Origin of the sequence: Aureibaculum marinum, from assembly GCF_003813905.1 — a bacterium.
In the GTDB taxonomy this organism is placed as follows: Bacteria; Bacteroidota; Bacteroidia; order Flavobacteriales; family Flavobacteriaceae; genus Aureibaculum; species Aureibaculum marinum.
The window spans coordinates 173,014-521,130 of sequence record NZ_RPFJ01000002.1 but is presented as its reverse complement, the minus strand read 5'-3'; the positions used below and the strand labels follow the sequence as shown (position 1 = coordinate 521,130).

Annotated in this window: 289 protein-coding genes, 1 tRNA gene, 1 CRISPR repeat array and 1 riboswitch (1 of these 292 only partly in view); of the genes, 166 read left to right on the top strand and 124 right to left on the bottom strand. The window is 30.5% G+C overall.

What is annotated here, in order from left to right; all coding sequences use genetic code 11:
* Positions 1–127: 127 nt before the first annotated feature.
* Together EGM88_RS02960 and EGM88_RS02955 are read right to left on the bottom strand one after the other, a co-directional pair.
* Positions 128–2,191 carry a hypothetical protein gene (locus EGM88_RS02960; RefSeq protein ID WP_123896477.1) on the bottom strand — a complete coding sequence of 688 codons (2,064 nt, stop codon included), beginning with the start codon at positions 2,189–2,191 and terminating at the stop codon, positions 128–130.
* A gap of 239 nt (positions 2,192–2,430) precedes the next feature.
* Complete coding sequence (locus tag EGM88_RS02955) at positions 2,431–3,420, bottom strand: energy transducer TonB (RefSeq protein ID WP_123896476.1); 990 nt, start codon at positions 3,418–3,420, stop codon at positions 2,431–2,433.
* 228 nt (positions 3,421–3,648) lie between these two features.
* Between EGM88_RS02955 and EGM88_RS02950 the strand changes: the two genes are divergently transcribed.
* Positions 3,649–4,014 carry a Na(+)-translocating NADH-quinone reductase subunit F gene (locus tag EGM88_RS02950; protein WP_123896475.1) on the top strand — a complete coding sequence of 122 codons (366 nt, stop codon included), beginning with the start codon at positions 3,649–3,651 and terminating at the stop codon, positions 4,012–4,014.
* 73 nt (positions 4,015–4,087) lie between these two features.
* Here EGM88_RS02950 and EGM88_RS02945 read toward each other — a convergent pair whose 3' ends face one another.
* The gene (locus tag EGM88_RS02945; RefSeq protein ID WP_123896474.1) at positions 4,088–4,963 is read right to left on the bottom strand and encodes an OmpA/MotB family protein; all 876 of its coding nucleotides are present in this window, start codon (positions 4,961–4,963) and stop codon (positions 4,088–4,090) included.
* A 147-nt stretch (positions 4,964–5,110) separates the two neighbouring features.
* On the opposite strand from EGM88_RS02945, the gene EGM88_RS02940 reads away from it, so the two are divergent.
* Positions 5,111–6,115, top strand: coding sequence for an FAD:protein FMN transferase (locus EGM88_RS02940; RefSeq protein WP_123896473.1), 1,005 nt, complete (start codon positions 5,111–5,113; stop codon positions 6,113–6,115).
* On the opposite strand, the gene EGM88_RS02935 is transcribed toward EGM88_RS02940, so the two are convergent.
* The 3 genes from EGM88_RS02935 to EGM88_RS02925 all read right to left on the bottom strand — a co-directional run bounded on the left by EGM88_RS02935 (position 6,104) and on the right by EGM88_RS02925 (position 10,311).
* Complete coding sequence (locus EGM88_RS02935; protein WP_123896472.1) at positions 6,104–7,069, bottom strand: DUF4837 family protein; 966 nt, start codon at positions 7,067–7,069, stop codon at positions 6,104–6,106. The two genes, EGM88_RS02940 and EGM88_RS02935, sit on opposite strands and share 12 nt — an antisense overlap.
* A gap of 81 nt (positions 7,070–7,150) precedes the next feature.
* A complete protein-coding gene (locus tag EGM88_RS02930) occupies positions 7,151–8,692 on the bottom strand; it encodes a lytic transglycosylase domain-containing protein (protein WP_123896471.1) in 1,542 nt (513 codons plus the stop codon).
* A 188-nt stretch (positions 8,693–8,880) separates the two neighbouring features.
* Positions 8,881–10,311, bottom strand: a complete 1,431-nt coding sequence (locus tag EGM88_RS02925; RefSeq protein ID WP_123896470.1) for a lytic transglycosylase domain-containing protein — start codon at positions 10,309–10,311, stop codon at positions 8,881–8,883.
* Between the two features lie 444 nt (positions 10,312–10,755).
* Between EGM88_RS02925 and EGM88_RS02920 the strand changes: the two genes are divergently transcribed.
* From EGM88_RS02920 to EGM88_RS02865, 12 genes are all read left to right on the top strand, one after another.
* Positions 10,756–11,403, top strand: a complete 648-nt coding sequence (locus EGM88_RS02920) for a GNAT family N-acetyltransferase (protein WP_123896469.1) — start codon at positions 10,756–10,758, stop codon at positions 11,401–11,403.
* Positions 11,403–12,590: an argininosuccinate synthase gene (locus EGM88_RS02915; RefSeq protein WP_123896468.1), complete on the top strand. Its 1,188-nt coding sequence runs from the start codon at positions 11,403–11,405 to the stop codon at positions 12,588–12,590. Before EGM88_RS02920 ends, EGM88_RS02915 begins: the two co-directional genes overlap by 1 nt.
* A 45-nt stretch (positions 12,591–12,635) precedes the next feature.
* Positions 12,636–13,613 carry an N-acetyl-gamma-glutamyl-phosphate reductase gene (gene argC / locus EGM88_RS02910; protein WP_123896467.1) on the top strand — a complete coding sequence of 326 codons (978 nt, stop codon included), beginning with the start codon at positions 12,636–12,638 and terminating at the stop codon, positions 13,611–13,613.
* 40 nt (positions 13,614–13,653) lie between these two features.
* Positions 13,654–14,454, top strand: a complete 801-nt coding sequence (proC, locus tag EGM88_RS02905) for a pyrroline-5-carboxylate reductase (RefSeq protein ID WP_123896466.1) — start codon at positions 13,654–13,656, stop codon at positions 14,452–14,454.
* Positions 14,451–15,596 (top strand): aspartate aminotransferase family protein, encoded by a 1,146-nt coding sequence (locus tag EGM88_RS02900; protein WP_123896465.1) that lies wholly within the window; start codon positions 14,451–14,453, stop codon positions 15,594–15,596. Before proC ends, EGM88_RS02900 begins: the two co-directional genes overlap by 4 nt.
* A 168-nt stretch (positions 15,597–15,764) precedes the next feature.
* Positions 15,765–16,541 carry a glutamate 5-kinase gene (gene proB, locus EGM88_RS02895; protein ID WP_123896464.1) on the top strand — a complete coding sequence of 259 codons (777 nt, stop codon included), beginning with the start codon at positions 15,765–15,767 and terminating at the stop codon, positions 16,539–16,541.
* A gap of 92 nt (positions 16,542–16,633) precedes the next feature.
* Positions 16,634–17,584, top strand: coding sequence for an N-acetylornithine carbamoyltransferase (locus EGM88_RS02890; RefSeq protein WP_123896463.1), 951 nt, complete (start codon positions 16,634–16,636; stop codon positions 17,582–17,584).
* A 60-nt stretch (positions 17,585–17,644) separates the two neighbouring features.
* On the top strand, positions 17,645–18,424 hold the full coding sequence (gene argB / locus EGM88_RS02885; protein ID WP_123896462.1) for an acetylglutamate kinase: 780 nt from the start codon (positions 17,645–17,647) through the stop codon (positions 18,422–18,424).
* Positions 18,421–19,485: a M20 family metallo-hydrolase gene (locus EGM88_RS02880; RefSeq protein WP_123896461.1), complete on the top strand. Its 1,065-nt coding sequence runs from the start codon at positions 18,421–18,423 to the stop codon at positions 19,483–19,485. Before argB ends, EGM88_RS02880 begins: the two co-directional genes overlap by 4 nt.
* Positions 19,486–19,555: 70 nt before the next feature.
* Positions 19,556–20,836, top strand: coding sequence for an argininosuccinate lyase (argH, locus tag EGM88_RS02875; RefSeq protein ID WP_123896460.1), 1,281 nt, complete (start codon positions 19,556–19,558; stop codon positions 20,834–20,836).
* Between the two features lie 46 nt (positions 20,837–20,882).
* Entirely contained in the window at positions 20,883–21,650 is a 768-nt protein-coding gene (locus EGM88_RS02870) for a threonine/serine exporter family protein (protein ID WP_123896459.1), read from the top strand.
* Positions 21,647–22,135 (top strand): threonine/serine exporter family protein, encoded by a 489-nt coding sequence (locus EGM88_RS02865; RefSeq protein ID WP_123896458.1) that lies wholly within the window; start codon positions 21,647–21,649, stop codon positions 22,133–22,135. Before EGM88_RS02870 ends, EGM88_RS02865 begins: the two co-directional genes overlap by 4 nt.
* A 21-nt stretch (positions 22,136–22,156) precedes the next feature.
* On the opposite strand, the gene EGM88_RS02860 is transcribed toward EGM88_RS02865, so the two are convergent.
* The 3 genes from EGM88_RS02860 to lpdA form a co-directional block, all read right to left on the bottom strand.
* Positions 22,157–23,473 carry an anthranilate synthase component I family protein gene (locus tag EGM88_RS02860; protein ID WP_394336872.1) on the bottom strand — a complete coding sequence of 439 codons (1,317 nt, stop codon included), beginning with the start codon at positions 23,471–23,473 and terminating at the stop codon, positions 22,157–22,159.
* A 15-nt stretch (positions 23,474–23,488) separates the two neighbouring features.
* Positions 23,489–23,944, bottom strand: a complete 456-nt coding sequence (locus EGM88_RS02855; RefSeq protein WP_123896457.1) for a YybH family protein — start codon at positions 23,942–23,944, stop codon at positions 23,489–23,491.
* Between the two features lie 190 nt (positions 23,945–24,134).
* Positions 24,135–25,541, bottom strand: a complete 1,407-nt coding sequence (gene lpdA, locus EGM88_RS02850) for a dihydrolipoyl dehydrogenase (RefSeq protein ID WP_123896456.1) — start codon at positions 25,539–25,541, stop codon at positions 24,135–24,137.
* 140 nt (positions 25,542–25,681) lie between these two features.
* Here lpdA and EGM88_RS02845 point away from each other — a divergent pair, with 140 nt between their 5' ends.
* Positions 25,682–26,914: a glycosyltransferase gene (locus tag EGM88_RS02845; RefSeq protein ID WP_123896455.1), complete on the top strand. Its 1,233-nt coding sequence runs from the start codon at positions 25,682–25,684 to the stop codon at positions 26,912–26,914.
* Positions 26,915–26,939: 25 nt separating this feature from the next.
* Here the strand turns inward: EGM88_RS02845 and EGM88_RS02840 are convergent, their stop codons facing one another.
* From EGM88_RS02840 to purE, 3 genes are all read right to left on the bottom strand, one after another.
* Entirely contained in the window at positions 26,940–27,713 is a 774-nt protein-coding gene (locus EGM88_RS02840; protein ID WP_123896454.1) for a hypothetical protein, read from the bottom strand.
* Positions 27,710–29,749 carry a M3 family metallopeptidase gene (locus EGM88_RS02835; RefSeq protein WP_123896453.1) on the bottom strand — a complete coding sequence of 680 codons (2,040 nt, stop codon included), beginning with the start codon at positions 29,747–29,749 and terminating at the stop codon, positions 27,710–27,712. The genes EGM88_RS02840 and EGM88_RS02835 overlap by 4 nt, the downstream gene beginning before the upstream one ends.
* 156 nt (positions 29,750–29,905) lie before the next feature.
* Positions 29,906–30,397, bottom strand: a complete 492-nt coding sequence (gene purE, locus EGM88_RS02830; RefSeq protein WP_123896452.1) for a 5-(carboxyamino)imidazole ribonucleotide mutase — start codon at positions 30,395–30,397, stop codon at positions 29,906–29,908.
* 98 nt (positions 30,398–30,495) lie between these two features.
* On the opposite strand from purE, the gene EGM88_RS02825 reads away from it, so the two are divergent.
* The 3 genes from EGM88_RS02825 to EGM88_RS02815 all read left to right on the top strand — a co-directional run bounded on the left by EGM88_RS02825 (position 30,496) and on the right by EGM88_RS02815 (position 33,391).
* Positions 30,496–32,022 (top strand): GH3 auxin-responsive promoter family protein, encoded by a 1,527-nt coding sequence (locus tag EGM88_RS02825; RefSeq protein ID WP_123896451.1) that lies wholly within the window; start codon positions 30,496–30,498, stop codon positions 32,020–32,022.
* Positions 32,023–32,277: 255 nt separating this feature from the next.
* Complete coding sequence (locus EGM88_RS02820) at positions 32,278–32,862, top strand: sigma-70 family RNA polymerase sigma factor (protein ID WP_123896450.1); 585 nt, start codon at positions 32,278–32,280, stop codon at positions 32,860–32,862.
* Entirely contained in the window at positions 32,846–33,391 is a 546-nt protein-coding gene (locus EGM88_RS02815; RefSeq protein WP_123896449.1) for a hypothetical protein, read from the top strand. Before EGM88_RS02820 ends, EGM88_RS02815 begins: the two co-directional genes overlap by 17 nt.
* A gap of 36 nt (positions 33,392–33,427) precedes the next feature.
* On the opposite strand, the gene EGM88_RS02810 is transcribed toward EGM88_RS02815, so the two are convergent.
* Both EGM88_RS02810 and EGM88_RS02805 read right to left on the bottom strand, forming a co-directional pair.
* Positions 33,428–34,405: a polyprenyl synthetase family protein gene (locus EGM88_RS02810; RefSeq protein WP_123896448.1), complete on the bottom strand. Its 978-nt coding sequence runs from the start codon at positions 34,403–34,405 to the stop codon at positions 33,428–33,430.
* A 15-nt stretch (positions 34,406–34,420) separates the two neighbouring features.
* Positions 34,421–36,109 (bottom strand): glutamine--tRNA ligase/YqeY domain fusion protein, encoded by a 1,689-nt coding sequence (locus EGM88_RS02805; RefSeq protein ID WP_123896447.1) that lies wholly within the window; start codon positions 36,107–36,109, stop codon positions 34,421–34,423.
* Between the two features lie 126 nt (positions 36,110–36,235).
* On the opposite strand from EGM88_RS02805, the gene EGM88_RS02800 reads away from it, so the two are divergent.
* Positions 36,236–36,445: a zinc ribbon domain-containing protein gene (locus EGM88_RS02800; protein ID WP_123896446.1), complete on the top strand. Its 210-nt coding sequence runs from the start codon at positions 36,236–36,238 to the stop codon at positions 36,443–36,445.
* A 2-nt stretch (positions 36,446–36,447) separates the two neighbouring features.
* Here EGM88_RS02800 and mgtE read toward each other — a convergent pair whose 3' ends face one another.
* Genes mgtE through EGM88_RS02780 form a run of 4 tightly spaced genes read right to left on the bottom strand, consistent with a single transcriptional unit; the run spans position 36,448 to position 40,728 of the window.
* The gene (mgtE, locus tag EGM88_RS02795; RefSeq protein ID WP_123896445.1) at positions 36,448–37,797 is read right to left on the bottom strand and encodes a magnesium transporter; all 1,350 of its coding nucleotides are present in this window, start codon (positions 37,795–37,797) and stop codon (positions 36,448–36,450) included.
* Complete coding sequence (gene rsmA / locus EGM88_RS02790) at positions 37,787–38,563, bottom strand: 16S rRNA (adenine(1518)-N(6)/adenine(1519)-N(6))-dimethyltransferase RsmA (protein WP_123896444.1); 777 nt, start codon at positions 38,561–38,563, stop codon at positions 37,787–37,789. Before rsmA ends, mgtE begins: the two co-directional genes overlap by 11 nt.
* A gap of 9 nt (positions 38,564–38,572) precedes the next feature.
* On the bottom strand, positions 38,573–38,902 hold the full coding sequence (locus EGM88_RS02785) for a DUF4286 family protein (protein WP_123896443.1): 330 nt from the start codon (positions 38,900–38,902) through the stop codon (positions 38,573–38,575).
* A 41-nt stretch (positions 38,903–38,943) separates the two neighbouring features.
* Positions 38,944–40,728 carry a tetratricopeptide repeat protein gene (locus EGM88_RS02780; protein WP_162497535.1) on the bottom strand — a complete coding sequence of 595 codons (1,785 nt, stop codon included), beginning with the start codon at positions 40,726–40,728 and terminating at the stop codon, positions 38,944–38,946.
* A 159-nt stretch (positions 40,729–40,887) separates the two neighbouring features.
* Between EGM88_RS02780 and EGM88_RS15905 the strand changes: the two genes are divergently transcribed.
* Entirely contained in the window at positions 40,888–41,031 is a 144-nt protein-coding gene (locus EGM88_RS15905; RefSeq protein ID WP_203229414.1) for a hypothetical protein, read from the top strand.
* Between the two features lie 215 nt (positions 41,032–41,246).
* Here the strand turns inward: EGM88_RS15905 and serS are convergent, their stop codons facing one another.
* The 3 genes from serS to EGM88_RS02765 all read right to left on the bottom strand — a co-directional run bounded on the left by serS (position 41,247) and on the right by EGM88_RS02765 (position 44,362).
* Positions 41,247–42,521 (bottom strand): serine--tRNA ligase, encoded by a 1,275-nt coding sequence (gene serS, locus EGM88_RS02775; protein ID WP_123896441.1) that lies wholly within the window; start codon positions 42,519–42,521, stop codon positions 41,247–41,249.
* 245 nt (positions 42,522–42,766) lie between these two features.
* Positions 42,767–43,714, bottom strand: coding sequence for a bifunctional riboflavin kinase/FAD synthetase (locus EGM88_RS02770; RefSeq protein ID WP_123896440.1), 948 nt, complete (start codon positions 43,712–43,714; stop codon positions 42,767–42,769).
* 156 nt (positions 43,715–43,870) lie between these two features.
* Positions 43,871–44,362, bottom strand: a complete 492-nt coding sequence (locus tag EGM88_RS02765) for a hypothetical protein (RefSeq protein ID WP_123896439.1) — start codon at positions 44,360–44,362, stop codon at positions 43,871–43,873.
* A gap of 113 nt (positions 44,363–44,475) precedes the next feature.
* Here EGM88_RS02765 and EGM88_RS02760 point away from each other — a divergent pair, with 113 nt between their 5' ends.
* The 5 genes from EGM88_RS02760 (at position 44,476) to EGM88_RS02740 (ending at position 53,234) form a co-directional block, all read left to right on the top strand.
* Entirely contained in the window at positions 44,476–47,199 is a 2,724-nt protein-coding gene (locus EGM88_RS02760) for a T9SS type A sorting domain-containing protein (protein WP_123896438.1), read from the top strand.
* A 95-nt stretch (positions 47,200–47,294) separates the two neighbouring features.
* Complete coding sequence (locus EGM88_RS02755) at positions 47,295–50,150, top strand: TonB-dependent receptor domain-containing protein (protein WP_123896437.1); 2,856 nt, start codon at positions 47,295–47,297, stop codon at positions 50,148–50,150.
* A 236-nt stretch (positions 50,151–50,386) separates the two neighbouring features.
* On the top strand, positions 50,387–51,895 hold the full coding sequence (gene atpD, locus EGM88_RS02750; RefSeq protein WP_123896436.1) for a F0F1 ATP synthase subunit beta: 1,509 nt from the start codon (positions 50,387–50,389) through the stop codon (positions 51,893–51,895).
* Between the two features lie 20 nt (positions 51,896–51,915).
* A complete protein-coding gene (locus EGM88_RS02745; protein WP_123896435.1) occupies positions 51,916–52,209 on the top strand; it encodes a F0F1 ATP synthase subunit epsilon in 294 nt (97 codons plus the stop codon).
* Between the two features lie 218 nt (positions 52,210–52,427).
* Positions 52,428–53,234 carry a M48 family metallopeptidase gene (locus EGM88_RS02740; protein WP_203229413.1) on the top strand — a complete coding sequence of 269 codons (807 nt, stop codon included), beginning with the start codon at positions 52,428–52,430 and terminating at the stop codon, positions 53,232–53,234.
* Positions 53,235–53,312: 78 nt separating this feature from the next.
* On the opposite strand, the gene rseP is transcribed toward EGM88_RS02740, so the two are convergent.
* Both rseP and EGM88_RS02730 read right to left on the bottom strand, forming a co-directional pair.
* Entirely contained in the window at positions 53,313–54,662 is a 1,350-nt protein-coding gene (gene rseP / locus EGM88_RS02735; protein ID WP_123896434.1) for an RIP metalloprotease RseP, read from the bottom strand.
* Positions 54,663–54,871: 209 nt separating this feature from the next.
* The gene (locus tag EGM88_RS02730; protein ID WP_123896433.1) at positions 54,872–55,801 is read right to left on the bottom strand and encodes a T9SS type A sorting domain-containing protein; all 930 of its coding nucleotides are present in this window, start codon (positions 55,799–55,801) and stop codon (positions 54,872–54,874) included.
* Positions 55,802–55,864: 63 nt separating this feature from the next.
* Here EGM88_RS02730 and EGM88_RS02725 point away from each other — a divergent pair, with 63 nt between their 5' ends.
* From EGM88_RS02725 to EGM88_RS02710, 4 genes are all read left to right on the top strand, one after another.
* The gene (locus EGM88_RS02725; RefSeq protein ID WP_123896432.1) at positions 55,865–56,536 is read left to right on the top strand and encodes an SCO family protein; all 672 of its coding nucleotides are present in this window, start codon (positions 55,865–55,867) and stop codon (positions 56,534–56,536) included.
* A gap of 96 nt (positions 56,537–56,632) precedes the next feature.
* A complete protein-coding gene (locus EGM88_RS02720; protein WP_123896431.1) occupies positions 56,633–56,887 on the top strand; it encodes a FeoA family protein in 255 nt (84 codons plus the stop codon).
* Positions 56,866–58,971 (top strand): ferrous iron transport protein B, encoded by a 2,106-nt coding sequence (gene feoB, locus EGM88_RS02715; RefSeq protein ID WP_123896430.1) that lies wholly within the window; start codon positions 56,866–56,868, stop codon positions 58,969–58,971. Before EGM88_RS02720 ends, feoB begins: the two co-directional genes overlap by 22 nt.
* A gap of 4 nt (positions 58,972–58,975) precedes the next feature.
* Complete coding sequence (locus tag EGM88_RS02710) at positions 58,976–59,092, top strand: FeoB-associated Cys-rich membrane protein (RefSeq protein ID WP_123896429.1); 117 nt, start codon at positions 58,976–58,978, stop codon at positions 59,090–59,092.
* Here the strand turns inward: EGM88_RS02710 and EGM88_RS02705 are convergent.
* The 8 genes from EGM88_RS02705 to EGM88_RS02670 all read right to left on the bottom strand — a co-directional run bounded on the left by EGM88_RS02705 (position 59,089) and on the right by EGM88_RS02670 (position 69,074).
* Positions 59,089–61,107, bottom strand: a complete 2,019-nt coding sequence (locus EGM88_RS02705; RefSeq protein WP_123896428.1) for a DUF3857 domain-containing protein — start codon at positions 61,105–61,107, stop codon at positions 59,089–59,091. The two genes, EGM88_RS02710 and EGM88_RS02705, sit on opposite strands and share 4 nt — an antisense overlap.
* A 77-nt stretch (positions 61,108–61,184) precedes the next feature.
* Positions 61,185–63,089, bottom strand: a complete 1,905-nt coding sequence (locus tag EGM88_RS02700; protein WP_123896427.1) for a DUF3857 domain-containing protein — start codon at positions 63,087–63,089, stop codon at positions 61,185–61,187.
* 89 nt (positions 63,090–63,178) lie between these two features.
* Entirely contained in the window at positions 63,179–63,631 is a 453-nt protein-coding gene (gene dtd, locus EGM88_RS02695) for a D-aminoacyl-tRNA deacylase (RefSeq protein WP_123896426.1), read from the bottom strand.
* 89 nt (positions 63,632–63,720) lie between these two features.
* Positions 63,721–64,458 carry a 3-keto-disaccharide hydrolase gene (locus EGM88_RS02690; protein WP_123896425.1) on the bottom strand — a complete coding sequence of 246 codons (738 nt, stop codon included), beginning with the start codon at positions 64,456–64,458 and terminating at the stop codon, positions 63,721–63,723.
* Positions 64,459–64,504: 46 nt separating this feature from the next.
* Positions 64,505–65,560 (bottom strand): sugar phosphate isomerase/epimerase family protein, encoded by a 1,056-nt coding sequence (locus EGM88_RS02685; protein WP_123896424.1) that lies wholly within the window; start codon positions 65,558–65,560, stop codon positions 64,505–64,507.
* Between the two features lie 8 nt (positions 65,561–65,568).
* Positions 65,569–66,705: a Gfo/Idh/MocA family protein gene (locus EGM88_RS02680; RefSeq protein ID WP_123896423.1), complete on the bottom strand. Its 1,137-nt coding sequence runs from the start codon at positions 66,703–66,705 to the stop codon at positions 65,569–65,571.
* Positions 66,706–66,737: 32 nt separating this feature from the next.
* Entirely contained in the window at positions 66,738–67,967 is a 1,230-nt protein-coding gene (locus EGM88_RS02675; RefSeq protein ID WP_123896422.1) for a nucleoside permease, read from the bottom strand.
* A gap of 132 nt (positions 67,968–68,099) precedes the next feature.
* The gene (locus EGM88_RS02670) at positions 68,100–69,074 is read right to left on the bottom strand and encodes a sugar phosphate isomerase/epimerase family protein (protein ID WP_123896421.1); all 975 of its coding nucleotides are present in this window, start codon (positions 69,072–69,074) and stop codon (positions 68,100–68,102) included.
* Positions 69,075–69,241: 167 nt separating this feature from the next.
* Between EGM88_RS02670 and EGM88_RS02665 the strand changes: the two genes are divergently transcribed.
* The 4 genes from EGM88_RS02665 to EGM88_RS02650 all read left to right on the top strand — a co-directional run bounded on the left by EGM88_RS02665 (position 69,242) and on the right by EGM88_RS02650 (position 73,930).
* Complete coding sequence (locus tag EGM88_RS02665) at positions 69,242–70,933, top strand: GMC oxidoreductase (protein WP_123896420.1); 1,692 nt, start codon at positions 69,242–69,244, stop codon at positions 70,931–70,933.
* A gap of 4 nt (positions 70,934–70,937) precedes the next feature.
* Positions 70,938–71,522: a gluconate 2-dehydrogenase subunit 3 family protein gene (locus EGM88_RS02660; RefSeq protein WP_123896419.1), complete on the top strand. Its 585-nt coding sequence runs from the start codon at positions 70,938–70,940 to the stop codon at positions 71,520–71,522.
* 12 nt (positions 71,523–71,534) lie between these two features.
* Entirely contained in the window at positions 71,535–72,353 is an 819-nt protein-coding gene (locus EGM88_RS02655; RefSeq protein WP_123896418.1) for a 3-keto-disaccharide hydrolase, read from the top strand.
* A gap of 140 nt (positions 72,354–72,493) precedes the next feature.
* Positions 72,494–73,930, top strand: a complete 1,437-nt coding sequence (locus EGM88_RS02650) for a Gfo/Idh/MocA family protein (RefSeq protein ID WP_123896417.1) — start codon at positions 72,494–72,496, stop codon at positions 73,928–73,930.
* Between the two features lie 69 nt (positions 73,931–73,999).
* Here the strand turns inward: EGM88_RS02650 and EGM88_RS02645 are convergent, their stop codons facing one another.
* From EGM88_RS02645 to EGM88_RS02630, 4 genes are all read right to left on the bottom strand, one after another.
* Positions 74,000–76,522: an alpha-amylase family glycosyl hydrolase gene (locus tag EGM88_RS02645; RefSeq protein ID WP_123896416.1), complete on the bottom strand. Its 2,523-nt coding sequence runs from the start codon at positions 76,520–76,522 to the stop codon at positions 74,000–74,002.
* Positions 76,523–76,604: 82 nt separating this feature from the next.
* On the bottom strand, positions 76,605–77,771 hold the full coding sequence (locus EGM88_RS02640) for a SusE domain-containing protein (protein ID WP_162497534.1): 1,167 nt from the start codon (positions 77,769–77,771) through the stop codon (positions 76,605–76,607).
* 19 nt (positions 77,772–77,790) lie between these two features.
* Positions 77,791–79,656, bottom strand: a complete 1,866-nt coding sequence (locus tag EGM88_RS02635; protein ID WP_123896414.1) for a RagB/SusD family nutrient uptake outer membrane protein — start codon at positions 79,654–79,656, stop codon at positions 77,791–77,793.
* Positions 79,657–79,666: 10 nt separating this feature from the next.
* Positions 79,667–82,627 (bottom strand): SusC/RagA family TonB-linked outer membrane protein, encoded by a 2,961-nt coding sequence (locus tag EGM88_RS02630; protein WP_123896413.1) that lies wholly within the window; start codon positions 82,625–82,627, stop codon positions 79,667–79,669.
* A 211-nt stretch (positions 82,628–82,838) separates the two neighbouring features.
* Between EGM88_RS02630 and EGM88_RS02625 the strand changes: the two genes are divergently transcribed.
* The 9 genes from EGM88_RS02625 (at position 82,839) to EGM88_RS02585 (ending at position 97,302) form a co-directional block, all read left to right on the top strand.
* A complete protein-coding gene (locus EGM88_RS02625) occupies positions 82,839–83,873 on the top strand; it encodes a LacI family DNA-binding transcriptional regulator (RefSeq protein ID WP_123896412.1) in 1,035 nt (344 codons plus the stop codon).
* A gap of 177 nt (positions 83,874–84,050) precedes the next feature.
* Positions 84,051–85,430: an MFS transporter gene (locus tag EGM88_RS02620; RefSeq protein WP_123896411.1), complete on the top strand. Its 1,380-nt coding sequence runs from the start codon at positions 84,051–84,053 to the stop codon at positions 85,428–85,430.
* 6 nt (positions 85,431–85,436) lie between these two features.
* Positions 85,437–86,093: a beta-phosphoglucomutase gene (gene pgmB, locus EGM88_RS02615; RefSeq protein WP_123896410.1), complete on the top strand. Its 657-nt coding sequence runs from the start codon at positions 85,437–85,439 to the stop codon at positions 86,091–86,093.
* Positions 86,094–86,152: 59 nt separating this feature from the next.
* Positions 86,153–88,450 carry a glycoside hydrolase family 65 protein gene (locus EGM88_RS02610; protein ID WP_123896409.1) on the top strand — a complete coding sequence of 766 codons (2,298 nt, stop codon included), beginning with the start codon at positions 86,153–86,155 and terminating at the stop codon, positions 88,448–88,450.
* 11 nt (positions 88,451–88,461) lie between these two features.
* The gene (locus EGM88_RS02605) at positions 88,462–90,576 is read left to right on the top strand and encodes a glycoside hydrolase family 97 protein (protein WP_123896408.1); all 2,115 of its coding nucleotides are present in this window, start codon (positions 88,462–88,464) and stop codon (positions 90,574–90,576) included.
* A 110-nt stretch (positions 90,577–90,686) separates the two neighbouring features.
* The gene (locus EGM88_RS02600) at positions 90,687–92,513 is read left to right on the top strand and encodes a glycoside hydrolase family 13 protein (RefSeq protein WP_238988364.1); all 1,827 of its coding nucleotides are present in this window, start codon (positions 90,687–90,689) and stop codon (positions 92,511–92,513) included.
* A 65-nt stretch (positions 92,514–92,578) separates the two neighbouring features.
* A complete protein-coding gene (locus EGM88_RS02595) occupies positions 92,579–93,703 on the top strand; it encodes an alpha/beta hydrolase (protein ID WP_162497533.1) in 1,125 nt (374 codons plus the stop codon).
* 9 nt (positions 93,704–93,712) lie between these two features.
* Complete coding sequence (locus EGM88_RS02590) at positions 93,713–95,590, top strand: alpha-amylase family glycosyl hydrolase (RefSeq protein ID WP_123896405.1); 1,878 nt, start codon at positions 93,713–93,715, stop codon at positions 95,588–95,590.
* 50 nt (positions 95,591–95,640) lie between these two features.
* Positions 95,641–97,302: an alpha-amylase family glycosyl hydrolase gene (locus tag EGM88_RS02585; RefSeq protein ID WP_123896404.1), complete on the top strand. Its 1,662-nt coding sequence runs from the start codon at positions 95,641–95,643 to the stop codon at positions 97,300–97,302.
* Between the two features lie 434 nt (positions 97,303–97,736).
* Here the strand turns inward: EGM88_RS02585 and EGM88_RS02580 are convergent, their stop codons facing one another.
* The 5 genes from EGM88_RS02580 to rho form a co-directional block, all read right to left on the bottom strand.
* Positions 97,737–99,080 (bottom strand): Gfo/Idh/MocA family protein, encoded by a 1,344-nt coding sequence (locus EGM88_RS02580; RefSeq protein WP_123896403.1) that lies wholly within the window; start codon positions 99,078–99,080, stop codon positions 97,737–97,739.
* 10 nt (positions 99,081–99,090) lie between these two features.
* On the bottom strand, positions 99,091–100,464 hold the full coding sequence (locus tag EGM88_RS02575) for a 3-keto-disaccharide hydrolase (protein WP_123896402.1): 1,374 nt from the start codon (positions 100,462–100,464) through the stop codon (positions 99,091–99,093).
* Positions 100,465–100,781: 317 nt separating this feature from the next.
* Positions 100,782–101,924, bottom strand: coding sequence for an alkaline phosphatase (locus EGM88_RS02570; RefSeq protein WP_123896401.1), 1,143 nt, complete (start codon positions 101,922–101,924; stop codon positions 100,782–100,784).
* A gap of 275 nt (positions 101,925–102,199) precedes the next feature.
* Positions 102,200–102,272, bottom strand: a tRNA-Met gene (locus EGM88_RS02565).
* A gap of 160 nt (positions 102,273–102,432) precedes the next feature.
* Entirely contained in the window at positions 102,433–104,088 is a 1,656-nt protein-coding gene (gene rho / locus EGM88_RS02560) for a transcription termination factor Rho (RefSeq protein ID WP_123896400.1), read from the bottom strand.
* A 222-nt stretch (positions 104,089–104,310) separates the two neighbouring features.
* Between rho and EGM88_RS02555 the strand changes: the two genes are divergently transcribed.
* The 4 genes from EGM88_RS02555 (at position 104,311) to EGM88_RS02540 (ending at position 108,321) form a co-directional block, all read left to right on the top strand.
* Positions 104,311–104,745, top strand: a complete 435-nt coding sequence (locus tag EGM88_RS02555; protein WP_123896399.1) for a DUF4293 domain-containing protein — start codon at positions 104,311–104,313, stop codon at positions 104,743–104,745.
* Between the two features lie 537 nt (positions 104,746–105,282).
* A complete protein-coding gene (locus EGM88_RS02550) occupies positions 105,283–105,669 on the top strand; it encodes a hypothetical protein (RefSeq protein WP_123896398.1) in 387 nt (128 codons plus the stop codon).
* A gap of 157 nt (positions 105,670–105,826) precedes the next feature.
* The gene (locus EGM88_RS02545; RefSeq protein ID WP_123896397.1) at positions 105,827–106,486 is read left to right on the top strand and encodes a response regulator; all 660 of its coding nucleotides are present in this window, start codon (positions 105,827–105,829) and stop codon (positions 106,484–106,486) included.
* A 116-nt stretch (positions 106,487–106,602) separates the two neighbouring features.
* On the top strand, positions 106,603–108,321 hold the full coding sequence (locus tag EGM88_RS02540) for a tetratricopeptide repeat-containing sensor histidine kinase (protein WP_162497532.1): 1,719 nt from the start codon (positions 106,603–106,605) through the stop codon (positions 108,319–108,321).
* Positions 108,322–108,327: 6 nt separating this feature from the next.
* On the opposite strand, the gene EGM88_RS02535 is transcribed toward EGM88_RS02540, so the two are convergent.
* The gene (locus tag EGM88_RS02535) at positions 108,328–108,825 is read right to left on the bottom strand and encodes a metallophosphoesterase family protein (protein WP_123896395.1); all 498 of its coding nucleotides are present in this window, start codon (positions 108,823–108,825) and stop codon (positions 108,328–108,330) included.
* 198 nt (positions 108,826–109,023) lie between these two features.
* On the opposite strand from EGM88_RS02535, the gene truA reads away from it, so the two are divergent.
* Positions 109,024–109,776: a tRNA pseudouridine(38-40) synthase TruA gene (truA, locus tag EGM88_RS02530; RefSeq protein ID WP_123896394.1), complete on the top strand. Its 753-nt coding sequence runs from the start codon at positions 109,024–109,026 to the stop codon at positions 109,774–109,776.
* 32 nt (positions 109,777–109,808) lie between these two features.
* Entirely contained in the window at positions 109,809–111,575 is a 1,767-nt protein-coding gene (locus EGM88_RS02525) for an ABC transporter ATP-binding protein (protein WP_123896393.1), read from the top strand.
* A gap of 7 nt (positions 111,576–111,582) precedes the next feature.
* On the opposite strand, the gene EGM88_RS02520 is transcribed toward EGM88_RS02525, so the two are convergent.
* The 3 genes from EGM88_RS02520 to EGM88_RS02510 all read right to left on the bottom strand — a co-directional run bounded on the left by EGM88_RS02520 (position 111,583) and on the right by EGM88_RS02510 (position 114,010).
* A complete protein-coding gene (locus EGM88_RS02520; RefSeq protein WP_123896392.1) occupies positions 111,583–112,377 on the bottom strand; it encodes a diadenylate cyclase in 795 nt (264 codons plus the stop codon).
* A 219-nt stretch (positions 112,378–112,596) separates the two neighbouring features.
* Positions 112,597–113,415 (bottom strand): dihydropteroate synthase, encoded by an 819-nt coding sequence (gene folP, locus EGM88_RS02515; protein ID WP_123896391.1) that lies wholly within the window; start codon positions 113,413–113,415, stop codon positions 112,597–112,599.
* Positions 113,399–114,010, bottom strand: a complete 612-nt coding sequence (locus EGM88_RS02510; RefSeq protein ID WP_123896390.1) for an LOG family protein — start codon at positions 114,008–114,010, stop codon at positions 113,399–113,401. The genes folP and EGM88_RS02510 overlap by 17 nt, the downstream gene beginning before the upstream one ends.
* 251 nt (positions 114,011–114,261) lie before the next feature.
* On the opposite strand from EGM88_RS02510, the gene EGM88_RS02505 reads away from it, so the two are divergent.
* From EGM88_RS02505 to EGM88_RS02485, 5 genes are all read left to right on the top strand, one after another.
* Positions 114,262–114,798, top strand: a complete 537-nt coding sequence (locus tag EGM88_RS02505) for a DUF1599 domain-containing protein (protein WP_123896389.1) — start codon at positions 114,262–114,264, stop codon at positions 114,796–114,798.
* An 11-nt stretch (positions 114,799–114,809) separates the two neighbouring features.
* Positions 114,810–115,907: a BT_3928 family protein gene (locus tag EGM88_RS02500; protein ID WP_123896388.1), complete on the top strand. Its 1,098-nt coding sequence runs from the start codon at positions 114,810–114,812 to the stop codon at positions 115,905–115,907.
* Between the two features lie 27 nt (positions 115,908–115,934).
* Positions 115,935–116,303 (top strand): fluoride efflux transporter CrcB, encoded by a 369-nt coding sequence (crcB, locus tag EGM88_RS02495; RefSeq protein ID WP_123896387.1) that lies wholly within the window; start codon positions 115,935–115,937, stop codon positions 116,301–116,303.
* Between the two features lie 81 nt (positions 116,304–116,384).
* Complete coding sequence (locus EGM88_RS02490; RefSeq protein ID WP_123896386.1) at positions 116,385–116,918, top strand: hypothetical protein; 534 nt, start codon at positions 116,385–116,387, stop codon at positions 116,916–116,918.
* 80 nt (positions 116,919–116,998) lie between these two features.
* Complete coding sequence (locus EGM88_RS02485) at positions 116,999–117,541, top strand: hypothetical protein (RefSeq protein WP_123896385.1); 543 nt, start codon at positions 116,999–117,001, stop codon at positions 117,539–117,541.
* Positions 117,542–117,551: 10 nt separating this feature from the next.
* Here EGM88_RS02485 and EGM88_RS02480 read toward each other — a convergent pair whose 3' ends face one another.
* From EGM88_RS02480 to trkA, 6 genes are all read right to left on the bottom strand, one after another.
* Positions 117,552–118,493, bottom strand: coding sequence for a pyridoxal-phosphate dependent enzyme (locus EGM88_RS02480; protein ID WP_203229412.1), 942 nt, complete (start codon positions 118,491–118,493; stop codon positions 117,552–117,554).
* Positions 118,494–118,498: 5 nt separating this feature from the next.
* On the bottom strand, positions 118,499–119,113 hold the full coding sequence (locus EGM88_RS02475) for a DUF1684 domain-containing protein (protein ID WP_123896384.1): 615 nt from the start codon (positions 119,111–119,113) through the stop codon (positions 118,499–118,501).
* A gap of 84 nt (positions 119,114–119,197) precedes the next feature.
* Positions 119,198–122,671 carry a methylmalonyl-CoA mutase family protein gene (locus EGM88_RS02470; RefSeq protein ID WP_123896383.1) on the bottom strand — a complete coding sequence of 1,158 codons (3,474 nt, stop codon included), beginning with the start codon at positions 122,669–122,671 and terminating at the stop codon, positions 119,198–119,200.
* A 185-nt stretch (positions 122,672–122,856) separates the two neighbouring features.
* Positions 122,857–123,180, bottom strand: a complete 324-nt coding sequence (locus EGM88_RS02465; RefSeq protein ID WP_123896382.1) for a hypothetical protein — start codon at positions 123,178–123,180, stop codon at positions 122,857–122,859.
* 152 nt (positions 123,181–123,332) lie between these two features.
* Positions 123,333–124,850, bottom strand: a complete 1,518-nt coding sequence (locus tag EGM88_RS02460) for a TrkH family potassium uptake protein (RefSeq protein ID WP_123896381.1) — start codon at positions 124,848–124,850, stop codon at positions 123,333–123,335.
* A gap of 21 nt (positions 124,851–124,871) precedes the next feature.
* Positions 124,872–126,221: a Trk system potassium transporter TrkA gene (trkA, locus tag EGM88_RS02455; RefSeq protein ID WP_123896380.1), complete on the bottom strand. Its 1,350-nt coding sequence runs from the start codon at positions 126,219–126,221 to the stop codon at positions 124,872–124,874.
* Positions 126,222–126,435: 214 nt separating this feature from the next.
* Here trkA and radC point away from each other — a divergent pair, with 214 nt between their 5' ends.
* The 3 genes from radC (at position 126,436) to EGM88_RS02440 (ending at position 129,406) form a co-directional block, all read left to right on the top strand.
* Entirely contained in the window at positions 126,436–127,134 is a 699-nt protein-coding gene (radC, locus tag EGM88_RS02450; RefSeq protein WP_123896379.1) for a RadC family protein, read from the top strand.
* Between the two features lie 64 nt (positions 127,135–127,198).
* Positions 127,199–128,509 (top strand): polysaccharide deacetylase family protein, encoded by a 1,311-nt coding sequence (locus EGM88_RS02445; RefSeq protein WP_123896378.1) that lies wholly within the window; start codon positions 127,199–127,201, stop codon positions 128,507–128,509.
* Positions 128,510–128,521: 12 nt separating this feature from the next.
* The gene (locus EGM88_RS02440) at positions 128,522–129,406 is read left to right on the top strand and encodes a hypothetical protein (protein WP_123896377.1); all 885 of its coding nucleotides are present in this window, start codon (positions 128,522–128,524) and stop codon (positions 129,404–129,406) included.
* Here the strand turns inward: EGM88_RS02440 and EGM88_RS02435 are convergent.
* A complete protein-coding gene (locus EGM88_RS02435; protein WP_123896376.1) occupies positions 129,398–130,672 on the bottom strand; it encodes an oligosaccharide flippase family protein in 1,275 nt (424 codons plus the stop codon). The two genes, EGM88_RS02440 and EGM88_RS02435, sit on opposite strands and share 9 nt — an antisense overlap.
* Entirely contained in the window at positions 130,669–131,799 is a 1,131-nt protein-coding gene (locus EGM88_RS02430; RefSeq protein WP_123896375.1) for a glycosyltransferase family 4 protein, read from the bottom strand. The genes EGM88_RS02435 and EGM88_RS02430 overlap by 4 nt, the downstream gene beginning before the upstream one ends.
* 196 nt (positions 131,800–131,995) lie before the next feature.
* Here EGM88_RS02430 and EGM88_RS02425 point away from each other — a divergent pair, with 196 nt between their 5' ends.
* Genes EGM88_RS02425 through EGM88_RS02410 form a run of 4 tightly spaced genes read left to right on the top strand, consistent with a single transcriptional unit; the run spans position 131,996 to position 135,514 of the window.
* A complete protein-coding gene (locus EGM88_RS02425; protein WP_123896374.1) occupies positions 131,996–132,676 on the top strand; it encodes a YjjG family noncanonical pyrimidine nucleotidase in 681 nt (226 codons plus the stop codon).
* Positions 132,677–132,720: 44 nt separating this feature from the next.
* Positions 132,721–133,245, top strand: coding sequence for a hypothetical protein (locus EGM88_RS02420; RefSeq protein ID WP_123896373.1), 525 nt, complete (start codon positions 132,721–132,723; stop codon positions 133,243–133,245).
* On the top strand, positions 133,245–134,663 hold the full coding sequence (locus EGM88_RS02415; RefSeq protein WP_123896372.1) for a DUF5723 family protein: 1,419 nt from the start codon (positions 133,245–133,247) through the stop codon (positions 134,661–134,663). The genes EGM88_RS02420 and EGM88_RS02415 overlap by 1 nt, the downstream gene beginning before the upstream one ends.
* 35 nt (positions 134,664–134,698) lie before the next feature.
* The gene (locus tag EGM88_RS02410) at positions 134,699–135,514 is read left to right on the top strand and encodes a hypothetical protein (RefSeq protein WP_123896371.1); all 816 of its coding nucleotides are present in this window, start codon (positions 134,699–134,701) and stop codon (positions 135,512–135,514) included.
* 51 nt (positions 135,515–135,565) lie between these two features.
* On the opposite strand, the gene EGM88_RS02405 is transcribed toward EGM88_RS02410, so the two are convergent.
* A complete protein-coding gene (locus EGM88_RS02405) occupies positions 135,566–136,840 on the bottom strand; it encodes a replication-associated recombination protein A (RefSeq protein WP_123896370.1) in 1,275 nt (424 codons plus the stop codon).
* A 292-nt stretch (positions 136,841–137,132) separates the two neighbouring features.
* On the opposite strand from EGM88_RS02405, the gene EGM88_RS02400 reads away from it, so the two are divergent.
* Positions 137,133–137,792 carry a rhomboid family intramembrane serine protease gene (locus EGM88_RS02400; RefSeq protein WP_238988362.1) on the top strand — a complete coding sequence of 220 codons (660 nt, stop codon included), beginning with the start codon at positions 137,133–137,135 and terminating at the stop codon, positions 137,790–137,792.
* Between the two features lie 77 nt (positions 137,793–137,869).
* Here EGM88_RS02400 and rlmB read toward each other — a convergent pair whose 3' ends face one another.
* The 6 genes from rlmB to EGM88_RS02370 all read right to left on the bottom strand — a co-directional run bounded on the left by rlmB (position 137,870) and on the right by EGM88_RS02370 (position 149,858).
* Positions 137,870–138,604, bottom strand: coding sequence for a 23S rRNA (guanosine(2251)-2'-O)-methyltransferase RlmB (gene rlmB / locus EGM88_RS02395; RefSeq protein ID WP_123896369.1), 735 nt, complete (start codon positions 138,602–138,604; stop codon positions 137,870–137,872).
* A 74-nt stretch (positions 138,605–138,678) separates the two neighbouring features.
* Positions 138,679–140,154, bottom strand: a complete 1,476-nt coding sequence (locus EGM88_RS02390; RefSeq protein ID WP_238988360.1) for a RagB/SusD family nutrient uptake outer membrane protein — start codon at positions 140,152–140,154, stop codon at positions 138,679–138,681.
* Between the two features lie 24 nt (positions 140,155–140,178).
* Complete coding sequence (locus EGM88_RS02385; RefSeq protein WP_123896367.1) at positions 140,179–143,142, bottom strand: SusC/RagA family TonB-linked outer membrane protein; 2,964 nt, start codon at positions 143,140–143,142, stop codon at positions 140,179–140,181.
* A gap of 215 nt (positions 143,143–143,357) precedes the next feature.
* Positions 143,358–144,815, bottom strand: a complete 1,458-nt coding sequence (locus EGM88_RS02380; RefSeq protein ID WP_123896366.1) for a SusD/RagB family nutrient-binding outer membrane lipoprotein — start codon at positions 144,813–144,815, stop codon at positions 143,358–143,360.
* A gap of 11 nt (positions 144,816–144,826) precedes the next feature.
* Positions 144,827–148,051, bottom strand: a complete 3,225-nt coding sequence (locus tag EGM88_RS02375; RefSeq protein WP_162497531.1) for a SusC/RagA family TonB-linked outer membrane protein — start codon at positions 148,049–148,051, stop codon at positions 144,827–144,829.
* Positions 148,052–148,199: 148 nt separating this feature from the next.
* Positions 148,200–149,858: a ShlB/FhaC/HecB family hemolysin secretion/activation protein gene (locus tag EGM88_RS02370; protein ID WP_123896364.1), complete on the bottom strand. Its 1,659-nt coding sequence runs from the start codon at positions 149,856–149,858 to the stop codon at positions 148,200–148,202.
* A gap of 169 nt (positions 149,859–150,027) precedes the next feature.
* Between EGM88_RS02370 and rpsL the strand changes: the two genes are divergently transcribed.
* The 39 genes from rpsL (at position 150,028) to EGM88_RS02175 (ending at position 176,438) form a co-directional block, all read left to right on the top strand.
* The gene (rpsL, locus tag EGM88_RS02365) at positions 150,028–150,402 is read left to right on the top strand and encodes a 30S ribosomal protein S12 (RefSeq protein WP_117879401.1); all 375 of its coding nucleotides are present in this window, start codon (positions 150,028–150,030) and stop codon (positions 150,400–150,402) included.
* Positions 150,403–150,466: 64 nt separating this feature from the next.
* Entirely contained in the window at positions 150,467–150,943 is a 477-nt protein-coding gene (gene rpsG / locus EGM88_RS02360; protein WP_123896363.1) for a 30S ribosomal protein S7, read from the top strand.
* Between the two features lie 3 nt (positions 150,944–150,946).
* Complete coding sequence (gene fusA, locus EGM88_RS02355) at positions 150,947–153,064, top strand: elongation factor G (RefSeq protein WP_123896362.1); 2,118 nt, start codon at positions 150,947–150,949, stop codon at positions 153,062–153,064.
* A gap of 20 nt (positions 153,065–153,084) precedes the next feature.
* Positions 153,085–153,390: a 30S ribosomal protein S10 gene (rpsJ, locus tag EGM88_RS02350; protein WP_123896361.1), complete on the top strand. Its 306-nt coding sequence runs from the start codon at positions 153,085–153,087 to the stop codon at positions 153,388–153,390.
* A 218-nt stretch (positions 153,391–153,608) separates the two neighbouring features.
* On the top strand, positions 153,609–154,226 hold the full coding sequence (gene rplC / locus EGM88_RS02345) for a 50S ribosomal protein L3 (RefSeq protein ID WP_123896360.1): 618 nt from the start codon (positions 153,609–153,611) through the stop codon (positions 154,224–154,226).
* Positions 154,226–154,855, top strand: coding sequence for a 50S ribosomal protein L4 (gene rplD, locus EGM88_RS02340; RefSeq protein ID WP_123896359.1), 630 nt, complete (start codon positions 154,226–154,228; stop codon positions 154,853–154,855). Before rplC ends, rplD begins: the two co-directional genes overlap by 1 nt.
* 4 nt (positions 154,856–154,859) lie before the next feature.
* Positions 154,860–155,150 (top strand): 50S ribosomal protein L23, encoded by a 291-nt coding sequence (rplW, locus tag EGM88_RS02335; RefSeq protein WP_123896358.1) that lies wholly within the window; start codon positions 154,860–154,862, stop codon positions 155,148–155,150.
* An 11-nt stretch (positions 155,151–155,161) separates the two neighbouring features.
* Positions 155,162–155,986, top strand: a complete 825-nt coding sequence (gene rplB, locus EGM88_RS02330) for a 50S ribosomal protein L2 (protein WP_123896357.1) — start codon at positions 155,162–155,164, stop codon at positions 155,984–155,986.
* Positions 155,987–155,995: 9 nt separating this feature from the next.
* Complete coding sequence (gene rpsS / locus EGM88_RS02325; RefSeq protein ID WP_123896356.1) at positions 155,996–156,274, top strand: 30S ribosomal protein S19; 279 nt, start codon at positions 155,996–155,998, stop codon at positions 156,272–156,274.
* 3 nt (positions 156,275–156,277) lie between these two features.
* Positions 156,278–156,688: a 50S ribosomal protein L22 gene (rplV, locus tag EGM88_RS02320; protein WP_123896355.1), complete on the top strand. Its 411-nt coding sequence runs from the start codon at positions 156,278–156,280 to the stop codon at positions 156,686–156,688.
* Positions 156,689–156,693: 5 nt separating this feature from the next.
* Positions 156,694–157,407, top strand: coding sequence for a 30S ribosomal protein S3 (rpsC, locus tag EGM88_RS02315; RefSeq protein ID WP_123896354.1), 714 nt, complete (start codon positions 156,694–156,696; stop codon positions 157,405–157,407).
* A gap of 18 nt (positions 157,408–157,425) precedes the next feature.
* On the top strand, positions 157,426–157,860 hold the full coding sequence (gene rplP / locus EGM88_RS02310) for a 50S ribosomal protein L16 (protein WP_123896353.1): 435 nt from the start codon (positions 157,426–157,428) through the stop codon (positions 157,858–157,860).
* A 12-nt stretch (positions 157,861–157,872) separates the two neighbouring features.
* Complete coding sequence (rpmC, locus tag EGM88_RS02305; protein WP_123896352.1) at positions 157,873–158,064, top strand: 50S ribosomal protein L29; 192 nt, start codon at positions 157,873–157,875, stop codon at positions 158,062–158,064.
* Between the two features lie 19 nt (positions 158,065–158,083).
* Positions 158,084–158,341: a 30S ribosomal protein S17 gene (gene rpsQ, locus EGM88_RS02300; RefSeq protein ID WP_123896351.1), complete on the top strand. Its 258-nt coding sequence runs from the start codon at positions 158,084–158,086 to the stop codon at positions 158,339–158,341.
* A gap of 2 nt (positions 158,342–158,343) precedes the next feature.
* Positions 158,344–158,712 (top strand): 50S ribosomal protein L14, encoded by a 369-nt coding sequence (gene rplN, locus EGM88_RS02295; protein WP_123896350.1) that lies wholly within the window; start codon positions 158,344–158,346, stop codon positions 158,710–158,712.
* Positions 158,713–158,723: 11 nt separating this feature from the next.
* The gene (gene rplX / locus EGM88_RS02290) at positions 158,724–159,032 is read left to right on the top strand and encodes a 50S ribosomal protein L24 (protein ID WP_123896349.1); all 309 of its coding nucleotides are present in this window, start codon (positions 158,724–158,726) and stop codon (positions 159,030–159,032) included.
* Positions 159,033–159,034: 2 nt separating this feature from the next.
* The gene (gene rplE / locus EGM88_RS02285) at positions 159,035–159,586 is read left to right on the top strand and encodes a 50S ribosomal protein L5 (RefSeq protein WP_123896348.1); all 552 of its coding nucleotides are present in this window, start codon (positions 159,035–159,037) and stop codon (positions 159,584–159,586) included.
* A 3-nt stretch (positions 159,587–159,589) separates the two neighbouring features.
* A complete protein-coding gene (gene rpsN / locus EGM88_RS02280) occupies positions 159,590–159,859 on the top strand; it encodes a 30S ribosomal protein S14 (protein WP_123896347.1) in 270 nt (89 codons plus the stop codon).
* Between the two features lie 62 nt (positions 159,860–159,921).
* Entirely contained in the window at positions 159,922–160,320 is a 399-nt protein-coding gene (rpsH, locus tag EGM88_RS02275; protein WP_123896346.1) for a 30S ribosomal protein S8, read from the top strand.
* 13 nt (positions 160,321–160,333) lie between these two features.
* Complete coding sequence (rplF, locus tag EGM88_RS02270; RefSeq protein WP_123896345.1) at positions 160,334–160,876, top strand: 50S ribosomal protein L6; 543 nt, start codon at positions 160,334–160,336, stop codon at positions 160,874–160,876.
* Positions 160,877–160,888: 12 nt separating this feature from the next.
* Positions 160,889–161,242, top strand: coding sequence for a 50S ribosomal protein L18 (gene rplR, locus EGM88_RS02265; RefSeq protein WP_123896344.1), 354 nt, complete (start codon positions 160,889–160,891; stop codon positions 161,240–161,242).
* 9 nt (positions 161,243–161,251) lie between these two features.
* Positions 161,252–161,776, top strand: coding sequence for a 30S ribosomal protein S5 (gene rpsE, locus EGM88_RS02260; protein ID WP_123896343.1), 525 nt, complete (start codon positions 161,252–161,254; stop codon positions 161,774–161,776).
* Positions 161,777–161,787: 11 nt separating this feature from the next.
* Positions 161,788–161,970, top strand: coding sequence for a 50S ribosomal protein L30 (gene rpmD / locus EGM88_RS02255; RefSeq protein ID WP_123896342.1), 183 nt, complete (start codon positions 161,788–161,790; stop codon positions 161,968–161,970).
* Between the two features lie 9 nt (positions 161,971–161,979).
* The gene (gene rplO / locus EGM88_RS02250; protein WP_123896341.1) at positions 161,980–162,432 is read left to right on the top strand and encodes a 50S ribosomal protein L15; all 453 of its coding nucleotides are present in this window, start codon (positions 161,980–161,982) and stop codon (positions 162,430–162,432) included.
* A gap of 7 nt (positions 162,433–162,439) precedes the next feature.
* Positions 162,440–163,777 (top strand): preprotein translocase subunit SecY, encoded by a 1,338-nt coding sequence (secY, locus tag EGM88_RS02245; RefSeq protein WP_123896340.1) that lies wholly within the window; start codon positions 162,440–162,442, stop codon positions 163,775–163,777.
* Between the two features lie 6 nt (positions 163,778–163,783).
* On the top strand, positions 163,784–163,999 hold the full coding sequence (gene infA / locus EGM88_RS02240; protein ID WP_117879376.1) for a translation initiation factor IF-1: 216 nt from the start codon (positions 163,784–163,786) through the stop codon (positions 163,997–163,999).
* A gap of 10 nt (positions 164,000–164,009) precedes the next feature.
* On the top strand, positions 164,010–164,126 hold the full coding sequence (ykgO, locus tag EGM88_RS02235; RefSeq protein ID WP_013305171.1) for a type B 50S ribosomal protein L36: 117 nt from the start codon (positions 164,010–164,012) through the stop codon (positions 164,124–164,126).
* Positions 164,127–164,128: 2 nt separating this feature from the next.
* Positions 164,129–164,503 (top strand): 30S ribosomal protein S13, encoded by a 375-nt coding sequence (gene rpsM / locus EGM88_RS02230; protein WP_123896339.1) that lies wholly within the window; start codon positions 164,129–164,131, stop codon positions 164,501–164,503.
* Positions 164,504–164,577: 74 nt separating this feature from the next.
* The gene (rpsK, locus tag EGM88_RS02225; RefSeq protein WP_123896338.1) at positions 164,578–164,973 is read left to right on the top strand and encodes a 30S ribosomal protein S11; all 396 of its coding nucleotides are present in this window, start codon (positions 164,578–164,580) and stop codon (positions 164,971–164,973) included.
* 136 nt (positions 164,974–165,109) lie between these two features.
* The gene (gene rpsD, locus EGM88_RS02220; RefSeq protein WP_123896337.1) at positions 165,110–165,715 is read left to right on the top strand and encodes a 30S ribosomal protein S4; all 606 of its coding nucleotides are present in this window, start codon (positions 165,110–165,112) and stop codon (positions 165,713–165,715) included.
* 21 nt (positions 165,716–165,736) lie between these two features.
* A complete protein-coding gene (locus tag EGM88_RS02215; RefSeq protein ID WP_123896336.1) occupies positions 165,737–166,729 on the top strand; it encodes a DNA-directed RNA polymerase subunit alpha in 993 nt (330 codons plus the stop codon).
* A 150-nt stretch (positions 166,730–166,879) separates the two neighbouring features.
* Positions 166,880–167,371: a 50S ribosomal protein L17 gene (gene rplQ / locus EGM88_RS02210; protein WP_123896335.1), complete on the top strand. Its 492-nt coding sequence runs from the start codon at positions 166,880–166,882 to the stop codon at positions 167,369–167,371.
* An 85-nt stretch (positions 167,372–167,456) separates the two neighbouring features.
* Positions 167,457–168,557, top strand: a complete 1,101-nt coding sequence (carA, locus tag EGM88_RS02205) for a glutamine-hydrolyzing carbamoyl-phosphate synthase small subunit (protein ID WP_123896334.1) — start codon at positions 167,457–167,459, stop codon at positions 168,555–168,557.
* 340 nt (positions 168,558–168,897) lie between these two features.
* Positions 168,898–170,187 carry a phosphopyruvate hydratase gene (eno, locus tag EGM88_RS02200; protein WP_123896333.1) on the top strand — a complete coding sequence of 430 codons (1,290 nt, stop codon included), beginning with the start codon at positions 168,898–168,900 and terminating at the stop codon, positions 170,185–170,187.
* A gap of 335 nt (positions 170,188–170,522) precedes the next feature.
* Positions 170,523–171,809: a citrate synthase gene (locus tag EGM88_RS02195; protein WP_123896332.1), complete on the top strand. Its 1,287-nt coding sequence runs from the start codon at positions 170,523–170,525 to the stop codon at positions 171,807–171,809.
* Between the two features lie 165 nt (positions 171,810–171,974).
* The gene (locus tag EGM88_RS02190; RefSeq protein WP_123896331.1) at positions 171,975–172,889 is read left to right on the top strand and encodes a dimethylarginine dimethylaminohydrolase family protein; all 915 of its coding nucleotides are present in this window, start codon (positions 171,975–171,977) and stop codon (positions 172,887–172,889) included.
* 183 nt (positions 172,890–173,072) lie between these two features.
* Positions 173,073–175,070 (top strand): NAD-dependent DNA ligase LigA, encoded by a 1,998-nt coding sequence (gene ligA, locus EGM88_RS02185; RefSeq protein ID WP_123896330.1) that lies wholly within the window; start codon positions 173,073–173,075, stop codon positions 175,068–175,070.
* Positions 175,067–175,747, top strand: a complete 681-nt coding sequence (locus EGM88_RS02180; RefSeq protein WP_123896329.1) for a lysoplasmalogenase — start codon at positions 175,067–175,069, stop codon at positions 175,745–175,747. Before ligA ends, EGM88_RS02180 begins: the two co-directional genes overlap by 4 nt.
* A 217-nt stretch (positions 175,748–175,964) precedes the next feature.
* Positions 175,965–176,438, top strand: a complete 474-nt coding sequence (locus EGM88_RS02175) for a hypothetical protein (protein WP_123896328.1) — start codon at positions 175,965–175,967, stop codon at positions 176,436–176,438.
* Between the two features lie 80 nt (positions 176,439–176,518).
* On the opposite strand, the gene EGM88_RS02170 is transcribed toward EGM88_RS02175, so the two are convergent.
* A complete protein-coding gene (locus EGM88_RS02170; RefSeq protein ID WP_123896327.1) occupies positions 176,519–177,343 on the bottom strand; it encodes a glucosaminidase domain-containing protein in 825 nt (274 codons plus the stop codon).
* A gap of 1 nt (position 177,344) precedes the next feature.
* Positions 177,345–178,253, bottom strand: a complete 909-nt coding sequence (locus EGM88_RS02165; protein WP_123896326.1) for a 1-aminocyclopropane-1-carboxylate deaminase/D-cysteine desulfhydrase — start codon at positions 178,251–178,253, stop codon at positions 177,345–177,347.
* A gap of 67 nt (positions 178,254–178,320) precedes the next feature.
* Between EGM88_RS02165 and EGM88_RS15720 the strand changes: the two genes are divergently transcribed.
* The 4 genes from EGM88_RS15720 to mscL all read left to right on the top strand — a co-directional run bounded on the left by EGM88_RS15720 (position 178,321) and on the right by mscL (position 181,976).
* The gene (locus EGM88_RS15720) at positions 178,321–178,482 is read left to right on the top strand and encodes a DUF5522 domain-containing protein (protein ID WP_162497529.1); all 162 of its coding nucleotides are present in this window, start codon (positions 178,321–178,323) and stop codon (positions 178,480–178,482) included.
* Between the two features lie 49 nt (positions 178,483–178,531).
* Positions 178,532–180,523, top strand: coding sequence for a urocanate hydratase (locus EGM88_RS02160; protein WP_123896325.1), 1,992 nt, complete (start codon positions 178,532–178,534; stop codon positions 180,521–180,523).
* Between the two features lie 20 nt (positions 180,524–180,543).
* Complete coding sequence (locus tag EGM88_RS02155) at positions 180,544–181,095, top strand: DUF4136 domain-containing protein (protein WP_123896324.1); 552 nt, start codon at positions 180,544–180,546, stop codon at positions 181,093–181,095.
* A gap of 434 nt (positions 181,096–181,529) precedes the next feature.
* A complete protein-coding gene (gene mscL / locus EGM88_RS02150) occupies positions 181,530–181,976 on the top strand; it encodes a large conductance mechanosensitive channel protein MscL (protein ID WP_123896323.1) in 447 nt (148 codons plus the stop codon).
* A gap of 57 nt (positions 181,977–182,033) precedes the next feature.
* On the opposite strand, the gene EGM88_RS02145 is transcribed toward mscL, so the two are convergent.
* The 5 genes from EGM88_RS02145 to EGM88_RS02125 all read right to left on the bottom strand — a co-directional run bounded on the left by EGM88_RS02145 (position 182,034) and on the right by EGM88_RS02125 (position 187,160).
* Positions 182,034–182,405, bottom strand: coding sequence for a hypothetical protein (locus EGM88_RS02145; RefSeq protein WP_123896322.1), 372 nt, complete (start codon positions 182,403–182,405; stop codon positions 182,034–182,036).
* Positions 182,406–182,603: 198 nt separating this feature from the next.
* Positions 182,604–184,511, bottom strand: a complete 1,908-nt coding sequence (gene acs, locus EGM88_RS02140; RefSeq protein ID WP_123896321.1) for an acetate--CoA ligase — start codon at positions 184,509–184,511, stop codon at positions 182,604–182,606.
* Between the two features lie 13 nt (positions 184,512–184,524).
* Positions 184,525–185,055, bottom strand: coding sequence for a hypothetical protein (locus EGM88_RS02135; RefSeq protein WP_123896320.1), 531 nt, complete (start codon positions 185,053–185,055; stop codon positions 184,525–184,527).
* A gap of 104 nt (positions 185,056–185,159) precedes the next feature.
* On the bottom strand, positions 185,160–186,848 hold the full coding sequence (locus EGM88_RS02130) for a sodium:solute symporter family protein (protein ID WP_123896319.1): 1,689 nt from the start codon (positions 186,846–186,848) through the stop codon (positions 185,160–185,162).
* A gap of 57 nt (positions 186,849–186,905) precedes the next feature.
* Positions 186,906–187,160, bottom strand: coding sequence for a DUF4212 domain-containing protein (locus tag EGM88_RS02125; protein WP_123896318.1), 255 nt, complete (start codon positions 187,158–187,160; stop codon positions 186,906–186,908).
* 62 nt (positions 187,161–187,222) lie between these two features.
* Between EGM88_RS02125 and EGM88_RS02120 the strand changes: the two genes are divergently transcribed.
* A complete protein-coding gene (locus tag EGM88_RS02120; protein WP_123896317.1) occupies positions 187,223–188,008 on the top strand; it encodes a sulfite exporter TauE/SafE family protein in 786 nt (261 codons plus the stop codon).
* Between the two features lie 47 nt (positions 188,009–188,055).
* Here EGM88_RS02120 and EGM88_RS02115 read toward each other — a convergent pair whose 3' ends face one another.
* The 4 genes from EGM88_RS02115 to EGM88_RS02100 form a co-directional block, all read right to left on the bottom strand.
* Positions 188,056–188,955, bottom strand: coding sequence for a Ppx/GppA phosphatase family protein (locus EGM88_RS02115; protein ID WP_123896316.1), 900 nt, complete (start codon positions 188,953–188,955; stop codon positions 188,056–188,058).
* 1 nt (position 188,956) lies between these two features.
* Positions 188,957–189,445 carry a SixA phosphatase family protein gene (locus EGM88_RS02110; RefSeq protein WP_123896315.1) on the bottom strand — a complete coding sequence of 163 codons (489 nt, stop codon included), beginning with the start codon at positions 189,443–189,445 and terminating at the stop codon, positions 188,957–188,959.
* A gap of 90 nt (positions 189,446–189,535) precedes the next feature.
* Positions 189,536–190,183: a pyridoxamine 5'-phosphate oxidase gene (gene pdxH, locus EGM88_RS02105; RefSeq protein WP_123896314.1), complete on the bottom strand. Its 648-nt coding sequence runs from the start codon at positions 190,181–190,183 to the stop codon at positions 189,536–189,538.
* A gap of 1 nt (position 190,184) precedes the next feature.
* Complete coding sequence (locus EGM88_RS02100; protein WP_123896313.1) at positions 190,185–191,663, bottom strand: sodium:solute symporter; 1,479 nt, start codon at positions 191,661–191,663, stop codon at positions 190,185–190,187.
* A gap of 179 nt (positions 191,664–191,842) precedes the next feature.
* Between EGM88_RS02100 and recR the strand changes: the two genes are divergently transcribed.
* Positions 191,843–192,463: a recombination mediator RecR gene (gene recR / locus EGM88_RS02095; RefSeq protein ID WP_123896312.1), complete on the top strand. Its 621-nt coding sequence runs from the start codon at positions 191,843–191,845 to the stop codon at positions 192,461–192,463.
* Between the two features lie 19 nt (positions 192,464–192,482).
* On the opposite strand, the gene EGM88_RS02090 is transcribed toward recR, so the two are convergent.
* Together EGM88_RS02090 and hemH are read right to left on the bottom strand one after the other, a co-directional pair.
* Positions 192,483–193,031 (bottom strand): CopD family protein, encoded by a 549-nt coding sequence (locus EGM88_RS02090; RefSeq protein ID WP_123896311.1) that lies wholly within the window; start codon positions 193,029–193,031, stop codon positions 192,483–192,485.
* Between the two features lie 101 nt (positions 193,032–193,132).
* Positions 193,133–194,164, bottom strand: coding sequence for a ferrochelatase (gene hemH, locus EGM88_RS02085; RefSeq protein WP_123896310.1), 1,032 nt, complete (start codon positions 194,162–194,164; stop codon positions 193,133–193,135).
* Positions 194,165–194,522: 358 nt separating this feature from the next.
* Between hemH and EGM88_RS02080 the strand changes: the two genes are divergently transcribed.
* Positions 194,523–198,026, top strand: a complete 3,504-nt coding sequence (locus tag EGM88_RS02080; RefSeq protein ID WP_123896309.1) for a TraB/GumN family protein — start codon at positions 194,523–194,525, stop codon at positions 198,024–198,026.
* On the opposite strand, the gene EGM88_RS02075 is transcribed toward EGM88_RS02080, so the two are convergent.
* Both EGM88_RS02075 and EGM88_RS02070 read right to left on the bottom strand, forming a co-directional pair.
* Positions 198,023–198,523, bottom strand: coding sequence for a TrmH family RNA methyltransferase (locus EGM88_RS02075; RefSeq protein WP_123896308.1), 501 nt, complete (start codon positions 198,521–198,523; stop codon positions 198,023–198,025). The two genes, EGM88_RS02080 and EGM88_RS02075, sit on opposite strands and share 4 nt — an antisense overlap.
* A gap of 37 nt (positions 198,524–198,560) precedes the next feature.
* Entirely contained in the window at positions 198,561–199,439 is an 879-nt protein-coding gene (locus EGM88_RS02070) for a helix-turn-helix domain-containing protein (protein WP_123896307.1), read from the bottom strand.
* A gap of 204 nt (positions 199,440–199,643) precedes the next feature.
* On the opposite strand from EGM88_RS02070, the gene hemA reads away from it, so the two are divergent.
* From hemA to hemF, 8 genes are all read left to right on the top strand, one after another.
* On the top strand, positions 199,644–200,891 hold the full coding sequence (gene hemA, locus EGM88_RS02065; RefSeq protein ID WP_123896306.1) for a glutamyl-tRNA reductase: 1,248 nt from the start codon (positions 199,644–199,646) through the stop codon (positions 200,889–200,891).
* Positions 200,892–200,893: 2 nt separating this feature from the next.
* Complete coding sequence (hemC, locus tag EGM88_RS02060) at positions 200,894–202,477, top strand: hydroxymethylbilane synthase (RefSeq protein ID WP_123896305.1); 1,584 nt, start codon at positions 200,894–200,896, stop codon at positions 202,475–202,477.
* A 93-nt stretch (positions 202,478–202,570) separates the two neighbouring features.
* Positions 202,571–203,533, top strand: a complete 963-nt coding sequence (hemB, locus tag EGM88_RS02055) for a porphobilinogen synthase (protein WP_123896304.1) — start codon at positions 202,571–202,573, stop codon at positions 203,531–203,533.
* A gap of 129 nt (positions 203,534–203,662) precedes the next feature.
* Positions 203,663–204,958, top strand: a complete 1,296-nt coding sequence (gene hemL / locus EGM88_RS02050; protein ID WP_123896303.1) for a glutamate-1-semialdehyde 2,1-aminomutase — start codon at positions 203,663–203,665, stop codon at positions 204,956–204,958.
* 63 nt (positions 204,959–205,021) lie between these two features.
* Positions 205,022–206,044, top strand: coding sequence for a uroporphyrinogen decarboxylase (gene hemE / locus EGM88_RS02045; protein ID WP_123896302.1), 1,023 nt, complete (start codon positions 205,022–205,024; stop codon positions 206,042–206,044).
* Positions 206,045–206,046: 2 nt separating this feature from the next.
* A complete protein-coding gene (locus EGM88_RS02040) occupies positions 206,047–206,544 on the top strand; it encodes a DUF6973 domain-containing protein (protein ID WP_123896301.1) in 498 nt (165 codons plus the stop codon).
* Between the two features lie 25 nt (positions 206,545–206,569).
* Positions 206,570–207,325 carry an EI24 domain-containing protein gene (locus EGM88_RS02035; protein WP_123896300.1) on the top strand — a complete coding sequence of 252 codons (756 nt, stop codon included), beginning with the start codon at positions 206,570–206,572 and terminating at the stop codon, positions 207,323–207,325.
* Positions 207,326–207,652: 327 nt separating this feature from the next.
* A complete protein-coding gene (gene hemF, locus EGM88_RS02030; RefSeq protein WP_123896299.1) occupies positions 207,653–208,555 on the top strand; it encodes an oxygen-dependent coproporphyrinogen oxidase in 903 nt (300 codons plus the stop codon).
* 80 nt (positions 208,556–208,635) lie between these two features.
* On the opposite strand, the gene EGM88_RS02025 is transcribed toward hemF, so the two are convergent.
* On the bottom strand, positions 208,636–211,269 hold the full coding sequence (locus EGM88_RS02025) for a DEAD/DEAH box helicase family protein (RefSeq protein ID WP_123896298.1): 2,634 nt from the start codon (positions 211,267–211,269) through the stop codon (positions 208,636–208,638).
* A gap of 179 nt (positions 211,270–211,448) precedes the next feature.
* Here EGM88_RS02025 and EGM88_RS02020 point away from each other — a divergent pair, with 179 nt between their 5' ends.
* The 5 genes from EGM88_RS02020 (at position 211,449) to EGM88_RS02000 (ending at position 218,786) form a co-directional block, all read left to right on the top strand.
* Entirely contained in the window at positions 211,449–212,801 is a 1,353-nt protein-coding gene (locus EGM88_RS02020) for a dihydrolipoamide acetyltransferase family protein (protein ID WP_123896297.1), read from the top strand.
* A 378-nt stretch (positions 212,802–213,179) separates the two neighbouring features.
* Positions 213,180–213,956 carry a 3'-5' exonuclease gene (locus tag EGM88_RS02015; protein WP_123896487.1) on the top strand — a complete coding sequence of 259 codons (777 nt, stop codon included), beginning with the start codon at positions 213,180–213,182 and terminating at the stop codon, positions 213,954–213,956.
* 2 nt (positions 213,957–213,958) lie between these two features.
* Positions 213,959–214,456, top strand: coding sequence for an ABC transporter ATPase (locus EGM88_RS02010; RefSeq protein ID WP_123896296.1), 498 nt, complete (start codon positions 213,959–213,961; stop codon positions 214,454–214,456).
* Positions 214,457–214,477: 21 nt separating this feature from the next.
* Positions 214,478–217,402 (top strand): glycoside hydrolase family 3 N-terminal domain-containing protein, encoded by a 2,925-nt coding sequence (locus EGM88_RS02005; protein ID WP_123896295.1) that lies wholly within the window; start codon positions 214,478–214,480, stop codon positions 217,400–217,402.
* A gap of 49 nt (positions 217,403–217,451) precedes the next feature.
* Complete coding sequence (locus tag EGM88_RS02000) at positions 217,452–218,786, top strand: Kelch repeat-containing protein (protein WP_123896294.1); 1,335 nt, start codon at positions 217,452–217,454, stop codon at positions 218,784–218,786.
* A 4-nt stretch (positions 218,787–218,790) separates the two neighbouring features.
* On the opposite strand, the gene EGM88_RS01995 is transcribed toward EGM88_RS02000, so the two are convergent.
* Genes EGM88_RS01995 through EGM88_RS01985 form a run of 3 tightly spaced genes read right to left on the bottom strand, consistent with a single transcriptional unit; the run spans position 218,791 to position 221,376 of the window.
* Positions 218,791–219,825 (bottom strand): lysophospholipid acyltransferase family protein, encoded by a 1,035-nt coding sequence (locus EGM88_RS01995; protein ID WP_162497528.1) that lies wholly within the window; start codon positions 219,823–219,825, stop codon positions 218,791–218,793.
* 2 nt (positions 219,826–219,827) lie between these two features.
* Positions 219,828–220,760 (bottom strand): bile acid:sodium symporter family protein, encoded by a 933-nt coding sequence (locus EGM88_RS01990; protein WP_123896292.1) that lies wholly within the window; start codon positions 220,758–220,760, stop codon positions 219,828–219,830.
* The gene (locus EGM88_RS01985) at positions 220,744–221,376 is read right to left on the bottom strand and encodes a DUF4159 domain-containing protein (protein WP_238988345.1); all 633 of its coding nucleotides are present in this window, start codon (positions 221,374–221,376) and stop codon (positions 220,744–220,746) included. The genes EGM88_RS01990 and EGM88_RS01985 overlap by 17 nt, the downstream gene beginning before the upstream one ends.
* A 180-nt stretch (positions 221,377–221,556) precedes the next feature.
* Here EGM88_RS01985 and EGM88_RS01980 point away from each other — a divergent pair, with 180 nt between their 5' ends.
* Positions 221,557–222,210, top strand: coding sequence for a YceI family protein (locus EGM88_RS01980; RefSeq protein WP_123896290.1), 654 nt, complete (start codon positions 221,557–221,559; stop codon positions 222,208–222,210).
* Positions 222,211–222,305: 95 nt separating this feature from the next.
* Here the strand turns inward: EGM88_RS01980 and EGM88_RS01975 are convergent, their stop codons facing one another.
* The 3 genes from EGM88_RS01975 to EGM88_RS01965 all read right to left on the bottom strand — a co-directional run bounded on the left by EGM88_RS01975 (position 222,306) and on the right by EGM88_RS01965 (position 225,428).
* Complete coding sequence (locus EGM88_RS01975; RefSeq protein ID WP_123896289.1) at positions 222,306–223,013, bottom strand: 16S rRNA (uracil(1498)-N(3))-methyltransferase; 708 nt, start codon at positions 223,011–223,013, stop codon at positions 222,306–222,308.
* A gap of 79 nt (positions 223,014–223,092) precedes the next feature.
* Entirely contained in the window at positions 223,093–224,220 is a 1,128-nt protein-coding gene (locus EGM88_RS01970) for a GTP cyclohydrolase (protein WP_123896288.1), read from the bottom strand.
* Between the two features lie 50 nt (positions 224,221–224,270).
* Entirely contained in the window at positions 224,271–225,428 is a 1,158-nt protein-coding gene (locus EGM88_RS01965; RefSeq protein ID WP_123896287.1) for a transporter, read from the bottom strand.
* A gap of 134 nt (positions 225,429–225,562) precedes the next feature.
* On the opposite strand from EGM88_RS01965, the gene EGM88_RS01960 reads away from it, so the two are divergent.
* The 7 genes from EGM88_RS01960 (at position 225,563) to EGM88_RS01930 (ending at position 232,872) form a co-directional block, all read left to right on the top strand.
* Positions 225,563–225,820: a DUF4834 family protein gene (locus EGM88_RS01960; RefSeq protein ID WP_162497527.1), complete on the top strand. Its 258-nt coding sequence runs from the start codon at positions 225,563–225,565 to the stop codon at positions 225,818–225,820.
* A 149-nt stretch (positions 225,821–225,969) separates the two neighbouring features.
* Entirely contained in the window at positions 225,970–228,414 is a 2,445-nt protein-coding gene (locus tag EGM88_RS01955) for a YfhO family protein (protein WP_123896285.1), read from the top strand.
* Complete coding sequence (locus tag EGM88_RS01950; protein ID WP_123896284.1) at positions 228,392–228,907, top strand: methyltransferase domain-containing protein; 516 nt, start codon at positions 228,392–228,394, stop codon at positions 228,905–228,907. The genes EGM88_RS01955 and EGM88_RS01950 overlap by 23 nt, the downstream gene beginning before the upstream one ends.
* A gap of 83 nt (positions 228,908–228,990) precedes the next feature.
* On the top strand, positions 228,991–230,214 hold the full coding sequence (locus EGM88_RS01945) for a glycosyltransferase (RefSeq protein WP_123896283.1): 1,224 nt from the start codon (positions 228,991–228,993) through the stop codon (positions 230,212–230,214).
* Entirely contained in the window at positions 230,211–231,488 is a 1,278-nt protein-coding gene (locus tag EGM88_RS01940; RefSeq protein ID WP_123896282.1) for a glycosyltransferase family 4 protein, read from the top strand. Before EGM88_RS01945 ends, EGM88_RS01940 begins: the two co-directional genes overlap by 4 nt.
* On the top strand, positions 231,485–232,564 hold the full coding sequence (wecB, locus tag EGM88_RS01935; RefSeq protein ID WP_123896281.1) for a non-hydrolyzing UDP-N-acetylglucosamine 2-epimerase: 1,080 nt from the start codon (positions 231,485–231,487) through the stop codon (positions 232,562–232,564). Before EGM88_RS01940 ends, wecB begins: the two co-directional genes overlap by 4 nt.
* A gap of 80 nt (positions 232,565–232,644) precedes the next feature.
* A complete protein-coding gene (locus EGM88_RS01930; protein WP_123896280.1) occupies positions 232,645–232,872 on the top strand; it encodes a hypothetical protein in 228 nt (75 codons plus the stop codon).
* 85 nt (positions 232,873–232,957) lie between these two features.
* On the opposite strand, the gene EGM88_RS01925 is transcribed toward EGM88_RS01930, so the two are convergent.
* The 3 genes from EGM88_RS01925 to EGM88_RS01915 form a co-directional block, all read right to left on the bottom strand.
* Complete coding sequence (locus tag EGM88_RS01925) at positions 232,958–233,497, bottom strand: hypothetical protein (protein ID WP_238988343.1); 540 nt, start codon at positions 233,495–233,497, stop codon at positions 232,958–232,960.
* 20 nt (positions 233,498–233,517) lie between these two features.
* Positions 233,518–234,336, bottom strand: coding sequence for an OmpA family protein (locus tag EGM88_RS01920; protein WP_123896279.1), 819 nt, complete (start codon positions 234,334–234,336; stop codon positions 233,518–233,520).
* 79 nt (positions 234,337–234,415) lie between these two features.
* The gene (locus tag EGM88_RS01915) at positions 234,416–236,623 is read right to left on the bottom strand and encodes an endonuclease MutS2 (protein WP_123896278.1); all 2,208 of its coding nucleotides are present in this window, start codon (positions 236,621–236,623) and stop codon (positions 234,416–234,418) included.
* 76 nt (positions 236,624–236,699) lie between these two features.
* On the opposite strand from EGM88_RS01915, the gene EGM88_RS01910 reads away from it, so the two are divergent.
* Positions 236,700–237,365 (top strand): uracil-DNA glycosylase, encoded by a 666-nt coding sequence (locus tag EGM88_RS01910; RefSeq protein WP_123896277.1) that lies wholly within the window; start codon positions 236,700–236,702, stop codon positions 237,363–237,365.
* Positions 237,366–237,571: 206 nt separating this feature from the next.
* Positions 237,572–239,044 carry an IMP dehydrogenase gene (gene guaB, locus EGM88_RS01905; protein ID WP_123896276.1) on the top strand — a complete coding sequence of 491 codons (1,473 nt, stop codon included), beginning with the start codon at positions 237,572–237,574 and terminating at the stop codon, positions 239,042–239,044.
* A 450-nt stretch (positions 239,045–239,494) separates the two neighbouring features.
* On the opposite strand, the gene EGM88_RS01900 is transcribed toward guaB, so the two are convergent.
* The 9 genes from EGM88_RS01900 to EGM88_RS01860 all read right to left on the bottom strand — a co-directional run bounded on the left by EGM88_RS01900 (position 239,495) and on the right by EGM88_RS01860 (position 247,463).
* Positions 239,495–240,130 carry a peptidylprolyl isomerase gene (locus tag EGM88_RS01900; RefSeq protein WP_123896275.1) on the bottom strand — a complete coding sequence of 212 codons (636 nt, stop codon included), beginning with the start codon at positions 240,128–240,130 and terminating at the stop codon, positions 239,495–239,497.
* Between the two features lie 131 nt (positions 240,131–240,261).
* Positions 240,262–241,128: a TolB family protein gene (locus EGM88_RS01895; protein ID WP_123896274.1), complete on the bottom strand. Its 867-nt coding sequence runs from the start codon at positions 241,126–241,128 to the stop codon at positions 240,262–240,264.
* Positions 241,129–241,479: 351 nt separating this feature from the next.
* Positions 241,480–242,346, bottom strand: a complete 867-nt coding sequence (locus EGM88_RS01890; RefSeq protein WP_123896273.1) for a substrate-binding domain-containing protein — start codon at positions 242,344–242,346, stop codon at positions 241,480–241,482.
* Positions 242,347–242,348: 2 nt separating this feature from the next.
* Positions 242,349–243,221: a nucleoside phosphorylase gene (locus tag EGM88_RS01885; RefSeq protein ID WP_123896272.1), complete on the bottom strand. Its 873-nt coding sequence runs from the start codon at positions 243,219–243,221 to the stop codon at positions 242,349–242,351.
* Positions 243,222–243,292: 71 nt separating this feature from the next.
* Complete coding sequence (locus EGM88_RS01880; protein ID WP_123896271.1) at positions 243,293–243,619, bottom strand: translation initiation factor; 327 nt, start codon at positions 243,617–243,619, stop codon at positions 243,293–243,295.
* A 52-nt stretch (positions 243,620–243,671) separates the two neighbouring features.
* The gene (locus tag EGM88_RS01875) at positions 243,672–244,622 is read right to left on the bottom strand and encodes an isopenicillin N synthase family dioxygenase (protein ID WP_123896270.1); all 951 of its coding nucleotides are present in this window, start codon (positions 244,620–244,622) and stop codon (positions 243,672–243,674) included.
* Positions 244,623–244,661: 39 nt separating this feature from the next.
* Positions 244,662–245,357: a DUF6048 family protein gene (locus tag EGM88_RS01870; RefSeq protein ID WP_123896269.1), complete on the bottom strand. Its 696-nt coding sequence runs from the start codon at positions 245,355–245,357 to the stop codon at positions 244,662–244,664.
* Positions 245,338–245,838 (bottom strand): DUF6452 family protein, encoded by a 501-nt coding sequence (locus tag EGM88_RS01865; protein WP_123896268.1) that lies wholly within the window; start codon positions 245,836–245,838, stop codon positions 245,338–245,340. Before EGM88_RS01865 ends, EGM88_RS01870 begins: the two co-directional genes overlap by 20 nt.
* 17 nt (positions 245,839–245,855) lie before the next feature.
* On the bottom strand, positions 245,856–247,463 hold the full coding sequence (locus tag EGM88_RS01860) for a CTP synthase (RefSeq protein ID WP_123896267.1): 1,608 nt from the start codon (positions 247,461–247,463) through the stop codon (positions 245,856–245,858).
* A 355-nt stretch (positions 247,464–247,818) separates the two neighbouring features.
* Between EGM88_RS01860 and mce the strand changes: the two genes are divergently transcribed.
* The 8 genes from mce to scpA all read left to right on the top strand — a co-directional run bounded on the left by mce (position 247,819) and on the right by scpA (position 257,404).
* A complete protein-coding gene (gene mce / locus EGM88_RS01855) occupies positions 247,819–248,223 on the top strand; it encodes a methylmalonyl-CoA epimerase (RefSeq protein WP_123896266.1) in 405 nt (134 codons plus the stop codon).
* A 27-nt stretch (positions 248,224–248,250) separates the two neighbouring features.
* Positions 248,251–249,810 carry an acyl-CoA carboxylase subunit beta gene (locus tag EGM88_RS01850; protein WP_123896265.1) on the top strand — a complete coding sequence of 520 codons (1,560 nt, stop codon included), beginning with the start codon at positions 248,251–248,253 and terminating at the stop codon, positions 249,808–249,810.
* Entirely contained in the window at positions 249,810–250,196 is a 387-nt protein-coding gene (locus EGM88_RS01845; RefSeq protein WP_123896264.1) for an OadG family protein, read from the top strand. Before EGM88_RS01850 ends, EGM88_RS01845 begins: the two co-directional genes overlap by 1 nt.
* Positions 250,197–250,244: 48 nt before the next feature.
* Positions 250,245–250,661 carry a biotin/lipoyl-containing protein gene (locus EGM88_RS01840; protein ID WP_123896263.1) on the top strand — a complete coding sequence of 139 codons (417 nt, stop codon included), beginning with the start codon at positions 250,245–250,247 and terminating at the stop codon, positions 250,659–250,661.
* 40 nt (positions 250,662–250,701) lie between these two features.
* Complete coding sequence (locus EGM88_RS01835; RefSeq protein WP_123896262.1) at positions 250,702–252,018, top strand: sodium ion-translocating decarboxylase subunit beta; 1,317 nt, start codon at positions 250,702–250,704, stop codon at positions 252,016–252,018.
* A gap of 24 nt (positions 252,019–252,042) precedes the next feature.
* The gene (locus EGM88_RS01830) at positions 252,043–253,332 is read left to right on the top strand and encodes an acetyl-CoA hydrolase/transferase family protein (RefSeq protein WP_123896261.1); all 1,290 of its coding nucleotides are present in this window, start codon (positions 252,043–252,045) and stop codon (positions 253,330–253,332) included.
* Positions 253,333–253,402: 70 nt separating this feature from the next.
* Positions 253,403–255,220 (top strand): methylmalonyl-CoA mutase family protein, encoded by a 1,818-nt coding sequence (locus EGM88_RS01825; protein WP_123896260.1) that lies wholly within the window; start codon positions 253,403–253,405, stop codon positions 255,218–255,220.
* 51 nt (positions 255,221–255,271) lie between these two features.
* Positions 255,272–257,404 (top strand): methylmalonyl-CoA mutase, encoded by a 2,133-nt coding sequence (gene scpA / locus EGM88_RS01820; RefSeq protein WP_123896259.1) that lies wholly within the window; start codon positions 255,272–255,274, stop codon positions 257,402–257,404.
* Between the two features lie 83 nt (positions 257,405–257,487).
* Here the strand turns inward: scpA and EGM88_RS01815 are convergent, their stop codons facing one another.
* From EGM88_RS01815 to EGM88_RS01790, 6 genes are all read right to left on the bottom strand, one after another.
* A complete protein-coding gene (locus tag EGM88_RS01815; RefSeq protein WP_123896258.1) occupies positions 257,488–259,047 on the bottom strand; it encodes a PL29 family lyase N-terminal domain-containing protein in 1,560 nt (519 codons plus the stop codon).
* Between the two features lie 19 nt (positions 259,048–259,066).
* Positions 259,067–260,224, bottom strand: a complete 1,158-nt coding sequence (locus EGM88_RS01810) for a YncE family protein (protein WP_123896257.1) — start codon at positions 260,222–260,224, stop codon at positions 259,067–259,069.
* 22 nt (positions 260,225–260,246) lie between these two features.
* Complete coding sequence (locus tag EGM88_RS01805; RefSeq protein WP_123896256.1) at positions 260,247–262,298, bottom strand: TonB-dependent receptor plug domain-containing protein; 2,052 nt, start codon at positions 262,296–262,298, stop codon at positions 260,247–260,249.
* Between the two features lie 104 nt (positions 262,299–262,402).
* Positions 262,403–262,633: riboswitch (cobalamin riboswitch) on the bottom strand.
* A gap of 147 nt (positions 262,634–262,780) precedes the next feature.
* Positions 262,781–263,800, bottom strand: a complete 1,020-nt coding sequence (gene meaB / locus EGM88_RS01800) for a methylmalonyl Co-A mutase-associated GTPase MeaB (RefSeq protein WP_123896255.1) — start codon at positions 263,798–263,800, stop codon at positions 262,781–262,783.
* Between the two features lie 193 nt (positions 263,801–263,993).
* Positions 263,994–264,710, bottom strand: a complete 717-nt coding sequence (locus tag EGM88_RS01795) for a DUF4197 domain-containing protein (RefSeq protein ID WP_123896254.1) — start codon at positions 264,708–264,710, stop codon at positions 263,994–263,996.
* Positions 264,711–264,734: 24 nt separating this feature from the next.
* Positions 264,735–265,427 (bottom strand): DUF4919 domain-containing protein, encoded by a 693-nt coding sequence (locus EGM88_RS01790; protein ID WP_123896253.1) that lies wholly within the window; start codon positions 265,425–265,427, stop codon positions 264,735–264,737.
* A 260-nt stretch (positions 265,428–265,687) separates the two neighbouring features.
* On the opposite strand from EGM88_RS01790, the gene ctlX reads away from it, so the two are divergent.
* Entirely contained in the window at positions 265,688–266,626 is a 939-nt protein-coding gene (gene ctlX / locus EGM88_RS01785) for a citrulline utilization hydrolase CtlX (RefSeq protein WP_123896485.1), read from the top strand.
* 46 nt (positions 266,627–266,672) lie between these two features.
* On the opposite strand, the gene coaD is transcribed toward ctlX, so the two are convergent.
* Positions 266,673–267,125: a pantetheine-phosphate adenylyltransferase gene (coaD, locus tag EGM88_RS01780; RefSeq protein WP_123896252.1), complete on the bottom strand. Its 453-nt coding sequence runs from the start codon at positions 267,123–267,125 to the stop codon at positions 266,673–266,675.
* A gap of 101 nt (positions 267,126–267,226) precedes the next feature.
* On the bottom strand, positions 267,227–267,688 hold the full coding sequence (locus tag EGM88_RS01775; protein ID WP_123896251.1) for a DUF4442 domain-containing protein: 462 nt from the start codon (positions 267,686–267,688) through the stop codon (positions 267,227–267,229).
* A 241-nt stretch (positions 267,689–267,929) separates the two neighbouring features.
* On the opposite strand from EGM88_RS01775, the gene EGM88_RS01770 reads away from it, so the two are divergent.
* The 5 genes from EGM88_RS01770 to EGM88_RS01750 all read left to right on the top strand — a co-directional run bounded on the left by EGM88_RS01770 (position 267,930) and on the right by EGM88_RS01750 (position 272,092).
* On the top strand, positions 267,930–268,379 hold the full coding sequence (locus EGM88_RS01770; protein ID WP_123896250.1) for a DUF4870 domain-containing protein: 450 nt from the start codon (positions 267,930–267,932) through the stop codon (positions 268,377–268,379).
* Positions 268,380–268,489: 110 nt separating this feature from the next.
* The gene (locus tag EGM88_RS01765) at positions 268,490–268,834 is read left to right on the top strand and encodes a PadR family transcriptional regulator (RefSeq protein ID WP_123896249.1); all 345 of its coding nucleotides are present in this window, start codon (positions 268,490–268,492) and stop codon (positions 268,832–268,834) included.
* Entirely contained in the window at positions 268,827–270,788 is a 1,962-nt protein-coding gene (locus EGM88_RS01760; protein WP_123896248.1) for a PspC domain-containing protein, read from the top strand. The genes EGM88_RS01765 and EGM88_RS01760 overlap by 8 nt, the downstream gene beginning before the upstream one ends.
* A complete protein-coding gene (locus EGM88_RS01755) occupies positions 270,788–271,267 on the top strand; it encodes a nuclear transport factor 2 family protein (RefSeq protein WP_123896247.1) in 480 nt (159 codons plus the stop codon). Before EGM88_RS01760 ends, EGM88_RS01755 begins: the two co-directional genes overlap by 1 nt.
* Positions 271,268–271,381: 114 nt before the next feature.
* Positions 271,382–272,092, top strand: a complete 711-nt coding sequence (locus tag EGM88_RS01750) for a head GIN domain-containing protein (protein WP_123896246.1) — start codon at positions 271,382–271,384, stop codon at positions 272,090–272,092.
* A gap of 107 nt (positions 272,093–272,199) precedes the next feature.
* Here EGM88_RS01750 and trxB read toward each other — a convergent pair whose 3' ends face one another.
* Positions 272,200–273,147, bottom strand: coding sequence for a thioredoxin-disulfide reductase (gene trxB, locus EGM88_RS01745; RefSeq protein ID WP_123896245.1), 948 nt, complete (start codon positions 273,145–273,147; stop codon positions 272,200–272,202).
* A gap of 231 nt (positions 273,148–273,378) precedes the next feature.
* On the opposite strand from trxB, the gene EGM88_RS01740 reads away from it, so the two are divergent.
* Positions 273,379–273,867, top strand: a complete 489-nt coding sequence (locus EGM88_RS01740) for a hypothetical protein (protein WP_123896244.1) — start codon at positions 273,379–273,381, stop codon at positions 273,865–273,867.
* A gap of 42 nt (positions 273,868–273,909) precedes the next feature.
* Here EGM88_RS01740 and EGM88_RS01735 read toward each other — a convergent pair whose 3' ends face one another.
* Complete coding sequence (locus EGM88_RS01735) at positions 273,910–274,212, bottom strand: HPF/RaiA family ribosome-associated protein (RefSeq protein ID WP_123896243.1); 303 nt, start codon at positions 274,210–274,212, stop codon at positions 273,910–273,912.
* Positions 274,213–274,380: 168 nt separating this feature from the next.
* On the opposite strand from EGM88_RS01735, the gene EGM88_RS01730 reads away from it, so the two are divergent.
* Positions 274,381–275,595, top strand: coding sequence for a metallophosphoesterase (locus tag EGM88_RS01730; protein ID WP_123896242.1), 1,215 nt, complete (start codon positions 274,381–274,383; stop codon positions 275,593–275,595).
* A gap of 156 nt (positions 275,596–275,751) precedes the next feature.
* Positions 275,752–276,405 carry a hypothetical protein gene (locus EGM88_RS01725; RefSeq protein ID WP_123896241.1) on the top strand — a complete coding sequence of 218 codons (654 nt, stop codon included), beginning with the start codon at positions 275,752–275,754 and terminating at the stop codon, positions 276,403–276,405.
* Positions 276,406–276,453: 48 nt separating this feature from the next.
* Here the strand turns inward: EGM88_RS01725 and EGM88_RS01720 are convergent, their stop codons facing one another.
* On the bottom strand, positions 276,454–276,786 hold the full coding sequence (locus EGM88_RS01720) for a hypothetical protein (RefSeq protein WP_123896240.1): 333 nt from the start codon (positions 276,784–276,786) through the stop codon (positions 276,454–276,456).
* Between the two features lie 410 nt (positions 276,787–277,196).
* Between EGM88_RS01720 and EGM88_RS01715 the strand changes: the two genes are divergently transcribed.
* The 4 genes from EGM88_RS01715 (at position 277,197) to EGM88_RS01700 (ending at position 287,502) form a co-directional block, all read left to right on the top strand.
* Positions 277,197–281,357, top strand: a complete 4,161-nt coding sequence (locus EGM88_RS01715; protein WP_123896239.1) for a hybrid sensor histidine kinase/response regulator transcription factor — start codon at positions 277,197–277,199, stop codon at positions 281,355–281,357.
* Between the two features lie 378 nt (positions 281,358–281,735).
* Positions 281,736–284,957: a SusC/RagA family TonB-linked outer membrane protein gene (locus EGM88_RS01710; protein ID WP_123896238.1), complete on the top strand. Its 3,222-nt coding sequence runs from the start codon at positions 281,736–281,738 to the stop codon at positions 284,955–284,957.
* 18 nt (positions 284,958–284,975) lie between these two features.
* Complete coding sequence (locus EGM88_RS01705) at positions 284,976–286,685, top strand: RagB/SusD family nutrient uptake outer membrane protein (RefSeq protein WP_123896237.1); 1,710 nt, start codon at positions 284,976–284,978, stop codon at positions 286,683–286,685.
* 28 nt (positions 286,686–286,713) lie between these two features.
* Positions 286,714–287,502 carry a hypothetical protein gene (locus tag EGM88_RS01700; RefSeq protein WP_123896236.1) on the top strand — a complete coding sequence of 263 codons (789 nt, stop codon included), beginning with the start codon at positions 286,714–286,716 and terminating at the stop codon, positions 287,500–287,502.
* A 418-nt stretch (positions 287,503–287,920) separates the two neighbouring features.
* On the opposite strand, the gene EGM88_RS01695 is transcribed toward EGM88_RS01700, so the two are convergent.
* The 4 genes from EGM88_RS01695 to cas9 all read right to left on the bottom strand — a co-directional run bounded on the left by EGM88_RS01695 (position 287,921) and on the right by cas9 (position 299,019).
* A complete protein-coding gene (locus EGM88_RS01695) occupies positions 287,921–290,149 on the bottom strand; it encodes a beta-glucosidase (RefSeq protein WP_123896235.1) in 2,229 nt (742 codons plus the stop codon).
* 283 nt (positions 290,150–290,432) lie between these two features.
* Positions 290,433–293,061: direct repeats of the CRISPR family, unit length 46 nt; unit sequence GTTGTGAATTGATTTCAAATTGTATTTTTACGTGAGCAATCACAAG.
* A gap of 138 nt (positions 293,062–293,199) precedes the next feature.
* Positions 293,200–293,544 carry a CRISPR-associated endonuclease Cas2 gene (gene cas2, locus EGM88_RS01690; protein WP_123896234.1) on the bottom strand — a complete coding sequence of 115 codons (345 nt, stop codon included), beginning with the start codon at positions 293,542–293,544 and terminating at the stop codon, positions 293,200–293,202.
* Between the two features lie 22 nt (positions 293,545–293,566).
* Positions 293,567–294,457 (bottom strand): type II CRISPR-associated endonuclease Cas1, encoded by an 891-nt coding sequence (cas1, locus tag EGM88_RS01685; protein ID WP_123896233.1) that lies wholly within the window; start codon positions 294,455–294,457, stop codon positions 293,567–293,569.
* A gap of 5 nt (positions 294,458–294,462) precedes the next feature.
* Positions 294,463–299,019 (bottom strand): type II CRISPR RNA-guided endonuclease Cas9, encoded by a 4,557-nt coding sequence (gene cas9 / locus EGM88_RS01680; RefSeq protein WP_123896232.1) that lies wholly within the window; start codon positions 299,017–299,019, stop codon positions 294,463–294,465.
* A 540-nt stretch (positions 299,020–299,559) separates the two neighbouring features.
* Between cas9 and EGM88_RS01675 the strand changes: the two genes are divergently transcribed.
* The 3 genes from EGM88_RS01675 (at position 299,560) to EGM88_RS01665 (ending at position 301,350) form a co-directional block, all read left to right on the top strand.
* Positions 299,560–299,892: an ArsR/SmtB family transcription factor gene (locus EGM88_RS01675; protein ID WP_123896231.1), complete on the top strand. Its 333-nt coding sequence runs from the start codon at positions 299,560–299,562 to the stop codon at positions 299,890–299,892.
* Between the two features lie 96 nt (positions 299,893–299,988).
* A complete protein-coding gene (locus EGM88_RS01670; protein ID WP_203229411.1) occupies positions 299,989–300,999 on the top strand; it encodes a permease in 1,011 nt (336 codons plus the stop codon).
* 12 nt (positions 301,000–301,011) lie between these two features.
* A complete protein-coding gene (locus EGM88_RS01665; RefSeq protein ID WP_123896229.1) occupies positions 301,012–301,350 on the top strand; it encodes a hypothetical protein in 339 nt (112 codons plus the stop codon).
* 68 nt (positions 301,351–301,418) lie between these two features.
* Here EGM88_RS01665 and EGM88_RS01660 read toward each other — a convergent pair whose 3' ends face one another.
* From EGM88_RS01660 to EGM88_RS01635, 6 genes are all read right to left on the bottom strand, one after another.
* The gene (locus EGM88_RS01660; RefSeq protein WP_123896228.1) at positions 301,419–302,438 is read right to left on the bottom strand and encodes a cytochrome-c peroxidase; all 1,020 of its coding nucleotides are present in this window, start codon (positions 302,436–302,438) and stop codon (positions 301,419–301,421) included.
* A 58-nt stretch (positions 302,439–302,496) separates the two neighbouring features.
* On the bottom strand, positions 302,497–303,375 hold the full coding sequence (locus EGM88_RS01655; RefSeq protein ID WP_123896227.1) for an MbnP family protein: 879 nt from the start codon (positions 303,373–303,375) through the stop codon (positions 302,497–302,499).
* Between the two features lie 38 nt (positions 303,376–303,413).
* Positions 303,414–305,402, bottom strand: a complete 1,989-nt coding sequence (locus EGM88_RS01650) for a TonB-dependent receptor plug domain-containing protein (protein ID WP_123896225.1) — start codon at positions 305,400–305,402, stop codon at positions 303,414–303,416.
* 4 nt (positions 305,403–305,406) lie between these two features.
* On the bottom strand, positions 305,407–306,330 hold the full coding sequence (locus tag EGM88_RS01645; protein WP_123896223.1) for a hypothetical protein: 924 nt from the start codon (positions 306,328–306,330) through the stop codon (positions 305,407–305,409).
* Positions 306,331–306,645: 315 nt separating this feature from the next.
* Complete coding sequence (locus tag EGM88_RS01640; RefSeq protein WP_123896221.1) at positions 306,646–307,011, bottom strand: hypothetical protein; 366 nt, start codon at positions 307,009–307,011, stop codon at positions 306,646–306,648.
* Positions 307,012–307,139: 128 nt separating this feature from the next.
* Positions 307,140–307,988, bottom strand: coding sequence for an AraC family transcriptional regulator (locus EGM88_RS01635; RefSeq protein ID WP_123896219.1), 849 nt, complete (start codon positions 307,986–307,988; stop codon positions 307,140–307,142).
* 218 nt (positions 307,989–308,206) lie between these two features.
* Between EGM88_RS01635 and EGM88_RS01630 the strand changes: the two genes are divergently transcribed.
* From EGM88_RS01630 to EGM88_RS01600, 7 genes are all read left to right on the top strand, one after another.
* Complete coding sequence (locus EGM88_RS01630; RefSeq protein ID WP_123896218.1) at positions 308,207–309,100, top strand: BPSS1187 family protein; 894 nt, start codon at positions 308,207–308,209, stop codon at positions 309,098–309,100.
* A gap of 187 nt (positions 309,101–309,287) precedes the next feature.
* The gene (locus tag EGM88_RS01625) at positions 309,288–310,688 is read left to right on the top strand and encodes a tetratricopeptide repeat protein (protein ID WP_123896216.1); all 1,401 of its coding nucleotides are present in this window, start codon (positions 309,288–309,290) and stop codon (positions 310,686–310,688) included.
* Positions 310,689–311,049: 361 nt separating this feature from the next.
* Positions 311,050–314,199, top strand: coding sequence for a SusC/RagA family TonB-linked outer membrane protein (locus tag EGM88_RS01620; RefSeq protein ID WP_123896214.1), 3,150 nt, complete (start codon positions 311,050–311,052; stop codon positions 314,197–314,199).
* A gap of 10 nt (positions 314,200–314,209) precedes the next feature.
* Positions 314,210–315,652 carry a SusD/RagB family nutrient-binding outer membrane lipoprotein gene (locus EGM88_RS01615; RefSeq protein ID WP_162497526.1) on the top strand — a complete coding sequence of 481 codons (1,443 nt, stop codon included), beginning with the start codon at positions 314,210–314,212 and terminating at the stop codon, positions 315,650–315,652.
* Between the two features lie 142 nt (positions 315,653–315,794).
* Positions 315,795–317,357 (top strand): sulfatase, encoded by a 1,563-nt coding sequence (locus EGM88_RS01610; RefSeq protein WP_123896210.1) that lies wholly within the window; start codon positions 315,795–315,797, stop codon positions 317,355–317,357.
* Between the two features lie 87 nt (positions 317,358–317,444).
* Positions 317,445–318,965, top strand: a complete 1,521-nt coding sequence (locus tag EGM88_RS01605) for a sulfatase (RefSeq protein WP_123896484.1) — start codon at positions 317,445–317,447, stop codon at positions 318,963–318,965.
* A gap of 119 nt (positions 318,966–319,084) precedes the next feature.
* Complete coding sequence (locus EGM88_RS01600; RefSeq protein ID WP_123896208.1) at positions 319,085–319,783, top strand: aspartate/glutamate racemase family protein; 699 nt, start codon at positions 319,085–319,087, stop codon at positions 319,781–319,783.
* A gap of 90 nt (positions 319,784–319,873) precedes the next feature.
* Here EGM88_RS01600 and EGM88_RS01595 read toward each other — a convergent pair whose 3' ends face one another.
* From EGM88_RS01595 to EGM88_RS01585, 3 genes are all read right to left on the bottom strand, one after another.
* A complete protein-coding gene (locus tag EGM88_RS01595) occupies positions 319,874–320,464 on the bottom strand; it encodes a YceI family protein (protein WP_123896206.1) in 591 nt (196 codons plus the stop codon).
* A 92-nt stretch (positions 320,465–320,556) separates the two neighbouring features.
* Positions 320,557–321,825, bottom strand: coding sequence for a hypothetical protein (locus tag EGM88_RS01590; protein ID WP_123896205.1), 1,269 nt, complete (start codon positions 321,823–321,825; stop codon positions 320,557–320,559).
* A gap of 27 nt (positions 321,826–321,852) precedes the next feature.
* Positions 321,853–322,428: a YceI family protein gene (locus tag EGM88_RS01585; protein WP_162497525.1), complete on the bottom strand. Its 576-nt coding sequence runs from the start codon at positions 322,426–322,428 to the stop codon at positions 321,853–321,855.
* Between the two features lie 538 nt (positions 322,429–322,966).
* Between EGM88_RS01585 and EGM88_RS01580 the strand changes: the two genes are divergently transcribed.
* The 5 genes from EGM88_RS01580 to EGM88_RS01560 all read left to right on the top strand — a co-directional run bounded on the left by EGM88_RS01580 (position 322,967) and on the right by EGM88_RS01560 (position 334,042).
* Positions 322,967–326,203: a SusC/RagA family TonB-linked outer membrane protein gene (locus EGM88_RS01580; RefSeq protein WP_123896201.1), complete on the top strand. Its 3,237-nt coding sequence runs from the start codon at positions 322,967–322,969 to the stop codon at positions 326,201–326,203.
* A gap of 9 nt (positions 326,204–326,212) precedes the next feature.
* Positions 326,213–327,745, top strand: a complete 1,533-nt coding sequence (locus tag EGM88_RS01575) for a SusD/RagB family nutrient-binding outer membrane lipoprotein (protein WP_123896199.1) — start codon at positions 326,213–326,215, stop codon at positions 327,743–327,745.
* 11 nt (positions 327,746–327,756) lie between these two features.
* Positions 327,757–328,512: a PKD domain-containing protein gene (locus tag EGM88_RS01570; RefSeq protein WP_123896197.1), complete on the top strand. Its 756-nt coding sequence runs from the start codon at positions 327,757–327,759 to the stop codon at positions 328,510–328,512.
* 106 nt (positions 328,513–328,618) lie between these two features.
* The gene (locus tag EGM88_RS01565) at positions 328,619–331,051 is read left to right on the top strand and encodes a family 20 glycosylhydrolase (protein ID WP_123896195.1); all 2,433 of its coding nucleotides are present in this window, start codon (positions 328,619–328,621) and stop codon (positions 331,049–331,051) included.
* A 12-nt stretch (positions 331,052–331,063) separates the two neighbouring features.
* Positions 331,064–334,042, top strand: coding sequence for a GH92 family glycosyl hydrolase (locus EGM88_RS01560; protein WP_123896193.1), 2,979 nt, complete (start codon positions 331,064–331,066; stop codon positions 334,040–334,042).
* A gap of 1 nt (position 334,043) precedes the next feature.
* Here the strand turns inward: EGM88_RS01560 and EGM88_RS01555 are convergent, their stop codons facing one another.
* From EGM88_RS01555 to EGM88_RS01525, 7 genes are all read right to left on the bottom strand, one after another.
* On the bottom strand, positions 334,044–338,315 hold the full coding sequence (locus EGM88_RS01555) for a hybrid sensor histidine kinase/response regulator transcription factor (RefSeq protein ID WP_123896192.1): 4,272 nt from the start codon (positions 338,313–338,315) through the stop codon (positions 334,044–334,046).
* Positions 338,316–338,534: 219 nt separating this feature from the next.
* Positions 338,535–340,553 carry a six-hairpin glycosidase-like protein gene (locus EGM88_RS01550; RefSeq protein WP_123896190.1) on the bottom strand — a complete coding sequence of 673 codons (2,019 nt, stop codon included), beginning with the start codon at positions 340,551–340,553 and terminating at the stop codon, positions 338,535–338,537.
* Positions 340,554–340,565: 12 nt separating this feature from the next.
* Positions 340,566–341,891 (bottom strand): MGH1-like glycoside hydrolase domain-containing protein, encoded by a 1,326-nt coding sequence (locus EGM88_RS01545; RefSeq protein ID WP_123896188.1) that lies wholly within the window; start codon positions 341,889–341,891, stop codon positions 340,566–340,568.
* A complete protein-coding gene (locus EGM88_RS01540) occupies positions 341,884–343,098 on the bottom strand; it encodes a M60 family metallopeptidase (protein WP_162497524.1) in 1,215 nt (404 codons plus the stop codon). Before EGM88_RS01540 ends, EGM88_RS01545 begins: the two co-directional genes overlap by 8 nt.
* Positions 343,099–343,164: 66 nt before the next feature.
* The gene (locus tag EGM88_RS01535; RefSeq protein ID WP_123896184.1) at positions 343,165–344,580 is read right to left on the bottom strand and encodes an arylsulfatase; all 1,416 of its coding nucleotides are present in this window, start codon (positions 344,578–344,580) and stop codon (positions 343,165–343,167) included.
* A 4-nt stretch (positions 344,581–344,584) separates the two neighbouring features.
* Positions 344,585–346,897, bottom strand: a complete 2,313-nt coding sequence (locus EGM88_RS01530) for a family 20 glycosylhydrolase (protein ID WP_123896182.1) — start codon at positions 346,895–346,897, stop codon at positions 344,585–344,587.
* Between the two features lie 3 nt (positions 346,898–346,900).
* Positions 346,901–348,117, bottom strand: the 3' portion of a protein-coding gene (locus EGM88_RS01525; protein ID WP_123896181.1) for an alpha-N-acetylglucosaminidase. Its footprint extends 1,033 nt past the window's final position; 1,217 of the gene's 2,250 nt are visible here — the last part of the coding sequence; its start codon lies off the right edge, out of view; the stop codon is at positions 346,901–346,903.

The following is a 348,117-nucleotide window of genomic DNA, read 5'->3' as shown; positions in this document are numbered from 1 at the left end:
GGTAAAAAGGATTATCAACAATTTAACACCCCAAAAACATCATTATGTAATAATTAAAAATAAAATATTAACTTTGAAGTGAGTGACTAGTGCTTTTCATAGGATACATTGTTGTACACAGTTATTTTTAATTCAACATTTTTCCTTTCTCATCAAATAGTTTAAAGCTTTTATATGATGTCGATAGAAATGATTTTTCTTCTTTAGTCATTAAGTCTTCGAATTTATAACCTGGTAATTCAAAGTCTTTAGGTATTCCTAACATCAATAAGTTTCGATTATTCAATAAAACAAAGCGGACATATTTTCTTTTAGGAAATGACACATAAAGAGATATTGCATTTTCAAAGTCTAATTCGTCTACTAATTCCTTTGGCATATCTTCTGTCACTCTGTTCCTGTTATTTACGAATGACTTATCGGTTGTGAATTTAATGTAAACCTTATTTTCTCTATTGTCATTAATGATTTGTTGTAAAAATGAATGTTGCTCAACACGAGATTTCAATTCATTTTTTTTGTCAATGAAATTTTGAAGCGGTGTGATTTCCTCTCCGATTGCCATTGTTAAGTCGTATATAATTCTTCCATCAGAGTTTTTGTCAATAAGTTCGGCTTGCCAACAGTCTCCGTCGAAACTGTAAGAATAAATATTTGCGATTATTGAGGATTTGATATCAAAGTTATCTAACGTTTGCTTTTCACGATAAAGTAAATCGTATAATTGTTTGTTTGGGTTTTCAATTCTTGATTTTATTTCTTTAGGAAGAAATGGAATTAGATTTTCAATGTCTTTCTCTAACTGGATTCTTTCAATACTGTCTTTAACAAAATATTGGTAATTTTTTAGTGTATTATAAAAATGTAGCTTATTAAAAGCATCAATTTCTTTGTCTTTGATTATTTCGAAAACTGTATTCTCGAAATATTCTTGTTTGTCAGAATTTAAGTTAGCATATGCTTTTGCGATTTTACTACCATCAGAAAAATAGTGGTTTCGCATTGTATCAGCAATTCTTACGTTAGAACCCAATAAGATTTTATCAATATCTATATCGAGCTTTGCAAGCTCTTCGATATAAGTTTTTCTAGCGTTTGAAGCAATATTACTATTTGCGTTTCTGGAAACATTATCATTCATTATGTTTAAGAACGACTTTATAAAAACATTCCAATTTTGAGTTTTGGAAGCCAAACTCGCAATCCTTTTTTGTTGAATTATTGGTCCGTTGTCAAAACTACAAGTTCCCACTTGTCTATTTTGTCTCATTAATTCCAAGGCTCTTTTCTCCGAAATAAGTTGAGCAGTAAAATCCTCTAAATCTCCATTTGAGACTTTGTTTATTTCTGCATAATCTAAAGCTTCTAATAGCAGATTTTTAAAATTACGGTCATTTGCATAAAGGCTGTCTGCAAATTTCTCTTTTTTAGATTGCCATTCATTTAGTTCGTTTCTGCGAGCAATATAATCTTGTTCTTTTCTGTAAGGTGGTTTGTTGGTTTTTAGTTCATAGTAGTTCACTAATGAGTCAATAATAGTTCTTTTATATGGTTTAAATTCATTTGACTTGTCGTCATTATCATAAAAAATGGATGTTTCTGGCTTTACTATTAGGTCTGTGTAGTTTATCCAATCTGAAAGTTGTTTTGGGATAGCTATTAGTTTGAAATCATCATTTAAGTAGAAGCCTTTTATTATGGTTGATTCTTTATGTTTGCCCCATTTCTCTTGGTAAACAGAGAAATACATTCTAGTATTCTGTTTTTCATTTAAAAAGAATTGAATGTCATAGTTTTGACTGTCAATAATGTGTCTTTGACTTTTGCCAATTTCAAATGATTTTATCTGTAATTTCTTTTCCTTTTTGTAATTTGAATAGGCATTTTTTATAATTAATAAATCTTTGTCAACTTGTAATCCTTTGAATTTATTTTTTAGCTGTTCTATATTATCTGATTTCTTTAATTCAGTAAGAAATTTGTTTGGGACTTTTGTGATAATTTCGAAATAACTTGCTGATGTCTGAGGTAGTGAGTAAAAATTAGGCGTTTCACTTTGGCTGTAATTCTTTTCCAAGTGTTTTATGATAGAATCAAGTTTTGGAATATCACTTTCGCTAATTATTGAAGTTTGACAGAAAACATTTCCTGAAATTAATAATGATAGTAATATGTAGATTGATTTTGTCATAATTGTGTACAACGTTTGGCTATGTGCCGTTAATTTTCTTTGGTAAATCTATAAAGTTAATAGATAAAACACAGACCTTTTCGCTTTTAAAATATTTTTTTACGTTGCCCTTGCGTTTCCCCAAACAATACCTACTAAGAGCATGAGTTATTTGAAGGAAAAATGTTTTAAAAGCAATTACCAAAAACTCAATAAATACGCCAAAATTAATGGCATATAGGTGTTGTTAGGCACTGCCTTTATTTACAATATTTTTCAATCAGTTCATTAACTTTTTTCTTTTTTTTGACAAATTCCCAATCTTCACAGGCCTTAGTTATCTCATCAATGATTAGATAACATATACTTCGCTGATAAATAGAATCAAAATCATTTGGATTAGATTCAATACTTATATTAAAATAATTTATGGCAGTTTCATATTCCTTTTTACGCATTGATATAATTCCATCTCGATAGTTGAAATATTGTTTTTCAAATTTCGGATTCTTAATAAATTCAAACGTTTCTGTATGCAAAACTTTAACGTTTCGATTGTCATATTCCGCTGGTGTCCAATATTTTTCAGATTTTTCGACAGCTTTTAAAAATTGTTTATCAAATCGCTTGTTGATTCCTTTATGAATTTTGAGACTGTCAATCTTACCTTTCTCATTTATTATGAATGTTGCCAAAAAATAGTTATTTGATGAAACAACATTTGAGTATTCACTTATTTCGTCAGTTATAAAACTATGAAACGACTTTTCATTTTTGAATTTTGCTCTTATTTTTTCTGATTCTATAAATATAGTATCCTTATCACTAATGATTAACATTTCGTTAGTTAAGGCAAGTTTATTTTGATAATCGTTTTCAGGAATAAATGAGTATTTTATTGAACTTTCATCAAATCCATTAACTCCTTGTTCTATTAAAACAAGCTCATTTTTGGATAGATTTTCAATTTTATAATTGACAAAACCAATTTTAATAAGATTATTTAAAATTTTATATTGAAATATATAACCATTATCTAATGGAAATGCAGTTTTAAATACTTTCTCATAGTTTATAAAATCAAATCTTAAATAATTTGATTTCAAAGGGTGATCTATGGGTAATTCATTCCCAGAATTGTATGTTGCATTTTTTAAAACCCAAGAATTAACAAGAAGTTCCTTTTGTGATTGAGAAAATGATATGAAATGTATTAATACAAATAAAAGAGTTAATATTTCTTTTCTCATTAATTTAATTTTTTGGTTGTGCCTAACAATTGTATAAACGTATTGCGTTTATATCCGTTATGGCTTTAAATATAATAATTTTTTTGAAAATTTAATAAAAACCCTTATAATTATTGATGTTTTGCATAGGTGTACTAAAAAATTATCCGTTACTTAACCGTTAAAAACGACTAATTATTTATAATTAATAATGTATTTTTGATTGTAATTTAAAAGTAGATATACAAAATGATTCCACTTACTGAACAAGAACTACATAATCTTGGTATGAATATAGTAGGAGAAAAACTACAACAAATGGGTTATGAATTTATAGCCATAAATAGTAAATTAAAAAAACATCCGCAATTTGTACTCTATAAAAAGGGTGAACCTACTATTTTTGTTTTAGTTAAAGTAACAAAAAATCTTCAAAATGCCCAGGATTATGATGTTATTTGGATGGAAAATTTTAAACAACATGCTATTAAACAAAATGCTAAAGTTTGGTTTGCAGGTGTAGGTATTGCTAATGCAGAAAGTATAGAAATGCCAGTTTTTAAAGACCAACCGTATTATGTAGCTTTTGAAGAATTTATAAAAATTATACCTTAAATTATGTTTTAATGTATTAAAAAAGACCATCTTTTTAGATGGTCTTTTTTTATTTCTATAATATATGTATTTATTATTCTTTTGAAGTACCTTTAGGTGATCCATCAGGATTTTGTTCTAACACATCAAAGAATTGATCTAATTTTGGTAAAATAACAATTCTAGTTCTTCTATTTCTAGCTCTACCTTCCGCAGTATCATTAGTAGCAATTGGTAAGTATTCGCTTCTACCTGCAGCAATTAAACGTTTAGGGTCAATTTTAAAGTCATTTTGTAATACTCTAACCACAGCAGTTGCACGTTGTGTACTTAAATCCCAATTGTCTTTAGTAATTGCAGTACTAATTGGCATGTTGTCTGTATAACCTTCAACCATTACTTCCATTTCTGGACGGCTAGAAATTACCGTAGCAACCTTATCTAAAATTGCCTTTGCTTTATTAGAAATAACAGAACTACCACTTCTAAACAATAATTTATCATTAATCTCTACATAAACTACTGTTTTTTCTACGTTCACAATAATATCTTCATCTTGAATTCCATCAGCTAAGGCACTTTTTAAATGTACTGCTAAAGTTAAGTTGATAGAATCTTTTCTAGACATAGCCCCACGGATGCCATTAATATATTTATCTTTTTCACTTAATTGAGCAACAACTTCTCTAATATTACCAGATGCAGATTGAGATAATGCCGTTAAGCTCTCAATTTGTCTGATTGAGTTCTGATGATTTTCTGTTAAGAATTTATTTTGTGCCTCTAAATTAGCTACCATACCAGCAAATTTGTCCTTTTCAACCTGACAGTCTAGTACTTTGGCTTTTGCTTCAGTTAATTCGGCTTTAGCAGAATCATACTGTCCTAGTAAATCGTCATATTTTTTTTGTGATACGCAAGAGGATAATAAGACTATTATCGATAAAGAAAGAAAAAGAATTTTTTTCATGGTTTTAAATATTGATTGTTTAATTTAATGCGAAGTTATTAAAAATATATTTGTGTAACGAATATTTTAATAAGATTTTAACAAAGTAATACTCCAAAATAATACTTTAACTTTGTTTTCTCTTTAAAATAAATAATTTTCTAAAAAATGAGATTTTTTACCATAAGAACTTTTTACGTTTTATTGTTTTTACTTGCCCTTTTATCTTGTAAAAAAACGGATATAACTGAACCTGTAAAAATAGAAGGATTGGCTTTTGGAACAGCATATCATATCACATATTATAATGACAATCAAACAGATTTTACTAAGTCTATTGATAGCTTGTTCAACTTGATTAATAATTCAATGTCTACCTATATAAATACGTCTGATATTTCTAAAATTAATGCAGGAGATACAACTGTTGTTGTTGATGATTATTTTAAAGAGGTATTTAAAAAATCTTCAAGAATATATGAAGAAACAGACGGTAGTTTTGATCCAACTATTGGAATGTTAGTTAATGCTTGGGGTTTTGGTCCTAAAAAGGCTTTAAAACAATTAGATACTGCTAAAGTTGAACAACTTATGAAATTAGTAGGTTTTAATAAAGTTAAATTACATAATGGCAAAATAAAAAAATTAAATGATAGTATTTATTTTGATTTTAATGCAATAGCTAAAGGGTTTGCGGTAGATGTTGCTGGACGATTTTTAGAGGCAAAACACACAGAAAATTATTTGATTGAAATAGGAGGTGAAATTCGGTCTAGAGGAATAAATTTATCAAAAAATAGACCTTGGAAAGTAGGTATTGAAAATCCTAATTTTGATGGAACACGCTCTATTGAAAAAGTTGTTGAATTGAGCAACCAAGCAATGGCTTCCTCTGGTAATTATCGTAAATTTAAAATAGATACAATTACAGGAGAAAAATATGCACACATTATTAATCCAAAAACAGGTTATCCTTCACGTAACAACTTGTTAAGTGTCTCAGTAATAACCAATTTAGATTGTGCTGATGCCGATGCTTACGCTACAGCTATGATGACAATGTCACTAAAAAATGCAAAAATCTTTTTAAAAGATAAAAATCAATTAAAAGTTTTTATAATCTACAGTGATAAAAATGGAGAAATAAAAACCTTTAAAACATCAAATTTTTAGTGTTTTTAATATAGCTTCAAGTTCAAACATAAAATCACGTTTGTTAATTGATGGGGCATAGGTAAAGCCTTCAATAACTAAAATTCTATTGTTTTCTTTGTCTAAAATGGTATAATTTAAAAACGGTCCTGCCATAAATTGACCAGGTACTTCCCAAGTGCCTCTAGTTTCAAAAGCAGGTTTGTTATCAATCTGAACTTCTTTAATGAAAGGAGTAAATGCTGCTTCTGTTGCCATGTAAGAACCTTCTATAGGTCCAGGTATATGATTTTTACCTATCGTATCTCTAGCCTTAACTATATTTTTTGCAATGCTGTCTTTTTCTGTTAAAGGCAACTCATATGCAATAATATTTAAACTACCTTTTGAAATGTCTTGTCGCAACCATAAAAAGTCTCCTGTGTCATCAACTACAGCATATGTAAGAGGTATGTTTAATTTGAAATTTAAATTTGTAAACGTCTTTATAGCGTTATACTCCATGTGATTTTCTGTACGTTCTTTTTGATATAATTTTAAATCAGAATTTTTAAATACAGAAATAATGTCTTCTTTATGACTTTGAATTAGTTGACTTAATGTTTTAATGTCTTTTCCAAAAATAGTCATTGTTAATTGTGGAGCAGCAAAAATATTAGGTTTTGTATAATATCCTTCATTAGGGTCAATACCTACAAAAAGAATATTTCTATTTCTTTGAAATAAACTTGAAAAAGCCTTTGGAGTAACTTGATTAACTGTAAATTGAGTTTCTTCTTGAGGTAAACCTAATACAGGTGCGGCAATAATGTTTCTGAGTGAATCTCCAATTTCTCCCTTCCATAAGTTATTTTCTATAACTATGGTTAAATGATTTATTCTACTATTGGATTCTTTTAAAGTTAATTCAGTTTTTTTTGAATTACAAGAAATAAAAAAAATACTTACAACTGCTAGTGTTAATAGGGTTTTCATAGGTTTTAATAGGTTTAGTTTTACTTTTTCTAAACCAGCAAAAAATCTAAAATATATTAGACTAAAACAGATTTAATAGGTTTAGCTTTTGTAAATTTTAAGTTTTGTGCCAGGTTTTAAATTCTTGACACTCCAAATATTGTTCCAATCTTTAATTTGTTGAACAGAAACTTTAGGAAATTTTTTAGATATAATCCATAATGAGTCTCCTTTTTTAACGGTATAGGTTGTGTAATCACCAGTTGGAGTAGGGGTTTTAGTTTTTTTTGTTACACTTTTAGTACTACTAGAAGATGCTGTTTTAAAGTTTCTTGGATAGATTGTTAAGCGTTGACCTATTCTTAAATTGTTTGAGCGTAAACCATTCCATCTTTTAATTTGTGAAACACCTACACCATAACGCTGAGCAATTTTACCTAAATAATCTCCATTTCTTACCCTGTAGCGTATTCTTTCTGGTGAAGTTTGAAACTTAGGTAATTGTTTTTCTCTTTTTGCCAAATCTTCTTTTGCATAGGCATAAATTTGTTCTTCATTAGAAACAAATTTTCCTATAAGATGTACAGGCAAACGTAACGTATAATTTTTACCCTTTACGTATGGAATTATTTTTAATTTATATTGCGGATTTAACTCTTCTAAAAGTTCATTATCAGTTTCTAAAACTTTATTTATTTGATCAAAAGTAATTTGTTGCTTTACTATAACAGTATCAGTTTCAAATCTCTGTGTGATAAATTTTTGTGCTTTAATGTTATGTTCTTTGGCATATTCCATCAAATATAATGTAGCATAAAAAGCTGGTAGATACCCTGCAGTTTCTCTAGGTAAGTTATGTCTTATATTCCAGTAATTTCTACTGCCACCAGAACGTCTAATAGCCTTTGATACGTTACCTGGACCAGAGTTGTAGGCCGCCAAAGCAAGGTCCCAATCGTTAAATGTATCGTATAATTGAGATAAAAATTTACATGCAGCTTCAGTTGCTCTTAAGGGATCATGCCTTTCATCTACATACGAATTTACTTCTAGATTAAATTGTTTACCAGTATAGTACATAAATTGCCATAAACCTGAAGCTCCTACTCTAGATCTTGCTCTTGGACGCAAGGCAGATTCTACAATTGCTAAATATTTAATTTCTAGAGGGATGTTGTATTTGTCTAAATGCTCTTCAAACATTGGAAAATAATATTCAGCTCTTCCCATTAAAATGCCTAGACTTTTCTTTCGTGTTTTTAGATAATGTTTAATTAAACGTTCCAAAGATGGATTATACTCAACGTTAAAAGGTGTTTTACTATTTAAATAGGCAAGTCTTTCTTTCAAAATTTCGGTAGAAAGTTCACTATTTAATGTGTCAGTAATTTCTTCATCCGGATTAACATATTCAAAATCATACCCTAAATCAGATTGTTTTAAAGCGGCTAACCATAAACTATCTATCAAATTAGCATCTTCATGGTCTATCAATTTTGGTGGATTAACCTTTAGACTGTCTGCATTAATCTTAAGCGTTTTTTTGGTGTTAATATCCTTATTATCACTAATTTCATTGTTGTTTTTTTGAGAAAACAAAAGGCTAGGTAATAATAAAATGAATATGTATAGGGAGTTCTTCATGTAAAATATTTAAAATATTAACCGCTAAAAAGTAAGGTTAGAAGTAAACAAAAATATAAAAAATAATTGTTAAGTTGATGTTACAAAGCAAATTCCTAAACGAAAACACTATTAACTATTTGTTAATTAGTTGTTTAGGTTTTTTTGTAATAACAAACTGTATGAATAACGTGAAAAGACCTGCTAAATTATTCAGTACTTGTTAAAATTTTAAGTTCAGTGCCTGGTTTTATGTAAGATACACCCCAAATGTTATTCCAGTCACGCAGTTGATCTACAGAAACATTATTGAATTTTTTAGAAATAACAAAAAGAGAATCACCCTGTTTTACTGTATATATTTTATAGGTTTTTGGTTTTGCTACATTTTTTTGTTTCTGAACTACTTCTTTAATAGGAACTTGTAGAGCAACTTCACTTTTTTTATCGGTTATAACCAACCGTTGCCCTTCAATTAAGAAATCAGTTTGAAGTCCGTTCCATCTTTTTAACTGACTTAATGTTATTCCGTGTTTTCTAGCAATTTTAGGAAGATTGTCTGAGGGTTGCACTACATAACTGTTATCAGTAGTTGGTATTAGATGAGTAATCTTTTCTTTGTTTTCTTGGCCATTGTATTCCTCAATAGTGCTATTTAAAAAAGTGTCAATGGCATTTTTTGGTAATGTTAATACATAAGTTTTATTGGCAGAATATGGTATTATACCTAATTTATATTGAGGGTTTAAAGAGGTGAGTGTTTCTTTAGTAACGCCTGTTTTTTGTTCAATTTGTGAAAAACTTAGTTTTTGATTTACATGAATAGTATCTGTATCGAAGTAATTGATTTCAGTATTATTTGGATATATTTGATGTGTATGACCATATTCAAAAAGATAATACATAGCATAGAATGCGGGTATATAACTACTAGTTTCTTGTGGTAAATATTGTCTTATGTTCCAGTAATTTCTTTTTCCTCCAGACCGTGTAATCGCTTTTCTTACATTACCAGGTCCAGAGTTATAGGCTGCCAAAGCCAAATCCCAATCTTCAAAAGTATTATATAGATACTTTAAGTATTTACAAGCTGCAATTGTGGCTTTTAAAGGGTCTTTACGTTCATCAACATAAGATGTAATATTAAGTCCATACTGTTTGCCTGTATGGTACATAAATTGCCAAATTCCTTTCGCTCCGGCATGTGAAGTTGCGGTTGGTAATAATGCAGACTCAACAACCGCTAGGTATTTTATCTCTAATGGAATATCAAATTTGTCTAAATGTTCTTCAAATAAAGGAAAGTAATAATTAGCTCTGTCCATTAGATTAGAAATAGCTTCTTTTTTATCTCTAATATATAATCTTATAAACCGTTCTATAGTAGCATTATATGGGACATCAAATGGAGTTTTAGCATTTAACAAAGCCAATCTTTCTTTTAGTACCATTGAAGTAAAGGGCTCTTTGTTATTAAAATTAATGGTACTAGTATTTTGATGTTTACTAATATTATTGTTGTAGTATTCACTAATTACTTCATCTGTAATTTCTTGATTTATATAATCTTCTGTAGAAACACCTTGAGCTGTAGTAAAAAGAATACTACAAGAGAAAACAATTGAAAGTAACTTTTTCATATTAGTTGATTCGTTTAGTGTCTCAAAAATAACTAGCCAAAAGGTTAAAATTGCAAAATTGTTAATTAATGCTAAAAACTTTAGGGCTATAATGTTGTAAAATAAGGTATTGGAGAAATGTAGATTTTGATGTTTGAAAAATAACTAGTAAATAGTTTATATGATTAAAAATTACATAATTTCATGTTGGTAAAATTATAGAGTTGTTAATTATGAGGATTAAAAAAATAAATGCGATAATTTTTTTTATGTTTTTAATAAAAAGTTGTAATATTGCGGTGTGAAAATGTTACAACTACATACAATTTTTACTTTTTCAATTCGCCGCAGCGGCATCCGTCGCCCGTAAGGGGTATCATATATGTTTATGAACTTAGGTGAGTCCGGTTCTTCTTTCAAAGACACAGTTTTTCAAATACATTTAAATCAATCAATTACCATAGTATGGATATTGTTATTGCTAATAAAAAGCATAGTAAATATGCTTCTATCATTTGCGATACCATAGCGGAATCAGCAAAAATAAGAGGCACAGGGATTGCCAAAAGAACACCCGAATATATTGTAACCAAACTTGAAAACCAAAATGCTGTTATTGCATTGGATGGAGATAAGTTTGCAGGCTTCTGCTATATTGAAGCTTGGGGGCATGGTAAATTTGTTGCCAATTCAGGCTTAATCGTACATCCTGATTACAGAGATCAAGGCTTAGCAAAAAAAATCAAGCAAGTTATTTTTGATTATTCAAAAAAGAAATTTCCAAATGCTAAAATGTTTGGTATTACTACAGGTTTAGCCGTGATGAAAATTAATTATGAATTGGGCTATAAGCCAGTTACTTTTTCTGAATTAACAACTGATGATGCCTTTTGGAAAGGGTGTCAGACCTGTAAAAATTACGACATTTTAACGCGTACAGAAAGAAAGATGTGTCTTTGTACAGGTATGCTTTATGATCCTAATGATAAAAAAAATAAAGTAGATAAAGAAAAGGAAATTAAGCACCCTTATAACAAAAAAGTATTACAACGACTAAAAAATATAAAACAAGCAGTATTCTTAAAAGGTAAAAATAAAAACAAAAAGAAATAATGGAAAAAATAGTTTTAGCTTATAGCGGAGGATTAGATACATCGTATTGTGCAAAATATTTATCAGCTGAAAAAGGTTTTGAAGTGCATGCGGTTAGTGTAAATACTGGAGGGTTTACACAAAAAGAAATTGATAGTATAGAAGAGAAAGCCTATATGTTAGGTGTAAAATCTTATGTAAACATTAATGCAATTTCTACATTTTACAATAAAGTTGTAAAGTACCTTATTTTTGGTAATATTTTAAAAAATAATACCTATCCGCTTTCAGTAAGTGCAGAACGAATTATTCAAGCTATTGAAATTGTAACTTATGCTAAAAAAATTGGAGCAAAATACATTGCTCATGGTAGCACTGGAGCAGGTAATGATCAAATTAGATTTGATATGATATTTCAAATTTTGGCACCAGAAATTGAAATTATTACTCCAATTAGAGACATGAAACTATCTCGTCAAACGGAAATTGAATTTTTGCGAGAACATGGGGTTGAACTTTCATGGGAAAAAGCTCAATATTCTATTAATAAAGGATTGTGGGGTACAAGTGTTGGGGGTAAAGAAACTTTAACTTCATCAGATCCATTACCAGAATCGGCTTACCCAAGTCAATTAGAAGAAAAAGAGCCTAGAAAATTAAAATTGAGTTTTGAAAAAGGGGAACTTATAGCTATAGATTATGTAAAAAGAACACCTGTAGAAAACATAGAAGCTTTAAATGAAATTGCATCAAAATATGCAATTGGTAGAGACATTCACGTTGGTGATACTATTATTGGTATTAAAGGAAGGGTTGGTTTTGAAGCAGCTGCACCTTTAATAATTATTAAAGCTCATCATTTATTAGAAAAGCATGTTTTAACTAAATGGCAACAGCACCATAAAGATTATTTATCAAATTGGTATGGTACAATGTTACATGAAGGTCAGTATTTAGATGCTGTAATGCGTAATATTGAAGCCTTTTTAGAAGATGCTCAGAGTAATGTAAGTGGCGATGTTATGATAACATTATATCCTTATAGATTTTCTCTTGATGGAATTCAATCTGCACATGATTTAATGAATTCTACTGTAGCTGCCTATGGTGAAATGAATGACGGTTGGACCGCTGAAGATGCTAAAGGTTTTATTAAGATTTTATCTAATCAAAATAAAATTTTTAACCAAGTAAATAATTCTAAATAATCCTTAAGAGGATTATAAAAGTTAAAGCTTAAACTATTTAAACAAATGAAAAAAGTAGGAATTATTGGTGGTGCTGGGTATACGGCAGGTGAATTGATTAGAATTTTACTACATCATAAAAAAGTTGAAATTAATTTTGTTTACAGTACTTCAAATGCAGGCAACGCATTTAGTTGTATTCATCAAGATCTAGTAGGTGAAACGAATCAAAAATTTACAGATAAAATAAATGCTGATGTAGATGTTGTTTTTTTATGTTTAGGACATGGTAATTCTAAACAATTTTTAGAGAAACATCAATTTTCAAAAAATACTAAAATTATTGATCTAAGTAATGATTTTCGATTGGAAAAAAATAATGTTTTTCAAGGAGCAAAATTTGTTTATGGCTTGCCAGAACTTAATAAAGAAGCGATTAAATCAGCTCAATATATTGCAAATCCTGGATGTTTCGCTACTACTATAGAGTTGGCATTGTTGCCTTTAGCAAAAAATAATGTTTTGCAAAACGATATCCATATTAATGCAGTAACTGGTGCGACCGGTGCAGGAACATCATTATCAAAAACAACACATTTTACATGGAGAGATAATAATTTTTCTTATTACAAACCTTTTACACATCAACATTTAGATGAAATTAATCAAAGTTTGTTGCAATTGCAATCGTCATTTTCTAGCGAACTAAATTTTATGCCCAATAGAGGAGATTTTAGTAGAGGTATTTTTGCCACTGCTTATACCAAATTTGATGGGAGTATAGAAGACGCTCAACTAATGTATAAAAAATTTTATAAAGATGCTGCTTTTACGTTTGTTAGTGATAATGAGCTGCATCTAAAACAAGTTGTAAATACAAACAAGTGTTTGGTTCATTTGCATATGCACAAAGATAAATTATTGATAAATAGTATTACAGACAATCTTTTAAAAGGAGCTTCTGGCCAAGCTGTGCACAATATGAATTTGATGTTTGGTTTTGATGAAAAAGAAGGCTTAGAATTAAAAGCAACTTATTTTTAATATAAATACAATTAGTCAAATCAACATTTAAACTTATTCCATGAAAATAGCAATTATAGGTACTGGTAATTTAGGCTTATCTATAGCCAAAGGGCTTATTGTAAATAATGCATATACAACTTTATACCTTACGAAAAGAAATATTGAAAGTATTGAAGATTGGGCAGCATATGATAATGTGCAAATAACTTCCAATAATAAAGAAGCAGTAAAAAACTGTGATATTTTAATTTTTGCAGTACAACCTCGTCATTTTGAAGGGATATTAAAAAGTATTTCTGATGTATTAACAGAAAAACATGTACTTATTTCAACCATTACGGGATTTCATATTTCTCATATAGAATCAATTATTGGTAAACAGCATTTTATAATACGGTCTATGCCAAATACTGCTATTTCGGTAGGTAAATCTATTACCTGTGTATGTGGTAATTCACAAGGCAAAAAGCGAATAGATATAGCATTGTCTATCTTTAATAGATTGGGAGTTTCTGTTGAAATTCCTGAAGAGCAAATGCAAGCAGCTACCGTAATTTGTGCTAGTGGAATTGCTTTTTGGATGCGATTGATAAGAGCGACAACGCAAGGAGCAATTCAATTAGGATTTGAAGCTGAAATAGCCCAAGAAATGGCAATGCAAACGTGTTTGGGTGCAGCTACATTATTGGTAGAATCAGGAAACCATCCTGAGGAAGAAATAGATAGAGTTACAACACCTGGAGGATGTACAATAGAAGGATTAAATGAAATGGAACACAGTGGATTGAGTTCTTCTTTAATTAAAGGTATTGTTTCTTCTTTCAATAAAATTAATCAAATTTCAAAATCTGAATTATGAAACTTTTTGATGTTTATCCCTTATATGAGGTAACTCCCATAAAGGGAAACGATATGGTAGTTACAGATAATAAAGGTCAAGATTATCTTGATTTTTATGGTGGTCATGGTGTTATATCAATTGGACATTCACATCCATATTATGTTAAAAGTGTTGAAAAACAATTAGAAGCTATAGGATTTTATTCTAATGCAGTTCAAAATCCGCTTCAAGTTCAATTGGCAGAAAAATTAGGCAAAATGTCTGGTTATTCTGATTTTAGTTTGTTTTTGTGCAATTCTGGAGCTGAAGCTAACGAAAATGCTTTGAAATTGGCTTCTTTTCATACCAATAAAAATAAAGTTATAGCTTTTGAAAATTCTTTTCATGGACGAACATCTGCTGCGGTATCGGTAACGGATAACCCTAAAATTATAGCTCCTATAAATAGTTGTAATCCTGTAACTATTTTACCTCTAAATAATAGTGAATTGGTAGAGAAAGCTTTGTCAAAAGGTGATGTTTGTGCAGTAATTATTGAAGGTATTCAAGGAGTAGGAGGTTTGGATGAAGGAACAACAGCCTTTTTTCAAGATTTAAGAACGCTTTGCAATAAGTATAATGTAATTTTAATAGCAGACGAAATTCAATCTGGATATGGGCGAAGTGGTAAATTTTTTGCTCATCAATATCATACTATTCAACCAGATATAATTTCGGTTGCTAAAGGTATGGGGAATGGTTTTCCTGTTGGTGGTATTTTAATTTCACCTAAATTAAAAGCAAGTTATGGTTTATTAGGAACTACCTTTGGTGGAAATCATTTAGCTTGTGCTGCATCTATAGCGGTATTGGAAGTTATTGAGAATGAAAAATTGTTGGACAATGTAAACGAAGTGTCTGCCTATTTTATTGAAAAAGCAAAACAAATTCCACAAGTAAAAAAGATAAAAGGAAAAGGCTTAATGCTTGGTTTAGAATTTGATTTTGAAGTAGCAGAATTGAGAAAACAACTAATATATAATTACCATATTTTTACAGGAGGTGCTAGTAATAAAAATCTATTGAGAATATTACCACCAATGACAATTAGTAAAGAGCATGTAGATGTTTTTTTCGATGCTTTAATTAAAATTTTGAAAAGTACTAATTTTAAATCTTAATAAGTGTTAGGTAGTAGTTTGTATCATTCTGTTGAATTGATAATAAGCTGATACAATTCATGTAGGCTCCATCATATCAGAACGAAATGTTGTGTCCTTAAAAGTAAAAAAACAAAAATTGTGGTAAATTTTTAAATAAAGTGTTAACAGAGAACTATTTTTTAAAGGATGGGCAAAACAGGTAAAAAGCGAGTATTACTAAAAATTGGTAGTAATACACTTACCAAAGAAACCAATCAAATTTCTAGAGGTAAAATAGAAGATATAGGGCGACAAATATCGTTTTTAAAAGATGATTATGAATTTATTATTGTTAGTTCAGGGGCTATTGCTGTGGCAAGACAATTTGTAAAATTAGAAAGTAATGGTAAAGAAATAAATGTAAAACAAGCATTAGCAGCTATCGGTCAACCTCAATTAATGAGAATGTTTCATGATAATTTTTGGGAACTTGGTTTATTAACCTCTCAATGTTTGTTGTCTTATGCAGATTTTGAAAGAGAAATATCTAAACAAAATATTATGAATACCATAAATGTATTGTTAGCTAATAATTATATACCTATAATTAATGAAAATGATACTGTGGCAACAGATGAAATTAAGTTTGGAGACAATGATAAGTTGGCTGCACTAACAGGATGTTTGTTAAATGTAGACTTAGTAATAATTGCTACCAATACTGATGGTATTTATACAAAATCTTCGATAACAACTAATAAAAAAGAAACCATTACAATTGTTAATGATGTAGATAAATTGCAAAATGAAATTTCAACAGATAAATCTTCTTTGGGAACGGGAGGTATGCAATCAAAAATAAATGCAGCACAAATTCTAAAAGATAATGCTATTGAAACGTGGATTGTAAACGGATTAAAAGATAACTTTATTAAGAGTGCAATTAATAATGAAATTCCATTTACTAAAATATTAAATAAATAAAAATGAAACGAGCATGTTAATAGCATTATCACTTAGTGAAATGATAACTAGAGAATAGCATGTGTCTTTTCAAAAACAATAAAAATTAATACATGAATTATTTGTCAATTAACGATATTGATTCTTTACCTGATTGGGTAAATGAAGCAATAGAAATTAAAAAGAACCCTTTACAATATAAGTCGCTTGGAGCAAATAAAACTATTGGTTTATTATTTTTTAATTCAAGTTTGCGTACTAGACTAAGTACGCAAAAGGCAGCATTAAATTTAGGATTAACTCCTATTGTAATGAATTTTTCAAATGAAGGATGGGCTTTAGAATTTGAGGATGGTACTGTAATGGATCAAGGTAAATCAGAACATGTAAAAGAAGCGGCTCAGGTTATTTCTCAATATTGTGATATTATTGCTATAAGAGCATTTGCATTATTAAAAGACAAGAAAAAAGATTTATCAGAAGAAGTTTTAAAGAATTTTACAAAATATGCCACTGTGCCTATTGTAAATATGGAAAGTTCAGTAGGGCATCCACTACAAGCTTTAGCTGATGCTATTACGTTAGCAGAATTTAATAGTAAAAAAGCACCAAAAATTGTATTGTCATGGGCTCCACATCCAAAAGCTTTGCCACATGCTGTTGCTAATTCTTTTGTACAAATGATGCAGCTCCAAAATGCAGAATTTGTTATAACACATCCTAAAGGGTATGAACTAGATCCGGAAATTACTAAAAATACACCTATAACCTATAATCAAGAAGAAGCCTTTAAAAATGCAGATTTTATTTATGCCAAAAATTGGAGTTCATTTTCAGATTATGGAAAAGTTTTACATCAAGATAAAAACTGGATGATTGATCAGAAAAAAATGGAGTTGACAAATAATGCTAAATTTATGCATTGCTTACCAGTACGAAGAAATGTTATTGTATCTGATGAAGTGCTCAATGGTGAAAACTCTTTAGTAATAGAACAAGCTAATAATAGAACTTATGCAGCTCAGTTAGTATTAAAAAGAATTTTAGAGAAAGGTAAAAAATAGAAATTTTTACAAATCACTTTAAAATATTAATTTGAGATTAATGTATACTTATTAATTAAGATGAAGCAAAAACTTAACATCATAAAAATAGGGGGAAATGTTATTGACGATGAAAAATCGCTATCATTATTTTTAACCGATTATTCAAAGCTAGAAGGATTGAATATTTTAGTTCATGGAGGTGGAAAAAAAGCGACAGAAGTAGCTAAAAAGTTGCAGCTAGAACCTAAAATGATTGAAGGAAGGCGTGTAACAGATGCCTCTAATTTAGAGGTTGTAACTATGGTGTATGCAGGGTTGCTTAATAAAAATATAGTTGCTAAACTACAACAGAATAACTGTAATGCCATTGGTCTTTCAGGAGCAGATGGCAACACTATAAAAGCTAATAAACGGATTGTAAAAGATGTAGATTATGGTTTTGCTGGCGATATTGAATCCGTTGATGTTAAAACAATTTCTGTACTTTTAGAGAATAATTTAACACCGGTATTTTGTGCAATAACTCACAATAAAAATGGACAATTGTTAAATACCAATGCAGATACTGTAGCGTCTGAGTTGGCATCAGCTTTAGCCAAAATTTATGAAGTGAGTTTGACTTATGTTTTTGAAAAAAAAGGGGTTTTAAAAAATATTAATGACGAGAATTCTATAATAGAAAACATTAATTTAGCTCACTATAAAAATTTAAAAGACGATGGTATAATTGCTGACGGAATGTTGCCAAAATTAGAAAATTGCTTTGTCGCTTTAAACAATGGTGTTGCTGAAATTCATATTGCTAATACTGATTTTTTAACAGATAAAAACATACAACATACAAGATTGATATTATGATTGAAAAACTAACTAAAGAGGCTGTTGTACTTTTACAAAGCCTTATTGCAACAGAGTCATTTTCTGGAGAAGAGGATGAAACGGCACAGCTCATAGAAAATTGGTTTATTACTTATAATATAGAATTTAAAAGAGCCAATCATAATGTGTATGCTTTTAATAAGTATTTTGATGAAGCAAAACCAACAATGTTATTAAATTCTCATCACGATACAGTAAAACCTAATTCTGCCTACACTAAAAACCCTTTTAATCCAGAAATAAAAGATGGAAAATTATTTGGTTTAGGAAGTAATGATGCTGGAGGGTGTTTAGTCTCTTTATTAGCTTTGTTTACGTATTACTATAATCATAAAAATTTAAAATATAACTTGGTAATTGTTGCCTCTGCTGAAGAAGAGAGTTCCGGAAAATTAGGGTTGAATAGCGTTTTACCAATATTGCCAAAACTTGATGTTGCCATTGTTGGAGAACCTACATTAATGCAGCTTGCTATTTCTGAAAAAGGATTATTAGTTCTTGATTGTTATGCTTATGGAAAGGCTGGGCATGCAGCACATGGCTTAGGAGATAATTCTATCTATAAAGCTATGGAAGCCATTAAATGGTTTAAAGAATATGAATTTCCGAAAATTTCTGAAACATTAGGTAACGTTAAAATGACTGTGACTCAAATTGAAGCAGGTAGTCAGCATAACGTTATTCCTGCAGAATGTCATTTCGTAGTAGACGTTCGTATTACTGATGCGTATAGTAATATAGAAGTATTGGAAATTATAAAAAATCATGTGCAGGTAGATGTAAAAGAACGATCTTTACGATTAAATTCGTCATCAATACCTAAGGAACACTCTTTGGTAAAAGCAGGAATTGAATTGGGTAGAGAAACCTACGGGTCGCCAACTTTATCGGATCAAGCGGTGTTAACGTGTCCATCCTTAAAATTAGGTCCAGGAGATTCGTTACGTTCACATAGTGCAGATGAATTTATATATATACATGAAATAGAAGAAGGCGTAAGATTATATATTGAATTGTTAAAACGAGCGATAGTAGAATAGATTGCTTTTTAATGAAATTACAATCATTATAAACTCATAAGATTAAATAAACGATTAAACCTAAATAAAAATGAAACTCTGGGATAAAGGCTTTAGTACTGATGAAAAAATTGATATGTTCACTGTTGGAAACGATAGACAATTAGATTTGATTATTGCAAAATATGATGTTATGGGGTCTATAGCTCATGCCAAAATGTTACACAAAATGCAAATTTTACAAGATCGTGAAATTACTGTGATTGAGGCCGCTTTAAATAGTATTTTAAATAATATTAAAGATGGAAACTTTGTAATAGAAGATACTTTTGAAGATGTACATTCTAAAGTAGAGTTTATGCTTACAGAAATGTTGGGTGATACTGGAAAAAAGATTCATACCGCACGTTCTAGAAACGATCAAGTTTTGGTGGATTTACACTTGTATTTTAAAGATGAAATTACTGAAATTAAAACTTTAGTAAAATCCTTTTTTGATCTATTATTATCTAAAGCTGAAGAACATAAAAATGTTTTAATGCCCGGATATACGCATTTACAAGTTGCTATGCCATCTTCTTTTGGCTTATGGTTTTCGGCGTATGCTGAGAGTTTAATTGATGACATCTATTTTTTAAATGCCGCTTATAAAATTGCCGATCAGAATCCTCTCGGGTCTGGTGCCGGATATGGTAGCTCTTTTGATATTGATAGGCAAATGACTACAGAATTGCTTGGTTTTAAAACCTTAAAATACAACGTAGTTGCGGCTCAAATGAGTAGGGGGAAAACCGAAAAAGCATTGGCTTCAGCATTGAGTGCTGTTGCAGGAACACTTTCAAAATTTGCAATGGATATCTGTTTATATATGAGTCAGAATTTTAATTTTGTTTCTTTTCCTGATGAATTAACTACAGGTTCTAGTATTATGCCTCACAAAAAAAATCCAGATGTGTTTGAATTGATAAGAGGTAAATGTAATGCGTTACAAGCACTTCCTTATGAGCTTACTTTAATATCTAACAACTTGCCTAGTGGTTACCAACGTGATTTACAATTGTTAAAAGAGGCTATTTTACCAGCCATTCAAACGTTGAAATCATGTTTAGAAATGATGACTTTCTCTATTAAAAATATTCGTGTAAATACTGAAATTTTAGAAGATTCTAAATACAACTACTTGTTTACTGTTGAAGAGGTAAATAAATTAGTACAAGATGGTGTTGCTTTTAGAGATGCTTATAAAATTGTAGGGGCAACTGTAGAAAAAGGAGAATTTAAACCTGATAAAAATGTTAACCACACACATTTAGGAAGTATCGGCAATTTATGTTTAGAACAGATTAAAGAGAAAATGGATAAAGTTTTGTAGAAGGTACAGTTATACCTTAACTTTGCAATGCTTTTATTTTATATAAATGAAGACTGAAAGTAGGTTAGAAAAGATTGCAGATTTATTATTGGAAATATCGTCGATATTGATGGTCTCTGGTGCAAATACAAATAGGGTCGATTTAAATATTGACCGATTTGCTTCTGTGTTAAATTGTGAATCGTATAGTTTAATAAGTCAAAAAACAATTATTTTAACCGTAATAGATAAGGAAACTAGAAAAAACTGTACTAAAGTAAAGAACTTACCTTCACATAAAATTGATTTTACGGTAATTTCATCGGTAAGTAAAGCAAGTTGGAATGCGATTAGTCAAGGTTGGTCTCTTTCACAAATATCAGATGAAATTAAATTAATTCAACAGCAAAAAAGATATCCAAGGCTTGTCGTTTTAGTTGCTGTTAGTTTTGCAGGAGCTGGATTCTGTAAAATATTTGGAGGAGATTATATTAATTTACTAATAGCTTTTGTCAGTACATTTTTTGGAATGTTAATGCTACAGACAGCCCATAAAAGGGAATTTAATCCTTATATTAGTGTTTCGTTGGCTTCACTAACGGCATCAGTATTAGCTTCTTTTGGAGTTTACTTTAATTTGGGCACTCAGCCAGAAGCTACATTGGCTACTTCCATATTATTTTTAGTACCAGGGGTAGCACTGATTAATTCTTTTACAGACCTTTTAGATAAAAATGTATTAAATGGCATGGTTAGGTTTGCCAATGGAATGATGACGGTTTTGGCAATTGCACTCGGGCTTTTTGTCGCCATGTTAATATTTCAATTAAAATGATAACAATTCTATTAAATTTATTGGATGTATCTCTTTGGGCTGGTATTGCTGCAGTAGGATTTGGTATTTTATTTAATATACCACGTAAAGCAATATTTACTGTTTTTTTACTTGGGTTTGGTGCAGGGATTGTTAAGTTTGTTCTTTTAGATTTAAATGTCAATATTATTTTGGCAAGTTTATTGGCAGCTTCTTTTGTAGGTATTATAAGTGTGCCTATGGCTCATCGTATTCATCAACCACCTGTTGTGTTTTCCATTCCGGCTGTGATTCCGATGATACCTGGGTATTTTGCTTATGAAACTGTTTTATCGATAATGTCTTTTATTTTTATTGAAGAAGATGTAACTAAGAAAACAGTATTAATGCAGTCTATTTTTTCTAATGGATTTACCATGCTTTTTATTTTAGTTTCACTTACAATTGGAGTGTCTTTACCGATGTTACTATTGAGAAAAGATACAGTTAAGAAAATTGAAAAATAAAACGATTTCTCCTACTTTTAATTAGTTTTTTAATGCTTTTTTCATAGCAATTGCTTTCACCAAGCACTCTTCATATTCTTTTTCTGGATCTGATTTTGCCGTAATTGCACCTCCAACGGAATAGGATAAATATTTATTTGTTTTATTGTAAAAAATACTTCTGATAACTACATTAAAATCGAAATCAGCCTCAGGTGTAAAATAGCCAATAGCCCCTGAATAAACACTACGTTTTGTAGTTTCAAATTTTTCAATTATTTGCATAGCAGATAACTTAGGTGCACCTGTCATGCTTCCCATAGGGAAAAGACTTTTAATAATATCTACAGGGTCTGTAATATGTTCTGTCGTTGAACTTATGGTAGAAATCATTTGATGAACTTGATCAAAAGTATAGACTTTACAAAGTTCTTCAACTTTAACAGAACCTTTTATCGCTGTTTTTGATAAATCATTCCTAACCAAATCTACAATCATAATATTTTCTGAACGCTCTTTTTGGTCATTGGCTAAATCTATGGCAAGTTGTTGGTCAGAAATTTTATCTGTGAGTCGTTTTGCTGTACCTTTAATAGGTTGAGAAATTATTTTATTACCTTGTTTTTTTACAAATCGCTCAGGAGAAGCAGAAATAATAAACTTATCTTCTAATTTTAAAAAGCTCGCAAAAGGAGCGTTAGAAATGCTATTTAAATGATTATACACTTCTAAGGAATTAATCGTAGCATTTTCTGAATAAAATTCTTGACAAAAATTAACTTCGTAAATATTACCTCTATTAATGTGTTTAAGAATAGTATTGAGTTGTTTTAAATATTGTTTTTTAGATATCTGTTTTTTTATTTTAACATTATGTTCAACTTCTTTTATAGACTTATTTAAGTCAATAGTCTTTATTAACGATAAATCACTTTCAATATCATCCTTAACTTGTGTTAAGTATTTAATTTCTAAAATATTATTTTTTAAAAAGAATAGTTTTTTAGGTTGAAAAAAATATAAATCAGGAAAATGCAATCCGTCAAAGTTTTGAGAAGTTAGCTTTTCAATATCATTTTTAAGATCATAAGTTAAATAACCAAAAATATAATCGTTAATATTATTTCTATAGTTTTTTAATTTGTCAAAAGCGTTGGGGTACTTACATTGTAAATTTGAATATAAACCAATAGCTAGTACAGCATCGTAGTTTGAATATTGTAGAGGATAGTTATTACTATCTAGCCATACAACTTGATTATATTGTTGAGCCCAATACAGTAATTTTTTTTTAAAATTAGTTGGGTTTTGTAGTGTGATTTTTTTTGAGGTACGTAATGATTTATTGATTTCGTTCAAGGTAACAATATTATGTTAAGATGAATGATCGGCTACGATTTTCCATTGCTTATTTATGCGTTTTAAGACAATTGAAAACATTCCATTGGCGTTACCAACTTTTCGTTTTAAATGAAATTCTCCAATAACTAAAAACACATTATTAGCAAGTTGGTCAAAATCTAGTAATTTAAATGTTAAAGTACCGATATGGTCTTTATTGGGATATCCATTTTTATAATTCTCTAACGTTTGTTTCCATCCGTAAGTGAGTCCATTACTCCCTACAAATTTTAAACTGTCAGATTTTATATACCCTTGCATAAAGGCCTCTAAATCTCCATTTGACCAATCTTTAGCTTGCTGCATCAACATAGCTGTAATTTCTTGCTTACTAGTTTGGTAATTTGTAGAGGTTGCTTTTTGGGTGGTACATGCTACAATAAATGATAATATAACAATTGCTACAATACTATTTTTTAATGTTTTCATATTAGTTTGTTGGCATTATCATGTTGTACTTGATAGCATTATTGTTTTGAAATAAGCGAAGAATCTTTTAACTGTAGATTATAAATTTAAAAGATTCTTCGCTATTTTCTTATCTGGATAATTAGAATAACAATTTTGCCATTTGAGCAGTTCTCTATCTCTTTACGTTATATAAGAAAGATGAGTTTACTTAACTATGTAAAGCTCTTTTATCAGTAGCGTCTAATGCTGCTTCTTTTACTGCTTCGGCATATGTTGGATGAGCATGGCTTATTCTAGCAATATCTTCAGCAGACGCTCTAAATTCCATAGCAACAACTGCTTCAGAAATTAAATCAGCTACTCGTGCACCACACATGTGCACTCCTAATACTTCATCTGTTTTAGCATCTGCTAGTATTTTTACAAAACCATCAATATCTCCACTGGCTCTAGAACGGCCTAACGCACGCATTGCAAATTGTCCTGATTTATAGTCAACTCCAGCTTCTTTAAGTTGTTCTTCTGTTTTTCCAACAGCAGCAACTTCTGGCCAAGTATAAACTACCCCAGGAATTAAATTATAATCAATATGTGGTTTTTGACCAGCTAACACTTCAGCAACAAATACACCTTCTTCTTCGGCTTTATGGGCAAGCATAGCTCCTTTTATTACGTCGCCAATAGCATAGATGTTAGATACATTGGTTTGTAAATGGTCGTTTACATCTATCTGACCTCTATCATTGACTTTTACACCAGCTTTGTCTAGGTTTAAACCTTCAGTATAAGGTCTTCTACCAACAGAAACTAAGCAGTAATCTCCTTTAAATTCGACAGGATTTCCTTTTTTATCATCTGCAGTAATGGTTACCTCTTTTGCTCCAGCTTTAACAGCAGTTACCTTGTGTTTGGTGTAGAATTTTATCCCTTGTTTTTTTAGTACTTTTTGTAATTCTTTAGATAAAGAAGCATCCATTGTTGGTATGATTCTATCCATATATTCAATAACAGAAACTTCAGCACCTAGCCTTCTATATACTTGCCCAAGTTCTAATCCGATAACTCCTCCACCAATAACAATTAAGTGTTTAGGAACTTCTTTTAAGCTTAATGCTTCAGTTGAAGTAATAACACGTTTTTTATCTAATTTTATAAAAGGTAGAGTAGAAGGTTTTGAACCTGTTGCTATAATAGTATTTTTAGCTTCAATGCTTTCAGATTTACCATCCGACTTTTTTATAGTAATGTGAGTGGCATCTTTAAAAGATCCTAAACCGTGATAAACTGTAATTTTATTTTTATCCATCAAATATTTGATACCGCTAGTGTTAGTATCAACTACACTTTGTTTACGGTCAATCATTTTTTTAAGATTGGCTTTAATATCACCAGCTATTTCAATACCATGTTCTTCAAAATGAGAAATGGCATCATGGTAATGATGTGAAGAATCTAACAATGCTTTTGACGGAATACAACCAACATTTAAACAGGTACCACCAAGGGTATCGTATTTTTCGATAATGGCAGTTTTCATGCCTAATTGTGCACAGCGAATTGCTGCAACATATCCTCCAGGTCCTGAACCAATAATGGCTACATCATATGTACTCATAAGTAAAATTTAATTTTATTAATACAAAAGTAGGGATTATATGCTAATAATAAACATTCAAAGAAAACGGATTATATTTTTTTATCTTTTTGCAATTTGATTTTAGTGGTAAATTTATTCAATCTTTATATTTTAGCAAGATGCAAAAAGTTTTGTTTATCGGTTTAGTGTTTCCTGAATCAACTTCTACAGCTGCCGGAAGTAGAATGATGCAATTGCTTCACTTTTTTTTAGAGGAGCACTATCAAATCACTTTTGCCAGTGCTGCACAAAATTCAGAATATGTTGATAATCTCGAAAATTTAGGAATTGATAGAGTGACTATTGAATTAAACAATGCTAGTTTCGATAGTCTTATTAAAAGCTTACAGCCTGATGTTGTAGTTTTTGACCGTTTTATAACTGAAGAACAATTTGGTTGGCGAGTAACCGAAAATTGTCCAAATGCACTCCGTATTTTAGATACCGAAGATTTACATTGTCTCAGGCAAACACGATTAGAAGCTTTAAAAAAGGGAATAGAGTTTAAATGGAATCAATTAAACCATCTTGATATTACCAAAAGAGAAATAGCTTCAATTTATAGATGTGATTTGTCTTTGATTATTTCTACGTTTGAACAGCAACTCTTGTTAAATCATTTTAAAATTCCAGAAAATTTATTGGTTCAATTGCCGTTTATGCTAGATGCTATTTCGGAAAATAATTTGTTGAATAAACCGTCTTTTGAACAACGGCGAGATTTTATCAGTATTGGAAATTTTAAACATGAACCCAATTGGCAATCCGTATTGTATTTAAAGAAAACCATTTGGCCATTAGTTAGAAAGCAGTTGCCTAAGGTTAATTTGTATATTTATGGATCGTACCCTTCTCAAAAAGTAACAGATTTACATTGCGAAAAAGAAGGGTTTATTGTAAAAGGTAGAGCAGAGAATGCTCACAAAGTAATTTCAAAAGCAAAAGTTTTACTTGCACCACTTCAATTCGGGGCAGGACTAAAAGGAAAGTTAGTAGATGCCATGTTGAACGGAACACCATCAGTGACTACAACTATTGGAGCAGAAGGGATGCATGATAATTTACCTTGGAATGGTTATGTGATAGATAACCCAGAAGAGTTTGCACAAAAAGCTATTGAATTGTATGGCAATAAGAATTTATGGTTACAATCACAACAAAATGCAATTAGAATTATAAATACAGTCTTTAATAAAAAACGTCTGTCAGAAAAGTTAAGTAATAGAATTATAGAAATTCAACAAAATTTAGCTTTACATAGAGAGCAAAACTTTATAGGTAGTTTGTTACAACATCACACCATGCAAAGTACGAAATACCTTTCAAGATGGATTGAAGAGAAAAATAAATAGTATCCTGTATGTTTTTAAACAATATTTATTTTATCTGTAAATGTATATGATCATCATGTCTCACAGCTCTGCAACCATGGAAACGGATTTTATCAGAATTGTTTAATCTTAATTGGGTTTTTAGATAGGGCTCAATAAATAGCTTTTGTAGTTTTGGTTGATTTAATAATTCTTCTACTATAATTTTTGTTCTTTTTTCATCAAAATCTAAATCATTAAAAATGCCAAAAGTGAAATATTTTGTGTAGTCATATTGCCAATATCCTTTGCCTAGACAATCTGAATAGGTAGGATTTTCAGAACTTACAAAAGCTCCGTAACCAGATAAAGATGGCTTTTTGTTTGTGCTTTTTCCATCTTTAGTTTTGTACATAAAAGAGATGTCTACTTTTTTTCCATCGTTATGACTTAGATGCGGTAATAATGGAAAGCCATTGTAAAATGGAAAGTTAGCATCCAAATATGTTATCTGAAAATTATATTCGTTATTAATGTTTTGAGCAGAATTTTCTAATAATTCTTTAAGCTCTGGAGTTACATAATTTCGAAATAATAGTGGGTAAATTATGTTTTTTGGTTTCAAATTTTCATTAAAATAAGATAATTCAACTCTGCCAAAATAATTTGCAATAGGAGGAATAATTAGCAAATTAAATAATAAATATAATCCAACAAAGAGATATCTTTTTTTATAGTTTAGTTTGATTGCAACAATTAAAGATATAATCCATATAATTCCTCCAACTTGTGTTAAAACGGTTAGTAGAATTACAATTAGAATATGGATTATATATTTCAATCTTTACTAATCAGTCCAGCTCTTTTCAATAAAGCCTCATTACTAGGCTCTTTACCTCTAAAACGTTTGTATAATTCCATAGGGTTGTCTGTACCTCCTTTAGATAATACATTTTTTAAGAGTTTAGTTGCTGTTTTTTTATTAAAAATTCCTGTTTCTTTAAAGTATTCAAAGGCATCAGCATCCAATACTTCTGCCCATTTATAGGAATAGTAACCGCTAGAATATCCACCTTGAAAAATATGCGAAAATGATGTGCTCATACAATTTTCAATAACATCAGGATAGAGTTGCGTATCGGCAAAAGCTTGTAATTCAAATTCTTTTACATTATCAATTTTTTCGGGAGACTCACCTGCATGCCAATTCATATCTAACAATCCAAAACTGAGCTGACGTAGGGTTTGCATACCTTCCATAAAGTTAGAAGAGTCTTTTATTTTTTGAACCATTTCTATAGGGATTGGTTCATAGGTTTGGTAATGTTTAGCAAATAAATCTAATGCTTCTTTTTCATAACACCAATTCTCTAATAATTGACTAGGTAACTCTACAAAATCCCAATATACATTTGTTCCAGAAAGACTAGGGTAGACCGTATCTGCTAACATGCCGTGTAAAGCATGCCCAAATTCATGAAACAATGTAGTAACTTCGTTAAAAGTTAATAACGAAGGTTTTGTCTCGGTAGGTTTTGTAAAGTTACATACGATAGAAATATGTGGTCTCGAATTTTGATTATCTTTTTTCCATTGACCTTTAAAGGAAGTCATCCAAGCACCATTTCTTTTGCCTTTTCTAGGAAAAAAATCTGCATAAAAAACAGCTATAAATTCATTACTGTCATTAGTAACTTCATAGGTTTTAACATCTTGGTGATACTTATCGATATTTTGAACCTCATTAAACTTTAATCCAAATAGTTTATGGGCAACAATAAACGCTCCATCTATTACATTTTCTAATTTAAAATAAGGTTTTAAAGCTTCTTGATCTAAATTAAACAACTGCTTTTTTAGTTTTTCAGTATAAAAAGCTCCATCCCATTTTTGTAATTGATTAATACCGTCATTTTTTGCAAAATCAGATAGCTTGGTAAACTCTTTTTCTGCAGCAGGTTTTGCTTTTTTTAATAAATCATTTAAAAAATTTAATACCTTTTCTGGAGTTTTTGCCATTCGTTCTTCCAGTACAAAATGAGCATGTGTTTTATACCCTAATAAATTAGCTCTTTCGTGGCGTAATTTAACAATGTTTAATACAATTTGCTGATTGTCGTTTTTGTTATTTTGAAAAGCTCTTGAACCAAAAGCTTTGGCCAGTTTTTCACGTAAATTTCTATCTTCTGCATAAGTCATAAAAGGGATATAGCTTGGATAGTCCAATGTTATTAACCATCCTTCAAGGTCTTTTTCTTTGGCAGCCATTTTTGCAGCTTCTTTTACTCCTTCAGGTAATCCTTTAAGCTGATTTTCATCTATTAAATGCATTTCAAATGCATTAGTTTCAGCCAATACGTTTTCTCCAAATTGTAGCGAAAGTTTTGATAATTTCATGTCAATTTCTCGTAACTTTGCTTTGTCTTTATCATTCAGATTTGCTCCATTTCTAGAAAAACTCTTGTATTTTTTATCCAATAGGGTAGTTTGTTCAACTGATAAATTTAATTTTTCTTTTTGGTTATAAACTGTTTTTATTCGTTCAAATAATTTTTTATTTAATCGTATATCATTCGAAAATTCTGATAATAAAGGTGAAATTTCTTGAGCAATTTTTTGAATTTCATCATTGGTTTCAGCAGAATTTAGGTTAAAGAAAATTGAAGATAATCTATCTAATGTATATCCCGAGAAATCTAATGCTTCTATTGTATTTTTAAAAGTTGGGGGTTCTGGGTTTTCAGTAATATTAGTAATTTCCTCTTTTGCTATTTTTATGGCTTGTTCAAAAGCAGGTTTAAAATGTTTATTTTCAATGTTAGCAAATGGTGCTGTTGCATGTGGGGTATTAAATGGTTGTAATAATGGATTATTCATGTTTATTATAGAATTATCACCCAAGATGAACCGAAAAAAACTTTTTTGAAATTAATAATCTCAATTTAAAATTTTTTGTATCTCAGAATGATTTTAGGTTTAAAATTACTTTTTTGATTTAAGTAGCAACAATTATAGATTCTTATTTAGTCCTTTTTATTTTTGTTGGCTAATTTCTTCAGAAGCTTTATTAACTTTTACTTTTAGCTCTTCTTTATAGTCTATAATTTTTTGTTGAACTTTTTTATCACTACTTCCAAGTATTTGAGCTGCTAATATTCCAGCATTTTTTGCTCCATTTAGAGCAACTGTTGCTACAGGAACACCACCTGGCATTTGAAGGATAGATAAAACAGAATCCCAACCATCAATAGAATTGCTCGATTTAATTGGAACTCCAATTACCGGAAGTGGACTCATTGATGCAACCATTCCTGGTAAGTGAGCAGCCCCTCCAGCCCCAGCAATTATAACTTGTACGCCACGGATATGAGCATTTTTTGCATAATCATATAATTTATCAGGAGTTCTATGAGCCGAAACAATATCAATTTCTATATCTATATTAAATTCATGTAATATTGTAATTGCCTCTTGCATTACTGGCATATCTGAATTGCTGCCCATAATAATTCCAACTTTAGCCATAATTTGATCTTTTTTTTTAATGGATACAAAGATTATTCGTACTTTTATTGACCAAAGATAGTGTTATAGAGAGTAAACTTCAAATAGAAATTTAGAAAATGTTACCATTATTTAATACGGTTATTTCTTGGTTTTTAAAAAAGAGAAAACATCAAATGGAATTATTTCTAAAATATCCAATTGATGTTCAGCATGAGCTGTTAATACGCTTGGTTGAAACTGCCAAGAATACCGAGGTTGGCAAAAAATATAATTTTAGTTCAATTTATAATTATCAGACTTTTAGAGAGAATGTACCTATTCAAAAATATGAGTCTATTGAGCCCTTAGTTGAACGAGCTAGAAGAGGTGAGCAAAATCTATTTTGGCCAACCCATATCCAATGGTTTGCAAAATCTAGTGGAACTACCAATTCAAAAAGTAAGTTTATACCAGTAAGTAATGAGGCTTTAGAATATTGCCATTTAAAAGCTGGTAAGGATATGCTAGCGTTGTATATTAATAATAATGAAGATGCAGGGTTGTTTAATGGTCGAGGATTGCGTTTAGGAGGAAGTAGTGCTATTTACGAAGATAATAATTCTTATTTTGGAGATTTATCTGCTATAATTATTGAAAATATGCCTTTTTGGGCAGATTTTAGTTCTTCTCCAAAATCAGAAGTAGCTCTAATGAGTGAATGGGAAACAAAAATGGATGCCATTGTTAATGAGACTATTAACGAAAATATTACCAGTTTAGTAGGTGTGCCTTCTTGGATGTTGGTGTTGTTAAATGCAGTTTTAGAAAAAACAGGAAAAGATAATATTTTAGAGGTTTGGCCCAACTTGGAAGTATACTTTCACGGAGGAGTAAATTTTAATCCTTATAGAGAACAGTTTAAAAAAATAATTCCTAAAAAAGATTTTAGATATTACGAGACTTATAATGCTTCTGAAGGTTTTTTTGCAATACAAGATTCTAATAATTCACAAGATTTATTATTGATGTTAGATTATGGCATTTTCTATGAATTTATACCAATGACAGAATTTAATGGAGAAGACTCTATAGCTATTCCTTTAGAAGAAGTAAAACTTAATGTAAATTATGCTATTGTAATTACAACCAATGCAGGGTTATGGAGATATCTGATTGGAGATACTGTTAAGTTTGTTTCTCTTGATCCATTTAGGATTCGAATTACCGGTAGAACCAAGAATTTTATTAATGTTTTTGGAGAAGAACTTATCGTAGAAAATGCTGAAGAAGCATTGAAAAGAGTATGTAAAAAGACGGATTCTGTTATTGTTGATTATACTGTGGCTCCCATTTTTATGGAAGGAAAAAAGAAAGGTTCGCACGAATGGATGATAGAGTTTAAAAAAGCACCTGAAAGTATGGGATATTTTACTGAATTGCTAGACAATTCTTTAAAAGCCATAAATTCTGATTACGAAGCTAAACGTTATAATGATATGACCTTAGAAATGCCAAAAATTCATAAAGCTAAATCTGGATTGTTTTACAATTGGTTAAAGAAAAATAATAAATTAGGTGGCCAACATAAAGTACCTCGATTATTCAATAGTAGAAAATTTATGGATGAACTTTTAGAAATGTCCAATTCAAAAAAACTTGTCTAAAATGCATCTTTATTTAATTTTTTTCGTCTAATACTTGTAAAAGCATAATCTGCGTTAAGCGATTTTGTGTAGTATTAATCTTAAAATTTAGAATTATGAGAAATAAAGAATGCAACTGCACTTGCGAAGGATGTAAAGACGGAATATGTGCAAATTGTACTTGCGAAAATTGCACTTGTTCAGGATGTAATTGTTAATTAAAAATTATAACACCTCCTTTTAGGAGGTGTTATTTTAGAGTACAAAATTTAAAAGATGAGGAATACAAAACTTATTTGGAATACCTATTCTGATGATGTCAGACGTTTTATTTTGTCAAAAACCAATGATAAAATTATTACGGATGATTTGTTACAAGAAGTTTTTATAAAAGTACATACTAAAGTTTCTGATGTAACTGATATTACAAAGTTAAAGTCTTGGTTATTTACAGTAGCAAATAATACAGTTTTAGATTATTTTAGAACTAGTAAAAAAAATAAAGTAATAGCAGATAATAAAATTGCAGAAAAAGATATTGAAGATGTAGCTAATTATTCTGTAAATTTTTACGAACACTCTGAACAAGATTGTTTACATGGAATTTTAAAGAATTTAGACAAAAAGTACAGAACGCCATTATTTATGGCAGATATACAAGGATATAAACAACAAGAAATTTCAAAAATTTTAAACCTACCATTGTCCACAGTAAAATCGCAAGTACAACGTGCAAGAAAAATGATTACTCAAGGATTTATGGATTGTTGTGGGTATGAGTTGAACGAAAAAGGTAAATTAGTAGGAGAACTTAAAAGTAAAGAAGATTGTAAAGTCTGTGGTTATGACGGTTATAATTGAGTTTAATAATGGTATGGATTCAAAAATTGAAAAGGTTAAAATTAATTATAGAGGAAATAAAATAACAGCCAGAAACTTAATAGTTTCTTCTGTGTTCCATATAAATATTAATGAAGCATGGCATGAGGTTCAAAAAAGTGCTCTCCTTGAATTTATCTGTAAAGGCAAAGTAAAATTTAAACCTATTACTATTAAATTTCCAACTTATTGGAAAGAAGGGCTGTCTGTAAAAACTAAAATGTTGTTGTATGGATTTATTCCTTTTGGAGGAATTCACACTATTACATTTTCTAAAATTGATTCAAAAAAGTTTACCATAGTAACAAAAGAAAATGATGCTATTGTTAAACTATGGAATCATAAAATTTTTATTGAAAAAATTGATGAGAATAGAATTAGATATACTGATAAAATTGAGTTGTATGCAGGTATACTTACTAGCTTTGTCTCCTATTGGGCTAAATCTTTTTATGAACATAGGCAAAAAAGGTGGCAACTTTTTGTAAGTAATGTAAATGAAGGTGTTTGAGAATAGAATTACCTTTAAAATTTAAGTTTCTTTTTATTAAATTTTTCTCTTAATAACATAGTTAACCATTTCTGTTAATGAATTTTTATAAGCAGAATCAGGATAAGAGTTTAAGATGGTCATTGCCTTGTCGTGGTAGGTTTGCATTTTTTCAATAGTATATTCAATGCCGCCATTATCTTTAACAAAATCAATAATCTGATTTACACGATTTTTATCTTTATTTTTATTCTTTATCGAATTGATAAGCCATTTCTTATTTTTCTCAGAGCAGTTATTTAGTGTGTAAATTAAAGGTAATGTCATTTTGCGTTCTTTAATGTCAATACCTGTGGGTTTACCAATTTTACCATCTGAATAATCAAAAAGATCATCTTTTATTTGAAATGCGATGCCTATGTATTCTCCAAATTTTCTCATTTTTTCAACTTCTTCTTGTGTCGAATTTACAGAGGCAGCACCAATACCACAACAAGCAGCAATTAATGTTGCTGTTTTTTGACGAATAATTTCAAAATAAACTTCTTCAGTAATGTCTAATTTTCTTGCTTTTTCTATCTGTAATAATTCACCTTCACTCATTTCACGTACTGCTACAGAAATGAGTTTTAAAATGTCAAAATCACTATGATCTATTGAAAGCAAAACTCCTTTAGAAAGTAAAAAATCACCAACTAAAACGGCAATTTTATTTTTCCATAATGCATTTATAGAGAAAAATCCTCGACGTCGATTACTATCATCAACAACATCATCATGAACTAAAGTTGCTGTGTGTATTAGCTCAATACAAGAAGCTCCACGGTAAGTGCGATCATTAACTTTACCTCCTGAAACCATTTTTGCAACTAAGAATACAAACATAGGACGCATTTGTTTCCCTTTTCGGCGGATTATAAAATGGGTTATTCTGTTTAATAATGGAACATTAGAAATCATAGAAGCTTTGAATTTTTGTTCAAAGAATTCCATTTCTGATTTTATTGGAAGTTTTATTCGTTCTACTATTTTCAAAATAGATGTAAAGTCTTAGTTTTTTTTCTCAATTTTTGCCCAGCTATCTCGTAAAGGTACCGTTCTGTTAAAGACTAAATTTTCAGTGGAGCTATCTGTATCAACACAGAAATAACCTAAGCGTTGAAACTGGAATTTATCTCCAATGTTAGCTTCTTTAAGACTTGGTTCTACATAGGCATTATCAATTATTTCTAAAGAATTTGGGTTTATAAATTCTTTAAAATCTTTGTCTTTATGATTGTCAGGAGCTTCATCGCTAAATAATCTGTCGTATAAACGTACTTCAGCTTTCACAGCATGTGCTATAGAAACCCAATGTAAAGTACCTTTAATTTTACGTTTGCTCTCTTCTGTACCACTACCGCTTCTGCTTAAAGGATCATAAGTACAATGTATTTCGGTTATTTCACCATTTTCATCTTTTATAACAGATTCAGCCTTAATAATATAAGCATTTTTTAATCGTACTTCTTTACCTAATTTTAATCGAAAGAATTTTTTATTGGCCTCTTCTCTAAAATCTTCTTTTTCAATGTAAATTTCTCTTGAAAAAGGAACTTTTCTAGAGCCTGCATTTTCATCTTCAGGATTGTTTTCTGCTTCTAACCATTCTTCTTTACCTTCAGGAAAGTTAGTTATAACCAATTTTACAGGATTTAAAACTGCCATAACACGCGGTGCAGTTTTATTTAAATCATCTTTAATACAAAACTCTAATAAGGCAACATCAGTAACATTATCACGCTTTGAAATTCCTGCAACTTCACTAAATTTTATGATTGATTTAGGAGTATAACCTCTTCTTCGCAATCCAGAAATTGTAGGCATTCTTGGGTCGTCCCAGCCATTTACATATCCTTCTTCTACCAGTTGTAATAGCTTTCGCTTACTCATTACTGTATAGCTCAAATTACGGCGTGCAAATTCACGTTGTTTTGGACGTAAGTCTTTACCAGAATATACTTGATCTAAATACCAATCATATAATTCACGGTGACTCTTAAATTCTAATGTGCATATTGAGTGTGAAATTTGTTCAATATAATCAGATTCTCCATGAGTCCAATCGTACATAGGGTATATGTTCCAGGTATTTCCAGTTCTATGATGTTCTTTATTGAGAATACGATATAAAATTGGATCTCTCATGTGCATATTTGGCGATGCCATATCTATTTTAGCACGTAGTACATGAGAACCTTCAGGAAATTCTCCATTCTTCATTTTTTCAAACAGTTCCAAATTTTCTTCAATAGACCGATCTCTATTCGGACTATTAGTACCTGCTTCGGTAGGAGTTCCTTTTTGGGCTGCAATTTCAGAAGAGGATTGGTCGTCTACATAAGCTAATCCTTTTTTTATTAACTGAATAGCCCAATCATATAATTGTTGAAAATAATCAGATGAGTATAATTCATTTGCCCATTTAAACCCTAGCCATTGGATGTCTTTCTTAATGGCATCTACATATTCTTGTTCTTCTTTAGCAGGATTGGTATCATCAAAACGTAAATTAACTGGGGCATTATATTTTAATCCCAATCCAAAATTTAAGCAAATTGATGCCGCATGACCAATGTGTAAATATCCATTTGGTTCTGGTGGAAATCGAAAACGCAATTTGTCTCTACTAAGACCATTTGCCAAATCCTCTTCTATAATTTGCTCTAAAAAGTTAAGTGATTTTTTTTCTTCAGACATTAATAATTTGTTTGGAATAGCGTACAAAAATAGGTAAAATATTAATAGTGAAGAGCGTTGATTGTTGTAACATTTTGTTATTTTTTACTACTAATATTTATATATTAAAACAAAACTAAAAAAATAATGCAAAATTTAAAATATACATGCCCTAAATGTAATAATAAGACGTATAAAATTGGTCAACTGCGAGGTACAGGAGGTACCTTAAGTAAAATATTCGATGTTCAAAATCAGAAATATACCTCAGTAACATGCGAAAAATGTTCGTATACCGAATTTTATAAAGCAAAAACTAGTGCGTTAAGTAATATATTTGATTTGTTTACTAATTAGAGTTAAATGCCCAAAAGCATTTTGGCAATTGAAAAGTAAATTAGAATTCCAAAAATATCATTGCTTGTGGTAATAAATGGACCTGTGGCAATTGCAGGATCTATTTTTTGTTTGTGAAGAAATAATGGAATAAATGTACCTATGATTCCGGCAACTATAATTACTACAAATAACGAGATAGATATGGCTAATGATGTTAATATTTCTTTTTTCCAAAACCAAGTAAAACTAAACAATATAATAGATAATGCCAGTCCGTTTACCATAGCCAAAGAAAATTCTTTAAATAGTCTATTTGCTATACTTCCTTTTAAATCGCTATTGGCAATACTTTGAACGATAATTGCCGAAGCTTGTACTCCTACATTTCCAGCCATAGCTCCAATTAGTGGAGTAAAAAAGAATAAAACGGCATGTTTGTTTATCATTTCTTCAAAGCCTCCCATTATGGCAGCTGCTCCAACACCACCAAACAAGCCTAAAAATAGCCAAGGGAGTCTCGCTCTTGAGTGTTGCCAAAGGGTATCATCAGCTTCAATATCTTGAGATATACCAGCCGCCATTTGATAATCTTTATCAGCTTCTTCTTTAATAACATCAACAATGTCATCAATTGTAATTCTTCCTAATAAATGCATATTATCGTCTACGACAGGAATGGCTTCCAAATCATATTTTTGCATTACACGAGCTACATCTTCGGCACTATCATGTACATTTACATAATCTACTTTTGGAATATAAACTTCAGAAATTGGAGTTTTTGTTGAAGTAGTTAATAAATCTTTTAAAGATAACCTCCCTTCCAATTGATTGTTTTCATTAACCACATAAATAGAATGTACACGAGTTACAAATTCTGCTTGTGCACGCATTTCTCTAACGCATTTTAAGACATTCCAGTTATCGTATACTTTAACCAATTCTTTAGCCATTAATCCACCAGCAGAATTTTCGTCATATTTTAATAACTCTTGGATGTCAGCTTTATGCTCTTTATCTTCTATGTTTGAAATTACTTTTTGCTGACGGTCTTCTGGTAATTCGGCTATCATATCTGCCGCATCATCAGTATCTAATTCATCAAGTTCTTTAGCAATTTCTTTTTCAGATAAATTTTGTAATATTTTTTCACGATCATCCTCATCCATTTCCATTAAAATTTCAGAGGTTAAGTCACTGTCAAGTAACTTAATTATATATGTCGCTTCTTCGAGATTAAGGTCTTCTAAAACCTCTGCAATATCGGCATGATGTTCATTTTCTAACAGTTTTAAAAGAGCTTCATCATCTTGGTTTAAGATAAGTCCAGTAATTTGCTCTATTAATTGTTCTGTAATTTCAAATGGCATCGTTTGCTATGCTTTTAGTAAGGTTTATAAACTCTTTAACAGATAATTGTTCGGGGCGTTTGGCAAATATAGTATCTTCTTTTAATTTATCTGATAAATTGAAAATTTTTAAACTATTTCTAATAGTTTTTCTACGCTGATTGAAAGCAGTTTTTACAACCTTAAAGAATAATTTTTCATCAACAGAAAGATTGAAATTTTCTTTACGTATTAATCGAATAACTCCTGAGTCTACCTTTGGAGGTGGGATAAAAACGGATGGAGGTACAGTGAATAAATATTCTGCATCATAAAATGCTTGCGTTAAAACTGAAATAATTCCAAAACTTTTACTTCCTGGCTGGGCGGCAATTCTTTGAGCAACTTCCTTTTGAAACATACCGCATAATTCAGGAACTTTATTTCTGTTTTCTATGGCTTTAAAAATAATTTGTGAGGAAATGTTGTAAGGAAAATTGCCAATAATAGCAATTTGTTTATCATTAAAAATAGTATTTAGATTTATTTTTAAAAAATCTTCTGAAATAATTCTTTCGGTTAAATTAAGATAGTGTTTTTTTAAATAAGCTACTGATTCTATGTCAATTTCAATTACATAAGTTGTATACTTTTGTTGTAATAAATACTTTGTTAATACTCCCATTCCAGGGCCTATTTCTAATACGGTATCGTAATTTTTTTCTGTGAGAGTCTCTGCGATTTTTTTCGCTATATTTTCATCTTTTAAAAAGTGTTGACCTAAATGTTTTTTTGCTTTTACTGACATTAATTCATTTTACGATTTTATAAAATTCTTTACATGGTTAACTACTTTTAATTCTGTTCTGAAGGAGACAAACTTATCTCCAAAAGATTTTAAAGCTTTTTGTCTTAATTCGTCAGCATTTTCAGAGTAATATTTTTCTAAAGTTTCTTTGTTTTTACTTGTGTATTGTATGGAATAGGTTACGCCTCCCATATCTTCCTCTACCATTACTTGGCACATTTTTGCTTCAAAAAATTTACCTGTTTCTAACATTTCTGGAATATGTGTGTTTTGCATCCAATTGAGCCATTCTTGTTCAACAGAAGCGTCTATATTAACAGTTACGTTGTATATGTACATTTTTAATATTGTAATTTATTCTGTTTTAAGGTTTATTAATTTTAATTAATTATATCGCCTCTTAATTTTCTAAATTCTTTTCTGGCTTCTACCAGAAATATACTATTTGGGAATTCAAAAATAATCTTTTGATACATTTCTTTGGCTTTATCATTGTCGCCAAGATAATTTTTATACAATTCTGCTAAATTAAAATAGCAATTGTCTACTAAAATACCTGTAGCATCATTTTCAATTATTTTCAGATAATTATTTTCAGCTAAAGTATACTTATTTGTTTTAGTATAGAGTTCAGCTTGTTTAAATAATGCTTCATTTTCGATAATACTTCCTTTAAATTTTTTTAAAACTAAATTTAAAGTGTCAATAGCGGCTTCGGTTTTATTTTGATAAGCTAATACATCAGCTTTGGCATACATTTTTAAAGAGGTATGTAAAGTGTCCCCGATAATATTATTGGAAATTAATAAATACAATTTTAAGGCATCATTGGCTATTAATTGTGAGGTCGATTTTTTTAAAACTTTAAGTTGTGATAAAGCCCACTTAAAATCTCCTTTAAAATAAGAGGTCTGAGCTACTTTAAAACGAGCTGTTTGAGCTAACGAACTGTTTTTTAAACTTGTTTGTACTTGAGAGTAATTTATCAAAGCTTGGTTAAATTTATTGGAGTAAACCAACACATCTCCTAGTTTTAATTTTATGTCTCCATGTTGGTAATTAGAAGTAGTCTGTGTTAAAGCTTCTTTTAAAATATCAATAGCTTTTTCGGGTTTGTCTTTTGTGAAAGTTAAAAAATCGGCATAGGCCATTTGTAAATCTAGGGTTGAATTGCTGTAGCCATATTTATTAAATAACTCTTCAAATTTTTGTTCTATATTTTCAATTTCTTTTTTTGAAGATGCTGTTTTTATTGCAACATTTAATAGATAATATTCTGCATTTAAAATGATACTATGGTCTTGTGTGTTTTCGAAAATATAACTAAACGCGGCATTGGTAGTGGTGTAGTCTTTAGCTGTAAAAGCGATGTTACCTACATCGGCAATTCTTGATAAATCTTCACCATTTCTTCGGTAAACTGCTTTTTCTTGAATTAATGCTTTATTGTATTCTTTTTCTTGCATGTATAACCAACTGAGCAATTTATTCCATGCATTATTAGGGTTTAGTTGTAATCTTTTTAAAAGTAGTTTTTTAAAAAGTTTATTGTTTTCAGATTCACTATCATCTGTTATAAATCTACCTGTATATCGTTGAACTATTGAATAGTACTGTTCGTTTTTTTCTATCATATTTAGATAGCTATTAAACATATTTTCTACATCTGCCTTTTCTCCATAAAGGAAGGCAACATTCATATCGAAATTTAATTTAGGATTTAATTTCATAGCTCTTTGGTAAGCTTGTAGTGCATAATCTATAAGATGATTTTCTTCAAAAGCACGCCCAATAATACTTCCTTGAAAAGGATCGTTTTCTATAATTTCTAGTGCTTTTTGATAATATGTAATAGCTTCTTCTTTTTTCTTTTGAAGCTCTAGGTTGTACCCAATTTCAACCAAAAGATTGTGCTGTCTTCTGTATTTTTTAAGATGTAGGTTTAACAGTTTTGTGGCATCATCAAAGTTTTCAGTTTTTTGATAGCAAGAAAGTAATCGTTTAAAATAATCTTGTCTTACATCATTTTTTTGATACAACTTCTTATATATTGATGCCGCTTGAACATAATCCCCTCGTTCAAAATACATATTTCCTAAACTTGCATTTTGAGCAATAGCTATTGAAGAGATTAAAAAAAAGAATACAATAATTTTATATTGCATGTCGTTATAACTTATGTCGAAAAATTTTTGGCACATGCATCAAAGGTAATAAAAGAAGTTTTAACTAATTGAAATTTTACATGAGATAAAAATTACTTAACCCAATTTGTATTTTGGCATAATGATTGACATAGTGTTAAAAACAATTAATTTTTTATCATGAAAGAGTTAAAATATCGACAACAAATCGCTAAAGAAAGAGCTACAAACTTTATGAAAAATGGTCAGATTAATGATTATTTTAATGCTCTATTAGAAGTTCAACGATATAAAAAGTTATTAAGGGCAGTGGTGGCTAATTAGTTGAAGTCTTTTAGATAATGTAAACTTTTAATTGTTGTTTTTCAGAAAAATAGTATCTTCTAGGCATTAAAGCTGTTTTTAATTTCTTTTATAAAAAAGATAAAATGTCTGTATATGCTTTTACGCCAAAAGTTTGATGATAAATAGTGTATTTTACATTTATCTACGTTGCAAAAAAGTGATTAAAATAAGACTGATTGTAAACTATTTTTAGTTTAGTCTATAACATCAAAACCTGTATATTTTCTTAGCACTTCAGGTATTATTATGCCATTTTCAGTTTGATAATTTTCTAGTATTCCGGCTAAAACTCGAGGTAAAGCTAAAGAACTACCATTTAATGTGTGTGCCAACTCACTTTTTCCAGCTGAATTTTTAAAACGTAATTTTAACCGATTGGCTTGAAAAGTTTCAAAATTTGAAACAGAACTTATTTCTAACCATCTGTCTTGAGCTGTAGAAAATACTTCAAAATCGTATGTTAAAGCAGATGTAAATCCTATATCTGCACCACATAATCTTAAAATTCTATAAGGTAATTTTAATTCTTTAAGTATGTCTTTTACGTGATTTACCATCTCGTCAAGAGCTTTATAAGAATTATCGGGGTGTTCAATTCGTACAATTTCTACTTTATCAAATTGATGTAATCTATTTAAACCTCTTACATGAGCTCCATATGAACCTGCTTCACGTCTAAAACAAGGTGTGTAACCTGTATGTAAAATAGGAAAATCACTTTCTTTTAATAATACATCTCTATAAATATTAGTAACAGGTACTTCTGCAGTAGGAATTAAGTATAAGTTGTCTCCTGTAATATGATACATCTGTCCTTCTTTGTCTGGCAATTGTCCAGTGCCAAATCCTGAAGATTCATTAACCAATAAAGGTACTTGAACTTCTTGATAACCAACAGCTGTGTTTTTGTCTAAAAAATAATTAATTAATGCTCGTTGTAATTTTGCTCCTTTTCCTTTGTAAACAGGAAAACCAGCTCCAGTTATTTTATTACCTAACTCAAAGTCTATAATGTTATATTTTTTTGCTAATTCCCAGTGAGGTAAAGCTTTATCATGTAATTTTGGAATATCTCCTTCTCTGAAAATTTCCTCATTATCTTCCTCTCCTTTCCCTTCGGGAACTAATGTATTAGGAACATTTGGTATTTGATATAATAAATTGTCTAATTCATTTTGTGCAGCAGTTAACTGTTCATTTAATTGCTTTGAACTTTCTTTAAGTTGACTGGTTTTTTCTTTTAACAAGTTTGCTTTTTGTTGCTCTCCAGATTTGAATAAAAATCCAATTTCTTTAGAGAGTTTGTTAGATTCCGCTAATACTTGATCTAATTTAGTTTGAATAGATTTGCGATTTTCATCAGCAGCTAAAACTTCTTCAATTATTTTGTTGGCATCAGTAAAATTTCTTTTTTCTAATCCTTTTATAACACGGTCTTTATGTTCTCTAATAAAAGCTACTTGTAACATGATTTTTTTATATTAAGTGAGCAAAGATAACGATTGTCAATAGATTTTTGAAAAAAAAGATTTTTTTATCATTTTGAATTATTCATTGAATTCGAGGTTGTTTTTAATGTAGGGTACAACTAGTTTGATTCAAAAAAATAAAGAAATATAAAAGTGAAAAAACTAAGATGGCTGCTTTCTGCTATTTGGTGTAAAAGGCGAGTTTAGATGTGTTTAAAATAAAGCAGAATCAGTTTTTGTTTATATTAACTAAAAGAAATTTCCCCTTGTTTAATCAATGCTCTTGTGGTTGTTTCGTCTTTTTTAATTTGAGCGAATAAATGCTCTAATGAATCAAATTTTTGTTCGTCTCGTAAACGATATGCTATTGAAATTGAAATGTCTTTACCGTATAAGTCACCGTTAAAATCAAGTAAATGTACTTCTATAGTTTGATTTTTGCCATTTATGGTTGGGCGAAAGCCAATATTCATAATACCAAACAAATTCTTATTATTCAGCCTTGTTTTTACAATATAAACACCCGGTTTGGGTATTAGTTTATAATCTTCTTTTATGTTGATATTTATAGTTGGGTAATTGTATTTTTTTCCTAAACCTTTTCCGTGAACAATAGTGCCAGTAAGTAAATATTCATACCCTAAAAAGCTATTAGCTTTTTTTATGTCTCCTTCCAAAAGTGCATTACGTATTTTTGTTGAGCTTACTGCAATGTTTTTAATGTCTTGTGCAGGAATTTCTTCAACTGAAAAGTTGTAAAGTTCTCCGTATTGTTGTAATTGTTCAAAATTTCCTTCTCTGTTTCTGCCAAAATGATGGTCGTAACCAATAACTAATTTTTTTAATTTTAACTGTTGAATTAAAACATTTCTTACAAAATCAACTGCTGTTAATCTTGAAAACTCTTTTGTAAAAGGTTCTATTACTAAAACATCTAATCCTGTTTTTTCTAAAAGAGCAATTTTTTCAGATAATGTTGTAAGTAATTTTAAATCTACCCCTTGTTGTAATACCATTCTTGGATGTGGAAAAAAAGTAAGAATAACAGAGTTACCTCCGTTATTTAAACTTTGTTTAACTAGATTTTTGATAATTTCTTGATGTCCAATATGAACACCATCAAAAGTACCAATAGTTACAATTGACGAATTTTCTTTTCCAGTAAATTCTTTTATGGACCGATGTATCTTCACAAATATAATTTATAGGGCAAAAATAATGAACTGGTTTAGATTTTTTACGTTTAAGTGAAAATTGAGTAAAAAAATGTGATTTTTATCAAAATTGGATGGGTTGCAAAATTAATTAATTTTATAATTCAACTAAACAGATGAAACTTATATTTAAAATTATTTATCTATTAATGTTATTGTTTCGTTAATTTCAGTAATTATCTGTGGAATTTTACCTACTTTAAAATTGAGATTTATTTGTAACTCATTTTCGTTTCTAATTAATTTCAGTTTGCCGTTTGTTACTTTAAAAAAACCAGTACCGCCATTTTTACAATAACAAAATCTTCCAAAAGTCATTTTTACGTGCTGTAAAGCTTTATTAGTTAAAAATAACTGTCTATTTTTCTTATCAATTTCAAAATAAACCAATTCACGATAGTGTCCATCTTCGGTATTTGGAAGTTCTACTCTTTTTAATTCATATTTTATTATTATTTTGTCTCCTTTTGAAACACTAACATCCAGAATTTCTGATTCATTCTGTTTAATTAATAGGTTAGTATTTGGTATTATTTCTATAGAACATTGGTTTTGTTCTAGACAGTTTTTTAGATTAAATGTCTGTTTTTTAAGTGGGTTTTCTGTAGTTGTTGCTTTGCAACTCATTAAAAAAAATAAAATAAAACTGAATGAAAAAAATCTCATAGAAACATTTTTGGTAAAGATATTAAAACTTCATTTAAAAAGTTCTATTATCTTTGTTTCTGCAATGTTTAATTATGAGCTTTAAAAATTACGCTTATTTTCTTTTAGTTATTCTGTTACTATTGTCTTGTAGTAAAGGTTTTTCTCAAGAAAATACCCTTTGGTCTAAAGTTGACTTTGTAGAAAGTTCTGAGCAAATATTGCCAACCAATGCAATCACTAAAAAGCATCAACTTTTTAATTTAAATATTAACCAGTTAAAAAATAGGCTCAAGTTTAACCTCAAGAGTAGTAATAATTCTAAAGTTGTTGAATTACCTGATGCGGAAGGTAATCTTGTTAAGTTTAAGGTAGCTGAAACTCCAATTTTACATCCAGATTTAGCAAAAAAATTTCCTTCAATAAAATCTTACAAAGGGCGAGGAGTAAACGATGGCTCTTTAAAAGTTTATTTTAGTATTAGTGATTTAGGTTTTCATGCTATTGTTTTATCTTCACAAAAAGGGACAATGTTCATTGATCCATATACTGAAAATAGAGAAAAATATCACGTTTATTATAAAAAGGATGTATTAACAGATAAACTTTTTGAGTGTTCTGTTGAAGAAGAAGAAATAGTCAAGTTGAAAAGTAAAGTGCGTAAAAAGGTTATTAATGATCTAAAATTACGTACGTATAGGTTGGCATTAGCAGCAACTGAAGAGTATTCTAATTTTCATGTTGATGCTGCAGGATTAGGAGCTGGAAGTGCCCGAGTCGATTCTATCAGTGTCGTATTATCTGCTATGGTAGTAACTATGAATAGAGTGAACTCAATTTTTGAACGTGATCTTGCAATAACTATGCAATTAATTGCTAATAATGATCAACTTATCTATTTAGAAACTGATTCAGGTAATGATCCTTACACAAATGATAATGGTTCTGCTATGCTAGTTCAAAATCAGAATAATATTAATAGTGTTATTGGTGCTTCAAATTATGATATTGGACATGTTTTTAGTACAGGAGGTGGAGGTGTTGCTAGTTTAGCTTCTGTTTGTGGTTCTAATAAAGCCAAAGGAGTTACGGGTTCTATTTTTCCTGTGGGTGATAGTTTTAACATAGATTATGTTGCACATGAAATGGGGCATCAATTTGGAGCCAATCATACTTTTAATGGTACAGCTGGTAATTGCGGTGGTGGTAATAGAAATGATGCTACTGCAGTTGAACCCGGTAGTGGCTCTTCTTTAATGAGTTATGCCGGTATTTGTGGCCCACAACAAAATATTCAAGGAAATAGCGATAGCTATTTTCATGTAGTGAGTATTGCTGAAATATATGATAATATAATAAATGGAGGCTCTTGTGCTACAGTTTCTAGTTTTTCGTATAATTTAAATGTGCCAACTGCTAATGCAGGAAGTGATTATGTTATACCAAAATCTACGCCTTTTGTATTAAAAGGATTGGGGTCAGATTTAGATGGAGATGTATTAACATATTGTTGGGAACAAATAGATAATGAGGTGAGTGGTATTTCTATACCTCCTTCATCTACGCAAACAGTAGGTGCTGTTTTTCGCTCGTATTCTCCTACTTTAGAATCGGATAGGTATTTTCCCGATATGCAAACATTGACTTCAGGAGGAATCTCTACTTGGGAAGTTTTACCAGATGTTTCTAGAACTATGAATTTTGCTTTAACTGTAAGAGATAATGTGGTTGGTGAGGGGCAAACAGCTACGGATAGTGTCAAGATAACAGTAACAGATGCTGCAGGTCCGTTTGTAGTAACTTCACAAAATACTACTGGATTGTCTTGGAAAGTTAATGATTCCAAAATTATTAATTGGGATGTTGCAGGTACAACAGCAAATGGAATCAATGAAAATAATGTGAATATTTTATTGTCTTTAGATGGAGGGTTAACTTTTCCTGTTGTTTTAGCTTCAAATACACCTAATGATGGAACTGAAAGTATAATCGTACCAAATACCCCTTCGCCTAATGCAAGAATTATGGTGCAGGCGGTTTCCAATATTTTCTTCGCTGTTAATGCTGAAAATATTTCTATAGGTTCTTTTGAAACTACTTGTTCTACATATCAATCTTCTGATGTACCAAAGTCTATCCCTGATGCTAATACAGCAGGCATAGTTTCAACAATAAATGTAGCAAATAATTTTTTGGTCTCGGATGTAAATGTTTCTTTAGATATTTCACATTCGTGGTTGTGGGATTTACAGATTTATTTAAAAGCACCAGACGGTACTGAGGTTTTAATTTATGACCGAACTTGTGGCTCTTCAGGGCAGCAAAGAGAGAATATAAATGCTACTTTTGATGATGGAGCTAGTGCTGTTAATTGTAGTTTTTCTGATCCGGCCATATCAGGAACAACAAAAGGGTCAAATTTGTTGTCAACGTTTAATGGAGTTTCATCTTTGGGTAACTGGCAGTTAAAAGTTGTAGATAATTCTCATGGAGATGTTGGTACCTTAAATAATTGGTCAATAGAATTGTGTCAAACAAATCAAACCGTTGGTGTTGATGATTATGGTTTTAATGAGTTTAGAATTTATCCAAACCCTTTCAATAATGAAATACATCTGACTTTTGAATCCAATTCTTCTGATGATGTCTTAATTTCGTTATTTGATACTACTGGTAGGCAAGTTTTAAGGAGAAAATATGCTAATCAAACCACAATATTTGATAAGTATTTGAATTTCAGTAAAATATCTTCTGGGGTTTATATTTTAAAAATTCAAAAAGGAAGATTTAGTACTTCAAAAAAAATAATAAAGTATTAATTTGATAAATATCGTAGCTTGATTTTTGATATTTCGTAAAATTTAATTAAAAAAATTTGTATTTTGCGAACTTATTAACTCAAATTGATAGTATTATGATTAAATATTTTGCTCTTGCATTTTCATTAATGTTTTTTGCTTTAACTAATGCACAAACCGTTGTGTCTGGTAAAGTGTCAGATTCGAATGGCGAGCCAGTTCCAGGTGCTAATATTATTGTAGTGGGTACTGCTGCAGGTACTGCCACAGATTTTGATGGCCTCTTTACGTTAAAAGTAAATCAAACACCGCCATTTTCTATTCAAGCAAGTTTTTTGGGGTTAGAATCAGTAACTGCTGAAGTAACTAGTAATAACCAAACAATAGATTTTGTTCTTAAGGAAAGTAACGAGTTGGATGAAGTTGTAATTTCGGCTTCTCGAACACCAGAACGTATACTTGAATCTCCAGTAACTGTAGAACGTATGGATGCTAGAGATATAAAAAATACATCTTCTGAAAGTTTTTACAATGGTTTAGAAAACTTAAAAGGTGTAGACGTGAGTACAAGTAGTTTAACTTTTAAATCTGTTAATACAAGAGGTTTTGCAACATTTGCAAACACTAGATTTATGCAGTTGGTAGACGGTATGGATAATTCTTCCCCAGCATTAAATTTTGCTCTTGGTAATTTATTAGGTATGTCAGAATTAGATGTAAATACTGTTGAATTACTGCCAGGAGCCTCCTCAGCTTTGTATGGTGCTAATGCATTTAATGGTATTTTGTTTATGACAAGTAAAAACCCTTTTGACGATGATGGTATTAGTACATATTTTAAAACTGGAGTTACAATGCAAGATGCAGCAGGCGATAATCCTTATTATGATTTAGGTATTAGAGCTGCATATAAATTTAGTGATAAATTTGCCGCGAAGGCAACATTGTCTTATTTACAAGGTACAGAGTGGTATGCCACAGATTATAATCAATACGTAGATGCAGGAGCTGGTAATCCAGATGTTATAATACCTACTGTTGGTAATGCTACATCATTTGATCAAGCAAATATTTATGGAGATGAAGTTGCTGTACCTCTTGATTTTGAAGCCTTAGCCTTAGGAGCTGGTTTTCCTCAATCAGTAGCTGAGGCGTTAGGAACTCAAACTATTTCTAGAACTGGTTATAAAGAATCTGATTTAACAGATTATAAAGCAGAAAGTGTTAAAGCTGCTTTTGCTTTTCATTATAGACCCTTTGCTGATGATTTAGAAGTAATTTATAATGCTAAGTTTGGTATAGGTAATACTATTTATCAAGGTGCTAATAGATATAATATTAATAATTTTCTTATGCAGCAACATAAGCTCGAAATTAGAAATGATAATTTCTTTTTAAGAGGATATATCACTGATGAGAATGCTGGAGATTCTTACGATATGAGATTTGCTGGAATTAATATGAATAAAGCAAATGCAACGCAATGGTTTGGTGCTTATGCTCAAACATTTTTAGGAGCCATTGCTCAAGGTTCTGGACAAGATGCTGCCCATGCTGCTGCAAGACAATTTGCAGATGCAAACGTAACGTTGCAACCAGGTACACCTGAATTTGATGCTCAGTTAGAAGCTATCACCTCGGATCCAGATTTAAATACAGGGGCAAAATTTCAAGATCAAACTAAGTTGTATCATGTAGATGGAAATTATAATTTCCATAATTTAATAGATTTTGCTGAAATTCAAATCGGAGGTTCTTATAGAGAATATGCGTTAAATTCTAGCGGTACAATTTTTACCGATTATGACGGAGCAATCCATTATGATGAATATGGTGCATATATGCAAGTTCAGAAGAAATTAGTTGATGAAAGGCTAAAGCTTACGGGGTCAATTAGATATGATAAAGCACAGAATTTTGATGGAAACGTTTCTCCTAGAATCTCGGTTTCTTATTCACTTGGAGAAGGTAAAACTAGAAACTTAAGATTTTCATATCAAACAGGATTTAGAAATCCGACTACTCAAGATCAATATATTGGTTTAGATGCTGGTCAAGCTATTTTAGTAGGTTCAGCTCCTGATAATTTAGATAGATATACATCTAAACCTTTAGACAATAGTTTGCAGTCTCAGGCATTAGGTTTTCCTGCAACAGTACAGTTAACGGGTAGAGATGCTTATGAAAATTCATTTACATTGGCATCAGTAATGGCTTTTGGAGCTAGTGCAGCCCAAGGAGCTCCTAACCCTGGTTTGTTAGAGGTTGCTGATTTTGATTATGTAAAACCAGAAAGAGTTCAAGCCTTTGAAATTGGATATAGAGCAGGTTTTGGAAGGTTAATGTTAGATGCAAGTGCTTATTATAATATATATGAAGATTTTATTGGAAATAAAACAGTAGTATCTCCACATTATGGAAGTGTAAATTTAGCTTCGGACATTACTAATTTACCACCTGAATTGGGAGGGCCAATTCCTACAGCTATTATAGCTATTGGTAATGGAGATTATCAGCCATTTCAACTGTATACAAATTCAGAAGCAGATATTTCTTCTTATGGAGCTACAATAGGTGTTTCTACTAAAGTATTTAATAGTTTTGATTTTGGAATTAATTATACGTATGCCAAATTTGACTTTGATCAATCATCAGATCCAGATTATGAAGCAGGATTTAATACACCTGAACATAAAGTAAAAGTTGGTTTTGGAAATACAAGTCTTTTTAAGAATTTTGGGTTCCAAATTGATTATAGATGGAGTGATGAATTTTTATGGGAATCATCTTTTGCTGATGCTATGATTGATGCTAGAAGTGTTGTTGATGCTCAAGTTAATTACAGTATTCCTAAAATGAAATCTATATTTAAATTAGGAGGTACTAATATTGGAGGAAAAGAGTTTATGAGTGCTCCAGGTACAGGATCTCTTGGTTCTATGTATTATGTGTCTTGGATAATTAATTTATAAAAGTATAGATAAGAATTAAAAAAGCCTCACCATGAAGTGAGGCTTTTTTGTGTTTATAATTTGTGTTGATAATCAAACTAATAGGTTTAAAAATAATTTAAAAAAACACTTTTACAATAAGTATAAATAATTTACCTTTGCAGCTCGTAAAAACGAGAATATTTTACTCCTTAGTTTTTGTGTATAAGGTAGTAATTGTGTTCAAATTTAAAATGAAACCAAAATAATTATAAATAATGGCGAAAGTTACAGGTAAAGTTGCTCAGATTATTGGTCCGGTAATTGATGTTGAATTTTCAACAGATTCAGACCTTCCTAAAATTCATGACTCTTTAGAGATAATCAGAAAAGATGGTTCAGTCCTAGTGCTAGAGGTAGAACAACATATTGGTGAAGATACAGTTCGATGTATAGCTATGGATTCAACAGACGGTTTAAGTAGAGGTTATGAAGTAACAGCTACAGGAAATCCAATTCAAATGCCAATTGGAGATAATGTTTATGGACGTTTGTTTAACGTAACTGGAGACGCTATTGATGGATTAGGTAATTTACCTAAAGAAGGAAAAGATGGTTTGTCAATTCATCGTAAAGCACCAAAATTTGAGGATTTATCTACTTCAACTGAAGTCTTATTTACAGGTATCAAAGTAATTGATTTAATTGAGCCTTATGCTAAAGGTGGTAAAATTGGATTATTTGGTGGTGCAGGTGTTGGTAAAACGGTATTAATTCAAGAATTAATTAACAATATAGCCAAAGGTCATGGAGGTCTTTCTGTGTTTGCTGGAGTTGGTGAACGTACAAGAGAAGGAAATGATTTACTTCGTGAGATGTTAGAGTCAGGTATTATTAAATATGGAGATGATTTTATGCACTCTATGGAAGAAGGAGGATGGGATTTATCTAAAGTAGATAAAGAAGGTTTGAAAGAATCAAAAGCCACTTTCGTTTTTGGTCAAATGAATGAACCTCCAGGAGCACGTGCACGTGTTGCTTTATCAGGTTTAACTATTGCTGAGTATTTCCGTGATGGAGCTGGAGATGGTCAAGGTAAAGATGTGCTGTTTTTTGTTGATAATATTTTCCGTTTTACACAAGCGGGTTCTGAAGTTTCAGCTTTATTAGGTCGTATGCCTTCTGCGGTAGGTTACCAACCAACATTAGCAACTGAAATGGGAGCTATGCAAGAACGTATTACTTCTACTAAAACAGGTTCTATTACTTCAGTACAAGCAGTTTATGTACCTGCAGATGATTTAACAGATCCTGCACCAGCAACAACATTTGCTCACTTAGATGCTACAACAGTATTGTCTCGTAAAATTGCTGAGTTAGGTATTTATCCAGCAGTTGATCCTCTAGATTCTACTTCTAGAATTTTAAATGTTGAGACTTTAGGGCAAGAGCATTATGATTGTGCTCAAAACGTAAAAGAGTTATTACAACGTTATAAAGAATTACAAGATATCATCGCTATTTTGGGGATGGAAGAATTAAGTGAAGAAGATAAGTTAGTAGTACATAGAGCACGTAGAGCTCAACGTTTCTTATCTCAACCTTTTCATGTAGCAGAACAGTTTACCGGTATTCCAGGAGTTTTAGTTGACATTAAAGATACTATTAAAGGATTTAATATGATTATGGATGGTGAATTAGACCATTTACCAGAGTCAGCTTTTAATTTAAAGGGTTCTATACAAGAGGCTATCGAAGCAGGTGAAAAAATGTTAGCGGAAGCTTAGATTTTAAATATTAAAATATTATGAACTTAGAAATAGTAAGTCCAGAAGCTGTTATATTTAATGCAGAAGTTGATTCAGTAGCCGTACCAGGTGTTGAAGGTGAATTTCACATGCTTAATAAGCACGCTGCAATAGTGTCTTTGTTAAAAGAGGGGGTTGTTAAAGTATATACCCATACACAAAACCAAAAGGCTTTTGAGAAATTTACAGGAAGCTTCCAAAAACATCCTGATGATGATAAAATTTTAGTTTTCCCTATTAAATCAGGAACCGTAGAATTAAAAGATAATAAAGTAATTGTTTTAGCAGATTAGCAAATCTACTAAAGTTTTAATTTATTAACCTCAATGAAAAATCATTGAGGTTTTTTTATTTATATAGTTTTTAATCCCCCAATATTCAGTGGCTGAGAATTCACTACTACTAGGTTAAATTTCGACTCTTTTTATATTCAGTTTTGTATTTATAAATTAAGTGGTAGATGTATTACTTCATTGTTATATCTCCAACTAAATAATCTAAATTAATAAGTATGAACTTTTCAAAGAAAACTAACGAAATTATTATGTGTAAATCGAAATTTATAATTGCATCTTTGATGCTTGTTGTGATCAATGCTAATGCACAATTTGGTAAGGTATTAGGTAAATCTAAAAATGTTGAAGCAGCTAAAAAAGTAGCCAAGGCAGCAACACTTTCTGACGATGAAATGGCAGTGTTGTCACTACAATCTGTAAAATGGATGGATGAGAATAATCCCATAGCCGATGCCGGAAACCCTTATGCAGACAGATTGGCTAAATTGGTTAAAGGCCTTGATAATGAAGATGGCTTGGACTTAAATTTTAAAGTATATCTTGTAGTTGATGTCAATGCTTTTGCAACGCCAGATGGTAGTGTTAGGGTAATGGCTGGTTTAATGGATTTGATGACTGACGATGAAATATTAAGCGTTATTGGTCATGAAATTGGTCATGTAAAGCTGGGACATTCTAAAAAGAGATATCAATCAGCTTATGCGATATCTGCTGCTAAAGATGTTGCAATTGCAAATTCAAATGGAGGTAAAATTTTAGCAGACAAAGAAATTGGTAATTTTGTTGAAAATGTTGTAAATGCTCAATTTTCTCAAACACATGAGTCGGCTTCTGACAAATATGGATTTCAATTCATGGTTAAGCACAACATGAATTATCACGCTATGCATGGGGCTTTTCAAAAGTTGGCTAATTTAAGTGTAGATGGAGGTAAAGGCTCTTTGACTTCGTCTCATCCAGGTTCAGCTAAACGTGCTAAACGTGCTAAAGAATGGGCTGAAAAACAAGATGCTAAGAAATAAAATAATATTTACTATTACTACATAAAAAATGCCACTTATTTTTAAGTGGCATTTTTTAATGTTTTATAATAAAATCTATTATTTAAATAGATGTCTGTATATATCGTTTCCGTTAGCGAATAATAGTAAGGCTATTAAAAATATAAAACCTGCAACTTGGGCATATTCTAAAAATTTATCGCTAGGTTTTCTACCTGAAATCATTTCGTATAAAGTAAAAACTACATGACCACCATCTAGAGCTGGTATTGGTAGTAAATTCATAACTCCTAACATTATTGATAAAAATGCTGTGATGCTTAAAAATGTTTGCCAGTCCCATGTAGATGGGAAAATGCTTCCAATAGATATAAATCCTCCTAAACCTTTATAAGCTCCAGTACTAGGGTTGAATATCTTTTTAAGTTGTTTTAGGTAGCTAGAAAACGTTGTCCACGCTTTGTTAATTCCTACAGGAATTGCTTCTATAAAATTATATGTTTTGGTTTCAAAACTATAATAGCCTAATTTTTCCAAGTCACTTTCAGGCATCATGGCTATTTGTACACCTATTTTACCATTATCATCTAATTTTACATCAATATCTTTTGTTTGGCTTTCTCGTTTTACTGTAAGTGTTACTGTTTCGTTTTTATATTTGTTGAATTCAGTTTCAGCTTCATCAAAATATTTTATAGGTTTATCGTTTATTGCAACAACAATATCTTTGGCTTTTAAACCACTATTTGCATTTTGTAGAGTATCTATTACATTGCCAATAAAAAATGGAATTCTAAGGGCTAAGAAATTAGCGTCTTCTTTTTCAGTATCTACCAATTTTGAAATAAAATCTACAGGAATTTCTTTTTCAATTATTTCATTATTTCTTTCAATAGTGTATGAGTTTCCATTAACAAATTCAATAAAAAGACTGCTGAATCTTTCTATTTTTTCACCATCAATTGAAAGAACTTTATCACCTGTTTGTAAGCCTAGTTCTTCACCAAGTTCATTTTGAACCCAAATACCATCTTTTAAATTTTCAGTTGGCAAATACTTTTCACCCCAAATATTCATCATTAGAATATAAATGAAAATACCTAATAGAAAATTTACAGTAACGCCACCTAACATAATAATTAAGCGTTGCCAAGCTGGTTTAGAACGAAATTCCCAAGGTTTAGGTTCTTCTTTCATTTGCTCAGTATCCATACTTTCGTCTATCATACCAGCTATTTTTACATATCCACCTAATGGAATCCATCCTATACCGTAAACAGTTTCTCCAATTTTCTTTTTGAAAAGTGAAAACTTATAGTCAAAAAATAAATAGAATTTTTCTACGCGAGTTTTAAATATTTTAGCAGGAATATAATGCCCAAGTTCGTGTAATACTATTAATATTGATAAGCTTAATACAAATTGTGAAACCTTAATAAATATCTCCATCTTCTATAAAATCGTTTTAAAAATCAGTTTGCAAATGTAAGGTTTTATAAATAATTAGATTAAAATGTGTTACGTAAAATGTTTGTTAAAATGATTACGTTTAAATATAGATGTCTGAATTAAAAAATGTTATGAATTTAATAGTATAAATCTTTTACTCAGAATAGTTGAAGTTTCAACAAGTTTTACTTTAATCTATAGGTTGAAAATTATTCTTCTTTTAGTATTGTTTTGTGTAAAACCCCTTGATTGGTTTCTATTTTTACTAAATGTATACCAAATGAAAGTGGTTTTAAATTAATGGCTAGCAGCGGATTACTTTCTTCTAATACTAATTTACCTAACATATTGTAAATAGATACTTTTTCTACAATTGCATCACTATTATTTTGAATGTTTATAGCATTTTTAGTTGGATTAGGGTATAAAGAAATATTACTGCTTAGAACCTCTTGATCAACCCCGTTTTTAACGCTGTTATTTTTACTAATAATGTGATATTCTGGGTCTACTTCAACCTGATCTATTTGAAAAGGCACCATTCCTGTAAAACTCTGTTTATTTTCAGAAAGTTTAAGTCTTATTATTAGTGAGTCGCCATCGCTATTACTTACCTTTATAGGTATAGGCATTTCAAAGAAAGATACTGATGTGTCAGATTGCGTTTGTGACACTATAATATTAATTTCATTATTTTTTTTACTCTGAAACCAAGTTATTTCGTATGAAGGAAATCCTTTACCAACAGTCCAATCATTAAAAAAATCAGATAAATCTTCTCCTGTTAATTCTTCGGTAGATTGTTGAAAATCTTTAATGGAAACAGTACTATTATTTTCATTTAACTTTAATAGGTATGCGTCTATACTATTAGAAAAGTTCTCGTCACCCAATTTATATTTTAGCATATGTAACACCATAGCCATTTTTAAAAAACTGGGTTCTTTATAATGTTCGTTTGTAATTTTTTCAACGGTAGCTTTACGCCACTCTAAATCTTCTGAGTCAATATTAATAACTGATTCATCATCAGAAAGTGTAATTAATTCCTGAAGATAAATATCATGTATATTTAAATTCTCTTGACTAAAAGATAAACATGAAAAAATTATTAGAATTAGGGGTAATTTTTTCTTCATAAACAATAACTTTGCAAAAGGTTGGGAGAAGCAAAGTAGCCCCAAAGATATAAAAAAAATGTGATGGATTTATCATTCTTTAAAAAATCGGTTCCAACTATACTAAGAATTGGAGTTCTGTTTGTGATTTTAGTGATAATTGGTGTTTTTCTATTAACTCCTAAAAAGAAATTACCGGTTTACAACCCTGCCGATGTTAATCCAAGATTGGTTGATGATTCTGTCAAGCATATTAGATACAATCATAAAATTGCAGACTTTAAATTAATCAATCAAAATGGAGAAATTATTACCCAAAAAGATTATGAAAATAAAATATATGTAGCTGATTTCTTTTTTACAAGATGTCAGACCATATGTCCAGTGATGACTACCAATATGAGTGATTTGCAGGAGTATTTTAAAAATGATAGTACGGTAAAATTTCTATCTCACTCAGTAACACCTGATATTGATAGTGTTTCTGTTTTGAGGGCATATGCAGATAAGAAAGGTGTAATTGACAGTAAATGGAATTTGGTTACAGGAGATAAAAAACAAATTTATAACTTAGCAAGAAAATCCTATTTTGCTGTTTTAGATGAAGGTGATGGTGGTGCCCAAGACTTTATTCATACAGAGCAGTTTATTTTGGTAGATAAAGACCGTCAAATTAGAGGATATTATGATGGTACCAATAAAGAAGATATCCAACAAATTATAAAAGATATTGAATTGTTGAAAAAAAATAAGTAAAAATTATTAAATTGAATTACTTCATGATATTTATCACTTCAGTTTATTAAAAATTACGTATTTTCGCACAGTATTTATAATCAATCTAAATAAAAATTGTATTCAACTTTAGCAGATTTTATAGTCGGAGAAATTGGGATAATTGAAGAGATTCCCTTTGATAGTGTACCTTTAAAACTTTTAGAAATGGGGTGTTTACCAGGCAAAGAGGTAGAATTACTACAAATAGCACCTTTAAAAGATCCTTTATACATTAAAGTAAATGGAAGTCATTTAGCTATAAGAAAAGAGACAGCTTCGCTTATAAAAGTTACCAAAATAAAAAATTTATGCGACATTCTGAAGTCATAAATGTTGCTCTAGTCGGCAATCCAAATACCGGTAAGTCACTCTTGTTTAATCAGTTAACTGGTTTAAATCAAAAGGTAAGCAATTACCCAGGGGTAACGGTAGAGAAAAAAACAGGCATCGCAAAATTAGATAATAAAACTAAGGCTAATATTACAGACTTACCAGGAACGTATAGTATTAATCCTTCCAGTTTAGATGAAAATATTGTTTTACAAACTTTTTTAAGTATTGATAAAAGTAATTATCCTGATGTAGTAGTTGTAGTAGCTGATGTTGAGAACTTAAAAAGGAATTTATTTTTATTTAGCCAAATTAAAGATTTAGAAATACCTGCTATTTTAGTAGTTAATATGTCTGACAGGATGAAAAAGAAAGGTATTTCTTTAGATATAGAATTGCTAAAAAAAGAATTAAAATCAGAAGTGATTTTAGTCAGTGCTCGAAAAAGAATAGGTATTGAGGAGGTAAAAAAGGCAATATTAAATTATAAAAAAGCCAATACACTTAAAATTGCCGAAATTGCTGATAGGATAGATGCTTCATTTTTTAAAGAATTAAAAGAAAAGTTTAGTGATACTTCTATGTACAAAGCTTGGCTTTTAATTACTCAAAATCATAATCTAACTTCGGTTCCTGAAAAATTTATAAATCGGATTAACGATTTTAAAACAGATCCCATTAGGTTAAAAAAAATGCAGAATAGAGAAACTATTCTACGCTATCAATACATCAATAATATTTTAAAAAAGACATACGAAGTAAATGCAGAAGAAGCAACCGGTTTACGGCATAAAATAGATAAAGTATTGACGCATAGGGTTTTTGGTTATGTTATTTTTGCTACCATATTATTATTAATTTTTCAATCTATTTTTGATTGGGCAACCATGCCCATGGACTTAATAGATGCCACATTTGCTAATTTAAGCGAATGGACCAAAAATCAACTTCCAGCAGGTGTATTTACTAATTTATTGGCTGAAGGTATAATTCCAGGTATTGGTGGGGTAGTTATTTTTATTCCACAAATTGCTATTTTATTTTTGTTAATTGGTATTCTTGAAGAAACAGGCTATATGAGTAGAGTTGTTTTTTTAATGGATAAAATTATGCGTCAGTTTGGTATGAGTGGTAAAAGTGTGGTTCCACTAGTTTCTGGTACGGCTTGTGCAATTCCTGCTATTATGGCCGCAAGAAATATTGAAGGATGGAAAGAGAGGTTGGTTACTATATTGGTTACTCCCTTTATAACTTGTTCTGCACGTTTACCCGTTTATGCAATTTTAATTGCTCTAATTATTCCTCAACAACGTGTCTTGGGGGTGTTTAGTTTACAAGGGTTAGCATTAATGTGTTTATATCTATTAGGGTTTACAGCCGCTATTACATCTGGCTGGTTATTAAGCAAAACTTTAAAAGTAAAAGGAAAGAGCTTTTTTGTTATTGAAATGCCTGCATATAAAATACCATCGTTAAAAAATGTTGGTTTTAATGTTGTACAAAAAACTAAGGCTTTTGTATTTGGAGCAGGAAAAATTATATTAGCCATTTCTATTATACTTTGGTTCTTGGCTTCCAATGGACCAACAGCTTTTAAAAATGCTGAAGAAACTATAAATAAACAGGTTGAAAATACTCAGTTAAGCCAAGAAGATATTGATCATATGATAGCGAGTTATAAACTAGAAAATTCTTATATAGGAATTGCTGGCAAAACTATAGAGCCTATTATAAAACCTTTAGGATATGATTGGAAAATAGGTATTGCACTATTAACTTCTTTTGCGGCGAGAGAAGTTTTTGTTGGAACTTTAGCAACTATTTATAGTGTTGAGGATGATGAAAGTAATACTATTAGACAACGTATGGAAGCTGAAATTAATCCAGAAACGGGTCAAAAACGTTTTAGCTTTCCTGTAGGGATGTCATTATTAGTTTTTTATGCCTTTGCCATGCAATGTGCCGCTACATTGGCCATTGTAAAAAAAGAAACTAATGGCTGGAAATGGCCATTGTTGCAGCTTTTTGGAATGACTACCTTGGCTTATGTGGCCTCTTTTATCACGTTCACAATTCTAAGTTAATATTATGATTCAAAATATTTTAGTTTACATAGCAGTAGCATTGGCCTTGTTTTTTTTAATAAGAAAATTTCTATTTAAGCCTAAGAAAAAGTCTGGTTGTGGTACTGATTGTGGATGTTAAATTTTTGTAAGTACAACTTTCTCTAACTGTTTGTTTATCATTTGTTTATAAAGTTCTTTTATAGACCTGTAATAGTTTGGAGCTATAATAGGAACATTCATTTTAAGTGTAGACACTATTTGAAGTTTGTGTTCTATTGCTTTGCATATAAACATATAGTTACCAAAATTATCTTCAGTTGAAAATGATACGTTTTCTGGAAGTGATTCAATTTTGTAACCTTCAGGCAGTGTTACTGTTACGTTGTATTTTTCTTGAAAAGGAGTGCCGAAATCAACAGGAAATTGTCTGATTTCTAACTTGAAAGGATTTTCCTTCTCTGTGTGATAAAATAATGGTGAAAAATACATTTTATCACCAATAATTTCTACCTGATTATCACTTTCAAAATTAAATTGATAATAAATGGGTTTGTAAATATTGTCTTGATTATTGGTTTTGAATTTATCAATTTCTATATTGTCATTTTCTTTTTCGAAAATACCAATTAAATCATTTTCATTAACGTTGTTATTCTTACTTCTGGCATTTAAACCTAATAAATTACTAAGGCCTAATCTTTCTTGCCCAGTAAAGTTACCTTCATTATCTATTTTTCCTACTAGAAATACATTCTTTTGAGCAGCTTTTTTTGGGAAAAGATTTATTTCACTAGAACTACCATTTTCTCTTACAATTCTACCATTCCAGTTTAAATCTCTCAGAGGGAGAATGTTTGGTGTACTGTATTTTTCAGTAGCATCTAGTAATATTATCCCAGAAGCACTTTCTACGCCAGCAATTACATAATTAAACCCGTCATTGGTTGGAAAAATAGGAATGCCATGGTCTCTTGTGCTTATTAAAATAGGATTTGCCTTTAAATTTGCTTCACGTAACATGGCTACTAACGTCAAATTAATTTCTGCAACATTGCCCACTCCATCTTTATAAGCTTTTCTAACACCATCAATAGTATAAAGTCCTTTATAATTATTCCATTTGATTTTTTCTTTTACAAACTGGAAAATTTTGGCAATTTTTTCGTTATCTGGAGCGGTTAAATTTATTAATGATGCTAAGTCATCTTTAAAATGTGATTTTTTATCAAGTTGTCCACCAAAATTACTGTTTTGGTAAATTGTCTTAGTCACATCTTCCCATGTAGTACTGTAAAACTTTAAACTGGAATTAGGGAATTTTGTACTTGTCAGTTCAAATTTTAATGCAGTTATATAATTATTAATGTTGTTAACATAGGGTTCTTCTTTTAATGCAGGTACATCTTTTAGTGTGCATTCTATTACATTCGTTTTGAAATTTACTTTTTCTTGATTATAATTGGTTTTAACATTTCCGTTTGCAAAGCTGCTACCTCCAGTTCTTTCTTTAAAGTTAAATGTAATGTAAGACGATTTAGTGCTTCTTTCTAAATTAATAGGATAGTAGCCTTTCATTACATTTTTAAATACAAAATATTCTGGTGTTTCTACCTTAGATTCTATATATTTAATAGGTATAAAAGACTGTAATTCCATATCATCAATATGAGAATAATAAGGTGAGGTAACAGAATATTCCCATTCAACAATACAGCCTTCAGCTAAATTAGGCATAGTAAATTTTTTACGATACCAATAATCATTTACATCTTCTTCAAAAATATCTTTTTTGTTGAGTTTCGTTTTTTCGATTTTACCGTTACTTAAATTATAAGTATTTCCTTTTATAGAAACTTTTTCATCTTCGTCCCCTTGGTATAAAGAAATTCTTTTGGTAGCCCAATCGTAACCTTCCTTGTTATAAATTTTAATACGCTCATGAACTTCTGTGATTAACTGAAAACCTTTATTCTGAATATAATCGAAATAAGATATTCTTTTTTTATATAAAATTGCTGCATTAGCTGATGAGTCAGTAGGATAATATTTTTCTAGTAACTCTTGTTTACTGACTTTCCCAAATTTTACATCTTGGGCAAAGATAATTGTGGTGAGAAATAAAAATAATAATGTTGAGGAGATTAATTTTTTCATTGCAATAAGTATTGTTCAATAAGTGTAGTTTATTGAAATTAGGTTTGTTAGTTAGTGGAAGTTTTATAGCTGTAGGTCTATTTTAAAAGTACAACCTTTGCTTTATCTTGTTTAGCAATTGTTTTTCTAAAATTTCTATACTTTTCGTATTCTCCAGCTTTATAAAGGCCTTCGTTAAGTTTAAATATTCTAGTGTATTTTATTTTATTTTCATTAATTTTTAGAAAACTTAATTCATAGTTTCCAAACTTGTTTTCAATTTTAAGGTTGTTTGGTAGGGCTTCAATCTTATAACCATTAGGTAATGTAATGTCAAATTCGTCTTTGTCAATAAAACCTCGGGATATTTCAAATGGTAGTTTTCTATTTCTATAACGTTTTGGAACTTCTAATGCTCGGTTAAAGGCATTTACAACAAACAACATTCTGTCCCCACTAAAGGAGGCATATTTTAAGGCATTTAGTTTTAAATTTTCTTTAAATATAATACTATCTTTATTATTTATAAAATTATAATTATCAATTGTTAAATTATTTATATACGCCCAATAATTAGAGTTGTAATAATCGTCTATATCTCTTTTGGTATTGTTTTCAATTCTAAAATGATTATTGTATTGCATTCCACTAGACGTTATTTTTACGTTTGCTTCTAAGTGACCCTCTGTGTTGATAGAATAATTTGCAACTGTATGTTGAAGACTTTCTTCAACTTTATAAGCACCTGTATTTTTAATTTCGCCACCTTCTGGTGTAATTACCAGTGCATTTCTATCATCTGTAAATGTACCTTGATAACCAAAGGGCTTAATTTGGCTTGTACATTCCAACCATACATCACCATTGGCTGTTGGTATATTTAATATAACGTGATTTCCTTGCATAGAAAAAATATCTTTCTCTACATTTCTTTTTTCTTCACCTGCCCATATTACTGAGTAATTTGATTTTACACCAACAGCGTCTAATAACGTTTTTGTATAGTTGGTTAAGCCTTTACAATCGCCATAACTTAATCTATCAACATCATCAGCTTTCATCGGTTTCCAGCCTCCAATACCTTCTTGTACACTTATATATCTTGTTTTCTTTTGGACATAATCATAGATAATTTTTGCCTTTTCTATATCACTTTTAGCATCTTTTACAAGATTGTTTACTTTTTGGCTAGTAGCTGCGTTTATTTTATCTTTTCCGTTTAATAAATACTCATATCTCCATTTTCCAAAGTCTTTCCAATTATTGGCTGATCCATCTGCCCCTTCTAAATGATATTTATTTGATGAAACCATTAACCAAGGCATTATGTTTCTATAGTTTGGGGCTAACTCTTCATATTTTATTGAGGGAGTATTATTGATTTCATAACTTAAAGTACTTAATTCTTCTGATTTAGAAATATTAAAATTTTCAAAATTTTTCTCTAATTTATTAATTTTAATAGCATTGGGAAAAGTAATTTTATAACTGCTTTTTAACACACTTTGATAATAATTTAATGGAAACCATCTAGGAATAAATGCCGTGTTTGAAGAAACTACTTCATATTCGTAATAAACAGTATAAGGGTACGAGATGGGAGTGTATTTGTAGTATATTAGCCTGCCATCATTAAAAAGTGAAATTCCATCTGCAGCACTTCTATCTATAAAATCACGTTTTTTAATGTCTTTTATTTTGGTTCCAGAAGCATTATAAATAGAAACTTTAACCCCTTTTATCTCATTAGATGAATCATAATAAATTTGAATTTCAGAATTTGAATCACCAAGTTTATTTAAAACTGTTACTGCTTTTTTACGAGTAATAGTCATTTTTCTTGCAGATTCTAATTCAACATCAACCATTGAATTTAGCACAACAGAATTAGCATTCTGCTTTAAATTATTAGGAATGGTCAGAATGTTTGCGTCAAAATCTTGAGAAAAAGAAATTTGAGAAATACAAATAAATACAAAAAGTAAGCACTTTTTAAAGGTCATGGTTTGTGGTGAATGTTGAGGTTTGGTGTTAATATATTGTGAATTAAAAAGCAGTTTTTAGTATGATATACTTTTTGATTATTAGTGTTTTAAGATTTGTTTTTAGTGTCAATTATAATAGTTACTGGTCCGTCATTGAGTAATTTTATTTTCATATCAGCTCCAAAAATTCCCGTTCCTACTTTTTTACCTAAGGCTTTTTCTGTGTGCAAAATAAATTGCTCATAAATTGGGGTAGCTATCTCTGGTTTTGCAGCTTTTATATATGAAGGCCTGTTCCCCTTTTTTGTACTAGCAATTAATGTGAATTGACTAACAATTATTAAATCACCGTCTACCTCAATAAGCGATTTGTTCATTATTTCATTTTCATCATTAAAAATTCGAAGATTTAGTATTTTTTTAGATAACCATTCAATATCTTCTTTTGTATCGTTTTCTGCTATTCCTAAAAGAACTAATAGTCCATTTTCAATTGACGAAATAGTTTTGTTGTCAACAGTTACAGATGCGTAACTAACTCTTTGTATTACGGCCTTCATGCTAAACTTTATTAATACAAATTTAATTTAAAGATTAAGATTGTAGGTTTCGCTGATGTTTTTTTATAAACAAATACTTATTTTACAGATTATAGTTTTCTAATTTTTATATTTCTAAACCATACTTTGTTACCATGGTCTTGCAATCCAATATGTCCTTTAGCTATTTTTCCAAAATTTTTCCAATCCTTAAATTTTGAATTGGCAACCATGTTGTCCCATTTTTCACCATGAAGTGGAAAAGTTGCTATTACTATACCATTTAAAGTTGAAGAGCCTTCATTTGTTTTGTGATTAATTTTAATAATGGATGTGTTCCATTCACCAGCAGGATTTACAACTTTTGCAGAAGGGGAAACTAAGTCGTATAAGGCTCCGGCCTGTCTATCGGTGCCGTTTTTAGCATCAGGATGTTTTTCATCATCTAACACTTGAACTTCAAGAGCAGATTCATATATTTTAGCATTTTCAACTTCTAAAACACTCCAAAATATACCACTGTTGCCACCTTCTGAAATTTTCCATTCTAACGAAAGCTCAAAATTTTCAAATTTTTCTTTAGTAATAATGTCTTTGCCTCCTTCTTCACTAGGCGTAAAAGCTAAGGTATTGTCTTGAATAGACCATTCAGAAGGCATTTTATCCATTAAATAGCCACGCCAAGCATCCATAGAAGTGCCGTCAAAGAGTGTAATCCATTCGTTCTGTTTTTCGTTATTTGTTGTGCTTTTGGCGTTAATATCTTCTGCTTGAGAAGTTTCTTTTTTATTGTTTTTACATGCTGAAAAAGCAAATACTAAAATTAAGATAATTGTTAGGTTTTTCATTAATAGATGTTTTTATAATTTAAATAAATTTATTGTTTTATGAAGTTTACTTAAGTCCTAATATTCTTTTTAACTTCTCTTTATCGATAGCAGCACCAGCAAAATCATCAAATGCTTTTTCAGTAGCTTCTATAATATGATTTTGGATAAAAACAGCACCTTCTCTAGCACCTTGTTCAGGACTTTTTATACAACATTCCCATTCCATAACAGCCCAAACATCACATTCATATTGAGTTAATTTTGAAAAAATGGTTTTAAAATCAATTTGACCATCTCCTAATGAGCGATAACGTCCAGCTCTGTCAATCCAATTGTTATAGCCTCCAAAAGCACCTTTTTTTCCTGTGGGATTAAACTCAGAATCTTTTACATGAAAAGATTTTATAAATTCATGATAGTGATCTATATAAGCAATATAATCTAATTGCTGTAATACAAAATGTGATGGGTCGTATAGAATATTTACTCTTTTATGATTGCCTGTAGCTTCTAAAAAACGTTCAAAAGTATCGCCATCATGAAGGTCTTCACCAGGATGAATTTCATAACAAACATCTACATCATTTTCATCAAATACGTTTAAAATTGGTAACCAGCGTTTTGCTAATTCTTCAAATCCCATTTCTACTAATCCTGGTGGTCTTTGAGGCCAAGGATGCATGGTGTGCCACAATAAAGATCCTGAAAAAGTAGCGTGAGATTTTAAGCCTAAATGTTTACTTGCTATCGCTGCATTTTTAACGGTTTGTACAGCCCATTCCGTTCTTGCTTTAGGGTTGTTTTTTACCTTATCAGGTGCAAAATTGTCAAACATTATATCATAGGCAGGGTGTACAGCAACCAGTTGGCCTTGTAAATGTGTAGAAAGCTCTGTAATTTCTAGTCCGTAGTTATTTATTTTACCTTTTAATTCATCGCAATAGGTTTTGCTTTTTGCAGCTTTGTCTAAGTCGATTAATCGGGTTTCCCAAGTGGGAATTTGAATGCCTTTGTACCCTAAATCACTTGCCCATTTACATAGACCATCTAAAGAGTTAAAAGGGGCATTATCTCCCATAAACTGAGCTAAAAATACGGCTGGTCCTTTTATTGTTTTCATTTTGTCTGTTATTTTAAATTTACCCAAGTATTTCCCTGTTTATGTGAATGTACGGTACTTTCAATAAAGTTAAGTCCGCGTACACCGTCATTCATTGTTGGAAATTCTCCTGAATTATATTTTTCATTTCTAATAGCTTTTGCAGCACCTAAATAGATATTGGCCATGGCGTCAAAAATTCCTTCTGGATGTCCAGGCGGTAATTTTGTGCCATCTAAGGATAGTTTAGAATTGTAAGCGTGTCCAGGTTTATAAACCTGTAAAGGTTTATTATCGGTTAATAAGTATAAAAAATTGGGATTTTCTTGTTCCCATTTTAAGGCTCCTTTATCACCGTAAACGGCTATTGACAAACCGTTTTCTTCACCTGTTGCTATTTGACTTGAGCGAATAACACCTTTGGCATTGCTGTTAAAACGAATTAAAACAGTTCCGTCAATATCCATAGCATTATCTTCATATAAATAATTTAGATCTGCCAACACAGATTTTATTTGTAAGCCTGTTGTAAATTCAATCATATTAAAAGCATGGACTCCAATATCGCCCATACAACAGCTAATCCCTGCTTTTTCAGGATCTAAACGCCATGTAGAACTGCGTTTGGATTTGTCATGAATAATTGGATTTATCCATCCTTGGTAATATTGGGCATCTACTTTTTGTACTTTTCCAATGGTACCTGATTTAATCATTTCACGCATTTGACGTGTCATTGGATATCCGGTATATGTATGCGTTACGGCAAAAACAAGATTAGAATTATCAAGTATATTTTGTAGAATTTTTGCTTCGTCATATGTAGTGGTTAAAGGTTTTTCGCAAATAACATGAAACCCATTTTCTAATAGCTTTTTAGCCATAGGAAAGTGTAAAAAGTTAGGTGTTAAAATTGAACAAACTTGAATTCTTTCTTCTTTAGGAAGTTTTAATTCTTCTTCTATTAAAGTGTTGTAATCTTTGTATATTCTATTTGTAGGTAGGTCAATTTCCTTAGCAAATTTGATGCTTTTATCATGATTTTGATTAAAAACTGCACCTACAATTTCGTAATTGTCGTTTATTTGTGAGGCCACACGATGCAATATTCCGATTAATGAGTCACCGCCACCTCCCAAAATTCCTAATCTTATTTTTTTTGGCATAATTTTATTCGTAATTTAATATATTCTAACAGTTATTCTGAGTATTCTATTTTTTCATTTTTAAATAAAAGGGCAAATATTAAAAATACTATAGCTGCAAAAATTGCTGGGAATATCCAAATATCTTTCCAACTATGTAAGCCTTCATTAATTATGTAATTGTCAGAAATTTTGCCTGCAATATAAAACCCTATCAGCATGCCAACACCATAAGTAGCCAAAGTAATAAGTCCTTGTGCAGCACTTTTATATTTTTCACCTGCCTTTGAATCTGTATAAATTTGGCCAGAAACGAAAAAGAAATCATAACAAATACCATGCAATGCTATACCTATAATTAAAACAAAAAATAAATCACCTGCGTTTCCAAAAGTAAACAATGAATATCTAATTACCCAAGCAAGCATGCCTGCAAGTATAGTTTTTTTAAATCCATATTTTTTAAAGAAAATAGGAAGCAATAGCATAAATAATATTTCTGAAAGTTGGCCTAAAGAAGCCCATGAAGTTGAATTTTCTACTTTTAGTTCGGTTAAAAAAGGACTTATATTTTGGTAGTAAAAGGCTAAAGGAATACAAATAAGTACTGACGAAATAAAGAAAATTAAAAAGTTTCTATCTTTTAATAGGGTTAGAGCGTCTAATCCTAAAATATCTGAAATTCGAGCCTTTTCATTTTTATTTACTTTAGGAGGAGTTTTGGGTAAGGAAAAACTAAATAATCCTAAAACGGCAGAGGCTATTGCTGTCATTAAAAAGGTGTAAGACAAATAACCTCTTTCTATATTTTCAATTGCATCCCATTTAAAAGCCAAACTAATCAGAGAGCCTGCAAGTATCCATCCTAAAGTACCCCAAACCCTAATTAAAGGAAATTGTTTAGTGGTGTCTTTCATTTGATTAAATGAAACTGAATTTACGAGTGCTAGTGTAGGCATATAGGCTATCATATATCCTAGTACATAAGGATAAAAGGTGTCAAATTCTGTAGTTTTTGACATTTGATACATTAACACAGCACCAATTAGGTGTAAAACACCTAGAATTTTTTCTGCATTAAAATATCTATCAGCAATAAGTCCTATAATAAATGGGGCAACAATAGCACCCCAAGATTGTGTAGAAAATGCCATGCCTGTTTGGGCACCAGTAGCACTTAAATTATTTGCCAAAAAAGAGCCTAAGCTTACAAACCATCCGCCCCAGATAAAAAACTCTAGAAACATCATAAAGGATAGTTGGAATCGTATTTTACTTGTCATTTGTATATTTTTAGTGATTTAATTAGTAGCTATATATTTTTATAAAATAATGCTATAAAGGTTACAAAACATATTGTTTATAGATATATTTTGATAATCTTCATAGGCATTGGCTTAATTTATGTGGTTGGGTTAGTCTAATGTTTTGACCGTCTTTATCAATAATTCTTTAGTGGCCTGTATTCCTTTTTCTTCACTCAAACGACTACCTTCATATTCAACACCAATAAAACCTGTATATCCAGCATCTTTCACAATTTGTAATAAACGAGCGTAATTGAGTGTGGTTTCATTACCATTGGCATCAAAATCATAAGATTTAGCACTAACTCCTTTTGCGAAAGGCATCATTTCTTTGGTGCCATTATATTTATCATATTCTTCAATACATTTTGCATTCCATTGGGCTCCGCCTTCTCTTTTTAAACAAAAATTACCAAAGTCAGGCAATGTTCCGCAATTATCCAGATCTACGTTTTTAATTACTTGTGCTAATAGAGCAGCATTAGAAGAAAGCCCTCCATGATTTTCAACAATAATATTAATTCCTTTAGATATTCCATATTCTGAAAGTAATTTTAATCCTTTTGTAGCATTTACAATCCATTCCTCTTCTGTGGTAGCACCGAATAAATTTACACGAATAGAATGACAGCCTAAAAAAGCTGCTGCATCTACCCATTTTTTATGATTATTAACAGCTTCATTTCTTTCGTTTTCGTCAGAAGTAGCTAAATTCCCTTCGCCATCTACCATAATTAGTACATTTTGAATATTATATCTATCACTTTTAGCTTTTAAAGAATCTAGAAGATTTTTCATGCCCATATTTTTTAACTCTTCAGTGTAAAGCCCTGATACATACTCTATCCCTTCAAAACCTAATTCTTTTGCTTTTTGTGCAAAGTCTAATGGATTTAAAGTCTTGTCATTAATTGCTCTATGTAAAGACCATTGGGCTAATGACAATTTGAAAAATGGATTTCTATTTTCAGTCAAAGTAGTTTTGTCTTTTTCTTCTGTTTTTTTAGTATTCTTTTTACAAGAGGTAATTGAAGTAGATACTATGAGTATCAAGGATAATGTAAATAAAATTTTTTTTATCATAATCGTTAGTTGTTTGGTTTTTCTTGAGAACGATAAAATTACAAAAGTTTCATTAGAATATTAATAATTTGATTAAATTTAGCCTTTAAAATTATTCATTACTTAAAAATATATTGCTATTTTTATTAGATAGGTACTGTGTAATTAATTTAAAATCAATCAATGACATGTTTAAAGAAAATTACGATGCTATAGTAATTGGAACGGGAATAAGTGGAGGTTGGGCAGCCAAAGAATTATGTGAAGGAGGATTAAAGACTTTGGTTCTCGAAAGAGGTAGAATGGTAAAACACGGAGAATACCCTACTATGTATGATGACCCTTGGGATATGGAATTACGAGGAAGTAATTCGGTAGAGGATCAAAAGAGACAAGAAAAACAGAGTAGAACGGGGTACACTACAAATGCCGAAAGTAAACATTGGTTTGTTGATGATATTAAACACCCATATAATGAAATTAAACGTTTTGATTGGATGCGAGGATATCATGTGGGGGGGCGTTCTATAACTTGGGGCCGTCAAAGCTATCGTTTAAGTGATTTGGATTTTACAGCCAATGTCAAAGATGGATATGGTGTAGATTGGCCTATACGTTATAAAGATATTGCTCCGTGGTATGATTATGTTGAAGGATATATTGGTGTGAGTGGAGAAAAATTAGGATTACCACAGTTGCCAGATGGCGTTTTTAGTCCACCTATGGAATTAACCTGTGTTGAAGAAGAATTTAAGGCTAAAATTGCGAGTAATTATGAGGATAGGTTACTAACCATTGGTAGAGTGGCTAACATAACAGGAAATCATAAACATAAAGGAAGAACTAATTGTCAATTTAGAAATAGGTGTATAAGAGGGTGTCCTTATGGTGGATATTTCAGTAGTAATGCCTCAACTTTACCTGCAGCGGAAATTACCGGGAATATGACCTTGCGACCTAACTCGATAGTTCATGAAATTATATATGATGCTAAGTTAAAAAAAGCAACAGGTGTAAAAGTTATTGATGCTGAAACAAAAGAATCCTATGTTTTTTATGCAGATATTATTTTTTGTTGTGCATCAGCCATTGCATCAGCAGCTATATTGATGCAATCAAAATCAGATAGGTTTCCTAATGGATTAGGTAATGATTCTGGAGAATTAGGTCATAATATAATGGATCATCATTTAGGAGCCGGAGCTAGTGCTAAGGTAGAGGGTTATGAAGATAAATATTATAAAGGACGAAGACCAAACGGAATTTATATTCCGAGATTTAGAAATTTAGGAGATAAAAAAACAGAACAAAAAAATTTTCTTAGAGGATATGGGTATCAAGGAGGTGGTGGAAGATATGGAATAAAAGAACATGTTGCTGAGCTGGCTTATGGTGCAGAGTTTAAAGAAAAAATTTTAGAACCAGGTCCGTGGAGTATGGGAATTAACGGATTTGGTGAATGTTTGCCTTATCATGAAAATAAAATGACATTAGATTATGATAAATTAGATGAATGGGGATTGCCTACTGTGACTTTTGATGCAGAATGGAAAGAGAATGAGCTTATTATGCGAGAAGATATGAAACAACAGGCTGCAGAAATGCTTGAAAAAGCAGGGTTTAAAGATGTTAGAACATTTGATAGTGTAAAAGCACCTGGAATAGGAATTCATGAAATGGGTACTGCAAGAATGGGAAGAGACCCAAAAACATCAGTACTTAATGCTTATAATCAAATTCATAGCGTACCAAATGTGTATGTTACAGATGGTGCATGTATGACCTCTGCTGGTTGTCAAAATCCATCATTAACATACATGGCCTTAACAGCTAGAGCGGCACAACATGCTGTAAAACAGTTTAAATCAAAAAGAGCTTAAAGTAATGAATAGAAGAGAAGCATTAAAAGGATTAGGTTTGTCTTTAGGTTATGTAGTTGCTACTCCAACCGTTTTAAGTATGTTACAGAGTTGTATAACAGAAGAAGCGTTGTGGAATCCTATTTTTTTGTCTGTAGAACAGGGTAAGATTTTAAAAACGTTAGTCGATTTAATTTTACCTAAAACAGATGCAACTCCAGGAGCTTTAGATGTAAATGTACCAGAATTTATTGATTTGTATATTGCAAAAACAGCTTCTGATAAAAAAAAGGTTAGCTTTAAGAAAGGATTAGATGCTATTATGCAAGAGATGGGAGTGTTAAACAAAATAAACACAGATGTAAACAAAGAATCTTGTGATATATTATTAGCAAAATATTTAAGAAGTACTCCAGAACAACAAAAAGCATTTACCAAAAAGGAAAAATTAGTTTATAATACATTAAAAGAGTTAAGAGATAGAGCGGTTTGGGCATATAAAACCAGTGAAGAAATAGGAAAGAATGTTTTAGCGTATGATCCAATTCCAGGAAAACAACAAGGGTGTATTTCTTTAGAAGAAACAAGAGGAAAAGCATGGTCATTATAGATAATTGTAAAAATGAAAGTAAAATTTATTCTATTTAATTTAGTGCTATTGTTAATTTTTAGTTGTAAAACAAAACTAGATGATAATAAAACAGTACTAAATAGTAATGAAAAAAAGGTAGAAAATTGGATTTCATTATTTAATGGTAAAAATCTGGAAGGATGGATACCTAAAATTAGAGGGTATGAGTACGGTGATAATGTCTATAATACTTTTCGAGTAGAAGATGGAGTTATAAAAGTCTCTTATGATGAATATGAGGGTGAATTCAAAGATAAATTTGGTCACCTTTTTTATAAAACTCCTTATTCTAATTATCGATTAAAACTACAATACCGTTTTGTAGGGAGTCAAATAAAAGATGGTCCAAGTTGGGCAGCAAAGAATAGTGGAGTTATGGTTCATTGTGAAGATCCAAAAATGATGGGAAAGAATCAGAAATTTCCTTTAAGTATAGAAGTTCAATTGTTAGGTGGTGTTGAGGAAGGTATAAGCAGGTCAACAGGGAATTTATGTACACCTGGTACTAATGTAATTCTAGATGGTGATTTAGTAACGGCTCATTGTACAAATTCAAGTTCTGATACTTATTATGTAGACCAATGGATAAATTTAGAGGTTGAGGTTTATAATGACTCTTTAATTATTCATAAAATTAATAATAAAGAAGTACTTAGATATTCAAAACCTCAAATTGGGGGTGCTGATCTAGATGATTACAATAATGAATATAAAAATAGAATAGGGGAACCTATTAAAAGTGGTTATCTTTCATTACAAAGTGAAAGCCATCCGGTAGAATTTAAAAATATTGAATTGTTGAAGTTATAATATGCAACATATTCCTAATAAAAGTACAACGTAAAATCTTTCAAAAAAAAGCAACTATTGACATAGTGTTTTATTGTTAGCTGATCCTAAATTATATCTATTGAACGCTAAAAAATATCAAAGTCATAAGTATACCAATAATGAGAAAAAAAAGTAATTCAACCAGACGATCATTCATAAAAAAATCTGCAGTAATTGCCACCGGAATTAGTATTATTCCTAGACATGTGATGGGGAGAGGATTTGTGCCTCCAAGTGATAAACTAAACATTGCAGCAATTGGTGTTGGAGGTAAAGGAGCAAGTGATATTACAGAATTTGCTAAAAGTCCTTATGTAAATATTGTTTCTCTTTGTGATGTAGATGATAGACAGTCTATAAAGTCGCGAGAATCTTTTCCTAAAGCAAGTTATTTTCATGATTTTAGAGAAATGTTGGATAAGGAAGATAAAAATATTGATGCGGTATCGGTATCAACGCCAGACCATAATCATGCTGTAGCTGCCTATAAAGCAATGCAAATGGGTAAACATGTTTATGTTCAAAAACCACTGACTCATGATATATGGGAAGCTAGAATGCTTACAGAAGCTGCAAAAAAATATAAAGTAGTTACTCAAATGGGTAATCAAGGAGCTTCAGGGGATGGAGTTAGGAAAATGAAAGAGATTTATGATACGGGTATAATAGGAGATGTACATACAGTTAAATGTTGGACTAATAGGGCTATTTGGCCTCAAGCTTTACAGACGCCAACAAAAAAACATAAAATTCCTAAAGGATTGAATTGGGATTTGTGGTTGAATACTGCTGAGATGCGTGATTATAATGACGCCTATCTTCCTTTTGATTGGAGAGGATGGTCAGATTTTGGAACTGGTGCTCTTGGTGATATGGCCTGTCATATTATGGATCCTGTTTACAGAATTTTACCAATTCTTTATCCTAACCAAGTAGAGTGTAGTGTTTCAGAATCTTATAAAGGGAAATTTGAAACTGCTGAATATCCAAAAAGTTTCCCTAATTCTAGTAAAATTCATTTAAGTTATCCTAGAACCGATGGTAAAGGAGTTATTAAAGTTTCTTGGATGGATGGAGGAATAATGCCAGAGAGACCTGACGAATTAGGAAATGATGAGCCTTTTGGAAACTGGGATGGTGGTGTGCTTTTTATTGGTTCTAAAGGGAAATTATTAGCTGATTGTTATGGTGCAAACCCTAGATTGCTTCCATTGTCTTTAAATGAGCAGTTTGAAGTGGAAGAAACAATTACTAGAGTGCCAGAGGGTCATTATTTACAATGGGTTAATGCTTGCAGAGCTGGATATGGAAATGCAGAAACAAGCTCTTCTTTTGATTATGCAGGACCTTTTACAGAAAGTATTTTGATTGGAAACTTAGCTCTAAAAGCATATTTTGAAGTTGATCCTGATGCTGACAAAACTAGTTTTTGGGGAGGTACAAAATATAATGGAAGAAAACGATTAATGTGGGATGCAAAAAATATGAAGGTTACTAATTTTGAACCCGCCAATAAATATGTAAAAAGAGAATATAGAGAAGGGTGGAAGCTTTAATAAGATTTTAACTAAAGATTAAAAAAAATGGCTCACAGGTTTATGAAACCTGTGAGCCATTTTTTTAGTTTAGTTTTTTATTAATTTTTTAGTTGTAATTTTTTCATCAGATTGTAATTTTACTAAATAAATAGCAGGTTTTAAATCTGATATATCAAATGTTTTATTTTGTTCAAAATTTCCTTCAAATGATTTTACCAATCGTCCAGAAATGTCATAAAGAGCTATTTTATTGGTCTGAACGTTTATTTTAAAGTAATCATTAACAGGATTAGGATATATACTTGTTAAATCATTTGAATAGACATCATCTACTCCTAAAGTAACTGTACTACTTCCGTATACTTTAAATTCACCTGGTTGTAAACTAATAGGAGCACTTACGCTAACTACATTAATAGTTGCATTGTCATTTAATAAATCATGCCAAGTACCTGTTTGTTGAAATTCAGGACTTATATTTTGAGTTGTTACACCAAAGTTACCAATAATTGTGATGTATTTTAGTTCAGGATTGGTACCATCATCCGTTAAATGTATTTTTTTAAGTCCATTGGCATTGTCAACATCCAATGAAAAATTACTGGTTTTAAAAATTGGAAGTTGTTGTTTTAGTGTAATTAACCGAGACCAAGTATTGTAAATATCTTTTCGGTCGGGGTTATCAAAATAGTTCCATAATATGGGTTTATTACCAGTTCTTCCTCCTTCTTCAATACTAATGTCGTAACCTAATTCACCAAATTGCCAAATCATTTTTGGACCAGGGATAGTAAAATAAAAAGCACCGGCTAATTCCATTCTATCTAAAGCAGTGCTTAAATCAGTAATGTCATAGCTGCCGCCTGCATTACCATATTGTAAATTTTTAAACATTAAACGTTCTTCATCATGACTTTCCATATAGGTAACATTAGCAGGTGTTGTCCATCCTCGCTCACGATAATCTATCCACGAAATATCTGATTTATTGTTTTCGTTATAGCCCATTGTGGCTTCATTATAAGTTCCATTTAAATTGCTCCATAACATAATGCCTTTACCTTCATTTAAACGGTAGTTTACCCATTCAGTCTCTTCTGAATTATCTCCTAAGTGTTCAAAAATAACATAAAAGTCATTGTCTGCTTCCCATTGATAGTCTGCATATGTTTTTAGTACTTCAACTCTGTCTGCTTGATAGCTACCTGTACAAGCTTCGTCACTATCAGTACAATTTTGAGTGAATCCTTTGGTTAAATCCCATCTAAAACCATCAATTTTATATTCATTAATCCAGTATTGAGTAGTACGTTTTACATATTCTCTAGTGGCTTGTGTGCTGTGGTTAAAATCATTAAATACACTATAGGTATGAGTAGCAATTGGATTAAAAAAAGGATTGTCGGTACTTGCTTGTCCGCCATAACCACCATTACTAGTATTCCACATTCTATAATAAGGGTTTTGTCCAGTGGCATGGTTGTAAACTACATCTAAAATTACAGCAATACCTCTAGAGTGGCATTCGTCTATAAATTGTTTAAAAGCTGTTGACGTTCCATAATATTTGTCTAATGCCATATGAAAAGAAGGGTTGTATCCCCAAGATTCGTTCCCGTCAAATTCGCTTACGGGCATTAATTCTATGGCATTAATACCTAATTCTTCAAGGTAATCTAATCTTGCTTTTATAGCATCAAAACTATGTAAGCTATCAAAATCTCTTATTAATAATTCGTAAATAACCAAATCGGTTTTTGCTGGTGGTTGAAAATTTGTGGTTTGCCATGAATATGGAGTGTCGCCAGTTCTTAACACTGTTACAGCGTGGCTTGTTTGTCCTGAAGGATAGGCTGGAAGGTTTGGGTATGTAGTACTATTTATATATTGGTCGTTGTTTTCATCTAAAATAAGTGTAGAATATGGATCTGCTATTCTAATTGCTCCATCAACCAAATATTGATAGAGTATATTTGTTTGTGGTGTTAAACCAGTTAATTCTATCCAAAAACGCTCTTTTGAGCTGTCTTTTTTTAATAGGTAGTTGGTATCATCTCTAGTCCAATTGTTCATTGTACCTATTAGGTTTACAAATTGTTTTCCAGGAGCATACAGAACTAAAGTTGCTTTGGTATTGTCAGTAGAATCATAGTTAATTCCGTCTAACATTCCTTCAGGAACTGGAGCTTCAGTAACAGTTGGTATCGAAATTGTGCCTACATTTACAACAATATCTTGAGATTTTTTATCACCTGTTCCATCTTTAGCTTTTACTAAAAAACCGATACTTGTTAATCCGGTTTTATTATAAAAAGTACTTGGAGTGAAAGTAATAGAATAACTAGTACCGTTCTTAGTCATTTTTTGAGATTCATTAGAATTTGACCAAGTACCATTTGTGGGGGAGTTTATCTCAGTACCACTTGCAGTTGCCCATGCCCATAGGTAAATATCTGTTACGCCCCATGCAGAAGGATCTACATTGGTAATAGTTATAGTGATCTCATCTGTTTCTGCAAATGGTGAAGGAGTAATGGTATAACTTACATTTTGTTGCTGTGAAAAAACAATATTGGTTATAAATAATAAAATGAGTAAAATTTTTTTCATACACTGAAATTAAAAATTTTAAAAAGTAATAAAAGGCTGTTCGTGTTTGTGCGAACAGCCTTTAAGCTTATAAATTAAGTAATTAATTGGATAATGTTATTGTTTTATCAACAGTATTAACTGTTAAAAAATAAGATCCAGATGTACCGACGAATGCAAAGTTACTGTCACCATCATTCGCATTTTCAAAATTGCTGTCGATAGTGTAGCCAGCATCTTCATAGTAAGGGAAGTTTTGTCCAGAATCCCAATCATCTTTTACAGTGAAAAATCTAAAATTATTATCAGCACCTCCATTATTTTGAAAATTAACATATCCAGAATAAACACCATTTCCATTACAAAATAGTTGAACAGGAGTTGCCCATCCCCAGCCAGCATCAGGAACACCAGCACCTACTAACCATAATTGCTCATAATCACATCCGGCTATAGGTTGTGGGTCACTAAGAGTAATCTTTTTATCGATAGTGTTAACTTCAAGGTAGTAATATCCAGAAGTTCCTGTAAATGCAAAGTTGCTATCACCATCATTGGCATTTTCAAAATTGCTGTCTATAGTATAATTATCATCTTCAAAATAAGGGAAGTTTTGTCCAGAACCCCAATCATCTTTTGTAGTAAAGAATCTGAAATTATTATCAGCACCTCCATTATTGTTAAGTTTTACATTGCCTGAGTAAATGCCATTTCCATTACAAGCAAGTGCAACAGGAGTAGTCCATCCCCAACCAGCATCTGTAATACCTGCACCTACTAACCATAATTGATCAAAAGTACAATTAGCTTCAGATGTTACATATAACGTAATGTTTAAAGGAATAACTGTTGATTCTAATTCATGGTATTCACCTAACTTAGACACTACTTTTACTTCTGCATCGATAGGAACTCCTTGCTCAAAACCGAGGCTGATAAGATAGTTATTAAGTTCTTCAGCAGTAAATACTTTTTGAAGATTACTACCTCCATCAATAGGCTGAGATATAGAGTTGGCAAAATTATTACCTACCATGTCTATTAATATTTGGTAGTTTGGTGCTGCATCATAACCGAAATCTGGTTTTGTCCAAGATATAGTAAGAGCGTCTGAAGATGCATTTTCTTTCTCTAAAACTACAGTAGTAGAAGATAAATTTGCTGAAAGAGTTGCATTTGAGTTTAACATAGTTAAGTCACGATCTTCACAACCACTCAAAACTATTGGAATTGTTATCAGTATTATTAATTTATTAATTAAGTTTTTCATCTTTGTCATTTTTTTATGATTAATAACCATCATTTTGAGTAAGATTTGGATTTGCGTTTATATCAGTAGATGGAATTGGGAAAAGATTTAGATATGAAGGTGTGCTTGTGCCATTAATTACGCCACCTTTCCATGGCCATACATAGTCTCCAGAGGTAAATTTTCCATATCTTATTAAATCTGTTCTACGATGACCTTCCCAATATAATTCTCTGGCTCTTTCATCTAAGATAAGGTCTAGGTCAATTGAACTTACTTGAACGGGACTATTAGCTCGTGTTCTTAGTTCGTTTATATAGCCTATAGCTGTGGCTTCATCTCCTCCAGAACCACCTCTTAAAACAGCTTCAGCATAAATTAAGTATACGTCAGCTAAACGGAATAATGGAAAGTCGGTATCTGTAAAATTACCACTGTCATCAGAACCTGCATTACCAGCTCTATCTACATTTTTAAATTTAGTAATGGCATATCCTTCTGTAAAAGTTGGGATATTAGCAATTTCTAAATTTTGTCCATCGGTATGGAACATTGCTCTAGAATCTGCTAATGGGTCAATCGAATAGGTTTGGTCAGCAGTATTAATAGTTATTTTATATAATCCGGCTGTTACATTTATATTGTTTCCATTATCTCCAAAATCGCTACCCCAAGCATTGTCAGGTCTAAATTTTAATTCAGCATCAGGTAATTGGTAATAAGCTTGGAGTACATTTGCGGTTCCAGTTTGATAAAGTGTTAAGTCAGGTTGACCTCCCCAATCGGTAAGATCACCTACTATACCCCAATTTGAAGGAGCTCCTATAGCATTGTTCGCTGCTGTAACATTAAAATCGTAATTAAATAAATTTACTAATGAGCTAGTAGTACGGGTACCTCCCCAACCACTATTAATTCCAAAATCGGTTGCAGACATAGTACCACCAACAGCGGCATGAATTAAAAAGGTAGTTCCACCATAAGTTTGTGTATGTAATCCATCAAAAGCGATAGGGAAAATTACCCCATTTGCTGTGTGATTGTCTGCTAAAAATAAATTTTCATAATTAGATTCTAAGCTAAAACCTGCATTTATCACTTTGTTAGCATACGTAATGGCTTCAGTATATTTGGCTTCTCCTGTATACACTTCAGCATTTAAATATAATTTAGCTAATAAAGTCCATGCAGCCGCTTGATCTGCTCTAGCATATTCGTTTGACTTTGGAGCTATTAATTCGTTTTCTATAGCTAACAATTCACTTTCTACATAATTGAATAGGTCAGCTCTACTTATCTGTTCTGGAGTCCAATATCCAACAGGGTCATTCTCATCAGTAAAAGGAACGTTTCCAAATAAGTCAAGAGCATGATAGTAGCTCAACGCTCTTAAAAAACGAGCTTCTGCACGATAAGTATTTACTTCTGTTAATAAAGAGCCTTCAACACCTCTACCACTTAAAAGGTCTGGTGTAGTTTGGTTTAAAAATGTATTACACGCTTTTATTTGATAATAAATTCTATTATACAACGCTGTAATAAACTCATTACTAGAATTCCAATCTTGTTCGTGATAATCTGGTAAACTACCATCAGCCCAGCCAATAACTGCTTCGTCTGTGGTTACCTCTTGAGCCAACCAATATTGTCTTAAATATTGGCTAAAACCTTCGTCAATACCTGATATGTCTGGTAAACCCGCAGGCCCTTGTTGACCACTAATTGCTAAACCAGCATATAATTTGGCAAGTACCTGTTTGTATGCAGAAGGGTCGTCAAATACTTCGTCAGCTAAAGCGATATCATCATCACTAGGTAACGTGTCTAAATCGTTTAAACATGATGTTAAGGTAAATAAACCTAACACTACACTTAAAATGGTTATTTTAAAAATATGTTTTTTCATCTTTATCTATTTAAAAGTTTAAATTAAGACCTAATGTGTAGATTCTTGGTCTAGGATAAATATTATAATCTATTCCTCCAAAAACTTCAGGGTCTAAACCTTCGTAATCGGTAATTGTTAATACGTTTTGTACTGTTGCATTTAGTTTAAGATTAGTACCTTCACCAAATACATTGTTAAAGTTATAACCTAGGCCTACATTGTCTAATTTTACAAAAGATGCATCTTGTACATAATAGTCAGATAAATATCTTTCTGTACCACCATTTACAAAACCAGTTTCTAAAATGTTTTCTACACCATTTGAAATAACATCAGGGAAAGCTGTGTTTAATAAATTAAGTTTAAAGCCTAAATTAGAATCTACATTATTATAAACATAGTTTCCAAAACTTCCTCTCCAAGACATAGTGAAATTCCAGTTTTTATAATTTAAGTCGGTAGCAAAACCTAGTGTTATATCAGCATTTGGGTTTTTGTATCTATATCTGTCATCCAATGTGATTGAACCGTCACCATTTCTATCAACATAGACATCTTCTAGTGGTTTTCCGTTAGCATCATAAACCTGCTCATATACATAGAATGTGTTAGGAGCGTAGCCTACAGAATGAATTTGTACATTGTTACCAACACCACCAGATATTCCACCGGTAGGCTCTCCTTCATAATCTGCACTTTCATTTGTTGTTAATTTTGTAATTTCACTATCATTCCAAGCACCATTTAGACTCAATGTTAAATCTAAATCATCAGTTTGAATAGGAATTAAATTTAAAGTCAGTTCAACCCCCTTGTTCTCTAAGTTACCAATATTTGCATAGTCAGCGTTTGATAGTGCTGAGCCTGCTGGGAAAGATATAAAGTTTAGTAAATCAGTGGTTTCTCTAAAATAACCATCAATACTACCGTTAATTCTATCATTAAAAAAACCAAAATCTAAACCTAAATTGTAAGTTGTTGTTTCTTCCCATTTTAATGTAGTATTATAACGTTCAGCTCTGTATGTAGATAAAAAACTGTTGCCAAATTGATATTGAGCTGTGTTTGTACTTAGCAAATATGTTGCTAATGATGGGTTAGAAACACCAATATCTTGTTGCCCTGTAACCCCCCAACCTAATCTAAGTTTTAAATCAGAGATTGTATTGGAGTCTTGTAAGAATGATTCTTCATTCATTTTCCAAGCAAATGCAGCTGATGGAAATTTCCCCCACTTGTTATCTCCTCTAAACCTTGAAGAACCATCTGTTCTATATGTAAATGTAAATAAATATTTGTTTGCCAGTGTATAGTTCAATCTACCGAAGAAAGATTGCAAGTTTAATACATTAGAATAGTCAGTAGTTTCACTAATGCTTTTGTTTTGTAAATTACTAACACTTTCACCTTCATTTAAAAAGTCTTGATAAGAATACCCTGCCATTACATCAATTTTACTATCAATAGATTCTATATATTTTATATAGTTAAGATAAAAATCTAATAATTTATTCTCTTTGTCTTGATTGTAAGTAGACATGTTACCAAGATTGGTACCGTCTGCTAATTCAGTAGTAGCAGAATTGAAGATGTTGTTATGACCATGAGAGCTCGATTTATCAATACCTAAATTAAGATTTGCTCTTAAATCTGGTAAAAAGTGCATTTTATAATCGAACTGAATGTTTCCTATAAAACGTTTTACACTAGATTCATTTCTTCGTTGTGCTAATAGAGCTACTGGGTTTCTAGGAGCACCAGTTTGAATAGCTCTACCGTCAACAGGATTTGTCCATTCGAAGAAACCGCCAAAAGGTAAGCTGTCATCGTAAATAGATTGAGTAGGGTCAAATGAAATTGCATTTCCTATTGCTCCATTGTCTGCAAAACGATTGGCTATTAAAGACGCTTTTGTATTTACGTCAATTTTTAGCTTATTGTCAAACAATTTAGTACCCATATTTAAGGAGTAGGTTGCTCTTTCTAATTTTGAGGTTTTTAGAGTACCATTTAAATTGGTATATCCCATAGAACCTCTAACATTAAATTTATCACTACCTCCAGATAAGCTTATATTATGATCAGTACCTAAACCAGTTTTAAAAATTTCTTTTTGCCAATTTGTTTCACTATTTCCAAGTAAGGCAATATCAGAAGGTAATCCATTTGCATTTACGTACGCTTTAAAGTCTGTTGCAGACATGGCATCTATAAATTCTGTGTTTTCTTGTACAGATACGTTTGCAGAATAATTGGTTTTAATACCTCCGCTTTTCCCTTTTTTAGTGGTAATAATAATTACACCATTAGAAGCTCTAGAACCATAAATAGCAGTTGCAGAAGCATCTTTTAATACACTGTAAGATTCAATGTCATTTGGATTTACAATATTTAAGGGGTTTCTTGTACCTGAAACGCCATCATTATCAATAGGAACACCATCAATAATAATTAAAGGGTTATTTGTTGCAGTTAAAGAAGAACCGCCTCTAATTCTAATTGTACTTCCGGTACCAGGAGCTCCGCCACCAGTGGTTACTTGAACGCCAGCAATTTTACCTACTAATAGTTGTTCAGGAGAAGCAATTGCTCCTTTGTTTATTTCTTCCGCTTTTACAGAAGATACAGAGCCTGTAGCGTCTTTTTTGGTAGTAGTACCATAACCAATAATAACAACCTCTTCTAAAGTTTGTGCAGCTTCTTCTAATGCTACATTTATGTCGGCATTAGAATTTATAGTTACTTCAAAATTCTTAAATCCAACAAATGAAAACACCAGTATATCACCAATATTAACATTGTCTATGGCGTACAAGCCATCAAAATCAGTAACTGTACCATTGGTTGTACCTTTTACAATAACATTTACACCAGGCAATTCAGTTCCTGTGCTTTGTTCGGTTACTTTTCCTTTTATACTAATTTGAGCTATCGCAATTAGTGGAAAAAGAAATAATATGCCAAATAGGGCATTCTTAAAATTTCTCATTTAATTTAATTTGAGTTAATACTATTTAAATTCATACTTTTACACTTCACATGGTAAAGTTACCCCCTTAACATTAAATTAACAAAAGTGAAACGTTACGAAAACGGTTTCGTGTTGATAACTTTTTGTGTTTATTGTTATTTTTAGATATAAAAAATGTTAATCTGTAAAAAAAGAGGGTAAAAAAAGAGGGTTTTTTAATAAATTAACAATGGGGCGTAAAATTACATTAAAGGATATAGCTAAAGAATTAGAGGTGTCAACTTCAACAGTATCAAAGGCTTTAAACGATAGTAATGAAATTAGTGAAGAGTTACGTGAGAAAATAAAAGCTTTTGCTGATTTTTATAGGTACAGACCTAATATGACAGCCTTAAAGTTGAGGAATAAAAAAACTATGGTTATTGGTGTTATTATTCCTGAAATTGTGCATCATTTTTTTTCTGAAATTATTTCAGGTATAGAAAAAATGGCTAATGGTAGAAGTTATAATGTAATGGTTTGTGTGTCTAGTGAATCATATGAAAAGGAGAAATTAAATTTAGAGATGCTGTCAAATGGAAGTGTTGATGGGATATTGGTTTCTATAGCTAAAGAAACGCTTGAGTTGGGTGAGTTTGACCATTTTAAAGAATTGGAAGATTATAATATTCCATTGGTTTTATTTGATAGAGTTTCAGATGAAATTTATTGCGATAAAGTAGTTGTTGATGATGAGGCATCTGGCTATAAAGCTACTAAGTATTTTATGGATATTGGTCGAAAGAAAATTTGTATTTTATCCACACCAGATCATGTAACAGTTGGGGCATTACGAACAATTGGATATAAAAAGGCAATACAAGATTCGGGTCTAGAAATTGATAACCGACTAATTTTTAAAGTAAATGATAAAACTGAGATATACTCACAAATTCAGACGTATTTAAATAGTTTGGACGAATGGCCTGACGCCATAGTAGGTGTGAATGAAATTTATGCAGCTATTGCATTAAAAGTTACTAAAGAAAAAGGTTTTAAAGTTCCAGATGATGTTGCTGTTTTAGGGTTTACAGATGGATTGATTTCGCAATTTTCTACACCAGCTATAACTGCAATGGTACAGCACGGTTATTTAATTGGAGAGCAGGCTGCAAGTCTTTTATTAGATAGAATACAGAATAAAAAAGACAATGAAAACTTTGAGACTGTGGTAATTTCTACAGATTTAAAGATTAGAGAATCGACAGAAAAAAAATTAGAATAATTAAATTCTAAATAAAAATTTATATCTTTGAAGCGTAAAACAAAGGTTTTACAATACATTTTATACTTCACACACATTGATTGATTTGGGCTTTTTGTCTAAACAAATAAGTCTAAATCTGGTTCATTAAATAAACTAACGCTTTTCGTTGGTTTATAATCTTGTTTATACATTTTTATGGAAAAAAAGAAACTAAGTTTCTTACAAATCTGGAACATGAGTTTTGGATTTCTAGGAATTCAAATGGGTTTTGCATTACAGAATGCTAATGCAAGTAGAATCTTACAAATTTTTGGTGCTGATGTTCATGAACTTTCGTGGTTTTGGATTATTGCACCATTAATGGGATTGGTTGTACAACCTTTGGTAGGTCATTATAGTGATAAAACTTGGGGTAAATTTGGTAGAAGAAAACCTTATTTTTTAGTTGGAGCTTTGTTGGCTTCTATTGGTTTGGTATTGATGCCTCAAGCAGATTTATTTATTGCCTTTTTACCAGCTTTATGGGTAGGTGCAGGTTTTTTAATGATTATGGATGCCTCTTTTAATGTTGCAATGGAACCTTTTAGGGCTTTGGTTGGAGATAACTTAAGAACAGATCAAAGAACAGCCGGATTTAGTGTTCAAACTGCATTGATAGGTTTTGGAGCAGTAATAGGTTCTTGGCTTCCTTATGTTTTAACCAATTGGTTTGGGGTTTCTAACCTGTCAGAAGAAGGTAGTGTTCCGTTAAATTTAATTCTATCTTTTATTATTGGTGCAATAATTTTGGTGGGTTCAATTTTGGTAACCATTTTTACAACTAAAGAATACTCTCCAGAAGAGTTAGAGCAGATTGAAGCTGAATTAGCAAAAGATGAGATTGTTGAGAAAATAGAAGAAGAAAAAAAATCTGGTCTTTTAGATATTTTTGAAGATTTTAAAAAAATGCCTCTAACCATGAAGCAACTAAGTTTAGTGCAGTTTTTTTCATGGTTTGGTTTGTTTGGAATGTGGGTTTTTTCTGTTCCAGCAATAGCACAGCATATTTACGGATTGCCAGTATCAGATAGCAGTAGTGAAACCTATCAGAATGCAGGAGATTGGGTAGGTATTCTTTTTGGAGTTTATAATTTAGTTTCTGCCATTTTTGCTTTTACGCTACCCTACATTGCAAAAAAAATTGGAAGAAAAAAGACGCATTCAATATCACTTATTATTGGAGGAATAGGGCTAATCTCAATATACTTTATGCCTAATGAGGATTGGCTAATACTTTCTATGATTGGTATTGGTATTGCTTGGGCTAGTATTTTGGCAATGCCCTATGCAATTTTAGCAGGTTCTATTAACCCTAAAAAGATGGGAGTTTATATGGGTATTTTCAATTTTTTTATAGTAATACCTCAAATTATAAATGCCTTAATAGGAGGTTTATTAGTGAAAAATTTATATAACGATCATGCCATTTTTGCATTGGTAACTAGTGGGATAAGCTTTTTAATTGCAGCATTATTAGTAACAGTAGTAAAAGATGTAGATGATAAAACAAGTGAATCAATAGTAAATAAAAAATAAAAATAAATGAATAAAAAGGGATTTATATTTGACTTAGACGGTGTAATTGTTGATACTGCAAAATACCATTATTTGGCGTGGCGTGATTTGGCTAATGAATTAGGTTTTGAATTCACTATTGAGCAAAATGAAATGTTTAAAGGTGTAAGTCGAAAAAGATGCATGGAAATTTTACTAGATATAGGTGGAATTAAAGCTACACAAGAACAATTTGATAATTGGATGGTTGAAAAAAATGAAGATTATTTAAAATACATTGAAAAAATGGATGAATCTGAAATTCTACCAGATGTAAACCGAGTGTTAGATTTTCTAAAAAAACACAATATGTCAATTGCATTGGGTTCGGCAAGTAAAAATGCACAACCTATATTAGAGAAAGTAGGGTTGTTATCTTATTTCGATACTATTGTAGATGGTAATAATGTAACAAAAGCAAAACCTGATCCTGAAGTGTTTTTATTAGCGGCTGAACAGTTAGGTGTAAAACCTAATAATTGTGTTGTTTTTGAAGATGCTGTTGCAGGTATAAAAGCAGCTAATAGTGCAGCGATGATAAGTATTGGAATTGGAGATAAAAATGTACTGTCTGAAGCTACATATAATTTTAATGATTTTACTGAAATGAATGTTGACTTTTTAGAAAGATTAATAACTAACTAAAATTAGTTACCAAATCATTATTTCAAGTAAAAAAATAATATCGAAAATTGATTAAAACTATGAACCTAAATTATATAAAACCAAATGCGTGGTCTATTATAGAAGAAGGATTTGATCCTGAAAATGTAAAATCTTCTGAAAGCTTATTTAGTATAGGTAACGGAGCTATGGGACAACGTGCTAATTTTGAAGAAACGTATTCTGGTCCTACTTTTCAAGGAAGTTATATTGCTGGTGTTTACTATCCCGATAAAACAAGAGTAGGTTGGTGGAAAAATGGATATCCTGAATATTTTGCAAAAGTACTTAATGCTCCCAGTTGGATTGGTATTAATGTCTCTATAAATGGGGAACCTTTAGACTTATTTAACTGCAAAAAAGTTGAAAATTTTAAGAGAGAACTCAACATGAAAGAAGGATGGTTGTCTCGAAATTTTAAAGCTACACTAAACAACGGCATAGAAATTCAAGTAAATATTAAGCGTTTTTTAAGCTTAGAGTTAGATGAAGTTGGAGCAATCTCTTATTCGGTTACACCGCTTAATCAAAAAGTAAATGTTTTATTTGAACCTTATTTAGATAGTGGAATTACTAACGAAGATTCTAATTGGGATGATAAATTTTGGAACACAACAAATGTTTTAAAAGACGAAGAGCAAGGTTTTATTGAAGCACATACTATGAAAACAAATTTTCATACTTGTACTTTTATGGAATCTCATTTGTTTCTTAACAATAAATCTTTACAACTAAATAGCGTAGTTAGAAAAAAATCTCAATTTCTTTCTTTTATGTATGAACAAGATGTAAAAGAAAATGAAACATTTACCATTCATAAGTATGGTGGGTATACTGTGGATAGGAATCGCCCTAAAAATGAATTAATCACTGCAGCAAAAAATGTTTTAAAACAAGCAGCAAAATTAGGTTTTGAAGAACTTTTAATGTTGCAAAAAAAATCATGGAAAGCGATTTGGGAAATGGCAGATATTACCATTGAAGGAGATGTTAAAGCTCAACAAGGTATTCGATTTAATATTTTTCAGCTAAATCAAACCTATTTAGGTAAGGATTCTCAATTAAACATTGGGCCTAAGGGGTTTACAGGAGAAAAATATGGTGGTAGTACCTATTGGGATACCGAAGCATACTGCATTCCATTTTATATGTCAACTAAAGACCAACAAGTAGCAAAAAGCTTGTTAAAATATAGATATAATCATCTTGATAAGGCTATTGAAAATGCAGAGAAATTAGGCTTTAAAAACGGAGCTGCATTGTATCCAATGGTAACTATGAATGGTGAAGAGTGCCATAATGAATGGGAAATTACGTTTGAAGAAATACATAGAAATGGGGCCATAGCTTTTGCTATTTTTAACTATTGCAGGTATACAGGAGATTATAGTTATATCCCTGAAAAAGGATTAGAAGTACTTATTGCAATTGCAAGATTTTGGCATCAACGAGCTAATTTTTCAACAGCTAAAAATAAATATGTAATTCTTGGGGTTACCGGTCCAAATGAATATGAAAATAATATAAATAATAATTTTTACACAAATTACATTGCCAAATGGTGTATAAATTATACCCTTGAAAATATAGAAATTATAGCCAAAGATTTTAAAGCTGATTATGATAGAATTGTAGATAAAACAAATATTTCCGAATCAGAATTAGCTCAATGGAAAGAAGTTGCCGAGAATATGTATTTTCCTTATTCAGAAGAGCTTAATATATATTTACAACAAGACGGGTTTTTAGATAAAGAATTAATAACGGTAGCCGATTTAGATAAATCTCAGCGTCCAATAAATCAAAAATGGTCATGGGATCGTATTTTGCGTTCTCCATATATAAAACAAGCCGACGTTTTACAAGGTTTTTACTTTTTCGAAGACCATTTTACTACAGAAGAATTAGAACGTCATTTTAATTTTTACGAACCATTTACTGTTCATGAAAGTTCACTTTCGCCTTGTATACATAGTATTCAAGCGGCAAAATTAGGCCGTATGGATCAAGCTTATGAATTTTATTTACGTACTTCTAGATTAGATTTAGATGATTATAATCATGAAGTTGAAGAAGGACTACACATTACTTCTATGGCAGGTACTTGGATGAGTATTGTTGAAGGCTTTGGAGGTATGCGTGTTAAAAATGATATGTTATCATTTGAAACAAAAATTCCTAAGCAATGGAAATCATACTCCTTTAAAGTAAATTTTAGAAATAATATTATTAAAGTAAATGTACATCAAAATGAAACAAATTTTGAATTGCTTGAAGGTGATGAGCTAACTATTTTAATGAATAACAAACCAATTAAGGTTAAAAAAAATAATTTTTAAAAACAAAAAAAATGAAGGCAGTTATTTTTACTCTTACGTTATTACTATTAGTGTTTAGGCCTGTTAAAGCTCAAGAATTAAAATCTCCCAACGGAGAAATGCGTATGCAGTTTTCTCTTAAAAATAATGGTACACCAACATATCAATTATTTTATAAGAATAAAGAAGTTATAAAAAAAAGTAGTTTAGGATTAGAGTTAAAGAATGATAAAAAGTCGTTATTAAACGATTTTGAAATTACTACATCAGAAACTTCTACTTTTGATCAAACTTGGACACCAGTTTGGGGAGAAGAGAAAGAAATTAGAAATTACTATAATGAGCTAGCGGTTACCTTAACACAAAAAGAAACGGAAAGAATAATGCGTATTCGTTTTCGTCTATTTAATGAGGGGTTAGGGTTTCGTTACGAATTTCCAGCTCAAAAAAACTTAGTATATTTTGTTGTAAAAGAAGAAAGAACTCAGTTTGCTATGACTGGAGACCATACTGCATTTTGGATACCAGGAGATTATGACACTCAAGAATATGACTATACAGAATCTAGGTTGTCAGAAATTCGTGAAAAATTTGATGCCGCAGTTACAGGAAACGCTTCTCAAGAACAGTTTTCTAAAACAGGAGTGCAAACAGCTTTAATGATGAAAACAGACGATGGTTTGTATATTAATTTACATGAAGCTGCTTTAATTAATTACTCTTGCATGCATTTGAATTTAGATGATAAAAATATGATTTTTGAATCTTGGTTAACTCCTGATGCTAATGGAGATAAAGCATATATGCAAGCTCCTACAAAAACTCCATGGAGAACAATAATGGTAAGCGATGATGCACGTGATATTTTAGCTTCAAAAATGACTTTAAATCTTAATGAACCGAATAAAATTGAAGATACTTCTTGGATAAAACCTGTTAAATACATTGGTGTTTGGTGGGAAATGATAACAGGTAAAAGTTCTTGGGCATATACAGATGAGTTGCCATCTGTACAACTTGGTATAACTGACTATTCTAAAGTAAAACCAAATGAGACCCATGCAGCAAATAATAAAAAAGTTAAAAGATATATAGACTTTGCTGCAGAACATGGTTTTGATGCTGTTTTGGTAGAAGGGTGGAATCAAGGCTGGGAAGATTGGTTTGGAAAATCTAAAGATTATGTATTCGATTTTGTAACTCCTTATCCTGATTTTGATGTGCAAGAAATACATGCCTATGCAAAATCAAAAGGTGTTGAAATGATAATGCATCATGAAACTTCTAGCTCTGTTAGAAATTATGAGCGTCATATGGATAAAGCTTATCAGTTTATGAAAGATAATGGGTATAACTCTGTAAAAAGTGGTTATGTTGGTGATATTCTTCCTAGAGGTGAAAAACATTACAGCCAATGGATTATAAACCACTATCAATATGCCTTGGAAAAAGCTGCTGATTATAAAATAATGGTAAATGCTCATGAAGCAGTTAGACCAACAGGAATTTGTAGAACGTATCCTAATTTAATAGGAAATGAATCTGCACGTGGAACGGAATATCAAGCGTTTGGAGGGTCTAAACCAAACCATGTTACAGTGTTGCCTTTTACAAGGTTAATTGGCGGGCCAATGGATTATACTCCCGGAATTTTTGAAATGGATATCAGTAAATTTAGTCCTAATAACAATTCTTATGTTAATAGCACCATTGCTAATCAGTTAGCTTTATACGTAACTATGTATAGTCCGTTACAAATGGCTGCAGATTTACCAGAACATTACGAGAAATTTATGGATGCTTTTCAATTTATTAAAGATGTTGCTTTAGATTGGGATAAAAGTATTTATTTAGAAGCTGAGCCTGGTAAATATATTACCGTAGCAAGAAAGGAGAAAGGAAGCAGTAATTGGTTTATAGGTAATGTAAATGGATACGAAGCGAGAAAATCTACCATTAAATTTGACTTTTTAGAAAAAGGTAAAAAGTATATTGCTACCATTTATGCCGATGCCAAAGACGCTCATTATAAAACTAATTCGCAAGCATATACTATAAAAACAAAAAGAATAACTAGCAAATCGAAATTGTCTCAATTATCAGTTCCAGGAGGTGGTTATGCGATTAGCATTAAGCAAATAAAATAATAGTTGATTGAAATTTTTCTTTAAGTATTTTATTTATTACTAATTAAAAGACTAGATTTATGAATTGTCAAATTAAAAAATTAATTATTCTAGGTCAAATTTTTCTGTTTATGAGTTTAAATATAACTGCTCAAATTGAACGAGTAGAGCCGTTAAATTGGTGGGTCGGATTTAAAAATAATAATTTACAATTATTAGTAAAAGGAAAAAATATAAGTAATGCCATTCCAAGTATTATTTACGATGGTATTCATATAATGAGTATAGAAAAAGGTTCTAGTCCAAATTATTTATTTCTAAATTTAAAAATTGAGAAGGATACCAAACCTGGTAAATTTGACATTGTATTTCATCAAGATAATAACGAACTTAAATATAAATACGAATTAAAAGGTCGTAAAAAAAATGCTGAAGATTTTATCGGTTTTAATAGTTCTGATGCTATTTATTTGATCACACCAGATCGTTTTGCTAATGGAAATGAAGTAAATGATCAGGTTTCAGGATTAAAAGATCAAACCCTAAATAGGCAGCAAGATTATTTTAGACATGGAGGAGATATAAGAGGAATTATAAATCATCTAGATTATATTGATGAAATGGGGTTTACGGCTATTTGGCCAACTCCATTATTAACTAATGATATGTCTGAATCCTCATATCACGGTTATGCTATTACAGATTTTTATCAAGTAGATCCTCGTTTTGGTACTTTAGAAGCTTATGTTGAATTGGCTGAAAAATTGAAAGAAAGAGGTATGAAATTAATAATGGATCAAGTAGCTAATCATTGTGGAATTGAACATTGGTGGATGAAAGATTTGCCATTTGACGATTGGATAAATCAACAAGAAAATTTTCTTAAAAAGCAAATTGTTCTGAAATCAAATCATAGAAGAACAGTAAACCAAGACCTATATGCCTCTGAAATTGATAAACAATTAATGGCAGATGGATGGTTTGTAGATGCTATGCCAGATTTGAATCAACGCAATCCATTTATGGCTACATATATAATTCAAAATAGTATTTGGTGGATAGAAACATTAGGGTTAGGAGGTATTAGGCAAGATACATACCCTTATCCTGATAAAGATTTTATGTCAGATTGGGCAGGTGCTATTATGAACGAATATCCTAATTTTAGTATTGTAGGAGAGGAGTGGAGTGTTAATCCTTTGTTAGTAGGGTATTGGCAAAAAGGTGCAAATAATAAAGATGGATATAAGTCTAATTTATCATCTACAATGGACTTTCCAATGCAACATAATATTGTTGCAGCTTTAAATGAAAATGAAGAATGGGATACTGGTTTAATAAAGATATATGAAGGATTAGCTAATGATTTTTATTATCCAAGTCCTAATGATATTATGATATTTCCTGATAATCATGATATGAGCAGAATTTTTACTCAATTAGGTGAAGATATTACAAAAACTAAAATGGCATTGGCAACAGTGTTATTATTGCCTAGAATTCCTCAAATTTATTATGGTACAGAACTGTTGCTAAGTGACATAGCTAAACCAGGAGATCATGGCTTAATACGTACTGATTTTCCAGGGGGGTGGTTAGGTGATGAGGTCAATGGTTTTACTGGAGAAGGATTAAGTGATAACCAAAAGGAAATGCAAAGCTTTCTAAAAAAAGCACTAAATTACAGAAAAGGAAGTAAGGCTATCCATAGAGGTAAAACTATCCATTTTGCACCAGATAACGGAATTTATGTATTGTTTAGAGTTTTAGATGACGAAACTGTTGTTATGATCTTAAACAAAAATACTGAACCTGTGCAATTAGATTTAAATCGTTTTAAAGAAATGCGTTTAGACCAAAAACCAATGAAAAATATAATTTCTGATGAGCCAATTATTTGGAATAGTCCTTTAGAAATACTCGAAAAAGGTGTAGTACTATTAACAACTAAAATGTAATATTAAACCTTAATATTAGAGGTGTTTAGAACCTATATATTATGTCGTATCTATATAACGACAATATGAAAAGACAATTACTTTTATCGATAATTTCATTTTTGTTGTGCTTTATTTCAAATGCACAAGTGACTTTTGTGGTAAAAAAGTTTCCAAAAGATTCAGCTAATACTGATATTTATATTTCTGGCGATTTTGAAAATTGGTCAGGAGGTCAAGATAAATATCGCTTACAACGTTTGAAAAATTTTTATCTTATTACATTACCACCTCAAAAAGGAACAATTAATTTTAAATTTACTAAAGGTTCATGGAAAACTGTAGAAACTGATCAAAATAACAAAGCTATTGAGAATCGTCATTACTTATTTAATATACCTAATGATACAGTGTATGTTGAAATTAGGAATTGGTATAGAGAGGAAACTCCAAAGTCTACAGCATCTAAAAACGTAAAAGTAGTTTACAAAGACTTGTACATTCCTCAGCTTAAAAGAAAACGTAGAATTTGGGTGTATTTACCACTTGGATATGAGACTTCTAAAGAAAAATATCCTGTTTTATATATGCAAGATGGACAAAATTTATTTGATAATTCTACTGCTTTTTCTGGAGAATGGGAAGTTGATGAAATTTTAAATCGGCTTGCATTAGAAAATAAAATAAAATTGATTGTAGTAGGTATTGACAATGGATTAAATCATAGGTTAGATGAATACTCCCCTTGGAAAAATTATAAATATGGTGGAGGCGAGGGTGAAGCTTATGTAAAATTTATAGTTGAAACCTTAAAACCAAAAATTGACAGTAGTTTTAGAACCAAAAAGAAAAGGCAATATACCGCAATTATGGGTAGTTCAATGGGAGGATTGATTTCGTATTATGGAGCATTTAAGTATCCTAATATTTTTGGAAAAGTAGGGGTTTTTTCCCCTTCCTTTTGGTTCTCAGATAAAGTGATTAATTTTACTCAAAAACATAGTAAAAAAGCAAAAATTAAAGCCTATTTTTTAATGGGGACTGAAGAAGGAAAAAGTGCCATAGAAGCATTTGATAAAGTAATTGAAACTATGAAAAAAAGTGGATTTAAAAAGCAATCTTTTACGAAGAAAATGGTAGTTGGAGGTAAGCATAATGAAGTTTTTTGGAAAAGTGAATTTGAAGAAGCAATCTATTGGTTATTTAAATAAATAGATAATATGAGCAATAAAATATCAATTATAATAGTAATAGCAATGCTAATAGCTTGCAATAACAACAATAAAACTGAGCAAAAAGAAACCATGACTACAACAAGTAAACCTCATAAAAAAGTAGTTTATCAAGTGTTTACAAGATTATTTGGCAATACAAATACTACCAATAAACCTTGGGGAACTATTGAAGAAAACGGAGTTGGTAAATTCAGTGACTTTACAGAAAAAGCGTTAAAAGAAATTAAAAATTTAGGTGTTACCCATATTTGGTATACTGGCGTCCCTCACCACGATGTAATTAGAGATTATACCCAATTTGGCATTTCTAATGATGATCCAGATGTTGTAAAAGGACGAGCAGGATCTCCGTATGCGGTTAAAGATTATTATAATGTCAATCCTGATTTAGCAGACAATCCTGCCAATAGATTGCAAGAATTTAAAGAATTGATAGAACGAACTCATCAAGCTGGTTTAAAATTAATTATAGATATTGTTCCTAATCACGTGGCTAGAAATTATCAAGGATTAACAAATCCTGAAGGTGTTTTTGATTTTGGGGCCAAAGACGATAAAACGGTCGATTATGATGTTAATAATAATTTTTATTACGTGCCAGGAGAAGCTTTTAAAGTGCCTCAATGGAAAAATGGTTATCTACCTTTAGGAGGAGAAGAAAACCCAATAATTGATGGTCGATTTGAAGAGTATCCAGCAAAATGGACAGGTAATGGATCAAGAGCATCTCAACCAGATATGAATGATTGGTATGAAACTGTAAAAATAAATTATGGAATAAGCCCTGAAGGAAGAAAAGATTTTGAGGAACTACCAATTAATTTTGAAAACGAAAATTATAAAAAACATTATAACTTTTGGAAAGATAAAACAGTGCCTGATTCTTGGATGAAATTTAGAGATATTGCTTTGTATTGGTTAGAGATGGGGGTAGATGGATTTAGATATGATATGGCAGAAATGGTGCCTGTTGAGTTTTGGAGCTATATGAATTCTGCTATTAAAATGAAAAATGAAGAAGCTTTTTTAATGGCAGAAGTGTATAATCCTGATTTGTACCGAGATTATATCAAAAAAGGGAAAATGGATTATTTATATGATAAAGTACAGTTGTACGATACCATAAAAAACATTATGCAAGGGCATGGTTCTACAGACTATATTTCGGGTATTCAAAACTGGAAACAAGATATTGAACATCATATGCTACATTTTTTAGAAAATCATGACGAGCAAAGAATTGCCAGTCCTGAATTTGCAGGAAATGCTGAAAAAGGAAAACCAGCTATGGTTGTTTTAGCTACTTTAAGTTCTTCTCCAACATTGATTTATTTTGGTCAAGAATTAGGTGAGCCAGGTGCTGAAAATGCTGGGTTTGGAAGTCCATCAAGAACCTCTATTTTTGACTATATTGGTGTGCCACATTTACAACGTTGGGTTAATGATAAAAAGTTTGATGGTGGACAATCTACCCCTGAAGAAAAGGCCTTACGCGATTTTTATAAACGGTTGCTAAACTTCACTATTAATAGTTCAGCAATGATGGGAAAATATCAAGATATTCATCATCATAATCGTCAATATACAGAATGGTATAATGATAAGGTGTATTCATTTGTGAGATGGGATGCTACTGAAAAATTAATTATAGTTGCTAATTTTAACGAACAAAATCGATATGGGTTTGATTTACAAGTTCCATCAGATATTATTGAAAAATGGAATTTAAAAGATGGTAAATACCAAACAGAAGATCAAATCTATCATACAAATAAACCCATTTTAGAAGTCAAAAATAAAGTAGGTTTTATTAGAGTTGATTTTAATCCGTTAGAATCTTTTATTTTAAAAGTAAAACAATAGTATATATTGAATAACTATAGAATGTTTAAAAAGTAAAATTTACTTGTAAAATGTATAAATATCTAATAGCAGTCGCAATATCTTCCTTATTTTTAAGCTGTACTGAAAATAAAGAAAAAAATATAGAGGCATCAGTTAAACAAGAAACACCATTTGTTTGGGAGGCGGCCAACCTTTATTTTTTACTAACAGATAGATTTAGTAATGGAGATAAAACTAATGATGTTAATTTCAACAGAACTAAAGAAACTGCCAAATTAAGAGGTTTTGAAGGTGGAGATATTAAAGGAATTACTCAAAAAATAAAAGAAGGTTATTTTACAGATTTAGGTATTAATGCTATCTGGATGACTCCTATTGTAGAACAAATTCATGGAGGTACAGATGAAGGAACGGGTGTTACTTATGGATTTCATGGGTATTGGACAAAAGATTGGACTGCAATTGATCCTAATTTTGGAACTAAAGCTGATTTAAAAGAACTGGTAGAAACTGCTCATAAAAATGGAATCAGAATTTTATTAGATGCAGTAGTAAATCATACTGGACCTGTAACAGATAAAGATCCTGTTTGGCCAGAAGAATGGGTAAGAATTATGCCTCCTTGTACTTATCAAGATTATGAAAGTACCGTATCTTGTACATTAGTTGAAAATTTACCTGATATTAAAACAGAGAGTAATGAGGAAGTAGACTTGCCTCCTCAATTGGTAGAAAAATGGAAAAAAGAAGGGCGTTATGAACAAGAAGTAGCTGAATTGGATGCTTTTTTTAAAAGAACTGGGTATCCTAAATCACCTCGATTTTTCATTATTAAATGGCTGACTGATTATATTACAGAATTTGGAATAGATGGTTATAGGGTTGATACTGTTAAGCATACCGAAGAAAGTGTTTGGCAAGAATTCAGAACTGAATGCAATGTTGCCTTTGCGGAATGGAAGAAAAATAACCCAGATAAAGTAATGGATAATACTAATTTTTATTTGGTTGGTGAAGTTTATAATTATGGTATTAGTCATGGAAAAGCATTTGATTTTGGAGATAAAAAAGTCAATTATTTTGACAATAGTTTTAATGCTTTAATAAACTTCGAATTAAAATATGATGCTTCAAAAACCTATAATAGCATTTTTGAAAAATATGATTCAATATTAAAAACAAACCTGAAAGGATATAGTGTTTTAAATTATTTATCCTCACATGATGATGGGCAACCCTTTGATGCTAAAAGAAATAAGTCCTATAAAGCGGCTAATGTACTAATGCTTACACCAGGAGTCTCTCAAGTATATTATGGTGATGAGTCTGCTCGAAGTTTAATAATTGAAGGAACGCAAGGTGATGCTACGTTGCGTTCGTTTATGAATTGGGATGCCATTCAGAATAATAAAGAAACTAAAAAAATATTAACGCATTGGCAAAAGTTGGGCAAATTTAGAAATCAGCATCCTGCGATAGGGGCTGGTAAACATCAAAAAATATCGGATAAACCTTACGTGTTTTCTAGAACATTTTCTAATAGCGATTTTAATGATAAAGTAATTGTTGGGTTAGATTTGGATAAAGGAGAAAAAGAGATTGTAGTTTCTTCTATTTTTGAAGAAGGCACAATATTAAGAGATGCCTATTCAAATACTATTGCTACAGTAGATAATGGAAAAGTAAATATAAATTCCGATTTTCCAATTGTGCTATTAGAAGAAAATTAAGTGTAAAAAATTATTTCTTTAATACTAGTGAGAATTAGTTTTATTGTAAATTTATAATACATACATACTCTAAATTTTAATAAATAATAACTTTTTAATAGTCTTTATATTCATAGATTGGTTAGGGTTAACTTAAGTTAATATGGTCTTTAGTTAATGTTGATACTGCTAAAATAATTCATTATTTATTGGTGTTGTAGCAAATTCTTATGTTAATAAGGTCAAATTGTTGGTTTGCTAATTAAAAATCTTATTATAGTAAAAAATTGACCAAACCATTTTATTTGAAAGATTATTTACTAAATATGAATAGAAGATATTATATTATTACTTTTTTTAGCTGTGCTATTTGCTAGTATAAATATTGATGTCTAGATAGAAATATTTTTTTATAAACTTCCTTCTATCCATAATCAGACTTTCAAATAAGGTATTTAAACAGGTTTTATTTCCCAGCCTGGTTCATAAGTTCTTGACCATAATTTCATAGCTTCACGATTAAAAATTCTTCCAGTGTTTTCATCTACTTCAAAAGAAGAATTAATTCTTGAAGCAATGTTGGCATAGTGTGTTAGTTGTTGACTAATTACACCTTGTTCAATGGGAGAGGTGAGTGTTGCTTTTCCTCTAATTGCATCAAAAAAGTTTAACGTATGTGCTGTTGAAAGTTTTCCACCGCCACCAAGGCTATTACCAGACTCTATACCAGGAACAACATTTTCTTTTATTAATTCTCCTTTGTTATTGTAAAGTTTGTAGCCATCTCTATCAATAAATACACATCCTTTAGATCCGTAAATAATAGTTCCTCTGCCTGCTCCAAATTTGAGATATCCATTTCTACTTTGGCCATCCCATTTAATCGTTCTATTACCAGAAAACTTAAAAAATGCTTCCATAGTATCATACATTTCCCATCCGTCATCTTTATAGTGAAATTTTCCAGCAATAACATCAACACTTTCAGGATATTTAACATTTAAAGCCCAGCGTGCAATATCTAATTCGTGCGTTGCATTATTGCCCATTTCTGCAGTACCATAATCCCATCCATACCAATGCCAATTATAATCCCAAGTATTATGAGTATACGCACTTCGTGGGGCAGGTCCTTGAAAAAGGTCCCAGTCTAACCCTTCAGGAGGAGAGGTTTTTTCTTGATTAGGCACTCGCCCTCTATTATTTGTATAAAAAGCAGTTGCTTCAAAAACATCTCCAATAATGCCTTCATGTATACCTTTAATAATCTCTTTAGATTGTTCAGAGGAGCGTTGTTGATTCCCCATTTGAACCATTTTTTTATACCTCTTTTGATATGCTACTAATAATTCTCCTTCTCTAGGATTATGACTACATGGTTTTTCTAAATAAACATGTTTATCAGCTTCCATAGCCATACAGGCTCCTGGTGCATGCCAATGATCTGGTGTAGCCATAAAAATAGCATCTACTTTTTTATCGTCTATTATCTTTCTAATGTCATTTTCTAGTTTAAATTTGTTAGTTATTGCTTTTGATACAACATCAGCGGCTTTATCACGCTGACTTTTCATAACATCACATAAATATAGAAGTTCAACATTGCTATTTTTTGCTGCGATAGCACCTAAATAAGCTTGATACCTTCTTCCTAAGCCTTGTATTGCTATATGAATACGATCGTTAGCTCCAATTATTTTTGAGTAACTTTTTGCATCCATGGCATTTAAATTTGTAGTTAAGGCTATTCCGGCAGTACCTACGGCAGCTTTTTTTATAAAATTTCTTCTACTTGACATATTCTGTTGATTATAAAGGTTTGATTTTGATGTTTTTAAATGATACATGATCACCATGGTCTTGTAATAAAATTTGACCTTTTTCTAACATTCCAAAATTTGGCCATTTTACATATTTACTTTCAGAAACCAATTTTAAAAATTCATCACTACCGCGTTCATATTCTAAAACTTTCATACCATTTAACCAATGTTCTACATGGTTGTTTTTTGAAATTATATGAGCTGTATTCCATTCACCAATAGGGTTAATAGGCTTGTTAATGTCTGCTTGAATTAAATCATATAAAGAGCTTACAGTTCTACTTCCTTGATGATTGCCTAATTTAGCATCGGGATGTAAGTTGTCATCAAGAATTTGGTATTCTAGACCAATTGAAGAACCAGGACCTTTATTGATTTCTGTATCTACATAATATTTTATTCCACTATTTGCACCAGGTGTAAGTTTAAAGTCTACTTTTAATTCAAAATCTCCATAAAGCTCTTCAGTAACAATATCTCCACCATTTCTTGCTTCTTCACCACCAGAAGATAAAACGGTTAATATTCCATCTTTTATTTCCCAACCTTTTTCTGGAAAAGATTCTAGTTTAGCACCTCTCCAACCTTTTGTGGTTTCTCCATCCCAAAGTAATTTCCAGCCATTTTTCTTTTCATCAATAGTTAATTGATTTTTTGTAATTATAGGAGGAATTGATATCTCTTTTGAATAGTAGCTTAAGCTGTCTGTAAGTATTCTAATATTTTTCCAACTAATTTCAGTGCCTTCTTTTTGATTGTTATTAATACTGTGTACTTGAAGACCTATAAATCCAGAGGCAGTTTTATCATCTATTAAATGAGCTGCAGGAACATCGTTTATCCAAGTTTTTATAGTGTCTCCAATAGCTTCGATTCTGTAATGATTCCAATCGTTTTGTTTAAAAGCTTTTTGAGCTTTGGAATTATCTGTTAAGGGATTTAACCAACCTCGTCTGGCTTCATCATATATTCCTGCACTCCAGGCTCTATCAGAAGGATCAATTTCAATTTGATAACCATGTACTCTTCCATTTTGATAATAAGGAAAACTGTTTGATCTAATTTGAATTCCTGAATTCATTGTAGAGTCAACTTTAAAATCTATTTCAAGAATAAAGTCATCATACATTTTATCAGATTTAAGAAAGGTGTTTGGTGTATTTCGTACGGTTTTACCAACAATGGCGTTATCTTTAACGCTGTAAGTTGCGTCACCTCCAATAGTTGACCATCCATTAAGAGTTTTGCCGTCAAATATGTTAATCCAAGGAGTATTATCTACTTCTGTATTTTTACAATTGGTTAATGTAATGGCTATAAAAAGTAAAAATACTTTTATTATAAGTTTGTTACTGCTCATATGATATATGTTATTGGTTTAATTATAATGTATAAAGGTATGAAAATTCCATAGAGAGCATATGGATATATCATTCAAAAACGTGGTAAAATTCTTTAATTATTAGTAAAAAGAGGTGTTTTATTCTCTCTATAGAAACTATTATACTTTAAGTTGTAGAAAAAAAGTTAATTGTTAGTTTAGAATTTTACTTTTTTGTAATTAAAATTAGTATATAACTAGGCCTAATACAACCAGTATTTATGAGTTTGGTTCATTTTAGGTAAAAGCATTAGGCCTATGTGCTAATGATGTAGGTTTTAATTTTTAAAAAGTACTTATTTTTTATTTTCTACTAGCTCTAGTATCTTCTCAAAAATAGCTGTGTTTTCATATATACCAGTAAAGTGTTCTTCTCCTTTGCCATAGGCAAATACAGGAATTAACGTGGCAGAATGTCCTTTTGTAGAAAAAGAACCTTTAATAGTGTTCTTTTTATCTGGGTCAGCGGCTAAAGTATAACCACCGGTTTCGTGATCAGCAGTTACAATTACTAGCGTGTTACCGTCAGCTTCAGCAAAATCTAGTACATTACCTATAACCTTATCAAAATCTAATACTTCTGATATAATATAATCCGAATTGTTAGAATGTCCTCCCCAGTCTATTTGAGAACCTTCAATCATAAGAAAAAAACCATTGTCACCTTTAGCTTCATTTTTATTTAGATAGGAGAGAGCTAATTCTGTAGCGTTTGCTAAAAAATCATTTCTGTCTCCTGCCCAAGGCATAGCATCATCAGCTAACAGAAAACCATATTTTTCATTTTTTAATAACGTTTTGTTTTTTTTAAGATTTAAAGTGTCAATAGTAAAGTTGTTTTGTATAAAATCTTCATATAAGGATTTGTTATCTTTACGATTGAAGAAATATTTTTTACCACCTCCTGCAAAAAAATCCACTTCTGAAGTTGGTAAGGCGGTAGCTATTTCTTCTGCCAATCCTCTAGATTTTACATGAGCAAAAAAACTACCTGGAGTTGCATGAGTTATAGATGAGGTAGCAATTAAACCAGTTGCATAGTCTTTATCAGAGAGAATTTCAACAATATTTTTTATTGGAACAGTATCCATATTTACACCAATAGCACCGTTATAGCTTTTTTCGCCAGCAGAAAATGCTGTCGCACCAGCGGCAGAATCGGTAATTAAATGACTTCCAGATGATGTTTTTATTAATCCTATACTTTTAAAACGACTAAAATTTGGTTCTGTTTTTTTAGAAAAATAACTACTCGAAACTTGTGATAATCCCATACCATCACCAACCATAAAAATTATATTTAAAGGTTGATTGTTTTCAGAAGTTTTTATTTGGGTACTATTTGTAACTTTTTTTGAACTACAAGAATTAAATAATAGTATTAAAAATAAAATTGAAAAATATTTTAATTGGGCTAATTTGTTTGAAAAAGTAAGCATGGTTTTGATTTTTAAGAAAAAAATTATAGCATGCAATTTAAGAAATATTGGTCATTATAAAGGGTATTTTAGCCTTCAATTTAGGATTAATAATGTTTTGTTGATGTGGGTTTTTGAGTAAATTGTTTTGTTAAATTCTAAAAACAAAAAAGTTGTTTTTTTAAAAAGAATTGTTTTCTATAAAAACGAAGTTTTAATTTGTGATTAAATAGAAATACACTGTAGAATATTGAAAATAAAAAAAGCTTTCAAATTCTTGAAAGCTTTTTTTGTAGTAGCGGGAACAGGACTCGAACCTGTGACCTTTGGGTTATGAGCCCAACGAGCTACCTACTGCTCTATCCCGCGATATGGACGGCAAAGATACGTATAATTTAATTTTAAAAAAAACTATTTTTGATAAAAAAAAGAGTCAAGTTAAAAACACTTGACTCTCAATTATTTGAGTTAATTATATTCTGTAATTAAGAATTGTTAATTACCAAATAAACTTATTATTTGCTATAATTTATCCGTTCATTGAAATTAAAAACTCTTCATTATTTTTAGAAAATTTAATTTTTTCGCTTATAAATTCCATAGCTTCTATAGGATTCATATCTGCTAAATATTTACGCATAACCCACATACGTTGTACTGTTTTTTCATCTAATAGTAAGTCGTCTCTACGTGTACTCGATTTAACTAAGTCAACGGCTGGGTAAATTCTACGATTAGCAATATTTCTATCCAATTGTAATTCCATATTACCAGTACCCTTAAACTCTTCAAAAATAACCTCGTCCATTTTAGAACCGGTATCTGTTAAAGCGGTAGCAATAATAGTTAAAGAACCACCATTTTCTATTTTTCTAGCAGCACCAAAAAAACGTTTTGGTTTATGAAGTGCATTGGCATCGATACCACCAGATAATATTTTGCCAGAAGCAGGTGCAACGGTGTTATAAGCTCTTGCCAAACGTGTAATAGAATCTAACAATACAACCACATCATGTCCACATTCTACTAATCTTTTTGCTTTGTCTAATACAATGTTTGCAACACGTACATGTTTTTCTGCTGGTTCGTCAAAAGTAGAAGCAACCACCTCTCCTTTTACGTTACGTTGCATGTCAGTAACTTCTTCAGGTCTTTCATCAATTAACAATACAATTTGGTAAACTTCAGGATGATTTGCGGCAATAGCATTAGCTATATCCTTTAATAACATTGTTTTACCCGTTTTAGGCTGAGAGACAATCATACCTCTTTGACCTTTACCAATAGGAGAAAATAAATCGATTATTCTTGTAGAAGTTGAACTGCCTTTTTCTGCAAGATTAAATTTTTCATTTGGAAATAAAGGTGTTAAATGTTCAAATGCCACTCTATCTCTAACAATACTAGGATTTAGACCATTAATTAAAGATACTCTAATTAAAGGGAAGTATTTTTCTCCTTCTTTTGGAGGTCTAACAATACCTCTTACCGTATCACCTGTTTTTAGTCCAAATAATTTTATTTGAGATTGTGAAACATAAATATCGTCTGGAGAAGAAAGATAATTATAATCAGATGAACGTAAAAAACCGTAACCATCTTGCATAATTTCTAGTACACCTTCACTTTCAATTATACCATCAAATTCAAAATCAGGATCTCTATATTTCCCTTGTCTTCTGTTGGAGCCAGGTTGAGATTTGTTTTGTTTGTTTGTGTTCCTGTCTCTTGAACCATTTTGATTATGCTCTTTGCGAGAATTTCTATGGTTTTTAGAATTGTTATTTTCTTTTTGTTTGTTTTCTTTTGGAGCTTCTTCTTTTTCAACCTTTTTATGAGGTTGTTTAGGTTCAGACTTTGTTGAGTTGTCTGTCTGTTTAGAAGGCTGTTCTTTGGCTGTTTCTTTAATTGCTGTATTCTGTTTAGGTTTAGGAGTAGGCTCTGGTACAGAAGTTGGTGTGGGAGTGTTAGAAGTAGGTTTGCTAATTCTCTTTCGAGGTGTTTTTTTAGCTGGTTTACGTTCCTTCTTTGGTTCTTCTGGTAATGGTTTGGAAGCTTGTACATCTAAAATTTGATAAACTAAATCTAGTTTTTTTAGTTGACGATACTTCGGGACACCTAGTTTTTCAGCAATTTCCTGTAATTCAGGTAGTTTCTTTTCTTTTAATGATTCTATTTCAAACATTGAGTATTAATGTGATTTTAATTAATATAAGGAGGGTATCCTATTAACTGAAAGTTGTAAAATAAATTGTATGATATAATTTAATTTGTAAAATATTGTAAAAAGAAGAAAATCTACAATATTATGGTATTTGTGGTGCAATTATACAAATTAAATTTTATATATAAGTTTATTTCTTAAAAAGTTTAACTTATTTTTGCAAAGTTATTTTAATTTAAACACATGATTCAACGTATTCAATCTTTGTATTTGCTTTTGGCATCTATTTGCTCTGTCGGACTCATACAAGTATTTGACCTGTGGGCAAATGAAGCTGGTAATACTTATTATGCACTTAGTTTGCTAAATGAAAATAATCTTATATTAAAAATAATACCTATTTTATTTATTGTTTCAGGAATAATGAGTATTGTAAGTGTTTTTATGTTTAAGAAAAGAAAAAATCAGTTTGTTTTAAATCGTTTAAACATTCTTGTAAATTTTATTTTATTAGGTATATTGATTTATTATCTGCTAATTTTATCTGGAGAAAGTCAAATTTCTGAGAAGGGTATTGGGGTCTTTTTACCAATTGTCGTAGTTTTTTTGCTAGCCATTGCAAATAAAGCTATTAAAAAGGATGAAGATCTTGTAAAATCTGTGGATAGATTGAGATAAACCTAACATCTTAGTTATATTGTGCGAAAAGCTCATCGGAAACGATGAGCTTTTTTTATAAAAAAAAACAGCCATACTTTTGGTATGACTGTATTGGGTGGAGTATTTTGTTGTCGCTAAACACTTATATATAATACTCCTTGTAATAAGGGAGAAAAGAAAGGGGGAGAAAGGAGAGGGCGTTAAAACCACTCGCCATTTTAAAATAGGAGTTATCTTTTCTCAGGTGCTAATATAGTGATTATTTAGTTTGTGTGCTTTATTAGATTGAGTTTTTTAGTGTGTGTTTTAAGTATTTGTATTTCAGTGTATTGAAATAGTTTTGGTCTGAGTTGTTAACAGTTATAGATTTGTTTATTAACAATTTTTTACTATATTACAAAAGTAGAACGTCAAATTTTATATTTAATAAAAAAAATAGTGGTTTCTGGGTAGTTTTGTAAATACCTAATTTCACTATATGCAATATAAGTTTTTTTTATTGGGTGTAAATTAGAATTTGACATTAATTATTTAATAACTCTAAATCCCCTTTTTATGAGAAAATTAGTACTCGCATTGAGTGCTGTTTTGGTATTAACATCGTTTACCAGCAGCACAAAAAACACAACCATTTTAAAAGACATTGATGGAACCTTATTACAATCATATCCTGTAATTAAAGCATTAGATGGTAGTTATACTATTACATTTACTGTGAATGCAAATACTATAGTTACTACCAATGCCAAAGGAAATTTAACCCATATCAATTTGATTGAAAATGGTTTTTCTAATAAAATGTCTACCCATACAGTGATCTTTACTACAAAAGGTGTCGATTTCAACAGTTATTTTGAAAGTAATTTTGATGTAGCGTCAGTAGATGAAGTGGTTTTTTCTAGACGGGTTAGAAATGGGAAACCGAAAAAACTAATGGAGTAATCTGTTGAAAATCAGCATTCTAAATCCGAAGATAACACTTCGGATTTTTTTTTGATATTATCTGACCTACAACACAATATAAAGCAAGTTATTTAGTTTACTATTATAACTATAAATGCCCTTTTGAAGTATGGTTAATGAGGATTTAAAAGAATTTTTGAACGATAAAATTACTGTTCATATTGCAGATGATCACCAAATATTAATTGATGGTGTTATGGCAGTGCTTGGTTTAGAACGAGATATTGACGTTGTTGGTTATTCTTTAAATGGTCAACAAGTTATTGATTGGTTTGAAGAAAATTCTGCTGATGTTTTAGTGTTAGACATTAATATGCCTATTTTAGACGGTTTGGAAGTTTTAAAGAAATTCCAAAGTATGGATGATGTTCCTAAAATTATTATTCTGTCTAGTTATGATGATATAAAACTTATTAAAGAGGTCTTAGGAATGGGGGCGATGGGCTTTGTACCTAAAAAGTCTGCAGGTGAACATATAGTCAGAGCTATCAAACAAGTGTATAAAGGTGAACAGTATTTTAGTGATGAAGTTAAAGAAAAAATGATGAAAACCCTTATGGGTAAACCTATGCATAGTACCGATAATCCTGAAGGTGTATTAATTAATTCTTTAACTAGAAGAGAATATCAAATATTAAAACTTATTGCCCAACAATATACTACTAGAGAAATTGGAGAAGCTTTAGGTATTAGTGAAAGTACGGTTGAAACACATCGTAAAAACTTGATTAAAAAAGTTAATGTAAAAAATACTGTGGGCTTAGCTATTTTTGCCATGAAAAACGAAATCGTTTAGTAGTTTAACTACTTTGGCTTGCTCATAAAGCTTAAGCAATAATGTTAAATCTTCAACCTAATAGAGTTAGACTTAAAGTAGTGCTTTTCATTTGTTATATGTTAAGCAGTCTTTATGTGAACGCCCAAAAAGATACTCTTGAAAAGCTTATAGAAACTAACCTGCAGAATAAAGAGTATGAACTTGCCTATAATAATATTATAAATTTAGAAAATAATTTAATCTATTTTAAATCAGATTTAAATAGATTGAAAGTTAATTTTTTAAAAGCTAGACTTTATTATGAAACTGATCAGCACAAAGAATCTTTAAGTCTACTTTTAAAAGGGTTTACTGAATTGAGTGATATGCCTCAATATAGATTTTTGCATCTACAATATGCTAAGTATCTAGCTTTTATGTTTAGAGAGGCAGATAATTATAATAAATCTATTTATTATTATAAAAACGTTTTAGAAAGCTCGTTACTTCTAAATGATACTACTACAATTTTAGATGCTTATTTGTCTTTAGGTAAAAATTATTACAATAAAAAAAAGAATGATAGTGCAGTCTATTACTTTACTAAAATGTTAAGTTACCCTGTTAATGATAAAACTGAAAATTATATTTCATTTAGCTATAATAATTTAGGAATTATAGCAAGCTTGTCTAATTTGCAATTAGCTGAAGATTATTATCAAAAGTCATTTTCTATTAAAGAGAAACAAAAAGATACTGTAGGTCTAGCAACTGCTATTATGAATTTAGGAGGTGTTTATTATGAAAAAGAGCAGTTTCAATTAGCTAAAGAGAATTACTTTGAAGCATATCAAGCAGTAAAAGAATTAAATTCTGAACGAGCAATAAAGGTTAAGGAGTATGCACTTTATAATTTAGCATATACTAATGAAGAATTAGGAGATTATGAAAAGGCATATAAATATTTAGAGCAAGCAACAAATTTAACTAATACTATTAATGAAGCCAATGTAGCTGAGAATATTTCTGAGATAGAAGCTAAATACAATGCAGCAAAACAAGGACAAAAAATAGAAGAAGAAAAATCATTACGTTTAAGAGCTCAAATTTTATTTTATGGCTCAGCATTAGCCTTACTTGCTTTTATTGTTTTAGGTTATATTTATTATAGAAATTATAGATTAAAACAAAAAAGTAAAATCGAGCAATTAGAAAATGAGACCCAGACAAGGATAATTAATGCAACCATTGATGCCAAAGAAAAAGAAAGAAAAACAATTTCTGAAATTTTGCATAATAGTGTGAGTGCGTTATTGTCATCTGCGAATTTACATTTACAAGCAACCAAATCACAACTAAAAACCAATGTTCCTCAAGAAATTTCAAAAGCACAAAGTATTGTTAATGAGGCTTCTGTCAAAATAAGAGATTTGTCACATGAATTAATTTCTTCAGTTCTTTTAAAATTTGGATTGGCTTTTGCAGTCCATGATATATGTCAAAAATATTCCAATTCCAAAATTACTTTACAAAGTGATGATAAAAATATAATAAGATACGATCCGGATTTCGAGATTAAAATTTATAACATTATTGAAGAGTTAATCAATAATATTTTAAAACATAGTAAAGCCACAAATGCTACTATTATGTTAGTGCATAGGGAAGATAATAAGTTAAGTATACGATTGAGTGATGATGGTGTAGGATTTGATATCAGAACAATAAAAAATAAAGATGGGTTAGGCCTAAGTCACATAAACGCAAGAGTTAAAGTGATGAAAGGGTTGTTTAATGTGGTTTCCTCCAAAGGAAAAGGTACCAGTGTTTTTATATTAGTGCCAATTCAACCTAAAGAGAATGGAAACAGTTAACTTTACTTAAGTTCTTTTTCCTAATTCTATAACTTCTAAATTTTCAATTTTTGAGTCGTCTATTTGAAAGCGTAGCATGGTTCTAATTTGATGAAAACCATGTTTACCTGCAGCTCCTGGATTAAAATGTAAAAGGTTTAATTTTTTATCATTCATAACCTTTAAAATATGAGAATGTCCAGAAATAAAGATTTTTGGTGGTTTTTTTTTAATTTCTTCTTTAATTCTCGAATTGTATCGGTTAGGATATCCTCCAATATGGGTAATCCAAACTTCGATGTTTTCTACATTGAACCTATTGTCTAAAGGAAATTCTTTTCTAATTTCAGCATTGTCAATATTTCCATAAACAGCTCTAAGGGGTTTTAAATTTTTAATGGTATCAGTTACTTTTACATTACCAATGTCTCCAGCATGCCACACTTCATCAGCCTGTTTTACAAATTTTAAAATTTGATCATCTATGTAGCTGTGAGTATCAGAAAGTAAAAGTATTTTTTTCATTATAATTTTATAAATCTTAAGTTTTATTAGAGTGTTGTTTTTTTATAAATACTCCAAAATCCGATTTCAAAAATACGTAATACCAATTAATATGAAACTTATAATTGCTTGTTATAGACTTTTTAATGTCATTTTCTGTAAATTTGCCTTCTTAAAAGAAGGAATACCTATCTTTGCTTTTTCAAAAAAAAAGAATTTTTGAGGTATTTTATAGAACTTTCTTATAATGGTAAAAAGTATCATGGTTGGCAAACTCAACCAAATGCAATTTCAGTTCAAGAAACTGTGGTAAAAGCCCTTTCAACGCTATTAAGAATTGAAGTTAATTTGGTTGGTGCAGGTAGAACAGATGCTGGAGTACACGCATTACAGCTGTTTGCTCATTTTGATGTTCCGATAAGTTTAGATGAAAACTATATTACAAAGAAAGTAAATGCATTTTTGCCTGATGATATTGTTGTGAATCGTATTTTTTTAGTTAATGATAATGCTCATGCTAGATTCGATGCTGTTAGTAGAAGTTATCAATATAGAATTTGGTTGGGCAGAAATCCTTTTCTTTTGGATACTACTTGGCAATTATATCAAAAACAACTTGATGTGAATAAGATGAACCAAGCGGCCTCTATACTTTTAACGTATACTAACTTTAAATGCTTTTCTAAATCAAAAACAGATGTTAGAACTTATAATTGTAAAATATCAGAGGCGAAATGGGAGCAAAAAGAGAATCAACTAATATTTTACATAACAGCAGATCGATTTTTAAGAAATATGGTAAGAGCTATTGTAGGTACCTTAATAGAAGTAGGTACAGGTAAAAATACCATCGAAGGCTTTATAAAAATTCTTAATAGTCAAGATAGAAGTGAAGCTGGATTTTCTGCACCAGCAAAAGGTTTATTTCTAACGGAAGTTAAGTACCCAAAAACAATTTTAAAGGATTGTTAACGGAACCTATTACAATAAATAAATTAATTTAGATGAGTAAAAAAGTAACAGGTAATGCTTTTGATATTAAAATCTTTAGAAGACTAATGTCTTACACTAAGGCATATCGTTTTCAATTTATTTTGTCAACTTTAGCTGTGCTATTATTAGCGGGGTTTGCAGCTGCTAGACCGGTTTTATTACAATGGATTGTTGATGATTACATTCTTAATAAAAATGCTCGATTATTATTGGTATTTAGTTTAATAATGTTAGGTGTTGTTTTATTAGAAGTGCTTTTTCAGTTTCTATTTATTTATTTTACAAACTGGTTAGGACAACATATCATAAAAGATATTCGTACAAAATTGTTTGATAAGGTGTTGAATTTTAAAATGCAATATTTTAATAAAACCCCAGTTGGAAAATTAGTAACAAGAGTTGTTTCTGATATAGAAGTTATTGCAAGTATTTTTGGACAAGGCTTATTTTCTATTATCAGTGATTTATTACAAATGCTTGTTATTATTACCATAATGATGATAATGAATTGGCAATTAGGCTTAATTGTACTTGCAGTTTTGCCAATAATGGTTTATGCTACTAAACTTTTTCAAATAAAAATTAAGGCTACTTTTCAAGATGTTCGTAATCAGGTTTCCAACTTAAATAGTTTTGTGCAAGAAAGAATTTCGGGTATGAAAATTGTACAGCTTTTTACTCGAGAGAAAATTGAGTACGATAAGTTTTTAAGTATTAATGATAAACATAAAAAAGCTCATATTAGAACGGTTTGGTATTATTCTATATTTTTTCCTGTTGTTGAAATTCTGTCATCAATTACACTAGCCGTAATTGTTTGGTATGGAGGGTTAACAGCTGCAGTTGAAGGAGTTACTTCTTTTGGAGTTATTACTAGTTTTATTTATATGGTTAATATGCTATTTAGACCACTACGTCAAATTGCAGATAAATTCAATACTTTACAAATGGGAATGGTGGCTGCAGACCGAGTATTTGCTGTATTGGATGAAAATGCTACAGAAGTAGATACAGGAACGGTTGAGGTAGAACACATAAAAGGTACTATTAAATTTGATAATGTTTACTTCAGATATTTAGAAGATGAACCTGTATTAAGAGGAATTTCTTTTAATGTAAAACAAGGAGAAACTGTTGCTGTTGTTGGTGCAACTGGAGCAGGAAAGTCAACAATTATTAATTTATTGAGTAGATTTTATAGAATAAATTCTGGGAGTATTACCATAGACGATATTGATTTAAATAAATTTAAGCTAGATTCTTTACGAAATCAAATTAGCGTGGTATTACAAGACGTCTTTTTGTTTTCAGATTCTATTTTAAATAACATAACCTTAAATAATAAAGATATTACTTTAGAAGAGGTTACGGAAGCTGCTAAGGTAATTGGTATTCATGATTTTATTATGACGCTACCAAATAACTATCATTATAATGTAAAGGAAAGAGGAGGGATGTTATCAGTCGGTCAACGTCAACTCATAGCATTTTTAAGAGCTTATGTGAGCAAGCCAGCTATTTTAGTGTTAGATGAAGCTACTTCGTCAATTGATGCACAATCGGAAAAACTAATCCAAAAAGCAACCAATACAATAACTCAAAATAGAACATCAATAATAATTGCACATCGCTTGGCTACAATAAAAAAAGCAGATAAAATTATTGTAATGGAAAAAGGAAAAATTGTAGAACAAGGTACACATCAAGAATTACTTAAACAAAAAGGATATTACAGTAAACTTTATGATATTCAATTTGAAACTGCGAAAGCGAGTTAATTGTTATTTACTCTAAATCTTCTTTTATAAGTTCTTTAAGGCTATTTATATCTTTATATAAAATAAATTCTCCATCTTTTATATAAGATATTTGTCCTGTTTCTTCTGAAACAGCCAAAGCTAAGGCATCTGAACGCATGGTAATTCCTATAGCAGCTCTATGTCGTAATCCGAAACGGGCAGGAATGGAAATGTCTTTTTCAACGGGTAAAATAACTCTAGTTGCGGTTATAAAATTATCTTCTATGATAAGAGCTCCGTCATGTAATGGACTGTTTTTAAAAAATATACTTTTTAACAAAGCTCTATTTACTTCAGCATTCATTTTATCGCCAGTTTGCTTAACTATTTCTAAGTTATTGTTTCTTTGAATTATAATTAATGCTCCAGTTTTTGTTTTTGCCATATCATCGCAGGCATCAATAATACTATCAACATCAGTAGAGATAAAGTCATCCGTACCACGCATGTTTGAGAGTAATTTAAAACGTTTAAGAAATCCTTTTTTTGTAGTAAAATTGGTAGAACCAACCATCAATAAAAACTTTCTAATCTCTTGCTGAAATACTATAATTAAAGCAATAAATCCACCACCTAAAAACTTGCCTAAAATATCACTTAACAGTTCCATTTTTAAGGCAACGGTTAATTTCCAAATTAAATATACAATGGCAATTCCCAAAAAAATGTTTATGGCAGCAGTACCTCTAATTAATTTATAAACATAATAGAGTAAAATTGCTACCAATACAATGTCTAAAATATCTAAAAAACTAAAGTCTAAAAATTTGAATGCGTCCAAAAAAAAGGTTTTGGTAAAAGTAGTAAAAAGATTGAAGATTTAAAATTGATATTCTACTTTTTGCATTAACATTCTTACCAATAATAAGTATTCTGTTGTTGAGTTACTTATATGGCTAAGAGAATTGTAGAATATAGAAATTTTAACCAGATTATTTTCAAATATAACCTAGAGTTAGTCTTCTAAAATTGAAGAAAAAACGTAATTGATATAATATATTTAAAGCAGAGACACTATTTTTATGGCTTCTACAGCTTCTTTTACATCATGTACTCTTAAAATGGAACTGCCTTTAAGCAATGCAATAGTATTGGCTACGGTAGTGGCATTTAAGGCTTTGTTAGGCGTAGTCTCTAAAGCTTTATAAAGCATAGATTTTCTAGAAACCCCAGATAAAATAGGAACTTCAAAGTTTTGAAATAAGTCTAAGTTGTTTAATAATTGGTAGTTTTGTTCTATGGTTTTTCCAAATCCAAAGCCTACATCAATAATAATGTCATTTACTCCTAATTTTCTAAGTGCATTTAGTTTTTTAGAAAAATAAAAGATAAGGTCTTTTGTTACGTCTGTATATGTTGGGTTTACCTGCATGGTTTTAGGTGTACCTTGCATGTGCATTATAATATAAGGAACTTGCAATTCGGCTATTGAAGTAAACATTGTTGCGTCTAAATTTCCAGCTGAAATATCATTAACGATACACGCACCTGTACTTACTGTCATTTTTGCAATTCTGCTTCTAAATGTATCAATAGATATTAAAATGTTAGGGTACTTATTTACCAACAATTCAATAACCGGAAGTACTCTTTTTAATTCTTCTTCTTCACTAACATCTTCGGCATTTGGTTTAGAGGAATAACCACCTACATCAATAAAAGTAGCACCATCAGCCAACATGCCATCAACCTTAGTGAGTATATCTTTATCACTTTTTAAAGTGCCACCGTCATAGAATGAATCTGGTGTTAAATTTAAAATACCCATTACTTTTGGGGTAGATAAATCTATAAGTTTGCCTTTACAGTTTATTTTCATTTTTTATAATAGGAGCTTTTACTATTTTATTAATAACTTCGGTTTTTTTAGGTGCTTTATAAGTGTTCATTAGTTTAATTAATTCTTCCACGTTATCACTAATCAGAAGCATATCACGATTGTTTTGTTTTAAAAAACCTTCTTCTATCATAACTTCTAATTGTTTTAAAGTATGATTAAAATAGCCGTTGGTATTTAAAATTCCAATAGGTTTAGTTTCAATACTTAATTGTCCTAATGTTAAAGCTTCAAAAAGTTCATCTAGAGTTCCAAATCCACCAGGCAAGGCTATATATCCATCAACTAATTGACTGATTTTTACTTTACGTTTCGACATTTTTTTTGTGAAAATCATTTTTGAAATTGCAGAATGGGCAACTTCTTCGTGTCTCAATAAATGTGGAATTACACCAATTACTTCCCCTTTATTTTCCATAACCGTATCTGCAATGGCTCCCATCAATCCAATTTTTCCACCACCATAAACCAATCCAATGTTATTTTGTGCCATATGCAATCCTAATTTTTTAGCTTCATTAGCATAGATGGAATTGTATCCAGTACTTGATCCGCAAAAAACTGCTATTCTTTTCATTTGTAATCTATGTTATTCAGTAATGACTTGCCAATTTAGCTCCTAGTAAGAATGTCAAAATGTGTTTTTGTAACTCTATTTAAAGGTCAACTATAATATTTTATTTTGTTCAAAGGTAAAAATTTAAAATTGTATGAAAGTAAAATGATAACTAGTGAATAAAATTTTACTTTAATAACTTATTAAAACAATAGCTGAAAATTTCATTAGAAATTGATAAATTCGCTATTTATTAAGAAGAAAATCAAAACATGCACCAAACTTCAGAACAATATGACGCTATAATTGCCATCTGTCGCGACCTTTTTGTAAAAAAAATGAAAGATTATGGAAGGTCTTGGCGTATTTTACGCTTACCCTCTTTAACTGATCAAATTTTTATAAAAGCTCAACGGATACGTAATTTACAAGAAAATGAGGTAAAGAAAGTTGATGAGGGTGAGAAACCTGAATTTATAGGTATTATTAATTACTGTGTTATGGCATTGATTCAGTTAGAAAAAGGAGTAGTTGATCAGCCAGATTTGTCTGATAAAGAGACTGAAGAGCTGTATGATAAACATATAGCTATAACCAAGTCACTTATGGAAAAGAAAAATCATGATTATGGTGAAGCTTGGAGGGATATGCGTGTGAGCTCTTTAACAGATTTAATTTTACAAAAATTGTTACGAGTTAAATCAATAGAAAACAATAAAGGTAAATTATTGGTTTCAGAAGGTTTAGAAGCTAATTATCAAGATATGATTAATTACGCCGTTTTTGCATTGATTTTAATGAGCGAATAAAATATTAAAAAATGAAAATTTTAACTCACATAGCAAGGTTATTAGTAGCTGCCACTTTTATTTTTTCAGGATTTGTAAAATTGGTTGATCCATTGGGGTCAGCTTATAAATTTCAAGATTATTTTGCCGCTGATGTGTTAAATTTAGAATTTTTAAGTCCATTTGCATTACCGTTTTCCATTATTCTGATTCTTGCAGAAATTATGTTAGGTGTTACTTTACTCATTGGATTTAAACCAAAAATTACAGTATGGAGTTTATTAATTTTAACTCTTGTATTTCTCTTTTTAACATGGTATTCTGCTTATTATAATAAAGTAACAGATTGTGGTTGTTTTGGAGATGCTGTTAAACTATCACCTTGGGAAACTTTTTACAAAAATATAGTACTTCTTGGACTTATTATTATATTGCTTTTTACCATTAAAAACATTAAACCTATTTTTAGTGTAAATGCTGTTAAGTGGATTTCTTTTGGGTCTTTTATTGTGTTTTTGTATATCTCTTATTATGTATTACAACATTTACCATTGATTGATTTTAGACCTTATGCAATTGGTAAAAACATTCCAGAAGGTATGATTATTCCAGAAGGTGCTAAACAAGACGTTTATGAGGATACTTGGATTTACAATGTTGATGGAGAAAATAAGGAGTTTACAACAGCTGAGAAACCTTGGGAAATAGAAGGTGCTACTTTTGTAGATAGAAAAACTGTTCTTTTAGAAAAAGGATATGAAGCTCCAATTCATGATTTTACTATGGAACGAGATGGAGTAGACTTTACTAATTTTTTGATGCAAAAAGAAAAATTAGTATTAATAATAATGTACAATTTAGATAAAACCAATACGTCTTTACTACCAAAAATAAAGGCATTTTCTGCTAAAGCATTGCAAGAAGGTTATGATGTTTATGCCATGTCTTCAAACAATGAAGCTGATTTTTTAAAACTTAAAGAAGAATATCAATTTGATTTTGATGTATTGTTTTGTGATGATATCACGTTAAAAACAATGATAAGAGCTAATCCTGGAATTATGATTTTAAATAAAGGAACCATAACAGGAAAATGGAATGCTAATGATGCTGATGATATCAATTTATAAAAATTAAATTAATTTTATAATAAACTAATGAAACAGTTACTGTTAGTATTTATGGGTGGTGGTTTTGGTAGCATAGCTCGTTTCTTATTGTCTAAATATTTTAATAGTACCACTTCCGGAATACCATATGGTACCTTTTTTGCAAATGTTTTAGGAAGTCTTTTAATTGGTTTAATTCTTGGCCTTGCAGTAAAAAATGATACATTAACTCAGAATCAAACTCTATTTTTGGCTACAGGTTTTTGTGGAGGATTTACAACATTTTCAACCTTTGCTTATGAAAATCATGTCTTTTTAAAAGCTGGTGACTTTACAAGTTTTTTCTTATATACTATTGGTAGTTTTGCCCTTGGTTTTGCTGCTGTATTTCTTGGTATGTACTTGGTAAAAGCGTAAGTTGCTGCATTAAAGTTTAATAACTTGAAATATATTTAGGTATTAAACGTTTAACCTTACTTATACAAATACATTAAGGTTATGCAAAAATATTTACTAGTATCTTTTTTAATGATAATTACGTTAATTTCATGTGACGAAATTGATAATCTTACAAAATTTACGATGGATTATGACTCCTCAACAACCATTCCATCAACAACAGGAATAAAATTGCCATTTGTGTTGAACACTCCTGAGATGGAAAGTAATTCTGAGTCAGAATTTGAATCTAATAATACTCATAAAGACTTAATTGAAGACATTCGCTTAAGGGTGTTAGATTTAACCTTACAATCTCCAGAATATGAAGATTTTAGTTTTTTAGAATCTATTAGAATTTATATAGTTGCAGATGGTCTTGACGAATTAGAAATTGCTTTTAACGAAGAGGTTTCTGAGACTACATCTAAAATACTTGAATTGCAAACTGTAGATGTTGACCTGAAAGATTATATAAAAATGGATAAGTTTTCTTTACGTGTAAAAGCTGTAACTGATGAAGTAATTTCTGAAGATTATGAAATTAATATTCATTCTGAGTTTTTTGTTGATGCTAAAATTTTAGGGATATAAATATAAAGACATTTTTTAGTATATATTTTTATATGGAGTATGGTATAATATTTGATGTTTTTATAGAAATAAATTAACTAATGAAATACGTTTATTTTATTCTTATTACTTTATTAATAACCTCATGTATTCCTATTCGTATAGCTCCAAGTATTGAAGATTATAAATTAACTTCAGGTAAAAAATTTAAGCGTCAATTACCTAGAGAGAATGCATTTGTTTTTGAAGACCCTAAAGATGCTAATGAGTTCTATAACTTTATAAATACAAAGTATTCACTAAATCATCAAATGGTTGAAGACAATGTTCCAATTCATGTCAACGGAGAAGAATATTTTCTATCATTCTATGAAGTTGAAATCCCAGATAAATCTTTAAACTTGTGGCCTTTTTTTGCTAATGAAGCATTAAAAAATAAAGGTATAGATCCAATATTTACTGATTTTTATGTAAAAAGAAAGGGGAATTGGTATATCGCTCTTTACGTTTCTGATGCAGATATGAATGATTGTTTAACGGCTAATTATCCTTTTAAAGAAGCCATATTAAGTCATTTAAAAGAAATTAAAAATGAATATTTGAATACCTCTAACTATTTCGAGGCATTGCTGAAAATGAATTAATTTTTTATTTTTAGGAGAAAGGTAAATTTTTAAAATCAACATTACCACCAGAAAGAATTACACCAACTTTTTTATTTTTAAATTCAGTTTTTGAATTTAAAATAGCTGCTAATGCTACGGCACTAGAAGGCTCAATAATTATTTTCATACGTTCCCAAATGAGTTTCATTGCTGCTATAATTTCCTCTTCGGTAGTCCTTATTATTTTTTCAACATGATTATTAATAATATTATATGTAATATCTCCTAATGAAGTTTTAAGTCCATCAGCAATGGTGTCAATGGTTAAATTATGTTCTATCTTTCCACTTTCTATAGAGCGGTAGGCATCATCAACAGCAAAAGGTTCTGCACCAATTACTTTACAATTATTACTAAAAGCTAGTGCACTTAATGCAATTCCAGAAATTAATCCGCCACCACCGACGGGTGAAATTATAAAATCTAAGTCTGAATGTTTTTCTAATAGTTCTTTACCTGCCGAAGCGTTACCTAATATTACATTAAAATCGTTAAAAGGATGAACAAATGTTGCACCTTTTTCTAGTTGTATTTTTTTAGCAGTAGACTCTCTTGCTTCTAGTGTAGGTTCACATTCAGTAATTTCACCACCATAGCCTCTGACGGCACTTTTTTTTACGTCTGGAGCGTTGCTAGGCATAACTATATAAGATTTTACTCCTAAATTTTTTGCAGCTAAGGCTAATGCTTGTGCAAAGTTGCCTGAAGAGTGTGTTACTACACCTTTTTGTTTTTGTTCAGAAGACAATTGCAAAATGGCATTAGTAGCACCTCTCATTTTAAAGGCTCCCATTTTTTGAAAATTTTCGCATTTAAAGTATAACGAACCACCAGTAATTTTATTAATTGTAGTTGAAGTAATAACAGGTGTTTTATGGATGTAAGGAGAAATTCGGTTATAACTTTCTATTATATCTTTTTTAATATCCATATAGGTTAATTTTTATATTTTTTTACGCCAGCTTTTATTGACACATTTAAATTGTTTTCTTTAGGAGGAATAGGACAAGAATATTTTGAATTGTAAGCACAATATGGATTATAAGCTTTGTTAAAATCAATAACTATTGTATCTCCTAAAGGAATTTCTAAATCGATATATCTTCCCCCTCCGTAAGTTTCTTTTCCATTGGTTAAGTCGGTAAAAGGAATAAATAAATAGTTTTTATAGTTAGGTTGTTGAATTAAATCTTGATTTTGATAGATAGACAGAGTTAATTCTTTTCCGTCAATGATAAAAGTAGCTTTGCCATATTTTTTATATAAAGGAAGTCTATCTGTAGTAGTTGGCATTGAAAAAATTTTAGCATCCTTTTCAAGTTCTAATTTTGCATGGATTTGGTAAGTAGAATCAATAGGAAAAAAATCTAAACTTTTAAATTTTATCCTATCCTCTTCAGTTAATGGAGATTCATTTTTGTTTTTAAATTCTAAATTTAAATTATTTTGAAAATCTTTAATTGACGCAATATAATCATCAAATATTACTTTTTTTTGCGAACATGATGAGATTGAAAATAGTAGAATTAATAAAATGGAAAGCTTTTTCATAAATGATAATTTAATGTAAATATAAGTAACTCATTTAATTTTTTATATAAGAAAAATTTTGAGTTTTGCATAGTTGTATTTTATTTACATATTTCTACGATATTCTCCACCAACTTCAAAAAGAGCATTGGTTATTTGTCCTAAAGAGCAAACTTTTGTAGCTTCCATTAACTGTTCAAAAATGTTTTCATTTTTTATAGCTTTTTCTTGCAATAATTTTAGTTGTTTGGAGGCTTCTTCTAGATTTCCTTCTTTTAAATTTTTTACCACTTCAATCTGATAATTCTTTTCACTTTCTGTTGCTCTAATTACCTCTTGAGGCAAAATTGTTGGTGACCCTTTACTACTTAAAAAAGTATTTACTCCAATTATAGGATAGTCTCCATTGTGTTTTAAGGTTTCGTAGTGTAAGCTTTCTTCTTGAATTTTAGAACGTTGGTACATCGTCTCCATTGCACCTAAAACACCACCTCTGTCTGTAATTCTATCAAATTCAGCATAAACAGCTTCTTCAACTAAGTCAGTTAATTCTTCAATAATAAAAGCACCTTGAATTGGATTTTCATTCTTTGCCAATCCTAATTCTTTATTAATAATAAGTTGAATTGCCATTGCTCTTCTAACAGAATCTTCAGTTGGTGTAGTAATGGCCTCATCATATGCATTGGTATGCAAACTATTACAATTATCATAAATAGCATATAATGCTTGTAAAGTTGTTCTTATGTCATTAAAATCTATTTCTTGAGCATGTAAAGAGCGTCCAGAGGTTTGAATATGATATTTTAACATTTGTGCCCTAGCATTTGCTCCGTATTTTAATTTCATAGCTTTTGCCCATATTTTACGGGCTACACGGCCAATTACAGCATATTCAGGGTCAATTCCGTTAGAGAAAAAGAACGATAGGTTAGGGCCAAACTTATTAATATCCATACCTCTAGATAAGTAATATTCTACATAAGTAAAGCCGTTGGATAATGTGAATGCTAATTGCGAAATAGGATTTGCTCCAGCTTCTGCAATATGATATCCTGAAATTGAAACAGAATAAAAATTACGTATTTTATTTTCAATAAAATACTGTTGTACATCACCCATTAATTTTAAAGCAAACTCTGTAGAAAAAATACAAGTATTTTGTGCTTGATCTTCTTTTAAAATATCTGCTTGTACAGTGCCACGTACTTTTGCTATGGTATCAGATTTAATTTTTTGATAAATGTCATTTGGTAGAACTTGGTCTCCAGTAACACCTAGTAACATTAAACCTAACCCATTGTTCCCTTTGGGAAGTTCGCCTTGATACTTAGGTTTTTTTAATCCTTTCTTTTGGTAAATGGTTTTTATTTTATTTTCTACATCATTTTCTAAACCGTTTGCTTTTATATATTTTTCACATTCTTGATCAATTGCAGCATTCATAAAAAAGCCTAGTAATATAGGTGCCGGACCATTAATTGTCATGGAAACGGAAGTCATCGGATTGGTCAATTCAAACCCTGAATATAGTTTTTTTGCGTCATCTAAACAACAAATAGACACACCTGCATTTCCTATTTTGCCATAAATATCTGGGCGTATATCAGGGTCATTTCCATATAAAGTTACCGAATCAAAAGCGGTAGATAAGCGTTTGGCTTTCATATCTAGACTAACATAATGAAAACGTCTGTTTGTTCGCTCTGGGCCACCTTCACCAGCAAACATTCTTGTAGGATCTTCACCAGTTCGTTTAAAAGGGTAAATTCCTGAGGTGTAAGGGAATTCACCAGGAACATTTTCTGTTAAACTCCAAAGTAAAATATCTCCCCAAGCTTCGTATTTTGGTAATGCAATTTTTGGAATTTGTAAATGTGATAATGACTCAGAATGAGTTTCAATTTTAATTTCTTTATCTCGAACTTTAAAATTGTAAACATCATTTTGGTAAGATTGTTTTTTTGATTCCCAATTTAAAAGTATTTCCCAATTTTCTGGACTCAATTCTTTTTTAATTCTAGCAAATTCTTTGAGTAATAATGCTATTATTTCAATAGTTGAATCTATATTTGAAAAATTGTCTTTTTTTGCAACATCAAGAATTTTACTGTCATTAGTTCCGTTTTCATTTAAAAAATTATGCTTATTTTCAGATGAATTTACATTTAATACCGAACAAATTGTTTTGTAAATTCCATATAGTTTTTGTGCAATTTCTTTTTGTTGATAACACCATTTATTGTAATTGCGATTGCAATCTGTAATTTCAGAAAGATATCTGGTTCTATTTGGAGGTATTATAAACTGCTTTTCTGACATCTCATTGCTAATTTTAAAAGAACTTTTAAAATGAGCTGTTGTTTTTTTATTCAGTTTTTGAATTACCTCTTTGTATAAAGCATTAGTACCAGGATCATTAAATTGAGAAGCAATGGTTCCAAAAACAGGCATATCATCTGGGTTATTTTCCCAAAGATTATGATTGCGTTGGTATTGTTTTTTTACATCCCGTAGAGCATCCAAGGCTCCTCGTTTGTCAAATTTATTTAGGGCAATAACATCAGCATAATCAATCATGTCAATTTTTTCAAGTTGTGTGGCTGCACCATATTCAGGTGTCATTACGTACAATGACATGTCCGAATGCTCAATAATTTCCGTTCCTGATTGTCCTATTCCTGAAGTTTCTAAAATTATAAGGTCAAACTGAGCGGCTTTAAGAATGTCAATAGCATCAGAAACATTTTTTGACAAAGAAATATTTGATTGTCTTGTAGCCAATGAACGCATATAAACACGTTCATTTTTTATAGCATTCATTCTAATTCTATCACCTAATAATGCTCCTCCAGTTTTTCTTTTTGATGGGTCAACAGAAATAATGCCTAATGTTTTATCTTTAAAATCTGTTAAAAAACGGCGAACTAATTCATCTACCAAAGAAGATTTTCCGGCACCACCAGTTCCTGTAATTCCTAATACGGGAGAAGCTCCTTTTAATTGTTTTAAAGGAGAAAAAATTTCTTTGTATTTGTCATAATTATTTTCAGCTAATGAAATTAACTTTGCTATGGTATTTATGTTCTGTTTTGTTAATAATTCTTTAATTTCTTGTTGTGGTAAAGTTAGGGGAGCACTTTTAATGTCACAGCTTTTTACCATATCATTAATCATACCTTGAAGTCCCATTTCTCTACCATCATCAGGTGAGTAAATTCTAGCAATACCATAATCCATCAATTCCTTTATTTCTTCAGGTAAAATAACACCGCCACCTCCTCCAAAAATTTTTATCTGTGGAGCATTCTTTTCTTGTAATAAATCATACATATATTTAAAATACTCGTTATGCCCACCTTGATATGAAGTCATGGCAATGGCATTGGCATCTTCTTGAATTGCTGTATTTACAACTTCTTCTACACTCCTATCGTGGCCTAAGTGAATTACTTCAACACCAGTTGCTTGAATAATTCTACGCATTATGTTAATGGAAGCATCATGTCCATCAAATAAAGATGCTGCAGTAACAATTCTAATTTTATTTTTAGGTTTATAGGCTTGCGTTTTTACCATAATTAACAGATCAATTTAATAGGGCAATTTACAATTATTTTAATAAAAAGAGTGAAAGAATTTGGGCCTTAATAGTTCAGAATTGAATGAGAATATACATATATAATAATTGATTATACATTTATAAAAAGAGTTGCTAGTAAAAGAAAGAGCAAGAAATGTAGCTGGTAAACAAACATTAAATCTTATAAATATTCTAAAAAAGACCAGGGTTTACGTTCGTTAAGATAATTAGGATTTCCTTCATTTTGGTAAGCTTCTTTTTCAAAACTGATATTTTTGTAGGCTTTATGCCAGTTTCTAAAAACTACTAAGTGGAATAAAAATTCTAACGTATACCAAATAAAAAAGAAAATCCATAATAATTCCAGTTGTTGTTTTAGGTGAATGCGTTCATGATTTATAAGAACCCAATTATCAGACAATGATTTATTCTTCAAAAAAATAAAAGGATAAATGGCTAAGCCTGTATAATTTTTTGGAATTAAATACCTAGAAAATAATATCATAGCAAAATATTTCTTTAGGGGATTACTTTTTATTTAACGTTAAAAATACTAAATAATTACAATCCAGTATATTATAACTTTGTAAGTTGCTAACATTTAGTAAACAACCTAACAGAGAATTAAAAAACAACAATTAAGCCAAATTAAGATTTTTAAAACTTCCCAGATCTCCAAAAATATGGTGTAAAAAGAATTAATACTGTAAAAAGTTCAAGCCTACCTAATAACATTAAAAATGCAGCCCACCATTTGCCAATTGCAGGTAAGCTATTAAAATTATTAACCGGACTTAATTGACCAAATGCTGGTCCAACGTTTCCTAATGAAGAAGCTGACCCTCCAACGGAAGTAACAAAGTCTAAGCCCATTATGCCAAAAACTAAGGCTCCTAATACAAATAAAATAAGATAAAGGATAAAAAAGGCCATAATATTAAAAACAATATCTTGAGAAACAGCTTTTTCGTTGTATCTAACTGGTATAATCGCACTAGGATGCATAGAACGCTTAAACTCAATAAAACCATTTTTTATCATTATTATATGACGGACAAATTTTACACCTCCAGAGGTTGAACCGGCCGAAGCACCAAAAAACATTAGTATAAAAAATAGGGTAGTTAAAAATGGGGTCCATATTGTAAAATCTGCAGACACAAACCCTGTAGTAGTAATAACTGAAGCTACTTGAAAGAAAGAATGCCTTAGAGCACTTTCAAATTGTCCATTTACCATAGGGTGTGCTATTAATTGTGTGTCAGTGGCAACCTGAGATACATCTGCTCTAAAATAAACTATTAGCCCAACTATAATGCTAATGCCTAAAATATTTAAAAAATAGGTTTTAAATTCCTCATCCTTATATATTTTACTAAATTGTCCTTTAAAAGCAAAATAGCTTAGTACAAAATTAGTACCTGCTAAAATCATAAAAATGGTTATAATATATTGTATAGCAGGTTGATCATTCCAATAAGCAACGCTAGCATTTTTTGTAGAAAAACCGCCCGTAGAAAGGGTGCTCATAGCATGATTTACAGCGTCAAAAACACTCATGCCTGCTAGTTTTAATAGAATGGCTTCTGCAATTGTAAGACCTAAATAGATTAAATATAATCGTTTAGCAGTATCTGTAATTCTCGGATGTAATTTGTCTGCAGAAGGTCCAGGAGCTTCGGCAGCAAAAAGTTGCATACCTCCAATACCAAGCAAAGGTAATACGGCTATTGTTAATACAATAATGCCCATACCACCAATCCAATGTGTAGTACTTCTCCAAAATAAAATACCTGCAGGCATACTTTCAATGTCATCTAAAATAGATGCCCCAGTAGTAGTATAACCAGAAATAGTTTCAAAAAAAGCATCAGTAAATGAAGGAATAGATTCTGAAAAGAGATAAGGTAAACTGCCAGATAAAGACATTAATACCCAGCCAAGAGTAACTATTATATAGCCTTCTTGTTTATTTATTTTTTTCTTAAAATTTTTTGTAGTAAATCTAGAAATTACCCCTGCTAATATGGTAATTATTCCTGCAAAAAATATACCTTGAGTAGCTCCATCTTTATAGATATAACTTATTAAAGCTGAAATTAACATAAAAAGACCATTAAAAATGAGAAGAAATCCCATCATTTGAAAAATGATTTTTATGTTTAAGTTTTTCATAATTTTTACTACAGATTTGTTTTATGCGAAAAATTTTTCAACTTGTTTTAAATTATCAGATAAACAGATTACAACGACTTTATCATTGGCTTTTATTCTAAAGTCGCCTAAAGCAATTATTCCTTTACCATTTCTTATTACACCACCAATTATAGCATTTCTAGGAAAGTTTAAATGCCGGATATCTTTCATGGTAATTTTAGAATTTTCCCTGACTTTAAATTCCAATATTTCAACATCTAAGTTGTTTAAAGTTGCAATTTCTAACACATCTCCTTTTCGTATATATCTAAATATACTATTGGCTGCTAATAATTTTTTATTGATAATACTATGTATTCCAATAGAGTGAGAAAGTTTTGAGTAATCTACAATTTCAGCTAGAGCAATTGTCTTTTTTACTCCTTTTGATTTTGCAATTAAACAGGCCATAATATTGGTTTCAGAACTTGAAGTGGCTCCAATAAAAACATCCATTTCTTTTATACTTTCTTCTCTCAATAACTCAATATCACGTCCGTCTCCATGTATTACTAAGGTATTGGGTAGTCTATCAGCAAGTTCTAAAGCTCTTGCCTTATTTTTTTCTATTAGTTTTACGTTTAGATGTTTTTTGCATAAGAGTTTGGCAGTTCTTCGGCCTACTGAACTACCACCTAAAATCATTATATTTTTAACAGGTTCTTTTATTTTTCCGGTTAGTTTATATAATTCGTTAACTCCTTCTTTAACAGTTATAAAATAAACTAAATCGCCACTTTTAAAAATGGTATCACCTCTAGGAATTATACTATAATTAGAGTTATTGGTTTGAATGGCAATAGGCATAAAATGAACTTCAGGAAAAGTTGCTGCAGCTTCTTTTACGGTCATGCCAATGAACGGAGCTGTTTTTGATAAAATTACACCAGACAAACTTAATTGACCATTGTCAAATTCGTGCATATGATTGAAAGCAGCTTGGTTAAGCAACATTTTTATTTCTTTTGTTGCTAATTCTTCAGTAGAAATTAGTTCATCTATTCCAAATTCAGAAAAATTAATTTCATTTTTATTGTCAATAAATTCAGAGTTGCTTACCCTAGCAATGGTTTTTTTTGCTCCAAGTCTTTTGGCTAAAACACAAATAGTTATGTTAACTGTTTCATTAGAAGTTACGGCAATTACTAAATCGGTACTTTTTACTTCTGCTTGCTTTAAAATTCTAATAGAAGTAGCATTTCCCTTTATTACCTTTATGTCTAATCGTAAATCTGCATAATGAAGACGTTCAGTTTTTTGATCTAGAAGTATGATGTCGTGAGATTCAAAAGATAGCAATTTGGCCAAATGGAATCCTACTTCCCCAGCACCTGCAATAATAATTCTCATTATTTTTTTATTAAAAATCAAACAAAAGTATAGTTTTTATTTGAACATTTTAGAACTTCCTGTATTTATATTAATATTAGTTTCTATAAATTCATAACATTAAATTTAAAACTTTTAATCAGAATAAAAAGATTTAAACAAGTTGTTTTATATCTTTAAAGAAATTTAACCATTAAAAATAGTGCTTTTTACTAACTTTTAGAAGAAAATTAATATGAAAAATCAAAATACATCATCTTCAATAAAAAGTTGGAAAGAAGACGACAGACCGAGAGAAAAATTATTATTAAAGGGAAAAGATTCTTTATCGGATGCAGAGTTAGTTGCTATTCTGATTAGTTCTGGAAATCGGCAAGAGAGTGCTGTAGATTTATCAAAGCGAATATTAACTTTTGTAAATAATAATTTAAGTGAGTTAGGTAAATTAACAGTTAACGATTTAATAAAGTTTAAAGGAATTGGGGAAGCAAAGGCTATTGCTATAATTACAGCTTTAGAGTTAGGGAGACGTAGGCGATTGGAAGAAGCTTTGGTAAAACCAAAAATATCTAGTAGTAAGTCCGTTTATGAAATTATGCAACCTCTTATTGGAGACTTAATGCATGAAGAGTTTTGGTTACTTTATTTAAATAATTCTAATAAAATAATTTATAAAAATAAATTAAGTAGTGGAGGCATAACAGGTACGCTTGTAGATATAAGAATGTTGTTTAAAAAAGCCTTAGAAATTTCTGCAGTTGCTATTATTTTAAGTCATAACCATCCTTCGGGGACGTTAAAACCAAGTAATGCAGATGTCAGTTTAACAAAGAAAATACAAGAGGCTGGAAAAACTTTAGACATAAAAGTTTTAGATCATTTAATAATTACAGAAAAAGATTACTTTAGCTTTGCAGATAATAATCTGATGTAAATCTTTAGTATTAAAGATACTCTAAAATTTTGTATTGCCATTTAAATACTGAACAATTTAAATAATGCTACTAGTATATTCTAAAAAAATAACACCGCGATTAACCTATACCTTTAAGCACTTTTTTACACGAATTTTAAATATTCAAGTTAGTTTTACAACTAAAGTTGAAGATTTTATAGCTCATGAAGGTCTAAAATTAACTTATGGGAAACAACCATTAGGAAGTGAAATTTTTATAAAAAGTACTGATCTTTTATTTGAGCAAGGTATAAATGATTTAGATATTAAAATGGGAGAGTGGGATGGTGTTGAATGCTTTTTTAAAACTAGGCAAGACGCATCTGTTCCTTTTGATATATTTGCAGCATCTTTTTATTTGCTCAGTAGGTACGAAGAGTATTTGCCACATAGAAAAGATCAATTTGAACGCTATCCAGCAGAAGAGAGTTTGGCTTTTAAATATCAATTTTTACATAAACCTTTAATTGATATTTGGGCTTATAAATTTAAGTCGATTATTGAAGATAAATATCCAACATATACCTTATCTGATCGTAAATTTAAATTTATTTCTACCATAGATGTTGATATTGCTTATAGCTTTAAGCATAAAGGTGTAGTAAGAACAATAGCAGGATATCTAAAAGATTTGTCTAAATTTAAATTAATAGATGTCTGGTACAGAACCATGGTTATTTTTGGGTTTTCAGAAGACCCTTTTGATACTTTTGAAGAATTAATTACTTATCAAAAAAAATATGGTATAAAAACTATATTTTTCTTTTCTGTAGGTGATTATACAACTTATGATAAAAATACATCATCTAGAAACTCATATTATCAATCTTTAATAAAATCAGTTGCAGATTATTCTGAGGTGGGATTACACCCTTCTTATTTTTCTTCTAAAGACGAGGCGATGTTACAAAAAGAGAAGTTACGACTAGAAAGTATTGTTAATAGGCCTATTGAAAAATCAAGACAACATTATTTACGTCTCGATTTGCCTGAAACCTATCAGCACTTAATAAATTTAGAAGTAAAAGAAGATTATACCATGGGGTATGCCGCTCACTATGGATTTAGAGCGAGTACTTGTACACCATTTTATTTTTACGACTTAGAATATGAAATTCAAACACCGTTAAAAATTTTTCCTTTTGCAGTTATGGATGGTACATTAAAAGATTATTTAAAATTACCCAACAAACAATCATTTGAAGTAATTATAGAATTAGCAAATCAGGTTAAAAAGGTAAATGGTACTTTTATAACACTTTTTCACAACGAAACTTTAAGTAATAGAAACAGATGGAGACGTTGGAAAAAGATATATATAGATATGTTTAAAAAGTTAACAACGGTAGCTTAAAATACATATTTTATGATTAAGTATTTGACTAGAAATCAGATTGATGAAGAAAAATATAATCGTTGTATTTTTAAATCGAATAATAGCCGAATTTATGGATATAGTTGGTATTTAGATGCTGTTTGTGATGATTGGGATGTGTTAGTGTTAAATGAGTATGAAGCCGTTATGCCACTTCCAAAGCGTAAAAAATACGGTATTTGTTATATTTATCAAGCTCCATGGATACAACAATTAGGGGTTTTTTCAGAAAGAAAAATAGAGTCGAAATTATTCGAAGATTTTTTGAAAAATGTGCCGAAAAAATTCAAATTGATAGATATGATGCTCAATACTTCTAATAATTTTTCTATAAAGCATATAAAACCTAGAGATAATTTTGTGCTGCCTCTAGAAAATAATAGTTACGAGATAATACATAAAAAATATACGAAAGGTCGTAAGAGTAGTGTAAAACAAGCTCAAAAGTTTGAGTTAAAAATAAAAAAAACAACATCTGTAGATGCAATTATTAAGCTGTTTAGAGAAAATAAGGGAGAGCATTTAAAAAATAGAGCACAAGATTATTTAAGACTGCAAGAAATAGTTTGCAAAGGTCAACTCTTAGATAAAGTACTCGTTTACGAAATTTATACGACAAATAATGAATTGCTTGGAGGGGCTATTTTTTTAAAAGATGAATTTAGAATTACAAATTTATTTTCAGCATTAAACAAGTTAGGTAGAGAAAAACAAGCCATGTCTTTGTTAATTGATTTTATAATTAAAAAATATGCAGGTCAGCCATTTGTTTTAGATTTTGAAGGTTCTATGATTACAAAAATTGCATCTTTTTATAAAAGTTTTGGAGCAATAAAAGAAACCTATTTTCACTATAAAAAATGGCAATTAATTTAATTCTTGATGAGCTAGAAATTTTTTATACATTTTATAAAACGTAAGGCAAGAAATAATTCCCGTTAACCACATTAGCAACGTTGAGGTTAAAGCAGCACCTAAAATACCATATTGGGGTATTAAATAATAATTAAGAGTTACATTTAAAATAATAGCAGATAGAGCTATATAATAGTTAACATTGGCTTTTCCAATGGTTGAAAGAAGATTGCCATATAGTCCCCTTAAAATCAAAATACCAATAGCTCCTAGTATTAATATTAAAAAAGAGGTCTTATAATTTACAAATTCAGTACCGAAAAAAAGTAATACGTTTTCGGAAAATAACCAAGAGAAAAAAGCAATGCAAGTACTTATAATTACAAATAAAAATATGTAATTCTGAATGTATTTTTTGATGTATTTTTTATTGTAAATGTTTTCAGTTAAATTAACAAAATCAGTAGTAATAAAAGCTTGTGATATAAATAGTAAGCTTAATGGAATAAGAGAAATGTATTTATAAACAGTAACCATTTCTGAATTTTTTAATAAATACCCAATTAAGATAATATCTACAGCGGTTAAAAACTTTGTAGCAACATTTGAAAGACTGGCAAAAAAACCATATTTCCAAAAATCAATATTAATAAAATCAGGTTTTATATTTATTTTAAAGTCGATGTTTAATTTTCTAATAAATAGTGCAGAGGTGAATAGTGGAGCTAAAACTAAAGCAATTGCATAACCGAGCTCTTTGTAAGTATAACTTAAAATAGTTACTAAAGCTATGAGTAAAATATTATAACTAATTTCAATTAATGCAAATGTTTTGTTTTGATGTTTAAGTCTGTACTGAACTTTTACAATTTCTAAAAGAAAAAATGTAGGGATTGCTAATGCTAAAATAATTAAATAATGAACACTATATAGAAAATAGCTTTTAAGGAGTAAACTGATTAAAATAATTAGTAATACTAATACAATTGACGATATTATCCCTTTATTTAGTACATATTTAAAAATTTGGTTTTTAATAGTATCAGATTTAGATAATGATCCATATCTTATTAAACTTTGATGTAGTCCTAATCCACTAATGGGTAGAATAAATGAAATTATGGTAAAGGCATAAATAACTACTCCTAAATCTTTATGGTTTATAAGTTGTAAAGCAATCCAAGAAGTAAAAAAAGATAATATTCTAGCTATAATGGTAGCGTAAAAAATACTGATGCCATTTCTGTTTTTAAAACCTAATAGTAACTCTTTTATGCCTTCTATCATTTATTAATTGTTAATAATGCATGTTTATATAGATTTGTAAATTTATTACAAAGAACTGAAGGAGAAAATTTAGATTCTATATATTTATGCATGCTTAATGCATTTGCAGTTGTACTAGTATTATAAAATTTTAAGATACTATTTAACAGTTCTTTTTCTTCCTTTTTTGAAATGAGTGTCCCGAAGTTGTCAGGGAAATGTTCAGAAATGCCACCAACATTTGTTGATATAACAGGTAAACCACAGGCAAAAGCTTCTAAAATTACACAAGGAAGATTTTCATAATTACTAAATTGAATTAGTAAATGAGCTTTTTGCATATATTTCGGAATTTCAGAGTGGTTTATTTGATTTATGAGAATTACATTAGATACTATATTCAGTTTTTTTATAATTGATTTGTACTTAAAAGAGTTTTCTCCTATTAAATAAAATTTAAAGTTTGAAATTTCCTTTTTTAGCTTAGCCATTACTCTTAGCTGACCAGAAATGTTTTTGTGCTTGTCTCCCATATGCGAGATATGCAATAAAGTAAATGTTTTGTTTTTTGTTCCTAATGGTTTAAAAATTTCTGTATTTACCACATTAGGTACCGTTCTGTAAGTACCTTTTAGTCCTTTTTTTTGCATCATAATCCCTAAGTGATTACTGACAGGACATATAAAGGATGAGTTTTGAGTTATTAAAGTAGAAATAAATTTTTCAATTAACCCTATTTTATTAGTTAAATAACCTGTCCAATGTTCAGATATGATGTAAGGTTTTTTTTTAACTAATTTTAAATACATTGCAATTAAACCAATCGGGTAAACTCGATTAACATGTACAAGTTGATATGGTTTAATTATTCTAAAAATTTGTTTATATGCATTGTAAAATAAGTATGCTTTTAAAATTTTATTTCGAGTTGGTTTTACATAACCAATTATGGTAGTAACACCATTGATTTGTTTTTTTTCAATTTCTAAGTTTTTATTGATATTGTTATCTGTAATAACATGTATAGAAGTTACTTTATTTTTTAGAGCTACGGCTTCTGCATGTCTTTGTATAAAATCACCATTATAGGGCATTACCCTAGAAGGATACCATCCATTTAAAAATAAAACATGTAATTTTTTTTCCAATTAAATAAGTTTCTTCAAAGATAAAAAATTAAAAAAGCACTACTATATACAATAACATTAAATTGTCGTACTATAGCTCTTAGAAAAGAAGTTAAAATGATTTAAAATTAAACTTTGCTATAAAATTAAAATTGATATTAATGATAAATTCTAAAGTTGTAAATTTACCTCAAAACATAATCATTTATCTTCTTTAATGTCAATAAAACATATTTTTTTCGATTTAGATCATACCTTGTGGGATTTTGAAGCAAATTCAGCTCAAACATTTCAATTTATTTTTAAAGAGACTAACGTTAATATAAATATTAGCGATTTTTTAAAAAATTATAGGCCAATCAATCAAAAATATTGGAAACTATACAGAGAAGAACGTGTAAGTAAAAAGGAACTTAGGTATAAGCGTTTAAAAGAAACGTTTGATTTAATGTCGTATACAATTTCAGATGATCATATAAATCATTTAAGCTCAATTTATATTGATTATTTGCCAAATTATAATAAGCTTTTTGATGGCACATCAGAAATATTAAATTATTTAATGCCAAAGTATAAATTACATATTATTACAAATGGTTTTGAGGAGGTGCAAACAAAAAAATTGAAATCTTCGGGTATTTTGCATTTCTTTGATAAAATAGTGACTTCAGAGAGTGTTGGAGTTAAAAAACCAAATCCCAAAATTTTTAATTATGCGTTGGGGTTGGCAGAAGCAAAAGCAATAGAAAGTATTATGGTAGGAGATAATTTTGAAGCTGATATTTTAGGTGCAAAGGAAGTAGGTATGCAAACAATTCATTTTAAAGATAAGATTACAGGTGATAACGACGGAATTATAAGTATAACTAACCTAATGGAAATTAAACAGTATCTTTAGTTTTTTAATATCAAATTGAGGTGAAACGGCATGTAAAATATTTGTTGAAAATTTTAATATTAGGTACTGTATTATCATGTACAAGTACTATTGACCTTAATCAATTAGATACGGTAGAATTAAATCAGAGTTTAACAAGTACTTTTGTTTATTTAAAAGTAAATCAAAATAATTTTTTAAACAACACTTCAAACACAGAACTAACTAGCTTGTCAGATGTTAGTGTTATTGACATTTTTGATTCAGATTATGTTCAAGAGAATATTATAACTTCAAATTTTAGTTTTGAAATTGAAAATTCTTTTAATAGAGATTTTATACTTGATATTGCCTTTTTAAATGCAGATAATAATACTACCAAAAGCTTTACTATTAATGTTCCTAGAAACTCTAGTATAAGTCATTTTCAAAGTTATGAAGGGTTAGATTTACTTTCTCTAAAACTCTCGCAAAAGGTTAGAATTACATTGTATTTGCAACCAAGTGATGATGCTAGTATTTTAACCGAAGGTAATGAAATGAATTTTGAGTTAAAGTCATTTACTAATTTTGTTTTAAAAGTGAACTAATGCAAATACAGAAATATATATATGTGATATTTTGCTTAGTAGTTTTTAAAAATCATTCTCAAAATAAAAAATTTATATTCGGAAATAATGATGTTCCACAATCATTATTATTAAATCCAGGAGAAGAAGTTAGTTATAAAAAACATATAGGCATTCCATTTGTATCAGGATTATATTTTAATATTGGATCCAATAATTTAACGGTAAAAGATATTGTTTCTGATGATGGTGTTGATATAAATGATAAAATAAGAAATCTGATTTTTAAACTAAAATCAACTGACTATATTACCGTAAATGAACAAGTTGATGTTATAAATATTGGTTATAAACTAAAAAATGATAAAGACTACTTAAATTTTGGATTTTATCAAGAATTTGATTTTGTGGCTTATTATCCTAAAGATTTAGCTGTTTTATTTTATCAAGGAAATACAGATATTAATGGAAATATTGAATTAAATTCTAATACAAATTTTAATCAAATAAGTTTTAAAGGTCAGGCTTTTGGAGTTTTTCATGCAGGGATATCTCGTAAAATAAATAAACGTTTAAATGTAGGAGCAAGAGTAAAGTTATATTCAGGTAGTTTTAATGTGCAATCTGTAAATAATAAAGGGAGCTTTTCAACGGTTTTAGGAGAAAATAATATGTATCAACATCAATTGAATAATGTCAGCTTTTTAGCTCAATCATCAGGGATTTTAAAAGATGATGAGGTTAGTTTTTCTGCTAAAAGTTTAATGTCAAACTTATTTGTTGGGGGTAATTTTGGGTTGGGAGTAGATGTAGGATTTAGTTATCGTTTAAATGAAAGAACATCACTATCTGCAAGTGCTTTGGATATTGGTTTTATCAGTTATTCTAAAGATGTAAGTTCTTATAGTATAAAAGGGAATTATGCATTTGAAGGAATTGGTTTGCTTTTTCCAGAGCAAGATCAACCTATTTCTTATTGGGAAGATTTAATTTTAGATTTTGATGAGCAACTAGTTAGAGAAGAAAAACATAAAACTTATATTTCATTTCCTTCAGCCAAAATAAATGCGGGCTTGCTTTATGGTTTTGGAAAGCAAATTAGAATGTTGTCCAATTCCATCAGTTGTAATACAAATAAGGGCTTTTCAGTATCAAAGTATCAGAATGAAATAGGTGCTCAATTTTATAGTATTTTAAGACCTCAATTTCCTCAAATGGCAGCTACGGTCTTTTATAATAGAAGACTAGGTACTTTTTTAAAGACTAAAATCAGTTATACAATTGATAATTATTTATTTTCAAATGTTGGTTTTGGGTTTTCTACTCAGATTAATAAGCTTAATTTTTATGCTGCAGTAGATAATATTTTAGGCTATGAAGATCTATTTAACTCTAAAAAAACCTCGTTTAGTTTAGGGGCTAATTTAATTTTTGACTAAAAAAAACCTTATATTTATCATCTAAATTTTATACAATGAGATTAAAATATATACCCTTTGTGCTTGTATTTTTTATGGCCAATACTCTTTTTGGACAATCTTTAAACGAATATAAATACGTGATAGTTTCTTCTAAATATGGCTTTCAAAAGTCAGAAGATCAATATCAATTAAATTCATTAACCAAGTTTTTATTTGAAAAAGAAGGGTTTAATGTAATTTATAATAGTTTAGAACTGCCTACTGAAGTTGTAAACAATCCATGTTTAGCTTTAACGGCAGAAATTATTAATGAATCTAATATGTTTACTACCAAATTAGTAATAGAATTAAAGAATTGTAAAAATCAAAAAGTATTTGTATCAAAAGAAGGTAGAAGTAAAGAAAAGGAATATAAAGCAGGCTATCAAGAAGCATTACGAAAAGCATTTGAGTCAGTTAAAGAACAAAACTATAGCTATTCAGTACCTGCAATTACTGAAGTTGTAGAAGAAGATATAATTGAAGTTAATGAAAATATTTCTCAGCTAGATGAAGCAGAAATTGAAGATGTTGTAATGGAATCTACTGAATCTTCAAATTTAAAAGTAGATAACAGAGATAGAGATAGTAAAGGTAATATTTTAGGTGTACCTACAGAAAAAATGTTGTATGCTCAAGAAAATAGGCTGGGATACCAATTGGTAGATAGTACGCCTAAAATCGTTTTTATACTATTAAAAACAGGCAAAAAAGATGTATACTTTCTAAAAAATAGAACTGGAACTTTTTATAAAGAAGAAGGCAAATGGTTTGCTGAGTATTATTTCGATGGTCATTTAATGAAGCAAGAATTTGAAGTAAAATGGTAAGTTTACTTAGAGTTTTTTTATAAAAGTGTTGTTTAAGTTGCTTTTATTTATTTAATAGTTGTATTTCCCTTTCCAACGTTTTTTTAAAAATTCTCTAAAATTATTTTCTCTACTGTTATTTCCAGGTTCATAAAACGTTGTATTTTTAATTTCGTCAGGTAAAAATTCTTGGTCAATAAAATTATTATCGTAATTATGAGCATATTGATAATTTTTACCATAATTTAAATCCTTCATTAACTTTGTTGGAGCATTTCTTAAATGTAAAGGAACTGATAAATCACCTGTTTGTTGTACCAATTGTTGAGCTTTTCCAATAGCCATATAAGAAGCGTTACTTTTTGGTGAATTTGCCAAATAAACAGCACATTGACTTAAAATAATTCGGGATTCGGGATTTCCAATTACTGAAACTGCTTGAAACGTTGAGGTTGCTAATATTAAAGCATTCGGATTTGCATTACCAATATCTTCAGACGCAGAAATAATCAATCGTCTTGCTATAAACTTCACATCTTCACCGCCTTCAATCATTCGTGCCAACCAATATACCGCACCATTGGGATCACTTCCTCTAATAGACTTAATAAAGGCTGAAATTATATCGTAATGTTGTTCTCCAGTTTTGTCATAACGAGCTATATTATTCTGTACTTTTTCTAATACCTTATCATTAGTAATAACAACGGGGGTATCTTCAGCATTAACAATTAATTCAAAAATGTTTAAAAGTTTACGTGCATCACCACCAGAGAGTTGTAAAAGAGCATCAGTTTCTTTTAGTTTTATTTCCTTATTTGAAAGAATTTCATCTTCAGAAATAGCTCTATGCAATAAAGTTATTAAATCCTCTTTTTGAAATGAATTTAAAACATAAACTTGACAACGAGAAAGTAGGGCAGGGATAACCTCAAAACTTGGGTTTTCAGTAGTGGCACCAATTAAAGTAACCCAACCTTTTTCAACTGCTCCTAATAACGAATCTTGTTGTGATTTACTAAATCTATGAATTTCATCTATAAATAAAATAGGATTCTTAGCGGTAAAGAGCCCTCCACTTTTTTTAGCTTTCTCTATTACTTCTCTTACATCCTTTACACCAGAGTTGATTGCACTTAAAGTGTAAAACGGACGTTTAGATTCTTCTGCAATTATATTAGCTAAAGTTGTTTTTCCAATACCTGGAGGACCCCAAAGAATAAGTGATGGAATTACTCCTCTTTTTATATGAGCAGTTAATGCTCCGTTTTTACCAATTAAGTGTTGTTGACTAATATAGTCTTCAAGTGTTTTAGGTCTTATACGTTCTGCTAAAGGTGCACTCATATTGCAAATTTAGTGTTTTTGTTCATTTGTAGAATTGTTTACTCATTTAATGTTTTATTTTGTCATTTTGAATGCTAATTATTATGACTATTCGGCGTGTTTTAAATTAAAGCCAGCAAATTGTCATTTTTTAATTTATTATAGAAATCCATCTAAGGTTTTGGATTTTTTACTGACAATTTGTACAACTTGCAGAAGTTGGACATGTTTTTGAGAATAGTAGTTTTTTTATTAGTAATTTGTATATTAATAGTGGTATGAGTTTAAATAAATATTTAATCATGGTTAGCTAATGATTCACGAAGAAGAACATAAACAATTTAAATTTTCGTCTATTGTAATTACATTCCCATTGTATTTTGTATTGTCTTTATGGATTGTTTTTTGGATAGAAGGGACTTATAATTTATACCTTACAAAATATGGTTTATATCCGCATACTATTAAAGGTTTAAGAGGAATTGTTTTTTCACCTTTTTTGCATAGTGGGATTAAGCATTTGTTTAACAATTCAATTCCGCTATTTATTTTAATGACTGCTCTATTCTATTTTTATAGAAAAATTGCTTTTAAGGTTTTAATTTATGGTGTGCTTTTGAGTGGATTGTTAACTTGGGTTATTGGTAGGCCTTCTTATCATATTGGTGCTAGTGGAGTGGTTTACTTACTTTTTAGTTTTGTACTATTTAGCGGAATGATTCGGAAATATTATCGCTTAATTGCAGTCTCTTTAATTGTAATTTTTTTATATGGAAGTATGATTTGGTATATACTTCCTATAAAAGAAGGTATTTCGTGGGAAGGGCATTTATCAGGCTTTTTAGTAGGGTTACTTTTAGCAATTATTTATAGAAAGCACGGTCCAAAATCTTATAAATATGATTGGGAAGATGAAAGTATCGAAGATGATGAAAACCTTTTAATTTACGATAATAATTTTGAAGAGGAGTAGATTGTTAGTTATTGTTTTTTAGATGGCATGGAAATGCTTATAATTCAATATTTTTATGATTATTAAATCGAATACAGTTAACTAAATTTTTGTCTAACCGCTTCATATAAGGCCACACCACAAGCTACTGAAACATTTAAAGAAGCAATATCTCCTAATAATGGTAATTTGGCTTTTGCGTCTGCAATTTTTAATATTGAAGAGGTAATACCTTTATGCTCTGAGCCCATAATTAATGCAGTGGGTTTATTTAAGTCAACAGTATAAATCGTAGCGTCTGTTTTTTCTGTAATGGCTACTATTTGAATGCCCTCTGCTTGTAAAAAATAAATAGCATCTAATAAATGATTTACTTTACAAATTGGAATTTTAAAGGCGGCACCCGCTGATGTTTTTATGGCATCTGCATTTAACGGAGCACTCCCTTGATTAGGAATAATTATTGCATCTACACCAGTACATTCTGCAGTTCTTAAAATGGCTCCAAAATTTCTTACATCTGTAATTTGATCTAATAATAAAAATAGTGGTGTTTCTTTATTTATTGTTGTAAAAATAGTTTCTAAATTGTAAAAATCAATAGGAGAAATTTTAGCGACAACTCCTTGATGGTTTTGATGTTTAGAAAGATGATTGAGTTTCTCTATAGGTACATGGCTAGTAGAAATGTTATTCTTTTTAATTAGAGTGTTTAATTCAGAAAATAACGGTCCACTTAAGCCTTTTTGAATATAAATCTTTTCTAAAGATTGACCAGCATTTATAGCTTCAATAATCGCTCTGATGCCAAATATGTTTGAGGTGTCTTGCATGTTACAAAGGTAAAGATTTTATAAATAAAAAAACCACCTCTTTTGGAGGTGGTTTTTAAATGGATGAAATAATATTACCATCCTGGATTTTGTACTAGATTTGGATTCACAGTTTGATCTCTAGCAGGAATACCCCAAACAAATTTAGGATCACTAGGGTCTTTACTTAATGAATCATAATCAGAACCTGTGTTTATCAAAGAAAGATCTTGTGGATCATGTCTTGTAACGCCATCACCCCATCTTTTTAAATCATCTAATCTAAAGCCTTCAAAAGCTAATTCTCTGAATCTCTCATCTTTTAAATCTTGCATTGTAGGAGAGCCTATAGCAGAAAGACCACGAGCTTCTCTTAAAGCATTTAACGGAGTAGCAGCATCACCAGTTGACATTAACGCAGCTTCAGCAGAAATTAAATACATTTCAGCTATTCTAAATACTTTTGGTGCATTTTGATAGTTAGTAGTTGCAGAAGTCCATAATGCAGGGTTTCCAGGAAATTTATTAACTAAATAAATATTAGGAGTAACACTACCTTGGATTCTTACATCTTTTACGTCAAAATATACATTTTTTCTAATGTCATTATCCTCATACATATCTACAACCCATTTTGAAGGGATAAAATCAGGAGTGAAGTCATCAGTATCAGGATTGTATCCTAAATAAATAGAATTTGTATTAGTCAATTCATTTGGAGCACTTAAGAAAGGTTGATAAATAACTTCTTGTGCATAATCATTTGTCCACATGTCAGCTAATACAGTTTCTGATGTTATTAATGGATATGTCTCAGAGTTAATAAGTTCATCAGCAGCAGTCTTAGCACCTGACCAGTCTTCCATTGTAAGTTTAACTCTAGCTTCTAATGCTTTTACAACATCTGCATTAAAATAATTTGAACCTTGAGATCCAGAAACTCCAGCAAGACCAGTCGAAGCTACTTGAATATCAGCTAGAATTTGATCATAGACTTGTTGTACTGTGCTTCTAGCAGGTAAAGCATTTACATCATATTCTAGTACTAGAGGAACTCCTAAATCACTAGATGCTGTAGCAGGGTCATAATCTTTACTAAAACGTTTTACTAATTCAAAATAGTAGTAAGCTCTAACAAAATGAGCATCTGCTTTATAAATCTCAAGTGTTGCAATTTCAGTAGGATCTTCCAATTCTAAAGTTTCAAATCCTGCAATAGCAATATTAGCATTGGTTATACCAGAATATAATTTTGACCAAATATCACTAATGTCATAATCTGCAGCTAAAAAGCCTTCCCATCTATGAGGAAAACCATTTCTATTACCAAAATCTTTAGAAGCATTTAATTGGTCTGACTGAACATCTGGAAGAAATTGGATATTACCAGATACTCTTCCTCTAAAATAAGCATAAAAACCATTATCCCAATTTTCGGCATCGTTAATACTTTTAAATGACTGCGATTGTTCAATTGAATCAAAAGGCACTCTATTTAAATCATCACTACAGGCTACAGACAATAAGCCCACAGCTAGTATCAAAATGAAGTTTTTTATTAATTTTTTCATAATACTCTATATTTGTGATTTTTTTTATAATTTAATTTCAACTCCAAAACTAACTTGTTTTGTGTTTGGATTCGTTCCTAAAGCTAAATTGGAGTCAACTTCAGGATCAGGTCCTAAGTATTCTGTCCAAGTTAATAAGTTTCTACCAATTACATATAGTCTTAAACTTTTAAGGAACGACTGGTTCTTTAAGAATTTTTCAGGTACATTGTAACCAAATTGAAGCGTTTTTAAACGTACAAATGAAGCATCTTCAATTAAACGAGAATCAAATTGTGTAAATTGATAATCTAATGATGGGAACAAAGTTTCATCACCTGGATTTTGCCAATAGTCAGCAGATCTCTTACTTGTATTAAATCCTGTAAATACAGTTGGATTTTCAAAGAAATATCTATCGTTGTTAATTAAATATTTACCTTGAGAAAATGCAAAGTCAGCAGTTAAGAAAAATCCTTTATATCCAGCAGATAAACCAAAACCTCCATTTAATGGTGGGTATCGATCTTTACCAGTACTTTGTTGTAAAGCTGCAGTGTTAAAGTCTGAAGTTACATTGTTTGGATCAAAGTTTGGTTCAACAACTTTATCTGGATCTGCATTAGGTACATACCAATATGGTACACCCGTTTGAGAATCTATGTGAGAAAATACAGGATAGAATAATGATACTGGTTTACCAACAGCCCAAGCTACACCTGTATTAGGGATGATCCAATAATCACGACCTTGGAATAATTCTGTAACTTTATTTTCGTTGTAATTTAAACTCACATATGGAGTTACATAATAATCAGAACCTTTTACGATATCAAAATCAAGTGCAACATCAATACCTTTATTTTCAAGAGACCCTACGTTAGAAGTTATATTAGCAAATCCAGAGGTATATGGGTAAGGTACACTTACTAACATATCTTCTGTTGTTCTAATATAATATTCTACATCTAAACGAACTCTGTCAAAGAAAGATGTGTTAACTGCAAATGTAGTTTTACGTTGGTTTTCCCAACTTAAGTCTGTATTTCCTGGAGCTGAAATGTTCCAACCTGTTGATGTATTGTATTGGTTTGTACCAACAGTAGCTAAACTGTTGTAATTACCAATAGCAGCATTACCACTAGTACCAGTACTTACTTTTAAGTTTAAGTTATCTAACCAGCTAACATCTTTTAAGAAATTCTCTGATTTTAATCTCCACATAAGTCCTGCAGACCAGAAGTTTGCATATTTATTATTTTCACCAAATCTAGAAGAACCATCTCTTCTTACAGTAACATCTAAGAAATATTTGTTATCAAAGCTATAGTCGAAACGACCAAAGTATGAATTAAAAACATATTCACTTTTATATTGACTAACGTCTCTGTTGTCAGGTCCTGCACTTAATAACAACAATCTGTCGTCATTATGTCCGTTAGATGAAGCAGAAAAGTTTTCATATTCATTTTTTACATACTCTTGACCAGCTAATACAGTAAAGTCATGTATATCATTAATGTTAAAACTATATTCTAAAGTATTAGTGATAGTTTGTGTAATGTTTCTTTCAAAATCTTCATAAGCACTACCATTACCTAATGATCCTACGAAAGAAGGTAATCTTTGACTTGATTCTCTCACGTCATAAAATTCAATACCCATTTGAGATTTAAAGGTTACATTCTTAATAGGATTAATTTGGATGTATCCTGAAGGAGTAATGTTTAGTCTACTGTAATTAGCAGGGTAAACTTTCTCACGATATGCAGGATGATAACGACCCCAACCTGGTATAGTGCCGTCCATATATGGATTTCCGTCTTCATCAACTGGAGAATAGAATGGTTGAGCTAATAAGGCTAAACCTCTATTGGTACTGTTAGACCCACTTGGGTTACTTTGTCTATCATCATAACCTAACCCTACGTTTAAGCCCATTTGAAACCAATCACTAACTTTAGTGTCAATATTTGAACGTAAGGTATATCTTTTAAAATCAGATTGATAAGCTAAACCTTGTTGGTCATAGAAACCTCCAGATACATAATAAGATGTTTTCTCACCACCACCATTAACAGAAACATCCATTTGAAGTGTTGGCTGATTCTTTTTATAGTAAGTTTCCCACCATTTTGTATCAGTATCAGGGAAAGTTGTATTGATATAATCAATAGTACCAGCATCATAATAACCAGCACCTTCCATAAAATCTAAAAACTCATCTCTATTCATTACACTTTCGAAAAAGTCAGTGTTAGCCATATTAGAAACTCCATACTGAGAGCTTATTGTAATGGTAGCTTCTTGATTTCGTTTCCCCTTTTTAGTTGTAATGTATACTACACCATTAGCTGCTCTAGATCCATAAATAGAGGTAGCAGAAGCATCTTTAAGAACAGTAACACTCTCGAAATCATTAGAATTTAAAGATACTAATGAGCCGTCTGATACTGGAATTCCATCTATTACAAATAATGGAGTTGAACTAGATCCAAGAGATCCTACACCATGTAATCTAATAGATTGTGTAGCTGAAGGTTCACCTGAAGAAGAGAAAATTTGTAGACCAGGAACTTTACCTTGAAGTGCATCCAAAACGTTTGCTGAAGGTTTTTCCTTAATGGATTCTGAGGAAACTTGTACTACAGATCCAACAATTGAGCCTAATTTTTTACCAGCACCATAACCAACAACCACTACTTCTTCTAGCAAATTGTCAGATTCCATTATTAAATTTATTGTAGTGGCATTGCCTACTTTTTTTTCAACTGTTTTCATTCCTACAAAACTAAAAACAAGTACATCGCCTGTATTTGCAGAAATGGAATAGTTACCGTCAAAATCTGTTTCGGTACCAATTGCAGTACCTTTAATCAATATTGTTACTCCTGGTAGAGGCCCTGTTTCGTCAGTTACTGTACCTGAAATAGTCTTTTGTTGTGCAAACGTAAGTTGCACAGCTAACGCTAGTAATAGCGTTAGAAATCCACTAAACTTTGTTTTCATGTTTATATTATTTGAATTAATTGCGGCAAAAATGATAAAATTATGTTAATAAAACAACTATTTAACATAAATTAGGTTAAAGTTGATAGTTTTTAAAAGTAATTATTCATGTAAGATGGTGTTGATTTCAAATGGTTGCGTGAGTTGGTTGTTAAATAATAAAAAACGCCTAATTCATTTGAATTAGACGTTTTCTTTTTTTAGTGAATTTTATTTTATTGATCCCACCATACTCTTGATGTGTTTTTATCTGTAGCCGGTAATAATGCAGCAACACCTGAATCATAGTTTGCTTTATTTAAACTATTTTCTTCAGTTGGGTAATTATATCTTCTAGGTATTTGTCCATCATTAAAGAAATCGGTTGCGGGTACTAATGCGGGGAAATCTGTACGTCTCCATTCTGACCATGCATCAAAGCCGTTAGGGAAAAGAGTTACCCACTTTTCTTCTGCGATAACCCTTGTAGCTCCATATGTTGTCATATCAGCAACTCTTGAAGTGGCATAAGCTGTTGCACTTGCACTGATAGAAGTTCCATAGTGTGCGTCAAGAGTTTCGTATGATTTTTCAACTCCCATTTTTAACATGTCAGCAGCATCTTCAGTAGTCCAACCTAAATTTGCGGCATCAGCTCTATTTAAATAGGTATATGCTGCAGTCATTAAAGGTAAAGGAGCTAATTCTGTCCATATATAATCAGACATTGAAGCTTTTCCTGCACCACTACCATTAGCATATCCGTAAGGAACACCATCTTTAGATGGGTCATCTGAATATACATTAATTCTTGAATCTAATAATGTGTTTGAAGTGGTTCCTATACCTTTTAAAGCATCTGTAAATTCTTGAGAAAGAAAATAATCAGGTTTTCTATTTGCAGAATAAGGATTTTGAAAATCTTCATTGTAAATAAACCAAGCTTCATCAGAAATGTCTTCAATTACTCCACTTGGATCGTTTAAAGCTTCATTAAATGCTGCTGCTGCTATACCTGAAGCTGATGGATATTTTTTAGATAGTTGTAACGAAAGTTGTAAAATTAGCGAATTTGCCATTTTTTTCCATTGTGTTACATTTCCTCCAAAAATGATATCCCCTGTCGGTCCTAATTTTGAATCATCTAAGTTGTCTCTAGAAGTTTTTAATTGAGCTAACATTGATTCGTAAATACTACTTTGGCTATCATACAAAGGACTTAAATTTTCTTTGTCTTTTAATGCTTCTGAGTATGGTATGTCACCCCAACTATCTGTAATTCTTTTAAAAATAATTGTTTTAAAAATTTCAGATACCGCAATTTGATTTTCAGGAGCACCTTGACTCAGCAAAATAGTATTATGATTTTCTACATCTGAATTTATATCAATAACTAATTGTAAATTAGATAATGTTTGTACATAATAAGAATACCAACTTACTGCGGCTTCATTATAAAGCATTTCGTCTACATAGGTAACTTGAGATTGGTATTGAACGTATAAAGTTGGTTTAAGTAAACCATCTCTACCTGTTATCGTAGAGTATCGAGACATGGCACCCGCCATTAAAGACGAAGTGTTTGGGTCTGCTGCTCCATTAGGATTTACATTTGTATCTCCAAAATCGACATTCTCACATGCTCCAATGGCAATTAAGAGAGATGTTAGGATTAAATATTTTATTTTTTTCATCGTTTTTTTTATTAAAAAGTTAATTTAACATTTACACCATAACTTCGTGTTCCAGGCATTTGACCACTTTCTCCATATGTTCCTGAAATCTCTGAAGGATCCCATTCTTGAGTATTGTCTTTAGCTACTGAAATTAGCCATAAGTTTCTACCAACTAAACTTATGCTAGCACCCGAAAGTGAGTTTTTTAATAATTTTTTTGAAAAATTATAAGTTAAACTTACATCTCTTAGTTTAATATAACTTGCATCATGTATAAATGGTTCTGCAAGTCTGTTTGAATAATTTTGTGTGTTAAAATCATAGGTTTCAATGTATTCATCATATGGTTGGCCAGAAGCAGTAACACCAATAACGCGAGTACCACCTCCGTCATCAACAGCATCACGTTTAGGGTTGCCTTTATCATTTAAACCAGCAGTGCTTTCTAATAATCCAGAAGAAGATCCCCACATTTCACTTAAAGAGAAAAATTTACCTCCTTTTTGGAAATCAATTGATGCGGTTAAACTTAAGTTTTTATAAGTAAATCCATTTAATATACCTCCTGTAAAATCTGGTAATACACTTCCTAAGTATTGACCTGTTTCAACTGAATACAATCCATTAGATTGTACAACGGGATTGCCATCAGCATCTCTTTCAATTGCAGTACCTCTTAATTGTCCCCAGTCATTTCCTAATTCATGTGTAACATATACGAAACCAAAAGCATCATTACCTCCTGGTGCATCTAGAGATTGTAAATCTCCAGGTAAACTAACAATTTTAGTTGTGTTTTTTGCAAAGTTAGCTGTGATATCCCAACTAAAGTTATCTGATTTAACTGGTGTTGCAGTAAAGGTAATCTCAACTCCTTCTCTTTCTGCTTCTCCGGCATTAGTCAAGTAGCTGTCGTATCCAGTACCTCTTGATACACTAATAGGTATAATTTCATCTTTTCTATTTTCTTTGTAATAGGTAAAGCTCAACCCAAGTCTGTTTTGTAGAAAACGAGTGTCAAAACCTACTTCTAGTGAAGTGTTAATTGCAGGTTTTATATTTGGGTCTAAAATATCGGTATTGGTATATTGTAAAGAAATGCCATCATAGGGTTTCCCTGATAAAGGATATGCTGGGTCTAACTCATATGCTCCTAAATCATTACCTACTTGTGCCCAACCGGCTCTTAATTTACCAAAAGATAAAATGCTATTATTTTCAATTAATTCAGAGAAAATGAAACTTGTACCGAAAGAAGGATAGCCATATCCATTGCTATTTTCTGGTAAAGCAGAACTCCAATCTTTTCTATAAGTACCATCTAAATAAATCATGTCTTTATATCCAAAAGATACTTTGCCATACATACTACGTACTTGTTTTTTACTAACATATGTTGTTGGTGAAGGAGCAATACCTGCGTTTGAGAAGGTGTATACATCTGGTATAATTAGGCCACCTATTGTAGCACCTGTATCCATATTTGCGTAAAACGTATCATAGTTATTCACTCTTATGTTTCCACCTATAAATGCATCAACGTCAAAATCTCCAAATTTGTTTGTGTAATTTAATGCTGTATTGTAGTTGTTTTCTGAACGTGTACGTCTAGTAACACCAAAAGAATTTGACCAAGCATTGTATAAGTCAGGAGCTGCAGAATATGCTATAGAATAAGGCACGTAATAATTGTTTTTATATTCATCTTTTGTTCTAGTTGCTCCTGCAGTTAGTTTCCAATTGTCGTTAAACTGATAGGTTAAATTAATACTGCCAGCGAAATTATTATTTCTGTCTATGTTTTTAAATTCTCGTGCGTAATAATATGGGTTGAACCAAAATGCCGGTTTTTTATAGCTGCCACCAATAGCATAGTAATCAGGACCCCACCAGTTCCAAGTAGCGTTATATCCATCTGGAGTTTTTAAATCAATTAGTTCTCGCAACTTGTCAATTTCTATATTTCTACCAAACCATTGGTTAAAGTTACCAGAAGATTGATTGCTATATCCATCGTCAAAATCTCCTTGAGTTTTTGAAATAGAGTAGTTAAGCGTGGTAGCAACATTAAATTTATCAGTTACATCAAAATCAAAATTAGCACCAATAAATTGTTTATCAAACTTAGAGTAAGGTACAATACCAGATTGGTCTAAATCTGTAAACGAAACTCTCGCATTATATCTATCGCCACCACCACTAATAGCAACAGAGTTTTTTAAAGATAAACCAGTGTCATAAAACTCTTTAATGTTATCTGGCTGAGCACTATATTTTGCAGTTTGTCCAAAATATGGGCTGTCTGGCCAAAATGAATACCAAGGTAAGTAGTCTTGATCATCAAATTTAGGTCCCCAGCTCTCATCAGCATAGTTATTATCCCAAACTAAATATCTTTGTCCGTCCAAAACAGACCATTCTGGAATTGCTGCAGAAGAGCCATCAAAAGTACCCCAACTAGCTTCTCCTTCATATCCTTGACCATATTCATTTTGGAATTTTGGTAAATATGATACGTTTTCAAAAGTAGCAGAACTTATAATTTCAACACCTATACCTTTTCGACTTCCTTTTTTTGTTGTTATTACAACTACACCAGCGTCAGCTCTTTGACCATATAATGCGGTTGCGTTTGGTCCTTTTAATACGTTAAGACTAGCAACGTTGTTCATGTCAACATCACTTGGATTATTGATAGGAATACCATCTACCACATATAGAGGGTCGTTGTCAGAAGTTAAAGACATTGCACCTCTAATTCTAATCTTACCAGCTTCACCTAATTTGGAACCTGCTTGACCTTGTATTTGTACACCTGCCACTTTACCAGCTATTGCATTTTTAAGATTCACATCTTGTGAAATGTTTAAGTCTTCTGCTTTAATTTCTTGTGCGGCGTAGGTTAGGGTTTTTGTTTCTCTTTTAATACCTAACGCAGTTACTACAACTTCTTCTAGTACGTTGTCAGCTTCCATAGCTACGTTGATAGTGTTGGAGTTGCCTACAGTTACTTCTTTTCTAGCCATACCAATAAAACTGTAAACTAGAACATCGCCAACTGAAGCTTCAATAGTGTATTTACCATCGAAATCTGTTTCAGTACCTGTAGTTGTACCCTTAATAACTACACTAACACCTGGTAGTGGCCCTGTTTCATCAGAAACGGTACCGGTGATAGTTTTTGCTTGTGCAAACGTTAGTTGCACTGCTAACACTAATAATAGTGTTAGAAAACCATTAAACTTTGTTTTCATGTGTATATTTATTTGAATTAATTTGCTCAAAAGTCTTAATAATAAGTTAATAAAACAAATTTTTTTTCTTAAAATCATAATATTATGTTAAAGAAAAGTTAATACAAGGGTGTTTTTTTAGGGGTAGTGGTTAAAAAAAGTTTGTTTTTTAGAAAAGATTAACAATTTTTAGATGGATACGAGAATTGTTGATGTTAAAAGAGTTGTTTGGGTATTTTCCTATTGCGTATCCTAAGTTTATATATCCAAGTTTTGATAAGAATGCGTAGCCTAGGCCTAAGGAGTATAGTTGAGAAGATTCATTTTGGTTTTTTATTGAGCCAAAATCTGTGATTGAATAGAGGTATGAGCTATTGTTTGTTGCGTATCTATATTCAATGTTAAAGGTGGTATATGTTGATGCTGGGATGCTTTCTTCGTCAAATCCACGAATTGAATTGTTACCACCTACACGAAACAATTCGTTGGTTAGTAGGTTTTTAGAATTTATAATTCCACTTCTGTTTTGTAAAAAAATATGATTTTTATGATTTAAGCTCCATAAAAAATTAGTTTGTAAATTAAATTTCGATTGGTTATTTGAGTTGGTGTTCGTTCTTTTTCCTTTTAAACCTTCAATATAAAAATTGAATTTCGTTTTGAATAAAGGGTGGTTGTTTGCTATAGTGTAGTTGTAGTTAATTCCGAAGAAGGTGCTTTTATAATCTTCAATTGTGGTAATTGTATTAGTTAATAAGTTTGATGAGTTTTCTGAATGCATGGTTAGTCCAATTGCATTGCGGTTGTTAATGTGATAGGGAAGAGTTAGTTTAAACGAGGTATTTACAAAGGTAGAATCTTGTTTGTAAATTGATAATGCTACATTAGGTGATATCCTTGTGTTGAAAATGAATGGTAAAGAAACGTCTAAATTAAAACTATGTTGGTTGTTGCCATTGTTTTTCCATGAAAGATCGATGTTTTCACCTGAATCAAATATGTTGTTAAGTAATAGGTCTAGATAGCCATTGAAAGAAAGTCCCTTTCCCGTTTTGTTAGTAGTGAATCCTATTAATCCGTCAAATCTGTTAGCTTTTTCTTTTTTAATAAATAGATAAACAATAGTAGAGTCTTTTGTGAATAGAACTTCAGGGGCTTTTATTTCTGAACTGAAAGATAGGTTGTTGGTGGCCATTGAAGCTTTGTTTAATTTGTTTTTGTTAAACAGCGTATGTTCTTTGAGTTGTAAATGGTGTTTAAGAAATGCCTTAGGGAAATTAGAATAACCAGTTATAATTATTTTATCTATCTTTCGTTTAGAAGATTTTTTTAATGCTAATTGAGCTTCTATTATTGTGTCATTTATCACAGTAATGTTTTGTAGCGAAGCTTCTGAAAATGAATTCCCTTTCTCTTCTTGAGTTGTTACTATTTGTTGTAATTTTTTTGTTAAATTTTTTGGAGCTACTTCAAAATAATTTGGATTAATAGGTTCAAATGAAATTTGGTTAATGTTATAATGTATTCTGATTATTTTTATTTTATTGTTTAATTTAAAATGGGCAGTGTAAATGCTGTCTTTTTTTATTAAGGTGTCTAGCTGATGATTAAAAAAGCCAATTTTCTCAATTTGGAGAGTTACTGAATCTAACGTATTGAGGATAGATTTTTCTGATAAATGATACTTTTGATAGCTAATATTCTGTAAAAATGAATTTGAAGTGCTATCATTAGAAGAAATTTTTAATTCTAATTTTTGACCAAAAGAATGGTTAAAAAATAGTATTGAAAGTAGTATATATATATATGATGTAAAATGTGATTTCAAAACGATTCAAAATTAGTTTAAAACTTATAAAAATAGATATAATTAAAAATGTTTTTAAAATGATGATAAATTTTAGCTAAGACCTGTTTGTAGAAACAGATTTTATTTATACATTTGCACACTCTTAAAAAAGAGGAGTATTTTAAATAAGAAATAATAATTAATTTATATGCCAACTATACAGCAATTAGTACGCAAGGGAAGAACCCAAATAACTAAGAAGAATAAATCGGCTGCATTAAATTCTTGTCCGCAAAGAAGAGGCGTATGTACACGTGTTTATACTACAACACCAAAGAAACCAAATTCAGCTATGCGTAAAGTAGCAAGGGTAAGGTTAACTAATGGTAATGAGGTGAATGCTTACATACCTGGAGAAGGACATAATTTACAAGAGCACTCGATAGTATTAGTTAGAGGTGGAAGAGTAAAAGATTTACCTGGAGTTAAATATCACGTTGTTCGTGGTGCTTTGGATACTGCAGGTGTTGAGGGACGAACACAAAGACGTTCTAAATACGGAACTAAACGTCCTAAAAAATAACATATTCTGAACTATTCTTGAATAAAGTCAAGGTTTCGGAATTTAAATCAAAAACTAAGAAGTAATGAGAAAAAAGAGTGCAAAGAAAAGACATTTGTTGCCAGATCCAAGGTTTCAGGATCAATTGGTAACACGTTTTGTTAATAATTTAATGAAGGATGGTAAAAAATCTGTAGCATTTAAAGTGTTTTATGATGCGATGGATATTGTAGAGGAGAAAAAACAAGATGAAGAAAAAACAGCTTTAGAGGTGTGGAAAGATGCGTTGTCTAACGTTATGCCACATGTAGAAGTTAGAAGTAGAAGAGTGGGTGGAGCTACATTTCAAATACCTATGCAAATTAGACCAGATAGAAAGGTTTCTATGGCGATGAAATGGATGATTTTGTATGCAAGAAAGCGTAATGAGAAGTCTATGGCTCAGCGTTTAGCAAATGAAGTTTTGGCAGCTTACAAAGAAGAAGGTGCAGCTGTTAAGAAAAGAACAGATGTACATAAAATGGCTGAAGCGAATAAAGCATTTTCACACTTTAGATTTTAGTAAATGGCAAGAGATTTAAAATATACAAGAAATATAGGAATTGCAGCTCATATTGATGCTGGTAAAACAACAACAACAGAGCGTATTTTATTTTATACAGGTGTTAATCATAAAATTGGTGAAACACATGAGGGGTCTTCTACAATGGATTGGATGGAGCAAGAGGCAGAAAGAGGTATTACTATTACTTCGGCGGCTACTACTTGTGAGTGGAAATTTCCAATGGAGAATGCAAAAGCGTTAGAAAATACAAAGGATTATCATTTTAATATAATTGATACTCCGGGTCACGTGGATTTTACAGTGGAGGTAAACCGTTCTTTAAGAGTTCTTGATGGTTTAGTCTTTTTGTTTTCTGCAGTTGATGGTGTAGAACCACAATCTGAAACAAACTGGAGGCTTGCTGACAATTATAAAGTGCCAAGAATTGGATTTGTTAATAAGATGGATCGTCAAGGTGCTAACTTTTTAATGGTGAACAATCAGGTAAAAGAAATGTTAGGTTCTAATGCAGTTCCTATTGTTTTGCCTGTTGGTGATGAAGCTGACTTTAAAGGTATTGTTGACTTAGTAAAAAATAGAGCAATTATATGGCATGAAGAAACTTTAGGTGCTACTTTTGATGAAGTTGAAATTCCTGAAGATCTTAAAGAAGAAGCGGCTAAATATAGAGCTCAATTGATAGAGGCTGTAGCTGAGTATGATGAAGAATTACTAGAAAAATTCTTTGAGGATGAAAATTCTATTACTGAAGATGAAGTGCATGCTGCATTAAGAGCTGCTGTTATGGATATGTCAATCATTCCTATGATTTGTGGTTCTTCATTTAAAAATAAAGGTGTGCAGTTTTTATTAGATGCTGTATGTCGTTATTTACCTTCTCCTTTAGATAAAGAGGCTATTATAGGTACAGATCCTAATACAGGTGATGAAATTTCTAGAAAACCTAGTGTAAAAGAACCGTTTTCGGCTTTAGCTTTTAAAATTGCAACAGATCCTTTTGTTGGACGTTTGGCTTTTTTTAGAGCTTATTCTGGTCATTTAGATGCAGGTTCTTACATTTTAAATAATCGTTCTGGTAAAAAAGAACGTATATCACGTATCTATCAAATGCATGCCAATAAACAAAAAGCTTTAGATTATATTGAAGCTGGTGATATTGGTGCAGCTGTTGGGTTTAAAGATATTAAAACAGGAGATACCTTAACTGACGAAAAACATCCGATTGTTTTAGAAAGTATGGATTTTCCAGATCCAGTAATTGGTATTGCTGTTGAGCCTAAAACTAAAGCTGATGTTGATAAGTTAGGTATGGCGTTAGGTAAATTGGCAGAGGAAGATCCAACATTTACCGTAAAAACTGATGAAGCTTCTGGTCAAACTATTATTTCTGGTATGGGTGAGTTGCACTTAGATATTATTGTAGATAGATTACGTCGTGAATTTAAAGTTGAAGTTAATCAAGGTCAACCACAAGTAGAATATAAAGAAGCTTTAACTAGATCAGCTGATCATAGAGAGGTATATAAAAAGCAATCTGGTGGACGTGGTAAATTTGCTGATATTGTATTTACTATGGAGCCAGCTGATGAAGATAAAACTGGTTTAGAATTTGTAAACCTTATTAAAGGTGGTAATATTCCAAAAGAATTTATTCCATCTGTTGAGAAAGGATTTAAAGAAGCTATGAAAAATGGTCCTCTAGCTGGTTTTGAAATGGATGCAATGAAAGTTACGTTAAAAGATGGTTCTTTCCATCCTGTAGATTCTGATGCATTATCTTTTGAATTAGCTGCAAAAATAGGATTTAAAGAAGCTGCCAAAGCTGCTAAAGCAGTGTTAATGGAACCTATTATGAAACTTGAGGTGTTAACACCTGAAGAAAATATGGGTGATATTGTTGGAGATTTGAATAGAAGAAGAGGTCAAGTTGGTAGTATGTCTGATAGAGCAGGTGCTAAAGTTATTAAAGGAGAGGTGCCATTATCTGAAATGTTTGGTTATGTAACTTCATTAAGAACATTATCATCAGGTAGAGCAACATCTACAATGGAATTTTCTCATTATGCAGAAACACCTTCAAATATAGCTGAAGAAGTAATTAAAAAAGTAAAGGGTTAATTTACTAAATAGATATAGAGATGAGTCAAAAAATTAGAATAAAGTTAAAATCTTACGATCATAATTTAGTAGATAAATCTGCTGAGAAAATCGTGAAAACAGTAAAAAATACTGGTGCTGTTATAAATGGTCCAATACCATTACCAACGCATAAAAAAATATTTACAGTGTTGCGTTCGCCTCACGTAAATAAAAAAGCTAGAGAACAATTTCAATTGAGTTCGTATAAAAGATTATTAGATATTTATAGTTCTTCATCGAAAACAATTGATGCCTTAATGAAGTTAGAATTACCTAGTGGTGTTGAGGTTGAAATTAAAGTGTGATATACTTTAGTTTTAATTCTAATGAAGATTAGTTTTAGTAATTTCTAACTGTTTAATAGAAATTAGTAAAGCTGAAAACAAACCTCGAAAATAATTTGAGGTAAAATGTCCCGAGCGGTTGACAAGGGAAAAACGGAAAAAAAATATATTCAGGGTTGAAGTATTTTTTGACCCTATTTTTTTGAAAAATAATAAATAATAATTAATAAATATATAAAATGTCTGGGTTAATAGGAAGAAAAATTGGAATGACCAGTATTTTTGATGACAACGGGAAAAATATTCCTTGTACAGTTATTGAAGCTGGTCCTTGTGTAGTTACCCAAGTCAGAACCAAAGAAGTTGATGGCTATGAAGCCATTCAATTAGGTTTCGATGACAAAGCAGAAAAGCAGACAAATAAAGCGTTGAAAGGACACTTTAAGAAAGCTGGCACTACTGCTAAAAATCGAGTTGCTGAGTTTAAAGGTTTTGATGAGGAGTACAAATTAGGTGACACAATAACAGTAGAGCACTTTGTTGAAGGTGAATTTGTTGATGTATCTGGTACGTCAAAAGGTAAAGGTTTTCAAGGTGTTGTAAAACGTCACGGTTTTGGTGGTGTTGGTCAAGCAACTCACGGTCAACATAATAGATTAAGGGCTCCTGGTTCTATAGGAGCTGCATCATATCCTGCAAGAGTTTTTAAAGGAATGAAAATGGCAGGAAGAATGGGAGGCGAAAAGGTGAAAGTTGAAAACTTAAGAGTTTTAAAAGTTATTCCAGAAAAGAATCTTTTAGTAGTAAAAGGTGCTGTACCTGGGCATAGAAACGCTTACATAACTATTGAGAAATAATGAAAGTAGAGGTAATAGATATCAACGGGAAAAAAACTGGAAGAAAGGTTGAGCTTTCAGATGCTATTTTTGCAATAGAGCCTAATAAACATGCAGTTTATTTAGATGTAAAGCAATTTTTAGCGAATCAAAGACAAGGTACTCACAAAGCTAAAGAAAGAGCTGAAATAAAAGGAAGTACTAGAAAGATTAAAAAACAAAAAGGAACAGGAACTGCACGTGCAGGATCTATTAAATCTCCTGTGTTTAGAGGAGGTGGTAGAATATTTGGCCCAAGACCTAAAAATTATGGGTTTAAATTAAATAAAAACTTGAAGCGTTTAGCTCGTCAATCTGCGTTAGCAATCAAAGCAAAAGATAACAACATTGTTGTGTTGGAAAACTTTGAATTTGATGAGCCTAAAACTAAAAACTTCACAAATGTTTTAAAAGCCTTAGAGCTAGATAATAAAAAATCTTTGTTTGTGTTGGATGCTTCAAATAAAAATGTATATTTGTCCTCTCGCAATTTAAAGAGCACTGACGTTGTAAGTGCTTCAAGACTAAGTACTTATAGTGTTTTGAATGCTAATAAAGTTGTACTTTCAGAAAGTTGTATAGAAGAAATTGAATCAAATCTTAGCAAGTAATAGCATGAGTATTTTAATAAAACCAATTATTACGGAAAAAGCGAACGACTTAACTGAATTGAATAATAAATATACTTTTCAAGTTGATAGTCGTGCAAATAAGATAGAAATTAAGAATGCTATTGAGAGTGCTTATGGCGTTTCTGTTAGTAAAGTAAGAACCATGAACTATCCTGTAAAAAGGAATACTAAGTTTACTAAAAAAGGTGTTGTTACAGGGAAGATAGGAGCTTATAAAAAAGCGATTATTGAATTAGTAGAAGGTGATAACATTGATTTTTATAGCAATATTTAAGACGAAAAAAGATGTCATTAAGAAAATTAAAACCAGTAACACCAGGTCAGCGATTTAAGGTTGTAAATACCTTTGATATGGTAACAACTGATAAACCTGAAAAGAGTTTATTAGCACCACAAAGAAGATCTGGAGGTAGAAATAACCGAGGAAAGATGACCATGCGTTATATGGGTGGGGGTCATAAAAAGAGATATCGTATTATTGATTTTAAAAGAGACAAGGATAACGTTCCTGCTACTGTAAAAACAATTGAATATGATCCTAATCGTACTGCTTTTATCGCATTATTGAATTATGCTGATGGTGATAAAAGATATATAATCGCACTAGCTGGATTGCAAGTTGGACAAACAGTTATCTCTGGAGATAAAGCTACACCTGAGGTTGGTAATACAATGCTTTTAAAAGATATACCTTTAGGTACAGTAATTTCTTGTATTGAATTGCATCCTGGACAAGGGGCTGTAATGGCTAGAAGTGCAGGTTCATTTGGACAATTGGTTGCTAGAGAAGGTAAATATGCAACAGTGAAGTTGCCATCAGGTGAAATTAGATATGTTTTACTTACGTGTAAAGCCACTATTGGATCAGTATCTAACTCTGATCATCAATTGTTGGTGTCTGGTAAGGCTGGTAGAACTAGATGGTTAGGTAGAAGACCAAGAACTAGACCTGTTGTGATGAATCCTGTTGATCATCCAATGGGTGGTGGTGAAGGTAAGTCTGCCGGAGGACATCCTAGATCTAGAAATGGAATTCCAGCTAAAGGATATAAAACACGTTCTAAGACTAAAGCGAGTAATAAGTATATCATAGAACGTAGAAAAAAATAAGAGATAGATATGGCACGTTCATTAAAAAAAGGACCTTATGTTTTCCATAAATTGGAAAAGAAAGTACAAAGTAATATTGAATCTGGAAAAAAATCTGTTATCAAAACATGGTCAAGAGCCTCAATGATAACTCCGGATTTTGTTGGGCAAACCATTGGGGTGCACAACGGTCGTCAGTTTGTTCCAGTATATATTACTGAAAATATGGTAGGTCATAAATTAGGAGAATTTTCACCAACACGTTCATTTAGAGGACATGCAGGTGCAAAAAATAAAGGTAAAAGATAAGCAATGGGAGTTCGAAAAAGATTAAGAGCACAGCAGCTTAAAGAAGATCGTAAAACGAAATTTTTTGCGAAATTAAATGGTTGTCCTACATCGCCAAGAAAAATGCGATTGGTGGCAGATCAAATAAGAGGAGTTGAAGTTGAAAAAGCATTGGCTATTTTAAAATTCAGTCCAAAAGAAGCTGCACGTAATTTAGAAAAATTAACTTTATCTGCAATTGCCAACTGGCAATCAAAGAATGAAGATGCAAACATTGAAGATGCAGGTTTATTTATTAAAGAAATTTATGTAGATAGTGCAGCAATGTTAAAGAGATTAAGACCAGCTCCACAAGGTCGTGCACATAGAATAAGAAAACGTTCTAATCATGTTACTATGATATTAGGAGAAAAAAATAATACAAGCAATTCGTAAATAGTATGGGACAAAAAACTAATCCAATAGGAAATCGTTTAGGAATTATCAGAGGATGGGAATCTAACTGGTATGGTGGAAATGATTATGGCGATAAGCTTGCAGAAGATGATAAAATAAGAAAGTATATTCATACGAGATTATCTAAAGCTAGTGTTTCTAGAGTAATTATAGAACGTACTCTTAAGTTAATCACAGTAACTATTACTACTGCTAGACCTGGAATTATTATAGGAAAAGGTGGTCAGGAAGTTGATAAGCTTAAAGAAGAGCTTAAAAAAATTACTGGTAAGGAAGTACAGATTAATATCTTTGAAATTAAACGTCCAGAATTAGATGCTTTTTTAGTAGCTTCTAGTATTGCTCGTCAAATTGAAAATAGAATTTCTTATAGAAGAGCTATTAAAATGGCAATTGCTGCTACAATGCGTATGAACGCAGAAGGTATAAAAATTCAAATCTCAGGTCGTTTGAATGGAGCTGAAATGGCTCGTTCAGAATCTTATAAAGAGGGTAGAATTCCACTTTCTACTTTTAGAGCAGATATTGACTACGCCTTAGTAGAAGCACACACAACTTATGGTAGATTAGGAGTTAAAGTATGGATTATGAAAGGTGAAGTGTATGGTAAACGTGAATTGTCTCCTTTAGTTGGTTTGTCAAAGAAACAAGGTAAAGGTGGTAAAGGTGGAGGAAGAAAACCTCAAAGAAGAAAATAATTTTTTAAAGTTTAAGAAATGTTACAACCAAAAAGAACGAAATATCGTAAAGTACAGAAAGGGAAAGGGAACATGAAAGGGAATGCTCAGAGAGGGCATAGACTTTCTAACGGTATGTTCGGTATAAAAGCATTAGAGCAAGACTTGCTTACTTCTCGTCAAATTGAAGCTGCTCGTATCGCAGCTACACGTTACATGAAGAGACAAGGTAGTATTTGGATAAAAATATTTCCTGATAAACCAATTACCAAAAAACCTTTGGAAGTACGTATGGGTAAAGGTAAAGGAGCTCCTGAATATTTTGTTGCTGTGGTAAAACCAGGAAGAATATTATTCGAAGTTGGAGGTGTGCCGATTGAAACAGCTAAAGAAGCATTAAGATTAGCAGCACAAAAGTTACCAGTTAAAACAAAGTTTGTTATCGCTAGGGATTACGACGAAAGCGAAGCTTAATAATATTTTAGTATGAAACAATCAGAAATAAAAGAATTATCTGTAGCAGATATACAAGAGAAATTAGTAGACATAAAAAAGAACTATACAGATCTTAAAATGGCACATGCTATATCACCTCTAGAAAATCCAATTCAACTGAGAGATTTAAGAAGGACAGTTGCTAGATTAGCCACAGAATTAACTAAAAGAGAAGTACAATAATTGTATTCGTATTTACAAGATGGAAAAAAGAAATCTTAGAAAAGAAAGAATAGGAGTTGTTTCAAGTAACAAAATGGAGAAATCTATTGTAGTTAGTGAAGTGACAAAAGCAAAACATCCTATGTACGGTAAGTTCGTAATGAAAACAAAGAAATATGTTGCTCATGACGAAAAAAACGACTGCAATGAAGGTGATACTGTAAAGATCATGGAAACTAGACCTTTAAGTAAAACTAAACGTTGGAGATTAGTAGAAATCTTAGAAAGAGCTAAATAATTATGTTACAACAAGAATCAAGATTAAAAGTAGCTGACAACACGGGTGCAAAGGAAGTGCTTGTTATTAGAGTATTAGGTGGAACAAATAGACGTTACGCTTCTGTTGGCGATAAAATTGTAGTATCTGTAAAACATGCTACACCTAATGGTACAGTTAAAAAAGGACAAGTTTCTAGAGCAGTTGTTGTACGTACAAAAAAAGAAGTTCGTCGTAAAGATGGTTCGTATATTCGATTTGATGACAATGCATGTGTGTTGTTAAATCCTACTGAAGAAATGCGTGGAACTCGTGTTTTTGGACCAGTTGCTAGAGAACTTCGAGAAAAACAATTCATGAAAATTGTATCATTAGCACCAGAAGTGCTTTAAAATTATAGATGATGATAAAGATCAAACTTAAAACAGGAGATACAGTTAGAGTTACAACTGGTGAGGATAAAGGTAAAGAAGGAAAAATTGTTAAAATTCTTAAAAACAAGAATAAAGCAATTGTAGAGGGGGTTAATATGGTGTCTAAACACACTAAACCTAGTGCTCAAAATCCACAAGGTGGAATTTCAAAATTTGAAGCTCCAATCCATATATCTAACATTATGTTAGTTGAAAATGGTGAAACAACTAGAGTAGGATATAGAATGGAGGGCGACAAAAAAGTTAGATTCTCTAAAAAATCAAAAGAAATTATTTAGTTATGGCATACGTACCTAGACTTAAAGAAGAATATAACAGCAGAATTAAAGCTGCTTTAACCGAAGAATTCGGCTATAAAAATGTAATGCAAGTTCCTAAATTACAAAAAATTGTAATTAGTAAAGGTGTAGGTGCAGCAGTAGCTGATAAGAAATTAATTGATTATGCTATTGATGAGGTATCAAGAATTTCTGGACAGAAAGCTGTTGCTACAATGTCTAAAAAAGATGTTGCCTCATTTAAATTACGTAAAGGAATGCCAATTGGTGTAAAAGTTACTCTACGTGATCAAAAGATGTACGAATTCTTGGATAGATTAGTTACTGCATCATTACCTCGTGTAAGAGATTTTAGAGGTGTAAAATCTACTGGTTTTGATGGGAGAGGTAATTACAATTTAGGAATTACAGAACAAATTATTTTTCCTGAAATTGATATTGATAAGGTAAATAAAATCAGTGGTATGGATATTACTTTTGTAACATCTTCGAAAACTGATAAAGAGGCAAAATCATTATTAACACAATTAGGATTACCCTTTAAAAAAAATTAAAAGATGGCTAAAGAATCAATGAAAGCCCGTGAGGTTAAAAGAAGAAAAATGGTTGCTAAATATGCTGAAAAACGTAAAGCTTTGAAAGAAGCTGGTGATTATGAAGCATTACAAAAGTTGCCTAAAGATGCTTCGCCTGTACGTTTACACAACCGTTGTAAATTAACTGGTAGACCTAAAGGGTATATGAGAACTTTTGGTATTTCACGTGTTACTTTTCGTGAAATGGCAAATCAAGGTTTAATACCAGGCGTAAAAAAAGCAAGTTGGTAAAATTATAAATTGGTTTCAGGTTTAATTGTAAAATTAAAAACCAAAACCGTAATTAAATATATATGTACACAGATCCTATTGCAGATTATTTAACAAGAATTAGAAATGCAGCCAATGCAGGTCTTAGAGTTGTTGAGATACCAGCTTCTAACTTAAAAAAAGAAATGACTAAGATTTTATTTGATCAAGGTTATATTTTAAGTTATAAGTTTGAAGAAAATAAAGTTCAAGATTCTATTAAGATTGCTTTGAAATATGATAAAATTTCAAAACAGTCGGTAATTAGAAAAATTGAAAGAATTAGTAAACCAGGTTTACGTAAATATGTAAGTGCTTCGGAATTACCAAGAGTTTTAAATGGTCTTGGTATTGCTATAGTTTCTACCTCTAAAGGGGTAATGACTAATAAGAAAGCCCAACAAGAAAATGTTGGTGGAGAAGTTTTATGTTACGTTTACTAATAAAGAATAAGAGATGTCAAGAATAGGAAATAATCCAGTAGCAATTCCAGAAGGAGTTACCGTTGATATTAAAGACAATGTAGTTACAGTAAAGGGAAAATTAGGTGAATTAACACAAGAATTTTCTAATGTAACTATCAAAGTAGAAGAAGGAAACGTAATTGTTGAACGCCCTTCAGATTCTAAAGAGAATAAAGCGAAACATGGTCTTTATAGAATGCTTGTGTTTAACATGATAGAAGGTGTTTCTAAAGGATGGACTAAAGAACTAGAATTAGTAGGTGTTGGATATAGAGCAAGCCATCAAGGTCAAAAATTAGATTTAGCTTTAGGTTTTTCTCACAATATCATTATAGACTTAGCTCCAGAAATTAAAGTTGAAACTGTTTCTGAAAAGGGAAAAAATCCGATTGTTAAGTTAACCTCTTTTGATAAACAATTGGTTGGACAAGTTGCAGCTAAGATTCGTTCTTATCGTAAACCTGAACCATACAAAGGAAAAGGAATTAAATTTGTAGGAGAACAATTAAGAAGAAAAGCAGGTAAATCTGCATAATAAATATATATTATGGCATTATCAAAGCTACAAAGAAGAAATAGAATTAAACAGAGAATTAGAAAAGTTGTTTCAGGTACTGCTGAAAAACCAAGACTTTCTGTTTATAGAAGCAATAAGGAAATCGATGCTCAATTGATTGATGATATTACTGGGAATACATTAGTAGCTGTATCATCAAGAGATAAAAAAATTGAAGCTAAAGGCACAAAAACTGAGGTGGCTTTGGCTGTAGGTAAAGCATTAGCAGAAAAAGCAACCAAATCTGGTATTACAAATGTTTGTTTTGATAGAAACGGATATTTATACCATGGTAGAGTAAAAGCTCTTGCTGATGGAGCAAGAGAAGGAGGATTAAAATTTTAATTAAGATTTATGTATCAAAAATACGGAAACGTTGAACGCGTAAAACCAAGCGGGTTAGATTTAAAAGATCACTTGGTAGGAGTACAAAGGGTTACTAAAGTAACAAAAGGTGGTAGAACATTTGGTTTTTCAGCAATTGTTGTTGTTGGTAACGAAAACGGTGTTGTAGGTCATGGTCTTGGAAAATCTAAAGATGTTGCTTCTGCAATTGCAAAAGCTATTGAAGACGCTAAGAAGAACTTAATAAGAATACCAATTATAAAACATACTATACCTCACGAACAAAAAGGTAAATATGCAGGAGCTAAAGTGTTTTTAAAACCTGCAACTCATGGTACTGGAGTTATTGCTGGTGGTGCTGTACGTATGGTATTAGAATCTGTTGGTGTACATGATGTATTATCTAAATCACAAGGTTCTTCTAATCCTCATAATGTGGTAAAAGCTACATTTGATGCTTTGTTGCAAATGCGTGATGCCAATACTATTGCTAAAGAAAGAGGTATTTCTTTAAATAAAGTTTTTAACGGATAATCGTAGAGGAGATGAAAAAAATTAGAGTAAAACAAGTACGTAGTAAAATTAATCGAGTTAAAGATCAGAAGAGAACTTTAGAAGCGTTAGGGCTACGTAAAGTGGATCAAGTGGTTGAGCATGATGCTTCACCAACTATCCTTGGAATGGTAAATAAAGTTAAACACTTAGTTTCTGTTGAAGAAGTTAAATAAGATAACGATATGGAATTAAACAACTTAAGACCTGCTAAAGGAGCAGTTAAAAGTAAAGGAAAACGAATTGGTAGGGGCCAAGGATCAGGAAAAGGAGGTACTGCTACTAGAGGTCATAAAGGTGCCAAATCACGTTCAGGATATTCTAAAAAGATTGGATTTGAAGGTGGACAAATGCCTATTCAACGTCGTGTACCTAAATTTGGATTTACAAACATAAACCGTAAAGAATATAAAGGTATTAATTTAGATACTTTGCAAAAAATGGTTGATAATGGAAGTATAAAAGATACTGTTACATTTGAAACATTAGTTGATAATGGTTTTGTTGGTAAAAATGACTTGGTAAAAATTTTAGGTAGGGGAGAATTAAAGGCTAAATTAGATATTACTGTCCACAAGTTTACTGCTACAGCTAAAGAAGCAATAGAAAAAGCAGGTGGAAAAGCAGTAACATTATAAGAAATAAATGAAAAAGTTTATAAATACCATACAAGATATTTGGAAAATTGAAGAACTAAGAAATAAAATTATCTTAACTCTTGGTTTAATGGTTGTGTATCGTTTAGCAGCACAAGTAACTTTACCTGGAATAGATGGTGGGCAATTGACTAATCTTGCAAATAAAACTAGTGATAATAATTTATTAGGATTATTAAATGCCTTTACTGGAGGTGCTTTTGCTCAAGCTTCTGTGATGGCATTGGGTATTATGCCTTATATTTCAGCATCTATTGTTGTTCAGTTGATGGGTATAGCTGTTCCTTATTTACAAAAATTACAGAAAGAAGGTGAAAGTGGACGTAAAAAAATTAATCAAATTACTCGTTGGTTAACTATTGGTATATTGTTAATTCAAGCTCCAGCTTATATTGCAAGTTTACCTAGTCTCGGTATACCTGAATCTGCATTCTTGTTGGGGAGAGGACCTTTATTTTGGTTTTCATCTATTTTATTGTTAACTACAGGTACGGTATTTGCAATGTGGTTAGGAGAACGAATTACAGATAAAGGTATTGGTAATGGGATTTCTTTATTGATTATGATAGGTATTATTGCTAGATTACCATCTACATTTATACAAGAATTTGGATCTAGAGTATCTCAGTCTAACGGTGGTATATTGATGATTTTAATAGAGATTATACTGTGGTTAGTTGCAATATTGGCTTGTGTATTTTTAGTTACTGCAGTTCGTAGAATTGCCGTGCAATATGCAAGACGAACAGTTGCAGGTAATGTACAAGATGCTGCAGGAGCTAGACAATATATTCCTTTAAAATTGAATTCATCTGGGGTTATGCCTATTATATTTGCTCAAGCTCTTATGTTTGTACCTCAGTTATTATCTAGTGCTGAAAATAATACGTTAAAATCAATAGGTATTGCTTTTCAAGATATGTTTGGTTTATGGTATAATATTGTTTTTGCTATATTAATAATTGTTTTTAGTTATTTCTATACGGCTATTACAATACCAACCAATAAAATGGCTGATGATTTAAAACGTAGTGGTGGTTTTCTTCCAGGAATTAGACCAGGTAAGGAGACAGCTGATTATTTAGATACAGTTTTATCTAGAATTACATTACCAGGATCTATATTTTTAGCTTTATTAGCTGTGTTGCCAGCATTTATTGTAAAAGCTGGTGTGCAGCCAGGATGGGCTATATTCTATGGAGGAACATCATTGTTAATTATGGTTGGTGTAGCTATAGATACCATTCAACAAATAAATTCACATCTATTAAATCGTCATTATGATGGATTAATGAAAACTGGAACTAATAGAAAATCGGTAGCATAATATAAGATGGCAAAACAACAAGCAATAGAACAAGACGGAACAATTATTGAAGCATTATCTAATGCAATGTTTCGAGTTGAACTCGAAAATGGTCATATTGTGACTGCACATATTTCGGGTAAAATGCGTATGCACTATATTAAATTATTACCTGGAGATAAAGTAAAATTAGAAATGAGTCCTTATGATTTAACTAAGGCTCGTATAACGTATAGATACTAAAATAATAGCGATGAAGGTAAGAGCATCAGTAAAAAAGAGAAGTGCCGACTGCAAAATTGTACGCAGAAAAGGTAGATTATATGTAATCAATAAAAAGAATCCTAGATTTAAACAAAGACAAGGATAATTATGGCAAGAATAGCGGGTATAGATATACCAAAAAACAAGAGAGGAGTTATATCATTAACTTACATTTATGGTGTTGGTAGAAATAGAGCTAAAGAAATTTTAGCAAATGCAGGAGTAGATGAAAACACTAAAGTTCAAGATTGGACTGATGAAGAAATTAGTAAAATTAGAGAACAAGTTGGTACATACACTATAGAAGGTGAATTACGTTCTGAAACTCAAATGAACATTAAGCGATTAATGGACATAGGTTGTTACAGAGGTATCCGTCATAGATCTGGTTTACCATTACGAGGTCAAAGAACTAAGAATAATTCTAGAACTAGAAAGGGTAAAAGAAAAACTGTTGCTAATAAAAAGAAAGCAACTAAATAATTTATAAGGGATTGTTTGTATAGTATTCAATTGTATATGAATATCTTTAAACAATCTGCTAATGACTATTAATTATGGCAAAAACAAGTTCAAAATCAAGTTCAAAAAAACGTAAAGTTATAGTTGATGCTATTGGAGAAGCTCATATTCAAGCTACATTCAATAATATTATAATTTCTTTAACGAATAAAAAAGGAGATGTTATTTCTTGGTCTTCTGCTGGTAAACAAGGATTTAGAGGTTCTAAAAAGAATACTCCTTATGCTGCACAAACAGCAGCTGAAGATTGTGCGAAAGTTGCACATGAGGCAGGATTAAGAAAAGTAAAGGTTTATGTAAAAGGTCCAGGAAATGGTAGAGAATCTGCTATTAGAACCATACATAATGCAGGTATTGAAGTAACTGAAATTATTGATGTTACTCCACTACCACATAACGGATGTCGTCCTCCTAAAAGACGTAGAGTATAAGTTGAATTTATTTCAGCTTTTTTAAAAACTAAATATACTTTAGTAACTGTTAATATAAATTTTAATCACTTAAAAGGAAATGTAGATTATCGAAGGATAAGCCTTAATTCATAATCCCTTTTATAAAAACTTAAAAATGGCAAGATATACAGGACCAAAAACTAAAATCGCTCGTAAATTTGGCGAGGCAATCTTCGGAGATGATAAATCATTCGAAAAAAGAAATTATCCACCAGGACAACATGGTAACAATCGTCGACGTGGTAAAAAATCAGAATATGCTATCCAATTAATGGAAAAGCAAAAAGCAAAATATACTTATGGTATCTTAGAACGTCAGTTCAGAAATTTGTTTGAAAAGGCATCTAGAAGTAGAGGTATTACTGGTGAAATTTTATTACAATTATGTGAATCTCGTTTAGATAATGTAGTTTATAGATTAGGTATTGCTCCTTCTCGTAGAAGTGCACGTCAGTTAGTATCTCATAGACATATTACTGTTAATGGTGAATTGGTTAATATTCCTTCGTATTCGTTAAAAGAAGGTGACGTTGTTGGGGTTAGAGAAAAATCTAAATCTTTATTAGCTATTGAAAGTTCATTGGCAAATAATAGTGCAGTGTATGAATGGCTAAACTGGAATAGTGATACAATGCAAGGTACTTTTGTTACTGTACCAGAAAGAATTCAAATTCCAGAAAATATTAACGAACAATTTATTGTAGAATTATACTCTAAATAATTAAAGAAAATAATTGAACTTATGGCAATTTTAAATTTTCAAAAACCCGATAAAGTAATAATGATCGAATCTACTGATTTTGAAGGTAGATTTGAATTCAGACCTTTAGAGCCAGGTTATGGTTTAACTGTTGGTAATGCATTACGTAGAGTTTTATTATCTTCTTTAGAAGGATATGCTATTACATCTTTAAGAATTGAAGGTGTAGAGCATGAATTTTCTACAGTAAAAGGTGTAGTAGAGGATGTTACAGAGATTGTGTTGAATTTAAAACAAGTACGTTTTAAACAACAAATAGAAGATACTGACAATGAAACAGTTACTGTTACTGTAACAGGTAAAGAACAATTAACTGCAGGAGATTTTCAAAACTTTATTTCAGGCTTTCAAGTATTGAATCCTGATTTAGTTATTTGTAATATGGAAAAATCAGTTAAACTTGATTTAGAATTTACCATAGAAAAGGGTAGAGGGTTTGTATTATCTGAAGAAAATAAAAAACCTAATGCTCCTTTAGGAACTATATTTACTGATGCTATTTTTACTCCAATAAAAAATGTAAAATATGCTGTTGAGAACTTTCGTGTAGAGCAAAAAACAGATTATGAAAAATTAATCTTTGATATTGTTACTGATGGTTCAATTAATCCAAAAGATGCATTGACTGAGGCTGCAAAAATATTAATTCATCACTTTATGTTATTCTCTGATGAGCGTATTACTTTAGAAGCAGATGAAATAGCACAGACTGAAACTTATGATGAAGAATCTCTTCACATGAGACAATTATTAAAAACAAGATTAATTGATATGGATCTTTCAGTAAGAGCATTGAATTGTTTAAAAGCTGCTGAAGTTGATACCTTAGGAGATCTTGTATCATTCAATAAAAATGACTTAATGAAGTTCAGAAACTTTGGTAAAAAATCGTTAACAGAGCTTGATGAGTTGGTGAGTGTAAAAGGGTTAACCTTTGGCATGGATTTGAGTAAATATAAATTGGACAAAGAATAAAAAGAAATATTGTTTTTAAGGATTTTGCATATCATGTAATGTCTTTTGTTTTTCAATATTTTAATTAACAAGTAAATAAGTATAGATTTAGAAATAGAAGTGTGAAGTTATAATTGCAAATCTATTGTCTAGCATCTAACATCGAATAAAATGAGACACGGAAAGAAATTTAACCATTTAAGTAGAAAAACTGCTCATAGAAAAGCTATGTTAGCAAATATGGCTTGTTCATTAATAGAACACAAGCGTATAAATACTACTGTTGCTAAAGCTAAAGCTTTAAGACAATTTGTTGAGCCATTAATTACGAAGTCTAAAACAGATACTACACATAATAGAAGGGTAGTTTTTAGTTACTTAAGACAAAAAGAGGCTGTAAGTGAATTGTTTAGAGAAGTTGCTACTAAAGTAGCTGATAGACCAGGAGGATATGTTAGAATTATAAAATTAGGTAATCGATTAGGTGATAATGCTGATATGGCTATGGTAGAGTTGGTTGATTACAATACTACATACAATCCTAATGGTAGTAAGAAGAAAACAACAAGAAGAAGTAGAAGAGGCGGAAGCAAATCTACAAACGTTGTTCCTCCGGTTCCTGCAGCAGAAAAAAAAGCTTCTAAATCAGAAGAGGAAGAATAGATGTTAATAAACATTAAATATAAAAAGGATAAGCTAATTTAGTTTATCCTTTTTTTTATATTATTTTTGTAAAAATATACATTAAATGAAGTATCAAACTAGAAAAAAAGCAATTGTTTTATTAGCTGACGGAACGATTTTCGAAGGTAAATCTATTGGAATTGAAGGTTCTTCTACTGGAGAAATTTGTTTCAATACAGGAATGACAGGTTATCAAGAAATATTTACAGACCCATCATATTTTGGTCAATTAATGGTAGCCACAAATGCACATATTGGAAATTATGGTGTTAATGATAATGAAATTGAATCTGAAGGAATTAAAATTTCTGGATTAATATGCCGAAATTTTAGTTTTGATTATTCTCGTCCTAATTCAAATGGATCTTTAAAAGATTGGTTTGAAAAACATAATCTAATTGCCATTTCAGATGTTGATACCAGAGCTTTAGTTACGTATATTAGAGAACATGGAGCTATGAATGCCATTATTTCAACTGAGGTTGATGATATGGAAAAATTAAAAAAGCAATTGGCAGATGTACCTAATATGGATGGATTAGAATTGGCATCTAAAGTTTCTACGAAAAAACCATATTATTTTGGTAATGAGAATGCTAAGTATAAAATTTCAGCTTTAGATATTGGTATTAAAAAGAACATTTTAAGAAACTTAGCAAAGCGAGATGCATATGTAAAAGTGTTTCCTTATAATTCAACTTTTGAAGAAATGAATAGCTTTAATCCTGATGGTTTTTTCTTATCCAATGGACCTGGAGATCCTAAACCACTGGTTGAAGCCCAACAAGTAGCTAAAGAAATAATTGATAGAAACTTGCCGTTATTTGGTATTTGTCTTGGTCATCAAGTGATTGCATTAGCAAATGGAATAGGTACTTATAAAATGCATAATGGCCATAGAGGGATAAATCATCCTGTTAAAAATCTAGTTTCTGGAAAAGGAGAAATTACTTCACAAAATCATGGGTTTGCTATAAACAAGGAGCAGACTGAGAAAAATGAAAATGTTGAAATTACCCATGTTCATTTAAATGATTATACGGTTGCAGGTATTCGCATTAAAGATAAAAAATGTTTTTCTGTACAATATCATCCTGAGGCAAGTCCTGGGCCAAATGATTCAGAATATTTATTCGATCAGTTTTTTGAAATGATTCAGAGCTAGAAATTTTTAAGAAATTTAAGAAATAAATCATATTGCTTTGAGTTTTTAAATTCAAAATGCATGGTATGCTCTATGGTAATTTTATTTTTATTATAGAATAATAGACTTGTGTTTGTCTGTTTTTTTTATATTGATTATTTCATAAAAATTTATAAACAAACATATTCATATTTACCATAAATATTTCGCAAACGTTCTCGTATAAATGCCCAAATCTTACTTAAAAAATGCTAGTAATTTCGTATCTTTACACTACAATATTAAAGCGAATTATGGCTGTAAATATAGTATTCTTAAATAGATTATAAACAAAGTATTAATAACAATAAATAATAAAAACATGAGCATCATTATTAACATTCACGCACGTCAAATTTTTGATTCAAGAGGGAATCCAACTGTAGAAGTAGATGTAATTACAGAAAATGGTATTTTAGGAAGAGCAGCAGTTCCTTCTGGAGCTTCTACTGGTGAGCATGAAGCTGTTGAATTACGAGACGGAGGAAAAGACTATATGGGTAAAGGTGTTTTAAAAGCAGTAGCCAACGTTAATGATATTATTGCTGAAGAATTAATTGGAACTTCCGTATTTGAACAAGCATTGATTGATAAAACAATGATTGATTTAGATGGTACACCAAATAAATCTAAACTTGGAGCAAATGCAATTTTAGGAGTTTCTTTAGCGGTTGCTAAAGCTGCAGCTAATGAATTAGGTATGCCTCTTTACCGCTATGTTGGTGGTGTTTCGGCTAAAACGTTGCCTGTACCAATGATGAATATTATCAACGGAGGCTCACATTCTGATGCTCCAATTGCTTTTCAAGAGTTTATGATTATGCCTGTTAAAGCAAAAAGTATAACACATGCTTTACAAATGGGCTCTGAAATTTTTCATAATTTAAAAAAGTTACTTCATGATAGAAATTTAAGTACTGCAGTAGGTGATGAAGGTGGATTTGCCCCAACGTTTGATGGTACTGAAGATGCATTGGATACTGTTATTAAAGCAATTGAAAAGGCAGGGTATAAACCAGGTGAAGAAGTTAAACTTGCTTTAGATTGTGCTTCAGCTGAATTTTATGTTGATGGTAAATATGACTATACAAAATTTGAAGGTGACAAAGGAGTAGTTAGAACTTCTGAAGAACAAGCTGAATACTTAGCTGAATTATCTTCAAAATACCCAATTATTTCTATCGAAGATGGAATGGATGAAAATGACTGGGATGGTTGGAAAGCCTTAACTAATAAAATTGGAGATAAAGTTCAATTGGTTGGAGATGATCTATTTGTAACTAATGTTGAAAGATTAAGTAGAGGAATTGAGAATGGAATTGCAAATTCAATTTTAATTAAGGTAAATCAAATTGGTTCACTTACAGAAACTATTGCCGCTGTAAATATGGCTAAAGATGCTGGGTATACTACTGTTATGAGTCATCGTTCTGGTGAAACAGAAGATAATACTATTGCAGATTTAGCAGTTGCATTAAATTGTGGACAAATAAAAACAGGTTCAGCATCGCGTTCAGACCGAATGGCTAAGTACAATCAATTATTACGTATTGAGGAAGAGTTAGGTGATATTGCTTATTATCCTCAAGAAAAAGCATTTAAAGTAAAATAATTTACTGCAATTTTAATAAAAAGCGATTACATACATAGTAGTCGCTTTTTTTATGTTACTTAAATAAAAATCATTCTATTTTTCTCTTAAAAATTATAGTAATTTTTGTAATTTAGCTTAACTTGGTAAAAGTGTCAAATTAGAGCAAAAAAATCGTGATTTGGCGTTTTTTTTAGTTTTATTTTCATTGCTGCATTAAAAAGAATAAAATTTTTCTTTCTAAGCTTCTTGCAAATAAAATTATAAATAAGACTTGTGTTAGGTTAATCTTTTTGATTAGGCTAGCAAAAGAATTTATAAAAAATTTAAAGAATTAATAATAACAGAAACAGAATATGTCAGAAAAAGCAACTTTAGGAATTAATGGTAAAACATATGAATTTCCAATAGTAAAAGGTACAGAAGATGAATTAGGAATAGATATTAGCTCTCTAAGAAATAGTACTGGTGGTATTATTACGTTAGATCCTGGATTTAAAAATACAGGATCTTGTGAAAGTGCTATTACATTTTTAGATGGAGAAAAAGGTATTTTACATTACAGAGGTTACTCTATTGAAGAGTTAGCCGAAAAAGCAGAATTTCTTGAGGTAGCTTATTTATTAATATTTGGAGAATTGCCAAATAAAGAACAATTGGATAAGTTTCACGATGATATTAAACATCAATCTGTTGTAGATGAAGATGTAAAGAAAATTTTAGACGCGTTTCCAAAATCTGCACATCCAATGGGAGTATTATCTTCTTTGACAAGTGCACTTACGGCGTTTAACCCTTCTTCTGTAGATGTAAGGTCAGAAGAAGCAATGTATAAGTCTATCGTTAAAATATTAGGTAAATTTCCTGTTTTGGTGTCTTGGACATTACGAAAAAAAATGGGTCAACCTCTAAACTATGGAAGTACATCATTGGGATATGTAGAAAATGTATTACAGATGATGTTCAGTCAGCCTAATGAAGAGTATGTTTTAAATCCTATCGTTGTTGAGGCACTTGACAAATTATTGATTTTACATGCTGACCACGAACAGAATTGTTCTACAAGTACAGTAAGAATTGCGGGTTCTTCTCATGCAGGTCTATTTGTTTCATTGGCATCTGGTATTTCAGCACTTTGGGGACCTTTACACGGTGGAGCCAATCAAGCTGTAATTGAAATGTTAGAGGCAATTCAAAAGGATGGTGGTGATACAAAAAAATATATGGCTAAAGCAAAAGATAAAGAAGATCCATTCCGTTTAATGGGCTTTGGGCATAGAGTATATAAGAATTTTGACCCTAGAGCTAAAATTATTAAGAAAGCTGCAGATGCTATTTTAAATGATTTAGGTATTGAAGATCCTATATTAGATATAGCAAAAGGATTAGAAAAAGAAGCATTGGAAGACTCTTACTTTGTAGATAGAAAATTATATCCTAATGTTGATTTTTATTCAGGAGTAATTTATCGTGCATTAGGTATTCCAACAGATATGTTTACCGTTATGTTTGCATTAGGTCGTTTACCAGGGTGGATTGCACAATGGAGAGAAATGCGTTTAAATAAAGAGCCTATTGGAAGACCTCGTCAAATTTATATTGGAAAAACATTAAGACCATTTATTCCAGTTGAAGAAAGATAATATATACTTTCTACACGATCTGAAAATTGATTGTTAAATTAGTCCCGCTGAATCAGCGGGATTTTTTATATTAAAATACTTAATCTTGGATTTGTAATAGTTGTAAATTGTACTTCTAAAACAATATCATCTTTTTTAAAGTTTAAATATTTGACAATAACAAAAATGTTAAAACTAAACATACAGAACGAAACTTCAAGGCTGAGAGCAGTAGTTTTGGGTACTGCTAAAAGTAATGGAGACGAGCCTGCACTTGATCAAGTGTATGACCCTAAATCTAGAGAACATATTATTGCAGGAACTTATCCTAAAACGGAAGATATGATTATTGAAATGGAAGCTGTGGCTAACGTTTTTAAAAAATATAATGTTCAAGTTTTTAGACCTAAAACAATTGAAAATTACAATCAGATTTTTGCCAGAGATATTGCTTTTGTTATAGAAGATAAGTTTATTAAATCTAATATACTGCCTGATAGAGAGAGAGAAATTGAAGCTATTGAACATGTTATTCAACAAATTGCTCCTGAAAACGTGATAAAATTTCCTGAAAAAGTGCATATTGAAGGTGGAGATGTAATGCCTTGGAATGATTATATTTTTGTAGGTGTTTATACAGGAGATAATTATCCAGATTTAATTACTGCACGAACAAATGGTTATGCCGTTGAGGCCTTAAAAGACTTATTTCCCAACAAAAAAGTAAAGTCTTTTGAATTAAGAAAATCAAATACAAATGCTAGAGAAAATGCTTTACATTTAGATTGTTGTTTTCAACCAATAGGTACAAATAAAGCTATTTTACATAAGAATGGATTTTTGATTGAAGACGAATACAATTGGTTGGTTAACTTTTTTGGAAAAGAAAATATTTTCGAAATTTCTAAAGAAGAGATGTATAATATGTATAGTAATATATTTTCCATTTCAGAAACTGTTGTTATTTCTGAACGTAATTTTACTAGATTAAATACTTGGTTACGCCAACAAGGTTTTGTGGTTGAAGAGGTCCCTTATACAGAAATAGCAAAACAAGAAGGCTTGTTAAGGTGTTCTACAATGCCTTTGATTAGAGATTAATTATTTTTTATTACTCATTTTGCAAGATAAGAATGCTCAATTATTTTTAAAAAATTGAGCTGTTCGTGTATGAATTGATTTGACTATTAAATTGTTTTTTAGTTCATCAACTCTACCTTCTATCGTACCATATATATACCAAAATATTTCCTTAATTTTAGCCTTTAAACTTAAGAAGAATTTATGTCCTCAGTTCAAGAAAAAATCACACAACTACGTGAAGAATTACGTCAACATAATTATAACTATTACGTATTAGATAATGCTACAATTTCCGATTATGATTTTGATATGAAGCTCAAAGAGCTTCAAGAATTAGAAGATAAACATCCTGAATTTTTTGATCCCAATTCTCCAACACAACGCGTTGGTGGTGAGATTACAAAGAATTTTGAAACTATAGCACATAAAAATCGAATGTATTCTTTAAGTAATAGTTATTCTAAGGAGGATATATTAGATTGGGAGAAAAGAATTCAAAAAATTCTTGGTACAGACGCTGTTGAGTATACTTGCGAATTAAAGTATGATGGTGCTTCAATTAACCTTACTTATGAAAATGGACAATTAATTAAAGCAGTAACACGAGGCGATGGGTTTCAAGGTGATAATGTTACAGCTAATATTAAAACAATTAGGTCAATTCCACTTCAATTAAAAAGTGAATTTATACAAAATTTTGAAATTAGAGGAGAAATTATTTTGCCATTAGATGGGTTTTTAAAAATGAATGAAGCTAGGATAGAGGCTGGTGATGATCCTTATATGAATCCTAGAAATACAGCGAGTGGAAGTTTAAAATTACAAGATAGTGCCGAAGTTGCAAAACGTCCGTTAGATTGCTTATTGTATCATGTAGTTGCAGATAAATTACCATTTAATACTCATGCTAAAGCATTAGAAAATGCGAAAAAAGCAGGCTTTAAAATACCAGAAACTATTAAAGTTGCTAAATCTGTTGATGAAATTTTAGAGTATATAAATTATTGGGATACGGAAAGATTTAATTTGCCTTATGAAACTGATGGAGTGGTAATTAAGGTAAACTCTTTAGATCAACAAGACGAATTAGGGTATACAGCAAAAGCTCCGCGATGGGCAATAGCATATAAATTTAAAGCGGAACAAAAAAGTACTATTTTAAATAGTATTTCTTATCAAGTTGGTAGAACAGGAGCAATTACGCCAGTGGCTAATTTAGAACCCGTAGAGTTGGCAGGTACCATTGTTAAAAGAGCTTCTTTACATAATGCAGATCAGATTGAAAAGTTAGATATTCGAGTAAATGATACTGTTTTTGTAGAAAAAGGTGGTGAAATAATCCCTAAAGTTGTTGGGGTAGATTTAGCAAAGCGGCCTACAAATTCTGAACCAACAGTTTATGCTACCCATTGTCCTGAGTGCAATACTGAGTTGATTAGAACTGAAGGTGATGCCAAACATTATTGCCCAAATGAATATGGATGTCCTCCACAAATAACAGGTAAAATTCAACATTTTATTAGTAGAAAAGCTATGGATATTGAAGGGTTAGGAGCTGAAACTGTAGAGTTGCTATTCAAAGAACATTTAATTACCAATTATGCTGATTTATATGAGTTAACTACAGAACAAGTAATTCCATTAGAACGAATGGCAGAAAAATCTGCAGAAAATATGATTAATGGAATAAAAAAATCTAAAGAAATTCCTTTTGAACGTGTTTTGTTTGCATTAGGAATACGTTTTGTTGGTGAAACAGTAGCAAAAAAATTGGCAAAGCATTTTAAAAATATCGACAACTTACTAAATGCTTCTTTTGAAGAATTAATTGCTGTTGACGAAATAGGGGATAGAATTGCTCAAAGTGTAATTGAATTTGCCAATAACCCTTTAAATATTGAATTGGTAAATAGATTGAAAAGTTATAAAATACAATTTGAATTGTCTGCAGATGCACTAGAAAATCAAACAGATAAATTACAAGGACAAATATTTGTTGTATCTGGTGTTTTTTCAAAAATGAGTAGAAACGAACTTAAAAAATCTATTGAAGATAATGGAGGTAAAGTGTCAAGTTCTATCTCTAAGAAAACCAATTATATTATTGCAGGAGATAATATGGGGCCTAGTAAACGTACAAAAGCAGAAAACTTGGGTATTCCAATCATCTCAGAAGATGACTATTTGACTATGTTATGATGTTGCCTGTTAGTGATATAAGTAAAAAGATAACTGTCGTTACAGTTTTTTTTGCAGTAGTGTCTCTTTTAGATATGGTCGGTGTTATTCTGAATATGGATGAACTCCGATACATTTTTAAACCTATGTTAATGCTATCGCTAGTAGCATTGTATTTAGTAACTACAACTTATAGAAACAACTGGTATATTGGAGCACTACTATTTTCATTTTTAGGAGATGTATTGTTGTTATTTGATGGAGAAATTTATTTTATATTAGGGCTGCTTTCCTTTTTAATTGCACATATTATTTATATAGTAATAGTATTGAGTTGGATTACTACCACTTCTATAAAAAAAATTGTAGTTGCTTCTTTGCCATTTTTAATCTATTTTTTATTCTTAATAAATTTTTTAAGAAGTAGTTTAAACCAGTTATTTATGCCTGTGGTAATCTATGGTTTAACTATTTCTACCATGGGCTTAGTATCGTTGTTGTATTACTTAAACTCAAAAAATACAGCAGCTAAATATATGATTACTGGGGCATGTTTATTTGTAATATCTGATTCTGTTTTAGCTATAAATAAATTTTATACATCAATTAGTATATTTCCAATTGTTGTGATGTTTACTTATTTAACTGCTCAATATTTAATTTTAAAAGCCATACTTACTTATGAAAAATATAATTAAAATGCTGTTTTTTTAGTTGGTTGTGGTTTGTGGAGGCTAGTTGTATGTAGAAGTTATTTAAAGGGCTGTTTTTTCTATAATGTTAATCTCATGTTAAAATCAATGCTTTAATTAAACTATTTTTAGCCGGCTTAGTCAAAAGGGTGTACTATTAAAAATTAAAGAGATGAAAAATTTAGAGACAAAAATCAAATTAGTTAATGTAAATAACATATCAATGAGAAAAAGTATTTTAATTGGAGGTTTTATGGTTTTGATAACCATAGGAGCTTTTGCACAACATCAAAGAAAAGGGTTTAATAAATCAGATATGACCCCCGATCAAATGGCCGAATTACAAACAAAAAAAATGGCCTTACATTTAGACCTTACTGAGGCTCAGCAAAAAAAAGTATATGATTTAAACAAAGAGCAAGCAGTAAAACGTGAAGCAAGAAGAAAAGAAATGATGGCTTTACGTGAAAAAGGAGAAAAACCAACAGATAGAAATTCTTATGAAAAACAAAAATCTAGATTAGATGAGCTATTGGCTCGCCAAGAATCTATGAAAAAGATTTTGAGTGAAGAACAATATGAAACTTGGAAAACATCAATGAAACGCAGAGGAGAAAAAATGAAAAGACAAGGAGAGCGAAGAATGCAAAAAAATAATAAGGGTAGAAAAGGTCCAAAAAGACCAAATAAAAATTAATAATTTAAATTTAGTTTTGAAAAATCGTCATAGGTATTTAAGCGTCTATGACGATTTTTTTTTGTAGCAAATGTTTTATATTATTCAATATAAATTTTTTGACCAATAGACAAATCGTTATTCTTTAGGCCATTTAGCCACTTTAATCTATCAACAGTTAAGTCATAGTCTTTAGCTAAGGAATATAAAGTATCACCTTTAGCCACAATAATATATTTAGCTTTGTTTTTTGTTTTCGCAATTACTTTTCCATTATATAAAAAGCTTTCATCAAACTTGTCATATTTATCTAATTCATAGGTTTCAATAAGGGTAATTAATTTTGATGGATATTTTGGGTCAGTAGCGTAACCTGCTTTTCTTAAACCTTTTGCCCACCCTTTATAATCAGTTTTTCTAAGATTAAATAAGTTGGCATATCGTTTTCTGTCAAATAAAAATAGCGAGTGATCTCTATAAGAAGTTAAAGGATGTTCGTATTTTCTAAAACATTCTTGTCTTGCATCATCATCGTGGTAAATGCGACCTCCATCCCAACTCGAATGGCATTTTATTCCAAAGTGATTGTTAGCTCTAACAGATAACCTACTTCGGCCACTATTAGATTCTAAAATTCCTTGAGCTAATGTAATACTAGCCGGTATTTTGTAGGAAATCATTTCTAATATGGCAATGTCATTATATTCATCAATATAATCTAGTGTGGTTTTATTCAAATGTGGTTTACGACGAACTAAATCTTCATGAATAATATCTGCTTCGTCAATTTTTTGAATTTTTACTGGAGTAGGAGTTCTTTTAATAACTTTGGTTTGTGTGTTATAGCTACTTGTTTTTTTATGTGAACCACAACTTGCTAATAAACCTATAATACCAATGCTAAGAAATATCTTTAAATATCTCATTTTAAATTATTTGTAGTGTTTTCTTTTGTTTTAAGAGTTTGTTCATGCCTTCAATTCCCTGTAAACCTCCTGTGTGAATAGCAAGTATTTTACTTCCTTTGTCGAAGGTTAAATTTTGAATCATATCAACAATTCCATAGAGCATTTTACCAGTATAAATAGGATCTAGGGGAATACTAGTTTTCTCTTTAAATTTATTTATAAACGTAATAAGATTATTATTTATTTTGCCATAACCTCCAAAATGATAGTTGGTTTCTAACTCCCAATTCGTTTTAGTTGTCCATTTGGCAATTTCATCATGTAAAAAATCACCCTTTAAAGAAGGAAATCCTATTACTTTTTGATGAGGATAGGCACTGTTTATAATACCAGCAATAGTTCCTCCAGTTCCTACAGCTGTGCAAATATAATCAAAGCTTTTATCTTCAATTGTTAAAATTTCTTCACATCCTCTTATAGCTAACTCATTTGTTCCTCCTTCTGGCAATCTATAAAAAGTACCAAATTCCTTTTTTAAACTTTCAATAAACGCTGAGTTTTCTTTTTCACGGTATAAACTTCGTGTAATAAACTTAAATTTCATCCCGCAATTTTGAGCAAAACTCAATGTGGGATTTTCGTCAATTTTTGTTACTATCTCCTCACCTCTAATAATACCAATAGTTTTAAATCCGAATTCAGCTCCTGCGGCAGCTGTTGCAGCAATATGATTAGAATAAGCACCTCCAAAAGTCAATAACGTATTAATCCCTTGATTTTTAGCAGCAATAATATTATACTTTAATTTTCTATATTTATTACCAGAAATATGAGGGTGAATTTCGTCTTCACGTTTTATAACAACTTCAATATCATTAAGTAAATGAAATTGTACCGTCTGATTTCTACTATTAATTTTAAAATTCATGGTATGGCGAAAATAGTGAATTTATTTAATGATTTTTATGGTAAATTTACATCATAATTAATTTAATATGTTTAATAAGCCTTTGGAATTAGAACCTGATGATTATTACCTTACAGAAAAAGGGTATAAAGTTTTTACTGAAAAATACCATTTAAAAAGAGGGTATTGTTGTAAAAGTGGATGTAGACATTGTCCGTATGGATATGATAAAAAAACAGATTCTTTATAAATCGGGTAATTGATTGGCATAATAGTTATTTAATGAATTGCTAATAAATATGAATAATTTTCAGCAACAAATACTTCAAGGAATTCCGGACCATCTTCCTAATCACAAAACTTATGATTCAGAAATAAACCATGCACCAAAACGTAAGTGTATTTTATCTGAAGAAGAGAAAAAGTTGGCAGTAAAAAATGCGTTACGATATTTTGATGTTAAGTTTCATAAAGAATTAGTTACGGAATTTAAAGATGAATTAGAATCTTATGGTCGAATTTATATGTATCGTTTTAGACCTGATTATAAAATGTACGCTAGACCAATTGAAGATTATCCAGGAAAATCTCTTCAGGCAAAAGCCATTATGCATATGATTCAGAATAATTTGGATAATGCAGTAGCACAACATCCTGACGAATTAATTACTTATGGTGGTAATGGAGCTGTTTTTCAAAATTGGGCACAATATTTATTAACGATGCAGTATTTAGCTCAAATGAACGATGAACAAACTTTAGTAATGTATTCTGGCCATCCGATGGGGTTATTTCCATCGCATAAAAATGCTCCTAGAGTTGTTGTTACAAATGGTATGATGATTTCAAACTATTCAAAACAAGATGATTGGGAGAAGTTTAATGCGTTAGGGGTAACCCAGTATGGACAAATGACGGCCGGTAGTTTTATGTATATCGGTTCGCAAGGCATTGTGCATGGTACTACAATTACAGTACTAAATGTTGGAAGAAAAATAGCAAAACAATCAGAAGATTTGTCAGGAAAACTTTTTGTTACTTCAGGTCTTGGCGGAATGAGTGGTGCACAACCCAAAGCTGGTAATATAGCAGGGTGTATTACAGTGTGTGCAGAAGTTAATAATAAAGCTGTAGAAACTAGACATTCGCAAGGTTGGGTAGATGAGGTAATAGACGATTTAGAAGAACTTGTAAAACGCGTTAAAAAAGCTAAGCAAAAAAAAGAAATTGTTTCTATCGCCTATAATGGTAATGTGGTTAATGTTTGGGAAAAATTTTATGATGAAAATATTTATATTGATTTAGGCTCAGATCAAACCTCATTACATAATCCTTGGGCGGGAGGTTATTACCCTGTCGATGTGTCTTTTGAACAAGCTAATAAAATGATGGTTGACCAGCCTGAGTTATTTAAAAAGAAAGTTCAAGAAAGTCTTCGACGTCAAACTGATGCTATTAATAAACATACCAAAAATGGTACTTATTTTTTTGATTATGGAAATGCATTTTTGTTAGAAGCTTCTAGAGCTGGTGCTGATATTATGGCTGAAAATGGTATTGATTTTAAATACAATAGTTATGTTCAAGATATTATGGGGCCAATGTGTTTTGATTATGGTTTTGGGCCTTTTCGTTGGGTTTGTGTGTCGGCAAAATGTGAAGATTTAGAAAAAACAGATGCTATTGCATGTAAAGTATTAGAAGAAATGATTCAACATTCTCCAAAAGAAATACAGCAGCAAATGGCAGATAATATAAAGTGGATTAAAGGAGCACAAGAAAATAAATTGGTAGTAGGTTCTCAAGCTCGTATTTTATATGCAGATGCTGAAGGACGTATAAAAATAGCCAAAGCCTTTAATGATGCTATTGCTAAAGGAGAAATTGGACCAGTTGTTTTAGGTAGAGATCATCATGATGTTTCTGGTACAGATTCACCTTTTAGAGAAACATCTAATATTTATGATGGATCTAAATTTACAGCAGATATGTCTATCCAAAACGTTATAGGAGATAGTTTTAGAGGTGCTACTTGGGTTTCTATTCATAATGGTGGTGGAGTTGGATGGGGAGAAGTTATAAATGGTGGTTTCGGCATGGTTCTTGATGGTAGTAAAGAATCTGAATACCGTTTAAAATCAATGCTTTTTTGGGATGTAAATAACGGTATTGCAAGACGAAGTTGGGCTCGAAATAAGGAAGCTATATTTGCTATTAAAAGAGCTATGGAATTAGAACCAAATTTAAAGGTTACACTTCCAAATCTAGTTGATGATAAATTATTGGAATAATTTGTGAAAAATTAAAGTTTATGAAATATTTAAAATTACTTTCGGTAGGTGTGGTGCTTTTTTTAGTATCCTCTTGTGCATCGGTTAAAGTATCTTCTGATTATGATAAACAGAAAGATTTTAACCAATATAAAACCTTTGCTTTTTATAAAAAAGGAATTGATAAAGTTGATATCTCTGATTTAGACAAACGTAGAATATTACGAGCTGTTGAGGCTGATTTATTAGCAAAGGGTTTTACAAAATCTGAAAATCCTGATTTGCTAGTAAACATTTTTACTAAGTCTAGAGAAAAAATTAATGTATATAATAATAGATATTACGGATGGTATCCTTGGTATTATGGTGGATTTGGTCCTTATGGATTTGGTATGGGAGCTTATTCTAATGTAACTAGCTCTACTGAAGGCACATTATTTATAGACTTAATAGATGCAAAGAAAAAAGAATTAGCCTGGCAAGGTATGGGGACAGGTGCATTAGTTTCTTCTAGAGATATTTCTAAAAAAGAGACACGTATAAAAGAATTTGTAACAGAAATTATGGCTGAATATCCGCCAGTGATAGAATAGTAATTTTCTGTTTTTAATTGGAAAAACCCTTAATAAGCCTTCTTATTAAGGGTTTTTTCTTTAAGTATATAGTTATAGTATTACATGTATGTCACTTTAACCAAAATCATTATAAATGTTTGAAAAAAAATAAATTAATGTTTCATAATGATTTAGTTACAGCTATTAAAAAATTCTATTCTCAGAGGTTATAACATTAATTTGGGTATTCTATAAAAGAAGATTAATTCTCAAAAAAACTTTTATTTAAACAAAAACAATTCTTAAAGCATTTTTATAGCATAATTTTATTAAGGTATATTTACAAAATTATAGAATTAGAAAGTCTATGTTGGATTTTGGTGGAGTTATATAGTATATAACAACTATGAACTATATGATACTTAGCTATTTATAAATACAGCATTTTTGTACTAATAAATTACAACAGAACTATGGATTTACTTAAAGAGTTTAAAGAATTTGCAGTTAAAGGTAATATGATGGATATGGCTATCGGTGTTATTATTGGTGCATCTTTTAATAAAGTGATTGATGTGCTTGTAAAAAAAGTGTTGATGCCTCCCTTAACTTATTTAACCAATGGTATAAATTTTAGTGATAAAATCTTAATTTTAAGAGAAGCAGAGAAAAATAAAGCAGGTGAAATTATTAACGAACAAATTGCTTTAGGATATGGTGCTCTTTTTGAAGCTTTTTTAGATTTTTTTATTATTGGATTTACTGTTTTTATCGTTGTTAAATTTATGAATAGATTAAGGTATAAAGCTCAAGATACAACTGATAAAACAGTGGTAACACCTAAAGATATTGAGTTGTTATCTGACTTAACAGATTTAATGAAAGAACAAAATGAGCTGCTTAAAAGAAAAGTAAATTAAAAAAAATACCCCGATACTTAGGGGTATTTAAGTTAGATAATTAAAGTTGGTACTAATTTATAGTTTAATTAAATTTTTGTCTAAGTTGATGTCTTGCATCATATCTTCAGTAAATTTATAATGTCCTCTGTAAGTGATAATTTTAAAGCGATTATCTTTCATCCTTGTTAATACTTCTAGAAAACGCCATTTAGATTTTAACTTTTTTGGTTCGGCAGATTTTAAACTCACTTCAAAATAGTGTTTTCTACCTGCTTTTTCACCAACAATATCTGGGGTTACAGTAAAGTCTGTACCTTTTTGATGATATGATTTAGGTGTTTCATATCCTTCTAAATCCGCTTTAATATTTTTAAAACCTAAATTTTCCACATAGGTAACGGATTCTTTTAATAATTCCTGATTCTCTGTTTTATCAATTGCTATCATATCTGGCAATATACAAAAAATTGATGGTAAATCCTAATTTTTAGATAAAAACAATTTAATAATGCATTGAAATACAGTTGTTTAATTTGGTGTTGTAAATGACGGTTGTTGAAAAATAGTATATTAAAAAAATAACTAACAGCAGATGTACATCTGTTGTTAGTTATTAGAAAGGTTTTAATTAAAATCAAAAATCTGTTAAATGACATTGTTCTTAATGTCTTCAACCACTTCTGGGTTTACTAACGTAGATGTATCGCCTAAACTGTCCATCTCTCTACTGGCAATTTTACGTAAAATTCTACGCATAATTTTACCTGATCGTGTTTTAGGTAATCCTTTGGTAAATTGAATTTTATCTAATTTGGCTATTGGACCAACGTGTTCTGTAATATTTTGGTTAATTTCGTTTCTTAGGTTATTATGATCTCTACTTTCTCCTGTTTCTTTCAAAATAACATAACCATAAAGTGCATTTCCTTTTATGTCATGAGGGAAACCGACAATGGCAGATTCGGCAACTGCTGGGTGCTCATTAATAGCATCTTCAATAGGTGCTGTACCTAAATTATGTCCAGAAACAATAATAACATCATCTACTCTACCAGTAATTCTGTAATATCCTACTTCGTCACGTAAGGCACCATCACCTGTAAAATATTTATCTTTAAATGCTGTAAAGTAAGTGTCTTTATAGCGTTGATGATTTCCCCAAATGGTTCTAGCCATAGAAGGCCAAGGAAACTTAATACACAATCTCCCGTCTACTTGATTTCCTTTAATTTCTTGACCATTTTCATCCATTAAAGTAGGTTGTATTCCAGGGAAAGGCAGCGTTGCGTATGTGGGTTTTGTTGGAGTAACATATGGCAGTGGAGTAATCATTATGCCACCAGTTTCTGTTTGCCACCAAGTATCAACAATAGGGCTTTTCTTTTTTCCTATAATATCATTATACCAGTGCCATGCTTCTTCGTTTATAGGTTCTCCAACAGAACCTAAAACTTTTATTGAAGACAAATCATGTTTTTCTGCGAAATCAATGTTTTGTTTTGCCAAAGCTCTAATTGCTGTTGGAGCAGTATAAAATTGATTAATTTTATGTTTGGCAATTATCTCCCAAAATCTCCCAAAGTCAGGATAACTAGGTATCCCTTCAAACATAACAGTTGTGGCTCCATTTGCTAAAGGACCATAAACAATATAACTATGACCTGTAATCCAACCGATATCTGCAGTACACCAATATACATCATTTTCTCTATATTGAAACACGTTTTTAAAAGTGTAAGCGGTGTAAACCATATATCCGGCTGTGGTATGAACCATACCTTTAGGTTTACCCGTTGATCCAGAAGTGTAGAGTATAAATAAAGGATCTTCCGCATCCATAATTTCGGCTTTACACTCTTTTGAAGCTTTGTCTAGAAGAGGTTGTAACCATTGGTCTCGACCTTCTTTCATTTCTATTTTTGAGTTGATTCTGTTAACTACCAACACATTTTTAATAGAAGGACAATCTTCTAGAGCTACATCAACAATACCTTTTAAATCTATTGTTTTGGATCCTCTATATGAACCGTCTGCTGTAATTACCATTTTACAGTCGCTATCATTAATTCTTGTAGATAAAGCATTGGAAGAAAATCCTGCAAAGACTACGGAATGTATGGCTCCTATTCTGGCACAAGCCAATAGTGAGATGGCTAATTCAGGAATCATTGGTAAATAAATACAAACTCTGTCTCCCTTTTTAATACCATGATCTTTTAATACATTGGCAAGTTGATTTACACGTTCATGTAATCTCTTATATGTTATGTGTTGTGCGTCTTCGTTAGGGTTATTTGGCTCAAAAAGGATAGCAGTTTTATCACCTTTTGTAGCTAAATGTCTATCAATACAATTTTCAGTAATATTTAGTTTAGCTCCTTCAAACCATTTTATTTCTGGTTTTGAAAAATCCCAACGTAACACATTGTCCCATTTTTTATGCCACATAAAATGTTCTTCAGCGATTTCTGACCAGAAATTTTCAGGGTCTCTGATAGATTTTCTGTAGACTTGATAGTACTCTTCTAAATGTTTGATGCTGTAGTTACTCATTGTTTAAAGTTTATTAATTTTTTAAAAGGGTTATGGGTAAGAAATATCTAACTATGACAGGTTCATTGTCTATTTCTCCCGGTTCTATTTTCGGTATATTCTCAAAAACATTTACGGCTGCTATTTCTAGTTTTTTGTATTTAGAATAAGCTTCTAAATTTTCAATGTTGCCATTTTTTGAAATGTTGAAAAAACAATAGATTTTATGTCTACCGCTAGGCAATCCTTTTAACGCTGAGGTGTTAAATTTTCGATTAACCAATTTAGTAATACTTATAGAAAAACAGTCTTTTTGCTCTGAAACATCCGATATTGATTTACACTCTTCAAAGAGTGGTGATTTCGTTAAAATGGTACTGTCTAATTTTATGCTTTTTTCAGATTTTGATTTTTGTAAGCGAATTTCTTTTAATGTTATTCCATCTGCTAATTTGCCTTTTTCAATTACAATAGAGTCTGTAATTGGTTCATTTTCTTGAGCTGAAACACTAGTAAAAGCGGCTATAAAAATGGCTGTTAGTGCCGTTTTAATTCTCGTTTTCATATGTTAATACAATAGTTGTTTTTTGATATTAATTAGCTTTATTAGTTGATTTTATATTGTTTTAGTTAAGGCAATAGGGAAACATCTGTTATCTGTCGAAGATTTTAATGTGTTGCCTCACCAGCTCCAGATGGAATTCTAATATTTTCAACGATTTCTTGAACTTCTTTTGGAGGTGCAGGAGTAAAATTAGAAATTATTAATGAAATAATAAAATTTATTAACATTGCTACAGTTCCAAATCCTTCAGGAGAAATACCAAACCACCAATCTGCTTCTGTTCCACCACCAAACCAATTAAATTTAAATTTCATCATGTAAAATAGCATCGATAAAATACCTACAACCATTCCTGCGATAGCTCCTTCTTTATTCATACGTTTATTAAAAATACCGAGAATTATTGCAGGAAAAAAAGAAGCAGCAGCCAAACCAAAAGCTAAAGCAACAGTAGCGGCAACAAAATCAGGAGGATGAATTCCAAAATAGCCCGCAATAATAACAGCTACTACGGCAGAAAGTCGTGCAACAATAAGTTCTCCTTTGTCTGAAATATCTGGTTTAATTTGTTTTTTAATAAGATCGTGTGATATAGAGGTTGAAATTACCAAAAGTAATCCTGCAGCAGTTGATAAAGCAGCGGCCAAACCACCAGCAGCCACTAGAGCAATTACCCAATTTGGTAATTTAGCAATTTCAGGATTTGCTAGAACTGTGATGTCAGGATCTACAATTAATTCGTTAATTTCTTTATCAGCTACATATTGAATTTTACCATCATTGTTTTTGTCTTCGAAAGTAATCAGTTCTGTAGCTTCCCATTTTGAAAACCATTCAGGCATTGAAGAATATTCTTTTTCACTTACTGTTTCAATTAAATTAGTTCTTGCAAATACGGCTATGGCTGGGGCTGTAGTATATAAAATAGCAATAAATAACAAAGCAAATCCTGCAGATTTTCTTGCATCTTTTACTTTAGGCACGGTAAAGAAACGAACAATAACATGTGGTAATCCTGCAGTACCTACCATTAAAGCTGCAGTAATAAAAAATATATCTATCGTTGATTTGGATCCGTTTGTGTATATAGAGAAGCCTAATTCACTTGAGAGTCCATCTAATTTATCTAACAAATATACACCTTCTCCAATTACTTTTCCTCCCATACCTATTTGAGGAATAGGGTTCCCGGTCATTAAAAAAGAGATGAAAATGGCGGGTACCATAAAAGCAAAAATCAATACACAATATTGAGCTACTTGAGTATATGTTATACCTTTCATACCTCCAAGTACAGCATAGAACAGTACGATAATCATTCCAATAATAACACCTGTATTAATAGGAACTTCTAAAAACCTTGAAAATACTAATCCAACACCACGCATTTGTCCTGCAACATAAGTAAATGAGACAAGCAATGCACAAAAAACGGCTACTGTACGAGCTATATTAGAATAATATCGATCTCCAATAAAATCAGGAACGGTGAATTTTCCAAATTTTCTTAGGTAGGGAGCTAAAAGTAAAGCTAGTAAAACGTAACCACCAGTCCATCCCATTAAGTAAACAGAGCCATCGTATCCGTTGAAAGAAATAAGACCGGCCATACCTAAAAAAGATGCTGCAGACATCCAATCAGCTGCGGTTGCTAGTCCATTTGCTAGAGGAGAAACGCCTCCACCAGCGACATAAAATTCTTTAGTAGAACCTGCTCTAGCCCAAATTGCTATTGCTATATATAATCCAAAAGTGGAAATAACTATAAGTAAGGTCCAATTTTGTACTGTCATTAGTTTGAGTTTAGTTGATAATTGGTTTATAGGTAGGATTAATTTTGTAAGTATACTTTAAGTATCGTAACCATACTTTTTGTCTAGTTTATTCATTAGGCGTACATAAACGAAAATCAGTATAACAAACACGAAAATAGAACCTTGTTGAGCAAACCAAAACCCAAGTTTAAATCCTCCAAGCCTGATAGTGTTTAATTCAGTAACTAATAAAATTCCAAAAACGTAGGAAACTAAAAACCAAATTGATAGTAGGATGGCAAGGTATTTTAAATTTTCTCGCCAATATTTTTTGTGTTTTTCTAAAGCCATAATTTGTAAAATATGTAGCAATATAAAAATATAATCTTTAATTTGTGTAATTAATTGTATTTATGATAGATTTTTTACAAGTTTTATTGCAATATTGGGAAATTATTATACTTTTTTTTATAGTTTCTGTACTTTATGCTTCTGTAGGGTTTGGAGGTGGATCTAGCTATTTGGCAATTTTAGCTTTAACAAGCTTAAGTTTTGTTCAAATAAGGGGCATTGCTTTATTATGTAATATAGTTGTGGTAAGTGGGGGTACTTTTATCTATTTTAAAAAGGGATATTTTGATTGGAAAAAAAGTATTCCACTTGCATTAGTTAGTGTACCAATGGCCTTTTGGGGCGGATATTTGAAGATTAGTCAAGCTTTATTTTTTATTCTATTAGGAATTACGTTAATAGTGGCTGCATTTTTAATGTGGAATGCTAAGTATATAGTGAACGAAACTAAAAATATAAAACAACATTCTATTCTAAAAAATAGTTTTTTTGGTGGAGGCATTGGTTTTATTTCAGGAATAGTTGGTATTGGTGGGGGCATTTTTTTAGCTCCATTACTTCATCTAACCCGTTGGGATAGCTCTAAAAAAATAGCAGCTACTTCTGGCTTTTTTATATTAGTAAATTCAATGGCTGGATTGTTTGGGCAATACCAAACCAATTATAATAGTTTAAGTTATTCTTTTAATATTACACTGACTTTACTTTTAATGATAACGGTACTTATAGGAGGTCAAATAGGATCACGGTTAAGTACGACAAAACTTTCGCCATACACAGTTAAAAGAATGACGGCTGTATTAATTGCTCTAGTTGGACTTAGAATTTTATGGAAAAGTTTTTTTTAAAAAGTATGATTTTAATTAATTACCGTTTTTGTTTTTTATAATGTGTGTTATTCCTCTAATTTTCCTAAATGTAATGCCTTAATAATACCATCAGCTAAGCCAATTTTTGGAACAAAAATATTTTTGGCTCCACTCCATTTCATGGCATTTAAGTATATTTTACTTGCAGGAATAATTACATCGGCACGATCAGGATTTAAGCCTAATTCAGTTATTCTGTCTTCATAAGACATTTCTTTCAAAAACTTGAATTGAGCTTTCATATAAATATAAGAAAGAGGTTTCCCTTCACGTCTCATTGACATTTTAAAAATTTTGTTGATGTTACCTCCAGATCCAATAATAGATATTTTTGAGATGCCTTTACTTTTTTCTTTAATCCATTTTTTAACTTCTTTATTTATCTGCTTATGAGTTTCTTTATCAATTTTACGAACGGTACCCATTTTTGTAGATTTTGAAGCTATAATTTTACCTTTACTAAATAATGTAAATTCGGTGCTTCCACCACCAACATCAACATATAGATAGGATTTTTTTCCTAAAATTAATTCATTTAAATCTGTAGAGGATATAATGGCAGCTTCACTTTCACCATCAATAATATCAATTTTAACGCCTGTTTCTTCTAATATTTTTTTTACAACTTCTTTCCCATTTGTAGCTTCTCTAATTGCGGAAGTAGCACATGCTTTATATTTTTCTACACCATGAACATCCATTAGTAATTTAAAGGCTTTCATGGTATTAATCATCCGGTTTATACTATTTTCTGAAATAATACCCGTAGTAAATGAATCTGCACCTAATCTAACAGGCACACGTACTAAAGCAGATTTTCGATATTGAGTAGTATTATTGTTTTTAGTAATAACATTTGCTACTAATAGACGAACGGCATTTGAACCAATATCTATTGCAGCATATTTTTTTATTTCTAAGCCCATTTTATTTGTAATGTTTAGGGAATTCTTGTAAAAAGGTTTTTCCTTTTTTTATATTTTTCCAATGTTTTGTGTCAAATTTAATACCAATTACTCCACAAGTAGGTACATGACTTATAGGTTCGCTTCCAAATTTATTAACGAAGGTATTAATGCCATGATCATGACTAAAAACTATAGCTGATTTAAATCCATCATCTAATGCTTTAACTGTCTTTATAAGGTAACCATCGCTAAAACTATATAACGATTTACTTATTTTTAGATTTGATAGAGGGTAATTAAAAGTGTAACTAAAAATCATACCGGTATGTAAGGCTCTATTGGCACAACTAGATAAAAACACGTCAGGACATTTTATTTTTTTTAGCAATACTTCAGATATTAAATAAGCATCGTTAATACCTCTTTCTTTTAAAGGGCGGTCAATATCTTTGATAGAAGGATATGTCCATGATGATTTTGCGTGGCGAACTATATATAGTGTTTTCATTCAATGCTCCGCTTTATACGGTTTTAATATTATATTACTATTTTTATCATGAAGCTAAAATACAATTTAAACATAACCTATAAAAGTAAATTAAGGTGCTAAACGCTCTTTTATCCAATTGTAATCATTGTCTAATGTATATCTAATTCTATCGTGCATGCGGTTGGGCCTACCTTGCCAAAATTCGATGCTTTTAGGTTTTGTTATAAAACCACCCCAATAGTTGGGACGAGGAATTTCTTTACCTTTAAATTTATTTTCATACTCTTGTAATTGTTTGTCTAGTAATTCTCTTGAAGGTACTACTTCACTTTGATTAGACGCCCAAGCTCCTAATTTACTTCCATCTGGTCTTGATTCAAAATAGCCATCTGATAAATTTTTTGCTAATTTTTCTGCATCTCCTTTAATAATAATTTGTCGTTCTAAAGAAGGCCAAAAAAAGGACAAACATATTTTAGGATTTGCTAAAATAGCTTTTCCTTTTTCAGAATTATAATTGGTATAAAAAATAAATCCTTCCCAAGTAAATTTTTTGAGTAGAACAACTCTGTTTTTAGGATATCCATCTAAACCTAAGGTAGCAACATTCATAGCATTAGCTTCAAGTACGTTGTTATCATTATCTGCAATAAGAAACCAATCTCTAAATAATTCGATAGGGTTTTCTGGAGTATTTTCTTCCAGTAAAGCATCTTTTTGATAGGTTTTTCTGTAATTACTTAAGTCTTTTTCCATATTACGAAGTTACTATTTCTTCTTTGTCTTTTTTTCTAATAAACCACAAACCTATCATTGTGATTAATCCATTTAGGGGTAAAATTTCCCAATGGAATTGATATTTTCCTATAATACTTTCTGGTAAATAAGTAATTGCAAAACTTATAGAAATTGCAAGTAAGGCAACTATCCATGCATATTTATCCTTAATCTGATATTTAGTAAAGATACCAAAAACAAATAATCCTAATAAAGGACCATAAGTAAAGGTTGCAAATTTGAATAGGTTACTAACCACGTTTCCGTCAAGATAATTAAATATTATAACCACAATCATTAACAAAAGAGATACTCCGATATGTACTTTTTTACGCAGTGGCATTTGCTTTTCAATAGCCTTTTTTTCTATACCTAGAACATCAACTGAGATAGAGGTGGTTAAAGAAGTTAATGCACTATCCGCACTAGAATATGCCGCTGCTATTAACCCAATAATAAATACTACTGCTAATGGTGTACCTAAATCTTGATTCATGGCAATTTCAGGGAATAATAAATCGGTTCTTGTTCTTCCATCAACGATAGGAATATCAATTCCTAAATTTTCTGCATAAATAAACAGTAAGGCCCCTAATGACAGAAAGAAAAAGTTAACAATTACTAATAGGATAGACATCGAAATCATATTTTTTTGAGCATCCCTATTGTTTTTACAAGTGAGGTTTTTCTGCATCATATCTTGATCTAAACCAGTCATTGCAATAGTAATAAAAATACCTCCTATAAAATATTTCCAAAAGTATGTACTGCTATTAGGGTCGTCAAAGAAAAATATTTGTCCTTTTTCTGCGAAGGCATCAGTTTTTAAAAATTCTAAATAGGTCCAATCTAATCTATCATTAATTAAATAAATTGCTAGACCTACGGCAGATAACATTGTTAATGTTTGTAAGGTGTCTGTCCAAACTATTGTTTTAATACCACCTCTAAATGTATAAATCCATATCAAAACAATCGAGATTACTACGGTAAGCCAAAACGGAATTCCCATTTGTTCAAACACAATGTATTGCATGGCAAGAGCTACCAAAAACAATCTAAAAGAAGCTCCTGTAATTCTTGAAAGTAAAAAGAAAAAAGCTCCTGTTTTATAACTAACTTTACCAAAACGTTGCTCTAAATATTGATAAATAGAAGTTACATTCATTTTGTAATAAATAGGTAATAAAATAAAAGCAATGAGCAGGTAGCCAACTAAAAAACCAAATACACCTTGCATATAGGCAAATTGTTCACCACCAATCATACCAGGAACCGAAATAAAGGTTACTCCTGATAAGGAAGCTCCAATCATTCCAAAAGCTACTACGTACCATGGGGATTTGTTATTTGCTTTAAAAAAAGTTTCGTTAGTAGCTGATTTTCCTGTTAAATAAGAAATTAATATTAGTACAAGAAAGTAGGCAGCTATTAATAAAAGAATATGAAAAGGTTGCATAAATTGATTTTAAATATAAGCTACGAATATAAGAATTTTATGTTTTTATGTTGTCAAAATTTGTGAAATTGAAATTTGTGAATATTTCAAAATTCAGGTTAAAGAAAATCATAATTTGATTTCAATTAAAATCTTCAATTTTAAATTTTAAATGTTCAAAATTTCCTTAATTTTACACAATGAATTTTTCTTCGAAATTATTAGAAAATGCGGTAAATGAAGTGTCTCAATTGCCTGGTATAGGCAAGCGGACAGCTTTGCGTTTGGTTTTGTATTTGTTAAAACAACCTAAAGAGCGTACTACTTATTTGACTGAAGCTTTACAACGTTTAAAAGAGAATGTTAAATTGTGTAAAAACTGCCATAATATTTCTGATGTTGATCTTTGTGAAATTTGTGCCAATAAAAATAGAAATGAAGAAGTAATTTGTGTGGTAGAAGACATTAGAGATGTGATGGCTATTGAAAGTACTGGTCAATTTAGAGGAATGTATCACGTTTTGGGTGGAAAAATATCACCTATAGAAGGTGTAGGTCCTCAAAATTTAACTATTGATAGTTTGGTAAAAAAGGTAAGAGAAGGTAACGTAAAGGAAATTATTTTTGCATTAAGTCCTACTATGGAAGGTGACACTACTAATTTTTATATTTACAAGCAGCTTGAAAATCTAGATATTAATGTTTCTACAATAGCCCGAGGAATTTCTGTTGGAAATGAATTAGAATATGCAGATGAAGTTACCTTAGGGCGAAGTATTTTAAATAGAATTCCTTTTGAAGGCAGTTTAAAGCAGGATTAGTTTTTGTAACTAACTTAAATTATTTATCCCAGCTTCTCTTATCACGGATACGTTTGTATAATTTAATGCCAAGCATTAATAGAATAGAAATTCCAACAATTCCTAAGGTGCCAAAAATCCAGCCTAAAGAGTTTTTTAGAACTACTAAAAAAACAATGGCAAAGAGTAGGATAGTGGCAACTTCATTCCAAATTCGTAAACTAAGAGCAGAATATTTTAAGGTTCCTTTTTCTATTTGATTCACCATGTGTTGACACGAAAAATGATATAAATATAATAATAGAACAAAACCTAATTTTATCCACATCCAATTGGTAGATAGCCATATTGGTTGAGTGTGAAGAAGTAAAGCGGCAAAAATAAAGGTAAGTATTGCAGATGGCCATGTGATGATATACCAAAGTCTTTTTAGCATTAAATGATATTGTTTTTGTAATATATCTTTTTCTAATTCAGGCTTATTTTCTGCTTCTTTATAATAAATAAATAATCTAATCATGTAAAAAAGACCGGCAAACCATGTGGTCACAAAAATGATATGAAGTGATTTAAGGTATAAATAATTCACTTGAATAGTTGTTTGTTAAAAGTTGTTAGCGTGTAAATTACAATTATTTAAATTATAAATTCTAAAACTGATATTCTAAATAAAATTTTATTTTTTTATAATTATAAGGTTATTGGCTCACCAATCCATTCGTTAATCCATTTTACCATAACATCAACCCAATTGTCATTGTCATTTAAGCAAGGTATATGTTTGTAATTTTCTCCTCCAGCATTTTTAAATTGTATTTCTCCTTCTATAGCAATTTCTTCTAAGGTTTCTAGGCAATCAGATACAAAAGCAGGAGTAACTACAGCTAAATTTTTAACACCTTCTTTTCCAAAACGTTCTAATTCAAAATCTGTATAGGGTTTTAGCCATGGGTCTTTTAATAATCTCGATTGGAAAGAATTGCTATATGTGCCTTCTTTTAATTGTAATGCTTTTACAATACCTTTAGTGGTTTCAAAGCATTGGTGTCTATAACAGGTTCTATGTGCTCTAGAATGATTTTCGCAGCAAGATCCATCTATTTTACAATGGGAATTTGTAGGGTCAGATTTATAAATATGTCTTTCAGGAATGCCGTGATATGAAAATAGTATATGGTCGTAAGTAAAATTGTCTAGATGCTGTTTTATAACTTTACTCATTACTTGGATATACTCAGGTTTATTATAAAAAACAGGCATTACATCCATTTTAATTGTAGGAAAGTATTTTCTGTTAACTTCTTTAGCTTTTTCAACTACTGTTTCAAAAGAAGACATAGCGTAGTGAGGATACAAAGGCACTAAAAGAATTTCTTCAACTCCTTTTTTTTCTAGTTCTTCAATTCCTTTTTTTATACTCATAGATCCGTAACGCATCCCTAAAGCAACAGGAATATCTAATTTGTCAGCAACTTTTTTTGTAAATCGTTGAGAAATTACAACTAAAGGAGATCCTTCTTTCCACCATATTTTTTTATACGCTTTGGCAGATTTTTTAGGTCGGGTATTTAAAATAATTCCTTTAATTAACAATACTCTTTTCCATCTTGGAATATCAATAACACGCTTATCCATCAAAAACTCATCCAAATATTTTCTAACATCTTTCACTTTGGTACTATCTGGAGAGCCAAGATTAACTAATAAAATTCCTTTCTTCATGAATAACAAATTGGCTTGCAAAAGTACAATTATTAGTCAAATTCTCATCTTAAAAAAAACAAATCAAAAAGATTTATTAAAATAAGAGTTAAACTACCATAAATATGAGTTTTGCTTATTTTTAAACCATTATTTTAAAATAATAAATATATTTATTGTTTATAGAATCATTTAAAAGTAAAACATTTAAGTTTATTTTAGGACAATCCAACTTAAAATTGTTTTATTATTGAACAAAGAAATCTCATTATCTTTTGTTAATTATCTTTTTTGACTTCTAAATACTATAATCGAGTAAGTTAAACCTTCTTATGTTGTTGTTTAGGTAGATGAATAAGGTTTAAAATAAATATATTTCATGAAAAAAATTATTACTATTATTTTATTTGCAGTATCTTCTTTGCTTTCTGCTCAACAAAAATATCAGAGTCTACTTTGGAAAATATCTGGTAATAACCTTGAAAAGGATTCTTATTTATACGGTACTATGCATGTGAGTAGTAAAGTTGCATTTCGGTTAGATGATATCTTTTATAAATCTTTACAAAAAAGTGAAGTTGTTGCATTAGAGTCCGATCCAACAGAATGGTTAGAAAATAGCTATGATGATTTTAATAATAGAATGTCTTATTATAGGTCTAGTAGTTACTATGATAGAGATTTTTATAGTGTTTTGTTTGAGATGCCTTTTCCTGAAAAACAAGCTATTAGAAGAGCAATACGGTTAGATAATTCTTTGGTAAATAGTTATTTGTATAGAAAACAACTAGGATCAGATAATTTTGAAGAAGAAACATATTTGGATATGTTTATTTATCAGGCAGGTAAAAAAAATGGTAAGCTTGTGGTAGGACTTGAAAATTTTAAAGAGTCAAGATATTTGGTAACAAAGGCAAGTTATAATAGAATAAAAAAACAACAAGACACATGGTTAAAAAAACTATATAAAGAAAAGCCGATGTATATGTTGACGGAAGATGCTTATAGGGATAGAAATTTAGATTTATTAGATTCGATCGGAGCCGCAACAAATACAGAATATTTTAGGAAGTTTATGTTGTATAAGCGAAACGAAAATATGGTTAATAAATTAGATTCTTTAATGCGTGTTAAATCAGTATTTTCAGGAGTTGGTGCAGCTCATTTACCAGGAGAAAATGGTATAATTGAAATGTTAAGAAGAAGAGGGTATACGGTAACGGCTTTAACATCAAAGAGAACTTCTTTTGCTTCTTCTATGAAAACTAAGTTGGAATCAACCTTTGTTGAACCAAAAGTGTCTCGAGAATCAACCCCAGATAAGTTTTTAAGTATTTTAAGTTTTGAAAAATTATTAGAGCTCAATTTTTTTAATCAAAAATATTATGTCGCTACTGATATGGCTAATGGTGGATATTTGGCTATTACCAGAATTAATACTTTTGATTGTTTGAATGTGAAAGAGAATTCTAAAATAGATTTAAATGATATTGATCATTTGTTATATGAAGATATTCCGGGCAAAATAATAAAAAAAGAGACCTTAACATTTCCATATCCCGGCCTGAGTATTTTAAATAAAACCAAGAAAGGTGATTATCAAAAATATCATATTTATAAAACACCACTAGAAATTATTATAATAAAATTGGGTGGTAAAAGTAATTATGTATTAAACTATGCTGATAAAATTTTTAATTCTATAACTTTCAAATCTAGTTTAAATGAAAGGACGGAGTTTACACCTGATTTTGGTAAATATTCAATTAACATTCCTCAAAATTATATTTCAGGTAGTTTTGAAGTTGCGGGCAAAAACTTAATTCAGGCTTTTGATAATAACGGCTATTATTTTTTGCAAGAAGTGCCAGTACATGATGTGGATTATATTGAAGAGGATGACTTTGAGGCTAAATATATTCATAAAGCATTTTATAAAAGTTTAAAGGTGACACAAAAAAATGGAGAATTTATTAAAGAAGGTGGTTATGCATCTTATATGTCAAGTGCATTTTTAGATTCTGTACAACGAAAACAATTGATTTTAAAAAGTGTTGTTAAAGATGAAACTTATTATTTGTTGGGTTATGTAGGTGAAAATAAAGATAAAGCTTCTGAATATTTTAATTCTTTTAAATTTAAGGATATACATTATAAAGAAGAATTTGAGCAAGTTACAGACACTTCACTGTATTTTACTGTAAATACAACTGTTAAACCTCCTTATAGTAGTTATTATGGAGGAGGAAGAAAAAAGGTAAAACCCTATAATGCAAATATTAAAAAGAAGCAATACGGTTCTAATACCAATGAGAATATTTTTATAAAGCGAACTAAATATCACGATTTACAAATGTTTAGTAATGTTGATAGTTTATGGAGTCAATTAGATAGAGCCTATATTGGTAAATTCCATTTAACTAACAAGCAAAAATTAAAAGAAAATGGACTTAATACCTATTCTTTTTATGTAAAAGATAGTTTAAGTGCAAAGCGAATTAGAGTAAAAAATATTCTAAAAAAAGGAGTGTTATTTGAATTAAAAACGATGGAAGATAGCTTAAGCACTTCTTCAAAATTTGTAGAAGAATTTTATAAAACTTTTACGCCTTTAGATACACTTTTGGGTAGAGATGTTTTAGAAAATAAAGTGGACGATTATTTTATTGCTTTAAAAAATAAAGATAGTCTAGTTGATCGTGCTCATAATTTGATACGCTTTACTGAAAATGATATTGATAAAATTATTAGTGTATTAAACTCATATAAGTTTGATAAAGATGAAAAATACGCGAAAGGAAATCTTATTCGTCAATTGTCAGACTTAAAAAGTGATAAAACATCGTCGTTTTTAAAACAGTTGTATCTAAAATCATATAGCGAACCCGAAACACAAATAAATATAATAAAAGCTTTAGTTGCTAAAAAGAATAATGAGTCTTATCAATTGATATTAGAGTTATTAGAAAATGATTTTCCTATAGGTAATTATTCTATGAACTCTATTTTTGATAGTTCAGGAGAGAAAGATTCTTTACAAGTAAAAAGTAAGTTGTTTCCTGAATTGTTAAAATATTCTACAGTTCAAGAGTATAAAAAACCTATCTATAGTTTGTTGTCAAAGCTTAAAGACAGTAGCTTAGTAAAACCTAAAACTTACAAAAAATACAAGGAACAATTGCTTAATGATGCCAAAATAGAGTTAAAAAGAAGTCTTGCTAAAGGTAATTCTTATAGTAAATCTAAATATGCTAAATCCTTGTTAACGTATTATGTAAATTTATTATTTCCTTATAGAGAAGATGATAAAATTTCAAAATTTTATACAAAACTCTTAGAAAGTGATGATGTAAATGCATTGAGTAACTATTATGTATTGTTGAAGAAAAATAAGGAATTAATTCCAACACAATTGGAAGAGAAAACCATGGGTAATATTAAAAACATTAGTGTTTTAATAGATAAATTAGAGCAAAATAAACTGTTGCCAGAAATAGTTAAAACAGAAACGTTTCAGCAGAAGTACGCCCAATCTAAATTGTTTTCTGAAACTTATTACAGTCAAGATAAAGATGAAATAACGTTCTTTAAAAAAGTAGAGCTTATTGTTAATACGAAACAAATCGAAGTATATTTTTTTAAATTAAAAAATGTTAATGATTACGCTAATATGGATTGGTTGTATTTTGTTGCTTTTGAAAAAGAGGGAGATCAAATTAATACAAAACCTTATCTTATGACTGAGAGTAGAGGTCTTATGCTTAACGATGCTAAAACCGATCAAGAATTGGTTGAAGAAGTATTAAGTTTAGTTAAGTATAAAAATAGAAAACGTTTAAATCCTAATGGGTATAGTAATTCATATTTGGGAGGTCATTATTAATTAATTTGATTTGTAATTTCATATAAAGCTATGGCTAAACTATGAATTACATTCATAGAAGAATTGTTGCCATACATTGGTATTTTGATGCTTTTATCTAATAAATTAACGTCTGAAATTCCGTTTCTCTCGCTGCCGACAACTAACGCTATTTTATGATGTTTTTTAAAATCAAAATCTTGAATTTTGGTGCTATGGTTTGTGATTTCTAATCCTATAATAAAAAAGCCTTCCTTTTTAAGTTTTAAAATAACTTCGTTAAAGTTAGTATACCTGTCGTGCTCAATTTGATGAATTGTATTTCTAGCAGTTTTTTGAACTTTTCTGTTTGTTATGTCTATTGAATTTTCATGTAGGTATATTTTTTCAACACCGAAAGATTCAGAAATTCTAAAGCACATTCCAATATTTTCTGGAGTTCTAATAGCATCGCAAACAATAGTAATTGGAAATTTTCTGTAATTGTTCTTTATTTCGTTATGACTAAGTTGTTTCATATTGTTTTATAGCGAAGAGGTTTTGTTTTTAATCGTATTAAGATTGGCTTATGTATTTTTTTGGTGTTGTGCCATATTTCTTCTTAAATGCAGCTATAAAATGACTTGAAGTGCTGTATCCAACTTTTAAGCCTACCTCATTAACATTATATTGGTTGGTTTCTAATAGTTGTCTAGCTACTTCCATTTTATAATCAAATAAAAAACTATAAACCGTATCTCCGTAAAGCTGTTTAAATCCAGATTTTAACTTTTTTAAGTTGAGCTCAACTTCGTTAGCTAAATCTTGTAAACTTGGTGGTTCTGTCATGTTTGCAATTATAATATCTTTTGCTCTTCTAATTTTGAGAACATTTTGCTCATCAACTAAAAAAGGACATTGTTCAATATCTGCTTCACCACCATGGTTAAAGCATAAACTTAATAATTCATAAACTTTTCCTTTTAGATATAAATTTTCTATAGAGCGATGAATGTTGTAGTTTATCATCTGATTTAAAACTACAGAGATTGAGGGTGTTATTTCTTTGGTGTTGTAGTATTTTTTATCCTTGTTATCATCTGTTAAAAAATGAATATAGTTTGCTTCTTCTGAAAATAATGAATGAAATTTTTTTATGGATATAAATAATGAAACTACCCATGATTTGGCAGAAAGTTCTAGGTGTAAAGGTAAGTCTGTTTGCGGGTTGTAAAGTAATAATGAATATTCTTCAGTAATGTCAAAACTATAATTTCCATTATTAAATAAAAATTTAGAAAAACCTTTTATACAGAAATGAAATTGAATATAGCTGCTGTCAATGTCATAGGTAATAGTTTGAGTTTCATGTTCTTCGTTTAGCGATTTTAGAATTACAACACCAGGTTCAATTTCGTTTTTAAGTGTAGGACTTTCTGCGTTACTTTTTAACATTTTTATACGATGTATTTTTACTGTTATTATTTAGAATTATTCTAAATTAAGACTTTTGATAATGTCTTAATGTTAGCAAATATAAGGCTTATAATCAAATTTAAGAGATTAAAATCTGCAAAAAACTTAGAGCGATAAAAATAATCCTTTTAGCGTTGTTTTTATTCATTTACTAATTATATTTTTGCGTTTGATTGAAAGATTATGCAACGATATCACATTTCAAAACATCATTCATTTTACTGTATTGGATTAAGTTATCAAAAAGCCAATGCGGTAATTAGAGGTCGCTTCAGTTTAAACGATACTGCTAGAACCAATTTACTCAAAGAAGCTTCTGCTGAAGGTATAGAGGAAATTATTGTAATTTCTACTTGTAACAGAACGGAAATTTATGGTTTTGCTGAACATCCTTTTCAACTCATTAAATTACTATGCAAATACTCAAAAGGTACAATAGAAGAATTTGAGAAAGTAGCTTATGTTTATAAAAATAACGAAGCTGTAAATCATATTTTTCGTGTAGGAACAGGATTAGAAAGTCAAATTTTAGGCGATTTTGAAATTATTGGCCAATTAAAGAAAAGTGCATTGGCTTCCAAAGAATTGAATCTATTAAAAACTTTTCTAGAACGATTAACTAATAATGTAATTACAGCTAGTAAACGAGTTAAAACCGAAACAGAAATTTGCTCGGGTGCTACTTCGGTTTCTTTTGCTTCAGTTCAGTATATTTTAAATAATGTAAAGGACATTTCTAATAAAAATATCTTATTATTTGGCACAGGAAAAATAGGTAGAAATACTTGTGATAATTTAGTAAAACACACTCAAAATAAACACATAACTTTAGTTAATAGAACCAAAGATAAAGCGGTAGAAGTTGCAGGTAAATTTGATGTTACTGTAGCAAATTATGCTGATTTACAAACGGAGATAAAAAAAGCAGACGTTTTAATTGTAGCCACTAGTGCACAACTACCTACAGTATCAAAAGATATTATTTATAACGATAAACCTTTATTGATTTTAGATTTATCGATTCCTAAAAATGTATCAGAAGATGTGCTAGAGTTAAAAAATGTAAGTTTAGTACATTTAGATGATCTTTCACAAATTACAGATGATACACTTCAACGAAGAAAAGCACAAATTCCATTAGCCGAAAAAATTATTAGTAAAATAGAGGATGAATTTAAAGCTTGGTTAGAAACACGTAAATTTGCTCCAACAATAAAAGCCTTAAAGTCTAAGTTGGAAGAAATTAAATCTGAAGAGATTGATTATCAGCGTAAAAAAATACCTGATTTTAATGAGGAGCAAGCAGTGTTGTTGTCAGATAGAATTGTTCAGAAAATTACAAAACAATTTGCGAATCATTTAAAAGATAATGAGACATCTTCTGATGAGAGTATTGAACTGATTTCAAAGGTTTTTCAGCTGAATAATTAATAATGGAAAAGACAATTAGAATAGGTACACGCGACAGTGAACTAGCAATGTGGCAAGCTAAAACCGTTCAAGAGCAATTAGAATATTTAGGGTATAAAACAGAGTTAATTGCGGTAAAAGCTACAGGTGATTTAGTTTTAAATAAACCTATTTACAAACTTGGGATTACTGGAGTATTTACTCGTAATTTGGATATTGCAATGCTAAATCATGATATTGATATAGCAGTACATTCTCTTAAAGATGTTCCAACAGTTTTACCAGAAGGTATTGTACAAGCGGCTGTTTTACGAAGAGGCCCCTCTGAAGATGTGCTAGTTTTTAAAGATAATGAAGAGTTTTTGGCTCAGAAAGATGCTATTATTGCAACAGGTAGTTTACGACGCAAGGCTCAGTGGTTGCATCGCTATCCTTCTCATAAAGTTGTTGGTTTACGAGGAAATGTAAATACACGACTTCAAAAAATAAAAGATAATGAAGATTGGAATGGAGCAATTTTTGCTGCCGCAGGTTTAAAACGTATAGGTATAAAACCTGAAAATATAGTAACATTAAGTTGGATGATTCCAGCCCCTGCACAAGGTGCTATAATGATTACTACTCTGCAGGATGATGAGTTTTGTAGAGAAGCTTGTGCAAAACTAAATCATGAGGAAACTGAGATTTGTACTTCAGTAGAGCGTAAGTTTTTAAATTTATTAGAAGGTGGTTGCTCAGCTCCAATTGGGGCGTTATGCTACATTAATGGAGAAGAAATTACACTTAAAGGTATTGTTTTAAGTGAAGATGGTACAAGTAAAAAAGAAGTAAATAAAACTGTAAAACTTAGAAAACATAAGTATTTAGCACAAGATGCAGCCGAAATTATTATCAATAGAGGCGGTAAAAAACTAATGTCTAATTACGGAAAATTTGAAAAGAAATATAAAATTTGTTCAACTAAAAAATTAACGGTAGTTCAGTCTAAATTAGTTCATGAAGACATTCGAGTCGACGATAGTGATTTTGTTAAAATAAGATTTAGCAGAATACCACAGACATTGTTAAAAAAGGAACTTGAAAATGTTATAATTACCAGTAAAAATACAGTTGCTTCCTTAGAAACCAATTTTGACTTAAAGCAATTAAAGTTTAAAAATATTTATTGCGTAGGGCGTAGAACTAAAGCATTGGTTGAGAAAAAAATTGGACCTGTAAAATTAGTAGCTAAAAACGCTAAGAAATTAGCATCAATGTTGCTAGAAGAGTTAAAAGGAAAAGAGGTAACATATTTTACTAGTAATTTACGTCAAGATTATTTGCCTAATTTTTTAGAAGAAAATGAAATAATAGTAAATGAGGTTGAGGCTTATAAAACCATGTTAAGTTCTCAAAAAGTAGATGAAGATACGGATGGAATCTTATTTTATAGTCCATCAACGGTGCAAAGTTATATGCAAAATAATAAACCTAAGGGAATAGCTTTTTGTATTGGTGAAACTACTGCATTGGAAGCTAATAAATATTTTAAAGAAGTAAAGTTTGCCAATGTTCCTACCGTTGAAAGTGTAATAGAATTGGCTAATTTACATTTTGTAAAGTCATAAAAGAATTATTACTGACAAGGCATTTATCTTATAACTTTGTGTACTACGTTTAAATAAATTGCTGTTTTTAAAAAGCAAAGAAAATAAAGTATTATGTACAGAACACGAAGACTTAGAAAGTCAGAAAATATTCGCAGATTAGTTAGGGAAACTAAACTTTCTGTTGATGATTTAATTTACCCATTATTTATTGAAGAGGGTGAAAATATTGAAAATGACATTGTTTCTATGCCTGGTATAAAACGGTTCTCTTTAGATAGAATATCTAAAGAGTTGGATGAGGTTACTGCGTTAAATATTCCCGCTGTTTTATTATTTGGCATTCCTTCAAAGAAAGATGATGAAGGAACAGAAACATGGAACGATCAAGGTATTATTCAAAAGGCTATTCGTTTTATTAAAAAACATTATCCCAGTTTATATGTAATCACAGATGTGTGCTTTTGCGAATATACATCGCATGGTCATTGTGGAATTTTACATCATAATGATGTAGATAATGATGCCACTCTAGTAAATATAGCAAAACAATCTATTTCACATGCGAAAGCAGGAGCAGATATGATTGCACCATCCGGTATGATGGATGGCACTATTGCAATGATACGTGAGGCGTTAGACAATACTGGTTTTTCTAACTTGCCTATAATGGCATATTCTGTAAAATATGCTTCAGCTTTTTATGGACCTTTTAGGGATGCGGCAGATTCAGCTCCAAGTTTTGGAGATCGTAAAACCTATCAAATGGATGCTGCAAATAGAGATGAAGCTCTTAGAAAAGCAACTTTTGATGATGCTGAAGGGGCTGATATACTTATGGTAAAACCAGCATTATCTTATTTAGATATAATTCGCGATTTAAAAAATAATTTTGATAGACCAATAGCGTGTTATAACGTTAGTGGTGAATATGCTATGATAAAAGCTGCAGGTCAGCAAGGATGGATTGATGAGGAAAAAGTTATGATGGAAAGCTTGCTCTCAATGAAAAGAGCAGGTGCAAATATAATTATAACTTACTTTGCTAAAGAAGTTGCAAAATTATTGTCAAAATAAAAATTTTTATGTCTTTTATAACCATTGAGAGGCATAACGTTGAGTAAATCCCCAATTTGGGAACATTCGGGAAGAAATTAGAATAGAAACTAATTAGATTCCTAATTTTGTAGAAATAATTATTAAAAAATGAATCATAAAAATTCAGAAAAACTATATCAAAAAGGGTTAAAACATCTAGTTGGTGCTGTAAATTCACCAGTTAGGGCTTTTGCTTCTGTGGGAGGTAATCCGTTATTTATTAAAAAGGCCAAAGGTTCTAAAATTGTAGATGTTGACGCTAATAAATATATAGATTATGTATTGTCTTATGGGCCAATGATTTTGGGACACAGACATAAAAAAGTAGAAAAAGCAATAAAAAAAGCTTTAAAAAATGGATATACTTTTGGAGCTTCTACAAAAAATGAGATAAAATTAGCTAAAATTGTATGTGATGCTTTTACGGGAATTGACAAGGTACGCTTTGTAAATTCAGGTACAGAAGCGGTATTAAGTGCTTTACGTTTAGCAAGAGCATATACAGGAAAAGATAAAATTATTAAGTTTTCAGGTTGTTATCACGGTCATTCCGATGCCTTATTGGTTGCTGCAGGTTCAGGATTAGCAACCTTAAGTTTACCAGGAAGTAAAGGTGTTCCAGAAGGTGCTGTTAAAAATACCTTAATTGCTAATTACAATGATATCGATAGTGTAAAAGCTCATTTTGATAAGCATGATGATATTGCTGGTGTTATTATAGAACCTATTGCCGGAAATATGGGAGTGGTATTGCCGCAAGAGAATTTTTTAAAGGAGTTAAAAGATTATTTGCATTCAAAGAATGCCTTGTTAATAATTGATGAGGTAATGACTGGCTTCCGTTCAAAATTTGGTGGAGCACAAGAAGTATTAGGGGTTGAAGCAGATATTACATGTTTAGGTAAAGTAATTGGTGGAGGTTTTCCTGTAGGAGCTTATGGAGCAAGAAATGAAATTATGGAAATGGTTGCACCTTTAGGTGGTATGTATCAAGCAGGAACTCTTAGTGGAAATCCAATTGCTATGGCAGCAGGAATAGCTACATTAACAGAATTAAAAAAACAAAATCCATATCAAAAATTTGAGGAAGTAGCATTGTGGTTGGAAAATACGTTATTAGAAAAAGCTAATAAACATAATATAGATATTGTTGTAAATAGATTTGGCTCTATGATTAATCCTTTTTTTACAAAAGGTAAGGTTACTAATTTTGAAGAAGCACAACAATCTGATACTGAAAAGTTTGCTGTTTTTTTCTGGGAAATGATAAATAGTGGTATATTTTTACCGCCATCACAATTTGAGGCCTGGTTTTTATCATCTTCTTTAAGTGAAAAAGACCTTGAAAAAACTGAAAAAGCAATTGATAAAGCCATGAAAGCTGTGGCAAAGAATTTAAAATAAACCCTAATTATTTAAATATACCATATGTTTTTTTAACTGTATGGTTTAGTCTCCATTTGTAAAATGATTAAAAACGACCTATTTTTAAGAGCCTTAAAAGGCGAAACTGTTGAACGTCCACCTGTTTGGATGATGCGTCAAGCTGGAAGGTATTTACCTGAATTTATTGCTATTCGTGAAAAATATGATTTCTTTACTAGATGTCGTACTCCAGAATTGGCAAGTGAAATAACAGTGCAACCGATAAGGAGGTTTGGAATGGATGCTGCTATTTTATTTTCTGATATTCTGGTAATACCGCAGGCCATGAATATTGAGGTAGAAATGAAACCTAATTTTGGGCCATATTTACCCAATCCTGTTAGAAGTCAAAAAGGCGTAGATGAGGTAATTGTACCTGATGTTAACGTAGAATTGGACTATGTAATGCAAGCAATTAAAGCTACTAAAGAGCTATTGAGTAACGAAGTTCCTCTAATAGGTTTTGCAGGTTCGCCTTGGACCATACTTTGTTATGTGGTTCAAGGTCAAGGTAGTAAGAATTTTGATAAAGCGAAAGAGTTTTGTTTTACGCAACCTCAGGCTGCACATCAATTGTTACAAAAAATTACAGATACAACTATTGCTTATTTAAAAGCTAAAGTAAAAGCAGGGGTTGATGTTGTACAGATTTTTGATTCTTGGGGAGGTATGCTATCTCCAACGGATTATCAAGAGTTCTCTTGGCGATATATTAATCAGATTGTTGAGGCCTTGAAAGATGAAGCACCTGTTATTGCTTTTGGTAAAGGCTGTTGGTTTGCTTTAGAAGAAATGGCAAAATCTAACGTTAGTGCAATTGGAGTTGATTGGACAATTACACCGAAAAATGCACGTTATTTATCTGGCGGAAATATTACACTTCAAGGAAATTTTGATCCATCTAGGTTATTGTCTCCACCTGTTACAATAAAAAAAATGGTACATCAAATGATAAATGAATTTGGCAAAGACAAATATATAGTGAATTTAGGGCATGGTATTCTACCTAATATACCTCTAGATAATGTCAAAGCATTTATTGATGCCGTAAAAGAGTATAAATAGTAATGGATAAGTCAGGTTTTATAAAATTAATAAATAAGGGTAATGCTTGGTCATTTATCCTTTTATTTATAAGGCACCCGTTAAATTTGGTTCCTACTTTTTTAGCAACTTATGAAACTGTAAAAATTTCTGATGAATATTATGACAAAAAGCATCATAAAAATAATGTAACTAATGCTTTTAGACATGCTTTGTGGAATATCTTAATTGCTAAAAAATGTTCTAAATGGCGTGGCAATACTAGAAAAGCTATTCGGTTTGCCCAAAAAGTAACAGATTGGCACGAAAAATTTTCTCCTAATGAACCTCTAGAAAGAGAAATGGATAGCCATAACAATCATGTAGGTAGAAAAATTTTTATTCAAAATGATGAGAGAACTACACAGCAGTTTGTAGATGTTTTACTTGAAAAAGTAGAAGAGGCTAAAATGGTGTATTCTGTGGATGATATAAAAAAGTATAATAATGATCTAGTATTCATTGAAAAACTCGAAGATTAATTTTTATAATTTATTTATCCAGTAAATGATTAAAAATATTTTTAAAAGCATACAAAACTACACGCAGTCATTTGGACTTATTTCTGAATTAAAACTTTGGAAGTTTTTTTTTATTCCTATTTTAATAAGTATTGTAACAGCTATAATTATTGGTTTTTTAGCGTATGGTTTGTCAGATGATATTGGATATTATATTACTAAAATTTGGCGATGGAATTGGGGTAAAGAAGTATTTACTACTATAAGTAATGTTATAGGTGGTTTAACGATTGTTGTGTTAGGGTTAATTTTATATAAACACATTATTATGGCATTGTCAGCTCCATTTATGAGTCCTGTTTCTGAAAGAATTGAAGCTCATTTTTCTGGTGTGCAACCTTCAGAACTTCACCATCATAGAACTACAAGTTTTAGCAATCAACTCTGGAGAGGAATTAGAATTAATCTACGAAATTTAGGTAAAGAATTGCTTTTTACTATTCCTATTTTGTTATTGAGCTTTATTCCTATAATTAATATTTTTACTACAGTATTATTATTTTTAATTCAAGCATACTATGCCGGGTTTGGAAATATAGACTACACTTTAGAGAGACATTTTAATTATAAAGATAGTATTGATTTTGTAAGGAAAAATAAAGGTTTTGCTATTGGTAATGGTGTTATTTTTATGTTATTTTTGATGATTCCAGTTGTTGGGGTAATCTTAGTTCTCCCTTTTTCGGTTACAGCTGCTTCAATTGGAACAGTTTCATTAATAAATAATAAAAAAACAGTTTAGTGATTGCTCAGTTTGATACTTATGAAATTAATCCAATTAAGAATGAAGATGCTTGTAATATTTGTCTAATTATGCTTTCAAATCATTGGGACTAAAAACACTGCGAATCGTTACGCATAAAAGCAATATACCAAGTGTTCGAGTAGCAGAAAAGTGTGTGTATAAATGGATTAAAACACTTAAGAATGAGTTTACTCCTGTTGGTGAACAACCGATTGATATGGAATTGTATGAGTTGGTTAGTAATGTCTAAAATAATAGTGTTTTAATAGGTATTTATTAACTATTTGTATAATGCTTAAAGAGTAAAAATCTAACGAGTTTAAAATGAGAGATAAATTTTATAATTATATTCAAAAATTACAAGATAATATTACTTTGAAGCTTGAAGAAGTTGATGGTAAAGCCAAATTCAAAGAAGATTTTTGGAAACGACCAGAAGGAGGTGGAGGTAGAACAAGAGTTATAGAAAATGGTGAGGTTTTTGAAAAAGGAGGTGTTAATATATCAGCCGTTTATGGAGAATTACCTATAACTATGCAAGAGCATTTTAGAGTGAAAGAGGCTGATTTTTTTGCATGTGGACTTAGTTTGGTGTTGCATCCAAAAAATCCTTTTGTGCCAACGGTACACGCCAATTGGCGGTATTTTGAAATGTATGACAAACAAGGCAATATTGTAGATTCATGGTTTGGTGGTGGGCAAGACTTAACACCGTATTATTTGTTTGATGAAGATGTAATACATTTTCATCAAGTTTGTAAACAGGCTTGCGATAAACATAATTCAGAATTTTATAAAAAGTATAAAGAGCGTTGTGATCAATATTTTTACAATACCCATCGTAATGAGGCAAGAGGAGTTGGTGGTTTGTTTTTTGATTATTGTAAAAAAACAAATCAATTTTCTATGGAAAATTGGTACAGTTTTGTTACCGAAGTAGGCGATAGTTTTTTACAAGCATATGTGCCTATTGTAGACAAACGGAAAGAATTGCCCTACGATGAAGCTCAACGTAATTGGCAAGAAATACGAAGAGGTAGGTATGTAGAATTTAATTTAGTACATGATAAAGGAACTTTATTTGGATTAAAAACTAATGGGCGTATTGAAAGTATATTAATGAGTTTACCGCCACATGTACAATGGGTTTATGACCATCATCCAGAAAAAGATAGCGAAGAAGAAAGGTTGATTAAAGTATTGAAAAATCCTAAAAATTGGGTTTGATAGACTAAGATTTTATATCAAATTGTAATTTTTGCTTTAGATTTGAAAAAATAATTGAAGAGTTACTACTCTAAGTCGTCTTATTTCCAAATTATAGATTTTTTTGTAACCTGTTTTTTGGCTCCACTAATGTGAAACAACCTTGCTTTCACTAGTATTTTTCTTCCTTCTAAATTGCGAGTATAATAGATTTTAGATTTTCCCATTTGGTGACTCCAATGTTTTAAAAAAATTAGGCATCTTTCTTTTTTATCTCCAAATATCTTGGGAACGGGAAAATAATTTTGAATACTTAATTTTTTTCGATACCAGATGTTTTTAGCAATTAGATAGCGTGGATTCTCTATGGGTTGTAATATTTCGTTTAATGCGTTAATAAATAGATTACTTTCTATTTGATTTGCACCTTTAATTGAGCAAGTTACATCACCTTGAGGTAAGAGTGTTACAATGATTTCAATATTCGATTTTTCAGTAGTTATATGCTGTAATTCATAAAGAGTTTCAAAAATGGCATGGGCTATTTTTTCAATGTCTTTATGAATCATGCCAAATTGTAAATATAACTTTATGGCATTATAGGTTTTTACACCAAAATTAAGTCCTAAAAAAGCTAGAATAGAATAGATAAAATATACAATACCTTTATTTAGTAGTACATGTAAATTTTTTAATAAAAACTCAGGTAAGAAAATTGAAAGAGTAATAGTTAGTTCAACCAAAGCATATTTTACAGCATCGTTATAATAAATTTTCTTTTGTACTGGATACTGTTTTTTGCCCTCAAAAAAATGTTTTAGTTCTCTGCCTAATTTGTTTCCTTTAAATATGGCTTTTTCCCAGTTTTTAGTGGTATTATGTCTATTACTCGAACTTTTTAAAGTTTGTTTATTTATGGAATCTACCTCTTCAAGTGTAATGGTTTTAGGAAGTCCTAGTCGATCAAAGCCATTAGAAATAAAAACGTCTTCTGTATTTGAAATACCTAAAAAAGCATCAAAACGACGTTTTAATATTTCTAAATCTCGCCCACCGTCTTCAATAGTTGGGTCTATACATGCTAAATGCCAAATATTTCCTGTTTTTGAAGGGTTGTTAATTTGAGAGCGAATTGCTCTTCCACGCATTTGATTTGATGTAACAAAAGATCCAACAAAAGAAGCTAATACTAATGTGTTAATGCTAGGAGCATCCCAGCCTTCACCTAGCAACGATTTTGTGCCTACAAGAATTTTAATTTTACCTATTTCAAATAAATGTGTTATAGCGGCAACCATACGACTTTTTGTGTTTGATTTGCCTGAAATAATTACATATTCACTATCACATTCAAGGGCTTTTGTTGTATAATAGTCAGTATTTTCATTTAAATAAAATTCCCCAAGTAAAGAAGCATGGATAATTACTAAACTCCCTGATAGAACAGCAAGGATATTTTTGTTATCAATTGAAATACGCAAGTTTTGAAAAATTGGTACAACTCCAAGTTTATTAATATTTTTGATGTCTTTTTCTGAGGTATTTATAAACTCATTACGAATATAATCAGTTAATATTACGCTTTGTAATTTGTTGCCGAGGTGACTGTATTCGTAATTAATAATTTTTACAATACTTTTTAGTTTACTGGGACTACTAAATAGTGATTTGTAAATTCTATTATTGCCTATAAAATTTACTTTATTATGGTCTAATATATTTAATTTCTTTAGTTTTTTTTCTAAAGTTATAATGTAGTGTTCATATTCAGGTAAATTGAGCTTGTCATTTATTATATGTTGTAATAATAATTCTGTCCAAGTGTTGGTTAATCTTGGAATTTCAACTTCGTCTTCTTTTTCAAAACCAAGAATGGAAATTTTTTCGAAAGGAATGATTTCATTACATGATTTTAAGAAGATTATTATAGCAGAAAAAAACTCAGGATTAGCATACAACTCATCAATATTTTCAGTTGGATCTTTATAAAAACGATGATTGTATATAAACTGTTTAAACTCTTGGTCATGTTTTAACTCATCAATAAATTCTGCTATTTTACGTCTAAAGTTTACAATATAGTTTATTTCTATATCGCTAGGTTTAGATAAATAAACGTAATCTTGATGAGGGCATAAGTTGCCTTCTTTAACCAAATCTGGTGTAGCAATTTCATCATCAATTTCGCCACACAATTGAAAGTATTTAGTAAGTTCTGTTCGTTCACTATCATAAGGAGGAGTAGCTGTGAGTGCAACTACTGTATATAGTGAACTTTGTTTTAATTCATATAGACATTTCCACCATTCGCTTTTTAAATGATGTGCTTCATCTAATACTATAGTTTCAATACCATTATCTTTAAAATAAGTATAATATGCATCTTTATTATTAAATGTTTTATAAAAACTGTGTAATGATTGATAGGTAGAAAAATTAATGTTTGATAATGATTTAATATCAAAAGATACAGATTCAAAATGTTCTTTTGTAAAAAAGTTTTGTAGTCTTTCTTCCCACTGATTTCTTATGGTTAATGTAGGAGCTAGTACTAAGGTTTTTTTACCTATTCTTTTTACTATTTCTAATCCTAATACTGTTTTTCCAGACCCTGGAGGAGCTATAACATGAAAATGATCATCAGAAATATGGGTAGAAAAATTAGTTAATAAATCTTTCTGATAGCTCCGCCAAGGAAATATAAATTGTAAATCTTTAAAAAGATTGTTTTTCAAGGGTAATAAAATTATGAATTTTCAAATCTATTATAAAACTTGTAATCGAAAAACTATTCGATGTGTTATTTTACTATTTTATATGCAAGAGATTTTTAAATAATAGCATAAAATTATCAAATTCGTAATTTAAACTTTATTATTTTATACCTTTGCAATACTCTAAATTGGTTAATCAGATGGCTAAGTTTGAATTAAAATTGCCTAAAATGGGCGAAAGCGTTGCCGAAGCAACGGTCACTTCGTGGTTAAAAGAAGTAGGAGATACTATTGAATTAGATGAAGCAGTTGTTGAGATTGCAACTGATAAAGTCGATTCAGAAGTGCCAAGTGAAGTAGAAGGTGTTTTGGTTGAAAAGTTATACGATGTTGACGATGTTGTAAAAGTAGGTGAAACACTTGCTATAATTGAAATTTCTGGAAATGGCGTAGCAGAAGAAACCATAGAAGAAACAATACAACCAGAAAAATTAATTGAACAATCTAAAGAGGTTGAAACTATTGAAAACTCAATACAAGAAGCAATTGCAATAAAAGAACCTGTAGGTGGTGCGATTGGTAATTCTCCATCAGGTAAGTTTTATTCACCATTAGTAAAAACTATTGCTCAAAAAGAAAATATTTCAATGGCTGAGTTAGAGGCCATCCGAGGAACTGGTAAAGACAATAGAGTTACTAAAAACGACATACTGGCGTATGTGGAAAATAGAGGAAAAGCAGGAGAACAGAATCTTGCAACCAAATCAGTTGAGAACACATCAAGTGTTAATTCTCCAAAAACATCATCTACTAATGCTCCTGTAGCTCCTGTTTCAGTAAATGGACAAGATGAAATTATTGAAATGACCAGGATGGGTAAATTGATTGCTCAGCACATGACCAATTCAGTACAAACTTCAGCTCACGTACAGTCATTTATAGAAGTAGATGTTACTAAGATTGTTAACTGGCGTAACAAGATAAAAGATAGTTTCCAAAAAAGAGAAGGTGAAAAAATAACATTTACTCCTATTTTTATGGAAGCCGTTGCTAAGGCTATTAAAGATTTTCCTATGATTAATATTTCTGTGAATGGAGATAAAATAATCAAAAAGAAAAATATTAATTTAGGAATGGCAACTTCTTTACCTGATGGCAATTTAATTGTTCCTGTAATTAAAAATGCAGATCAATTAAATTTAATGGGAATGACCAAAGCAGTAAATGATTTGGCCTACAGAGCTAGAGCTGGAAAATTAAAGCCAGATGATACTCAAGAAGGGACATATACGGTTACCAATGTAGGTGGTTTTGGAAGTATTATGGGTACACCTATTATTAACCAGCCTCAGGTAGCTATTTTAGCTTTGGGAGCCATTCGAAAAGTACCAGCAGTTATTGAAACTTCAGAGGGTGACTTTATTGGTATACGTCACAAAATGTTTTTATCACATTCATATGATCATAGGGTAATTAATGGAGCATTAGGGGGGATGTTTATAAAACGAGTTGCCGATTATCTCGAAGGATTTGATACAGAAAGAGAATTTTAATTAGTAATAAATAGAAGTTGTTGATTTTTAAAGAGAAATCAAAACCGTTTAATTGGTTTAACTTTTATTTTTTCTATTACTTTTAATTTCTTACCAAAGTTTAATTTGTTGCGTGTCGGTTTTCTGTAATCATAACCTTAATTATTTTAATAATAAGTGGATGTTACATACGAAGCACGTCAAAGCATATTATTGAAATAATAAAGAGTAACACTTTTTTGAATTAACAGAATGGCTCAAATCAATTTTACCTTATTTTGAACGGTTTACAGTCGCAATAAATTCACTTAAAATTAAATATTAAAACAAACCAAAATCAAGATGTTAAATAATATGTTTTTTTGATACAAATTGTATCTTTGGGTTTTAAATTAAATGATGGAATTAAAATTAAAAAAACCTATTGTATTTTTTGATCTTGAAACAACTGGTGTTAATATTGCTAAAGATCGTATCGTAGAAATTTCTATATTAAAGGTTTATCCGAACGGAAACAAAGAAAGTAAAACGTGGTTGGTAAATCCTGAAATTGAAATTCCGCCAGAAGTTGTTGCCATTCATGGTATTACCAATGAAAAGGTGGTGAATGAACCTACATTTGCTGAATTGGCTAGTGAAATTAGTCAACTAATTGCAGGATGTGATTTGGCAGGTTTTAATTCTAATCGATTTGATATTCCACTTTTAGCTGAAGAATTTTTAAGAGTCGGTATAGATTTTGACATGAAAAATAGGGTAGGCATTGATGTGCAAGTTATTTATCATAAAAAAGAACAACGTACCTTAAGTGCCGCTTATAATTTTTACTGTAACAAAGTTTTAGAAGATGCTCATTCAGCTGAAGCTGACACTCATGCTACTTACGAAATTTTAAAAGCTCAGTTAGATAAATACGACGATTTAGAAAATGATGTGAAATTTTTACATGAGTTTTCTTCACATAAAAAACGTGTTGATTTTGCTGGTTTTATCATGTATAATGATAAAGATGAAGAAATTTTTACATTTGGAAAATATAAAGGTAAAAAAGTGGAAGATGTATTAGAAAAAGACAAAGGGTATTATTCTTGGATACAGAATGCTGATTTCCCTTTATACACTAAAAAAGTATTAACCGCTATTAAATTACGTAGTTTTAATAATAAATTAAGTTAATTATGTACGTTCCTTTTGATACTTTAGCAGATACGTCTCGGGTTTGGGTTTATCAAGCCGATAGAACAATGTCCAAGCAAGAAGTTGAACAAATTTCCGATTATTTAAAAAACTTTGTCAATAATTGGAAACGTCATGGAGATGATTTAACGGCTTCTTTTAAAATTGAATACAATCAATTTATTATACTGGCTGTTGACGAGAATGAGAATGAAGTTTCAGGATGTTCTATAGATAGTTCTGTACATACAATTAAAGAAATTGAAAAGACTTTTGATGTTGATTTGTTAGATAAAATGAAAGTGTCTTTTAAAGACGGAACAAACATAAATACGGTCAGTCTTAATGATTTTAAAAAATATGCTTCAATGAATAAAATTAATGCCAATACCACTGTTTTTAATAATATGGTAAATTCTAAAGCAGACCTAATGTCTAATTGGGAAATTGAAGCAGGTAAAAGTTGGCATGCAAAATTTTTAACTCAATTTAATAATTAATAATTACTACGCACAAAATTTATGAATACTAGAATTCTCTCCATTCTTACACTTTTATTATGTTTTTCAGTTCATACACAAGAAATAGATCCATTAGAAAAATTAGATACTTATGGCCAGACTGTTTGGGTAGATAGCATAATGAAATCGATGACCATTGACGAAAAAATAGGTCAACTTTTTATGGTTCAAACGTATTCAAATAGAGATGCTCAACATGAGCAAGATATAATAGATCTAATAAAAACATATCATATTGGAGGTCTCGTATTTTTCCAAGGCACGCCTGAAAAACAGATAAAAATGACTAACGTTTTTCAAAAAACGTCAAAAGTTCCTTTATTAATTGGTTTTGATGGTGAATGGGGATTGGATATGCGTTTAGATAATACGTATCGTTTTCCTTGGAATATGACTTTAGGAGCTATTCAAGACGAAAGCTTAATTGAAGAGTTTGGAGAAATGTTAGGAAAACATCATAGTAGAATTGGAATTCATGTAAATTTTGCTCCAGTAGTAGATGTAAATATTAATCCAGCTAATCCAATTATTGGAAATCGATCTTTTGGTGAAGATCCTAAAAATGTAGCAGCTAAAGCTATTGCTTTTACAAAAGGAATGCAAAGTAAACATGTACTGGCTAACGCCAAACATTTTCCAGGACATGGAGATACAGATGCTGACTCTCATTTAACTCTGCCAACTATTCCTTTCTCAAAACAACGATTAGATTCCGTTGAATTATATCCTTACAGAGAATTGTTTAAAAACGGTTTAGCTAGTGTTATGGTAGGACATTTAAGTGTTCCAGAATTAGAACCAAATGAAGCATTACCTTCGTCGTTATCTAAAAATATAGTAAATGATTTGCTAAAGGAAAAAATGGGCTTTAAAGGCCTAATCTTTACAGATGCTTTAAATATGAAAGGAGCAGCTAATTTTTCTAGTGCAGCAGAAATTAATTTAGAAGTAATAAAAGCTGGAAATGATATTTTATTAATGCCAGGAGATATTCCTGCATCTTTTGCTAAACTAAAAGAAGCTATTGCCAATGGTACCATTACTAAAACTCGTTTGGATGAATCAGTAAGAAAAATACTAAAAGCTAAATATTGGGCAGGATTAAAAAACTTTAAACCTATTACATTAGAAAATTTACATGAAGATATCAATGGAGAAGATGCCGAAATGTTGCATTATAAATTAATTGAAAACGCAACTACATTGTTAAAAAATGAACTTCAGGTTTTTCCTGTAAAAGATTTATCAGAAGCAAAAATAGCTTATGTTAAATTAGGAGATGATGACAATACAACTTTTGTAAATAGACTTAATGATTATACAAAGGTTGATGTAATTTCAGGTAAGAATTTGAATGAAGTTATTAAAAAATTAAAACCTTATAATTTAGTTATTATTGGATATCATAAATCAAATGAGAGTGCTTGGAAAGATTTTAAATTTAGTAATAAAGAATTAGTTTGGTTACAAGAAATAGCCAGAAGTAAACGTGTTATTTTAGACGTTTTTGCTAGTGCTTATAGTTTATTAGATATTAAAACATTTACAAATATTGAAAGTGTTTTGGTTTCATATCAAAACAGTAAAATATCTCAAGATATTTCTGCACAACAAATTTTTGGAGCTTTAAGTACAAAAGGTAGATTACCAGTTTCTATAAATGATGACTTTAAAGTAGGAGATGGTATAAATTCATCTAAGCTATATAGATTATCTTATGGTGTACCTGAGAGTGTAGGAATGAGCAGTAAAAAATTAGAAAGAATAGATTCTTTAGCTAAACAAGTAATTAACTCTAAAATGGCTCCTGGTTTGCAAGTTTTAGTTGCAAGAAAAGGGAAAGTGGTGTACAGAAAAAGTTTTGGATATCATACTGCTAAAAAGGAAACTAGAGTTCAAAACTCACATTTATATGATTTAGCATCAGTCACAAAAATTTTAGGAGGATTGCCTTTAATTATGAAGGCAGAAGAAGAGGGTAAATTTACTTTAGAAACAACACTAGGAGAATTATTTCCAGTTTTAAGTAATACCGATAAAAAAGATATTACTTTAAAAGAAGCATTGTCTCATTATGGTCGTTTGCAAGCGTGGATTCCTTACTATTTAAAAACATTAGATAGTGTAACAAAAAAAGCATCAGACAAGTATTATAGGAATCGACCTTCTGAAAAATTTTCTATTAAGGTAGCCAATAAATTATATCTTAGAACAGATTATAAAGATAGCATGTATCAAGCCATTGCAGATTCTCCTTTGTTAACAAGAAAGCGATATAAATATAGTGGATTAATATTTTATCTATTTAATGATTATTTTGAGAAAACATATAATCAGCCTATGGATATTTCTGATGAAACATTTTTTTATAAACCTTTAGGTGCAACTACATTAACCTACAAGCCACGAGAGAAATTTTCTGAGAAAATAATTGTACCTACAGAACGAGATATGTATTTCAGAGAGCAATTGTTACGAGGATATGTTCACGACCAAGGAGCTGCTATGTTTGGAGGGGTAAATGGGAATGCAGGTTTGTTTTCTAATTCTAATGATGTTGCTAAAATGATGCAAATGTATTTACAAGAAGGTTATTATGGAGGTAAACGCTATTTTAAAGCAGAAACAGTAAGAAAATTTAATAAAAGATATTATTCGAAAAATGATGTTCGTAGAGGTTTAGGTTTTGATAAACCTCAAATAAACCCTAGAGAAAAGGCTACTTGTGGCTGTGTGTCTCCAAAAAGTTTTGGACATAGTGGGTATACAGGTACGTATACTTGGGCGGATCCAGAAACCGAATTGGTTTATGTGTTTTTGTCAAATAGGGTATATCCTACAGCAAATAATTCTGGTTTGGTAAAATCTAATATTAGAACTGTAGCTCAACAAATTATTCAGGATGCAATTATAGCAGAAGACTAGATTTACCATCTTTTTTCTGCTTGTTCTGATAACGAAAGGTTAGAAATTTATGAAAAAACTACTGTTTGTGTTTTTACTAACCAGTATAACTATCTATGGACAGCAAATAAAAGGTGTTGTTGTTGATGAGGTCAGTAACAAACCTATTGCCAATGTTAATGTTTATGTAAAAACCATAGCAGAAGGAACAACAACTGATACACTTGGAGAGTTTTCTATTCGTGTAAATAAAACTTTTAATAAGAAAGACTCTATTTCGTTTTCATATATTGGATATGTTACCAAATATTATCCATTAGCTAATTTTAAAACGGGAGAAGTTACTGTTCGTCTTCGTCCAAATATGGAATTATTAAAAGAGGTTAGTGTTACCATCAATAGAAAATTAAATCACAGTTTAGCTTACACAGAATTAGCTTCAACAAAAAAAGCAGTACATTCTTTTGGTTCTATTTTGGTTGATGGTAAAATTTATATTATAGGAGGTGATAAATCTTATATTGAAAACCATTCCATGAGAGCATTAGATGAAGAAAATTTAAATGGTCTTTTTAAAAAAATTAATCCCTCGTGGGAAAAGTTTGATGGTAGTCTTAAAGTTTATCATATAGAAAAAGATAAATGGGAATATTCTGATTTAAAATTTAGAGAGCGTGCTTATCACAATCTCAATTATTTTGAGGGTAAAATATATATACTTGGAGGTAAGCGGTTGTCAAGAAATAGAAAATTGGAGTATTTAGACGATAAAATTGAACGCTTCGATATAGAATCTAATACTATTTTTATAGATAATTCTAATCCACATCAGGCAATAAATGCAGCTTCTTTTGTTTATAATAATAAACTTATTGTATTAGGAGGCTCGGTGAAGTTGAAAGCTAGTGGTACTAAAGTATATACAAATAAAACACATGTTTATAATTCTGAATCAGGGTATTGGTACGAACTAAATCATATGCCAATAGCAAAAGAAGCTAAAGGAATATTGGTTGAAAATAAATATTATTTAATTGGTGGTTATAAGGATAATGTATTGAATTCTATTGAAACTTTAGATTTGATCTCAGGCAAGTGGAAACGCATAGGCAAATTGTTTAATAGAATGGAAAGACCTGGATTGGCAACTGATGGTGCTACAATTTATATTTTTGATGATGGTGTTTTTATTACTATCAATACAAAAACAAATGAAATGAATCAATATCATATCAATTTAAGATTGAAGTCTCCAGAAATGTATTACTATAAAAACAAGTTATATGTTATAGGAGGATATACACCTAGTAATTTTAAGAAAATACCCTCATCAAAAGTGTTTTGTATTGATTTAGAAGAGGTAAAGAATACTAAAATTCAAAAAAACAAGAAAGTAGAGGATTGAAATTCTATTTAGTTTTTACCAAAAGTAAGACTAATAAAATACTAATTACAAGATAAACACAAGCAAAACCTATTCCGAAAAAATAATTAATTAGTAAACTTTGTAAAATATAGAATAGCGGAAAAGCAGTAGCACCAACAGCAAACTTTGTAGTGCTTACAAATTCAATTTCTTGAATTTTAGGTTCAATAGCTTTGTAAATTAGTAACGGAATAATACTATTTAATATAACCAGACTTTTTAGTGTTTTCCATAAAAAAGAAGATCTTTTTTTAATTTGTATTTTATTATTGGTTCCAAATTGGGAGGTTTTTATACTGTAATTGATAGCTTCTGGTTCTAAAAAGTCAACATTTCCGAGTTTTTTAAGGGTTTCATCATAATTTTCAATTTCAATATGTGTAGTTAACTCTTTCATTTTTTCTCGTATTACTTCTTTTAATTTTAAAGCAGAACTGTTAAAGTTATTCTTGTCATAAAAATCATTAGCTAAAACAGGTTTTCCATAATAAATAGAAACGCTTTCAGCAAATTTGTCAGCTTGAGAATAATTAATTCCAACAGGAACAATATGTAATTGTACATTCGGGTATTTTTCAAAAACGCCAAAAGCAATTCTAGTAAATCCTTTGCTTAATGGTCTTACCCAACGTCTAATATCATGCGTTCCTTCAGGAAATATTAAAAGAGAACGTTGTTTGTTTAAAATGGAAAAACATTTATTAAAAATTTCTTCGTTTTTAGCTAAAGTTTCTTTGCCATCTCTTAATCTGTAAATTGGTAACATATTAACAGTAGATAATATCCATTTTACAATTTTTATTTTAAAAGCACTTGCTCTAGTTAAAAAATGAATATTTCGAGGTATAGTTGTTGCAATTAGTAAAGGATCTATTAATGCGTTTTTATGATTAGCCACTAATAAAATAGCTCCTTTTTTAGGGATATTATTTTTTCCTTTTACTACAATCTTTTTATAAAAAAAGAAAAGACCAGTACTAATATAAATTTTAACTAATTGATACCAAATACTTTTCAAAATTAAGTTGTGATTTTAGTTGTTTTTAAAGACCAATAATAAGCTAATCCTAAACCTGAAGCTATATCCCAGATGCCCCAAAAAGCAATGCAAAGAGCCATGCCACCTAAGCCTAAATCCCCAAAGAAATTAAAGTATAATAATAATCCTAATCCAGAATTTTGAATACCTGTTTCAATAGCTAAAGTTTTTTGGTCAAAATAACTCAAACGCATAGCCTTTGCAAAATAGAATCCACCTAGGTAGCCTGTAATGTTATGAAAAATTACAATAAACAATACAAAATGAATATATTCAGAAAAAACATCAAGATTTTGTGAAAAAGCAATAACAATAAAGATTAAAAATATAACTACAGAAATGGGTTTTAATACTTTTGAAACCTTATAGGCTAAATTTTTGTAATATTTTCTGGTTAACATCCCTAAAATTAAAGGTACGCCTAAAATTAAAGTAACAAGCTTTGCTAAAGTAAACGGATCTAATTCAACTGTTCTTAAAATTTGTGAAGTGGGTTCATATAAATTACCCCAAAAAGCTAAGTTTATTGGAGTCATCATAACAGCAACTAATGTTGCAAATGCTGTTAAACTAACAGATAGTGCGGCATTTCCACCTGCCAATTGGGTCATAAAATTAGAAATATTTCCACCAGGGCAGGCTGCAACCATAATCATGCCCAACGCTATACTTGGGGTAGGATTTATAATAGAAACTAAAATATATGTAATTAATGGAAAAAGAATAAATTGGCTAAAGATACCTACTAACACAATTTTCGGATTTTTAAATAAACGTTTAAAATCGTCGCTAGTAATACCTAAAGCCACACCGTACATAATAATGGCTAGGGTAATATTTAGTAACCATAGACCATCACTATCAAAGTTTATTTTCACTTTGTTAACTATGTCACTACTAATTCTTAAAAACATATTCTATAATATTTGCACCCATTTTTAAAGCTTTTTCTCTTACTGGTGCAGGGTTGTTGTGAACAGCTTCATCTTCCCAGCCATCACTCAAATCACTTTCGTAGTCATAAAAAATTACTAAACGTCCTTCTAAAAATATTCCAAATCCCTGTGGAGGTTTACCATCATGTTCGTGAATTTTTGGTATTTTTTCAAAATCAAAAGTTTGATGATAAATAGGATGGGTATATGGAATTTCTTCTAGTTCAGATTCAGGAAGTAACTTTTTTAATGCAGCTCTTATGTATTTATCTAATCCATAATTATCTGAAATGTGTATGAATCCACCGGCAAAAAGGTATTTTCTTAAGTTTTCAATATCACTATTATCAAAAAAAACATTACCATGCCCTGTCATAAAAAGGATAGGATAGTTGAAAATATCTGAACTGTTAGTTTCTACAGTTTTAGGTTTTTCTGCTATGGTTGTTTTAATATTAACATTACAAAACTGAATCAAATTAGGTAAAGCAGTTGGATTAGCATACCAATCGCCTCCACCTTTATATTTTAAAATGGCAACTTCTTGGGCTTGTATTGAGCCAAAAAAGAAAAGTACTATCAATAATCTTAGCATATAAAGCATAATAGGTTACTTACAAATCTATAAAATTAAATTATAATGCTGTTTAAATTCGCATAATTCTTGATACTATCCTTTATAAAATACTAGACGTTAACAATACGTTAACATAAGATTTTAGATTGTAAAGTATTCTTTATTAATTTTGCATCTCTAAATTTAAACTAAAATAATATGAAAAATCAAATTTTTAAGGTCGCTGCCATTCTTTTTATAGGATTAGCGATGGTGTCATGTAAAGATGCAAAAAATAAAACTGAAGCTTCTGAAGCTCAAGAAGTAACTGAAACTACAAAAGAGGCCGTTAATTATTCTGCTAATGTTGATGATTCGAAATTAATATGGAAAGGAAGTAAGTTAACAGGTACACATGATGGTACTATAAAAATTTCAGAAGGTAATTTTTCTGTAGAAGACGGAAAATTAGTAGGAGGTAATTTTATTATTGATATGAATAGTATTGTTGTGTTAGATATTGAAGATGCTGATAATAATGCAAAATTATTGTCACATTTAAAAAGTGGAGACTTCTTTGATGTTGAAAACTATGGAAGTAGTGCATTTACCATTACAGAAGTTGTAGAAAAAGATGGAAAAAATATGATTAGTGGTAACTTAACGGTAAAAGGTATTAAGAAAAACATTCAATTTCCAGCTACTGTATCTATTGACGGAGATAGTGTTACTTTAAAAAGTGAACCTTTTACAATTGATAGAACAGAATGGGATATCAAATATAAATCTGGAAAATTTGCAGATTTAGCAAAAGATAAATTAATTGACGACAATATTGAATTGCAAGTTGAAGTAAAAGCAACAAAAGCATAAAACAATAGTTGTAATTGAGCTTTAAAAACTTTTGATTACGAGTACAACTAATTGTTTAAAATAAAAAAAGCATCATAATTATTATGATGCTTTTTTTATTGATTAATAAAAGATACTGCGTTTACGGCAACAACACCGGCGGTTTCGGTTCGTAACCTAGATTCTCCTAATGAGATTGGCTGATAGCCTTTATTTAATGCCTTTTTAATTTCTTCAGTTGAAAAATCACCTTCCGGACCAATTAAAATTGTTGCATTTTTATTGGGTTCCAAAGCTTCTTTTAGATTTTTTTTCTGAGTGTTTTCACAATGTGCAATAAATAAATTACTATTTGTTGTAGTATCAATAAATTCAGAAAATGGAGTTAATGCATTTAATTTAGGCAGTTGATATTTTAGAGACTGTTTCATAGCAGACTCTAAAATTCTTTTTAAACGATCTGTTTTAATTATTTTTCTTTCAGAATGGTCACAAAGTATTGGGGTAATTTCATCAATACCTATTTCTGTAGCTTTTTCTAAAAACCACTCAAATCTATCTATATTTTTTGTTGGAGCCAAGGCAATATGTAAATTGTATTTCCAAGGTTTTTCTTTTGTTTTAACTTCTATTATTTTTACTGAACAATTTTTATCACTGCTTACTGTAATTTCAGAAGTAAACAAATGGCCTTTTCCATTAGTAATATAAAGTGGATCACCTAATTTCTTACGAAGTACTTTTACAATATGTCTACTTTCTGCTTTATCAAAAGAAAATGAATCAGAAGTTGTTGTTATGTCTGGAGTGTAAAAAAGTTGCATTTTTTATCGGTTCAAAGTAAGAGATACAAGAAGTTACAATTTTTTAATTGAGTTTAAATTTTTAATATATCAAGTATTCTTAATAGCTTATATCTTTTCTATATGTTCTTCTCTTTTTATGAATTATGGGATCAAAGTTTTTCCATAACTGATGGATGGCATGGTTTTCTTCTAACTCAGATGATCTGATACAATTTTCTATACCTTTTTCTTTAAAAGTTTTGTAGTATTCGTCAAAAATAATGGCAGTCACTCCTTTGTTTTGATAATCAGGACGAATTCCAATTAGGTAAAAAAGTACTTCTTTACCATTTTTTCGTGCATTTAAAAGGTGAAATAATCCAAAAGGAAATAACTTGCCTTTTGCTTTTTGAAGTGCCTTTGCAAAACTAGGCATTACAATAGAGAAAGCAATTACCTTATCATCTTTGTCAGTAACAAATTTGATGTATTCTGGGTTTATAAAACTGATATATTTTTTTTTGAAATATGCCTTTTGTTTTTCAGTTATTGGTACAAAAGTTGGTAATTTTTCGTAGGTAATGTTAAATAAATCAAACATTTCATCTACATACGGCATTAACTCTTTTGTTTTTTTAAATGTTAAGGATTTTAAGTTGTATCTACGTTTAATTAATGCTTGTGCTTTTTGAAATACATCTGGATTTTTTACATTGTTAAAAGAGAAAATACTTTCAATAAATTCTTTTTCTTTTACGTATCCTAACTGCTCTAAATGTTTGATGTAATAAGGGTGACTATACCAAGTTATCATATTACCTATTTGATCAAACCCTTCACTTAAAACACCAACTTTATCTAAATTTGAAAAACCAACAGGGCCTTCAATATATTCTAAGTTATGTTGTTTACCAATCTCGTTAACCTTATCTAATAATGCTTTTGTTACTTCGATATCATCAATAATATCAAACCAGCCAAATCTCATTTTTTTTATCCCTTGTTTATTAATTTCAATAAAATTAATAATCGCAGCAACTCTACCTACTATTTTATTGTTTTTATAAGCTAAAAAGAAATGGACCTCAGCGTTGTCAAAAGCAGGGTTTTTATCTTTGTCAAAACCTTCTAGTTCTTCTTTTATAATAGGAGGAATCCAATATGGGTTGCCTTTAAAAAGTGAAAAAGGAAACTTAACAAATTTTTTTAAATCACTTTTTGAAGTAATTTCTTTAATGGTTATCATCTATTAGTAGTAAATTTTAATGATACCAAAACTACAAAAAAAGAAATAGATTAATTGCTATTATTTGGGTCATAGTTTTTATTATAATCCTTTGATTCTTTTTTCTTTTGTTTCTTCTCTTCTTTTGCTTTTTTCTTAGCCTCTTTTTCTAGCCTTTTTTGAGCTTTTGTTTTCTTAGGTTTTAATTTTTTTACTTTTTTCTTTTTTGCTTTAACAGTTTTAACTTTTCGTTGTTTTTTCTCTTTTTTAGAGAATATTTTGGAAAAGAATCCCCCTTCATTATTTGATTCTGTTACATTACCTTCAGAATCTACAGAATTATATTTATCTACATGTTTGTCTAATCTCCAAGCTAGGCCAGCTCCAAAAAAATAGGTATCATCTCCACGTTCGTCCTTTATATAACGAAAAGCAACATCTACTTGAGTGTTCTTATTAAGCAAATAAGCACTTCCAATCCCATACTGAAAATCATTAGGAACGTTTTTTCTTAAAAAACCTTGATTTTCTGCAAATACTGATACTTTTTCTGTCAAAGCATATGTTGCTGTAATTATATATGAATTTTCTGCTTGATCTGTAAATGATTTATCCATTATAAAATTTGTTAGCAAAACAAATTTATTTGATAAATCATTTTGTGTAAAAAGAGCAAACCGTGGACTTATTCCATCAGGATTTTTATGTAAATCAGTTAAAAAATTGGTGTTAAGTCCGGCGTAAATACCAACAGCAGGTATCAACCTTTTCCAATCGTAGCTATTTCTTTTTTTCCAACTACGTATTTCTTTAGATTTGTCGGTATATGTTGGAGAGTATAATAAATACTTGGCTCCGATTGTTAGTTTACTTAATCCTAAAGCAGATTCACTATATACTGTTGGTCGTGTATAATTTCTATTTTCATTTACAAGAGATAAATCTAGATTAATTTCTAACCTTTCAAAAAATTGACCTGTTCTAAAGAAGAAATTTGTGCCATAAGTTTCACTATTGTAATTGATGTTTTCTTCAGTAGCTTTGTTATAGTATAAATAGTTTCCTATATCTTTATAAAATAACCCAGCTTCAACTTGGTAGACTCCTGTGCCAACACTATACGGGCTATCAGAAAAACCTGGACGCTTTGAGTTAATAACTTCGGTATATTGGGCAAAACCTATTTGAAAGCAAAAACTTAAAAATAAAAGCAAAGTGAATTTTCTCATGCGAAAGTATTAAGGCAAATAATAATCAATTTATGTATTACTTAACGTATTTGTTGCATTCAAATTGTTATTTTTGAAAACTAATTTTAAAAATCTTTATTTTTAGATTTTATTTTATGCAAGAAGCTGGTATTATGAATTTTATAAGAACATTACTTATTATTTTGGCTATATATTATGCTTTAAAAATTATAGGAAGATACATTTTTCCTATTTTTATGAAGAAAATGATGCAAAATGTTGAGAAAAAATTTAATGAACAACAAGGAAGAACAACCTCCCAAAATCAAAATGTTAAAGAAGGTGAAACAATTATAGATAAAGCCCCTAATACGCATTCAAAAAGTAATAATGATGTAGGTGAATATGTTGATTATGAAGAGGTTGAGTAAAATTTGTACTCTTATACTTGTTTGTATCAAATAATTTTAGCTGTTAAGTGATTTTAACGTAAAGAGACGAGTCGTTTTCTTAATGGTAACTTTCTATAAAAGTATTCTAAATTAATAGTAAAAGCATAACTAATAAAACTATCCAAATAATGAATAATAATAAATACCTTCCTTTTATCATTGCTATTTTAGTATTTGTTATTGCATCATTGGCTTATTTTTCTCCTGTTTTAGAAGGAAAAAGAATATTTCAAAGTGATATAGCCCAATTTAAAGGAGTCTCTAAAGAAATAGTAGATTATAGGAAACAAAATAATGAAGAACCATACTGGACAAATAGAGTGTTTGGAGGTATGCCAGCCTATAATGTAAGTGCTTACTATCCTTATAATTACATAAAGAAAGCAGATCAATTATTACGTTTTTTACCTAGACCAGCAGATTATTTATTTTTATACTTTTTAAGTTTTTTTGTGCTGCTGTACGTGTTAAAAGTAGAATGGAAATTAGCAATTTTAGGAGCACTTGCTTTTGGATTTTCAACATATTTAATAATTATTTTTGGAGCTGGACATAATGCAAAAGCTCATGCTATTGCATACATGCCTTTGGTTTTAGCTGGATTTTTGTTGGTTTTTAAAAAGAAATACTTGGCAGGGTTTTTATTGTCAACCATTGCATTGGCCTTTGAAGTAAACGCTAGTCATCCACAAATGACATACTATTTACTTTTTATGATATTAATTCTAGGTATTGTGTATTTAATTGATTCATTTAAGCAAAAAACAATTCCTCATTTTGTAAAAAGTGTTTTCATATTGGTAGCTGCAGGTATTTTAGCTCTAGGGGTTAATTCTACAAGTTTAATGGCAACGAAAGAGTATGCAGCTTATAGCACTAGAAGTCAGAGTGAGTTAACTATAAATCCTGATGGCACTAAAAAAGAGAATTTAACTTCTGGGTTAGATCGTGACTATATAACTGAGTATAGTTACGGGTTAGGAGAAACCTTTAACTTGTTAATACCTAGATTTTATGGTGGTGGAAATAGAGAAAATTTAGATAAAGACACCCAAACGTATGAGTTTTTAAAAGATAAATTTGGAAGAAAAGGGGCTAGAGAATTTGTAGAGAATTTTCCAGGATATTGGGGAGATCAAACCATTGTAGAAGCTCCTGCATATATTGGGGCAGTATTAATTTTCTTATTTGTTTTAGGTTTATTTTTGGTCAAAGGGAAACTAAAAAAATGGCTTTTGGCAGCTACTGTTTTTTCGATATTGTTAAGTTGGGGTAAACACTTTCCAGTGTTAACCAATTTTTTTATTGATTACGTGCCATTATATAATAAATTTAGAGCAGTATCATCAATACAGGTTATTGCTGAATTGGCAGTTCCTTTATTAGCTATTATTACTCTAAATAAATTTTTAAATGATGAAAATAATACAACACTCAAAGAAAAATATTTAAAATATGCTCTCTATGGAGTGGGAGGCATAACTTTAATCTTTACCTTATTTGGTACAAGTCTATTTACTTTTGAAAGTTTTAGAGATCCAAGTATGGATGGTATTGATAAACAATTTCCTGGTTTTCTGGATACTATTGTATCTGAAAGAAAATCTCTTTTCTTTAATGATAGTTTACGTTCTTTAGTTTTGATTTTAATCTCTGCAGGTCTTTTATGGGGGTTTGTAAAGGAAAAGATAAGCAAAAATGTAGTAATTATTTCATTTAGCATTTTAATTTTATTTGATTTAATAGGTGTAGATATGAGGTATGTGAATGCGGATGATTTTGTTTCAAAAAAGGAACAAGAAATACCATTTATAGCTACTGATGTTGATAAAGAAATATTGAAAGATAAATCGTATTATCGAGTAGCCAATTATACTGTTAATCCGATGAATGATGGGAGTACATCGTATTTTCATAATTCTATTGGTGGGTACCATGCAGCAAAACCGAGACGCTATCAAGAATTATTTGAATATCAAATTGCAAAAAATAATGTACAAGTATTAAATATGTTAAATACTAAATATATTATTTTTGAAGATAGTAATCGTATTAAGAGATTGCAGAAAAATGATGAGGCAAATGGAAATGCTTGGTTTGTTAATGAAGTTGAATTTGTAAACTCTGCTAATGAAGAGATTAAGGCTTTAGATAGTATAAATACAAAAGAAAAAGCCATTATAAATTCTGAATTTAAGGAAATGTTAACTGAAACCTCTTTTAAAAAGGATAGTTTAGCAACGATAACCTTAACTTCTTATAAACCTAATGAATTAAAATACGAAAGTGAAACTAATATAGAGCAACTGGTAGTCTTTTCTGATATGTACTATAAAGAGGGCTGGAATGCTTACATTGATGGAAAATTATCGCCCTATTTTAGAGTCAATTATGTCTTGAGAGCTATGGTAGTCCCTTCTGGAAAACATGAAATTATTTTTAAGTTTGAACCAACTGTTGTTAAAAAAGGAAATACCGTTACTTTGATTTCTTATGCATTGTTATTGCTTATTCCTATAGGTTGGTTTTTTATTGATAAAAAGAAGAAAAATGTACAATCAACTACCAAGTAAAAGATACCAACATACCATAAAATTTTTGCAGAAGGTGTTGCCAAAATCAGCAACAATTTTAGATTTGGGAATTAGAAATCCGTTTAGTGAAATTATGGAAGAACACGGGTATAATGTAATTAATACAGAAGGTGAAGATTTAGACTTGGTACCCGAAATAGTAAAAAAACATAAAGTTGATGCAGTAACTGCCTTTGAGATTTTTGAACATCTTATCGCTCCTTTTAATGTATTAAGAGAAATAGAATCAACTAAATTAATAGCAACTGTGCCACTAAATTTATGGTTTGCAAAGGCGTATAGGTCTAAATCAGATAAGTGGGATAGACATTATCACGAATTTGAAGATTGGCAATTCGATTGGTTGCTAGAAAAATCTGGATGGAAAATAAAGGAAACAGAAAAATGGACAAGTCCAATTAATAAAATAGGTTTTAGGCCAATTTTAAGAAAATATACACCACGCTATTATGCAGTTTATGCTGAGAAATAATGTAAGGAACGTATTATTAAAAAAGAGAAATAGATAATATATTTCTAAAATTTGTAAATGCTAAAATTAAATTAATTTTTTTGATGAATTTTATCTGCATGCTTTTAGATGGGGCTTACCCACAAGATATTAGAGTACGAAAAGAAGCAGAGTCTTTAGCTGAATTTGGTAAGAATGTGTTGGTTGTTTGTCCTCGAAAACAAAATCAAATTAAACAAGAAATAATTAACGGAGTTCATATTTATAGAATTGGTAAAAATTATTCTCTTTATAAAAAAGGAATAAATGATATCATAGAAAGTGTTACTGATATTAATCCGTTTTTCTATTTTAATTTAAAGAAAGTTTTAAAGAATTATTCTGTTGAATTTTTGCATGTTCATGATTTACCATTAGCTGGGACAGGGTATGCATTTAAGAATAGAATTAAAAAAAATATAATTTTAGACTTACACGAAAATTATCCTGAAGCTTTAAAAACTTGGTTCTCTTGGAAAAAAAGTAAACTTATTAGATTAAAAAATACCATTTTTTTTAACCCTAAAAATTGGTCAAAAAAAGAAGAAAAATACTGTAATAGATACGATAAAATTGTATGTGTTGTTGAAGAAATGAAAGAAAAACTGATTCATAATTTTAAAATTGCGTCTGAAAAACTTGTAGTGATTTCCAATTATGAAAAGAAAGATTTTTCTAAAAATTTTAATTTAGAGGTAGCCCAAAGTATATTAGATAACAATTGTTTTTCAATAACTTATGTTGGTGGGTTTGGTCCACATAGAGGATTAGATACAGCCATTAAAGCAATGCAAAAAATACTCAGAGATGTGCCTAAAGCTAAATTATTCTTAATAGGTAAAGGTAGTTTTGATGTTGAACAAAAATTACGAGCATTAGTTAGTGAGCTTAAATTAGAAAGTAGTGTAAAATTTGTTGGGTATAGACCTTTCAATGAGGTGGCTACCATAATGAAAAAATCTAATTTAAATATTATTCCTCATAAGGCTAATGAACATACAGATAATACTATTCCGCATAAATTATTTCAAATTATGATGAGTAGAAGTTTATTATTAGTAAGTTCTTGTAAACCATTAAAACGAATTGTTGAAAAGTACGATGCAGGTTTGGTTTTTGAAGCTGATAATTCTGACGATTTTGCTTTAAAAGTGGTAGAGGCCTATAGAAATTACGAAGGGTTAAAATATAAAACTGAACATGCTTATATGGCTGTTATGGATAAAGGTGAAAATTGGGATGAGGAAAGCTTAAAATTAGTTAATTTATATGATAAATTAAAAGTTTGAAAGTTTTAATTATTACATATTATTGGCCTCCTGCAGGCGGATCTGGCGTTCAACGTTGGTTAAAATTTGTAAAGTACCTTACGCAATTTGATGTTGAACCTATTGTATATACAGTAGACAAGCCAAACTATGCTATTGAAGATGATACCTTGCAAAAAGAGGTTCCTAAATCTGTTAAAGTATTGTGTCAACCTATAAAAGAACCTAATGATATTTTAAATTTTTTTGGAAATAAAAATAAAAAGACTAGTGCGGGTTTTTTAAACCAAAATCCTACTTTTTTTGGAAAAATATTGCAATACATTAGAGCTAATTATTTTATACCAGATGCTAGAAAATTTTGGATAAAACCATCTATTAATTATTTAACTGAGTATCTTAAAAATAATAATATTGATGCAGTTATTACTACCGGACCTCCACATAGTTTGCATTTAATAGGTTTGCAATTACAAAAAAAACGAAACATTAAATGGATAGCTGATTTTCGTGATCCATGGACAGATATTGATTATTTTCATCAATTGCCGTTAACTAAAAAGTCAATTAAAAAGCATAATCAATTAGAAAAACAAGTGGTAAGTTCGGCTGACAGTGTTTTAGTAGTTGGTAATGCGATGAAAGAAAATTTTTTGAAGTACAATAGTAAGGTAGAGGTTATTACAAATGGTTTTGATGGTGAAATAAATAACTCAAGTATTGTACTTGATAAAAAATTTACTATAGTTCATATTGGTTTAGTAAATGCAGATAGAAATCCTAAAATATTATTTAAGGTACTTGAAGAATTAATAGATGAAAATGAAAATTTTGCTAAAGATTTTGAATTGGTTTTTGTTGGTAAATTAGCAGATGAAGTTATAGAAGAGATGTCAAACAAAAATTTAAAATCGTACACAAAAATTATAGATTATGTTCCGCATTATAAAGTCGTTGAATTTCAAAAAAGAGCACAAGTATTATTATTACTAGTAAATAATGTACCTAGTGCAAAAGGAATTATTACGGGAAAAATATTTGAATATTTACAAGCACAACGTCCAATATTAGCTGTAGGTCCAACTGATGGAGATTTGGCTGATATAATTTCTATAACAAACTCGGGTTCTATAATAGATTTTAATGATAGTGTAAATCTAAAAGAAAAAATTTTAGAAATGTATAGTAATTACAAAAAAGACAATTTAATCTGTAATTCAATTAATATAGAACAATATCATCGTAAGGTTTTGACAAAAAAATTGATAAACGTATTAAACGATGTGGTGATATGAAAAAAATAGTAACCATTTTAGGGGCAAGACCGCAATTTGTAAAGGCTGCGGTTTTAAGTAGAATAATTAAGGAATATCAACAAATTGAAGAAGTAATTGTACATACAGGTCAACATTTTGATCAGAACATGAGCGATGTGTTTTTTTATGAAATGGAAATACCAAAACCAAAATATAATTTACATATTAATAGGCTTGGCCATGCTGGTATGACTGGGCAAATGTTAATTGGTATTGAAAAAATATTATTAAAAGAACAGCCCTCTGCCGTGATTGTCTATGGAGATACTAATTCTACATTAGCAGGGGTTATTGCTGCAAAAAAATTAGGTATTAAGGTTATACATATAGAAGCAGGACTACGCTCTTTTAATATGAATATGCCAGAAGAAATTAATAGAATTGCTACTGATGCTATATCCGATTTACTATTATGTCCTACCGATGTTGGTGTTGCTAACTTAAAAAAAGAAGGAATTAATTCTTCAAATAAGGTAGTTAAATCAGGAGATATAATGAAAGATGCTGTGGCTTATTACTCTCAAATGGCAAATGAAAAATCAACATTATGTAAAGATTTACGGTTAGAGAAAGATAATTTTGTTTTAGCTACTATTCATAGACAAGATAACACCAATAGTATTAGTAATTTAAAATCAATTTTTTCAGGCTTGGATCAGATTTCTAAAACTTGTAGCGTAATAATGCCACTACATCCAAGAACAAAAATTGCTTTAGAAGCAAATAGTATTAAAACAGCTGTTACTACTATAGCACCAGTAGGATATTTTGATATGCTATCCTTGTTAAATAACTGTAAGTTGGTAATAACGGATAGTGGAGGGCTACAAAAAGAATCTTATTATAATAAAAAACACTGTATTATTGTAAGAGAAGAAACTGAATGGATTGAGTTGGTTGAAAATGGATTTGCAAAAACTGTTGGAAGTAATTCCTTAAAGTTAGTTGAGGCTTTTGATTATTTTAAATCAAAGACCTCTGACTTTTCGAAAAATTTATATGGAGAAAATGTTGGAGAAAAAATGTATGCCGAAATACTTAAGCAGGTGTTATAATTTTTATTAAAGTAAAGTTATATATAGATGCAGATGTAGGCAAAGAAACTTATTAAATAAATGTAAAACAGTGAATACTTATGAAATTACCTAAATTTTTACTTGGAGATAATACTGATTTTCCGGATGATATTTTTATTATACATACAGATTATCCTCAGTTTATTATTAACTTAGTTAATGATGAAATTGAATGGCTAGAAGATGTTACTGGAGAAAATCAAGAAGAATTAACAAATGAAATTAATGATTTAATAGAGCAAGCTTCTTCTTTTTATGATAGAGAGATGGAACGATATGCTGAATAATTTGCTTAAAAAAAATCCCGTAGAACCATTAAGTTCTACGGGATTTTATCTAACAGTAAGTTGTTAAATGTTTGTTCTATTAAAATTATAGACCGCCTTTTAATTCATTTTGCCATTTTTTTAGCTCATCCCATTTGTCTTGAGCAGCTAGTTTAGCTTGATCAGCCCAGGTTTTTGGATTATGAACTCTATAACGAGGTCCTGCATCGTCTAATATTTTCTGCAATTTTTCTACAGTTGATTCAGAAAGTTGTTTAAAACTCCATATACCATCATCATTTAACAAGCCTTTAATTTTAGGACCAATACCTTCTATTTTAGTCAAGTCATCTTTTACAGAGTCATCAGCTTTTTTAGGAACTACTGTTGCAGCTAATGAAGCTGTCGTAGCCGCTGCACTTGCAGCTAAAACATTTTTTTCTTTTTTGCAACCAGCTAATTCTGCTTCTAAACTTCTTATTTTGGAAGAATAGTCTGTTTTATCAGTAGTGGTATTACTAAAAAGTTTTGACAATAACCAGCCTAAAATAATACCTAATATAAAGGCTCCTAGTAGCCATAAAAACCACCACCAGAACATGTCTGAACCATCGCAACTTGTTGTATTTATTTGTAATGCTAACATAATTTTATTTTTTTAGTTGTTTATTCTATTTCTAATTCTACTCTTCGGTTTTTCGTCATACCTTCTTCTGTGTCATTTGATGCTATAGGATTATTTTCTCCCTCTGTTCCAACAGAAATTCTATTTTGAGGTACTCCTAAGTCTACCAAGATGTTTTTTATGGCTTTAGCTCTTTCTAATCCTAACCTCATATTATAACCGGGGTTTCCTTTATTGTCTGTATGTCCGATGAGAATTACTTTTTTATCAGTGTCTTTTAAAGCTTCAGCAACGTTTTTTAAGTAATTGTTAATGTTTTTATTTTCAATTTTTTGTGTGGAGTTGTAAGGGAAATAAAATAGCGTTTTGTTTTCAACTTCTTGAATATTTTCATTTCTAATTTTCCACTCTAAAACGGTACCTCCAAAAGGTTCAATTTTGGCTTCTTCAGAATCTCTAATTAATTTACTATTAATTTCCATTCTTTTCATATCAATAGAATCAGATAGCATTTTTCTTATCGCATCTGCTCTGGCTAATCCTAAATTTTCAAAAGAGGTTTTGTTTATTTCGTCTTTGTAGTAAGGACCAATAATACTTAGAATTTTACCATCCGTATTTGCAGATAGGATTTCCCTTCTTTTGTTTATCCAAAGGTCGTTAGTCAGAGGTTTCTCTGAATTCCAGTTAAAAACTAGTGGTCCATATTTGACCACTTCTTTTGCTGGTGATGCAGTTTCTTTTGTTTCTAAAGGAGTAGATTCATCACAACAGAGCATATTATTTTTATACCATTGCCATCCGAACCAAGCCCATAGAACAAATAAAAGAATTAGCACCAATGCTAATAGTTTCTTCATTTTTGTAGGTTTAGTTAATATTTTGTTGTGTTAAAAATAAGCAAAAAAATGTAAATGTGTAATTTTGAGTGATGTAGCTTTAATTTTTAGCAGCTTCAACCAATTCTAGCTGTTTGGTATTTACTTTGGTAGTAAAAAGTCCGTAGTTAATTGTGGCTATATTTTTTTCGATGTTGTCAATAGTACCAACAGATTTACCATCAGGTAATCGAACCCGGTCATTAACTTTAAATACGTAATCGGCTTTAGCCTTTTCTATTTTCTTTTTAAGAGTATTCTTTTTATGCCTAATTTTTTTTACTTCTACTAAAACCTCTTTTTTTACCTCGTCTAATTTTTTCTCAGTCTTTCTTTTTATTTCAATTTCTTTTTTCTTTTGGATCTTATTTTTTTTGTGAGGTTTGTGCAATTTAACGTATTTGTTTTTTTCAATCAAAATCCATTTCATAAAGTCTGCTAACAATTTCTTTTTATTATTAGATTGAAAATAGGTATTTGCTATTTCATTAATCTTTCGACCAATGGATAGCATTTTTTGATTATTGTCATAAAGCTCTTGGAAGCTTTCTAATTTTTCTTGAAGTTTAAGTTCTTTCTCAGAAAGTGTGTCTGTATGTAGTTTAGCTTTATGCTGTTCTTTTTCTAAACTTTCTGATGTTCGTTGTAGTTTATTACGCTCTTTTTGTAATTTAGATATTGTTTTATCTAATCGTATTTTACCACGTTCAACCTTCTTTTTTGCTCTATTAATTAACCGGAACGGAATGCCGTTTTTTTGAGCTACTTCAAAAGTAAATGAACTACCAGCTTGTCCTATAAAAAGTTTAAAAAGAGGTTCTAATGTTTTTTCATCAAACTGCATATTGGCATTAGTTACATTGTCAAGTTCATTAGCTAATACTTTTAAATTAGAGTAGTGTGTTGTTATAACTCCAAAAGCATTTTTGTCATAAAATTCTTCTAAGAATATTTCAGCTAATGCTCCACCTAATTCAGGATCACTACCTGTGCCAAATTCATCTATTAAAAACAAGGTGTTGTTATTGCATTTGCGTAAAAAATCACGCATGTTTTTTAATCGGTAACTGTATGTACTTAATTGATTTTCAATAGATTGATTATCTCCAATATCAGTTAATATTGTGTCAAAAAAGTAAACTTCACTTCGTTCATGTACAGGAATTAATATTGCAGACTGAATCATTACTTGCAACAACCCAATGGTTTTGAGTGTGATACTTTTTCCACCAGCATTAGGTCCAGAAATAACAATGATTTGTTGCTGTTGATTAAGTTCTAATGTTTGTGGTATAGTTTTAATATTTTTTTTACTATTTGTTTCTAATAAAATTGGGTGATATGCATCACGTAACAATACTTTTTTTTCATTAGAAATTTTAGGTAATAACCCTTTAATATTTAGTGCATATTTGGTTTTGGCTGCAATTACATCTAACTGTGTTAGGTATTGTTGGTATTGTTCTAATGTATTTTTATAGGGCCTTATTTGATTGCTTAGTTCTTTTAATATTTTGACTACTTCTTGAGACTCTTCGTAAATTAAATCTTGTAATTTTCTACTAATTTTTAACGTGGCTTCAGGGGCTATATAAACAATACTACCTGTTTTAGAATTGCCTAATAAAGAGCCTTTAACCTTTTTTCTGTGCATTGCTTGTACTGCCAAAACACGTTGGTTGTCAATTACAGACTCTCTAATATCGTCTAAATATCCATTACTAGCATAGTAATTAAGTGCTTTGGTAAAACTTATGCTAATTTCACCTCGTACCGTATTTATTTCTTTTCGGATAGCTTTTAATTCGACACTAGCGTTATCAGAAACTTCACCAAAACGATTTATAATTTTATGGATACTTTCATGAATGCTTGTTGTGAACTCAATTTTTTCAGAACTTTCAAATAAAGTAGGAAAGTATTCAGCAAATTTTTTAAAAAATGTAAGTAAATCAATAACGGTTTCTGATAATTGTGCAACTTTTTTAAAAGACGTAGCCTCTAAAAAACTATTTTCAATACCTAGAAGGTGAATTTCTTTTGTTATGTCATCAAAATTATGATTAGGTATTCGGTTCTCATTTTCGAACGAGGCTAAATATTCATTAGTTTGATGTAATTGAGCAATTAGTTTTGATTTGTCTTGAATAGGCTTAATATCCAGTACGGCATTTTTTCCTAAGTCAGAATGGCAATAATCAGCAATCTTGCTCAATACGACATTAAACTCTAAATCTTTAAGTGTTTTGTTAGTAATTTTCCTACTCAAAATTGTATTTTTGGTCGAACAAAAGTAACTAAAAAAATAGTCTTTTCTATTTAAGACGTTGTCAAAAGTTGAGTGTATGGATGTGAAAATTGCAAAAAGTTGGAAACCTATTTTAGAACAAGAGTTTAAAGCTGATTATTTTAAGAATCTTGTTTCCTTTGTAAAGAAAGAATACTCTTTATATACCTGTTATCCAAAAGGTAAAGATATTTTTGCAGCTTTTGATTATTGTTCATTTGATAATTTAAAAGTTGTCATTATAGGTCAAGATCCTTATCATGGCGTAGGGCAGGCTAACGGATTGTGTTTTTCTGTAAAGCCAAATATTCCTTTTCCACCATCGTTACAAAATATTTTTAAAGAAATAGAATCTGATATTGGAAAACCTATTCCAGAAAATGGAGATTTAGAGCGTTGGGCAAAGCAAGGGGTGTTATTGTTAAATGCAACATTAACCGTTAGGGCACATCAAGCGGCTTCTCATCAAAATAAAGGGTGGGAAAAATTTACTGATACAGTAATTTCGCAAATTTCACAATATAAAAAGGATGTTGTTTTTTTACTTTGGGGTGGTTATGCAAAAAAGAAAGCGAAATTAATTAATAGTCAGAATCACTATGTTTTAACAAGTGGGCATCCTTCTCCATTAAGTGCCAATAGAGGTTATTGGTTTGGAAATAAGCACTTTAGTAAAGCTAATGCTTTTTTGAAAAGTAGAAATTTACCAACTATTGACTGGTAGCACTGTCATAATAATAAATTTTATAGCCAAGTCAAAAACTAAAAATTGGAAATAAAATTAGAATTAATCTTATGATAATAAAGCTAGTCGAAATAAAAATTGTAAATTCGCGTGCAATTAATATTGAGCTAATTTTTATTTGTTTATAGCCCTGAGACTTTGGGGAATTTGGTATAAATTAGATCACTGCATAAATTTAATTGCCCATGAATACTCAAAATCCAAAAATTGTTGGAGAAGGTTTAACCTACGATGATGTACTTCTAGTTCCCGCTTTTTCAGAAGTTTTACCTCGTGAAGTTAATATAGAAACTAAATTTACTAAAAACATAACTATTAATGTGCCTATTGTGTCTGCAGCTATGGACACGGTAACAGAATCAGCTATGGCAATTGCAATGGCTCGTGAAGGCGGTATTGGTGTACTTCATAAAAATATGTCAGCAGAACAGCAGGCTATTGAGGTTAGAAGAGTAAAACGGGCTGAGTCGGGTATGATTATAGATCCTGTAACTTTATCAGTTACTGCTACTGTTGGAGATGCTAAGAATTGTATGCGAGAACATAGTATTGGAGGTATTCCTATTGTTGATGATAATGGGATGCTGAAAGGGATTGTGACCAATAGAGATTTGCGTTTTGAGCATGGAAATAAAAAACCAATAGTTGAGGTAATGACTAGTGAAAATTTAATAACAGCTCCTGTAGGAACCTCACTAAAGGATGCTGAAAAAATACTTCAACAGCATAAAATTGAAAAATTATTAATTGTTAAAGGGGATAAGTTAGAAGGTTTAATAACGTTTAGAGATATTACTAAAGTTACTCAGAAACCAATTGCAAATAAAGATACTTATGGTAGATTGCGTGTTGCAGCAGCAATTGGGGTAACTTCAGATGTTATGGATAGAGCAGAAGCTTTAATTAATGCTGGGGTTGACGCGTTAATTATTGATACGGCTCATGGACACACGAAAGGGGTGGTTGCCGTACTTAAAGAAATTAAGAAAAAATTTAAAGATATTGATGTGGTTGTTGGTAATATTGCTACGCCAGAAGCTGCAAAATATTTAGTTGAAGCAGGAGCAGATGCCGTTAAAGTAGGTATTGGACCTGGATCAATTTGTACAACCAGAGTAGTAGCTGGAGTTGGTTTTCCACAATTTTCTGCAGTGTTAGAGGTGGCAGCAGCCATAAAAGGAAGTGGTGTACCTGTAATTGCCGATGGAGGTATACGGTATACTGGAGATATTCCTAAAGCTATTGCTGCAGGGGCAGATACAGTAATGCTAGGTTCTTTATTAGCAGGAACTAAAGAGTCTCCGGGAGAAACCATTATTTACGAAGGTAGAAAGTTTAAGTCTTATAGAGGTATGGGGTCTGTTGAGGCGATGAGACAAGGAAGTAAAGATCGTTATTTTCAAGATGTTGAAGATGATATTAAAAAATTAGTACCTGAAGGTATTGTTGGCCGTGTGCCTTATAAAGGTGATTTGTTTGAAAGTATTCATCAGTTTATTGGAGGCTTACGTGCAGGAATGGGCTATTGTGGTGCTAAAGATATTGAAACTTTAAAAAATACAGGTAAATTTGTGAAAATTACGTCTTCAGGTATTAATGAAAGTCACCCTCACGATGTTATGATAACAAAGGAATCACCTAATTACTCAAGAAGATAATAGGGTTTTTATAGTCTACTTCTTTGTTTCAACACAATTTCAAGTTTAGATATTTTATCTAAACTTTTTTTTGTCTTTTTTTACAAAATTCTTTTAAAGTGATAGAAATAATAGTTGAAAATGAGTGTGAATTATGTAATTGATTTTTAGGTTTTTATGGTTGTTATGTGTTTTGTTAAAAAACAATTTTTTTAAAAAAAAGTGTATGTTAAAAAGACTAGGAAAAAGCACTTTATTTTCAATTTAACAAATAAATAATAAAACCTTTTAACCTAAATTATACTTTTATTAAAGAAGGCACGTTATTTTATTGCATTTAATTCCCATTCCGTAGTTTTTGGAAAATTTAAAAATTTTCTGAGCTGCGGAATGTTTTTTTATAACGTGCCTAAATTATAAAAGCCTTTGTATTATTTTAAAGAGCAGCTAATTGATTTAAATAGAACAAATCTATTTCACAATATACGCTTTTTTTATATAATCTAGTTTAGGGAAATTAGATTTTAAGTATTGATTTCCTTTGTTTTGAATTGAATCCTGTCTATACCCAGGCTTTTCACCATAACCATCATAGAAAGATTTTACAACATCCATTCCTTCAGTGACTTTTGCAATTACTGGAAATCCAGAAACGTCATTATAAAATAAGGAATCTAATCTGGCATTATTTTTTAAATTAATAAATAATTGTGTGGTTCTAGATTCTTTTCCACCTCGAGCAAAAGCAATTGTACCTTCTGCATTACTTTTTTTTACGGGTTCATCTTCAATTTTATAATTGCTCCATGCATTATTCAATTCAGCATTGTTATGTATACCAAATTGTACAACAAAATTTGGTACAACTCTAAATAAAGCAATGTCAGTATAAAAATCAGTGGAGATTAATTGATATAGCCTGTCAACAGCCTTAGGTGACCATTCACGGTGTGCTTCAATATCAAAATTACCTTTAGTAGTTTCAAAGCGAGCTTTAAAAATAGCAGGAGCTTCTTTATTTAACCATTTCTCTTTAATAATTTTAGAACCACAAGAACTTAAAACAAAAATTATAACAACTAAAAAAGAATAAAAAGAGGGCTTCATTAGGTAATAATTTTATGTTATAAATTTAAGGCTAAATATATTATTAGGGCACAAACTTAAAAATTTTCTTTCAAAAAATCTTAATAAGAGAGTAAAAGAGAATAGTGTGTACTTATTTTAAATGTTGTATTTTATTCTAAGTTATCGTTTACAACAATGGCTATTTTATTACCATTAGGACTAATAGTAAGTCTAGTAATACCACTTAAACCAAGAGAAGATAACGAAGCAAATTGGACCCAAGTTTTGTCAACTCCAGGTTTTAATTTATAGAGTTTATCATCTTTGCCCATAATCATAGTGCCATCTGGTGTCCAAGCTAAATCTTGAGAATCTTCTAAAGGGTCTGCTAGGTATTTTTTTTCACTATTTACAGGGTTAATAGAATAAATTTCAGGTTCTTCATGTTCTAAACTAATAATACTTAATAGTTCAGTATTTGGTATTTTTAATATAGATCTACCAATATTTTTATCTATTGGATATTTAATTTTGTACTTTAAATTTGAAATTTCTAATATAGAGGGGTCATCTATAACAAAAGAAGCTAGCATTTTTTTAGAAATCCACGCATGGTAGCCAACACGTAAATCTTCAATTAATACTTCTTGCTTTTTTCCATTGAATTTATACATCCATAATAATTGACTACCATCTTCTTCCATTCTAACAGTGGTAAAGTATTTTTTATTAGGAGTTTGAATAGGAGAGTATTCGCTGGCTTCTGTGTCGGTTAACCAAACATTTACATTATTATCTATGTCATAAAGAGCAATATCTGTTTGATTGTTCCGTGTAGAGGCATATAAAACCCCTGAACCATCATTTAAAAAGGAAGGCTGATTGTCATATCCTTTGTTGTTGGAAATGTTAATGGGGTTGTCAAGTACAATTATACTATCACCTTGAATAAAATCAAATAAATATATGTCTGTATCAGTTTGGCTAAAACTAAATGTAGAAATTATCAGTAATAAACAAAGTATTTTTATTTTCATAGCTTATTTTTATCTATTGTGTTATATATCCATTTGTATTTAAACAGAAAACACAAGATCAATAATTTTAGTAAATTGTTTAGATTAGAATATGGGTTACAGCAAATATATGCATAATTTAAATTGGTTTACATTTAATATTGCTATTTTAAATGGACTCATAAGAAAACTATATTTTTTTATTTAGTTTGTGGTTCGCAATAACTTTGCCAAAATTTTTATAGTTTAGAGATATAAAATGTTTAAATAATTCAATTAAAAAAGCCATTACAACATTGCTGTTATAATGGCTCCAGATTGGTTGGTTGATTGCAATTTTAGGTTATTTAATAACCTAGATTTTTAGTTGGTTTAAAATAGTTTTTGGGTTAATATCTCTGTAGATATTGTTTTATTAATAACGTCAAAAGCTTTCAATTTATTTTGAATAGAATTAATTAATTTGATGGAAACGTATTTGTCTCTATTCCATTTAGTTAACGATAGCCATGTTTTTACATCTTCTATTTGAAGTTGATAGCGTTTCGAAAAAAGTTTGATTAACTGCTCGTTTTCTAAAGGAGTTTTAAAACTTTCTAGTTGTTTATTAATTACTTCTATAATTGTTTTGATAGCCTCTGAATTGTTTTCAAGAATGTTATTTCTAACTGCTATTACAAAACAGGGCCAAGGTGTTTCTATATTATCAATTCTCCTAAAAGTGCCATTATCTACATAAGGTTTAGTCATAAAGTGTTCCCACATAAAATAATGGGCTGTTCCTTCAGATAATGCAGCTACACCACCGTCTAAATTTTTAACTAAAACATATTCTAGTTCTTCAACATTAAAACCTTGTTTAATTGCATTTACTTTTGCCATTAAATGAGATCCAGATCCATATCTACTAATGGCAATTTTGGCATTTTTTAGAGATGCTACAGAATCAAAGGAAGAGTTTTTAGCTACATGAATTCCCCAAAGCAAAGGAGACTCAACATATATTTTTACAATTTTGCTTGGGTTGCCATTGCTAATGTCTTTTATAATACCTTCAGTTAGTATTACTGCCATGTCTATGCTGTTATCTCGTAAAGCTGTACACATAGCTCCCGTACCACCAGGAAATTCTTTCCATTGTAAGTCAATATTTTTATCTTCAAACTTGTGGTCTTCAATAGCCAAATGCCAAGGTAAATTAAAATGTTCTGGGACTCCTCCAATTGTTATTTTTTGCATAATTAGACTAACTTGTTTAAGGTATATGTAATTAAGTTTTCTATAGTTTTATTGGGATTGTCGCTAAAAGTACCATTTGCTCTATTGGCAATAATAGCATTCATTGATAGGGCTTCATGACCTAATAATTTAGATAAACCATATATAGCTGCGGTTTCCATTTCAAGATTAGTAATTTTTAAATCGTTAAAATTAAAACTGTCAATTTTTGAGTTTAATGTAGCGTCTTGTAAGGCCAATCTTAATATTCTTCCTTGAGGTCCGTAAAAACCATTGGCAGTAGCAGTAAACCCTTTAAATGTATTGTCACTAAATAATTTGTTTTCTAATGTTTTACTGCCTTTTACTATATAAGGTCTTCCTTTTCTATTACTCCAATTTGTATGTTTTATAAAAGCGTCTTCAATTTCTGTTTCTAAAATATGTTCACAGTCATAAGCATGTAATGTACTATCCATACCTAAACCATAAGAGGCTAAAACAAAGCTATCTACAGGAATATAATCTTGTAAAGAACCAGAAGTACCTATACGTACAATAGATAGTTTTGTATGTTCTGGTTTTATTGTTCTAGTTTTTAGATTGATATTTACTAAAGCATCCAATTCATTCATTACAATATCTATATTGTCAGGGCCAATTCCTGTTGAAATTATAGATATTTTTTTACCTTTAAATACACCAGTTATGGTTTTGAATTCTCTTTTTTGAGTTTCAAAAAGAATCTCATCAAAATGCTTGGCAACCTTAGCTACTCGATCTTGATCACCTACAAAAATAATGGTATTAGCTAATTGTTCTGGTTTTAAATTAAGATGATAAACGCTACCGTCTTTATTAAGGATAAGTTCTGATGGGAGAATAGGTTTTATCATGTATGTCTGTTGTTAGAGTGTTAAATTTAAAATAGATTTTACTGTTTGTTAGCGTTCGGTATAAATTTTTATCATCCACCAACACGTTTAACATTAAATCCTTTTTCTTTTAATATTTCCATGATTTTATCTCTAAAATCACCTTGAATAATTATTTTATCATCTTTAAAACTGCCTCCAACACTTAGGCTGGTTTTTATTTCTTTTGCTAATTTTTTAAAATCAGAAGTAGCTCCAGTATATCCTTCTAATATGGTAATAGGTTTCCCTTTGCGTTTTTCATATTTGCAAATAATAGGATCATCTTGCAACCAGATATCACTTTTTTTTATCGGTTTTTCCTCTTCTTCAGGTTGATGATCAGGAAATAAATTTTTTAATTGATCTTGTAAATCCATTTTTTTATTAGCTATAAGATTACGGACGTTTCAACTCTGGTTGTACAATAACTTATTTTTTTATTAAACCTAACTCTATCAAACGTTCGTTTAAAAAATCACCAGCAGTAATATCTTCGTATAATTTAGGGTGTTCATTATCTATGCAATTTTCTAAACAATTAAGTGGCATTTCACTAATTGGATGCATAAAAAACGGAACCGAATAACGTGAAGTTCCCCATTTTTCTCTAGGAGGGTTTACTACCCTGTGTATGGTAGATTTTAATCTGTTGTTAGAATGTCGAGAAAGCATATCGCCGACATTAATTACTAATTCATCAGGTGCAGCTATGGCATCTATCCATTCGCCTTTATGGTTTTGTACTTGTAGACCTTTTCCTTGAGCTCCCATTAATAGTGTAATTAAATTTATATCGCCATGAGCTGCTGCTCTTACGGCGTTTTTGGGTTCTCTAGTAATTGGAGGGTAATGTATTGGTCTTAAAATACTGTTTCCATTTTTTACATACTTATCAAAGTAGTATTCATCTAAATCTAAAAATAAGGCAAGAGCTCTTAGTACATAAACTCCTGTTTTTTCTAACATTTTATAGGTTTCTTTACCTACGTTGTTAAATTCAGGAAGTTCTTTTACAATAACATTATCTGGATATTCAGCTTTAAGTTTTTCATCATTTTCTACATATTGTCCAAAATGCCAAAACTCTTTTAAATCGCCTTCTTTTTTTCCTTTGGCACTTTCTTTTCCAAAAGAAACATAACCACGTTGACCTCCAATACCTTCTATTTCATATTTACGCTTGGTTTCTAATGGTAAATCGAAGAATTTTTTTATTTCACTATATAGATTATCAACTAAAGTATCACTTAAAAAATGTCCTTTTAGGGCAACAAAGCCAATATCTTCATAAGCCTTACCAATTTCACTAACAAATTTTTCTTTTCTTTTAGAATCATTAGATAAAAAATCTGATAAATCTACGCTTGGTATATTTTGCATAATGTATTTATTTAGAGTAGTAAAAATAGGGAAAAATAATTATTTTTCCTTTTTGTAAAACGGAATTAAGTAAGAAATTGTATAATTAAATCCGAATCCTGAATTATTCAAAAATACACGGTTAAACCCAGGTACAAATAAGTTTTTAAAATTATTTGGTTGTTTTGAGCTAATCATCTTTTTTCCACTAAAACTGAAGCCCATATATAAGTTAGTTAATACTTCTGCTTTTACACCTAGTATAATTTCTCCCCAATGAGCATTTAAGTTGTTAAAATTTTGCCCATTTTTAGGAGAGGTTAGGTCATCATAAAAAGCATCGTTATTAATAATATAGGAGTTTAAGGTATGGTTAAAAACACTAAATCCATATCTAAAACCAACATAAATCATATTCTCCATATCTAACCAATTCTCATAAGCATTATAATCAACACCTAGTTTTATATAAGAGCCATTGGTGGTAAAATTCATAAAATCTTCATCTGTGGTGTTTTCTAGATATCCTAATTCGGTGGCGGCAAAAAGTTTTTTTGAAATGCGGTAATCACCTACAATTTCTAATCCTTTTCTATTGTTATCTACAGCAGTATGTATTGGATTGTATAAATCTATTCCAACTCGTAATCCATATTTATTTAAATAAATTGTATCCTTTTGCTCTGAACCAATACCTTGTGTATAAGAAACAGTAAAAGCGAGTAAAAACAATAGGTTAATGCAGTACCGTAACATGTGCTTTGTTTTCGTTTTCAATTTCTCTTTGTTCAATAGAAATACTTTTAATCCATTGATTTTCTAAGCTTTCAAATCCTTTGGTTATGTTTACGTTGTTAAAAATCATTTTGTAACCACAAGATCTACCTACGAATACTTCTTCGGTATCATAAGTTATACTTATCGTATCTTGATTAATAAGAGTATTATCTCTACTATTAGCTGTTAATACTACTGTTGTTTTGTTTTCGTAAATATTTAAAGGAATTCCTATAGAATCTCTTCCAAGTGTGTCTAACGTGTTATTTTCAATGTCAACATCTAAAATTTCAACAGCCAAATTATTTACAGATTTTTTACTTTCTGGATCATCCAAATCATAAAATGCGATGTATAATTTAGGTGTTATCGGATCAATACATATTTCATCGCGTTCACAACTCGGCAACAAAACAAGTGTTGTCAAAAATAAGAATAGCGATGTAATTTCTTTTTTCATTTATGGGTATTGAACTGTTATTTGCTTTCTAAACACGCTTTTACAAATGCTACAAACAACGGATGTGGATTAAGTACTGTACTTTTGTATTCCGGATGATATTGAACACCTACAAAATAAGGATGCTCAGGAATTTCTATAGTTTCAACCAAATTAGTTTTAGGGTTAACACCTGAAATTTTCATACCTGCGTTACTAAATTTTTCAGCATAATCATTGTTAAATTCATAACGATGACGGTGGCGTTCACTAATCATTTCAGTTTGATATGCTTCGTATACTTTTGTACCTTTTTCCAATTTGCAATCCCAAGCCCCTAAACGCATGGTTCCACCCATATTAGAAATATTTTTCTGTTCTTCCATTAAATTTATTACAGGATAAGGTGTTTTTTTATCCATTTCGGTAGAATTAGCGTTTTCTAAGTTCAATACATTACGAGCAAATTCAATAACAGCCATTTGCATACCTAGGCAAATTCCTAAAAAAGGAATGTTATTTTCTCTTATATATTGTATTGCTTTTATTTTGCCTTCCACACCGCGTACTCCAAACCCTGGGGCTACTAAAACGCCATTTAAATCTTTTAATTTTGAAGCCGCATTTTCAGTGGTAAGGCTTTCGGAATGAATCCAATGTAAATTTACATTAATTTCTTGAGAAGAACCAGCATGTATAAAAGCTTCTGAAATAGATTTGTATGCATCTTGCAACTCTACATATTTACCAACTAATCCAATTTCAACAGTGTGTTTTGGATTTTTATGTTTGCGTAAAAACTCATTCCATTGTTCTAAATTTGGTTTAGGGTCTGTAGGTAATTTTAACTTATTAAGTACTACTTCATCCAACCCTTCATCATACATTAAATTTGGAACGTCATAAATTGTGTTTACATCTATAGATTCAATAACATCGTTTTGTTGAACATTACAAAATAGTGCTAATTTTCTTTTAATATCATCACCAATTGGGTGTTCTGTTCTGCAAACTAAAATATCAGGATTTACACCACTTTGCATTAACATTTTTACCGAATGTTGAGTGGGTTTGGTTTTTAATTCTCCTGCAGCAGCTAGATAAGGCACTAGAGTAAGGTGAATTACCACAGCATTTTCTCTACCAAGTTCCCATTCTAATTGTCTAACAGCTTCTACATAAGGTAAAGATTCAATATCACCAACTGTGCCACCGATTTCAGTTATAACAATATCATAATCACCAGTATTTCCTAAAAGACGAATTCTTCTTTTAATTTCGTCAGTAATGTGAGGAATAACCTGTACTGTTTTTCCTAAAAAATCTCCTCTACGCTCTTTATCAATAACAGATTGGTAAATTCTCCCTGTAGTAACATTATTAGATTGTGAAGTAGGAATATTTAAAAATCTTTCATAATGACCTAAATCCAAATCGGTTTCAGCTCCATCATTGGTAACAAAACATTCTCCATGTTCATAAGGATTTAAAGTTCCAGGATCTATGTTTATATAGGGATCTAATTTTTGGATGGTAACCGAGTAGCCTCTAACTTGTAATAATTTTGCTAAAGAAGCAGCAATAATACCTTTCCCAAGTGATGAAGTTACACCTCCGGTTACGAAAATATATTTGGTATTTTTCATTTATTTTTGGTTTGGTCAAAAGTACAAACTCTAAATGTAATGACAAATGAAAATTTTGGGAATGTTAGAATTTGTTACCATAGGGAGTATTATTGATTATTTGTTTTTATTTTTTTACTATCTCAACTTTAAGATACCAACACTTTTATTTTCTAGATGATGGATATTTAATCTGGTTATAATCAAATTTTTAAACTTCTTTACATAGATAATTTCAATTGGTATGCTATTTACGAAAAGGTTATAGTAAATTTATCGATAACATGACATCTGTCATATAATAAAAATAGGGTATGGTTTAACTTTGATGCATAATTAAAAGTAAGACCTAAATAATTTTAAATCAAAATAGATTATGAATATCTCACACATTGAACATATTGGCATAGCTGTCAATAACTTAGAAGAATCAATTAAATATTATGAAGATGTACTTGGTATGAAATGCTATAGTATTGAAGAAGTTGAGGACCAAAAAGTGAAAACAGCATTTTTTCTGGTAGGAAATACCAAAATAGAATTGCTAGAGAGCACATCTCCTGATGGTCCTATTGGTAAGTTTATTGAAAAAAAAGGTCAAGGGATTCATCATATCGCTTTTGCAGTGGAGAATGCAACAAAAGCATTACAAACTGCCGAAGAGAGAGGTGTAAGGTTAATTGATAAAGTTTCTCGTAAGGGTGCAGAGGGATTAAATATTGGGTTTTTACATCCAAAATCAACGCATGGAGTATTAACTGAACTTTGTTCAAAAGAATAATTAGAATAACTAAAATAGTTTTATAAAATGGCAAATCAAGATAAAATTAATGAGTTAATCGAAAAAAGAGCCAAAGCTAGATTAGGCGGTGGTGAAAAGCGTATCGAGTCTCAACATGCAAAAGGAAAATTAACTGCACGTGAACGTATTGATATTCTATTAGATGATGATAGTTTTGAAGAGTTTGATATGTTTGTTACACACCGAACCAAATCGTTTGGTTTAGATAAAAAAGTTTATCTATCCGATGGAGTTGTAACAGGACATGGTACTATTGATGGTAGAATTGTTTATGTTTTTGCTCAAGATTTTACAGTTTTTGGCGGTTCTCTCTCTGAAACTTACGCCCTAAAAATTTGTAAGGTTATGGATATGGCAATGAAAATTGGAGTTCCAGTTATTGGATTAAATGATAGTGGTGGAGCTCGTATTCAAGAAGGAGTTAGGTCTTTAGCAGGTTATGCTGAAATTTTCCAAAGAAATATTATGGCTTCTGGAGTTATACCTCAGATTTCTTCAATTTTAGGTCCTTGTGCTGGTGGTGCTGTTTACTCTCCAGCTTTAACAGATTTTACAATAATGACAGATCAAACAAGTTACATGTTTGTTACAGGTCCTAAAGTAGTAAAAACGGTTACTGGTGAAGATGTTACTACTGAGCAGTTAGGAGGAGCAAACATCCATTCTACAAAATCTGGAGTATCTCATTTCTTAGCAGAATCTGATGAAGAAAATCTTTTATTAATTAGAAAATTGATGAGTTATCTTCCTTCTAATAATCTAGAAGAACCACCAGTAATAAGCACTTCAGATCCTATAGATAGATTGGATGATGTGTTAAATGAAATGATGCCTGATAATCCAAATGAGCCTTATGATATTCTTGATGTAATTACTACAATTACAGACAATGGCGAATTTACTGAAGTACATAGAAATTATGCACGTAATATTTGTGTTGGTTTTGCTCGTTTTAACGGTCGTCCAGTTGGTATTGTAGCAAATCAACCTAAATTCTTCGCAGGGGTTTTAGATACAGAAGCTTCTAGAAAAGCAGCACGATTTGTGCGTTTCTGTGATTCTTTTAATATACCAATTGTAACCTTAGTTGATGTGCCAGGTTTCTTACCAGGAACAGGACAAGAATATGGAGGTATTATTCTTCATGGAGCTAAATTATTATTTGCTTATGGAGAGGCAACTGTGCCAAAAATTACAATTACACTTCGTAAATCTTATGGTGGTGCACATGATGTAATGAGCTGTAAACAATTAAGAGGAGATTTAAATTATGCTTGGCCAACAGCAGAAATTGCAGTTATGGGAGCTAAAGGAGCCGTAGAAGTTTTAGAAGGTTCTGCTATTAGAAAAATTGATGATGCTGAAGAAAAGCAAGATTATATAGTTAAAAAAGAAGATGAGTACAATGCTAAGTTTGCTAACCCTTATGTGGCTGCAAAATATGGTTTTATTGATGATGTTATAGAACCAAGAAATACTCGTTTTAGAATTATTAGAGGGTTAGAATTACTTGCCAATAAAAAAGAAGTAAATCCACCTAAAAAACATTCAAATATCCCATTATAATGATAAATATTCCATTACAAATAGATCAAATAAGTGAAGGATACATTATCCTAGGAACAGGCTTGTTTATAGTTTTTAGTTCTTTAGTATTGTTGAGCGTGTTTTTCAAATTTGGAGTACCAGCCTTGCTTAATTCTTATAAAGCAATTAAAAAAGGTAAAGAAAAGGGTAGTCAAATGATTAAAAAAGATGCCCCTGCTGTTGTTCCTGCTGTTAGTGAAAAAGAATTTACAGGTGAAACTGCTGCCGCTATAGCAACAGCATTACATATGTATTTACATGAGCAACATGATAATGAAAACGCAATATTAACCATAAAGCAGGCGAAAAAAATGTATTCGCCATGGAGTTCAAAAATATATGCTACACATCAAAATTTTAGATGATTTTGATACTCAAGTTTTAATAAGAATTCCACTATAAAATTAAGAATGATGAAAAATTTCAAATTTAAAATATACGATAACAATTACAATGTTAAGATTGTTTCCCATGAAGATAATCAAATTAACTTAGAAGTAAATGGTACAGCTTATACTGTAGAGATGAAGTCTGAAGTTAAAAAACCTAAGACGCCAACCCTAGTGCGTTCTGCAGCTAAAACACCAGCAGCACCTAAGGTAAATCCTGGCTCTGCAAATACTAAAGTGGTAGCTCCAATACCTGGTGTTGTGGTTTCTGTAGATGTAAAAATTGGTGATGAAGTTAAAGTTGATGATAGATTGTTAGTATTAGATGCTATGAAAATGGAAAATCACATTACAGCCGAAAAAGCAGGTACAGTTAGTGCAATTCACGTTACTGCTGGGCAACAGGTTTTGCAAAGTGATGTGTTAATTGAATTATCATAAAATATAAATCGTAACGATTTATAAATTTAAAAATAGAAAAATGAAGAAAGTATTAATAATATTCGGAGTGTTATCACTTCTCATCTTTATCAGACCTGTACTAGGCTTGAATACAGCTAAAAATACTTCAACTACGCAATCAGTTGAACAAATAGATACTGCAGAAAATGAAAGTTTTTTTGATAAAGCATTTGGAGGAATAAATCAATTTTATAATTATACAGGTTTTGCAAACGCTACCAGTGGTCATTTAATTATGATTGTTATTGGTCTTATTTTTATTTATTTAGGAATAAAATATGATTATGAGCCTTTGCTTTTAATTCCAATTGGTGCTGGTGTTATTATAGGTAATATACCCTTTGTTGCAGGAAATATGACTGGTATTTATGAGGAGGGGTCAGTATTAAATTTTCTGTACTTTGGAGTTGTTAAAGGAATTTATCCTCCATTGATATTTTTAGGAATAGGAGCAATGACAGACTTCTCATCTTTAATTGCAAATCCTAAATTAATGTTATTAGGAGCTGCAGCTCAAATTGGTGTATTTGGTACCTTTTTAGGAGCTCTTTATTTAGGTTTTCATTTGCCAGAAGCAGGTGCCATTGGTATCATTGGGGGGGCAGATGGGCCTACGGCTATTTTTCTTTCGTCTAAATTAGCTAATGGAGTTAACCTATTACCAGACGGTACAACTGTTAAAAACCTTATTGGTCCTATTGCCATAGCAGCTTATTCGTATATGGCATTGGTTCCTGTTATTCAGCCACCATTAATGCGATTGTTAATTTCTAAAAAAGAAAGAAAAATTAGAATGAAACCGCCAAGAGCAGTATCTCAAAAAGAAAAAATGATTTTTCCTATTGCAGCTCTAATTTTAACCACTTTCATTTCTCCAAGTGCCTTACCTTTATTAGGTATGTTATTCTTTGGTAATTTATTAAAAGAATCAGGAAGAACAGAAAGGTTAGCGGAAACTGCAAGAACCAAAATGATTGATATTGTTACTATTCTTTTAGGGGTTACTGTAGGAGCATCTACACAAGCCGATATTTTTATAACAAAAGATTCTTTACTTATTTTCGGATTGGGTGCTATATCATTTGTTATTGCCACAATGGGAGGTTTACTTTTTGCAAAACTGATGAATTTATTCCTTAAAGGTGATAACAAAATAAATCCTTTAATCGGTGCGGCAGGAGTGTCTGCAGTACCTGATAGTGCAAGAGTTGTGCATGCTGAAGCTTTAAAATCAGATCCACATAACTATTTGTTGATGCATGCTATGGCACCAAATGTTGCAGGTGTTATTGGTTCGGCCATTGCAGCCGGTATCTTATTAAGTTTTTTAACATAATTGAATAATTTTAAAGACAAAAAAATGAATATACCTAATAAAATGTCAGCTGAAGAGGCTGTAAAGATTATAGAGTCAGGAAATAGAGTGTTAATTCAAGGAGGGTCGGCTACTCCACAAGCTTTAATTAAAGCAATGGTAGCAAGAGCACCAGAATTAAGAGATGTAGAATTGGTACATTTACATACAGAGGGTGAATGTGGTTATGTTGCTCCAGAATTAAGTAAAAGTTTTCATACCAGTGCATTTTTTATTGGAGCAAATGTTAGAAAAATGGTAGGTAAGACTGTAGATTATGTTCCCATTTTTTTAAGTGATATTCCTAGTTTGTTCCATCAAGGTTATATGGATTTAGATGTGGTAATGGTAAACGTTTCTCCTCCTGATAAACATGGGTTTTGCTCTTTAGGTGTTTCTGTTGATATCGTTGTTTCTGCTATTGAGCATAGTAAAAAAATAATAGCACAAATCAATCCTCGAATGCCTCGTACTTTTGGTGACGGTTTGGTGCATATTAAAAATTTTGACGCCTGTGTAGAAGTTGTAGAAGATTTGCATGAAATGAAATTAGTTGCACCTACTAAGGAAGAAACTTTAATTGGTAAAAATGTTGCGGGTATTATTGAAGATGGTGCTACACTTCAAATGGGTATTGGAGGTATTCCAAATGCAGTTTTAAGTTTTTTAACAAATCATAAAAATTTAGGTGTTCATACTGAAATGTTTGCTGAAGGAATTATAGATTTGGTAGAAAAAGGTGTAGTAAATGGTTCAGAGAAAAAAGTAAATCCATTTAAGATAGTATCAGGATTTGCTATGGGAACACGTAGATTATATGATTTTATGGATGACAATCCTGAAATAGAAATGAAAGATATTGGTTATGTTAATGACACAGCAATTATTCGTCAAAACCCGAAAGCAACTGCCATTAATTCAGCTATAGAAATAGATTTTACAGGTCAAGTTTGTGCTGACTCTATTGGAACAAGGATGTTTTCTGGTGTTGGCGGTCAAATGGATTTTATGAGAGGTTCTGCTTTGTCTAAAGGTGGTAAACCTATTATTGCAATTACATCAGCTACAGCCAAAGGGGTTTCTAAAATTGTACCTATGCTAAAAACTGGTGCAGGGGTTGTAACTACAAGAGCTCACGCCAGATATGTAGTTACGGAATATGGTGTTGCATTTTTATTTGGAAAAACATTAAAACAACGAGCTCAAGCATTAAGAGATATTGCACATCCAGATCATAGAGAAGATTTAGACAAAGCTATTTTTGAAAGGTTTGGAAGTAGTTTAATGATAAAATAATTTTTAAATGCTGATATTTTTAAAAAAATATCAGCATTTGTAAAAAATAAATTCATAAAAATAAAATACTATGAGTAATACAAGTAAATCACTTTTTTCAGAATTCAAGCCCGTGAGTAAATCGGAATGGATTGAAAAAGTGAACATAGATTTAAAAGGAGCCGATTTTGATAAAAAGTTAGTTTGGAAAAACTTAAATAAAATTAGTATCCAACCTTTTTACTTAAATGATGAAAACCAAATATTTTTAAAAAATACTGGAGAAAATTCACAATCTTTAGTGAATTATAGAGCTATTGTTGCAGAAAATAGTGAAAAAGCTAATGAATTGGCTTTAAAAGCTATTGACGAAGGAGTTACAGGATTGCTTTTTGATGTTGATACCAATACTTCGGTTTCTCAACTATTAAAAAACATTAAATTAAATGAAGTTTCAGTTTCATTCCATTTAAAATCCAATGCTATAAATTTTGTAAAAGAATTTATCGCTTTTGTAAAAGAAAACAAAGTAGCCAACCTAAATTTAAAGGGGTATATTGATACAGGGTTAATTTCAAACTATGTAACTACAGGGCATTTAGAAGGAGAGCAGTTTAGTATTATTACAGAATTGGTAAAGTTAACTGAAGATTATCCAAACTTTAAAGCGATTACTATTTCGGGTAACGAATATTTAGACTCTGGTGCAAATCAGGCTCAAGAGATTGCTTATACTTTAAACTCATTGGTTTTTATTGTTCAAAAATTGGCTGAAAACGGGTTAGAAATTCAAGCTATTTTTGATAATTTAAACTTTAGATTAGGTATTGGAGCAGAATATTTTATTGAAATAGGAAAGTTTAGAGCATTTAACCATTTGTTGACAGAAATTGCTAGTAAATATGATATTTCAGATTTTTCAAACACATTAATTGCTAAAACTTCTGTTTGGAATAAATCAGTTACAGATGCACATACTAATTTATTGCGTGCTACTACTGAAGCTATGGCTGCTATTTTAGGAAATGTTGATGGTGTTTTGATAGATCCTTATGATAAAGAATTTAAAGAACCTTCTGATTTTTCTAGCAGAATAGCTGGAAATATTACTACTATTTTAAAAGAAGAATCTTATTTTGGCAAAGTAGAAAATCCAGTTGATGGATCTTATTATATTGAAGAGGTTTCAACGAAAATTGCAGAAAAAGCATTGGAGTTATTTAAATATATAGAGCAACATCAAGGATTTTATAGAGCTTTTGAAGATAAATTAATTCAAAATCAAATTGCTGAAATTCGTCAAGAAAAAATAAAATTATTAAGTCAACGTAGATTGATAATGGTAGGTGTAAATAAATATCCTAACCTGATGGAAAAAGTAGCATCTTCTGTTTTAGCAGGTAAACAAGATCACGAATCTTCAAAAACTTTAAAACCAAGAAGAGCTACCTTAGAAATTGAAGCTGTTAGAAAAGCTACTGAAGAATTTGTTGAAAAAACAGGGGTACGTCCAGTAGTTGAATTGGCTAGTTTTGGTAACTTAACAATGCGTAAAGCAAGAGCTGCTTTTGCTTATGACTTTATTGGTGTAAGTGGATTTGATGTTTTGCCAGAAAAAAGTTACGAATCGGCTCAAGAGGCTGCGGAAACAAGTGCTAAATCAGAGTCTAATGTGGTTGTGATATGTAGTTCAGATAATGATTATGATGAATATGCTGTTGATTTTATTAAAACATTTAGAACAATTAATAGTGATAAAGTTTTATTGTTAGCAGGAAATCCAAAAAACATTGATGAATTATCAGCAGCTGGCTTAGATGGATGTTTGCATATTAAATCAGATGTAATTGATACTATATCAAGCATTCAAGATAAAGTGAAAAAAACGATAAAATCTTTGGAAGTATGATGTCGCTGTTGCGATGATATGAGGCCATTGTTAAACAATAAAAAGATACACATGAAACCAGATTTTTCAGATTTAAAGATAAATACAGTTGCTAAAGAAAAAATTACTGTAGCAACCAATCAAGATATTTGGAATACACCAGAAGGTATTCCTGTTAAAAAACATTTTACAAAAGAAGACATTAAAAATGCCGAACATTTAGGCTTTGCGGCTGGTATTCCACCATTTTTAAGAGGACCATATAGTACTATGTATGTAATGCGTCCATGGACAATTAGACAATATGCTGGTTTTTCAACCGCAGAAGAATCTAATGCCTTTTATAGAAGAAATTTAGCAGCAGGACAAAAGGGGCTTTCGGTAGCCTTTGATTTAGCCACACATCGTGGTTACGACTCTGATCACCCTCGTGTAACAGGAGATGTTGGTAAGGCGGGTGTTGCTATTGACTCTATTCTAGATATGGAAATTTTGTTTGATCAAATTCCATTAGATAAAATGTCAGTTTCTATGACTATGAATGGTGCTGTTTTGCCAATTATGGCTTTTTATATAGCTGCCGCCAAAAAACAAGGTGTTGCTTTAGATAAGCTTTCAGGTACTATTCAAAATGATATATTAAAAGAATTTATGGTGCGTAATACATATATTTATCCACCATTACCTTCAATGAGAATTATCGGTGATATTTTTGAATATACCACGCAAAATATGCCAAAGTTTAATTCAATTTCTATTAGTGGTTACCACATGCAAGAGGCAGGTGCAACGGCAGATATTGAATTGGCTTATACCTTGGCTGATGGTTTAGAATATATCAGAACTGGATTAAAATCAGGACTTAAAATAGATGAGTTCGCACCGCGTTTGTCCTTTTTCTGGGCTGTAGGGATGAATCATTTTATGGAAATTGCTAAAATGCGTGCAGCACGTATGTTATGGGCTAAAATTATTAAATCTTTCAATCCAAAAAATCCAAAATCAATGGCTTTGCGTACACACAGTCAAACTTCAGGATGGAGTTTGAGTGAGCAAGATCCATTTAATAACGTGGCACGAACATGTGTAGAAGCAATGGCTGCAGCATTAGGAGGTACACAATCATTACACACTAATGCATTAGACGAAGCTATTGCGTTGCCTACTGATTTTTCAGCACGAATTGCACGTAATACACAAATTTTTATCCAAGATGAAACTCAAATTACTAAGTCTGTAGATCCTTGGGCTGGTTCTTATTATGTGGAGTATTTAACTCAAGAAATTGCCAAAAAAGCATGGAAACTTATTGAAGAGGTTGAAGAGTTAGGCGGTATGGCTAAAGCCATTGAAACGGGTGTGCCTAAAATGCGTATTGAAGAGGCTTCAGCCCGTAAACAAGCACGATTAGATTCGGGTCAAGATATTTTAGTTGGTGTAAATAAATTTAAAACTAAAGAAAAAGCTGATATTGAAATCTTAGAAGTTGACAATACAGTTGTACGTAATTCTCAAATTGAGAGATTGAAAAAATTAAAAGCAAATAGAGATCAATCTGTTGTTGATGCCAAATTAGCTGCTTTATCTGCATGTGCAGAAACAGGAAAAGGAAATTTATTAGAGTTTGCTGTTGAAGCTGCTGAAAATTTTGCTACTTTAGGAGAAATTTCAGATGCTTTAGAGGCTCACTTTGGTCGTCATAAAGCAGATACTAAATTAATTACAGGCGTGTATAGTAAAGAAGTAGATAGTGATAGTACTTTCGCAAAGGCTCAAAAATTAGCTGATAAATTTGCAGAAATTGAAGGTAGAAGACCAAGAGTAATGATTGCTAAAATGGGGCAAGACGGACATGATAGAGGTGCTAAAGTTGTGGCCTCTAGTTTTGCAGACCTTGGCTTTGATGTAGATATGGGATCATTGTTCCAAACTCCTGAAGAAGTAGCTAAACAAGCTGTAGAAAATGATGTTCATTTTGTAGGTGCTTCAAGTTTGGCTGCGGGTCATAAAACTTTAATTCCTCAATTAATTGAAGAATTAGAAAAATTAGGTAGACCTGATATTATGGTTTTTGCAGGTGGTGTGATTCCTGAACAAGATTATAATTACTTGTTAGAAAGAAAGGTAGTTGCCATATTTGGTCCTGGTACCGTAATTTCTGAATCTGCCATAAAAATAATGGAGAAATATTTAGAACAAGAATAAGTTTTTTAGATATACTATTAAAAAACCCAGCATAAATTGTGCTGGGTTTTTTGCTTTTCTGACTAAATTGTAAAAGTCATTTTCTATTCTAAATTTAAATCTATAAACCCTTTTACTTCGGTTGAAACTTCACCTAACCATCCTCCTGAAGCTCTATTGGCACTATATACTTTTATAAAATCTACCCCTTTTAAATCTACAGATTCTCCGTCACTATTTATGGCCCAACTGATATCTATTTCTCCTTTTTCATCATTATTACTCCAATTATCTACATAACCCCATTCGTATGCAGGGTTTACCCAAAAACTTCCGGTGCCTGATTTGTCATAAATGTTTGATTTTAAGTAAGTACCTTTAAAGGTAATGCTGTCTCCTTTCCATAAAGGATAAAATGACTGTCTATGAAACGAATTTTTTGAGATGTAACCTGTTTCACCTTGATTATCTTTCCAACGAATATATTTTGGCTCATTTGCATTAGCAGGCTCTTCATCTGGTTTGTAATATGTAATTTCATAATTTTTAATAGTAGAAGGTTTGTTGTGTTCAGACCCAGCAATTTCATACCATTCATCATCAGGTAATCCATTTCCGTTAGCATCATAAGATACCATTACAATTCCAGGTTCAGCCCAGCTGCTGTATGCATTTCCTAATACTATAAAATCATTACCTTCTTTGTTAATAATAGTATGGTCAAACCCCATTTCTACATAACCTCCAAATCCTCCAAGGCTTATCATGCTTCCTGCTGTTAATTTTTCTTCTACCAATTCTCGCATTGTTTCATCGGTATCTTCTGGGGTAGCTTCAGGCATGGCATTTGTATATTGTCCTGGAGCGGGAAGGAAATCAAAAACTTTTGTTATTTTATTTTCATAAGTTTTATTAGCAACAGTAATTGTAATTGTTTTAGAATTTTCTCCAACCATATTTTTTGCAATAAATTCTAGATTATAATTTCCTGGTTCAGCAAAAACATGGAGTAAATTACTAGTAGCAGCAATTTCTTCTCCGTTTAATAACCATTTGTAAGTAGCATTTTCTGTATTATTTATTTCAGGATTAAGTCGAAACCATTGCATTTGATTTACAGAGAAACCTTCAGTAGGTTCTGTTAGACTTATTTCAGGAACACTTGCTTGCATACTAATTGTTCGGCCATCAGCAAAGGTAAATGTCATAATACCATCAGCTAAAGATATAGATATAATTTCTGAAGCATCTTTTCCGTCTTGGCCTGATGCTGAGACACCTGTATCAACACCATTAATCCACCAATTTCCATTAGACTCGATAGTTATTTTTGGAGCTTTTCCGTCAGCTCCAGTATCTCCTTTAGCTGGTTTTCCAGAGTCTACACCATCAATCCACCAATTGCCATTTTCTCCAATTTCTATAAAAGAAGAAGTGTTACGAACAGAGAGTTCAGAGCCATCACTCATTTTAATGACATAGCTACCATCATTAGATTCATAGCTTACAACATAAAGTCTTTTGTCTAGTGCATCAAGCAAATTTTCGTATTGAGCCATCTGCTCTTTTAATTCATTGACATCATCTTTTAAATCGTCAATATCGTCTTTGTAACAGCCAGATAAAAGCAAGGTTGTTATTACTAAAAATAAAAGTTTTTTCATGGTTTTTAAATTTTAAAAATTATGGATTAAGTGTTGTTGTTTTTAACTGAAAAGTAATATGTCCAGGAATGTCACCTGTAGTTACGGTAAATTTTGTATTGCCATCTTTATCAATACAATAGAGTGTTCCGGGAGAAACATAATCTCCAGCATCTGTTATATAAATAGTTGAAGAAACAGGGTCTACCGCAATTCCGTATGGAGTTTTTATGGCTTCAGATACGGTTTGAGGTAAAAAACTATTGTCTAATAAAGTTTCACTTTTTACATCTATCATAGAATAATTAATTACCCAATCAAACGTACTATAATTGAATTCAGAACCTATTATATAAGCTGTATCTTTAGCAATAGTTAAGTTAGAACAAGCAATATCAAATGATTTTTTTACGGAATCTGATTTTGTATCAATAACAAAGAGTTTTGAAGGGGTTTCATAATAATCTCCACGAGAGCTTACATATAAATCACCATAGTCATCTGCTTTTAGACGGTGTAAGTTTATAGCAACATCAATATCTTTAATTTTTGTAAAGGTGTTTAAGTCTATGACAGAGATTGTTCTTTCATAATTCGGAGGACTATAACCTCCTGAGTTGGCTACGTATAGTTTTTCTCCAACTATTGCTATTTCTTCAGGTTGACGACCAACTTTTACAGCATTTGTAATTTCTAAAGAAACGGTATCAATTTCTGCGACAAATCCATTAGCAGAAGTTTCACCTAATTGTACTTCACCATCATAAGCACTTACATAAGCTTTACCATTAGAAAATGTAACATATCTACAGTTTTTAATATCAATAACTTTAATGCGTTTGGAAGTTTTAACATCCATAACCTCTAGCTTGTTGGAATTGTTAATAACAGCATATAATTTTGATCCGTAAATGCCAATATCATTTCCAACATCTCCTAAACCTAAGGTAGCTTCTGGATTAGCTTCACCATAGATATTGCGACTATATGTTCCTGTTTGGTAGTCGTAGTAATCTAGTGAGGCTTTGTTCATATTCATATTGCCTTCGTTCAGTAAATAAAACCCTTCTACAGTTGTTACTGTTTCTGTGGGTAATGTCTCTTCTTCACCAGGAATAATGGTGTCGTCTGAACGGCATCCTGATAGTGTTATTACCGATAAGGTGAATAACAGCCAAAAATTGTAATTTGTTTTCATTGTTTGTTAATAATTATTTATGTTAAAAAATCAGTGATAGGTTTAAGCGATAGTTTCTTCCAGGCATCGGAAAATTTAGAACTACATCATAATATTGGTTAAACACGTTATTTACTTCTATACCTATTTTTAAAGGCATTTTTAAAAATTTACTATTCCATGTAAATGCTAAATCACTAGTGTACCAAGGTTTTACATAATTTACAGGGATATTGGCTTTTTGACTGTATCGTTCTCCTGTATAAATAAAACTGTAGTTTATTTGCCAATTTTCCCAATTTAAAGATGAGGTTAATGTACCGCTATGTTTTGGGGTATATGGTATTTGGTCTCCATAAGTAGTAGTACTTTTAGTGACGTCAATAGCCTGTTGATAGGTGTAATTCAGTCCTAAATTTAACGTCGTTTTTGAAGGTAGCTGAAAGCTAAAATTTGCATTTGCTTCAAGCCCTTTAATATCTACTTCGCCAAGATTCATCATGGTCCAACGAAAAAGATTTGATGAAGGCATAGCTATAATTTTATCCTTTATGTGGTTGTAATAGACATCAGCTTGTAAAGAGAGTGATTGTAAAAAACCTATTGATTGACTAATGTATGTAGCTCCAAAATTATATTGTGTTGTAAATTCTGGTCGTAACGAACTATTGCCTACAAAAGTGTAATATAAATCATTAAAGGTAGGCATACGAAAAGATTCTTTATAGTATGCTCTTACACGAAATTTTTTTGTGTTAAATGGCTGATATGATGCAGATAATACAGGACAAAAAACATATTGATTATCACCTTGTTGATAGTATTTTACGTGTTCGTCAATATAACCACCAAGTAAGTTTGCCTGAATATTGAAGCGATTCCAACTCATGTGGCTTGAAAATGCACCTAAGTATGAATATCGAGTGGGATATGGAAAACGATACAGGTTAGCATCTAACGTGTTTACTGAATAGTCAGTAGCTAACGATATACTCCACCAGTTTTTTAGTGTATATTGATTAACTATGGAGGCATAAAATTCATTTTGATAATATTTATTATCTAAGGCCCCTTCAAGGGTTTTGTAATCAGGGTCTATATATCTGCTGTAATCTCTACTAAATTTTAAATTGACTAATAGTTTATGTTTTTTGAAATAAGTATTTTGTAACATGCCGTGTACAAAAATATTTGTATCCCATTGTCTCTGTACATGTTTGTATCTATTGGCTACAATAGCTCCTGGAAGCCCTCTTTCAGAATTGTATAGATAAGCCTTTAGTATCGCATTACCACCTCCCTTTAGTTTTGCGTGTAAAGACAATTCACTTCGTAGAGCAGTTATATCACCATTTTGGCGTGTAGCGGTAGTGTCGTATCCTCCATCTTTTTGATAGCGATATTTATAGCGTCCATGTGCTTTGACCCATTCTGCACTTGCAGATAAGGCTAATTTTTTAGATAATTTCTGCTGATAAAGAAATGATGGGCTTATAAGACCAAAAGAACCTATTTTAAAGGTTGCTTTTACTTGTGATTTTTTAGTCTTAGAAAAATGTGGGGTTTTGGTTTTTAAAAATAAGGTATTGGAAGAGAATAATCCACGAGCAGGTTGAAGTATAGAAGATTTTTGGCCATTGTAAAGTTCTATAGCTTCAATATTATCAAGTGAATATTTACCCAAATCTACTTGTCCGTTTTGAGCATTACTAATAGACATTCCATCATAAAAAACAGCAGTATGAGCACTTCCTAGGCTTCTTACATTTACAGTTTTTAGACCTCCAACACCACCATAATCTTTTAATTGAACTCCTGAAAAGTAGCGTATTGCATCCGCAACAGAAAAACTATTTAACTTTTTTAATTGTTGCTCAGATAATACTTGAGCGGGCATAGGCGATTTTATCTTAAACTTATGCCGTGTTGAAATAAGGGTGATTTCTCCCAAAACGGTTCTACCAATAGAGTCAAGACTTTTATCAATCTTAACTTTTGAAGGGTTACTTTGTGCATATAGCATATTTGATAACATAACCCATGTTACCAATAGGGTACTGATAGGGTGTGACCCCCCTTTTTTACATAAATACATAAAAACTATTTGATGATGACCAAATAGCTTCAATGGAAAAAAATGAAATCAAATGTTAATTTTGATTATTGCATCTGGTTTCAAAGCTTTATTCCACGAAAGCTCTAAAAAAACATGCAGTGGCAGGTATCCTGACTTATTCCCATTTTGAACAGCCTTCCCATCCCTAAATATTGGAACAGTGGCAAAAGAGTGGTCTTATCACTTTAAAGTTTTAGACCTGTCAAAATGTTGAATGGAACTTACAGTAACGGGTTTGTTCAGGATTTTCACCTGATTCCCTCTTCGTTAACTATACCGAAAGGCATAGTTAAACCATTGCGAGTACAAAGGTAAATAAACTGTTTATGATAGGTGCTTAATTTTAGAAAAAAAACTAAGTTTTTTTTATTATTTATAGCAAAAATAAATTGAATTTTTTTCTGAAAATAAATAATAAATCTGTAGAGAATTATGAAATAAACTTGACTATAAACTTCTATTTATTTACTGTTTTTCTCAAAAGAATTTTTAAACTCACCAATAATTTTTTCTGCGGCTTTTACAGGAGAAATTTTAGCTTCAATAATATCTTTTTCTAAAGTTTGTAAATGGCTTTTTATATTTGTTGAACCGTAAAATAATTGTTTTAATTCTTCATTTATATTATTGTACATCCATTGTATTTGTTGGTGATTTCTATTTTTGATAAAATAGCCATTTTCTAATACTAACTTTTTATATTTTTTTATTTCATTCCAAACCTTATCAATACCTATGTTTTTTATAGCAGAAGCAGTACTTACAACAGGGCTCCAACCTGATTCTGATTGAGGAAATATATGTAATGCGTTTTGGTATTGTCTTTTTGCCATTTGACTCATTCTCACATTTTCGCCATCAGCTTTATTAATAACTACCATATCTGCCATTTCCATAATTCCTTTTTTGATTCCTTGTAATTCGTCTCCGGCTCCAGCAAGCATTAATAGTAAAAAGAAATCTGTCATGCCATGCACGGCAGTTTCAGATTGACCAACCCCAACAGTTTCAATAAGTATAACATCGTATCCAGCAGCTTCACAAAGTAATACAGTCTCTCCAGTTTTATTTGAAACTCCTCCTAGAGTATCACCAGAGGCTGACGGTCTAATATAGGCTTCTTCTAAATTTGCTAATTCTTCCATTCTGGTTTTGTCACCTAAAATACTTCCTTTAGAGCGTTGGCTGCTAGGGTCAATAGATAATATGGCAACTCGATGACCTTGTTGTATTAAATGTTTTCCAAAAACTTCAATAAAAGTACTTTTTCCAACACCAGGAACTCCAGTAATACCAATTCTAATTGAATTTCCTGAACTTGGCAAAATAGCTTGAACAATTTCTTTGGCTAATATTTTATCACTTTCCAAATTACTTTCTATAATGGTAATAGCTCTTGATAAAAGAACCCGATCTCCTTTTAATATTCCATCAATATATTCCGATGGATTTAATCTGTTTTTTGACTTATATTTCTTCATGGATTAAGTATTTTAACCAAAAATATTGTTTGTCAAAAATATTACTTATAAGCTTAAAAAGCGAATAAAAAGGATGGTTTATTTAGTCAAATAAAGATAATTTTTACTCAGAAAAAGTAAAATGAATCTTAAGCACAAATTTGAGTGCTTTTAATCAAAATGTTGTACTGGTTTAGTTGTTTTTAAATGCTTATTATTGACCGTCTTGTAATGCAAATACTCTTTTTAAAACATCAGTAGTTCTTGAAGAAGCTTTTGTTCTTATTTCTTTCTCTTCTACAGCAATCATTGTGTAAACACCTTCTAATGCTTCTTGAGTAACATAATTTGTTAAATCAGGATTTACTTGTTTTACAAAAGGAATTGTGTTGTATTTATTAATTAAGTTTGCCCAGATTTTATCTGCTCCTACTTTGCTAAATGAAGAGCTAATTACGGGTTCGAATTTAGCGTATAACGCATCAGATGTTCCTGTTTTTAAAAATTCTGTAGCTGCATTATCGTCACCTAATAAAATATTTTTAGCATCTGTAAATGTAATTCCTTTAACTGCATCAACAAATATTGGTGTAGCTTCACTAACAGCATCTTCCGCTGCTCTATTCAATATTTTTATCCCTTCTTCCGCTAAATTGCTTAATCCGATGTCTCTAAGTGCTTTATCAACTTTTTTAAGTTCTTCTGGCAATCCAATTTTAACTAAATTGTTTTTATAGAAACCATCTTCGAGTGTTAATTTTTTTACTTGTTCGTTTATACCTTTATTTAGAGCTTCTTTTAATCCACTTGCAATGTCTGCATTGGTTAAAGTGCCACTAGGTAAAGAGTTTACAACTTGTTGAAGTTCTGCACAAGAACTAAGTGTTATAAAAAGAATAAAGAGAAAGGGTTTAATATAAATTTTAGTCATGGTATTTTTATTGAGTTTGCAAAATTATTCTTTTTTGCTAAATATATTGTTCATATGATTTAAACTTGCACTTACATTAAAATAGAGTCCTTCAAGTTCATCTTCATTTTCTACTAAAGTTAGGTATTCATAATGGTCTATTAAACTTTGACTTCCACCAAACTGATAACCTAATAGATTTAATAAAGTATGTTCGTGAGTTGGACTTATAACATAAAAAGCAGTTTCTTTAGAACGGCCGTCACCAGAGCTAAACATCGCATCGGTAACAATTCTCATTTTAGTATAATCTTTAAGAACTCCAATAGAATCTTTCATTTGTTTTTGAGCGTATATTTTATAATTTATTACTCTTAAACTAAAAGGATTGTCTTTTAAAAGAGAATCAGAATATTTAACTATGTTTTTTAAATCGCTGGTATTATAATTTTTCTTTTTTAATGTAATTCTTAAGCTATCAGAATAATCTGATCTGGAATAAGGAGAATACGATTTGTGGTAAATATAGCCATAATACAAATGCCTTTTCTCTTCTAAAGTCATTGTAGTGTCTGCTTTATTGTATTTGTCTATTAATTTTGGATAATAAAAGGTTGAGTTTTTTCGAGAAATTTCTTTTTTTATCAGATCGTAATTTGGTTTTTTAACAGATGTATTTTGTGCGTATCCTACAAAAAAGCAGTACGTTAAAATAACACATAATAATGTTTTTCTCATTCAAATTTCATTTTTTATATGTATTGAAGTCTTCAATATACATAACGAAGTTAGTATTGTTTAAGTATGTTAGTTCTTTTTATAAGGATGCAATTTACTAATTAATATACACTAAAATAATCAATTAATTTATAGTATTAGAGTCTATTAGAAGTACCTTATATTTGTTTTTAATTTAAATATTTTTAATAGAATTATATAAAAATTATAATATTATTAAATTTTAAGTTAGATTTGGGTCTTAAAATATGAATATAATAATGCAACAGGTAACAGATACTATTTTAATGGTTCGTCCAATAAAATTTAGGATGAATGAGCAAACTGCGGTTAATAATTATTTTCAAGAAGATTTAAGTTTAAAAAATATAGAAATTAATAAAAAGGCTCAACAAGAGTTTGATTCATTTGTTGCTAAATTACGAGCTGCAGGTTTGTATATTGTGGTTGTAGAAGATATTGAGAGTCAAGATACTCCTGATTCAATTTTTCCTAATAATTGGGTCTCTTTTCATGAGAATGGAGACGTTGCTATTTACCCAATGTTTGCTGAAAATAGAAGGGCTGAACGTAGAGAAGATATTTTTGAAATCATTGAAGAACAAGGTTTTTTAATTAATAATATAATTGATTATACCTCAGCCGAAGAAGAGAATATTTTTTTTGAAGGAACAGGAAGCTTAGCGTTAGATAGAATACATAGAAAAGCTTATTGTGCCCTTTCGCCGCGTGCAGACGAGGAATTAATTATAGAATTTTGTGAAGATTTTGAATATACACCAGTAATTTTTACTGCCTATCAAACTGTTAAAGATAAACGTTTGCCAATTTACCATACAAATGTGATGATGTGTTTGGCAGAAACCTTTGTTATTATTTGTTTGGATTGTATTGATGATAAAAAAGAAAGAAAAAATGTATTAAAACATTTAAAAGAAGATGGTTTGGAAGTAATTGCCATAACAGAAGAGCAAGTTGCTAATTTTGCTGGTAATATGTTGCAAGTAAAAGGCAAAGATGAGAAACGATATTTGGTAATGAGTGAAGCAGCCCATAATTCTTTAACTGAGTCTCAGCTTAATAAAATTAATAAACATTGTGAAATCTTATCAAGTCCAATAGACACTATTGAAACATGTGGAGGAGGTAGTGCTAGGTGCATGATGGCAGAAGTATTTTTACCAAATAAAAATAATTAAATACATCTAAAAACAAAAAAAACACTCTATTGTGGGTGAATTTAATTTAAACTCTTACACTATCAGGGACTAGTAAAGTATAATCTCCTTTGTTTCTAATAACATCTCTTACAATAGATGAAGAAATAAATGATGTTTCTGCTGCTGTTAATAAAAATACAGTTTCTATTTTAGAGAGTGTTCTGTTGGTGTGTGCAATTGCTTTTTCAAACTCAAAATCAGCAGGATTTCGTAAACCACGAAGTATAAATTGAGCATCTATTTCTTTACAGAAATCTACTGTTAATCCTTCATAAGTAACTACTTTTACTTTTGGGAAGTCTTTAAAAGCATCGTTTATAAACTTTTTACGTTTTTCTAAGGAAAACATATACTTTTTATCAGCATTTATGCCAATTGCAATTACAACTTCATCAAACACATCAACTCCACGCTTAATAATATCGTAATGTCCTAGAGTTAATGGGTCAAAAGATCCAGGAAATAGTGCTCGTTTCATAAAATTATGTTGTCAATTTTAAAGCAGCAAAATACAAATAATATCTAAATTAAAAGAGCTAAAAAGTCAAATCTAACCTACTTTTAGAGTTTATAATTTGTTTATTGTGATTTTATCTTAATACCCCATTCATATTCAAATTTAGAAACCAAATCTCCCTCTTCATCAAAACCTTCAGCGGTCATGGTTAATGTTTCACCTTTACCAGAAGCTATGGTTTTATCAATAGTTTGTTTTACTAAATGTCCATCTTTGCATATAAAATTTATTCTTCCAGTGGCTTTTTTGGTAAATGTACCAGTTTGTTTGGTAACTAACATAGATATTTTTTTTCCACTTTCATCAATTTGTTTCATTACTAAAATTCCAGTTGCCAATTCAGAAGCCATTCCTTGGGTTGCCCAATACAAGGATTTAAAAGGATTTTGATTAATCCATTTGTGTTTTACAGTTGCAATGGCTTCATTTTCATTTATAGACTTTACTCTGACTCCTGAGATATAAGCCGAAGGAAGTTTAAAAAGTAAGAATTTATTAAGGTTTTTAACTGTAAATTTTGACATAAAATAAATTTTATTGCAAGATAAGGAATTAATGTGTTTTTATTATTGTTTTAGAAATATCTATCGTGTTGTTTTGGTATGTGGTTGTATATTAATATTTTAGGTGTGTTTTTGTTGTGGGTTTTTTGCTCATTAAAATCAATTAAAATGTTAAATAAAAGTTAAAATACAGTACTTTGTATTGCATAGTATCATCTTTTGTACATATATTTGCATAAGAAAGTATTATATGTATTGTTTTATGTTAACTAAAAACGACAAGAATATCGGAACTTTAATTCATCTGTCTGCTTTTTTTAGCTTTATTTTTCCTTTTGGAAGTGTTATAGGTCCTCTTATTATGTGGGTTATAAGTAAAGATAAAAGTGATTATTTGAATAGAAATGGAGTAGAAGCTATCAATTTCAATCTCAGCTATACACTTTATATATTTATTTTGGGATTACTTATGTTTCCATTTGCATTTGGAGCATTTTTTAATAATATACGAAATATGGAAAGCTTTGATGATTATCATTTTAATTTACATTTTAATGTTGATAATTTTTTTGGTCTTTTCAGTGTTGGAAGTTTAATAGGTATAATTGCATTTGTTAGGTTTTTACTAATAATTGTAGCTGCCATTAAGGCAAATAGAGGAGAAGTATATAATTATCCGCTAGCAATAAATTTTATGAAGGATAAAAATTAAATAATTAAAATATCTTAAAAACTTATCACAAATGATACAAATTTTAACATCATTACTTATTTATCTGATTAATTTTATATTAATCGTAATCAGTAATTAAACAGACAAAAATGAAGATAGAAAATACAAAAGCACAAATGCGTAAGGGTGTGTTAGAATTTTGCATTTTATCCATACTACAACATGGTGATGCATATACTAACGAGATACTCTCAAGCCTTAAAGATGCAAAATTGCTGGTTGTTGAGGGTACTATTTATCCTTTACTTACTCGGCTTAAAAATGCAGGTCTGTTAAGTTATCGTTGGGAAGAATCTACATCTGGTCCACCACGAAAATATTATGGGTTAACCGAAACGGGCACTTTATTTTTAAGAGAATTAAATACTACTTGGGCCGATTTGGTCTCGGCTGTAGATACTGTAACTAGCAAAAAACCAACAAATAATGAATAAGACTATAAATATAAATTTAGGAGGAATCTTTTTCCATATTGATGAGGTAGCTTATCAAAAATTAAAAAGATATTTAGATGCTATACGTCGCTCTTTAAGTGATGACCCTCAAGGTAGAGACGAAATTATAAATGATATAGAATCTCGAATAAGCGAGTTGCTATCTGAGAGAGTAAAAGATCCTCGTCAGGTTATTAGTGAAAGTGATATTGATGAGATAATTGCGGTAATGGGACAACCCGAAGATTATATGATTGATGAAGAGTTGTTTACAGATGATTCAGGTAAAAATTATAGCAGTAAATCTTCAAATAAGAAGTTGTTTAGAGATGGCGAAGATAAATTTATAGGAGGTGTGGCATCGGGAATGGCTCATTATTTTGATGTAGATGCTATATGGATACGAATTGCTTGGTTAGTTGCTATTTTTGGTTTTGGAGTTGGACCTATTGTTTATATTATTTTATGGATTTTATTGCCAGAAGCAAAAACTACAGCAGAAAAGTTGCAAATGGAAGGAGAAGCTGTTAATATTTCTAATATAGAAAAGAAAATAAGAGCTGAATTTGAAGATGTTTCTGAGAGTGTAAAAGGGGCGGCTAGTGAAGTTTCTGATGCCGTAAAAGGGGCATACGATAATGTTTCTAATGCTGTAAAAAAAAAAGATCTAAAAACCGGAGGTAAAAGAGTAAAATCAGGATTACAAACTTTAATCCAAACCATAGGAAATATAATTTCTGCTCTTTTTATGGTTATTGGAAAATTTATTGGAGTTGTAGTAATTGTAGTTTCAATTATTGCCTTAATCGCCCTTGTAATTAGCTTGTTTACTGCTGGAACCTTTGATTTTATGGGAGTTGATGGAGGTATTAATACTAATTTTGACACTTTTAATGTTACTGGTGTTCCTTTTTGGATAATATCTTTGCTTATTCTTATTTTAATAGGAATTCCTCTTTTAATGTTATTTGTATTGGGGCTGTTTATTCTGTCTAACAGAACTAAAATAGTAGGGAGAACTACAAAGTTAGTGTTATTTGCGGTTTGGATTATTGCATTGTTTGCAGCCATTTATTTGGGCATTAGACAAGGTGCTGAATTTATTAATGAGGGCACGTCCGTAGAGAAAAGCGAGATTGCTATTACACCTTTAGATACATTAATAATAAAAATGATTGATAATGAAGATCTATCAAATAATAACAATTTTAATCATAAAATCTATTTTAAAAAAGTACTAGATGCTAATAATCAGATACAATATTATTCAAATGATGTTAATATTTCTATTAGAAAATCAGATAGTACTGAAGCCTACACTAAAATTTATAGAAGAGCAAACGGAAGAACCCGATTAATTGCAAGAGAAAATGCCGAACGAATCGATTATGAATATCAACAAATAGGCTCTAGTTTATTACTTAATAGTTATTTTTTAACAGATAGTAAAAACACATTTAGAAATCAAGATTTGAGAATAAATGTATTTCTGCCAGAAAATCAAATTATTTATTTTGACGAATCTTCTCGGGTGTTTTTAAATAGAATTAAAACTACTAATAATATGTATAGCAGAGATATGGCTAAACATTATTTTAGAATGACAGATGATGGTTTAGAATGTTTGGATTGTCCTCCTCCAAAAGCTAAACGTAATAATGAAGAAAAAATTAGCATGTTCAAGGTAATGGATTCTATTAAAAAAACTGGAAATTTTGAAAGTGTAAATTATAAATTTGCAGGAAACACAATAAAATTAGACCTTGATAAAGGTGATTTGGGTAATTGGGATAAAGATTCTATAAGTAAGGTTTTTGCACGTCAAGTATTTTATGTTTCAGATAGAACAAAACGATATGAATACATTTTGATATCTCTAAACAATTTTAAAAATAAAACTTCAGAAAACGACGATAATAAGAGAAGCTTTCTATATGAAACAAATGAATTATAATGAAAAAAGTTAATGTAGTTTATGTTTTAGTTTTAATGTCACTTTCAACATTTGCTCAGATATCAAAATCAACAGAATTATATCTCGATCTAAAAAGGAATGATAGTTTAATTTTTGATTCTAGTTTTAATACGTGCAATCTAGATTTGTTAAGGACATTAATCCATGAAAATTTAGAATTTTATCATGATGAATCTGGAGTTATATATGGAAAAGAAAATTTTATCCAAAACACCAAAAATGGTTTGTGTAAATCATCATATAAATTTAGACGAGAACTTCTCGAAGAAACTTTAGAAGTTTTTCCTTTAAAAGATCGTCAGGATAATTTATATGGAGCTATCCAAAAGGGAACACATCGTTTTTATCAAGATGATAAAAGAACAAGCATAGCCTATTTTACACATCTTTGGGTTTATGAAAAAAACAATTGGTTACTAAAAAGAGTATTGAGTTATAATCATAAAAAAGAAAAATAATAATTACAATTCATCTATAAATAAGTACAGTTCAGTAATTAAAAATGTTGTAATTAAAAGAGGTATATTAATTTTGAATACCTTTATAAACATAACTAACTAATAGTAATAACAATGAAAAATTTATTTAATGTTTCAGTAGTAATTCTTCTTTTGATAAGCACCTCTTGTATGTTTGATGGTGTTAAAGGAAATAGAAATGTAATTACACAAAGTAGAACAGTTTCTTCAGATTTTGATGAAATTTCTGTAAGTCATGGCATCGAAGTTCGCTTAACGATAAGTGATGTGCCGTCTTTGTCTCTTGAGGCGGATGAAAATTTACACGATTTAATTATTACCGAAGTTGAAGATGGAGTGTTGCGTATTTATTCTGAAAAAAATATTTGGAGTGCCAAGTCAAGAAAAATCTACTTGTCTACTTCTAATATTGTTAAAATTAAAGCTTCGAGTGGTTCAAATGTAATTTCAGAAAATACCATATCAACTGACGAGTTAGAAGTTAATACCTCAAGTGGAGCCGATGTGAATTTAACGGTAGATGTATCTAATTTAACTTGTAATACTAGTAGTGGATCAGTTGCTAAGTTAAAAGGAGCTACAGGTAGTTTTAATGCAAGCTCTTCAAGTGGAAGTGATATTAAAGCTGATGAATTAACCGCAAAAACATGTATTGCTAATGTTTCAAGTGGTGCAAATATCTCTGTTTTTGTAACAGAAAAATTAGATGCTAATGCCAGTAGTGGTGGAGATATTAAATACTTTGGAGATCCAGAGCACGTTGAAAAAAATAGTTCTTCTGGTGGAAAAATTAGAAATAAATAAATACAATGTTGAAGTGAATTTTATAAAACTAGCTTCATTCATTTTAGTAAAAAAATAGGCTACTTCAAATTGGAAGTAGCCTATTTTTATTTATTAAAAAACTTATTCTATTCCAAAGCAGCTAAGTATCTTTCTGCATCTAAAGCAGCCATACATCCACTTCCTGCTGCAGTTATTGCTTGCCTGTACTCTTTATCTTGTACATCACCAGCAGCAAAAATACCTGGTAATTTAGTTTTCGTAGATTTACCTTTAGTTATCAAATAACCAGATTCATCCATATCTAAAATACCCTTAAAAAGATCTGTATTTGGTTTGTGTCCTATAGCAATAAATACTCCAGTGACTTCAATTTCTTGTTTTTCACCAGTTTGATTATTTACAACTCTTACACCTTCAACAACTTGATCACCTAATACTTCATCTAATTCAGTAAAATACATCACTTCTAAGTTTTCTGTAGTATTTACTCTGTGTTGCATAGCTTTTGAAGCTCTCATTTCGCCTCGTCGAACTAGAAGTGTAACTTTTTTACATAATTTGGCTAAATAGGTAGCTTCTTCTGCAGCAGTATCACCTCCACCTACAACAATTACATCTTGACCTTTATAAAAGAAGCCATCACAAGTTGCACAAGCTGAAACACCACCACCTTTTAATCTTTCTTCACTAGGTAATCCTAAATATTTAGCCGTAGCACCAGTTGAGATAATTACTGTTTGGGCTTCAATTTCTTTAGCTCCATCAACAATTACTTTATGGATACCACCTACCTTATCACTAAAATCTACTTTAGTAACCATTCCATACCTTACATCGGTATCAAAACGCTCTGCTTGCTTTTTAAAGTCTTCCATCATCATAGTGCCATCAACACCTTCGGGGTAGCCAGGGTAATTGTCTACTTCAGTAGTTGTTGTTAATTGGCCTCCTGGTTCTAAGCCTGTATAAATAACAGGTTTTAAATCTGCTCTTGCCGCATAAATGGCTGCCGCATAGCCTGCAGGACCAGAACCAATTATAAGGCATTTTATTTTTTCAATATTTTCTGACATAAGATTCTCTTTTAGAGGTACAAATTTAGTGTAATTTTATTGCTCTCCAAGATGATTTATATCATTTTTTACAATCTTACCATAGGCGAATTTTATAACCTCAATAAAACGCAACATATAGTAGAAACTTAATTGATGCATGTTTATAATTATTGTAATTATGCTAAGGTTTTTTTAGTTATAAATGCGACTTTTGTATTTTAAAATTAGAATGCTAAACTCTTTAACTGTATGAAAAAATTAATTTTTATAATAGTTGTAATTGTAGGGATTGTAAATCAAATTTCAGCTCAAGAAATTTCTGAACATGCTATCGGTTTCCGTATTGGTGATAATGACGGTTTTGGTGCTGAAATTTCTTATCAAAAAAAGTTAAATGATGTAAATAGATTGGAATTTGACTTAGGCTTAAGAAATACCACTTATAGAAATGCTTGGAAATTATCAGGTATTTATCAATGGGTATGGAATATAGAGGGAGGGTTTAATTGGTATGCTGGTTTTGGAGCTGGTATCGGAACTTGGAATCATAAAGATAAATATGAATATGATGATGAAGATGGATTATTTATTAATGGAGATGGAAATGTTGGAATTGAGTATAATTTTGAAATACCTTTATTAATTTCAATAGATTTTAGACCTGAACTTGGCATTATTAATAACTATGGAGATAATTTAGATTTTGATTTAGCTTTAAGTTTAAGGTATCAGTTCTAAAAAAATGGGTCTATTAACTAATAATAGACCCATGATATAAATTTAAGAGTGTGTTTTCATAGTAGCTTTTCGTTTTTTCAATTGTCTTTCTAAATCTCTAATGGTTTCGTCAGTTGCACCTTCCCATGTTTTTTCATTAGATGTTGCAAATAGTGTTGGTCCAGGAATACTTAATTTTATATCACAGATTTTGCCTTTTCCTGTAGGGTCATTTTCTAACTTATAAGATACATTAGCATTTATAATCCAATCATATTTTTTAGCTAGTTTTTCTAAGCGTTCAACAACAAAGGTTTCCATTGTTTCGCTCGTTGGCATTTTTACAAATTGAACAATTACTTCCATCTTTCTATTATTTTAATTTATACTTCATTAATAATAGTTAAATTTAACATTCTATTCTTACATAAAAAAATTATATTAAACAGATTTTGATTTGCTAGCATTTAGCCAGAATTTGTCAATCTTTTTATAAAACAGAATAGTTTATGTAATTTATGTAATGTTCTTAAAATGAAGTCATTCTCTTTTTTTACTATTGCTTTATTGTGCCTTGCCATACTTATAATTGATATTCTTGCATTTGTAGGGTTACAATCAATAGTAAATTATATTAATTCAGCATCAATTAAATTAATTATTTATATAGTTTTTTGGTTGTTTTCTATTGGTTTAATTACTTCAATTTTAATTTTAAAGATTAGAATGGATAATGTTCATCCTAGTAGAAGACAATTATTAATTTCTGGTCTATATGGTCTTACTGTATCTTCTTTTATTCCAAAAATTATTTTTGTTTCGGTAATAACATTGTTTTATTTCACCAAATTTTTATCTCCAAATTCTAATTGGTTAATTTTTGTAATAGTATTGGCGTTACTTTCTGGTTTTTTTCCTTTTTTAGTAATAGTATATGCAATTTTTAAGGCAGCTTACAGATTTAAAATTCATCGAGTAGAAGTAGAATTAAGCAATTTACCTAAGAGTTTTTTAGATTTTAAAATTGTTCAAATTTCTGATATTCATATTGGTAGTTTTAATTCTCGTTACCATATTTTAGACAGAGCTGTTAAATTAATAAATGAGTTAAAACCAGATCTTATTGTTTTTACTGGAGATTTAGTTAATAATTATGCATGGGAGCTTAAAGGGTGGGCAAAAGTTTTTCAAAAATTAAACGCAAAACATGGTAAGTTTGCTATTTTGGGTAATCATGATTATGGGGATTATAGTGAATGGAAAACCCCTAAAAGTAAACAATCTAATTTTGAATCAATAAAATATTTTTTTAAAAAAATTGATTTTACGCTATTGCTAAATGAGGCTTCTATTGTTTCCAAAAATTCAGACAAAATTGCTGTGGTCGGTATTGAAAATTGGGGTAAACCTCCTTTTAAACAATATGGTAATTTAAATGAAGCTTTAAAAGATGTAAAGAATATGCCAATTAAACTTTTATTATCTCATGATCCTTCACATTGGACAGAAGAAGTTATTGATAAAACAGATATTGCATTAACCCTTTCAGGACATACTCATGGTATGCAGGCAGGTGTTAATTTAAAGAGTAAAAAATGGAGCCCGATTCAATATAAATATAAACATTGGGCAGGTCTATATCAGCATAAAAATCAATATTTATATGTAAATAGAGGGCTTGGTTGGCTAGGGTTTCCCGGTAGAATTGGTATGAGACCTGAAATTACTTGCATTCAATTAAAAAAATAACTTACCTAGTTGTTATTAATTTTCTAAAACTTATTTTTTATCCCCAGTATTTAGGGGTTAGTAATAGCCTATAAAATGTGTTTTATAGGATTAAGAATTAATAGACTTTTGCCTATATAACAAAACATTGAAATATTAATAATTTAAAAACAAAACATGAAAACTGTAAAAATAAATCAATTTGTAATTAATTATTTAGGTAATATAAAACTATTAACATTACTTTTAGTGATGGTAACTTCTTTTTCTAATGCACAAGTTGACAAAGCTTATATTGAAATTACAGAACAGGTGGAATACTCAAGAGAAATTGAAAAATATTCAGCTACAATTATTATTGCTGAAAGCTTAGTCTATAATAGTTATGAAGAAAATTCAACTTTCGAAAAAATAAAAAGTGATTATTTTAAGAAGTTAGAAAGTAACAATTTTAATACATCAGAATTGAAAGAAGATGCTTTTGCGTATGCAGCACTTGGATATAGAAAAAAAGGAATGATTTATCAGTTTGAAACTACTTCAGAAGATAAACTAATAAAGTTATTATCTATTAATGGAAATGGAGTTAGTATAAACGAAAAATATGTACATTATAAACCATTGTCTGCAAAAACTGTTGAAGACTTATCAAAAAAAGCCATTTCAGAATCTAAAAAAAGAGCTAACAGTATTGCAAATAGTGCAGGAAAAAAAGTTGGAGAGCTAGTTTATCTTAGCAATTATAAAGAAGAAAGTAAAAGAGCTTTTTATAGTGCTATAAATCTAAAAAATCATATTTTTAGTGTTAATGTAAAGTATAAATTGCACTAATTATAAATATATTAAATAACAAAAACCAATTCAATAAATTGGTTTTTGTTATTTAAAGCTATTATTTTCCCAATCTTTAATTAATTGTATTTGGTCTGCTGTTAAATTTTCATCACTAGGGGGCATAGAACCATCTTCAACTCTTCCAATTAAATCTCTACTTTCTACAGCTTCTTTTACATTTTCTAGTGTAACTAAAGCCATAGGAGCTCCGCTTTTGGGAGGATTTGAATGACAATTAATACAATTACTATCTATTATACTTTTAATATCATTAGCATAAGTAACATTTTTTACCGGTGGCTCTATAGTGTTGTCACTGTCTGATGAGCAGGATATTAGTAGAATAGTAAAAATTGAAATAATAAAGGAGGTTTTCATAATGTGTTGTATTTTAGCTCTATAACTTTCATATGTTTAAACTGATTTTTTTGTTTTATATTTTATGCTATAATTAGTTTTGTTTATTTAATTATTAATAAACCTTTCTAGAAAAAGTGAATAGTTATAATTCAAATACTATTGATTGGTAATCAATATGCTTTGCCTTTGGCAGAAAAAGATGAGAAGTGGATAACAATCAAAAATATTTTTCAGCTTTAAAATTTATATTCACTTATTATTATTTTTACAATATAACCACAAAATAGTAAAAGATATTTATAGGAATTATAACATTGTAAAACAAATTAAAGTTGAGAAAAAGAATGGCGTAAAGCTTAATTTCAACAAATATTATAAATTTAAAAATTGTAATTTTGAATTAGTATCGTTACAAAAGCATTTATAATATGAAGAAATTATTTACTTTTTATCTTATCTTATTAACTATAAATGCTTGGGCACAAAATTTTAATCAGGAATTTCAATTTATTAATATTAAAGAAGGAATTTCAAAAGTTGGTGTTTCTAAAGTAATTCAAGACAATTATGGCTTTATTTGGATTGGTACAAGTGGAGCAGGATTGTATAAATTTGATGGTCTTGATTATGTGCAATACACTCACAATCTTCAAGATTCAACTTCTTTAAGTAGCAGTAGAGTACAGAGTGCTTTTCTAGATAGTAAAAATAGATTTTGGATAGGAACTGAAAACGGATTAAATCTTTATAATAGAAATTTAGACCAGTTTGAAAGATTTATTTTAGATACCACTAATGTTGATAATGAATATATTTCTGCATTGGAAGAAGACTCAAATAATAATTTATTAATAGCCACAAATAGTACAGGTCTTTATAAATTAAATTTAGATACTTTCGCCATTACTAAAGTGGCAAACTCCACTGTTAATCAGAATTACTCTCCTATAAATATAACTTCTGTTCGACATACAAAACATGGAAAAACTTATGTAGGTACAAATTTTGGACTTAAAGAACTTGATGTAGCTAATAATAAACTTATTCAAACTAAATTATTTTTAAAAGATAAAGGCACATTTGATGGAGCTATAGAATCGCTATTTATAGATAATGAGAATAATCTATGGATAGGATCTCAAACTGATCAAGGTATTTTTAAATGTACCTTAACAGAAGATGGTAATAATAATATTATTGAACTAAAACAATTAAAATATTCAACAAAAAAAATAATGACTTTTACTCAATTGTCAGACAGTAGTTTGTTGATTGGTACCGAAAATGATGGTCTTTTTCATATTAAAAATAATGGAGAGCTTATTAAAAATTATGCTGTAAGTTATAATCAAGAAAATACCATTCTTCACAATTCTATTTGGAGTCTATTTGTAGATAGAGATGAAAGAATATGGATGGGGTATTACAATAGTGGTGTTGCTGTTAGTGATAAACTTTATGATAAGTTTATGCATATTAAAAGCATTCCAAATAACACTAACTCATTAAATATTGGTGCTGTTATGGGTATTGTTAAAGATAATGATGATAAACTATGGATAGCTACAGATGGTGGTGGAATAGATGTTTATAATCCTAAAAATTCTAAAATCACCCATATAAATAGTAAAGATGCTATAGCATATTCAGGTTTAACTTCTGATTTTATTGTTTGTTTATTTCTAGATTCTAAAAAGAATATTTACGCGGGTAGTTGGGATAGTGGATTTTTTGTTTTAAAAAGAGGTGAACGAAAATTTAAAAATTATTCTATTAAAAATACATCAGAAAACCTAAAGTCAAATACAATTACTAGTATTGATGAGGATTCGAAAGGCAATATTTGGTTAGGAACTTATTATCAAGGACTTCATTCATATAACCCCGTAACAAATAAAATTATAAAATATGATTCAGAAGTTTTTGAAAAAAATGGACTTTTAACTATAGATGTTAGAAAAGTTTTGATTGATTCTGAAGATAATATCTGGCTTGGTACCACAAACGGTTTATTTAAAATAGAACAACTAAATAACGGAGAATTTAATATTACTAACTTTTCAGATAGAATGTCAGAGAAGTACAATAACCCTTCAGATGCAAATCATATTCTTACCATTTATGAAGGAACAAATAATAGTATTTGGATAGGTACAAGAGGAGCAGGACTTTGTAAATACGATAAAATAAATGATACGTTTGAGTGGTTTAATAATACAACAGGTTTACATGAAGAAAATGTAGCCGCTATAATTGAAGATAGTAATAATTACTTATGGATTAGTGGAAATTCAGGCATTACAAAAATAAATTTGAAGGATGTAAAATTTACCAATTATACCTCAAATGACGGACTGTTATCCAATGATTTTAATTTTGGATCAGTCTTAAAGGATAAAGAAGGGATGTTGTATTTTGGAAATTATAAAGGGGTAGATTATTTTAACCCAGAACAAATTGAAACCAATAAAAGAGTACCTTCTCTTTATTTAAGAGAATTTAAACTATTTAATAAAAAAGTTATTGCTAGAGAAAAAGGTTCTCCATTAACCAATGTAATTTTAAAAACAGATAGTATTTCATTAACTCATAAACAATCTGTTTTTACCATTGAATATTCAGGAATTAGCTATACTCGTCCAGAAAAAAACAATTATGCTTATTATTTAGAAGGTTATGAGTCTTCATGGAATTACGTAGGGCAACAAAGAAGTGCTACCTATACTAATTTAGACCATGGAGATTATACTTTTAAACTTATAGCCTCTAATAATGATGGCGTATGGAACAAAACCCCTTTAGAATTAAAAATAACCATTCTTCCTCCTTGGTGGAGAACTAATTGGGCAATATTTTCGTACATCGTTTTATTTTTACTAAGTTTATTTTTACTAAATTATTTAACGCAAAATAGAATTAAAGAAAAGCAATTACTCCAAAATGAACGTTTGCAGCAACAACAAAAAGATGAATTAAATCAAAGAAAAATTCAGTTTTTTACAAATATCTCACATGAATTTCGTACTCCGCTTACGTTAATAATGAATCCTTTAAAAGACATTATTAGTAATACCCAACTTAATTTACCTCAAAGTGTAAAAAATAAACATACTGTGATTTATAGAAATACGTATAGGCTTTATAGGTTGATAAATGAACTTATGGATTTTCGTAAATTAGAATTAAATAAACTGAAAGTTAGAGCAGAAAAAATAAATTTAATAAAGTTTACAAATAACATTGTTAGTTATTTTGAAGAAGAAGCATTTAATAAAAACATTTTATTAAGTGTTGATACTGATTTGCCAGACGCTGTAGTTTGGGCAGATTTTAATATGTTAGAAAAAATAATTTTCAATTTATTATCAAATGCTATTAAAGCAACTCCTGAAGGAGGATCAATTCAAGTAGAACTTTTATCCACAGATACGCTCTATTTATTACCATTGGTAGATGAGGTTAACCCTATAAAAGCGATAGAAATTATAATAACTGATACCGGAATGGGGATGGAAAAAGACCAAGTGGATAAAATATTTGAACGTTTTTATCAAGTTGAAGATCAGAATAAAAGTTATATAGGAGGTACAGGAATAGGGTTGGAAGTAGTACAAAGTTTTGTCAAATTACAAAAAGGCAAAATTGAAGTAAAAAGTGAAGTTGGCGTTGGTACAAGTTTTAAAATATTATTGCCACTTGGAAATAAACATTTTAATGAAAGTGAAATTGTAATTAAAGAAACAGAGACCTCTAAAAATAAAGAAGCTTTTCTATTAAGTTCTACATCTATAAAATTGAATAAACAACAAGATAGTGATGTTCAATTACCTAAACAATATACACTGTTAGTAGTTGAAGACAATGCAGAGTTAAGAGATTATTTAAAAAATGAGTTGAATAATCAATATAAAGTATTGTTGGCAAGTAATGGAAAAGAAGGAGTAGAAATTGCTCGAAAATCATTTCCTGATGTTATCATTACTGATGTAATTATGCCCGAAATGAATGGGTTAGATTTTTGTAAAATTATTAAAAATGATTCTATGACTAGTCACATCCCTTTATTAATGTTAACAGCTAAATCTACTGTAGAGAATGAGATAGAAGGCATAGAAACCGGTGCTGATTCGTATATGGCAAAACCATTTGATTTAAACCTTTTAAAACAAAAATTGGCACAATTAATAAAAAGTAGACAGTTAATTTTTGATAAATATTTTGGAGCTATTAGTGGTGCCAATAATAGTGTGGATACAACCTCTATTGATAAAAAATTCATACAAAAATTATTGAATTATATTAACGATAATATTGGAGATTCAAATTTGAGTGTAGAAGAACTAGCTTCAGAATTAAATTTAAGTAGAAGTCAACTGTATCGAAAAATAAAAGCACTAACTGGACAAACAGTAAATGAATTTATACGAAAAACTCGTTTAGAAAGAGCCAAACAGATTTTAGAAAAAGGAAGTGCATCTGTTAGTGAAGCATGCTTTAGTGTTGGTTTTTCTTCTCCCTCATATTTTTCAAAATGCTTTAAAGCTCACTTCGGTATGCTACCTACCGAAGTAGAAAAACACAATAGTTAATTTGTAATTCTTCTTTGGCTAGTAAAGCAAAGTATTTGTTTTTATAAGTATATCTATATACTATAGCCTACATATACCTTTTTTATTGTGGTAGTATAAATGTTTCGTAATGTAGAACAAATGTTGCAAATATGCTTGTATTTAAGGCTAATGCAACATTTGTTTTAGTATCTGCATATTATGTGTTAAAAGTTGTCTTAAACATATGTTAAATTTGAGTCTCAACAGTTAAGAAAATTGAGTTACAAAAAAGCTAAATATCGATTAATTATAGAGCTTATTTTAGTCGGAGTAATGATACTCCTTTTGGTTTTATTGTTTTTTAATATTTAGTAATTCGTGTAATTAAAAATAGATTAACTAACTAATATTTTAAGAATGATGATAAAATTTAAACTCGCAATTATTGCATGTGTTATTTTATGTGTGCAAAATGTCTTTTCGCAAGAAAAGACAGTAACCGGACTTGTTACGGATGCTTCAGGACTACCACTTCCTGGAGTTTCAGTTTTTGTACAAGGTACAACTAACGGAGCAAGTACAGATTTTGATGGTAAGTATAGCATTTCAAATGTAAATGCTACTGATCAGCTAGTTTTTACCTTTATAGGTATGACTACACAAACTATTTTAGTAGGAGACCAAACCACTATTAATGTAGTACTATTAGAAACTTCTGAAGCCTTAGATGAAGTTGTTGTTGTAGGGTATGGTACCCAAAAAAAATCTTTAGTAACAGGTGCTGGTGTTAACGTGAAAGGAGAAGATATTGCAGCATTAAATACAGGAACTGCAATGGAAGCCCTTCAAGGTGTTGCTGCTGGGGTTAGTGTTACTAGAAATGACGGACAGCCTGGTGCTGGTACCCGAGTAACTATTCGAGGTTTAGGTACTGTTGGTGATTCTGATCCTCTTTATGTTGTTGATGGGGTACCAATAGATAATATTGATTACTTAAGTGCTTCAGATATCGAGTCTATTGATGTTTTAAAAGACGCTGCATCTTCAGCCATTTATGGATCTAGAGCCGCTAATGGTGTAGTGTTAGTAACAACTGTAAAAGGTCGTAGAAACTCTCCTGCAAAAATTAGTTACGACTCTTACTATGGTTTTCAAAATATATATAAAAACCTAGACCCTTTAAATGCCCAAGAGTACATGTTTATTATGGATGAAGGTAGAGTTAATGATGGATTAGCTCCGAATGATTGGGAGGCTATTCTAAAAAATAATAATTGGTTAGAATCTAATTATCCAGGCTTAGGAACTCAATTGGGTGAAGAAATTTGGCAAAAACTTCAAAATGGTTGGGAAGGTACAAATTGGATAGATGAAATGACAACCAAAAATGCAAGTATTCAAAACCACTCCGTAAATATAACAGGGGGTAGTGAAGATATTACCTATTCAGGTGGTATTTCTTATTTTGAACAAGAAGGTATCATTGGTCACGATATTACTGGAGCAGGCTTTAAAAGATTAACTGCCAGATTAAATACGCAAATGGTATTGAAAAAAAATGAAGAGCATGATATTATTACTGTTGGAGAAAATTTTACTTATAATAATACAGAAAACAGAAGTGTAGCAACAGGTAATATTTATTATAATGATTTGCATAATGCTCTTGTTCAAAATCCTTTACAGCCTGCTTATTGGCAACCTGCTATTGATAATAATATTAATGAGTTTGGATTTACTCCAACACTTGACGGATTGGCAAATGATCAAACCAATCCATTGGCAGAGATGTATTACCGCCATAACTATAATTATGGTAAAGGAAATAGAATTATAGGAAATGTATTTGCAGAACTTCAGCCCATTAAGAATTTGAAATTTAGAACTTCTTATGGCGTTGATGCTTGGTTTGGACATAGTAGATCAATGGATCCAACAAAACAACTAGGGTTGCTTTATGTAGATAATATACAAGGAGCTTCGCAAAGTCAATACTTTGGTAATAATCAAACATGGTCTACAACACTTTCTTATGATTACACTTTTGGAGACCATGAGTTAAAAGCCCTTGTTGGTAGTGAAATTGTAAAAAATCAAATTAATACAAATGTAGGAGGTTCTAGAAATAATTTACTATTTCCTGGAAATCCTGATTATGCTTACATTCAAAATACCGAAAGCCCCGAATCAATTAATGATATTAATGTTTGGGGAGCTGATTATGCTGCTGGCGGTGGTGGTGTTTTATCTTACCTTTCTCGATTACAATATAATTATAAAGAAAAATATTTGTTTACTGCTATTATGAGAGCAGATGCTTCTTCTAATTTTTCAAAAGAAAATAGATGGGGTTATTTTCCTTCTCTATCAGCAGGTTGGGTTCTGTCTGAAGAAGATTTTATTGATACTTCAGGAATCCTTAATTTTGCCAAACTTAGAGCAAGTTGGGGGCAAAATGGTAATCAATCCATCCCAGCATTTATTTATTCTGCCCAAATTGCTTATGTTTTTCCTGGTTATTTCTTTGGAGATACTAAGCCTGTTTCAGGAGTTACATCTTATCCAGAAAGGGTAACTAACCCTGATGTTAAATGGGAAACATCTGAGCAGTTAGATCTTGGTTTTGATGCTAGATTTTTTAACTCTAAATTAAATTTTGCTTTTGACTGGTATAAAAAAACTACAAAAGATTGGTTAGTATTAGCAGGTATTGGTGGTACTGCAGGTGCTGCACCTCCTTATATTAATGGTGGTAATATTGAAAATACTGGTGTTGAATTTGTATTGAGTTGGAATGATAGTAAAGATGATTTTAAATATGGAATTTCTTTAAGTGGTGCTCATAATAAAAATGAAGTAACAAAAATTGATAATGCAGACGGAATAATTCAAGGGTCTAGTAGTGTACTTTCTCAAGGAACAGCAGCTGTTTCTAGAGTAGAAGTAGGTAAACCAATTGGTTTTTTCTATGGCTATGAAACCGATGGAATTCTACAGAATCAGGCTGAAGTTGATGCTTATGTAAAACCAACAGATGGTACACCGTATTTTGCAGATCAACGTCCAGGAGATGTTCGCTTTGTAGATCAAAATCAAGATGGTGTTATTGATGAAGATGATAAATTGATGATAGGAGATCCTAATCCAGATTTTGAAATGGGACTTCAATTAAATTTTGAATATAAAGGTGTTTATGCAAATGCTACCCTTACAGGAAAGTTTGGTATGCAGGTAATGCAATCGTATCGTTCATTTGCAGATAGATTCGATCAAAATTACACCACTCAAATATTTCAACGTTGGCATGGTGAAGGTACTTCTGATCGTTATCCAAGATTATCTTCATCTTCTAATAGAAATACAAACTTTATTTCTGATATTTATGTACATGATGCTGATTATGTAAGAATAAATAATTTAACTTTTGGTTACAATTTTGGAAAAGTTCTTGAGAATTTAGCTTTTGTTAATAATCTTAAAGTATATGCATCTGTATCTAATTTATACACTTTTACTGGGTATGATGGAATGGATCCAGAAGTGAGATTTGGACATGATCAAGATTGGGCGTCTGGTATAGATTTAGGGTTGTATCCACAACCAAGAACTGTGATGTTTGGGTTAAGTGTAGACTTTTAATTTAAAAATTTGAAAAACATGAAAAATTTAAAATATTCAATAGCCTTTATAGCACTCATTATTTTAGTTGGTTGTAATGAAGACTTTTTAGATCAAGATAATCTTTATGGAAAAAGTTTAGATACTTATTATCAAACTCCTACTGATATAGAAGAGGCCATGGCCGGTGTTTATAATGCTCTTTATACAGCAAATGTTCATAGTAATGAAGCTATTGCAGCAAACTTAATGTCAGACATGATGTTAGCTGGTGGAGGTCCAGATGATAAATCAGCAAAATGGGTAGATAATTTTGAAGATCCTTCAGAAGATACTTATCGAGATTTATGGATACAATCCTATAACGGTATTGCTAGATGTAATGCCATTATTGAGAAAACCGAAACAGCTGATTTTTCTACTTATTTTAGTAGTGAGCAAGAAGCTCAAGATTTTAAAAATCAAGCTATTGGTGAAGCTTTGTTTATGAGAGCTTTTTATTACTTCAGATTGGCTAAATTCTTTGGAGGCGTACCAGTAATTATTGCTGTAGATCAACCTAAAGATGGTCCAAGAAATACGTATACAGAAACATTTGCACAAATAGCTTCTGATTTAAAACTAGCTATTGAAACTATGCCTAATATCCCTTTTACAAGTATTCCAACAGATCAATATGGACATGCTAATAAATGGGTAGCACAAGCATATTTGGGTCGCGTATTTTTACATTATACCGGATATATGACCAATATGGAAGGTCAAGCTACAAGTGATTTGCCTTTAGCTGATGGTGGATCTTTAACAGCAGCAGATGTTGCAGCTTATCTAGAAGATTGCATTTCTAATAGTGGCTATGCTTTAACACCTGATTTTAGAAATTTATGGCCATATTCTTATGTAAATCAAAGTGCAGGTACTGTAGTTTTACCTTGGGCAGATGCTGAAGGGTTGTCATGGGTAGGTCAAGATGGGCACTCGCCAACATTTGGTACCGGAAACTATGAAAGTATGTTTGTACAACGCTTTTCATTTGGAGATTGGGGCTGGACTAATGGAAATATTTATACCAATAGACTTGCTTTATATATGGGTATTCGTGATAATTCTATGGTTCCTTTCGGTCAAGGTTGGGGCTGGGGTACAGTAAACCCAAATTTATGGAATTCATGGGATGATGCAGACCCAAGAAAAGAAGGCTCTATTCTTCCTATGGGAGATAGTGCACAAGGTACTGATAGTTATTCACCTGATAAAGGTGATCATGAAACAGGTTTCTTTAACAAAAAATATATTTCTATTCAACATGATGATGGCTCTGGTAGTAATGTAGGTATGTTTGTTCAGTTATATGATTGGAGTAATACTGATATGCAATTGATGCATGCTCAAGATTTTATTTTTATGCGTTTTGCAGATGTTTTACTTATGCATTCTGAAATTACAGAAACTGACGATGGAATGAATAGAGTAAGAGCAAGAGCTGGTTTGCCAGCAATAGGATACTCTATAGAAGCAATAAAAGAAGAGCGTTTGCGTGAATTTGCTTTTGAAGGATTGCGTTGGTTTGACCTTGTACGTTGGGGAGATGTTGATACTGCATTTAATTATACGCTTAACGTAAGAAACTCTGGTGTAGACGCAACTTATAGTCCAAACTATAGATCAGAGACTAAAGGATTAGTTCCTATTCCTGAAACTGAAATTCGTTTATCTAATGGTGTTTATAACCAAAATCCTGGTTGGTAAAAATTATAAAAATTTTAAATATAGAGATATGAAAATTAAAACAATATTAAAAATACTAATCGTTTTTTTAGTGTTCACTGCTGTTGCTTGTGATCCTATTGTTGACGAAGATATTTTACAAAATATCACCGATATTGACGGTGTTGAACTTGTCGCTACTCAAAGTACTCCTGGTGGAAATGGAATTACCCTTAAAATGGCAACACCAGGGGTAACTGGATATTGGGATTATAATATAGGACGAGCTTTTAGTGATGAAGCTTCTTTTGTTTATCCTATTCCAGGTAATAATACATTTACATTTACGGGTTCTTTAGGAGCTGAATTTTTTACTAAAACTATAGATGTTCAAATTGATGTATTAGACCAGCCTTTAGATCAAGATTGGTATGATCTTGTTGGTGAAAATACTACCCAAGGTAAAACATGGATTTTTAATCAATCGGTTCCTTTTTGGTATATGATCGCTCCTAATAATATTGATGGATGGGAAGGTCTTTGGTGGAATGCTGGAGAATGCTGTATAAATGATGGGCAAGAAAATGGAAGTATGACTTTTAACCTTGATGGAGCTGCTAATTATATTAGAGTAGCTACCACTGGTGCAGCTCCTGAAACAGGAAGTTTTGTCTTAGATGTAGCAAATCAGAAGTTAACCTTAAGTGGAGTAAAAATTTTGGGTGATGATGCTAACAGAGCTAATCCTGATGGGGTTTATGACATTATAAGGTTGACTGATACCGAATTAATTTTACATAACGCATTAACACCCGCTGGAGATTCTGGATGGGTTTGGAGGTTTGTAGCCGAAGAATAAAGTACTGTATTTGAGTTGAGTTATTTTGTTAAGAGGATTTTTATTGGGGGATAAAAATCCTCTTTTTTTGTAAAAAAACTAAGAGAATAGTACTAATACTATATTTGGAATTATTTTTAAGCTATACTTTAAGAAAGTAGTGTTACTTCACCGTTTACTTTTCTTATAATTTTATTAGAACAACTACCTTACAATTGATTTAAAAATGATGTGTTTAGCGTGTAATTATTTATAGTATATATGTTGTAGAATAAAGAGTAATTGTATTAAACAATGCTTGATAAACATGTTTGATGATTTTATCAATTTGTTTATTAAAAAATTTAAAATTGGTTTATAATAGTTGTTTAATTTTTATAAAAAAAAACAGTACAAATAATTTTATTTGTACTGTTTACTTCAGTTGTTAATTTAAATTCTATTTAATTGTTATCTTAATTTTTTTAGCAATATTATCAGAGGCATTACCAACATAAATTAGATATTCTCCACTCTCAAAATTCCAATCAGAAATTGAACTATCATAATATTTTAGTTTATCAATATCTACTTCAATACGAACTGTTTTTGTTTTTCCTGAATCAAGTTCAACTTTTGAAAAACCTTTGAGTTCTTTTAAAGGTCTCTCTATTTTAGATTTAGGTTTACCAATATAAACTTGTACAACTTCAGAGCCTTTTACATTACCTGTATTACTTACATCACAGTTAATTACAATAGTTTCATTTCGTAAATAGGCTTTTTTATTGGTACTGATGTTTGAAAGACTAAAGTCTGTATAAGATAGGCCATAACCAAATGCAAATAATGGTTTTATTTTTTTTGTATCATGCCATCGATAACCCACCAAAATGTCTTCTTTATATTGTTGATTTTCTCCAATTCCAGGATAAGACAATTCTCCAAATGAATGAGCTCCGTTGTCTTCAAGTTTTTTTGGAAATGAGAATGGAAGTTTACCAGAAGGATTCACATCACCACTAACTACATCTGCAATGGCATGCCCCGCCATACTACCCAAATACCAAGTTTGTATAACACCTTTTACTTTTTTTAACCAAGGCATTTCAACCGCATTTCCTGATAGTAATAAAAAGCCAACATTTTTATTCACATTTGTAATTTCACTGATTAGTTCTTCTTGACCAAAAGGCAATCCAAATTGTTTTCTATCATCACCTTCACTATCTTGTAAATGACTTTTGTTAAGTCCACCTACAAATAAAACGATATCAGCTTTTTCTGCTAGTTTTATAGCTTCAGTTTTTAAAGAATCTGCATCTAATGTTGGTGGATGTACTGTATCGTACTCAGAACGACCAGATTCATAGCCCATAGTATGTAAAATGGTTGCATTTTTATATCTTGTTTTAAGACCTTCTAAAGGAGATATTTCAAATTTGGGCTTTAATTCAGAGGAACCGCCGCCTGCTGTCATTGATCGTACACTGTTCTCACCAATAACAGCAATAGTCAATTCTTTATCATCTTTTATAGGGAAAAAATTATCATCATTTTTTAAAAGTACAATACCCTCAGTAGCTACTTTTCTAGCTACATCGTGGTGTTCTTTTGTGTTTAAACTGCCTAAAGGTCTATTTCTATTGAGATTGGTTCTGAACATTAGACGTAAAATTCTACGTACTTTATCATTAAGTACAGCTTCTGGAATTTCTCCACTTTTTAATTTTTTAAGAAAAGGAGAAGCTAAATAATAATTATTGTAATGGTTTTTTGTAGTTGTTCCCAATCCATCGGTACCTGTTCCCATTTCAATATCTAAGCCGTATAAAGCAGCTTCTTCAGTAGAATGTGTAGAGCTCCAGTCACTAATAACTACTCCGTCATATTGCCAATTTTGTTTTAATATTTTAGTTGTAAGTAGTTTGTGATGGGTCGTATATTGACCCCTAAACTTATTATAAGCACCCATAATAGCCCAAACATTAGCTTCTTGTACAGCGGCTTTAAATGCTGGTAAGTATATTTCGTGTAAAGCACGATCACTCACTTCAACATTAATTTTATCTCGTAAATGTTCTTGGTTATTTAAGGCAAAATGTTTAACGCAAGCGGCCACTCCATTTTTTTGAACACCTTTTACGTAAGGCACAACCATTTTTGAAGCTAAAAAGGGATCTTCTCCCATATATTCAAAGTTTCTACCGTTAAGTGGTGTTCTATAAATATTAATACCCGGGCCTAAAAGCACATCTTTTTTTCGGTATCTTGCTTCTTCGCCAAGGCTAAATCCATAGTCGCCAGCTAGTGAAGGATTAAATGTTGCGGCTAAACAAGTAAGGGCAGGAAATGCTGTTATAGAATCGTTCGTCCATCCAGCATACGACCATTCATCCCAACTTATTTCGGCTCTTACACCGTGTGGGCCATCTGCCATCCAAATTTCAGGAATTCCTAAGCGTTCAACACCTTTAACACTAAACTTAGATTGTGCATGACATAAGTTAACTTTTTCTTCTAAGGTTAATTGTTGAAGGATAGTTTCAATTTTATCTTCAATGTTTTCAGAATTGCTAGTTGGTAGAATATTTAAAGTTTTTTTTACTTGAGAAAAGCTTAATTGGACTGCAAAAAGCAATAAAAATAGAACACCAACTATATGTGTTCGGTAAAAATTAATTTTCATAAATGTAAATTTTAATTATTTTGGATTAGATTGTATTATGTAATGGGTATAAAATGTTGCATTTTACACTGTAAATCTACTTTACAAAAGGGAAAAAGAATAGAACAAAATCAGCGAAGACTAATACATTTGTTGCAACAGGTTGCAAAACGTGTTTCTATGCTAAATAAAGTACTTTTATTATGTTTTAATTGTACAATTTTGCAACAATTATTGCATTGTGTTTTATAATTATTTGTACTGTTTAATACATGTTTTAGTACTAAATTGTGTTAATAAACCTACTATAAATTGATTTCAAATTGTATTTTTACGTGAGCAATCACAAGGAAGAAAAAGAAGAAGATGGTGTAATGGTTGTTGTGAATTGATTTCAAATTGTATTTTTACGTGAGCAATCACAAGGCGGTAATTTCTTTAAGTAATTGTAAATTGGTTGTGAATTGATTTCAAATTGTATTTTTACGTGAGCAATCACAAGAGAATGTTTTACCAGTTACAGCAGTATCTGGTTGTGAATTGATTTCAAATTGTATTTTTACGTGAGCAATCACAAGTAATATAGAATCTAAAAATCTTTTATAGTAGTTGTGAATTGATTTCAAATTGTATTTTTACGTGAGCAATCACAAGATGCAGCTTTAACAATTTCACCAATTGATGGTTGTGAATTGATTTCAAATTGTATTTTTACGTGAGCAATCACAAGGTTTTATTGATACGTTCACAAGCGATTGAAGTTGTGAATTGATTTCAAATTGTATTTTTACGTGAGCAATCACAAGCGACAAACATTTTGCCAATTGCTGAATGTCGTTGTGAATTGATTTCAAATTGTATTTTTACGTGAGCAATCACAAGACGTATGTAGCACCAATTAATTCAGGCGGTGTTGTGAATTGATTTCAAATTGTATTTTTACGTGAGCAATCACAAGTAACATTCTCAAAATCAAGATTATTTGCATGTTGTGAATTGATTTCAAATTGTATTTTTACGTGAGCAATCACAAGAATTGGATTAGATGTTTATGAAGAGATGCAGTTGTGAATTGATTTCAAATTGTATTTTTACGTGAGCAATCACAAGTATTTACGATATGCTTAAATTAATAAAACCGTTGTGAATTGATTTCAAATTGTATTTTTACGTGAGCAATCACAAGGTAACCGTTAATTAGTTCTAGTGCTTTTTCGTTGTGAATTGATTTCAAATTGTATTTTTACGTGAGCAATCACAAGGTTTTAAAAATTTCTTTTATTACTCGTAAGTTGTGAATTGATTTCAAATTGTATTTTTACGTGAGCAATCACAAGCCGTCTTTGTCATATCCAATATCTTTACGAGTTGTGAATTGATTTCAAATTGTATTTTTACGTGAGCAATCACAAGTAATTCAGATAAACTATTTGGTCATCTTTCGTTGTGAATTGATTTCAAATTGTATTTTTACGTGAGCAATCACAAGTAAGTACGATTCTGAAGAATTGACAAGCGGGTTGTGAATTGATTTCAAATTGTATTTTTACGTGAGCAATCACAAGTCTTTCCCTGCCATTAGCACGGGGTCAACAGTTGTGAATTGATTTCAAATTGTATTTTTACGTGAGCAATCACAAGAATCATTCTCGTAATGTAGCTGTTCATCTTGTTGTGAATTGATTTCAAATTGTATTTTTACGTGAGCAATCACAAGAGCAAATGAAAGATTAAGAGAACTAGACAGGTTGTGAATTGATTTCAAATTGTATTTTTACGTGAGCAATCACAAGCCTTTTCCTCCTGCTTCGCTTGCCATTTTGGTTGTGAATTGATTTCAAATTGTATTTTTACGTGAGCAATCACAAGATACGTGTTTATTAGCTGGAGTTACAGCATGTTGTGAATTGATTTCAAATTGTATTTTTACGTGAGCAATCACAAGGAAATTGCTATTGTTGTGGGTCATCATAAAGTTGTGAATTGATTTCAAATTGTATTTTTACGTGAGCAATCACAAGTATTGCTAAATTATCTAAAGGCGTTTTCGAGTTGTGAATTGATTTCAAATTGTATTTTTACGTGAGCAATCACAAGCCTAAGTTATTAGTTTTTGAAACCTTATGTGTTGTGAATTGATTTCAAATTGTATTTTTACGTGAGCAATCACAAGCTTTAATCGATTTAAACATATAATAAAATGGTTGTGAATTGATTTCAAATTGTATTTTTACGTGAGCAATCACAAGAAATTATTGAACGTGCTATTGAGCACGTAAGTTGTGAATTGATTTCAAATTGTATTTTTACGTGAGCAATCACAAGGAAATGCTATTAGGCCGTAATGATTATTATGTTGTGAATTGATTTCAAATTGTATTTTTACGTGAGCAATCACAAGCAAGAGAGAAAAAACATTTAGACCTAAAGAGTTGTGAATTGATTTCAAATTGTATTTTTACGTGAGCAATCACAAGTCCTTAAATTTATAATACCCGCCCTTGTCTGTTGTGAATTGATTTCAAATTGTATTTTTACGTGAGCAATCACAAGTCTAATACGCGGTCAATTGAGTGTTTTTTTGTTGTGAATTGATTTCAAATTGTATTTTTACGTGAGCAATCACAAGTAATTTTAATTTCAAAGAACATGCTGTTGGGTTGTGAATTGATTTCAAATTGTATTTTTACGTGAGCAATCACAAGTGCCGACAAGCACACAATTACTTTCGGATTGTTGTGAATTGATTTCAAATTGTATTTTTACGTGAGCAATCACAAGTAATTTTGATGTTGGTGCAAGAATTACAGGGTTGTGAATTGATTTCAAATTGTATTTTTACGTGAGCAATCACAAGACAACAAACCCCCAACAATCGGGATTAATAGTTGTGAATTGATTTCAAATTGTATTTTTACGTGAGCAATCACAAGGTCAATCCTGAAGTATTGAATAAAATCAATACTTCAGGATTTTTTTTAGAATTAAAAAAAATTAAGTTTAACCAATAATTTAATTTTTAAACCTTGTTTTTTTTGATTCTATTTAAATATTGTTTTTAAAGATTATTTTTAAAATAATTGTAATTGTTGTACAGGTTGTGGCATATCAACTTCTTTTTCACCATGAAACAATTCCATACTTCCAAATTGTTTATCTGTAATTTCTAAAATGCAAACTTTTCCATGTTTAGGCAAATTCATTTTAACACGTTTGGTATGTACTTTAGAGTTTTCTCTACTTGGGCAATGACGTAGATATATAGAAAATTGAAACATTGTAAATCCGTCATCAATAAGTTTTTTTCTGAATAGACTTGCTGCTTTTCTTTCTTTTCTAGTTTCGGTTGGTAAATCAAAAAATACAAGTACCCACATAATTTTATAAGCATTAAAACGATTAGATTCTTGTAGCATAAGTTGAAATAAATGATTTATATTAGTTAAGCACTGGGTATTTTAGTTGGCGTAACTCACCAAAGTAGCATTTGTATAGGCTTGCGGTTGTAGTAGTTACGGCTACAAGTAATGGTCTTGTTACTCCATTGATAACAACATCTTGTGTAGCTATATTTAATAGATAAGCTTTAACTTCTTTTGTTAATTCTTCTGTTTTTCCGTTTGCTGCTATATAATTATAAACCATTTTATCCACAAAAGGTCTGTAAGGTTCCATTATATCGTCTGCCAAACAATAAGGGTTGTATTTATTACGATGAAAGATACCCAAAACAGGTAGCAAACCACTACTTACCAATGCTCTAGCTATTATACTACGCAATACAGCGTAACCAAAGTTTAGAAGATTATTAGGTTCAGAACCAAATCTTTCTCTTGTAAAATTTTCGAACAAGTGTTTCCAGTAATATTGTGCAGCTTTACCTTCACAATTTGTGGTGTCTCCACTTTTTACTGATTGCCAATAAACATCCATGTGTTTATAAGGCTTTTTATAATATGCCAATAAAGATTGTTGGTTTTTAATTTTTTGTTCTACAGTTTGTTTCCATAATTGTTTTTTTAAAGGCTCACTAGCTTCTAATTGATATTTTACTCTTTCAGAATGTTCTGTATGTCCATAAAGAGGTAACATTACTCCGAATGGTAAGTGGTGTGCATCGCAATTAATAATAACTACATTGTTGCCTTGCAAGCGTGTAATAAGTTGATTGCTAATTGTGATTTGGAAATGGTCTAGCATTAACAACGCCATATCTTCAATTGGTACGGTTCCCTTTATTTCGTTTGTTTTGGGGCATTGTACAACCAGTTGGTTTTGTTTTATTTTTAAATAAGAAGGGGTGCCAATATATATAGATTGTTTAATCATTGCAATTATTTTAAAACTTGGATTATTTTTCCTAGTCTATTGGTTTTTAGTTTCCAACACCTATCTTTAATTGATTTACCTTTTAAATCAAACTCTAGTTTATTCAATTGTGTAAACTCATATTTTTTTTGTATTGGACTCGCAATGTTGTTCGGTATAGCATAAAGTCTATTTCCTGTAAAGCTTACTACTTTATAAATATTATTTACTTGATTGTTAGTTAACTTTTCAAAATTTACTAGGCTAGGGTTATCAATTTCTTCATCAGTAGGTACATAAACAAGATCATTAGGAGATAAAGAGAATAAAAACTGTCCTTTTTCTTCTTTGATAGGAGTTAATGGTGTTTTTTTGAATTCTTCTTTAGGTAATGTTGCACGCCATTTTTGATGTTCAATCACTTCAATTAATGGAATAGTTTCATAAACTCTTTTTTGCTTAGAAGCATCCCAGTAAATGGCAAAAAATAAGTTTGTGCCTTTTGCAGCTTCAACATATTTATCTTTTTTATTGCCAGTTTCTCCAATATTAAATTTATTGCCTATTTCGTATGTTCTTACCTTATAAATAGGTTGATGTTGTTTTCCATTGTTAAGAGTGATAATATTTTTATTAAGACTATCAAGGCCTTCTGAATTAAAAGCCAAATCAAACCTTTCTTTTCCTTTATCGTCAATATAATTTTTTAGATGATTTTCTAAAATAAGTTGAATTCCAGAATCTGTAATACTTTCTAATTGTTTACGAGTAAATTTTTCTGATAAAGCGACTCTACTAGCCGTTGCTTCAACAATTTCATAAATATCAACTTTATCTATTTTTTTACCATGGATGTGAATAGGATTATCTCTAAAGTATTTTTTTAAAAGTTTTAAGTTAGATTTGTAAAATTTAGCCTTTTCTTTAACTATAGCTTTTATTTTTTTGTCTATAATTAATTCCCAATTTTCTATAGCTTTATTTAAAGAAATTGGATTTTTTCGCTTCTTTTTTATAAGAACTTTACCATATACTGTTTCTGTGTGCATAGGCTTTCTAATAGCCCAATTATTGCCTTTAGTTTGTTGTATTAATTGTTTTTTTAATTTTCCATCTTTTTCTACCCATTGCCAAGTTTTGTTGTTAGACTTATTTATTACTCGTAAATTTTGTTTAAAACTAACAACAATTTTTTCTAAATTATTTTTTGCTTCCGAAGTAAAGTTATACCAAGGAAGCAAGAAGTTTTTAGTATAATGACCTTCTTTATTTTTTATAAGTAAAGAATCTCTTAAACTATAATTTTTCTTTTCACTATTTAAAGTGTTTAAGTACTGTATATGTTTCCTGTGAGTACAAGCTACTACTAAAGCATCCAAGGCATGGTGTCGGTGATCTATTCGTTTTTTGTTAAATCCATAAGCTATTTCGTCTGGTACTTGAGTTCTAAAAGCATTAATTTTCTCGTCCCAATATCCAAAATTACTTGTAGAGGTCATTTTATTTAGTCTTATAAAACGAGGAGCAATCAATTCGTTCCACTTATCATTTAATCCCCAGTCATTTTTTAATTTTGAAGTTATTGCACCGGTAACAGGAATTAAATTTTTGGAAGTTGCTTCTTGTTCATTTTCTTGTCTAACAATATTAGACAATAATCCTTTAATTAGTTTACTAATATATCGGCTATCATTAAGTTGTCTATTTATAAAGTCCTCAGGAATTTCTTCACTTAATAATTTTTTTAATTTGCTTCTGTTTCTTTTAAAATAATTACTACAGTGGTTTTCGTAATCTTCTAGTTTAAATAGTTTAACTGTTTTTCCACCTCCTAAATCAACAATTCTTCCTGAATTATTTTTTATAAATTCATATGCAGTTTTGTTATCTTTTAATTGATTCACTTCACTTTCGCAAATTATTTTATTGCTTAAAGAATTGTCAAAAAAACGAGATTGAGGTATAATGTGTTCTATTTGATAGTCTGTTGTAAAAAGTCTACTAAGTGGTATTATCTGACCTGTATAAGGAGAAATATATCCTTGTTCTAGCCAAAGTCTATACTTGGTTATTTCAGCCTTAGTGGGTGCATTATTTTTTCTTATTTTCTCAATTTCATCTGATGTTTCATTTGAACTTTGATAAACACCTTCTTCATAAATTTTTAATATTTCTTGTTGACTAGTAGAATAAGGTTTAATATTTTTTATACCTTCATCTTTTAATTCTTGTAATATAGATTTTATTCTTTGATTTGTATTTTCATTCTCTTTGTTTCTATCAGATATTCGTTTCCTTTTGTCGGCAGAATTTTTCATCTCCCTACCTAACTCTACATGTATTTCATCAAAGAAATTTTCAGCACTATTACCATAATATTCCCAAATACTTTTAACAACTCTTAAGGTTTCGGTAACTACCTGTTCAACAATAGGGTTTCTTAAACTATGTTGTTTAAAATTTTTCAAATACTTTTCTATATCCATTGGTGTTTTCCAATAGCTAGAAGTGTTGTTTTCTGAGTGTCTGTTATAAACAGCATAACAGGCTTGATATGTGTTTAATCCTTGTAATGCATTTTTGTTTTTAAATTCAATAAAACTTTTTAATAAAGGTTTTGGAATATCATCATCTGTAATGTTTTCGTCTATTTTAGTTTTATCAAAATCAATAAAATTTAATCTTTCTAATATATTTTTGATACGCTCTTTAACTTCTAAATCAACTTCATTTTCATTCCAGTATTTACCTTTACGCATTAAAGGCAATAACTTTTTAATTGCCTTTTCAGAATATTGACCATACTCATTTTTAAAAGGTGGGAATTTTATAAAATTATCTATAAAAGAATCAATATCTAAATTATGTTTTTTAGCAAAAGTTTTTAGGGCTTGTTCAAATTCTGTTTTATCCTTAATAGAATAGATAATATGCCACAAGCTTTGTTCAATTTTTGGCGTTAAAAAGGTAATGGGATCAATGTTTTTTACTTTACTTAATCTTGACAGAAAATTAGCTTTAGTTTCGTTACATGGATATTTTTTATCTTCAACATAATTCCATCTAATATTTTCTTTATCACTTTTAGTTATAACTTTATTAGTAATAAAATATTGAATAATGTTTTTTTGATCAACTTCTTTTCTGACATTTAAAAAGTCAAATAAATTCACATAATCTTCATCTGTTTTTATAAAATCACTAGTTACGTCTCTATCTAATTTGGTTTTGTCATAAATCTTAAGATTTGCTAAAAACTGCCATAGTCTAAATTCTTGGTATAGAGGATTGGATTTTGAGATTGCTTTTAAAGGTTCTTTTACAATTATTTCTTTTACTATTTTCTTTTCATCTTCAATTAGTTCAATCTTCTTTTTATAAGTTCGAGTTTCATAACTGCAATTGGAAATGGTAGATTTTTTACTCTTTAAAGGTCTTTGATAAAAGATGATGTCATTTAAAAATAAATAAGTGAAGTCTTTTTCTTTTATATTATTTTGATGAGCTTCATTTCTAGGGTATAACTCTTCTATGCTTTTTTTGTATAAGTCTCTATTTTGAAGTTCCGGATGATGTTTTTTTTGTTCTTTTAATATTGCAGAAAGCTCTTTTTTGTAAAGTTTCCTTTCTATAGTTTTTATTAATTTACCTTTAATCTTTTGTGAAGGGTTGGCAAGTAGTGTATCAAAAATATATTCGCCAACTGTTTTCTTTGAATTTTTTATACTTTGTTCGGTTTTCTTTTTTAATAAATTCCAATCATCTTCTTTTGGAGCTCTAAAACTTCTCTTTTCTTTTCCATCTTTAGATATTGTGGTAGTAATGATAAATTCTTTTGATGTGCCTATCCAATTGTCTAACGGTTCTTTGCTTTGTCTTCTGTAAATCCAATCATTTTCTAAAATTACATTATACCATATACCTTTATTATTTTTATCTTCAGTAGGTATTACATCTTTAACTTTTAAAGTATAGAATTCTTCTTGTTTGTTATTATCAGTTTCTTCTTCCTCACCTCTTAATTGATAATATCCTCTTTTTTGATTAAAGTTGAGTATTATCCATGCTAACTCTTCTTTTGATATTTTTTTCGAAAGAGCTTTTTTTCTTAAATAATAAATTGTCCAGTCTAGTGGTATTTTTGTGTTTTGTTTCTTTTTAAGAAATACTTCAACCATTTCGTTAAAGCTATCCATGAATATAAATTCATATTTGCCAGATTCATTTTTTTTATAATTTAATTTTACCTCTGTATTCTTTTTAAACTGCCCAAAATGTTTTTCAAAATCGATACTTTCGGCATAATGCTGAGGTAAAAAACCTAAAATATTTAATATCCTATGAAGTCTTTCTCTTCGTAATAAATTTCGTTGAATTAATCTGCGAACTCCTCTATATCCAGTTCTTTCTGAAGTTTGTGAATGAGACTGACCTGAATCAAATTTACCCAATATATCTTGTGATATTGGAATAATTCTACTTCCAATTCCATCAATTTTACCTTCCTTTTTATCAAAATTTTGTTGAGTTAAGGCCCAACCAATAGAGTTGGTACCTAGGTCTAAACCTAATATTCTTTTCATGGTGTTTGGGTTATAATAAGTATTTACTGTTTAAAAATAAGAATTTTTAAAAAAAATAAAAAATTCCTATATTTGAAAACAATTTGAAATCAATTCACAATAAGGATTATTCCGTTGTGAAAACATTTAAAGTGGCATTTGTTAATTCAGGTGTCGCTTTTTTTTATAGTTTAAAAATTTATTTAACTAAAATAAATAGTGTTTGTTACCCAAAGTAATTTGCAATGTGTTTGTTTGTTGGAAAAGATACAGTTGATTTTATTATAATATTTAAAAAAAGATAGTAATTGCATACTATGCTATTATTGTGTAATAAATTCAGTGTCACTTAATGTTTTTATAATATAAGAGTTTCTTTTTCTTTAGTACCACAGCTTAGTTTTTTTGTTTAATTAGAGGAGCTTTATTTTGATGTCATCGCAAGAGTATCTAACGCTATTTTATACCTTAATAAAAAATTATTGCTATTTAAAATAATCTTTTTACATTTGCCACTGTTTTGTCATATGCAATTTTACGCATATGATTAAAAATGAAAAAATGGACAATTATATAAAAGTGTTTAAAGCATTATCTGATACTACAAGATTAAAAATAATGTGGTTATTGATGAATATTGATGAGAAAATTTGCGTTTCAGAAATTGTTGAGGTATTAGAAGTTTATCAGTATAATGTATCACGCCATTTGAGAATATTAAAGGATGCTAATTTAATTGAAGAGGTAAAAGAAGGGAAATGGGTTTTCTATCATTTGACTCCAATCAATACTAAATTTCAAGACTTGATACAAAAATCAATTCATAGCATTCCTGAATCTGAAATGAGAAAGGAAATGGTAAAATGTAAAGAGTTGTTGGCATTAAGAGACTAAAAATAAATGAATTAAAAATAATAAATAGTATTTTTTTGCAATAACATATGTGTTAAAACGCATATGTTAAACATTAATCTTTAATAAACAATTATTATGAATGAAAAATTAAATTTAGCGTTAGATGAATTTATTCATGTTGGTGCAGTTTTAGTATTAATTATTGCCTTAGTATCTATACTTACAGGGCTAGTTCGAGCATTTATACCTCAAGAAAAGCTCCAGAAAAGATTAGCTAAAACCGGTAAATATAGTGGGGTAATGGGAGCCTTATTAGGTATACCAACACCATTTTGTAGTGCTTCTATGGTACCTGTATCTATGGGAATGATTGAAATGGGAGCTCCATTTGCTATGGTGTTTTCATTTTTACTGGCTGCTCCATTAGCAAATTTTGTTGTGGTTGGATTTATTTTTGGTGTTTTTGGTTGGAAAGTCGCGTTAATTTACTTTTTAGTTGTTTTTTTAGGAGCAATAGTATTTGGAACTATTGTAGGTAAAACTTCATTAAGATATGAGGTAAAACGTATTCAATTAGGTTCAAAGCAAACTGCAGTATCTTGTACATCACAGCCCGAGGTTAGTTGTGGGCTTACTTCTGATAAAGCAAAACAATTGAGTATGAATTCAGTGGCATGTGAAGCCAATACATCTTCAAAATTATCCGACACGGCGTGTGGTCAAATTGCACCATCAAAAACAAAATTTAATGAAGCATTAACTTTTGGGTGGGCATTGTTTAAGCGTATTTTTCCTTATGTAATTATTGGAGCTCTTATTAGTGCTGTTTCAGCCATTTTTGTACCCGATGCTTGGGTAGAAAAATACTTAGGGAATAATAGTCCGTCTGCAATACCAATTGCTGCAGCTATTGGAATTCCTTTGTATTTGAGAATTGAAATGGCAATACCAATTTTAAGTGCATTAATTGCTAAAGGTATGAGTATGGGGGCAGCCATGTCCTTAATAATTGGTGGTACAGGTGCTAGTTTACCTGAAATAGCAATTATTTCATCGATGTTAAAACCTAAAGCTATTGCGGCATTTATAGTTTCTGTACTGTTAATGGCAATGGTCGGTGGTTTTATATTTTACTTTTTGTATTAAAAATTTTAACCAATGTCTATAGTAAACTATATGAAATCAATTTTTAAATGGTGCCCATATACCTTGGCAGTACAAAAATGTATAACCCTAATAAATGGCAATAACAAAATAGATAAACCAAAAGATAGTAAAATAATAGGGTACAAAAATGGAATAAAAATGGGCAGGAATATTACGCTAGTAGGCGTGTTTTGTCCATTTTTTTGGTATACTTTAATTTCAGGAAAAAGTACAACCATTATTCTAATGAATGCAATGCATTCAGGTATTGTTATTGTTATAGGAATTTTAGTAATGCTGTTAAGTTATTTAGCATTATTAAACTACCAAAATAGTAATAAAAATAAATAAACTTTATTATTGTAATGGGTAATACTTAGCATTATATCATGGGTAATTTCTAAGGTAGAAAATTTAGTTTATTGGTTTATAAACTCATAATCACTTAATGTTTTTAAGAAGGAAATAAGGGCTTGTTTTTCTTCTTCTGTTAACGGAATTCTATTGTTATTTTCTTTAAAAATAGGATCTAGATTTTCTGCATTTAAAACGCCATTATCAAAATAATCTAAAACATCTTTTAATGTAGCAAATTGTCCAAAACTACCATATGGAGCTGTAAATTCAATATTTCGTAACGAGGGTACGCGAAAACTCATATAATCATCTAAATTTCCTGTTACTCTAGCACGGCCTGCTTCGTCGGTATTTGGGTTTATAGGAAAGCCAATGTTTCTAAAGCTTTGATCTGTAAACAGTTCAGTACTGTGGCAATTTGCACATTTTTGATTAAAAATTTGATAACCTTGTGCTTCATTTTCAGTAAATGATTCTCCTTCATTACGTTTTATTTTGTCATATTTACTGTTAGCAGAAATTAAGGTATATTCATATTGAGCTATGCTTTTATAAATCCGTTCAGGAGTAATCTCTTTGTCTCCATAGGTTTTATTGAATAAATCAATATAATCTTTTTCTGTTTCAATTTTACCTATAACTTCAAGAATGGAAGAGTCCATTTCTTCGTGTGTTATAATAGGTACGAGAGGTTGGTTTTCTAATTGACGTTTATTACCATCCCAATTATAGAATTTCATAAAAGCTAAATTTTGAATAGGGGGTGTATTTCTTAGTCCTATTCTTCCTTCTATTCCTATGGCTAATGGCTTCTTATCTGTAAATGCATTTGACGGTATATGGCAACTTGAACATGAAATGGTGTTGTTAGCACTTAATTTATTGTCAAAGAATAGTTTTTTACCTAATTCAATTCCATATTTTGTTGGCTTATTATTAGTTACTGCATCATTTAATTGAGGAAAACCAGTAGGAATGTTTAATTTTATTTCAGGATTGTTATAAGAAACTGGGTTGTAATCGTCTGTATTACAAGATGCTAATAGCAGTATTAGTGTAATATTTCTTATTATTTTTTTCATGTAAAATGAATTGAAAGCCGGTATGATACAATATCATAACCGGCTTTATAATTTAAATTTAGTTTTCTACGCTTGTTATAGAAAACATACCTTTAGTATTTGTAGAACCATCACCACCAAGGTTATTAACAAATTTTGTCATTTGTACTGCGGTATGGATGTTTGGTGTTGCATTATCAGACATACTAGATCCTGAGCTAAGTGTAATTATTTCACTATCTCCACTTAATAAGTGGTTAAAATCTGCTTTGATAATAATTGTTGGAGCATTACTGCCTACAATTGCACTTATAGGAAGATCTAATACAATATCTCTATAAGCATCAACACCTTGTACTAAAGCTTCTCCTGTTGGATCTTCAGGGTCTTCATCAAGGGTGCTACCTGTATGAATAGACAATTCTTTATGGTCTGTATCATAAAAACCTTCAATTTTTGTAAAACGGTAACCAGTTCCCCATTCCCACATCATTTCAGTATCGTTTTCTTCAGCTGCTGCATAAAAATTAGGAAATCTGACTTGATCTAAAGTATTTAATTCAGTTTTTATACCTAGGCCAAATTTAATTTGTGTATATTCTGCTGTTGGAATTTCGTTTAAAACATATTGTAATGTTTCAGGTTTTGAATGGTCAACAACAGTTGCTCCATTATCTAAATCGTTAATGTTATAAGGAATTTCTATTCCATCTGCATTAACCAGACGAATATTACTTATAATATATTTTAATTCAGAAAAACGATGAACTTGTCCTGCTTCAGAAGTGTTAACTGTAGCACTAGTAGAACTTGCTTCTCCAAGAACTATAGTAGTGTTGTCAAAAGTGTTGTTAAACGATAATGTTACATTGTTAGCAACAGGTGTATCGTCATCATCACAAGATATAAACGCTAATGATAATACAGCTAAGAAAAGATACTTTTTTAAATTTTTCATGTTTTTTGATTTTGATTATTATTTGTTTAATTGTTATTTTAAAAATTAATTTTTATTGACGTAAAAACATTACGTCCCATTCTTGGAATATTACCCCAGTCTGCATAAGTGCTATAGAATTCATTAAACAAATTCTCGGCACCTACCTGTAAAACCGTTCTGTAATTATTGATATAAAAGGTGTAGTCTGCAGAAATATTCCAATTGGTATAAGAAGGTGTTTCATCTTCTCCATATTCAGGACTATAATTAATCTGTTTTAAATCACCATTTAGTGAAGTGAACAGTCCTAAATTTTTAAAAGAATAATGAAGTGAGGTCTGGTAACTAAGCGGACGAATAAATGGTAAATTATTTTTATTATCATCTAAACCTCTTGCATAAGTTAACATTCCTTTCCAGTGCAACTTCTTAAAAATAGTGTATTTTGTATTTAATGAGAAATTAAATAATGAGGCATAATCTAAAGATGTATACCCTTTAACTCCCACAGATTGATAGTTCATTGGGCTTCCTAAACTTAAAATTCTTCCGATGATGTAATTTTGAATATAGAAATAGTTTATTTTGGCCTGAATGCTTCCTTTGTTATTTTTAAAACCAGCACTTGCATTAGCCTCATAAGAAATTTCATTTTTTAAATCAGGATTTCCTATATAGTCATATCTGTCAAAACTATTATAAATGTAATAGCCATAGCCTTCTGAAACAGATGGAGCTCTATGTCCATATCCACCTCCAACAGAAAAATTAAAATCAGCTATATTTAGCTGATAGCTAGTATATAGATTTGGAAGAAATCTTGTTTTTTTCTGTGAAGCTCCAGGATTGAAAATCCAATTGAAATCAACATATTTAGAGTAGTTGTAGTTTACCCCAAAAGTTCCTCCAAAATTTAATAAGCTTTTTTTAGAAATATCCCAAGAATTATTTACAGAAAGTCCTGCATAACGTGTAGTAACCCAAGGCCAGCTATAAGCAAACATGGTTCTTTCACTACGGTCTTGAGGATACATTCGCATTTCTGCAATAGATAAATTATCGTATGCATTTAGCTGTATTTCTGAAGCATAATTTTCCTTTTTTAAATTAATTTTAGAAACCAATCCATAAGTTGTGCTCCATCCAGGCATATCCATATGAACCAAATTTTCTGGACGCGTGGTGTCATCCATATAATGTTCAACAGCATTAAAATAAATTTTTGTATCCCAAACCTTTATAAGTTTGTTTTCAAAAAATTGTTTATATGCAGCAGAAGTAATTAGAGCTCTAGAAAGAGATAAATCCATAGGAAGAGCTGGAAAACCAACATCTTTTGCCTTATCAAAAATAGCATCAACTTTTATTGATGATAAAGGGCTAGTTTTATAAGCTATACCTACAGATGTGTTAAACTTATCATACTGTGAGTGATTTACTTCGTTGTTTTCTCCATCGTAATAATTCTCTGCTTTTCTATACGAAATACTACCCTCAGCTACCAGCTTGTCACTAGAATAAGAAATGTTGCCAAGGTTAAAATACTGATTGTTATTAAATTCAAAACCAGTTTGATAGGCTCCACTCCATTTTTTGCTAAGTCCGAAAGCTGTACTTTTCCGTTTTAAGTCTATACTTCCTGCTACTGTTGCTCCATGCATGCTACCTTCTTGTCCAGATGTAATATCAATTTCAGAAAGATTATTGCTTTCTACATATGATGTTACCGGATCCATTTTGTCAGTACAAGCCCCAAAAATATGCATACCGTCAATAGTTATTGTTGAACGTTCTGTACTCATATTATTAAGCAGAGGTTCCCACGCATAAGCTCCACGTTTAATAAAGCTTATGTTGTCAGAAGAAGCTAAAAATTCATCAACAGAAACTGCCATTTTCATCTCAGTTTCTATTTTCTTTTTTCTTACCGCAATAAGTATTACCTCATCCAATACAGTAACGGAACTATCCTTTTTTATTGGTGTTTCTTGAGCATTTACAACTGTTACCAATGCTACTAGTATTATAAAAGTTATTAGTTTCATTGGCTTAGAATAAAATGTCAATGTAAAGTTCACTTTTAGCACCTTCAATTCCTGGGGTAAAATCAGTAGGAACTTCTGTTCCTTTTATAACTTGTCCGTCTTGGTTTTGAAAAATAAAATTCAAGGTCCAGTTTCCCGTCATTGTATAATTAACAACACCATAGTATAAACTATCACTTTGTTGTGTTAAATTTTTATTGTTAGGCGATGAATGATTACCCATAGATGGTTCTGGCATTCTAGGATCTAACAATAAAGTATGACCTTGAACTATTGAATAAGAAAACTGTGAAGGGTCAGGAAAAACACCACCAACATTTGTTGGCTGATTGTATTTGTAAATTCCAGCAACCAATTCGTTTTCAGCAACTCTTGGTTTTTGTGGAGAAATTAATGCAATAAAATACTGTTCATTATTGTTTCCTGTAAACGATGTCATGTTTAAATTCATATTAGTCTGTTTTTCAACAGAAATAATTTGATTAACCGAATGCGTTTGATTATTGTCAATAAAATTGATGTACAATTTCCAGTTTGCACTTGCATCACTTTCGCTAGTAAATACAGAGTATCCTAAATAATAACCTTCTGAGGTATCATAATCTAAATTGTATTTATGCGGACAAGAAACTTTATTACCATTAGTATCAGTTAATATTGGTAAAAAATTTACTTCTAAATCCTCTAAATTTTCACCAGTTTGTTTGTTGAAAATTTTTAGATGAATTTCGTTATAACCTTTATAAAAAGTACCGTTTAAAGCTTCAATACTAATTGTATAATTTCCAGTAGTTACTGAGGCAGCTTCTTTAAAATCAACATATTCTGTTGTTTCAACACTGATTTCAGCTTCAAAATCTGTTTTGTCTATTGTGCAAGAAGTTGCCACAACAAATAATACAATTACAATAAAATGTAATGTTTTCATTATGTATTGGTGTTTAATTTAAAACTAGTTAGATGTAGTAGCCTTACCCCAATAAATACAATACTTTTTACAAGAAAAGTATTGTATTATATTAGTTAATTATATTTGTTATAACAGCTACTAATATTGCTTCAAAAAAATGGAACTCAACAAACCCAAGAGAGCTATAAAAACTTTTGATATAAAATTTTCATACAACCCTAGCATATTTTCAATTTTAATTAAATAGATAATAGGTATAGGTATTGCTGTTTGTTACTAAATTAATTAGTAAAACAACGCTCGGAATTTTTGAATTTCTATTGTATGTAGAAATTAAATAATAGGAGGGTGAAAAATGGTGTTTATATAATGAAATTTATAAATTTTATTATATGTAGCTATTAATTTGTTAGTCAGTTCTGTTGAAAATGGAAATAAACAGTTTATGATAATTTTTTGAAAGAAAACGATAGAATACTCTACAATAAAACTATGATCTTTTTCATTGTCTTTTTCAGAATCGGACGCTTTTGCTAGCTGTTTTGCTAAATAACATTTACCGTCGCAAGTAGATTCAGGGATATCTTTATTAACACAAAGTTCATTTTTTATATAATCGTAAAAGGCAGCATATTCCAATAAAGGAATCATAGGCTTAAAAAGCAAGTATAAAGATAATATTAGAGCTGCTATTTTCACGTTGCAAAAATCGGTTTTTATTTTAACATTTCCTACTAAAAGTTTACTATAAAAGTGTTTTTTAGAATACTAATTGAGGGTGAAAAAAACAAAAAAATAATGTTAATATTCTCTTGTTTTTCTATTAGTTATATTCCTTTATTATTTCTAAAATCAGAAGGTGTTGCTTGTTTTAACAGCTTAAATTGTCTATTAAAATTAGATATATTTTTAAATCCAGACTGATATGCTATTTCTGTAATGTGCAATTCTTTATTATGAATTAAAAGTTTACAGGCATGTTCTACTCTTAATTCTGTTAAGAATTGGAAGTAGGTTTTATTTGTTCGCTTTTTAAAGTATTTACAAAATGCATTTTTAGTCATGTTTGCGATACTTGAAACAGAATCTAAAGAAATATTTTGTTCAAAATGGGTCATGGTGTATTCAAAAACGTCACGTAATCTTTTCCCTTCATTTTCTGAATATTTTTTATTGTAAAGGAAAGAAGATAAACTGGTGTAATTTGCAGTGGAACATAATTTTAATATTTTTAGAAATAAGAGAAATTGGTTGAATTTGGTGTTATTTTCAAGTCGTTTAAATAGCTTGCGAAGTTGTTTTTTATTAGATTTTATTTTGAATCCATATTTAGAACGTTTAAAAAAAGATGCTGCTTCTTTTAAAGGTTCTAGATGAAAAAAATGTTCACCAAAGCTGGTTTCTGTGAAAAATAGTGTGAGCATTTCAGAAGTCTCAGAAGCTTTGATGTCACTTTTAAAAACATGAGGTAAATTACTTCCAATTATTAAAATATCACCAGCGTTGTAATAATTTATAGTATCTCCGATGATAAGAGTGCCTTGTCCTTCAACTATTAAGCTTAACTGAATTTCTTCATGTTGGTGCAATTTATCGTAAAAAATGGAATCAGTATCTTTTTGAAAGATAAAAGTAGCATGTTCTGGTTTAGGTATTTTAAAAGGTAAAACTTTCATAATATCTTATAATAATGCTCTAAATATAATCAAATACTAGCCATATAGTTTATATATTGTCTTAAATTGGATAATATAGTATAATAAGTGATTAATTTTACATCGAAATTTTAATAAAAAGAGAATTATTTTTATCGAGTATTAATACTTAACAATGTAACGTAGGTATATTGTTATGTTTTATGTAATAAATTTGAAAAAAAATTATATTATTAATTATGCGACACCTTTTTACTTTACAATTAGTTATACTTCTTTTTCTTATAAATGATTTAAATGCTCAACTTAACTATAAATTTCCAGAGCCAATTGTAGAGTTAACCATTAAGCCATCAGATACAGATGTAACAATAAAGGAATATAATTCACCACACCTTGTTGTGTATGATCCAACAATTAAGCAAGGTAAGTTGCTTTTGTTTTTAGCAGGTACAAATGGGATGGCAGTAAAAGGGCCTAAAGACCTTTTTTTAACTGCAATTGAACAAGGGTACCATGTAATAAATTTACAATATATTACAAGGCCGGCTGTTGCTCAAATATGTAGAGGAGAAACATTGGTCAAAAACTCTAACTGTGCAGCAGATTTTAGAACCAGAAGAATTTATGGTAGTAATAAATTTGATTTGATTAATGATACTTCTCAAGATGCAATAGTAAATAGACTTACTAAACTTTTGATTTATCTTTCAAAAAACGATAAAAATACAAATTGGAATGCCTATTTAAAAGATGGTAAAATTAATTGGGAAAAAATTGCAGTTTCAGGACAATCTCAAGGCGGAGGAATGGCAGCTTTTATCGCTAAAAGAGAATTGGTAGCAAGAGTTATAGATTTTTCTGGTGGATGGGATTATTCTGCTAAAAATAAAATAGCGAGTTGGTATTTTAATAAAAGTGTTACGCCATCAAACTTGTGGTATGGAACTTACCATGTAACTGAACCCAAAGCAAAAACTATTCATAAATCTTATGAAGCAATGAACATTCCGAAAGATCATATTTATCCTTTTAATTTAGAAGTGCCAGCTGGAAAAAAAGGGCATAGTAATGGTATTCGAAATTTAGGATATAAAAAGCAGTGGATTGAATTATTAGGAAAAGGCAATTAGAAATGCTGTGTGTTTTATAACATACGTTCTTTTAGTAGGGATAAGATAAAATTGTAAGTAGAGTTTAAAAAAATAATTACTTTTATGCATGTTTTAAATTCTTTATGTTGAAATTTTGATTATCAGAAGTAAATATTTTAATGTGTGTTATAAGAGTTTTCCTGTTTTGCTTATTTTATTTTTTTTCTTGTCAAAAAAATTAAATGCACAAGAATTTAATGAGCAGCGGATAGATAGTTTTCAAAAGGTAAAGGTGAAATCCTTTATAAAAGAGGGTAAATTAGAAGAGGCTTTACTTTTAAGTGTAGATTTGATTGATTATGCTAAGAAAATCAATTATGAAGATGCTATTGTTTTTGGGTATGTTGAAATTGCTAGTTTGCTTTGTGTTTTTGGGCAACACCTAGAAAGTTTAAGGTATTTAAACTTGGCAGACAAAAATGTTTCCGAAAAAAATAATATTAAATTAAAACTAAAAATTTATTCTATTTATGGTAAAAACTATTCTTCACTGAAATTAACTAAAAAAGCAGTGTCTTATTTTGACAAAGGAATTGTTCTTAGTAAAAAAATGAGACCTGAAAGTGATAATTTCTTAGGATCTTTTTATGTGAATAAAGCAGACGCTTATTTACATACAAAAAATAGATTAGATTCAAGTTTGGTATATCTTCATAAATCTATTGATATTGAAAAGTCTCCTTTTCGCTATGCAATATTGTCAAATTACTATTTAAAATATAATAAAAATATAGATTCGGCTTCGCATTATTTATCAAAGTGTAAGTCTCTTATTGGTGAAAATACTACTATCTCAGCATATCAAAAATCCATTATTTTACAAGCACAGGCTAATTTATATAAAGCACAAGGAGATTATAAAAATGCCATAGATTTATATAGAAAGTCTTTAGAAATTTCTTACCAAATGAAAAGGTATAAAGAAATTAGCATATCGTATAAATTTATAGCAGAATCTTATAGATTTTTAAAAGAAGAAGATAAAGCACATGATTATCTTTTAAAATATACAAGATTTAATGATAGTATAAATAATCAGTATAAGAAAAATGTTGATTCTGTGGTGACTACTTTCTTAAAAGAGCAAGAAAATAGTTACCAATTGGGCGAAAAGAGATTGAAAACGTTTTTATACGGGAGTGTTAGTACATCCGTTTTGGCCTTATTTTTAATTGCTTACTATCATAAAAAAAAGCAGCGTAAACTTGTAATTGAGAAAGAAGAGATTATAAAAAAAAGAAACAAAGAAAATATAGAGCTAAAGCAAAAACTTAATTCAGCTTTTGAGGAAGTTGTAAATTTAGCAAAGAATAATGACCCAGCTTTTTTAGCTAGATTTCAAGAGGTTTATCCAGATGTTTGCGAAAAAATACTAAATATTAATCCAAAATTAGTCAATACTGAATTGACCTTATGTGCTATGATTTGGCTTAATTTTTCTTCAAAAAATATTGCTTCTTACACATTTGTGCAACCCAAAACAGTGCAAATGAAAAAATACCGTTTGCGTAAAAAACTTCAAATTCCCGCTGAGGTAGATTTATATACATGGATTAAAAACCTATAGCAGTGCAATCTTTTTTTATTGGTATTTAATTAATCTAATTATTTAAGCATTTTTATTGTTGATTTACTGTATAAGGTGTTTTTTTTAGTTTTGTTTATGATAAGAATTTGGCATTTTTTTTAGTGAAAATTTAATGATATTCTTTTTTTATGTTCTAATTGTATAAAAATCACAAAATACTTGAGGTGTAGTACAAATGTAGACCCTGTATTCTTCTTTTTTTGAGCATTTTATAATCTTTTAGTAGTAGTAAAGATGATGATGAGATTTGTCATTATAGAGAACTTACATTAAAATTTATTAATGGTTTTCTGTGTGATTTCTAATGTAGATGAATTGGACTAACCTCAAATAAATATATATGAAAACAAAAAAGACAGGATTTCTAATTTTAGTTGCTTTTTTTGTAATACATGTTGTCTTTTCTCAAGGGCGTGTTATTTCAGGAAAAGTATCTGATGAACAGGGTATGGCAATACCGGGAGTAACAATTACAGTAAAAGGCTCAACAAAAGGAGTACTTACGGACTTTGATGGTAATTATTCTGTTACCGTTAATACTGGAGAAACATTGGTTTTTTCTTTTTTAGGAATGGAAACCATTGAGAAAACTGTAGGTACTTCTAATGTTATAAACATTACAATGATTGAAAGTGCTCAGACACTAGAGGAAGTTGTAGTTACTGCTATGGGAATTGAAAGGGCAGAAAAAACATTAGGCTATGGTGTTAGTACTGTTAAATCTGATGACTTTACTGTTGCTAGAGAAACAGATGTTATACAAGCCTTGCAAGGTAAAATATCTGGAGTAGAAATTACAGGTCAAGGTGGGGGTTTGGGAGCTTCTTCTAAAATTACTATTCGTGGAATGACACGTATTGGTGGGTCAAATAATCCACTTTGGGTTATTGATGGTGTTCCTATATCAGACGCTAATGACTATACCACTTCTAGAATTACAGGGGCTATAGATTATGGAAATAGAGCACAAGATATAAACCCTGATGATATTGAAACTCTTACGGTTTTAAAAGGAGCTTCTGCAGCAGCATTATATGGTTCAAGAGCTTCTAATGGTGTTATCATGGTCACTACTAAAAAAGGAAAAGGAAAATCAACTATTTCTTATAGTACTACCATGCGTTTTGATAGTCCATTGAAACTTCCAGATTTTCAAAATATTTATGGTCCTGGTAATCAGGGTTCTTATGATGAAGGTGTAGGTGATAATCTGCAAGATGCGTCATCTGGTTGGGGGCCTGTAATTTCTGAAGGTGGTACTTACACTGATTATGCTGGAAATTTACAAACATTTACATCAAACCCAGATCTTCAAAAAGACTTTTATGCTTTAGGTGCAACAAAAGTCCATAGTCTTTCTATTTCAGGAGTTTCAAACAAAGGTCTTAATGATTACAGAATAAGTACCTCTTATAGCTCACAAGAAGGTATAATACCAGGATCTTCTTTAGAAAAATTAAACCTTAGTTTTAAATCAGGAGCTCAATTATTCAACAATCTTAGCTCTAATTTTAGTATGAACTATGTAAATACTGGTATAGAAGGAGCTGTGGCTCAAGGAACTAATGATCCTAACGTGTTAACAGGTATTATTAATAGATTGCCTAGAACTACAGATATTAGTGTGTTTACTCCTTGGATAAATGAAAGTGGAGATGCACAATTAGCAGCAGTAGATTTTGACGGTACTAATAACCCATATTGGATTATAAATGAAAACCAAAGAACAAGTGATACTGAACGATTTTTCGGAAATGTAAGCCTAAATTATGAACCTGTAAAAAATATTTCCATGCTTGGTCGTGTAGGATATGACACCTACAACACTACACATTTTTCAAATAAACATAAAGGTACTATTGGACTTTTAGATGGTAGTTACACAGAGAACCACATTAGTAGAAAAGAATTAACCTTAGATTTTTTAACCACGTATGATAATACCTTTGGTGATTTCGATCTTACATTAAGAAGTGGTGTACAATGGAATGAAAGAGACTGGAGTACTATTGGAAATAAAGGTATTGGATTAACTATTCCAGAACTTTTTGACCCAGGTAATGTAGAATCTAATGTTCCATGGAAAAACTACTCTAAACGTCGTATTTTAGGAGTTTTTGGTGATTTTACACTAACCTATAAAAAATGGTTAACCCTTAATGCAACAGCCAGAAATGATTGGTCTTCTACACTTCCTAAAGGAGGAAATAGTTATTTTTATCCTTCAATAGCATTGAGTTTTATATTTACAGATGCTTTTGAAATTGACAGTAATATTTTAAGCTATGGTAAAATTAGAGGAAACTGGGCTAATGTTGGTAGTGATACAGGAGCTTATCAGCTAGATTTTTTATACTCACCGCAATCTAGTTTTTATGGCCAATTTAATACTACAGGAACTTTTCCTTTTGATGGACAATTGGCGTTTTCAGGACCAAACACCTTACCCAATGTAAATTTAAAACCTGAAAACCAAGCAAATTATGAAATTGGTTTAGAATTAGGTTTCTTTAAAAATAGATTGACTTTAGATGGTACTTTTTACAAAAATGTTACTACAGATCAAATTATATCACTATTGGTACCAGCATCAACAGGCTATAGTAGAGCTATGACTAATTTAGGGCAAATTTCTAATACTGGTTTAGAACTAGAACTTGGTGCTTTAATTATTAGACATAAAGGATTTAGATGGAATTTGGACTATAATTTTTCAACCAATGAAACAATAATTGACGAATTAGGTGAAGGTATTGATACTTATACATTAGCTTCTGCTTTTAACGGACTGTTAGTAGGTGCTTCAGAAGGAGAATCTATTGGTTTATATGGTAATCGATTTGCTAGAGCTTTAGATGAACAAGGAAACCCAATAGAGGATATGATTTTAGTAAATTCAAATGGATTACGATATGAAGGTGATAATGCGAGATTGGGAAATGTGTTTCCAGACTTTACCATGGGGCTTACTTCTAGTTTCAGATATAAAGGTTGGACATTGTCAACCACTTTTAATTGGAAAGAAGGAGGCGTTCTTTATTCAAATACGGTGTCAACACTTAGAACTTCAGGCTTGGCTGCTGAAACTGCAATAGATAGAGAAACACTTTTTGTTGACCCGAACACTTTTGTTTCTAATGGAGATGGTACATATTCAGAAAATACAACACCTATTCCGAGTGTACAAGAATATTGGACTAATTATTCAGCTAACCGTATTCATGAAAGTAGTGTGTTTGATGCTACATATATTAAATGGCGTGAATTAGGTTTATCCTATAATTTTAATAAAAAGCAACTTCAAAAGTTGCCTTTTAGTTCGCTACGCATTGGTGTTCAAGGAAGAAATTTAGCAATTTTCAATACGAGCGTTCCACATATAGACCCTGAAACAAATCTTTTTGGATCAGGAAGTAATGGTGCTGGTATAGAGTACAATGGTGTGCCTTCAACAAGAAGTATTGGATTTAATATTCAAGTTAAATTTTAAAAAAATAGACATGAAAAATATAATATCAAAAATAAAATATATATTACTAATATCTATAATGATAATGGAGGTTTCTTGTGATGAGCAGTTGGTAGATATAAATAAAGATCCATTAGCAGCAACTTCTGTCCCTCCAGAACTTTTATTTCCTGAAGTATTGGCAAATTTATCTTCAGTGAGAACTATAGAATTTGCTGGGGCTAATATGCATGCACAACAGTGGTGTGGTAGTGGAGGTACGTGGTTAAGTAGAAGTAGATATGTACTTGGTGTACCTTCTGTAAATAATGGCTGGACAACTTGGTATACAACTTGTTTAAAAAACCTATCATTGGTTGAGTTGTTAGTTGAATCAGAAAATCCAAATAATAAATATGTTATCGCTCAAGCAAAAATATTAGAGGGCTTTATATATAGTAACATTACTCAAGTTTGGGGAGATGTTCCTTTTACAGAAGCTGGTAATCCCGTTGAGTATCCTTATCCACAATTTGATTCTCAAGAAATAGTGCTTGAAGGTATTGTAACCCTAATGGATGAAGCTTTATCAATTTTAGAGCAAGACCTAGATTCTGAGATTGTTACAGATTCTGATTTGGTGTTTAATGGAGATAGAGAAGCTTGGATACGTTGGGCAAATTCAATAAAATTAAAAATGTTAATGTTTATTGCCAACAAAAAACCAGAAGAGGTTGCATCTAAAATACAAGCATTAGTAGATGAGCCTTTAATTTTAACTAATGAACAAGAAGCTAAATTTTCATACACAACAGCGATTGGAAACGAAAATCCAAAGTGGCGTTTTATTCAAAACTATTGGGGAGGAAATATTAATTTATGGTATGCAGGAAGACCACTTGTCAATCTTATGAATGAGTTAAATGACCCAAGATTGCCAAATTATTTTGAAACAAACTCAAACGGTTTTTATGTAGGTAAATGGCAAGGAGCTACTGGTTTTGCCGTAATTTCTAAAATTAATGCGAACAATGTACTTCCAGATACGCCAGACCGATATTCTACAGCTTCTGAAACCTACTTTTTATTAGCTGATGCTGCAGCTAATGGTTATGTTTCTGGAGGATTGGAACAGGCCAATACATGGTTTGTTCAAGGGATACAAGCCGCATTAGATTATTATGATGGAACGTGGGGTGAAATTTCACAAACAGATAAAGATAATTATATTGATAGTTTTCCAGACTTATCAACTTTAACCCCAGAAGAAGCTTTAGATTATATTAACGATCAGCATTACATTTCTTTATTTGGAAATGGTATAGAAGCTTGGAACCAATGGAAAAGAACTAAAAGTGTTGAGTTAGATGTTCCGTTAAATGCGGGTGCTACTGATGTTATTAGACGTTATACATATTCAACAAATGAAGCAGGGTCTAATATAAATACACCACAAGGGTTAACAATTGAAACACCAATGTGGTATGAAAAATAAATAAACCTAATAAAAAGCCAGTTGAATATAATTATGTTTTACATAGTTTAAGGGGGAGGAAGGCTGGCTTTTTGTTTATTTACCTACCAAAGATCAAATTTTAAACGAAAACTACTAACTATCCAATACTAAAAATAAACGAATGAGAATTTTATTAATATGCATGTTTTTATTTTTTACTGCATGCAATCAGAAAAATATAGAAAGCCAGACAAAAAAGCCCAACATTATTTTCTTGTCAATTGACGATTTAAGACCAGATCTTGGTGCTTATGGAAATAAAGAAATTAAAACTCCAAATATTGATTTATTAGCATCATCATCTTCGGTTATGCTTAATACTCATTCTCAAGCAGCTGTTTGTGCTACTTCTAGGGCAAGTACTTTACTTGGCTATAGACCAGATTCTACCAGAGTATGGCATTTAGGTGACAAGTTTAGAGAAATAAATCCAGATGCAGTAACAATGCCACAATATTTTAGTAAAGCAGGATATTACACTGTAAATATTGGTAAAATTTTTCATAATTATATGCCAGATTCAATTTCTTGGGATGAACCAGATTTAAGACCTTACCCTTATAATACTGAAGCTCATCATAAAAGAGATGCAGAAACATATTGGTATACAAAAGAAGCTCAAGTGATACAAGAAAAAACTAGAGATAGCTTAAAACGTGTGCGTAAAGGGAAAAAATTATATGGTGATGGATGGAATCACGGTCCGGCCATAGAAATTGCAGACCTTCCTGATTCTATATATTATGATGTGATGCAAACTGAATTGGCCCTTGAAACTATTGATAGAATAAAAGATAAAAAAGAGCCATTCTTTATCGGATTAGGATATTTTAGACCACATCTGCCTTTTGTGGTACCTAAAAAATATTGGGATATGTATCCGGAAGGTTCTGTGTCACCTGCTGCAAACCCCAAACTTCCTGAAAATGTGCCTGTAATGGCAGCGAATTCTAATTATGAACTGCGATCTTATCACAATCCTTATAAAATTGGAAGGCCTGAAGATAAACCACTTCCTGAATCGTATGCAGATTCTTTAAAACGTGGGTATTATGCAAGTGTTAGTTTAATTGATGCTTGTGTAGGCGAATTGGTGAAGGGATTAAAAGAACGAGGACTTTATGATGATACAATTATTGTACTTTGGGGAGATCATGGATGGAAACTTGGTGATCATAATGGATGGGGAAAACAAACTAATTTTGTTGTTGATACACAAGTTCCTTTAATTATAAAATCAGCTAACCAAACTAAAGGAATGCGAATTGAAGCCCTGTCAGAACTTGTAGATATTTTTCCGACTTTATGCGATTTAACAGGTGTAGCTAAAGCAGATTATTTTCAGGGAAGTAGTTTAATTCCTCTTTTTGAAAATCCGAATTTAGAGTGGAAAGAAGCTGTTTTTTCACAATTTAGAAGACGTCCTCGTATTTCTAAAGATGGAAAAGAATATATGGGATATTCGATGCAAACGAAACAATATCATTACATAGAATGGTATCATTGGGATAATGTAAAAAAGGAAAAAGGAGATTTTGCAGCTTCAGAATTGTATAATCACAGCATAGATCCTCATGAAACAATAAATGTAGCTAATGACCCTAAAAATAGTGACCTTGTTAAAACATTATCAGAGCAATTGGCAAAAGGATGGAGAGGTGCTTTACCCAAACATAGCTTGTAATTTTTAAAATAGTTATTATTAACCTTTAAACCTTATTCAATAATGATAATCAATGCCAAATTTAGTTATAAAATTGTTTTTTTAAGCATGCTTGTTTTAAGCTCATGTCAACAGCCTAAAGAAAAAACAGAAGAATTAAAAAATAGTAATAGACCTAATATTTTATTTATTCCTGTAGACGATTTAAGACCTGAATTAGGTGCTTATGGTAATGAAATTATAAAATCTCCAAATATAGATGCTTTAGCAAATAATGGAGTTACTTTTGATCGTGCTTATTGTCAACAGGCCGTTTGTACTACTTCACGAACTAGTTTGTTAACAGGGTTGAGGCCAGATTCAACTCAAGTATGGGATTTAAAAACTCATTTTAGAGATAATGTGCCAGATGTAGTTACTTTGCCTCAGTATTTTAAAAATAATGGCTATTATACGGTTGGAACAGGAAAAACTTTTCATAATACGTTACAAGATTCATTAGCATGGAATGAGTATTTACATGTAGATGGATTTCCTTTTGATCCCGATGCCGTTTATTTAAATCAAGATAATTTAATTATACAAAAAGAACGTGAACTTAATCGTGTAAAAAAAGGTACTGCTAAGTTTGATAAATACGGTTTTATCTATACTAAAGCAAAAGCAATTGAAATGGCAGATGTTGATGACGATGCCTACTATGATGGGGCACAAACTACAATGGCCATTAAAAAGATGCGAGAATTAAAAAATCTAAATCAACCATTCTTTTTGTCAGTTGGTTTTTATAAACCTCATTTGCCTTTTAATGCTCCTAAAAAATATTGGGATCTGTATAATCCTGAAGATATTCCTTTAGCAGAGAATCAATTTCCTCCCAAAAATAGTCCTAGTTTTACCGTTCATGGTGATGCTGAAATGAGATCTTATGCGGATAGGAAAGATTTACCTAGACCACATGAACAACCTTACGAAGAAACTAAACAAAGAGAATTGTTACATGCTTACTATGCTTGTGTATCTTATATTGATGCACAGATTGGGAGATTAATGGATGAGTTAGATCGATTGGGATTAAAAGAAAATACAATTGTTGTTTTGTGGGGAGATCATGGATGGAAACTTGGTGAATATAACAGTTGGGGAAAACAGACAAATTATGAGATAGATACAAGGGTCCCTCTTATTATTAGTGGTAAAAATGTAAAAGAAAAAGGGAAAATTACAAAATCATTAGCTGAATTTGTAGATGTTTATCCTACGTTGTTAGATATGTCTGGTTTAAACATACCAAAACACTTACATGGAAAAAGTTTAAAACCAATTCTTGAAAATACGAATACCTCGGTAAAAGATGCAGCTTATAGCCAGTTTTTATTAGGTCGGTTCGGACCATTAAAAGAGAGAAAAGAGGAACGTATGGGCTATGCTGTTAGAACAGATCGTTACCGATATGTAGAATGGTATTATTGGAATAAGGAGGAAAATATAAAAGGAGATTTTATAGCTAAAGAGCTTTTTGACCACGAATCTGACCCTGAAGAACTTATTAATATAGCTAACGAAACTAGTAATAAAAATATACTAGCTCAAATGTCAGAAGAATTACGAAAAGGATTTTCTTTATAAATCAAATTGTAAGAACTATTAAAGCAAAATTAAGTTTTTAATAGTTCTTATTTGTTGTGAAAATATTAATAGCAAATGACAAATTTAGATTTGAAAAATTTCAATTGAATCAATAATAAATGAAAACATTGGGTCTTATTGGTGGTACGTCTTGGCATTCAACAATAGAGTATTACAGTGCCATTAACCAAGCAATAAATATGCATTTTGGTAATAATACTAATCCGCCTCTTTTAGTGTATACAATTGATCAAGCTAAGGTGCATAAATTTCAAGTTGAAAATAATTGGAATGCTATTGCAGATATGTTTACAGAAGCTGCATTTAGTCTTAAAAAAGCAGGTGCAGAGGCTGTTATGTTTTGTGCCAATACACCGCATAAAATTTATAACAAAGTACAAAAAAATATAGATTTTAATATAATACATATTGCAGATGCTACTTCAAAATCTATTCATAAACAAGAACTTAAAAAAGTGGGATTTATTGGTACTAAATACACTATGACAGATACTTTTATTATTGATAGAATTGAGGAAAATGGAATTGAAGTTTTGGTACCTGAAATGGATTCATATATAGAAAATTTGCATAGAATTATTATTCAAGAACTTACTTATGGAATTATTAATAAACAATCTAAACAATATGTACTTAATGTAATTGATAGTTTAAATAATAAAGGAGCACAAGGAATAATTCTTGGGTGTACAGAATTTCCACTTATGATTTTTCAAGAAGATTTAGAGATTCCTATTTTTAATACAACAAAAATACATGCTAATGCTGCAGTTGATTATATTTTGGATAATTTCTAAAAGAGTTAAATAGGAGCGTGGTATTAGACTGATTTTACAGTAAAAAAAAAGAGGGTTTGTTGAATAAAATAGTATAAGAAGAGAGAAATTCTAATCTTCTCTTACTGATAAATTAAAGTTTATTTCAATGGTATCTTCAACCCTGATAAGTCCAAATAATTTTTTTGGAGCTTGGAGCTTGTAATCAGATAAGTTTACATTTAAATTACCTGAAATTTGCATATTATTATTGCTATTGTCAACTTGTATTGGAATGTTATAGGTTTTTCTAATACCAGCAATTTCTATGTCTATTATCGTATTAACTTTTGATTCATTTTTGTCAGAGCTAAATTCTTTTAAGTATATAAATATTTTAGGATATTTTTCTGATTTTAATAGTTCATTTAAATCATCATTTATTTTGTTATGTCCACAATCGAAATAACTATTGTCTAAAACTAATTTTGTGTTGCTAAAACTAATTTTGTCACCATAAACATGATAGGTAACATCTATTGGGTTGTTAATTTTTTCAACATTAAATGTACATGAAAATGAGTTTACATTGCTAGAACCTTTTAGTGAAAAAGAACTGTCAGGTGTAATTACAACAGAGGTTTTCCCTATAACCGAATCTGTATTAGTAAAAGAAAAGGTTAATACATATAAACTTAATAAGATGAACCTACTTAAAATCATTATCCAAAAATACTAATTCTTAAAATTTATAACAAGTCTCAAAATAATCCTATTTTGAGACTTGTAAAGTTGTTAGTTAAAGTTCTTATAGTTTAAAAACTTATTGCCGCTTCTAAAACAAATCCATTAAACTTACCATCTTCAAGTAAATTTCCTGTTGGATAATCTTTATAATTTTGATTTACATATTCAGCTTTTACAAGAATATTATTAGTCATAAACCATCCAGCACCCAATTGAAATCTATCAATATTAATATCGTCACCACTTGCTAGTTCAGCACTTACAGTGTTATATCTTGTACCTACATAAAAGTTTTCGTTTTTACCAAATCTATAAATAACTTCTCCTGCATATTGATCAGCTTTTCTGTCATCAGCTTCACTTAAACTTCTACCAGAAGTTAATTCAATAGTACCAAAAACTTCCAATCCACCATATTTGATAAATGGATTAATCATAACTGCAGTAATTTGATTTTTAAAAGCAGGATTAAAACGTCCAGATCTAAAATCGTCACTAGTTGCAGATTCAGATTGCATAATGTTATAATATCTTGAACCAGCTCTGTCAGCTGCATATAAATATACATTTGGAGCATACCCTGTATTAAGTAATGAACCTGTTAGTCTTAATCTAAAATCGTCATTGATTTGTTTGTCATAGCCTAATTTAGCTAAAAAGGTTGCACCTCCTGTTGTTCCATCAGATTTTTCAACACTTTGGTTTAATTTACCATTTGTTAAACCTACCATTGCTAAAAATCCGCTTTTAGTACGATAATATATTTCACCACCAACTTCAGTAGTAAAAGCATCCATGATTAAATTACCAACAAAAGGATTGTAAATGGCTTGAGCATTGTCACTTCTTCTAAAATGAGCATCACCATAGTTATTCTCCATATGTCCAATTTTAATAGTAACATTTTTCATGAGGTCTTCTAAGAAGCCTTCGCTGATAAAATCTAACTTGTCTATTTGAAAATATCCTCCTTTTACATATGGTTCGTGATGGTGTCTAGAAGATAAATAAGTACGCAAATGTAAATTAAGACCATCATATAATGCTACATCTAAATCAAAATTAGCAGTAGCTAAGTTAAAGTTATAACCAACTTCTTTTAAAGGAGATAATCCTGAATTTTCATTATCTAATGCTTGGAATTGTAAAGCAAAAGCACCACCTACTTTCACTTTTAAACCATCAAAATTAGTTGTGGTATCTTTTGGGCTTTCAAAAACATTTACTCCATTTTTATCTGGCTGTCTATAATTATCTAAATTTCTTTTTTGAGCTGATAAATTAAATCCAATTAATATAGCTACTAGTATTAATGTATTTTTAAAAATTGTTTTCATATTTATTGATTTTAAAATTATAATAGTTTATTTGAAAATTGTTGAAAATTTAATAGTTACTTCATCGCCCGTGCTAATAGCTCCTAACAATGCTGTAGGCGGGTCGACTTTGTAATCTGTCATTTTTAGGGTTTTCTCTCCAGTAAGGGTTATTGTATTTCCACTTACTGTGGCAGAAAAATCTAAAGAAACTCGTTTTTTTACTCCGGCAATGGTTAAATCTCCAGTTGTAGTTACTTTAAATTTTTTAGATCCATTGTTTTCAACTTTTTTTACTTCGGCAAGTTGAAAATTAATTGTTTTGTAACTTTTAGTTTTTAAAGCTTTGTAGGTGTTTTTATCCATACCACTCTTTCCACTTTTTAAACTTTCTGTGGTAATTGTAACATTAAGCCCTTTGAGTTGAAAATTGTCTAAATTTTCTACAACTAGAGAACCAGTTTGTTTTTCTGATTTTAACTCCCAGTCATGAACGTTAGAAGTACCCAGAACTTTTATTGAAGATTCAGAATTTGATAAATTAAAATCTTGAGCTTGAATAAAACTAGATGTCATTAAAAAAATAATAATAAAGCTAAAAACCTTTGCGTGTAATAATTTCATGTTCGTCATTTTAATTCTGTTAATATTTATACCACAAAAGTAAAATATGGGCATCTTCTAAACTATGATAAAAATCATGTAGAAATATCAATTAAATATTAAAGAAGGTTTTTTTTTGCATAAAAGTTAATATTATTGTGTTTATAATAAGATATGTATATATTTTACACTTTTAAATTTTACGTTTTTTATAGTAAAAGTTACTTGCTTAACGCTAAATAGTGATACCCATTAACCTAAGTTTTGTACTAATATTTATTATTTGTATCCCTTCAAAGCTATTATCTCACTTTTTTTTTCTTGTATTTGAGTTTTGTAATAGTACTTTAATTTAGAAGCATAAATACAATAAGAATTGTACCTATATTATAAATGAAGTGAATTTTACTACCACTAAATAGTTTTTGATACTATTTTATACTTGTTTGATATTATTTTATCCTTATTAATCCATTTTATGAGATAGGTTTGGAATCAGTATTTCGGTTGATATAAGATCAACAGAATTCTTAACTAACACACTTAAATTTTATACAATATGAAGAATAAGTTACTAAATTGTAGTTATATTATAATTACAATAGTTTGTCAACTGTTTTTTACAAGTACATTAAATGCTCAAAAAACGGTTGAAAATGTGACCATTAGTGGAAAAGTCACAGATGTAGACAATACTCCACTGATTTCGGTAAATGTCTTTGAAAAAGGGACTCAACACGGAACCTTAACAGACTTTGATGGAAATTTTAGTCTTACAGTAAAAAAAGGTACTACTGTAGTTTTTTCTTATATGGGGTTTCAAACCATAGAGAAAGAAATTACTAAGGGGGGAGATTGGTCCTTGGTAATGACCGAAGAGGTAGGTAAATTAAATGAGGTTGTTATTACGGCTTTAGGGATTAAACGTGAAAAAAAGGCAGTAGGTTATGCTGTTCAAACAATTAAGGGTTCAGAAGTCTCTATGTCTGCAGAACCTAATTTGGTGCAGTCATTAGCGGGTAAAACGGCAGGTCTTTTTATTACAGGAGGTACTTCTGGTATGGGAGGATCTTCTAATATTGTAATTAGAGGGAATACAAATTTAAGCGGAAATAATCTTCCTCTATTTGTTATTGATGGAATTCCCTTCTATAACGAGGAGGTTGATAAACAATCTTTTTGGGATGGTTGGAATAGTCAAGGGAAGATAGATTTTGGAGATCCAATTTCTAAAGTAAATCCAGAAGATATTGCCGAAATTTCTATTTTAAAAGGAGCAGGTGCAACCGCACTGTACGGCTCACGAGCAGCAAACGGTGTTATTTTAATTACCACTAAAAAAGGTGACGGTATAAAACATGGAGTAGGAATTGACTATAGTTTTAATCAGACATTTTCCAATCCTGTGATACGTTCAGATTTTCAAACAGAATATGGTGCTGGTAATAATAATATTTATGAATACAAAGGGGATAGAAATAACCCAGGAACAAACGAATTTTCACAAGATTCTTGGGGGCCAAAGTTTGATGAAAATTTATATTTACCTCAATTTAGATCTCCTAACATAGATGGTAATCTTGTGCCAATTCCATGGATTGCTCATAAAGATAACGTTGATAATTTCTTAAGAACAGGAATTATCGAAAATCATAATTTGGCTGTTAATTTTGGAGGTGATTTAGGCTACGGTAGAATTTCTTTTAACAAGTCAAACGAAACAGGAATGACACCTTACACAGATGAAGGTAGAACTAATGTAAGCTCTAATCTTCTTGCTAATTTATCTGATAAATGGAAAGCCGAAATGAATGTCAATTATTCAGAATCTAATAGTGATAACAGAGTACCAGGCTGGGGGTCTGGAATTACTCAGAATCTTATGAGGTTGCCTATGAATTATGATATGAAATATATAAATTCAATACCTCATAAAAGACCTGATGGATCACAAGTTATTTTTACAGCTTTTGATAATCCTTATTGGGTGTTAAAAGAAGATTTTAATAGTTATAAACGTCGTAATGTTTTAGGTAGAGTAGGATTGCGTTATACGTATTCAGATTGGTTAGAAGCTAAAGTATCTGTCTCTAAAACTGTGAATAATTCAGAGTATAGGTCGTTTAGTCAAATTGATATGGCATTAACCAACTCAGGTAGCTTTTATGATGATGGTGCATATAGTGTAAGTACAAATACATATACTGAAAATAATTATGATTTTCTTGTTTATGGTAAGGGTGATTTGTCTGAAGATTTAGATCTTTCTTATACTATAGGAGCTAATAAAAGAGAAACATATAGTAATAATTGGAATGCTAATGTTCAAGAATTGGCCACTCCAGGTTTGTCTAACTTAAATAATGGATTGGGTGACAAAGTCGTTAATCAATCTTTTTCAGAAAAAGAAACACAGAGTGTTTTTGGACTTTTATCTTTTGGGTATAAAGATTACTTGTATTTGGATTTGACTGCTCGTAATGACTGGTCTTCAGTTTTACCTAAAGAAAATTGGTCTTATTTCTACCCTTCAGCTTCAGCATCATTTTTATTTACAGAATTGTTAAATACAGACAAAGATTTTCTAAGTTTTGGTAAGGTAAGAGCTAGTTGGGCACAAGTTGGAGGTGACACGGCACCTTATCAATTACAGGGAACTTATAGTTCAGGGGTAGATTGGGATGGTAAACAAACAAATACATATACTTCGGTTTTATCTCCTACTAGTTTAAAGCCTCAACGTTCAAATTCTATAGAATTTGGAACAGAATTAAACTTTTTTCATAACAGACTTAATTTTGATTTAGCATACTATAAAACTAATACTAAAAATCAAATAGTTACTGTTAGTATTCCAAGAACTTCTGGTTACGCAAGAGCAACCATTAATGCTGGAGATGTTCAAAATAAAGGTTTTGAAATTATGATGAATTCGGTTCCTATCAGAACAGATAATTTTGAATGGAATTTTATTGTAAATGCATCTAAAAATGAAAATAAACTTGTTGAGTTAGATGATCAAATTAAATTTATTAGAACAGGATGGGCAAGCCTAGAGGTTAGAGTTACTGAAGGTGAGAATTATGGAGAAATTTATGGGTATAGTTATGTGCTAAATCCAGAGGGTAAAAAAATAATTATGGATGATGGTAGACCTTATCGCTCTCAAGATTATCCGGATATGGATTGGGATCAGTATTTAGGTAATGCTCAACCAGATTGGCTTGGAGGTGTAACCAATGCTTTTAGATATAAAAACTTAAGGTTAAGTGCAACCTTGAGTGCAAGATTTGGAGGTAAGATTTATTCGAAATCAAATGCTGATAATATGAGTAGAGGTTTGTTAAAAGAATCTGTTGGCTTAAATGATAGAGGTGTTGATAAACGTTTGCCAGTTGCACAAGGTGGAGGTGTAAGAGCAGAAGGTGTAGTTGAGGTTAAAGATGCAAATGGTAATGTTACAGGTTACGCAGAAAATGAAAAATACATAGAGGCAGAAAGTTATTACAAATGGACGGCAGGAATACATGAAGCACATTTATTTGATGCTAGTTATGTTAAATTACAAAGCATGTCTTTAAGTTATAGATTGCCTTTAAAAACTTTAAAACCATTAAAGTATGTTCAAGGAGCAACAATTTCTTTAGTTGGGTATAATTTAGCCGTATTAAATAGTCATATTCCAAACTTAGATCCAGAGGTGTCATTGGGTCGTAATAATGCGGGTACTGGTTTAGAAAGTGGAGCTTTACCTGCAGCACGTAGACTAGGGTTTAAAATAAACATTAAATTTTAATTAGATAAAATGAAAAAATATATATATTTATTTATAAGTATTCTTGTTTTCACAGCGTGTACTGATGGATTCGAAGAAATGAACATTGATCCGAATAGGCCTGTTACAGCATCATCTTCATCAATGATGTTAGCAGCCCAAAGAAGTATAACACGTACTTTATTAGATGATAATAACATTTTTACCATGTTAAATTGGGTTCAATATAATGGCTCATTAGGTTATAGAGATCAGACTTATGATTTTGATTGGAATACAGATCAAACCTATAACAATGTTGCACTTACTTTAAACAATTTTGAATTATTAAGAAAGCAAGCTATTGAAGATAATCATGAAAATTATGAAGCTATTGCAATGATTATGAAAGCTTGGGTTTTTGCAAATTTTACAGAGATGAATGGCGATATTCCTTACTCTGAAGCTTTAAAAGGTACAGAGGGAATTTTGTATCCAAAATTTGACAGTCAGGAATCAATCTACAGAGATATTATCTTAAAACTAAAGGAGGCTAATGAGAAAATTAATGTAGATCAGAATGGACCTAAGGTTGATAGTGGCTCAGATTTATATTGTCAAGGAGATATGCTAAAATGGAAAAAATTTGCAAACTCTCTTCGGGCTCGTTTATATCTTAGAATGTCTGAGGTAGATGAAACTACTGCAAAGGAAGGATTAGAGGAAATTTTTCAAAATCCAGATATGTATCCTGTCTTAATGGAGAATGCTGATAATGTAGGTGTGAAATTTATTGGAGAATCATCAAGTTCAAATACAAATGTTTTTGTACAACAAACAAATAGTGGTACTCTCCGTTCAGTAAGTTCAACAATAGTTGAAATGTTATGTGAAAATAATGATCCTAGAAGAACCATTTTACTAAATGCAACACAACAATCTATAGATTCTGTTAATGCAGGTAAATGGTCAGAATATGAGTATGTAGGAGCTCCTCCTGCTGTTAAAAGTCCATTTAACTCGTTTGAAATTAAGAAAGTGTCTACTGTAGGAGATGATATTGCATTAGATTATCATAGACCTGTAGATGTTATTACTTACGCCGAAGTGCTTTTTATTAGAGCAGAGGCAGCTGCTAAAGGATTTAACGTAGAAGGTAATGCAAGTGATTTTTACTATCAAGGTATAGAAGCTTCTATGAAAAAATGGGGTGTTAGTGATCAGAGTTTAATAGATCAATATCTTTCAGAACCATTTGTAATCTTTGATGCTAATACTGGTGTTGAACAAATTATTAATCAACGTTACATAGATCAATTTCATCAAGCACTAAACACCTTTGCTATGATTAGAAGATCAGGTTATCCGAAACTTAAATTTGTAAGTATAGGTTTTGCTAATGAAAATGGTTACCCTGATAGAGTGCCATATGCATTTAATATGAGAGGTAACCCAAATTATAGGGATGTTGAATCACAAGTTGTAAAAAATCTTTGGGGTAAAATGTGGTTTGCTAAAGAAACTACAGTAAATCTAGAGCAAGTATATCAAGATCCTATTGTGTATAAATTTAGTGATAATTAAATATTAAAAATATGAAAACAATAATAATTAAATTTTTATTAGTAGGCTTGCTAATACTAGTAGTTGCATGTGATCAATATGAAGATTATAATGTAGATGTAAATAATCCAACAGCAATTGTTGATATAGCTAGTCAGGATGGCTATAATGTTAAATTTTCCAATGATTCTAAAGATGCTAAAAGTTATTTGTGGGACTTTGGAGATGGTGCTACAAGTACTGAAAAAAATCCAGATTATACTTATGAGATACCTGGAGAATGGACTGTACATTTTTCGGCCTTTTCAGATGGTTATTTTAAAGCTTCAATTGATTCTTTAAGTTTATTTATTGAAGGTACAACAGGAGAAGCGAGTAATTTTGTAGGTGAGTATACTGGAACTGTAGTAGGCTCTGATGGAAGTGCAAAAACTGAATTTACAACTACAACAACCTTAGTGAATGGAGAGAATGCCGTTATGTTCGGAAATCTGTTAAAATCTAATAGAACCTTATATGAAAGTTGGGGATATAATACCTTTGATGGTACTGATGATTATGCCAAAATTGTATTCAAAGAAAATGGTGTAATTGACATTCCTTTACAGTATATGTATGTAATCGATGGTTACGGATATCACGATTCGGTCTATATTCGTGGAAGAGGAAGGTATAATGCAGATACAGGATCGTTGGCCTTAGAGTATATTGAACTATTTGAAGGTGATGGGTTGGATTGGGATGGAACTACAATAACTGAAAAAGTTCTAATTGCAAGAAAAAATTAGTTAACTATTATCTCAGATTTTTAGTGTAAAATTTTGATAATGATAACAATAATTAAAAATAGCACAAGAAAATTTTCTTGTGCTGTTTTTATAATTTAATATTTACATGAAAGTTAATAAACGCCTTTTAGTTTTAGTAATTGCGGTAGGTTTTGTATTTATGAACCTCTTCGCACAAGAGAAAATTTCCATAGTACCATATCCTAAAGAAGTTAAAATTGATAATGGATATTTAAAATTAAGTAATGGATTTAAAATAGGCTATGGTAACCAAGAGTTAGCCCCAATAGCAGAATTGATAAGTTCTGATTTTTATACTTTATATAAAACTACTTCAAAAGTAAAAAAAGGTAAGCGTAAAATTCAATTAGACTATGATACAAGTCTTAAAGAAGAGGAGTATACCTTAATTATTGATAAAAAAAGTATTTTAATAAAAGGTGGCAGTTATAGGGCTGTTGCTATGGGAGCGACTTCTTTACTTCAATTAGGTAAACAACAAGGTGCAGAAGTTCATTTTCCTCTTCTTAAAATTAAAGATTTTCCCAATTCTTCTTATCGAGGTTTTATGTTAGATGTTGCTAGGCAATGGCATAATATAGAAACGGTAAAACAAGTTGTTGATCTTTGTAGATGGTATAAAATTAAATTTATGCAGTTTCATTTAACTGATGATCAGTCCTTTACTTTTCCTTCTACAGCTTATCCAAATCTGGCAAGTCCTAACCGACATTATACATTAGACGAATTGAAGGATTTAGTAGATTATGCTGAAACGAGAGGTGTAACAATTATCCCTGAGTTTGATGCTCCAGGTCATACTCAAGCTATGCGAAGAGCCATGCCTGAGTTATTTGGAGATTCTAGATTAGGTGTAATTAATATGGCTGATGAGCGTGTTTACAAGGCTATGGAAACCATAATGGAAGAGATGATGGAGGTATTTCATACTTCTCCTTATTTTCACATTGGTGCTGATGAGGCATGGTTAGGTGAATTTCAAAAGAGAGAACAAACCAAAGCTTACATTCAAAAAAGAGGGTTTGATAATGCTCATGATATCTATTTAGATTTTATGGTGAGAATGCACTCTATTGTGAAGAAGAATAATAAGAAAACCTTAATTTGGGAAAGTTTTGCTGGAGATGGTAGTCGAAAAGTCAAAATTCCAAAAGATATTATTGTTTTTGCATGGGAAACGGCTTATCAACGTCCAGAAAGTTTACTAAAAAACGGTTATACAATAATTAATGCTTCTTGGAAACCAACATATGTAACACCAGGATTTAGATGGAATCCTGATTATATTTATAAATGGAATCTACATCGATGGGAAAACCATTGGAATGCAACTCCAGCATATCACAATCCTATTCAACTCGAGAATAATGAGCCTATATTAGGAGGACAAATGTGCTCCTGGGAAATGAGTGAAGAACAACAAATTCCAAGTATACATCAACGTGTTCCGGCAATAAGTGAGGTGTTATGGAATGGAAATAATAAACAAGAATATGCAGCATATCGTAAACGATATTTACAAACCGATAATAAGTTTAATCAATTAATTTTTCCTGTATCTATAAAAAAAGAAGGGTTTACGGAACCAGATTATGAGGGTATCTATTACAATAGAGAGAATAAGTTTGGAGATGTGGCTTCGCTTACATTTACTCCGAGTTTACCTAACACAAAAATTACATATACTACTGATGGTACAATGCCAACAGAAGATTCAGAACTGTTACCTTCAACATTACAAATTGACAAAGATTTTAAAGCTAAACTAGGGGTGTTTGATAAATATGGAAATAGAATAGGATATAAGTTAGTGAATTATCAATTAAGTCCTATTGTTCCTAAAGTTAATGGAAATACGTTAGCATTAAGAGATACGGTTATTACTAGACCAAATATAGAGTTTATTGGCGATGCAACACTTACTTTTGAGTTACTTAAAAATGGTGCAGAGATTAGATATACTCTTGACGGTACTAAACCTACTTTGTCATCAAAATTGTATAATAAAACAATTATTATTGATAAACCTCAAGTTGTAAAAGCTATTTGTTTTTATAAGAATGAGCCAGTAGGGTTAATGTATGAAGCTCGATTTATAAAAAAAGATTTTGAGAAAAATATAACTACAGGTAAAAAAGTCACTTCTCCAGAGAATAAAAATAGTCCTATTTATGGAATGAACAAAGCTGTAGATGGTTTTGTGGATAAAGATGCTTTTTGGGATTCTCAAGGAGGTCCTGCAGGAATAATTGTTGATTTAGAAAAACCAACTCCTCTACAAAAAATAGAGTTGTTTACTTATTGGGATGGTCATCGATATTATCAATATAATATTGAATTGTCACTTGACGGTAAAAATTGGACAAAAGTTGTAGACCAATCTGCAAATACAGAAAAGGCTACTGAACGTGGATATATTAATGAATTCACTGAACAAAAAGCAAGATATATTAGAGTAAACATGTTGTTTAACAGTGCCAATCCCTCAATGCATATAGTTGAATTAAGGGCTTATTAAAAATTGTAAATGATGAAGAATATTATATACCTGACATTGTTATATTTTTATATATATACATCCATCAGTTATGGGCAAACTCCTGTTGATTATGTAGATCCTTTTATTGGTACGCATGACTCACGCCCATTATTATTCCCTGGGGCAACTTTACCCTTTGGAATGGTCAAGATTAGTCCCGATAACCAAAAATCAAATTGGAAAGCTGGTCATGATTATGCTATAAAAAATATTGCAGGGTTTAATTTTGTTCATGACTATCATCTAACGTCATTTTATGTATTACCAGTAACAGGTGAAATTCAAACAGAACCGGGTACAGAAGATCATCCTGAGCTAGGGTATCGTTCTAAAATTTCTAATGATAGAGAGTCAGCAAGTCCTGGATATTATTCTGTTTACTTACAAGATTATGATGTTACTGCTGAGTTGTCAGCTACTACAAGGGTTGGCGTGCAACGCTATACATTTCCTGCTTCTGAATCTGCAGTAATGTTTGATTTTCAGATTCCTTACGAAGATCCAGGCGAAGTGTTAGAGGTAAAGGTAAATAAGGTTAGTGATACCGAAATTGAAGGGTATATTAAGGTTATGGATAAACAGAATAATGGGGTAACCATTATGCTTCAAAATGACTATTACCTTTATTTTGTAACAAGAACAGACACTCCTTTTAATAGTCTTGGAGGATGGCAAGATGAAACTAAAATTGAAGATGTAAACCAAATTAGTGGCTCAGGAAATGTAGGTTGTTATTTGCGATATAAGACAACTGAAGGTCAACAAATAAACGTGCATACAGCTTTGTCAATGGTTAGTGTTGATCAAGCTCGTTTAAACTTAGATACCGAAACTAAAGTAAATGGTTTTAATTTCGATAAGTACAAAAAAGATGCCCGAAAAGTTTGGAATAATTTATTAGGGGCTATAGAAATAAAAGATGATAATGAGAAAAATAAAACGAAATTCTATACCAATTTATACCGTACCTATTGTGCTAAAACAATTTGGAGTGATGTAAATGGACTATGGGTAGATATGAACGAAGAAATAGTCCAAGGTAGACCAGGACTTAATGTTTATGGAGCTGATGCCTTCTGGGGTATGAAATGGAATTTAAATGGACTTTGGTCACTAGTAACACCTTCTATAACAAATTCATGGGTAAATTCTTTATTAGAAATATATAAAAGAGGAGGTTGGCTACCAAAAGGTCCAAATGCTGGAGAATATTCTGCTATTATGACTTCTTCACCTGCAGTGTCATTTATTGTAGCTGCTTATATGCAAGGCATACGTGATTATGATATCGATTTGGCGTATGAAGCTATTGTTAAAATTATGAAAACCCCTGGTAGAGTTCATAAAAGCGGAGGTTTTGTAGGTAATCGTTGGTTAAAATCATATATGGATTTTGGTTATGTAGCTAGTGAGAACGGCCCTGCTTCTAATACAATGGAACTTGCTTTTCAAGATTGGTGCGTAGCACAAATGGCGAAAGATTTAGGAAAAATGGAAGATTATGCTTATTTCTTAAAAAGATCATCTAGTTATAAAAATCACTTAGATCAAAAGGAAACCTATGCAAGGATAAAAAGCTCTGCGGGAAATTGGATAGAACCTAACAATCCATTTTCTTCTAAAGGTTTTATAGAGGGTAATGGGTGGCAATATACTTTCTACGCCCCACATGATGTTCAAGCCATAATAAATTTTTTAGGGCGAGATAATTTTTTAGAGCGTTTAAACTGGGGATTTACCAATTCAAAAAAGTCAAAATTTAATGCTACAGGAGATCGTTATGCACATTTTCCTATTAATCATGGAAACCAACCAAATATGCAGGCGGCATTTTTATTTAATTATGCTGGTGAACCATGGCAGACCCAACATTGGGTACGTGAAATTTTAAATATTTATTATGGTGATACGCCGGAAGATGGATGGCCAGGTGATGAAGATCAAGGACAAATGGGGGCTTGGTTTGTAATGAGTTCTTTAGGTTTATTTCAGATGCAAGGTGGTTGTGGAGAAAATCCAATTTTTGATCTTACAGCACCACTCTTTAAAAAAGCTATAGTGACCTTAGAAAATGGAAAAAAATTAAAGATTGTAGCAAAAAATAATAGTGATGAGAATATTTATATCCAATCAGCTAAATTAAATGGAAAGCCATTGAACAAATCCTGGATTTATGTTTCAGATATAAATAAAGGAGGTACTTTAGAATATATAATGGGAGCAAAGCCAAACAAAAAATGGGGTACAGAAGAATTGCCTCCATCAATGTCAAAAGAAGGGGAGTGGTATAATGAAAATGACCAAGGTTTTGTTATTAGTGCTAATGGGTTATATGATTACGAAAAAAAGAACTTTATGGATACTATCGAGGTTCAAATAAAAACAAGTATTAAAGATGGGATTATTCGTTATACTACTAATGGAACTAAGCCAACATCAAGTTCAAAAATATATAAAAAACCACTTCAATTTAACAAGACCGTTACTGTTAACGCTTTTGTTTTTAACCATAAAGGCGAAGTTGTAAGTAAACTCAGAAAAGCCAAATTTGAAAAAATAAATTATGAAGAAAATCTAACTTTTAAACAACCAACTAAAGCTTCTATTTCTAATAAGGGTTTTGAGCCTTCAAATGCGGTTGATGGTTTTGTAGATCGAGATAAATTTTGGGATGCATCACCATACCCTCAACAATGGCAAGTTGAATTGGCTGAAGTTACTGAAATAAGAAAAGTACACTTGTTTACTTATTGGGATGGTTATAGAGGATATAAATATACCATTGAAGCTTCTGAAAATGGCTTAGATTGGGTAACTGTAGTTGATGCTTCAAAGAATATTGTAAAAGCAACAGAAAAAGGTTATGAGCACGATATTAAACCTACCAAAGCGAAATATTTTCGTGTAAATATGTTAAAAAATAACGCAAATATAGGTGTACATATAGTAGAGTTTAGAGTGTACAAATAGATTATTTTGTTTCGTCTGACTTTTTGTATTCTTTTGGAGAACAACCAAAATTTTCTTTAAAACACCTAGAAAAGTAGCTTGCTTCATTAAACCCGGAGAGAAATGCAACTTCTGTTATTTGAAACTTATCATTGTCTAAAAGCTGTGCAGCATACTTTAACCGAATTGCTTTAATAAAATTGTTAGGTGTGAGACCGGTTAAAGCTTTTACTTTTCTAAAGAGTTGTGCTCTACTTACTCCTATTTCAGTGGCTAACATTTCTAGTGTTAGTTGCTGGTTTTGGATGTTTTTTTCGATTAATTTCTTTAATTTTAAAATAAGTTTTTCGTCTATTGAAGTTACAGTTATTTTAGAAGGTTCTAAAATCTTTTCATTTTGAAAAGTTAACCGCAATTTTTCGCGATTTTTTATTATGCTTTTTAATTTAGCAAGTAAAATGTCGCGATTAAATGGTTTAGTAATGTAATCATCTGCACCAGAATTAATTCCTTCAATGATTTGATTGTCAAGCGTTTTTGCGGTTAGTAATATAACGGGAATATGACTGGTTTCAAAGTTTTCTTTAATTTTTTTACACATAGTTACTCCATCAATTTCTGGCATAACTACATCACTAATAACGATATCTGGAATTTCATCTTTAATTAAATCTAATCCTTCTAATCCATTATTGGCTAAATAAACATTGTAGTGTGTTTCTAATATATTTTTAAGATACATTCTAAGTTCATCATTATCTTCAACAATGGCAATAGAATATTGTTTCTTTTTTAAAATTTCTTGATTTTGTTCTGGTAGTTGTAAGACAATTTCATTGTTGTATTGTATTGGAGGTACTTTTACATCTACCTTATTTGTTAATTTACTTTCTTTAAATAAATCGTCATTTTTTGGAAGTATTATTACAAAGCTAGTCCCCTTATTTTTTTTACTTTTAATAAAAATTGAACCAAAATGCATTTCTGTAAATTGCTTTACCATATATAGTCCAATTCCTGTACCTGAATCTACGCCATCATCTTGGTAAAATCTAGTAAAGATGTTTTCTAAGTTTTTGTCCGAAATACCAACGCCATTATCTTTAACTTTTATACAAATATGATTGTTAAAGTTCTTTACTGATTTTTCTCCAGTTATATATTTGTAGTTTTTTAATGTGAATGATTTACAATACATATCTACCTCCTTTACAGAAACCTTTACTTTACCATTATCTTTTACAGCTTTGAACGCATTGGATAGTAGATTATATACTATTTTTTCAATACTGTCAGAATCGTAAAACATGGTAACTGGTTTTGTAGAAATGTCAATCTGATAGTTAACGTTTTTTAATTTAGAGTGATGGATAAAAGATGAGCATATTGTTGAAATGGTGCCGTTTATATTACCTTTGGCAATTCGTAAACTAAGTTTTCCGTATTCAAATTTTCTAAAATCCATAATCTGATCTATAAGTCTGCTTAATCGATCAACATTACTTTTAATAATATCAAATAAAACTTTATTCTTTTTATAGAAATCTTTTTGATTCATTAAACTATTAAAAGGATCTATAATAAGTGATAAAGGAGTGCGAAATTCATGAGACAAATTGGTAAAAAATACTAATTTAGATTCGTAAACTTCTTGCAACTTTTTACTTTCAAACTCTTTAATTTTCAGGTTGTTTAAGTTGTCTCTATTTTTTAAAATTATATAAATAAATGAGGCAATTATTCCAAATGAAATAAGATACCACAATAACAGCATCCACCATGTTTTATACCATTGAGGAAGAACTTCAATATCAAATGTTAATACATTTGAATTCCAAACGCCATCATTGTTGGTTCCCATTAGTTGAAACGTATAATTTCCTTTTGGTAAATTAGCGTAGTTAATTGACCTTCTATGTCCTAATTGAATCCAATCTTCATCTAAACCAATTAATTTACATTTATAATTATTATTTGAAGCATAGGGTAAATGCAAGGATGCAAATTCTAATTCTATGTTATTATTGGTTGCTTCTAGCTTTATTTTTTTTGCATAAGAGATATCAGTAGTTAATAATTCTGGATGTTTTTTAGTATTTATAACTTCTCCATTGATGGTTAGTTTAGTTAAAACCAGATTAGGCTCAAATTCACTTTTTTTCAATGTGTTTCCTTTAGTTAAAATATTAACACCATTGGCTCCTCCAAAGTAAAAATCATTTTTTGCATTTTTAAAAACACTATTTCCATTGAATTCCAATGATTGTAAACCATCTTTTAATTTGTAATTTTTTTCAATATTATTTTTAAAACTATATGAAATCAATCCTTTATTTGTACTTGCCCAAAGCAAATCATTTAAATTATCATAGAGCAGCCCATACACATAATTAGATTGTAAAGTGTAATTGTTAGTAGATTGTGATTTATTAAAGAAAGGATAAAGTAGTTGTTCTTCAGAATTAATTTTACATAAACCAAAATTAGTACCAACCATTAATCCGTGGTTTGTTTCAACTATAGAATAGGTTTCATAATTTTCATAGAATTTTTTATATGAAGGAGCAATTTCTATTGTATTAAATTTAATAGAATTTATATCTTCGGTATTAGAGAAAACTTTATTTTTATATTGATTTGGATTTATGTAGACTATTAATCCATTTAGTGTACCAAACCAAATTCTATTTTTTTTGTCAATATGCATAGTATAAATTGACAAATTATTCAGGTTATCACGTGTGAATGTTAGATTAATTTTGTGAAGTTGGCCTTTTACTGAGTAAAAATATAGACCATCTTCAGTACTAATCCATTTATTTTCTTCAGAGTCTTCAATTATACCATAAATGTATTCTTCTGGTAATAAATCTGCCTTACGGTTTTTAAATTCGGTAGCAATTTTATTTAAATTTGAGTAGCCATTATTTATAATATAAATTCCTTTTTTTGTTCCTATCCAAATATTTTTTTTTCGATCTTGAAATATTGCTTTTATATGATCTAAAGGATGATTAAGAGCTGTTGTTATATTGTATTGTTCTTTACCATTTTTACCAAGTAGAAATAAACCTTTTCCTCTGGTTCCAATCCATAAATTTTGTTGATCATCTTCTAAAATAGAATGTACATTTAAAATTTCTGTTCGACCTTTAGTTGTTTGAATATTATTTATAAGATTAAATTTGTTTTTTTGAGTATCAATAATATTTATTCCAGCATCAGTACCTATTACAATCATACCTGATTTATCGGTATTTAAAGACCTTATAAAATCATTTTTAAGTACATTTTTGTTGTTCATTTCATGTTTGAAATTGTACCATTTTTCTGATGATTTTTCATATAAGTATAGTCCATTACCATCTGTTCCTATGAATATATTCTCGTTAATGTCTTCTAAAAAAACGGTCGCTTTTTGTAATATTGGCCAGTTTTTATAAAGAGTTGAAATAGGGGAAGCGTAAAGTTTTGAGTTATCTTTAGGAGATTGTAGATTAAGATCAATAAAATAAGTCTCTTTCTCTGAAGCGAAAAAAAGATTGTTTGATTTAGTTAAGTATATAGTTTTTGGATTAATTGTTTTTTGTTGCTCTTTTTCTATAAATGCAATTTTTTTTGCACGTGTATGTTCATTTTCAAGGAAGAAAACGCCTTCAGATGATAGTATTATTGATCCTTGTGATATCTTTACTATTTGATTAATTTTAATTTTATGACTTAAGGAGTAACCTTCAAAAATAAGCTTGGAAACTTTAAATGTGTTTTTTTTTTGTTTTGATAATACCAATGAATTTATGTCGGTGCCAATAATTAGTTTCTTATCTGAAAGAGGAAGTATACAAGTTATATTATTACTGTAATTTGGGTTAAAATCAGAAGGGAAAAGATAACTAAACTCTTGCTTTACATGATTGAAAAAATTTAAACCATTTTTAGTTCCAATTAAAAGAGTGTCATTTATGGTTTTTATATCTGTTACCCAAGGGTTGCTGAGGCCTGTTTGATCATGAAAAGAAGTGTTGAAGATTTCATAGTCATATCCATTGTATTTGTATAAGCCATCCATTTTTCCAAACCATAAAAAGCCGTTCTTGTCTGTAGTAATTGCAGAAACTACATTTTGTGTTATGGCTGTTTCGTTTGGGAGTGTGCCAATTTTATAATCTGCATTTTGGGCTATTGAAAGAGGCGAATACCATAAAGATGTTAATATGAAAATAGACCTAAATATCTCCAATTTATATTTTGGAAATATTGATTTGAAAAATATTTTAAATTCGTTTAAGTCCATTAGTTTTCTAATTGTGCGGTTTAAAAATATTGATTTCAAAATCAAATGTCGTCTAATCAATAATCAAAACTTAAGTAATCATTTGTATCGAATAGTTTTTTATGATGAAAAATAGATAAAACAATTGATGTTATTGGGGTGTTCTTGCTTATTTATTATGATTAATGTAATTAAGAAATTAATAAAAGGTTTATCATTTATAAATATTAGAATTTAAATTTAGTTGTTAAAATTAACATTGATTGTTTTTCCTTCTTTAATCTTTTTCTTTAAAAAAATTGATTTATCACTTTTTAAAATTTTAATAACTAAGTTTTGGTTAACACGTTTTACTTCAATACTAAAATCTTCTCCAAAGGCTTTGATGCGATTTAAACTCATTTCGTTCCATTCTTTTGGTAATCTAGGTGTAAATTTAAATGATTTTAAGCCCGTAGGAATAATCCCAAACATTCCTTCTGTAATAACACGACAGTACAATCCACTTTCTGCTGATAAATGAGCCATGTTTCCTTCAGGAAAGGCTTCAACAACGTAAGGCACTCTATCTCCTAAGAGTCGTTTTTCAGAAAAGTTTTTGAGCTTTTCTAAAGACGGTTCTGTGGCTCCAGCCAAAAATGTTCCTCGCAGAGCATATAATGTTGCTCTATCCCAAAATATTTTTGAAATGTCTAAATTTTCATCGTTATTTTCTACATGCAAGCCATTTTCAGACCAAAGTTTTTCAAAAAGGGCTTTAATTGTGTCATCTTTTCTAGTGTTAATACCAACTACCAAAGGTAAACAAATCCAATGACGAAGATAGCGATGTTCTTTGTAATATTTATATGTGTTTAACCCATCTATTTTAAACCCAAAATAGTTTTCAATATTAGCATAAAGTTTTTGAGCTTGCCTTTTGTATTTGTTCAATTCTCGATTTGATTTTCCTAATGATTTACCAAGGTCGTATGCCAAATTTAAAGCTCCATAATACAAACTAGAAGTGGATAGATTGGCATTACCTGTACTTATTCTTCCTTCCATTTCATCAGATTCTGATGCTACTACACCTTCTGAATTTAGTTGTCTACGATTATATTCTAAACACCAAGTAATAAGTTTCCAAAGTGATTCAGCCTTGTTTTTATCACCAGAGGCTAATGCGAATTGGGCGGCGCCATAAGCGATCATTGCAGCGTCACCTCTATCTAAAGGGTTTATAGGAGCATCTCCTTCCATTTCAAAGGAGTATCGGATGTTTTTGAAATTTTCAGGTATGGCTTTTGTATACACTTCAAACATATTCATGGCAGCGTCATTACCTGTTTTATATCCTAAATAGGGAAAAAACGGATTAATGTATTCTGCTTGGTCGTTTGCCCAAAAACCAACGTAATAACGTCCTCCGCCTGGTGAATGGATTAAACCAAGTTTGGATTCAAAAATACTCTCGGAACCTCTTATTTTTGAGAACTCAAACAAGGTGTTTATTGTCTTGTTTGGTGTTTCCAAAATTAGACTGCTTTTCATCTTGTTTAAAAAGTCTAATCTTTCTTGGTAAAATTCATTTTCTTGTATATTTGGATGTTTTTCATTGTTTAATGTAGCAGAAATTCCAATAGAAAAAGAATATGTTTCACCAGGAGTAATAGTTATTTTATTCTTTAAGTTTGTGCTTACACGTGTTTCGTAATTCCCTTTAACTCCTTTTACTTTTTTTAAAATTGAAGTTGAATTTCCATAAAGGATTACTGGTGTATTTGTAATATTTTTAAACGTCCATTGCTCAACAAATAGTCGTTCAGACATGGACGGAAAAAAACTTCGTTCTAACGTAATGCCTTCAACAGCTTCATGTTTAAACGTTAGAATTCCGTTGATATTAACTGTTAAAACTTTACCAGGAGTATAAACTTTTTTATTGATTGTTAAATTAGGAAGTATAGCATCAGAGTAGTTTTCTGTTAAATATGCACGGTATTGTTTCCAATCTGGGTCATTGGTTTTTAAATACGTTCTAAGTTGTGGAAAAAATACTTCTCTTTCAATCTTAAGTTGTTTGTTTTTATCTATTTCATAAGTTATAATTCCTGCTACTCTTTTACCTGCCATTTCTATATTATCTGCGTATTCATCATTGTAAGGCTTAGACAAATCGAGAGTAATTTTATTGGGCTCAGTAACACTCCAATGGTTTTGTGCAGTTAAAGAAACTGAAAACAAACAGACTAAAAAAAATAAAATGGTATAACGCATATTTTTTAATGTTTAATTTATATCTAATAACATCCAATCGTCATTAACAACTCCGTTTAAGATGTTTTCAACACATAGGTTCCAACTTATAAATCCAACAATTTTACCTTTTTCATCAACATAATCATCACTTGGTGCTAAAGGAGCTCCTGTATCTGCATGATAATTTTCATGCATGGTGTCAAATTTGTTGATATCATCAATAAGTAAATTACCCATAGTTTTACCTAACCATGCCAATTCATTATCGAAACCATATTTTTTTAAACCAATAGAGTAAATGTAATTTGCTATTGGCCAAACAGGACCTTGCCAGTTAGAAAAAGGCACTATAATATTTTTATTATTATAATCTGGATCTTTAGCAGACAAAGTTCTGTATCCAAACTTTGCTTTCATATGACCTGGGTTGATTAAGTATTTTTCTATCATTTTTTTACCATCTTCTTCAGAGGCTAAGCCAGCCGATAAAGGTATAAAAGAAGAATAACTTATTCGTTTATAAAATTCTCTAGTTTCTCTATCTACAGTATAGTATATATTATCTTCATCAGACCATAAATAGGTATTAATAGCTTCTTTTAATTTATTAGCTTTTTCAGTGTAAAGCTTAACATCGTCGTTTTTTCCTAATTTTTTTGCAATAGCAGCCTGTGCTAGATATTCTTTATACTGCCAAGTACTTGCATCAGGTGCTAAATAAGAGCGTTTGTCTTCTTGGAAATAGTTTAATGCAACATTATTATCAGCTCCACTTTGCATAGCAATATCCCAAAAGAATAATCCAGTGATACTATCTTGTTGTGTTTTTTCTCTATAACTTAATACATGTTTTATTTTATCATATTCTGGTCTAATCCATTCAAAATTGTCTAATTTTTCTGAGGCTAAGTAAACTCCTTGGGAAAGAAAAGGCTTCATTGCAAATTTACCAAATATAGGTCGAGGTCCTTTTGTTGTTGCACATCCTGAAACATACCCCTCAGCGTCAATACCTAAAATAAGATTTTTGGCCCAATACTTTAAATATTCAGGTTTGCCTTTGCTTACAAAATAATTTCCCATAAAAAATCCGTCCCAATCCCACATTTGTTTATAAAATCCAGCTGGTATTAAATAGGGATATTCTAAATACCCTTCGGCAGGTTGTATTACACGTGGACTTAAAGTACTGAATTTTGTTTTTAATTCAGTGTATATGTTTTTTAAATCTTCTTCTTCTATTTCTACTGTAGATGTAGTTGTGTTCATATTAATTTTATTTCTATTGTCTACTTCTTTTTTAACGCAACTTGCGTAAAGTATAATTATAAAAAATACAGATAAGGATTTATTCATTTTTGCTGTTTTTAGAACGGTTTAGTTTATATTTTTCTTCAATATTTTCAATTCTTTTTTTGTCTACTGGAAATTTCCAACGCTTAAATAATGGTGTTAAATCTACCTTAGTATGTTTGTTTAATATAGCTACCATTAGATTGATTTTGTCTTCTGTGTTTTTTGGAGGTTTAAATCCCTTAGCAGTTAAATCTCGATAACTGCGATAAAATTCTTTAAAAACATCCCAACCATACATTATTTGAATACGTTGAAATAGCGAATGAATTTCGTCTGAAGCCATAGACTCCCAAGATCTAGAAGGGTCAGATAGGTAAGCATCTCCAAAGAATAAAAATGATTTTTCAGTAAACTCTTTTCCTCTTAATTTTTTACCTCGTTGTTGTATAGGGAAGTCGGTGACATTAATTGTTTGTGGAATTCTGAATGATTGTTCTGGCATTGTTTCAATAATGTAAGATAACTTGAAGTTTGCCTGAAATTCCGTGAATGGACCGTTAATATTATACCATTGGCCTATGCCATCATCAAAATCATGGCCCATTTCGTGAATCCAACCAAAGGGGAAAATACCATCGTCAAATTCTTCTATAGCTTTTTTAACAAATTTTGTGTTTAATATAATTTCTTGACCAGCATAAGCGAAATAAGGATTTTCTGGACTTTCCTTAAACACTATTGTTTTTCCATTGTAAGGTTTTCCTCCTACTAACTCTTCCATGGCTACATAAGATTGATTTAACCATACCATGGCACGGTCAATAGTTTTAAAATTAGTATATCTTGATTTCATCAATGAAAGAGCTACATCTCCGCTTTTTATAAGTTTTGATTCTTCAGGAAGATAGGCTGCAGGTATGGTTAATTTAAATTTAAATTCTTTTTGCTTGCCCTTAATGTTAGCAATAAATTTTCCTTTTTTAAAGGGAGACTTTTTTCCAAATTCATCTACTACTTTTTGAGATAAATGACTTACTTCATTAAATTTCCATTTTTCTCCAGGTGCAAGCACTTTGGTTACATCTCTAAATTTACCTTCTTTTTGATTTGCCCAGTGCATTTCCCACTTTGAAAGATACAGGGTGTCTTTTTTTGAAGTGTTTTGCAAAGCTATAGTATAGCTTCCCCAACCATTTGGCATCCATCCGTCTTTTTGATTGCAGGTAGCATCAATATTTAATTGAGCATTTGATATCTCAATGAACATTAATAGTAGGGATAGGGAATATATTATTTTTTGATGGTATTTATTTTGCGTCATATTAGAGTATGATTAATTTTTTTTAAATTGATTAATGACCGATTGCAAGTCCTTTACAATATCAGGATGATCTGCTGCAATATTTTTACTTTCAGTGATATCTTTGTCAATGTTAAATAGTTCTATTGTAGTAGAATCAGTCTTTTTATCAGTTATTGTAATTAATTTATAAGAACCTTTTCTAGCAGCTCTACGTTTAAGATTTGTATCAAATTCCCAATATAAGTAGTCGTGTTTTTTTTGTGCTTTATTGTCTGCTATTAACGTGGGTAAATATGAAATGCCATCACTAGAAGAAGGTAATGGTACACCAGCAAGTTCACTGGCAGTAGCCATAAAATCCCAAAATGTAGCAACTGTATTTGTAGTAGTATTTTGTTTAATTTTATTTGGCCATCTTGCAATAAATGGAATTCGAATACCACCTTCGTATAAATCTCGTTTCATTCCTTTTAAAACGCCGTTGCTATTAAAAAAAGATAATTTCCAACCACCTTCTTGATGAGGTCCGTTGTCAGATGTGAAGATTACTAACGTATTTTCGTCTAGGCCTTTGTCTTTTAGTTTAGTCATTATTTGACCTACATAAGAGTCTAGGCGACTAATCATTGCAGCACCTGCTTTTTTAGCTTCTGGCCAATTCTTGTCTGCATAATCTCCCAAATCAGGTACTTCCATTCCGTGTTGTTTAATTAACCAACTCTCGTTATCTCCGTGAGGTATGGTATATGGTAAATAGAGAAAAAATGGTTTACTACCTTGTTCATCTAAATAAGTAAGAGCTTTATCTGTAAAAATGTCATTAGAGTATTCAATTTTTTTTGTGGCTGCATTACCAATTCCAACAGCATAGTGAGTGGAATCTTTTATGTAAATAACTTCATTTTTTAATGAGATTTTTTTTCCGTTTTCCATTAGATAATCAGGATAATAATTATGAGCTCTGATTTGGTCGTAGTATCCAAAAGAATAGTCAAATCCTTTATCATTAGCATAACCTGTAGTTCCAACATTTCCCAATCCCCATTTTCCAATTATGGCCGTGCTATATCCTGCAGATTTAAGTACTTCTGCTACGGTAATATCATTTTTCTTTATTGGTTTCTCCATTGATTTTATAGTAGTATTACCAATGTGCTGACCAGTCATAAGACTGTTTCTTGATGGAGCACAAACCGTGGAGCCAGCGTAATGTTGAGTAAAAAGTAATCCTTCAGAGGCCAACTTATCAATATTTGGTGTTTCAATAGAGTCTTGACCATAACATCCTAAATCTCCATAACCTAAGTCGTCTGCCATTATGTAAATTATGTTAGGCTTGCTACCTTTTACCTCTTCGTATAAAGTTTGTTTTTCTACACAAGAAGAGAAAAAAAAGAGAAGTATTACGCTTAAATAAAAGATTTTATTAATTGTGTTTATACGCATAATTTTAATTTCTTAATGGATTTACTAGCTGCTCAAATGGTAATATTTCTTCTGATAATTTCGTTTTATAGGTAATGTTCAATTGATTTTGTATTTTCTTATAGAAGTAATCGATTTTGAATTTATGGGATCCTCCTGTTAGATTAACTGTAAATGATTCTGTTTTTTTTCCAAATTCGTTACCTTTAGCTATTAATTTACCGTCTATATATAAATTTGCTAAACCGTCATCTGTTAATACATAGAAAGTATATTCATCTTCTTTTGGTATAGTTAAAGTTCCTGTTAATTGAACAGCGTAAGGGTTGTACAAACCTTCAAATCGTGTTTCGATATGACCAAATTCTTTTACTTTTGCAAAAAGACGACCATTAATCTTTTCTAAACGTTTTGGTGTCATTTTACCTGTTACACCTTTTCTAATCTCTGTTAATTTTGAAAAGTCAGGTATTTTATCCCATCCATTATAATCATTAGGTCTAAATACTTTATAATTATAAAAAGGAGTGATTTTTTGAAAATATTGCTGTTCAGGATATCCAATTTTTTCACCAGAATTATCATATAATTGAACTGTAAGTACTCCGCTTTTTTTGATCTCTATAGGAGAACTATACACATTTGCCTTACTCATATCAGGTATTCCCCAATCGTCATTGTATGCCCAGTGTAAAGTTCCCTCTTGAGAAGTGTTTAGCTTAACTGTAGCAGTGGTTGTAAAAGTAAAATCCTTATCGTTTAGTAATCCTTTTGGTTCAATTGATGCTGGCTTAAATAGTAAGGAGTATAAAGAGTTTGTTTTAGAGTATTTTGTTTTGAATATCTCATAATTTTTGATATTTGTATTGTACCATAGTCGCTCAGATAATACAGGTACTCGCTCTTGTAACACAGGAAGAACATCTTGATAGTTTTGTTCCCAAAATGAAATTTGGGCACCTAATATTGCCTCACTTTTCTCGGTTGTAATGTTTTTAATTTTGTCTTGCCAATGACTCCATTGGTTAACATCCCATTTATAAGCTGTTTCTTGTGAAGGTGCAAAATTCATAGCACCTACCATATACCAAGGAATCCAGGTAGAATTTACAATTTTATACCCATTTTTAAGTAAGTTTTTAGGGTTGTTATAAGTGGTGTTCCATACAATTATAGATATGTCTTTGTCAACTACAACGTTGCCAGCACCTGTATTATGAAACCCTTCCCAAACTATGGTTTTCTTCCCTGTTTCTTTTACCATGGCGTTTAACCTATTAATAAAATGACAAAAAAGTTCGTTAACATTTCCTTTGTTTGCTTCGGTTAGGTTATGCTTTTTAGTGTATTCTTGATAAGTTGGAACTTTCTTTACCTGCTCTAAATAAACTTCATCGCCACCAATATGAATATAAGGACTTGTATAAAAAACTTCAGCTAACGATTTTATAATTTCATTAATTGCAGTGTACGTTTTTTCATTAGCTATGTTGACTACATATAGTTGGTCAGGTTGTTGAGTTTTTTTATTAATATTTCCGAATATTTCAGGATAAGTGTTCCATAATATACTGGAATGACCAGGTAAATCTACTTCTGGTATAATAGTAACACCACGATTTTTTGCATATTCAACAAGGTCATTTAGTTCATCTAATGTATAGTAATTTCTATTTCCATTTTTGTCTACGCTTTTTAATTTAGGATATTTTTCTAAAGGGAAAGTAAACCTTCTATTATCACTTAAATGAAGACTTAGGTAATTAATTTTATAGAACCACAAAAGGTCAATGGTTTCTTTTATGGTTTCTACAGGTTGCCAAAATCTTGCTAAATCTAACATGACAGATCTATAGTTATAATCTGCATAATCTTTAAGTTCCATTTTAGGAAATACAAAGAAATTATCTTCTTTTTCTTGACTGCTTTGAATTAAAGTAGCTACTGCTGTTGCAGCTGTAGCGTAATCTTTTGCAGTTATTTTGATACTCTTATCAATTGAGATTGAATAACTATTTTCTTCTAGATTGGTGTCTAAGGCTATATAAATTAGATTTTTGTCGTGCTTGCCTTGACTTACAGCTATACTTTTATTAGAAATAGTTTTAAGTGAATTAGCAATTAATTCTCCAATAGGAACTAAATCTGTAGATTGTACTTTTATCCCTTTAATGGAAGAGATAGGAATAAAACCTTTATTTAGGTTTATTTCTTTTGGCGATGGAATTAGAGCTAAATCTTTCAAGTCAAAATGATAATTTTCAGCAGATTTAGAGATGGAGTCACAAGAAATTATAACTCCTAATATGAGTAAAATATAAAATTTTTGTAATCTCATTACTTATTGTTTAAAAAAAGATTTATATTCTTTTTGTAGTCTTTTGGCAACTACAATAGGGTTTTCAGTAACTTTTGACGGATAACTATCATTACTTTTGGTCCAGTTGTAATCCATTTCACGTACTTCTTTATCATATTGTTTTGGGTTAAATTCAATGTTTTTAAGTAATGATTGTCTTAAGTGATTTATAAATAATTCCCATCTAGGTTTATAATACCCTGAGAATAACCCATTCCATTGTTTACCTGCATAATCACGTAATCCTCCTTCTGGATAAGGCTGCCATATTGTAATTATTGTTCTTGCATTCCATTCAAAAAAGTCTTGCTCTTCTTTGTTATCACCCCAACTTCTTGCATCTTCCAGCCATTTGCCTAATAGAAAATTTTCGTTTGTTCCAGTAATTGCATCTAAATCGTCAAGCATTTTTAATAGATTAGCAGCAGCTACTTCAAACTTTTCTTTATCTTTCGCTTGATAGGCAACACTTAGGTTATTAATCATTTTGTGAGTTAACCCTGCAATAAGTTCTCGATAGATATTTGTCACATCAAAGTTGTAAGATTCATTGTCTTTTAATGTTTCACTAGCGTTAAGAATTAAATCAGCAGCTTTTGAAAATTCAATCACATCAAAATCCCAAGCAAAAGGAGTTTTTTTGGTAATTTTAAAATCCTTACGAACGTGGCGTTCATCTTCTTTACTACCTTCTTCAAATATCATTAATCTAGGAGTGGTAATTAAAGGAGACCACATGGTTCTTGTTCTATTGTATACTGTTTTACCTAATACTTGCCATGCTTGTTGAGCATCTTTATTTTCTACTCCATATCTTCGAATAGCATAGTTACTAAGCCACTCATCAATATTCACTTTGTCTTGATTCCATGTTTTTTCAAAAATAAAATCTTGTATAATTGAATTGTAGCCTAAGCCTTCTGGTATAACTCCAATTCCTTTTAAGTTATTCTTGATTTCTGAATTATAGGCAAGTTGAAACTGTTTTTGCATGGCTGATAAATCGCCACTCATGTTCACCTTTTGGTCTTCATTACAAATTACGTTCCATATCCAAGGTTGTCCATAAAAAGCATCTGTTTTGTCCCATGTCGGATTCTTTTCACCATACAAATCAAGTACAATTACTTTGTCTTTGGGTATGCCATTTAAAAACGCTCTACCTCGTTCTTTCGTCCAAAAATCTTTTTTAAAGTAGA

Excerpts from the sequence above, each read along its gene's own strand:
- EGM88_RS02475 (WP_123896384.1), bottom strand. The coding sequence starts at position 119,113 with ATGAAAAAGCTTTCCATTTTATTAATTCTACTATTTTCAATCTCATCA.
- EGM88_RS02680 (WP_123896423.1), bottom strand. The coding sequence starts at position 66,705 with ATGCCAAAAAAAATAAGATTAGGAATTTTGGGAGGTGGCGGTGACTCA.
- EGM88_RS02480 (WP_203229412.1), bottom strand. The coding sequence starts at position 118,493 with ATGGATATTAAAAAAGATATAATAGAAAGTTATAACCGAATTTCTCCT.
- EGM88_RS01545 (WP_123896188.1), bottom strand. The coding sequence starts at position 341,891 with ATGAATAAATCCTTATCTGTATTTTTTATAATTATACTTTACGCAAGT.
- dtd (WP_123896426.1), bottom strand. The coding sequence starts at position 63,631 with ATGAAGGCCGTAATACAAAGAGTTAGTTACGCATCTGTAACTGTTGAC.
- EGM88_RS01890 (WP_123896273.1), bottom strand. The coding sequence starts at position 242,346 with ATGCAAAAAATAACAATTGGAGGAGTCCCAGAACATTTTAATTTACCT.
- EGM88_RS01975 (WP_123896289.1), bottom strand. The coding sequence starts at position 223,013 with ATGCAACTTTTTTACACTCCAGACATAACAACAACTTCTGATTCATTT.
- EGM88_RS02155 (WP_123896324.1), top strand. The coding sequence starts at position 180,544 with ATGAAATATTTAAAATTACTTTCGGTAGGTGTGGTGCTTTTTTTAGTA.
- EGM88_RS02000 (WP_123896294.1), top strand. The coding sequence starts at position 217,452 with ATGAAAAAACTACTGTTTGTGTTTTTACTAACCAGTATAACTATCTAT.
- lpdA (WP_123896456.1), bottom strand. The coding sequence starts at position 25,541 with ATGAGTACATATGATGTAGCCATTATTGGTTCAGGACCTGGAGGATAT.
- EGM88_RS01730 (WP_123896242.1), top strand. The coding sequence starts at position 274,381 with ATGAAGTCATTCTCTTTTTTTACTATTGCTTTATTGTGCCTTGCCATA.
- EGM88_RS01560 (WP_123896193.1), top strand. The coding sequence starts at position 331,064 with ATGAAGAATATTATATACCTGACATTGTTATATTTTTATATATATACA.
- hemA (WP_123896306.1), top strand. The coding sequence starts at position 199,644 with ATGCAACGATATCACATTTCAAAACATCATTCATTTTACTGTATTGGA.
- EGM88_RS02470 (WP_123896383.1), bottom strand. The coding sequence starts at position 122,671 with ATGGTAAAAACGCAAGCCTATAAACCTAAAAATAAAATTAGAATTGTT.
- EGM88_RS02415 (WP_123896372.1), top strand. The coding sequence starts at position 133,245 with ATGCAAATACAGAAATATATATATGTGATATTTTGCTTAGTAGTTTTT.
- EGM88_RS02525 (WP_123896393.1), top strand. The coding sequence starts at position 109,809 with ATGAGTAAAAAAGTAACAGGTAATGCTTTTGATATTAAAATCTTTAGA.
- EGM88_RS01700 (WP_123896236.1), top strand. The coding sequence starts at position 286,714 with ATGAAAATTAAAACAATATTAAAAATACTAATCGTTTTTTTAGTGTTC.
- EGM88_RS01540 (WP_162497524.1), bottom strand. The coding sequence starts at position 343,098 with ATGTTCATTGAGATATCAAATGCTCAATTAAATATTGATGCTACCTGC.
- radC (WP_123896379.1), top strand. The coding sequence starts at position 126,436 with ATGAAAAATCAAAATACATCATCTTCAATAAAAAGTTGGAAAGAAGAC.
- EGM88_RS02035 (WP_123896300.1), top strand. The coding sequence starts at position 206,570 with ATGATTAAAAATATTTTTAAAAGCATACAAAACTACACGCAGTCATTT.
- rlmB (WP_123896369.1), bottom strand. The coding sequence starts at position 138,604 with ATGCAAGACACCTCAAACATATTTGGCATCAGAGCGATTATTGAAGCT.
- EGM88_RS02705 (WP_123896428.1), bottom strand. The coding sequence starts at position 61,107 with ATGAAAAAATTAATCTCCTCAACATTATTATTTTTATTTCTCACCACA.
- EGM88_RS01695 (WP_123896235.1), bottom strand. The coding sequence starts at position 290,149 with ATGAAAATTAATTTTTACCGAACACATATAGTTGGTGTTCTATTTTTA.
- EGM88_RS01960 (WP_162497527.1), top strand. The coding sequence starts at position 225,563 with ATGAATTTTATAAGAACATTACTTATTATTTTGGCTATATATTATGCT.
- rho (WP_123896400.1), bottom strand. The coding sequence starts at position 104,088 with ATGTTTGAAATAGAATCATTAAAAGAAAAGAAACTACCTGAATTACAG.
- ligA (WP_123896330.1), top strand. The coding sequence starts at position 173,073 with ATGTCCTCAGTTCAAGAAAAAATCACACAACTACGTGAAGAATTACGT.
- EGM88_RS02670 (WP_123896421.1), bottom strand. The coding sequence starts at position 69,074 with ATGATAAAAAAAATTTTATTTACATTATCCTTGATACTCATAGTATCT.
- EGM88_RS02075 (WP_123896308.1), bottom strand. The coding sequence starts at position 198,523 with ATGAAACAACTTAGTCATAACGAAATAAAGAACAATTACAGAAAATTT.
- EGM88_RS01630 (WP_123896218.1), top strand. The coding sequence starts at position 308,207 with ATGCGACACCTTTTTACTTTACAATTAGTTATACTTCTTTTTCTTATA.
- EGM88_RS02595 (WP_162497533.1), top strand. The coding sequence starts at position 92,579 with ATGAAAAGACAATTACTTTTATCGATAATTTCATTTTTGTTGTGCTTT.
- EGM88_RS02405 (WP_123896370.1), bottom strand. The coding sequence starts at position 136,840 with ATGAGTGCACCTTTAGCAGAACGTATAAGACCTAAAACACTTGAAGAC.
- EGM88_RS01930 (WP_123896280.1), top strand. The coding sequence starts at position 232,645 with ATGAAATTACCTAAATTTTTACTTGGAGATAATACTGATTTTCCGGAT.
- EGM88_RS02690 (WP_123896425.1), bottom strand. The coding sequence starts at position 64,458 with ATGAAAAACCTAACAATTATCTTAATTTTAGTATTTGCTTTTTCAGCA.
- EGM88_RS02845 (WP_123896455.1), top strand. The coding sequence starts at position 25,682 with ATGCAAAAAGTTTTGTTTATCGGTTTAGTGTTTCCTGAATCAACTTCT.
- rplP (WP_123896353.1), top strand. The coding sequence starts at position 157,426 with ATGTTACAACCAAAAAGAACGAAATATCGTAAAGTACAGAAAGGGAAA.
- rpsH (WP_123896346.1), top strand. The coding sequence starts at position 159,922 with ATGTACACAGATCCTATTGCAGATTATTTAACAAGAATTAGAAATGCA.
- EGM88_RS02865 (WP_123896458.1), top strand. The coding sequence starts at position 21,647 with ATGATAACAATTCTATTAAATTTATTGGATGTATCTCTTTGGGCTGGT.
- rpsQ (WP_123896351.1), top strand. The coding sequence starts at position 158,084 with ATGGAAAAAAGAAATCTTAGAAAAGAAAGAATAGGAGTTGTTTCAAGT.
- folP (WP_123896391.1), bottom strand. The coding sequence starts at position 113,415 with ATGAAAATAAACTGTAAAGGCAAACTTATAGATTTATCTACCCCAAAA.
- EGM88_RS01895 (WP_123896274.1), bottom strand. The coding sequence starts at position 241,128 with ATGAAAATAAAAATACTTTGTTTATTACTGATAATTTCTACATTTAGT.
- rplX (WP_123896349.1), top strand. The coding sequence starts at position 158,724 with ATGATAAAGATCAAACTTAAAACAGGAGATACAGTTAGAGTTACAACT.
- EGM88_RS01920 (WP_123896279.1), bottom strand. The coding sequence starts at position 234,336 with ATGAAGAAACTATTAGCATTGGTGCTAATTCTTTTATTTGTTCTATGG.
- EGM88_RS02785 (WP_123896443.1), bottom strand. The coding sequence starts at position 38,902 with ATGTACATATACAACGTAACTGTTAATATAGACGCTTCTGTTGAACAA.
- EGM88_RS01900 (WP_123896275.1), bottom strand. The coding sequence starts at position 240,130 with ATGAAGCCCTCTTTTTATTCTTTTTTAGTTGTTATAATTTTTGTTTTA.
- EGM88_RS02570 (WP_123896401.1), bottom strand. The coding sequence starts at position 101,924 with ATGCTTACTTTTTCAAACAAATTAGCCCAATTAAAATATTTTTCAATT.
- EGM88_RS01835 (WP_123896262.1), top strand. The coding sequence starts at position 250,702 with ATGAAGAAAGTATTAATAATATTCGGAGTGTTATCACTTCTCATCTTT.
- EGM88_RS01830 (WP_123896261.1), top strand. The coding sequence starts at position 252,043 with ATGAATATACCTAATAAAATGTCAGCTGAAGAGGCTGTAAAGATTATA.
- feoB (WP_123896430.1), top strand. The coding sequence starts at position 56,866 with ATGCGACATTCTGAAGTCATAAATGTTGCTCTAGTCGGCAATCCAAAT.
- scpA (WP_123896259.1), top strand. The coding sequence starts at position 255,272 with ATGAAACCAGATTTTTCAGATTTAAAGATAAATACAGTTGCTAAAGAA.
- coaD (WP_123896252.1), bottom strand. The coding sequence starts at position 267,125 with ATGAAACGAGCACTATTTCCTGGATCTTTTGACCCATTAACTCTAGGA.
- EGM88_RS02645 (WP_123896416.1), bottom strand. The coding sequence starts at position 76,522 with ATGAAAAAAATTTTACTCATTTTATTATTTATAACCAATATTGTTTTT.
- EGM88_RS01645 (WP_123896223.1), bottom strand. The coding sequence starts at position 306,330 with ATGAAAACATTACATTTTATTGTAATTGTATTATTTGTTGTGGCAACT.
- EGM88_RS02835 (WP_123896453.1), bottom strand. The coding sequence starts at position 29,749 with ATGAATAATCCATTATTACAACCATTTAATACCCCACATGCAACAGCA.
- EGM88_RS01575 (WP_123896199.1), top strand. The coding sequence starts at position 326,213 with ATGAAAAAATATATATATTTATTTATAAGTATTCTTGTTTTCACAGCG.
- EGM88_RS01665 (WP_123896229.1), top strand. The coding sequence starts at position 301,012 with ATGTCTATAGTAAACTATATGAAATCAATTTTTAAATGGTGCCCATAT.
- EGM88_RS02115 (WP_123896316.1), bottom strand. The coding sequence starts at position 188,955 with ATGGGCTTAGAAATAAAAAAATATGCTGCAATAGATATTGGTTCAAAT.
- rpmC (WP_123896352.1), top strand. The coding sequence starts at position 157,873 with ATGAAACAATCAGAAATAAAAGAATTATCTGTAGCAGATATACAAGAG.
- EGM88_RS15905 (WP_203229414.1), top strand. The coding sequence starts at position 40,888 with ATGAAAGAGTTAAAATATCGACAACAAATCGCTAAAGAAAGAGCTACA.
- EGM88_RS02110 (WP_123896315.1), bottom strand. The coding sequence starts at position 189,445 with ATGAAAACACTATATATAGTTCGCCACGCAAAATCATCATGGACATAT.
- acs (WP_123896321.1), bottom strand. The coding sequence starts at position 184,511 with ATGAGTAACTACAGCATCAAACATTTAGAAGAGTACTATCAAGTCTAC.
- EGM88_RS02485 (WP_123896385.1), top strand. The coding sequence starts at position 116,999 with ATGAAATACGTTTATTTTATTCTTATTACTTTATTAATAACCTCATGT.
- EGM88_RS01615 (WP_162497526.1), top strand. The coding sequence starts at position 314,210 with ATGAAAAATATAATATCAAAAATAAAATATATATTACTAATATCTATA.
- EGM88_RS02930 (WP_123896471.1), bottom strand. The coding sequence starts at position 8,692 with ATGAAGAACTCCCTATACATATTCATTTTATTATTACCTAGCCTTTTG.
- EGM88_RS01755 (WP_123896247.1), top strand. The coding sequence starts at position 270,788 with ATGAAAAAAGTTAATGTAGTTTATGTTTTAGTTTTAATGTCACTTTCA.
- EGM88_RS01850 (WP_123896265.1), top strand. The coding sequence starts at position 248,251 with ATGGCAAATCAAGATAAAATTAATGAGTTAATCGAAAAAAGAGCCAAA.
- EGM88_RS01570 (WP_123896197.1), top strand. The coding sequence starts at position 327,757 with ATGAAAACAATAATAATTAAATTTTTATTAGTAGGCTTGCTAATACTA.
- argC (WP_123896467.1), top strand. The coding sequence starts at position 12,636 with ATGAAAAAAGTAGGAATTATTGGTGGTGCTGGGTATACGGCAGGTGAA.
- EGM88_RS01555 (WP_123896192.1), bottom strand. The coding sequence starts at position 338,315 with ATGGACTTAAACGAATTTAAAATATTTTTCAAATCAATATTTCCAAAA.
- EGM88_RS01795 (WP_123896254.1), bottom strand. The coding sequence starts at position 264,710 with ATGACTAAAATTTATATTAAACCCTTTCTCTTTATTCTTTTTATAACA.
- EGM88_RS01650 (WP_123896225.1), bottom strand. The coding sequence starts at position 305,402 with ATGAAACTAATAACTTTTATAATACTAGTAGCATTGGTAACAGTTGTA.
- EGM88_RS01655 (WP_123896227.1), bottom strand. The coding sequence starts at position 303,375 with ATGAAAAATTTAAAAAAGTATCTTTTCTTAGCTGTATTATCATTAGCG.
- EGM88_RS01985 (WP_238988345.1), bottom strand. The coding sequence starts at position 221,376 with ATGCTAAGATTATTGATAGTACTTTTCTTTTTTGGCTCAATACAAGCC.
- EGM88_RS02120 (WP_123896317.1), top strand. The coding sequence starts at position 187,223 with ATGATAGATTTTTTACAAGTTTTATTGCAATATTGGGAAATTATTATA.
- EGM88_RS01840 (WP_123896263.1), top strand. The coding sequence starts at position 250,245 with ATGAAAAATTTCAAATTTAAAATATACGATAACAATTACAATGTTAAG.
- EGM88_RS01535 (WP_123896184.1), bottom strand. The coding sequence starts at position 344,580 with ATGCGTATAAACACAATTAATAAAATCTTTTATTTAAGCGTAATACTT.
- serS (WP_123896441.1), bottom strand. The coding sequence starts at position 42,521 with ATGTTACAAGTAGCTTTTATTAGAGAACATAAAGACCGTGTTATAAAA.
- EGM88_RS02215 (WP_123896336.1), top strand. The coding sequence starts at position 165,737 with ATGGCAATTTTAAATTTTCAAAAACCCGATAAAGTAATAATGATCGAA.
- hemH (WP_123896310.1), bottom strand. The coding sequence starts at position 194,164 with ATGAAGAAAGGAATTTTATTAGTTAATCTTGGCTCTCCAGATAGTACC.
- atpD (WP_123896436.1), top strand. The coding sequence starts at position 50,387 with ATGGCGAAAGTTACAGGTAAAGTTGCTCAGATTATTGGTCCGGTAATT.
- EGM88_RS02880 (WP_123896461.1), top strand. The coding sequence starts at position 18,421 with ATGATTGAAAAACTAACTAAAGAGGCTGTTGTACTTTTACAAAGCCTT.
- mce (WP_123896266.1), top strand. The coding sequence starts at position 247,819 with ATGAATATCTCACACATTGAACATATTGGCATAGCTGTCAATAACTTA.
- rpsD (WP_123896337.1), top strand. The coding sequence starts at position 165,110 with ATGGCAAGATATACAGGACCAAAAACTAAAATCGCTCGTAAATTTGGC.
- EGM88_RS01990 (WP_123896292.1), bottom strand. The coding sequence starts at position 220,760 with ATGTTTTTAAGAATTAGTAGTGACATAGTTAACAAAGTGAAAATAAAC.
- EGM88_RS02700 (WP_123896427.1), bottom strand. The coding sequence starts at position 63,089 with ATGACCTTTAAAAAGTGCTTACTTTTTGTATTTATTTGTATTTCTCAA.
- EGM88_RS02725 (WP_123896432.1), top strand. The coding sequence starts at position 55,865 with ATGGATTTATCATTCTTTAAAAAATCGGTTCCAACTATACTAAGAATT.
- rpsJ (WP_123896361.1), top strand. The coding sequence starts at position 153,085 with ATGAGTCAAAAAATTAGAATAAAGTTAAAATCTTACGATCATAATTTA.
- rplD (WP_123896359.1), top strand. The coding sequence starts at position 154,226 with ATGAAAGTAGAGGTAATAGATATCAACGGGAAAAAAACTGGAAGAAAG.
- rsmA (WP_123896444.1), bottom strand. The coding sequence starts at position 38,563 with ATGTCAGTAAAAGCAAAAAAACATTTAGGTCAACACTTTTTAAAAGAT.
- rplW (WP_123896358.1), top strand. The coding sequence starts at position 154,860 with ATGAGTATTTTAATAAAACCAATTATTACGGAAAAAGCGAACGACTTA.
- EGM88_RS02425 (WP_123896374.1), top strand. The coding sequence starts at position 131,996 with ATGTCAATAAAACATATTTTTTTCGATTTAGATCATACCTTGTGGGAT.
- meaB (WP_123896255.1), bottom strand. The coding sequence starts at position 263,800 with ATGAAGAAATATAAGTCAAAAAACAGATTAAATCCATCGGAATATATT.
- EGM88_RS01565 (WP_123896195.1), top strand. The coding sequence starts at position 328,619 with ATGAAAGTTAATAAACGCCTTTTAGTTTTAGTAATTGCGGTAGGTTTT.
- cas9 (WP_123896232.1), bottom strand. The coding sequence starts at position 299,019 with ATGAAAAGAATATTAGGTTTAGACCTAGGTACCAACTCTATTGGTTGG.
- EGM88_RS02020 (WP_123896297.1), top strand. The coding sequence starts at position 211,449 with ATGGCTAAGTTTGAATTAAAATTGCCTAAAATGGGCGAAAGCGTTGCC.
- EGM88_RS01670 (WP_203229411.1), top strand. The coding sequence starts at position 299,989 with ATGAATGAAAAATTAAATTTAGCGTTAGATGAATTTATTCATGTTGGT.
- rplB (WP_123896357.1), top strand. The coding sequence starts at position 155,162 with ATGTCATTAAGAAAATTAAAACCAGTAACACCAGGTCAGCGATTTAAG.
- EGM88_RS02740 (WP_203229413.1), top strand. The coding sequence starts at position 52,428 with ATGAACTTTTCAAAGAAAACTAACGAAATTATTATGTGTAAATCGAAA.
- EGM88_RS01805 (WP_123896256.1), bottom strand. The coding sequence starts at position 262,298 with ATGTATTTATGTAAAAAAGGGGGGTCACACCCTATCAGTACCCTATTG.
- EGM88_RS01600 (WP_123896208.1), top strand. The coding sequence starts at position 319,085 with ATGAAAACATTGGGTCTTATTGGTGGTACGTCTTGGCATTCAACAATA.
- EGM88_RS01845 (WP_123896264.1), top strand. The coding sequence starts at position 249,810 with ATGATAAATATTCCATTACAAATAGATCAAATAAGTGAAGGATACATT.
- EGM88_RS02585 (WP_123896404.1), top strand. The coding sequence starts at position 95,641 with ATGTATAAATATCTAATAGCAGTCGCAATATCTTCCTTATTTTTAAGC.
- rplN (WP_123896350.1), top strand. The coding sequence starts at position 158,344 with ATGTTACAACAAGAATCAAGATTAAAAGTAGCTGACAACACGGGTGCA.
- EGM88_RS02400 (WP_238988362.1), top strand. The coding sequence starts at position 137,133 with ATGATTCACGAAGAAGAACATAAACAATTTAAATTTTCGTCTATTGTA.
- EGM88_RS01950 (WP_123896284.1), top strand. The coding sequence starts at position 228,392 with ATGTACAATCAACTACCAAGTAAAAGATACCAACATACCATAAAATTT.
- EGM88_RS02590 (WP_123896405.1), top strand. The coding sequence starts at position 93,713 with ATGAGCAATAAAATATCAATTATAATAGTAATAGCAATGCTAATAGCT.
- EGM88_RS02640 (WP_162497534.1), bottom strand. The coding sequence starts at position 77,771 with ATGAAAAACTTAATTAATAAATTAATAATACTGATAACAATTCCAATA.
- EGM88_RS02100 (WP_123896313.1), bottom strand. The coding sequence starts at position 191,663 with ATGCAACCTTTTCATATTCTTTTATTAATAGCTGCCTACTTTCTTGTA.
- EGM88_RS01660 (WP_123896228.1), bottom strand. The coding sequence starts at position 302,438 with ATGAAAAAAATAATAAGAAATATTACACTAATACTGCTATTAGCATCT.
- EGM88_RS02005 (WP_123896295.1), top strand. The coding sequence starts at position 214,478 with ATGAATACTAGAATTCTCTCCATTCTTACACTTTTATTATGTTTTTCA.
- EGM88_RS01965 (WP_123896287.1), bottom strand. The coding sequence starts at position 225,428 with ATGAGAAAATTCACTTTGCTTTTATTTTTAAGTTTTTGCTTTCAAATA.
- EGM88_RS02675 (WP_123896422.1), bottom strand. The coding sequence starts at position 67,967 with ATGACAAGTAAAATACGATTCCAACTATCCTTTATGATGTTTCTAGAG.
- EGM88_RS02165 (WP_123896326.1), bottom strand. The coding sequence starts at position 178,253 with ATGAATTTTAAAATTAATAGTAGAAATCAGACGGTACAATTTCATTTA.
- argB (WP_123896462.1), top strand. The coding sequence starts at position 17,645 with ATGAAGCAAAAACTTAACATCATAAAAATAGGGGGAAATGTTATTGAC.
- EGM88_RS01550 (WP_123896190.1), bottom strand. The coding sequence starts at position 340,553 with ATGCGTTATACCATTTTATTTTTTTTAGTCTGTTTGTTTTCAGTTTCT.
- EGM88_RS02655 (WP_123896418.1), top strand. The coding sequence starts at position 71,535 with ATGAAAGTAAAATTTATTCTATTTAATTTAGTGCTATTGTTAATTTTT.
- EGM88_RS02815 (WP_123896449.1), top strand. The coding sequence starts at position 32,846 with ATGACGGTTATAATTGAGTTTAATAATGGTATGGATTCAAAAATTGAA.
- rpsK (WP_123896338.1), top strand. The coding sequence starts at position 164,578 with ATGGCAAAAACAAGTTCAAAATCAAGTTCAAAAAAACGTAAAGTTATA.
- EGM88_RS01885 (WP_123896272.1), bottom strand. The coding sequence starts at position 243,221 with ATGATAAAACCTATTCTCCCATCAGAACTTATCCTTAATAAAGACGGT.
- EGM88_RS02610 (WP_123896409.1), top strand. The coding sequence starts at position 86,153 with ATGAACCTAAATTATATAAAACCAAATGCGTGGTCTATTATAGAAGAA.
- EGM88_RS02855 (WP_123896457.1), bottom strand. The coding sequence starts at position 23,944 with ATGAAAACATTAAAAAATAGTATTGTAGCAATTGTTATATTATCATTT.
- mgtE (WP_123896445.1), bottom strand. The coding sequence starts at position 37,797 with ATGCCATTTGAAATTACAGAACAATTAATAGAGCAAATTACTGGACTT.
- EGM88_RS01910 (WP_123896277.1), top strand. The coding sequence starts at position 236,700 with ATGGATGTGAAAATTGCAAAAAGTTGGAAACCTATTTTAGAACAAGAG.
- EGM88_RS02505 (WP_123896389.1), top strand. The coding sequence starts at position 114,262 with ATGCACCAAACTTCAGAACAATATGACGCTATAATTGCCATCTGTCGC.
- EGM88_RS02550 (WP_123896398.1), top strand. The coding sequence starts at position 105,283 with ATGAGAAAATTAGTACTCGCATTGAGTGCTGTTTTGGTATTAACATCG.
- EGM88_RS02710 (WP_123896429.1), top strand. The coding sequence starts at position 58,976 with ATGATTCAAAATATTTTAGTTTACATAGCAGTAGCATTGGCCTTGTTT.
- EGM88_RS02755 (WP_123896437.1), top strand. The coding sequence starts at position 47,295 with ATGATTAAATATTTTGCTCTTGCATTTTCATTAATGTTTTTTGCTTTA.
- EGM88_RS02465 (WP_123896382.1), bottom strand. The coding sequence starts at position 123,180 with ATGATATTATTTTCTAGGTATTTAATTCCAAAAAATTATACAGGCTTA.
- EGM88_RS01585 (WP_162497525.1), bottom strand. The coding sequence starts at position 322,428 with ATGAAATTATTACACGCAAAGGTTTTTAGCTTTATTATTATTTTTTTA.
- recR (WP_123896312.1), top strand. The coding sequence starts at position 191,843 with ATGAATTTTTCTTCGAAATTATTAGAAAATGCGGTAAATGAAGTGTCT.
- EGM88_RS02765 (WP_123896439.1), bottom strand. The coding sequence starts at position 44,362 with ATGAGTTGCAAAGCAACAACTACAGAAAACCCACTTAAAAAACAGACA.
- EGM88_RS01530 (WP_123896182.1), bottom strand. The coding sequence starts at position 346,897 with ATGAGATTACAAAAATTTTATATTTTACTCATATTAGGAGTTATAATT.
- EGM88_RS02620 (WP_123896411.1), top strand. The coding sequence starts at position 84,051 with ATGGAAAAAAAGAAACTAAGTTTCTTACAAATCTGGAACATGAGTTTT.
- EGM88_RS01945 (WP_123896283.1), top strand. The coding sequence starts at position 228,991 with ATGAATTTTATCTGCATGCTTTTAGATGGGGCTTACCCACAAGATATT.
- EGM88_RS02135 (WP_123896320.1), bottom strand. The coding sequence starts at position 185,055 with ATGAAAACGAGAATTAAAACGGCACTAACAGCCATTTTTATAGCCGCT.
- EGM88_RS01925 (WP_238988343.1), bottom strand. The coding sequence starts at position 233,497 with ATGTTAGCATTACAAATAAATACAACAAGTTGCGATGGTTCAGACATG.
- EGM88_RS02660 (WP_123896419.1), top strand. The coding sequence starts at position 70,938 with ATGAATAGAAGAGAAGCATTAAAAGGATTAGGTTTGTCTTTAGGTTAT.
- EGM88_RS01750 (WP_123896246.1), top strand. The coding sequence starts at position 271,382 with ATGAAAAATTTATTTAATGTTTCAGTAGTAATTCTTCTTTTGATAAGC.
- EGM88_RS02160 (WP_123896325.1), top strand. The coding sequence starts at position 178,532 with ATGAATAATTTTCAGCAACAAATACTTCAAGGAATTCCGGACCATCTT.
- EGM88_RS02375 (WP_162497531.1), bottom strand. The coding sequence starts at position 148,051 with ATGAAAACAAAGTTTAATGGTTTTCTAACACTATTATTAGTGTTAGCA.
- rplO (WP_123896341.1), top strand. The coding sequence starts at position 161,980 with ATGGAATTAAACAACTTAAGACCTGCTAAAGGAGCAGTTAAAAGTAAA.
- EGM88_RS01770 (WP_123896250.1), top strand. The coding sequence starts at position 267,930 with ATGTTAACTAAAAACGACAAGAATATCGGAACTTTAATTCATCTGTCT.
- hemB (WP_123896304.1), top strand. The coding sequence starts at position 202,571 with ATGTACAGAACACGAAGACTTAGAAAGTCAGAAAATATTCGCAGATTA.
- EGM88_RS02890 (WP_123896463.1), top strand. The coding sequence starts at position 16,634 with ATGAATTATTTGTCAATTAACGATATTGATTCTTTACCTGATTGGGTA.
- EGM88_RS02440 (WP_123896377.1), top strand. The coding sequence starts at position 128,522 with ATGATTAAGTATTTGACTAGAAATCAGATTGATGAAGAAAAATATAAT.
- EGM88_RS01815 (WP_123896258.1), bottom strand. The coding sequence starts at position 259,047 with ATGAAAAAACTTTTATTTTTAGTAATAACAACCTTGCTTTTATCTGGC.
- EGM88_RS01970 (WP_123896288.1), bottom strand. The coding sequence starts at position 224,220 with ATGATAACCATTAAAGAAATTACTTCAAAAAGTGATTTAAAAAAATTT.
- rpsG (WP_123896363.1), top strand. The coding sequence starts at position 150,467 with ATGAGAAAAAAGAGTGCAAAGAAAAGACATTTGTTGCCAGATCCAAGG.
- rplF (WP_123896345.1), top strand. The coding sequence starts at position 160,334 with ATGTCAAGAATAGGAAATAATCCAGTAGCAATTCCAGAAGGAGTTACC.
- EGM88_RS02600 (WP_238988364.1), top strand. The coding sequence starts at position 90,687 with ATGAGTTTAAATATAACTGCTCAAATTGAACGAGTAGAGCCGTTAAAT.
- trkA (WP_123896380.1), bottom strand. The coding sequence starts at position 126,221 with ATGAGAATTATTATTGCAGGTGCTGGGGAAGTAGGATTCCATTTGGCC.
- EGM88_RS01580 (WP_123896201.1), top strand. The coding sequence starts at position 322,967 with ATGAAGAATAAGTTACTAAATTGTAGTTATATTATAATTACAATAGTT.
- rpsM (WP_123896339.1), top strand. The coding sequence starts at position 164,129 with ATGGCAAGAATAGCGGGTATAGATATACCAAAAAACAAGAGAGGAGTT.
- EGM88_RS02635 (WP_123896414.1), bottom strand. The coding sequence starts at position 79,656 with ATGAAAAAACATATTTTTAAAATAACCATTTTAAGTGTAGTGTTAGGT.
- rpsN (WP_123896347.1), top strand. The coding sequence starts at position 159,590 with ATGGCTAAAGAATCAATGAAAGCCCGTGAGGTTAAAAGAAGAAAAATG.
- EGM88_RS02925 (WP_123896470.1), bottom strand. The coding sequence starts at position 10,311 with ATGAAAAAGTTACTTTCAATTGTTTTCTCTTGTAGTATTCTTTTTACT.
- EGM88_RS02800 (WP_123896446.1), top strand. The coding sequence starts at position 36,236 with ATGCAAAATTTAAAATATACATGCCCTAAATGTAATAATAAGACGTAT.
- crcB (WP_123896387.1), top strand. The coding sequence starts at position 115,935 with ATGAAACAGTTACTGTTAGTATTTATGGGTGGTGGTTTTGGTAGCATA.
- EGM88_RS01725 (WP_123896241.1), top strand. The coding sequence starts at position 275,752 with ATGAAAACTGTAAAAATAAATCAATTTGTAATTAATTATTTAGGTAAT.
- EGM88_RS15720 (WP_162497529.1), top strand. The coding sequence starts at position 178,321 with ATGTTTAATAAGCCTTTGGAATTAGAACCTGATGATTATTACCTTACA.
- rpsL (WP_117879401.1), top strand. The coding sequence starts at position 150,028 with ATGCCAACTATACAGCAATTAGTACGCAAGGGAAGAACCCAAATAACT.
- rplV (WP_123896355.1), top strand. The coding sequence starts at position 156,278 with ATGGGAGTTCGAAAAAGATTAAGAGCACAGCAGCTTAAAGAAGATCGT.
- EGM88_RS01605 (WP_123896484.1), top strand. The coding sequence starts at position 317,445 with ATGCTTGTTTTAAGCTCATGTCAACAGCCTAAAGAAAAAACAGAAGAA.
- rpsS (WP_123896356.1), top strand. The coding sequence starts at position 155,996 with ATGGCACGTTCATTAAAAAAAGGACCTTATGTTTTCCATAAATTGGAA.
- EGM88_RS01875 (WP_123896270.1), bottom strand. The coding sequence starts at position 244,622 with ATGCAAAATATACCAAGCGTAGATTTATCAGATTTTTTATCTAATGAT.
- hemC (WP_123896305.1), top strand. The coding sequence starts at position 200,894 with ATGGAAAAGACAATTAGAATAGGTACACGCGACAGTGAACTAGCAATG.
- EGM88_RS02950 (WP_123896475.1), top strand. The coding sequence starts at position 3,649 with ATGATTCCACTTACTGAACAAGAACTACATAATCTTGGTATGAATATA.
- EGM88_RS02575 (WP_123896402.1), bottom strand. The coding sequence starts at position 100,464 with ATGAGCAGTAACAAACTTATAATAAAAGTATTTTTACTTTTTATAGCC.
- EGM88_RS02445 (WP_123896378.1), top strand. The coding sequence starts at position 127,199 with ATGCTACTAGTATATTCTAAAAAAATAACACCGCGATTAACCTATACC.
- EGM88_RS01980 (WP_123896290.1), top strand. The coding sequence starts at position 221,557 with ATGAAAAATCAAATTTTTAAGGTCGCTGCCATTCTTTTTATAGGATTA.
- EGM88_RS02380 (WP_123896366.1), bottom strand. The coding sequence starts at position 144,815 with ATGAAAAAAATAAAATATTTAATCCTAACATCTCTCTTAATTGCCATT.
- trxB (WP_123896245.1), bottom strand. The coding sequence starts at position 273,147 with ATGTCAGAAAATATTGAAAAAATAAAATGCCTTATAATTGGTTCTGGT.
- eno (WP_123896333.1), top strand. The coding sequence starts at position 168,898 with ATGAGCATCATTATTAACATTCACGCACGTCAAATTTTTGATTCAAGA.
- EGM88_RS02010 (WP_123896296.1), top strand. The coding sequence starts at position 213,959 with ATGTACGTTCCTTTTGATACTTTAGCAGATACGTCTCGGGTTTGGGTT.
- EGM88_RS01635 (WP_123896219.1), bottom strand. The coding sequence starts at position 307,988 with ATGAAAGTTTTACCTTTTAAAATACCTAAACCAGAACATGCTACTTTT.
- EGM88_RS02780 (WP_162497535.1), bottom strand. The coding sequence starts at position 40,728 with ATGCAATATAAAATTATTGTATTCTTTTTTTTAATCTCTTCAATAGCT.
- EGM88_RS02190 (WP_123896331.1), top strand. The coding sequence starts at position 171,975 with ATGTTAAAACTAAACATACAGAACGAAACTTCAAGGCTGAGAGCAGTA.
- EGM88_RS02760 (WP_123896438.1), top strand. The coding sequence starts at position 44,476 with ATGAGCTTTAAAAATTACGCTTATTTTCTTTTAGTTATTCTGTTACTA.
- EGM88_RS01825 (WP_123896260.1), top strand. The coding sequence starts at position 253,403 with ATGAGTAATACAAGTAAATCACTTTTTTCAGAATTCAAGCCCGTGAGT.
- EGM88_RS02390 (WP_238988360.1), bottom strand. The coding sequence starts at position 140,154 with ATGAAAAAATTAATAAAAAACTTCATTTTGATACTAGCTGTGGGCTTA.
- EGM88_RS02935 (WP_123896472.1), bottom strand. The coding sequence starts at position 7,069 with ATGAAAACCCTATTAACACTAGCAGTTGTAAGTATTTTTTTTATTTCT.
- EGM88_RS02900 (WP_123896465.1), top strand. The coding sequence starts at position 14,451 with ATGAAACTTTTTGATGTTTATCCCTTATATGAGGTAACTCCCATAAAG.
- ctlX (WP_123896485.1), top strand. The coding sequence starts at position 265,688 with ATGCAACAGGTAACAGATACTATTTTAATGGTTCGTCCAATAAAATTT.
- EGM88_RS01705 (WP_123896237.1), top strand. The coding sequence starts at position 284,976 with ATGAAAAATTTAAAATATTCAATAGCCTTTATAGCACTCATTATTTTA.
- EGM88_RS02170 (WP_123896327.1), bottom strand. The coding sequence starts at position 177,343 with ATGAGATATTTAAAGATATTTCTTAGCATTGGTATTATAGGTTTATTA.
- EGM88_RS01865 (WP_123896268.1), bottom strand. The coding sequence starts at position 245,838 with ATGAAAAAAGAAATTACATCGCTATTCTTATTTTTGACAACACTTGTT.
- EGM88_RS01760 (WP_123896248.1), top strand. The coding sequence starts at position 268,827 with ATGAATAAGACTATAAATATAAATTTAGGAGGAATCTTTTTCCATATT.
- hemF (WP_123896299.1), top strand. The coding sequence starts at position 207,653 with ATGAGAGATAAATTTTATAATTATATTCAAAAATTACAAGATAATATT.
- EGM88_RS01675 (WP_123896231.1), top strand. The coding sequence starts at position 299,560 with ATGGACAATTATATAAAAGTGTTTAAAGCATTATCTGATACTACAAGA.
- EGM88_RS01735 (WP_123896243.1), bottom strand. The coding sequence starts at position 274,212 with ATGGAAGTAATTGTTCAATTTGTAAAAATGCCAACGAGCGAAACAATG.
- EGM88_RS02825 (WP_123896451.1), top strand. The coding sequence starts at position 30,496 with ATGTTACCATTATTTAATACGGTTATTTCTTGGTTTTTAAAAAAGAGA.
- rseP (WP_123896434.1), bottom strand. The coding sequence starts at position 54,662 with ATGGAGATATTTATTAAGGTTTCACAATTTGTATTAAGCTTATCAATA.
- rplE (WP_123896348.1), top strand. The coding sequence starts at position 159,035 with ATGGCATACGTACCTAGACTTAAAGAAGAATATAACAGCAGAATTAAA.
- EGM88_RS02580 (WP_123896403.1), bottom strand. The coding sequence starts at position 99,080 with ATGTCAAGTAGAAGAAATTTTATAAAAAAAGCTGCCGTAGGTACTGCC.
- EGM88_RS02015 (WP_123896487.1), top strand. The coding sequence starts at position 213,180 with ATGGAATTAAAATTAAAAAAACCTATTGTATTTTTTGATCTTGAAACA.
- EGM88_RS02630 (WP_123896413.1), bottom strand. The coding sequence starts at position 82,627 with ATGAGAAATTTTAAGAATGCCCTATTTGGCATATTATTTCTTTTTCCA.
- cas2 (WP_123896234.1), bottom strand. The coding sequence starts at position 293,544 with ATGCTACAAGAATCTAATCGTTTTAATGCTTATAAAATTATGTGGGTA.
- EGM88_RS02180 (WP_123896329.1), top strand. The coding sequence starts at position 175,067 with ATGATGTTGCCTGTTAGTGATATAAGTAAAAAGATAACTGTCGTTACA.
- EGM88_RS01880 (WP_123896271.1), bottom strand. The coding sequence starts at position 243,619 with ATGGATTTACAAGATCAATTAAAAAATTTATTTCCTGATCATCAACCT.
- EGM88_RS02920 (WP_123896469.1), top strand. The coding sequence starts at position 10,756 with ATGGATATTGTTATTGCTAATAAAAAGCATAGTAAATATGCTTCTATC.
- EGM88_RS02510 (WP_123896390.1), bottom strand. The coding sequence starts at position 114,010 with ATGAAAAGAATAGCAGTTTTTTGCGGATCAAGTACTGGATACAATTCC.
- EGM88_RS01790 (WP_123896253.1), bottom strand. The coding sequence starts at position 265,427 with ATGAGAAAAACATTATTATGTGTTATTTTAACGTACTGCTTTTTTGTA.
- cas1 (WP_123896233.1), bottom strand. The coding sequence starts at position 294,457 with ATGATTAAACAATCTATATATATTGGCACCCCTTCTTATTTAAAAATA.
- EGM88_RS01810 (WP_123896257.1), bottom strand. The coding sequence starts at position 260,224 with ATGAAAACAAATTACAATTTTTGGCTGTTATTCACCTTATCGGTAATA.
- guaB (WP_123896276.1), top strand. The coding sequence starts at position 237,572 with ATGAATACTCAAAATCCAAAAATTGTTGGAGAAGGTTTAACCTACGAT.
- EGM88_RS02070 (WP_123896307.1), bottom strand. The coding sequence starts at position 199,439 with ATGTTAAAAAGTAACGCAGAAAGTCCTACACTTAAAAACGAAATTGAA.
- EGM88_RS01870 (WP_123896269.1), bottom strand. The coding sequence starts at position 245,357 with ATGTTACGGTACTGCATTAACCTATTGTTTTTACTCGCTTTTACTGTT.
- EGM88_RS01955 (WP_123896285.1), top strand. The coding sequence starts at position 225,970 with ATGAATAATAATAAATACCTTCCTTTTATCATTGCTATTTTAGTATTT.
- hemE (WP_123896302.1), top strand. The coding sequence starts at position 205,022 with ATGATTAAAAACGACCTATTTTTAAGAGCCTTAAAAGGCGAAACTGTT.
- rplQ (WP_123896335.1), top strand. The coding sequence starts at position 166,880 with ATGAGACACGGAAAGAAATTTAACCATTTAAGTAGAAAAACTGCTCAT.
- EGM88_RS01620 (WP_123896214.1), top strand. The coding sequence starts at position 311,050 with ATGAAAACAAAAAAGACAGGATTTCTAATTTTAGTTGCTTTTTTTGTA.
- mscL (WP_123896323.1), top strand. The coding sequence starts at position 181,530 with ATGGATTTACTTAAAGAGTTTAAAGAATTTGCAGTTAAAGGTAATATG.
- EGM88_RS02410 (WP_123896371.1), top strand. The coding sequence starts at position 134,699 with ATGAGATTAAAATATATACCCTTTGTGCTTGTATTTTTTATGGCCAAT.
- EGM88_RS01610 (WP_123896210.1), top strand. The coding sequence starts at position 315,795 with ATGAGAATTTTATTAATATGCATGTTTTTATTTTTTACTGCATGCAAT.
- EGM88_RS01765 (WP_123896249.1), top strand. The coding sequence starts at position 268,490 with ATGAAGATAGAAAATACAAAAGCACAAATGCGTAAGGGTGTGTTAGAA.
- EGM88_RS02940 (WP_123896473.1), top strand. The coding sequence starts at position 5,111 with ATGAGATTTTTTACCATAAGAACTTTTTACGTTTTATTGTTTTTACTT.
- EGM88_RS02915 (WP_123896468.1), top strand. The coding sequence starts at position 11,403 with ATGGAAAAAATAGTTTTAGCTTATAGCGGAGGATTAGATACATCGTAT.
- EGM88_RS02435 (WP_123896376.1), bottom strand. The coding sequence starts at position 130,672 with ATGATAGAAGGCATAAAAGAGTTACTATTAGGTTTTAAAAACAGAAAT.
- purE (WP_123896452.1), bottom strand. The coding sequence starts at position 30,397 with ATGGCTAAAGTTGGAATTATTATGGGCAGCAATTCAGATATGCCAGTA.
- EGM88_RS01590 (WP_123896205.1), bottom strand. The coding sequence starts at position 321,825 with ATGAAAACAATTTTTAAAAATACATTAATACTAGTAGCTATATTAATT.
- EGM88_RS02820 (WP_123896450.1), top strand. The coding sequence starts at position 32,278 with ATGAGGAATACAAAACTTATTTGGAATACCTATTCTGATGATGTCAGA.
- EGM88_RS01715 (WP_123896239.1), top strand. The coding sequence starts at position 277,197 with ATGAAGAAATTATTTACTTTTTATCTTATCTTATTAACTATAAATGCT.
- EGM88_RS02605 (WP_123896408.1), top strand. The coding sequence starts at position 88,462 with ATGAAGGCAGTTATTTTTACTCTTACGTTATTACTATTAGTGTTTAGG.
- EGM88_RS01860 (WP_123896267.1), bottom strand. The coding sequence starts at position 247,463 with ATGAAAAATACCAAATATATTTTCGTAACCGGAGGTGTAACTTCATCA.
- EGM88_RS02665 (WP_123896420.1), top strand. The coding sequence starts at position 69,242 with ATGTTTAAAGAAAATTACGATGCTATAGTAATTGGAACGGGAATAAGT.
- argH (WP_123896460.1), top strand. The coding sequence starts at position 19,556 with ATGAAACTCTGGGATAAAGGCTTTAGTACTGATGAAAAAATTGATATG.
- EGM88_RS01740 (WP_123896244.1), top strand. The coding sequence starts at position 273,379 with ATGAAAAAATTAATTTTTATAATAGTTGTAATTGTAGGGATTGTAAAT.
- hemL (WP_123896303.1), top strand. The coding sequence starts at position 203,663 with ATGAATCATAAAAATTCAGAAAAACTATATCAAAAAGGGTTAAAACAT.
- carA (WP_123896334.1), top strand. The coding sequence starts at position 167,457 with ATGAAGTATCAAACTAGAAAAAAAGCAATTGTTTTATTAGCTGACGGA.
- rpsC (WP_123896354.1), top strand. The coding sequence starts at position 156,694 with ATGGGACAAAAAACTAATCCAATAGGAAATCGTTTAGGAATTATCAGA.
- EGM88_RS02805 (WP_123896447.1), bottom strand. The coding sequence starts at position 36,109 with ATGTCTGAAGAAAAAAAATCACTTAACTTTTTAGAGCAAATTATAGAA.
- wecB (WP_123896281.1), top strand. The coding sequence starts at position 231,485 with ATGAAAAAAATAGTAACCATTTTAGGGGCAAGACCGCAATTTGTAAAG.
- EGM88_RS01595 (WP_123896206.1), bottom strand. The coding sequence starts at position 320,464 with ATGATTTTAAGTAGGTTCATCTTATTAAGTTTATATGTATTAACCTTT.
- EGM88_RS02685 (WP_123896424.1), bottom strand. The coding sequence starts at position 65,560 with ATGAAAACAATAAAAGGACCAGCCGTATTTTTAGCTCAGTTTATGGGA.
- EGM88_RS02490 (WP_123896386.1), top strand. The coding sequence starts at position 116,385 with ATGCAAAAATATTTACTAGTATCTTTTTTAATGATAATTACGTTAATT.
- EGM88_RS02125 (WP_123896318.1), bottom strand. The coding sequence starts at position 187,160 with ATGGCTTTAGAAAAACACAAAAAATATTGGCGAGAAAATTTAAAATAC.
- EGM88_RS02535 (WP_123896395.1), bottom strand. The coding sequence starts at position 108,825 with ATGAAAAAAATACTTTTACTTTCTGATACTCACAGCTACATAGATGAT.
- pdxH (WP_123896314.1), bottom strand. The coding sequence starts at position 190,183 with ATGGAAAAAGACTTAAGTAATTACAGAAAAACCTATCAAAAAGATGCT.
- infA (WP_117879376.1), top strand. The coding sequence starts at position 163,784 with ATGGCAAAACAACAAGCAATAGAACAAGACGGAACAATTATTGAAGCA.
- EGM88_RS02730 (WP_123896433.1), bottom strand. The coding sequence starts at position 55,801 with ATGAAGAAAAAATTACCCCTAATTCTAATAATTTTTTCATGTTTATCT.
- EGM88_RS02650 (WP_123896417.1), top strand. The coding sequence starts at position 72,494 with ATGAGAAAAAAAAGTAATTCAACCAGACGATCATTCATAAAAAAATCT.
- EGM88_RS02385 (WP_123896367.1), bottom strand. The coding sequence starts at position 143,142 with ATGAAAACAAAGTTTAGTGGATTTCTAACGCTATTACTAGCGTTAGCT.
- EGM88_RS02955 (WP_123896476.1), bottom strand. The coding sequence starts at position 3,420 with ATGAGAAAAGAAATATTAACTCTTTTATTTGTATTAATACATTTCATA.
- EGM88_RS02145 (WP_123896322.1), bottom strand. The coding sequence starts at position 182,405 with ATGATAGCAATTGATAAAACAGAGAATCAGGAATTATTAAAAGAATCC.
- EGM88_RS02500 (WP_123896388.1), top strand. The coding sequence starts at position 114,810 with ATGAAAATTTTAACTCACATAGCAAGGTTATTAGTAGCTGCCACTTTT.
- fusA (WP_123896362.1), top strand. The coding sequence starts at position 150,947 with ATGGCAAGAGATTTAAAATATACAAGAAATATAGGAATTGCAGCTCAT.
- EGM88_RS02745 (WP_123896435.1), top strand. The coding sequence starts at position 51,916 with ATGAACTTAGAAATAGTAAGTCCAGAAGCTGTTATATTTAATGCAGAA.
- EGM88_RS02080 (WP_123896309.1), top strand. The coding sequence starts at position 194,523 with ATGAAAAAAATTATTACTATTATTTTATTTGCAGTATCTTCTTTGCTT.
- EGM88_RS02960 (WP_123896477.1), bottom strand. The coding sequence starts at position 2,191 with ATGACAAAATCAATCTACATATTACTATCATTATTAATTTCAGGAAAT.
- EGM88_RS02040 (WP_123896301.1), top strand. The coding sequence starts at position 206,047 with ATGGATAAGTCAGGTTTTATAAAATTAATAAATAAGGGTAATGCTTGG.
- EGM88_RS01710 (WP_123896238.1), top strand. The coding sequence starts at position 281,736 with ATGATGATAAAATTTAAACTCGCAATTATTGCATGTGTTATTTTATGT.
- proB (WP_123896464.1), top strand. The coding sequence starts at position 15,765 with ATGGGCAAAACAGGTAAAAAGCGAGTATTACTAAAAATTGGTAGTAAT.
- EGM88_RS02870 (WP_123896459.1), top strand. The coding sequence starts at position 20,883 with ATGAAGACTGAAAGTAGGTTAGAAAAGATTGCAGATTTATTATTGGAA.
- pgmB (WP_123896410.1), top strand. The coding sequence starts at position 85,437 with ATGAATAAAAAGGGATTTATATTTGACTTAGACGGTGTAATTGTTGAT.
- EGM88_RS01775 (WP_123896251.1), bottom strand. The coding sequence starts at position 267,688 with ATGTCAAAATTTACAGTTAAAAACCTTAATAAATTCTTACTTTTTAAA.
- EGM88_RS02195 (WP_123896332.1), top strand. The coding sequence starts at position 170,523 with ATGTCAGAAAAAGCAACTTTAGGAATTAATGGTAAAACATATGAATTT.
- ykgO (WP_013305171.1), top strand. The coding sequence starts at position 164,010 with ATGAAGGTAAGAGCATCAGTAAAAAAGAGAAGTGCCGACTGCAAAATT.
- EGM88_RS02945 (WP_123896474.1), bottom strand. The coding sequence starts at position 4,963 with ATGAAAAAAATTCTTTTTCTTTCTTTATCGATAATAGTCTTATTATCC.
- EGM88_RS01720 (WP_123896240.1), bottom strand. The coding sequence starts at position 276,786 with ATGAAAACCTCCTTTATTATTTCAATTTTTACTATTCTACTAATATCC.
- rpmD (WP_123896342.1), top strand. The coding sequence starts at position 161,788 with ATGAAAAAAATTAGAGTAAAACAAGTACGTAGTAAAATTAATCGAGTT.
- EGM88_RS02460 (WP_123896381.1), bottom strand. The coding sequence starts at position 124,850 with ATGAAAAACTTAAACATAAAAATCATTTTTCAAATGATGGGATTTCTT.
- EGM88_RS02625 (WP_123896412.1), top strand. The coding sequence starts at position 82,839 with ATGGGGCGTAAAATTACATTAAAGGATATAGCTAAAGAATTAGAGGTG.
- EGM88_RS02175 (WP_123896328.1), top strand. The coding sequence starts at position 175,965 with ATGAGAAAAAGTATTTTAATTGGAGGTTTTATGGTTTTGATAACCATA.
- rplR (WP_123896344.1), top strand. The coding sequence starts at position 160,889 with ATGGCATTATCAAAGCTACAAAGAAGAAATAGAATTAAACAGAGAATT.
- EGM88_RS02555 (WP_123896399.1), top strand. The coding sequence starts at position 104,311 with ATGATTCAACGTATTCAATCTTTGTATTTGCTTTTGGCATCTATTTGC.
- proC (WP_123896466.1), top strand. The coding sequence starts at position 13,654 with ATGAAAATAGCAATTATAGGTACTGGTAATTTAGGCTTATCTATAGCC.
- secY (WP_123896340.1), top strand. The coding sequence starts at position 162,440 with ATGAAAAAGTTTATAAATACCATACAAGATATTTGGAAAATTGAAGAA.
- EGM88_RS02130 (WP_123896319.1), bottom strand. The coding sequence starts at position 186,848 with ATGACAGTACAAAATTGGACCTTACTTATAGTTATTTCCACTTTTGGA.
- rplC (WP_123896360.1), top strand. The coding sequence starts at position 153,609 with ATGTCTGGGTTAATAGGAAGAAAAATTGGAATGACCAGTATTTTTGAT.
- rpsE (WP_123896343.1), top strand. The coding sequence starts at position 161,252 with ATGTATCAAAAATACGGAAACGTTGAACGCGTAAAACCAAGCGGGTTA.